Source organism: Ralstonia pickettii (assembly GCF_030582395.1).
Taxonomy (GTDB): domain Bacteria; phylum Pseudomonadota; class Gammaproteobacteria; order Burkholderiales; family Burkholderiaceae; genus Ralstonia; species Ralstonia pickettii_D.
Genome location: NZ_CP104381.1, coordinates 2,023,150 through 2,477,272, shown reverse-complemented (window position 1 = coordinate 2,477,272; position 454,123 = coordinate 2,023,150). Strand labels below are relative to the sequence as shown.

General features: G+C 64.0%; 437 protein-coding genes, 7 tRNA genes, 1 other RNA gene, 2 pseudogenes and 2 riboswitches (2 of these 449 running past the window's edge). Of the genes and pseudogenes, 254 read left to right on the top strand and 193 right to left on the bottom strand.

The genetic code is table 11. The annotated features are described in order from the left end of the window. Positions 1–921, bottom strand: the 5' portion of a protein-coding gene (locus N5B55_RS11990) for a DNA-3-methyladenine glycosylase 2 family protein (protein WP_304538282.1). The gene continues 555 nt to the left of window position 1, outside the view; the window shows 921 of its 1,476 coding nt (coding positions 1–921); its start codon is at positions 919–921; its stop codon lies beyond the left edge, outside the window. Between the two features lie 137 nt (positions 922–1,058). On the opposite strand from N5B55_RS11990, the gene N5B55_RS11985 reads away from it, so the two are divergent. Continuing rightward, positions 1,059–1,805 carry an SDR family oxidoreductase gene (locus tag N5B55_RS11985; RefSeq protein WP_304538281.1) on the top strand — a complete coding sequence of 249 codons (747 nt, stop codon included), beginning with the start codon at positions 1,059–1,061 and terminating at the stop codon, positions 1,803–1,805. Between the two features lie 8 nt (positions 1,806–1,813). Here the strand turns inward: N5B55_RS11985 and ypfJ are convergent, their stop codons facing one another. Continuing rightward, positions 1,814–2,698, bottom strand: coding sequence for a KPN_02809 family neutral zinc metallopeptidase (ypfJ, locus tag N5B55_RS11980; protein ID WP_304538280.1), 885 nt, complete (start codon positions 2,696–2,698; stop codon positions 1,814–1,816). A gap of 315 nt (positions 2,699–3,013) precedes the next feature. On the opposite strand from ypfJ, the gene N5B55_RS11975 reads away from it, so the two are divergent. Next, a complete protein-coding gene (locus N5B55_RS11975) occupies positions 3,014–3,604 on the top strand; it encodes a hypothetical protein (RefSeq protein ID WP_178960574.1) in 591 nt (196 codons plus the stop codon). A 16-nt stretch (positions 3,605–3,620) separates the two neighbouring features. On the opposite strand, the gene dapA is transcribed toward N5B55_RS11975, so the two are convergent. The 4 genes and pseudogenes from dapA to N5B55_RS11955 form a co-directional block, all read right to left on the bottom strand. Further along, positions 3,621–4,505 (bottom strand): 4-hydroxy-tetrahydrodipicolinate synthase, encoded by an 885-nt coding sequence (gene dapA / locus N5B55_RS11970; RefSeq protein WP_009241337.1) that lies wholly within the window; start codon positions 4,503–4,505, stop codon positions 3,621–3,623. An 8-nt stretch (positions 4,506–4,513) separates the two neighbouring features. Next, positions 4,514–4,861: a hypothetical protein gene (locus N5B55_RS11965; RefSeq protein ID WP_178960573.1), complete on the bottom strand. Its 348-nt coding sequence runs from the start codon at positions 4,859–4,861 to the stop codon at positions 4,514–4,516. 129 nt (positions 4,862–4,990) lie between these two features. After that, a pseudogene (locus N5B55_RS11960) lies at positions 4,991–5,995 on the bottom strand (MFS transporter). A gap of 103 nt (positions 5,996–6,098) precedes the next feature. Next, positions 6,099–7,727: a gamma-glutamyltransferase family protein gene (locus N5B55_RS11955; RefSeq protein ID WP_304538279.1), complete on the bottom strand. Its 1,629-nt coding sequence runs from the start codon at positions 7,725–7,727 to the stop codon at positions 6,099–6,101. Between the two features lie 123 nt (positions 7,728–7,850). On the opposite strand from N5B55_RS11955, the gene N5B55_RS11950 reads away from it, so the two are divergent. Next, positions 7,851–8,735, top strand: coding sequence for a LysR family transcriptional regulator (locus tag N5B55_RS11950; protein ID WP_065859753.1), 885 nt, complete (start codon positions 7,851–7,853; stop codon positions 8,733–8,735). Positions 8,736–8,769: 34 nt separating this feature from the next. Further along, positions 8,770–9,180 (top strand): DoxX family protein, encoded by a 411-nt coding sequence (locus tag N5B55_RS11945; protein ID WP_012762716.1) that lies wholly within the window; start codon positions 8,770–8,772, stop codon positions 9,178–9,180. A gap of 9 nt (positions 9,181–9,189) precedes the next feature. Here the strand turns inward: N5B55_RS11945 and N5B55_RS11940 are convergent, their stop codons facing one another. Further along, a complete protein-coding gene (locus tag N5B55_RS11940; protein ID WP_304538278.1) occupies positions 9,190–10,746 on the bottom strand; it encodes an MFS transporter in 1,557 nt (518 codons plus the stop codon). 73 nt (positions 10,747–10,819) lie between these two features. Here N5B55_RS11940 and N5B55_RS11935 point away from each other — a divergent pair, with 73 nt between their 5' ends. The 3 genes from N5B55_RS11935 (at position 10,820) to N5B55_RS11925 (ending at position 13,259) form a co-directional block, all read left to right on the top strand. Beyond that, the gene (locus tag N5B55_RS11935) at positions 10,820–11,728 is read left to right on the top strand and encodes a LysR family transcriptional regulator (protein ID WP_012762714.1); all 909 of its coding nucleotides are present in this window, start codon (positions 10,820–10,822) and stop codon (positions 11,726–11,728) included. 64 nt (positions 11,729–11,792) lie between these two features. Then, positions 11,793–12,758, top strand: coding sequence for a LysR family transcriptional regulator (locus N5B55_RS11930; protein WP_012762713.1), 966 nt, complete (start codon positions 11,793–11,795; stop codon positions 12,756–12,758). A gap of 33 nt (positions 12,759–12,791) precedes the next feature. Next, positions 12,792–13,259, top strand: coding sequence for an MliC family protein (locus tag N5B55_RS11925; protein ID WP_178960572.1), 468 nt, complete (start codon positions 12,792–12,794; stop codon positions 13,257–13,259). Here the strand turns inward: N5B55_RS11925 and N5B55_RS11920 are convergent. From N5B55_RS11920 to N5B55_RS11900, 5 genes are all read right to left on the bottom strand, one after another. Further along, the gene (locus N5B55_RS11920) at positions 13,256–14,215 is read right to left on the bottom strand and encodes an MBL fold metallo-hydrolase (RefSeq protein WP_304538277.1); all 960 of its coding nucleotides are present in this window, start codon (positions 14,213–14,215) and stop codon (positions 13,256–13,258) included. The genes N5B55_RS11925 and N5B55_RS11920 overlap by 4 nt on opposite strands. A 38-nt stretch (positions 14,216–14,253) precedes the next feature. After that, entirely contained in the window at positions 14,254–14,715 is a 462-nt protein-coding gene (locus tag N5B55_RS11915) for a DUF192 domain-containing protein (protein WP_304538276.1), read from the bottom strand. Positions 14,716–14,805: 90 nt separating this feature from the next. Further along, a complete protein-coding gene (locus N5B55_RS11910; protein ID WP_304538275.1) occupies positions 14,806–16,146 on the bottom strand; it encodes a cytochrome-c peroxidase in 1,341 nt (446 codons plus the stop codon). Then, the gene (locus N5B55_RS11905; protein ID WP_304538274.1) at positions 16,143–17,657 is read right to left on the bottom strand and encodes a metallophosphoesterase; all 1,515 of its coding nucleotides are present in this window, start codon (positions 17,655–17,657) and stop codon (positions 16,143–16,145) included. The genes N5B55_RS11910 and N5B55_RS11905 overlap by 4 nt, the downstream gene beginning before the upstream one ends. Positions 17,658–17,813: 156 nt before the next feature. Continuing rightward, complete coding sequence (locus tag N5B55_RS11900) at positions 17,814–18,023, bottom strand: hypothetical protein (protein WP_009241324.1); 210 nt, start codon at positions 18,021–18,023, stop codon at positions 17,814–17,816. A 276-nt stretch (positions 18,024–18,299) separates the two neighbouring features. Here N5B55_RS11900 and N5B55_RS11895 point away from each other — a divergent pair, with 276 nt between their 5' ends. Beyond that, on the top strand, positions 18,300–18,782 hold the full coding sequence (locus N5B55_RS11895) for a sugar dehydrogenase complex small subunit (RefSeq protein ID WP_304538273.1): 483 nt from the start codon (positions 18,300–18,302) through the stop codon (positions 18,780–18,782). A gap of 259 nt (positions 18,783–19,041) precedes the next feature. After that, positions 19,042–20,292: an NADP-dependent isocitrate dehydrogenase gene (icd, locus tag N5B55_RS11890; protein ID WP_004631917.1), complete on the top strand. Its 1,251-nt coding sequence runs from the start codon at positions 19,042–19,044 to the stop codon at positions 20,290–20,292. Between the two features lie 770 nt (positions 20,293–21,062). Here icd and N5B55_RS11885 read toward each other — a convergent pair. The 3 genes from N5B55_RS11885 to N5B55_RS11875 all read right to left on the bottom strand — a co-directional run bounded on the left by N5B55_RS11885 (position 21,063) and on the right by N5B55_RS11875 (position 22,239). Next, a complete protein-coding gene (locus N5B55_RS11885; protein ID WP_027680717.1) occupies positions 21,063–21,683 on the bottom strand; it encodes a DUF4126 domain-containing protein in 621 nt (206 codons plus the stop codon). A gap of 81 nt (positions 21,684–21,764) precedes the next feature. After that, positions 21,765–22,010: a DUF2501 domain-containing protein gene (locus N5B55_RS11880; protein WP_304538272.1), complete on the bottom strand. Its 246-nt coding sequence runs from the start codon at positions 22,008–22,010 to the stop codon at positions 21,765–21,767. A gap of 25 nt (positions 22,011–22,035) precedes the next feature. Further along, complete coding sequence (locus N5B55_RS11875) at positions 22,036–22,239, bottom strand: cold-shock protein (RefSeq protein ID WP_004631953.1); 204 nt, start codon at positions 22,237–22,239, stop codon at positions 22,036–22,038. Between the two features lie 576 nt (positions 22,240–22,815). Here N5B55_RS11875 and clpS point away from each other — a divergent pair. Next, complete coding sequence (clpS, locus tag N5B55_RS11870) at positions 22,816–23,142, top strand: ATP-dependent Clp protease adapter ClpS (protein WP_003261876.1); 327 nt, start codon at positions 22,816–22,818, stop codon at positions 23,140–23,142. Beyond that, positions 23,139–25,427: an ATP-dependent Clp protease ATP-binding subunit ClpA gene (gene clpA, locus N5B55_RS11865; protein WP_012762704.1), complete on the top strand. Its 2,289-nt coding sequence runs from the start codon at positions 23,139–23,141 to the stop codon at positions 25,425–25,427. Before clpS ends, clpA begins: the two co-directional genes overlap by 4 nt. Before the next feature lie 68 nt (positions 25,428–25,495). Here the strand turns inward: clpA and dut are convergent, their stop codons facing one another. From dut to coaBC, 3 genes are read right to left on the bottom strand one after another with little or no spacing between them, the layout of a single operon-like run. After that, positions 25,496–25,942, bottom strand: a complete 447-nt coding sequence (dut, locus tag N5B55_RS11860; protein ID WP_024974963.1) for a dUTP diphosphatase — start codon at positions 25,940–25,942, stop codon at positions 25,496–25,498. Beyond that, positions 25,939–26,985 carry an LLM class flavin-dependent oxidoreductase gene (locus N5B55_RS11855; protein ID WP_304538271.1) on the bottom strand — a complete coding sequence of 349 codons (1,047 nt, stop codon included), beginning with the start codon at positions 26,983–26,985 and terminating at the stop codon, positions 25,939–25,941. Before N5B55_RS11855 ends, dut begins: the two co-directional genes overlap by 4 nt. Next, positions 26,982–28,187, bottom strand: coding sequence for a bifunctional phosphopantothenoylcysteine decarboxylase/phosphopantothenate--cysteine ligase CoaBC (coaBC, locus tag N5B55_RS11850; protein ID WP_304538270.1), 1,206 nt, complete (start codon positions 28,185–28,187; stop codon positions 26,982–26,984). Before coaBC ends, N5B55_RS11855 begins: the two co-directional genes overlap by 4 nt. Before the next feature lie 149 nt (positions 28,188–28,336). Between coaBC and N5B55_RS11845 the strand changes: the two genes are divergently transcribed. Continuing rightward, positions 28,337–28,909 (top strand): YdcF family protein, encoded by a 573-nt coding sequence (locus N5B55_RS11845; RefSeq protein WP_304539790.1) that lies wholly within the window; start codon positions 28,337–28,339, stop codon positions 28,907–28,909. 379 nt (positions 28,910–29,288) lie between these two features. On the opposite strand, the gene lspA is transcribed toward N5B55_RS11845, so the two are convergent. The 3 genes from lspA to N5B55_RS11830 all read right to left on the bottom strand — a co-directional run bounded on the left by lspA (position 29,289) and on the right by N5B55_RS11830 (position 33,800). Next, a complete protein-coding gene (lspA, locus tag N5B55_RS11840; protein ID WP_012762700.1) occupies positions 29,289–29,813 on the bottom strand; it encodes a signal peptidase II in 525 nt (174 codons plus the stop codon). Continuing rightward, positions 29,813–32,692, bottom strand: coding sequence for an isoleucine--tRNA ligase (ileS, locus tag N5B55_RS11835; protein ID WP_304538269.1), 2,880 nt, complete (start codon positions 32,690–32,692; stop codon positions 29,813–29,815). The genes lspA and ileS overlap by 1 nt, the downstream gene beginning before the upstream one ends. A gap of 109 nt (positions 32,693–32,801) precedes the next feature. Next, positions 32,802–33,800: a bifunctional riboflavin kinase/FAD synthetase gene (locus N5B55_RS11830; RefSeq protein ID WP_304538268.1), complete on the bottom strand. Its 999-nt coding sequence runs from the start codon at positions 33,798–33,800 to the stop codon at positions 32,802–32,804. Between the two features lie 221 nt (positions 33,801–34,021). On the opposite strand from N5B55_RS11830, the gene N5B55_RS11825 reads away from it, so the two are divergent. Then, positions 34,022–35,854 (top strand): ATP-binding response regulator, encoded by a 1,833-nt coding sequence (locus tag N5B55_RS11825; protein ID WP_304539789.1) that lies wholly within the window; start codon positions 34,022–34,024, stop codon positions 35,852–35,854. A gap of 66 nt (positions 35,855–35,920) precedes the next feature. Here N5B55_RS11825 and N5B55_RS11820 read toward each other — a convergent pair whose 3' ends face one another. Further along, complete coding sequence (locus N5B55_RS11820) at positions 35,921–36,586, bottom strand: response regulator transcription factor (RefSeq protein WP_004631976.1); 666 nt, start codon at positions 36,584–36,586, stop codon at positions 35,921–35,923. Positions 36,587–36,988: 402 nt separating this feature from the next. On the opposite strand from N5B55_RS11820, the gene purN reads away from it, so the two are divergent. The 7 genes from purN to nadC all read left to right on the top strand — a co-directional run bounded on the left by purN (position 36,989) and on the right by nadC (position 44,796). Beyond that, positions 36,989–37,639 (top strand): phosphoribosylglycinamide formyltransferase, encoded by a 651-nt coding sequence (purN, locus tag N5B55_RS11815; protein WP_304538267.1) that lies wholly within the window; start codon positions 36,989–36,991, stop codon positions 37,637–37,639. Then, a complete protein-coding gene (locus N5B55_RS11810; RefSeq protein ID WP_304538266.1) occupies positions 37,636–39,033 on the top strand; it encodes an RsmB/NOP family class I SAM-dependent RNA methyltransferase in 1,398 nt (465 codons plus the stop codon). Before purN ends, N5B55_RS11810 begins: the two co-directional genes overlap by 4 nt. Next, positions 39,030–39,599 (top strand): phospholipase D family nuclease, encoded by a 570-nt coding sequence (locus N5B55_RS11805; RefSeq protein ID WP_369812404.1) that lies wholly within the window; start codon positions 39,030–39,032, stop codon positions 39,597–39,599. Before N5B55_RS11810 ends, N5B55_RS11805 begins: the two co-directional genes overlap by 4 nt. A 25-nt stretch (positions 39,600–39,624) precedes the next feature. Beyond that, positions 39,625–41,001: a mechanosensitive ion channel family protein gene (locus N5B55_RS11800; RefSeq protein ID WP_304538265.1), complete on the top strand. Its 1,377-nt coding sequence runs from the start codon at positions 39,625–39,627 to the stop codon at positions 40,999–41,001. 372 nt (positions 41,002–41,373) lie between these two features. Continuing rightward, the gene (locus N5B55_RS11795) at positions 41,374–42,564 is read left to right on the top strand and encodes a DesA family fatty acid desaturase (RefSeq protein WP_154206713.1); all 1,191 of its coding nucleotides are present in this window, start codon (positions 41,374–41,376) and stop codon (positions 42,562–42,564) included. 187 nt (positions 42,565–42,751) lie between these two features. Continuing rightward, positions 42,752–43,900: a quinolinate synthase NadA gene (gene nadA / locus N5B55_RS11790; RefSeq protein ID WP_065859963.1), complete on the top strand. Its 1,149-nt coding sequence runs from the start codon at positions 42,752–42,754 to the stop codon at positions 43,898–43,900. Next, positions 43,897–44,796 (top strand): carboxylating nicotinate-nucleotide diphosphorylase, encoded by a 900-nt coding sequence (gene nadC, locus N5B55_RS11785; protein WP_178960558.1) that lies wholly within the window; start codon positions 43,897–43,899, stop codon positions 44,794–44,796. Before nadA ends, nadC begins: the two co-directional genes overlap by 4 nt. 9 nt (positions 44,797–44,805) lie before the next feature. On the opposite strand, the gene nadB is transcribed toward nadC, so the two are convergent. The 4 genes from nadB to radC form a co-directional block, all read right to left on the bottom strand. Beyond that, positions 44,806–46,407, bottom strand: a complete 1,602-nt coding sequence (gene nadB / locus N5B55_RS11780) for an L-aspartate oxidase (protein WP_178960557.1) — start codon at positions 46,405–46,407, stop codon at positions 44,806–44,808. Positions 46,408–46,584: 177 nt separating this feature from the next. Further along, on the bottom strand, positions 46,585–46,755 hold the full coding sequence (gene rpmG, locus N5B55_RS11775; protein ID WP_003262397.1) for a 50S ribosomal protein L33: 171 nt from the start codon (positions 46,753–46,755) through the stop codon (positions 46,585–46,587). Positions 46,756–46,768: 13 nt separating this feature from the next. Then, a complete protein-coding gene (gene rpmB / locus N5B55_RS11770; protein WP_004631999.1) occupies positions 46,769–47,002 on the bottom strand; it encodes a 50S ribosomal protein L28 in 234 nt (77 codons plus the stop codon). Positions 47,003–47,182: 180 nt separating this feature from the next. Next, entirely contained in the window at positions 47,183–47,857 is a 675-nt protein-coding gene (gene radC / locus N5B55_RS11765; RefSeq protein WP_304538262.1) for a RadC family protein, read from the bottom strand. A 119-nt stretch (positions 47,858–47,976) separates the two neighbouring features. Here radC and N5B55_RS11760 point away from each other — a divergent pair, with 119 nt between their 5' ends. The 7 genes from N5B55_RS11760 to N5B55_RS11730 all read left to right on the top strand — a co-directional run bounded on the left by N5B55_RS11760 (position 47,977) and on the right by N5B55_RS11730 (position 54,923). After that, on the top strand, positions 47,977–48,465 hold the full coding sequence (locus N5B55_RS11760) for an FKBP-type peptidyl-prolyl cis-trans isomerase (RefSeq protein WP_065859959.1): 489 nt from the start codon (positions 47,977–47,979) through the stop codon (positions 48,463–48,465). Between the two features lies 1 nt (position 48,466). Continuing rightward, positions 48,467–49,450, top strand: coding sequence for a 4-hydroxy-3-methylbut-2-enyl diphosphate reductase (ispH, locus tag N5B55_RS11755; RefSeq protein WP_065859958.1), 984 nt, complete (start codon positions 48,467–48,469; stop codon positions 49,448–49,450). 454 nt (positions 49,451–49,904) lie between these two features. After that, the gene (locus N5B55_RS11750; RefSeq protein ID WP_065859957.1) at positions 49,905–51,113 is read left to right on the top strand and encodes a branched-chain amino acid ABC transporter substrate-binding protein; all 1,209 of its coding nucleotides are present in this window, start codon (positions 49,905–49,907) and stop codon (positions 51,111–51,113) included. A gap of 210 nt (positions 51,114–51,323) precedes the next feature. Next, complete coding sequence (locus N5B55_RS11745) at positions 51,324–52,259, top strand: branched-chain amino acid ABC transporter permease (RefSeq protein WP_009241300.1); 936 nt, start codon at positions 51,324–51,326, stop codon at positions 52,257–52,259. 13 nt (positions 52,260–52,272) lie between these two features. Continuing rightward, positions 52,273–53,400 (top strand): ABC transporter permease subunit, encoded by a 1,128-nt coding sequence (locus N5B55_RS11740; RefSeq protein WP_027680741.1) that lies wholly within the window; start codon positions 52,273–52,275, stop codon positions 53,398–53,400. Positions 53,401–53,413: 13 nt separating this feature from the next. Continuing rightward, a complete protein-coding gene (locus N5B55_RS11735; protein WP_009241299.1) occupies positions 53,414–54,190 on the top strand; it encodes an ABC transporter ATP-binding protein in 777 nt (258 codons plus the stop codon). A 16-nt stretch (positions 54,191–54,206) separates the two neighbouring features. Then, positions 54,207–54,923 (top strand): ABC transporter ATP-binding protein, encoded by a 717-nt coding sequence (locus N5B55_RS11730; protein ID WP_009241298.1) that lies wholly within the window; start codon positions 54,207–54,209, stop codon positions 54,921–54,923. Between the two features lie 67 nt (positions 54,924–54,990). Here N5B55_RS11730 and N5B55_RS11725 read toward each other — a convergent pair whose 3' ends face one another. The 3 genes from N5B55_RS11725 to N5B55_RS11715 form a co-directional block, all read right to left on the bottom strand. Further along, the gene (locus tag N5B55_RS11725; RefSeq protein ID WP_304538261.1) at positions 54,991–55,467 is read right to left on the bottom strand and encodes a GNAT family N-acetyltransferase; all 477 of its coding nucleotides are present in this window, start codon (positions 55,465–55,467) and stop codon (positions 54,991–54,993) included. A gap of 81 nt (positions 55,468–55,548) precedes the next feature. Further along, positions 55,549–56,736: an acetylornithine transaminase gene (locus N5B55_RS11720; RefSeq protein ID WP_154206707.1), complete on the bottom strand. Its 1,188-nt coding sequence runs from the start codon at positions 56,734–56,736 to the stop codon at positions 55,549–55,551. A gap of 271 nt (positions 56,737–57,007) precedes the next feature. Continuing rightward, positions 57,008–58,057 (bottom strand): CDP-6-deoxy-delta-3,4-glucoseen reductase, encoded by a 1,050-nt coding sequence (locus tag N5B55_RS11715; protein WP_065859954.1) that lies wholly within the window; start codon positions 58,055–58,057, stop codon positions 57,008–57,010. 80 nt (positions 58,058–58,137) lie between these two features. On the opposite strand from N5B55_RS11715, the gene N5B55_RS11710 reads away from it, so the two are divergent. Further along, entirely contained in the window at positions 58,138–59,139 is a 1,002-nt protein-coding gene (locus N5B55_RS11710; RefSeq protein ID WP_304538260.1) for an NAD-dependent epimerase/dehydratase family protein, read from the top strand. Position 59,140: 1 nt separating this feature from the next. After that, positions 59,141–60,808: a sensor domain-containing diguanylate cyclase gene (locus N5B55_RS11705; RefSeq protein ID WP_304538259.1), complete on the top strand. Its 1,668-nt coding sequence runs from the start codon at positions 59,141–59,143 to the stop codon at positions 60,806–60,808. A 2-nt stretch (positions 60,809–60,810) separates the two neighbouring features. Here the strand turns inward: N5B55_RS11705 and N5B55_RS11700 are convergent, their stop codons facing one another. Both N5B55_RS11700 and N5B55_RS11695 read right to left on the bottom strand, forming a co-directional pair. Continuing rightward, positions 60,811–62,628: a chloride channel protein gene (locus N5B55_RS11700; protein WP_304538258.1), complete on the bottom strand. Its 1,818-nt coding sequence runs from the start codon at positions 62,626–62,628 to the stop codon at positions 60,811–60,813. A gap of 4 nt (positions 62,629–62,632) precedes the next feature. Continuing rightward, positions 62,633–63,070 carry a MarR family winged helix-turn-helix transcriptional regulator gene (locus N5B55_RS11695; RefSeq protein ID WP_304538257.1) on the bottom strand — a complete coding sequence of 146 codons (438 nt, stop codon included), beginning with the start codon at positions 63,068–63,070 and terminating at the stop codon, positions 62,633–62,635. Positions 63,071–63,319: 249 nt separating this feature from the next. On the opposite strand from N5B55_RS11695, the pseudogene N5B55_RS11690 reads away from it, so the two are divergent. The 3 genes and pseudogenes from N5B55_RS11690 to dkgB all read left to right on the top strand — a co-directional run. Further along, positions 63,320–63,424 (top strand): annotated as a pseudogene (locus N5B55_RS11690) (LLM class flavin-dependent oxidoreductase); the annotation flags it as partial. Further along, the gene (locus N5B55_RS11685; protein ID WP_304538256.1) at positions 63,421–64,623 is read left to right on the top strand and encodes an MFS transporter; all 1,203 of its coding nucleotides are present in this window, start codon (positions 63,421–63,423) and stop codon (positions 64,621–64,623) included. The pseudogene N5B55_RS11690 and the gene N5B55_RS11685, both read left to right, overlap by 4 nt. A 24-nt stretch (positions 64,624–64,647) precedes the next feature. After that, complete coding sequence (gene dkgB / locus N5B55_RS11680) at positions 64,648–65,454, top strand: 2,5-didehydrogluconate reductase DkgB (RefSeq protein ID WP_304538255.1); 807 nt, start codon at positions 64,648–64,650, stop codon at positions 65,452–65,454. A gap of 83 nt (positions 65,455–65,537) precedes the next feature. Here dkgB and ilvD (N5B55_RS11675) read toward each other — a convergent pair whose 3' ends face one another. The 5 genes from ilvD (N5B55_RS11675) to N5B55_RS11655 form a co-directional block, all read right to left on the bottom strand. Further along, on the bottom strand, positions 65,538–67,397 hold the full coding sequence (gene ilvD, locus N5B55_RS11675) for a dihydroxy-acid dehydratase (protein ID WP_178960549.1): 1,860 nt from the start codon (positions 67,395–67,397) through the stop codon (positions 65,538–65,540). 202 nt (positions 67,398–67,599) lie between these two features. Further along, positions 67,600–67,684, bottom strand: a tRNA-Leu gene (locus N5B55_RS11670). A gap of 66 nt (positions 67,685–67,750) precedes the next feature. Continuing rightward, a complete protein-coding gene (locus N5B55_RS11665; RefSeq protein WP_304538254.1) occupies positions 67,751–68,635 on the bottom strand; it encodes an NAD(P)-dependent oxidoreductase in 885 nt (294 codons plus the stop codon). Positions 68,636–68,656: 21 nt separating this feature from the next. Next, complete coding sequence (locus tag N5B55_RS11660) at positions 68,657–69,826, bottom strand: ABC transporter substrate-binding protein (protein WP_304538253.1); 1,170 nt, start codon at positions 69,824–69,826, stop codon at positions 68,657–68,659. 40 nt (positions 69,827–69,866) lie between these two features. Next, positions 69,867–70,808, bottom strand: coding sequence for a CysB family HTH-type transcriptional regulator (locus N5B55_RS11655; RefSeq protein ID WP_012762606.1), 942 nt, complete (start codon positions 70,806–70,808; stop codon positions 69,867–69,869). A gap of 153 nt (positions 70,809–70,961) precedes the next feature. Between N5B55_RS11655 and N5B55_RS11650 the strand changes: the two genes are divergently transcribed. From N5B55_RS11650 to cobA, 7 genes are all read left to right on the top strand, one after another. Continuing rightward, positions 70,962–71,735, top strand: coding sequence for a sulfite exporter TauE/SafE family protein (locus tag N5B55_RS11650; RefSeq protein WP_065859946.1), 774 nt, complete (start codon positions 70,962–70,964; stop codon positions 71,733–71,735). A gap of 124 nt (positions 71,736–71,859) precedes the next feature. Continuing rightward, positions 71,860–73,521, top strand: coding sequence for a nitrite/sulfite reductase (locus tag N5B55_RS11645; RefSeq protein WP_304538252.1), 1,662 nt, complete (start codon positions 71,860–71,862; stop codon positions 73,519–73,521). 18 nt (positions 73,522–73,539) lie between these two features. Then, entirely contained in the window at positions 73,540–74,085 is a 546-nt protein-coding gene (locus tag N5B55_RS11640) for a DUF934 domain-containing protein (RefSeq protein ID WP_012762603.1), read from the top strand. Continuing rightward, positions 74,082–74,909: a phosphoadenylyl-sulfate reductase gene (locus N5B55_RS11635; RefSeq protein ID WP_304538251.1), complete on the top strand. Its 828-nt coding sequence runs from the start codon at positions 74,082–74,084 to the stop codon at positions 74,907–74,909. Before N5B55_RS11640 ends, N5B55_RS11635 begins: the two co-directional genes overlap by 4 nt. Before the next feature lie 20 nt (positions 74,910–74,929). Beyond that, complete coding sequence (cysD, locus tag N5B55_RS11630) at positions 74,930–75,880, top strand: sulfate adenylyltransferase subunit CysD (RefSeq protein WP_065859943.1); 951 nt, start codon at positions 74,930–74,932, stop codon at positions 75,878–75,880. A 2-nt stretch (positions 75,881–75,882) separates the two neighbouring features. Then, positions 75,883–77,190 carry a sulfate adenylyltransferase subunit 1 gene (locus N5B55_RS11625; RefSeq protein ID WP_065859942.1) on the top strand — a complete coding sequence of 436 codons (1,308 nt, stop codon included), beginning with the start codon at positions 75,883–75,885 and terminating at the stop codon, positions 77,188–77,190. Between the two features lie 56 nt (positions 77,191–77,246). Then, the gene (gene cobA / locus N5B55_RS11620; protein WP_178960545.1) at positions 77,247–78,053 is read left to right on the top strand and encodes a uroporphyrinogen-III C-methyltransferase; all 807 of its coding nucleotides are present in this window, start codon (positions 77,247–77,249) and stop codon (positions 78,051–78,053) included. A 15-nt stretch (positions 78,054–78,068) separates the two neighbouring features. On the opposite strand, the gene N5B55_RS11615 is transcribed toward cobA, so the two are convergent. Beyond that, positions 78,069–79,082 carry a zinc-dependent alcohol dehydrogenase family protein gene (locus tag N5B55_RS11615; RefSeq protein WP_304538250.1) on the bottom strand — a complete coding sequence of 338 codons (1,014 nt, stop codon included), beginning with the start codon at positions 79,080–79,082 and terminating at the stop codon, positions 78,069–78,071. A gap of 125 nt (positions 79,083–79,207) precedes the next feature. On the opposite strand from N5B55_RS11615, the gene N5B55_RS11610 reads away from it, so the two are divergent. Then, a complete protein-coding gene (locus tag N5B55_RS11610) occupies positions 79,208–80,104 on the top strand; it encodes a LysR family transcriptional regulator (protein ID WP_304538249.1) in 897 nt (298 codons plus the stop codon). 29 nt (positions 80,105–80,133) lie between these two features. Then, positions 80,134–80,550 carry a 5-carboxymethyl-2-hydroxymuconate Delta-isomerase gene (locus N5B55_RS11605; protein WP_065859939.1) on the top strand — a complete coding sequence of 139 codons (417 nt, stop codon included), beginning with the start codon at positions 80,134–80,136 and terminating at the stop codon, positions 80,548–80,550. On the opposite strand, the gene N5B55_RS11600 is transcribed toward N5B55_RS11605, so the two are convergent. From N5B55_RS11600 to lptF, 3 genes are read right to left on the bottom strand one after another with little or no spacing between them, the layout of a single operon-like run. Continuing rightward, positions 80,547–80,918, bottom strand: a complete 372-nt coding sequence (locus N5B55_RS11600) for a sirohydrochlorin chelatase (RefSeq protein WP_304538248.1) — start codon at positions 80,916–80,918, stop codon at positions 80,547–80,549. The two genes, N5B55_RS11605 and N5B55_RS11600, sit on opposite strands and share 4 nt — an antisense overlap. Further along, positions 80,918–82,111, bottom strand: coding sequence for an LPS export ABC transporter permease LptG (lptG, locus tag N5B55_RS11595; protein ID WP_065859937.1), 1,194 nt, complete (start codon positions 82,109–82,111; stop codon positions 80,918–80,920). The genes N5B55_RS11600 and lptG overlap by 1 nt, the downstream gene beginning before the upstream one ends. Beyond that, the gene (gene lptF, locus N5B55_RS11590) at positions 82,108–83,229 is read right to left on the bottom strand and encodes an LPS export ABC transporter permease LptF (RefSeq protein WP_065859936.1); all 1,122 of its coding nucleotides are present in this window, start codon (positions 83,227–83,229) and stop codon (positions 82,108–82,110) included. Before lptF ends, lptG begins: the two co-directional genes overlap by 4 nt. 114 nt (positions 83,230–83,343) lie before the next feature. On the opposite strand from lptF, the gene N5B55_RS11585 reads away from it, so the two are divergent. The 3 genes from N5B55_RS11585 to N5B55_RS11575 are packed head-to-tail and all read left to right on the top strand — an operon-like array spanning position 83,344 to position 85,725. Further along, entirely contained in the window at positions 83,344–84,852 is a 1,509-nt protein-coding gene (locus N5B55_RS11585; protein ID WP_012762595.1) for a leucyl aminopeptidase, read from the top strand. Between the two features lie 22 nt (positions 84,853–84,874). Then, complete coding sequence (locus tag N5B55_RS11580) at positions 84,875–85,303, top strand: DNA polymerase III subunit chi (RefSeq protein WP_012762594.1); 429 nt, start codon at positions 84,875–84,877, stop codon at positions 85,301–85,303. Then, positions 85,300–85,725 carry a DUF2486 family protein gene (locus N5B55_RS11575; RefSeq protein ID WP_304538247.1) on the top strand — a complete coding sequence of 142 codons (426 nt, stop codon included), beginning with the start codon at positions 85,300–85,302 and terminating at the stop codon, positions 85,723–85,725. The genes N5B55_RS11580 and N5B55_RS11575 overlap by 4 nt, the downstream gene beginning before the upstream one ends. Positions 85,726–85,782: 57 nt before the next feature. Here the strand turns inward: N5B55_RS11575 and ilvD (N5B55_RS11570) are convergent, their stop codons facing one another. Beyond that, on the bottom strand, positions 85,783–87,456 hold the full coding sequence (gene ilvD / locus N5B55_RS11570) for a dihydroxy-acid dehydratase (protein ID WP_065859934.1): 1,674 nt from the start codon (positions 87,454–87,456) through the stop codon (positions 85,783–85,785). Between the two features lie 128 nt (positions 87,457–87,584). Between ilvD (N5B55_RS11570) and N5B55_RS11565 the strand changes: the two genes are divergently transcribed. Both N5B55_RS11565 and lgt read left to right on the top strand, forming a co-directional pair. Next, positions 87,585–88,529, top strand: a complete 945-nt coding sequence (locus N5B55_RS11565; RefSeq protein WP_154206691.1) for a LysR substrate-binding domain-containing protein — start codon at positions 87,585–87,587, stop codon at positions 88,527–88,529. A gap of 14 nt (positions 88,530–88,543) precedes the next feature. After that, the gene (gene lgt / locus N5B55_RS11560; RefSeq protein ID WP_065859932.1) at positions 88,544–89,446 is read left to right on the top strand and encodes a prolipoprotein diacylglyceryl transferase; all 903 of its coding nucleotides are present in this window, start codon (positions 88,544–88,546) and stop codon (positions 89,444–89,446) included. A 66-nt stretch (positions 89,447–89,512) separates the two neighbouring features. On the opposite strand, the gene N5B55_RS11555 is transcribed toward lgt, so the two are convergent. The 5 genes from N5B55_RS11555 to N5B55_RS11535 form a co-directional block, all read right to left on the bottom strand. Continuing rightward, complete coding sequence (locus N5B55_RS11555) at positions 89,513–90,214, bottom strand: SIMPL domain-containing protein (RefSeq protein WP_304538246.1); 702 nt, start codon at positions 90,212–90,214, stop codon at positions 89,513–89,515. A 94-nt stretch (positions 90,215–90,308) separates the two neighbouring features. After that, positions 90,309–90,779: an EVE domain-containing protein gene (locus N5B55_RS11550; RefSeq protein ID WP_304538245.1), complete on the bottom strand. Its 471-nt coding sequence runs from the start codon at positions 90,777–90,779 to the stop codon at positions 90,309–90,311. Between the two features lie 163 nt (positions 90,780–90,942). After that, a non-coding RNA gene (gene ssrS, locus N5B55_RS11545) (6S RNA) lies at positions 90,943–91,162 on the bottom strand. Positions 91,163–91,377: 215 nt separating this feature from the next. Continuing rightward, positions 91,378–91,695 carry a cell division protein ZapA gene (locus N5B55_RS11540; protein WP_012762587.1) on the bottom strand — a complete coding sequence of 106 codons (318 nt, stop codon included), beginning with the start codon at positions 91,693–91,695 and terminating at the stop codon, positions 91,378–91,380. Positions 91,696–91,697: 2 nt separating this feature from the next. Next, positions 91,698–92,018, bottom strand: coding sequence for a hypothetical protein (locus tag N5B55_RS11535; RefSeq protein ID WP_012762586.1), 321 nt, complete (start codon positions 92,016–92,018; stop codon positions 91,698–91,700). A 167-nt stretch (positions 92,019–92,185) separates the two neighbouring features. Continuing rightward, positions 92,186–92,433: riboswitch (cobalamin riboswitch) on the top strand. A gap of 125 nt (positions 92,434–92,558) precedes the next feature. Between N5B55_RS11535 and N5B55_RS11530 the strand changes: the two genes are divergently transcribed. The 7 genes from N5B55_RS11530 to cobC are packed head-to-tail and all read left to right on the top strand — an operon-like array spanning position 92,559 to position 99,304. After that, positions 92,559–94,448 (top strand): TonB-dependent receptor plug domain-containing protein, encoded by a 1,890-nt coding sequence (locus N5B55_RS11530; protein ID WP_304538244.1) that lies wholly within the window; start codon positions 92,559–92,561, stop codon positions 94,446–94,448. Beyond that, positions 94,445–95,464, top strand: coding sequence for a FecCD family ABC transporter permease (locus N5B55_RS11525; RefSeq protein WP_304538243.1), 1,020 nt, complete (start codon positions 94,445–94,447; stop codon positions 95,462–95,464). The genes N5B55_RS11530 and N5B55_RS11525 overlap by 4 nt, the downstream gene beginning before the upstream one ends. Continuing rightward, positions 95,461–96,300 carry an ABC transporter ATP-binding protein gene (locus tag N5B55_RS11520; protein ID WP_304538242.1) on the top strand — a complete coding sequence of 280 codons (840 nt, stop codon included), beginning with the start codon at positions 95,461–95,463 and terminating at the stop codon, positions 96,298–96,300. The genes N5B55_RS11525 and N5B55_RS11520 overlap by 4 nt, the downstream gene beginning before the upstream one ends. Beyond that, a complete protein-coding gene (gene cobO / locus N5B55_RS11515) occupies positions 96,290–96,910 on the top strand; it encodes a cob(I)yrinic acid a,c-diamide adenosyltransferase (RefSeq protein ID WP_304538241.1) in 621 nt (206 codons plus the stop codon). The genes N5B55_RS11520 and cobO overlap by 11 nt, the downstream gene beginning before the upstream one ends. After that, the gene (gene cobT / locus N5B55_RS11510) at positions 96,910–97,974 is read left to right on the top strand and encodes a nicotinate-nucleotide--dimethylbenzimidazole phosphoribosyltransferase (RefSeq protein WP_065859927.1); all 1,065 of its coding nucleotides are present in this window, start codon (positions 96,910–96,912) and stop codon (positions 97,972–97,974) included. Before cobO ends, cobT begins: the two co-directional genes overlap by 1 nt. Continuing rightward, on the top strand, positions 97,971–98,741 hold the full coding sequence (locus tag N5B55_RS11505) for an adenosylcobinamide-GDP ribazoletransferase (RefSeq protein ID WP_178960530.1): 771 nt from the start codon (positions 97,971–97,973) through the stop codon (positions 98,739–98,741). Before cobT ends, N5B55_RS11505 begins: the two co-directional genes overlap by 4 nt. Beyond that, complete coding sequence (gene cobC / locus N5B55_RS11500; protein WP_304538240.1) at positions 98,726–99,304, top strand: alpha-ribazole phosphatase; 579 nt, start codon at positions 98,726–98,728, stop codon at positions 99,302–99,304. Before N5B55_RS11505 ends, cobC begins: the two co-directional genes overlap by 16 nt. Before the next feature lie 12 nt (positions 99,305–99,316). Here the strand turns inward: cobC and N5B55_RS11495 are convergent, their stop codons facing one another. From N5B55_RS11495 to cobU, 4 genes are read right to left on the bottom strand one after another with little or no spacing between them, the layout of a single operon-like run. Further along, positions 99,317–100,273, bottom strand: a complete 957-nt coding sequence (locus N5B55_RS11495; protein WP_304538239.1) for a cobalamin-binding protein — start codon at positions 100,271–100,273, stop codon at positions 99,317–99,319. Positions 100,274–100,286: 13 nt separating this feature from the next. After that, positions 100,287–101,294 carry a threonine-phosphate decarboxylase CobD gene (cobD, locus tag N5B55_RS11490; protein ID WP_304538238.1) on the bottom strand — a complete coding sequence of 336 codons (1,008 nt, stop codon included), beginning with the start codon at positions 101,292–101,294 and terminating at the stop codon, positions 100,287–100,289. Beyond that, positions 101,291–102,271, bottom strand: a complete 981-nt coding sequence (gene cbiB, locus N5B55_RS11485; RefSeq protein ID WP_304538237.1) for an adenosylcobinamide-phosphate synthase CbiB — start codon at positions 102,269–102,271, stop codon at positions 101,291–101,293. The genes cobD and cbiB overlap by 4 nt, the downstream gene beginning before the upstream one ends. Further along, positions 102,268–102,843 (bottom strand): bifunctional adenosylcobinamide kinase/adenosylcobinamide-phosphate guanylyltransferase, encoded by a 576-nt coding sequence (gene cobU / locus N5B55_RS11480; protein ID WP_304538236.1) that lies wholly within the window; start codon positions 102,841–102,843, stop codon positions 102,268–102,270. Before cobU ends, cbiB begins: the two co-directional genes overlap by 4 nt. 61 nt (positions 102,844–102,904) lie before the next feature. Between cobU and N5B55_RS11475 the strand changes: the two genes are divergently transcribed. Then, entirely contained in the window at positions 102,905–104,401 is a 1,497-nt protein-coding gene (locus N5B55_RS11475) for a cobyric acid synthase (protein WP_304538235.1), read from the top strand. Between the two features lie 75 nt (positions 104,402–104,476). Continuing rightward, on the top strand, positions 104,477–105,142 hold the full coding sequence (locus tag N5B55_RS11470) for a ParA family protein (RefSeq protein ID WP_304538234.1): 666 nt from the start codon (positions 104,477–104,479) through the stop codon (positions 105,140–105,142). A 51-nt stretch (positions 105,143–105,193) separates the two neighbouring features. Here N5B55_RS11470 and panC read toward each other — a convergent pair whose 3' ends face one another. From panC to N5B55_RS11455, 3 genes are read right to left on the bottom strand one after another with little or no spacing between them, the layout of a single operon-like run. Then, complete coding sequence (gene panC, locus N5B55_RS11465) at positions 105,194–106,045, bottom strand: pantoate--beta-alanine ligase (protein WP_012762572.1); 852 nt, start codon at positions 106,043–106,045, stop codon at positions 105,194–105,196. A gap of 38 nt (positions 106,046–106,083) precedes the next feature. Continuing rightward, on the bottom strand, positions 106,084–106,965 hold the full coding sequence (locus tag N5B55_RS11460) for a segregation and condensation protein A (protein ID WP_116575432.1): 882 nt from the start codon (positions 106,963–106,965) through the stop codon (positions 106,084–106,086). A gap of 39 nt (positions 106,966–107,004) precedes the next feature. Next, positions 107,005–107,193, bottom strand: coding sequence for a DUF3460 family protein (locus N5B55_RS11455; protein WP_012762570.1), 189 nt, complete (start codon positions 107,191–107,193; stop codon positions 107,005–107,007). Positions 107,194–107,430: 237 nt separating this feature from the next. Here N5B55_RS11455 and N5B55_RS11450 point away from each other — a divergent pair, with 237 nt between their 5' ends. The 3 genes from N5B55_RS11450 (at position 107,431) to N5B55_RS11440 (ending at position 113,773) form a co-directional block, all read left to right on the top strand. Beyond that, a complete protein-coding gene (locus tag N5B55_RS11450) occupies positions 107,431–109,218 on the top strand; it encodes an autotransporter assembly complex protein TamA (RefSeq protein WP_304538233.1) in 1,788 nt (595 codons plus the stop codon). An 8-nt stretch (positions 109,219–109,226) separates the two neighbouring features. Beyond that, positions 109,227–113,135: a translocation/assembly module TamB domain-containing protein gene (locus tag N5B55_RS11445; RefSeq protein ID WP_304538232.1), complete on the top strand. Its 3,909-nt coding sequence runs from the start codon at positions 109,227–109,229 to the stop codon at positions 113,133–113,135. Positions 113,136–113,230: 95 nt separating this feature from the next. Continuing rightward, positions 113,231–113,773: a hypothetical protein gene (locus N5B55_RS11440; protein ID WP_065859974.1), complete on the top strand. Its 543-nt coding sequence runs from the start codon at positions 113,231–113,233 to the stop codon at positions 113,771–113,773. A gap of 572 nt (positions 113,774–114,345) precedes the next feature. Here N5B55_RS11440 and metG read toward each other — a convergent pair. Beyond that, positions 114,346–116,415 (bottom strand): methionine--tRNA ligase, encoded by a 2,070-nt coding sequence (gene metG / locus N5B55_RS11435; protein WP_154206678.1) that lies wholly within the window; start codon positions 116,413–116,415, stop codon positions 114,346–114,348. 305 nt (positions 116,416–116,720) lie between these two features. Beyond that, positions 116,721–117,350 carry an OmpA family protein gene (locus tag N5B55_RS11430; RefSeq protein ID WP_154206677.1) on the bottom strand — a complete coding sequence of 210 codons (630 nt, stop codon included), beginning with the start codon at positions 117,348–117,350 and terminating at the stop codon, positions 116,721–116,723. A gap of 204 nt (positions 117,351–117,554) precedes the next feature. Between N5B55_RS11430 and apbC the strand changes: the two genes are divergently transcribed. From apbC to N5B55_RS11355, 15 genes are all read left to right on the top strand, one after another. After that, positions 117,555–118,643: an iron-sulfur cluster carrier protein ApbC gene (gene apbC / locus N5B55_RS11425; RefSeq protein ID WP_304539787.1), complete on the top strand. Its 1,089-nt coding sequence runs from the start codon at positions 117,555–117,557 to the stop codon at positions 118,641–118,643. A gap of 4 nt (positions 118,644–118,647) precedes the next feature. Next, on the top strand, positions 118,648–119,175 hold the full coding sequence (locus N5B55_RS11420; RefSeq protein WP_012762563.1) for a DUF3305 domain-containing protein: 528 nt from the start codon (positions 118,648–118,650) through the stop codon (positions 119,173–119,175). Between the two features lie 11 nt (positions 119,176–119,186). Further along, positions 119,187–119,747 (top strand): DUF3306 domain-containing protein, encoded by a 561-nt coding sequence (locus N5B55_RS11415; protein ID WP_304538231.1) that lies wholly within the window; start codon positions 119,187–119,189, stop codon positions 119,745–119,747. 82 nt (positions 119,748–119,829) lie between these two features. Further along, positions 119,830–121,989: a 4Fe-4S binding protein gene (locus tag N5B55_RS11410; protein WP_304538230.1), complete on the top strand. Its 2,160-nt coding sequence runs from the start codon at positions 119,830–119,832 to the stop codon at positions 121,987–121,989. A 31-nt stretch (positions 121,990–122,020) separates the two neighbouring features. Continuing rightward, positions 122,021–122,692, top strand: coding sequence for a TorD/DmsD family molecular chaperone (locus N5B55_RS11405; protein WP_304538229.1), 672 nt, complete (start codon positions 122,021–122,023; stop codon positions 122,690–122,692). Positions 122,693–122,927: 235 nt separating this feature from the next. Next, a complete protein-coding gene (locus N5B55_RS11400; protein WP_065859915.1) occupies positions 122,928–123,179 on the top strand; it encodes a twin-arginine translocation signal domain-containing protein in 252 nt (83 codons plus the stop codon). A 67-nt stretch (positions 123,180–123,246) separates the two neighbouring features. Next, the gene (locus tag N5B55_RS11395; protein ID WP_178960520.1) at positions 123,247–126,252 is read left to right on the top strand and encodes a molybdopterin-dependent oxidoreductase; all 3,006 of its coding nucleotides are present in this window, start codon (positions 123,247–123,249) and stop codon (positions 126,250–126,252) included. 16 nt (positions 126,253–126,268) lie between these two features. Further along, entirely contained in the window at positions 126,269–126,937 is a 669-nt protein-coding gene (fdh3B, locus tag N5B55_RS11390) for a formate dehydrogenase FDH3 subunit beta (RefSeq protein ID WP_065859913.1), read from the top strand. Then, positions 126,934–127,179: a hypothetical protein gene (locus N5B55_RS11385; protein WP_178960518.1), complete on the top strand. Its 246-nt coding sequence runs from the start codon at positions 126,934–126,936 to the stop codon at positions 127,177–127,179. Before fdh3B ends, N5B55_RS11385 begins: the two co-directional genes overlap by 4 nt. A 23-nt stretch (positions 127,180–127,202) precedes the next feature. After that, entirely contained in the window at positions 127,203–128,366 is a 1,164-nt protein-coding gene (locus N5B55_RS11380; RefSeq protein ID WP_304538228.1) for a formate dehydrogenase subunit gamma, read from the top strand. 35 nt (positions 128,367–128,401) lie between these two features. Next, positions 128,402–128,719 (top strand): hypothetical protein, encoded by a 318-nt coding sequence (locus N5B55_RS11375; RefSeq protein WP_304539786.1) that lies wholly within the window; start codon positions 128,402–128,404, stop codon positions 128,717–128,719. Between the two features lie 82 nt (positions 128,720–128,801). After that, positions 128,802–129,353 carry a superoxide dismutase family protein gene (locus N5B55_RS11370; protein ID WP_037028249.1) on the top strand — a complete coding sequence of 184 codons (552 nt, stop codon included), beginning with the start codon at positions 128,802–128,804 and terminating at the stop codon, positions 129,351–129,353. Positions 129,354–129,443: 90 nt separating this feature from the next. After that, positions 129,444–130,319, top strand: a complete 876-nt coding sequence (locus N5B55_RS11365; RefSeq protein ID WP_304538227.1) for a formate dehydrogenase accessory sulfurtransferase FdhD — start codon at positions 129,444–129,446, stop codon at positions 130,317–130,319. Between the two features lie 194 nt (positions 130,320–130,513). Further along, positions 130,514–131,080 carry a dCTP deaminase gene (gene dcd, locus N5B55_RS11360; RefSeq protein WP_012762552.1) on the top strand — a complete coding sequence of 189 codons (567 nt, stop codon included), beginning with the start codon at positions 130,514–130,516 and terminating at the stop codon, positions 131,078–131,080. Between the two features lie 73 nt (positions 131,081–131,153). Further along, entirely contained in the window at positions 131,154–133,433 is a 2,280-nt protein-coding gene (locus N5B55_RS11355; protein WP_065859909.1) for an arginine/lysine/ornithine decarboxylase, read from the top strand. A gap of 122 nt (positions 133,434–133,555) precedes the next feature. On the opposite strand, the gene N5B55_RS11350 is transcribed toward N5B55_RS11355, so the two are convergent. From N5B55_RS11350 to N5B55_RS11335, 4 genes are all read right to left on the bottom strand, one after another. Next, entirely contained in the window at positions 133,556–134,284 is a 729-nt protein-coding gene (locus tag N5B55_RS11350; RefSeq protein ID WP_304538226.1) for a DNA alkylation repair protein, read from the bottom strand. A gap of 162 nt (positions 134,285–134,446) precedes the next feature. Further along, a complete protein-coding gene (gene argH / locus N5B55_RS11345; RefSeq protein ID WP_154206667.1) occupies positions 134,447–135,862 on the bottom strand; it encodes an argininosuccinate lyase in 1,416 nt (471 codons plus the stop codon). 103 nt (positions 135,863–135,965) lie between these two features. Then, entirely contained in the window at positions 135,966–136,685 is a 720-nt protein-coding gene (locus tag N5B55_RS11340; protein WP_065859906.1) for an anti-sigma factor, read from the bottom strand. Further along, positions 136,685–137,332 carry an RNA polymerase sigma factor gene (locus tag N5B55_RS11335; protein WP_065859905.1) on the bottom strand — a complete coding sequence of 216 codons (648 nt, stop codon included), beginning with the start codon at positions 137,330–137,332 and terminating at the stop codon, positions 136,685–136,687. The genes N5B55_RS11340 and N5B55_RS11335 overlap by 1 nt, the downstream gene beginning before the upstream one ends. 206 nt (positions 137,333–137,538) lie before the next feature. Between N5B55_RS11335 and N5B55_RS11330 the strand changes: the two genes are divergently transcribed. Continuing rightward, positions 137,539–138,144 carry a ferritin-like domain-containing protein gene (locus N5B55_RS11330; protein ID WP_065859904.1) on the top strand — a complete coding sequence of 202 codons (606 nt, stop codon included), beginning with the start codon at positions 137,539–137,541 and terminating at the stop codon, positions 138,142–138,144. Between the two features lie 32 nt (positions 138,145–138,176). Here the strand turns inward: N5B55_RS11330 and N5B55_RS11325 are convergent, their stop codons facing one another. After that, positions 138,177–139,061, bottom strand: a complete 885-nt coding sequence (locus N5B55_RS11325; protein WP_304538225.1) for a LysR family transcriptional regulator — start codon at positions 139,059–139,061, stop codon at positions 138,177–138,179. A gap of 125 nt (positions 139,062–139,186) precedes the next feature. On the opposite strand from N5B55_RS11325, the gene N5B55_RS11320 reads away from it, so the two are divergent. Continuing rightward, positions 139,187–140,614, top strand: coding sequence for an MFS transporter (locus N5B55_RS11320; RefSeq protein ID WP_304538224.1), 1,428 nt, complete (start codon positions 139,187–139,189; stop codon positions 140,612–140,614). Here the strand turns inward: N5B55_RS11320 and ppc are convergent, their stop codons facing one another. Beyond that, positions 140,615–143,623 carry a phosphoenolpyruvate carboxylase gene (gene ppc, locus N5B55_RS11315; protein WP_304538223.1) on the bottom strand — a complete coding sequence of 1,003 codons (3,009 nt, stop codon included), beginning with the start codon at positions 143,621–143,623 and terminating at the stop codon, positions 140,615–140,617. A gap of 109 nt (positions 143,624–143,732) precedes the next feature. On the opposite strand from ppc, the gene hemC reads away from it, so the two are divergent. Genes hemC through N5B55_RS11300 form a run of 3 tightly spaced genes read left to right on the top strand, consistent with a single transcriptional unit; the run spans position 143,733 to position 148,086 of the window. Then, the gene (hemC, locus tag N5B55_RS11310) at positions 143,733–144,749 is read left to right on the top strand and encodes a hydroxymethylbilane synthase (protein WP_304538222.1); all 1,017 of its coding nucleotides are present in this window, start codon (positions 143,733–143,735) and stop codon (positions 144,747–144,749) included. Positions 144,750–144,763: 14 nt separating this feature from the next. Further along, positions 144,764–146,890 (top strand): fused uroporphyrinogen-III synthase HemD/membrane protein HemX, encoded by a 2,127-nt coding sequence (gene hemDX / locus N5B55_RS11305; RefSeq protein ID WP_304538221.1) that lies wholly within the window; start codon positions 144,764–144,766, stop codon positions 146,888–146,890. Between the two features lie 2 nt (positions 146,891–146,892). After that, positions 146,893–148,086 carry a heme biosynthesis protein HemY gene (locus N5B55_RS11300; RefSeq protein ID WP_012762542.1) on the top strand — a complete coding sequence of 398 codons (1,194 nt, stop codon included), beginning with the start codon at positions 146,893–146,895 and terminating at the stop codon, positions 148,084–148,086. A 47-nt stretch (positions 148,087–148,133) separates the two neighbouring features. On the opposite strand, the gene N5B55_RS11295 is transcribed toward N5B55_RS11300, so the two are convergent. The 3 genes from N5B55_RS11295 to N5B55_RS11285 all read right to left on the bottom strand — a co-directional run bounded on the left by N5B55_RS11295 (position 148,134) and on the right by N5B55_RS11285 (position 151,825). Continuing rightward, positions 148,134–149,468 (bottom strand): MFS transporter, encoded by a 1,335-nt coding sequence (locus N5B55_RS11295; RefSeq protein ID WP_065859899.1) that lies wholly within the window; start codon positions 149,466–149,468, stop codon positions 148,134–148,136. A 122-nt stretch (positions 149,469–149,590) separates the two neighbouring features. Beyond that, positions 149,591–150,349: an SDR family oxidoreductase gene (locus N5B55_RS11290; protein ID WP_304538220.1), complete on the bottom strand. Its 759-nt coding sequence runs from the start codon at positions 150,347–150,349 to the stop codon at positions 149,591–149,593. A 39-nt stretch (positions 150,350–150,388) separates the two neighbouring features. Further along, positions 150,389–151,825 carry an aldehyde dehydrogenase family protein gene (locus N5B55_RS11285; RefSeq protein WP_065859897.1) on the bottom strand — a complete coding sequence of 479 codons (1,437 nt, stop codon included), beginning with the start codon at positions 151,823–151,825 and terminating at the stop codon, positions 150,389–150,391. Positions 151,826–151,993: 168 nt separating this feature from the next. Here N5B55_RS11285 and ppa point away from each other — a divergent pair, with 168 nt between their 5' ends. Both ppa and N5B55_RS11275 read left to right on the top strand, forming a co-directional pair. Next, complete coding sequence (gene ppa / locus N5B55_RS11280; protein WP_012762538.1) at positions 151,994–152,521, top strand: inorganic diphosphatase; 528 nt, start codon at positions 151,994–151,996, stop codon at positions 152,519–152,521. A 345-nt stretch (positions 152,522–152,866) separates the two neighbouring features. Continuing rightward, positions 152,867–153,013, top strand: a complete 147-nt coding sequence (locus N5B55_RS11275) for a hypothetical protein (RefSeq protein ID WP_253912974.1) — start codon at positions 152,867–152,869, stop codon at positions 153,011–153,013. Positions 153,014–153,080: 67 nt separating this feature from the next. Here N5B55_RS11275 and N5B55_RS11270 read toward each other — a convergent pair whose 3' ends face one another. Continuing rightward, positions 153,081–154,313: a GNAT family N-acetyltransferase gene (locus N5B55_RS11270; protein WP_304538219.1), complete on the bottom strand. Its 1,233-nt coding sequence runs from the start codon at positions 154,311–154,313 to the stop codon at positions 153,081–153,083. Positions 154,314–154,368: 55 nt separating this feature from the next. Between N5B55_RS11270 and N5B55_RS11265 the strand changes: the two genes are divergently transcribed. The 3 genes from N5B55_RS11265 to N5B55_RS11255 are packed head-to-tail and all read left to right on the top strand — an operon-like array spanning position 154,369 to position 156,995. Further along, positions 154,369–156,006, top strand: a complete 1,638-nt coding sequence (locus N5B55_RS11265) for an NAD+ synthase (protein ID WP_154206658.1) — start codon at positions 154,369–154,371, stop codon at positions 156,004–156,006. A gap of 9 nt (positions 156,007–156,015) precedes the next feature. After that, positions 156,016–156,642, top strand: coding sequence for a class I SAM-dependent methyltransferase (locus N5B55_RS11260; protein ID WP_304538218.1), 627 nt, complete (start codon positions 156,016–156,018; stop codon positions 156,640–156,642). A 14-nt stretch (positions 156,643–156,656) separates the two neighbouring features. Then, on the top strand, positions 156,657–156,995 hold the full coding sequence (locus N5B55_RS11255; RefSeq protein ID WP_004631293.1) for a P-II family nitrogen regulator: 339 nt from the start codon (positions 156,657–156,659) through the stop codon (positions 156,993–156,995). 43 nt (positions 156,996–157,038) lie between these two features. On the opposite strand, the gene N5B55_RS11250 is transcribed toward N5B55_RS11255, so the two are convergent. From N5B55_RS11250 to trxB, 3 genes are all read right to left on the bottom strand, one after another. Further along, positions 157,039–157,662, bottom strand: a complete 624-nt coding sequence (locus tag N5B55_RS11250; protein WP_065859894.1) for a trimeric intracellular cation channel family protein — start codon at positions 157,660–157,662, stop codon at positions 157,039–157,041. A gap of 22 nt (positions 157,663–157,684) precedes the next feature. Then, the gene (locus N5B55_RS11245; RefSeq protein WP_304538217.1) at positions 157,685–158,350 is read right to left on the bottom strand and encodes a Smr/MutS family protein; all 666 of its coding nucleotides are present in this window, start codon (positions 158,348–158,350) and stop codon (positions 157,685–157,687) included. A gap of 130 nt (positions 158,351–158,480) precedes the next feature. Further along, complete coding sequence (gene trxB, locus N5B55_RS11240; protein ID WP_304538216.1) at positions 158,481–159,437, bottom strand: thioredoxin-disulfide reductase; 957 nt, start codon at positions 159,435–159,437, stop codon at positions 158,481–158,483. Between the two features lie 219 nt (positions 159,438–159,656). Between trxB and N5B55_RS11235 the strand changes: the two genes are divergently transcribed. The 3 genes from N5B55_RS11235 (at position 159,657) to N5B55_RS11225 (ending at position 163,220) form a co-directional block, all read left to right on the top strand. Further along, positions 159,657–162,002, top strand: a complete 2,346-nt coding sequence (locus N5B55_RS11235) for a DNA translocase FtsK (protein WP_304538215.1) — start codon at positions 159,657–159,659, stop codon at positions 162,000–162,002. 98 nt (positions 162,003–162,100) lie between these two features. After that, entirely contained in the window at positions 162,101–162,748 is a 648-nt protein-coding gene (gene lolA / locus N5B55_RS11230) for an outer membrane lipoprotein chaperone LolA (protein ID WP_116575410.1), read from the top strand. Between the two features lie 46 nt (positions 162,749–162,794). Further along, on the top strand, positions 162,795–163,220 hold the full coding sequence (locus N5B55_RS11225) for a hypothetical protein (RefSeq protein ID WP_065859890.1): 426 nt from the start codon (positions 162,795–162,797) through the stop codon (positions 163,218–163,220). Between the two features lie 15 nt (positions 163,221–163,235). Here the strand turns inward: N5B55_RS11225 and N5B55_RS11220 are convergent, their stop codons facing one another. Further along, positions 163,236–164,132: a LysR family transcriptional regulator gene (locus N5B55_RS11220; RefSeq protein WP_037028282.1), complete on the bottom strand. Its 897-nt coding sequence runs from the start codon at positions 164,130–164,132 to the stop codon at positions 163,236–163,238. A gap of 134 nt (positions 164,133–164,266) precedes the next feature. Between N5B55_RS11220 and speB the strand changes: the two genes are divergently transcribed. The 5 genes from speB (at position 164,267) to N5B55_RS11195 (ending at position 169,524) form a co-directional block, all read left to right on the top strand. Further along, positions 164,267–165,226, top strand: a complete 960-nt coding sequence (gene speB / locus N5B55_RS11215; RefSeq protein WP_304539785.1) for an agmatinase — start codon at positions 164,267–164,269, stop codon at positions 165,224–165,226. Between the two features lie 31 nt (positions 165,227–165,257). Further along, positions 165,258–166,562, top strand: a complete 1,305-nt coding sequence (locus tag N5B55_RS11210; protein ID WP_304538214.1) for an MFS transporter — start codon at positions 165,258–165,260, stop codon at positions 166,560–166,562. Between the two features lie 89 nt (positions 166,563–166,651). Further along, complete coding sequence (locus N5B55_RS11205; protein WP_304539784.1) at positions 166,652–167,959, top strand: replication-associated recombination protein A; 1,308 nt, start codon at positions 166,652–166,654, stop codon at positions 167,957–167,959. Positions 167,960–168,038: 79 nt separating this feature from the next. After that, the gene (serS, locus tag N5B55_RS11200; RefSeq protein ID WP_304538213.1) at positions 168,039–169,355 is read left to right on the top strand and encodes a serine--tRNA ligase; all 1,317 of its coding nucleotides are present in this window, start codon (positions 168,039–168,041) and stop codon (positions 169,353–169,355) included. 79 nt (positions 169,356–169,434) lie between these two features. Further along, positions 169,435–169,524 (top strand) — tRNA-Ser (locus N5B55_RS11195). Positions 169,525–169,576: 52 nt separating this feature from the next. Here the strand turns inward: N5B55_RS11195 and N5B55_RS11190 are convergent. From N5B55_RS11190 to N5B55_RS11170, 5 genes are all read right to left on the bottom strand, one after another. Beyond that, on the bottom strand, positions 169,577–170,527 hold the full coding sequence (locus N5B55_RS11190) for an acyltransferase (RefSeq protein WP_304538212.1): 951 nt from the start codon (positions 170,525–170,527) through the stop codon (positions 169,577–169,579). A 185-nt stretch (positions 170,528–170,712) separates the two neighbouring features. Next, positions 170,713–171,843: a porin gene (locus N5B55_RS11185; RefSeq protein ID WP_304538211.1), complete on the bottom strand. Its 1,131-nt coding sequence runs from the start codon at positions 171,841–171,843 to the stop codon at positions 170,713–170,715. A 269-nt stretch (positions 171,844–172,112) separates the two neighbouring features. Next, a complete protein-coding gene (locus N5B55_RS11180; protein WP_304538210.1) occupies positions 172,113–173,042 on the bottom strand; it encodes an MBL fold metallo-hydrolase in 930 nt (309 codons plus the stop codon). Between the two features lie 40 nt (positions 173,043–173,082). Next, positions 173,083–174,030 (bottom strand): quinoprotein relay system zinc metallohydrolase 1, encoded by a 948-nt coding sequence (locus N5B55_RS11175; protein WP_304538209.1) that lies wholly within the window; start codon positions 174,028–174,030, stop codon positions 173,083–173,085. Beyond that, positions 174,027–174,800: a quinoprotein dehydrogenase-associated SoxYZ-like carrier gene (locus N5B55_RS11170; protein ID WP_304538208.1), complete on the bottom strand. Its 774-nt coding sequence runs from the start codon at positions 174,798–174,800 to the stop codon at positions 174,027–174,029. The genes N5B55_RS11175 and N5B55_RS11170 overlap by 4 nt, the downstream gene beginning before the upstream one ends. 286 nt (positions 174,801–175,086) lie before the next feature. Between N5B55_RS11170 and exaC the strand changes: the two genes are divergently transcribed. The 6 genes from exaC (at position 175,087) to N5B55_RS11140 (ending at position 183,502) form a co-directional block, all read left to right on the top strand. Then, positions 175,087–176,607 (top strand): acetaldehyde dehydrogenase ExaC, encoded by a 1,521-nt coding sequence (gene exaC, locus N5B55_RS11165; protein ID WP_045205996.1) that lies wholly within the window; start codon positions 175,087–175,089, stop codon positions 176,605–176,607. A gap of 260 nt (positions 176,608–176,867) precedes the next feature. Next, a complete protein-coding gene (locus tag N5B55_RS11160; protein ID WP_304538207.1) occupies positions 176,868–179,489 on the top strand; it encodes a TonB-dependent receptor domain-containing protein in 2,622 nt (873 codons plus the stop codon). A gap of 20 nt (positions 179,490–179,509) precedes the next feature. Continuing rightward, on the top strand, positions 179,510–180,583 hold the full coding sequence (locus N5B55_RS11155; protein ID WP_304538206.1) for a beta-propeller fold lactonase family protein: 1,074 nt from the start codon (positions 179,510–179,512) through the stop codon (positions 180,581–180,583). Continuing rightward, on the top strand, positions 180,570–181,139 hold the full coding sequence (locus tag N5B55_RS11150) for a cytochrome b (protein WP_304538205.1): 570 nt from the start codon (positions 180,570–180,572) through the stop codon (positions 181,137–181,139). Before N5B55_RS11155 ends, N5B55_RS11150 begins: the two co-directional genes overlap by 14 nt. Positions 181,140–181,343: 204 nt before the next feature. Then, positions 181,344–183,098, top strand: a complete 1,755-nt coding sequence (locus N5B55_RS11145; protein ID WP_178960491.1) for a PQQ-dependent methanol/ethanol family dehydrogenase — start codon at positions 181,344–181,346, stop codon at positions 183,096–183,098. A gap of 71 nt (positions 183,099–183,169) precedes the next feature. Continuing rightward, positions 183,170–183,502, top strand: a complete 333-nt coding sequence (locus N5B55_RS11140; RefSeq protein WP_178960490.1) for a c-type cytochrome — start codon at positions 183,170–183,172, stop codon at positions 183,500–183,502. A 70-nt stretch (positions 183,503–183,572) separates the two neighbouring features. Here the strand turns inward: N5B55_RS11140 and pqqE are convergent, their stop codons facing one another. From pqqE to pqqA, 5 genes are all read right to left on the bottom strand, one after another. Further along, complete coding sequence (pqqE, locus tag N5B55_RS11135; RefSeq protein WP_304538204.1) at positions 183,573–184,775, bottom strand: pyrroloquinoline quinone biosynthesis protein PqqE; 1,203 nt, start codon at positions 184,773–184,775, stop codon at positions 183,573–183,575. Then, positions 184,747–185,019: a pyrroloquinoline quinone biosynthesis peptide chaperone PqqD gene (gene pqqD, locus N5B55_RS11130; protein ID WP_065859874.1), complete on the bottom strand. Its 273-nt coding sequence runs from the start codon at positions 185,017–185,019 to the stop codon at positions 184,747–184,749. The genes pqqE and pqqD overlap by 29 nt, the downstream gene beginning before the upstream one ends. Continuing rightward, positions 185,000–185,710 (bottom strand): pyrroloquinoline-quinone synthase PqqC, encoded by a 711-nt coding sequence (pqqC, locus tag N5B55_RS11125; protein WP_065859873.1) that lies wholly within the window; start codon positions 185,708–185,710, stop codon positions 185,000–185,002. The genes pqqD and pqqC overlap by 20 nt, the downstream gene beginning before the upstream one ends. After that, positions 185,707–186,624: a pyrroloquinoline quinone biosynthesis protein PqqB gene (gene pqqB, locus N5B55_RS11120; RefSeq protein WP_304538203.1), complete on the bottom strand. Its 918-nt coding sequence runs from the start codon at positions 186,622–186,624 to the stop codon at positions 185,707–185,709. Before pqqB ends, pqqC begins: the two co-directional genes overlap by 4 nt. Positions 186,625–186,765: 141 nt before the next feature. Continuing rightward, positions 186,766–186,840 (bottom strand): pyrroloquinoline quinone precursor peptide PqqA, encoded by a 75-nt coding sequence (pqqA, locus tag N5B55_RS11115; RefSeq protein WP_009277446.1) that lies wholly within the window; start codon positions 186,838–186,840, stop codon positions 186,766–186,768. A gap of 103 nt (positions 186,841–186,943) precedes the next feature. On the opposite strand from pqqA, the gene N5B55_RS11110 reads away from it, so the two are divergent. Then, the gene (locus tag N5B55_RS11110) at positions 186,944–187,888 is read left to right on the top strand and encodes an alpha/beta fold hydrolase (RefSeq protein WP_304538202.1); all 945 of its coding nucleotides are present in this window, start codon (positions 186,944–186,946) and stop codon (positions 187,886–187,888) included. Here the strand turns inward: N5B55_RS11110 and N5B55_RS11105 are convergent. Further along, complete coding sequence (locus N5B55_RS11105) at positions 187,874–189,904, bottom strand: sigma-54-dependent Fis family transcriptional regulator (protein ID WP_304538201.1); 2,031 nt, start codon at positions 189,902–189,904, stop codon at positions 187,874–187,876. The two genes, N5B55_RS11110 and N5B55_RS11105, sit on opposite strands and share 15 nt — an antisense overlap. 266 nt (positions 189,905–190,170) lie before the next feature. Between N5B55_RS11105 and pedF the strand changes: the two genes are divergently transcribed. Both pedF and N5B55_RS11095 read left to right on the top strand, forming a co-directional pair. Further along, complete coding sequence (gene pedF, locus N5B55_RS11100; protein WP_041668233.1) at positions 190,171–190,656, top strand: cytochrome c-550 PedF; 486 nt, start codon at positions 190,171–190,173, stop codon at positions 190,654–190,656. Between the two features lie 95 nt (positions 190,657–190,751). Then, complete coding sequence (locus tag N5B55_RS11095; protein ID WP_304538200.1) at positions 190,752–191,633, top strand: substrate-binding periplasmic protein; 882 nt, start codon at positions 190,752–190,754, stop codon at positions 191,631–191,633. 86 nt (positions 191,634–191,719) lie between these two features. Here the strand turns inward: N5B55_RS11095 and N5B55_RS11090 are convergent, their stop codons facing one another. Then, positions 191,720–192,160: a hypothetical protein gene (locus N5B55_RS11090; RefSeq protein WP_254659159.1), complete on the bottom strand. Its 441-nt coding sequence runs from the start codon at positions 192,158–192,160 to the stop codon at positions 191,720–191,722. A 326-nt stretch (positions 192,161–192,486) separates the two neighbouring features. Further along, positions 192,487–193,308 (bottom strand): MipA/OmpV family protein, encoded by an 822-nt coding sequence (locus tag N5B55_RS11085; protein WP_304538199.1) that lies wholly within the window; start codon positions 193,306–193,308, stop codon positions 192,487–192,489. A gap of 222 nt (positions 193,309–193,530) precedes the next feature. On the opposite strand from N5B55_RS11085, the gene N5B55_RS11080 reads away from it, so the two are divergent. Continuing rightward, positions 193,531–195,264 (top strand): alkaline phosphatase family protein, encoded by a 1,734-nt coding sequence (locus N5B55_RS11080; protein ID WP_304538198.1) that lies wholly within the window; start codon positions 193,531–193,533, stop codon positions 195,262–195,264. A gap of 64 nt (positions 195,265–195,328) precedes the next feature. On the opposite strand, the gene N5B55_RS11075 is transcribed toward N5B55_RS11080, so the two are convergent. Then, positions 195,329–195,601: a hypothetical protein gene (locus N5B55_RS11075; RefSeq protein ID WP_004631175.1), complete on the bottom strand. Its 273-nt coding sequence runs from the start codon at positions 195,599–195,601 to the stop codon at positions 195,329–195,331. 414 nt (positions 195,602–196,015) lie between these two features. On the opposite strand from N5B55_RS11075, the gene N5B55_RS11070 reads away from it, so the two are divergent. From N5B55_RS11070 to N5B55_RS11060, 3 genes are all read left to right on the top strand, one after another. Then, positions 196,016–196,243, top strand: a complete 228-nt coding sequence (locus N5B55_RS11070) for a signal peptidase (RefSeq protein WP_065859866.1) — start codon at positions 196,016–196,018, stop codon at positions 196,241–196,243. A 137-nt stretch (positions 196,244–196,380) separates the two neighbouring features. After that, positions 196,381–196,947, top strand: coding sequence for a MerR family transcriptional regulator (locus N5B55_RS11065; RefSeq protein WP_304538197.1), 567 nt, complete (start codon positions 196,381–196,383; stop codon positions 196,945–196,947). Continuing rightward, positions 196,850–197,272, top strand: a complete 423-nt coding sequence (locus N5B55_RS11060) for a carboxymuconolactone decarboxylase family protein (RefSeq protein ID WP_304538196.1) — start codon at positions 196,850–196,852, stop codon at positions 197,270–197,272. The genes N5B55_RS11065 and N5B55_RS11060 overlap by 98 nt, the downstream gene beginning before the upstream one ends. Here the strand turns inward: N5B55_RS11060 and N5B55_RS11055 are convergent. Beyond that, complete coding sequence (locus tag N5B55_RS11055) at positions 197,269–198,576, bottom strand: hemolysin family protein (RefSeq protein WP_304538195.1); 1,308 nt, start codon at positions 198,574–198,576, stop codon at positions 197,269–197,271. The genes N5B55_RS11060 and N5B55_RS11055 overlap by 4 nt on opposite strands. A gap of 505 nt (positions 198,577–199,081) precedes the next feature. Here N5B55_RS11055 and N5B55_RS11050 point away from each other — a divergent pair. The 10 genes from N5B55_RS11050 to N5B55_RS11005 all read left to right on the top strand — a co-directional run bounded on the left by N5B55_RS11050 (position 199,082) and on the right by N5B55_RS11005 (position 216,918). Then, positions 199,082–201,904 (top strand): bifunctional glycoside hydrolase 114/ polysaccharide deacetylase family protein, encoded by a 2,823-nt coding sequence (locus N5B55_RS11050; RefSeq protein WP_369812402.1) that lies wholly within the window; start codon positions 199,082–199,084, stop codon positions 201,902–201,904. Beyond that, positions 201,891–205,922, top strand: a complete 4,032-nt coding sequence (locus N5B55_RS11045) for a tetratricopeptide repeat protein (RefSeq protein ID WP_304538194.1) — start codon at positions 201,891–201,893, stop codon at positions 205,920–205,922. Before N5B55_RS11050 ends, N5B55_RS11045 begins: the two co-directional genes overlap by 14 nt. A 69-nt stretch (positions 205,923–205,991) precedes the next feature. Then, positions 205,992–206,552 carry a penicillin-binding protein activator LpoB gene (locus N5B55_RS11040; protein ID WP_304538193.1) on the top strand — a complete coding sequence of 187 codons (561 nt, stop codon included), beginning with the start codon at positions 205,992–205,994 and terminating at the stop codon, positions 206,550–206,552. Beyond that, a complete protein-coding gene (locus N5B55_RS11035; RefSeq protein WP_103519423.1) occupies positions 206,552–208,015 on the top strand; it encodes a PelD GGDEF domain-containing protein in 1,464 nt (487 codons plus the stop codon). Before N5B55_RS11040 ends, N5B55_RS11035 begins: the two co-directional genes overlap by 1 nt. 26 nt (positions 208,016–208,041) lie before the next feature. Further along, positions 208,042–209,028: a tetratricopeptide repeat protein gene (locus N5B55_RS11030; protein ID WP_304538192.1), complete on the top strand. Its 987-nt coding sequence runs from the start codon at positions 208,042–208,044 to the stop codon at positions 209,026–209,028. Next, complete coding sequence (gene pelF / locus N5B55_RS11025; RefSeq protein ID WP_037028333.1) at positions 209,025–210,647, top strand: GT4 family glycosyltransferase PelF; 1,623 nt, start codon at positions 209,025–209,027, stop codon at positions 210,645–210,647. Before N5B55_RS11030 ends, pelF begins: the two co-directional genes overlap by 4 nt. Further along, positions 210,647–212,017 carry an exopolysaccharide Pel transporter PelG gene (pelG, locus tag N5B55_RS11020; RefSeq protein WP_065859859.1) on the top strand — a complete coding sequence of 457 codons (1,371 nt, stop codon included), beginning with the start codon at positions 210,647–210,649 and terminating at the stop codon, positions 212,015–212,017. Before pelF ends, pelG begins: the two co-directional genes overlap by 1 nt. Positions 212,018–212,579: 562 nt before the next feature. Beyond that, complete coding sequence (locus N5B55_RS11015; RefSeq protein WP_304538191.1) at positions 212,580–214,133, top strand: methyl-accepting chemotaxis protein; 1,554 nt, start codon at positions 212,580–212,582, stop codon at positions 214,131–214,133. Positions 214,134–214,602: 469 nt separating this feature from the next. Further along, positions 214,603–215,871 (top strand): D-amino acid dehydrogenase, encoded by a 1,269-nt coding sequence (locus N5B55_RS11010; RefSeq protein WP_304538190.1) that lies wholly within the window; start codon positions 214,603–214,605, stop codon positions 215,869–215,871. A 123-nt stretch (positions 215,872–215,994) separates the two neighbouring features. Further along, a complete protein-coding gene (locus N5B55_RS11005) occupies positions 215,995–216,918 on the top strand; it encodes a glutamate/aspartate ABC transporter substrate-binding protein (protein WP_304538189.1) in 924 nt (307 codons plus the stop codon). 73 nt (positions 216,919–216,991) lie between these two features. Here the strand turns inward: N5B55_RS11005 and N5B55_RS11000 are convergent, their stop codons facing one another. The 6 genes from N5B55_RS11000 to N5B55_RS10975 form a co-directional block, all read right to left on the bottom strand. Next, a complete protein-coding gene (locus N5B55_RS11000) occupies positions 216,992–217,741 on the bottom strand; it encodes an amino acid ABC transporter ATP-binding protein (RefSeq protein ID WP_304538188.1) in 750 nt (249 codons plus the stop codon). Continuing rightward, on the bottom strand, positions 217,738–218,430 hold the full coding sequence (locus N5B55_RS10995; RefSeq protein ID WP_065859855.1) for an amino acid ABC transporter permease: 693 nt from the start codon (positions 218,428–218,430) through the stop codon (positions 217,738–217,740). Before N5B55_RS10995 ends, N5B55_RS11000 begins: the two co-directional genes overlap by 4 nt. 2 nt (positions 218,431–218,432) lie before the next feature. Beyond that, positions 218,433–219,128 (bottom strand): amino acid ABC transporter permease, encoded by a 696-nt coding sequence (locus tag N5B55_RS10990; protein WP_304538187.1) that lies wholly within the window; start codon positions 219,126–219,128, stop codon positions 218,433–218,435. Between the two features lie 48 nt (positions 219,129–219,176). Then, a complete protein-coding gene (locus N5B55_RS10985) occupies positions 219,177–220,022 on the bottom strand; it encodes an ABC transporter substrate-binding protein (protein WP_154206606.1) in 846 nt (281 codons plus the stop codon). 355 nt (positions 220,023–220,377) lie between these two features. Continuing rightward, on the bottom strand, positions 220,378–220,956 hold the full coding sequence (locus N5B55_RS10980) for a hypothetical protein (protein WP_065859852.1): 579 nt from the start codon (positions 220,954–220,956) through the stop codon (positions 220,378–220,380). Positions 220,957–221,045: 89 nt separating this feature from the next. Then, positions 221,046–221,837 carry an IclR family transcriptional regulator gene (locus tag N5B55_RS10975; protein ID WP_304538186.1) on the bottom strand — a complete coding sequence of 264 codons (792 nt, stop codon included), beginning with the start codon at positions 221,835–221,837 and terminating at the stop codon, positions 221,046–221,048. Positions 221,838–222,161: 324 nt separating this feature from the next. On the opposite strand from N5B55_RS10975, the gene N5B55_RS10970 reads away from it, so the two are divergent. Genes N5B55_RS10970 through pcaC form a run of 6 tightly spaced genes read left to right on the top strand, consistent with a single transcriptional unit; the run spans position 222,162 to position 227,329 of the window. Beyond that, a complete protein-coding gene (locus N5B55_RS10970; RefSeq protein WP_304538185.1) occupies positions 222,162–222,851 on the top strand; it encodes a 3-oxoacid CoA-transferase subunit A in 690 nt (229 codons plus the stop codon). Next, complete coding sequence (locus tag N5B55_RS10965) at positions 222,848–223,510, top strand: CoA transferase subunit B (RefSeq protein WP_154206604.1); 663 nt, start codon at positions 222,848–222,850, stop codon at positions 223,508–223,510. The genes N5B55_RS10970 and N5B55_RS10965 overlap by 4 nt, the downstream gene beginning before the upstream one ends. A 21-nt stretch (positions 223,511–223,531) precedes the next feature. Beyond that, on the top strand, positions 223,532–224,734 hold the full coding sequence (pcaF, locus tag N5B55_RS10960; protein ID WP_154206603.1) for a 3-oxoadipyl-CoA thiolase: 1,203 nt from the start codon (positions 223,532–223,534) through the stop codon (positions 224,732–224,734). A gap of 7 nt (positions 224,735–224,741) precedes the next feature. Then, positions 224,742–226,103: a 3-carboxy-cis,cis-muconate cycloisomerase gene (locus N5B55_RS10955; RefSeq protein ID WP_304538184.1), complete on the top strand. Its 1,362-nt coding sequence runs from the start codon at positions 224,742–224,744 to the stop codon at positions 226,101–226,103. A gap of 22 nt (positions 226,104–226,125) precedes the next feature. Further along, positions 226,126–226,938: a 3-oxoadipate enol-lactonase gene (pcaD, locus tag N5B55_RS10950; protein WP_304538183.1), complete on the top strand. Its 813-nt coding sequence runs from the start codon at positions 226,126–226,128 to the stop codon at positions 226,936–226,938. After that, positions 226,931–227,329: a 4-carboxymuconolactone decarboxylase gene (gene pcaC, locus N5B55_RS10945; RefSeq protein ID WP_304538182.1), complete on the top strand. Its 399-nt coding sequence runs from the start codon at positions 226,931–226,933 to the stop codon at positions 227,327–227,329. The genes pcaD and pcaC overlap by 8 nt, the downstream gene beginning before the upstream one ends. A gap of 63 nt (positions 227,330–227,392) precedes the next feature. Here pcaC and N5B55_RS10940 read toward each other — a convergent pair whose 3' ends face one another. After that, complete coding sequence (locus tag N5B55_RS10940) at positions 227,393–228,370, bottom strand: LysR family transcriptional regulator (protein ID WP_065859845.1); 978 nt, start codon at positions 228,368–228,370, stop codon at positions 227,393–227,395. 120 nt (positions 228,371–228,490) lie between these two features. Here N5B55_RS10940 and pobA point away from each other — a divergent pair, with 120 nt between their 5' ends. Next, on the top strand, positions 228,491–229,717 hold the full coding sequence (gene pobA / locus N5B55_RS10935) for a 4-hydroxybenzoate 3-monooxygenase (RefSeq protein WP_304538181.1): 1,227 nt from the start codon (positions 228,491–228,493) through the stop codon (positions 229,715–229,717). Here the strand turns inward: pobA and N5B55_RS10930 are convergent. Beyond that, a complete protein-coding gene (locus tag N5B55_RS10930) occupies positions 229,695–230,804 on the bottom strand; it encodes an endo alpha-1,4 polygalactosaminidase (RefSeq protein ID WP_304538180.1) in 1,110 nt (369 codons plus the stop codon). The two genes, pobA and N5B55_RS10930, sit on opposite strands and share 23 nt — an antisense overlap. Before the next feature lie 304 nt (positions 230,805–231,108). On the opposite strand from N5B55_RS10930, the gene N5B55_RS10925 reads away from it, so the two are divergent. From N5B55_RS10925 to N5B55_RS10915, 3 genes are all read left to right on the top strand, one after another. Further along, a complete protein-coding gene (locus N5B55_RS10925; protein WP_004631110.1) occupies positions 231,109–231,402 on the top strand; it encodes a hypothetical protein in 294 nt (97 codons plus the stop codon). A gap of 347 nt (positions 231,403–231,749) precedes the next feature. After that, positions 231,750–231,968, top strand: a complete 219-nt coding sequence (gene infA, locus N5B55_RS10920) for a translation initiation factor IF-1 (protein WP_004631109.1) — start codon at positions 231,750–231,752, stop codon at positions 231,966–231,968. 472 nt (positions 231,969–232,440) lie between these two features. After that, complete coding sequence (locus tag N5B55_RS10915; protein ID WP_154206596.1) at positions 232,441–233,436, top strand: hypothetical protein; 996 nt, start codon at positions 232,441–232,443, stop codon at positions 233,434–233,436. A gap of 131 nt (positions 233,437–233,567) precedes the next feature. On the opposite strand, the gene galU is transcribed toward N5B55_RS10915, so the two are convergent. Together galU and N5B55_RS10905 are read right to left on the bottom strand one after the other, a co-directional pair. After that, complete coding sequence (gene galU / locus N5B55_RS10910) at positions 233,568–234,440, bottom strand: UTP--glucose-1-phosphate uridylyltransferase GalU (RefSeq protein ID WP_037028380.1); 873 nt, start codon at positions 234,438–234,440, stop codon at positions 233,568–233,570. Between the two features lie 33 nt (positions 234,441–234,473). Beyond that, on the bottom strand, positions 234,474–237,350 hold the full coding sequence (locus N5B55_RS10905; RefSeq protein ID WP_178960465.1) for a valine--tRNA ligase: 2,877 nt from the start codon (positions 237,348–237,350) through the stop codon (positions 234,474–234,476). Positions 237,351–237,502: 152 nt separating this feature from the next. Here N5B55_RS10905 and N5B55_RS10900 point away from each other — a divergent pair, with 152 nt between their 5' ends. Next, positions 237,503–239,863, top strand: coding sequence for a UvrD-helicase domain-containing protein (locus N5B55_RS10900; RefSeq protein WP_304538179.1), 2,361 nt, complete (start codon positions 237,503–237,505; stop codon positions 239,861–239,863). A 24-nt stretch (positions 239,864–239,887) separates the two neighbouring features. Here the strand turns inward: N5B55_RS10900 and N5B55_RS10895 are convergent, their stop codons facing one another. The 4 genes from N5B55_RS10895 to N5B55_RS10880 form a co-directional block, all read right to left on the bottom strand. Then, the gene (locus tag N5B55_RS10895; protein WP_027680892.1) at positions 239,888–240,685 is read right to left on the bottom strand and encodes a BPSS1780 family membrane protein; all 798 of its coding nucleotides are present in this window, start codon (positions 240,683–240,685) and stop codon (positions 239,888–239,890) included. After that, positions 240,676–241,680: a homoserine kinase gene (locus tag N5B55_RS10890; RefSeq protein WP_304538178.1), complete on the bottom strand. Its 1,005-nt coding sequence runs from the start codon at positions 241,678–241,680 to the stop codon at positions 240,676–240,678. The genes N5B55_RS10895 and N5B55_RS10890 overlap by 10 nt, the downstream gene beginning before the upstream one ends. Positions 241,681–241,764: 84 nt before the next feature. Next, positions 241,765–242,199 carry a hypothetical protein gene (locus N5B55_RS10885; protein ID WP_065859838.1) on the bottom strand — a complete coding sequence of 145 codons (435 nt, stop codon included), beginning with the start codon at positions 242,197–242,199 and terminating at the stop codon, positions 241,765–241,767. Positions 242,200–242,293: 94 nt separating this feature from the next. Continuing rightward, on the bottom strand, positions 242,294–243,247 hold the full coding sequence (locus tag N5B55_RS10880) for a TIGR00730 family Rossman fold protein (protein WP_102066520.1): 954 nt from the start codon (positions 243,245–243,247) through the stop codon (positions 242,294–242,296). A 4-nt stretch (positions 243,248–243,251) separates the two neighbouring features. Between N5B55_RS10880 and polA the strand changes: the two genes are divergently transcribed. The 4 genes from polA to N5B55_RS10860 all read left to right on the top strand — a co-directional run bounded on the left by polA (position 243,252) and on the right by N5B55_RS10860 (position 249,550). After that, positions 243,252–246,065, top strand: coding sequence for a DNA polymerase I (gene polA, locus N5B55_RS10875; protein ID WP_304538177.1), 2,814 nt, complete (start codon positions 243,252–243,254; stop codon positions 246,063–246,065). 206 nt (positions 246,066–246,271) lie between these two features. Continuing rightward, positions 246,272–247,606 carry an NAD(P)/FAD-dependent oxidoreductase gene (locus N5B55_RS10870; RefSeq protein WP_304538176.1) on the top strand — a complete coding sequence of 445 codons (1,335 nt, stop codon included), beginning with the start codon at positions 246,272–246,274 and terminating at the stop codon, positions 247,604–247,606. Positions 247,607–247,714: 108 nt separating this feature from the next. After that, positions 247,715–248,593, top strand: coding sequence for a dienelactone hydrolase family protein (locus N5B55_RS10865; RefSeq protein ID WP_304538175.1), 879 nt, complete (start codon positions 247,715–247,717; stop codon positions 248,591–248,593). Positions 248,594–248,743: 150 nt separating this feature from the next. Continuing rightward, the gene (locus N5B55_RS10860; protein ID WP_012762439.1) at positions 248,744–249,550 is read left to right on the top strand and encodes a ZIP family metal transporter; all 807 of its coding nucleotides are present in this window, start codon (positions 248,744–248,746) and stop codon (positions 249,548–249,550) included. A 70-nt stretch (positions 249,551–249,620) separates the two neighbouring features. On the opposite strand, the gene N5B55_RS10855 is transcribed toward N5B55_RS10860, so the two are convergent. The 3 genes from N5B55_RS10855 to N5B55_RS10845 form a co-directional block, all read right to left on the bottom strand. Further along, complete coding sequence (locus tag N5B55_RS10855; protein ID WP_304538174.1) at positions 249,621–250,508, bottom strand: sulfurtransferase; 888 nt, start codon at positions 250,506–250,508, stop codon at positions 249,621–249,623. Positions 250,509–250,529: 21 nt separating this feature from the next. Further along, entirely contained in the window at positions 250,530–251,519 is a 990-nt protein-coding gene (locus N5B55_RS10850) for a DMT family transporter (protein ID WP_116575374.1), read from the bottom strand. Positions 251,520–251,615: 96 nt separating this feature from the next. Continuing rightward, positions 251,616–252,713, bottom strand: coding sequence for an aromatic ring-hydroxylating oxygenase subunit alpha (locus N5B55_RS10845; protein ID WP_012762436.1), 1,098 nt, complete (start codon positions 252,711–252,713; stop codon positions 251,616–251,618). 414 nt (positions 252,714–253,127) lie between these two features. On the opposite strand from N5B55_RS10845, the gene N5B55_RS10840 reads away from it, so the two are divergent. From N5B55_RS10840 to folE2, 4 genes are all read left to right on the top strand, one after another. Continuing rightward, on the top strand, positions 253,128–253,415 hold the full coding sequence (locus N5B55_RS10840) for an exodeoxyribonuclease VII small subunit (RefSeq protein WP_065859081.1): 288 nt from the start codon (positions 253,128–253,130) through the stop codon (positions 253,413–253,415). Then, on the top strand, positions 253,412–254,323 hold the full coding sequence (locus N5B55_RS10835) for a polyprenyl synthetase family protein (protein ID WP_304538173.1): 912 nt from the start codon (positions 253,412–253,414) through the stop codon (positions 254,321–254,323). Before N5B55_RS10840 ends, N5B55_RS10835 begins: the two co-directional genes overlap by 4 nt. A gap of 56 nt (positions 254,324–254,379) precedes the next feature. Next, positions 254,380–256,290 carry a 1-deoxy-D-xylulose-5-phosphate synthase gene (gene dxs, locus N5B55_RS10830; protein ID WP_304538172.1) on the top strand — a complete coding sequence of 637 codons (1,911 nt, stop codon included), beginning with the start codon at positions 254,380–254,382 and terminating at the stop codon, positions 256,288–256,290. A gap of 249 nt (positions 256,291–256,539) precedes the next feature. Further along, positions 256,540–257,346 (top strand): GTP cyclohydrolase FolE2, encoded by an 807-nt coding sequence (folE2, locus tag N5B55_RS10825; protein WP_304538171.1) that lies wholly within the window; start codon positions 256,540–256,542, stop codon positions 257,344–257,346. Positions 257,347–257,392: 46 nt separating this feature from the next. Here the strand turns inward: folE2 and tsaD are convergent, their stop codons facing one another. Beyond that, positions 257,393–258,436: a tRNA (adenosine(37)-N6)-threonylcarbamoyltransferase complex transferase subunit TsaD gene (gene tsaD, locus N5B55_RS10820; protein ID WP_065859052.1), complete on the bottom strand. Its 1,044-nt coding sequence runs from the start codon at positions 258,434–258,436 to the stop codon at positions 257,393–257,395. Between the two features lie 95 nt (positions 258,437–258,531). On the opposite strand from tsaD, the gene N5B55_RS10815 reads away from it, so the two are divergent. The 3 genes from N5B55_RS10815 to dnaG all read left to right on the top strand — a co-directional run bounded on the left by N5B55_RS10815 (position 258,532) and on the right by dnaG (position 262,185). Then, positions 258,532–259,755: an NAD(P)/FAD-dependent oxidoreductase gene (locus N5B55_RS10815; RefSeq protein WP_304538170.1), complete on the top strand. Its 1,224-nt coding sequence runs from the start codon at positions 258,532–258,534 to the stop codon at positions 259,753–259,755. A 131-nt stretch (positions 259,756–259,886) separates the two neighbouring features. Further along, entirely contained in the window at positions 259,887–260,336 is a 450-nt protein-coding gene (locus N5B55_RS10810) for a GatB/YqeY domain-containing protein (protein ID WP_065859072.1), read from the top strand. A 37-nt stretch (positions 260,337–260,373) separates the two neighbouring features. Beyond that, on the top strand, positions 260,374–262,185 hold the full coding sequence (gene dnaG, locus N5B55_RS10805) for a DNA primase (protein WP_304538169.1): 1,812 nt from the start codon (positions 260,374–260,376) through the stop codon (positions 262,183–262,185). A gap of 108 nt (positions 262,186–262,293) precedes the next feature. On the opposite strand, the gene N5B55_RS10800 is transcribed toward dnaG, so the two are convergent. Continuing rightward, positions 262,294–262,674, bottom strand: a complete 381-nt coding sequence (locus N5B55_RS10800) for a hypothetical protein (RefSeq protein ID WP_304538168.1) — start codon at positions 262,672–262,674, stop codon at positions 262,294–262,296. Between N5B55_RS10800 and rpoD the strand changes: the two genes are divergently transcribed. The 7 genes from rpoD to N5B55_RS10765 all read left to right on the top strand — a co-directional run bounded on the left by rpoD (position 262,667) and on the right by N5B55_RS10765 (position 271,586). Continuing rightward, a complete protein-coding gene (gene rpoD, locus N5B55_RS10795; protein ID WP_304538167.1) occupies positions 262,667–264,991 on the top strand; it encodes an RNA polymerase sigma factor RpoD in 2,325 nt (774 codons plus the stop codon). The two genes, N5B55_RS10800 and rpoD, sit on opposite strands and share 8 nt — an antisense overlap. A 107-nt stretch (positions 264,992–265,098) precedes the next feature. Next, a tRNA-Ile gene (locus tag N5B55_RS10790) sits at positions 265,099–265,186 on the top strand. 735 nt (positions 265,187–265,921) lie between these two features. Continuing rightward, positions 265,922–267,517: a DUF2957 domain-containing protein gene (locus tag N5B55_RS10785; RefSeq protein WP_304538166.1), complete on the top strand. Its 1,596-nt coding sequence runs from the start codon at positions 265,922–265,924 to the stop codon at positions 267,515–267,517. Positions 267,518–267,608: 91 nt separating this feature from the next. Then, the gene (locus N5B55_RS10780; protein ID WP_304538165.1) at positions 267,609–268,868 is read left to right on the top strand and encodes a DUF2957 domain-containing protein; all 1,260 of its coding nucleotides are present in this window, start codon (positions 267,609–267,611) and stop codon (positions 268,866–268,868) included. A gap of 74 nt (positions 268,869–268,942) precedes the next feature. After that, the gene (locus N5B55_RS10775) at positions 268,943–269,767 is read left to right on the top strand and encodes an OmpW/AlkL family protein (protein ID WP_009241156.1); all 825 of its coding nucleotides are present in this window, start codon (positions 268,943–268,945) and stop codon (positions 269,765–269,767) included. A 112-nt stretch (positions 269,768–269,879) separates the two neighbouring features. Then, positions 269,880–270,371, top strand: a complete 492-nt coding sequence (locus N5B55_RS10770) for a hypothetical protein (protein ID WP_065859041.1) — start codon at positions 269,880–269,882, stop codon at positions 270,369–270,371. Between the two features lie 210 nt (positions 270,372–270,581). Continuing rightward, positions 270,582–271,586 (top strand): MBL fold metallo-hydrolase, encoded by a 1,005-nt coding sequence (locus N5B55_RS10765; RefSeq protein WP_304538164.1) that lies wholly within the window; start codon positions 270,582–270,584, stop codon positions 271,584–271,586. 303 nt (positions 271,587–271,889) lie between these two features. Here the strand turns inward: N5B55_RS10765 and N5B55_RS10760 are convergent, their stop codons facing one another. After that, positions 271,890–275,201 carry an acetyl-CoA carboxylase family protein gene (locus N5B55_RS10760; RefSeq protein ID WP_304538163.1) on the bottom strand — a complete coding sequence of 1,104 codons (3,312 nt, stop codon included), beginning with the start codon at positions 275,199–275,201 and terminating at the stop codon, positions 271,890–271,892. Positions 275,202–275,214: 13 nt separating this feature from the next. Beyond that, positions 275,215–275,517: a hypothetical protein gene (locus tag N5B55_RS10755; RefSeq protein WP_304538162.1), complete on the bottom strand. Its 303-nt coding sequence runs from the start codon at positions 275,515–275,517 to the stop codon at positions 275,215–275,217. Positions 275,518–275,718: 201 nt separating this feature from the next. On the opposite strand from N5B55_RS10755, the gene N5B55_RS10750 reads away from it, so the two are divergent. Then, on the top strand, positions 275,719–276,429 hold the full coding sequence (locus N5B55_RS10750) for a TetR/AcrR family transcriptional regulator (RefSeq protein WP_065859035.1): 711 nt from the start codon (positions 275,719–275,721) through the stop codon (positions 276,427–276,429). Here N5B55_RS10750 and N5B55_RS10745 read toward each other — a convergent pair. Further along, positions 276,413–277,228 (bottom strand): MBL fold metallo-hydrolase, encoded by an 816-nt coding sequence (locus tag N5B55_RS10745; protein ID WP_154206572.1) that lies wholly within the window; start codon positions 277,226–277,228, stop codon positions 276,413–276,415. The two genes, N5B55_RS10750 and N5B55_RS10745, sit on opposite strands and share 17 nt — an antisense overlap. Positions 277,229–277,482: 254 nt before the next feature. Between N5B55_RS10745 and N5B55_RS10740 the strand changes: the two genes are divergently transcribed. Further along, the gene (locus N5B55_RS10740; RefSeq protein WP_369812401.1) at positions 277,483–278,964 is read left to right on the top strand and encodes a DEAD/DEAH box helicase; all 1,482 of its coding nucleotides are present in this window, start codon (positions 277,483–277,485) and stop codon (positions 278,962–278,964) included. Positions 278,965–279,011: 47 nt separating this feature from the next. On the opposite strand, the gene gluQRS is transcribed toward N5B55_RS10740, so the two are convergent. Together gluQRS and N5B55_RS10730 are read right to left on the bottom strand one after the other, a co-directional pair. Further along, a complete protein-coding gene (gene gluQRS / locus N5B55_RS10735; RefSeq protein WP_304538160.1) occupies positions 279,012–279,947 on the bottom strand; it encodes a tRNA glutamyl-Q(34) synthetase GluQRS in 936 nt (311 codons plus the stop codon). A gap of 62 nt (positions 279,948–280,009) precedes the next feature. Further along, the gene (locus N5B55_RS10730; RefSeq protein WP_012762414.1) at positions 280,010–280,912 is read right to left on the bottom strand and encodes a LysR substrate-binding domain-containing protein; all 903 of its coding nucleotides are present in this window, start codon (positions 280,910–280,912) and stop codon (positions 280,010–280,012) included. Between the two features lie 106 nt (positions 280,913–281,018). Between N5B55_RS10730 and N5B55_RS10725 the strand changes: the two genes are divergently transcribed. Then, a complete protein-coding gene (locus tag N5B55_RS10725; protein WP_304538159.1) occupies positions 281,019–281,717 on the top strand; it encodes a pirin family protein in 699 nt (232 codons plus the stop codon). Positions 281,718–281,795: 78 nt separating this feature from the next. Next, on the top strand, positions 281,796–282,368 hold the full coding sequence (locus N5B55_RS10720) for a flavodoxin family protein (RefSeq protein ID WP_027680925.1): 573 nt from the start codon (positions 281,796–281,798) through the stop codon (positions 282,366–282,368). Positions 282,369–282,554: 186 nt separating this feature from the next. Here the strand turns inward: N5B55_RS10720 and N5B55_RS10715 are convergent, their stop codons facing one another. Further along, positions 282,555–283,403 carry a sulfurtransferase gene (locus N5B55_RS10715; RefSeq protein ID WP_154206833.1) on the bottom strand — a complete coding sequence of 283 codons (849 nt, stop codon included), beginning with the start codon at positions 283,401–283,403 and terminating at the stop codon, positions 282,555–282,557. 150 nt (positions 283,404–283,553) lie between these two features. Here N5B55_RS10715 and dnaE point away from each other — a divergent pair, with 150 nt between their 5' ends. Beyond that, complete coding sequence (gene dnaE, locus N5B55_RS10710) at positions 283,554–287,072, top strand: DNA polymerase III subunit alpha (RefSeq protein WP_304538158.1); 3,519 nt, start codon at positions 283,554–283,556, stop codon at positions 287,070–287,072. Between the two features lie 3 nt (positions 287,073–287,075). On the opposite strand, the gene N5B55_RS10705 is transcribed toward dnaE, so the two are convergent. Further along, positions 287,076–287,843 (bottom strand): glycosyltransferase family 2 protein, encoded by a 768-nt coding sequence (locus tag N5B55_RS10705; protein WP_304538157.1) that lies wholly within the window; start codon positions 287,841–287,843, stop codon positions 287,076–287,078. 11 nt (positions 287,844–287,854) lie between these two features. Between N5B55_RS10705 and N5B55_RS10700 the strand changes: the two genes are divergently transcribed. The 3 genes from N5B55_RS10700 to N5B55_RS10690 are packed head-to-tail and all read left to right on the top strand — an operon-like array spanning position 287,855 to position 291,521. Next, complete coding sequence (locus N5B55_RS10700) at positions 287,855–289,114, top strand: O-antigen ligase family protein (RefSeq protein ID WP_304538156.1); 1,260 nt, start codon at positions 287,855–287,857, stop codon at positions 289,112–289,114. Further along, positions 289,111–290,874 carry a lipid A export permease/ATP-binding protein MsbA gene (gene msbA / locus N5B55_RS10695; protein WP_304538155.1) on the top strand — a complete coding sequence of 588 codons (1,764 nt, stop codon included), beginning with the start codon at positions 289,111–289,113 and terminating at the stop codon, positions 290,872–290,874. The genes N5B55_RS10700 and msbA overlap by 4 nt, the downstream gene beginning before the upstream one ends. A gap of 50 nt (positions 290,875–290,924) precedes the next feature. Further along, positions 290,925–291,521: a peroxidase-related enzyme gene (locus N5B55_RS10690; protein ID WP_178960442.1), complete on the top strand. Its 597-nt coding sequence runs from the start codon at positions 290,925–290,927 to the stop codon at positions 291,519–291,521. Positions 291,522–291,532: 11 nt separating this feature from the next. Here N5B55_RS10690 and N5B55_RS10685 read toward each other — a convergent pair whose 3' ends face one another. Continuing rightward, positions 291,533–292,432 (bottom strand): LysR family transcriptional regulator, encoded by a 900-nt coding sequence (locus N5B55_RS10685; RefSeq protein WP_037028433.1) that lies wholly within the window; start codon positions 292,430–292,432, stop codon positions 291,533–291,535. A gap of 92 nt (positions 292,433–292,524) precedes the next feature. Here N5B55_RS10685 and mdlC point away from each other — a divergent pair, with 92 nt between their 5' ends. The 4 genes from mdlC (at position 292,525) to N5B55_RS10665 (ending at position 298,090) form a co-directional block, all read left to right on the top strand. Further along, on the top strand, positions 292,525–294,114 hold the full coding sequence (mdlC, locus tag N5B55_RS10680; RefSeq protein WP_304538154.1) for a benzoylformate decarboxylase: 1,590 nt from the start codon (positions 292,525–292,527) through the stop codon (positions 294,112–294,114). Then, positions 294,114–295,598 carry an aldehyde dehydrogenase gene (locus tag N5B55_RS10675; RefSeq protein WP_304538153.1) on the top strand — a complete coding sequence of 495 codons (1,485 nt, stop codon included), beginning with the start codon at positions 294,114–294,116 and terminating at the stop codon, positions 295,596–295,598. The genes mdlC and N5B55_RS10675 overlap by 1 nt, the downstream gene beginning before the upstream one ends. A 12-nt stretch (positions 295,599–295,610) precedes the next feature. Beyond that, complete coding sequence (locus tag N5B55_RS10670) at positions 295,611–296,552, top strand: ketopantoate reductase family protein (RefSeq protein ID WP_304538152.1); 942 nt, start codon at positions 295,611–295,613, stop codon at positions 296,550–296,552. Positions 296,553–296,671: 119 nt separating this feature from the next. Then, entirely contained in the window at positions 296,672–298,090 is a 1,419-nt protein-coding gene (locus N5B55_RS10665) for an MFS transporter (protein ID WP_065859066.1), read from the top strand. Positions 298,091–298,112: 22 nt separating this feature from the next. Here the strand turns inward: N5B55_RS10665 and rng are convergent, their stop codons facing one another. From rng to N5B55_RS10625, 8 genes are all read right to left on the bottom strand, one after another. After that, positions 298,113–299,582, bottom strand: coding sequence for a ribonuclease G (rng, locus tag N5B55_RS10660; RefSeq protein ID WP_065859011.1), 1,470 nt, complete (start codon positions 299,580–299,582; stop codon positions 298,113–298,115). A gap of 141 nt (positions 299,583–299,723) precedes the next feature. Then, positions 299,724–300,347 (bottom strand): Maf family protein, encoded by a 624-nt coding sequence (locus N5B55_RS10655; RefSeq protein WP_304538151.1) that lies wholly within the window; start codon positions 300,345–300,347, stop codon positions 299,724–299,726. Next, complete coding sequence (gene rlmH, locus N5B55_RS10650; protein WP_065859007.1) at positions 300,344–300,814, bottom strand: 23S rRNA (pseudouridine(1915)-N(3))-methyltransferase RlmH; 471 nt, start codon at positions 300,812–300,814, stop codon at positions 300,344–300,346. The genes N5B55_RS10655 and rlmH overlap by 4 nt, the downstream gene beginning before the upstream one ends. Positions 300,815–300,835: 21 nt before the next feature. After that, positions 300,836–301,477 (bottom strand): ribosome silencing factor, encoded by a 642-nt coding sequence (gene rsfS, locus N5B55_RS10645; RefSeq protein ID WP_027680942.1) that lies wholly within the window; start codon positions 301,475–301,477, stop codon positions 300,836–300,838. 72 nt (positions 301,478–301,549) lie between these two features. After that, positions 301,550–302,260, bottom strand: a complete 711-nt coding sequence (locus N5B55_RS10640) for a nicotinate-nucleotide adenylyltransferase (protein WP_304538150.1) — start codon at positions 302,258–302,260, stop codon at positions 301,550–301,552. Further along, the gene (gene hemF, locus N5B55_RS10635; RefSeq protein WP_304538149.1) at positions 302,257–303,165 is read right to left on the bottom strand and encodes an oxygen-dependent coproporphyrinogen oxidase; all 909 of its coding nucleotides are present in this window, start codon (positions 303,163–303,165) and stop codon (positions 302,257–302,259) included. The genes N5B55_RS10640 and hemF overlap by 4 nt, the downstream gene beginning before the upstream one ends. Before the next feature lie 153 nt (positions 303,166–303,318). Next, positions 303,319–304,587, bottom strand: coding sequence for a phosphoribosylamine--glycine ligase (gene purD, locus N5B55_RS10630; protein ID WP_304538148.1), 1,269 nt, complete (start codon positions 304,585–304,587; stop codon positions 303,319–303,321). A 94-nt stretch (positions 304,588–304,681) separates the two neighbouring features. Beyond that, positions 304,682–305,407, bottom strand: coding sequence for a YebC/PmpR family DNA-binding transcriptional regulator (locus tag N5B55_RS10625; RefSeq protein WP_004631018.1), 726 nt, complete (start codon positions 305,405–305,407; stop codon positions 304,682–304,684). 172 nt (positions 305,408–305,579) lie between these two features. On the opposite strand from N5B55_RS10625, the gene N5B55_RS10620 reads away from it, so the two are divergent. After that, positions 305,580–307,142, top strand: a complete 1,563-nt coding sequence (locus N5B55_RS10620; RefSeq protein WP_304538147.1) for a helicase HerA-like C-terminal domain-containing protein — start codon at positions 305,580–305,582, stop codon at positions 307,140–307,142. A gap of 69 nt (positions 307,143–307,211) precedes the next feature. Here the strand turns inward: N5B55_RS10620 and upp are convergent, their stop codons facing one another. Together upp and N5B55_RS10610 are read right to left on the bottom strand one after the other, a co-directional pair. After that, positions 307,212–307,862 (bottom strand): uracil phosphoribosyltransferase, encoded by a 651-nt coding sequence (gene upp / locus N5B55_RS10615; RefSeq protein ID WP_304538146.1) that lies wholly within the window; start codon positions 307,860–307,862, stop codon positions 307,212–307,214. A 66-nt stretch (positions 307,863–307,928) separates the two neighbouring features. Next, a complete protein-coding gene (locus N5B55_RS10610) occupies positions 307,929–309,407 on the bottom strand; it encodes an NCS1 family nucleobase:cation symporter-1 (protein WP_304538145.1) in 1,479 nt (492 codons plus the stop codon). Between the two features lie 185 nt (positions 309,408–309,592). On the opposite strand from N5B55_RS10610, the gene N5B55_RS10605 reads away from it, so the two are divergent. The 4 genes from N5B55_RS10605 to N5B55_RS10590 are packed head-to-tail and all read left to right on the top strand — an operon-like array spanning position 309,593 to position 312,771. Next, positions 309,593–310,510: a DMT family transporter gene (locus tag N5B55_RS10605; RefSeq protein ID WP_304539782.1), complete on the top strand. Its 918-nt coding sequence runs from the start codon at positions 309,593–309,595 to the stop codon at positions 310,508–310,510. Between the two features lie 50 nt (positions 310,511–310,560). Further along, positions 310,561–311,352, top strand: a complete 792-nt coding sequence (locus N5B55_RS10600) for an SDR family oxidoreductase (protein ID WP_065858990.1) — start codon at positions 310,561–310,563, stop codon at positions 311,350–311,352. 10 nt (positions 311,353–311,362) lie between these two features. Beyond that, positions 311,363–311,794, top strand: coding sequence for a methylglyoxal synthase (locus N5B55_RS10595; RefSeq protein ID WP_012762384.1), 432 nt, complete (start codon positions 311,363–311,365; stop codon positions 311,792–311,794). Then, the gene (locus tag N5B55_RS10590; RefSeq protein ID WP_304538144.1) at positions 311,791–312,771 is read left to right on the top strand and encodes a quinone oxidoreductase family protein; all 981 of its coding nucleotides are present in this window, start codon (positions 311,791–311,793) and stop codon (positions 312,769–312,771) included. The genes N5B55_RS10595 and N5B55_RS10590 overlap by 4 nt, the downstream gene beginning before the upstream one ends. A 9-nt stretch (positions 312,772–312,780) precedes the next feature. Here the strand turns inward: N5B55_RS10590 and N5B55_RS10585 are convergent, their stop codons facing one another. The 5 genes from N5B55_RS10585 to N5B55_RS10565 all read right to left on the bottom strand — a co-directional run bounded on the left by N5B55_RS10585 (position 312,781) and on the right by N5B55_RS10565 (position 318,031). Beyond that, positions 312,781–313,077, bottom strand: coding sequence for a YkvA family protein (locus tag N5B55_RS10585; RefSeq protein WP_178960428.1), 297 nt, complete (start codon positions 313,075–313,077; stop codon positions 312,781–312,783). A gap of 164 nt (positions 313,078–313,241) precedes the next feature. Further along, positions 313,242–314,399, bottom strand: coding sequence for a BMP family ABC transporter substrate-binding protein (locus N5B55_RS10580; protein ID WP_154206550.1), 1,158 nt, complete (start codon positions 314,397–314,399; stop codon positions 313,242–313,244). A gap of 81 nt (positions 314,400–314,480) precedes the next feature. Next, positions 314,481–315,401 (bottom strand): ABC transporter permease, encoded by a 921-nt coding sequence (locus N5B55_RS10575; protein ID WP_037028457.1) that lies wholly within the window; start codon positions 315,399–315,401, stop codon positions 314,481–314,483. A 13-nt stretch (positions 315,402–315,414) separates the two neighbouring features. Beyond that, the gene (locus tag N5B55_RS10570) at positions 315,415–316,524 is read right to left on the bottom strand and encodes an ABC transporter permease (protein ID WP_037028458.1); all 1,110 of its coding nucleotides are present in this window, start codon (positions 316,522–316,524) and stop codon (positions 315,415–315,417) included. Further along, a complete protein-coding gene (locus N5B55_RS10565) occupies positions 316,517–318,031 on the bottom strand; it encodes an ABC transporter ATP-binding protein (RefSeq protein WP_065858982.1) in 1,515 nt (504 codons plus the stop codon). Before N5B55_RS10565 ends, N5B55_RS10570 begins: the two co-directional genes overlap by 8 nt. Before the next feature lie 514 nt (positions 318,032–318,545). Between N5B55_RS10565 and N5B55_RS10560 the strand changes: the two genes are divergently transcribed. The 8 genes from N5B55_RS10560 (at position 318,546) to pcp (ending at position 326,099) form a co-directional block, all read left to right on the top strand. Next, positions 318,546–319,730 (top strand): multidrug effflux MFS transporter, encoded by a 1,185-nt coding sequence (locus N5B55_RS10560; RefSeq protein WP_369812400.1) that lies wholly within the window; start codon positions 318,546–318,548, stop codon positions 319,728–319,730. Positions 319,731–320,007: 277 nt separating this feature from the next. Then, positions 320,008–320,655 (top strand): 5-oxoprolinase subunit PxpB, encoded by a 648-nt coding sequence (pxpB, locus tag N5B55_RS10555; protein ID WP_092969399.1) that lies wholly within the window; start codon positions 320,008–320,010, stop codon positions 320,653–320,655. Then, positions 320,652–321,701 carry a biotin-dependent carboxyltransferase family protein gene (locus N5B55_RS10550; RefSeq protein WP_004630996.1) on the top strand — a complete coding sequence of 350 codons (1,050 nt, stop codon included), beginning with the start codon at positions 320,652–320,654 and terminating at the stop codon, positions 321,699–321,701. The genes pxpB and N5B55_RS10550 overlap by 4 nt, the downstream gene beginning before the upstream one ends. 19 nt (positions 321,702–321,720) lie before the next feature. Beyond that, positions 321,721–322,464, top strand: coding sequence for a 5-oxoprolinase subunit PxpA (gene pxpA / locus N5B55_RS10545; RefSeq protein WP_037028832.1), 744 nt, complete (start codon positions 321,721–321,723; stop codon positions 322,462–322,464). 56 nt (positions 322,465–322,520) lie between these two features. Then, positions 322,521–323,246 (top strand): DUF969 domain-containing protein, encoded by a 726-nt coding sequence (locus N5B55_RS10540; protein WP_304538142.1) that lies wholly within the window; start codon positions 322,521–322,523, stop codon positions 323,244–323,246. A gap of 3 nt (positions 323,247–323,249) precedes the next feature. Beyond that, positions 323,250–324,206, top strand: coding sequence for a DUF979 domain-containing protein (locus tag N5B55_RS10535; RefSeq protein WP_065858974.1), 957 nt, complete (start codon positions 323,250–323,252; stop codon positions 324,204–324,206). A gap of 141 nt (positions 324,207–324,347) precedes the next feature. Continuing rightward, entirely contained in the window at positions 324,348–325,373 is a 1,026-nt protein-coding gene (locus N5B55_RS10530; protein ID WP_037028465.1) for a TRAP transporter substrate-binding protein, read from the top strand. Between the two features lie 78 nt (positions 325,374–325,451). Continuing rightward, the gene (gene pcp / locus N5B55_RS10525) at positions 325,452–326,099 is read left to right on the top strand and encodes a pyroglutamyl-peptidase I (protein WP_304538141.1); all 648 of its coding nucleotides are present in this window, start codon (positions 325,452–325,454) and stop codon (positions 326,097–326,099) included. A 25-nt stretch (positions 326,100–326,124) separates the two neighbouring features. Here the strand turns inward: pcp and N5B55_RS10520 are convergent, their stop codons facing one another. The 27 genes from N5B55_RS10520 to N5B55_RS10390 form a co-directional block, all read right to left on the bottom strand. Further along, on the bottom strand, positions 326,125–326,853 hold the full coding sequence (locus N5B55_RS10520) for a ribonuclease E (RefSeq protein WP_304538140.1): 729 nt from the start codon (positions 326,851–326,853) through the stop codon (positions 326,125–326,127). Positions 326,854–327,048: 195 nt separating this feature from the next. Continuing rightward, complete coding sequence (locus tag N5B55_RS10515) at positions 327,049–327,681, bottom strand: DUF2968 domain-containing protein (RefSeq protein ID WP_304538139.1); 633 nt, start codon at positions 327,679–327,681, stop codon at positions 327,049–327,051. Positions 327,682–327,716: 35 nt separating this feature from the next. Beyond that, a complete protein-coding gene (locus tag N5B55_RS10510) occupies positions 327,717–327,866 on the bottom strand; it encodes a hypothetical protein (RefSeq protein ID WP_304538138.1) in 150 nt (49 codons plus the stop codon). Positions 327,867–327,983: 117 nt separating this feature from the next. Next, on the bottom strand, positions 327,984–328,568 hold the full coding sequence (locus N5B55_RS10505; RefSeq protein WP_304538137.1) for a PAS domain S-box protein: 585 nt from the start codon (positions 328,566–328,568) through the stop codon (positions 327,984–327,986). Positions 328,569–329,816: 1,248 nt separating this feature from the next. Continuing rightward, positions 329,817–330,038 carry an AlpA family transcriptional regulator gene (locus tag N5B55_RS10500; protein ID WP_304538136.1) on the bottom strand — a complete coding sequence of 74 codons (222 nt, stop codon included), beginning with the start codon at positions 330,036–330,038 and terminating at the stop codon, positions 329,817–329,819. 52 nt (positions 330,039–330,090) lie between these two features. Next, positions 330,091–330,375 carry an ASCH domain-containing protein gene (locus N5B55_RS10495; protein ID WP_304538135.1) on the bottom strand — a complete coding sequence of 95 codons (285 nt, stop codon included), beginning with the start codon at positions 330,373–330,375 and terminating at the stop codon, positions 330,091–330,093. Continuing rightward, positions 330,375–330,980, bottom strand: a complete 606-nt coding sequence (locus tag N5B55_RS10490; RefSeq protein WP_304538134.1) for a J domain-containing protein — start codon at positions 330,978–330,980, stop codon at positions 330,375–330,377. Before N5B55_RS10490 ends, N5B55_RS10495 begins: the two co-directional genes overlap by 1 nt. Then, positions 330,973–331,317 carry a DUF4031 domain-containing protein gene (locus N5B55_RS10485; RefSeq protein WP_304538133.1) on the bottom strand — a complete coding sequence of 115 codons (345 nt, stop codon included), beginning with the start codon at positions 331,315–331,317 and terminating at the stop codon, positions 330,973–330,975. Before N5B55_RS10485 ends, N5B55_RS10490 begins: the two co-directional genes overlap by 8 nt. Beyond that, positions 331,314–333,098 carry a DNA cytosine methyltransferase gene (locus N5B55_RS10480; RefSeq protein ID WP_304538132.1) on the bottom strand — a complete coding sequence of 595 codons (1,785 nt, stop codon included), beginning with the start codon at positions 333,096–333,098 and terminating at the stop codon, positions 331,314–331,316. Before N5B55_RS10480 ends, N5B55_RS10485 begins: the two co-directional genes overlap by 4 nt. Then, positions 333,095–333,778 carry a hypothetical protein gene (locus tag N5B55_RS10475; protein ID WP_304538131.1) on the bottom strand — a complete coding sequence of 228 codons (684 nt, stop codon included), beginning with the start codon at positions 333,776–333,778 and terminating at the stop codon, positions 333,095–333,097. Before N5B55_RS10475 ends, N5B55_RS10480 begins: the two co-directional genes overlap by 4 nt. 40 nt (positions 333,779–333,818) lie before the next feature. Continuing rightward, the gene (locus tag N5B55_RS10470) at positions 333,819–334,226 is read right to left on the bottom strand and encodes a hypothetical protein (protein WP_304538130.1); all 408 of its coding nucleotides are present in this window, start codon (positions 334,224–334,226) and stop codon (positions 333,819–333,821) included. A 237-nt stretch (positions 334,227–334,463) separates the two neighbouring features. Beyond that, positions 334,464–334,847, bottom strand: a complete 384-nt coding sequence (locus N5B55_RS10465) for a hypothetical protein (RefSeq protein WP_304538129.1) — start codon at positions 334,845–334,847, stop codon at positions 334,464–334,466. A 74-nt stretch (positions 334,848–334,921) separates the two neighbouring features. Beyond that, the gene (locus N5B55_RS10460; RefSeq protein WP_304538128.1) at positions 334,922–335,563 is read right to left on the bottom strand and encodes a hypothetical protein; all 642 of its coding nucleotides are present in this window, start codon (positions 335,561–335,563) and stop codon (positions 334,922–334,924) included. Positions 335,564–335,594: 31 nt separating this feature from the next. Then, a complete protein-coding gene (locus N5B55_RS10455) occupies positions 335,595–335,963 on the bottom strand; it encodes a hypothetical protein (RefSeq protein ID WP_304538127.1) in 369 nt (122 codons plus the stop codon). Beyond that, a complete protein-coding gene (locus tag N5B55_RS10450) occupies positions 335,960–336,163 on the bottom strand; it encodes a hypothetical protein (RefSeq protein ID WP_304538126.1) in 204 nt (67 codons plus the stop codon). The genes N5B55_RS10455 and N5B55_RS10450 overlap by 4 nt, the downstream gene beginning before the upstream one ends. Continuing rightward, positions 336,160–336,402, bottom strand: coding sequence for a hypothetical protein (locus tag N5B55_RS10445; protein ID WP_304538125.1), 243 nt, complete (start codon positions 336,400–336,402; stop codon positions 336,160–336,162). The genes N5B55_RS10450 and N5B55_RS10445 overlap by 4 nt, the downstream gene beginning before the upstream one ends. A 1-nt stretch (position 336,403) precedes the next feature. After that, complete coding sequence (locus tag N5B55_RS10440) at positions 336,404–336,748, bottom strand: hypothetical protein (protein ID WP_304538124.1); 345 nt, start codon at positions 336,746–336,748, stop codon at positions 336,404–336,406. Further along, a complete protein-coding gene (locus N5B55_RS10435; protein ID WP_304538123.1) occupies positions 336,748–337,554 on the bottom strand; it encodes a hypothetical protein in 807 nt (268 codons plus the stop codon). The genes N5B55_RS10440 and N5B55_RS10435 overlap by 1 nt, the downstream gene beginning before the upstream one ends. After that, positions 337,511–338,128, bottom strand: coding sequence for a hypothetical protein (locus N5B55_RS10430; protein WP_304538122.1), 618 nt, complete (start codon positions 338,126–338,128; stop codon positions 337,511–337,513). Before N5B55_RS10430 ends, N5B55_RS10435 begins: the two co-directional genes overlap by 44 nt. After that, complete coding sequence (locus N5B55_RS10425; RefSeq protein WP_304538121.1) at positions 338,128–339,153, bottom strand: hypothetical protein; 1,026 nt, start codon at positions 339,151–339,153, stop codon at positions 338,128–338,130. Before N5B55_RS10425 ends, N5B55_RS10430 begins: the two co-directional genes overlap by 1 nt. A 30-nt stretch (positions 339,154–339,183) precedes the next feature. Next, positions 339,184–339,477, bottom strand: coding sequence for a KTSC domain-containing protein (locus N5B55_RS10420; RefSeq protein ID WP_304538120.1), 294 nt, complete (start codon positions 339,475–339,477; stop codon positions 339,184–339,186). 27 nt (positions 339,478–339,504) lie between these two features. Then, positions 339,505–339,711 carry a hypothetical protein gene (locus N5B55_RS10415; protein ID WP_304538119.1) on the bottom strand — a complete coding sequence of 69 codons (207 nt, stop codon included), beginning with the start codon at positions 339,709–339,711 and terminating at the stop codon, positions 339,505–339,507. Then, positions 339,711–339,887, bottom strand: a complete 177-nt coding sequence (locus N5B55_RS10410) for a hypothetical protein (protein ID WP_304538118.1) — start codon at positions 339,885–339,887, stop codon at positions 339,711–339,713. Before N5B55_RS10410 ends, N5B55_RS10415 begins: the two co-directional genes overlap by 1 nt. A gap of 112 nt (positions 339,888–339,999) precedes the next feature. Beyond that, entirely contained in the window at positions 340,000–340,149 is a 150-nt protein-coding gene (locus tag N5B55_RS10405; RefSeq protein ID WP_304538117.1) for a hypothetical protein, read from the bottom strand. Further along, positions 340,146–340,490 carry a hypothetical protein gene (locus N5B55_RS10400; protein WP_304538116.1) on the bottom strand — a complete coding sequence of 115 codons (345 nt, stop codon included), beginning with the start codon at positions 340,488–340,490 and terminating at the stop codon, positions 340,146–340,148. Before N5B55_RS10400 ends, N5B55_RS10405 begins: the two co-directional genes overlap by 4 nt. Positions 340,491–340,627: 137 nt before the next feature. Next, positions 340,628–341,200: an OB-fold protein gene (locus N5B55_RS10395; protein ID WP_304538115.1), complete on the bottom strand. Its 573-nt coding sequence runs from the start codon at positions 341,198–341,200 to the stop codon at positions 340,628–340,630. A gap of 104 nt (positions 341,201–341,304) precedes the next feature. Then, a complete protein-coding gene (locus N5B55_RS10390; protein ID WP_304538114.1) occupies positions 341,305–342,060 on the bottom strand; it encodes an XRE family transcriptional regulator in 756 nt (251 codons plus the stop codon). Between the two features lie 76 nt (positions 342,061–342,136). Between N5B55_RS10390 and N5B55_RS10385 the strand changes: the two genes are divergently transcribed. Beyond that, a complete protein-coding gene (locus N5B55_RS10385; RefSeq protein WP_304538113.1) occupies positions 342,137–342,403 on the top strand; it encodes a hypothetical protein in 267 nt (88 codons plus the stop codon). Between the two features lie 13 nt (positions 342,404–342,416). Here N5B55_RS10385 and N5B55_RS10380 read toward each other — a convergent pair whose 3' ends face one another. Beyond that, positions 342,417–342,746, bottom strand: coding sequence for a hypothetical protein (locus tag N5B55_RS10380; RefSeq protein WP_304538112.1), 330 nt, complete (start codon positions 342,744–342,746; stop codon positions 342,417–342,419). Between the two features lie 86 nt (positions 342,747–342,832). Between N5B55_RS10380 and N5B55_RS10375 the strand changes: the two genes are divergently transcribed. From N5B55_RS10375 to N5B55_RS10190, 38 genes are read left to right on the top strand one after another with little or no spacing between them, the layout of a single operon-like run. Beyond that, complete coding sequence (locus N5B55_RS10375; protein ID WP_304538111.1) at positions 342,833–343,210, top strand: hypothetical protein; 378 nt, start codon at positions 342,833–342,835, stop codon at positions 343,208–343,210. Then, the gene (locus N5B55_RS10370; RefSeq protein WP_304538110.1) at positions 343,207–343,371 is read left to right on the top strand and encodes a hypothetical protein; all 165 of its coding nucleotides are present in this window, start codon (positions 343,207–343,209) and stop codon (positions 343,369–343,371) included. The genes N5B55_RS10375 and N5B55_RS10370 overlap by 4 nt, the downstream gene beginning before the upstream one ends. Further along, on the top strand, positions 343,368–344,048 hold the full coding sequence (locus N5B55_RS10365) for a DNA-methyltransferase (RefSeq protein ID WP_304538109.1): 681 nt from the start codon (positions 343,368–343,370) through the stop codon (positions 344,046–344,048). The genes N5B55_RS10370 and N5B55_RS10365 overlap by 4 nt, the downstream gene beginning before the upstream one ends. After that, positions 344,045–345,160 (top strand): DUF1376 domain-containing protein, encoded by a 1,116-nt coding sequence (locus N5B55_RS10360; protein WP_304538108.1) that lies wholly within the window; start codon positions 344,045–344,047, stop codon positions 345,158–345,160. The genes N5B55_RS10365 and N5B55_RS10360 overlap by 4 nt, the downstream gene beginning before the upstream one ends. Positions 345,161–345,162: 2 nt before the next feature. Continuing rightward, positions 345,163–345,918: a hypothetical protein gene (locus N5B55_RS10355; protein ID WP_304538107.1), complete on the top strand. Its 756-nt coding sequence runs from the start codon at positions 345,163–345,165 to the stop codon at positions 345,916–345,918. Further along, on the top strand, positions 345,915–346,193 hold the full coding sequence (locus N5B55_RS10350; protein WP_304538106.1) for a hypothetical protein: 279 nt from the start codon (positions 345,915–345,917) through the stop codon (positions 346,191–346,193). The genes N5B55_RS10355 and N5B55_RS10350 overlap by 4 nt, the downstream gene beginning before the upstream one ends. Further along, entirely contained in the window at positions 346,190–346,618 is a 429-nt protein-coding gene (locus N5B55_RS10345) for a hypothetical protein (protein WP_304538105.1), read from the top strand. The genes N5B55_RS10350 and N5B55_RS10345 overlap by 4 nt, the downstream gene beginning before the upstream one ends. Positions 346,619–346,674: 56 nt before the next feature. Further along, positions 346,675–347,328 carry a hypothetical protein gene (locus N5B55_RS10340; RefSeq protein ID WP_304538104.1) on the top strand — a complete coding sequence of 218 codons (654 nt, stop codon included), beginning with the start codon at positions 346,675–346,677 and terminating at the stop codon, positions 347,326–347,328. Between the two features lies 1 nt (position 347,329). Next, complete coding sequence (locus tag N5B55_RS10335) at positions 347,330–347,512, top strand: hypothetical protein (protein WP_304538103.1); 183 nt, start codon at positions 347,330–347,332, stop codon at positions 347,510–347,512. Position 347,513: 1 nt separating this feature from the next. Further along, complete coding sequence (locus tag N5B55_RS10330; RefSeq protein ID WP_304538102.1) at positions 347,514–347,711, top strand: hypothetical protein; 198 nt, start codon at positions 347,514–347,516, stop codon at positions 347,709–347,711. Then, positions 347,696–347,896, top strand: a complete 201-nt coding sequence (locus tag N5B55_RS10325) for a hypothetical protein (protein WP_304538101.1) — start codon at positions 347,696–347,698, stop codon at positions 347,894–347,896. Before N5B55_RS10330 ends, N5B55_RS10325 begins: the two co-directional genes overlap by 16 nt. Before the next feature lie 44 nt (positions 347,897–347,940). Beyond that, positions 347,941–348,366 (top strand): hypothetical protein, encoded by a 426-nt coding sequence (locus N5B55_RS10320; protein ID WP_304538100.1) that lies wholly within the window; start codon positions 347,941–347,943, stop codon positions 348,364–348,366. Beyond that, positions 348,363–349,832: a PBSX family phage terminase large subunit gene (locus tag N5B55_RS10315; RefSeq protein WP_304538099.1), complete on the top strand. Its 1,470-nt coding sequence runs from the start codon at positions 348,363–348,365 to the stop codon at positions 349,830–349,832. Before N5B55_RS10320 ends, N5B55_RS10315 begins: the two co-directional genes overlap by 4 nt. Before the next feature lie 45 nt (positions 349,833–349,877). Further along, on the top strand, positions 349,878–350,360 hold the full coding sequence (locus N5B55_RS10310; RefSeq protein WP_304538098.1) for a hypothetical protein: 483 nt from the start codon (positions 349,878–349,880) through the stop codon (positions 350,358–350,360). A 17-nt stretch (positions 350,361–350,377) separates the two neighbouring features. Further along, positions 350,378–351,994 carry a DUF1073 domain-containing protein gene (locus N5B55_RS10305; protein WP_304538097.1) on the top strand — a complete coding sequence of 539 codons (1,617 nt, stop codon included), beginning with the start codon at positions 350,378–350,380 and terminating at the stop codon, positions 351,992–351,994. Beyond that, positions 351,994–352,806: a phage head morphogenesis protein gene (locus N5B55_RS10300; RefSeq protein ID WP_304538096.1), complete on the top strand. Its 813-nt coding sequence runs from the start codon at positions 351,994–351,996 to the stop codon at positions 352,804–352,806. The genes N5B55_RS10305 and N5B55_RS10300 overlap by 1 nt, the downstream gene beginning before the upstream one ends. Next, a complete protein-coding gene (locus N5B55_RS10295; protein WP_304538095.1) occupies positions 352,787–354,022 on the top strand; it encodes a DUF2213 domain-containing protein in 1,236 nt (411 codons plus the stop codon). Before N5B55_RS10300 ends, N5B55_RS10295 begins: the two co-directional genes overlap by 20 nt. A gap of 12 nt (positions 354,023–354,034) precedes the next feature. Then, on the top strand, positions 354,035–354,511 hold the full coding sequence (locus N5B55_RS10290) for a structural cement protein Gp24 (protein ID WP_304538094.1): 477 nt from the start codon (positions 354,035–354,037) through the stop codon (positions 354,509–354,511). Then, positions 354,508–355,518, top strand: coding sequence for a DUF2184 domain-containing protein (locus N5B55_RS10285; protein WP_304538093.1), 1,011 nt, complete (start codon positions 354,508–354,510; stop codon positions 355,516–355,518). Before N5B55_RS10290 ends, N5B55_RS10285 begins: the two co-directional genes overlap by 4 nt. A gap of 1 nt (position 355,519) precedes the next feature. Then, the gene (locus tag N5B55_RS10280; protein ID WP_304538092.1) at positions 355,520–355,918 is read left to right on the top strand and encodes a hypothetical protein; all 399 of its coding nucleotides are present in this window, start codon (positions 355,520–355,522) and stop codon (positions 355,916–355,918) included. Positions 355,919–355,921: 3 nt separating this feature from the next. Next, the gene (locus tag N5B55_RS10275; protein WP_304538091.1) at positions 355,922–356,332 is read left to right on the top strand and encodes a DUF4054 domain-containing protein; all 411 of its coding nucleotides are present in this window, start codon (positions 355,922–355,924) and stop codon (positions 356,330–356,332) included. After that, positions 356,319–356,798, top strand: coding sequence for a hypothetical protein (locus N5B55_RS10270; RefSeq protein WP_304538090.1), 480 nt, complete (start codon positions 356,319–356,321; stop codon positions 356,796–356,798). Before N5B55_RS10275 ends, N5B55_RS10270 begins: the two co-directional genes overlap by 14 nt. Continuing rightward, a complete protein-coding gene (locus N5B55_RS10265; RefSeq protein WP_304538089.1) occupies positions 356,795–357,190 on the top strand; it encodes a hypothetical protein in 396 nt (131 codons plus the stop codon). The genes N5B55_RS10270 and N5B55_RS10265 overlap by 4 nt, the downstream gene beginning before the upstream one ends. 2 nt (positions 357,191–357,192) lie before the next feature. Beyond that, the gene (locus tag N5B55_RS10260) at positions 357,193–357,738 is read left to right on the top strand and encodes a phage neck terminator protein (RefSeq protein WP_304538088.1); all 546 of its coding nucleotides are present in this window, start codon (positions 357,193–357,195) and stop codon (positions 357,736–357,738) included. Positions 357,739–357,741: 3 nt separating this feature from the next. Continuing rightward, positions 357,742–359,463 carry a DUF3383 domain-containing protein gene (locus N5B55_RS10255; protein WP_304538087.1) on the top strand — a complete coding sequence of 574 codons (1,722 nt, stop codon included), beginning with the start codon at positions 357,742–357,744 and terminating at the stop codon, positions 359,461–359,463. A 12-nt stretch (positions 359,464–359,475) separates the two neighbouring features. Further along, positions 359,476–359,910, top strand: a complete 435-nt coding sequence (locus tag N5B55_RS10250; RefSeq protein WP_304538086.1) for a phage tail fiber protein — start codon at positions 359,476–359,478, stop codon at positions 359,908–359,910. A 1-nt stretch (position 359,911) separates the two neighbouring features. After that, on the top strand, positions 359,912–360,349 hold the full coding sequence (locus N5B55_RS10245) for a hypothetical protein (RefSeq protein ID WP_304538085.1): 438 nt from the start codon (positions 359,912–359,914) through the stop codon (positions 360,347–360,349). Positions 360,350–360,363: 14 nt separating this feature from the next. Next, positions 360,364–360,516 (top strand): transcription elongation factor GreA, encoded by a 153-nt coding sequence (locus N5B55_RS10240; RefSeq protein WP_304538084.1) that lies wholly within the window; start codon positions 360,364–360,366, stop codon positions 360,514–360,516. 2 nt (positions 360,517–360,518) lie between these two features. Continuing rightward, positions 360,519–362,513 (top strand): glycoside hydrolase family 73 protein, encoded by a 1,995-nt coding sequence (locus N5B55_RS10235; RefSeq protein WP_304538083.1) that lies wholly within the window; start codon positions 360,519–360,521, stop codon positions 362,511–362,513. A gap of 7 nt (positions 362,514–362,520) precedes the next feature. Further along, complete coding sequence (locus N5B55_RS10230) at positions 362,521–363,171, top strand: phage baseplate protein (protein WP_304538082.1); 651 nt, start codon at positions 362,521–362,523, stop codon at positions 363,169–363,171. Beyond that, positions 363,171–363,470, top strand: a complete 300-nt coding sequence (locus N5B55_RS10225; protein ID WP_304538081.1) for a phage baseplate plug family protein — start codon at positions 363,171–363,173, stop codon at positions 363,468–363,470. The genes N5B55_RS10230 and N5B55_RS10225 overlap by 1 nt, the downstream gene beginning before the upstream one ends. Continuing rightward, on the top strand, positions 363,467–364,336 hold the full coding sequence (locus N5B55_RS10220; RefSeq protein WP_304538080.1) for a baseplate hub protein: 870 nt from the start codon (positions 363,467–363,469) through the stop codon (positions 364,334–364,336). Before N5B55_RS10225 ends, N5B55_RS10220 begins: the two co-directional genes overlap by 4 nt. Beyond that, positions 364,329–365,099 carry an oxidoreductase gene (locus N5B55_RS10215; RefSeq protein WP_304538079.1) on the top strand — a complete coding sequence of 257 codons (771 nt, stop codon included), beginning with the start codon at positions 364,329–364,331 and terminating at the stop codon, positions 365,097–365,099. Before N5B55_RS10220 ends, N5B55_RS10215 begins: the two co-directional genes overlap by 8 nt. Beyond that, positions 365,099–365,452, top strand: coding sequence for a hypothetical protein (locus tag N5B55_RS10210; RefSeq protein ID WP_304538078.1), 354 nt, complete (start codon positions 365,099–365,101; stop codon positions 365,450–365,452). Before N5B55_RS10215 ends, N5B55_RS10210 begins: the two co-directional genes overlap by 1 nt. 8 nt (positions 365,453–365,460) lie before the next feature. Continuing rightward, on the top strand, positions 365,461–366,690 hold the full coding sequence (locus N5B55_RS10205; protein WP_304538077.1) for a baseplate J/gp47 family protein: 1,230 nt from the start codon (positions 365,461–365,463) through the stop codon (positions 366,688–366,690). Continuing rightward, entirely contained in the window at positions 366,691–367,338 is a 648-nt protein-coding gene (locus tag N5B55_RS10200) for a DUF2612 domain-containing protein (RefSeq protein ID WP_304538076.1), read from the top strand. Next, the gene (locus N5B55_RS10195) at positions 367,304–369,052 is read left to right on the top strand and encodes a glycine-rich domain-containing protein (RefSeq protein ID WP_304538075.1); all 1,749 of its coding nucleotides are present in this window, start codon (positions 367,304–367,306) and stop codon (positions 369,050–369,052) included. Before N5B55_RS10200 ends, N5B55_RS10195 begins: the two co-directional genes overlap by 35 nt. 5 nt (positions 369,053–369,057) lie before the next feature. Beyond that, the gene (locus N5B55_RS10190; protein ID WP_304538074.1) at positions 369,058–369,240 is read left to right on the top strand and encodes a hypothetical protein; all 183 of its coding nucleotides are present in this window, start codon (positions 369,058–369,060) and stop codon (positions 369,238–369,240) included. A gap of 5 nt (positions 369,241–369,245) precedes the next feature. On the opposite strand, the gene N5B55_RS10185 is transcribed toward N5B55_RS10190, so the two are convergent. Then, entirely contained in the window at positions 369,246–370,457 is a 1,212-nt protein-coding gene (locus N5B55_RS10185; protein WP_304538073.1) for a TylF/MycF/NovP-related O-methyltransferase, read from the bottom strand. Between the two features lie 377 nt (positions 370,458–370,834). Here N5B55_RS10185 and N5B55_RS10180 point away from each other — a divergent pair, with 377 nt between their 5' ends. The 4 genes from N5B55_RS10180 to N5B55_RS10165 are packed head-to-tail and all read left to right on the top strand — an operon-like array spanning position 370,835 to position 372,420. After that, entirely contained in the window at positions 370,835–371,206 is a 372-nt protein-coding gene (locus N5B55_RS10180; protein ID WP_304538072.1) for a DUF1515 family protein, read from the top strand. Beyond that, positions 371,203–371,430, top strand: a complete 228-nt coding sequence (locus N5B55_RS10175) for a DUF7940 domain-containing protein (RefSeq protein WP_304538071.1) — start codon at positions 371,203–371,205, stop codon at positions 371,428–371,430. The genes N5B55_RS10180 and N5B55_RS10175 overlap by 4 nt, the downstream gene beginning before the upstream one ends. Further along, complete coding sequence (locus N5B55_RS10170; RefSeq protein ID WP_304538070.1) at positions 371,405–371,890, top strand: lysozyme; 486 nt, start codon at positions 371,405–371,407, stop codon at positions 371,888–371,890. The genes N5B55_RS10175 and N5B55_RS10170 overlap by 26 nt, the downstream gene beginning before the upstream one ends. Positions 371,891–371,937: 47 nt before the next feature. Continuing rightward, entirely contained in the window at positions 371,938–372,420 is a 483-nt protein-coding gene (locus N5B55_RS10165; RefSeq protein WP_369812432.1) for a DUF2514 family protein, read from the top strand. A gap of 7 nt (positions 372,421–372,427) precedes the next feature. On the opposite strand, the gene N5B55_RS10160 is transcribed toward N5B55_RS10165, so the two are convergent. From N5B55_RS10160 to N5B55_RS10130, 7 genes are all read right to left on the bottom strand, one after another. After that, positions 372,428–373,669, bottom strand: a complete 1,242-nt coding sequence (locus tag N5B55_RS10160) for a tyrosine-type recombinase/integrase (RefSeq protein ID WP_304538068.1) — start codon at positions 373,667–373,669, stop codon at positions 372,428–372,430. Between the two features lie 149 nt (positions 373,670–373,818). Continuing rightward, a tRNA-Ser gene (locus N5B55_RS10155) sits at positions 373,819–373,908 on the bottom strand. Between the two features lie 74 nt (positions 373,909–373,982). Beyond that, a complete protein-coding gene (gene hemW, locus N5B55_RS10150) occupies positions 373,983–375,251 on the bottom strand; it encodes a radical SAM family heme chaperone HemW (RefSeq protein WP_304538067.1) in 1,269 nt (422 codons plus the stop codon). A 7-nt stretch (positions 375,252–375,258) separates the two neighbouring features. Next, positions 375,259–375,864, bottom strand: a complete 606-nt coding sequence (gene rdgB, locus N5B55_RS10145) for an RdgB/HAM1 family non-canonical purine NTP pyrophosphatase (protein ID WP_304538066.1) — start codon at positions 375,862–375,864, stop codon at positions 375,259–375,261. 11 nt (positions 375,865–375,875) lie between these two features. After that, positions 375,876–376,592: a ribonuclease PH gene (gene rph, locus N5B55_RS10140; RefSeq protein ID WP_012762362.1), complete on the bottom strand. Its 717-nt coding sequence runs from the start codon at positions 376,590–376,592 to the stop codon at positions 375,876–375,878. A 94-nt stretch (positions 376,593–376,686) separates the two neighbouring features. After that, positions 376,687–377,601 carry a PP2C family protein-serine/threonine phosphatase gene (locus N5B55_RS10135; protein WP_012762361.1) on the bottom strand — a complete coding sequence of 305 codons (915 nt, stop codon included), beginning with the start codon at positions 377,599–377,601 and terminating at the stop codon, positions 376,687–376,689. Positions 377,602–377,706: 105 nt separating this feature from the next. After that, positions 377,707–378,732 (bottom strand): serine/threonine-protein kinase, encoded by a 1,026-nt coding sequence (locus tag N5B55_RS10130; protein WP_012762360.1) that lies wholly within the window; start codon positions 378,730–378,732, stop codon positions 377,707–377,709. Positions 378,733–378,882: 150 nt separating this feature from the next. On the opposite strand from N5B55_RS10130, the gene N5B55_RS10125 reads away from it, so the two are divergent. From N5B55_RS10125 to rpoZ, 3 genes are all read left to right on the top strand, one after another. Then, positions 378,883–379,818: a YicC/YloC family endoribonuclease gene (locus N5B55_RS10125; RefSeq protein ID WP_037028476.1), complete on the top strand. Its 936-nt coding sequence runs from the start codon at positions 378,883–378,885 to the stop codon at positions 379,816–379,818. 22 nt (positions 379,819–379,840) lie between these two features. After that, positions 379,841–380,506, top strand: coding sequence for a guanylate kinase (gmk, locus tag N5B55_RS10120; RefSeq protein WP_304538065.1), 666 nt, complete (start codon positions 379,841–379,843; stop codon positions 380,504–380,506). Between the two features lie 136 nt (positions 380,507–380,642). Next, positions 380,643–380,846 carry a DNA-directed RNA polymerase subunit omega gene (rpoZ, locus tag N5B55_RS10115; protein ID WP_004630929.1) on the top strand — a complete coding sequence of 68 codons (204 nt, stop codon included), beginning with the start codon at positions 380,643–380,645 and terminating at the stop codon, positions 380,844–380,846. Between the two features lie 47 nt (positions 380,847–380,893). Here rpoZ and N5B55_RS10110 read toward each other — a convergent pair whose 3' ends face one another. Continuing rightward, a complete protein-coding gene (locus N5B55_RS10110) occupies positions 380,894–381,112 on the bottom strand; it encodes a hypothetical protein (RefSeq protein ID WP_012762357.1) in 219 nt (72 codons plus the stop codon). On the opposite strand from N5B55_RS10110, the gene N5B55_RS10105 reads away from it, so the two are divergent. Beyond that, positions 381,111–383,531, top strand: a complete 2,421-nt coding sequence (locus N5B55_RS10105) for a RelA/SpoT family protein (protein ID WP_037028479.1) — start codon at positions 381,111–381,113, stop codon at positions 383,529–383,531. The genes N5B55_RS10110 and N5B55_RS10105 overlap by 2 nt on opposite strands. Positions 383,532–383,703: 172 nt before the next feature. On the opposite strand, the gene N5B55_RS10100 is transcribed toward N5B55_RS10105, so the two are convergent. Next, a tRNA-Arg gene (locus N5B55_RS10100) sits at positions 383,704–383,780 on the bottom strand. Positions 383,781–383,895: 115 nt separating this feature from the next. Between N5B55_RS10100 and greB the strand changes: the two genes are divergently transcribed. Next, entirely contained in the window at positions 383,896–384,459 is a 564-nt protein-coding gene (gene greB, locus N5B55_RS10095; protein ID WP_065858958.1) for a transcription elongation factor GreB, read from the top strand. Positions 384,460–384,468: 9 nt separating this feature from the next. Here greB and N5B55_RS10090 read toward each other — a convergent pair whose 3' ends face one another. Beyond that, positions 384,469–385,302, bottom strand: coding sequence for a DMT family transporter (locus N5B55_RS10090; protein WP_304538064.1), 834 nt, complete (start codon positions 385,300–385,302; stop codon positions 384,469–384,471). Between the two features lie 148 nt (positions 385,303–385,450). Here N5B55_RS10090 and gcvA point away from each other — a divergent pair, with 148 nt between their 5' ends. From gcvA to N5B55_RS10075, 3 genes are all read left to right on the top strand, one after another. Next, positions 385,451–386,386, top strand: a complete 936-nt coding sequence (gcvA, locus tag N5B55_RS10085; protein WP_304538063.1) for a transcriptional regulator GcvA — start codon at positions 385,451–385,453, stop codon at positions 386,384–386,386. A gap of 73 nt (positions 386,387–386,459) precedes the next feature. Continuing rightward, entirely contained in the window at positions 386,460–386,897 is a 438-nt protein-coding gene (locus N5B55_RS10080; protein WP_304538062.1) for a hypothetical protein, read from the top strand. 83 nt (positions 386,898–386,980) lie between these two features. Continuing rightward, complete coding sequence (locus tag N5B55_RS10075; protein ID WP_178960419.1) at positions 386,981–387,286, top strand: hypothetical protein; 306 nt, start codon at positions 386,981–386,983, stop codon at positions 387,284–387,286. 6 nt (positions 387,287–387,292) lie between these two features. On the opposite strand, the gene N5B55_RS10070 is transcribed toward N5B55_RS10075, so the two are convergent. Further along, the gene (locus N5B55_RS10070; protein ID WP_304538061.1) at positions 387,293–388,327 is read right to left on the bottom strand and encodes an extracellular catalytic domain type 1 short-chain-length polyhydroxyalkanoate depolymerase; all 1,035 of its coding nucleotides are present in this window, start codon (positions 388,325–388,327) and stop codon (positions 387,293–387,295) included. A 299-nt stretch (positions 388,328–388,626) separates the two neighbouring features. On the opposite strand from N5B55_RS10070, the gene lysM reads away from it, so the two are divergent. After that, positions 388,627–389,112 carry a peptidoglycan-binding protein LysM gene (gene lysM, locus N5B55_RS10065; protein WP_154206536.1) on the top strand — a complete coding sequence of 162 codons (486 nt, stop codon included), beginning with the start codon at positions 388,627–388,629 and terminating at the stop codon, positions 389,110–389,112. Between the two features lie 71 nt (positions 389,113–389,183). Here the strand turns inward: lysM and N5B55_RS10060 are convergent. The 3 genes from N5B55_RS10060 to pepN form a co-directional block, all read right to left on the bottom strand. Then, a tRNA-Thr gene (locus tag N5B55_RS10060) sits at positions 389,184–389,259 on the bottom strand. A gap of 76 nt (positions 389,260–389,335) precedes the next feature. Beyond that, positions 389,336–390,352: a class 1 fructose-bisphosphatase gene (locus tag N5B55_RS10055; protein WP_065858945.1), complete on the bottom strand. Its 1,017-nt coding sequence runs from the start codon at positions 390,350–390,352 to the stop codon at positions 389,336–389,338. Between the two features lie 46 nt (positions 390,353–390,398). Next, positions 390,399–393,113, bottom strand: a complete 2,715-nt coding sequence (pepN, locus tag N5B55_RS10050; RefSeq protein ID WP_304538060.1) for an aminopeptidase N — start codon at positions 393,111–393,113, stop codon at positions 390,399–390,401. Between the two features lie 152 nt (positions 393,114–393,265). On the opposite strand from pepN, the gene N5B55_RS10045 reads away from it, so the two are divergent. Both N5B55_RS10045 and N5B55_RS10040 read left to right on the top strand, forming a co-directional pair. Next, the gene (locus N5B55_RS10045) at positions 393,266–393,934 is read left to right on the top strand and encodes a DUF4136 domain-containing protein (protein WP_065858941.1); all 669 of its coding nucleotides are present in this window, start codon (positions 393,266–393,268) and stop codon (positions 393,932–393,934) included. A gap of 295 nt (positions 393,935–394,229) precedes the next feature. Further along, positions 394,230–396,551, top strand: a complete 2,322-nt coding sequence (locus tag N5B55_RS10040) for an NADP-dependent malic enzyme (protein WP_304538059.1) — start codon at positions 394,230–394,232, stop codon at positions 396,549–396,551. Positions 396,552–396,649: 98 nt separating this feature from the next. On the opposite strand, the gene N5B55_RS10035 is transcribed toward N5B55_RS10040, so the two are convergent. From N5B55_RS10035 to N5B55_RS10010, 6 genes are all read right to left on the bottom strand, one after another. After that, positions 396,650–397,720, bottom strand: coding sequence for a porin (locus N5B55_RS10035; protein WP_178960416.1), 1,071 nt, complete (start codon positions 397,718–397,720; stop codon positions 396,650–396,652). 152 nt (positions 397,721–397,872) lie between these two features. After that, positions 397,873–398,397, bottom strand: coding sequence for a 2-oxo-4-hydroxy-4-carboxy-5-ureidoimidazoline decarboxylase (gene uraD / locus N5B55_RS10030; RefSeq protein WP_154207144.1), 525 nt, complete (start codon positions 398,395–398,397; stop codon positions 397,873–397,875). Beyond that, on the bottom strand, positions 398,394–399,356 hold the full coding sequence (gene puuE, locus N5B55_RS10025) for an allantoinase PuuE (RefSeq protein WP_304538058.1): 963 nt from the start codon (positions 399,354–399,356) through the stop codon (positions 398,394–398,396). Before puuE ends, uraD begins: the two co-directional genes overlap by 4 nt. A 111-nt stretch (positions 399,357–399,467) precedes the next feature. Then, on the bottom strand, positions 399,468–400,886 hold the full coding sequence (locus N5B55_RS10020) for an 8-oxoguanine deaminase (RefSeq protein ID WP_065858930.1): 1,419 nt from the start codon (positions 400,884–400,886) through the stop codon (positions 399,468–399,470). Positions 400,887–400,890: 4 nt separating this feature from the next. Further along, positions 400,891–402,300, bottom strand: a complete 1,410-nt coding sequence (locus tag N5B55_RS10015) for a nucleobase:cation symporter-2 family protein (RefSeq protein ID WP_304538057.1) — start codon at positions 402,298–402,300, stop codon at positions 400,891–400,893. Between the two features lie 215 nt (positions 402,301–402,515). After that, complete coding sequence (locus N5B55_RS10010; RefSeq protein WP_027680999.1) at positions 402,516–403,274, bottom strand: GntR family transcriptional regulator; 759 nt, start codon at positions 403,272–403,274, stop codon at positions 402,516–402,518. Positions 403,275–403,651: 377 nt separating this feature from the next. On the opposite strand from N5B55_RS10010, the gene uraH reads away from it, so the two are divergent. Then, the gene (gene uraH / locus N5B55_RS10005; protein ID WP_304538056.1) at positions 403,652–404,005 is read left to right on the top strand and encodes a hydroxyisourate hydrolase; all 354 of its coding nucleotides are present in this window, start codon (positions 403,652–403,654) and stop codon (positions 404,003–404,005) included. 17 nt (positions 404,006–404,022) lie between these two features. Continuing rightward, positions 404,023–405,300 (top strand): urate hydroxylase PuuD, encoded by a 1,278-nt coding sequence (locus tag N5B55_RS10000; RefSeq protein WP_304538055.1) that lies wholly within the window; start codon positions 404,023–404,025, stop codon positions 405,298–405,300. Positions 405,301–405,515: 215 nt separating this feature from the next. Here the strand turns inward: N5B55_RS10000 and N5B55_RS09995 are convergent, their stop codons facing one another. The 6 genes from N5B55_RS09995 to xdhA all read right to left on the bottom strand — a co-directional run bounded on the left by N5B55_RS09995 (position 405,516) and on the right by xdhA (position 413,652). Then, a complete protein-coding gene (locus tag N5B55_RS09995) occupies positions 405,516–406,088 on the bottom strand; it encodes a TMEM165/GDT1 family protein (protein WP_065858925.1) in 573 nt (190 codons plus the stop codon). Between the two features lie 83 nt (positions 406,089–406,171). Then, positions 406,172–406,312, bottom strand: a riboswitch (yybP-ykoY riboswitch). Positions 406,313–406,325: 13 nt separating this feature from the next. Further along, a complete protein-coding gene (gene guaD, locus N5B55_RS09990) occupies positions 406,326–407,660 on the bottom strand; it encodes a guanine deaminase (protein ID WP_304538054.1) in 1,335 nt (444 codons plus the stop codon). Between the two features lie 15 nt (positions 407,661–407,675). Then, positions 407,676–408,713 carry an adenosine deaminase gene (locus tag N5B55_RS09985; protein ID WP_065858921.1) on the bottom strand — a complete coding sequence of 346 codons (1,038 nt, stop codon included), beginning with the start codon at positions 408,711–408,713 and terminating at the stop codon, positions 407,676–407,678. Positions 408,714–408,715: 2 nt separating this feature from the next. Beyond that, entirely contained in the window at positions 408,716–409,750 is a 1,035-nt protein-coding gene (gene xdhC, locus N5B55_RS09980) for a xanthine dehydrogenase accessory protein XdhC (RefSeq protein ID WP_304538053.1), read from the bottom strand. A 16-nt stretch (positions 409,751–409,766) separates the two neighbouring features. Continuing rightward, positions 409,767–412,133 (bottom strand): xanthine dehydrogenase molybdopterin binding subunit, encoded by a 2,367-nt coding sequence (gene xdhB / locus N5B55_RS09975; protein WP_304538052.1) that lies wholly within the window; start codon positions 412,131–412,133, stop codon positions 409,767–409,769. 4 nt (positions 412,134–412,137) lie between these two features. Further along, positions 412,138–413,652, bottom strand: coding sequence for a xanthine dehydrogenase small subunit (gene xdhA, locus N5B55_RS09970; RefSeq protein ID WP_304538051.1), 1,515 nt, complete (start codon positions 413,650–413,652; stop codon positions 412,138–412,140). A 212-nt stretch (positions 413,653–413,864) separates the two neighbouring features. On the opposite strand from xdhA, the gene N5B55_RS09965 reads away from it, so the two are divergent. Next, a complete protein-coding gene (locus N5B55_RS09965) occupies positions 413,865–414,812 on the top strand; it encodes a LysR substrate-binding domain-containing protein (RefSeq protein ID WP_065858913.1) in 948 nt (315 codons plus the stop codon). 37 nt (positions 414,813–414,849) lie between these two features. Here N5B55_RS09965 and N5B55_RS09960 read toward each other — a convergent pair whose 3' ends face one another. Next, entirely contained in the window at positions 414,850–415,698 is an 849-nt protein-coding gene (locus N5B55_RS09960) for a substrate-binding domain-containing protein (RefSeq protein WP_178960943.1), read from the bottom strand. A 161-nt stretch (positions 415,699–415,859) separates the two neighbouring features. Between N5B55_RS09960 and N5B55_RS09955 the strand changes: the two genes are divergently transcribed. The 4 genes from N5B55_RS09955 to N5B55_RS09940 are packed head-to-tail and all read left to right on the top strand — an operon-like array spanning position 415,860 to position 420,617. Next, entirely contained in the window at positions 415,860–416,960 is a 1,101-nt protein-coding gene (locus tag N5B55_RS09955; RefSeq protein ID WP_304538050.1) for a substrate-binding domain-containing protein, read from the top strand. A gap of 56 nt (positions 416,961–417,016) precedes the next feature. Further along, positions 417,017–419,551, top strand: a complete 2,535-nt coding sequence (locus tag N5B55_RS09950; protein WP_304538049.1) for an ABC transporter permease — start codon at positions 417,017–417,019, stop codon at positions 419,549–419,551. A 33-nt stretch (positions 419,552–419,584) separates the two neighbouring features. Next, positions 419,585–419,989: a group II truncated hemoglobin gene (locus tag N5B55_RS09945; RefSeq protein WP_027681011.1), complete on the top strand. Its 405-nt coding sequence runs from the start codon at positions 419,585–419,587 to the stop codon at positions 419,987–419,989. Between the two features lie 49 nt (positions 419,990–420,038). Then, positions 420,039–420,617, top strand: coding sequence for a DUF924 family protein (locus N5B55_RS09940; protein ID WP_304538048.1), 579 nt, complete (start codon positions 420,039–420,041; stop codon positions 420,615–420,617). Positions 420,618–420,629: 12 nt separating this feature from the next. Here the strand turns inward: N5B55_RS09940 and N5B55_RS09935 are convergent, their stop codons facing one another. The 10 genes from N5B55_RS09935 to N5B55_RS09890 all read right to left on the bottom strand — a co-directional run bounded on the left by N5B55_RS09935 (position 420,630) and on the right by N5B55_RS09890 (position 428,399). Then, the gene (locus N5B55_RS09935) at positions 420,630–421,214 is read right to left on the bottom strand and encodes a TIGR00730 family Rossman fold protein (RefSeq protein WP_012762323.1); all 585 of its coding nucleotides are present in this window, start codon (positions 421,212–421,214) and stop codon (positions 420,630–420,632) included. Continuing rightward, positions 421,211–421,930 (bottom strand): TetR/AcrR family transcriptional regulator, encoded by a 720-nt coding sequence (locus N5B55_RS09930; RefSeq protein ID WP_012762322.1) that lies wholly within the window; start codon positions 421,928–421,930, stop codon positions 421,211–421,213. The genes N5B55_RS09935 and N5B55_RS09930 overlap by 4 nt, the downstream gene beginning before the upstream one ends. Before the next feature lie 138 nt (positions 421,931–422,068). Beyond that, positions 422,069–422,533, bottom strand: coding sequence for a diacylglycerol kinase (locus N5B55_RS09925; RefSeq protein ID WP_012762321.1), 465 nt, complete (start codon positions 422,531–422,533; stop codon positions 422,069–422,071). 12 nt (positions 422,534–422,545) lie between these two features. Continuing rightward, positions 422,546–423,589, bottom strand: coding sequence for a glycosyltransferase family 4 protein (locus tag N5B55_RS09920; RefSeq protein WP_154207209.1), 1,044 nt, complete (start codon positions 423,587–423,589; stop codon positions 422,546–422,548). A gap of 86 nt (positions 423,590–423,675) precedes the next feature. Beyond that, complete coding sequence (locus N5B55_RS09915; RefSeq protein ID WP_304538047.1) at positions 423,676–424,626, bottom strand: UDP-2,3-diacylglucosamine diphosphatase; 951 nt, start codon at positions 424,624–424,626, stop codon at positions 423,676–423,678. A gap of 243 nt (positions 424,627–424,869) precedes the next feature. Continuing rightward, positions 424,870–425,886: an esterase/lipase family protein gene (locus N5B55_RS09910; RefSeq protein WP_304538046.1), complete on the bottom strand. Its 1,017-nt coding sequence runs from the start codon at positions 425,884–425,886 to the stop codon at positions 424,870–424,872. Between the two features lie 30 nt (positions 425,887–425,916). Next, positions 425,917–426,441 carry an RDD family protein gene (locus tag N5B55_RS09905; protein ID WP_304538045.1) on the bottom strand — a complete coding sequence of 175 codons (525 nt, stop codon included), beginning with the start codon at positions 426,439–426,441 and terminating at the stop codon, positions 425,917–425,919. A 94-nt stretch (positions 426,442–426,535) separates the two neighbouring features. Then, positions 426,536–427,384, bottom strand: a complete 849-nt coding sequence (locus tag N5B55_RS09900; protein ID WP_304538044.1) for a DUF3106 domain-containing protein — start codon at positions 427,382–427,384, stop codon at positions 426,536–426,538. 11 nt (positions 427,385–427,395) lie between these two features. Then, positions 427,396–427,836, bottom strand: coding sequence for a DUF3619 family protein (locus N5B55_RS09895; RefSeq protein WP_304538043.1), 441 nt, complete (start codon positions 427,834–427,836; stop codon positions 427,396–427,398). Beyond that, positions 427,833–428,399 (bottom strand): RNA polymerase sigma factor, encoded by a 567-nt coding sequence (locus N5B55_RS09890; protein ID WP_012762315.1) that lies wholly within the window; start codon positions 428,397–428,399, stop codon positions 427,833–427,835. Before N5B55_RS09890 ends, N5B55_RS09895 begins: the two co-directional genes overlap by 4 nt. Positions 428,400–428,758: 359 nt before the next feature. On the opposite strand from N5B55_RS09890, the gene N5B55_RS09885 reads away from it, so the two are divergent. The 6 genes from N5B55_RS09885 to N5B55_RS09860 all read left to right on the top strand — a co-directional run bounded on the left by N5B55_RS09885 (position 428,759) and on the right by N5B55_RS09860 (position 435,637). Then, the gene (locus tag N5B55_RS09885; protein ID WP_027681021.1) at positions 428,759–430,516 is read left to right on the top strand and encodes an acetolactate synthase 3 catalytic subunit; all 1,758 of its coding nucleotides are present in this window, start codon (positions 428,759–428,761) and stop codon (positions 430,514–430,516) included. Further along, positions 430,516–431,007 carry an acetolactate synthase small subunit gene (gene ilvN, locus N5B55_RS09880; protein ID WP_004630835.1) on the top strand — a complete coding sequence of 164 codons (492 nt, stop codon included), beginning with the start codon at positions 430,516–430,518 and terminating at the stop codon, positions 431,005–431,007. Before N5B55_RS09885 ends, ilvN begins: the two co-directional genes overlap by 1 nt. 75 nt (positions 431,008–431,082) lie before the next feature. After that, positions 431,083–432,099, top strand: coding sequence for a ketol-acid reductoisomerase (ilvC, locus tag N5B55_RS09875; RefSeq protein ID WP_012762314.1), 1,017 nt, complete (start codon positions 431,083–431,085; stop codon positions 432,097–432,099). 147 nt (positions 432,100–432,246) lie between these two features. After that, complete coding sequence (locus N5B55_RS09870; protein WP_304538042.1) at positions 432,247–432,894, top strand: phosphatidylserine decarboxylase; 648 nt, start codon at positions 432,247–432,249, stop codon at positions 432,892–432,894. 13 nt (positions 432,895–432,907) lie between these two features. Continuing rightward, entirely contained in the window at positions 432,908–433,780 is an 873-nt protein-coding gene (gene pssA, locus N5B55_RS09865; RefSeq protein WP_009241072.1) for a CDP-diacylglycerol--serine O-phosphatidyltransferase, read from the top strand. Between the two features lie 315 nt (positions 433,781–434,095). Further along, positions 434,096–435,637: a 2-isopropylmalate synthase gene (locus N5B55_RS09860; protein ID WP_027681024.1), complete on the top strand. Its 1,542-nt coding sequence runs from the start codon at positions 434,096–434,098 to the stop codon at positions 435,635–435,637. Between the two features lie 244 nt (positions 435,638–435,881). Here the strand turns inward: N5B55_RS09860 and N5B55_RS09855 are convergent, their stop codons facing one another. Then, a complete protein-coding gene (locus N5B55_RS09855) occupies positions 435,882–436,487 on the bottom strand; it encodes a hypothetical protein (protein WP_369812431.1) in 606 nt (201 codons plus the stop codon). 22 nt (positions 436,488–436,509) lie between these two features. On the opposite strand from N5B55_RS09855, the gene N5B55_RS09850 reads away from it, so the two are divergent. The 19 genes from N5B55_RS09850 to nuoK form a co-directional block, all read left to right on the top strand. Continuing rightward, entirely contained in the window at positions 436,510–437,769 is a 1,260-nt protein-coding gene (locus N5B55_RS09850; RefSeq protein WP_304538040.1) for a branched-chain amino acid ABC transporter substrate-binding protein, read from the top strand. 159 nt (positions 437,770–437,928) lie between these two features. Continuing rightward, entirely contained in the window at positions 437,929–438,198 is a 270-nt protein-coding gene (gene rpsO / locus N5B55_RS09845) for a 30S ribosomal protein S15 (protein ID WP_004630822.1), read from the top strand. Between the two features lie 318 nt (positions 438,199–438,516). Then, entirely contained in the window at positions 438,517–440,688 is a 2,172-nt protein-coding gene (gene pnp / locus N5B55_RS09840) for a polyribonucleotide nucleotidyltransferase (RefSeq protein WP_304538039.1), read from the top strand. A 100-nt stretch (positions 440,689–440,788) separates the two neighbouring features. Further along, complete coding sequence (locus N5B55_RS09835) at positions 440,789–441,742, top strand: HAD family hydrolase (protein ID WP_178960398.1); 954 nt, start codon at positions 440,789–440,791, stop codon at positions 441,740–441,742. A gap of 39 nt (positions 441,743–441,781) precedes the next feature. Continuing rightward, positions 441,782–442,786 (top strand): NAD(P)H-quinone oxidoreductase, encoded by a 1,005-nt coding sequence (locus N5B55_RS09830; RefSeq protein ID WP_304538038.1) that lies wholly within the window; start codon positions 441,782–441,784, stop codon positions 442,784–442,786. A 79-nt stretch (positions 442,787–442,865) separates the two neighbouring features. Then, on the top strand, positions 442,866–443,612 hold the full coding sequence (gene tpiA / locus N5B55_RS09825) for a triose-phosphate isomerase (RefSeq protein WP_304538037.1): 747 nt from the start codon (positions 442,866–442,868) through the stop codon (positions 443,610–443,612). Positions 443,613–443,674: 62 nt separating this feature from the next. Beyond that, positions 443,675–444,037, top strand: a complete 363-nt coding sequence (gene secG, locus N5B55_RS09820) for a preprotein translocase subunit SecG (RefSeq protein WP_009241064.1) — start codon at positions 443,675–443,677, stop codon at positions 444,035–444,037. Between the two features lie 179 nt (positions 444,038–444,216). Beyond that, positions 444,217–444,301: transfer RNA gene (locus N5B55_RS09815), tRNA-Leu, on the top strand. A 163-nt stretch (positions 444,302–444,464) separates the two neighbouring features. Next, the gene (locus N5B55_RS09810; protein WP_004630810.1) at positions 444,465–444,824 is read left to right on the top strand and encodes an NADH-quinone oxidoreductase subunit A; all 360 of its coding nucleotides are present in this window, start codon (positions 444,465–444,467) and stop codon (positions 444,822–444,824) included. Between the two features lie 6 nt (positions 444,825–444,830). After that, positions 444,831–445,313: a NuoB/complex I 20 kDa subunit family protein gene (locus N5B55_RS09805; RefSeq protein ID WP_004630808.1), complete on the top strand. Its 483-nt coding sequence runs from the start codon at positions 444,831–444,833 to the stop codon at positions 445,311–445,313. A gap of 1 nt (position 445,314) precedes the next feature. Further along, complete coding sequence (locus tag N5B55_RS09800; protein ID WP_304538036.1) at positions 445,315–445,917, top strand: NADH-quinone oxidoreductase subunit C; 603 nt, start codon at positions 445,315–445,317, stop codon at positions 445,915–445,917. A gap of 13 nt (positions 445,918–445,930) precedes the next feature. After that, a complete protein-coding gene (locus tag N5B55_RS09795) occupies positions 445,931–447,184 on the top strand; it encodes an NADH-quinone oxidoreductase subunit D (protein WP_065858874.1) in 1,254 nt (417 codons plus the stop codon). A 115-nt stretch (positions 447,185–447,299) separates the two neighbouring features. Beyond that, complete coding sequence (gene nuoE, locus N5B55_RS09790; RefSeq protein WP_004630801.1) at positions 447,300–447,803, top strand: NADH-quinone oxidoreductase subunit NuoE; 504 nt, start codon at positions 447,300–447,302, stop codon at positions 447,801–447,803. Then, positions 447,804–449,099 (top strand): NADH-quinone oxidoreductase subunit NuoF, encoded by a 1,296-nt coding sequence (gene nuoF / locus N5B55_RS09785; protein ID WP_065858872.1) that lies wholly within the window; start codon positions 447,804–447,806, stop codon positions 449,097–449,099. A 12-nt stretch (positions 449,100–449,111) separates the two neighbouring features. Next, on the top strand, positions 449,112–451,463 hold the full coding sequence (nuoG, locus tag N5B55_RS09780) for an NADH-quinone oxidoreductase subunit NuoG (protein ID WP_304538035.1): 2,352 nt from the start codon (positions 449,112–449,114) through the stop codon (positions 451,461–451,463). Between the two features lie 8 nt (positions 451,464–451,471). Further along, positions 451,472–452,536, top strand: coding sequence for an NADH-quinone oxidoreductase subunit NuoH (gene nuoH / locus N5B55_RS09775; RefSeq protein WP_065858868.1), 1,065 nt, complete (start codon positions 451,472–451,474; stop codon positions 452,534–452,536). 20 nt (positions 452,537–452,556) lie between these two features. Then, on the top strand, positions 452,557–453,048 hold the full coding sequence (nuoI, locus tag N5B55_RS09770; protein WP_003261939.1) for an NADH-quinone oxidoreductase subunit NuoI: 492 nt from the start codon (positions 452,557–452,559) through the stop codon (positions 453,046–453,048). A 146-nt stretch (positions 453,049–453,194) separates the two neighbouring features. Then, positions 453,195–453,827, top strand: a complete 633-nt coding sequence (locus tag N5B55_RS09765) for an NADH-quinone oxidoreductase subunit J (RefSeq protein ID WP_009241058.1) — start codon at positions 453,195–453,197, stop codon at positions 453,825–453,827. A 17-nt stretch (positions 453,828–453,844) separates the two neighbouring features. After that, on the top strand, positions 453,845–454,123 hold the 5' portion of the coding sequence (nuoK, locus tag N5B55_RS09760) for an NADH-quinone oxidoreductase subunit NuoK (RefSeq protein WP_004630788.1). Its footprint extends 33 nt past the window's final position; only the first 279 of its 312 coding nucleotides appear in the window; its start codon is at positions 453,845–453,847; the stop codon falls past the right edge of the window.

The window sequence follows — 454,123 nt, the reverse complement described above, 5'->3', positions numbered from 1 at the left end:
CGGCACGCGCAGGCCGGGCGTCTCGGCAGCCAGCGTGCCGAGGTGCGCATCGACCAGATCGGGCCGGCAATCGAGGTCGAACAGCCGCCGCGCGCGTGCCAGCACCGGCGGCATGGCGTGCAGCAGGCTGGGCGACAAAGTGAGTGCCACTGCGTGGCGTTGCGGCACATTGCGCGCGTGCAGCCAGCCGATGTGCCGCAAGCCGCCGTAGTCGACGGCAATTGTGCGGGCGTAGCTGTCAGCGTCGACCACCTCGACGCCATCGACTGCACGTGCCTGCAGAAACGCAAGCAAGGCGTCCCAAGCAAACGGCGGCCGGTAGCCCAGCATGAGCGTGGGGCCGTCTTCGGCGCGGGGCGCCGTCGTGCGCGAACGCAGGCGCGTAGGAGCAAAGCCGTAATGCTCGGTAAAGCCGCTGTTCAGCCGTCGGACGCTCCCGAAACCGGCTGCAAAGGCAACATCGCCGACGGGCATGGCGGTATCGGTCAGCAGCTGTTTGGCGAGCAGCAGACGCTGGGTTTGCGCATATTCGATGGGCGAGACGTCGAACTCGGCGCGGAAGATGCGGCGCAGGTGGCGGTCGGTCACGCCCACGGCCGCGGCCAGTGCGGCCAGGTCGTGCTCTTGCAGAAAGCCCTCGTCGATCATGCGGGCGGCGGCCCGTGCAAGGTTGGACGACATTTCCGCCAGGCTGTGGCCCGGTGCCAGTTCCGGCCTGCAGCGCAGGCACGGCCGAAAACCCGCGCGCTCCGCGGCGGCGGCCGTGGTGAAGAAGCGGCAGTTCTTCTCCAGCGGCGTGCGGACCGCGCAAACCGGGCGGCAATATACGCCGGTGGATGTCACACCGACGAAGAACCAGCCGTCGAAGCGGCGATCGCGCGACTGCACGGCGTGGTAGCAGGCGTTGTGGTCGAGATGCATGGTGGTGATCGGGGAAGCCGGCAGCTAGTCTAGCCCTGTCGAGTCGCAGGAGTTCGTCGGATTCGGACACATCCCTCCATGCCAAAACATCGGCATCTCGGCACAATTGCGAACACAACAACACATCGGGAGACGGCATGTCCAAGACCATCGTCATTACCGGCGGGAGCCGGGGTATCGGTCGCGCCACGGCGGTGCTGTGTGCGCAACGCGGGTGGACTGTCGCGCTGCAATATCGGGGCAATCGGCAGGCGGCGGAAGAGACGGTGGGGCTCATCGAGCAGGCCGGCGGCCATGCGCTGGCGGTGCAGGGCGATGTGTCGAGCGACGAGGATGTGATTGCCCTGTTCGAAGCGGCGGCCGGACGCTTTGGCGCGCTGCACGGCGTGGTCAACAACGCCGGCATCGTCGCCGAGGCCCAGGACGTGGCCGACATGACAACCCACCGGCTGCGCACGATGTTCGAGACCAACGTGCTGGGCGCCTTTCTGGTGGCGCGCGAGGCGGCGCGACGCCTGTCGACGTCGCGCGGCGGCGTGGGCGGTTCAGTGGTGAACGTGTCGTCGGCAGCGTCGCGGCTGGGGTCGCCGCACGAATATGTCGACTACGCCGCCTCCAAGGGCGCCGTCGACACCATGACGCTGGGATTGGCGCGTGAACTCGGGCGCGATGGCGTGCGCGTCAATGCGGTCCGTCCCGGTTTGATCGAGACCGATATCCACGCCTCAGGCGGCCAGCCCGATCGCGCTCAGCGCCTGGGCAGCGCCACGCCGATCGGCCGCCCCGGCACGCCGCAGGAAGTGGCCGAGACCATCGTCTGGCTGCTCTCCGATGCGGCGTCTTACGTGACCGGCGCGCTGCTGGATTGCGCGGGCGGGCGCTGACTGGGCGATCAGGCGTCGGCCCCGGCGCGGAAGGTGTCGCACTGGCGAATATCGCCGCCGTCGAAGCCCTGGCGGAACCAGTGCATGCGCTGCTCGGACGTGCCGTGCGTGAAGGCGTCGGGCGTGACGCTGCGGCCGGCGTTGCGCTGCAGCGTGTCGTCGCCGATGGCGTGCGCTGCGGTCAGCGCCTGTTCCAGGTCGCCGCGCTCCAGCAGGCCGCGTTGCTGCGCGAAATGGCCCCACACGCCGGCCAGGCAATCGGCCTGCAGCTCCAGCTTGACCGAAAGCGCATTCGCCCCGGCCTGCGATTTGCCGGCCTGCGCGCGGCTGACCTTTTCCGACACGCCTAGCAGATTCTGCACATGGTGGCCCACCTCGTGCGCGACGACGTAGGCGGCGGCAAAGTCGCCGGGCGCGCCAAACTTGCGGCGCAGTTCGTCGAAGAAGCCGAGGTCGAGATAGACCTTCGTGTCAGCCGGGCAATAGAACGGGCCGACGGCCGAGGTGGCGTCGCCGCAGCCCGAGCGGATGCCTTGGCGGAACAGCACCAGCTTGGGCGGCTGATACGCGCGGCCGGCTTGCTTGAACAGCTGCGTCCACGTGTCTTCGGTGTCGCCGAGCACGTGCGAAACCAATTGCTTGCTGCGGTCGTTGTCGGTTTCCCCGGTCGGCCGGGCTGGGCTGTGCGGCGCGGATTGCGTCGGTGCATTCTGCGACACCTGCATCACCATGCCGAGGATCTCCAGCGGGTTCTTGCCCATCAGCAAGCCCACCACAGCGACGATTGCGATGCCGCCGATGCCCAGCCGCATGCCGCCGCCGCCAAAGCCGCCGCCCGAGGATGCGCGCTCATCCTCCACGTTGTCGCTTTCGCGCATGTCATCCCAACGCACGATGTTCTCCTTAAGTCCGGTGAGGCGAGTAGGCAGGGTCAAGCCGGATGTCACACCCGGTAAACTTTGCAAAGTCTACCTGCTGTGCGTACATACGGGCATGCCGCCGCGCTGCCGAATCGTCTGCGTGCAGCACAGATGCAAGGATTGGCAAGGGCTTGCGGGAATTTGCGGCGCTGCACCAAAGCCGGCAAGAAACTTGCTAACCAAGGCTGCTCATCCCCCGTCCGGCTGTCACACATATGACATGCGGCGGTTCCCGAATAACGATCGGCAGAAGATGACGCTGCCGCTCCATGATGTCGAGTTCTCACCATGCGCTTGCCCGCTTCGATCACTGCTCAACCCCCCGTCGCCACGGAGCCGTCGCATCTGGCCGCTACCCATGTTGATCCGACTGAGGCGTCGGACGTGGAACAGGCTGCAGCCGGGCCCAAGCCGTGGTGGGAACGCGTGTCGGGTGTCGTGTTAGGCGGCGCATTCAGCAGCGTGGCCGCTGCGTTGATTGCCGTGACGGGTGCGATTTACGTGGGGATGTACCACGCGCCCTGGGTGAAGAGCCTCGCCAGCCACACACCGACGGCCGAGCAGGCCGGCGATGCGATGAGCGTGGCCATGGCTACCGGTACCGCCAACGCCGCTGCGCCGGCGTCGAATGCGGCACCCGCGCCCACGGAAGCAGCCACGCAACCTGCATCACCCGATCGGGTTGCGGCCGCGCGCGACCGGATGGAGCAACGCGTCTACTCGCAAGTGCAGCAGCCCCGCGCCCGCACCGTGGCCGAACGAGAGACGGTGGAGGAAAACGAGGCGCCCGCCCCGGCCAGCCCCCGCCGTCGTCACCGCAGCACGCGCTACATGCACCATAGCGCGCCGTTCAACGCAGCCTGGTACAAGGGCGCCTGATCCGTCCTCCCTGCAGCTAGGCGAGTCGTAACCGGCAATCCGCTTCGACATCTTCCAACGCGCGCATCGCTGCCAGCAGGCGGCGGTGCAGCGACTCCGACACCGGCAGAATCGGCGCGCGTGTGTCAGGGCCGATGCGTCCTTCCGCTGACAACAACGCCTTGACCGGCGCCGGGTTCGGTTCTGCGAACAGCAGCGCAGCCAGCGGTGCCAGTGCGTCAGCCAGCCGTTTGGCCTCGTCGATGCGGCCGGCGCGATGGTGTGCGACCAGCGCCACGAACAATTCCGGCCGCAGATGCGCACCGGCCAGGATGCCTCCCGTGCCGCCATGTGCGAGGCAATCGAGCAGCGCGCTGTCATCGCCGCTCAGCACATCCAGCGGCCCATCCTGCAGCGCGCCGAAATGCCCAGCCACACATTCCTTGATGGCGATGATGTTGGGCTGTTCAGCCAGCGCCAGCGCGGTATCGGGCGCGATCGAGACGCCTGTGCGCTTGGGCACGTTGTAGAGCATCACGGGGCGGGCCGTGCTGGCCGCCACGTGTGCGTAGTGCCAGTGCAATCCCGCTTGCGAAGGGCAGACGTAATACGGCGGGGGCACGAGGTAGCCGGCGCTGTTCCATCGCTCGTAGTGGCGGATCTGCGCGCATACGTCGCGTGTGTCCGTCGCGCCGACGCCGATCAGAAACGGCGTGCGCTCGCCGCAAGCGTCCGCGATGGTTTCCAAAACGGTGTAGCGCTCGATCTGAGAGAGCAGCGCGGCTTCACCGGTCGTGCCCAGCGCCACGAAGCCCGACACACCGGCGCCCTCGTAATGGCGTACCAGTTGCCGCAGTGCGGCGGTGTCGACCTGTCCATGATGGAACGGCGTGACCAGCGGAATCCAGATTCCTGAGAACATGGCACGCCTCAATGCAGCACAGCATGCGCGCGCCTGTGCGACGTGCGCAGCGGCGTAATGCGGCCCAGCGTGGCGCGCGGCAAGCCATGCAGCAGCGCGCCGATTACCGCATCCACATCTGCGTGAGCCAGTTCGAGATCCACGGTGACCGCTTTGCGGCGCGCGTCATGCCGCACGATGTACAGCCCGAGCGCGTCGCCAAGCAATGCGTGCATCTGCCGCCGAACCGCATGCGGTGTGTCACCGGGCACGGTCACGCGCAGACACACATGCTGGCGTGCCGGCAGAGCCACCGGGCGAGGTACCGCCGCCGGAGAAGGCGGCAGCAATTGCGGAACCAGCGAAGACAGGAGCATCGATCGCGCCATGATGGAAGGTGGCGACGGCCCGCGTCGCCATGTCGTTGAACATGACGACACCGTATCGATTCGCTCGTAAAAAGCGTGAAAAAGGGGTGTGACGCTCCGTAAAGAAAGTGTAAATGCTCAGCCAGCGTGCACTTGCCTGCGACGACGCAGCGCGATGATCGTCAGCGAGACGCCGCTCACCGCGGCTGCTGTCAGCACGTAGTAGCTCGGCGCCAGCGTATCGCCCGTGGTGTGGATCAACCACGTGACGATGAACGGCGCGAATCCACCGAACAGCGTTACGCCCAGGCTGTAGCCGAGCGACAGGCCGGTCGAGCGCACGCGCGTAGGAAAAATCTCCGACATCAACGCCGGCATCGGGCCACGCCCACCGCTAGCAGCAGGTTGGTCCATTGCGCTTTGAATGAAGCCTGCGGGTCGATGGTCGTCTTCTTCTGCTCGGCAACGAACTCGGGCGTCTCGTCCAGATGGCGGCGGATGTAGAAACCGACCGGGCCGACCAGCAGGCCGAAGATGAACGGCAAGCGCCAGCCCCAGCCTTCCAGATCGGCCGGCGAGAGCGATGCCGTGAGCAGCGCGCCGAGCCCCGCCGCCAGAATGGTCGCAATGCCCTGGCTGGCGAATTGCCAGCTGGCGTAGTAACCGCGCCCGCGCGTGCTGTGCTCGACCATGAAGGCCGTCGCGCTGCCGAACCCCACCCACCGCAAAGCCCTGCACCAGGCGGGCAAGCAGGATGGTGACGGGAGCGACGATGCCGATCTGCTGATAGCTCGGCATCGCGGCAATCGCCAGCGTCCCGATGATCATCAGCAGGATCGACAGCGTCAGTGCGGCCTTGCGCCCCTTCTTGTCGGCATACATGCCAAGCACGATCGCACCGACCGGCCGCGTGATGAACGACACGCCAAAGCTTCCCACCGCAAACAGCAGCGAGACCCATTCGTCATCGGCCGGAAAGAACAGCTTGCCGATGATGGACGCGAAGAAGCCGTAGACGAGAAAGTCGTACCACTCGAGCGCGTTGCCGATCGACGACGAAATGACGATGCGGCGCGCGTGGGCTGCACTTGTGGTTGCAGGGCGAGCGGGTGCAGCAGCGCCTGCCGCAGAAGGTGCGGTCATGGTGAGGGTTCCTTTGGTGCCGGCCGGGATCGTTTTTTATGGGAACCGCAGCGCGTCGCCCGCCCGGTCCGACGGGTCAGCGCGCTGGTGCGGCGGGGCTTTCTTAGAAGCCCACCGCGTGGCCATCGCGGCGGCTGTCGCTGGCGGCCACGTAGCCGTGGTCGGCATCGTCCGACAGCCGCCAGATGAACTGGCCGGAGCCGAAATCCATGTACGGATCGGCCACCGATTCGAGCTTGTGCCCGCGTGCTTCCAGCGCGGCGACGGTCTCGGCGTTCATCGTGCCTTCCACGTCCAGCGTGAAATCGCGGTTGACCTTCCAGCGCGGTGCATCGCACGCGGCCTGCGGCTGCTGCTTGTAATCGAGCATGCGCACGAGCGTCTGCAGGTGGCCTTGCGGCTGCATGTCGCCGCCCATCACGCCAAAGCTCATCTGCGGCTGGCCGTCCTTGGTCAGGAACGCCGGGATGATGGTGTGGAATGGCCGCTTGCCGCCTTCCACCACGTTGGCCGAGCGCGCGTCCATCGAAAAACCGAAGCCGCGATTCTGCAGGCTGATGCCGGTGCCCGGCACCACCACGCCCGAGCCGAAGCCCATGTAGTTGGACTGGATGAACGAGACCATCATGCCGTTCTCGTCGGCGGCGGTCAGGTACACCGTGCCGCCGGCGCGCGGCATGCCGAAGCTCGGCATCTGCGCGCGGCCCATGTCGATGAGCTTGGCGCGTGCATCGAGGTACGCGTCGTCGAGCATCTGCTCGGGCGTGACTTCCATCGAGCGCGGGTCGGCCACGTATTGGTAGAGATCGGCAAACGCCAGCTTCATCGCTTCAATCTGCAGATGCTGCGAGTCTGCCGAGTCGACGGGCAGGGCGCCAAGATCGAAGCGATCCAGAATGCCGAGCGCGATGAGCGCGGCGATGCCCTGGCCGTTCGGCGGGATTTCGTGCAGGTCGTAGCCGCGGTAGCGCTTGGTGATCGGCTTGACCCATTCGGGGCGATAGTCGCGCAGGTCTTGTGCGGTCATGGCGCCCCCGCATTCGCGCGAATAGGCGGCGATGCGCTCGGCGAGTTCGCCTTCGTAGAAATCACGGCCGTTGGTCTGGCCGAGGCGGCGCAGCGTGGCGGCTGCGTCGGGCAGTTTGAATTTTTCGCCCACTTCCGGCGCGCGGCCGTGCGGCATGAAGGCCTGCGCGTAGCCGGGCTGGTTCTGCAGCTCCGGAATGGCCGCTGCCCACTTGTGCGCAACGATGGGCGCGATGGTGTGACCGCGCTCGGCAATCTCGGCGGCGGGTTCCAGCACATCGGCAAACGGCAGCTTGCCGAAGCGTTCGTGCGACGCAGCCCACGCGGAGATGGCGCCGGGCACGGTCACCGCGTCCCAGCCGCGTGTGGGGCGCTTGGGGTTGCCGTTGGCATCTTCGCCGTATTTCTTGCGGAAGTAATCGAGGTTCCACGCCTGCGGCGCGGTGCCGGAGGCGTTCAGGCCGTGCAGTTCCTTGCCGTCCCAGAGGATTGCGAATGCATCGCTGCCGAGGCCGCACGAGACGGGCTCGACCACGGTGAGCATGGCCGCCGCCGCGATGGCCGCATCGACGGCACTGCCGCCTGCGAGCAGCATGCGCAGCCCCGCCTGTGCGGCCAGCGGGTGGGACGTCGACACAACATTGCGCGCAAACAGCGGAATGCGGACGGTGGGATACGGATTCTGCCAATCGAAGCGGTGGGACATGGGCTTAAGCGCGAATAAACGGGAAGGTCTGACGGACGATTATTTGCGGTGCGCTCGATTTAATAAAGTTAAAATTCATTGGATTCAGCTTAAAAGAAACTTGAGAGTCCACCGGACCCTTCCGTGAGTACCGTCCGCTTTCTCCGCACCTTTGTTGCCGTGGCTCGCCACGGCTCGTTTGCCGCCGCCGCCGAGCGCGTAGCACTGACGCAGGCCGCGGTAAGCCTGCAGATGCGTGCGCTCGAAACCGAACTGCGCCGCGATCTGTTCGACCGGTCCGGACGCACCGTCACGCTCAATGCGCACGGCCGCGCGCTGCTGCCGCAAGCCGAGCATCTGCTGGGCCTGTACGACGCCATGCGCATCGGCGACGAACCCCAGACGGAGTTGTCCGGCGCCGTGGCAATCGGCGCGGTCGTGTCGGTGATGGGGTCGTTGGCACATGCGGTGGCAGGGCTCAAGCAGGTGCACAAAGGGCTGGACGTCAAGCTCATCACCGGCAAATCGGGCGAACTGGCAGAGCAGGTGGAGGCGGGCGAGCTGGATGGCGCGCTGGTGGTCGAACATCTTGAGCGCCTGCCTGCCAACCTTGCGTGGCACCCGCTCTATACCGAGCCGCTGGTAGTCGTGGCGGGCCGCCATACGCGTGGCCGCGCTGAGGAAGTTTTGCGCACCCATCCCTTCCTGCGCTTCGACCGCGCGGTGCGCACGGGTGCGCTCATCGACCGCGCCCTGCGCAAGACGCACATGGCAGTCAACGAGTTCATCGAGGTCAATTCAATCGAGGCGATTGTCGAGCTGGTGCGCCAGCAAGTGGGGGTGACGCTGGTGCCCCGCCTGCGCCGCGCAAGCTGGGAGAGCGATCCGGCCCTGCGCGTGCTGCCCATGCCGCCGCAAACACCGGTACGCACGGTCGGCATGATCGAGCGGAAAGAGCATGTGCGGCACCGTGTGATCCAGGCGGTACTCGATGCGCTCGAAACCACACTTGGCAAATCCAGCGCCTAGACTTGAAGCACCAAGACCGGCTCCGGAGGCTGCTATGGACGCATTCATTCAACGCTGGCGCGACGAGTTGATCTTGCTCGGTCGTGTGCTGATGATGCTGCTGTTCTTGATTTCCGGCTGGGGCAAGTTGACCGGCTTCCAGGGCACCGTCGGCTACATGGGGACGGTCGGTGCGCCCATGCCGGTAGTAGCGGCCGCCATCGCTGTCGTCATGGAATTTGGCGTGGGGATTGCCCTGTTGATCGGCTTCTGGACCCGACCGCTGGCGCTGTTGATGGCGCTTTTCGTGCTGGGCACTGCGCTGATCGCCCATACGTTCTGGAACGTCGAAGGCGCCATGCAGACCGCCAATATGGTTCAGTTCTACAAGAACCTCAGCATCATGGGCGGGCTACTGTTACTTGCCGTGACGGGGGCCGGACGGTACGCTTTGCAGAAGTCGTAGCGCGCGGGTTCAGCGCAGCGAGCGCTGCACCAACACGAGTACGGCAAACACACTGCATGCCACGGCAAACCAGCTGAAGAGTTGCGTGCCTGCCAACAACGTCGCTTGCCGATCAATTTCGGCTGAGAGGCTTGCCAACCGCTCGGGCGTGAGCGGGTTGGCAGCTTGCAGGTCTGAGGTGAACCGTGTGACGTGCGCCACGATGAGTGAGCGCGATTCCGCCTGCTGCGTCTGCAGCGACACCGCCGCCAGCCCCGTGCCTACCGCGGTCGCGAACTGGCGCGCAATGTTCTTCATCTGGTAGCCGTGCGCAAAGTCTTCGCGGTCGAGATCGAGGTACGTCATCATCGCCACCTGGATCATCACCGCGCCCGGCGTGACGCCTTCCAGGGCCGACACGGGGAAGAACGCATAGTCCGGCGCGCCCGGCATCAGGCTTGTCGCCAGCAGCAGCGCGGCTGCCGCATACACCGCAAAGCCGATGGCAATGAAGCGGCGCTTGCGGAAGAAGAACGGCAACCAGACCGTCATGACGACGGCCACCACCGTCGACACCGCCCCGCTGATCATCAGGAATAGCGTGGTCGTGCGAAAAGTAAAACCCAAGCCGCCTTGCGACACCGCCGGAAACAGGTACGACCAGTACCCGCTCATCAGGTAATAGACGCCGTAAAAGCCGATGCCCCACAGATAGCGGCGGCCGTTCAGGCGGGAAAGATCCAGCCACGGGTCGGGGTGCGTGCGCAGACGGTGGATGGCCAGCAGCAACGAAGCCGCACCGCCCAGCAACAACAGCGGAATGACAGGCGAGGCCGTCAGACGGCTGTAGCGCAGCTCCGACAGGCCCATCAGGAACGACAGCGCGCCGATGGCCATGGCGCCCACGCCAATCCAATCCCATTGGCTTTGTTGTGGCGGCGCCGCATCGGGGCGGCGTGCAGCGCGTGTGCGCGGTTGATGGTGTTCGGGCGGCAGGAAGAACATCGCCATCCATGCCGCGCCGGCGAGCGCCAGTTCGATCCAGAAGATCACGCGCCACTCGCTGTATTCCAGCACCTCGGCGCAGATCCACGGTGCAATCGTGGTCAGCCCGAACAGGCCGACACTGAACATCAGCATCGGCGGAATGCGCTCGTCGGGCTCGGCCGTGAGTTGCACCAGAATGCGCGACGCCGAAAACAGGCCGCCCGCTCCCAGGCCCTGGATCGTCCGTCCGATGACGAGCTCGCCGATGTTGTTGGACTCGGCGCACACCACGCAGCCGATGGCGAACAGCACGATGCCCACCAGCGAATACATCCGGTAGCCCACGTGCGCGGCAATGCGGCCGATGGCGAGGTTGGCGACCACGGCCGCCACGGCATACGCTGTGACGGCGTACAGATACGCCTCTGGGCTCGCATGCACACCGCCTTGGATGTGCTGGCCCGCCACGGCGAACATCTGCGACGAGACAAAATCGAGTCCCGTGGACAGGCCCATCGCCAGCCCAAAAGCGTGGACGCGCGCCGAAGAAAAGTGGGGAAATGCCCGCAGCGACGCGGGTTTGAGGATTTGCAGCGACATGTGCCCGAGCATAAACTTGCCCGCCAGCCGGATAAACGGCCAACTCTAGGAACACTGTCCAGTCATGCGAACAATGGAGTGGAACGACTGGGAAACCTTCTGCCGCGTGGTGGAGGCCGGCAGCTTCACCGCCGCCGCCGAGGCGCTGGGCATCCCCAAATCGACCGCCAGCGCCGCCGTATCGCGGCTGGAAGCGGCGCTGGGCGTACGGCTCATGACCCGCACCACGCGCCAGTTGCGGTTGACCGAAGCGGGCTCGCACTTCTATGACGACATCGCGCCACTGTTCGAGCGCCTGCGCGAAGTGCACGCCGACACCACCGCCGCCAGCGAGACCGTGGCCGGTACGCTGCGCATCGCCGCACCGTACGAAGTCGGTGCGCAGCACCTGACCGAACCCGTATGCCGCACGCTCGAGAAATATCCGCATCTGCAAATTCAGGTGCATATCTCTTGGGAGCAGCCTGACCTGCTGGCCAGTGGCTACGACATTGTCTTCGTGATGGTCGATCAGGTGTTGCCGGATTCATCGCTCGTGGCGCGCCGTGTGGTGCTGATCCCGCGCGGCTTGTATGCGTCGCCGACCTTGCTGGCGGAACGCCCCCCGCTCAAGACGCCAGCAGACCTTGCCGGCTGGCCCTGCCTTTCGGGCCCTGATGACGCCAGCTGGGCCTTCCGCCCCGTCGGCGAGCCGACGGCTGAGCCGATCGAAGTCCCGATCCAGCCGCGCCTGCAGACCCTGAACGCCGAAATGCGCGCCCGCGCAGCCGTGCGCGGCTTGGGCGTGGCACGCATGGCGCGCTCCGTAGGCGACACGGAAGTCGCGGCCGGCAGGCTCGTGCGCGTGCTGCCCGATTTCGAGCTGACCGCGCTGCGCGTCTACGCGCTGATGCCAGCGCGCAAGCTGGTGCCGCGCAAGGTGCGCGTGTTCCTGGACGCGCTGGAGGCAGAGGGCGTTTCCGCCACACCGGCCCACGCCTAGCCGAAGACCGGCGCTGGATGTCACAATCGGCGCTTCCCTATTCGGATTGTGAGGACCGGCGGCCATGCGTCTGCGCCAGATTGAAGTTTTCCGCGCCGTGATGCTGGTCGGGACCGTCAGCGAGGCGGCGCGCATGCTGAACGTGTCGCAGCCCGTGGTGACGCGTGTGCTGCAGCACACCGAGCTGCAACTCGGCTTCCGCCTGTTTGACCGCACCAAGGGCCGCCTGCAGCCCACCGCGGAGGCGTTCGAGCTGTTCAGCGAAGTCGAGCGGCTGTATCAGGAGGTCGAGCGCGTGCGGCGCGTGTCGGCCAATCTGCGTCACAAGGGCGCCGGGCGCTTGCGCGTGGCGGCAACGCCCAGCCTGGCCCCAAGCATCCTCGCGCCTGCCGTGCGGCGTTTCTCGCAGCGTCACCCCGATACGCTGGTGCGCGTGTTCACGCACCACACCGCTGAAATCGTGCAGGGCCTGCTCTCGCAGGACATCGACGTCGGTTTTGCCTTTGCGCCGCCCGTGCATCCGGCCATCAGCACCACGCCGGTCGCCCAGGGCCGCATCCTCCTGGCCGCGCCGCGCGCCTGGGTGGGCGGCAAGACGGACGGCCGCGCGCTGCATAAGCTCGTTGCCGAGAAGCCGTTTATCGGACTGGAAGACCAGATCTCGCTTGGCTCGCTGGTCGGGCAGACGCTGGCGCGCGGCGGGCTGGCGCCGCAGTCGACGTTGGAAGTGCAGACCTATTCGTTGGCGCGTTCGCTGGTGGAGGAGTCGCTCGGCGTGACGATGCTCGATCAATTCACGGCCGCCACCGGCAGCATGGAGCGCATCGCGCTGTTCGCGCTGGAGCCCGCGCAGACATTCGATGTGCGGGCCATGCGTGCCGAGCATCATGCGCCGTCATCGTTGGCGGATAGCCTCGTGCAGTGCTTTGCCGAAGCCGCGCGTGCGTTGTCCGATGAACTTCCACAGCGCGTCGAGCCGACCGCATTTGTGCTCAAGCCCACCGAACCTGACAGCGACGCAGCAGACTAACCGGTTTCGCTGACCATTCCAGGAGACGGATCCATGCGTCGTATTGCAACTGCAGTGATGTTCGGGCTGGCGCTGGGCGCTGGCGCATTTAGCGGTATCGCCACCGCCCAGCAATCGCCGGTGCCCGGCATGTCGTCCGACGATCTGAACACCGCGCTCGACTTTGCCAAGGCCGGTCTCAACAAGGCCATCGATCAGGCGCGTGCGTATTCGGCGTTGCCGATCAAGGACCCGCACGACGTGCGCTACACGTGCGAAGGCGGCAAGACGCTGCTCGTGAAATACATGACGGTGGGCGACACCCCGCTGGCCGCCATGACGCTCAACGGCAAGACGCTGGTCTTTGCCAACGTGATGGCCGCTTCGGGTGCGCGCTATGCGTCGGGCCAGTATGTGTGGTGGACGAAGGGCCCCACCGGCTTCCTCGCCGACGAGACCCTGCCCGGCGGCCGCAATCAGCTCTACCGCGATTGCAGCGAAACCACCAGCGGCCGGCCTTAAATTTCCTGCAGATCGTGCCCGACGATGATCTCGCCCTTGAAGTGCGGGCGTACGGCATCGAGCCAGACTGAATCTTCCAGATACGGGTACCCGCCGGGCACGAAGTGCGACAGCACCAGCGTCTTCACCTTGGCCTCGGTGGCGATGCGGCCCACCTCTTCGGTGGAGGTGTGGCTCGCCAGCAGATGCTCGCGCAGCGTCTTGGCGTTCGGCTCGGTGGACAGCAGCTTGTCGAGCGAAGGCAGGTGCATCACCTCATGGACGAGCACATCGGCGCCGTACGCCAGGCGCACGAGATTTTCGCTCGGTGCCGTATCGCCGGAGATGACGATGGACCGGTCTGCCGAATCAAAACGAAACGCAAATGCCGGCGACACTGGCGGGTGCTTGACCAGCGCGCTCGTTACCTTCACGTTGGCGTCCTGCATCACCAGCCCGCCTTCGCTGATTTCGTGCGGATGAATCATCGGCGCCAGCGGCGGACGGCCCTCATCGGCAATGCGGGTGCGGATGTCGTAGTCGTACAGCTCCAGGAACTTGGTCGTCATGGCGGCCAGCGGGGGCGGGCCCCAGGCGTCAACGGGGCCGGTCAGGTCGGTGGCCCACGCCAGCAGCATCAACGTGCCGTAATCGGCGTTGTGGTCGGAGTGCTGATGCGTGAGGAAGACGTGGCGGATGTCCTTGAGCTTGAGGCCCGCCGTCACATACTGGCGTGCGACACCGTTGCCGCAATCGACCACGTACGACACGCCGTTGATGACGATCACCTGTGCCGGCGCCGAGCGATTCTTCTTGGGCGTGGGCCCGCCTGCCGTGCCCAGCAAGATCAAGCGCGTGCCCTTCTTGGGCGCATCGGCGGCCAGGGCATGCAGCGGCAAACCGGCGGACGCCGCACCCGCGGCCAGCGCGCCGGCCTGCTGCATCCAGCGGCGACGTTTGTTGTCGAAGGCGTGCATGCGGCCGTCTCCTCTCTGTTGTTGTATGGGCGTGGGCCTCAGCGCGGCAGCCCGCCCACCTTCATGCCGGGCTTGACGCCCTTGCGTGCAAACCAGCCCTTGTTCATTTCCAGCGCATAGCTGCCAGCCTTGGTGGGGCAGTGGTTGTCTTCGGTCTGCGGCTTCATCTCGGCAATGTCGGAGATGGTGCCGTCGTCGGTGATGAAGGCGATGGACAGCGGCAGGTCGGTGTTCTTCATCCAGAAGCAGTGGCCGGCGGATTCATCGAACACGAACAGCATGCCTGCGGTATCGGGCATGGTCTTGCGGAACATCAGACCGGTCTCGCGCGTTTGCGGGGTGGCCGCCACCTCGGCCTTGACCTTGTACATGCCGATGGTCAGGTCGACCACGGGCAGGCCGGTATTCGGGGCGGTGGGCGCGGCGGGTGTCTGGGCGAGGGCTCCGGTGGCGGCAACGGCCAGCGACAGAGCGGCAAAGAGGAGGGACAGGGTGGTCATGGCGCGAACGGATCAGAAAAGAAACGCTCCATGATCGGCACTCGGCCCGCCGCCGTCAATGAAACGGCGGCGGGCTGCGCGACGAAGTTGTTACCGCGTGTTGGTGCCCGCGGGAGGCTGACGTTCGAGGGCGACCGTCTTCGCGGCCACCTTTGGCGCATGCGCGGAGCGCGCCTTGTCGGCAGCCGGATCGGGCATCAGCGCCACATACCGCGCATCGGTGAGCGTGCGCAGGAATGCAACGATGTCGTCAATTTCGTCTTCCGTCAGCGCAGGCGTGGTGCCGGGGCGGCGGTTCATCGGCACGGCATTCACGTTGATGTTGCCCTGGTACTTGGCCGGCACATCGTTGAAGCGCTTGCCGCCGGGGTACCACTGCGCGGGGTCGGTGGAGCGTGTGGCATAGAAGGCCACCGTGTCGCGCAGGGTGCGGAACACGCCGTTGTGCATGAACGTCTGGCGCACCGCCACGTTGCGCAGGCCCGCCGTGCGGAAGTAGCCGCACCACTGATCGGGCTCCGGCCATTTGAGCGTGCGGGCGGTCTGGCACAGGCCGACGTCGAAGTGGCGTGCGTCCTTGTTGGCGGGCAGCAGCGGGTTGCGCGGCACGGCGATGGCGTCGTAGCCGAAATCCGTGAACAGCGAGCGCTCCGGCCGCGACGACGATTCCACCATCAGATGGCACGACGCACAGTTGCCTTTGTCCGGATTGCGGAACAGGGCGAGGCCGCGCATCTCTGCGGGCGAAAGCGGCGTGCGCTTGCGCAGGAAATCGTCGAAGCGGGAGGTGAACGGCGCCAGCTCGTCGCTCTGGAAATAGGCCTCCAGCGCCTTGCCCAGCACGCTGACCAGGCGTTCGGGCTCATGCACCGCATTGGCGCCGAACTGTTTTGCAAATGCCTCGCCAAGGTCGGTGCCGGCCACCTTGCGCTGCAGGTCGCGCGCTGAACGGTTGCCCATTTCGTCCGGGTTGAACAGCGGGCCGCGAATCTGTTCCGGGATGGAGTCTGCGCGGCCATCGGCAAAGAAGCCGCCGAACGGCGACGGGAAGCTGGCGTCGTCGTCCTGGAAGAAATAGCGATGCGGGATGTAGCGCAGATACAGCAGCGAGGGCGCATTGCGTGCCGCCACGTGCCCGGGGCGGCTGCCGGCCGGCACGCCGATGCGTAGCGCCTCGCCCTTCAGCGTCGGCGCGAACGCGCGGCCGGGGTCATGGCACGCCGCGCACGACGTGCCTTGCGGTTCCGACAGGCGCGGGTCGAAAAACACCCGTTTGCCGAGCGCCACGAGGTTCGGGTCCGGCTTGAACGCGGTCGACTCGGCAGGCGGCGGCACGGCGTCCAGCCTGGGCGTCAAGCCGATCGATTCAGCTGCCGCCGCACCCGAGCAGAGTGCGGCGGCAATCCACAGCGCGGTGCGCAGGTGCTTCAAGGTGCGACGAAGCCTGTCTTGTCGCACACCAGGCTCGTGCCGTTCTGCGTGCACGTTGTCAGCAGCTTGCCGGCTACGGTGTAGGCCTTGAACAACCAGCCCTTGGCGGGCGCGGGCTGGCGGTCCATCACCATGAAGCCGAACGAGTTGTTGTGCGAGATGCTGCCAACGGTCACACCCGAAGCCGGGCTGATAGCCGGGAACGGATCGGGCAGGGCCACGTCGAGCGAATCGCCGGCGTTGCCGGCAACGATGGTCGCGGGGTGGTTGCTGGTGAAGTTGATGGCCTGGAAGTCATGCACGTGGCCGTGCAGCGCGACCTGCACGCCGGGCGGGTAATACGCCGTGGCGTTCAGGCTGTTCATGACCGACAGCAGCGCCGCATTGCCGCCCAGCGGCGTGCTGCCCGCGATGGGCACGAAGCCCAGGATCGGATGGTGGTTCGTGAAGATCGACATCACGCCCGGCTTGGCGGCCAGCGTGCCCACCGTGCTGAACTGCTTCTGGTAGGTCTGGAACCACGGGTCCGTCGTCGCCAATGCCGTCGTGCCGGCCTTGGCCGAATCGAACACGATGACCTGCGTGTCGCTGCCGATGGCGACGGCGTACGGGTCCGACGCGTTAGCAGCGGTGTCGTTGGCCGGGTCGTCGCACGAGCGGGCGGTGGAGTACGGACGTGGATCCAGGAAGCGGTACCAGCCTTGGCCGGCGCGCGCGCATTCCTCGTGGTTGCCGCGGACCAGCACCCACGGGGCCGCAGCCATCAGCGGAGCGGCGGGCTGGAACAGGTCGGCCTGCCACGTATCCCAGCCGTATCCCCAGGGGCTGCCCTGGCAGCCGGCCACGTCAGGCGGGCAGGCGTTTTCGCGGTAGTGGTAGTCGCCCACGTGCAGGACGAGGTCCGGGTTCATCTTGGCGGCCGTGGCAGCAGCGCTCGCAAACGGCCACGACAGCGAGTCGTTACACGACTGGAACGTGTTGCTCGACTTTTTCATGCGGCAGCCGGTGTCCGCCAGGATCACCACGCGCTGCGGATTGGCCTTGGGCAGCGGCAGCACGCGCGAGCCGATCGACGCGGCCTTGGCCGTGGAGGCCACGGTGGCTTCGCAGGCATTCACAGGGAACGACGAGGCTTTCGAATCGCTGGCGGCGCTGGCCGTGGTGCGCTGCGCCGGCGTGCCGGCCGCCACACGCAGCGTCATGCGCGTGGAGGTGCCGTCCACCGTCAGCAGCGGGCAGACCGAGCTGTCGACGGGCGAGGCGCTGTTCGTATAGCTCGTGACGGCGCGTACGACAGCCTGGTTGCTGTCGCCGATCTCCACCCATGCGGCCTGAATGTTGGCGTCAGCCGTGGCCGCATCCGACGGCGTGGCCGTCGATACCGGCGTCGAATCGGACGACGAGCCACCGCAGCCTGCAATCACAGCGGCAGCGGCCAGCGCGGCAAGAGAGAGCATCGTGAACACGGTGCGTTTTCGTCGCACCGGAGCGAACATCGATCGGAATTCCATTGCGCCATCCCTGTTTCTTGTTGTGAGGAGTGGGCAAGGTACTCAAGCTTGATGGCGCTATTTTGACAGCAGGCGAGGGCGAAAAAAAAAGCAGATGCATAAGCACCTGCTTTTTCTGTATCGGCCGAGCCACGCGGGCCCGGCAGAAACACAAGCTTATTGCTTGGCGGCGTCAGCAGCCGGAGCCGAAGCGTCAGCAGCCTTCTTGGCAGCCTTCTTGTGGTGGTGCTTCTTGGCCTTCTTGGCCTTCGGGGCAGCCTTTTCAGCAGCCGGAGCAGCAGCTGCGTCAGCAGCCGGAGCGGAGGCTTGGGCGAACACACCGGTGGCGAACAGGCCGGCGATCAGGGCAGCGATCAGCTTCTTCATGGTGAATCCTTTTATAGATCAGTGAGTTAACCAACGACCCGCTAAATGAGTCATCTGCAATAACGCAGCCCGTTACAGGCGCGTTGACATGTCGCGTTGAATTTTTTGTGAGGTGGGGCAAAAGCTTCGGTGCCCTGATCCGCCATGTGGCGCATGTTGCGCTGCGCAAGAAAGATGCCCAGTGCCCGGTGTGCCGCGGCAGCATTTCGGACCGGTCTGATTGGATGACGGCGCCCGCGCCTTGAAACTGCGAGCCGATTTTGCCCAAGGCCCACCGTGTCTATTCCGCCGACGTCCCTCCGCCCCACAGGGGCCGCCCAGCCCACCAAGCCTGCTCACTTCCGGCGCCGCGATTTTGTCCTCGGCTGCGGTACGTTGCTTCTGCTCGGCGCGGTGCCTGGCTTCCGTCCGCCTTCGCATGGCGATTCCGCTCTCGACGATTTCATGCTCGTGTCGCAGACGCTCTGCGGCGCTCCGCTGGACCGCCAGGCCGGTCTAGCCTGTTTCAGCCATTTGCACCAGGCTGGCGATCGCTTTGCCGAACACATCCAGACGCTTGCATGGCTGGTCCGGCGCAATCCTGGCCTGGACGGCGTGGGCCTTATGCGTTTGCTCGACGCCGACAACGCGTTCGACCTGCGCGCCGCGTTGGCCCGACTGGCGGATGCCTGGAATGCCCGGCTGGGAGCGGACCCCGGATCGATCGATGCCCGAGCCCGGATCGGCCGGGCTTCCGACGCCTGTCTGCCCGCCAGTTGACAGCAGCGCCGCCAAGTGCAGGAGTATGGCGGATGGTGAAATTTTCCGGCATAATGCGAAATTCACTCTTGTGTCTTATATAAGAGTTGCGGCCTGCGCGGGATGTGAGATTTGTGCGGTGCATCGTGAGCGCGTCATCGTAGGCCGTTAGAATCGCCAGTTCATTGCAGTGCGCCACGCCGGCCAACCCGAGAGCGGCGCGCTGTGCTGTCAACCCCCACCGTCCACCCGCTACCTGCGGTCTGCACTGGAGTCGTCCATGTATCAACACATCAAGGTCCCGGCCGGCGAGAAGATCACCGTCAACCAAGACTTCTCCCTCAACGTTCCGAACAACCCGATCATTCCGTACATCGAAGGTGACGGCACCGGCTTCGACATCACCCCGGTGATGATCAAGGTGGTCGACGCGGCGGTTGAGAAGGCTTACAAGGGCGAGCGCAAGATTTCCTGGATGGAAATCTACGCCGGCGAGAAGTCGACCAAGGTGTACGGCCCGGACGTGTGGCTGCCGGAAGAGACCCTGCAAGTCCTGAAGGACTACGTGGTGTCCATCAAGGGCCCGCTGACGACGCCGGTGGGCGGCGGCATCCGTTCGCTGAACGTGGCGCTGCGCCAGGAGCTGGACCTCTACGTCTGCCTGCGCCCGGTGCGCTACTTCAAGGGCGTGCCTTCGCCGGTCAAAGAGCCGGAGAAGACCGACATGGTCATCTTCCGTGAGAACTCGGAAGACATCTACGCCGGTATCGAATTCGAAGCCCAGAGCGACAAGGCCAAGAAGCTGATCAAGATTCTGCAAGACGAATTCGGCGTGAAGAAGATTCGCTTCCCGGAAACGTCGGGCATCGGCGTGAAGCCGGTTTCGCGCGAAGGCACGGAGCGTCTGGTGCGCAAGGCCATCCAGTATGCGATCGACAACGACAAGCCGTCGGTCACGATCGTGCACAAGGGCAACATCATGAAGTTCACGGAAGGTGGTTTCCGTGACTGGGCCTACGCGCTGGCACAGAAGGAATTCGGCGCCGAACTGATCGACGGCGGCCCGTGGTGCAAGTTCAAGAACCCGAAGACGGGCAAGGAAATCATCGTCAAGGACGCGATTGCCGACGCCTTCCTGCAGCAGATCCTGCTGCGTCCGGCCGAGTACTCGGTGGTGGCAACGCTGAACCTGAACGGCGACTACATCTCCGACGCCCTGGCTGCACAAGTTGGCGGTATCGGTATCGCCCCGGGTGCCAACCTGTCGGATTCGGTGGCGATGTTCGAAGCCACCCACGGCACGGCTCCCAAGTACGCAGGCAAGGACTACGTGAACCCGGGTTCGGAAATCCTGTCGGCTGAAATGATGCTGCGTCACATGGGCTGGACGGAAGCCGCTGACCTGATCATCTCGTCGATCGAGAAGTCGATCCTGTCGAAGAAGGTCACGTATGACTTCGCCCGTCTGCTGGAAGGCGCGACCCAAGTGTCGTGCTCGGGCTTCGGTCAAGTGATGATCGACAATATGTAAGCACGCGCTTCGCGGCTTCGGCCGTGATGCTAAGGAAAACCCCGGCAGCTTCGGCTGGCCGGGGTTTTTTTATTTCGCGCCGCCAACGGCCATCCGCAGACGCTCGCAGTTCTGGCCGCGTTCGCACGCGAAAAAAAGGGTGGGCGAGCGCCAACAAGCCCCAACGCCGGTGCTGCAACAACGGCGCTGCGGGCCCGTGCGCCGGGCCTCGCCCATTGCTCAGCAGGGGTGTTCGGGTTGCTCTGGCGAGTCCGCCGTGCTCGTTGCGGAATGCTCGGGGGCTGCGGCGCGCGGGGACAGGGCACGCAAAAACTCACGCGCAGCGCCAACGCCTTTCTGATATTCGGTAAGCGAATCGCCAGCCGGGGAATCGGCGGATTTGGTGATCGAACGGGTCACGGCATTCCTTTTCATCTGATGAACGGAACCGCGCCCAACCCTTGGTGGAGGGGTGGGCGAGCACAGGCAAGGTGGAAAACCGAGGTACAGCGATCGGCACGGCCGAAGCCGTTCAAGCCTGGCTCGCCCTAGGAGGAAGACGAAGCCAAGCCATAGTGTTTGAGGACAAGCACCTATGCTCGGCGCTTGCCCGCTATACCCGAGGTTTCCACACCTCGATCGCTTTCTCTATGGCACTGAAAGCGATGGCGCGAGTGTACCGATGGCCGCTTCGTCTGAGCAGGGGCGAAACTATAAATCAGAATTTGCCTAGGGGATGCGCATGCGCGGCGCGGATGCTGTTTCTCGCCGCTGCGCGTTCGGATGGTGCCTCAGTGCGGCAACCGCGTTGTGCCGGGCGATTGTGGCCCAGGCGAGCGCCCGCGCAATGCATCGCGCAGTCGCCGCACACCGCGCCACAGTTTGGGCAGCAGCCACACCGATACCAACAGCAGCAGCGCCAGCACCACCAGAAACGCAATCGGCAGGAAGAACGCCATCAACAAACCGCCGCTGGCAGCCACGTCTTCACTGAACGACGCCACCCAGTTCGAAAACGGCTCCGGCGACGTGTTGATCAGTGCGCGCGTGCCGGCCTTTGTGGCATGCGCGGTGCCGGCCAGCGTCCCGCCAATCAAGCCTGCGGCCACCATCCATTGCGGATCGAGCTGCCCGAACGCGGCGGCGGCCAGAATCGCACCCGCAGGCACGCGGATGAAGGTCTGGATGCCATCCCACACCGAATCGAAACCGGGAATCTTGTCGGCCAGGAATTCCGCCACCGCCAGCACACCGGCCAGGCCGATCACCCACCACGATTCCAGCATCTGCAGGCCGGGCGGCAAATGTAGCCAACCCGTGCGGCCCAGGACGCCCGCAGCAAATACGGCCAAGTAGAGGCGAAATCCGCTGGTCCAGGAGAGTCCGGCTGCCAGCGCGGCGGTTTCCAGCATGAGGTTCCTTGGGAGCGAAGAAGGGGCGGGCGAACGGTCAATCGATATTGCAGTGTAGTGCGCGCTCGCCTGCGCCGCGGCCTAAAGCAGCGATTTGCCCTGCGACAGGATCTTGTCGCAAGCGTGCCGGGTGATCTGCGATCTGAGGCTGCCCAGGTCGAATGTGTTGCCATCTGAGCCGGTGAGGATGCCATTTGTGCCCTCGATGGAACCCGGATTGCCCGAAACGGCGTGTTGCGCGCGGTGCACCGCCGTCTTTGTCCTGCGCCCGGGCAACAAAAAACCCGGCATGTCGCCGGGTTTTTTGCATTTGCGCACCCTCGCCATGCGGCAAGGTGCCGCACAACGCCCATCAGGCAGCCTGGATGTTGGTGGCCTGCTTGCCCTTCGGGCCTTGCGTCACTTCAAACGAGACGCGCTGATTTTCCTTGAGCGTCTTGAAGCCAGCCATTTGGATGGCCGAGAAATGCGCGAACAGCTCCTCGCCGCCTTCGTCAGGCGAGATGAAACCGAAACCCTTGGCGTCGTTAAACCATTTGACCGTACCGAGTGCCATGAAAACCCCTCCGTTAAATCACAAGTCAGAGCCGGGAGGGTATGCCTGTCGGGGCAGTGCAGAGCGGTACCGCGCAGTCATCGCCCGGCCGCCGGCCTGCGAGGCACGACGAATGGCGCGGGTGGAACCGCGCCGCAAGCGATCGGTCTTCTTGTGGCAAACACCACAGCCTGAAGCGGTTGTCGATCTGTTGTCGACTGGTGTGAGGCCTCCCGGGCTCACCATTCATGCGGCTCGCTGCCAACGGTTTGCGGGGCAGTAGGGCGCACATGTTGAATTCGATTGTTCGAGGAATGCAACAGACTGTCAAGGCCACAATAGGTGGGTCTGTGGCGAAAAACGGTCAGTTTCTGAAGAAGATTTGCTCGAAATCGAGTCGGTCGCCCCAAAGTACACAAAACGGCTGCCGTTTCAGGCCCGGACCTTGCGCCCGCTCCAGTCAGCCTGCAGGCGGTAAAACCCTTCGCGCCCGAGGGCTGATCGACGCACGCGGCATCGGGCAAACCGTTTGTAGACCTTGAAGTCGGCGTTATTTCCCCAAATTGCGAACTCGAAAGGAGTGGTTAGAATAAGACCATGGCAATCCGGCAAGCGACCACTCCACAACACGATGCAGGCACCGTCCTGGAGCGGAAAGAGCAAGCGCTCAAACCGCCCGCGATGTACAAGGTGCTGCTGCTCAACGACGACTACACCCCGATGGAATTCGTCGTGATGATTCTTCAGCAATACTTCAGCAAAGACCGGGAGACTGCCACACAGATCATGCTGACTGTGCATCGGGAAGGTAAGGGCGTGTGCGGTATCTACACTCGAGATATCGCCGCGACGAAAGTGGAATTGGTATCAACCCATGCACGGCAAGCGGGCCACCCGTTGCAGTGTGTGATGGAGGAAGCATGATCGCGCAAGAACTGGAAGTCAGCCTGCACATGGCGTTTGTCGAAGCCCGTCAGGCTCGCCACGAATTCATTACGGTGGAGCACCTGCTGCTTGCGCTGCTGGACAATCCGACCGCTGCGGAGGTGCTGCGCGCCTGCGCCGCCAATATCGAAGATCTCCGCACGCATCTGAAGAACTTCATCGCTGACAACACGCCCGTCGTGCCCGGCACGGACGAGGTCGACACGCAGCCGACGCTCGGCTTCCAGCGTGTGATCCAGCGCGCCATCATGCATGTGCAATCGACCTCCAACGGTAAGAAGGAAGTCACGGGGGCGAATGTGCTGGTGGCCATCTTCGGCGAGAAGGATTCGCACGCGGTGTACTACCTCCAGCAACAGGGCGTGACCCGGCTGGACGTCGTCAACTTCATCAGCCACGGCATCCGCAAGGATCAGGCTGAGCCCGCCAAGCAAGGCGAGGGCAACCCCGAAGGCGAAGGCGGCGACGGCAAGGAAAGCCCGCTCGAGCAGTTCACCCAGAACCTGAACGCGCTGGCCAAGGCTGGCAAGATCGATCCGCTGATCGGGCGCGAGCAGGAAGTCGAGCGCGTGGTGCAGGTTCTGTGCCGCCGCCGCAAGAACAATCCGCTGCTGGTGGGCGAGGCCGGTGTCGGCAAGACGGCCATCGCCGAGGGCCTGGCATGGCGCATCACCAAGGGCGAAGTGCCGGACATCCTCGCGAAGTCCGTCGTCTATTCGCTCGACATGGGCGCGCTGCTGGCCGGCACCAAGTACCGTGGCGACTTTGAACAACGCCTGAAGGGCGTGCTGAAGTCGCTCAAGGACAACCCGAACGCGATCCTGTTCATCGACGAAATCCATACGCTGATCGGCGCGGGCGCCGCTTCGGGCGGCACGCTGGACGCCAGCAATCTGCTCAAGCCGGCGCTGTCGTCGGGCGCGCTCAAATGCATCGGGGCGACGACGTTCACGGAATACCGCGGCATCTTTGAGAAGGACGCAGCACTGTCCCGCCGCTTCCAGAAGATCGACGTGGTGGAGCCGACGGTCGATCAGACCGTGCAGATTCTGCGTGGCCTGAAGTCGCGCTTTGAAGAACACCATGGCGTCAAGTACGCATCGTCGGCGCTGACCGCCGCGGCTGAATTGTCGGCGCGCTTCATCACCGATCGTCACCTGCCGGACAAGGCCATTGACGTGATCGACGAAGCCGGTGCAGCGCAGCGCATCCTGCCGAAGTCGAAGCAGAAGAAGACGATCGGCAAGGGCGAGATCGAGGACATCGTCTCGCGCATCGCCCGTGTCCCGCCGCAAAGCGTGTCGCAGGACGATCGCAGCAAGCTGCAGACGCTGGAGCGCGACCTGAAGTCGGTCGTGTTCGGGCAGGATCCTGCCATCGATGCGTTGGCTTCGGCCATCAAGATGTCGCGTGCCGGCCTGGGCAAGACGGATAAGCCGATCGGCTCGTTCCTGTTCAGCGGCCCGACGGGCGTGGGCAAGACGGAAGTCGCCAAGCAGCTCGCGTTCATCCTCGGCATCGAGCTGATCCGCTTCGACATGTCGGAGTACATGGAGCGCCATGCGGTGAGCCGGCTGATCGGCGCGCCTCCGGGCTACGTGGGCTTCGACCAAGGCGGTCTGCTGACGGAAGCCGTGACCAAGAAGCCGCACTGCGTGCTGCTGCTGGACGAGATCGAGAAGGCGCACCCGGACATCTTCAACATCCTGCTGCAGGTGATGGACCACGGCGCGCTGACGGACAACAACGGCCGCAAGGCGGATTTCCGCAACGTGATCATCATCATGACGACCAATGCGGGTGCCGAGACGATGAACAAGGCAACGATCGGTTTCACCACGGCGCGCGAACAGGGCGACGAGATGGCCGACATCAAGCGCATGTTCACGCCGGAGTTCCGCAACCGTCTGGACGCAACCATCAGCTTCCGCTCGCTGGATGAGGAAATCATCATGCGCGTGGTCGACAAGTTCCTCATGCAGCTGGAAGAGCAACTGCACGAGAAGAAGGTGGATGCCATCTTCACCGAGAAGCTGCGTCGCTTCCTGGCGAAGAAGGGCTTCGACCCGCTGATGGGCGCGCGCCCGATGCAGCGTTTGATTCAGGATCTGATCCGCAAGGCACTGGCCGACGAACTGCTGTTCGGCAAGCTGGTGAATGGCGGAAAGGTGGTCGTGGATCTGGACGATGCGGATGCGGTGAAGCTGGAGTTCTCCGAGAACGAAGCGCCGCCGGCACCTGCCCAGGAAGAAGCGGAAGCTTGACGCGCTTGTCGCACCAAACAAAAGGCCCGGACGTCCCGGGCCTTTTTTCTTATGCGTAGGCGATGTTGTCAGTGGCGCCCGGTGCTGCCGAAACCACCGGCACCGCGCTCGCTCTCGGCAAAGTCGTCGACGATGTTCAGCTCGGCTTGCACGACCGGCACGATCACCAGTTGTGCAAGACGCTCCATCGGATTGAGCACGAATGCCGTGCTGCCACGGTTCCACGTGCTGACCATGAGTTGGCCCTGGTAATCCGAATCGATCAGGCCGACCAGGTTGCCCAGCACGATGCCATGTTTGTGGCCCATGCCCGAGCGCGGCAGGATCAGCGCGGCATAGCCCGGATCGGCCAGGTGGATGGCCATGCCGGTCGGGACCAGATGCGTGGTGCCGGGCTCGATGGTGAGCGGGGCGTCGATGCAGGCGCGCAGGTCCAGCCCCGCGCTGCCGGTGGTGGCGTACTGAGGGAGCTGTTCGTGCAGGCGGGCGTCGAGGATCTTGACGTCGAGTTTCATGCGGGGCTGGCCGAAGAGGTTGCAGAAGCCGGAGATGGTAGCGCAAACGCCTCGGCCAGCAGCTCGTAGGAGCGCAGGCGCGCCTTGTAGCTTGGCGCGACGGTTAGCACGATCAGTTCATCGGCGACAAAGCGTTCTTTGAGCGCATGCATCTGCTCGGCGACGGATTCCGGCGTGCCGATGATGCTGCGCGGGCGCTCGCGCATGACGATGGCTTGGTCGCGCTCGGTGTAGACGTGGGCTTCGCCTTGTTCGACGGTGGGGATCGGGCCATTCACGCCAAGCGCCATTTGCACACGGCGCAGATCAATCGCAGCCTCGTAGCGGCGCGCCTCGGCTTCGGTGTCGGTGGCGATGACAAAGATGGCGGCGGCGCTATACGGGCGTGCATCGTAGCCGGGTTCGAAATCGGTGCGGTACTGCTGCGCAACGATGTGCCCGACGTGCGGATTGATGAAGTGCGCGAACGCGAAACGGATGCCCAGGCGAGCTGCGAGCGCGCCGCCGAAATCGCTGGAGCCGAGCACCCACAGTTCGGGTCGGGTATCGATCTCGGGCTGCAGGATGACGCCATAGGCGGGGTGATCCGGCGGCAGCGTGCCCGTCAGGTGCCAGATCAGTTCCTGCACCTGCTGCGGGAAGATGTCGCCGCGGTTGTAGTCACCCATGGCTACGGCCTGCGCGGTACGCATGTCGCCGCCCGGTGCGCGGCCGACGCCCAGGTCGATGCGGTTCGGAAACAGCGCCTCCAGCAGGCGGAACTGCTCGGCCAACTTGAACGGGCTGTAGTACGGCAGCATCACACCGCCGGAGCCGACGCGCAGGTGCTTCGTGGCGCTTGCCACGCGGGCGATCATCACTTCCGGCGCAGGGTTGCTGACGCCGCGCAGGCCGTGGTGTTCTGCGCACCAGTAGCGCGTGTAGCCGAGCGCATCCGTCAGTTGCGCCAGGTCGACCGTCGCGGCGATGGCATCGCGCGCGCTGTGGCCGTAGATGACGGGGCTTTGGTCCAGGACCGATAGACGAATCGGTGCGGGGCTCATGACCGTGCTCCGTGCACGCGGTCGGCGATGGCTGCGACGATCTGGCGCGCGAGCGTCAGCTTGTCGGCACGCGGCAGGCGCGTGATCCCCTTTGCATCGAAGAGCGCCACTTCGTTGTCGTCGCGGCCGAAAGTCTGGTGGCCGAGATTGCCGACCAGCAACGGGATGCCTTTTTTCTGACGCTTGGCCTCGCCGAACTCCTCCAGGCGTTCGGTTTCTGCTGCAAAGCCGACGCAGAACGGCGCATTCGCACGACGTGCCACGGCGGCCAGGATGTCCGGGTTTTGCGTGAACGTAAGTGTCGGTACGTCGGAATCGCTCTGCTTCTTGAGCTTCTGCTCCGCGGCTTGGGCCACGCGCCAATCCGCCACGGCGGCCACGGCAATGAAGATGTCGTTCTTCGTGGTGTCCAGTTCGCGCATGACGGCATCGTGCATCTGCTGGGCGGTCTGCACATCGATGCGCAATACGCCCGCAGGCGTTTCCTGATGGCACGGCCCAGCGACGAGCGTGACTTCGGCACCGGCCTGCGATGCCGCCCGCGCCAAGGCAAAGCCCATCTTGCCGCTGGACAGGTTCGTGATGCCGCGCACCGGGTCGATTGGCTCGAAGGTCGGGCCCGCCGTCAACAGCAGGCGGTGGCCGCGCAGCAGCTTGGGCTGGAAGAAGCCGATGAGTTGCTCGACGATGTCTTCCGGCTCGAGCATGCGGCCGTCGCCGACTTCGCCGCAGGCCTGGTCGCCGGCATCGGGGCCGAGCAGGGTGACGTCGTCGGCGCGCAGTTGGGCGGCATTGCGTTGTGTGGCTGGTGCGGCCCACATCTGCCGGTTCATCGCGGGCGCCACGAGCAGGGGGCAATCACGTGCGATGCATAGCGTAGAGAGCAGATCGTCTGCCATGCCATGCGCGAGCTTGGCCAGAAAGTCGGTGGACGCCGGCGCGATGACGATGGCATCGGCCTCGCGCGACAGGTCGATGTGCGGCATGTTGTTGCCAATGCGGCCATCCCACTGCGACGTAAAGACCGGGCGGCCGGAAAGCGCCTGCATCGTCACCGGTGTGATGAAGTGCGCGGCGGCCTCGGTCATCACGACCTGCACGGTCGCGCCGGCCTTGGTCAACAGCCGCACCAGCTCGGCGGACTTGTAGCACGCGATGCCGCCGGTCAGGCCGAGGACGAAATGTTTGCCTTGCAGTTCCATAACAACCCGCTTGGGAATCCGATTGACTCAATATGCGTGGGCAGGATACAACCCGGTGCCCGGGCTTCCTGCTGAACAGTGGCGATGATACCGGCTTGCCCTACGGCGCGTGTGGCGCCACGGTTTTTCGTCAAATGCGTATTCCCGATATGGTTTTCGGTCGTTCGACAGTTCGCGGTGTCCTCGCCTGGATTGGCGGTTGCGCCATTGTTGCAATGGTGTTCAGTGCCGTGCTCGTCTGCGGGGCCAAAAGTTGGTTGCGCGAGGAGCCGAGGCTTGCACACGCCGACGTGATCGTCGTGCTGGGCGGCGAATCGGGTCAGCGGGTAATTGGCGCGGCCGAGCTGTACCACGCAGGCGCGGCGCCCCGCGTGTTCGTGAGCGGGCAGGGCGATTGCCTGCTGATCGAACGTCGCTTGGTGATGGCGGGTGTGCCCGCAGAGCGCATCGGCCACGAATGTGTGTCAGGCAGCACGATGGAAAATGCGCGGATGACACGCCAGACGCTAGCGGGCCAGCAGGTGCAAAGCGCAATACTGGTCACGAGCTGGTATCACACCGGTCGGGCGCTGGCCGTGTTTCGCAAGGAGTGGCCGGAAATCACGTGGGGTGCGCAGGGCGTATTCCCGGGCGACACGCTGGCCAAGTCGGTGCCGGTCTACGAAGCCGGCTCGATTCTTGCCGAGTACGTAAAGCGGGCGTGGTACGCCGTGCGCTACTGAACCCGGGCCTTACTCAGCGCGCACGGGCCGGGCATCGGCGGCCAAGTCGCCCAGCGAGGGCGGATCGCGTCGCGCTGGTAGAAATCCCGCAACCAGTCGCGCAGCGCGCTGCTGGCGTGGAGATGCGCCGAGATGCCGCCGAAGACGGCGAGCTTCGGGGGGGTGACCTTCTGCGCGATGCCGCCGGCCGGGCCGGTGCGCAGCGCTCAGAACGCCGCATCGAGGCGGATGACCGGCGCGGCAACCATCGATGTACCTTGCCCGGCGCCTCGCCGCTCAGATGGACCAGCGCGTCCTGTTCGTGGCGATGCGCGGGCCGGCCTCATCGAGGCACAGCACCGCTTCGCCGTTCCAATGCTGGAGGTCTGACACGGCAGTCTTAGCGACGCACGCGCCGCAATTCGTCGACGATCAGCAGCACCGCACCGATGGTGATGCCGCAGTCCGCCACGTTGAAGGCCGGCCAGTGGTAGTTGTGCAGGTAGAAGTCGAGAAAGTCGACCACGTGGCCGTAGATGACGCGGTCGATCACGTTGCCCAGCGCGCCGCCCAGAATCAGCGCCAGCGCGAAGCAGAACATCTTCTGCCCGCTGTGCCGCTTGAGCAGCCACACGATGAACAGCGCCGCCGCCACGCCCAGCCCCGTGAAGAACCAGCGCTGCCAGCCCCCCGCCGCGGCCAGGAACGAAAACGCCGCTCCCTTGTTATAGGCGAGCACCAGGTTGAAGAAGCCGGTGATCGGCCGCGACTCGCCGTACGTGAAGGTTTTGAGGACGGCGATCTTGGTCAACTGGTCCAGCAGGATCCAGATGACGGCCAGGCCCAGCCAGGGGCCCACGCCATGACCGCCGCTGCTCTTCTTCATCCCGATCGATTTGCTCTTGCCGTTGTTGCGAGTGGCCATCAGGCAGCGCTCCGTTGTTCGCCGGCGCCGAACAGGTTGTCGGTGCAGCGCTTGCAGAGGGTCGGGTGGGCGTGGTCGTGGCCGACGTCGGCGCGGTAGTGCCAGCAGCGCTCGCACTTGGCGTGCGGCGACGGCACCACGGTGATGAGCAGATCGCCGCCTTCCGGCGCGCGTTCCAGCTTGGCCGCCGACGTGATCAGCACGAAGCGCAGATCGTCGCCGAGGCTGGCCAGCGCGTCATGCACCGATTCGCCCGCCGACACCGTCACTTCGGCCTGCAGCGACGAGCCGATCTTGCCATCGATGCGTAGCGCTTCCAGTTGCTTGGTCACTTCTCCGCGCACGTTGCGGATGGCGGCCCACTTCTCCAGCAGGGCGCTGGCGCCTTGCGGCACTGGAGCGTTGTAATACGTGCTGGTGAAGATGGTGTCGGTGTGCTCGGTGCCGTGTGCGAAGACCTGCCATGCCTCTTCGGCCGTGAACGACAGGAACGGCGCCATCCAGTGCAGCATGGCCTGGGTGATGTGATACAGCGCGTTCTGTGCCGAGCGGCGCGCCACGGAATCGGGCGCCGTGGTGTACAGGCGGTCCTTCAGCACGTCGAGGTAGAAGCCGCCCAGGTCTTCCGAGCAGAACGTCTGCAGCTTGGCGACCACCGGGTGGAACTCGTACACGTCGTAGTGCGAAAGAACTTCCTTTTGCAGCGAATCCGTCAACGCCACGGCATAGCGGTCGATTTCCAGCCATTGCTCGGTCGGCAGGGCGTGCTTGGCGTGGTCGTAATCGGTCAGGTTGGCGAGCAGGAAGCGCAGCGTGTTGCGGATGCGGCGATAGCCTTCCACCACGCGCTTCAGGATCTCATCCGAGATGGCCAGTTCGCCCGAGTAGTCGGTCGAGGCCACCCACAGGCGGATGATCTCGGCGCCCATCTTGTTGGCGATTTCCTGCGGCGCGATCGTGTTGCCGATCGACTTGGACATCTTCCGGCCTTCGCCGTCGACCGTGAAGCCGTGCGTGAGCAGGCCCTTGTATGGCGGCTTGCCGTACAGCATCGAAGCCGTCAGCAGCGACGAATGGAACCAGCCGCGGTGCTGGTCGGAACCTTCCAAGTACAGATCAGCCAAGCGGCCGTCCGGCAAGTCGGCCGATGCATCGTACAGATCCGCCGCATGCGAGCCACGGATGACGTGCCAGTGCGTCGTGCCCGAGTCGAACCACACGTCGAGCGTGTCGCGATTCTTCTCGTACATGTCAGCCTCGTCGCCGAGCAGCTCCCGCGGGTCGAGCGTCTGCCAGGCTTCGATGCCGCTTTGTTCGATGCGCTGGGCCACCTGCTCCAGCAGTTCGGGCGTACGCGGGTGCAGCGCGCCGGTTTCCTTGTGCACGAAGAAGGCCATCGGCACACCCCATTGGCGCTGCCGCGAGAGCGTCCAGTCCGGGCGGTTGGCAATCATATTGTGAAGGCGCTGCTTGCCCCACGACGGGTAGAACGCGGTGGCATCGATGCCTGCCAGCGCCGTTTCACGCAGCGTGCTGTTGCCGTCGTTAGGCTGCACGTCCATCCCCGCAAACCACTGCGACGTGGCGCGATAGATGATCGGCGTCTTGTGGCGCCAGCAGTGCATGTAGCTATGCGCGTACTTGTGCGCATCGAACAGGTTGCCCGATTCGCGCAGCACTTCGACGATCTTCGGGTTGGCATCCCAGATCATCTGGCCGCCGAACAGCGGCAGCGTCGACGCGTACACGCCGTTGCCCATCACCGGGTTGATGATTTCCGAGTCGGGCATGTTGTGGGCCTTGCACGACTGGAAGTCTTCCACGCCGTAGGCGGGCGCGGAGTGGACGATGCCGGTACCGGTGTCGATGGTCACGTAGTCGCCCAGATAGACCGGCGAGGTGCGATCGTACCCCGCGTCCATCTTGGCGAGCGGATGGTGGAAACGTACGCCCGACAGGGCTGCGCCTTCGCACGTGGCCAGGACGGTGCCTTCGAGCTTCCAGCTTTGCAGGCAGGCTTCGACGCGCTCCTTGGCAACGATCAGCAGCCCGCGCGCCGTGTCGACCAGCGCGTATTCGATTTCCGGGTGCAGGTTCAGCGCCTGGTTGGACGGAATCGTCCACGGCGTGGTGGTCCAGATCACGATCCAACCCGGCTTGGCCTTGAGCACATCGGCGCCGACGTGGAAGGCGCTCGCCAGCGCGTCGATGTCGGCGAACGGGAAGCCGACGTCGATCGACAGGTCGGTACGATCCGCATATTCGACTTCCGCTTCGGCCAATGCCGAGCCGCAGTCGAAGCACCAGTTGACCGGCTTCAGGCCGCGGAACACGTAGCCCTTTTCCAGGATCTTGCCCAGCGCACGCACTTCATCCGCTTCGTTGCGGAAGTTCATGGTCAGGTACGGATCGGCCCAGTCGCCCAGCACGCCCAGGCGTTCGAAATCCGCCTTCTGGCGAGCGATCTGGCCCGTGGCGTAGGCACGCGCTTTCTCTTGTACTTCCTTGACCGGCAGGCCCTTGCCGAACTGCTTTTCGATCTGGATTTCGATCGGCATGCCGTGGCAATCCCAGCCCGGCACATAGACGGCGTCCAGCCCGGTCAGGCCGCGCGCCTTGATCACCATGTCCTTGAGGATCTTGTTGACCGCATGGCCGATGTGCAGATCGCCGTTGGCATACGGCGGGCCGTCGTGAAGGATGAACTTCTTCGCGCCCTTCCGCGCGGCGCGGATCTTCTTGTAGAGCTGCTTGTCCTGCCATTGCTTGACCCACAGCGGTTCGCGCTTGGGCAGGTCGCCGCGCATGGGGAAGGGCGTGTCCAGCAGGTTGACCGGGTACTTGCTCTTCTCCGGCGTAGGCTTCTTGGAATCGGACATGGTGTGATGTGGGGCAGATTCAGGCAATTCGGGTGGGTGCAGGCGCGGCTGAGAGTGCAGGACGCGCGTGCGCAGCGTGTGGCTTCTGGGCGGCGAACGTGTCGGCCGCCTACTGAATTCGGTCGGTGGCGGAGGTGGCGAAGTCGCGCCGAAGCGTTGGAGACTCGCCGGCCGGCGGAACAGGCAGGCCGAAGAACTGCCGCGCGTGAACGCAGTCCTGCGCGATGGCGTCCTTGAGCGCATCGAGCGAATCGTAGCGAGCCTCGTCGCGCAGCTTCTTCATGAATTCCACGCGGACCAGCTTGCCGTAGACGCTGGCGTGGTAATCGAAGATATGCACTTCCAGCAGCACGCGGCCGGAGTCGTCCACCGTCGGGCGTACGCCAATGCTGGCGACGGCCGGCAGCGGTTTTTCGGCCAACCCGTGCACCTGCACGACAAAGATGCCGGCCACTGCCGGCTTGCGGTGCGAGATGCGCAGATTCAGCGTCGGGAAGCCGAGCGAACGGCCGAGCTTTTGCCCGTGCACCACGTGCCCGCTGATGGCGTAACCGTGACCGAGCAGGCGGCGGGCATGTTCGAGGTCGCCTGCGGCCAGCGCCTCGCGCACCGCCGAGCTGGAGATGCGGATGCCGGACTCCGACACCGAGCCCATCTGCTCGACCTCAAAGCCGAACTGCGCGCCGGCTGCCTGCAGGTAGGTGAAATCTCCGGCGCGCTTGGCGCCAAAGCGGAAGTCGTCGCCCACCAGCAGCCAGCGCGCGTGGAGACCATCCACCAGAACGTTGCGGACGAATTCGTCGGGCGTCTGCGCGGCGAAATGCGCGTTGAAATGCTCCACGACCACGCGGTCGACGCCCTGTCGGCGCAGGCTTTCCAGCTTGTCGCGCAGCAGGGCAATGCGGGTGGGCGCGCGGTCCGGCATGAAGAATTCGCGCGGATGCGGCTCGAACGTCATGACCGTCAGCGGCAATCCGCGTGCGTCGGCCGCCGCGCGTGCGCGGGCCAGCAGAGACTGGTGCCCGCGGTGCACGCCGTCGAAGTTGCCGATGGTCAACGCGCAGGGCGCGCGACTTTCGGCGTTGGGCAGGCCGCGAAAGACTTTCACGAGAAGCGTCGGTGGTCGAAGAAGGAAGAAGTGCTTTTTTGAACCGGATTGGCGCGGTACCTGGCCAAAATCCAGCAAAACGCACATTATATAAGGGATTGCCCCCTCCCCGGCGGGTCAAGGGAGGATGAAGCTGGGTGTTGCACAATCGTCCGAACGATGCGCCCGCGCGGTTCATGCTTGCGGCACAATCCGGTATCCAGTTTCTTGCCGACATCTCCTTGAACGCCTCGCTGCGCCTTTTCTTCGCCAAGTTCGGGCTTGCCAGCCGCGCGCCGCTTGAACTGGATGCCCGAGCCAAGCTGCTCGCTGCCGTGCATCGCGGGGCGCCCATGGGGATTGCCGCCTCGGTCGTCTTGCCTGCCTTGACGGTCGCCGCGTTCTGGGATGCCTCCAACCGACCGGGGCTGTTGGGCTGGTGCCTGATCATGCTGTGCCTGACGGCGTCGGGCCTGCGCTTCTATTTCGGCTATCGCTACGACCTGACCCGCATGACGTTGGCCGCGCACACCCGCAAGTGGTGGACGGGCATGCACGTCATGTCGGCGGTGGGCGGGGTGGCGTGGGGCTGCTCGGCGGGGCTGTATCTGATGTCGCCGTCGCTGGAGTTCAGCAGCCTGCTGATGATCGTGATCATCGGTGTGGCGGCGGCGGCGGTGTTGTCGCAAGCGCCGGTGCCGTCGAGCCTCCTGATCCTCGGAACGGGCATCGTGGCGCCGCACTTTTTGCTGGCCGAGCAGGCGTTTCCGGGGCACGGGCTGTATTTGCGCGGCGTGCTTCTGTTCTTTGCGGCGCTGCTGACCCGGCATGCCGTCAACATCCATAACACGCTGGTGCGCGAAATCCAGCTGGAGAACGAGAGCCGCCAGCTCGCGCGCCGCTACCAGGATGAAAAGCAGCGCGCGTTGTCGGCGTCGGAAGAAAAATCGCGCTTCCTGGCTGCGGCCAGCCACGACTTGCGTCAGCCGGTGCATGCAATTGTGCTGCTGGTGGAGGCGTTGCGGGCGCGCAATCAGTCGGAATCCTTGGCGCCGCTGGTGGAGCAACTCGCCTCGGGCGCCGCGACCATCGATCTGCTGTTCCGCTCGCTGCTGGACCTGTCCAAGCTGGAGAGCCGCAAGACCTCGCCGACGCTGGAGCCGGTGGATCTGGGCGAGGTGATCACCGAGGTGGTCCAGCAATTCATGCCGGATGCCCGCGCCAAGGGCCTGACGCTGACGGCGCGCATTCCGCCGCTGCCGGTATACGGGATGGCCGAGCCGGTGCTGCTGCGCCGGGCCCTGTTCAACCTGCTGCAGAACGCGCTGCGCTACACCGAGCGCGGTGGCGTGATGGTGGCGCTGCGCGTGCGCCAGAAGCATTTACGAATCGAGGTGTGGGATACCGGTATCGGCATCGCGCCTGAGCATCAGAAAGACATTTTTTCGACCTACTACCAGGTCGAAAACCCAGAACGCGATCCGAGCCAGGGCTTGGGTTTGGGGCTGTCGATCTACAAGGAATGCGTGCGTCTGCTGCGCGGCACGTTCGGCGTGCGCTCGGTGCCGGGGCGCGGCTCGATGTTCTGGATGGCGCTCCGGCCGGTGCCCGCCGATATCAAGGCGCCGCTGGCCACGCAGCCGCGCGCCGAGCAAAAGCGCGCCGTGCTCGATCAGCCGCGATTCTCAGGCGTGGTACTGGTCGTGGACGACGACCCGCAGATCCGCAAGGCGTGGCACGCGCTGCTCGAAGCGTGGGGCGTGGAAGTCCACAGTGCCGCCGATGGCCGCTCCGCCGAGCAACTGCTGGCGCGCGGCATCCGCCCGCAGATCATCTTCTGCGACTTGCGCCTGCCCGGCGAGGAAGACGGCCTGCAACTGCTTGAGCGCTGGCAGGTTAGCCACCCCGATGCCCACGCCGTGCTGCTGACCGGCGATCGCAACTCCGCCGCCCTGGCGCGTGCCGAAGAAGCCGGCTATCTGCTGCTCGCCAAGCCCATGGACCCGAACATGCTGCGGGTGCTGCTCAAGCGCTGGCTGCGCGGCCGCTCAGCCGAGCCGCAGGTGGCCTACTGATACGGATGGGAATGTAAAACGGCGCCGTCGATGGCGGCGCGGGATTCAAGAGGCCAGACGCTCAGTTCAGGCCGCGCCCGTCAGGCGAAAACGCTCCATGCGCGAAATGATCTGAATGCGCGTGCGCACGCCCAGCCGCTGCAAAATCGCCGAGACGTGCTCTTTGACGGTGTTTTCCGTCAGGCCCAGCTGACGTGCAATCGACTTGTTCGGCAGACCTTCCAGCAGCAACGCGAGCACCGAGCCCTGCCGCGGCGTCAGTCCCAGTTCGGCCGGCGTGATGGGGATGCCGTGCGAAGCGCCGCCCTTGCCATTGATGCCGCCCATATCGTCTTCCGACGGGAAGGACGCATCGCCGCCAAAGATGCCGGCCACTGCCTTGGAGAACGCATGCGCATCGGCGTGCTTGCCGATGAAGCCGATGGCGCCCAGCGCTTGGGCCTTGGCGACGATTTCCGGCGTGTTTTCCGCCGACATGAAGGCAAAGCGCGCTTCAGGCAGTTTGCCGCGCAGCTCGCGCATGGCGTCGAAGCCGGTGCAGTCGGACAGCCACACGTCCAGCAGCACGACGTCCGGACGGACGCCTTCTTCGACCAGCGCAAGCGCCTGGCGACGGCCAATGGCCGCGTGCACCTGAACTTCAGGCAAGGCGTGTGCAAGAAATGTGGTCGTGCCAGACAAGGCGAGAGGGTGGTCGTCGACCACCAGCAGGCTACGCAGCGAGCTCGTCATTCTTATTCCCCGGTGAGGGCAGAGCCCTCTTGTTGTTGTACGCGTGTCGACCCGGCGCGGGCGATGGCCGACGGGCCGGGCGTATCACCCTGTGCCGATCGACCGTCACGGTATCGCCCGCACGATGTTGCAGCGCAGGACGAACGGACGTTTGATTTGCGTCGAATCATCGCGAGCTGCACACCCGACCCCTCGGGAGCGCGGACATTTATGGTGCTGAGATTATCAGAGCGCGCCAATGCACGCCAACGGTTGCCCCTTCCTTTTGCGGGTGCGACAAGGTTTTTGCCGGCACCCGTCGGCAAAATGCCACGGTGACTGCAAAAGCGCCCACGGCATGGCCTTGCAGCCGTCACACCCGATTTTCTCGGGGAACTGCGGCGCACTTGATAAAATGCCGCGATGAAAAACATCGTCATTCTCATTTCCGGACGCGGCTCCAATATGGAAGCCATTGTCCGCGCCTGTCAGGCCGAAGGTTGGTCGGGACGCATTGCCGCCGTCATTTCTAATCGGCCCGAAGCGGCGGGACTTAAATTTGCCGCTTCGCGCGGCATTGCTACCGCGGTGGTCGACCACAAGGCCTTCCCCGATCGCGACAGCTTCGACGCCGCCCTGGCGCAAGTGATCGACGGCTTTTCGCCCGATCTGGTAGTGCTGGCCGGCTTCATGCGCATCCTTACGGCGGGCTTTGTCACGCGCTACGCCGGTCGCATGCTGAACATTCATCCTTCGCTGCTGCCATGTTTCCCCGGCTTGCACACGCACGAGGCCGCGCTGGCCATGGGCGTGAAGGTGCATGGCGCGACAGTGCACTTCGTCACCGCTGACCTGGACCACGGCCCGATCGTGCTGCAGGCCATCATCGACGTGCGTCAGGACGACACGCCCGACTCACTGGCCGGGCGGCTGCTGGCACAGGAACACACAATTTACCCGCGTGCCGTGCGCTGGTTCGTGGAAGGGCGGTTGTCGATCGAAGACGGCGTTGTGCGCGTCTCGCCGGATGAATCGCAGCTTGTCATTGGCGTCAACGCCCGGGAGGCAGCATGAGCCAGAATCGTCAGCGTTCGGGCGGCAATGGAAGCGGCGGCGGGTCGAGCAACAAGCGCGCGAGTTCGGGTGGCGGCGGCTGGTACCGGGCCCCGCAGGGCAAGCCTGCGCCCCGCAGCGCCCCGCGCCCGCGCACGGGCGTGCATGGCAGCCATCTGGAACACCTGGACAAGGTGCTTGCGCGCCTGCTGCACTTTGCGGCGCCCGCCGACATGGTGGTCAGCCAATACTTCCGCGAGCATCACGAACTTGGCCACCGCGAGCGCGGCATCATCGCCGAAGCGGCCTTTGCCGTACTGCGCCGCAAGGTGGAATTCGGCCAGTTTGCCGAGAGCGGCACGGGCCCGGCGCGTCGTCGCCTGGTGCTGCTGGGCTTGTTGCAGACGGCCGGCCGTGAGGCCATTGCCCCGTTCCTGAACCCGGCTGAAGCCGAATGGCTGGATCGCTGGGAAAACCGTGACCGCGCCGCGCTGGCGGCCCGTGTGCGCGCCAATCTGCCCGACTGGCTCTTCGACGCGCTGGTTGCCCAGCACGGTGCGGAGTTCACCGAAGCACTGGCGCAAGCATGGCTCACGCCAGCGCCGCTGGACTTGCGCGTGAACACGCTCAAAGGCGAACGCGACGCCGTACTCGCCACGCTTGCCGAAGCCGGTATTGAAGGCGTTGCGGCGCCGCTCTCGCCCGTGGGCATTCGCCTGGCCGGCAAGCCGGCGTTGAACAAGCTCGATATCTTCACCAACGGCACGGTCGAGGTGCAGGACGAAGGCAGCCAATTGCTCTGCCAATTGCTGGCACCCAAGCGCGGCGAGATGGTGGTCGACTTCTGCGCCGGCGCCGGTGGCAAGACCCTGGCGATTGGTGCAGCGATGCGCTCGACTGGGCGCCTGTATGCCTTCGACGTATCGGAAAAGCGCTTGTCGAACCTCGGCCCGCGCCTGGCGCGCAGTGGGCTGTCGAACGTCCATCCGGGCCGCATCGACAGCGAGCACGATGCGAAGGTGAAGCGTCTTGCGGGCAAGATCGATCGCGTGTTGGTCGACGCGCCGTGCAGCGGCCTGGGCACGTTGCGCCGCAATCCTGACCTGAAGTGGCGCCAGTCCGCGCAGGCCGTGGAAGAAATGTCGGCCAAGCAGTTGTCGATCCTGACATCGGCAGCGCGGCTGCTGAAGCCGGGTGGCAGGCTCGTCTACGCTACCTGCAGTGTGCTCGCGCGCGAGAACCAGCAGGTGGTGGAGCAGTTCCTGGCCGCACATGAAGACTTCGTGCTTGTGCCCGCCGGCGAGGTGCTGGCCGCGCAGAAGATCGCGCTGGAAATGGGGCCTTACCTCGAGCTGTATCCGCACACGCACCAGACCGACGGCTTCTTCGCGGCCGTCCTGGAGCGCCGTGCATGATGGTGCGCCGCTTCAGGTGGCTGCTGGTCGCATGGCTGATGTTTGCAGCCGGCAGTGCCGCGCTGGCCCGCAGCGCGCCGCCGGTGCAACCCGCCAAGGGCACGGTGCAGGCCGCGTTCACGCCCGATGACGACATCGAAGGCTTGTTGGCTGATGCCATCGACCAAGCACGTGAGCAGGTGCTGGTGCAGGCGTATCTGCTGTCGAACAAGGCGATTACGCGTGCACTGCTGGCGGCGCATCAGCGTGGCGTGGATGTGCGCGTGCTGGCCGACCGCGAGCAGATGACGCGCTCCGGCGGCAGCCGCGTGCCCGAGGTCGCCAACGCGGGCATCCCCGTGTGGCTGGAGGTGCGCTACAAGAATGCGCACAACAAGGTCATCGTGATCGACCCGCGCGGCGCGCATCCAGTGCTGGTCACGGGCAGCTTCAACTTCACGCAGACCGCACAGCGCGGCAACGCCGAGAACGTACTGATCGTGCGCGGCGACGCCGATCTCGCCCAGCGCTATGCCGCCAACTGGCAGAAGCATGTGGGTGACGCATTGCCCTATCGGACCCAGTAAGGGTTTGCAATAACCCGTCAACCTAATGAACGGATTGCCGCTAAACCTGAATCACATTGCGCTGGGCCACATGATCGACGACATCGTCCGCGATCTGGGTGGCCCGCGCTTTATCTGGCAACTGGGCGTGCTGATACTGGTGCTCGGTGCCGCCTGGCTGCTGGCGCGGCCGATCTCGCGGCGCCTGCATTCGGCGCACGTGAACGAGACCTTCGCCCTGCGTTTTGCCTGGTCCAGCCTGGAGCGGGCGATGTTCCCGCTGATCGGCTGGCTGCTGGTGGTGGGCGCGCGCTATGCGCTGGTTGGCACCATGCCGATCAGCGTGTTCCGGCTGGCCGCGGTGCCGCTGTTTGGCCTGGCGATCCTGTATCTCGGCTTCTACGTGTTGCGCCGCGTGCTGTCGGCTAACGGCGAGCTGCACGGCATGCTCGTCCTCGCGGAGCGCGTGCTCACCACGCTGATGTGGATCGGCATGGTGCTCTACGTGCTGGGCGTGCTCGGCGATGTGGTGGATTACCTCGACGGCATCCGCTTTGCTCTGGGTGGCAAGCAGAAGGTGAGCCTGGCGGCCTTGCTGATGGGCGTGGTGTGGATTCTCGTCACTGTGCTGGTGGCCATGTGGTTCGGCTCGTGGCTGGACAGCCGCATCACGCGTGCTTCCGCGATCGATGCCAACCTGAAGGTGGTGTTGTCGCGTGTGACCAAGGCGGTGCTGCTGCTGGTGTCGCTGCTGCTGAGCCTCTCGCTGGTGGGCATCGACCTGACGGTGCTGTCGGTGTTTGGCGGCGCGCTTGGCGTCGGCCTGGGTTTCGGCTTGCAAAAGATCGCAAGCAATTACGTTTCGGGCTTCATCATCCTGTTGGAGCGCTCGCTCAAGCTGGGCGATCAGATTACCGTCAGCACGTACACCGGCATCGTCACGCAGATCCGCACCCGCTACACCGTGGTGCGCAATGGCGACGGCGATACGCTCGTCCCGAACGAACTGATGGTCGCGCAGGCCGTTCAGAACCACAACGAGCGCGGCACCGTGCGTGTGGCGGTGCGCGTGCAGGCGTCGTATGACGCTGATCCTGAAAGCGTGCTGGCGTTGCTGCTGCAATGTGCAGAGGGCATCCCGCGTGTTCTGCCCGAACCGGCGCCCGCCGCCTTCATGGCCCTGTTCGCCGACAGCGGCATCGAATATGAGCTTGGCGTCTGGATCGGCGATCCGCATAACGGCAAGCTGGGCGTGCAGTCCGACCTGAACCGCGCGATTTACCGTCGCTTCAAGGAAGCAGGCATCGATATCCCCTACCCGCAGCGGGAAGTGCGTGTGCGTGTGGCGTCGGCGCTGCAACAGGGCGTCACGCGCACTTCGAGTGATGTAACAGCCCCATCCACGCCATCACTGTCGGACTAACACAGCTGCGAGCGGAACGCTGCCCGCTTGTCCGAGGTCAAAATGGCTGTTTTTCCGCATGGAATAGAGGGGGTGTTCGGTTAAAATGCCAAATGCTCCCACGAAGGAAAGACGGGCCGTCGCAAAGGCTTAGCCGTTGTGACAAAGGACCGCAAATACCTTGTATTGCGCTGGGGCGGAGATCATATGACCGGTAGCGGGAAGCTCGCCGATGTGATGCGCAAGCCGGGTACAAACACCCGAACCACCGCCAACACGACCCCATTGTCGTAACGCTGCGACAGCGGGATAGCCTTAAGAGGCAGCAACATCCGGATCGAATGAAGGTCCAAAAGCTGCTTTGATTACCCTGAGTTGACCACGGAGAACACTTTGATCGACTCCTTTCTGACTTTCCTTGCCAACGGCACCCTCGATTGGGCCTGGTGGCAAATCCTGATTTTCACGCTGGTGATGACGCACATCACCATCGCCAGCGTCACGATTTTTCTGCACCGCTGCCAAGCGCACCGGGCGCTGGACGTGCATCCCATCGCCGGACACTTCTTCCGTTTCTGGCTGTGGCTGACTACCGGCATGGTCACGAAGGAATGGACCGCCATTCACCGCAAGCACCACGCCAAGTGCGAAACCGAAGAGGATCCGCACAGCCCGCAGACCCGCGGCATCCGCAAGGTGCTGATGGAAGGCGCCGAGCTGTATCGCGCTGAGGCCAAGAACAAGGAAACGATCCAGAAGTTCGGCCACGGTACGCCGGACGATTGGGTCGAGAAGAACGTGTATTCGAAGTTCACGTGGCAAGGCGTCGGTTTGATGCTGATCCTCGACGTGCTGATGTTCGGTGCGCTGGGCCTCACGGTGTGGGCCGTGCAAATGCTGTGGATCCCGATCCACGCTGCCGGCATCATCAACGGCCTGGGCCACTTCTGGGGCTACCGCAACTTCGACTGCGAAGACGCTTCGACGAACGTGTCGCCGTGGGGCATCATCATCGGCGGCGAAGAGCTGCACAACAACCACCACACGTACGCCACGTCGGCCAAGTTCTCGGTCAAGTGGTATGAGTTCGACATCGGCTGGGGCTACATCCGCGCGCTCGAAATCGTCGGTTTGGCGAAGGTCAAGAAGGTGGCGCCCAAGGCGCGCTTTGGGGACGTGAAGCCGGTCGACCAGAACACGCTGGAAGCCATCATCGCCAACCGCTACGACGTGATGGCGCGCTACGCCAAGACGGTCAAGGCGGCCTATCGCCAGGAACTGGCCAAGCTGAAGGACTCGCGCGTTGTCGAGTACCGCGCGTTGAAGCCGGCCCGCAAGTGGTTCCACCGCGACGAGACCAAGCTGGGCGCGCCGCAGCGCGAGCAGCTCTCGCAAATCGTGTCGGACCACTCGGCGCTGCACACCTTCGTTGAGATGCGCCGTGAGCTTGGCGCCCTGTGGGGCCGTTCGAACGCCACGCGCGAGCAACTGCTGCATCAGCTGCAGGAATGGTGCAAGCGCGCAGAGGAAAGCGGTATCCACGCACTGCAGGAATTTGCTGTGCGCCTGCGCCGCTACGCCTGAGTTTCTTGTTTCATAGGTGAAGCCCCGCTCCGCAGCGGGGCTTTTCTTTTGGGTAAACTGCCCCAATTCCCATTTTTAATACGCCGCGACAATGTATCGCGGTGCCAGTCCTCCTCACACGCCGTCCGTTTCATTGCCGCGCCAGCTTCTTGGCGCCTTCACAGCGTGAATGGACGCGGAGACCACCATGGAAACCCACATCAAGACGGTTGAATTCGAGCGCCCGGATATGCTTTCCGATGCGCAATCCGGTGCAAGTTGCGTGGCCCACGCCTGGGCCAAGGTGCCGCCGGTGCTGTCGCGTGAGGAACGCGACGACCTGAAGGCCCGCATCAAGCGTCTCCTCAAGGAACGTGAGGCCGTGCTGGTCGCGCATTACTACGTTGACGCCGACCTGCAGGATCTAGCCGAGGAAACCGGTGGCTGCGTATCCGATTCGCTGGAAATGGCGCGCTTTGGCCGCGACCATTCGGCCAAGACATTGATCGTGGCTGGCGTGCGCTTCATGGGCGAGACTGCCAAGATCCTGAGCCCCGAAAAGACCGTACTGATGCCGGATCTGGACGCCACCTGCTCTCTGGATCTGGGCTGCCCGCCGGATGAGTTCGCCGCTTTCTGCGACGCGCATCCGGATCGCACTGTGGTCGTCTACGCCAATACCAGCGCCGCCGTGAAGGCGCGCGCGGACTGGATGGTGACGTCTTCCATCGGCCTGAAGATCGTGCAGCACCTGCACGCGCAGGGAAAGAAGATCCTGTGGGCACCCGATCGCCACCTCGGCAGCTACATTCAGAAGCAGACCGGCGCCGATATGCTGATGTGGCAGGGCTCGTGCCTCGTGCACGACGAGTTCAAGGGCGTGGAGCTTGACCTGCTGCGCGCTGAGCACCCGAACGCGAAGATCCTTGTGCATCCGGAATCGCCGGAATCGGTGGTGGCACAGGCTGATGTGGTGGGTTCGACTTCGCAGCTCATTGCGGCGGCCCAGTCGTTGTCGGCGCAGGAGTTCATCGTCGCGACCGACAACGGCATCCTGCACAAGATGCGCATGGCCGCCCCGGGCAAGCGCTTCATCGAGGCGCCGACCGCTGGCAATGCGGCCACCTGCAAAAGCTGCGCGCATTGCCCCTGGATGGCGATGAATGCGCTGACCAATCTGGCTGAGGTGCTGGAAACCGGTCGCAACGAGATCCACGTCGATCCGGTCATCGGGCAACAAGCCGTGGTCTGCATCGACCGCATGCTGGACTTTGCCGCGCGCGAGAAAGCCGCGGTTCGCCCACAAGGCGACCTGGCCGCCAACGCACAACTCTTTCAAGGAATCGGCCCGGCATGACGGCAGCGCAGATGAACACGACGCGTCTCGCCCCCGCGGCTGAGGCAATTTTCGATAGCTTTGGCCCGGCACTGCGCGAGGCGTTGTCTGCCAACGTGGCGACAGCCATTGCCGAGGACGTTGGCACGGGCGACCGCACTGGCTTGCTGATCCCCGCCGATCGCCATGCGCGCGCGCGCGTGATCGTGCGCGAGCATGCTGTGCTCTGTGGCACGCCCTGGTTTGACGCCTGCATGCGCGCCGTTGACTCGGCGTTGCGCGTCACGTGGCGCCAGCACGAAGGCGATTGCATGTCACCCGATTCCGTGGTGTGCGAGATCGAAGGCCCGGCGCGTTCGCTGCTGACGGCGGAGCGCCCGTCGCTGAACTTCCTGCAGTTGCTGTCCGGTGTGGCGACGGCGACTTCGCGTTACGCCGCTGCCGTCGAAGGCACGCGCGCCCGCGTGCTCGACACGCGCAAGACGCTGCCGGGCTTGCGTCTGGCGCAGAAGTACGCGGTGCGGATTGGTGGCGGGGAGAATCAACGTCTGGCCTTGTACGACGGCATCCTGATCAAGGAAAACCATATCGCTGCGGCGGGTGGCGTGACGGCGGCCCTGCGTGCAGCGCAGGCGTTGAATGCCGGTGTGACGATCCAGATCGAGGTGGAAACGCTCGCTCAGCTGGATGAGGCGCTGGCGGCCGGTGCCACCTCCGTGCTGCTCGACAACTTCGAGCCGGCCGCGATGCGCGAGGCTGTGCGCTTGACCGCGGGCAGGGCGCTGCTGGAGGTGTCCGGCGGCGTCAACATCGAGACGATCCGCACCTTTGCCGAGACGGGCGTGGACCGCATCTCCGTCGGCGCGCTCACGAAAGACGTGCGCGCGACCGACTTCTCTTTGCGGATCGTCGAGTAAGCCTAAGCCTCAGCGTTTCCGGGCGATCTGTCGATGGGTCGGCTGCATGACCGTCGGCAGCGCCTTGGGCAGCGTTTCAGGGTAGTCGCGTGAGAAATGCAGGCCGCGGCTCTCATGCCGTGACAGCGCGCTGTCGACAATCAGCGAGGCGGCCTCGACGAGGTTACGCAACTCCAGCAGATCGTGGCTCACGCGGAAGTTGGCGTAGTACTCCGTAATCTCTTCGCGTAACAACGCAATGCGGTGCTGCGCCCGCTCGAGTCGCTTGTTCGTGCGCACGATGCCGACGTAGTTCCACATCATGCGACGCAGCTCGTCCCAGTTGTGTGAGACGACGACTTCCTCATCGGGGTCGGTCACGCGGCTCTCATCCCATGCGGGAATCTGCACCGATGTGGGGTCCGAGGGCGGTTGCGCGAGGATGTCTTCCGCCGCGCCACGCCCGATCACCATGCATTCCAGCAACGAATTGCTCGCCAGCCGGTTGGCGCCGTGCAGGCCGGTGTATGCCGTCTCGCCAACGGCGTACAGGCCGGCGATATCCGTGCGCCCGAGGTGGTCCGTCACCACACCGCCGCAGGTGTAGTGCGCCGCCGGCACAACCGGAATCGGTTCGCGCGTGATGTCGATGCCCAGCTCCAGGCAGCGCGCCATGATGGTCGGGAAATGTTCCTTGAGGAACGCCGGGCTCTGATGGCTGATGTCCAGATAAACGCAGTCCAGGCCACGTTTCTTCATCTCGAAGTCGATCGCGCGAGCGACGATATCGCGTGGAGCCAATTCGGCGCGATCGTCGTGCGCGGGCATGAAACGCGTGCCGTCGGGCAGGATCAGCTTGCCGCCTTCACCGCGCACGGCTTCGGTAATCAGGAAGGACTTCGCGAAGGGGTGGTACAGGCACGTGGGATGGAACTGGATGAACTCCATGTTCGCCACGCGGCAGCCCGCTCGCCAGGCCATGGCAATACCGTCGCCGCTGGCCGTGTCCGGATTCGTCGTGTAGAGATAGACCTTACCCGCGCCGCCCGTGGCCATCACGGTTTGGCTGGCGGTAATCGTCTTGACATGGCCCGATGCAATGTCGAGCGCGTAGAGGCCATGGCAGCGCATGCCCGGACGACCGAGCTTCGCGTCGGTAATCAGGTCGATCGCGAAGTGGTCTTCCAGCAGCGTGATGTTCGGGTGATTGCGCACCTTCTCGACGAGCGTCGTGACCACAGCATGGCCCGTGGCATCGGCGGCATGGATGATGCGTCGATGGCGGTGGCCGCCCTCGCGCGTCAGGTGGAAGCCGAGTTCAGCCTGCTCGTCGCGTGTGAAAGGCACGCCATGGCCAATCAGCCATTCAATGGCCGAGCGCCCGTTTTCGACGATGTAACGGGTGGCAGCTTCATCGCACAATCCAGCCCCGGCGATGAGCGTGTCGTCGACGTGCTCATCGTGGCTGTCGCCCGAATCGAGCACGGCGGCAATGCCACCCTGCGCCCAATCGCTTGCGCCTTCCGGCAGGCTGCGTTTGCTGATGACAACCACGCGACGGTGATCGGCTAGGTGCAGGGCGACGGTCAGGCCCGCCAAGCCGCTGCCAACAACGGCAACATCGAAATTCATGGAAGACGCGGGACGCGGTGCAAGCGCGGCTGGTGGTAACACAGTCGCGTGTCAATCGGAAAGAAGAGCAGTGTACACCGCAGCATGCACCAAACAGCAGGCAACAAAAAACCCGCCTGAAAGCGGGTTTTTGCTGTCGGTCATGCCGACGGAAACAAGATGCGCAATCCGCGAGGATTACTTGATCTTGGTTTCCTTGTAAGCGACGTGCTTGCGGGCGACGGGATCGAACTTCATGATCTCCATCTTTTCCGGCTTGGTGCGCTTGTTCTTGGTGGTCGTGTAGAAATGACCCGTACCTGCGGTCGATTCCAGCTTGATCTTGTCGCGTCCGCCTTTGCTGGCCATGTTTAACTCCTAATTAGACTTCGCCGCGTGCGCGCAGATCCACGAGCACTTCGTCGATGCCTTTTTTATCGATCAGGCGCAGACCAGCGTTCGAGACGCGCAGGCTGACCCAGCGGTTTTCGGATTCGACCCAGAAGCGGCGATTCTGCAGGTTCGGCAGAAAACGGCGCTTGGTCTTGTTGTTTGCGTGGGAAACGTTATTGCCGACCATCGGCGCTTTCCCGGTCACTTGACAGACGCGTGCCATGGAGCACTCCTAACTAAATTCGTTGGCTACAGTTTGCGACCGGGCGCTGGGACCAAAACCAAGCGCAGCGCCACTGTAGAGGTGGGACTTCAGCGAAACGCGGATTATACACACAAAACTGCTGACAAATCAACGAGATCGATGGATTGCCGTTGGGGACCTCGCGATGCGGCATCGGCACTACATTTTGCCGTGTTCGAGGAAGCCATAAACGTCGCTGCGGCCAACGATCATGTGATCCAGAACAATCACGTCGAGTAAGGCCAGCGCGCGACGCAACTCGCGGGTCAGGTTGATGTCGGATTCGCTGGGTTCGGTATGGCCCGTGGGGTGGTTATGGGCCAGGATCACTGCAGCCGCATTGTGGTGCAGCGCGCGCTTGGCGATTTCGCGCGGGTACACGCGGGCTTCCGTCAGCGTGCCCTGGAAGAGTTCTTCCCAGGCAATCAGCCGGTGTCGCACATCTAGAAAGAAGCATGCGAACACCTCGTGCGGGCGATGGCCGAGCGTGAGGCGTAAAAAATCCTTCACGCTTTGTGGCGAATCAAAGGTCTGGCCGCGAGCGAAGTCTTCTTTGAATGCGCGTCGCGCAACTTCCAGCAGGGCGTGCAATTGCGCGTATTTGGCGGGGCCCATGCCGTTGATTGACGAGAACTCTTGTTGTGACGCGTGGCACAGGCGCGCGAGCGACCCGAAGTGGGTGAGTAATTCCCGGGCGAGGTCGACGGCGCTTTTGCCCGGCATCCCCACGCGCAGGAAGATGGCCAGCAGTTCCGCATCGGAGAGGGCCGTGGGGCCATGGGCGAGCAGTTTTTCACGTGGCCGCTCGTGGGCCGGCCAGTCGACGATTGCCATAGGTTGAGATGAGCGATAGGGAAGGCCCTGCACGCCGGAGTGCGGCGCACGCCGCGCCTGCGGCCGCCCGGAGGGCTGACGTACAATAGCGGGTTACTTTTTGGTCAAGCAGGTTGAGCGTGCAAAATTTGGTGAACGAGGCGTCCGCGACGACGCCAAGCGGCGCAGGCAAGGTGGTCGGCCCGGATTCATTTCTGACGCTGCACTATCGCATCGCGCTCGAAAACGACACGGACATCGTCACCACCTTCGACGACAAGCCGGCAACGCTGCTGCTCGGCCAAGGCCAGATGGCCCCCACGCTGGAGCAAGCACTGCTCGGTATGCGCGAAGGCGAGCGCACGACGTTCCGCCTGGCTCCCGAGCACGCGTTCGGCCCCCGCAATCCTGAACTGCTGCAGCGGGTGTCACTGGCCACGCTGCGCGAAAACTCGTCGTTCGAAGAGGATTACCAGCCGGGCGACCTGGTTGAGTTCAATGCGCCGAGCGGCGGTAAATATGCCGGCGTCCTCAAGGAAGTCGGTGAGACCTCCGCATTGTTCGACTTCAACCACCCGCTGGCTGGCCAGACGATCGTGTTTGAAGTCCAATTGATCGGCATTCTCTGATATGAGCCACGCTGTGAACGCCCCGCTCGATTCAATTGATCCTGTCACCCAGGCCGACGCTGAAGTCTTGCTGGCGCAGCCGCGCGGCTTCTGCGCCGGCGTGGATCGCGCCATCGAGATCGTCGAGCGCGCACTGGAGTTGTTTGGCGCGCCCATCTACGTGCGCCACGAGATCGTGCACAACGCCTATGTCGTTGGCGATCTGCGCAACAAGGGCGCGGTGTTCGTGCAGGAACTTGACGACGTGCCGGTGGGCGGCACGGTCATCTTCAGCGCGCATGGTGTGTCGCGGGCGGTTCGCGAGGCGGCCGAGGCGCGCGGCTTGCGCGTGTTCGATGCGACGTGCCCGCTGGTGACCAAGGTGCACGTGGAAGTCTCGAAGATGCGCGCGCAGGGTTTCGAGATCATCATGATCGGGCACAAGGGCCATCCCGAGGTGGAGGGCACCATGGGCCAGGCCAACGACGGCATGTTGTTGGTCGAATCCGTCGACGACGTTGCGCACCTCGAAGTGAAGGACCCGACGCGCCTAGCGTACGTGACGCAAACCACGCTGTCTGTGGATGAGACCCAGGAAATTGTTGCTGCGATCAAGGCGCGCTTTCCGGCGGTGCACGAGCCGAAGAAGCAGGACATCTGCTACGCGACGCAGAATCGGCAAGACGCTGTGAAGTTCATGGCACCGCAAGTGGAAGTGGTGATCGTAGTCGGCAGCCCGAACAGCTCGAACTCGAACCGCCTGCGCGAGTTGGCCGAAAAGCTTGGAGTGCCTGCCTATATGGTGGATACGCCTGAACAGGTCAAACCTGAATGGGTAGCCGGCAAGCGTCGCGTGGGCCTGACCGCCGGTGCGTCGGCTCCCGAGGAGTTGGCGCAATCGATCGTCGATCGGCTCAAGGCGCTGGGTGCACGCACCGTGCGTCCGCTCGACGGCATTCAGGAAAACATGTCCTTCCCCCTTCCGAGGGGGCTTCAAATGAATTGAATCCCTTTATGTAAATGCCCACTTAAAAGCGCACAAAAACGGTGCGCCCTAATGCGGTGCATAAAGCGCTTTTGATGAATCAACGGCCACTTCTTCTGGGAGTGGCCGTTTTGTTTTGTGCGCCGCGGAAACGCCTCCAATACCGGCGAGGCCTTGATTTACCGTGGAAATCGCTCGCGAGGCCGCCTGGATAGGGGGTTTCCCCTACTCTGGCACGCTTCTTGATATGCCTAGGCGCCGTTCGCGAATGCCTGCGCGAAATGACGCCTGTTTGGGCATTGGGGAAAGCCCGTAAAGCGGCGTAGTTACTGCAAAAATCGTTGTTGCGACGCGTATTGCATCCGCAATAAAAGGGGATACAATTCGCGCGTTTCAAATTGAAACAATCGGCGCGGGGGGAGCGGCCGGGAGGCAGGACGCTCTTCTTGCTCTTGCGAGATCTAGGAGATCACTCATGCAAATTAAGTTTGCCAAAGTTCTGCCGCTTGCGGCTGCCGTGGCACTCGTAGCAGCTTGCGGTAAGAACGAGGAAAAGCCCGCAGACCAAGCTGCTGCACCTGCAGCAACGTCGGCTCCGGCTGCTGCTGCCGGTGGCGGCGAGACCGTCATCAAGATCGGTCACGCGGCTCCGCTCACGGGCGGTATTGCTCACCTTGGCAAAGACAACGAAAACGGTGCACGCCTGGCCGTTGAAGAAGCCAACAAGGAAGGCCTGACCATCGACGGCAAGAAGATCAAGCTGGAACTGGTCGGTGAAGACGATGCAGGCGACCCGAAGACCGGTACCGCCGTGGCGCAGAAGCTGGTTGACGAGCACGTTGTTGCCGTTGTCGGTCACCTGAACTCGGGCGTTTCGATCCCGGCCTCGAAGATCTACAGCGATGCAGGCATCGTGCAGATCTCGCCGTCGTCGACCAACCCCGACTACACCAAGCAAGGCTTCAAGACCACCTACCGCGTGGTTGCGACTGACGCGCAGCAAGGCCCGGCACTGGCGAACTACGCCGCCAAGACCTTGGGCGCCAAGACCGTGGCAATTGTTGACGATGCCACCGCCTACGGTAAGGGTCTGGCCGACGAGTTCGAGAAGACCGCGAAGGCTGACGGCGTGAACGTCGTGGCGCGTGAGGCTACCAACGACAAGGCGACCGACTTCAAGGCCATTCTGACCAAGATCAAGGGCAAGAAGCCGGACGTGATCATGTACGGCGGCATGGACGCCACCGGCGGTCCGTTCGCCAAGCAAGCCAAGGAACTGGGCATCACGGCCAAGATCGTTGGCGGCGACGGCGTGTGTACCGACAAGGTGGCCGAACTGGCCGGCGACGCGATCGACAACATCGTCTGCTCGGAAGCAGGCCTGGCGCTGTCGAAGATGGAGAAGGGCGCGGACTTCGAGAAGAAGTACCAAGCGCGCTTCAACACGCCGGTGCAGATCTACGCACCGTTCACGTATGACGCTGTCAACGTGATCATCGACGCGATGAAGCGTGCCAACTCGACCGACGCTGCCAAGATCCTGGCTGCCATGCCGGCAACCAACTACAACGGTGTGATCGGCAACATCGCGTTCGACGACAAGGGTGACCTGAAGCAAGGCTCCATCACCCTGTACAACTACAAGGACAAGAAGAAGAGCGTTCTTGACGTTGTGAAGATGTAATCGAAGGGCTACCGCCCTGAAAACGGCACCGCGCCTACCCTAGCGGTGCCGTTTTTTATAGCCTCGCCAGTTACACAAGGCCCTCACCATGGGCGCGTTCGGCAGGCCGCTTACCAGCAACCTCACCTTACCCATCCGATTGATCGCATACCTTGCGGGCACGTCATCCCGTCGCCTACAACAAAGCAAGGCATAGCAGGAGCTGTTCTCATGGATATCTTTATCCAGCAGATCGTGAACGGTCTGGTGCTCGGCAGCATTTACGCGCTGATCGCACTTGGCTACACCATGGTCTACGGTATTCTCGGCATCATCAACTTCGCCCACGGCGATGTTCTGATGGTCGGTGCAATGTCTGCCCTGACTGCCATCAACTTCCTCCAGAAATATTTCCCCAATCTGCCTGACTGGCTCACGCTGGTGTTCGCCTTGCTGTTTGCGATGCCGGTCTGCGCCATCGTGGCGTACACCATCGAACGTGTCGCCTACCGGCCGCTGCGCAACGCGCCGCGCCTGGCGCCGCTGATCACGGCGATCGGCGTGTCGATCGTGCTGCAGACGCTGGCGATGATGATCTGGTCGCGCAACCCGCTGACCTTCCCGCAACTGCTGCCCTCGAACCCGATTGATATCGGCTCCACGGGCGCGACCATCACGGGCAAGGAAATCGTCATCATCTTGGTGTCGATCCTGGTGATGGTCGGCCTGATCCTGCTGGTCAACCGCACCAAGCTCGGCCGCGCAATGCGTGCGACCGCCGAGAACCAGCGTGTGGCCGGCCTGATGGGCGTCAACCCGAACTTCGTGATCTCCGCCACCTTCATGATCGGTGCGGCCATGGCTGCGGTTGCCGGCGTAATGATGGCGACCAACTACGGCAACGCCCACTTCTACATGGGCTTCATCCCCGGCCTGAAGGCGTTTACCGCCGCGGTGCTGGGCGGCATCGGCAACCTGGCCGGCGCCATGGTCGGCGGCATGCTGCTGGGCCTGATCGAAGCACTGGGTGCCGGTTACATCGGCGATCTGACTGGCGGTGTGTTCGGTTCGAACTACCAGGATGTGTTCGCATTCATCGTGCTGATTGGCGTGCTGCTGTTCCGCCCGTCCGGCATCATGGGCGAACGCGTTGCGGACCGCGCATAAGAAGGGGAGCGCCATGACAGAAAATTTCAAAGCGCCGATGAAGACGCGCGCCGCGCTGTACGGCTTCCTGATCCTTGCGATCTTCGCGCCGTTCATCGTGGGAGCCGCAGGTGGCAACTACTGGGTGCGCGTGCTGGACTTCGCACTGCTGTACATCATGCTGGCCCTGGGCCTGAATATCGTGGTGGGCTTTGCCGGCCTGCTCGACTTGGGCTACATCGCGTTCTACGCGGTGGGTGCCTACATGATGGCGTTGCTGGGTTCGCCGCACCTGACCAACCAGTTCGAGTGGATCCACAACCTGTTCCCCAATGGGCTGCACCTCATCGTCTGGTGGGTGATTCCGCTAGGTGCCGGGCTGGCGGCGCTGTTCGGCATTCTGCTGGGCACGCCGGTGCTGAAGCTGCGCGGTGACTACCTCGCCATCGTGACGCTGGGCTTTGGTGAAATCATCCGTATCTTCATGAACAACCTCGACCGACCGGTGAACATCACCAACGGTCCGAAGGGCATCAACCTGATCGAGCCGGTCAAGATCTTCGGTTTCGACTTCTCGAAGCGCCACGATTTCTTCGGCATCCGCTTCGACTCGGTCTACATGTACTACTACCTGTTCGTGATCCTGGCGGCGATCATCATCATCGTGTGCCTGCGGTTGCAGAACTCGCGTATCGGTCGCGCATGGGTTGCGCTGCGTGAAGATGAAATCGCCGCCAAGGCGATGGGCATCAACACCCGCAACATCAAGCTCCTGGCCTTTGCGATGGGTGCGTCGTTCGGTGGTGTGTCGGGTGCGATGTTCGCCTCGTTCCAGGGCTTCGTGTCGCCGGAATCGTTCGTGCTGTGGGAGTCGATCTACATCCTGGCGATCGTGGTGCTGGGCGGTATGGGCCATATCCCGGGCGTGATCCTGGGCGGCATTCTACTGGTCGGCTTCCAGGAGTTGCTGCGTGCGCTGGCCGAGCCGGTGCAGAACAAGCTGTTTGGCCATGTGATCGTGGAAGCGGAAGTGCTTCGTCAGCTGCTGTTCGGCCTGGCGATGGTGGTGGTGATGCTGTATCGCCCTGCGGGCCTGTGGCCCTCGCCGCGCAAGGAAGACCGTCCGCAAAAGCAGCGGGCTGGTGGACTGTCCCGTATCTGAAGGAGGCACGCACATGAGCAACAACAACGTCCTCCTCTCGATTCGAGGAGTCCAGAAGCGTTTCGGCGGCCTGCAAGCGCTGTCCGATGTGAGCCTGGAAATTCGCGAAGGCGAAATCTACGGTCTGATTGGCCCGAACGGCGCCGGCAAGACTACGTTCTTCAACGTCATCACGGGCCTGTACACGCCTGACGCAGGCGAGTTTGTGCTGGGCGGCACGCCCTACCAGCCGACCGCTGTGCACGAAGTGGCCAAGGCCGGCATTGCTCGCACGTTCCAGAACATCCGCCTGTTTGGCGACATGACCGCGGCGGAAAACGTCATGGTGGGCCGCCACGTGCGCACCAAGGCGGGCCTGATCGGCGCGGTGTTCCGCACCAAGGCGGCACGCGAGGAAGAGCAGTCGATCGAAGACTGGGCGCATGACCTGCTGGACTATGTCGGCATCGGCAAGTACGCCAATTACACGGCGCGCAACCTGTCGTATGGCCACCAGCGTCGTCTGGAAATCGCCCGTGCCCTGGCCACGCAGCCCAAGCTGCTGGCCCTGGACGAGCCGGCCGCCGGCATGAACGCCACGGAGAAGGTGGAACTCCGCGGCCTGCTCGACAAGATCCGTTCCGACGGCAAGACCATCCTGCTGATCGAGCACGATGTGAAGCTGGTGATGGGCCTGTGCAACCGCCTGACCGTGCTGGATTACGGCAAGGTGATCGCACAAGGCCTGCCACATGAAGTGCAAAGCAACCCGGCCGTGATCGAGGCCTACCTCGGCGCGTCAGCGCACTGACGCAGAGGAACGGAATATGAAACCAGTAATGTTGAAGATCGACAGCCTGAAGGTCGCATACGGCGGCATCCAGGCGGTCAAGGGCGTGGATCTGGAGATTCGCGAAGGTGAGCTGGTCACGCTGATCGGTGCCAACGGCGCCGGCAAGACGACCACCATGAAGGCCATCACCGGCCTGCAGGGCTGGGCCGGCGGTGACGTGCAGTATCTGGGCAAGTCCATCAAGGGCGTGCCGAGCTACAACCTGCTCAAGCAGGGTCTGGCGATGGTGCCAGAAGGCCGCGGCGTGTTCGCGCGCATGACCATCGTCGAGAACCTGCAGATGGGTGCCTTCACGCGCAACGACGAGGCCAACATCAAGGCCGACATCGACCGCATGTTCGGCATCTTCCCGCGCCTGAAGGAACGTGCAAACCAGCTGGCCGGCACGATGTCGGGCGGCGAGCAGCAGATGCTGGCCATGGCGCGTGCGCTGATGAGCCAACCGAAGCTGCTGCTGCTGGACGAGCCGTCGATGGGTCTTTCTCCGATCATGGTGGAAAAGATCTTCGAGGTCGTGCGCGACATCTCGGCGCAAGGGGTGACCGTGCTGCTCGTTGAGCAGAACGCGCGCCTCGCTCTGCAGGCAGCGCACCGCGGCTACGTGATGGACTCCGGTCTCATCACCATGAGCGGCGATGCCAAGCAGATGCTGGACGACCCGAAGGTGCGTGCAGCCTACCTGGGCGAGTAAGCACCCTCAAGCACCACGAGAAAGCCCCGCAATTGCGGGGCTTTTTCTTTCGCGCGCGACCCGCGTTTCAGGCAGAAGCCGCCGTGTAGATATTCGGCCGATGCAATTGCATGAACCCGACACCCTCCTGCAAATCGGCAAAGCCGTGTTTGCGATAAAGCCAGTCGGCGCCCGTTGTTACGAGCACTGTGCGGCGCAGCGTCTGCAGGTCGGGGTGCTCGCGCAGGAAGTCCATCAAAGCGTGTGAGATGCCTTTCCCGCGCATCGCCGGCAGCACGAACACATCGCACAGGTATGCGAACGTCGCCCGATCGGTAATGACGCGCGCAAAACCAACAAGCTCCCCATGTGAGCCATCGCCGTTCAGCCGATAAGCGGCGAAGCAGAGCGAATTTGCAACCGATCGGTCGAACACATCGCGCGGCAGGCCGCGGGCCCAGAACGTCTCCTGTGACAGGAAGTTGTAGATATCGTCCAGCGGAAGCCACGCGGAATCATCGGACAACACGATCCCCGTGTCCGGCACTTCTCGCGTCACGGCCATGGCAAACCTCGGAGTGGGAACAGGGGTATAGGGCGATGCAGGGCGACGCATTGCGCGCCGCCCCAGGGTATGCAGTACGCCTTAGGCGTGCGCCTTCAGCAACGTGCGCAGCATGCCGATCATCGTGTCGATCTCTTCGGGCGTCACGTTGAGCGCAGGCATGAAGCGCAGGATGTTCGGGCGCGGAGCATTCAGCAGCAGGCCCGTCGGGTTCATCTCGCGAGCGGCCTCGACCAGTTGGCCGCCGATGTCCTTGCCGAGCAGCAGCGCGCGCAGCAGGCCGTTACCGCGCTCGCCGGCCAGGCCAAACTCGTCGCTCAGCTTGAGCAGTTGCGTGCGCAGATAGGTGCCGCGTTCCTGCACGCCCGCCAGGAAGCCCGGCGCCAGCAGTTGCTCGATCACCGAGCAGCCGACGGCCGTCATCAGCGGGTTGCCGTTGTAGGTGCCGCCCTGGTCGCCGGCCTCGAAGCTGGCGACTTCATCCGTGCACAGCAGGGCCGAGAGGGGCACGCCACCGCCGATGCCTTTGCCGAGCGTCATGATGTCCGGCTCGATGTTCGAGAGCTGGTAGGCGAAGAGCGTGCCGCAGCGGCCGCAACCGGCCTGCACTTCATCAACGATCAACAGGATCTTGTGCTTCTTGGTCAGCGCGCGCAGCTGCTGCATGAACTCGGGCGTGGCCGGCAGCACGCCGCCTTCGCCTTGCACGGGCTCAAGCATCACGCCGACAGTCTCGTCGGTGATGAGCGCTTCCACCGACGCGATGTCGTTCAGGATGGCTTTCGGGAAGCCCGGCACCTGCGGCGCGAAGATGGTGTCCCAGCCGGCCTTGCCCGATGCGCTCATGGTGGCGAGCGTGCGGCCGTGGAAGCTGTGGTCGAACGTGATGATCTGGAACGCGCCGTTCTTATGCTTCTTGCCCCACTTGCGGGCCAGCTTGATGGCGCCTTCGTTGGCTTCGGCGCCGCTGTTGGCGAAGAACACCTTGTCGAAGCAGCTGTGCGCCGTCAGCAGGCCGGCCAGCTTGGCCATCGGCTCGTTGTAGAACGCCGGGCTCGGGTTGATCAGCTTACGGGCCTGCGCGTTCAGCGCTTCGATCATGCCGTCGTTGGAGTGGCCGAGGCAGTTGACGGCCCAGCCTTGTACGAAGTCCAGGTAGCGCTTGCCGTTGTGGTCCGTCAGCCACGAGCCCTTGCCTTCGGTGAAGACGATCTCGGGCCGGTTGGTGATGTACATCAGGGACTGGACGGGGTAGTCAGCAAACGCCATGGCAAAGCTCCAGAAAAAGGCGGCAGGAAGATGAAAAACCGAAAAAACGCGCGTTGGAAAAAGACAAAGGCCACGGGGGGCGCCCCGTGGCCTTGTGATCGTCGAATCTTGTGAACCCGATATGCAATCAGCAGACAGCCGCGTGGCTTCCCGGAGGGAGCAACGTGCGGCGGCGTCGGAGATGCAGGGCTTGGTTCATAAGGCGGAAGAATAAGACGGATGCCAAGTCAAGTCAAAACGAAATTTTGACCCTGTTTGGATTTGTGCAACGTCAGCCGGCCGGATGTAGGTCGGCCTCTGAGGTGAAGGAATCGGCGAAAAACGCGTCCGGATGCATTCCGCATTGGGCGGCGAAGTCCGTACGCGCCGAGTTGATCACCACAGGCGCGCCGCAGGCGTAGACCTCATGACCCGACAGATCTGGGTGGTCGGCCATCACCGCTTGGTGCACGAAGCCGGTGCGGCCCGTCCAAGCGTCTTCCGGCAGGGCGTTGGAGACGACCGGCACGTAGGTGAAGTTGGGCAGCGTGCGCGCCCATTCTTCGGCCTTGGCGTGCATGTACAGGTCTTGCGGGCGACGCCCGCCCCAGTACAGCGTCATCGGCCGCGTGCTGCCGATGAACTGCGCATGCTCGACGATGGCCTTGATGGGCGCGAAACCGGTGCCCGAGGCCAGCAGGATGATCGGCTTGTCGGATTCTTCACGCAGGAAGAAGCTGCCCAGCGGGCCCTCGAAGCGCAGGATGTCGCGCTCTTTCATGGCCGGGGCGCCTTCCTTGGCGCCGAATACGTAGTCGGTAAAGGCGCCGCCCGGCATGTGGCGGATGTGCAGCTCGATCGGGCCGTCGTCGTGCGGCGGGTTGGCAATCGAGTAGCTACGGCGCTTGCCGTCGCGCAGGAGGAATTCCACGTACTGCCCGGCCAGAAATTGCATACGCTCGGTGGCAGGCAGTTGCAGCTTGACGATGGTGACGTCCGGCGCGGCCTTTTCCAGCGACGCGACGCGGCACGGGATCTTCTTGATGGGGACATCGCCGGCGCCGTGCACTTCGCGCACTTCGATGGTGACGTCGGTGGCCGGCGTGGCACAGCAGAACAGCGCGCGGCCTTCGGTGGCCTCCTGGGCGGTCAGCGCGTTGGGCGAGTGGTTGCCCTGGACGACAGAGCCTTCGCGCACATGGCCCTTGCACGAGCCGCACGCGCCGTTCTTGCAGCCGTATGGCAGGCCGATGCCCTGGCGCAGCGCCGCTGCAAGGATGGTCTCGCCGTCTTCGGCCTGGAACTGGCGGCCGCTGGGCAGCACGTTGATCTGATAAGCCATACTACAATCCGAATATGTTGAAAAGAGTGTCTGGTCGCCCGTCTGGGCATGCAATGGTGGTCAATCCGGCAGCACGGCCGATGATGAATCAGTCAGTCGCTCGGCCATCCAAACCTGCGCCACGCCTGGGACTTCCACGCGTGCTGATCGTCGGCTGCGGCGATGTCGGGCAACGCTGCCTGACATTGCTCCGCACGCGTTTTCGCGTCTTTGCCGTCACCTCGCGTCTCGAAGGCCGCGCTGCGTTGCGCGAAGCGGGTGCCGTGCCGATTGTCGCCAATCTCGACGATGCCGCGTCGTTGCGCCGCCTGCGCGGCTTAAGCCCTCGCGTGCTGCATCTGGCACCGCCGCCTGCTGTTGGCGACGATGATCCGCGTACTGCTGCGCTACTGCACACGCTGGCGCAACCGTCTCCGGATTCCCGCGCTACAAAACCACGCATTTTACCCGAGCGGGCGCGCAGGTCGGGTGGCCTCACTGGCCGCTTGAAAACCCCCCTCCAAGCACGCGCGTTCGTGTATGCCAGCACCAGCGGCGTCTACGGCGATGCGGGCGGTGCCTGGGTCGACGAATCCCGGCCCGTGAAACCGAGCACCGCCCGTGCACAACGCCGCGTCGCCGCCGAACGCCGCGTGCGCTGGTTCGGTGCGGGCGGCGCTTGGCGCACGTCGATTTTGCGTATTCCCGGCATCTATGCAGCGGACCGGCTGCCCGTTGCCCGGCTCGAACGCGGAACGCCTGCGTTGCGCGCGCAGGACGATGTCTACACCAACCACATCCACGCCGATGACCTGGCGCGCGCGGTCATTGCCGCGCTGTTCCGGGGGAGACCGCAGCGCATCGTGCATGCCACCGACGCATCGGAGCTGCGCATGGGCGATTACTTTGACGCCGTGGCCGACGCGCGCGGCTTGCAGCGCCCGCCGCGCATTTCCCGTGCGGAGGCCCTCCAGCAGATCGAGCCGGCGCTGCTGTCCTTCATGAGCGAATCGCGCCGGCTGCGCAATACACGGCTTGCGCGCGAGTTGCGTGTGGCGCTGCGCTACCCGACGGTGGCGGATTTCCTGAGCAGCGAGGCCTGACGTGAAGGCGCCTGGGCCCGCCTCTGCAACCTTGTCGCACGGAGCCCGGCTGCGCGCGGCGCGCTGGGGGCTTTGGCTGTCTGCGGTGCTGGTGGGCGTGGGCGTCTCGTGGTTTGCCGCCTGCTTCGTGGCCGACACGATGAGCGCACGCGACATGCAGCAAATGGTCGAGGCGCGGCGCCAGCTTGCCGCCCAGGTGGCGGAGGGGATGTCGAGCCAGATCACGGCCGACGTGGCCTTGCTGCGCGCGCTGCCGCAGACGCTGGCGCAGATCGACGCCATCCCGCGCGCGGTGCAGCGCGTCGATACCCGGCGCTGGAATCTGATGGACCAGGGCTCGCGTGCCGAACAGGCGATGTCACACCCGGAAGTGGTCGACATCGACGCATTCCTGAACGCCACCGCCGGCAATCTCGGGCTGGACTACGTATGGGTCGTGAACCAGAACAATTACGTGGTGCTGGCCAATAACGCCGGCCGTGCCGATTCGCTCGTCGGCGTGCAGTCGAGCATGCAGCCTTATATGAAGGAGGCATTGCTGGGCGGCCTGGGCGAGCAGTTCACCGTCGGGCGGGTGACGGGCCTGCCGGGCCTGTTCTTCGCCGCGCCGGTGTATGACGCCGGTGGTTACCTGGTCGCGGTCATGGGCACCAAGGTAAGTCTGTCACGGTTGCAGCATTGGGTGTCGCACCCGACATCGCTGGTGACCGATCCGAACGGTTTGATCATTTTGTCCACGGATGCGTCGCTGGTGGGCAAGATCCTCCCGGATGCGCGCCTGCAGCGCATGGGCGCCACCGACCGCTACAACGCTTACCAGCGCGTCGACTTTGAGCCCTGGCCGTATCAGCCTAGCGCAAAGGCGCATCACGACGTGCCCAGCTGGGTGCCGGCCGAAGTGCGCGATGCGCTGGCCTGGCGCGAGGGCAGTGCGATGCCATCGCTCACCGTGTCGCGCAATGCGAGCGCAGACCTCACCGTCGTCGTGGCCGAGCCGCTGCCGGGGTGGAGCCAGCAGATCGCCAACCACGCGCGCAATCGCATGATTGGCTTTGTGCTGTTCGTGAGCGTGCTGGCGACGTTCGTGCTGGTGGCGTGGTCTTTGGTGCGCGAGCGGCAGCACCACCGCGTGACGCGCCATCTGAACCAGCGACTGCAGCGCACCAACAGCGCGCTCGCCAACGAGGCGCATTTCGACCATCTGACGGGCGTGCTGACACGCCGCCGCTTCCTGGCGCTGTTCGATACGGTGCTCACGCGTTCCCACAACCGCGCCGAACCGCTCGTGCTCGTGCTGGCCGACCTGGATCATTTCAAGCGCATCAACGACACGTGGGGCCACGCTGTGGGGGATATGGCGCTGCAGCGCTTTGCGTCGCTTGCCACGGGCGTACTGCGCAGCAGTGACTTGGTCGGGCGCTTGGGCGGCGAGGAATTTGCCATGGTGATGGGCCGCACCACGCTTGAAACCGCCACCGAGGTGGCGGAGCGCCTGCGTACGGCGGTGGCCGAGACCGATGAGAGTTTCCCGACGGGGCTGTCGATGACCGTCAGCATGGGCATGACGGTCTGCCGGCCGGGCGATACTGCCTCGGAGATGCTCAAGCGCGCCGATCTGGCGCTGTATCGCGCCAAGGAAACCGGGCGCAACCGGCACGTGGCCGGCTGAGACTAGCGCGCGACGCGGCTTGCGCGCCGGCGGCGAAGTGCGAGCTGCGTGCGCGTGCCCGACAGCGGCACGCGGCGGAAGCGCTCGCGGCGCTGTTCCTCATCAAAAAATGCCAGCGAAGGTTTGACGAGGTCGCTGCGCGAAACAATGCCCACCAGCGCGCGCGATTGCGAATCGGCCACCACCGGCAGCCGCTCCAGCCCATGCACTGCCAAGCGGGTGGCGACGATACGGCAGGTCTCCCCGGGCAACGCCATCACGGGGGCATTCGCACCAAACAACTCGGCCACGGCGACGGCACCACGCTTCTGGCCTGCCAGCAGCGCATCGCGGTCGAGCATGCCGACCAAGGTGCGATTCGGCCCACCTTGCACCACTGGAAACGCACGGTGCGCCTGCTGTTCACCAAAGCGGCTGGCGAGTGTGTCGGCCAGCGTGGCGTGTGCGTCGATGGTCTGCACGGATCGCGTCATCACCTCTTGCACCGCGTGACGCTCCAGTGGGTCGACGGCGTATTCGCGATAGATGTGGAAGCCGCGCCGTGCGATTTTCTCGGTCATGATCGAGCGCGGCATGGTCAGCACGACAAAACCGTAGGACACCGCCACCGCCAGCAGGATCGGCAGCAGCGCGTTCACATCGTGTGTGAGCCCGAAGGCGAAGACGATGGCTGTGAGCGGGGCGCCCAGGACGCCGGCCAGCATGGCCGCCATGCACACGAGCGGCCACAGGCCCGGGTCGCCGCCGGGGAGCACCGGGCCGATCAACACCCCCAAGCCGGCGCCCATCATCAGCAGCGGGGCAAGCACCCCGCCAGACGTGCCCGAGCCCAGCGCGATCACCCAGATGATGGCCTTGACCACCAGCAGCGCCAGCGCCACGCGGATGGCGAGATGGTTGTGCAGCAAATCCCCGATGACGTCGTAGCCGACGCCCAGCGCACGCGGCTCGAAATAGCCGCCAATGCCCACCACCAGGCCACCGATGGCCGGCCACCACATCCAGTGGATCGGCAGGCGGCCGAACAGATCTTCGGTCTTGTACAACGCCATCGACAGCGAACGCGCCAGCGCGCCGCACAGCAACCCGGCGACCACGCACGAGCCCAGCGCAGGCAGCGTCGCAGGCGCGGTGTCCAGTGGAAAGAGGGGGCCGGGTTCCAACACCAGCACACGCAGGAAGCCCGCCACGGCGCACGCCACCGCCACGGGGAGCATGCTGCGCGGGCGCCACTCGAACAACAGCAGTTCCACCGCCAGCAGCAGCGCGGCCACCGGCGTGCCAAACACGGCCGTCATGCCTGCCGTGGCGCCGGCCACCAGCAGTGTCTTGCGCTCGGCGGCCGTCAGCTTGAAAAATTGCGCGAACAGCGAGCCGATCGCGCCGCCCGTCATGATGATCGGGCCTTCCGCGCCAAACGGGCCACCGCTGCCGATCACGATGCCCGACGACAGCGGCTTGAGCACCGCCACCTTCGGCGACATCTTGCTCTTGCCGAACAGGATGGCTTCGATGGCCTCGGGAATGCCGTGGCCGCGGATCTTCTCCGAACCGAAGCGCGCCATCAGCCCGACGATCAGCCCACCGATGAGCGGTACCGCAATCACCCAGGCGCCCAGCGTGTTGGCGGCCGGCGAGCGGTCCGCCAGCGACAACGTCTGGAAGAAGAACAGGTTGGTGAAGAAGCGGATCAGGTTGAGCAGCGCAACGGCGGCCAATGTGGCAAACGCCGCGATGACGACGGCCAGCGCCGTGGTGCGGAACAGCGTGGTATCGGTTGCAAAGTCGCGCCGATGGGGTGTGTGTTCAACGGTGTGCATGAGGTTACTGCTCGGCGGGCGGTTCGACGGGTTGATCGAGGTGCGGAAGCTTGAACGCGCGTCTGAAGGCCGACAGCTCACTCTGGTGCAGCCCGGCCAGCAGCGTGACGAGGTGATCACCCTTCCTGGAGAGATGGACTTCCACCTGGCGCGCGTCGGTGTCGCTCGATCGACGTTCGACCAGGCCCGCTTCTTCACAGCGTGTGATGAGCGCCGCCGTGCCATGCGGCGCGGCCTGCAGGCGCTCGGCCAGTTCGCCAACGGTGGCCCATTCGCGCCCGGCATAGCCTTTCACGTGGAGCAGCAGCTGATACTGCAACGGCGTGATGCCCTTGGCGTGGATCAGGTCTTCAGAGGCGCGCAGGAAGCGGCGCAGGTGGTAGCGGAAATCAGAGAGGTTCTCGAAATCCTGTTTGGACAAAGGTCGGGCTGGCGCAGACATGGCGAAATCAAACGGTTCGGGCCGGAATATATCATGGCGTGACATATCTGGGAAAGCCTGCCGTGCGGCTGTGTGGCCGACCTTGAGTGCATTCCGGGGCGCACGGATTGTTGATTGCCAATCAAGACTGTTTCGTGGGCGGGCGGGTTTTTCCGCACAGGCGGAACCTCCACACTGCCATCCATGGTCATTACGCCGGTCGTGGACGCTCGCTGCTGCGCCGTCGCCTTGGCGCACGCGCCGGACGCATTGCATTTCCGCCGAAATCGTCGCCCGCTTGCTGAAACGTTTGCGGAAATCGCGGCAGAGGGTCTGCCCGCTTTCCATTCTTCTACTTTGGAGTGCATCGCATGAACCCCAACCACACCTCTGCCGAGCCCACTCGCAACAGCCCGACGCTGCCGCTGCTCGCGCTTGCCGCTGGCGCCTTTGGCATCGGCACCACCGAGTTTTCGCCGATGGGCTTGCTGCCCGTGATTGCCGACGGCGTGCATGTATCGATTCCGCAGGCTGGCATGCTGGTCAGCGCGTATGCGATCGGGGTGATGGTCGGCGCGCCGATCATGACGCTGCTGCTCGCACGCTGGCCACGGCGCAAGGCGCTGATTGCGCTGATGAGCATCTTCACCATCGGCAACCTGCTGTCAGCCGTTGCGCCGGACTACACGACGCTGCTGCTCGCGCGGCTCGTCACCAGCCTCAATCACGGCGCGTACTTCGGGCTGGGATCGGTGGTTGCCGCCAGCCTCGTACCGCGCGACAAGCAGGCCAGCGCCGTCGCAACGATGTTCATGGGCCTGACGATCGCCAACGTTGGGGGCGTGCCGGCTGCGACTTGGCTCGGCCAACTGATCGGCTGGCGCATGTCGTTTGCCGCCACGGCAAGCCTCGGCCTGATCGCCATTGCGGGTCTGATTACCGCGTTGCCGAGGGGCGATGCCGGCAAGATGCCCAACCTTCGCGCCGAACTCGCGGTCCTGACGCGTCCCGTCGTGCTGGGCGCGCTTGCCACCACGGTGCTCGGCGCGGGCGCGATGTTCACGCTCTACACGTATGTTGCGCCGACGCTTGCGCAACTGACCGGCGCCTCGCCGGCATTCGTGACGGCGATGCTGGTGCTGATCGGCATCGGTTTTTCGATTGGCAACATGGCCGGCGGCCGCCTGGCAGATCGCTCGCTCGACGGCAGCCTGATCGGCTTTCTGTTGCTGCTGATCGTGACGATGCTCGCGTTCCCCGTGCTCGCCAAGACGCACATCGGTGCGGCCGCCGCGTTGCTGGTGTGGGGCATCGCCACCTTCGCGGTCGTACCGCCGCTGCAGATGCGCGTGATGCGTGCCGCAGCTGAGGCACCGGGGCTTGCATCGTCCGTGAACGTGGGCGCGTTCAACCTCGGCAACGCGCTGGGCGCAGCAGCGGGCGGCGCCGCCATCTCCGCAGGACTGGGCTATGCGGCGGTGCCGATTGTCGGCGCAGTGATCGCCGCGGCAGGCCTTGCGCTGGTGGTTCTGCAGGTCGTGCAGCGCCGGGCGCGCCTTGCGATGAACCCCTGATTCGATTTCCCCTTGGAGCACACGATGAACAAGATTCCCGCTTTCGGCCTCGGCACGTTTCGCCTGAAGGGCCGGGCTGTCATCGACTCGGTCCGCAATGGCCTCGAACTCGGCTACCGCGTCATCGACACCGCCCAAATCTACGGCAATGAAGCGGAGGTAGGCGAGGCCATTGCCAGCTCCGGCGTGCGCCGCGAAGACCTGTTCCTGACGACCAAGATCTGGGTCGACAACTACGCCCGGAGCAAGCTGGTGACGAGTCTCGAAGACAGCCTCACCAAGCTGCGCACCGATTACGTCGACCTCACGCTCATCCATTGGCCGGCGCCCAACAACGGCGTGTCGCTCGAAGAATTCATGACCGCGCTGGCCGAAGCGAAGGCTCGGGGTTTGACGCGCGAGATCGGCGTCTCGAACTTCAACATCGCCCTGACGCAGCAGGCGATTGCGGTGGCTGGCAAAGACGCCATCGCCACCAACCAGATCGAACTGAGCCCGTATCTGCAAAATCGCAAGCTCGTCGAATTTCTGCAGCGCGAGGGCATCCACGTCACGTCGTACATGACGCTCGCCTACGGCAAGGTGCTGGGCGATCCGGTGATCGGCGCGATCGCACAGCGGCACGAAGCGACGCCGGCGCAGGTCGTGCTGGCGTGGGCGATGCAGTTGGGCTACTCGGTGATCCCGTCGTCAACCAAGCGAGAGCATCTTGCGAGCAACCTGCGCGCGCAAACGCTGCACCTGACGGACGAAGACATGGCTCAGATTGCCGGGCTTGAGCGCAACGGCCGCGAGGTTTCACCAGACGGGCTCTCGCCGCAGTGGGATTGAGCACCGCGCCACCAGCGCAATAGAAAAAGCCGCTCCGAAGAGCGGCTTTTTTCACGTGGATCGCGCGCTGGGCCCGTGTTGCATCAGTCGTCCAGTTGCGACAGGTCGCGCACCGCGCCCTTGTCCGCCGACATGACCAACTTGGCGTACGCCTTGAGTGCGGCCGATACCTTGCGCGGACGCGGCTGCGCGGGCTTCCAACCCTTGGCGTTCTGCTCTTCGCGGCGTCGTGAGAGTTCTTCGTCCGACACCAGCACGTTGATCGTGCGGTTGGGGATGTCGATGCGGATCTTGTCGCCGTTGCGCACCAGGCCGATCGCGCCGCCTGCAGCCGCTTCCGGCGAACAGTGCCCGATCGACAGCCCCGACGTACCACCCGAGAAGCGGCCGTCCGTCAGCAGCGCACAGGCTTTGCCCAGGCCCTTGGACTTGATGTAGCTGGTCGGGTACAGCATTTCCTGCATGCCGGGGCCGCCCTTCGGGCCTTCGTAGCGCACGACCACCACGTCGCCGGCTTTGACCTTGTCGGCCAGGATGTCCGCGACCGCTTCGTCCTGCGATTCCGTCACGTGCGCCGTGCCTTCGAACACGAGGATGCTTTCATCCACGCCGGCGGTCTTCACCACGCAGCCGTCCAGCGCGATGTTGCCCCTCAGCACGGCCAGGCCGCCTTCCTTCGAGAACGCATGCTCGTTCGAGCGGATGCAGCCCTCGGCGCGGTCCAGGTCCAGGCTCGGCCAGCGCGTGTTCTGGCTGAACGCGACCTGCGTCGGGATACCCGCCGGGCCGGCACGGTAGAAGGTCTGCACGGCTTCATCCGACGTGCGGACGATGTCCCACTGGTCCAGCGCGTCCTTCAACGTGGGCGCGTGCACGGTGGGTGCGTCGGTGTGCAGCTTGCCGGCGCGGTCCAGCTCACCCAGGATGGCCATGATGCCGCCGGCGCGGTGCACGTCTTCGATGTGGTACTTGTTCGTGTTCGGCGCGACCTTGCACAGCTGCGGCACGACGCGCGAAAGGCGGTCGATGTCCGCCATCGTGAAGTCGATCTCCGCTTCCTGCGCGATGGCCAGCAGGTGCAGGATCGTGTTGGTCGAGCCGCCCATCGCGATGTCGAGCGTCATGGCGTTCTCAAATGCCTTGAAGCCGACCGAGCGCGGCAGCACGCGCTCATCTTCCTGCTCGTAGTATTGGCGGGCGAGTTCAACGATGCGGCGGCCGGCGCGCTTGAAGAGCTGCTCGCGGTCTGCGTGCGTGGCGACCACGGTGCCGTTGCCCGGCAGCGACAGGCCGAGCGCTTCGGTCAGGCAGTTCATCGAGTTGGCCGTGAACATGCCCGAGCACGAACCGCAGGTCGGGCACGCCGAGCGCTCGACTTCCGCCACTTCCTCGTCGGAATACTTGCTGTCGGCCGCGATCACCATCGCGTCGATCAGATCCAGCTTCTTGATTTCGATGGCTTTGGTGACGGGGTTGGCCAGGCGCGTCTTGCCCGCTTCCATCGGGCCGCCCGAGACGAAGATCACCGGAATGTTCAGGCGCATGGCGGCCATCAGCATGCCCGGGGTGATCTTGTCGCAGTTGGAGATGCAGACCATGGCATCGGCGCAGTGCGCGTTGACCATGTATTCAACCGAGTCGGCAATGATGTCGCGGCTGGGCAGCGAATACAGCATGCCGTCGTGGCCCATGGCGATGCCGTCGTCCACGGCGATTGTGTTGAATTCCTTGGCAACCCCGCCCGCGGCTTCGATTTCACGCGCGACGAGCTGCCCCAGGTCTTTCAGGTGCACATGGCCGGGAACAAACTGGGTGAACGAATTGACCACCGCGATGATGGGCTTCTGGAAGTCTTCGTCTTTCATGCCGGTGGCGCGCCAGAGCGAGCGTGCCCCCGCCATGTTGCGGCCGGCGGTGGAGGTTTTGGAACGGTATGCGGGCATTTTGGGTGCTGAAGAATGTCGATGGTGGGGCGGGCCACGCGGATAAAGGCCCTCGCGCGCCCGTGCGATCAACCTCTTGAGCCGCGCCCGGGGCAAAACCGCCATTATCCCACGCCGCGCGGGGCGTGTTGCCGGCTGCCGTTGCGTTGCCGGGCGTCCAATGAAAAAGCCGCTTCTGCGTGAACAGAAGCGGCTTGAATTCTGGTGCCCGAGGCCGGAATCGAACCGGCACGCCTTGCGGCGGGGGATTTTGAGTCCCCTGCGTCTACCAATTTCACCACTCGGGCAGGTGCTGATGAGCCGGCAATTATGCCAGAAGTCCGGCCATCCGAACAAGGCGGGCCGAAAGGCGCTCAATCGGTCTGCTGCTTGTTCTGCTGCTCGAGCACGCGCAGCAGCGACGCCGTATCGTCATACCCCCAGCCGTTGGCCACCAGCGTATTGAGCTGCGAAGCCACCAGTTCCATCGCCGGCATCTGCAGGCCGAGTTCCTGGGCGATCTCGCGCACCAGGCCGAAATCCTTGTCGTGCAGGCGCGCTTCGATGCCGGCGGCAAAGTTGCGCTCGGCCATCTTGGGCCCTTCCAGGTCGAGCATGCGGCTGCCCGCAAAGCCCGGGCCGATGGCAGCCAGCACACGCGACGGGTCGGTCCCCTGGGCGCGCGCAAACAGCATGGCTTCGGCAATGCCCTGGATATTGATGACCTGCACGATCTGGTTGCACGCCTTGGCGACTTGGCCTGCACCGTGGCCGCCGACGTGCGTGATCGTCGTGCCCAGCAGTTGCAGCAGCGGCCGCACGCGTTCCAGCACATCGGCCTTGCCGCCAACCATGATCGACAGCGTGGCCTTCTGCGCGCCTGCGGTGCCGCCTGAGACCGGCGCATCCAGGAACTCCAGTCCCGCCGCTTCCAAATCGGCCGCGATCCGGCGCGTGGCCACGGCGGAGATCGTGCTGTGATCGATGCACACGGCACCACGCGGCGCGCCATGGATGACACCATCCGGCCCCAGCAGCACGCTTTCCACATCGGCCGTGGACGTCACGTTGGTGAAGATGACCTCCGCATCGCGCGCCGCTTCAGCGGGGGTGTTGCAGGGCTCGGCGCCGAGGGCGCGGGCGTTGTCGGCGGCTTCCGGACGGCGCACATAGGCGCGCACGGTGTGCCCGGCGGCAATCAGGTGTTGGACCATCGGCGTGCCCATGTTGCCGAGGCCGATGAAGGCAATGCGTGTCATGGCGAATCTCTGCGTGTTGACTTAGCGCGGGCCGGCGTATGCGAAACGGCCGTTCTTGATGATGCCCATCACGCGCGAACGTTGGTCGAAGCCTTGGTGATCCTGGGCATTCAGGTTCAGCACGCCGTTGGGCACGGTCAGATCGCGCGTCGTTTCCAGCGCGTCGCGCAGGGCGGCGCGGAAGGCGGGGGTGCCTGGCTGGTCGCCAGTCTTGAGCGCCCGCGCCGCGGCGTTGTCGAGCAACTGCCACGCGCCCCATGCGTCGCCCGCAAATTGCGTGACGGTGTTGGGGCCGTACTTGGCCTCATAGCGATCAGCAAATTCCACTGCAACCTTGCGCACCGGGTGGCTGGCCGGCAGCTCGCGCGCCACGACCACGGGGCCGGTCGGGAAGAGCGTGCCTTCCACATCCTTGCCGCCCACCTTCAGGAATTCGGTGCTGGCGATGCCGTGTGTCTGGTAAATGCGGCCCTTGTAGCCGCGCTCCACCAGCGTGCGTTGGGGCAGGGCGGCGGGGGTGCCGGCCCCGGCAATCAGGATGGCGTCGGGCTTGGCCGCCATCAGTTTGAGAATCTGCCCCGTCACGCTGGTATCCGTGCGCGCAAATCGCTCGTTGGCCACCACGCGCAACTTGCGCACGTCGGCCAGCTTCGAGAATTCACGCCACCAGCTCTCGCCATACGCATCCGTAAAGCCGATGAAGCCGACGGTGTGCACGCCGTTGTCGGCCATGTGCTGGGTGACGAGTGTGGCCATCTGCGAATCGTTCTGCGGCATCTTGAAGGCCCAGCGGCGCTTGGCGTCCTGCGGTTCGACGATGGAGGCAGATGCTGCCAGCGTGACCATCGGCGTTTGCCCTTCGGCCACGGCATCGAGCGAGGCCAGCGCCGTCGGCACGATCGTCGGGCCAACAATCACGTCCACCTTGTCTTCGGCGATCAGCTTGCGCACGTTGCGCACCGCCATCGACGGGTCGGAGGCGTCGTCCAGCACGATGACCTGCGCGCGCTGACCGCCGATGGTCGCCGGCCACATCTGCACGGTGTTCTTGCTGGGAATGCCGATGGCGGCGGCGGGGCCGGTGGTCGACAGGACCACGCCCACGCGAATGTCGGCGCGGGTGGGCAGGGCAAGTGCAGCAACGCTGGCGAAGAGGGCCATGCCGCACAGCAGGCGACGTCGGGTCGTCATGAAGTCTCCGGGAAGTTCAGGCATTGCGAATGCGGGCGAATCACAGCTCGTATGCTTCGTGATCGCCCGACATGAGTTGTTCGACCAGCTTGCGCGTCAGCGTTGGCGCAAACAGCTCGATGAAGGTGTAGACGAAGCCGCGCAGGTACGCGCCTTGTTTGACGCCCAGGTGCGTGACGTTGGTGCCGAACAGGTGGCCGGCCGGAATGGCGCGCAGGTTGCGATCGCGCTCGGCGTCAAATGCCACGCCGGCCACGATGCCCACGCCCAGGCCCACTTCCACGTAGGTCTTGATGACGTCCGCGTCGATGGCTTCGAGCACGATATCGGGCTTGATCTGGCGCAGTTCGAACGCGTGGTCGATTTTGGGCCGGCCGGCAAAGTGGTGGTCGTACGTGATGATCGGATAACCCTTCAGGTCGTCCAGCGTCAGGTGCTGGCGCGACAGAAGCGGGTGGTCAGGCGGCGTCACCACCACATGCTGCCACTGGTAGCCCGGGATCGAGATCAGATCCTTCACGTGCGACATGCCTTCGGTGGCGATGGCGATGTCGGCCTGGTCGTGCAGCACCATCTCGGCGATCTGCGCGGGCGTGCCCTGCTGAATGGAAAGGCGCACCTTGGGATATTTGCGCGTGAACTCGGCGATGGCCTTGGGCAGCGCGTAGCGCGCCTGCGTGTGTGTGGTCGCGATGGTGAAGTTGCCCTGGTCCTGTGCGGCGTAGTCCTTGCCGACACGCTTGAGGGTTTCAACTTCTTCGAGCACGCGCTCGACGGAGGCGAGGATGCGCCGCCCCGGCTCTGTGAGACCCCGGATGCGCTTGCCGTGACGGGTGAAGATATCGACGCCCAGTTCCTCTTCCAGCTCGATGATGGCTTTTGAGACACCCGGTTGTGATGTATAGAGCGCTTTTGCGGCCTCTGTCAGGTTGAATTTCTGCCGCACGGCTTCGCGCACGAAGCGGAATTGGTGGAGGTTCATGGCTGCGCGGTCAATAAGAAGAACAGGTGCGAACTGAACGCTACTTATAACCGACACCATATAAACAAACAATTTTTTATTGGTTTGGGATATGAGGCCAGTTCATTACGATGCTCGAACTTCGTGATAACACGCCCTCACTGTCCCTGCGCCATGACGCTTGCCTATACGATTTCCGGTCTGCTGGTCGGCCTCCTGGTCGGCCTGACGGGCGTTGGCGGCGGCTCGCTGATGACGCCGCTGCTGACGCTGATGTTCGGCTTTTCGCCGGCGACCGCGGTGGGCACGGACCTGGCATTCGCTTCGCTGACCAAGGGCGCGGGCACGATCGCGCATCGCAGCCACGGTCATATCCGCTGGGACATCGTCAAGCGCCTCTGCCTGGGCAGCCTGCCGGCGGCGCTGGTGACCGTGATCGTGCTGAAGAGCGCCGGCAACCTCGACGCTGAATGGATGCACGTGATTCGCCTGACGATTGGCGTGTCGGTCATCCTGACCGTGATTTCGCTGTTGTTCCGTCAGCGCGTGCTGGGGTGGTTGGCTCGCAACCCGCGCTATCGACTGCAAGGCACGGCGCTGGCCGCAGCCACCGTTCTCGTTGGCGCGGTGCTGGGCGTGCTGGTGACGGTGTCGTCCATCGGTGCCGGTGCCGTGGGTGCGACGCTCATCCTGATCCTGTATCCCGAATTGAAGAGCGCCGAAGTGGCCGGCACCGACATCGCCTATGCCGTGCCGCTGACCGCCGTGGCGGGCCTGGGCCATATGTACCTGGGCACCATCGACTGGAACCTGCTTGCGTCGCTGCTGGTGGGCTCCATCCCGGGTATCTGGCTGGGCGCGCGCCTGTCCAAGAATCTGCCGGAACGTCTGGTGCGCGGCGCGCTAGCCGCCACGCTGACGATCACGGCCATCAAGCTGGTGTCGTGATGCGTGAATTCATGCCGGCGCCGCTTGATTGCCGCTGTTGTCGTTGAGACGACAGCAGCGCCATAACGAACGCATTCCCCCAATTGAATCGCACGCCGGCCCAGCCGGATTGGACTGAACAGTCATGTACCAATACGACGCTTACGATCACCGCCTCGTCGCCGACCGCGTTGCGCAGTTCCGCGACCAGGTGCGCCGCCGTATCGCGGGCGAACTGACCGAAGAAGAGTTCCTGCCGCTGCGCCTGCAGAATGGTCTGTACTACCAGCGCCACGCCTATATGTTGCGTGTGGCGATTCCGTACGGCCACCTGCGCGCCAACCAGATGCGCATGCTCAGCCATATCGCGGCGGAGCACGACCGCGGCTACGGCCACTTCAGCACGCGCCAGAACATCCAGTACAACTGGATCGAGCTGGAGCAGGTGCCGGACATCCTGGCCAAGCTGGCCTCGGTCGAAATGCACGCCATCCAGACCTCGGGCAACTGCATCCGCAACATCACAACCGACCAGTTTGCCGGTGTGGCGCCGGATGAGGTGATCGATGCGCGCCCGCTGGCGGAAATCCTGCGCCAATGGTCGACGTTCATCCCGGAGTTCGCGTTCCTGCCGCGCAAGTTCAAGATTGCTGTGTCGGCCTCGCGCCAAGACCGCGCCGTGACGCAGCTGCATGACATCGGCGTCTACGCCTATGAGAAGGACGGCCAGACGCTGCTGCGCATCCTCGCCGGCGGCGGCATGGGCCGGACCCCGATCCTGGGCGCGATCATCAAGGAAGACCTGCCGTGGCAGCACATGCTGTCGTACATCGAGGCCGCCGTGCGCGTGTACAACCGCTACGGCCGCCGCGACAACAAGTACAAGGCGCGCATCAAGATTCTCGTGAAGGCCATCGGCGCCGAAGAATTTGCGCGCCAGGTGGAAGAAGAGTGGCAGCACATCAAGGACGGCCCCTCGACCATCACGCAGGCCGAATTCGACCGCGTGGCGCAGTTCTTCGCGCCGCCCGCGTATGAAAAGCTGGCCGATACCGATGCCGGCTATGAAAAGGCGCTGCTGGAGAACAAGGCGTTCGCACGCTGGGTCAGCCGCAACGTGCATCCGCACCGCGTGCCGGGCTACGCCGCGGTCACGCTGTCGCTCAAGCCGGGCGCGGCGCTGCCCCCGGGCGATGCCACGGCCGAGCAGATGGCGCTGGTGGCGGATTGGTCGGAGCGCTTCGGCTTTGGCGAGGTGCGTGTCGCGCACGAGCAGAATCTGATCCTGCCGGACGTGAAGAAGCACGACCTGCTGGAGCTGTGGCAGTTGGCAAAGGAGCACGGCATGGCCACCGCCAACATCGGCCTGCTGACCGACATCATTGCGTGCCCGGGCGGCGATTTCTGCTCGCTGGCCAATGCCAAGTCGATTCCCATCGCGCAGGCGATTCAGGCGCGCTTCGACGATCTCGATTACGTGCACGACCTGGGCGAGCTGTCGCTCAACATCTCGGGTTGCATCAACTCGTGCGGTCACCACCACGTCGGCAACATCGGCATCCTGGGTGTCGATAAGCACGACGAAGAGTGGTACCAGGTGTCGCTGGGCGGCGCGCAGGGCAACGATTCGGCGATCGGCAAGATCATCGGCCCGTCGTTCAAGGCCGAAGAAATGCCCGACGTGATCGAGCGCATCATCGACACCTTTGTTGCAAACCGCACGGAAGACGAGCTGTTCATCGACACCTATCACCGCATCGGCATGACTCCGTTCAAGGAACGCGTCTACGCCCGTGCAGAAGCCTGAATGCCGAGGGAAACGAACATGAGCAAGATCATCAAGCTGCAAAACGGTGCCCCGCAAATCGTGGCTGACGAATGGACCGTGCTGCGCGCGCCGGAAGGCGGCGAACTGACGCAAGCCGATGTGGATGCCGCCGCGCACGCCATCGTGCCGCTGGCCTATTGGCAAGCCCACCGTGACGCGCTTCTCGGCCGCGCTCGCGCCGGCACGCTGGCCGTCTGGCTGGCTCCGGACGACGAGCCGTTCGCCCTGGAAGCTGACCTGCCGAACCTGTCGCTGGTGGCTGTGGACTTCCCGGTCTTCCGTGATGGTCGTGGCTACAGCACGGCGTTCCTGTTGCGCCAGCGCCTGGGCTTCACCCGTGAACTGCGCGCCATCGGCGACGTGCTGCGCGACCAGCTCGACTTCATGCGCCGTTGCGGTTTTGACGCCTACGCCGTGCGCGCAGACAAGAACATCGACGATGCACTGAACGGCTTCGGCGAGATCAGCGTGCGCTACCAAGGCGCCGTCGACGAGCCGCGTCCGTTGTTCCGCCGCGAGCGTGCCGTTCAGGAGGCCGCGTGAGCGACGTGCAAGACGTGAGCGTGTCGGAAGTGCCGGTGTCCGCAATCGGTCGCCCGGTGCTCTGGACGCGTCCGGCCTACACCGGCACGGCCGAAGCCCTGGCGGCGAAGGAAGCCGCGCTGTTCGAGCGCCTGGGTGAGATCGCCGCCAAGCACGGCGTGGCGAAGTTCGCCACCAGCCTGGCTGCAGAAGACATGGTCGTGACCGATGCGATCCTGCGCAGCCCCGAGGCCGTGCGCGCGCACCTGCCGATCTTTACGTTGCAGACGGGCCGTCTGCACGCCGAAACGCTGGAGATGCTCGATCGTGTTCGCACACATTACGGTTACGCCATCGAGCAGTACGCGCCGGACGCGCGCGCAGTGGAAGCCTATGTGCGCGACCACGGCCTCAACGCGTTTTACGACAGCATCGAACTGCGCAAGGCGTGCTGCAACATCCGCAAGGTGGTGCCGCTGAATCGCGCGTTGAAAGACGCGGACGCGTGGCTTACGGGCCAGCGCCGCGAGCAGGCCGTCACGCGTGCCGACCTGCCGTTTGCCGAAGATGACGAGGCCCGCGGCATCGCCAAGTACAACCCGCTGTTCGACTGGTCCGAGGCCGAAGTCTGGGCGTACCTCGAGCAGCACAACGTGCCCACCAACGCGCTGCACGACAAGGGCTATCCCAGCATCGGCTGCGAGCCTTGCACGCGCGCGGTGCGCGCCGGCGAGGATGTGCGCGCCGGCCGCTGGTGGTGGGAATCGCGCGACAGCAAGGAATGCGGTCTGCACGCGGCAAATGCGGTGACAAGTTCGGCGACGCACCCGTCGCAACAGAATTGAGCGAAAGCGAAGGAAGAATCATGGGAGTGATGAGCGAGATCCCGGGCACGGCTCTGACGCCGGTGCAGAACGAACACCTCGACTGGCTCGAAGCCGAGTCGATCTACATCATTCGTGAAGTGGTGGCCGAGTGCCGCAATCCGGCGCTGCTGTTTTCCGGCGGCAAGGATTCGATCGTCATGCTGCATCTGGCGCTCAAGGCCTTCCGTCTGGGTGACCGCAAGATCGAACTGCCGTTCCCGCTGGTGCACATCGATACGGGGCACAACTACCCGGAAGTAATCCAGTTTCGCGATCAGCGCGTTGCTGAACTCGGCGCGCGCCTGGTGGTGGGCCACGTGGAAGACTCCATCAAGCGCGGCACCGTGCGCCTGCGCAAGGAAACGGATTCGCGTAACGCCGCACAGGCTGTCACGCTGCTGGAAACGATCGAAGCGAACGGTTTCGATGCCCTGATGGGTGGCGCCCGTCGCGACGAAGAGAAGGCCCGTGCGAAGGAACGCATCTTCTCGTTCCGCGACGAATTCGGCCAGTGGGATCCGAAGGCGCAGCGCCCGGAACTCTGGAGCCTGTACAACGCCCGCATGGCGCAGGGCGAGCAGATGCGTGTGTTCCCGATCTCCAACTGGACGGAACTCGACGTGTGGCAGTACATCGCCCGCGAGAACCTCGGGCTGCCGCCGATCTACTACGCGCATCAGCGTGAAGTCGTGCGCAAGAACGGCCTGCTGGTGCCGGTTACGCCGATCACGCCCAAGGCAGATGGCGACGTGAGCGAAGTCCTGTCAGTGCGCTTCCGCACCGTGGGCGACATCAGTTGCACGTGCCCCGTGGCGAGCACGGCCGCCACGCCGGCCGAGATCATTGCCGAGACGGCCGTGACTGAAATCACCGAACGCGGCGCCACGCGCATGGACGACCAGACGAGCGAAGCCTCGATGGAAAAGCGCAAGAAGGAAGGGTATTTCTGATCATGACAAATCAAGCATCGCACCAGGGCCTGCTGCGCTTCATCACCGCCGGTTCCGTCGACGACGGCAAGAGCACGCTGATCGGCCGCCTGCTGTACGACAGCAAGGCCGTGCTGACCGACCAGCTGCAGGCGCTCGCCAACGCCAAGAACAAGCGTACCGCCGGTGAGCAGATCGATTTCTCTCTGCTGACCGACGGCCTGGAAGCCGAGCGTGAGCAGGGCATCACGATCGACGTGGCGTACCGCTATTTCTCGACCGCCCGCCGCAAGTTCATCATTGCAGACACGCCGGGCCACGAGCAGTACACGCGCAACATGGTGACGGGCGCCTCGACGGCGCACGCCGCCATCATCCTGATCGACGCAACGCGCGTGACGACCGTCGGCGGCAAGACCGAGCTGCTGGCGCAGACCAAGCGCCATTCGGCCATCGTGAAGCTGCTGGAGCTGCAACACGTGATCGTGGCCATCAACAAGATGGACCTGGTCGACTACAGCGAAGCGCGCTTCAACGAAATCCGCACCGCTTACGATGCGCTGGCTACACAACTGGGCTTGCACGACGTGCGCTACGTACCGGTGTCGGCGCTGCGCGGCGACAACATCGTGCATGCCTCCGAAGCCATGCCTTGGTATCAGGGCGAGCCCCTGCTGGCGTTGCTCGAAGACCTGAAGGTGGAAGACACCGCCCCGACCGGCGACGATGCGCTGCGCTTCCCGGTTCAGCTTGTGGCACGTCAGGATGGCTCGCAAGCCGATGATTTCCGCGGCTACATGGGCCGCGTGGAAGCCGGCACCGTGCGCGTCGGCCAGGCCGTGCGCGTGCTGCCTGCCAACCGCGAAACCACCGTGGCCGAAGTGCTGACGCCCAATGGCGCAGCCGATTCCGCCGGCCCCGGCGAGACCATCACCGTGCGTCTGGCCGACGATGTGGACATTTCGCGCGGCGACACCATCGTCGCGGCTCCCACGACTGCCGCCAACGCCGCCAAGAAGCTCCACGCCGACCTGTGCTGGTTCGACGAACACGAGCTGAACCCGGCCCGCAAATACGTGCTCAAGCACACCACGGCCACCGTGTTCGCACGCGTGTCGGATGTGGAGCGCGTGCTCGACGTGCATACGCTGTCGCACGAAACCGGCCGCAAGCAGATCGCGCTCAACGACATCGGTACGGTCAATATCAGTCTGCAGAAGCCGATTGTCTGCGATGCGTATGGCGATAATCCGGCCACCGGCGCGTTCATCCTGGTGGATGAAGCCACGCACCATACGGTGGCGGCTGGCATGATCCGTGCGTTTTCCTAACCCGAAAGGGGCGCGGTAACATGCGCCCCGCCAGGAAAAGGCAAAGGAAGCTGCAAATGGAAGCGAAGACCCGCAAGACGTTCGGCCACGTGAGCCTGATTGGTGCAGGCCCCGGCGCTGCGGACCTCATCACGGTGCGCGGCGCACGGTTGTTGGGCGAAGCCGAGGTCGTGCTGCACGACGCCCTCGTCTCGCCCGAGGTCTTCCAGTACTGCCCGCAGGCCGTGCTCATTCCGGTCGGCAAGCGGTGCGGCAAGCGTTCGACCGCGCAACGCTTCATCAATCGGCAACTCGTCGATCTGGCCACCAAGTACCAACGTGTGGTGCGCCTCAAGGGCGGTGATCCAATGCTGTTCGGCCGCGCCGATGAAGAACTGCAAGCGCTCGAGCAAGCCGGCATCGACTACGAAATCGTTCCGGGCATCACGGCCGCGCTGGCAGCGGCCTCCGCCATTCGCCAACCGTTGACCAAGCGCGGCGTCGCTCGCAGCGTCGCGTTTGTAACGCAAGCCAAGGCGACCGATCCGGACTCGCCGCAACCCGAAGGCGCCGTGGCGGGCCCCGTTGCGCAGGCCGACTCGCTCGTTTACTACATGGGGCGTGATCAGGCTGCCACCATCGCAGCTGACCTGATCGCCCGTGGCCGCGCTCCGTCGACGCCCGCCTGGGTCGTTGAGGCGGCCACCACGCCAGAGCAGCGCTCGGCGTGCTTCACGCTGCAGCAGATGGCCGATGGCGCCGCCGCGCAGTGGATCAATCCCGAGCATCCGAGTCTGCTGATGATCGGCGACGCCTTTGCCGTGCGTGCTTCGGCTGCGGCTTCAGAAATCCTCGCGGGCGAGCCGCATATCCTGGCTGCCTGAGACGTTCAGCCGGCCTCAGAACGTCAGCGCAATCTTCCCGAACACCTTCCCGGCCTGCAGTATCCCGAACGCTTCGGGCGCGTCATGCCACGGCAGCACCTGATCGACGATCGGGTGCAGGCCGTGCAACGCCAGCGGGCGGTTCATCGCTTCGAATGACGCGCGTGGCCCCACCGATGCTGGCCGGATCACCGCCTTGCGCGCAAAGATCTCCAATGGCGTGACGCTGCCCTCGCGCCCGGCGAGGTAGCCGACGAGGTGAATCTGTCCCCCAATCCGCAACGCTTTCAGCGAGCGCTGCAGCGTGCCGCCGCCCACTTCGATGACGTGATCGACGCCCCGGCCTTCCGTACGTGCCAGGACGGCCTCATGCCATTCCGGCGTGGATCGATAGTTGATCGTGTCCGACTCGGGCACGCCCAGGGCCTGGACGCGCTCCAACTTGGCGTCGCTGCTGGATAGAACGATGGGCCGCGCGCCGGCCATCCGTGCGAATTGCACGGCGAACATCGACACGCCGCCCGTGCCCTGCACAAGCACGGTTTCTCCGGGCTGCAGGTTGCCCGCTTCGATCAGGCAATGCCAGGCGGTGACCCCCGCGCAGGGCAGTGTGGCTGCCTCCGCGTCGCTCAAGTGCGCCGGGACGACCACCGCGCCACCCGCGTCGAGCCGCACAGTGTCGGCCAGCCAGCCGTCGATGGGGCCGCCGAGCATGCGGCGCGTGTCGGCGTTCCGGAAGTCGCCGGCATCCCAACGTTGCCAGAACGTACCCGCCACGCGGTCCCCGGGGCGCACGCGCGTGACACGTTCGCCCACCGCCAGGACCTCGCCAACCCCGTCCGAGAGCGGAATCAGCGGCAACGGAAAGCGCGTGAAGAATGTGCCGCAGACGATCTCGAGATCGCGGTAGTTGAGCGATGCGGCGCGCGTCCGAACGATGATCTCGTCGGGTGCAGGCGTCGGGTCATCACGTTCGATGGGGTGCAGGGCATCGATGCCGTAACCGTCGGTCAGAGCCAGGGCTTTCATGGGTTCCTCTTCGCTGAAGTCTTTGGGTCCGCGCATGACGCGCGTCTGGCACGACTTTGGCGCATGTCATAAGATGAATCCAATTCAATTTGGTCAGAAAAAACATAACGAAGAGGAATGTCGAAATGCTCGAGGAAATGCGTACCTTTGTGCTGTTGGCGCAGACGGGCTCGATCGCTCGCGTAGCGGAGCGCCTGCCGCTCACGCAGCCGGCCGTGACCAAGCAGATTCAGCGGCTCGAACGCGCGCTGGATACCGTGCTGTTCGACCGCCGCGTCAAGCCATTCCGCCTGACGGCCGAGGGCGAGGCGGTGCTTGCCCGGTGCCGCACCATCGTCGGTGAATTCGAAGCGTTGCGCGGCAGCGTGCGCACCTCGGGCGAACCGGAAGGCGCCCTGCGTGTGGGGGTCAGCCACGCCGTGGGCGACGTGCGCTTCGCGCGGGTGCTGTCGGGCCTGCGGGAGCGCTATCCCGCGGTGTCGTTTCGTTTGAGCTGTGAGTGGGGCGGTGTCCTGCGTGAGCGTCTCCACCGCGCCGAGCTGGATGCAGCGCTGTGGCTGGCGCCATCGGGTGTTGCCGGCCATCGCTCGGACGGCGGTATCCGCGTGATCGGCACGGAGCCGGTCAGCCTGATTGCCGCACCCTCGCGCAAGCTGCCGGCCGCCGTGTCGATGGCGCAGGTCCGTGACGAAGCCTGGGTACTGAATCCGGCCGGGTGCGAGATGCGCGCGTGGTTGCTCGGGCGCTACGAGGCTCACCGGCTGACGCCCAACGTGGCTGCCGAGGTGCAATCGGTGCCGTTGCAGCATGCGTTGGTGGCGGAGGGTTTCGGGCTCGGCTTCGCGCCGTTGCGGCTCATTGGCGCGCAGCTTGCAGAGGGCGCGCTCTCCGCGCACAAGCTGGCAGCTGCGCCCGCACTCTGGGATGTGTGCGTGCAACGGGGGCCGTCGCTTGGCCGGTTGGGGCGGGTGGTGGATGCGCTCGAATCGGCGCTGTCCACTGAAGCCGCGGTGGTGCGTTAATCACCTAACCTTCTCTTCAGGCGCCTGCGATGCCGCACGTCATCATCGAATACACCGCCAATGTCGAAGCCGATGCGCGCATCCCCGAGCTGATGCGCACGCTCAACGATGTGCTGATCCGCCACGCCGAGGTGTTTCCCACCGCTGGCATCCGCACGCGCGCGCTGCGTCTGGACCAATACCGCATGGCCGACGGCGGCGGGGATGACGCCTTCATCCACGTGACCTTCAGGATCAAGGCTGGTCGGCCGAAGAATGTGACCGGGCCGATCTGTGCGGCGATGTTCGACGCCATGCGCGCCCATCTGGCCGACGTGTTTGCGCGCCGCTATCTTGGGCTGACACTGGAGCTGGCGGAGTTCGACACGCACGGCTTTCACGTCGAAAACAACGTGCATGCGCGCTTCGCACGCGTAGCTCAATCGGAGCAGGACGACTTGCTCTAGCCGAGTTGGCGGACGCAGTAGCCGGCGATGGCGTCAAGCACGGCGTCGTCTTCGCCAACGGCGTCGGCGCAGCGGATGGAGAGCGCGGGATGCGCCTGCGTGCATTGCGCGACCAGCGCTGGCAGATCGCGCCGCAGGTGGCCGCCCTGGCCGAAGAACACGGGCACGATGGTGATGCTTTGCGTGCCGTTTGCGGCCATGTCTTCGATGGTGCCCGGCAGGTCGGGCGTCATCAGTTCAAGAAAGGCGAGACGCGTGTCGACGTCGGGCTGCTGCGCCGCCAACCGATCGCGCAGGCGATCGAACGGCTCACGCCAGCGGGCATCGCGCGCGCCGTGCGCAAACAGGATCAGAGCGCGGGCAGCCATCAGTGACGCTCCACCCAGCGCAGGCTGACCAGCGCCAGTGCCAGATACAGCGCGCCCGGCACGATGGCCGTAAAGATGGCGGGCCAGGTGTTGAGCAGGCCGACGTGCGAGAACAGGTTGTTGACCAGTTGGAACGACAACCCCAGCATGATGCCGCCGAACACCTTCAGGCCGACCGCCCCGGCGCGTGCATGCAGGTACGCAAAGGGCAGGGCCAGCGCCATCATCACCAGCACGGTGAACGGATAGACCACCTTCTTCCACAGCGCAATCTCGTAGCGCTGCGTGTCCTGCTTGTTGTCGCGCAGGTGGCGGATGTACTGGAAGAGGTCCAGCGTGGCCATGCGGTCGGGTGTGACCATCAGCACCGACAGGATCTGCGGCGTCAGTTCGGAGCGCATCTCCTGGTGCGGCATCTTGGTCTGCTCGCCGCGGAAGTCGGGCGCCAGCGCATCGGGCGCGCCCGGCACGGCCTGCACTGAGTCTTGCGGGGCGACCGTGCCCGGCTTGCGCGGGAATTCAATGAAGCGCGTCTCGGTCACGTCGTTCAGTTGCCAGTTCTGGTGGCCTTGGTAGCGCGCCTGTTCGGCCACGCGAATCGAACTCAGGCGGTAGTCCGAGTCGAATTCATAGATGCGCAGGCCTTTGATGGACTGATCCGGCTGCAGGGCGCCCACATTGACGAAGCGGGTGACTTCCCCGCCCGTGCCGTCCGCCTTGGCGGGGCCGCGATCCTTCACCCACACGCCCGAGCGGAACCCGGCCGACACGGTTGCGCCCAAAGCTTCCAGCCGCACCTTCTGTGCGTACTCTTCTGCTTTCGGCCCGATGAATTCACCGAAGATGTACGTAACAAGGGCCAGCGGCAGCGCAATCTTGAACAACGACAGCAGCGCACGGCGCGTATCGAGCCCCGCCACGCGAAATATCGTGAACTCCGATTGGCTTGCCATTTGCGAGAACACATAGATGGCGCTGATGAGCGCCGCGACCGGAATTACTTCGTACACGCGCGTCGGCGCCTGCAGCATCACGTGGAAGAACGCGACGAGCGTGGTGTAGCGCCCGACCACCGAGCCCAGCTCGCCCAGCATGTCGAAGAAGATGAACAGCGCCAGCACCGCAAACAGGATGAAGACAAACACGCCGTAGATCTGACGCGCAAAGTACTTCTCATAGACCGGCATCTTCATCGCGCACCTGCCTTCTTGGGTGCGAAGCCAAGCAGGGCAGAAATACCCTTCAGGCCAGCCGCGCTGTAGTGGCGGAAGCGGAACAGCAGCATCGCGCAGATGAACGCAACCAAGTGGATCGGCCACCACGCCATGAGCACGGTCATCTTGCCCTGCGAGACCCAAGCCTGCGACAGGTTCAGCAGGTTCGAATACGTGAGGTAAATCAGCACCGCGAAAATCATCGGTGTGTAGCGGCCGAGGCGCGGGTTGACGTAGGCCAGCGGAATGGCGATCAGCACGAAGTTCAGCGCCAGCAGCGGCAGGCCTATCCGCCAGACCAGTTCACCAAGGTTTTCGGGCGTCGGGTCGGCGAGCAGATCCTTTGTGGAGCGGCTCTTGGTCGGCAGGTTGGCGTCAGCCTGCGGCGGCTTGTTGGCAACCTTCACGCCGTATTTATCGAACTCGACGATGCGGTAGTCGAGCTTGCCGGGTGTGCCTTCATAGCGGCGGCCCTTGTCGAGCACGATAAAGCGATCGCCATTGGGCATGGTCTTGAATTCGCCGGTCTTGGCCATCGCGACGCCGATCTTGTCCTGCTCGGCATTGGCGACGAACAGGTTGCGGGCGTGCTTCATGCCGCCATCGACGCCCTCGATGAAGAGCACGTAGTTGCCGTGCGCCGGCTCGATGAAGCGGCCGGCGGAGATCATCGACAGCACATCGCGCTGCTCGAAGCGGTCTCGGAACAGGGCACTCTGCTGGTTGGCCCACGGCCAGCCGAACAGCGCCAGCAGCGCTACCAGCAAGATGAACGGCAGCGAGAAGCGCAGCACCGGGCGGATGAAATCCGTCAGGCTGATGCCCGAGGTGAACCACACCACCATTTCGGAATCCTTGTACCAGCGCGTCAGCACCAGCAACACCGAGATGAACAGCGTGGCGCACAGCAGGATCGCCAGGTAGCCCAGCGTTGCCAGGCCGATGAGGAGCAGGACGTCGTTCGGGTTCGCTTCGCCGTTGGCGGCCATGCCGAGAATGCGGATCACCAGGGTGGTCAGCATGAACGTCAGCAGCACGAGAAAGACGGCGCCGGCGGTGAAGGACAGCTCGCGTCGCAGGGCTTGTTCGAAAATCATGCGGATGCGGGATGGGAGGGCGAGGTCATGACCAGTGTGCGTTCCACCGGAGCCCCTGCGCAAAATCGCGGATAATATGGGCTTTCGTTGACTCGCCTCATAGAGAGAAGCGCGATGGAATTTAGCACAAAAGCCCTGGACTGGGCCAAAGCCGGCGCCCTGGCCGCCAAGAGCGATTGCCTCGTGATCGGTCTGTTCGAGTCGCAGACCCTGGCCGGCGCCGCAAAGGCGCTCGACGTAGCTACCAAGGGCCTGGTTGCCCGCCTCGTCAAACTGGGCGACTTTGAAGGCAAGCGCGGCACATCGCTGCTGCTGCACGAAGTGGCTGGCGTGGGCGCCGCCCGCGTGCTGCTGGTCGGTCTGGGCAAGGAAGCCGACTTCACCGACCGCGCCTATGCTGAAGCCGTCCGCACCGCACTGCGCGCGCTGGCCAGCACCAAGGCCGCCAGCGTGACGTGGACGCTCACCGAGCACACCGCGCGCGACAAGGACACCGCCTGGGCCGTGCTGACCGCAGTCACGCTCATCCGCGAAGCCAGCTACCGCTTTATCGAGCGCCATCCGGAACTCAAGAGCAAGCGGGACAAGAGCGGCAACGGCCTGCGCAAGCTGGTGCTGTCGGTGCCGGCTGCCGACGCCAAGGCCGCAAGCCTGGCCGCCACCCGCGGCACTGCCATCGCCAACGGCATGGATCTGACGCGTGACTTGGGCAACCTGCCGTCCAACATCTGCACGCCGACCTACCTGGCCAACACCGCACGCCAGATTGCCAAGGACTTCAAGCTCAAGGTCGAAGTGCTCGGCCGCAAGCAGATCGAGGCGCTTAAGATGGGCGCATTCCTGGCCGTGACCAAGGGCAGCGAAGAGCCGCCGCAGTTCATCGTGCTGCGCTATGAAGGCGGTCCCGCCAAGCAGGCCCCGGTGGTGCTGGTCGGCAAGGGCATCACATTCGACACGGGCGGCATCTCGCTCAAGCCGGGCGAAGGCATGGACGAGATGAAGTACGACATGTGCGGCGCCGCCTCCGTGCTGGGCACGCTGCGCGCCGTGGCCGAGATGGGCCTCAAGCAGAACGTCATCGCCGTGGTGCCGACCTGCGAAAACATGCCCAGCGGCATCGCCACCAAGCCGGGCGACGTGGTGACCAGCATGTCGGGCCAGACCATCGAGATCCTGAACACCGACGCTGAAGGCCGCCTGATCCTGTGCGATGCGCTCACCTACGTGGAGCGCTTCAAGCCGGCCGTTGTGATCGACGTGGCAACGCTCACGGGCGCCTGCATCATCGCGCTGGGCCACATCAACACCGGCATGTATGCCCGCAGCGATGCGCTGGCCGATGCACTGGTGGCGGCGGGCAAGCAGTCGCTCGACACCGCGTGGCGCATGCCGCTGGACGAGGAGTACCAGGAACAGCTCAAGTCCAACTTTGCCGACATGGGCAACATCGGCGGTCGCCCTGCCGGCAGCGTGACGGCCGCCTGCTTCCTCGCGCGCTTTACTGAAAAGTACGACTGGGCCCACCTCGACATCGCCGGCACGGCCTGGAAGAGCGGCGCGGCCAAGGGCGCCACGGGCCGCCCGGTGCCGCTGCTGACGCGTTTTCTGATGGACCGCGGTTGACGGGCCGGAGGCACTGCACCGTATGACCCGCGTCGATTTCCACAGCAATGTGCCCGGCAAGCTGGCGTACGCATGCCGGCTCGTGCGCAAGGCCTACGGCGCGGGCCAGAAGGTGATCGTGGTCGGAGATCAGGTTGCGCTGGAAGCGTTCGACACGCAGTTGTGGACGTTCAGTCCGCTCGATTTCCTGCCGCACTGCGGTCTGCGGCATTCCCTAGCTGCGCAGACGCCGATCCTGCTGGCTGATGCAACCGAGCCTCTGGACGACGCCCCGCATCACGACATCCTGGTCAACCTCTCGCCTGAGCCGCCGGCGCTGTTCGCGCGCTTCAGCCGGTTGATCGAAATCGTGGGCGATGACGATGCCGATCGCGCCGCTGCGCGCGATCGCTTCCGTTTCTACCGCGATCGCGGGTATCCGATCCAACACCACGACGTGGGGCGCGCATGACCGACGGACGCTATCCAGGGTCCCCGGCGGACAACAACATCCCGGTTCTGACGGAGATTGTCGATCTGGAGGGCGCAGCACCCGTGGCGGCGCCCGCTGCGGCGCAGCACGTGCCCGCTGGAGCCCCCGACGTTGCCGTCCCGCCCACCCTGCGCGAGCAAGGCCTTGCGCCAACTTCAGCCATGCCGCCTGCCGGCACTGACGCTGCCCGCGTGATGGGCGACGTGATGTGGCGTTTCCAATCCGAATGGCCAGCGTTGATCGAAGCGCAATGCCGCGCAGCCATGGAATCGCGCCTGTCGTTGCTGAGTGAACAGCTCGCAGCGGAATTGACCCGCACGCTGGAGGCCCGCCTGATGGACTGGCTGGGCGCGGCACTGGACGATGCGCTCGCCGCGCAGCAGAAACCGCCGCAACGCTGATCGGATCAAGAAAAACCCGCCGTGTGGCGGGTTTTTTTTGTGGGTGTCGCCAGCGAGTCAATCCGTTACCGCGCCCTTGCTGGCCGTTGCCGCCAGTTTTGCAAACTTCGCCAGCACGCCACGCGTATAGCGCGGCGCCGGTTGCTTCCACGCGGCGCGGCGGCGGGCAAGCTCGTCGTCCGGCACGTTCAACTGCAGCAGCCGCTGGTGCGCGTCGATGGTGATCGAATCCCCTTCGTGCACCAATCCAATCGTGCCTCCCACGTAGGCTTCCGGTGCGACGTGGCCGACCACCATGCCCCACGTACCGCCCGAGAAGCGTCCGTCGGTAATGAAGCCCACTGACTCGCCCAGGCCCTTGCCGATGATGGCCGAGGTCGGGGCCAGCATCTCCGGCATGCCGGGGCCGCCCTTCGGCCCGAGATAGCGCAGTACGAGGATGTCGCCAGCCTTGATCTGGTCGCCCAGGATCGCGCTCATCGCACTTTGCTCGTCCTCGAACACGCGCGCCGGGCCGGTGATGACCGGGTTCTTCAGGCCGGTGATCTTCGCCACGGCGCCTTCCTCGGCCAGGTTGCCTTTCAGGATGGCGAGGTGGCCTTCCTGGTAGAGCGCCTTGTCGATCGGCAGGATCACGTTCTGATCGGCGCGCGGTTGGTCAGGGACGTGCGCGAGTTCTTCAGCCAGCGTCTTGCCGGTGATGGTGATGCAATCCCCATGCAGCAGGCCGGCATTGAGCAGCAGCTTCATCACCTGCGGGATGCCGCCGGCCTCGTGCAGGTCGGTGGCCACATACTGGCCCGACGGCTTGAGGTTGCAGATGACGGGCACGCGTTGGCGGACCCGCTCGAAGTCATCGATGGTCCATTCCACTTCTGCCGCGTGGGCGATGGCCAGGTAGTGCAGCACGGCGTTGGTGGAGCCGCCGGTGGCCATGATCACGGCCACGGCGTTCTCGATGGACTTGCGCGTGATGATGTCGCGCGGCTTCAGGTCGCGGCGCACGGCATCAACCAGCACGCGCGCGGATTCGGCGGCGCTGTCGACCTTCTCCTGATCGGGATTGGCCATCGTCGATGAATACAGCAACGACATGCCCAGCGCTTCAAACGAGGAACTCATCGTGTTGGCCGTGTACATGCCACCGCACGAACCGCTCGAGGGGCAGGCGTTTTTCTCGATGCCCTCGAAGTCTTCTTCGCTCATACGGCCGGCGGTGAATTCGCCCACGGCCTCGAACGACGAGACGATCGTCAAATCTTTGCCCTTCCAGTGCCCCGGCTTGATGGTGCCGCCGTACACATAGATGCCCGGCACATTGGTCCGCGCCAGGGCGATCATGCCGCCCGGCATGTTCTTGTCGCAGCCGCCGATGACGACCACACCGTCCATCCATTGGCCGTTGACGCAGGTCTCGATGCAGTCAGCAATCACTTCGCGCGAGATCAGCGAGAACTTCATGCCCTCCGTGCCCATCGACATGCCGTCGGAAATGGTGGGCGTACCGAAGATCTGCGGATTCGCGCGGGCGTCCTTTATTGCAGCCACGGCGGCATCGGCCAGCTTCTGCAGCCCCGAATTGCACGGTGTGATGGTCGAATGGCCGTTGGCCACGCCAATCATCGGATTGTTGAAGTCGTCTTTCGTGTAGCCCAGCGCGTAGTACATCGAGCGATTGGGCGAGCGCGCCACGCCCTGGGTGATGTGTTGCGAACGCTTGTTGTCTGGCATGGGGGTCTCCGTGGGGTCGGCACTATCGTTGTAGTCAACAGCTTGGCGCCCAGCATGCGCTTGGAGAAATGGCGCGTCAAATATATTATTGAGCGATTATTGAGTCGTAAAACGTATCAGTTGCCGATATGGATCTGCGCCAGCTTCGCTACTTCGTAACCGTTGCCGAGGAATTGCATTTCGGGCGCGCGGCCGAGCGGCTTTCAATGACGCAGCCGCCGCTGTCGCAGCAGATTCGCGCGTTGGAAGACGAACTGGGCGTCACGCTGTTCCATCGCACGCAGCGTTCCGTGGCGCTGACGGCCGTCGGCGCCCGCTGGCTCGGCGAAGTGCGGCGTGTGCTAGCTGAGGCAAACGCGCTGCCGGCGCTCGCGCAACGGCTCGCGCGCGGGGAGGTGGGCTCGCTGTCGCTGTCGTTCGTCAGCACCGCCGATTACGGCATCCTGCCCGCCTTGCTGCGGCACTTTCGCGATGCGCGCCCCGATGTGCAGCTTCTGCTGCGCGAGGCCACCAGCGATGTCCAAATCGAAGCGCTCCTGGCGGGAGATGTGGATGCCGGCGTCGTGATTGCGCATCATGCCGGCTCCGTCCCGGGCGAGCTGGAATACCGTCCGCTGGTGCGCGAGCGCCTCGTGCTGGCGGTGCCCGCGTCGCGTGCGGCGCAATGGGGCGTGGCGCCGGGCCAGCCGATTGCGCTGGCAGATGCAGCGGCCGAACCGCTGATCATCTTCCCGCGCCGGTCCGCGCCTGCGCTGTATGACATCATTACCGGCTATCATGCCGCGCACGGCGGTCGGCCCGGGGAACCGGGGGCTGCCACGCGCATCGGCCAGGAAGCCATCCAGATGCAGACCATCGTCAGCCTTGTCTCCGCCGAGATGGGCGTCGCGCTGGTGCCGGCATCGCTATGCAACCTGCAGCGTACCGGCGTGGTCTATCTCGAACTTGCCGCGCCAAGCCCGATCATCGAGACCGGACTGGTGTGGCGGCGCGATGCGGCTTCGCCGGTGCTGCCGTGGTTCGTGGCCAGCGCCGAAGCCGTCGCCAAGCTGCAAGAACACAACCAAACCTGAAACCCACAGGATTCATGCTCATCCATCCGCAATTCGATCCCGTCGCCCTGCATCTGGGGCCGCTCGCCATCCGCTGGTACGGCCTGATGTATCTGGCGGCGTTCATCATGTTCCTGTGGTTCGGCCGCCTGCGCACGCGCCAGCCGCATATCGCGGCCGAAGGCTGGACCGGCCGCGACCTTGACGACATGCTTTTCTACGGCGTGCTCGGCGTGATTCTCGGCGGGCGCCTTGGCTACGTGCTGTTCTACAAGCCGGATTGGTATTTCGCCCACCCGCTCGACATCTTCAAGGTCTGGGAAGGCGGCATGGCCTTCCACGGCGGCTTCCTCGGTGTGGTCGTGGCGATGATGCTGTATGCGCGCATGCGCGGCCGCTCGTGGATGCAGGTGACCGATTTCATCGCGCCGATGGTGCCGTGCGGCCTCGCAGCAGGGCGCCTCGGCAACTTCATCAACGGCGAGCTATGGGGCCGCGTGTCGTCGCCCAACCTGCCGTGGGCGATGATGTTCCCGCAAGCACAGGGCGAAGACCGTGAGTGGCTCCTTTCGCATGCACAAGAGGCCGTCACCAGCGGCCTGCAGGCCGTTTTTGACCAGTACCACATGCTGCCGCGCCACCCCTCGCAGATCTACCAGTTCCTCGGCGAGGGTGTGCTGTTCTTCATCCTGCTGTGGCTGTATGCGCGCAAGCCGCGGCCGATGGGTGCGGTGTCGGGCGCATTCCTGCTTGGCTACGGCGTGTTCCGCTTCGCCGCAGAATTTGCGCGTGAGCCGGACAACTTTCTCGGCCTGCTCGCGGCGAACCTGTCGATGGGCCAGTGGCTGTCGCTGCCAATGATCCTGATCGGCATCGCCATGCTGGTCTGGTCGTATCGACGCGCAGGCAACGGTGCAAAAAACCAGGCGCACGCCTGACGCAGCAACCGAGCAAAGCAAAAGCCACCGAACGTCGGTGGCTTTTTTCATGGAACGGTTCGCTGCTTATTTCAGCATCTGCACGGCGCCGGAAACCGTCACCGTGACCTGCGCCTTGCCGCCCTCGATAGGCACCGGCGCCGAATCGTACGATGCCGGAGCGGCTGCCATGCGCATCATCGGGCGCGGGCCCGGGTTGTTGCTGCCCTCGCTCACATGCACGTCGCGGATCGTGTAGCTCGTATAGCCGAACAGTTTGGTGGTCGTGAGTGCCTTGTCGCGGAACGAACTCACAGCCTGATCGATGAGCTTGGCTTCGGCCGCCGTGCGCGCCTCGCGCGAGAGCGTGAAGTTCACGTTCTGCACCTGCATCTGATTGGCCAGCTGGCCTGCCAGCTTGGACGCCGCCGCGAAGTCCTTCGACGTGATGCGCACTTCGGCACGACCGCGCCACACGCTAATCTTGCCGTTGCGATCGGTGTTCGGATAGATATTGAAGCCGCCCGTTTCCGCTTGCACGCCTGACGTCCGCTTTGCCTGGTTGATGACCTCGTCGGCCTTGCGCGATAGCGTCGTCGAGATCGCGCCCGGGTCTGCCCCTTCCTGCTCGGCGCTCAGCGTGAGCGTGACGGTATCGGTCGGCACTTCAGCCACGGCTTGAGCATCCAGCGAAAGCACGCCCGAATGATTCGTCTCAGGAGCGGCCTGTGCGAAAGCAGTCGTCATCATTGCAGTCCCCAAAATGGTTGCGGCCAGGACAGATTTCATTGTGTTCTCCCAAAAAAGCAATGTGATGCGTCTGACTGGCTGCTGCGCGCATCGTTCATCACGTTTGTAACAATTTCCCGCCCCGAACCGGCATTCACTCAGGATCGCGCATCAATTTCGTTGTGATGTAACGCCACTGCGCCGCGGTGACCGGCGTGATCGACAGTCGGTTGCCGCGTTGCAACACCGTCATGTCGGCGAGTTGTTCGTGGGCACGCAACGTCGGCAGATCGATCAGCGCGCACTTGCGCACGAACTTCACGTCGACGAGCATCCAGCGCGGCGTTTCCGGCTTTGATGCTGGATCGTGGTAATGACTTTTGGCGTCGAATTGGGTGGGATCTGGATAGCTGGTCGAGCAGACTTCCGCCAGCCCAGCGATGCCCGGCTGCGGGCAGGACGAGTGGTAGAACAGCACACCGTCGCCAATGCGCATGCGGTCGCGCATGAAGTTGCGCGCCTGATAATTGCGTACGCCGGTCCAGGGCAGGGTGCCCTTGTCGTGCAGCGTGTCGATGCTGGCCTCATCGGGCTCGGACTTCATCAACCAGTATTGGGTGGCCATCGTGCGGGGTTCGCGCGCGAGGTGCGCAGAAGCGGAAAAGTGACGGTGTGCGCAGCATAGCAACACGGCCGCCCCCTCGCCATTGGCGGCACGGCAACGTCGAGCGCATTCACGATAGGCAAAGAAAAAGGCGGCAGCGCACATGTGCACTACCGCCTTTTGTTGGGTCCCCACCTTGGCCGCTAGACCCGCATCCTGAACCCAAGTGAGGTTCAGAGTGGCAGCGGAAGCCGCATTTCGGGTACATCACCGGCGCAGGGAGCCCACGACTTGCGTCGCACGCTATGCGCTGGAAGACGCGCTCGCCCACACGGCATATCCCGCACCAAGCAATGCTTATCGGTTCAAGGAATTAATGGCCATGGCGAACCAGGCAGGGAAACTGTCAGACGCATCATCACGCTGTGTTTTGAGCGCATGGCGATGCGTCTGAAAGATCCATCGCAGGCAACCGTTTTTCTCGACTCTGTAGCCGCTAAAGCCTTATGCTGCAAGGGTTTGCGGGAGATGCCGGAAGCCGTTGGGAGACACTATACACCCGTTCGCATCCGAACCCAAGCCCGGATGCGATCCGGTTACAAACACGTTTTGTACTGAGTCAAATGACCTCGCCGTACTGGCGCAGCGCCTCGTCCGTGCGGGCGTTCAGATCGGCCAGCTTGGCGCGAATCGTATCGATCGGCAGGGCGGAATCGGATGCGGCCTGGCGTTGCATCGACAGCAAATCCGATGCAATGCTGATGGCGGCCATGACGGCGACGCGCTCGATGCCCTTGGTGCTCGAGCCGTTCTTGATGCGCGTCATCTGGTTGTCGACCATGGCCGCGGCCTCACGCAGCGCGGCCTCGTTATCGGCCGAGACCGCAAACTTGTAGGCCTGCCCGGCGATGTTCACTTCAATTTGCTTGCTGCTCATGCTTAGGTCTCCGAGTGCGGGGCGGGGGCGGCCGCTGTATCGTCGGCGCCGGCGGCCTGGCCGAGGAGGTCAAGCTGGCGGGCGTCGGTGGCCGTGGGCAGCTTGTCGAGAATCGATTGGATGCGCAGTTGCGCTTCTTCGATCTTGGCATTGAGCACGCTGCGATCGGCGACCATCGCGTCGCGCTCGGTCTTGAACGCCTCGGCTTCCGCCTGAAGCCGCTCGACTTCGGCGCGCAGGCGCTGGTTCTCGGCGGCGAGCGCATCGGCGTGACGCAGCACGCGCGCGATCTTGCCGGCAAGTTGTTCGAGTTCGTTCAGCATTGGGTGTCAATCAGAATCGAGTGGGGGGATTTTAGCCGATCATGCGCGTCGCGCCTGTCCTCCATACGGATGCGCAATAGGTGGCGGCATGAGGCGTCGCCGCGGGCACAGCATGCGGAGGGTGTGTTTTTACCGCGACTGCGACGGGTTTGGTGTGCCTTTTCCGTTAAACTTCGCCGCGTCCTGGTGCCCGCAGCACCATCTGCAGTTAAACGGGAAGCAGGGAGCGCGCGCCCCAAGCGATGCGCCAACCTGCGCTGCCCCCGCAACGGTAAGCGAACGCCGCGTGTGCCCGCCATCTCGAAAAGAAGATGGGTACCGCGCGGTCTGTCCAGATGCCACTGTTCCTTCGGGAATGGGAAGGCGGACAGGCCGCTTCGCCAGCCCGGATACCGGCCAGGACGGTGGATCTCCGAGCCGATGTGCAACCCTGGAGGGAATCGCATCGAGATCCTGCTGCCAGCGACCCGCGGGGGAACGGGTCCGGCTGACGCTTCTTGTCTTTTCAACATGAGCTTGACTACAAAGCGGCCACTCCGGATGCCCCGGACGGCCATGCGCGCGCTTGCGGGCGCACTCACGGGGGTCATGGCGGGTGCAGTTGCGCCGGCCTGGGCACAAAGCAACACACAGGTCGCCAGCACGCCCGTCGGCGAGCTGAATCCGACGGTGGTGACGGCCTCGCGCAGCGAGCAGCCTCTGTCGGATGCACTGCCGCACACGACGGTCATCAGCCGCGCTGACATCGAGCGCTCGCAGGCACCGGATGCGGTGACGCTGCTGCGCCGCGAGGCCGGCATCGAAATCGCGCAGAACGGCGGCCCTGGCACCAACGCCAGCCTGTTCATGCGCGGCGCCGGCTCCAATCAGACGCTGGTTCTGATTGACGGTGTGCGCGTGGCGTCCGGCACCTCGGGTGGTGCGCAGATCGCGCAATTGATGTCCGATCAGATCGATCACATCGAGGTGGTGCGTGGCAACGTGTCTGCGCTGTACGGCTCCGACGCGATTGGCGGCGTGGTGCAGATCTTCACGCGCAACGGTCGCGGCCATGGCCCGCTGGCCAATGCCGAGATCGAGTACGGCGCCCGCAATACCAAGCGCGCGCAGGCTGGCATCAGCGGCTCGCTGGGCGAGAACGGCGATACGTCGTTTGCGGTGTCGGTGTCCGAATTCAAGACCAACGGGTTTTCGACCATCAACCCGCTGCAGGCGCCCAAGGCCAACCCGAACGACAATCCCTACACGAACAAGAGCGTGTCGGCGCAGTTGTCGCATCGTTTCTCCGCAGATTGGCAAGCGGGCCTGACGTACTTCCAGACCTGGGGCGACGTCAGCTACGACAACGCTTTCGGCAAGCCCACCGACAACAATGTTGCACACAACGTGGTGCGCTCGATGTCTGCCTATGTGGACGGCAAGGTCACGCAGGACTGGAAGACGCGCGTAACGCTGTCGCAAGGCGACGACCGAAGCTTGAATTTCACGAATGGCGTGTTGCAGGTGCCGGCGCGCTTCAATACCCGCAACCAAACAGCGAGCTGGCAGAACGACTGGGCTTTCATGCCGAATCAGCTGCTCAAGGTGGGACTGGAGCATCTGCAGACCAGCATCGACAGCGATGCCTACAACGTGCCCACGCGCAATGTCGATTCCGGCTACATCGGTTACGAAGGCAAGTTCGGTCCACACCAATTGCAGTTGAATCTGCGCCGTGACCGCTACTCGGACTTTGGTGGCGCGAACAGCTACTACGCCGGTTACGGCTTCGCATTCAATCCGCAATGGAAGGCGGTGGCGAGCGTGAGCAATGCCTTCCGCGCGCCCAGCTTCAACGAGCTTTACTACCCGTTCTTCGGCAGCCCGAATGTACAGCCTGAGAAGGCGCGTTCAGTGGAAGGCGGCGTCGAATACAGCAGCGCGATGGGCCTGGTGCGCGTGACAGCGTTCGAGACCGACTACAGCAACCTGATCACCAGCGTGTTCGATCCGGTGGCGGGCACCTTCACGGCGGCCAACGTCAACCGCGCGCGTGTGAACGGGCTGGAGACCTCCTACCGCGGTTCGATCTATGGCGTGGATCTGCGTGCCAGCTTTACCATGCAGAACCCGCAGGACTTGTCGGCCAACCAGTTGCTGTCGCGCCGTGCGCGGCACTTCGGCAGCGTCTCGGCATACAAGACGTTCGGGCCGTTCTCGGCGGGTGTGGAGTGGAATGCGGCGGGAGATCGTCAGGATTCGACCAAGACGCTCGGCGGCTATGGCCTGCTGAACCTGGTCGGCCGCTACCAGATCACGCCTGACTGGGCAGTGTCGGCACGGGTCGAGAACGTGACGAACAAGAACTACCAGTTGATCTACCCGTACAACACGGCGTCGCGTGGGGTGTTCTTCACGCTGTCGTGGCAACAGCACGAACCGAAGCGATGACAATACCTGCACTGCCCGCACGCGGTTTTGCCTGGCGACTGTGGTCGCTGTTGGCGCTTGCGTGCGCGGTGGTGCTGGTGGCGTCGTTGATGCTCGGCAGTGTGAATCTTTCGCCCGCCGAGGTCTGGCGGGCCCTCTATTTTGGCAATAGCGGTGGCGATAGCCTGGCAGCGGGCATCGTCACCGAGTTGCGCCTGCCGCGTGCGGGCGCTGCGTTTGCCGCCGGCGGGCTGCTGGCCTTTGCCGGAGCGCTGATGCAGATGCTGCTGCGCAATCCGCTGGCCGATCCGTATGTGCTGGGCGTGTCCGGTGGCGGCGCGGTGGCGGCGCTCACAGCAATGTTGTTTTCGCTGCCGTGGTGGGCGGTGCAGACGAGTGCCGGCGCGGGCGCCTTGCTGTCGATGGCGCTGGTGGCGGCGTTGGCGCGTCAGCACCTCTGGCGTGGTGAGCCCGGCGAGGCCAACGCGCGCCTGCTGCTTGGCGGCGTGGTGATGGCCTCCGGCTGGGTCGGCCTGATCACCCTCATCCTGACGGTTGCGCCGGAGAACAAGCTGCGCGGCATGATTTTCTGGATGGTCGGCGACCTGGGTGGCGCCGATCGTTATGTTGGTCCGTTGATGGCGCTCGTGGCCGCCGTGGCTGTGGTGCTGCCGCATGCGCGTGACCTGAACGTGCTGCTGACCGGCGAAACCCGTGCCCGTGCGCTGGGCGTGCCCGTGGCGCGGGTGCGTGCGCTGATCTACGTGGTGGCCTCGCTTTGCACGGCGGTGGCAGTCACCATTGCGGGTTCCGTCGCCTTTGTTGGCTTGCTGGTGCCGCACATGGTGCGCCTGGCGTGGACGCGCGACGTGCGCATCCACTTGCCCGCTACGGCGATGGCCGGCGGCGGGCTGCTGATGCTGGCCGACCTGATCGCCCGCACGCTGATCGCCCCGACTCAGCTGCCTGTGGGCGTGATCACCACGCTGCTGGGCGTGCCGACGTTTCTTTACCTGCTGATGCGGAGCGCGCGATGAGCTGGCGGCGCCGCCCAAGTCCTGCCCCGGATGCATTCGCGCAATTGGACGCGGCGCCCGAACTGGCGCTACGCGATCTGCGAGTGGCGGTCGATGGGCGTGTGCTGGTTGAGCGCTTATCGATGACGGCCACCGCCGGCCAGCTCTGGTGCGTGGTCGGCCCGAATGGCGCGGGCAAGTCGACCTGGCTTTCGGTACTGGCGGGCTTGCGTTCGCCGGACGGCGGCAGCGTCGCGCTTGACGGTGTGCCGCTTGCCGATTGGCCGCCGCTGGCGATGGCCCGCCGTCGCGCGTTTCTGCCGCAGACCTTGCACGACACCTTTCCCATCAACGTGTACGACGCGGTGATGACCGGCCGCCACCCGCATCTCGCGCGCTGGGAATGGGAGGGAGATGCCGATGCGCGCGCTGTGGATGCAGCGGTGTCGGCGCTGCAGTTGCAGTCGCTGGCAGAACGCGATGTGCGCACGCTTTCTGGCGGTGAGCGTCAGCGCGTGGCGATGGCTGCCGTGGTGGCGCAGGAGGCGCGCGTGCTGCTGCTCGACGAGCCCGTCGCTCACCTCGATTTGCATCAGCAGGTTGCCGTGCTCCGCCTGCTGCGCGAAGGCTGCCGCAAACAGGGCTGGCTGGTCGTGCTGACCGTGCACGACTTGAACCTCGCGCGCCGCTTCGCGACGCATGCGCTGCTGATGGACGGCGCCGGTCACACGACCGCCGGGATCGCAGCCGAGGTGCTGACCCCCGAGCATTGCGCACGTGTGCTGCGCACGCCTATTGCCGAGGTGGCCAACGGCCGCCATACGGCCTTGATTCCTGATGACTCCGATGACGACTGAAGAGAACAATGACGCGCTGAACGAGCGCCACCGCTCGCGCATGCAGCGCAAGAAGGCCGTAGTGGATGCCAAGATCGCCGCCGCCACCGACGTGCGCGGCGTGCTGCTCGTCAACACCGGGAACGGCAAGGGCAAATCCAGCTCCGGATTTGGCATGGTGATCCGCGCCATGGGCCACGACATGCAGGTCGGCGTGGTGCAGTTCATCAAGGGCGCGATCCCAACGGGCGAAGAGCGCTTCCTGCGCCGTTTTCCCGAACAATGCAGCTTCCACGTGATGGGCGAGGGCTACACCTGGGAGACGCAGGACCGCACGCGCGACACTGAAAAGGCGCAAGCTGCATGGGCCTGCGCACGCGAGCTGCTGAGCGATCCGACCATCGGCCTGGTTCTGCTGGATGAACTGAACATTGCGCTCAAGTACAACTACCTTGACGTGCGGAGTGTGCTGGCCGATTTGCGCGCGCGGCCGCCGGCCCAGCATGTGGTGATCACCGGACGCGGTGCGCCGCCCGAGTTGATTGAGGCTGCCGACACCGTGACTGACATGACGCTCGTCAAGCATGCGTTTTCCCAAGGCATCCAGGCGCAGCCGGGAGTCGAACTGTGATGAATCAAGCCGTGCACATTCCACCATTTGACGATGCGTTGCGCGCGCGCCTGCAGGCCGCCGTGGACAGCAAGACCAAGCCGCTGGGCGCACTGGGCCGGCTCGAATCGCTGGCGGTGCAGATCGGCCTGATCCAGAACACCGACACGCCGCAGCTCACGCGTCCCGCAATGGTGGTGTTTGCCGCAGACCACGGCATCGCCCACGCTGGCGTGAGCGCGTACCCCCAAGCGGTGACTGCGCAGATGGTGCTCAACTTCATCGCAGGCGGTGCGGCCGTCAACGTGTTCTGCCGTCAGCATGGGTTTGCGCTGGAGGTGGTGAATGCCGGCGTTGCTGCGCCGTTGTGGACGACCGATACGCCGGGTCTGGTCGATGCGCCCGTTGGCCCCGGAACGCGGAACTTTGCCGCCGAGGGTGTTCAGCAAACGGCCATGACCGCCGACGAGCGCGATCGCGCCATGGCACTCGGTGCGCAGCGCGTGGCACACCACGCGGCGCTCGGGACCAACGTGATCGCGCTGGGTGAAATGGGTATCGCCAACACGGCGTCTGCCGCGTGCCTGATGGCGCGGTTGTGCGACCTTCCCGTCGCGCAATGCGTTGGCCGCGGCACTGGGCTAGACGATGACGGCCTCGCCCACAAGCGGGCCGTGCTGGAAGCCGCAATGGCGAGGCATGCTGATGTACGTGAGCCGCTGGACGTGCTTGCCTGCTTCGGCGGCTTCGAAGTTGCCGCAATGGTAGGGGCGGTGCTTGAGGCGGCGCAGCGGCGCATGGTCATCCTCGTGGATGGGTTTATCGCCACGGCCGCCGTGCTGGTGGCGGCCCGTGCGGCGCCTGACGTGCTGCGCTATTGCGTGTTCGGTCATGTCTCGGACGAGCGTGGGCATCGCGCCCTGCTGGAGGTGCTCGATGCGCGGCCGCTGTTGTCGCTGTCGTTGCGACTGGGCGAGGGCAGCGGTGCGGTGCTGGCGTATCCGGTCGTCGTGTCGGCCGTGGCATTCCTGCGCGAGATGGCAACCTTCGCCAGCGCAGGCGTAAGCGAGCGCGCATCGCCATGAGTCCCTTGCGCGAACATTGGCAAGCGCTGTGGACGGCGGTCGGGTATTTCACCCGCATCCCCGTGCCTGCGTCGGTCGGGTTCTCGCAAGCGGGGCTGAATCGCGCGGCGCGCTACTTTCCGCTGATCGGGTGGTTGGTGGGCGCCGCAGCAGCGGCCGTGTATTGGCTCGTGTCGCGCACGGTGCCCGTGCCCGGTGTGGCAGTGGCCATGTCGATGGTCGCTACGCTGTTGCTGACCGGTGCGTTTCACGAAGACGGTCTGGCCGATTGCGCAGACGGCTTCGGCGGCGGCTACACGCCTGAAGACCGATTGCGCATCATGCACGATTCACGCATCGGCGCGTTTGGGGCGATTGCCGTGTGCATGGCGTTGCTGCTGAAGTGGCAATTGCTGAGCGCGATGGCGCCGCATGGCATTGGCATTCTCGTTGCAATGGTGGCGGCGCACGCTGCCAGCCGCGCCGCAGCCGTCAGCTACCTGCTCACGCATGACTACGTGCGGGCGGAAGGCAAGGCCAAGCCGGTGGCGCAACGGATGCGATGGAGCGACGCGTTATGGGCTGGCGCGTTCGGTGTCGTGCCTCTACTGTGGTTCGGGCCGATGTGCGCGGCGCTCATCGTGCTCGGCTTGATCGTCGCGCGCTGGCTGCTGGGCCGCTATTTCGTGCGCCGCGTCGGCGGCATCACCGGCGATTGTCTGGGCATGGCGCAGCAGATGTTCGAGCTGCTGATTCTGTGGGGAGTGCTGGCATGGATGTCATCCTGATCCGCCACGCGCGGCCCGCCATGACGGCAGGTCTCTGCTATGGCCGCACCGATCTGGAGCTGGCCTCGCCGATGGACCCGGAGCCGTCGGCCATCGTCGAGAAACTCGCCGCGCACACTCCGCATCGTCTGCTGGCAAGCCCGTTGCAACGCAGCCGCGTGACGGCCGAAGCGATGGCGCAAGCGGCTCAACTCCCTTTGATCGAACTGGATGCGCAATTGATGGAACTCGACTTTGGCGCCTGGGAAGGTTGCCAGTGGGATGACATCCCCCGTGCGGAAATCGACCAGTGGGCGCGCGATCTCGTGCACGGCAATCCGCATGGCGGGGAGTCGGCGGCAGAATTGTTGGCGCGCGTCACGAGGTGGGCCGAGGCAACGACTGCGATGCCGGGCTCGTGCGTGTGGGCCGTCACGCATGCCGGCTGTATGCGTGCGCTCGCGGCGCACTGGTTGCAACGGCCGCTGGCCGAGACGCTGCAATGGCCGTTGCAATGGGGGGCGGCCTGCGGCTTTCGCGTGCTGCCCGACACGTTGCCGGTGCTGTTGTTCTGGAACCGTTGACCCGCGCGCGGTTTAGCGCCCCTGCCCGTTGGTGGCTTGCGAGCCGAGGCGCCGCGCTCGGGCTTGTTCCAGGTCTTCGCACAACAGCGTTGCGGCTTCCACCAGGCGCGGGCCAAAGCGGTTGATCAGGTCACCGTTGATGCTGAAGAGATTGCCACGTTGCACCGCCAGCAATTGCGGCCAGCGTTTCCACGCGTCAAGCGTATCGATCGGACGGCTGCCTTGCGTGGCGCCCATGCTCGCGGTGAGCAGCACTTCGGGGTTGGCTGCGATCACGGCCTCGGGCGAAACGGTCGGCACCAGCAAGGGCTCGCCGGCAAACACATTCCGGCCGCCGCACAGCGCCAGCACGTCAGAGAAAATGTGCTGGCCGTTGAGCGTCATCAGCGGCTGTTCCCATACCTGATAGAACGCCGAAACCGGCGGCCGGCTCGCGTAGCGTTGGCGCAGCGTATCGGCGCGTTGGCGGAATTGCTGCGCGGCGTCGTGCGCGCTCGCGCGCGTGTCGAGCAGTGTGCCCAGCGCCTCGATCGAGCGCGGAATATCGCTCATGCGATGCGGCTCGGAAAAGAACAGCGGAATGCCGAGTGCACGCAGGCGGTCGATCTGCTTTTGCGCGTTGCCGTGGCGCCAGACCACAACCAGATCAGGCTTGAGGGCAGCGATGCGCTCCAGATCGAGCGAGCGGTTATCCCCCACGTGGGGAATGTCGCGTGCGGCTGGCGGGTAGTCGCTGTAAGCCACGGTGCCGACGATGCGGCCACCGCCGCCTGCCGCGAACAGCAGCTCGGTCGCATGTGGAGCGAGGCTGACGATGCGTTGGGCGGGGCGCTGCAGCGTCACGGTGGCGCCGCTATCGTCTGTGACGGAAATGGCAGCACATGCCGGTGCGGCAGCGATCGTGACCGCAATGGCAGACAGGCCGCACACATACAGGCGACGGGTGAGGCGAGAGAGACGATTGGGCATCGGGGGGGGCAGTTCAAGCGGAGTGCGACAGCGATGCTAGCGCATCGGCAAGGCGTTGCCAGCCAGTCTCGTCCGGGGGCAGGCCGAAGCGCAAGCCGTTGAGGGGTGCATCGAACAGGCGGGTCCAGATGCCGAGGCGCGCCAGGCTTGCGTGCAGCGCCTGCGCATATGCGCCGGATGCCCAGGCAAACAGCGGTGTTGCGGCATTCGGCAACCCGTGGCGATCAAGCAACGTCGAAAGCCGCCTGCCCGCAAGCTGCAATTGCGCCCGCGTGGCAGCTTGCCAGGCGGTATCGGCCAGCGCCGCACGCACGACGGCACGCGCCGGGCCATTGACGGTCCAGTGCCCCAACGCGTCGCGCAGTGCGGCCAGCAGTTCCGGTGCTGCAAGCGCGAAGCCGATGCGGGCGCCCGCCAGCCCGTAGAACTTTCCGATCGAGCGCAACACCACGAGCCCCGGCGTGCCGGCGAGGGGTGCCAATGTGGGGCCATCGTCGAGCGCTTCGATAAACGCCTCGTCCAGGATCAACGTGCCGCCGCGCGCCTGCAGCCGCGTTTGCCAATCGCGCAGCGTTGCTGCAGGCAGCAAGCGTGCCGTCGGGTTGTTCGGGTTGACGACAACCAGGTGGCGTACGTCGTTCGGCAGATCGCCGAGAAAGGCCCCTTCGGGCAACGGTACAACGTCGTGGCCGGCGCGTGCAAAGGCGGGCGCGTATTCGCTGTAGCCGATCTGCGCGATGCCGGCACGCCCGCGCGGCAGCAGGGTCGGCAGCGTGCGGATCGCCGCCTGCGAACCTGCAACCGCCAGCACTGCGCGCGCGTCGGTCACGCCGTAGTGCGCGGCGGCCAGCGCTTCGAGGCCGTCGTCTTCGGGCAGACGCAACCACGCATCGGGTGGAATCGGCGGGATGGGGTAGCCATGCGGATTGATGCCCGTGGAGAGGTCGAGCCAGCCGCCGGCAGGCTCCCCATACAGCGCGCGTGCGGCCGCGAGATTGCCGCCGTGGACGATGCTGCTCACGACAGACCCCACGCCAGCGTTGCAATCAAGCCAAGTGCGCCGAGCCACAACCACAACGTGCGCGTCACGAGCGTCAACGCGCGTGCGATATCTGCTGCCGTTGCTGTCTCGCCCGTGCCGAGCGACGGGCGCGCTTCTTCCACGCCGTCGTAGCGTGCTGCACCCCCGAGCTGAACGCGCAGGCTGCCGGCGCCTGCGGCCATCACCGGGCCGGCGTTGGGGCTAGACCATTGCTGCGCTTGCGTGCGCCAGCAGTTCAGCGCATCGGCGGTGTGGCCAAGCAGCGCATAGCTGATTGCCGTGAGGCGGGCGGGAATCCAGTTGAGCACGTCGTCGATGCGCGCGGCCGCCCAGCCGAAGCCGGTAAAGCGCGCATTGCGGTAGCCCCACATTGCATCGAGCGTGTTGGCCAACCGATACAGCACCACGCCCGGCGCGCCCGCCACGACGAGCCAAAACAGCGGGGCGAAGATGGCATCGCTGCCATTCTCCAGCGCAGATTCCACGGCGGCGCGTGCGATGGGCTCATCCGTGGCTTGCGTGAGGTCACGCGAGACGATGCGCGATGCGAGGGCGCGTGCGCGGGGAACATCCGCATCGCGCAGGGCAAGCGCGATCGGGGCGATGTGTTCGTGCAGGCTGCGCGCGCCAATGGCGAAATAGAGTGCAACGGCATCAAGCGCTGCCACGAGCCAGGGCGACACATCACGCGCCACGCCGACGAGCCATCCTGCAAGCAGCACGAGCGGCAACACGGCGATCGCCCATGCAACGACGCCAACGAGGCGCGACCACGATACCGCGGCCGGTGCGCGATTCATCCAGCGCTCAATGGCTTTGGCGAGGCGCCCGAAGCCGACCAATGGATGCCAGCTCGGCACCTCTCCGAACAGCCGGTCGAGCAGCACGCCCGCCAGCGCGGCGAGCGCCACGAGCAGCCACCCGAGATCGAATACGCCGCCCTGCAACACGCTCACGTTGCAGCGCCGAGTGCCGGCCCCTTGACCACCATCGGGATGCCCGCCACCAGCAGATGAACGTTGTCGGCCAGTGCGGCGAGGCGTTGGTTCAGCCGGCCCAGTTCGTCCACGTAGAACCGCGTGACAGCGCCCATCGGCACCACGCCCAGGCCGATTTCGTTGCTGACGAGGATCACCTCGCCGGGCAGCAGCGGCAGGGCGGTGAGCAGCGCGTCAATCTCGGCCGTCCAGGCTTCGGGTGGGGTGACGAGGCCTGTCTCGGGGTATTCGTGGTGCTCCGAGAAGAGCAGATTGTTGAGCCACAGCGTCATGCAATCGACCAGCACACAGCCACCGTGCTGCGCGTGCGTGTAGAGCGCTTCGGCGAGGTGCACGGGCTCTTCGACCAGCCCCCAATTCGCCGGGCGGCGTGCGCGATGCAGGGCCACGCGCCATTGCATTTCTTCATCGCCCTCGCCGGCGGTGGCAACGTACGTGACGGCCCCCGCGCATTGCAGCGCGAGCTGTTCGGCGTGGTGGCTCTTGCCTGAGCGGGCACCCCCGAGAACGAGTGTGAGGCGGCGTGACATTCCGGCATTTTAGCGGGGGCGGAGCAGCCAGGCACGATAACGCCGGTGCGATAATCCGCGCATGTCGAAAGCTCCATTTCCTGTGTCGCCCACATCGCTTCGGGGCACGCTGATGATCCAGGGCACCACGTCCGATGCCGGCAAGAGCACGCTGGTCGCCGGCCTGTGCCGTGTCGCGCATCGCGCCGGTGTGCGCGTGGCGCCGTTCAAGCCGCAGAACATGGCGCTCAACAGCGCTGTCACCGCAGATGGCGGCGAGATCGGCCGCGCCCAGGCCCTGCAGGCGCAGGCGGCGGGGGTCGCGCCCACGGTCGACATGAACCCCGTGCTGCTCAAGCCCAACAGCGACACCGGCGCCCAGATCATCATCCACGGCCAGGCGCGCTGCGACCTCGACGCTCGCGCGTATCACGACTACAAGCCCACCGCCATGGCTGCCGTGCTCGAATCGCACACACGGCTGCGTGCGCGTTACGACCTTGTGCTGGTTGAGGGCGCCGGCAGCCCGGCGGAGGTCAACCTGCGCGACCGCGACATCGCCAACATGGGCTTTGCCGAAGCCGTCGATTGTCCCGTCGTGCTCGTCGCCGACATCGATCGCGGCGGCGTGTTCGCGCACCTGCTCGGCACGCTCGCTTGCCTGTCAGACAGCGAGCGCGCGCGCGTGGCGGGCTTCGTCATCAACCGGTTTCGCGGCGATATTTCGTTGCTGAGGCCCGGGCTCGACTGGCTGACCGCGCAGACGGGCAAGCCGGTGCTTGGCGTGCTGCCGTATCTGCACGGCCTGCACCTCGACGCAGAAGACGCGGTGCAGACGGCACAGCGCGCAGCCTCGGCCGATGCGCTGCGCGTCGTCATTCCGGTGTTGCCGCGCGTGTCCAATCACACCGATTTCGACGCGCTGCGCGCGCACCCCCAGGTGGACGTCCGCCTGGTCGGTCCTGGCCAGCCGATTCCGCCCGCCGACCTCATCATCCTGCCCGGCAGCAAGAGCGTGCAGGCCGATCTCGCCTGGCTGCGCGCCAACGGCTGGGATGCGGCCATCGCGCGGCATCTGCGCTATGGAGGCAAGCTGATCGGCATCTGCGGCGGCATGCAGATGCTGGGGCGGCGCCTGCATGATCCGAACGGGCTGGAAGGCGCAGCTGGCAGCGTCCAGGGTCTGGGCTATCTGGATTTCGAGACCACGTTGGAGCCGGCCAAGCAGTTGCGTCAGGTGCGCGGCACCTTGGCCGAAAGCGGTGCGGCCATCGACGGCTATGAAATCCACATGGGCGTGACCGTGGGGGCGGCTCTTGCGCGCCCCGCCGTTCAACTGGACGATGGCCGCGCAGATGGCGCGATCTCCGCCGACGGGCAGATCCTGGCGACTTACCTGCACGGCTTGTTCGACGCGCCCGAGGCGTGCCGCGCGTTGCTCGCCTGGGCCGGTGTGAGCGATGCGCGGGCGCAGGACTATGCTGCCTTGCGTGAAGCATCGCTCGAACGTCTGGCCGACACGTGCGAAGCGCATCTGGACCTCGCTGCGCTCTTCCGAACGCTGCCACGTGCGGGCTGAGCCATAATTGGCGGATGGGCAGATCCGCCGAGTGATCGACTCGGCACATGATTCGACGAGCGCAAGGAGGCAGGCATGCCGGTGGCCGTTGTAGCGAATCCGAAGGGCGGGGTGGGCAAAAGCACGCTGGCGACCAATCTGGCCGGCTACTTTGCCGCGCGGGATCATGCCGTGATGCTGGGAGACACCGACCGCCAGCAGTCCTCACGCGAGTGGCTGGCGCTGCGCCCCGAGACCGCCAAGCCCATCCGCACCTGGGAAATCAACGCCGACCACATCGCCAAGCCGCCCAAGGGTACGACGCACGTGGTGCTCGATACGCCGGCGGGTCTCCACGGCTGGCGGCTGGCGGATCTCGTCAAGATGTCCGGCTACGTAATCGTGCCGTTGCAGCCCTCGATGTTCGACATCCTGGCCACGCAGACCTTCCTGCGGAAACTGGCCGATGAAAAGCCGGTGCGCCATGGCGAGGTCAAGCTCGGCGTGGTCGGCATGCGCGTGGACATGCGCACGCGCGCCGCAGAACAGCTTCAGCGGTTCGTGCAGGGGCTGGAGGTGCCGATCCTCGGTTATCTGCGCGATACCCAGAACTACGTACAACTGGCCGCGCATGGCCTGACGTTGTGGGACGTGGCGCCCTCGCGCGTGGCCAAAGACGTGGAGCGGTGGAGCGGCATTCTCGAGTGGCTCGGAGAATCGCCCCCGCAGGCGAGTGTTGCCGATACGTCGGCGGCGGCATGAAAAAAGCCCGGCATTGCCGGGCTTTGTCGTAGGACGCGGCTGCCGCATCCCTCAGATTTCGAGGTTATCGATCAGGCGCGTCTTGCCAAGTTTGGCGGCCGTCAACACGACCAGCGGTTCGCCCGCAGCGATGTTCTCGGGCGTCGGTTCTTGCAGGTCGGAGCGGCGGCGCACGGCGACGTAGTCGGGTTGCCAGCCGCGGCCACGCAGATATTCCATTGCCTTGGTGGTCACCTCTTCGTGCGACGCCTGGCCCTGCAGCACGGTTTCCAGCACGTCCTGACGCACCTGATGCAGCGTGCGATACAGCTCAGGAGCTTCTGCGCGCTCTTCGTTGGTCAGGTAGACATTGCGCGACGACAGCGCCAGACCATCATCCGCGCGGACTGTTTCGGCGGGGACGATGTCGACCGGCAACGCAAACTGATGCGCCATGCGGCGCACGATCATCAACTGCTGGTAGTCCTTCTTGCCGAACACGGCCACGCGCGGCTGCACGCAGCAGAACAGCTTCATCACCACCGTGCACACGCCCTTGAAGAAGCCGGGGCGGAATTCGCCTTCGAGCGTGTCGCCAAGGTCGTGCGGCGGCTCGACGCGATATTCCTGCGGCTCGGGGTACATGTCGCGCTCGGTGGGCGCAAACAACACGTACACACCTTCCTTTTGCAGTTTTTCGATGTCGTCCTGCAGCGTGCGCGGGTATTTGTCGAAATCTTCGTTCGGGCCGAATTGGAGGCGGTTCACGAAAATGGACGCCACCACCGGGTCGCCGTGCTGGCGCGCCAGGCGCATCAGGCTCAGGTGGCCTTCATGCAGGTTGCCCATGGTCGGCACGAAGGCGACGCGGTTCTGGCCGCGCAGCTGATCGCGCAGTTCCTGGATCGACGAGATGACTTTCATAGTTGTTGTGTGATTCGGCCCGAGTCGGGTCGGACGAATTACGTCGGAGAATAGGCGAGGCGCACGTAAATGGGCGCGTACGGTTCGGCTTGCGTGATTTCGAGCAGCGATTCGCGTGAAAGCTCGAGCATGGCGACAAAGTTGACGACCACGATGGGCGCGCCCTTGCCGGACTGGATCGCGTCTTCGAACAGCTCGGTGAACTCCATGAACCGTGCATGCTGCAGCCGGCGCAGAATCTGGCTCATGTGCTCGCGCACCGACAGCTCTTCGCGCGAAATCTTGTGGTGCTGCGTGAGCTTGGCCCGCCGCAGCACGTCGGCCCACGCGGCACGCAGGTCGTCGGAATTGACGTCGGGATAGCGTGGCGCGAGGCTCTGCTCGATGTAGACCTGCGCGCGCAGAAAGTCGCGGCCCAGTTGCGGCACGGTGTCCAGCTTTTGCGCGGCGAGTTTCATCTGCTCGTATTCGAGCAGGCGGCGCACCAGCTCGGCGCGCGGGTCTTCGGGTTCCACGCCTTCGTCGGTCTTCTTGACCGGCAGCAGCATGCGCGACTTGATCTCGATGAGCATGGCGGCCATCAGCAGGTACTCAGCAGCCAACTCCAGGTTGGTCGCGCGAATCTGCTCGATGTACGCCAGATACTGCCGTGTGACCTGCGCCAGCGGAATGTCCAGCACATTGAAGTTCTGGCGGCGGATCAGGTACAGCAGCAAATCCAGCGGCCCTTCAAACGCTTCAAGGAAGACCTCGAGCGCATCGGGCGGGATGTAGAGATCCTGCGGAAGCTTGAACAGCGGCTCGCCGTAGAGCCTTGCAAAGGCGAGGCCATCAACCTGCGCGGGCGTGGAATCCTGATCGGGCGCCACGCTGGGCAGCTCGACGGGCAGTGGCAGCTTGTCCTGCGCGGAAGTGGTCATGCGGCGGGCGCCTGGTCGGGCTGAAGGCCGGTCGGCCGATCAGTCCAGCGAATAGACGTACGGCTTTTGCGCTACGCGTGCGGCCTTGGCGCGTGCACGCTCTTCCAGGTCGATCGGGTCCTTGTCCCACAGCAGGGAGCGCCCTTGGCGCTGCTGCGCTTCCAGGTCGGGCTTCTGGGTCTTGAGTTCTTCCAGGAACTGGGTGATCTCGGACTTGTACAGGGCCATGGCGGTATGTGATGTTGGATGATCTTGTCCGCGCGGAAAGATGCCGGGCGGAAAATCCGCGCATTTTACCGTATTGGCCGTTGCAACGGCCTTGGGCACGGCGCGTGCGAAACCCCTTCCGCCGATCCGGAAGGGCGCGTTCGTTGCATTTGCCTGGGCACCCGCCCGGGGCGGTATGGTCAAATACGCCTTTCCTTCGACTCAGCCGGCCCGTGGGGCGGCGCCACGCTTGCCACGATGACCGGCTCCAATCGACCATCGCGACCGTTCCGAGCACCACGCTTCCGTCTTCTGGGTTTGCCCGGCGCCGCGCTGGCGGCGGGCTTTGCGCTGTCCCTCATCTGCGCCCCGGCGCACGCTGAATACGACGTCAAGATCGAGGCGCCGAAGTCCATTCGCGACTTGCTCGAGCGCCATCTGGACCTGTCGCGCTACAAAGACCGCAAGGACATCACCGACGACCAGCTCCAGTACATGGTCGAAACCATTGGCGACCAGGTCACCAAGCTGACGGCCACCGAAGGCTATTTCGTGCCCAAGGCGACCGCCAAGCTTGAAGGCCCGCCGGACCATCGCATCGTCAACGTGAAGGTCGAGCCCGGCCCGCGTACCACCATCGACAATGTGGCGCTCGACTTCAGCGGCGCCGTTACGCAAGACGCCAAGCGCATCGACGAGTTGAAAAAATCGTGGAGCCTGCAGCACGGGATGGCGTTCCGCCAAGCAGGCTGGGACAAAGCCAAGGACGACGGTCTGGCCGCCCTGCAGAGCAAACGTTATTACGCGGCCAAGCAGACGTCGTCGCAGGCGCGTGTCGATCCGGACGAAAGCAAGGCGGACCTGTCGGTAGGCTATGACAGCGGTCCGGCGTATACGTTGGGGCCGCTGGACGTGCAGGGCTTGTCGCGCTATCCCCTCAGCATCATCAACCACGTGAACCCGTTGCGGGTGGGCGAGGATTACTCGGCTGATCGACTGCAGTCACTTCAGGCCGCCATCCAGGGGCAACCGTATTTCTCCAACGCCATCGTTGACCTGGGCGACGATCCGAAGAACCCGGTGAACGCGCCGGTGCGCGTGCGCGTGCGTGAGTACCCGCCCAATCGCATCACCAGCGGTGTGGGGTACGGTACCGACACCGGCGCCTCGCTGGAAGGGCGCTATCAATATCTGAACCTGTTCAGCAAGGCATGGGTGCTCGACACGCAGGCCCGCCTCGAACAACGCCGCCAGTACCTGTTTGCCGGCGTGACGGTGCCGCCTGACGACAAGCAATACGTCAACAGCCTCTACACCAGCATGGACCGCACCGACACCTCGGGCACCGAGACGCGCAGCTATCGCTCCGGCTTCAAGCAGACGCGCGTACGCGGCATCTATGAGACGTCGTTCACCGTTGATTTCTACTATGACGACCTGCGGCCAGAAGGCGCCGAGCGCCAGTTGAGCAAGGCGCTCGTGCCGGGTTTCGCCTGGACGCGCCGCGATGTGGACGACCCGCTGTTTCCGCGCCGCGGCAACATCATCACCACGCAGATCGGGGCGGCAGTGAAAGGCGTGTTGACCGACCAATCGTTCGTGCGGTCGTACAGCCGCATCCGCCAGTTCGTGCCGGTGGGGCAGCGAGACATCTTCGTTGCACGCGGCGAGCTGGGCGCTGTCATCACCTCCGGTGCCGGCGATGGTGTACCGGCCACGCTGCGCTTCCGCACGGGCGGCACGCAGTCGGTGCGCGGCTACGATTTCCAAAGCATCGGTAACGACGTGAACGGCAGCACGCTGCCGACCAAGTTCCTCGTCACCGGCGGGCTGGAGTATCAACGCTGGTTCCTCCCGCAATGGGGCGCCGCCGTGTTCTGGGATACCGGCACGGCCACCGACAACTGGTCGGAGCGCCGCTGGTTCAATGGGGTGGGTGTCGGCGTGCGCTGGAAGAGCCCGGTGGGGCCAATCCAACTCGACATGGCCTACGGCATTCAGCAGAAGCAGTTCCGGCCGAGCGTGTCGCTGGGCATCGCGTTCTGAACATGACGATGACCAATCCGCAAACGCCTGAATCGAACCAACCCGCTACACCACGTCCGGAGCGTCCGAAGCGCGGCTGGGGCCGCCGCGCGCTGCGCTGGTCCGGTGCCTTTGCTGCCCTGGTCCTGACGATCGTGCTGGGGCTCGCCGGCTGGCTGGTCTGGGCCATCCATTCGCAATCCGGCACGGCGCAGTTGTGGGCCCTCGCCACGCGCTTCGGCAACGCCTATGTGTCGGGCAAGCTGGAGGGCGGCACGGTACGCGAAGGGCTCTCGCTGCGGGATCTGCACGTGCGTGCGGGCAGCACGGAAGTGCGCATCGACCATGTGGAGGGCCGCTGGGCCATCACGCGCGGGCCGTGGCATGCGCATTTCGCGTATCTCCGTGCGGGCAATGTCGAGGTGATCCTGCATCCGACGCCGCCCACCCCGCCGAGCGGTCCGCCCGATTCGCTGGCGCTGCCGCTGGCGCTGGATGTGGACCGCCTCGCCGTCGACCGCCTCGCCATCCGGCAGGGCACGTCGACCACCGAGTTGAAATCGATTGCCGGCAGCCTGCACAGCGACGGCACGCACCACAATGTGCTGCTCGACGGCATGGAATCGCCCGCCGGCAAGCTGGCCGCCACGCTGCGCATGACCGGCACGCGGCCATATCCGCTCACCGGTGCGGCAACACTCGCGACGCAGTTTGAGGTCAACGGCCAGAAGCAGGACGCCTCGGTGTCGGCGCAGCTGTCGGGCTCGCTGGAAGCGCTGCATATCGACGCAACCGGCACCGGCGCCAAGCTGACCGCGCAGGCGCTGATCGATGCCACGCCGTTCGGGGCGCTGCCGCTGTCGCGTGCCGTGGTGTCGGCGGAACACGTGAATCCGCGTGCGTTTGCGCCAAGCGCGCCCGAAGCGTCGTTGTCGATCCACGCGGACCTGCGCCCCGACGAGAAGGCCAAGACGCTGACGGTGGCCGGTCCCATTCAGATCGACAACGCGCAGCCCGGCACGCTCGACAAGCAGAAGCTGCCGCTGCAATCGCTGCGTGCGCAGGTGCGGCTGAACGAAATCGATCAGCAGCTCACCGGGCTGGATGTGCGTCTGCTGGGCGGCGCGGCGCTCACGGGTGGCGCCGATGTGCAGAAGGGGCATGGCGTACTTCGCGTGGATGTGCGCCAGCTCGATCTGCAGGCGCTGCACGCATCGCTGGAGAAGACGAAACTTGCTGGCCCCATCACCGTGGAGTTTGCGGGTGGCACGCAACGCGTGGCGCTTGATCTGGCGGGCGGGGACATGCGTGCGCAAGCGAAAGCCGTGCTGGATGCGGCGCAGGTTGCAGTGGAGAGCGCCCAGGTGTCGCTGGGGCGCTCGCGGCTGACGCTGGCGGGCACGCTGAAGCACGACGATACGCAGTCGTTCGCCTTCAAGGGCAACCTGGCGGAGTTCGATCCGTCGCGGCTGGCCAAGGTGGCAAAGGGCCGCGTCAATGCCGAGTTCGACGCGCGCGGCTCGCTGGGTGAGCCGATCGACGCCGCCGTCAAATTTTCCGTGCGCGATAGCGAATACGCAGGCTTGCCGATGACCGGCGAGGGCAATGTCCACGTGCGCGGTGAACGTCTGCTGCCCAGCGACGCCAGGCTCGACGTGGCCGGCAACAAGGCCAGCCTGCGGGGCAGTTTCGGCGCCGCCGGCGATCGCATGCATGTCGACATCGATGCGCCGCAGCTCGCACGCTTGCAGCTTGGCGTGAGCGGGGCAGTCACCTTGTCCGGCGATGTCTCTGGCACGATCAAGCGCCCGCAAGTGGATGCCACGTTCCGCGCCAATCAGCTTGCCTATCAGGGAAACAAGATCGACACCGCCAACGGCCGGGCGCAGATCCGCGATGGGATCGATGGGCCCTTGCTGTTCGAGTTGACCGCGCAGCGCGTGACGGGCCCGAGCCTGTCGTTGCGAGAAGTGCATGCCACGTTGGATGGCACGCGCCGCGCCCACCGCTTCCGCGCCGATGCCGACGGCAACGTGCGCAACCAGCCGTTCAAGTTTGCACTGGCAGGCGACGGGGCGCTGACGCCCGGCAAGGACGGCGATGGGTGGGACGGCACGATCTCCACGCTGTCGGCGCAGGGTGCGCCCAACCTGCAACTTACGGCCCCGGTGCGGCTGTCGGTGGCGCCGGGCCGCCTGATGATGGGCCGCGCAGACCTGACGCTGGACCAGACGCCCATCCACATTGAGCGTGTCGAATCCGCCCAGGGCCACGTGCGCAGCGCCGGCCGTTTCGACGGTTTGCAGATTGCGCGGGTGCTGGAGCTTGTGCGCGCCTGGACGGGCCAGGCTCCGCCGGTACGCACCGGTCTCGTCGTCGACGGGCAATGGGATCTGGATCTCGGCAGCACGGCCACCGGCACGGCGCGCATCGCCCGCCGCAGCGGCGATCTGTCCATCAATGCCGGCCGCGGTTTCACGGCATTGGGGTTGACCGAAGCGACCGTGGAAGCGCGTGGCGAGGGCATGCGCCTCCGGCTGCGCGGGAATGTGCAGTCGACGCGCGTCGGCAATCTTTATCTTGATGCGGGTGTCGGGCTCGTGCGGGATCCGGGACCGGGCTCCCTGGCGCTCATGGCACCCACGTCGCCGCTCTCCGGCGGCTTGACGATCAGCCTGCCGCACCTCAAGAGCATCGGCGACCTGCTCGGGCCGGATGTAGCAACGGACGGGCAGCTTGCTGCCAGCCTGACGTTTGCGGGCACCGTGGGCGCGCCCAAAGTGAGCGGCTTCCTGACCGGCCAGGACATCGACGTGGCGCTTTACGATCAGGGCATCCGCCTGACCAAGGGGGTGGTGCGCGTGGCGCTCGACCAAAACGTGGTCGACCTGCAAGAGGTGGTGTTCCACGGCGGCGACGGCACCGTGCGTGCGCAGGGCCGCGTGCAGCTCGGCGAGGCGAACCCGAACCTCGCGGGCTCCATCGTGGCCGACAAGCTGCAGCTCTTTGCCGATCCGGACCGCACGCTGGTGCTGTCGGGCCAGGCGCGCATTGCAAACGACAATGACCGCGTGGCCATCACCGGCAAATTCAAGGTCGACCGCGGCCTGTTCGATCTGCCGAAGGACGGCGCGCCTTCGTTGGGCGACGACGTGGTCATCGTCCGCCGCACCGATGCCGCCCGCAACCAGGCCGAACGCGGTGTCAAACGCGAAGAAAAGCCGGCTGGCCGCTTCAGCCCGGTGGTCGATGTCGATGTCGATTTTGGCGACAACTTCCGCTTCAAGGGTGCCGGAGCAGACCTGTCACTTGGTGGCCAGATGCATGTGCACAGCGAGCCGCTCGTGCCCCTGCGCGGCACCGGCACGATCTACGTGCGCGAGGGCAGCACGTACGAGGCGTTCGGCCGCAAGCTGGCCATCGAACGGGGCGTGCTGAACTTCGTGGGGCCAATCAACAACCCGTCGTTCAACATCACCGCCATGCGCCGTAACCAGGAAGTGGAAGCCGGCGTGCAGGTGACCGGCACGGTGCGGCAGCCGCGCGTCACGCTTGTCTCCGAGCCCAACGTGCCCGATGAAGACAAGCTCTCGTGGCTGATGTTCGGCTATAGCGCATCGAACGCCGGCCTGGGTCAGCAGCAGGCGATGTCAGGCGCGGCGCTCGGCCTGCTGGGCAACGTGGCGGGCAAGAACGTGGCACGGCGCTTCGGGCTCGACGAGTTCTCGATCGGGCCGTCCGCCGCAGGCCTGACCGACCCGCAGGTGGTAAGCCTCGGCAAGGCAATCTCGGAGCGCATCACCGTTGGCTACGAGCAGAGCCTGTCGACGGCCGATTCCATCGTCAAACTGACGTGGCAGTTTTCGCGGCGTTGGTCGGTGGTGGCACGCGGCGGTACGATCAATGGCGCGTCGGTCCTGTTCAACAAACGTTGGTAAACGGTTGGCCCGGCTGCCAGAATGGCGGCGGGTCCATGTTTCGCACGAGGAGTTCCATGCCGCATCTTCGTCAACTCGCACAAGTGGGAGTCACCATGGGCGTTCTGGCTTCATTGCTGGGGCTGTTCGGCTGCGATCAGCAAAAGGTCGACCAGGCCGTGGATCGTGTGGGCGACGCTGCCAAGCGTGCATGGCAGTCGGCCAAGCCGGACAACCTGCTGTTCAAGGGCATCGTGGCGGGGCAATCCACCGAAGATGATGTCAGGGCCACCGCCGGCCAGCCCGAGATGATCTGGGAGAGCGAGGGCGGCACGCGGCAGCTTGAGTATCCGCGCGGACCCGAAGGGACTTCAACGTGGATGGTGACGATCGGGCCCGACGGGCACGTGCAGAAGATCGAGCAGGTGTTGACCGCCGACAATTTTGGGCGCGTGCGGGCGGGGCAGACCAAGGACGACATCCGCCGGATGCTGGGCAAGCCGGGGAAGGTCGAGGTGTTCAAGCTGAAGCAGGAAGAGGTTTGGGGGTATCGGTGGATGGAAAGCGCTACCGAGCGGGCTTTCTTCAATGTGCACTTTGGGGCGGATGGGCGTGTTACGACGACTTCGCGGAGTGATGACCGGTTGAATGGGGGGTAGGGGGTTTTTGGGTTGTTGGCTCTGGTCTTTTTTGTGGTGCATCCCCTGTTTCGTACCCTGCCGGGCACGACTCACTTTTCTTTGTCTTGCCAAAGACAAGTAAGCAAAAGGAAGGCGTGCCCGAGATGGCGACCCATCCCTTGAATTTCCGTAACCGGGCGGAGACGGGAAAAACTCGCTGCGTTCAGACAGTTTCCCGTCTTGTTTCCGCCCGCTTACGAAAATTCAAGGCGCCATCAAGGGCCTAACGTCAAAAGAAAAGGCCAACCCGTCGCGAGGTTGGCCTTGTCGTTTGGGCTGGTGCCCCCAGGGTGCGGCTTTTGTCCTTTGACTTTCCTGCCCTAGATGGCGCCTTGAATTTCTGTTGCAGGGAGGAAAAAGGAAGGGAAACTGTCTGAGCGAAGCGAGTTTTTCCCTTCCCCTCCCTGCGACATAAATTCAAGGAGTCTTTCGCCATCTCGGGCGCGCATTTCTTTGCTTACTTTCTTTGGGCAAGACCAAAGAAAGGGAGTCAGCCCCGGCAGGGGATGAAACAAGGGATGCACCACCAAGGCCCATCCCAAACACACCCATTACCGCACCCGCATCCCCGGCACCGCCCCCGAATGCGGCTCAAGAATATAAAGCCCCGGCTGAGCCTTCTCATCAGCAGCCGAAGCCGCCAACACCATCCCTTCCGACATCCCAAACTTCATCTTGCGCGGTGCCAGGTTGGCAACCATCACGGTCAGCTTGCCGACGAGATCCTCCGGCGAATATGCCGACTGGATGCCCGAAAACACATTCCGCGTCTGTCCTTCACCCACATCCAGCGTCAGCTGCAGCAGCTTGTTCGATCCTTCCACGCGCTGGCAGGCGACGATCTTGGCGACACGCAGGTCGATCTTGGCGAAGTCGTCGATGGTGATGGTTTCGGCCATCGGTTCGATGGCGGCCGCACCGTTGGCGGCAGCAGCGGGTGCATCGGCGGTGGCCTGCAGCGACTGGCGGTTTGCTTCGACCAGCGCATCCACCTGCTTCTTGTCCACGCGCGTCATCAGGTGCGAGTACGGTTGGATCGGCTTGGCGGACGACAGTTGCGAGTCGATCGAGCGCCACGTCAGCGGCTCAACGTTGAGGAACGCCTCGATGCGCTCCACCGTGGTCGGCAGAATCGGCTTGAGGTACACGGCCAGCAGGCGGAACGCTTCCAGCGCGACCGAGCACGCGGCGTGCAGCTTTTCGCGGTTGGCCTCGTCCTTGGCCAGATCCCACGGCTTTTCGGTGTCGACGAACGCATTGACGGCGTCGGCCAGCTCCATCACGGCGCGCAGCGCCTTGCTGTACTCGCGCTTTTCGTACAGATCGGCGATCTGCGGGGCGGCTTCGCGCAGTTGCACCATCAGCGGATGACCCAGCGCGGCGTCGCTCACGCGGCCTTCGAAGCGCTTGACAAGGAACCCCGCCGAACGGCTGGCGATGTTGACGAACTTGCCCACCAGGTCGCTGTTCACACGGGCGATGAAATCGTCCAGGTTCAGGTCCAGGTCTTCCATCGTCGCGTTCAGCTTGGCGGCGAAGTAGTAGCGCAGCCATTCCGGGTTCAGGCCGGTGTCGATGTAGCTTTGCGCGGTGATGAACGTGCCGCGCGACTTGCTCATCTTCGCGCCGTCCACGGTCAGGAAGCCGTGGGCGAACACGTTGGTCGGTGTGCGGTGGCCGGAGAACTTGAGCATCGCCGGCCAGAACAGCGTGTGGAAATACAGGATGTCCTTGCCGATGAAGTGGTACTGCTCGGTGGTCGAGTGTTCGTTGATCCACGCGTCGAAATCGAGACCTCGCTTGGCGCACAGGTTCTTGAAACTGGCGTAGTAGCCGACCGGCGCATCCAGCCACACATAGAAGTACTTGCCCGGCGCGCCCGGAATTTCGAAGCCGAAGTAGGGCGCATCGCGCGAGATGTCCCAGTCCGACAGCTTGGCTTCGCCTTCCTCGCCGAGCCACTCGCGCATCTTGTTGGTGGCTTCGGGCTGCGCCAGGTCGGCCACCCAGTCGCGCAGGAAATTCTCGCAGCGCGGGTCGGACAGCTTGAAGAAGTAATGCTCCGACGACTTGCGCACCGGCGTCGCGCCTGACACCACCGAATACGGATTTTTCAGATCAGTCGGCTGGTATGTCGCGCCGCAGACCTCACACGAATCACCGTACTGATCTTTTGCGCCGCACTTCGGGCATTCGCCCTTGATGAAACGGTCCGGCAGGAACATCTCCTTGACCGGGTCGTAGAACTGCTCGACTTCGCGCACGTCGATCAGGCCGGCTTCTTTCAGCTTGAGGTAGACGTTCTGGCACAGCTCCTTGTTTTCGTCGGAGTCGGTGCTGTAGTAGTTGTCGAACGAAACAAGGAAGTTGTCGAAGTCGCGTTTGTGTTCCGTCCAGACGCGTTCGATCAGTTGACGCGGGGTCAGGCCTTCTTTTTCGGCGCGCAGCATGACGGGCGTGCCGTGTGTGTCGTCGGCGCCCACGTAGTAGGTCTCGTGGCCGCGCATGCGTTGGAAGCGCACCCAGATATCGGTCTGGATGTACTCGACCAGGTGGCCGATGTGAATCGGGCCGTTGGCATAGGGCAGGGCGGAAGTGACGAGGATGCGACGTTCGGACATGGGCAGGCCAGAAAGGTGCGGGCGGGCCGCGGACAGGGCGCGGCGCGCGGAGAAACGCATATTTTAGCGCGGCCGGCGGTCTCAGGCCGGTCGCGGAGGAATCTGCGGAACGGCGGGTTCGATCATGCGCCCGGCGTATGCGTCAGAATGCCGCGGACGGTGTGGGCCCAAAAAAAAGCGCCGGTCAGTGCCGGCGCAGCTTTCCACAACGGAAAAGGAGGAGAAATCAGGTGCCGCCCGGGAGGTCAGCCACGCATCGCGAGCCAGCAACGTGTGGCAAGCGGCACCTGTTTTCTATGACCGGGTTACCCCTGAATTGGTTTCAAATAAATTTCGACGCGGCGATTTTGGGCGCGGCCAGCCTCGGTGGCGTTGTCGGCAACGGGCTGATTCTGGCCCCGGCCTTCGCTGGACAGGCGATTGCGGGCCACGCCGCGGTCCGTCAGGTAGCTCGCCACGCTTTGCGCGCGCTTTTGCGACAGCGTCATGTTGTAGTTCGGGTTGCCGGTGCTGTCGGTGTGGCCGACCACATTGGCGGCCAGTTCCGGATGTTGCGTGAGCGTTTGTGCCACGCTATCCAGCGGGCCACGGAACGACGGCTTGATCACAGCGCTGTCGGTGTCGAACGAGACCTGGCTCGGAATGTTCAGCTTGAGCGAGCCGTCTGGCTGCTCCGAAATTTGCGTGCCGGTGCCGGCTGTATCGCCAGCCAGCTTGGACTTGATGGCGCCCCAGTTGTAACCGACGGCTGCACCGGTTGCCGCGCCCAGAGCACCACCAATCGCGGCGCCCTTGCCATTGCCGACCAGCGCCCCAATGCCAGCGCCCACGGCGGCGCCAACACCGGTGCCCATGGCGGTCTGGTTCTGCTGCTCGGTCGCGCAGCCGGCGGCCAGCAGGGCGATCAGCGAGACGGAAATAAGCTTGGCTTTCATGGTTTCTCCTACGGATAACGGGATCGGTTCTTGTGGGTTTGCCGATATCCGGCGCATCAGAGGGATATTGGGGGGAATCGAACGAACGATGCGCCGGCAAAATACAATAGCAAAACAGTACATAGAGTGGCCAGGGCGCCGCAAAGTTCATGCCGCGTCACCGTTGGCCCGTCCCCCATTCGCATTAGATTTCTGGAGCAAATGTTGAGCGTAACCATCGAACAGATCACCGAAGCCCTGCGCGGCGTGGTGGATCCCAATACCGGGCGCGACCTTGTGTCGTCCAAATCGGCGCGCAACATCCGGGTCGATGGCGGCGAGGTGGCGCTCGACGTGGAACTCGGCTACCCCGCCAAGAGCCAGTTCGAACCGATCCGCAAGCTGGTGATCGGGGCACTGCGCCAGGTGCAGGGTGTCGAAAATGTGAGCGTGCAGGTGTCGATGAAGATCGTCGCGCACGCCGTGCAGCGCGGCGTGCATCTGATGCCGAACGTGAAGAACATCATCGCCGTGGCGTCGGGCAAGGGCGGCGTGGGCAAGTCGACCACCGCCGTGAATCTGGCGCTGGCGCTGTCGGCGGAAGGGGCGAATGTCGGCATTCTTGACGCCGATATCTACGGCCCGAGCCAGCCGATGATGCTGGGCATCCAGGGCCAGCCGGAGTCGGCCGACGGCAAGACGATGGAACCGATGGAGGGCCATGGCCTGCAGGCCAACTCAATCGGTTTCCTGATCGAGCAGGACAACCCGATGGTCTGGCGCGGTCCGATGGTGACCTCGGCGCTCGAGCAACTGCTCAAGCAGACGAACTGGCGCGATCTGGATTACCTCATCGTCGACATGCCGCCGGGCACGGGCGACATCCAGCTCACGCTATCGCAGAAGGTGCCCGTGACGGGCGCGGTGATCGTCACCACGCCGCAGGACATCGCGCTGCTCGACGCCAAGAAGGGCCTGAAGATGTTCGAAAAGGTGGGAATTCCCATCATCGGCGTGGTCGAGAACATGGCGGTCTACTGCTGTCCGAACTGCGGCCACACCGAACACATCTTCGGCGCCGGCGGTGGCGAGAAGATGTGCGAACAATACGGCGTGCCGTTCCTCGGTAGCCTGCCGCTGAACTTGTCCATCCGTGAGCAGGCCGATTCGGGCCGCCCGACTGTGGTGGCCGACCCCGACGGCGCCATTGCCGGCGTCTACAAGCAGATCGCACGCCACGTCGCCATTGCCGTGGCCGAAAAGGCGAAGGACATGACGAGCAAGTTCCCGTCCATCGTCGTGCAGAACACCTGACGCCATGGAAACCACGTCGCCGCTGCCTGCTGATCGCCCCTCTGTGCGGGTGGCGGTGGTGTTGTGCCGCCGCCCCACGGCCAACCGTTGGCAGCCGTTCCAATGGCGGCTGGAGGCGGTCGTTCCCGACCTTGGCGAATACGGCACGGCGCCGCGCTGCCTGGACCGTGCCGAAGATGGGTCCGGCGAAGAGCGCTGGCTCACGCCCGGCTTTTCCGTCACGTTGTTTCGCGACGAGGCCGAGGGTTATTACTTGAACGTGACCTCAGCCGCGCCCTGCTGGTTTGTACTGTGGCGTCTGGGTGAGGCTGGCACAGCGGACGAAGGCCGCGCGATTCCGCATACGGTTTCGCTCAGTTACAACGAGGCTGGCCGCTGGCTGGACGGTGGCGAGACGGTTGAAAACGTGCCGTTGGACGCCGCGGCGCTGGAGTGGCTGCAGGCGTACGTGGCAGAAAACTACCGGCCGGAGCCGAAGAAGCGGCGCCGGCCGGAATCGTTCCTGCCGCCGGAAGACCGTGCGAAGTTTTGAGTGAAGCTGCCGTGAGCGACGAAACTTTCCTCTCGCGCTGGTCGCGCCGCAAGGCCGCCGACCGGCGGGGCGCGCCCGAACCAGAAGCGGCCCCGCCCGCTGATCCGGCGCCCGCCGTCGTGCCCAATGTGTCGACGATCGAGCCCACGCCCGAGGCGCCGCCTCCGCTCACGCTGGAAGATGCCGCCAAGCTGACGCCGTCCGATGACTTCGCGCCGTTCGTCGCGCGCGGGGTGGACGAGACCGTCAAGCGCGCCGCGCTCAAGAAGCTTTTCGCCGATCCGCACTTCAATGTGATGGACGGTCTCGATACGTACATCGACGACTATTCGCAGCCCGATCCGATCCCGCCCGAGATGTTGCGAGAGCTGCGTCATACGGCGGAATTGCGGCTGTTCGAGCCACTGGATGAGGAGTTGGCTGCGCCGACCGGAACCGCGCCGGTACCGGACGCTTCGCCCGCTGTGACCGGCGAGACGCCGCCTGAACCTGCCGATGGCGAGTCGCCCGCCGTTGAAGACACCGCCCAGGCAACCCCGCATGGCAGCGCTAAGCCACCGTCCGTAGAATAAAGAAAGAGTACCGCGCGGCAACGACCGTGCGGCCATGTCCCCATAGCCTGCGCCACGCACGCAGGCGCTCACGCTCAGATCCATGCCGACGCTGCTCTGCAGTTGCAATCACACCATGCCGCTCGATGCCGATGCGGTGGGCGACGCCCTGCGCGCGTCTGAAGCCGCCATCGATGCGCCCGGCAAGACGCACCACCTGCTTTGCCGCCGCGAGATCGGCGCATTCACTCAGGCGCTGGATGGCGCGGAGGATGTCATTGTCGCGTGCACGCAGGAAAAGGCACTGTTTGCAGAAATGGCCGCCCAGCATGAGGGCGTGACCGCGCCGATCCGCTTTGTCAACGTGCGCGAAACGGGAGGGTGGTCGGCGGGGGCCAAGCGCGATGCGCGCGGCTTGCAGGCCAAGACAGCGGCCCTGTTGGCCGTGGCAGGGTTGCCTGCGCCGGACCCGGTGCCGGTGGTCGACTACCGTTCCGACGGGAACGTGCTGATTGTTGGCGCTGCCGAGCGTGTGATGCCGTGGGCAGAGCGACTGGCCGACCAACTGAGCGTGACGGTGCTCGTCACCGGACGCGACCGCGTCAGCGGTCCGCTCGTACCGCCGATGGAACGCCGCTGGCCCGTCCATGCGGGCGAGTTGGTGGAAATGAAGGGCTGGCTCGGCGCGTTCGAGGTGCAGTGGCGCAACCGCAATCCGATCGACCTGGACCGCTGCACGCGCTGCAACGCCTGCATCGATGTTTGCCCCGAAGGCGCCATCGACGCGCTCTATCAGATCGACTTGGATGCATGCCGCGACCATCGCGCATGCGTCAAGGCGTGCGGCGAAGCAATGGCCATCGATTTCAGCCGGGTGAATGCACCGCAGGCGCTGTCGGGCCACTTCGACCTGATCTTCGATTTGAACGATGCACCGGCGTTTGCGCAGCACCAGCCGCCGCAGGGCTATTTCCACGCCGGTGCAGACGCCGGCCGCCAATTGACGGCATCGCTGGCCCTGCTGCAAATGGTGGGCGAGTTCGAGAAACCGAAGTTCTTCCAATACAAGGAATCGATCTGCGCACACGGGCGTAATGGCCAGGTCGGTTGCGACGCCTGTGTGCAGGTGTGTTCTGCGTCGGCCATCGCGTCGCAGTGGAAGGACGGCCGCGGTAGCGTGCAGGTCACGCCGAATCTGTGCGTGGGCTGCGGGGCCTGTACGACGGCGTGCCCGACCGGCGCCATCACGTATGCGTATCCCAGCGCGCCGTACCAGGGGCGCAAGCTGAAGACGTTGCTGAGCACGTATGCATCGGCGGGTGGGCGCGATGCCGTGGTGCTGCTGCATAACGGTGAGCGCGGCCGCACGCTGATCGAGCAACTGGGCCGTGCCGCGCGCATCGGCAAAGCGCAGGGCGTGCCGGTGAATGTGCTGCCGGTGGAAGTCTTCCACGCAGCATCGACGGGGTTGGACCTGTGGTTTGCCGCTCTGGCTTATGGGGCCGCGCGCATCGCCATTCTCCTGACCGAAGACGATGCACCGCAGTACCGTGCGATGCTCGCCGAGCAGGTCGCCGTGGCGCAGGCCGTGCTGCAGGGGCTTGGCGAACCTCCGGATGCGGCTGGCGTGGTGTTGATCGACGTGGCGGATCCCGCTGCGCTCGACGCGCGCCTCAGTCGTGCTGATGTTTCGGGCCCCCTGCGCGGCTTTCGCCGTGACATGCCGGCCGCCACCTTCGCGGTGGCCGCTGCCAAGCGCGAGACGCTGGATTTCGCGCTCGACCATCTCGCGCGCCACGCCAAGGCCACCGAGGCCGTCATTCCGCTCCCGGCGGGGGCACCGTTTGGCGCCATCACCGTGAACCGCGAAAGCTGCACGCTGTGCATGGCCTGCGTGGGTGCGTGCCCCTCGCAAGCGCTGCGCGATCAGTCCGAGCGCCCCGTGCTGGCGATGATCGAGCGCAACTGCGTCCAATGCGGCCTGTGCGAAACGACGTGCCCTGAAAACGCCATTGCGCTCGTGCCGCGCCTGAACCTGTCGGCCGACGCCCGGCAGCCGATGACGCTTAATCAGGCGCAGCCGTTCCACTGCATCCGCTGCAACAAGGCGTTCGGCACCGCGCAGATGGTCACCACGATGCTGGCCAAGCTGGGCGCGCATCCGGCGTTCTCGGGCGCCGCTGCCGAGCGCCTCAAGATGTGCAGCGACTGCCGGGTGATCGACATGATGCAGAACGGCGAACGCCCCGGCGCCCCGCACTGAAAACCGCGCATTGAAGCCGATCTCTGATCCCATGAACGACGCCCAGCCCCTGCAATTCCATCCCGCCGCGACGCCCGCCGACAGCGCGGAGGATCTCGCCCGTGCTGACCTTTACGGCCTCCTGGCTACGCTGTTCTTCCAGGCGGCGGACGCCGATTTGCTGCAGCGCATCGCCGCCGCGGCGCTCGACCCGATAGGCGATGACGGTACCGCCTCGGCCGATGCTGAAGCGGCAGTCAGCAGCGCGCTCACCCAGGCGTGGCGGCGGCTTGTCGCCCGCGCCGGCAAGACGACCGCCGCGCAGGCTGACGAGGAATACACCGACCTGTTCATCGGCGTCGGCAAACCGGAGGTGTTCTTGTACGGCTCGTACTACCAGGCCGGTTTCCTGAACGAAAAGCCGCTCGTCGTGCTGCGGGATGATCTGCGCCGCTTCGGTCTGGAGCGCGCCGAGGGCGTTACGGAAACGGAAGACCATCTCGCCACGCTGTGCGAGGTGATGCGTTACCTCATCGCCGGGGACGACGTTGCGCTTGCGCGCATCGAAGAGCAGCGCGGGTTTTTTCAGCGTCATCTGGCCCCTTGGGTCGATACGGCTTGCGATGCTGTATTGCAGCATCCGCGCGCTGCGTTCTATGCCGATGTGGCTGCATTGGCGAAAGCGTTTTTCGACGTGGAGCGGCTCGCCCTTGAGTTGGCATGACAGCCGTCGCCTCGGCTGCCTAAAAATTAAGCGGGCTCCGAAGAGCCACGCCGGGCCAGCGTCACCGAGGAGCGGTTCAAATCCGACTCATTGAAAAAATTCATCGGTAATTCGTCAGGAAAATCCCTCGGGAAGGGGATTTGGGCATGGTTTTCCCATGCCGTTACTCCTAAAATGTGTTCGAAAATTCCTATTACATTCGGTCATCGGTTTGATTGAGCCGGGGAGCATCGAAATGCCAAGCCCGAACACCGTCCCTCACGCGCGCCCAGAAGCGGATTCCGCTGATGCAGCACCCACTCGCCGCCGCTTCCTGATGGGCGCGGCGGTGGCAGCCGCGGCTGCAGGCACTGCCGCCACAGCCGGCCATCTGGTGCAAGCGCCCACCGCTCCGGCCACACCCGCAACCGACGCCGCGGATGACGGCGCCACCGGCTACCGCCTGAGCGAACACATCCGCAAGTACTACAAGACGACGTGGATCTGACGCGGCCGCATGCGCGCCGCTTCCGCTTCATCGTCACTGCACGCACCCCACATCCTCAGGTGACCTCATGCTTCTGACCCGCAAACCGGCGGTACAGGACACCAAAGCCGCTTCGACCCGGCGTTCAAATGGCCAGGGCGCTTCGTCGCTGGCCGGCAGTCTGGCGCGCAGCCTGGCCGGCGCATTGCCGACCATGGACCGCCGCACGTTCCTCAAGCGCTCCGGCATCGGCGTCGGGGCAGGGCTGGCCGCAACGCAGCTTTCGCTGGTAAAGAAATCGGTGGTGGGCGAGGCCCAGGCCGCCGAAGGCAAGGGCGATATCGTCGTGCGTCGCACGGTGTGCTCGCACTGCTCGGTCGGGTGCTCGGTGGATGCCGTCGTGCAGAACGGCGTGTGGGTGCGCCAGGAGCCGGTGTTCGATTCGCCGATCAACCTCGGTGCGCATTGCGCCAAGGGCGCCGCCCTGCGTGAGCATGGTCACGGCGAATACCGCCTGAAGACGCCAATGAAACTGGTCGACGGCCGCTACCAGCGCATCAGCTGGGAACAGGCGCTCAATGAGATCGTCGCCAAGATGCAGACCATCCGCAAGGAGACCGGGCCGGATTCGTTCTTCTTCGTGGGGTCGTCCAAGCACAGTAACGAGCAGTCGTATCTGCTGCGCAAGTGGGTGTCGTTCTTCGGCACCAACAACTGTGATCACCAGGCGCGCATCTGTCATAGCACCACCGTCGCCGGCGTGGCCAACACGTGGGGCTACGGTGCGATGACCAACTCGTACAACGACATGCAGAACGCCAAGTGTGCGTTGTACATCGGCTCGAACGCGGCGGAGGCACATCCGGTGTCGATGCTGCATCTGCTGCACGCCAAGGAAACGGGCTGCAAGGTCATCGTGGTCGATCCGCGCTACACGCGCACGGCGGCCAAGTCGGATGAATACGTGCGCATCCGCTCCGGCACCGATATCGCGTTCCTGTTCGGCGTGCTGTATCACATCTTCAAGAACGGTTGGGAAGACAAGCAGTACATCCACGACCGCGTCTACGGCATGGACAAGGTGCGCGACGAAGTGCTCGCCAAGTGGACGCCGGACAAGGTCGAAGAGGTGTGCGGCGTGCCGGAAGCACAGGTCCACAAGGTCGCCGAGATGATGGCGATGAACCGCCCGAGCACGCTGGTGTGGTGCATGGGCCAGACGCAGCACACCATCGGCAACGCCATCGTGCGCGCCTCGTGCATCGTGCAATTGGCCTTGGGCAATATCGGCAAGTCGGGCGGTGGCGCCAACATCTTCCGCGGCCACGACAATGTGCAGGGTGCCACCGACGTGGGCCCGAACCCCGATTCGTTGCCTGGCTACTACGGCCTGGCTGCCGGGGCGTGGAAACACTTCGCCAACGTATGGGGCGTGGATTACGAGTGGATCAAGGGACGCTTTGCCTCGCAGGCGATGATGGAAAAGTCGGGCACCACCGTCTCGCGCTGGGCCGATGCGGTGCTTGAAAAGAACGACCTGATCGATCAGGACAACAACGTCCGCGCCGTTTTCTACTGGGGTCACGCGCCCAACTCGCAAACGCGCGGGATGGACATGAAGCGCGCGCTCGACAAGCTCGACCTGCTGGTCGTGATCGATCCATACCCGTCGGCTACGGCGGCCATGGCCAACATGCCCGCCGCCGACGGCACGCCGCCCAATCCGAACCGCGCCGTCTACCTGTTGCCGGCGGCCACGCAGTTCGAAACGTCCGGCTCGTGCACCGCGTCGAACCGCTCGCTGCAATGGCGCGAAAAGGTCATCGATCCGCTGTTCGAATCGCAGCCCGATCACGTGATCATGCAGGCGTTTGCCGATCGCCTCGGCTTCGGCAAGGAGCTGTCGAAGAACTGCAAGATCACCGAATACAAGCGTGCCGGCATGACATGGCGCGAGCCCGAGATCGAATCGATCCTGCGCGAGATCAATCGCGGCAACTGGACGATCGGCTATACGGGCCAATCGCCGGAACGCCTGAAGGCCCACATGCGCAACATGCACCTGTTTGATGTGCGCACATTGCGCTGCAAGGGGGGCAAGGATGCCGAAACCGGCTACGACCTGACCGGCGACTACTTCGGCCTGCCGTGGCCGTGCTACGGCACGCCGGAACTCAAGCACCCCGGCTCGCCGAACCTGTACGACACCAGCAAGCACGTGATGGAAGGCGGCGGTAACTTCCGCGCCAACTTTGGGGTGGAGCGCGACGGCGTCAACCTGCTGGCCGAAGATGGCTCGTTCTCGCTGGGCTCGGAGTTGACCACCGGCTACCCCGAGTTCGACCACGTCTTCCTCAAGAAACTCGGCTGGTGGGATGACCTGACCGATGCCGAGAAGAAGGCCGCCGAAGGCAAGAACTGGAAGACCGATCTGTCCGGCGGCATCCAGCGCGTGGCGATGAAGCATGGTTGCCATCCGTTCGGCAACGCCAAGGCGCGCGCCATCGTGTGGAACTTCCCCGACGGCATTCCGCAGCACCGCGAGCCCCTGTATTCGACGCGGCCGGACATGGTGGCCAAGTACCCCACGCACGACGACAAGAAGGCTTTCTGGCGCCTGCCCACGCTGTACAAGACGGTGCAGCAGCGCAATATCGAGAACAAGGTCTACGAGAAATTCCCGATCATTCTCACCTCCGGCCGCCTTGTCGAATACGAGGGCGGCGGCGAGGAGACGCGCTCCAACCCGTGGCTTGCCGAGCTGCAGCAGGAGAACTTTGTCGAGATCAACCCGAAGGCTGCAGCCGACCGGGGCATCCGACACAACGATTTCGTCTGGGTCAAGACGCCGACCGGCGCCCAGATCAAGGTGCGTGCGCTGGTGACGGAGCGCGTGGGGGTAGACCACGCCTTCATCCCGTTTCACTTTTCCGGCTGGTGGCAGGGCAAGGACCTGCTCGAGTACTACCCGGAGGGCGCCCACCCGATCGTGCGTGGCGAGGCCATCAACACGGCCACGACCTACGGCTACGACTCGGTGACGATGATGCAGGAAACGAAAACGACGGTCTGCCAGATCGAGCGGTTCGCATAAGGACGGGGAGATCAACATGGCACGCATGAAATTCATCTGTGACAGCGAGCGCTGCATCGAATGCAACGCCTGCGCCACGGCCTGCAAGAACGAACACGAAGTGCCCTGGGGCGTGAACCGGCGCCGCGTGGTCACCATCAACGACGGCATGATCGGCGCGGAGAAGTCCATCTCCGTGGCGTGCATGCATTGCTCCGATGCGCCGTGCATGGCGGTCTGCCCTGTTGATTGTTTTTACCGCACCGAAGATGGCGTGGTGCTGCACGACAAGGACGTTTGCATCGGCTGCGGCTACTGCTCGTATGCATGCCCGTTCGGTGCGCCCCAGTTTCCGAGCCAAGGGACGTTTGGCGTGCGCGGCAAGATGGACAAATGCACGTTCTGCGCAGGCGGCCCCGAGAAGAACGGTAGCGAGGAAGAATTCGAGAAGTACGGTCGCAACCGCCTGGCCGAAGGGAAGCTTCCGCTGTGCGCGGAGATGTGCTCGACGAAGGCGCTGCTCGGCGGCGATGGCGATGTGATTTCCGACATCCTGCGCAACCGTGTCATGAAACGCGGGAAGGGAGCGGAGTTGTTCGGATGGGGCACGGCCTACGGCGGCGCGCAGGGCAAGGGCGCTCAGGCGGCGCCGGCAACCCCTGCCGCACCTGCCGCACCGGCTTCGGCGCCGGGAGCGCAATCATGATCGCCCCCGCACGATCGACCAGCCTGGTGATCGCCCTTGGTGCTTTGCTGTTGCTCGGTGCCTGCGGCGAGCGCCCGCAAACCGCGTTCGCTTCGCATCGCAAGGACGATGCGCCAGCCTACAAGGGTGCGGAAGGTGATCCGTTCATGGCCAAGAACTGGACCCCCGGCGACCGCACGAGCTGGCAGAACCAGATCCGAGCACGCGGCCAATACCAGAACGAGTACAACAAGACGCCATGACGCGCGCAAGCGGAGGTTCGTCCATGGGCACTTCCTGGAAACATCTTGTGATGGCCGTGGTGCTGGGCAGCGCATCAGCGTTGGCGAGCGCGCAGCAGCCGGCCAGTGCGCCCGCTGCCAACACCGCCCCGGTCAATCCGGCCGTACAACCGGCCCAGCCGTTCTCCAACATCGTCTCGGAGAATGTGTTTGATCTGCAGAAGCGCGATCTTGCCAAAGAGGCGCACGATCAGGCTGGTCGCCGCACCGCGCAACCCGGCAACAACGCGCCGGTCTGGCGCGAAGTGAATTCCGATCAGGCGCACTACGCAAGCATTCCCGGGTTGGAGGCCGGCGTGCTGATCCAGCGTACGGGACAGAAGTGGCGGCTGTTCCGCAATGGCGTGATCACCGTGTGGGGCGGTTGGCTGATGGTGCTCGTTCCGTCGGTGATCCTCGGTTTCTTCCTTTGGCGCGGCATGATCCCCCTGAAGGAAGCGCCGACCGGCCGCAAGATCGAGCGCTTTACCCCCACCGAGCGCTACGTGCACTGGACAATGGCCATCTCGTTCGTCACGCTGGGTGTGTCGGGCATCGTCATGCTGTGGGGCAAGCATTTTCTGCTGCCGATCCTCGGTCACCAGTTGTTCGGCTGGCTGACCTACCTGCTCAAGAACCTGCACAACCTGGTGGGGCCGCTTTTCACGGTCAGCATCATCGTGGCCTTCGTGATGTGGGTGCGAGATAACCTGCCGCGCCAGGGCGACTTGAAATGGCTGTTGAGCCTGGGCGGCATGTTTGCCGGCGAACACGGCGGCGAAGTGCCGTCGCACCGCTTCAACGCCGGCGAGAAACTCTGGTTCTGGGGCGGCCTGGTCGTCTTCGGGCTGATCCTGTCTGCCTCGGGCTGGACGCTCGATCGCATCGTCCCCGGTGTGGATTACTACCGCAGCACGATGCAGCTGGCCGAAGTCATTCACGCGATCGCGGCGGTGGGCATGATGTGCATGTCGCTGGGCCACATCTACATGGGCACCATCGGCATGGAAGGCGCATACCGGGCCATGCGCGACGGCTATGTCGACGAGGCCTGGGCCAAGGAGCACCACGAGCTCTGGTACGACGACGTCAAGGCCGGCAAGATTCCCGCGCAACGCTCCCAACCGCCTGTGCCGCCGTCGCCCACCGAGCAGCCGGCCAAATCATGACGCCATCGACTGCCACCGATCCAAGGAACCTCACCATGCATGCACCCGCGCTGACTCGCGCCGCAGGTATGGCATTTGCTGCCGCCATGCTGAGCCTGACAACCGGACACGCCGGCGCCAAGCTGCCGGCGCCGACGGAAGAACAGAAAGCCCAGGCAGACGTGGCGAAAGCCAAGGCAGCCTGGGGCGACAAGGTGGCCGCGTTCCAGACGTGCAAGGCCCAGGACAAGGTGGCGGCGTTCTACCAGGCCGGCGGTAAGGCTGCACATACGCAGCCGGGCGCAGCGTGCGTGGACCCGGGGCCGTTTGTGGCGCCGGCCCCGCAAGCGCCGGGGCCGGCGGCCAAAGGATGAGTCGTTCTTGCCAATGTTGCTTGTTCATCATCCGGCAGTACAATCGTCCGCTCCCCGAGTGAACCCTGACTGGAGGTGACACATGAAGCAACTCGTGATTGCAGTCGCCGCGATCGGCCTGATGGCCGGCTGCGCATCGAACTCAGCTTCGACCGCCAAGGCGGCGAATGCCGGTGACGGCGCCATGACGGCCTCGGCCGTGCTGGCGCCCAAGAGCGGCAGCACCGTGCAAGGCAGCGTGAAGCTTGCACAGCAAGGCGACAATCGGGTTGCCATGGCCGTAGACATTTCCGGCCTGCCGGCCAACGGCATGTTCGGCTTCCATGTGCATGAAAAGGGCGATTGCTCGTCGCCGGATGGCAATAGTGCCGGCGGCCACTTCAACCCGACCGGCCAGCAGCACGGTGATCCGCGTCAAGGTGCGCATCATGCTGGCGACATTCCGATGCTGCAATCCGATGCCAACGGCAAGGCCGTCGGTTCGATCGTTCTTTCCGGTGTGACGCTGTCGCCCGGCCCCACCAGCCTGGTCGGCCACGCGTTGATCGTCCACGCAGGCAAAGACGACTACATGACCCAACCGACCGGCAATTCCGGCGGGCGCGTCGCCTGCGGCGTGATCGTGGCGAACTGATCGCCTGCACGAGGTACCTGCCCTGGAGCAGGTACCAGCCGCACCATGCGCACGCTTGCCGTGCGCATTTTTATTTGAACGAAGACATAGATGCCGCTGCGCCCAGAACTGACCAATGCTTCCGTTCCACTGCTCGACGAGGTTGAAGTGTTCGACGAGCTGGGCCGCGCTCGCCATGTCTATATCCCCGGTGAGCGCCCCCTCACCGTCTACCTCGACAAGCGCGAACTGGTGACGCTGATGACGCTGGGCGGCGCCCCCGAAGCGCTAGTGCTGGGCTATCTGCGTAACCAGCGCCTGGTCGGCAGCATCGAAGACATCGCCTCCATCCAGGTCGACTGGGAAACCGAATCCGCAGCCGTCACCACGCGCGCCGGCATTGCCGACCTGGACGAGAAGACCGCCCGCCGCACCGTGACCACCGGCTGCGGGCAGGGCACCGTGTTCGGCTCGCTGATGGACGAGATCGACGCCATCCATCTACCGCCTGACGCCCGCATGACGCAGACCACGCTGTACCGTGTGGTCGACACCATCCGCCTGCAGCAGTCGATCTACAAGCAAGCGGGATCGGTGCATGGCTGCGCGTTGTTCGACGCGCACGGCCAACTGCTGCATTTCATCGAAGACGTGGGCCGCCACAATGCCGTGGATGCCATCGCCGGCCGCATGTGGCTGGAGGGCATGGACGGCGGCGACAAGATCTTCTACACCACGGGCCGTCTTACCTCCGAGATGGTCATCAAGGGCGCGCAGATGGGCATTCCGTTCCTGCTGTCGCGCTCGGGTGTTACGCAGATGGGCCACCAGATGGCGCAGCGGGTCAATCTGACGCTGTTTGCGCGGTGCACCGGGCGCCACTTTCTGCTCTACACGGGACGCGACCGGTTTATGGCGGAGCCGGAGATGGCCGGCTCTGTCGGGCCGCGCGGAGAACTGCCCCAGGCGGCGGAATCCGGGGGCTGATCTGCCCTGGGGGTTCGATAAGGCCGGCGCAAGCCGTCGGCCGAGACGGGGTTTTCCGTCACAGGTTTGGGAGTACAATCCGCGTTCCAAACCGGCCCCAGCCGCGGGCCCGGCCGCTGGCGTGACCAAATGGGGACAGTTTTCGCATCGCGAAGGCTGCCCCCATTTGTTCATCCAAGGTATCTGGACGCTCCATGAGCATCAAATCCGACAAGTGGATCCGCCGCATGGCCGAGCAGCACGGCATGATCGAGCCGTTCGAGCCCGGCCAGGTGCGCGAATCCGAAGGGCGCCGCATCGTGTCCTACGGCACGTCGAGCTACGGCTACGACATCCGCTGCGCCGACGAATTCAAGATCTTCACCAACATCAACAGCACCATCGTCGATCCGAAGAACTTCGACGAGAAGTCGTTTGTCGACTTCAAGGGCGATGTGTGCATCATTCCGCCGAACTCGTTCGCGCTGGCCCGCACGATGGAGTACTTCCGCATCCCGCGCACCGTGCTGACCGTGTGTCTGGGCAAGAGCACGTATGCGCGCTGCGGGATCATCGTCAACGTCACGCCGTTCGAGCCCGAGTGGGAAGGCTACGTGACGCTGGAGTTCTCCAACACCACGCCGCTGCCTGCCAAGATCTACGCCGGCGAAGGCTGCGCGCAGGTGCTGTTCTTCGAGAGCGACGAGGAATGCGAAACCTCGTACAAGGACCGTGGCGGCAAGTATCAGGGCCAGCACGGTGTGACGTTGCCCAAGACCTAGTGTTTGCAGTCCGTTTCCGCGCGTTCAGGCGTATCCGGAGCGGTGCCTTTAGCTTCATCCATAAGGAACCACGATGAAATTCCGTTTTCCCGTCATCATCATTGACGAGGACTTCCGCTCCGAGAACATCTCCGGGTCGGGCATTCGCGCGCTGGCCGAGGCCATCGAAACCGAAGGGATGGAGGTCATCGGCCTCACCAGCTATGGTGACCTGACCTCGTTTGCGCAGCAGTCGAGCCGCGCGTCCACCTTCATCGTCTCGATCGATGACGACGAGTTCATCAATCCCGACAACGAGAAGCCGGAACCGGAGGCGGTCGAAAACCTGCGCGCCTTCGTAGCCGAAGTGCGCCGCCGCAACGCCGACATCCCCATTTTCCTGTACGGCGAAACGCGCACCTCGCGGCACCTGCCGAACGACGTGCTGCGCGAGCTGCACGGATTCATCCACATGTTCGAGGACACGCCCGAGTTCGTGGCCCGACACATCATCCGTGAAGCGCGCAATTACCTGGATTCGCTGCCGCCGCCGTTCTTCAAGGCGCTGATCGACTACGCGCAGGACAGCTCGTATTCGTGGCATTGCCCGGGGCATTCGGGCGGCGTGGCGTTCCTGAAGAGCCCGGTGGGACAGGTGTTCCACCAGTTCTTCGGCGAGAACATGCTGCGCGCCGACGTCTGTAACGCGGTGGAAGAACTCGGCCAATTGCTGGACCATACGGGCCCGGTGGCCGCTTCTGAGCGCAACGCTGCGCGCATCTTCGGTTCGGACCACATGTTCTTCGTGACCAACGGCACGTCGACGTCGAACAAGATGGTGTGGCACGCCAACGTGGCGCCCGGCGACATCGTGGTCGTCGACCGCAACTGCCACAAGTCGAATCTGCACGCGATCATGATGACGGGCGCGATTCCCGTGTTCCTGATGCCGACGCGCAACCACTTCGGCATCATCGGCCCGATCCCGAAGAGCGAGTTCGAGCCGGAAACGATCGCCAAGAAGATCGCCGACCATCCATTTGCCAGCAAAGCCAAGAACAAGAAGCCGCGCATTCTGACCATCACCCAGGGTACGTACGACGGCGTGCTGTACAACGCCGAGATGATCAAGAACATGCTGTCGACCGAAATCGACACGCTGCACTTTGACGAAGCCTGGCTGCCGCACGCGTCGTTCCACCCGTTCTACGAGAACATGCACGCGATCGGCCACGGCCGTCCGCGCAGCAAGGACGCGCTGGTCTACGCCACGCAGAGCACGCACAAGCTGCTGGCGGGTCTGTCGCAGGCCTCGCAGATCCTCGTGCAGGATTCCGAGACGCGCAAGCTCGATACGTATCGCTTCAACGAGGCGTATCTGATGCACACGTCGACGAGTCCGCAGTACTCGATCATTGCCTCCTGCGACGTCGCCGCGGCGATGATGGAAGCGCCGGGCGGCACCGCGCTGGTGGAAGAGAGCATTGCCGAAGCGCTGGACTTCCGCCGCGCCATGCGCAAGGTCGAGCACGAATACCTGGGCACGAATGGCGGCAACGGCCGCGGCGACGACTGGTGGTTCAAGGTCTGGGGCCCCAACGACCTGTCGGACGAAGGCATCGAAGAACGCGAAGCGTGGATGCTGAAGGCCAACGAGCGCTGGCATGGCTTCGGCAACCTGGCCGAAGACTTCAACCTGCTCGATCCGATCAAGGCCACGATCATCACCCCGGGCCTGGATGTGGACGGCAAGTTCAGCGATTCCGGCATCCCGGCCGCCATCGTCACGCGGTACCTGGCCGAGCACGGCATCATCGTCGAGAAGACCGGTCTGTACTCGTTCTTCATCATGTTCACCATCGGCATCACCAAGGGCCGCTGGAATTCGCTCGTGACGGAGCTGCAGCAGTTCAAGGACGATTACGACAACAACCAGCCGCTGTGGCGCGTATTGCCTGAATTCGTGCGCCAGTACCCGCAATACGAGCGCATCGGCCTGCGTGAACTGTGCGACAGCATCCACAGCGTGTATCAGGCCAACGACGTGGCCCGCGTGACGACCGAGATGTATTTGTCGGACATGGAGCCGGCGATGATCCCGTCGGACGCCTGGGCCAAGATGGCGCACCGCGAGACCGAGCGCGTCGCGATCGACGATCTGGAAGGCCGCATCACCGGCATCCTGCTGACGCCGTATCCGCCGGGCATTCCGCTGCTGATTCCGGGCGAGCGCTTCAACAAGACGATCGTGCAGTACCTGCAGTTCGCACGCGAGTTCAACAAGCTGTTCCCGGGCTTCGAGACCGACATCCACGGGCTGGTCGAGGAAGAGGTCGATGGCAGGATGGAGTACTTTGTCGACTGCGTGCGCTGAGGTTCAGTCGTACCAAGGAACAAGCCGCGCGAGAGTATCGCGCGGTTTTTTTTGTTTGGCGCTTCCGCGATGCGTTCGGCTGGATGAAGTCTTATCGGCCGCTGCAAGGCGAAAAATGTGGGCTATCGGTTCGCCCGAAGGCGTTGCAGCCGCTGTTGCTGCGATGGTTCCAGCGCTCGGGTGGCTTCTCTGAAAGTCAAAGCGGACATCTCGCCAGCTTGCCGCTCCACGAAGCCGATCGTTCGCAATGGCGTCTTTTTGCAGGTCGAGCGCAGTATCCATCCGATGGCCTTTCGGATGAAGAACTCCTGCTCCTGCAGCATCGGAACGGCCCGCCGTTCGAAATGCTCGAAGTCACCTTGGCCGGCTGCCAGCGGATCATGAGAGGCTAACAGCGCGCTGCGTCGCACCCAGAAATTCGTATGTGCGGACCACTCGTCCAGGTCGGACTCCACCGCCGGCACCCGGGTGGCCAGCGCGCCAACCACTTTGATCGCGAGCCAGTCGACATGGGCCCAAGTGGTACTGCGATTGACCAGGCTTTTCAGCCATCCGAGGTCCGATTGGCGCAGCAGCTCGCTCCGAAGTTCGAGCACCGCGATGCCCACCGATCGCAGCTCATGGGTGTGCGTATTCCAGAGCGCGTCGACCAGCCCCTTGAGGTCGTCCACAGTAAGGGCAGGGTGGGCGGCAACAAAAGTGCGGGCCACACGTCGCACAGCCGGCACGGAAGCACCGATGAATCGGAGGTCGCTCTTCAGGTACCGCTTTTCTTTTTCCGCCCTCTCGGCAGTAGCGTCCCCGGCAAGGGACTCGGCCAGTTGGGCGACAAGAGTTGTCTGGTCGTTCAAGGATGGCCCTCTTGTGCGCGTTGGCTTGCAGGATAGCCGTCCTTCGCAAATATCGGCAATTCGCCCGACGCCGCCCGCGCTCCAAAGCGCCCGTGTGCGTCACAAACGAAAAACGCCGCGCTGGTCAACACAGCACGGCGTTTTGTCTGTTGGTGCGGCCGATTACTCAGCCAGCGCCGCCCGAGCAAACGCAATGGCCTGCTTCACCTGCTCCGGCGCCGTCCCTCCGATGTGGTTACGCGAAGCGACCGAGCCTTCAAGCGTCAGCACAGCGTGCACATCGTCGCCGATCAGGTCGGACTTGTCGCCCAGGCCGCAGATGTCACGCAGCTGCGCGACGGACAGATCCGCCAGGTCGCAGCGCAGGTCGTCGCACGCGCGCACGGCGTGGGCCACGGCTTCATGTGCATCGCGGAAGGGCAGGCCGCGCTTGACCAGGTAGTCGGCCAGATCGGTGGCGGTCGCATAGCCCTGCAGCGCGGCGGCACGCATCGCGTCGGCCTTGACGGTGATGCCCGGCACCATGTCGGCAAAGATGCGCAGCGTGTCGACTACCGTATCCACGGTGTCGAACAGCGGTTCCTTGTCTTCCTGGTTGTCCTTGTTGTAGGCCAACGGCTGGCCCTTCATCAGCGTGAGCAGGCCGATCAGGTGGCCGTTGACGCGGCCGGTCTTGCCGCGCGCCAGTTCCGGCACGTCAGGGTTCTTCTTCTGCGGCATGATCGAGCTGCCGGTGCAGAAGCGGTCAGCAATGTCGATAAAGCCGACGCGCGGGCTCATCCACAGCACCAGCTCTTCAGAGAAGCGCGAGATGTGCGTCATGACGAGTGCCGCAGCGGCGCAGAATTCGATGGCGAAGTCGCGGTCGGACACGGCGTCCAGCGAGTTGCGGCACACGCCGTCAAAGCCGAGTTGCTGTGCAACGAACTCGCGGTCGATCGGGTAGCTCGTGCCAGCCAGCGCGGCGGCGCCCAGCGGCAGGCGGTTGACGCGCTTGCGGGCATCGAGCATGCGCTCGGTGTCGCGCGTGAACATCTCGACGTAGGCCAGCAGGTGGTGGCCGAACACCACCGGTTGCGCGACCTGCAGGTGCGTGAAGCCCGGGACGATGGTGTTGGTGTGTTGCTCCGCCAAGTCCAGCAGCGCGCTGCGCAGGGCCTTGAGCAGACCGACGATGTTGTCGATCTCGCTGCGCAGCCACAGGCGGATGTCGGTTGCGACCTGGTCGTTGCGCGAGCGGCCCGTGTGCAGGCGCTTGCCGGCGTCGCCCGCCATGGCGGTCAGGCGCGCTTCGATGTTCAGGTGCACGTCTTCCAGATCCAGCTTCCACTCGAACGTGCCGGCTTCGATCTCCTGGCGGATCTGTGCCATGCCTTTTTCGATGGCAGCGCGGTCGGCTTCGGCGATGATGCCCTGCTTGGCGAGCATGGCGGCGTGCGCCAGCGAGCCCTGGATGTCGAACAGTGCGAGGCGCTTGTCGAAGAACACCGACGCGGTATAGCGCTTGACGAGATCGGACACCGGCTCGTTAAAGCGGGCGGACCACGCTTCGGCCTTCTTGGCGAGTTGGGAGGTCATGGGCGGACAGCTGGAGGAGCGCGGCCGACGAAGCGCCAGCCGCAAATTCAGGAAACCGCGATTATATCGCCCGACAGGCCTTCCGGCCCCCGCGCCAGGGTGCCTACAGCGTGCTGTCGATCAGCGCGCCCTTGAAGACCACCGGCCCGGTCGGCCCCTCCGGATTGGGCGAGCCGCCACGCGGCTCTACGCTGATGGCAAGCGCCGGCACCTGCCGCAACGGCTGCGCTACCGTCAGCCGCACGGCGCGCTGGTGCCCGATCACGCCAAGTGACTGTGGATGCCCACCGGGCGGCAGCGCCCAGAGCTGCAAGGCCTGTTCGGTATTGAGCGGCGTGGCATCCAGCCGCTTGAGCGACAAGGTGCCCGTGCGCGCATCCCAGGTGACGAGGACGGCCGCCTGGGCCTGCGCGTCCTGCAGCACGGCCACGGCGTTGGCGACAGGCGCCTCGCGCAATTGCTGCGCCAAACGCAGGTTCAGCCCGATCGCCACCGCCGCGACCACCGCCGCGACCGCCGTGGCGCTGCGCCAGAAGCCCGCGCCTTGCCAAAGCCGTTGCCAGAGCGCCCCCCGCTCCGGCGCGGACTCGCGCCAGCCGAGTTGCACTTCGATGCGGCGGAGAATGTCCGGCCGCGGCACCGTCGCCGGTTGAAGCGAGGGCAGGTCGGCCAGATAGCGCTGCCAGCGTTCCACCGTCGCGCGTGTGGCGGCATCGTGGCGAATGATCTGCTCGAAACGGCGGCGTGCCCCGGCGCGCAGCGTTCCGACCGCGTATTCAGCGGCCAGCTTGTCGACAAGTTGGGGGTGGCGGCGCGGGTCCATTACGGTGCTCCAAGGCATTCGCGCAGGCGGTCGAGGCCGCGTCGCATCCAAGATTTGACCGTGCCCAGCGGCAGAGAGAGCGCCTGCGCCAGCTCGCTGTGCGACAGGTCACGCAGATAGGCGAGCGACACGACCTGGCGCTGTTTCGGGTCCAGGCGCTTGAGGCATTCGGCCAGCGCGCGGGCTTGCTGACCGGCGAGCGCGATGTCCGCAGGGCCAGGAGCGTGGTCGGCCAGGACATCGGCGTAGGTGTCGTCCAGCGGCACGGATTCCTGTACGCGCTCGGCATGCTGCCGGCGCAGGCAATCGAGTGCACGGTTGCGCACGATGGTGGTCATCCACGTCATGGGGGCGGCCAGATGCGGACGGTAATCGCCGGCATGGCGCCAGATGTTGACGAAACTTTCTTGCAAGACGTCCTCGGCCCAGTCCTTCCTGACCAAGATACGCAGCGCGAGCCCAAACAGTTTCGGTGCGCAGCGCGTGTATAGCGCGCGCAGGGCGTCGCGGTCGCCCAGGCTGGTGCGTTGCAGCAATGCCGCCAGCTCTTCCGCGTCAGCGCTCGGGGGGCGCGCCGACGCGGACGTTGCTGGCGGGTTGGCAGGTTGCTCGGCGGGGTCTTCGGCGGAGCGCTGATAGGTGAGCACGTGGGCAGTTTTCTGTGAACGGTTTTGCCCAAAGTGTAGGTAGAAACCGTGCTCGTGGGTGAATTCACGTGAAAGGCGCTGAGGTTTTTTTGCATCCAGTTGGGTACGCCCTTCGTACAAGCGATCAGGCGCTCGATAAACGCCCGCGATTCGCACTTCGTACCGCACGGGTCGCGCTTCCTTCCCACAATGCAAGGAGATCGACGATGGATACGACCCAAGAGACGGATCAATTGGCGACCGACAGCACGCGCATCGACGCGCGCCGCCGCGTGCTGCTGCGCGCCCCGGGGCTGATGGCGCTGGGTTCGATGGCGGCGGTGTCGCTGGGGCAATCGATGCCGGCCTGGGCGCAGACGCAATCGGGCAGCGTGAAAGACGACGTCAACATCCTGAACGTGGCGCTGGGGCTTGAGTATCAGGCCATCGCCGCCTATCAGGTGGGCGCGGAAAGCGGCCTGTTGCAAAAGCCCGTGCTCGCAACGGCGGTGAAGTTCCAGGGCCAACACAAGGCGCATGCGGCAGTGCTGTCGGGCGCAATCTCCAAGCTGGGCGGCACGCCGGTCATGGAGAAGACGGTGGCGGAATACAACTTTCCGGTCAGCCAGTTGAAGTCGCAGGCCGACGTGCTGCGTTTTGCCGCGGGCCTGGAGAAGGGCGCTGCTTCAGCCTACCTAGGGGTGATACCGAGTTTCTACACGCGCGACCTCGCCAAGGCCGCCGCCAGCATCCTGGGCGACGAGACGATGCATTGGGCGGTGCTGCTCTCGGCGCTGGGTGAAGACCCGGTGCCGGTGGCGTTCATCAGCTAAGCGGTTTGTTGGGCCGCCACACCGGCCGCTCGTTACGGTGTGGCGGTTTTTTTTGCCGCGTCGAACGCTTCGACGATGCAATCGAGCAAGGCACGTACGCGTGCGGTCTTGTGCAGATCGGCGTGCGTCACGAGCCAGACGTCCTGCATGCTACGGCGGTTGGGCAACACACGCACAAGTTGCGGATAAGCCTGCGCACGCCTGCACACCAGTTCCGTCATCCCAATGCCGGCGGCCACCGCTTCGCACAGCGCCAGCGCCGAATTGCTTTGCAAGACGACGCGTCCGCGCGTGATGGGCTCCCCGCAGAGGTCTTCCCACATCCACGGCACCTCGTTGCGCGGATAGAGCACGAGATCGTGCCCCGCAAAGGCCGTCCCTTCCTCCGGCTCGCCACGTGCGGCCACGTAGCTGCGGCTCGCATAGATACCGGTTTCCATTTGGCCGATGCGCCGCGCAATGAGGTCCGGCGAATCGGGCCGCAGCGTGCGCACGGCCACGTCGGCCTCGCGCTTGGTGAGGTTGGCAATGCTCTTGGACGCCATGCAAACGACGTCGATGCCCGGATGCCGCTGCCGCAGCTGCGCGATGGCCGGCAGCACAAACGTGGCGGCCATGGTGTCGGTCGTGGCCACGCGGATCGTGCCGGCAAGTTGGTCGTCGATGCCGGCAACGCGGCGCTCAATGGTGTGCGCTGCCTGCTCCATCGCTTCTGCCGGGCCGATCAGCGCTTCTCCTGCCGGGGTGAGCACCAGCGCGCTCGACGTCCGCAAGAAGAGCTTGGCTGACAGCTCGTCTTCCAGCGCCGCGATGCGGCGGCCCACCGTGGCCTGATCGACGCCCAGACGCTGCGCCGCACCGCGCAGCGTGCCGGTGCGCGCCACGGCCAGGAAAAAGCGTCCGTTGTCCCAGTTCACGTCTGGCTCCGAATAATCGTAGATGAGTGATGCAGATTTGCAGCGACGGAATGCAGAAACACTGCTTTTTTGCATGCATTCCCGAGCCTACACTTCGCTGCATGAAATTGCCAAACGGTTCCGCCATGTCTTCGTGTCACGCCAACACCATTGATACCGCTGCCCCGGCTCGCTTGCAGCCCGATCTCAGCCGTTGGCGCCGCAACGCTACGCTGGGCATTCTCACGTCGGGCGTGTTCATGGCGGTGCTCGACACCACCGTGGTCAACGTGGCGCTCATCGCCATGCGCGACAGCCTGCACAGCAGCGTCGCAGAACTTGCCTGGATTGTTGACGCTTACACGCTGGCGTTTGCCGCTTTCATCCTCACGGGCGGTTTGCTGAGCGATCGCATTGGCGCGCGCACCGTGTTCATGGCGGGAATGGCGGTCTTCATTGTTGCGTCGGCCGGTTGTGGAGTGGCGCCTTCCGTGGCCACGCTGATTGCCGCGCGCATCCTGCAGGGCGTGGGCGCGGCGATGTTCCTGCCGAGTTCGCTGTCGCTGATCCGCAGCACATTTCAAGATCCGCGCGAGCGCGCATGGGCCATCGGCCTGTGGGGCGCCATTGTCGCGACTGCCGCAGCCGTGGGCCCGGCGGTGGGCGGCGTGCTGGTCGACACATACGGCTGGCGCAGCGCTTTCCTGATCAACGTGCCGCTGGGCGTGGTCGGCATGCTGGGCACGTGGATGATCGTGCGCAACGACCCGCCGGCACGGGCGAAGCCGTTCGACTGGGCGGGGCAGGTGACGAGCGCGGTGATGCTCGCAGCGCTATGTTTCGCTGCGATTGAGTGGCCGGTGCGCGGCGCGCAATCGCCGTGGGTGTGGGGTGCCGCGATGCTGACGGTGGCGGCCGGTGCGCTGTTCGTCATGGCCGAACGCCGTGCGCGGGCGCCGCTCGTGCCGCTGGCATGGCTGGGGCATCGCACGCTGGGCGCGGTCAACGGCGTGGGGTTCCTACTGAATTTCGGCTATTACGGTGCCCTGTTCGTGCTGAGCCTGCATTTGCAGAACGTCGAACATCTCAGCGCACGCCAGACGGGCCTCGTCATGTTGCCGATGGCGATCAGCCTGTCGGCGGGCAATATCTTCGCGGGCAAGTTGATGGCGCATTTTTCTACGCCGACGATGATGCTCAGCGGCCTCGTGATCGGCGCATCGGGTTTGCTGGCCACGTCGGCCGCGCTGACAGGGCAGGTGCACCTCTGGGTGGTGAGTGCAGCGATGGTGGCGTACGGCGGCGGTACCGCGCTGGCGATTGCGCCGATGACCTCGACGATCCTGTCTGCGGCGCCGGGCGAGCTGGCCGGCACGGCGTCGGGCTTGCTCAACGCCGCGCGGCAGACGGGCAGTTTGCTGGGCGTGGCAGCGGCGGGCGCCGTCGTGACGGTGGTGCCCGCGCTGGCGCACGCCTCGCCGATGGTGTTTGGCCTGATGACGCTGTCGTACGCCGGCGCGATGGCGATGGCGTGGATCAGCCGACGCCCGGCCGCCACCGCGCTGGCTGCCTGATCAGCCGCTGTTGCGAAGGCCCGCGGCAATCCCGTTGATCGACAGATGAATGCCGCGCCGCACGCGTGCATCGTCGCTGCCGGCCTTGCCCGAGCGGAAGCGCTTGAGCAGTTCGACCTGCAAATGGTTCAGCGGGTCGAGGTACGGGAAGCGGTTCTTGATGGAGCGCGCCAGCAGCGGGTTGTCGGCCAGGCGCTCCGACTGTCCCGTGATGGCGGCCAGCATCTGCTCGGTCAACGTGAACTCCGCAGAGATGCGCGAGAACACCGCGTTGCGCAGCTTGCGGTCGTCGCACAACTGGGCGTAGCGCGACGCCACGTTCAGGTCGGCCTTGGACAGCACCATGTCCATGTTCGACAGCAGGTTCGCAAAGAACGGCCACTGCTTGTGCATGCGCTTGAGCGTGGTCAGGCGCGCAGCACGGGCTTTGGCGTTGCCCGCATCGTCGAGCCAGCGCTGCACCGCGCTGCCAAAGCCGAACCAGCCCGGCAGCAGCAGACGGCACTGGCCCCATGAGAAGCCCCACGGAATGGCACGCAGGTCTTCGATGCGGCGGTGTTTCTTATCCATCAGCTTGCGCGAGGCCGGGCGCGAACCCAGGTTCAGGTCGGCAATTTCGGTGATCGGCGTGGTGGCGAAGAAATAGTCCTTGAAGCCGGGCGTTTCGTAGACGAGGTTGCGGTACGCGGCAAAGGCGTTGTCCGACAGCGCCTGCATGGCTGCTTCGAACTCTTCAAGACCCTTCGGGCGGTTGCGCGTCGGCAGCAGCGTGGCTTCCAGCGTGGCCGCGACGATGGTCTCCAGGTTGCGCCGGCCAATCTCTGGATTGGCGAACTTGCTGGAGATGATTTCGCCCTGCTCGGTCAGGCGGATCTGCCCGTTCACCGTGCCCGGCGGCTGCGACAGGATGGCCTGGTAGGTCGGACCGCCGCCACGCCCGACCGTGCCGCCGCGGCCGTGGAACAGGCGCAGACGCACGCCCTTGCGCTGGAACAGCTCCACCAGCGCCAGTTCGGCCTTGTAGAGCTCCCAGTTAGAAGTGAGGAAGCCGCCGTCCTTGTTGGAATCCGAATAGCCGAGCATGACTTCCTGCTCGTTGCCTTGCGCGGCCAGTACGGCATCGAAGCCGGGCAGAGCGAGCAGGTCGCCCATGATTTCCGGGGCGTTGCGCAAGTCTTCGATGGTTTCGAACAGTGGGATCACCATGACGTCCAGCGCGGCACTGCCGCTGCCATTGGCGCCCGTGCGGAACATGCCGGCTTCCTTCTGCAGCAACATCACTTCGAGCAAGTCGGACAGCGTCTCGGTGTGCGAAATGATGTAGTTGCGCACGATGCGATTGCCGTAGCGGGCGCGCACCTCACGGGCAGCGCGGAAGATGTCGATCTCCGACGTGGTCTGCTGGCTGTAGGCATGGAACGGCAGCGTCAGCACGCGCGGCTGTTGCAGCTCGCGCAACAGCAGCGTGCGCTTGTCGGCCTCGGACAGCGCCGCATAGGCGCCTTCTACACCGGCCACTTTCAGCAGCTCGGCGACGGTCGCTTCGTGCACGTCCGACACTTGCCGCAGGTCGATCGACGACAGGTGGAAGCCGAACACATCGATCGCGCGCGCCAGCGATGCCAGTCGCGCATCGGCCAGCACTTCGCCGTGGTGCGCCGCCAATGAATCGATCACGATCTGGATGTCGGCGCGCAGTTCTTCTGCGTTGCTGTAAGCCGGAGCGGGCCCGACGGCGTGGCGGCCGGCGTCTTCACCGGTCAGCTCACGGCAGGTGGCGGCCAGTCGAGCATAGACGCCGATCAGCGCACGGCGGTATGGTTCGTCCGCGCGATGTTCGGAGTGGTCTGGCGAGCGCTCGGCCAGCGCCTGCAGTTCCGCGCTCACATCCACCAGCGAAGTCGACATCGACAGCTCCGCACCGAGCGCGTGGATCTCTTCCAGGTACCACGCCAGGATCACGCTCGCCTGCTTTTGTGCGGCGTCGCGCAACGTCGTCGCCGTGACAAAAGGATTGCCGTCGCGGTCGCCGCCGATCCACGAGCCCATCTGGAAGAAGGGCGGCAGCGGGGCCGGCTCGCCACGTGCGCCACGACGCGGGAATACCGTCGCGATGTCTTCTTCCAGCTCACGGTACAGCGCCGGGATTTCGCGCAGGAAGGTGGTCTGGTAGTACGACAGCGCGTTCTCGATCTCGTCGGCCACCATCAGGCGCGTGGTGCGCAGCATGCGCGTTTGCCACAGCTTGGTGACGTGGGCGCGCAGCAACGCGGTGTTGCGCTCGCGTTCGCGGGTGGTCAGCGGTGCGTCGCGTTCGGCCAGCAAGCGCGCGATTTCGCGTTGCGCATCGAGCGTGCTCTTGCGCTGCACCTCGGTCGGGTGCGCGGTCAGCACCGGCACGATCAGCGCGGATTCGAAGAATCGACGCAGCACATCGCCCGACAGGCCCTCATCTGCGGCAGAGAGGAGCGCGCGCATCAGGCTGCCCGGCTGCGGCGGCGATCCGGCCAGCGCATGCACGCGGCGGCGGCGATTGTGATGCTGATCTTCAGCGATGTTCGCCAGATGCGAGAAGTAGCTGAAGGCGCGCACCACCGATGTGGTTTGGTCACGCGAGAGCTTTTTCAGCAGCCGGTCGAGATCCTGCTCGGCCTGGCGGTCGCCGTCGCGGCGGAAGCGCACAGCGGTCTGGCGGATGGTCTCGACCGTTTCGAAGACGGTGCCGCCTTCTTGGTCACGCAGCACGTCGCCCAGCAGGCGCCCGAGGAAGCGGATGTCTTCCTTCAGCGGCTGATCCTTGGCCGCGGCGCTGCCCGACGAGCGCCGGGAAGTGGGGCCGAGTGATGCGCCATTGGCTCCGTCCGCGCCATTGGCCTTGGCCCCGGGTTTCGCGGCGGGCTTGGCAGATTTGATGGCCTTGGGGGTCTCGCTGGTCTTGGGGGGGGCGGCGGAAGCCTTGCGGGCGGTGGTCGCGCGCGAGGAAGCGCGGCGCGCGGCGGGCTGCGTCATGGTGTCTCCTAGGTTGGGTGCTCGAAGGTGCCTGAAGGGCCCTCGTTTCTGTATCACTTCAACGTGATAGCCGGACTGTCGCGAAAAAGCTGCGTGCTAACATTGCCGCATGTCTTCCAACGCCCGCCCGACTCCCGTCGAATCCCAGCTTGCAACGACTCCTGCAGCCCAGGCGCCGACCAAGCTGGTCATCGCCTCGCGCGAAAGCCGGCTCGCCCTCTGGCAAGCCGAACACGTGCGTGCTGCATTGCAAAAATACTATCCCGCGTGCGACGTGTCCATCCTTGGAATGACCACGCGCGGCGACCAGATTCTCGACCGCTCCCTCGCCAAGGTGGGGGGAAAAGGTTTGTTCGTGAAGGAATTGGAAGTCGCGCTGGCCGAAGGGCGTGCCGATCTGGCCGTGCATTCGCTCAAGGATGTGCCGATGCAATTGCCGGAAGGCTTTGCGCTATCCACCATTCTCGAACGCGAAGACCCGCGCGATGCCTTTGTTTCCAACGATTACGCCGATCTGGCCTCGCTGCCGGCCGGCGCCGTCGTCGGTACGTCCAGCCTGCGCCGCGAGGCCTCGCTGCGGGCGCGGTTTCCGCATCTGGTCATCCAGCCGCTGCGCGGCAACCTCGATACGCGTCTCGGCAAGCTCGACCGTGGGGACTACGCCGCCATCATCCTGGCCGCCGCCGGGCTCAAGCGCCTTGGGCTGGCTGATCGCATCCGCTCGATCATCGCGCCAGAAGAATCGCTACCGGCAGCAGGGCAAGGCGCGCTCGGCATAGAAATTCGCGCGGATCGTGAAGACGTGCGCGCGTGCCTCGCGCCGCTGCACGATGCGCCGACAGCGCTGGCTGTAACCGCCGAGCGCGCCGTTTCCCGCATTCTGGGCGGTTCATGCCAGGTGCCGCTGGCCGCGTTCGCGCAGTGGTCGGACGCCGGCACGCTGCGCCTGCGAGCCTTTGTCGCTTCGCAGAATGGCAGCCGCAAACTTGCTGCCGATGGCGAGGACAAGCCGTCCACGCTGGCCGATGCCGACGCACTGGGTGTGCGCGTCGCGCAGCAGATGCTGGCAGGCGGCGCACGCGACATCCTCGCCATGCTGGGCGCCGACGCGCCACCCGCTACCTAACCGCACGGCCCGCCATGGACGACCACTTGCCACCGCGCTTGTCACCATCGTCGCCCGCATCCAGCTCGCCGCCTGTTCAACCGGCACCCCCGCCCGTGGTCGTTGTCACGCGGCCGCGTGCACAGGCGCCCATGCTGGTGGCGGCGCTTGAGCGCCACGGCCTGCGCACGCACCAGTTTCCGCTGCTCGACATTGCGCCGACGCCCAATCTCGACGACTTGCGTGCCGCGCTGGCTGATCCTTCGCGCTATGCGCTCGTCGTGTTCGTGAGTCCTAACGCCGTGCAGCAGGCATTTGCCGCCATGCCCGAGGGGTTCCGCTGGCCGCAGGATGTGCCGGTGGCGGTGGTGGGCCCCGCGAGCGCACAGGCGCTTGCCACGCACGGCGTCGCACCGCCCGCGCACCGCGTGATCAAGCCCGACACGCATGCCGACGATGCACGCCAGGATTCAGAGGCGTTGTACGCGCGGTTGGACGTGCCTTCGCTCAGTGGCCGTGAAGTGTTGATCGTGCGCGGCAACGGTGGCCGTGAATGGCTGGCTGACCAACTGCGCGAAGCCGGTGCATCGGTCCGCACGGTGGAAGCCTATCGGCGCAGCGTGCCGGTACCCGATGCCGCCGCGTGGCTCGCGTTGCGAGCCGTGCTGTCGGCCCGCCACGCCTGGACGCTCACCAGTTCAGAAGCGGTCCGCAATCTCGATGAACTGGCCCGCGCCAATTTGTCTCCTGCGGATCTGGATACGCTGCATGGCGCGCCCTGCTTTGCTTCGCATGCCCGTATCGTCGAGCAGGCCGAATCGCTGGGCTTTCGCGACGTGACGCTAACCGGCGCCGGTGACGACCGCCTGCTTGCCAGCGTGCTGGCCTGGGCCGGTCCTGTTGCGTCGCCCGAGCATGCCCCGCCAACGGTGCCGGCTGAACCAAACCTGTCTACTTCTTCTTCCACTGTGACGCAGACTCCCGTTCCCTCGTCCGCTCCGGCTTCGACATCTGCACCGGAATCCGCGCCGGCTGCGGCCACGCCCAGTCCGGCTCCTGCGCCAGCAGCATCGCCGGCGGCGTTTGCACCGACCATGACGGTCAACCATGCGCCAGCCCGTGGCGGCTGGTTGATTTGGGTGGTGCTGGTGGCCGTCGTGGCGGCGGTTGCCGCGCTGCAGGTGCGCAATGAGCGCCTCGCGCGCGAGATCCGCCAACACGCCCAAACCAACGAGGCTCTGGCGCAGGAGATGCGCGTGCTGTCGCGTGCGGATCAGGATTCGGTTTCCCAACTGCAGCAGAAGTTCGGCGCACTGGATGCCCGCACTGCGGAAACGCGCGATCGCCAGGCCGCCCTCGAGCAGGCCAACCAAGACCTTCTGCGCAACCGCGATGACTGGCAGCGCGCCGAGATCCAGCGTTCTTTGGAAGTCACCGCCGAACAGCTGCAACTGACGGGCAACGTTGCTGGAGCTTTAGCCGCACTGCAAACGGTCGACGCTCGCCTGGCCACGCTCGACAAACCGCAGTTCAATGCCGTGCGCAGGGCGGTATCGCGCGATATGGCCAAGCTCAAATCGATGCCGTCCTTTGATCTGGCCGGCGCTGCGCTGCGGTTGGATGACGCCATCAACGCGGTCGATACGCTGCCGCTCCTTTCGTCGGCGCAGCCGCTGGAGGGGGAGCAGGCGGCGCAGGCGCCGCATGGTGCTGCGAAATCACCCAAGAATGCCAAGGCGCAGGCTGCATCGGCTCCGGTCGCATCGACGCCGGCAAGCGCCGGGTGGTCGGCAGGCGTGCGTGCCTGGTGGGGCCGCTTGTGGAACGACGTGCGCGGCGAGCTCGGCCAGATTGTGCAGGTTCGCCGCGTTGATCAGACGGAGGCGCTGCTGTTGTCGTCCGATCAAGCGTGGTTCCTGCGCGAAAACCTCAAGCTGCGCCTGATGAATGCGCGCCTGGCGTTGCTCTCGCGCAATGACGCCGTGTTCCGTGCCGATCTCGGTCGCGCCGACACGCTGCTCGCACGCTACTTCGATACGCAATCTTCGCGCGTGACCACGGTGCAGAATCAGCTCTCGCAAGTGCGCGCGATGGTTGGCACGCTGCAAGTGCCGACGCTGGCCGACAGCCTTGCCGCCGTGCGCGGTTCGGGCAAGGAGTGAGCATGCGCTGGGTATTCTGGGTCGCGCTCCTGTTTGCCGCCGCCGTCGGGTTGGCGCTGTTTACGGAACTCAATCTGAGCAACGTCGTGCTGTTCTATCCGCCTTACCGGGTGGAGATGTCGCTGAACTTCGTGCTGGCTGCGCTGCTGGCGACCTTCGTGGTGCTGCATCTTGTGATGCGCCTTTTCCACCATGTGGCCGGGATGCCAGCGCGTGCCGCGGCGTATCGCGAGCGCAACCGCATTCTGAAGGCTTCGGCGGCGCTGCGCGAAGCGATGGAAAGCCTGTTTGCCGGCCGCTTCGGCCATGCGGAACGCCAGGCGCGCGAAGCCCAGGCCTGGGAGCCGCAGCGCGAAACGGCCGCACTGATCGGGGCACGCGCCGCACACCGCATGCAGGAAACCGAGCGCCGCGACGCTTGGATGGCCGAAGTCGCCTCGCCTGATCGTGAGCAGGCGAAGCTGGTGTCGATGGCGGAACTGCTGGTCGATGCGCGCGATGCGGAAGGTGCGCTGGAAAAAATCGCGCAATTGCAATCACAGGGCTCGCGGCAAATTCAGGCGCAGCGCATTGCGTTGCGCGCGCATCAGCATCTGAAGAACTGGGGCGAGGTGCTGCGCCTCACGCGCGCGCTGGAAAAGCGTAACGCCATCCATTCGGTGCTGGCCGCGCGCCTCAAGCAGATGGCCTGTGAAACGCTGCTGGCCGAGCGCCGGCACGATGCCGATGCCCTCAACAGCTTCTGGCGCGAACTCACTCCGGAGGAGCGCCGCTCACCGCGCATCGCTTCGCAGGCGGCGCTGTACTTTGCGCAGCTGGGTCGCACCGATGATGCGAAACGCATCGTCGAAGACGGCCTGAAGGCGCATTGGGATGGTCGCCTGATCCGCCGCTATGCGGATTGTGCAGTGCCCGGCAAGGCGTTGCCGCTGATCCAGCAAGCCGAGAAATGGCTCGGCCAGCATCCGGTGGATGCCGATCTGTTCTACACGCTCGGCATGCTGTGCTTCAAGGAGCAGCTCTGGGGCAAGGCGCAGTCGAGCCTGGAATCGGCGTTGAAGTATGCCGATGCAGACCATTCAGGCAACCTGCGCGCCCATGCGCATCTGGCACTGGCGCAGATGTTCGAGCAGACGGAGCGGATGGAAGAGGCCCAGCGACACTACCGGCAAAGCGCCTTGCTTGCCGTGAAATGACAAAGGCCGGGATGACCCCGGCCTTTTTTTCTTGCTGATCACGACGCCTATTTGTTCACCATCCGTGCCGGCACGGAAAGCGTGAGGATCGCACCGAGCACCATCGACGCGGCCAGCATGTACATGCCCGAATCGGTGCTCTGCGTGGCGTCTTTCAGCCAGCCGACGGCGTAGGGGCTCAGGAAGCCCGCGAGATTGCCCAGCGAATTGATCAGCGCAATGCCGGCGGCCGCGCCGGTCCCCGCCAGGAATGCGGTCGGCAGGCTCCAGAACAGCGGCAACGTGGTCAGGATGCCCATGGTGCCGAGTGTGAGCGCCGCCATGGCCAGCGTGGTGTCGGTGTGCCAGACGGCCGACAGCACGAGCCCGACCGCGCCCACCACTGCAGGAATTGCGATGTGCCAGCGGCGCTCGCGCAGGCGGTCGGCGCTGCGGGCCACCAAGACCATCGCGACCACGGCCGCGCCGTACGGAATCGCCGTCAGCAAGCCCACTGAGAACGGATCGGCAACGCCGGTCTGCTTGATCAGCGTCGGCAGCCAGAAGCTCACGCCATACAGGCCCATCACGAAGGTGAAGTAAATCAGGCTCATCAGCCATACGCGCGGGCTCGCCAGGACGGTGCCGATGGGCGGGTCTTCCTTGTCGGCGTCTTCCGCGGCGATGTTGCGGGCGAGCAGGGCCTTCTCTTCGTCGGTCAGCCACTTTGCGTGGTTGATACGGTCGTCCAGATACGCCAGCACGAAGATGCCCACGATGATCGACGGAATCCCTTCGATCAGGAACATCCACTGCCAGCCGGCCAGGCCGTAGACACCGGCAAACGCCTTCATCGCCCAGCCCGAGATGGGGCCGCCGATCACGCCAGAGAGCGCGATCGCCGTCATGAAGAACGTGGTGGTGCGCCCGCGCCGCTGCGCGGGATACCAGTACGTCAGGTACAGGATGATGCCCGGGAAGAAACCGGCTTCCGCCAGGCCGAGCAGGAAGCGCATCACGTAGAACATGGCCGGCGTGGTCACGAACATCATGGCTGCCGAGATGACGCCCCACGAGATCATGATCCGCGCAATCCAGATGCGCGCGCCCACGCGATGCAGGATCACGTTGCTTGGCACTTCAAAGAGGAAGTAGCCGATGAAGAAGATGCCGGCGCCGAGGCCGTAGATGGTCTCGCTGAACTTGAGGTCGTTGAGCATCTGCAGCTTGGCAAAGCCAACGTTGACGCGATCGAGGTACGCGACCACGTAGCACAGCAGCAGGAACGGAACGAGGCGCCACGTCACCTTGCGGTAAGTGGCTTCTTCAAATGCGCTTGTGGACTGGGGCGGCAGCGTGCCTGCGCCGCCGACCGGTGAGGTGGGTGGGGTGGTGGTGGCCATCGGGTCTCCGGAGTTATTGTGAGTTCAGGCCGAGTGCTCCTCGTTACCTACCCCGGCCTGGAAAACCGCCACAGCATTCTGCGCTTCTCGGGCGGGCGCGCCAATACGCTCGCCGGCAGGGTTTATACGCAGCGCCCGCCGTCCACTTCCAGGCACGCGCCGGTAATGAACTCGGCCTCATCCGACGCCAGGTACAGGCATGCGTTGGCCACATCCTGCGGCGTCGAGAGCCGCCCCATCGGGATCGTCGCCAGGAAGCGCGCACGGTTCTCGGGGGTGTCGGGTACGCCCATGAACTGCTCGATGAGGCCCGTGGCGCCCATCACCGGGTTCACGCAGTTCACGCGGATCTTGTCCGGGCCCAGCTCGGCCGCCATCGCCTTGCTGGCTGTGATGACGGCGCCTTTGCTGGCGTTGTACCAGACGAGCCCTGGCCGCGGCCGGATGCCCGCCGTGGACGCCACGTTGACGAACACGCCGCCGCCGCGCTCCCGGAAGTGCGGGACGATGTGACGCGCCGTCCAGTAAATGCTCTTCACGTTGACGGCCATCACGCGGTCGAACTCGTCTTCGGTAATCTGCAGCAGGGGCTTGTTCTTGTGCGTGGTGCCGGCGTTGTTCACGACGATGTCCAGACCGCCATAGCGCGCCAGCGTGGCGCCCAGCAGCTTGGCAACGGAATCGCCATTCGAGACGTCGGCCTGCACGAAATGCGCATCGCCGCCGGCCACGCGGATGGCGCTGGCCACGCGTTCACCGGCCTCCGCATTCAGGTCATTGACGACGACGCGCGCGCCCTCGCGGGCAAAGGTGTTGGCAATGCCTTCTCCGAAACCCGAACCCGCGCCCGTAACGATGGCGATCTTGCCGGCAAGCCGCATGGTGTCTCCTCGTGTTGTGGGTGGATGCTGCCTTGCACTTCAACCGTGGCGGATGGCGATGGTCTTGAGCGTGGTGAAGCCGTAGAGCGCTTCAAAGCCCTTTTCGCGCCCATGGCCCGATTGGCCTGTTCCGCCGAAGGGCAGTTCAACGCCACCGCCCGCGCCGTAATTGTTGATGAAGACCTGGCCGGCCCTGAGCTTGCGCGCAAGGCGCATCTGCCGGCCACCATCGTTCGTCCACACGCCGGCCACCAGGCCGTACGGTGTGCCGTTGGCCAGCGCCAGAGCTTCGGCTTCGGTGTCGAACGGCATGGCGGCCAGGAGCGGGCCGAACACCTCCTGCTGTGCCAGGCGGTGCGTGTGCGGCACATCGCGCAGCAGCATCGGCGCCTGGTAGTAGCCGGTTTCGGGCGCCTCGGCCACCACCTGGCCCTGCGCCATCACGGGGATGTTGGCGTGCTGCGCATCGGAGACGAAATCCCACACGCGCTGCTGCTGCTTGGGGTTGATGAGCGGGCCGCAATCCAGATCCAGTGACGACGGGCCGACCCGGATTGATTCAAACACCATGGCCAACCGGTCCAGCGTTGCCTCGTACACGCTGCGCTCGATCAGCACGCGGCTGCCGGCGGAGCAGGTCTGCCCCGCATTCTGGATGATGCCGTTCACCACAGCCGGAATGGCGGCTTCCAGATCGGCGTCGGCAAACACGATCTGTGGAGATTTGCCGCCCAGCTCAAGCGTGACCGGCACGTGGTTCTCAGCGGCCGCACGCACAATCGCCTTGCCCGTTTCCGGCGACCCGGTGAACGACACATGGTTGATCCCGGGATGCGCCGCCAGCGCCGCACCGGCTTCGTGGCCGTAGCCGGTCACGATGTTGAGTGCGCCATCGGGCAGACCCGCCTCGGCAGCGAGCTCGGCCATGCGCAGGACCGACAGGCACGCGTCTTCCGCCGGCTTGACCACGCACGCGTTGCCCGCCGCCAATGCTGCGCCCACGCTGCGCCCGAAGATCTGCATCGGGTAGTTCCACGGGATGATGTGCGCCGTCACACCATGCGGCTCGCGCACGGTGAACACGGTGGTGTCGGCCGGATAGGGGATGGTCTGCCCGTGCAGTTTGTCGGCCGCTCCGGCGTAGAACTCGAAGTAGCGGGCCACGGCGCGGGCATCGGCGCGCGCCTGGCGCATGGGCTTGCCGGTGTCACGGGCTTCCAGGCGGGCCAGTTCTTCTTCGTGATCGGCCAGGCGCAAGGCTACGCGCATGAGTACGCGGCCGCGCTCGGCCGGTGCCAACTGGCCCCACACGCCCTCGAACGCACGCCGCGCAGCGTGCACGGCCACGTTGATGTCGGTGGCATTGCCGCGGGCAATCTCGGCAAAGGCTTGGCCGTCGGACGGATCGAACACCTTGATGCGCATCCCCGAATCGGGCGACATCAGACGGTTGGCGATGAAGTGCTGGGCATGCATGGGGGGATCCTGCAAAGATCGGCAACGTGCAATTTTCGCACGGGTGTGGCGCGGGCAGGGCGAGCGGCCGGATGTGAAAGGCTATAATTCCCGCCGACAGTTTTCTACGCTTCCTTCTAACCACTTGCGTCGCGTCTTTACGCACTTCGCGCACTCCGGAGCATTTCCATGAGCTTCAACAACGTCTCGCCGGGCAAGGACATCCCCAACGACTTCAACGTCATCATCGAGATCCCGGCGCAGAGCGACCCGGTCAAGTACGAAGCCGACAAGGAAACCGGCCTGCTGTTCGTGGACCGCTTCGTTGGCACCGGCATGCGCTACCCGGCCAACTACGGCTTCATCCCGCAGACGCTGTCGGGCGACGGTGACCCGGTCGACGTGCTGGTCGTCACGCCGTTCCCGCTCATCCACGGGTGCGTGGTGCGCTGCCGTGCGCTGGGCATGCTGAAGATGACGGACGAATCGGGCGTGGACGCGAAGCTGGTTGCCGTGCCTGTCAACAAGCTCAGCCCGGCCACCGCCCACATGACCGATCTGTCGGACATCGGCCAGAACCTGCTGGACCAGATCAAGCACTTCTTCGAGCACTACAAGGCGCTGGAAGCCGGCAAGTGGGTCAAGGTCGAAGGCTGGGGCGGCATTGAAGAAGCCCACAAGGAAATCGTCGACGGCGTCGCCAACTATAAGAAGTAAGCACTTTCACGATTTCGCTGTACGGCGTGTCTGACAAATCCCGGCCTTTGGATGGAGCGCCGGGATTTTTTCTTTGCAGAGCCGCTGTCCGCCTTGCGTGCGGCCATTCGGTAATTCGCGTCAGATCGCCATCTTTGCCCAGCGGCGGTGTTGTATGCGTTTCACGAATATTTTGCTGAATTGCGCATACTTACCGCCCGGTAGTTCTGCTACACAGAGATTTAAGAAACGCTCATTTGCCCACCGGAAACGACCCCTCTAGACTCCCCGTCAAGTTTGACTCCAACCCTTGGTACTGCGATGTTGAACAAGACCGTTGTCGTTCCCGTGCTTTCCGCGGCAGCCATGGCTGCATTCACCGTGTGGGCATTGCTGGTGGGGCCGCCGGACGCAGCGCACGCTGGCGAGCGTGCCGTCGCACCGGCCACAGTGGCTGTCGATGCGAATGCACCACACTGCGTAATCGCCCAACAGAAGCCCGCCGCGCACTAAGCTTCACCTCCGCGTCCGCCGTTCGTGCGGAAGCTGCCTTCACCGCCGCCTCCGCTATTTCCCCTTGCTAATCCGATTCTTGCCGCTGCCTGAACGGTGAGCGGTCCGTCAACTCGTCCAGATACGCTTCCATGCCGGCCGTTTCGCGGTCGAGGAACCTGCCCACCGCATCGGCAAATGCGGGGTGCGCCAGCCAGTGTGCCGACAGCGTCGCCACGGGCTCGAAGCCGCGTGCCATCTTGTGTTCGCCTTGCGCACCACCTTCGAACGTGCGGATGCCGTGCGCGATGCAGTACGTCAGCGGTTGGTAATACGCCGTCTCAAAGTGCAGGCAGGGGTGATGTTCCACCGCACCCCAGTAGCGGCCGTACATGACGGACGCCTCAGGCCGCATGTCCAGCACCAGCAGCGCGCTGGCGATGTCGTTGCCATCACGCGAGGCGATCACCAGAAGCAGGTTTTCCGGCATCGTCCGGCCGATCTCGCGGAAGAACTCCAGGTTCAGATACGGCGACGAGTGATGCTCGCGGTAAGTGGTGCGATAGCACCGATGGAAGAAGCGCCAGTCGGCGTCCGTGGCGGCTGCGCCGGGGACGTGACGGAAGGTGATGCCGGCCTCATGCACGCGGCGCCGCTCCGCGCGGATATTCTTGCGCTTCTTCTGTTCCAGCGCGGCGAGGAAGTCGTCGAAGCTGGCGAAGCCCGGATTGCACCAGTGGAACTGCACGCCTTGCCGCAGCAGCATGCCGGCGCTGCGCAGTTGCTCGGCTTCACCGGCAGTGGGAAACAGCACATGCAGCGATGACAACGTGCTCTGTCGCGCCACTGTCAGCAACGTTTCGACCAGCGCTGCGCGGGCAGCCGCATCCCGCGCCAGCAGTCGCGCGCCCTGCACCGGCGTAAAAGGGATGGCCGACAGCCATTTCGGGTAGTACTCGAGCCCGTGCTGCGCGTACGCATTGGCCCAGGCCCAGTCGAAGACGTACTCGCCATAGGAGTGACCTTTCACGTACAGCGGCACAGCGGCGGCGAGCATTTCACCGTCGGGGCCGTCTTGCCACAGTGTCAGGTATTGCGGCGACCAGCCGGTGTCGGGCGACGCGCTGCCGCTCGCATGCAGGGCGTGCAGGAAATCGAAGCGCAGAAAAGGCGTTGCCTCGGGCTGCAGGGCGAGCAGGGCGTCCCAGGCATCGCGGCCGATGTCACGCAGATCGGTCACAAGTCGCGTGCGATAATCGGCCAATTCGTGTCGCGAACCAGCGCGCGCTTGAGGCTCGGGAGCAAGGGGGCGAGAGGTCATGCCGCCGATTCTAATTCGAGCTTCGGATGCCGCGCTTGCAATCCACATTGCCCCCATGACCGTCTCTGTCGCTCTCGCCCAGATCAACTGCACCGTCGGCGATTTCGCCGGCAATGCTTCCCGCATCGTCGCCGCCGCGCGCGAAGCGCACCAGGCTGGTGCGCGCATCCTGCTCACGCCGGAACTGTCCCTCACCGGTTATCCGCCCGAAGACCTGCTGCTGCGCCCGGCCTTTATCGATGCGAGCGCGCGTGCGCTCGACGCGCTCATCGCCGAGCTGGCGGCCTTCCCGGGTTTGCACGTGCTGATCGGGCACCCGCAACTCTCGCTGGAAGCCCCGGCGCCCGGCGTGCTGCCCAAGCCCACGAACAGCGCCACGGTGGCCGTGGATGGCCGTGTGGTCGGCCGGTACAACAAGCTGGAACTGCCCAACAACGAGGTCTTCGACGAGAAGCGCTACTTCCAGCCCGGCACCGAGCCCTTTGTGTTCGAAGTGGACGGCACGCGCTTCGGCGTCATCATCTGCGAAGACGCCTGGTACGCCACGGCCACGGCCTATGCCAAGGCCGCCGGCGCACAGGTTGTGTTGATCCCCAACGCCTCGCCGTACCATCTCGACAAGGAAGACCTGCGCGAGCGGATCATCGGTGCCCGTGTGAAGGAATCGGGCTTGCCGCATGTGTATGCAAACCTCGTCGGCGGGCAGGATGAACTCGTGTTCGACGGGGGCTCGTTCGTGCTTGATGCCGAAGGCAACGTTGTCGTGCGGATGGGGCAGTTTGTGGAGGGCGTCGGCTACGTTCAGTTCGATGGCGGACGCGCCCTGCCGGGTACGATCGTGCCGGAGGCCTCGCTCGAAGCCCAGGTGTATGAGGCGCTCAAGCTGGGCGTGCGCGACTACCTCGGCAAGAACGGCTTCCCGGGCGCGATCATCGGCTTGTCGGGCGGCGTCGATTCGGCGTTGGTGCTTGCGATTGCCGTCGATGCGCTGGGCGCCGACCGTGTACGCGCGGTGATGATGCCCTCGCGCTACACGGCAGATATCTCGTGGGTGGACGCGCGCGACATGGCGGCCCGCCTTGGCGTGCAGTACGACGAAATCGCCATCAGCCCGATGTTCGACGCATTCAAGGGCGCACTGGCGGAGGAGTTCCGCGGGTTGCCCGAAGATGCGACGGAAGAAAATATCCAGGCGCGCATTCGCGGCACGCTGCTGATGGCGTTGTCCAACAAGAGCGGCCGCATCGTCCTCACCACTGGCAACAAGAGCGAAATGGCCGTCGGTTACTGCACGCTATACGGCGACATGGCCGGCGGTTTTGCCGTCATCAAGGACATCTTCAAGACGCTGGTGTATCGGCTGTGCCGCTATCGCAATACGTTGTCGGAAGTGATTCCCGAGCGCATCCTGACCCGCGCGCCATCGGCCGAGCTGCGCGAGAACCAGACCGACCAGGACAGCCTGCCCGAATACGATGCGCTCGACGCCATCGTGCAGCGCTACATGGAGCAGAACCAGCCGGTGGCCGACATCATCGCGGATGGGTTTGCCGAGGCCGACGTACAGAAGATCGTGCGCCTCATCAAGATCAACGAATACAAGCGGCGTCAGGCGCCGGTGGGCATTCGCGTGACGCAGCGCGCGTTCGGCCGCGACTGGCGGTATCCGATCACGTCGCGCTTCAAAGAGTAAGCCGCGGTCATGCTCGACTACTACGCCAAGCGCGCGCCCGAATACGAGCGCATCTACACGAAGCCCGAGCGGCAGGGCGACTTGGCGTGGTTGAAGGCGCGCGTGCGCGACGTGACCCGTGGTGCGCGGGTCTTGGATCTGGCGTGCGGCACCGGTTTCTGGACCGAGGTGATGACGGAGGCGCGCAGCATCGTCGGCGCGGACTACAACGACGCTGTGCTGCGCATTGCCCGTGACAAGGGCATCGCCGGGGCGGCGTTCGTGCGTGCCGACAACGATGCGCTGCCCTTCGCGCCCGGCACGTTCGACGTGATGACGGCGGGCTGCTGGTGGTCGCATGTGCCGCTGCAGCATTTGCGCCGGCACGTCGAAGGCGTGCACCGCGCCTTGGGCCCCGGCGTACGCGTGCTGTGGTTCGATAACCAGTATGTGTTTGGATCGAGCACGCCCATTGCCTACAACGACGAATATGGCAACACGTGGCAGCGGCGCCCCCTGCGCGACGGCAGCGAGCATGACGTGCTGAAGAATTTTCCCGACGATCCGACGCTGCTGCAAACGGTGGCCGGCATCGCCCAGGATGTGCGCATTAGCCGGCTCCAGTATTATTGGACGCTTGAATACTTCACCAACTAGTGAGCGAGACACCCATGAAACAAATCACCGCCATCATCAAGCCCTTCAAACTGGACGAAGTGCGCGAGTCGCTCGCCGACGTGGGGGTGACCGGCCTGACCGTCACCGAGGTCAAGGGTTTCGGCCGCCAGAAGGGCCACACCGAGCTGTATCGCGGTGCGGAATACGTGGTCGACTTCCTGCCGAAGATCAAGATCGAGGTGGTGGTGGCCGAGAGCCAGGTCGAAAACGTGATCGACACGATCGTCAAGGCGGCCAAGACCGGCAAGATCGGCGACGGCAAGATCTTCGTGATGCCGGTGGAGCAGGTGATCCGCATCCGCACCGGCGAGAAGGACGAAGCAGCGGTCTGAAGCCGCAATGTTTGGCCGGCGCGCTCGAGCCGGTCAGCGTGGGTCAACGCGGCAGGGTGATGTTCCAGCGCAGCGTCACCAGCCGCCCGATCACGATCGCCAGCGTGGCGATCACCACGGACACGCTCGGCAGCAGGTCCGTGTGCGTCAGCCCGACGTAAAGGAAGCACCCGAGAAATGCGCACGTTGCGTACGGGTGATTGTCCCGCAGCAGCATGGGCACTTCGTTGCAGACCACATCGCGTAGCAGGCCGCCAAAGGCCGCCGTGATCACGCCCATCATTACCGACACGAAGATCGGCACGCCCGCATCCAGCGCCAGTTGCGTGCCGAGCACGCCAAAGAGCCCCAAGCCGATGGCGTCGGCCACGATCAGCACGCGGTCGGAAACCAGCTGGCTCACCAGCCGGATCACCCAGTTGGCAAACAGGCTCATCACGAACAGCGCAAGCAGGTATTGCTCGTGCTCGATCCAGTAGAAGGGCCGCCGATCCAGCAACAGATCGCGCAGCGTGCCGCCGCCGAACGCGGTCAGGAACGCGACGATGAACGCGCCCACGGCATCGAGGCGCCGCCGCTTGGCCTCGGCCAGCCCCGAGACGGCAAACGAGAAGACCGCGAGGATCTCCACCCAGTGCATCACCAACTGCAGGCGTGTTACGTGCATGTGTGTGCTGTCCGACTGCGCATCAGGAGCCGTACGGCTGGCGCAGCAGCACGAGCACGGCGCCCGCGCCGCCCGCCGTGTTGCGCGGCTCGACGAAGGCGATCACCTCTTCCTTCTGCACCAGCCACGAGCGAACCTTGCCCTTGAGCACCGGCGTTTTGTCGGGCGAGCCGAGGCCCTTGCCGTGGATCACGCGCACGCAGCGGATGCCGCGCTGTACCGCCCGGCGCAGGAAGGCGGCCAGCGCCTCGCGGGCTTCTTCGCGGCGCATGCCGTGCAGGTCGATCTGGTCTTGCGTGGCCCACTCGCCGCGGCGCAGCTTTTTGAGCACGTCGTCGCCAATGCCGGGGCGCCGGTAGGACAGCGTGTCGTCGGTTTCGAGCAAGTTGTCCACGTCGAATTCATCCGACAGGGAATCGCGCAGCACGGTCTGCTCTTCGGCGCGCGAGTGCACTGGGTCGGGCGCGGGCGGATTGCGCGGATGTTCGACGCGCTTGTTCTGGCGCAGCGCGCTGACCGCGCCGATGCTGGCTCGGAACACGTTGGCCTCTTCGGCGGCCTTGCGTGCAGCGGCTTCAGCGCGCTGCCGCTCGGCTTCGCGTGCCTCCGTCTCGTGCTTGAGCTGGTCACGCAGACTGGCCAGGTCGGTCAGGCTGAGCTTGTTGGCGGGGGAGGAGGCGCGTTTCATGATGAAGGGGAGGCGAGCACATCGAGGTGGAGCGTCTGTCGATTATACGAAGGCGCCGCACATGGCAAAACGGCCGATGGTTACCCATCGGCCGCGTTGTCTGCGCCCGGGAGACCCGGGGCGATGAAGCTTATTCCAGGCTTTCCAGGTAGCGCTGGGCGTCCAGCGCAGCCATGCAGCCGGTGCCGGCGCTGGTGATGGCCTGGCGGTAAATGTGGTCCTGCACATCGCCGGCGGCAAAAACACCCGGGATGTTGGTGGCGGTGGCCATGCCGTCCAGGCCGCTTTTCGTACGGATGTAGCCCGTGTCGTTCATATCGAGCTGGCCGCGGAAGATGTCGGTGTTCGGTTTGTGGCCGATGGCGATGAACACGCCCGCCACCTTGATCTCTTCGGTCTTGCCTTCGTTTTCGTGCGTGCCTTTCAGCCGGGCGCCCGTCACGCCGGAGTCATCGCCCAGGATCTCGTCGAGCACCATGTTCGTCTTGATCTCGATCTTGCCTTTCTTCTCCTGCTCATGCAGTCGGTCGATCAGGATCGGTTCGGCGCGGAACTTGTCGCGGCGGTGGATGAGCGTGACCTTGCTGGCAATGTTGGCCAGGTACAGCGCTTCTTCCACGGCGGTGTTGCCCCCGCCGACCACGGCCACTTCCTGGCCCTTGTAGAAGAACCCGTCGCACGTGGCGCAGGCCGACACGCCGCGGCCCGCAAAGGCTTCTTCCGAGGGCAGGCCCAGGTATTGGGCCGAGGCGCCGGTGGAGACGATCAGCGCGTCGCAGGTGTATTCGCCGGAATCGCCCACCAGGCGGATCGGCTTTTCGTTCAGATGCGCGGTGTGGATGTGGTCGAACAGCACTTCGGTGTTGAAACGCTCGGCGTGCTCCAGGAAGCGCTGCATCAACTCGGGGCCTTGCAGGTGTTCCTTGTCAGCGGGCCAGTTTTCCACGTCGGTGGTGGTCATCAGCTGGCCGCCCTGCGCCAGGCCGGTGACCAGCACCGGGTTCAGGTTGGCCCGGGCAGCGTAAATCGCGGCCGTGTAACCGGCGGGGCCGGAGCCAAGGATCAGCACTTTTGCGTGTTTTGCCATGATGCGTTCTGTGTGTGCGCGGCACGAGGGGTGGAGCGCCGCCGTGCAGGCTAGGTGAGGGTGATGGGCGCCATTATAAAGTGGCACCCCCTCGCCCGCCCGGTTGTAAATTCCAATGGCGGTGATAGGGCCGCGTTACAATCCTTGGCATCGTATTTGTGCTGTCCCAAGCCGCGCGGCCTCGCCCGAGCGGCACATCCGTCTCTCCGCGTCTCCCGCATGGCTCGAGCTTCCACCACTCCGACAACCCGCACCGATCCGTCCGCACTGCCGTCCCGCATTGGCCGGCTGCTGGGGGAGGTCCGCTGGTTCCTGATGCTGGCGGTGACCATCGCCTTCCTGATCATTCTCCTGTCATACAACCGGGCCGACCCCGGTTTCACCCACGCCAGCCAGGTCGACGAGATCCGCAACCTGGGCGGCCGCGTGGGCGCGTGGCTGGCCGATCTGCTGCTGTTTGTCTTTGGTGCGTCCGCCTACTGGTGGGCTGTGCTGCTCGTGCGCAGGGTCTGGCGCGGCTGGCGCGAGCTGATGTCGGACGAGCGTCTACCGCGCACCGCCACGGCGCGTGTTGATGCCAGTGTCACGTGGATCGGCTTTGCGCTCATCCTGGCTTCCAGCATGGGCTTGGAAGCCATTCGCATGTACTCGCTGCACATGAAGCTGCCGCGTGCACCGGGAGGCGTGCTGGGCGATGTGATCGGCGGTGCGATGCAGCATTCGCTGGGCTTCACGGGCGGCACGCTGGCGCTGCTGTTTGCATTCCTGGTCGGGCTGTCGCTGTTCTTCCATTTTTCGTGGCTGAACCTCGCCGAGCAGATCGGTGCGGGCGTCGAGATGCTGTTCGTCGGCTTCAAGACGCGCCGGGAGTGCAAACAGGACCGGGCCATCGGCGAGGCGGCCAAGGTCGAGCGCGAAGAAGTGGTCGAAACGCGCCGCGTGCGCATTGAAGAATCGCCGCCGGTGCAGATCGTGCGCCCGACCGCCGTGGTCAAGAGCGAGCGCGTGGAGCGCGAAAAGCAGCAGCCGCTATTTGTCGATATTCACGATTCCGATCTGCCGCCGCTGGCGCTGCTCGATCCGATCCCGCCGGTTGTGGAGACCGTCAGCGCCGAAACGCTGGAATTCACCTCGCGCCTGATCGAGAAGAAGCTCAAGGATTTCGGTGTGGAAGTGCAGGTGGTGGCGGCCTATCCGGGCCCGGTCATCACGCGCTACGAAATCGAGCCTGCCACGGGCGTCAAGGGCAGCCAGATCGTCAACTTGGCGAAGGACCTGGCGCGTTCGCTGTCGCTGGTGTCGATCCGCGTAGTCGAGACGATTCCGGGCAAGAACTACATGGGCCTGGAGCTGCCGAACCCGAAGCGCCAGGCGGTGCGCCTGTCGGAGATTCTTGGTTCGCAGGTCTACAACGAGAGCGCATCGCAGCTTACGCTCGCGCTGGGCAAGGACATTGCCGGCAAGCCGGTCGTAGCCGATCTGGCGAAGATGCCGCACTGCATGGTGGCCGGCACCACGGGTTCCGGTAAGTCGGTCGGCATCAACGCGATGATCCTGTCGCTGCTGTACAAGGCGAAGGCCGACGCGGTGCGCCTGATCCTGATCGACCCGAAGATGCTGGAGTTGAGCATCTACGAAGGCATTCCGCACCTGCTGTGCCCGGTCGTGACCGACATGCGCCAGGCCGGCCACGCGCTCAACTGGGCCGTGGGCGAAATGGAGCGCCGCTACAAGCTCATGAGCAAGATGGGCGTGCGCAACCTGGCCGGCTTCAACAAGAAGATCGAAGAAGCCGCCGCGCGCGAAGAAAAGATTCCCAACCCGTTCAGCCTGACGCCCGACGCGCCGGAGCCGCTCGACAAGCTGCCCATGATCGTCATCGTGATCGATGAGCTGGCCGATCTGATGATGGTGGTCGGCAAGAAGGTCGAAGAACTGATCGCACGGATTGCGCAGAAGGCGCGTGCCGCCGGCATCCACCTGGTGCTGGCGACGCAGCGTCCGTCGGTGGACGTGATTACGGGCCTGATCAAGGCCAACGTGCCGACGCGGATCGCGTTCCAGGTCAGCAGCAAGATCGACTCGCGCACCATTCTCGACCAGCAGGGGGCCGAGGCACTGCTCGGCATGGGCGACATGCTGTATCTCGCGCCCGGCACCGGCTTGCCGGTGCGGGTGCACGGCGCGTTCGTGTCGGACGAGGAAGTCCACCGCATCGTCGATAACCTCAAGGCGCAGGGTGAGCCGAACTACATCGAAGGGATTCTCGAAGGCGGCTTGGCTGATGGCGAGGGCGGCGTCGATGGCTTTGGTGGCGGTGCTGGCCTTGTCGGTGCGGGCGGCGGTGAGGCTGATCCGCTGTACGACCAGGCGGTCGACGTGGTGCTCAAGAACCGTCGCGCGTCGATCTCGCTGGTGCAGCGCCACCTGCGCATCGGCTATAACCGCGCCGCACGCCTGCTTGAGGACATGGAAAAGGCGGGCCTTGTGTCTGCCATGTCCGGCAACGGCAACCGCGAAATCCTGGCGCCCAACCGCAACGGCAACGTCGTCGAAGAGGAATGACGCTGCCCGCATTTGCAGTTACATCGCGTTACCGCGCGGGCGGAATGTTCCGGCGCGGCCGGCCACTAATAACAAGATCAACTGAAACCGGAATTCCTATGTTTGTGTTGAAAGCACGTCACCTGATGGCCGCCGGGCTGGTCTCGCTGGCGGCATGGTCTGCCGGCGCCTACGCGGGGGCAGTCGAACAGCTCAACGCCTTCGTGAGCAACGTCAGCACCGCGCGCGGTGAGTTCGTGCAGCGGCAGGTGAAGGGCGGCACCAACGGCAGCCCGCTGCGCGTGGCCGGCACGTCCAGCGGCGATTTCGTTTTCTCGCGCCCGGGCCGCTTCGTCTGGCGCTATGTGAAGCCGTACGAGCAGCAACTCTCGGCCGACGGCCAGACGCTCTACATCTTCGACAAGGACCTGAACCAGATCACGGAGCGCAAGCTTGATGCCTCGCTGGGCTCCAGCCCGGCCGCCATCCTGTTCGGCAGCAACGATCTGGCCAAGAACTTCACGCTCAAGGAAGGCGGTACCAAAGACGGCATCGACTGGGCTGAACTTACCCCCAAGGCCAAGGACACCCAGTTCGAACGCATCGCCATCGGTTTCCGCAGCGGCGAGCTGCAGGGGATGGAGCTGCGCGATGCCTTCGGAAACACGACCTTGCTGACGTTCTCGAACATCCAGAAGAATCCGCAACTGCCGGCCAACGTGTTCCGCTTTACCCCGCCCAAGGGGGCTGACGTCATCAAGCAATGACGCGTGCAGGCCGGCGCCGTTGCTGTCCTAGACCAGGAGACCGACCATGCCTTTGCCGTTCACCACGTCGCTGCACCGAGCCGCCGCCGTAGCCGCTGCAGCGTCAGCGGCAGCCGTGTTTGCGGGATGCGCCTCCACGGGTGCGTCCCGTTTTGACGTCGACTCCTTCCTTACCGCGCCTGACACGGTGCTTGCCGAGGCCTTGGTCAACAAGGATTTCCTGCACGCGACCGAGCTGCCAGGCGCCGAGTGCAGCGCCTTGGTGAAGGGGCACGCCGGGCAGGTCGTGCCGATCCAGGCGCCGGTCGATCCGCGTCTGCCTGAGGCTGCGGCGCACCAACCGTTCGTGATTCAGCCACCGGCCAGCGAGAGCGTCTGGCTGCTGCTGCGCGCGCCCAACGGCACCCAGTCGTGTCATGGGCCGCTGCCGGCCAAGGCGTTCATGGAGTTGGTGCAACGGGCATCGAACTGACGGCTTGCCGTTTTCCTAGGCGTGGGCCGCTTTCATGTCGGCGATGAAGGCGGCCAGCAGATCATTGCGCCGGGCGTCGCGGCGCACCACCATGTCGAACGGCACCTCGTAGCGCATGGCAGCGGGTGCCAACGGCGTCAACAGGCCCTGTGCCACATACGGCGCCGCAAAGTGCTCCGGCAGGTAACCCAGGTGCCGGCCTGAAAGCACCAGCATGGCCACCGCTTCCATGTTGTCGGCCACTGCAGTCACCGGCCGCTCGGCTGGCGACCCCGCCGCATCGGGCAGGGGATAGCTGCGCCACGCCCACGCGTGCGCCAATGCCTGCGCGGGCGTCACGTCCCCGGCCTTGCTGAACAGCGGATGGCCGCGCCCCGCATACGCAAGCTGTGTCTCGTGGAAGATCGTGGTGTAGTCCAGCGCCGGCACACGGTGCCAGAAATAGCCGATCGCCATGTGGATCTTGCTGTCGAGCAGCAGTCCTTCCAGCTCCCCGGGCGGGCGCACCGAGACCGTGAAATGCACGGATTCATCGCGCTCCCGAAAGCGCTCGATGGCCTGGCTGATACGCGCATTCGCGTTGACGGGCGCATGGCCGATCAAGCCGAGATTCAACGTGCCGACCAGCGTGCGACCCACCTTGCGGGCCTCCGCGCTGAAGACGTCGAGTGCGCCCAGCAGCTTGCGTGCGGAATCGACGAAGCGTTCGCCGCGCGCGGTGAGCCGGAAGCCGCTGCGGCCGCGCTCGCATAGCCGATAGCCGAGTCGCGTCTCCAGCGTGGACAGCTGCGTGCTGATGGTGGATTGCCCCACGTTAAGCGTTGCCTGGGCAGGGGTGATGCCGCCCGCGTCGACCACGGCGAGGAATACGCGGATCAGTCGCAGATCAAGATCGGAAGCTTGTCCCAGCACGGTGATCGATACATCGATCTATATCGATGTTTGATTTGGAGATTTCGCATTCTACGTGCGAAATCCATCGGCAAGAATGCAGTGTATTGACACTATTTACATCGTTTCAGGACGATGTGACCATGCGACTGCCCATGAACGACCGCGCCGACCTCTTCCAGCCCGCTTCGGGCAACGCCATGCCGCGCTTTGGCGGCATTACCACCATGATGCGGCTGCCTGCCGCCACGTCTGCCGCCGGGTTGGACGCGTGCTTTGTCGGCGTGCCGTTCGACCTTGGCACGTCCAACCGCAACGGGGCGCGGCTCGGGCCGCGGCAGATCCGCGCAGAATCCGTTCTCCTGCGGCCGTACAACATGGCCACACGCGCCGCGCCGTTCGACTCGCTGCGCGTGGCCGATATCGGCGACGTGCCGACCAACCCATACAACCTGCATGACTCGATCGCGCGCATTGAGGCGGCTTACCGGGAGATCATTGCCGACGGCTGCCGGCCGATCGGCCTGGGCGGTGATCACACCGTCACGCTGCCCATCTTGCGTGCGATGCATGCCAAGTACGGCCGCATCGGCCTGATCCACGTGGATGCGCATGCCGACGTCAACGACACCATGTTCGGCGAGAAGATCGCGCACGGCACGCCATTTCGCCGCGCTGTGGAAGATGGGCTGCTCGATTGCAGCCGCGTCGTGCAGATCGGCCTGCGCGGCACCGGCTACGCGGCCGAGGATTTCGACTGGTGCCGTGACCAGGGCTTTCGCGTGGTGACCGCCGAGGAATGCTGGCACCGCTCGCTCACGCCGCTCATGGAAGAGGTGCGCGCTCGCGTACAGGGTGGCCCCGTCTACATCAGCTTTGACATCGACGGTATCGACCCCGCTTATGCGCCCGGCACCGGTACGCCGGAAATTGGCGGCCTGACCGTGCCGCAGGCGCTGGAGATCGTGCGCGGCGCACGCGGCCTCGACATCGTCGGGGCGGACCTGGTCGAGGTGTCTCCGCCGTATGACCCGTTCGGGACGACGGCTCTGCTGGGCGCCAACTTGGCGTTCGAGATGCTATGTGCGCTGCCCGGCGTCGAATACCGCGCCTGACGCGACACCTATAAGAACGGAGAGGAGACCCATGCAAACAGCGCAATCGACGGCCCAGCCGCGCCGTGCAGCGATGGCATCGTTCATCGGCACCACGATCGAGTGGTACGACTTCTACAGCTACGCCACGGCGGCTGCACTTGTCTTCGGGCCGCTGTTCTTCCCGGGAGAGAACCGCTTGCTGGGCCTGCTGGCTTCGTTCGGCTCATTTGCCATCGGGTTTCTCGCCAGGCCCATCGGCGGCGTGCTGTTCGGTCGCATCGGCGACAAGCTCGGCCGCAAGCGGGCGCTGATGGGAACGCTCAGCCTCATGGCCATTGCCACGGTGCTGATCGGCTGTCTGCCCACCTATGCGCAGGCCGGCTGGATTGCGCCGGTCGCGCTGGTGGCGTTGCGCGTACTGCAAGGCATCGCCGTGGGCGGCGAGTGGGGCGGTGCGGTGTTGCTGGCCGGCGAACACGCGCCGAAAGGGCGGCGCACGTTCTTCGCCTCGTTCGCGCAGCTTGGCAGCGCCGGTGGCCTGATCCTGTCGATGCTCGCGTTTTCCGCCGTCAGCCGGCTCGAGCCGGAGGCCTTCATGGCGTGGGGCTGGCGCCTGCCGTTCCTGGCAAGTGCCGTGTTGCTGGCCGTGGGGTTTGTGATCCGCATGTCGGTCAACGAATCGCCGGAATTCGAGGCGATGCAGGCGTCCGGCGACGTGGCGAAGCAGCCGCTGGCGGAGGCGCTCAAGGCATGGCCGCTGATCGCGCTCGCCATCGGCGCCAACGTGTACGGCATCGCGGGCGTGTACTTCAGCAACATCTTTATGATTTCGTATGCCACGCAGTACCTGCAGCTTGATCGCGCGATGATTCTCGACTGCATGTTCTGGGTCGCCGTGCTGCAGTTCTTCGTGCAGCTTGGTGCGGCCACGCTGGCCGACCGTTTCGGAACACGCCGCATGCTGGTCATCCTCGCGGCCTTCGCGGTGGTCGTGCCGTTCATCATGCTCCCGCTGGTCCGCATGGGCGAGGCGCATACCGTCTTTGCAGGGGTGGCCATCGCAACGCTGGCCGAGTCCGGCTATTACGCGATCATCGCGGGCTTTGTCAGCGGCATGTTCGCGGCACGCATCCGCTACACGGCGATCTCGTTGTCGTATCAGGTGTGCGGCGCCTTTGCGGGTGGCCTGACTCCGCTGCTTGCCACGGTGCTGGCTGATCGCTTTTTCCCGCTGTGGTGGCCAATGGCGATCTTCTATGCCGGTTTTGCGGCGCTGTCGCTGATCTGTGTGCTTTCGATCGGCCGGAGCAGGACGGCCGCAGAGGCGTCGGCGCTGGACGCACGCGCCGCCTGACGTTGCCGGGGAAGCGGCCGGCGGGCGGATTCTGCGACAATCCCTGCATGAACGCTTCCGCATCTCTCTTCCCGGATGCGCCCGCCCACATGCCGCTGGCCGAGCGCCTCCGCCCCCATTCCGCCGACGATGTGATCGGCCAGCAGCATCTGCTGGGGCCGGGCAAGCCGCTGCGCGTGGCTTTTGCCTCTGGCGAGCCGCATTCGATGATCCTCTGGGGCCCGCCCGGCGTTGGGAAGACCACGCTGGCGCGGCTGATGGCCAACGCATTCGACGCGGAATTCATCGCACTTTCCGCCGTGCTGTCTGGCGTCAAGGACATCCGTGAGGCCGTGGAGCGTGCGGAGCAGTTTCGCGCCAATGGCCGACGCACGCTTGTCTTCGTCGACGAGGTCCATCGCTTCAACAAAAGCCAGCAGGACGCTTTCCTGCCGCACGTGGAAAGCGGGCTGTTCACCTTTATCGGCGCGACGACGGAAAACCCCTCGTTCGAGGTGAACGGCGCATTGCTCTCGCGTGCTGCGGTGTACGTGCTCAAGAGCCTGTCGGACGACGAGCTGAAGCAGCTTGCCGAACGTGCTCGCCAAGAGCTGGGCGGGCTGGAGTGGACGCCCGCCGCGCTCGACGCCATCGTCGCGTCGGCCGACGGCGATGGCCGCAAGCTGCTCAACAACGTGGAAATCGTCACCCGCGCTGCGCGTTCGCAGGCCGAGGGCGATACTGTTCCGGTGATCGACGAGGCGCTGCTGGCCTCCGCGCTGTCAGAAAATCTGCGACGCTTCGACAAGGGCGGCGACGCCTTCTACGACCAGATCAGCGCGCTGCACAAGTCCGTACGCGGCTCCGATCCGGACGGTGCGCTGTACTGGTTCTGCCGCATGCTCGATGGCGGAGCCGACCCGCGCTACCTCGCGCGCCGTATCGTGCGCATGGCCTGGGAAGACATTGGCCTGGCCGACCCGCGCGCCGGGCGCATCACGCTCGACGCAGCGGAAACCTACGAACGCCTGGGCTCGCCGGAAGGGGAACTGGCGCTGGCCCAGGCGGTGATCTACCTGGCCATCGCGCCCAAGTCGAACGCCGGCTACAACGCCTACAACGCGGCGCGGGCTTTCGTCAGCCAGGACAAGTCGCGCAACGTGCCCGTGCACCTGCGCAATGCGCCGACCAAGCTGATGAAAGAACTCGGCTACGGCCATGCCTACCGCTACGCGCATGACGAGCCGGAGGCCTACGCCGCCGGCGAAACCTACTTTCCCGACGATTTGCAGCCGCAGAACTGGTATGTGCCGACGCCGCGCGGCCTGGAAGGCAAGATCGGCGAGAAACTGCGGCACCTGCGCGAGCTGGATGCGCAGTGGCATGCCCAGCACGACAAATCCTCCCGCAACAAATAAGCCCCACGGGCCGGTACGATAAAATCGGTCTTTTCGATCGTTCAGATCGCTCGCCATCTCCGGTTTTTCTTTTCCCACCATGCTTGATATCCAACTGCTGCGCAAAGACATCGACGCCGTCGCCGCGCGCCTCAAAGATCGCGGCTACGTGCTCGACGTTGCCGGCTTTGCCGCACTCGAAGCGGAACGCAAGGCCATCCAGACCCGCACCGAAGAGCTGCAGGCCCGCCGAAACAGCCTGTCCAAGCAGATTGGCATGCTTAAGGGCAAGGGCGAGGACGCATCGAGCGTGATGGCCGAGGTGTCGGGCATCGGCGACGAGCTGAAGGCGTCTGCCGCGCAACTCGACGTGGTGCAGGCGAAGTTGCAGGACCTGATGCTGTCGATCCCGAACCTGCCGCACGAAAGCGTGCCGGCCGGACGCGACGAGACGCAGAACGTGGAAGTGCGCCGCGAGGGCACGCCGCGCACGTTCGATTTCCCGGTCAAGGACCACGTCGATCTGGGCGCCGCGCTGGGGCTGGATTTTGATGCGGGCGCCAAGCTGTCGGGCGCGCGATTCACCGTCCTGAAAGGGCAGGTGGCGCGCCTGCATCGCGCGCTTGCGCAATTCATGCTCGACACGCACACGCTGGAGCACGGCTACACCGAGGCATACGTGCCGTACATCGTCAACGCTGCATCGATGCGTGGCACCGGTCAGTTGCCGAAGTTCGAGGAAGACCTGTTCCGCGTGCCGCGCAAGATGGGGCACAGCGCCGAAGGCGAAGACGGCGAACGTGTCGAGAACTTCTACCTGATCCCGACCGCCGAAGTGCCGCTCACGAACCTCGTGCGCGATGAGATCGTCGCCGCCGATGCGCTGCCGATGATGTTCGCGGCACATTCGCCGTGCTTCCGTTCCGAAGCCGGCTCGTACGGCAAGGACACACGCGGCATGATCCGCCAGCACCAGTTCGACAAGGTGGAGATGGTGCAGATCGTGCAGCCCCAAACGTCGTTCGACGCGCTGGAAGCCATGACGAACGCCGCGGAGAACATCCTGCGCAAGCTGGAATTGCCGTTCCGCACCGTCGTGCTGTGCACCGGCGACATGGGCTTCGGCAGCACCAAGACGTACGACATCGAGGTGTGGATTCCGGCGCAGAACACGTACCGCGAAATCAGCTCGTGCTCGAACATGGGCGACTTCCAGGCGCGCCGCATGCAAGCGCGTTTCCGCAACGCGCAGGGCAAGCCGGAGCTGGTTCACACGCTCAACGGCTCGGGCCTCGCGGTGGGCCGTGCGCTGGTTGCCGTGCTGGAGAACTACCAGAATGCGGATGGCTCGGTCACGGTGCCGACGGTGCTGCGCCCGTACCTGGGCGGCCAGGAAGTGTTGAAACCGGCTGCCTGATGAGTTGTGCGGACCCTCTTGATTCGGGCCGCAAAATTCTGTTATAGTCGCGGTTTCGCGATTCAGCGACCCAGTTACCGGAGAGGTGGCAGAGTGGTCGAATGTACCTGACTCGAAATCAGGCGTACCGGCGACGGTACCGTGGGTTCGAATCCCACCCTCTCCGCCAGCAGTAGCAAAAGCCCCTTGGTTTTACGACCAAGGGGCTTTTTGTTTGGCGCTTAGATTTCGTCTGGCGAAAGAATGCCGGCACCGGTGGTCACGCTGCGCCGCTGGCCTGCCCGCGCGAGCATGTTCTCAATCTGCTGATCTTTCTCCTCCCACAGTTGGGCAAGCCAGCGGTGGAAATCGCTGCGGAAGGCGGCGTCGGTGCTGTAGTCGTGCGTGCAGAAATCGGGCGGAATCGGCAGCTCGCGAATATGCACCATCACGCGGCCGGCTTGGCCGCAGGCCAGTTGCCAGAAGCTCGGCGTGCCGTCGGGGTAGGCGATGCTGATATCGAGCAGCGACTGGAACCGGCCACCCATGGCGTTGAGCGTCAGGGCCAGCGCGCCGGCCTTCGGCTTGAGCAGATGCCGATAAGGCGACGATTGCGCCTGGTGCTTCGCAGGGGTGTACCGCGTGCCTTCGGCGAAGTTCATGACGCTGGTGGGCACGTGGGCGAACTTGGCGCAGGCACGACGCGTGGTTTCGCGGTCTTGATTGCGCAGCTCGGGGTGCTTGCGGAGCGCCGCCTTGGAGTGCCGCCGCATGAACGGAAAATCCAGCGCCCACCATGCCAAGCCGATGACCGGCACGTAGATCAGCTGCTGCTTGAGGAAGAACTTGAGCAGCGGGATGCGCCGGTTCAACACGCGCTGCAGCACGAAGATGTCCACCCACGACCGGTGGTTGCAATTGACCAGATACCAGCCCGCGTAGCGCAGGTTGTCAGCGCCTTCCACGCTCCACGGCTCGCGTTGCAGCACGCCGATCCAGGCGTTGTTGCAAGCGATCCAGCGCGTGGCGACCCAATTGAGCATCAGGTCGATCGGGCGGCGGACGGCCGCCGCGGGCACCAGCAGCTTGACCGCCGACAGCGTGAACAGCGGCACACTCCAGAACAAGGTGTTCAAGGCCAGCAGGATTGAGCTGAGCGTGCCCAGGACAAAGGCAGGCAGGACGCGAATCAAGGCACCTCCAATGAGTGCCGCCGCGTGGGTGCGGCAGGCAGGAATCGTGACGTTGAGAATATTTCAGCGTAGCGCGGATCGCCTGTCCAGACCATGCGCTGCGTCAGGATTCCTCCTTCATATCCCGAGGCCCAAAAAAAACCCTTGGTGTTGGCCAAGGGTTTTTCTTCCTGCTTGGGTGCCGCTCAGAACGAATGCTTCAGCCCCACACCTGCCAGCACGGTCTTCGCGCCCGGCGCAGTGCCGCCCGCTACGATCGACGTCTTGAGACTTTCCAGCGGATCCGCCGTGCCCACTGCGCCCGCATTGACGTACACGAGTTGCGCGTACAGCGTGGTGCGCTTGGAGAACGCGTAGTCGTTGCTCAGCACGATCGATTTGGTGGAGCTGTCGTGCGCGCTGCTTTCGTACTTGCTGTAGTAGCCGGCCAGGGTGGCGGTATTGGCAGGGCCCCACTTGTAGTCGAGCCCGACGCCGATCGATTTGACGTCCGACACACGTTGCCCGGTCGGCGAATTGTTGGTGACGCCGATGTAGTTGACCCGGCCCGTGAAGGCATCGAATGGCATGGCGACACCTGCGCTCCACAAGCGGCTGAGGATCTCGCCCGTGCCGCTGTCCGCCGTCGATTGATAGCCGAGACCGACGGTGACCGGGCCCGTGTATGTGGCCCCCAGCGACAGCTCATTGCCGCGCTTGAAGCTGCCGGCGGTCTCTCCGAATGAATAGGCAACGCCCAGCCACACGGGGCCGAAGTTGTTGGAGTACTGCAGTGCGTTGCCGATGAACACGCCCACGTCGTTGCCGGGGTTGGTGCCTGCGCCCATCGCGTTGCCCGGTGCGGGGAGCTGGTTGTAGGCCCAGCCGTACAGGTTCGAGAACTGCTCCTTGAAGCCGCGCGCTTCCGTGCCGATCGTGCCGATGAGGGCTGGGCTGTATTGGCGCCCCAGCGTGATCGCGCCCCAGTTGCCGCTCAGGCCGACGTTGGCTTGCCGGCGGAACAGCTCTGAGCTGAAGCCTGGGCCGGTGGTGAGCGTGCCGGTGTCGCTGCTGAAATGCCCTTCGAGGTTGAAGTTGGCCTTCAGCCCGCTGCCCAGGTCTTCCGACCCCTTGAGGCCCCAGATGCTTGGGCTGATACCGCCCGAATGCATTTCGGTGATGCTGCCGCCTGCCGCGCTGCGGTTTTGGTACTGGAGTCCGGCATCGACGGTGCCGTAGATCGTGACCGACGATTGCGCAACGGCGCCACCCGCTGCGCAGCCGAGGGCGGTTGCGATGGCGGTCAGGACGCCGGGTCGAAGGCGTGAGTTCTGCATGTTGTCTCCCTATTGTCGTTGTCTGATGCGTCCATTGAATTGGCTCGAACGCATGCGGTGTGGGCGCCAAGAACGCGGGGCGCGCGCTCAGCGCCGGCGGGACTTCGCAATATGCGTACCACGGCGTTCGTCTGGTGTTGCAAGGCGTTGCATGCCGTTGATTAACGTTTGCGACACGCGCGCGGATGCGGGCGATGTGGCGTGGCGGGACAGTCAGCGCAACACCTGTTCACTGTCTGTTCAGCAGTGGACCAGCCGTGATCGGGCGATCAGGCGCTCGGCGCGCTTTGCATCCAGCGATCTTCCAGCTCGCGCCATGCACGCGCGACGTTCAGTGCATGGCGGGGGTGGAAGTTGCGCCAGTCGCGATAGGCGTCGCCCGGAACGTAGTCGAGCGCGCGGGCCGCATCGCCGCCGGTTTCCATGGCGCGCGTGATAGTGCTTGCGAGCATGACGAGATAGGCCAGGGTCGGTTGCAGCATCTGAGCCGGCGTGCCGATGGCGGTTCCAACGACGATGTGGGCGGGCAATTGCTCCAGCGCATGCAGCGCGCGTTGCCACCCAACCAGAGAGCCGTCCTGCAGGTCGGGGACGCGCTGCCGATATGCCAGCCCACCTGTGCACAGCACCCCGCGCTGCGGCGCGTACAGCACCGTGTCCGATGCGCTGTGTGCTGCTGTGTAGACGTGCACCTGCCACGCCGTCTTGCCGGTGTGCAGCCAATCACCGTCGCGCAGTGCCGGTTCCGGATACACGATCTGCGTTTCATGCATGACGCGCGCGCCCAGCATGGCGGTCAGGCGTGCAAGACACGTTTGGCAACGCTGGCGCATCAGATCGGTGGTCGAGGCGGACGCCAGGAAGGCCGGGCGCGGCTGCAGTTGTGCGAATGCGGCGTTGGCCAGCACATGCTCGGGATGCGCGTGCGTGTTGATGACCCAGCGAACGGGCTCCGCCGTGATGTGCCGGATGGCCGCGATCAGTTGGTGCCCCCATCGCGCGTGCGGGCCAGGGTCGACCACGAGTACGCCATTGCCGGTAGTGTGGACCAGCGTGGGCACGACTTCTCCGGCATTCGCGCGTGAGGCTTCTGCGTTGGCAGCGCGCGCGGCGTACAGGCCGTTCTGCAGGCGCAGCAGCGTGACACGTGCGGGTGCCGCAGACACCGTCGGCGCCGGGGTGATCAAGGTCGCGAGCATGATGCGCATCCAGCGTCGCCGCACGGGGTCTGGCGCCATGTCAGGGCGCCAGCGCGGCGGTCTCGTAGCGTGGGTAGAAACGGGTCACGTTGCGCGTGTACTCCGCGGGCATTCCACCCCACTGCGCGTAGGGCGCGTCTACCGGCATCGCAAGCACCTCGGCCAGGTCGCGCCCTTCGGTTGCCGCACGGCGCATGCGGGCATCGAGCCACTGCAGGTACTGACGTGTTTGTGAGATGGCGTCTGCGTTGCCCAGCGCGGGCCCGTGACTGGGGATCAACACGCGCGCACCGCTGTCCGCAACGATCTTCTGCAACGCGTCCAGGCTGGCTAGCCAATGCGCAATGTTGGCGTGCGGTGTGGTGGGAATCCGGTCGCGAAAGGCAATGCCGCCGGCGAAGACCACACCGCTGGTCCGGTCCACGATCACGAGATCGTCATCGGTATGTCCGTCGAGGCGGATGAGGTCGATATGGTGGTGCCCCATCGTGCGTGCGCCAAGCGCCAACGGCGTGCCGGGAGGCGTCGACACCGTGTTGTGCATCCACGTGCCGCAAATGCGGTAGAGATTGTCGGCATAGGCCGCGCCTTCGCGTTGCGCACCGGCAATGGTGCCGGGCAGCGCCTGGGCGCCGACATCCGCATAGGCCTGGTTGCCGAAGAAATAGTCGGGGTGCTGGTTGAGGTTGAACACCCAGCGCACCGGCGCCGATGTGACCGTGCGGATGGCCTGGCGCTGTTGTTCGCCGTACAGCAGCGAAGGTCCGGTATTGATGACGAGCACGCCATCGCCGGTATCGATGAAGCCGGTGTTGATGATGTTGCAGCCGTTGCGCGCAGAAAAATCCGCGTTGGCGCCTTCCAGCACCCAGACGTCCGGCGCAACCGCGCGCGGTACGAGGTGGTAGTCGGGGCCGGCCGCACGTGCGAGGGCACTCAACATTGCAAGGCACAGCAGGAGGCCCAACCGTGGGTGGCGTCGGCTCATCGTGTCACCTGTGCGCGGATGCGGTTGCCGTTGTTGTCGACGCCGGCGACGCTGATGCCGCGGTCAACAGGGCCATCCAGATCGAACGAGAAGATCGGGTTCTCGGCCACCGGCTCGTACAACGCCAGTTCAAGCATGGGCTGACGCTTGGCATCGAGCAGATTGAGCTGCTCGATATGGAACGACGGAATGCCCGCCACCAGGCCGGTGTCCATCGGATGCATTACGCGCACGCGGATGCGGCTGCCTGCGCCGTTGAAGCCCGGAAACACGCGCGACTCGACCTGGTTCAGCGTGGTGCTCCAGGTGGCGTCCTGGCGCGTGGCACCCGGCAGCGTGCAGCCACCGCCGGTGGCATCCACCTGTAACGTACCGACATGCCAAACACCGTCCTGCGTACGCGCCGCCACGCGTAGCGCAGACGCTTCCTGCAGCTTGAACCGGAACGACAGCGCCGGCCGCGCACGCATCGGCGTGAATTCCAGCACCTTGCGGATCGGGTTGCGATCGACCACGACGATGACGCGCTCGACTTTGCCGAGCGCCGACGCATCAAACGCAATCGGCACCTGCATCGGGTCTTCCGCAAATGCCGGCCCGGTAATCCTGATGCGGTTGTCGAACATCGTCTGCGCTGGGCCAAACACTTCCTGACGAATCGTCGGCCACAGCGGCGAGCCTGCAGGGTCGACGTTCGTATCGGCGCAGGCCTGCGATGACAGACACACCACGGCCAGCGCGGCAGCAGCATGAAGGGGAGCCGTTCTCATCGTATGGCTTGGAAGTTCAGATGAAAGGCTCGCATCGCGAAAGTCGTGCCATGCGTGCAGCGTGTTCGCACGCGGGGCGGCCCGTTGTTCACGCGATGGGGCGTTGCGCTTTGCAACACCCGCTGTTCCATTCTGGAGCAGTTAGGCAAGCCGGCCGAGGTGAACTGCCGATCTGGGGAGGGACGCCACATCCGCTTCAGGGGATGGCCCGGGTTTTGCAGATGACGACCGGACACAGCGCAGACAACGACGCTGCGGTCATCACTCAAACATCAGGAGACAACCCATGCGTTACGCTCATCCCGGCACTCCCGGCGCCATCGTTTCGTTCAAGCCGCGCTATGGCAATTTCATCGGTGGCGAATTCGTGTCGCCGGTCAAGGGCCAGTACTTCACCAACACGACCCCGGTGACGGGCGAGGTGATCGGCGAGTTCCCGCGCTCGACCGCGGAAGACATCGACCGCGCGCTCGACGCCGCGCACGCCGCCGCTGACGCCTGGGGACGCACCTCGGTGCAGGACCGCTCGTTGATCCTGCTGAAGATCGCGGACCGCATCGAGCAGAACCTCGAACTGCTGGCCGTGACCGAAACGTGGGACAACGGCAAGCCCGTGCGCGAAACGCTGAATGCCGACATCCCGCTGGCCGTTGACCACTTCCGCTACTTCGCCGGCTGCATCCGCGCGCAGGAAGGTTCCGCTGCCGAGATCAACGAACACACCGTGGCGTATCACATCCACGAGCCGCTGGGCGTGGTCGGCCAGATCATCCCGTGGAACTTTCCGCTGCTGATGGCCGCGTGGAAGCTGGCGCCCGCGCTGGCTGCCGGCAACTGCGTGGTGCTCAAGCCGGCCGAGCAGACGCCGCTGGGCATCTGCGTGCTGATGGAGCTGATTGGCGACCTGCTGCCGGCTGGCGTGCTCAACGTCGTGCACGGCTACGGCAAGGAAGCCGGCGAGGCACTGGCCACCAGCAAGCGCATCGCCAAGATCGCCTTTACGGGCTCGACGCCGGTGGGCTCGCACATCATGAAGTGCGCGGCCGAAAACATCATTCCGTCGACGGTGGAGCTGGGCGGCAAGTCGCCCAACATCTACTTCGAAGACATCATGCAGGCCGAGCCGAGCTTCATCGAGAAGGCCGCTGAAGGCCTGGTGCTGGGCTTCTTCAACCAGGGCGAAGTGTGCACGTGCCCATCGCGCGCGCTGGTGCAGGAATCCATCTACAGCCGCTTCATGGACGCAGTGATGACCAAGGTGGCCGCCATCAAGCGCGGTGACCCGCTCGACACCGAGACGATGGTCGGCGCGCAGGCTTCGGAGCAGCAGTTCTACAAGATCCGCAGCTACCTGGAGATCGCGCAGGAGGAGGGCGCCGAATGCCTGGTCGGCGGCGATGTGGAAGTGCTGCCCGGCAATCTGTCGAAGGGTTATTACATCAAGCCGACGCTGCTCAAGGGCGACAACAGCATGCGCGTGTTCCAGGAAGAGATTTTCGGCCCGGTGATTGCCGTGACCACCTTCAAGGACGAAGCACAGGCGCTGCAGATTGCCAACGACACCGATTTCGGCCTGGGCGCCGGTCTGTGGACGCGCGACATCAACCGCGCCTACCGCGTGGGCCGCGCCATCAAGGCGGGGCGCGTGTGGACGAACTGCTACCACCTGTATCCGGCGCACGCAGCGTTTGGTGGCTACAAGAAGTCGGGCGTGGGCCGCGAGACCCACAAGATGATGCTCGACCACTACCAGCAGACCAAGAACCTGCTGGTGAGCTACGACACCAAGCCGCTGGGCTTCTTCTGATGGTGTAGCTGGACGGCTGGCGAAGGGGGATCGACCCCGAGCGCCAGCCGCTGACCTGCGGGGCAACGACCCCGCTGGCAAAAAAGAAGAGGAGACAAGGCCGTGTGCCAACCATTTGCCCTGCCGCAACGCGCGCGGGTGTCCACCCCATTGCCGCTGATTTCCCGCCGGGATTAGCCATCGCCACGCCTGTTCTCCGGGATGCGTCATTGCGACCCGCGCCCCGAGACCCGCGAGCGAGAACATCAGGGAGACACTTCGTGCTTTCGAATACCAGCCGTTCGGGGAAGGGTGCCCGCCGTGCGCGCAATGCCGCGCCGCGCCTTGCTGGCGGAGTCGCTGCGCTCGCCGCCGTGGGGCTTTGCTCGCCCGGGTTTGCCGAAGACCAGATCGTGGCGGTGGCATTGCCGACCGCGCAGGTCGTCGGCTCCACCCCGATCGACAGCATTGGCGTGCCGCTGTCGCAGTTTCCTGCCAATGCGCAGCGTGTGAGCGCAAAGGATGCGCGCGAGCAACGCAGCTCCAACCTGGCGGATCTGCTGAACGACAACCTCGGGCAGGTGAGCATCAGCAACGGGTCGGGCAATCCGTACCAGAACGACATCAACTATCGCGGGTTCCAGGTGTCGTCGCTGCTGGGCGTGCCGATTGGCGTGTCGGTCTACTTTGATGGCGTGCGGATGAACGAGCCCTTCGGCTCCATCGTGAACTGGGATCTGATTCCCATGAACGCAATGTCCAGCGTCAACATCCTGCCGGGCTCCAACCCGATGTTCGGCCTCAACACACTGGGTGGCGCGCTTGTCGTCAACACCAAGAACGGGAAGGACAACGCCGGCACGTCGATCGAGGCGCTGGGCGGGTCGTTCGGCCGCCGTGCGCTGAGCTTTGAGACCGGTATCGTCGACAAGGCCCACGGCACCGATTACTTCATCGCCGGCAACTTAGACCGGCAGGACGGCTTTCGCGACCACTCGGGTTCGAACGTCAAGCAACTCTATGGAAAAGCGCGGTGGCACGGCAACGACGGCGCTACCCAGCTGGAGCTTTCGGCCGCACTGGCAGATACCACGCTGAGCGGCACGCAGTCGTTGCCGATGGACATGATGGCTAACCGCAGTGCAGCCTATACGTGGCCCGACACCATCTCAAACCGGATGGCGCTGCTGAACCTCAAGGGCAGCCATTGGTTGAACGACACTACTCAACTGGCCGCGAGCGTCTACTACCGCAAGGCCAGCCTTCACAACGTCAACAGCAATGCGCAACTCGACGATGGCTGTTTCAACGACGACGGCTCGCTGGCAACGACCACCGCTGGCGGCATCACCACGTACAAGTGCGCGAACAAGGCGCCCAACGGCACGGCAGTCAATGCAGTGACCGGCACGAATGCGCTGGCGCTCGGCTACGGCCGCTGGACCAACGCCATCAACACCAGTGTTGTCGATTCCGCCACGCATGAAGACACGGTGGGCACGTCCCTGCAGTGGTCGAACTTCGGCCAGCTGGCGGGACGCAACAATACGTTCACGTTGGGTGGCGCGTTCGACCACTCGCGCATCGCGTACGACCAGACCACCTACCTGGCACGGTTGATCAACTATCAGGCGGTGGTGACGCCCAATCAGGCGTACGGATTCACCGCGAATGGATCGGCACCTTCGGCGTCGAACCCGACATTGTTCACCGGCAGCAACGTCATCGGCGCGGTCAACCTGTCGTCCAACGTCAACAACTTCAGCCTGTACTTCACCGATACGTTGAGCGTGACGGAAAAGCTGAGCGTGACCGCATCGGGCAGCTTCAACTACACCACGCTCAACCAGGGCGGTGCCAACAACAAATACCTGAACGAAGACGGCGGCTATTCCTGGACGGACGCCGTATCAGGCGTGTCGTACTACAACCCCGGCTATGTGGACGCCTACCGGTATTCCAACACTGGATCCGGCGCAGCCTCCAACCCTAACGGTGTGCCGGCAGGGGCGGTCGCCGGCCCGCAAACCAACAGCCTGGCCGGCTCTCATCATTACCACCGGTTCAACCCGTCGTTGGGATTCAACTACGACCTCGGGGCCGGTCAGGGCATCTTCGGCAACTACAGCGAATCGATGCGCGCCCCGACCTCGATCGAGCTGTCTTGCGCCGATCCGAACAGCCCGTGCTCGCTGCCGACCGGGTTCAACGGCGATCCCGACCTGAAAGCCGTGGTGGCTAAAACAATCGAGTTCGGCGGCCGCGGAAAAATTGGCAAGTCCACCTACTGGAGCGCGTCAGTCTACGACTCGCGCCTCAGCAATGACATCCAGTTCATCGCCACATCAAACACGTACGGCTACTTTGCCAACGTCGGCAAGACGGAGCGGCGCGGCTTTGAACTGGGCGCCAGCACGAAGATCGACAAATGGTCGTTGTCGGCCAACTTCGGCTATGTCGATGCAATCTATAAGTCAGCATTCACCACGGCCAGCGGGCAGAACGTCGTCAGCGGCAACAAGATCCCGGGCATCCCCGCGAAGACGCTCAAGCTGGGCACGTCGTACGCCTTCAGCCCGAACCTGTCGATGGGCGGGAACGTGATCTTCGTCAGCAAGCAGATCGCGCACGGCAACGAAAGCAATGCCGACCCGAACGGCGAGGTGCCGGGCTACGGCCTCGTCAATCTGAACCTGCATTACAAGCCGACGAAACATCTCGAGATTTCGGCGTACATCAGCAACCTGTTCAACAAGCGCTATTCCACGTACGGCCTGTCGGGCATGCGGAGCATCTACACGCTCGCGACGCAGCAATTCATGACGCCGGCATCGCCGCGCGCGATCTGGATTGGCCTGACGTATTCGTTCGGAGGCAAGGCCGCGGATGCCAACGCGGACTGAGCCCCTCAGAAGAGACCACCATGAACGCACTGACCTTTTACCTCCGGATCGCCACGCTGCTGTGCGTGGGCTGGGTATCGACGCTCCAGGCAGTTGCCGTGGTGCCGGACCCCGTCGCCTATGTCACCAATCAGGGCGGTGGCGTCACGGTGCTGAACGCACATACGCTCAAACGGCTTGACGAGATTGCCGTGGGCAAGGACCCGCGCGGCCTCGCTGTCACGCCCGACGGCCGCTGGTTGCTGACGGCCAACCAGGGCAGCGCCGATGTGTCCGTGGTCGATACGGCCACGCGCAAGGAGATCAAGCGCATCGCGGTGGGCAGGAACGTTGAGTTCATGCGCATCTCGCCCGACGGCCGCCGAGCGTTCGTCACATACGAGCCATCCTCGGAAGGCGGGCCGCCGGGCAAGAACAGCCCAGATAAGAAAGACGAGAACGATGAAAAGGACGAGGCGCCCGCTGAAGTCGCGATCATCGATCTCAACCAGTGGGCGGTCGTCGGGCGCATCAAGGCCGCACGCGAGACTGAAGCCATCGAATTTTCACCGGCCGGCACGTTGCTGCTAGTCGCCAATGAGGGCGACAACACGGTCGGCGTCTACGAGCTGTCGACGCTCAAGCAGATCCGGCGGGTGGATGTCGCGCCGTTCGGCAATCGGCCGCGCGGCATCAAGATCGCACCGGACGGAAAGACCTATGTAGTGACGCTGGAAAACTCGAACAACCTGTTGTTGCTGGATGCGGGTTTCAACCCGATCAAGACCGTGCCGACGGGCCAGGGACCATACGGTGTCGCGTTTGATCGGGAGGGCCGATATCTCTGGGTGGCCGCCAGCCGGGCAGATCAGCTGCAAGTGTTCGATGCCCGCACGTTTGCGCAGGTGGCCACCATCCCGGTCGGCAAGCGTTGCTGGCACTTCAGCTTCACGCCCGGCGAGCAGAAGCTGCTGCTTGCCTGCGGCCGCTCGAACACCGTGCAGGTGATCGACCCGCAGAAGCGCGAGGTCGTCGATACGCTGCCGGGCTACAAGCTGCCCTGGGGCGTGGTGACCTATCCAACCTCGGTGGGCAGCCTTGATGCGCCGCGCTGATCGACCCGCCTCCGCCGCCGCTTACGCGGGCCTGCCGATCGCCTTGCATTGGGTGAGCGCCTTGCTGTTAGGCAGCCTGTTCGCGCTGGGCTTCTACATGACCGGTCTGGCCAAAGGCGCGCCGGGGAAGGCGGCCTTGGTGAATCTGCATAAATCGCTCGGGCTGACAGCGGCGCTGGTGATTGCGTGGCGCGTGGTTGTGCGTGTCCGCCGCGCTGCGCCACCGTCCATTCCGGGGCTGCACTGCTGGGAGACGGAGCTGGCCCGCATCACCCACCGCCTGCTCTACATGTGCATCGTCGTCATGCCGGTGTCGGGCTATCTCGGGTCATCGTTCAATGCATACGGAACGCGTTTCTGGGGCGTGCCGTTGCCGCGCTGGGGCTGGGTCGACAGCGCACTGCAGCACATGTTTTACACGGTGCATAGCACGACGGCCGATCTGCTGCTCTGCCTGGTGGTGCTCCACGTTGCCGGGGTGGTCAAGCATCAGTGGTTCGATGCGCAGCGCTGCGTGCAGCGCATGTTGCCGGGCCGGCGCACACCTGTGCTGTAGCGCTGCGCGGGCTGCATCACGGTGTTGCTCCAATTCGCAACAGAACAAACGATGTGTTGCGGTATGGCACGCAACACCGCGCGGCAAGTTGTCTGAAACCGCGGTTTCACAGCTTTTTTCGATGGCACGGGATTTGCCCTGAGTCGACCGGTGTGACATCACACTGCCGGACCTGGACCATAAAGAGAGGTAGAGGAGACGAGAATGAGGACACTACGAGTGATTGCACTTGCGGCTGCCATGGCGGCAGCAAGTGTTGCCGTGCACGCGGCAACGCCCCCGGTTACTGATGCCATGATCGAGAATGACGCGAAATCGTCGAACGACGTGCTGACCTGGGGCATGGGCACGCAAGGGCAGCGCTTCTCGACGCTCACCAAGATCAATACGAAGAATGTCAGCCAGCTTGTGCCGGCATGGTCGTTCTCGTTTGGCGGTGAGAAGCAGCGCGGACAGGAAGCCCAGCCACTGATCTACAACGGCAAGATGTTCGTCACCGCGTCGTACTCGCGCATCTATGCGATCGACCTGAAGACCGGCACGAAACTGTGGAAGTACGAGCAGCGTCTGCCCGACGGCATCATGCCGTGCTGCGACGTGGTCAATCGTGGCGCTGCGCTGTATGACAACCTCGTCATCTTCTCCACGCTGGATGCGCAGTTGATCGCGCTGAACCAGGACACCGGCAAGATCGTCTGGAAAGAGAAGATCGACGACTACGCCGCCGGCTATTCGACCACTGCTGCGCCGTTGATCGTGAAAGGGATGGTGCTGACCGGCGTGTCGGGCGGCGAGTTTGGCGTGGTGGGCCGTGTGGAGGCACGCGACGCCAAGACCGGCCAGCTGATCTGGTCGCGGCCGACGGTCGAAGGCCACATGGGCTACAAGTACGACAAGGACGGCAACAAGACCGAGAACGGCATGACGGGCACGCTCAACGCGAGCTGGCCCGGCGAGACCTGGAAGACCGGTGGCGCATCGACGTGGCTGGGCGGCACGTATGACCCGCAGACCAACCTGGTCTACTTCGGCACCGGCAACCCAGGCCCGTGGAACAGCCATCTGCGCAAGGGCGACAACCTGTATTCGTCTTCCACGCTGGCTATCGATCCGGACACCGGCAAGATCGTCTGGCACTACCAGAACACCCCGAACGACGGCTGGGATTTCGACGGCGTGAACGAGTTCGTGACGTTCGACATGGACGGCAAGCGCGTCGGCGGCAAGGCCGATCGCAACGGCTTCTTCTACGTGAACGACGCCAAGACCGGCAAGCTGCTCAACGCGTTCCCCTTCGTGAAGGTCAACTGGGCAACCGGCATCGACCTCAAGACCGGCCGCCCGAATTACGCGTCGGACCACCGCCCCGGCGATCCGGCCGAAGCTGCGGGTGAAGAGAAGAAGGGCAAGTCGGTGTTTGCCGAGCCCGGCTTCCTGGGCGGCAAGAACCAGATGCCGATGGCGTACAGCCCGCAAACCGGCCTGTTCTACGTGCCCGCCAACGAATGGGGCATGGACATCTGGAACGAGCCCGTCAGCTACAAGAAGGGCGCGGCCTACCTGGGTGCCGGCTTCACCATCAAGCCGCTCAATGAGGACTACATCGGCGCACTGCGCGCGATCAACCCGAAGACCGGCAAGATCGAATGGCAGATCAAGAACAACGCGCCGCTGTGGGGCGGGGTGATGACGACTGCCGGCGGCCTGGTGTTCTGGGGCACGCCCGAAGGCTATCTGAAGGCGGCCGATGCCAAGACCGGCAAGGAGCTGTGGCAATTCCAGACCGGCAGCGGCATCGTCGCGCCGCCCGTCACCTGGGAAGACAAGGGCGAGCAGTTCGTGGCGGTGGTGTCGGGTTGGGGTGGTGCAGTGCCGCTGTGGGGCGGTGAAGTGGCCAAGCGCGTGAACTTCCTGGAGCAGGGCGGTTCGGTTTGGGTGTTCAAGCTGCACAAGAACTGACGTGCGTGGTGGAGTGCTGTGCGCCCCGTGCGGCGCCCAGCCTCTCGCACAGCTTCAAGGAGTTTCAGATCGTGATGATGCGTCATGGAGTGTTCTCGCTGCTGGCCGTCGTGCTTGCAGCAATTGGGGCGGCGCCCGCCCACGCCGCGCCCGACATGCAGGCCCTGGCAGACAAGAGCGGTTGCTTTTCGTGCCACAGCATGCATGCGAAGATCGTCGGCCCGGCCTTTGCCGACGTGGCCGCCAAATACAAGGGCGATGCCGACGCGCCCGCCAGACTGGCGCAAAAAGTCCGTGAAGGCGGCAAGGGCGCGTGGGGCCGCATCCCGATGCCCCCGCATCCCAACCTCAAGGAAGACGAAGCAAAGCAGCTCGTGACCTGGGTGTTGAGTACGGGCTCCTGAGTTTCTGCGTTGTTCGCCAGGAAAAAAGGGCCGGCATTGACCGGCCCTTTCTCTTTTCCGGGATTGCGTTTTATGGCCGCGTAAGCCGGCGCGAGTTGGCATCGGTGCGAAACACGATCGGGACCTCGCCTGTGCGGGTGTCGCGCATCTGCCCGAACCCGTTCATCGCAGCCATCCGGCCTTGCAGTACCACCTGCTGCAGCGCGCCGTGATCTGCCGACTTTCCACACACCGGGTCCGTGCGTGTCGCGTCGCCCGTCAACAGATACGCCTGACAGCGACACCCGCCCGCATCGTCCTCGCGCGATTCGCACGACTGGCACGGCTGCGGCATCCAATGCGTGCCGCGAAAGCGCTGAAAGGCGTCGCTGCTTCGCCAGATATCGCGCAGCGGCTGGCTGCGTACGTTCGGCAGCTCCAAGCCGGGCAGCATGCGCGCGGAGTGGCACGGCAGCGCAACGCCATCCGGCGCGATGCCGAAAAATGTCGTACCCCAGCCGTTCATGCACTTCTTCGGGCGCTGCTCGAAGTAGTCGGGCACGACGTAAAGCAACTGGCATCGGCTGCCGATGCGGGCGCGGTAGTCGTTCACCACCGCTTCGGCATCGCGCAGTTGCTCCAGGGTCGGCATCAGCGCCAGGCGGTTCTCCCATGCCCAGCCGTAGTACTGCGTGTTGGCCAGCTCCAGGTATTCAGCGCCGATCTCCAGCGCCATGTCGATGATGGCGCCGATGTGCGGCAGGTTGTGCCGGTGCATCACGCAGTTCATCACCATCGGATAGCCGTGGGCCTTGATCAGATCGGCCACGCGGCGCTTCAGGTCAAAGGTGCGCGTGCTGGAGAGAAAGTCGTTCAGCTCGCGCGTGGAATCCTGGAACGACAGCTGGATATGGTCGAGCCCCGCAGCGCGCAATGCGCCAAGCCGCGCACCGGTCAGGCCCACCCCGGACGTCACGAGGTTCACATAGAACCCGAGCCCATGCGCATGCGCCACCAGCGTTTCGAGATCCTTGCGCAACAGCGGTTCGCCGCCCGACAGGCCCAGCTGCACCGCACCCAGCGCCCGGGCCTGTGTGAACACATCGCACCACTGCTCGGTGGTGAGTTCCTGATCATGCCGCGTGTAGTCGACCGGGTTGGAGCAGAAGGCGCAATGCAGCGGGCAGCGATAGGTCAGCTCGGCCAGCAGCCAGAGCAGCGGCCCGGGCATCGGCGTCGCTGCGGGTGCCAGCAGCGATTGGGCGTCAAACGAGCCAGCCGCGTTCGAATGCATGTTTGACAAAGGCGTGGACCTCCGGAGCGATGCCCTGCACGCCAAAGGCGGATTGCAGGTCGTCGATCAGCATGTCGAGGGTATGGGCACCGTCGCAGCGCTGCAGGATCGCGGCGGCACTGTCATTGAGCGTGACCATGCCCTCGGGATAAAGCAGCACCCAGCTTTGCTGCATGTCTTCCCATTGCAGCCGGAAGGTCCGGTGCAGCGTGGGGTGGGCCGGATCAGGCAAGGGCGGGTTCATGGGCGTGGGCCTGTTGGATGGCATCGAGCATCGACCAGAGGATGTCGAGCTTGAACTGCAGGATGTCCAGCGCGCGCTGCTGCTGTTCGGGCGTGCGGAAGTAATCGAGTGTCACGCGCAGGCCGTGCTCGACGTCGCGCGAGGCCAGCGGAATGCGCGAGCGGAAGTACGCCAGCCCGTCCGACTGCACCCACGGATAGTGCTCGGGCCAGCCGGCCAGCCGTTCCTTGTGGATGTCCGGCGCGAACATCTCCGTGAGCGAGGAGCACACCGCCTCCTGCCACGGCGCCCGGCGCGCAAAATTCACATACGCATCCACCGCAAAGCGCACGCCCGGCAGCAGATGCCGGTGAGACCACAGCGCGTCGCGCGTCAGGCCCACGGCAACGCCTAAGCGCACCCAGCTCTCGATGCCGCCCGGCTGCGCATCGTCGCCGTCGTGGTCATGAATGCGGACGATCCACTCGCGGCGCGTTGCCCGGTCAGGGCAGTTGGACAGGATGGCCGCATCCTTGAGCGGGATGTTGACCTGATAGTAGAAACGGTTCGCCACCCACGTGCGGATTTCCTCGGGCGTGCATTCACCAGCGCGCATGCGCAAGTTGAACGGATGATGAATGTGATAGCCCGCCTGCTTCGCGCGCAGCCGTGCTTCGAACTCTTCGGCGGTCCAGGCAACAGGGTGTGTCATAGCGAGATTTCCATGCCGTCGTAAGCCACCTCGATGCCGTGTGCGTCCAGCTCCCGGCGCTGCGGCGAGTCTTCATCGAGAATCGGGTTGGTGTTGTTGATGTGGATCAGCACCTTGCGCGTGGCCGGCAACTGGTCGAGCACGTCGATCATGCCGCCGGCGCCGGATTGCGCGAGGTGGCCCATGTCGGCAGCCGTCTTGGTGGAAAAACCGAGGGCGAGCATTTCGTCGTCGTGCCAGCAGGTGCCATCCACCAGCACCACGTCGGCCGCGCCCAGTTCGTCGAACACATGCGGCTCGACGCGCGCGAGACCGGGCGCGTAGAACGCACGCCGGCCGCTTCTCCGATCGACGATGCGCAGGCCGATGTTGTCGCCCAGTCGGCGCGCGTTGCGGCTGGGCGAGTAGGGCGGCGCCTTGCTCTCCAGCGGGATCGCTGTCAACGCCACGTCGTCGAGTGGGGGCACCGAGAACGCCGTGCCGTCCAGCGCCAGCGCGCGCGTGTCGAGCCCGCAGTAGTGCGACAGCATGCGCGTGAGCGGGAAGGCGGTGGACAGATCGCTGATGACCGCCGCGCTGGCATAGACGGGCAGCGCCTGGCGATGCTCGCGCAGCATCAGCAGACCGGTTACGTGGTCGATCTGCGCATCCATCAGCACCACGCCCACGATGCCCGTATCGCGCGGCGTGCGTGCCGGTTGCAGCGCCGGCGAACTGCGCAGTTGCGCGAGGATGTCTGGCGAGGCGTTCACCACGATCCAGTTGTGCCGGCCGTCGCCCAGTGCGATGGAAGACTGCGTGCGCGGGGTGGCGCGCACGGTGCCGCGCCGCACACCGTCGCAGTTGCGACAGTTGCAGTTCCACTGTGGGAAGCCGCCGCCGGCGGCTGAACCTAGAACCCTGAGTATCGTCATGATGCAGATCCAACGTGTCGGGCGGATTGAGCAAGAAGTCGGCCAGGGGATGGTTGTCACGCAGGCGCGCTGAGCGCCGAAAAAAACCCGCCGTGAAGAACCGGCGGGTTCGTGCAGCCTTGCGTGCTCAGCCGAGCAGCATCAGCGGTTGGCGATGTACATGGTGATCTCGAACCCGAGTCGCAGTTCGGTATAGGCGGGGGTTGTCCAGTTCATGTCTCCTCCTTGAGGGTTGGCATAGTTAGTGAGTGCACTGCGGTGTTCAGCGGTGGTGCAGGCGTTTGCCCGGCGCCGCCGCATCGTCATCAAGGCAACATCCATGCCCACTTCTGACTGGCCGGCCACCTCCGCCGGCTTCAACCTGCGCACGCCGGATGGCCACCGCCTGCATGTGCGCCAATGCGGCCCCGACAGCGGCGAACCGTGGCTGGTGCTGCATGGCGGGCCGGGCAGCGGCTGCTCGCCGTCAATGGCTGCCTGGTTCGATCCGCTGCTGCATCGCGCGGTGCTGCCGGACCAGCGCGGTGCCGGGGGCTCGCGACCAGCCGGCACGCTACGGCGCAATACAGTGACGGCGCAGCTGGCGGATCTCGAGCAACTGCGCATTGCGCTCGGCATCGAGCGCTGGGGGGTGGTCGGCGGCTCGTGGGGCGCAGCGCTGGCATTGGCCTATGCCGATCGCTTTCCCGATGCCGTATCGGCACTGGTGCTGCGCGGCGCGTTCCTGACGGGCTTCGACGATGTGCAGGCCTTGTTCAACGCGCGCGGCGCCGGTCGAGACCTCCTGCAAAGCGTCGATGGGCGAGCCGAGGGTTTTCCGGCTGCCCGCGGTCGCCTTCTCTTTGCAACAGACATGTTGCAGCTTGGAACAACTGTTCAGAAATTGAACATCGCCACGGCGTGGCAGCGTGCGGAACATCGGTTATTGGGCCTGCGGCCGCCGGTACGTCGCCAAACCTGGCCGCAGCGCATGGCCTCCGTGCGCAAGTACCGGTTGCAGGCGCATTACCTGTATCGGCGAGCAGGGCTGGGGAAGGCAGCGTTGCTGCGGGCGGCCACGCGTATCGGCGCGAGGGGTCTGCCGGTGACGCTGCTGCACGGGCAGAAAGACAAGGTTTGCCGGCCCGGCAATGCGTTGCGGTTATCTGCGGCGATCCCGCATGCGCGGTTGGTGTGGGTGCCGGGCGGACACCTTGCGGAGGGGGAGATGGCGAGAGCGCTGGGCGCTGCCATCCGTGCTTCGGCGTGGTCAGTCGGTGTCTGAGGGCAAGCCGCCGGCTTCGTCGATCCTGCGGTAGATCGTGTTGCGTGAAATGCCGAGCGCCTTTGCAGCGGCGGAGATGTTGCCGTTGTGCGCCTTCACGGCCGCCATGATCGCCATGCTCTCCACGTCGGCCAGCCGCTTGGGCTGCGTGCCGCCAACGGTTTGAGCGACAGGCGGCGCAGCCGCTGCCACCGCGCCTGCCCCTGCCCCCGCCACGTTCGCAGCCGGCTGGTCGCCATGCCGCGCCTGCCAGTCTTCAAGAAAATCGTCCGGCAGATGGTCTTCGGTGATTTCCGGAGCGCCTTCGGCCATCAGCCGGGCGGTGCGCAGCAGATTGCCGAGCTGGCGGATGTTGCCGGGCCAGTGGTAGCTGCGGAACATCTGCATGACGGCTTCGCTGATGGGCGGCGCGTCGGCCTGTTCGAGCTTCAACAGCTTGTCGGCCACCACATCGAGGTCGGTGCGCTCGCGCAACGCGGGCAGCCGCACGACAAGCCCGTTGAGGCGGTAGTACAGGTCTTCGCGGAACTGCCCGCTGGCCACCATCTCCCGCATGTTGCGGTGCGTCGCGCATACGACCGTCACGTCCACCTGGATCAGCTTGCTGCTGCCCAGCGGCGAAACCGCACGCTCTTGCAGCGCGCGCAACAGGCGCGCCTGCAGGTGCAGCGGCATGTCGCCGATCTCGTCAAGGAACAGCGTGCCGCCGTTGGCCAGCACCATCTTGCCGATGCCGCCCTTCTTGCGCGCGCCGGTAAAGGCGCCTTCTTCGTAGCCGAACAGTTCGGATTCAATCAGTGCTTCCGGAATCGACGCGCAATTCACGGCGATGAAGGGGCCGGCGTGGCGCGGGCTGTCGGCGTGGATGGCGCGCGCCAGCAATTCCTTGCCGGTGCCGGTTTCGCCCAGGATCATGACCGGGATGTCCTTGCCGATGACCTTGCGCAGTTTGCCGATCACGGTTTGAATCTGCGCGTCGCCGGTGTCCAGCGCTTCGAGGCTGGCGGGCTGCCGGGGTGGCTCGATGTAGGCCCGGCGCGGCGTCCTGTCGCGGTCCCCGGAGAGGTCGGCGCCCATCGCGCCGCCCACCATGCGGTTCGCCAGCTGCTTCCATTCCACGCGCGCAAACACCTTCACGCCGCTGGGCAGTTGCAGCTGAACGATGCCCGCCGCTGCCGTGCGTTCACGGTCGATCAGCTGCGACATCGACAACCCGAACAGCGACGAAAACGTATGGGCATGCAGCGCGCGGATCGACAGGCCGAGCTGGAATTCGCCGCTCCGGTTGGCCGACAGGAAGCGCCCCGCCGGCGTGAACGCCGCAATGCCCTCGACCAACGTGCCGATGAATTCCGGGCGCGAGTGGAAGTGGATGCAGACCACGTCCTGGAACGTGTTGGCAAACAACTGGTTCTCGATCATCTGCGCCGACATGCGCACCAATGCCATGGTGTGCTTGTGGAAGCCGCGGTGGTCACCCGTCACGTCGAGCGCGCCCACGGTGGCGCCGTACGGATCGAAGATCGGCGCACAGGAACAGGTGAGGAACTGGTTGGCCTGCAGGTAGTGCTCGGAGCCGTGGACCAGCGTGGGCTTGCCATCGGCCAGCGCCGTGCCGATGGCGTTTGTGCCGCGACTCGCTTCCGACCAGAGCGCGCCCGGTTGCAGGGCCACCTTGCTGGCCTGGGCGAGGAAATCGTCGTCCCCCATCGAATGCAGGATCAGGCCCGACGTATCGGTCAGGATCACCATGCTCTGCGTGTTGACGATCTGGCTGTAGAGCGTCTCCATCACGGGCAGCGCATGCGTGAACAGCGATTGGCTGCGCTCAATCTCGGTCTTCAGCTCGCTGTGCAGCACCGGGCAGAAGTCGGGCGACTCGTAGGGCCGCAGGCCGTACGACTTGGATCGCTCGTGGGATTGCGCGATCAGCTCAGGCTGATCGTGCGGTGCGTCACCGAGCGTGGCCGGAGCGTTGTCGGAAGCGCGCAGGCCGGGCGCCGCGTGAGGGGTCATGGTGTGTCTCCTTTAACCTCGCCCGCAATCTGTGTGCGGGTCGCCCGGATCGCCTGACTTGGTCAAGGTGCGAACCGGAAGTGTTGCGCCATGAAGCAAGACCCTTGCCAGGGTGTTGCATTCCTGAGCACCTGTGCCAACCCCGGCTTCCGGTCTCTGGAGCGCCTAAGGGACGTTGCCCGGGATTGCCGGCAGGTTTGCGCCTTGGTATGGCTCTTGCAGAAATGCCTCCAAAAGATCGCTTCAACGACAACAAGGAGACACTCTTGAAAACGCCTCGCAACTTGCTCGCGCTGCTTTCTGCCTGCGCACTTCTGGCCGGGGGATTGCCCGCAGCCGTATCCGCTCACGGCGATGTCACACCGCAGGCCGTAGACACGCACACCTTACCGCAACTCGGCGCCGATTGGCGTCAGGACAATCCATACCGGACGGGCCCCGCACACGACGAAGCACTGCGGATCGGATCCTCCGCTTTCAACCAGAACTGCGCGCGTTGCCACGGGCTGGAGGCCATCTCCGGTGGCATCGCCCCCGACCTGCGCAAGCTCGACACCGATTGCATGTCGCTGGCCGACGCCAAGAAGAAGGAAGCCTGCTACGGCGAGGTGTCGCAGTACTTCACCGCCACCGTCCGCCACGGGCGCACCCGCGACGGCCGCGTCTACATGCCGCCCTTTGATGGCGTGCTCAGCCAGGAAGCGGTCTGGTCGATCAAGACGTATCTGGAATCGCGCCGCGTACAGGAGTAGTAGGTCGGGCTGCCGCTATGGCAGCTTTGCGAGCCGATGCTGTCCCTGCCTTCGTGTGCGTCGGCTCGCGCATTTTTTCCGCCAGGAGAGGTCTCATGAACGCCCGTTTCCGGTTGGCTGCGGCCCGCGTCTTACGTCGCCTTGCCAGCCTGCTGTTTGCTGCGGCAGCCATGGTAGGTAGTGTCGCGCCTGCCCACGCCGACATGGCGAAGATCCGCCAGAGCGGCGCGCTGAAGGTCGCGCTGTACAAGGGGCTGCCACCGTTCTCCGATAACGTCGGGGGACAGCTCAGCGGCATCGACGTGGCGCTTGCCAACGCGCTCGGCAAACAGATGGGGCTGTCGGCGTCGTTGCTGCCGTTCGATGCCGATGAGGATGGCATGTCGGGCGACCTGCGCAACATGGTCTGGAAGGGGCATTACCTTGGATATGGCCCAGCCGACGTGATGCTGCATGTGCCGGTCGACCCGAACTTCATTCGCCAGAATGGCCAGGTGCTGATTTTTGCGCCGTACCTGCGTGAAGCCTATGTGCTGGTGTACGACAGCGACCGCGTCGGCAAGGTCAGCAGTTTCGAAGACCTTGCTGGCCAGGCGACCGGCGCCGAGCAGGGATCGGGCGGCGCAAGCGCACTGCTTGCCGGCGCCAACGGCGGCCTTCGCGACAAGGTGAAGATCTACCCGGAGGCCAACGAGGCCCTGCGTGCGCTGTTTTCCGGGCAGATTGCCGCGGCAATGGTGACGCGCGCGCAGTATGAAAACGCGTTGAAAACGCAGAGCCCGCCTGCCACGCGCTTTGTGGCAACCGAACTGCAGTCGCCGCTGTTGCCGCCACGTGGCTGGGCGATCGGCATGGCCGTCAAGGCGGATCAGCGCGAACTGGCACAGGCGCTCGAGAGCGCGCTCAACGCGCTGCGTGCGAGCGGCGAACTGCAGCGGATTTTTGCCCAGTACGGCGTGTCAATGGTGGCACCGTAGACGCCACCGCTTGCGCACGGAGCCGAACGTGTCGACGCAACAGAAGGGCGCTCACTGCGGGCTGGCCGCACCGGCCAGCGCACGCCCTACGCCTTTTCCGCCGCGGCGTGCTTGGAGGGCAGCGCACTCACGTTGTCGTCGAACGCCGAATCCACGGGGATCTTCGAGAAGTGGTGGATCTTGGGCGCGTGCGAGTCGTCGGCCTGGGCGTCGTGCGGGTCGATGAACGACATCGCCGTGCGGCGCTTGAGCACATGCGAGTCGCGCGATTGCGATTCGCGCCACAGCTCGGCCGTGAACTTGAGCCCGGCGCGCAATGCGTGGGCGCTTTCCTGCTTGCCCTTGCGCTGGTCGGAAACGCGCTCGATGCCTTTCTTGACGACGTCTTCCAGGAACGTGATACGGGCGCGGTAATAGTCCGCGTGCATTTGTGCATCCATCACGCGCTGCTCTGCCTGGTACAGCTCCATGCGCAATTCGCTTAGCGCGCGTTCGGCCTGCTTCTCGGGAGAGGGTGCGTGGCTCAAGGCCCAGTTTGCAATCCACCGCAACATGGTCAAGCCCTCCTGTCTTGCGGTGTCCGCCGCCGGTGGGAAGACACCGTTCACTGCCCGCGCATTGATCGGAAGTGATCGCCGCTTGCGAAACAGACTAGCAAAAAAAGCAGCGCGATTGCGCTAATGCACGTGCGTGCCTGTTGTGAAAAGGAAGCATGGTCCTTTTGGGTGAGAGGCGCGCGGGGCAAGTTCTGGTTTCATGGTCGGATTGCCTCGTTCCCTCGGACGCAAGGCAAGGAACCCCCTGCCTGCGCAAGCGATTGCGCGCATCGTGGCGCCCGATGTTGGCCTGGATGTCAGCGGAACCGGTACGTGAGGGAGGCCATGGCCGTGGCCTGCTGGCGGCGCTGCGTGACCGGGCTGTCCGCCGCATCGCCACGCAGTCGCGCTACCGTGAGCGAGCCATTGGCCGTCCACCGGTCATCGAGCTTGCACGTGACGATGGCGTTGAAGTGGATGTCGCGCAGCCCCGCGTGCGTGGCAAATACCGGCAGGCCCGAACGCGCGCTCTGCCCATCGTCCACGCCGAAGAACGTACGCATGTACTGGCCGTTCGTCCATGACACGCCGGTGCCGAGGCTGAACAGCCAGCGGCCCACCGGCGCACTCGCGTAGGCATCGGCATTGACGATCAACCCCTGCCGGTTACCAAGGATGTCCTGCTCCGCATCGGTGGACAACGTGAGGAGCGACACCGTGTACTGAGCGAACGCCTTGGCGCGCACCGTGACGTTGACATTCCCCAGGCCATTCAGGCGCGCGTCGTCATGCGCATGGCGCCACGTCGGGTCGAACTGGAAGTTACCGCCCACCTGCCAAGTGTCGTTGTTGGCGAGGTAGACGCCGGCAAAGTCCATCCCTTTGGAAAAGAACCGGTGCCTGTATTCGATTTCCTGATCGATCCACGGAAACACGAAGCTTGATTTTGCACCGGGATACTTGGGCGACATGTAAATCGCCGGGCCGACAGCGATGCTCCAGTCGCCGGCCTCTGCGCTGTTTTCCGCGTTGGCGGCAGGGGCCGTCTGTGCCTGGGCAGCGCTGATTGACAACGCGCTAACCAAGACCGAGGAAAGACGGAGCAGAAGGCGGAGCGGGGCACGCGAAGGCAGCAGCATGAGCGAACGGAACTGGAGAGAAACGCGATTGGACGGAACGACGGGCACGCCATTCTAGTAGAACCGCCCGAACGGTTGATGATGGTGCAAACGTTGGCTCATCCGGCCGGCGGGCCGACGTTACATTTGTCATGCGAGCGACACGGACAGGTCGCCGGGCCGACATACAGCAAGGCTAGCGTGACCGGGCCGCCCGATGGCGGTAATCCAGAGGAGAAACCCGTGTCCCCCCAGAAAACTCTTGCTGTTGCCGTGCTTTCCACGCTGGCATGTGGTCTGTCTGCACACGTGCACGCCGATGACGATGACGATCATGCGAGCCACGCGCGCGCGAAGCATGTCCTGCTGATTTCGGTCGACGGCTTGCACCAGTCCGACCTCGACTGGTACGTCGGCAACCATCCCGGCTCCACACTGGCGCACCTTGTGCGCCACGGCGTGAGCTACCGCAATGCCCGCACGCCGTTCCCGTCCGACTCGTTTCCGGGCATGGTCGGCCAGGTGACCGGCGGCAACCCGAAGACCACCGGCATCTACTACGACGACGCGTACAGCCGCAGCCTGCTTCCGGCCGGCACGACAGCCGCCAACTGCCACACCACCAAGCCCGGCGCTGAAGTTTTCTATGCGGAAGTGATCGCGAAAGACCCGAACCGTCTTGACAGCGGCCAGGGCATCCCAGGCCTGTATGCGGATTTCTCAAAGATCTCGCAGCTGACGGGCCGCGCGCAGGACCTGATCGACCCGAGCTTTCTACCGGTGTCGCCCGTCACCTGTGCTCCGGTGTATCCGCACCAGTATCTGAAGGTCAACACGGTGTTTGAAGTGGCGCGCAAGCATGGTTTGCGTACGGCATGGTCTGACAAGCATGCCGCGTACGAAATCCTCAACGGACCGAGCGGCAAGGGTATCGACGACCTGTTCGCGCCCGAGATCAACAGCTCGGTAACCGACCCGTCGCTGCCCGCCGGCCCCGGTGCCGATTGGACCAAAGACAATACGAACACGCAGCGTTACGACAGCTTCAAGGTGCAGGCCGTGTTGAACTGGCTCAAGGGCCACGACCACGCCGGCAACGGCACACCCGGCGTGCCTGCCATCCTTGGCATGAACTTCCAGGCTGTGTCGACCGCACAGAAGCTGAACAAGTCGGCGTATTACCCGGACCCGTCCAACACTGCCAACAAGGTATCGGGCGGCCTGGGTGGCTACATCAACAACGGCGCAGTGCCGGGTGTGGTCCTGCAAAGCGCGCTGACCTTCGTCGACAACAAGCTTGGCGAGCTGGTCAAGGCGGCCGACCCGTCCAACACGGTGGTGATCGTGTCGGCCAAGCACGGCCAGTCGCCCGACAGCCGCGCAGACCTCACCATCGTCAACGACGGCGACATGATCGACGCGCTCAACTGCGCATGGGAAAAGTACGCCGCAACCTGCAAGGACGCGACCAAGCCGCATCTCGTTGCGCACGCGATGGACGACGACGGCATCCTGCTGTGGTTGAACGACCGCTCACCGGCCGCACTGCACTTCACGAAGCACTTCCTGCTGGGCTATTCGGGTACAGGGGTGGGCTCGGATTCGGCGGGCAATGCCATCGCCAAGCCCTTTACGCAAGCCGGCGCGAGCCGCTTCGTGGTGGGCGAGGAGGTGGCTGACTTCTTTGGCGCGAAGCCCAGCGATGATCGCATTCCGGATGTCGTCGGTATCGCGCAGCAGGGCACGGTGTGGGCCGGCAGCAAGCTATCGAAGATCGCCGAGCACGGCGGCTTCCGTCCCGAAAATCGCCATGTGCCGATCGTGGTGTGGGGGGCGGGTGTCAACGCTGGCATCGTGGACGAGCGCGTCGATACCAATCAGATCGCGCCGACCATCCTGAGCGAGCTGGGCCTCAAGCCGCATGAACTGCAAGCCGTGCAGATCGAAGGCACGAAGCGTCTGCCGCATCTGCATTGATGCACTGCTAAGCAGGCAAAAAAAACGCCGGGAATGTCCCGGCGTTTTTCATGGCGCGACGGCCTTATTGCTTGGCGGGCGCAGCGGCCTTCGGTGCCGAAGCGGCGTCGGTCTTGGCTTCCGACTTGGCTGCAGCCTTGTGGGCCTTCTTGTGAGCGTGCTTCTTCTCGTGCTTGGCTTCAGCCTTCGGTGCCGAAGCGGCATCGGTGGTCGTCGCTGCAGCGGTCGCGGCCGGTGCAGGTGCGGCGGCCGGTGCGGAGGCGGTGCCAGCCGCGAACACGGGGGCTGCGAAGGCACCAGCAACGATCAGAGCGGCCAGGGATTGAGCGACTTTCATGTGAGACTCCTTAATCAGATTCAAGCGGGATGTTGGGACTCCAGATACATGGATCTCGTCCCATTTGCGATCCATGCCTCCAAAAACGCCTGACATTGCGGACGCGCTGACCGCCGTTTGTAAGCGTTCTTCCCACGGTGTAAGCGCGCGTAACAAGGTGAGTTTTGGCGCCTCTGCTGTTGCTTGCGATGGGTTGAGACACATCAAGGCTCCGGCGTGCGCATTGGCGTACCGTCAGGCTTCGGGTGGACAACCGCTGGCACCTACACCACACTGCATGGTGATGCGCGGGTCATTCCGGGTCATTCCGATATCGGGCCGCGCATTGCACAGCAGGTGCGGGAGCGGATTGGGTCACGCTCCATCCAGTACCGGAACGCGCCATAAACCAGTCTCTTCTATAAGGACAACACGATGAACAAGCTCCTGGCTGCCCTTGTGGCTGCAGTCTTCAGCGCCGGCGCATTTGCGCAGGCTTCCGCGCCGGCTGCCCCGGCCCCTGCCTCGCCTGCCGCCGCGCCGGCACCTGCGGCATCGGCACCGGCCGCAGGCGAGAAGAAGGCTCACCATCACAAGAAGAAAAAGAAGCGCGACCACCGTCCGAAGCTGCAGGACAAGAGCGCATACGGCGTGGGCGGCTGATCAGCTGCAGCCTGCCGTTTTTTCTGCACACAGGCGCCGGCCTCCGAAAAGGGGCCGGCGCTTTGTTTTGGGAGGCCCGGAAGAATTCGCGTAAAGTCGCTTGACTTAGAGTGCGCTCTAACTTCTAAGCTCCGTTCATGACCACATTCCTGACCATCGCCCAGGTTGCAGAAGCCACCGGCCTGTCGACGCATACGCTGCGCTATTACGAGCGCATCGGCCTGCTCGACAGCGTGCAGCGGCGCGATAACGGCCATCGTGTCTTCCGTGCCGAAGACATGACGTGGCTGGAGTTCCTGCTGCGCCTGCGCGATACCGGCATGCCGATCGCGCAGATGCAGGCGTACGCCGCGCTGCGGCGGCAGGGCGACAGTCTGGAGAGTGTGTCGGCGCGCCAACGTCTGCTGGAGTTGCATGCGGCGGCGCTGGAAGCGGAGCTGCGCGCGCGGGCCGAGACCCTGGCCGTGCTGCGCGTCAAACTCGTTGTCTACGACGGCATCCGGGCACGGATTGAAGCCGCCGAAGGCATCGGGGGTGCCAAGGGCTCTGCTTCCTCATCTCCCAAATCGAAGCACAAGCCAAAACGCCAACCGAACGAGGACGCGCATGACCCCGACCAACCACACCGCACAAGCCGCAAACCACGCCAACCTGCAGGACGACCGCTACGCGCGGGGCTGGCAAAAACTCAAGGAAGTCGATGATGTGGCTGGCGAACGCGTGGTCGAGGCCATGGCCGACATCTCGCCCGACCTCGGCCGCTACATCGTCGAATTCGGGTTTGGAGATGTCTACTGCCGCCCCGGCCTGACGCTGCGCGAGCGCGAAATCGCCACCATTGCCGCGCTCACCGCACTGGGCAACGCAGCCCCGCAGCTGAAGGTGCACATTGCGGCAGGGCTCAACGTGGGGCTGACACGCCAGGAGATCACCGAGACGATCCTGCAGATGGCGCTATACGCGGGTTTTCCTGCGGCGCTCAACGGCATGTTTGCCGCCAAGGACGTGTTTGCCGCCCACGACGCCTAGGGCACGGTCGCTGCCGGCGGATCGATGCGCCGCGACACCAGCAACTGATCGATCCGGTGGTTGTCGATGTCGAGCACTTCGATATGCAGCGGCCCGATGTCGACGGTTTCGCTCTTCTTGGGGATGCGCTTGAGCGCATAGATGACCAGCCCGGCAAGCGTTTCGACGTGGTGTTCGCCGGGCAGGTCGTCGAGGTCGAAGGCGCGTTTCACGTCGCCCAGCGGCGTGACACCGTCGATCAGGCACGAGCCGTCATCGCGGCGCACGATCTGCTCGTCTTCGCCCAAGTACAGTATGTCGCCCATCACCGCGCCGACAATGTCGTCGAGCGTCACCACGCCCACCACGAGCCCGTATTCGTTGACCACCGCGCCAAACCGCTCGTGCATCTCGCGAAAGCGCGTGAGTGCCTGTGACAGGTTGAGCGTGTCCGGCAGCACCAGCAGATTCTTGTCGTAGTGCTTGCTGATGTTGCGGATTACGGCGGAAGACTCTTCCGACAGAATCTGTTGCAGGATGTCCTTGGACGCGATGAAGCCGAGCACCGAGTCAATGTCTTCGCGGCAGACCAGGTATTCGGCATGCGGCTGCGCGATGATCTTCATCTTGATCGACTCCAGCGGTTCGTCCACCGTGAAGTAGATCACCTCGTCGCGCACGGTCATCACCGAAGTGATGGTGCGGGATTCCAGTTCGAACACGTTCTCGATCATCGCCAGCTCATGCTTGCGCAGCACGCCGGCCTCGGCACCCGCGCCGACCATGGCTGCAATGTCCTCCGTGGTGATCTGCTCGACCCGATGCGTCGGCACGCCAAACAGCTTGAGAAACATGTCGGCGGCCCCGTTGAACAGCCATACCACCGGCCGCAACGCGCGCAGGCACGATTGCATCGGGCCGATGATCGACATCGCGCAGCGCTCCGGATAAAGCACGGCCAGGCGCTTGGGCAGCAGGTCGGCAAACAGAATGAAGAGCGCCGTCACGATGATGAAGCCGGCGAAGCTGCCGATACGCTCGGCGCGGGCAGCCGGCAGCCAGTCGCGCAGCGCCGCAACCAGCGGCCCCGAAATTTGGCTGTCGCCGATGACACCGGCCAGGATGGCCACCGCATTTACCCCGATCTGCACCACCGTAAAGAAGTTGCCGGGCATGTCCTTGAGCTGCAGCACACGCAGGGCGCGGGTGTCGCCATCATCGGCCAAGGTTTGCAGGCGCGTGCGCCGCGAGGCCGTCAGGGCGATTTCGGAAGCAGAAAAAAAGGCGCTGATCAGGATCAGCAGTGCAAGGAGGAGGGCTGACATGGGTCGAATGCGGCCGCCGCAGTTACGCTACGGAAGACGTTTTGTGCCGTCAATGCGCCGCGCGGCCGCCTCAAATGTGGCTTCGGCTGATCATGGTGCAGCGCGGATCGCTTTGTCAAACCAGCACTTTGGGCACCTACCGCAAAGAATTACCTATGTCCACCGTAGGGGGTCGGACATCCAAAATGTGGTTTGCTGCGTACCCATAGCTTGGGCGATACTTGCACGGGCTGACCATACTGTCCCGATTAGCCTTGCGGGGCCTGCGTTTGCAGGCGGTGATCGAGAGTGAAGACAGATGTTCGGCGGGGCGCAAACGGAAGCGTTGCAGGTCCATTGGGTGCCGGCGCAGATCGGCTGCAAGTGTATGCACATCGTTGCATAGGAGTGGGTTATGGGGATTCTCTGCCGTTCAGTGCGGCATTCCGGGGGGAAGCGGGGGAATACAGGACCAGCAGGGATCATCGGGCGCTTGGCTGCGGTATTGGCTGCAGCGCTTGTATGCATGCCCGGGGAGGCGCATGCCCAGCAAACGGCTGGAGCACTGGAAAGCACATCCCCCGCCGCGGCCAGCGCGCCGAACATCGCGTGGTACTACGGCGACAAACCGCCCGTGGGCCAGTTGCGCGCGTTCGATGCCGTCGTCGTCGAGCCGGACCACGGTTTCGACCCATCCCAGTTCAAGACGCCTAGCACGCAGTGGTTCGCCTACGTGAGCCTGGGCGAGGTCACGCCGCAGCGCCAATGGTTCAAGGCATTGCCCAAGTCATGGTTGCTCGGCGACAACGCCGCGTGGGCCTCCCGCGTGGTCGACCAGGCCCGGCCCGAGTGGCCGGCGTTCTATGTCGAACACGTCATCAAGCCGCTGTGGGACAAGGGCTACCGCGGCTTTTTCCTCGATACGCTCGACTCGTATCAGCTGGTGGCCAAGGATGACGCCTCGCGTGCGGCGCAGGAAGCCGGCATGGTGCGGGTCATTCGGGCGATCAAGGCGCGCTATCCGGACGCCAAGCTGATCTTCAACCGCGGGTTTGAGATCCTGCCGCAGGTGCATGACCAATCGTATGCGGTGGCGTTTGAATCGCTGTATCGAGGCTGGGACCAGGGCGCCAAGCAATACAAGGAAGTGAGCGACGCCGACCGCGCGTGGCTGATGGGCCAGGTCCGCAAGATTCGCGACGAGTACCACCTCCCCGTCATCGCCATCGACTACTGTCCGCCGGCCGACCGTGCCTGTGCGCGCGATACCGCCCAGCGCATCAAGGCGCAGGGCGTGGTGCCGTATGTCACCGATCCGGACTTGTCGACCATTGGTGTAGGGCGCATCGAAGTGCTACCGCGCAAGGTGTTGATCCTCCAGGATCGTGACCCGCGCACGACCATTGACACCAGCGAGGGCGTGCGCTTCGTGGCCACGCCGCTCAATTTCCTTGGCTACGACGTCGAGTACGCCGACATCAACAAGACGCTGCCCGCTTCTGTACCGCCCGACCGCTACGCCGGCGTGGTGGTGTGGGTGAACACCAGTCCGATCAAGCAGGTGGCGGCGCTGTCGTCTTGGGTACGGCAACGCATTCATGACGGCGTACGTATCGCCTTTCTGAACCAGTTTGGTCTGCCGGTTGACGCCAGCATGGCGGACATGTTCAAGCTGCAGCTTGTGCGTGGGCGTGCCAACGGGCCGCTTTCGGTGGTGTCGCAAGACAGGATGATGGGTTTTGAGATGGCGCCGCAACCGGAGCGCCGTGAAGCCCAGCCGATCAAGGTGAGCGCGAACGGACAGTCGCTGCTGCGGTTGAAGTCGGGCAACTTTGAGTTTGATGCCGCAGCCATTACCGATTGGGGCGGCTATGTACTGAATCCGTACGCGGTGTTCTCGATGGACACCGTTGAACAGGCGCGCTGGGTGGTCCAGCCGATCGAATTTCTGCGCCGCGCACTTGCGCTGCCTGACATGCCGATCCCCGATGTGACCTCTGAAAACGGCCGCCGGCTCATGCTCGTGCACGTGGACGGCGACGGCTTTGCCTCGCGCGCCGAGTTTCCAGGCCCCGAGTATTCCGGCGAAGTGCTCCTGCAGGACGTCTGGGAGAAGTACCGCATCCCGACAACGCTCTCGGTGATCGAGGGGGAGGTGGGCGCAAGCGGCCTCTACCCGAAGCTGACGCCGCGCCTGGAAGCAATTGCGCGTCAGATGTTTGCGTTGCCGTACGTCGAACTGGGCACGCATACCTATTCGCACCCGTTTGATTGGAGCCGCACGGTGCCCGGCGCGGCGGGGGACCGCGCGAAGGAAGGGCCCGGTGCTGACAAGGGTGGCGGGGACACTGCATTCGCGCTGTCCATCCCGGGCTACAAGTTCAGTCTCGACCGCGAGATCTCGGGCTCCATCAACTACATCAACGAGCGCCTTGCACCGCCCGGCAAGCGCGTCAAGATCCTGCAATGGTCAGGCGACTGCCAGCCGCCGGAGATTGCCGTGCGCATGACGTGGGATGCAGGCGTGCTCAACCTGAACGGCGGCGATACCACCATCACGCGCAGCTCGCCATCATGGACGGAGATTGCGCCGCTGGGCATCGACAAGGGGCCCGGGGCTTACCAGGTATTCGCGCCAAACCAGAACGAGAACGTCTATACCAATGACTGGACTGGGCCGTTCTATGGTTTTGATCGGCTGATTGAAACGCTGCAATTGACCGACACGCCGTATCGTTTCAAGCCAATCAACATCTATTACCACATGTATTCGGGCACCAAGCTTGCTTCGCTCAAGGCCTTGAAGAAGGTCTATGACTACGCGCTAGCGCAGCCCGTGTTCCCGATCTATTCGACCGAGTACGTGGCGAAGGTGCTGGACTTCCGCAGCATGGCCATCGCCCGGGAAGTCGGGGATGACAATACCTGGGTGGTGCGTGGTGATGGCGACCTGCGCGAACTGCGCTGGATGGCCCGCGGTACGCCGCGCATGGCGGATGCGCGGGGGGTGGTCGGGTATGACAAGGCGGCGGGCGGTATCTATATCCATCTCGATGATGGCGCCGCACGCTTTACGCTCGCACCTGAAGCAGAATCGGCGAAGCCCGCATACATTGCGGAAGCCGCAGCCTTCGTGCGCAACTTCGCACGAAACGGAAATGCGTTGAGTTTCGAGGCCGGTGGCTACTACAAGCCGTTTGTTCGTCTGGCCAACGCGGGAGCCTGCCGCGTGAAGGTCAATGGCAACCCGGCGCGCACCGCCCGCGCACAAGACAACACCGTACGCGTTGATCTGACAGGAGCTGCAGCGCAAACCGTGACCTACCAACGTATCGATGTGGTCTGCTGACCTGACTCCGCGTGAACGGCTGCTGCCAGCCTGGCTGATCGGTACCCTGGGTGCACTGATCGGGCTTGCGCTCGCCTTGATGTTCCCCCGCGAGCGCCTTGAGGCGCGCTTGCTGGAGGGCGGCAAGGTGGATGCGCTGTCCGTGGCCTACCTGGAAGCCTGGCTGCGCGTGCGTCCGAACGATGGCGAGTTCCTGAGCGTGCTGGCCGCCCAGTACGTTCGCACCGGCCGCTTGCCGGAAGCCGAAGCCATGGTTGCTCGCATGCGTGCGCTGCACGACAAGACGCTCGACCGTGAAGCGCTGCTGCTTGACATCGCCATCCGAGAGCAACGCGCATACGCGCTGCAACCGAACGATCCCCAACGCGCCGCCATGCTGCTTGACCTGCGTGGTCTGCTCAAGCAGGCGCTGGACTATCGCTGGACCGCGGCCGAACTGGAGATGCTCGCCGCCAAGTCGCGTGGCTTGGACCAGGGCGCGATTGCTGTCCAGTTCTATCAACGCCTGGCTAAACAGGACGTGGCGCGTGCCGCGCAATGGCAGGCGCGTACTGCCGAGATCGCACTGGGCGTGGGCGAATACCGCGCCGCTGCGGCTGCCAACTTTGCCGCGCAGGCCACAGCCACCTCGCTCGACGAACAGCGCCGCTACTTCATCGCAGGGTTGAAGGCATTGCAGTCCGGCAACCTGCTTGACGATGCCATGACGGAAGCGCAGCGCCGCGTTGGCCCGCTGATCGACGATACCGAAACGCTGCGCTTTCTCACGCGCCTGGCGATGGCATGCAATCGGCCGGATCTGGCAGACCAATACGCGCGCCGCCTGCTGCGGCTGTCCAGGTATCAGGCGCAGGAGCGTGTTGCCTTGGCCTCCGGCGTCGGCCGGCATGACTGGGCATTCGCCGGCCGGCCTGAGCCGTTGCCAAGTCCGGCAGACCTGGTGTTCATGGACGGCCCGGAAGGTCTGGCGCGTCGCCAGCGCTACGCTGCGCGCATTCGCCCGGTGGCGGATAAACAGGACAAGGCTGGCGATGCTGCTTCGTCTGCGCAGCCATCTGGCGCACAGGCGATCGCACGTGGGATTGCGCCATTCAATGCGGAAGATTACGACCTCGCATTCCAGGTTTTCATGGGCAGCGGCAATCTGAACGACGCCATGCGCGTGGCCGAGGCCGCTGTGCGTCAACGCCCCGATCTGAAAATCTGGACCGAACGTGCCGCGCAAGTGGCTGAGTGGAACCGGCAACCGATGGCGGCGCTGAACTACTGGCTGGCGTATGCGCAGTCCACTGGGGATGATGCCGCCTGGCACCATGTGTTGCGTCTGGCGCCCGCGCTCAATGAAGACCACGCCTATCTGGCAGCGTTGCGCTACCAGGCAAGCCGCAACCCGGGCGACATGAAGCTGCTCGACCAGGTTATCGCGGCCTACGAGCGCCTGGGTGAACCCGTGCAAGGGCTGGCGTATCTGGACAGCATCGCGCACGGTCCGCATCGGCAAGTGGTGCTGGAGCGCTATGCCAATCTGGCCGAGCGCGCAGGCAAAGACGAGCCGGCCTACGACACCTACGTGCGTTTGCAGAAGGAGTTCGGCCCCAACGCGCGGTACGCGCTCAAGCTGGCGAACATCCTGTACGTGCGCGGACAGTTCGCCCAGGCCCTTGCTGCCATGCAGGCTGCGGACAAGACGGCCTCGCCAACCGATGACCTGTATTGGCGGACCTTCGCCCAGCTCGCGCGCCTGAACCAGCGTGACGATCTGTCGCGTGCGGCGTATCGACAGTTGCTGATCGGCGGCAGGGCTGAGCCAGACGATCTGACAACGATGATCGACTTCTACGACGCCAGCCCCATCGACGCGGGTCGCCTGGCTGAACTCGCCTTCCGGAAGGCGGGCACGATGGTTCATCTGCAGCAGGCCATCTACTACTACACGCGTGCGCGTGCCTTCCGCCGCATCGAGGGGCTGCTGGCCTCGCTCACGCCAGAGCAGCGCAGAGCGGCCGAACAATCTGCCGGCGTGCTGGGCGCCCGCGCCGAATATTTCCGTCAGAGCGGTCAGTGGGATGCCGCCATGCGCGATCTGCGGCGCGCGGTGTCGTTGCCTGACGCGGGTAGCGATGTGAAGGCCGCCTTCCTGTGGGGTCTGCTGGATTCCGGCCAGAACGCTGAACTCAAGCGCGCATTGGCGCTTTGGCGTAACGAGGCCGAAAACGATTCCGCATATTGGGGAGCCTACGCTGCCGCCGGCCTGCAACTGTTCGACGCCAACCTTGCGCTGCGCTACCTGGGCCGCCAGAGCAAGTCGATGCAGACCGATCCGCTCTGGCTGCTGGCCTATGCCGACGCACGCGAAATGGCCGGTCAGGCCGATGCTGCCTGGGCGCTGCGCCGCGAGGCGTGGTGGCTGCTGTGGCGTGCGGAAGACACGACAGGTGGCGGAAAGACCAAGCTGCCAACGGGCCGCCGCGCAGGCACACGCGTCGCGGAGGGCGATGCCGATGCGGCACCGCTGGAAGAAGATGCCCGTGCGGAATTGCGTGCCCGGCGCGTCTCACTGGCTCAAACCTTTGGCTCTGGCGATCTGTCGCAGCGCCTGCTGATCGAATTGCTGCGCGATGATCGCCGCGCCACGAAGCTGGCCCGCGAAGGCGGCCGCTCGGCGATCGATAAGTCCGAGTTGGGCGATATCGATACGTTGCCGCCCGAGCCGCCGCAGCTTCCCACCGACAAGCGCAAGAACGCCCGCGTGAGCGACCAGCTTGTCTCTGCCGTGGCCAAGGAAGCGGCGCTGGGCTGGGCGCTGTCGCAGGAGGCGAACGATCTGGCGCGCGCGTGGCTGCTGCAGCAGTACACGCGCCGCATGACGCGCCCGGCCTATGCCGAGATTTCCATCGCCCTGGCCGAGCGCGATCTGCAGACGCTCAACCGCTTGCTGGACGACACGCCTGACCGTATTCCGCTCTACAACCGCATCGATGCGAATGTGATGACGGACCGCCTCGGCGAGGCGCAGCGGTTGTCGTTTGAAGGACTGAGCACCGCGCCCGATGACGAGCAGCTGCACGAACGTGTGCAGGAGACGCTGTTGACCAATGCACAGGCGTTGGAGCCGCGCGAGACGTGGTTCAAGCAGGCGCCCCTCACGTACTTCGAGACCAGCGCCGCCGCCGGCATCCGCCTGACCGATCACTACAGCATGCTTGTGCGCGCCACCCAACGGAACCAGCGCTCGACCGACGACACGCAGTTGACCGGCGTGCCTGCGCAGGACCGGCAGGTGGATTGGATCTCGCAGTACCAGACGCAGAACACGCAGTGGAAGGGCACGGTGGGTTGGCGCCAGGGGCTGGCCTCGCTCTACGCGTTCCGGCTGGATGGGCTGCTTGGGCAGGTTGGGCCAGTGGGCACGGAACTGTCGATCGGTCGCAACCAGCCGGCCAATGAAACGCCGCAACTGCGTGTGGGCGGCGTGAAGGATCTTTTTTCGATCGGCAACAATTGGCGGGTGACGCAGAACGAATACGTGCGCGCGCGCGTGGAAGGCAACCGTTTCTACGGACAGGATCGTTCGTTCCTCGGCAGCGGCATGGTGTTCGATGGCGAAATCGGTCACCGCTTCCGGGTGGAATATCCGGACTACACGATCCGCGTGGTGGGTACTGTCGCGCGCTACAACGCGACGGGCACGGTCAGCCCGTTGATGGCGCGCCTCCTTCCTTCGGGCGCTGCACCGGACGTCGACCAGATCATGCCGCGTTCGTTCAACCAGTTTGGCATGCTGTTTGGCTTCGGCACGGATTATCTGGACCGCTATACGCGCGCCTGGCGGCCCTTCATGGATGCAGGCATGCTGCATGACAACCGCGAAGGGTGGGGTGTGCAGGCCCAGCTTGGCGTGGCCGGCAGCGTATTTGGCAACGACCACCTGGCGCTGTACATCGAACACCAGTCGATTACGCGCGCGGGTACATCGCCGCTGACGGAGATCGGCCTGCGCTACCGCTGGCTTTACTGACAAGCAAGAACAATGCAACGGGGAAAGAACGACATGAAGCACACAACGGAAGACTCCAGGGAGAACGCGATGACACCCTTGATCAACACGATGAAAGCCGGCCGCCGGCGCTGGCTGGCGCTGGTAGCGGGCGTTGGTGCGGCGCTGGCGTTGTCCGCCTGCGCGGTGGTCGACAGCGCGCGTGCGCCGGCAACCAGTGCGTCGGATGCGTGGGTCGTGCTGCCCATCGTCAACTACACCGAAACGCCGCAGGCGGGCCTGCGTGCAGAGACGATTGCGGTCAGCATCCTCAAGGCGCGCGGCTTCTCCAACCTCAAGCAGTATCCGGCCAACCTGAACAGCGAATCGCTGTTCGAGCCCGCCGAGCGCGAGGCCGTATCGCGCGCGCTGGATTGGGCGCGCGGCGAGAAAGCCCGCTACGCGCTGACCGGCGCCGTGGACGAGTGGCGCTACAAGGTCGGCGTGGATGGCGAGCCCGCGGTGGGCATCACGCTGCAAGTGATTGACGTGCAGTCCGGCAACGTGATCTGGAGCGCAGCGGGCAGCCGCACCGGCTGGAGCCGCGATGCCGTGTCGGCGGTGGCGCAGAAGCTGCTGCGCGAGCTGCTCTCGCCGCTGGGCCGGGGCTGATGAAGACCGAGTCGGCAAGTTCTGCGCAGTCGGCCGGCCGCCCCGGCGCTGATGCGCGCGCCCAGGGCGGGCGGAATGAGCGCCGGCGCAACGCGCAGGGCATTGGCGCCTCGACCTGGTACGGGCGCCTGATTGCTCCCGCTGTGTCGAGCCCGAGCGCCGTGCTCGAAACGCTGGGTGCTGCGGTGGCGGCCATCGGCATCGTGTGGCTGTTCGTGCCCGACAACCCGCTGCTGCTCGGCTACGGTTTTCCGTGGATGTGGCTGGTGCCGCTCATCCTGGCGCTGCGCTACGGCACGCTGCTCGGCGCACTTGCCGCGCTGGTCGTGCTGGGCGCCTGGGCCGTGTTCTACGGACAGACGGCCGCTGCCGCCAGCTTCCCGCGCATGTACTTTCTGGGCGGCCTGATGCTCGTGTTGATTGGGGGGCAGTACGGCGACATCTGGGGGGCGCGGTTGTCACGCGCCCGCACCGTCAATGGCTACCTGAACGACCGGTTGGCCGCGCTCACCAAAAACCACTTCCTGCTGCGCCTGTCGCACGAGCGCCTGGAGAACGACCTGCTGGCCAAGCCCACCACGCTGCGCGACACGCTTACGCAGCTGCGCAATATCGCGCTGGCCGCACGGGAGCACAGCAGCGCCGAGAACGCGCCTGACGTGGCGCAACTGCCCGGTGCCGAGCCGTTCCTGCAATGGACGGCGCAGGCCTGCCAGCTTGAAGTGGCTGCCATGGTGCGTGTAACGGGCAACCGCATCGATACCGAACCGGTCGCCCGCGTCGGCACGCCGTTCGATATCGTCGCCGATGATCCGTTGATCCGCCATTGCATCGACACCCACACGCTGGGCCACCCGCAGGCGCCCGAGCTGCGCACGGAAGACAGCTCGCGCTACGTGGCGTGCGCGCCCGTGCTGTCGGGGGCGGACGAGTTGATCGGGCTGGTGGTCGTACACCAGATGCCGTTCCTCTCGCTGTCGTTCGAGAACCTGCAGTTCCTGCTCGTGCTGCTCGGCTACTACGCCGACGGCGTGCGCCACCTCACCGTCAGCTCCGAGATTCTGGATCTCGTGCCCGACGCGCCGTACGAGTTCGCGCTCGACCTCGGCCGGCTGGCGCGTCTGCATCGCGACACGGGTATCGACTCGTCGGTGGTGGCGCTCATCTTTGACAAGGACGAGGCCAGCGATGCGCTGTTCGAGAGCGTGGTGCGCAGCCGCCGCGCACTGGATGTGGTGTGGCAGGCCAGCGGCAAGAGCCGCCGCGCCATCATCACGCTGATGCCGCTGTCGGGCGCCGGTGCCGTGTCGGCCTATCTGGTGCGCATTGAAGACAGCCTGCGCGCGCAGTTCGGCGTCGATTTCGAGGGCGGGCACATCACCGTGCAGACACTGCACGTGACGGGCGAGCACCCCGGCGAGGCGCTGCAGCGCTTCCTCACGCGCTGTCACCTCGATGCATAGGGGCGCAAAGGCCATGCGGATCGATCATGTTTAAGCTCACGCTCGGCGGCATCTCGGCCCAGATTGCGGCAGTGGTGATGGCACTGCACGCCGGCAACAGCCTGGCGCTGCTGCTGTCATGCCTGATGTTGCAGGGCACCGCCGCGGCGCTGATCGGCCTGGCTGCGTGGCGCTTGCTGCCGCGCCGTTATCGCGTGCCCTTTGTATGGACGTATGGCTACCTGACGGCGCTGTGCTTTTTCGTGCCGGTGGCGGGGTGCCTGCTGGTGCTCGGCAGCTTGCTGCTGGGCAAGCTCTTTCCCAAGCCCGAAGACGACAAGGACATCGCCGAGGTTGGCCTGCCGGTGTTCGTGGCGCACTTGATCTCCCGCGTGACGCACGGCGGCGGGGCGCGGCTGCGCGCACAGCTCAGCAACGAGCGCGCGCCGGTGCAAAGCCGCATGACCGCGCTGGTGGCCATGCAGTCCATGCCCACGCGTACGGCCAGCCCCGTGCTGCGCGACCTGCTGGCTGATCCGGTGGACGACATCCGCCTGCTGGCCTACGGCATGCTCGACAACGCCGAAAAGGTGCTCACGCAAAAGATCCTGGCCGAGCTGCCGCGCCTGGAAGAAGCCGCCACGCCCGAGGCCCGCTACGACATCAACAAGCGCCTGGCCGACCTGTACTGGGAACTGATCTACCAGAACCTGGTGCAGGGCGACGTGTACCGCTACACCGCCGAACAGGTCGAACGCTATGCCAGCGCGGCGCTCGACATCCAGCCCGACAACGCCGCGCTGTGGTACATGCGTGGCCGCCTTGCCCTGTCGCGCCGCGAGCCCGATGTGGCCGAATCTCACCTGCGCCGCGCTGAATCCCTCGGCTTCCCGCGTGACCGCCTGCTGCCGCCGCTGGCCGAAGCCTGTTACCTGCGCCGCGACTATGCCGGCGCCCGTGCGGCGCTGGCGCAGTTCTCCAGCCGGTCTCCGCTGCCGTTGCTGCGGCCGCTGTTGCGCTACTGGACATCATGAGCAACGACCAATTTCCGCGCGCCCAGTCCGCCGACGTCGCGCTGCTGCTTGAAGGGACCTTTCCCTATGTGAGCGGCGGGGTGTCGAGCTGGGTCAACCAGATGATCCGGGCGTTTCCGGACATCCGCTTTGCCATCGTCTTCATCGGCAGCCGCCGTGAAGACTACGGCAAGCCCGTCTACGCCATTCCCGACAACGTCGTGCACCTGGAGTGCCACTACCTGTACGACTTTCCGCCGCCGCCGCTGGTGCAGGCCAGCGGTGGCGATGCCGCTGCGTTCGAGCGCTCGCGCAAGCTGCACGACGCGTTGCGCAATCCGGCAAACAAGGCAGAGACGGCCGAGTTGATCCGCGCGTCGATTGCCGACCTGCGCGACGATGGCCCGCTGGCCGAGGAGCAGTTCCTCTACAGCCACCGCGCGTGGGACATGATGACGGACTACTACCGGCGTTACTGCACCGACCCGTCGTTTACCGATTACTTCTGGACCGTGCGCATCATGCACAAGCCGTTGTGGCAGCTTGTGCGCATTGCGGAAAACCTCATCCCGGTGAAGGTGTTCCACACCATTTCGACCGGCTATGCGGGGTTCCTGGGCGCGCTGCTGCGCTACAGGCGCGGGCGGCCGCTGCTGGTATCGGAACACGGCATCTACACCAAGGAACGCAAGATCGACCTGTTCCAGAGCCAGTGGATCCGTGACAACCGCAGCATCTTCGAGAAGGACATCGCGCAGATCAGCTACTTCCGCGATCTGTGGGTGCGCTTTTTCGAGACCATGGGCCGTGTCTGCTACGACGCGGCCGAAGACATCGTCGCGCTGTACGAAGGCAACCGGCAGCGGCAGGTCATTGACGGCGCGCCGGCCGAGAAGACGCGCAGCATTCCCAACGGCATCAACCTGCCGCGTCTGGCTGCGCTGCGCGAGAAGCGGCAGGCCAGCGTGCCGCGCGTGATGTGCCTGATCGGCCGGGTGGTACCCATCAAGGACGTGAAGACGTTCATCCGCGCGATGCTGACCATCACGCGCGAGATGCCCGATGCGGAAGGCTGGATTGCCGGCCCGGAAGACGAAGATCCGGAATACGCGCAGGAATGCCACAGCCTGGCGGAGAGCCTGGGCCTCGGCGATCGCATCAAGTTCCTGGGCTTCCAGAAGATCGACGACATCCTGCCGAAAGTGGGCGTACTGGTGCTGAGTTCCATCAGCGAGGCGCTGCCGTTGGTAGTGCTGGAAGGGTTTGCCGCGGGCGTGCCGTCTGTCACGACGGATGTGGGTTCGTGCCGGCAGCTCCTGTTCGGCCTGGAGGGCGAAGACGCGGCATTGGGCGCGGCCGGTGCCGTGGTGCGCATTGCCGACCCGGCCGCCCTGGCCGCCGAAGTGCTGACGTTGCTGCGTGATGAAACGCGCTGGCATGCAGCACAGGCAGCCGGCATCGCGCGCGTCGAGCGCTACTACACGCAAGAGATGATGGTCGGCAGCTACCGCGAGCTTTATACGCGCCTGCAGACGTTGCCCGATCTGAGTACCGAGCACGGTGCCAATGCTGCCTCTGCCGCTGCGGCAGCCTGCCCGCACCTCGCCCAGCAGAACAAGCCACATGAGGGAGCCCGCTGATGGCCGGCATTGGTTTTGAGCTGCGCAAGATGCTCAAGCGCGACAGCCTGCTCGGGCTGCTGCGCGCCTATACCTACGCCGGCATCATCAGCTCGGGGCCGTGGATTCTCTCCATCGTCGGGATTCTGCTGATCGGTATCCTGAGCCTGCCGTTCGTGGTTCCCGGCTCGCTCATCACGCAGTTCCAGGTGTCGGTCACCTACCTGATTGCGGTCAGCCTGATCCTCACGGGGCCGCTGCAGTTGGCGTTCACGCGCTTTACGTCCGACCGCCTGTTCGAGAAGCGCGACGACCTGATCCTGCCCAACTACCACGCCGTGTCGCTCGTGATGACGCTGGTGGCGGGCGGATTGGGTCTGCTTGTCATCCTCTTTGCGTTCCCGCAGCAGTCGGCCATCTACCGGTTGCTGATGCTGGCCGGTTTCGTGGTCATGGCCAATATCTGGATCGCCGTGATCTTCCTGTCGGGCATGAAGCAGTACAAGGCGATCGTGTGGATCTTCCTGATCGGCTACACGCTCACCGTGCTGTTGGCGCTGCTGTTCAACCGGCTGGGGCTGGAAGGGCTGCTGGCGGGGTTCGTGACGGGGCAGCTTTGCCTGCTGATCGGCATGGCGGCGCTTATCTACCGCAACTTCAGCGGGCGGCGTTTCCTGTCGTTCGAGGTGTTCGACCGGCGGTTCGCGTATCCGTCGCTCATGCTGATCGGGCTGCTGTACAACCTCGGCATCTGGCTCGATAAGTTCATGTTCTGGTATGCGCCGGGCACGGGCCAGCAGGTGATCGGCCCGCTGAACGCGTCGGTCATCTACGACATTCCGGTGTTTCTTGCATACCTCGGCATCATTCCCGGCATGGCCGTGTTCCTGGTGCGCATCGAGACGGATTTCGTCGAGTACTACGACGCCTTCTACGACGCCGTGCGCGGCGGCGCATCGCTCGAGCACATCGAAGACATGCGCAACACGATGGTGCAGACCATTCGCGCGGGCCTGTACGAGATCGTGAAGATCCAGGCCATGGCCGCGCTGGTGCTGTTTGCCGTGGGCGCCTCGGTGCTGCGCGCGCTGCAGATTTCCGAGCTGTACCTGCCGCTGCTGTACGTCGACACCATTGCCGCGAGCTTGCAGGTGGTGTTCCTGGGCGTGGTGAACATCTTCTTCTACCTCGACCGGCGCCGCGTGGTGCTGGCACTGACGGCGGCGTTTGTGGCCCTCAACGGCGTGCTGACGTGGATGACATTGCAGCTTGGGCCAGCCTGGTACGGATACGGATTCGCCGTGTCGCTGCTCCTGGTCGTGATGGCTAGCTTGGTGATCCTCGATCGGAAGCTGGATCGGCTGGAATACGAAACCTTCATGTTGCAGTAAGGCCAGCCGAGAGCTTCCGCTGCCGTTCGGAACCCAGCCCGCGACACCTCAACCCCCGTTCACGACCCTTCAAGCCTCGCGCACGGCGCTGCAAGCGCCGGCCGCGAGGCTTTTTGCTCTGCGCGTGCTGCTTTTTGCAGCAACACCATGACGCTTTTTGCTCCGTCATCGGAGCCTGGAGGCTGGCGCGCCGGGCTTTGTGGTCCACGCTTGGAGGCCCGAGCTCCTCGCTACTTCCTCGCCGCGTAGAGAGCAACCCTGACGGTGGATGGCGTGCCGTGTCGCCCCCATCGAGTGGGCTGAGCGAAAACTGCCCGCTAGACGCGGGTTCAGATTCTTTACTTCGATCCGATAGGAAAGAAGGGCCTCTTTGAGGGAACGGTTTTTCGCACCCCTCAGCCCAATCAAGATTTCTTGGCCGATTCCTTTTCGCTATTGCACATCGCTTGGCTGCCGCTCCGGCGCTGAACTCACCACCCGGACTGCCGACCAGCCGACGACGCATTGGCGGAGAGTGTCAGCAGACCAGGTGGCCACGCGGTGGCGAAGGGAACGAAACAGCATGCAGCGCATCAGGAACATGGGAATCGGCAAGCGTCTTGCCTTCGGATTTGCGGCTGTGCTGGCGTTTTCCGTCGTCATCACCGCCATTGCAATCTGGCGTCTGGACAATGCCGCGACGGCCACACGGGCCATGATGAATGAGCCGCTGCTCAAGGAGCGTCTGATCGGCGACTGGTATGCCAATCTCGTCGTCGGCATCCGCCGCACTATTGCGGTCGCAAAGAGCGCCGATCCCTCGCTGGGGCCGTATTTTGCGCAAGAGGCGGCGGCTTCGTCAAAGGCCTCGGGCGAGTACCAGAAGAAGGTGGAAGCGCTGCTGTCCACCGAAGAAGAGAAGACGCTGTTCGCCAAGATCGGCGAGCTGCGCAAAGGCTATCTGAGCGCGCGGGATGCCATCAACGCGGCCAAGGCCTCGGGCAATCCCGACGAAGCCCAGCGCGTGCTCGACCACGTTTTCGTGCCGGGTGCCAATGCGTATCAGGACATCATGCGCCAACTGCTGGAGGTGCAGCGCCGGTCCATCGACGACATCGCGAAGGACATCGGCGCCAGCGCCGCAAACAGCCGCACGTTGCTGATGGTGCTGGAAGGGCTGATCTTGGCGCTTGGCCTTGTCTTTGCCTACTTCCTGACAGTGAGCATCACCCGGCCATTGCAGGTGGCGGCCGGCATTGCAAGCCGTGTCGCAGCCGGGGATCTGTCGAGCGTGGCAGCCGCCAACTCGAAGGACGAGACCGGCAAGCTATTGCAGGCACTGGCTGACATGACGCAGCAACTGGTGGGTACGGTTGGAAGCATCCGCGTTGCAACCGAGTCTGTGGCTGGCGCCGCAGGCCAGATTGCGGCGGGCAACATGGACTTGTCCACGCGGACCGAGCAACAGGCGGCGTCGATCGAGGAGACGGCGGCCAGCACGACGGAACTGACCGAGGCAGTCAAGCGGAACGCCGAGAACGCACGTCAAGCCACGTCGCTCGCAGCCAGTGCAAGAGAGATGACGGAGGCCGGACGCGCTGAAGTGACCGCGATGGTGCAAACGGTCAGCGAGGTCAGCACGGCGTCCAAGAAGATTGCGGAGATTACCGGGCTGATCGAGGGTATTGCCTTCCAGACGAACATCCTGGCACTCAATGCTGCGGTGGAGGCCGCGCGAGCCGGCGAACAGGGCAGGGGATTTGCCGTGGTGGCCGGCGAAGTGCGATCGCTGGCGCAACGCGCGTCGGGTGCTGCGAAGGAAGTGAAGGAGCTGATCGAGGCATCCACCGGAAAGGTTGAACTCAGCTCCGAGCAGGCGTCGGGCGTGCATGCCGCAATGGCCCGCGTGAGTGTCGCCATTGAAGGTGTCTCGAGCATCATTGCCGAGATTGCAGTGGCGTCGGACGAGCAAAGCCAAAACCTGGAGCAGGTGAGCCAGGCAATCAGTCAGATTGACCAGGTGACGCAGCAGAATGCCGCGCTGGTGGAAGAGTCTGCGGCGGCGGCGCAAGCGATGCAGGAGCAGTCCGGGAACCTGCGCCGCGCGGTCAGCGTCTTCAGGCTCGGGGCAGGCTAGCGGCAAGCAGGTGGCGCGGCGTCACCCGCCGCTCACGCACCGAATTTCATCCCCGGCGACCACTGAATCCCCGCATCCGGCGTGCACTCCCGAGCACGCACACGTCAGCCCACCGCGGGTTTGGCCTTTGACGTACCTGCCCTAGATGGCGCCTTGAATTTCTGTTGCAGAGAGGAAAAAGGAAGGGAAACTGTCCGAGCGCAGCGAGTTTTTCCCTTCCCCTCTCTGCGACATAAATTCAAGGAATCTTTCGCCATCTCGGGCGCGCCTTTCTTTGCTTACTTTCTTTGGCAAGACAAAGAAAGTAAGTCGCCCCCGGGCAGGGGGTGAAACAAGGGGTGAACCACCAGTCCAAAAGAACCCACCAAAACCCATAGCCCCACAACATCCCCCCCGACAACTCCGCATTTGCCCAACCCCCACCGGGCTCCTTAAGCTGCACCGATATTCCAAAATACGCAGCTTCTTCATGCACATCGCAGTAGTCGGCGCCGGCATCATCGGCATCAGCACGGCCTATGCGCTGGCTCAGGAAGGCCATCAGGTCACCCTGGTCGAGCGGCATCCGGGCCCGGGCGAGGGCACCAGTTACGCCAACGGCGGCCAGTTGAGCTACAGCTATGTGGCACCGCTGGCCGGCCCCGGCGTGCTTTCGCACGTGCCCGGCTGGTTGCTGCGCCGCGATTCGCCGCTGCGGCTGAAGCCGTCGCTGGACCCGGCTCTGCTGCGCTGGGGGCTGCGCTTTATCGCCGCCTGCAATCGTGACCGGGCCGACCGCACCACGCGCGAGCTGCTTGCGCTGTCGTTCTACAGCCGCGCACGCATGGAAGCACTGCGGGAGGCGGCGCCGGATTTGGCGTTCAGCTTTGCCCGGCGCGGCAAGCTGGTGGTGCACCGCGATGCCGCGGCGTTCGAGTCGGCCCGCGCGCAGGTCGGCTATCAGGCCACGCTCGGCTGCGAGCAGCATGCGCTGTCCGCCGACGAAACGGTGACTCACGAGCCAGCGCTTGCCGGCGCGCGTGACCAGATTGTCGGCGCCATCTACACGCCCGACGAAGACGTGGCCGATTGCCACCAGCTTTGCGTCGGCCTGTTCAACCGGCTGCGCGCGATGCCGACCGTGATGCTGCGCTTCGCTACCGGCGTTGACGCGTTGTGGACCGAAGGCCGCCGTGTGCGCGGTCTAAAACTGGCCGATGGCGAGCAGATTGCCGCCGATGCGGTGGTGATGGCAGCGGGCGTGACCAGCGCCAGGCTGCTCAGCCCGTTGCGCATCGACCCCGGGCTCTATCCGCTCAAGGGTTACAGCATCAGCCTGCCGCTGGGCGAGGGCGATGTTGCCCCGGTGATCAGCGTGACGGATGCGGCGCGCAAGATTGTCTACGCCCGCATCGGCCAGACGCTGCGAGTGGCGGGCATGGCTGACCTAGTGGGCTGGTCGACCGCGCTGGATACGCGCCGGGCGCAGACGCTGTACGACGAAACCCGCGCGCTATTCCCAGGTGCCATGCGCGCCAATGACGCGGGTGCCGATGCGGCGCCGTGGGCTGGCATGCGGCCTGCAACGCCAACCGGCGTGCCCGTGGTCGGGGCGTCGCCGGTGGAGGGACTGTGGTTGAACGTGGGGCACGGAGCGCTGGGCTTTACGCTGGCGCTCGGCAGCGCAGGCTTGCTGACCGACCTGATTGCCGGCCGCAAGCCCGCGATTTCCCCAGTGCCGTATGCGCTGGCCGCGTGACACAAGAGCGAGATTCAGAACGAGATTCAAAGACCGAGCGTGCAGGCTTGACGATGTGCGTCCGGCCGGCGCCCATTGGTAACCAAAGTAGTCTGGAGCGAACACACCCATAGGAGGGGAAGCATGAAGACCTTGCAATCGACCAAACGGATTCTGTGTGGCCTGACGCTGGCTGCGGCCGGTACGTTGGCCGTGCTGTCGACCGGTGCGCAGGCGCAGTCAACCGACACGCTGGCCAAGATCAAGCAATCGGGCGTGATCTCGGTGGGCTATCGCGAGTCGTCGATTCCGTTCTCGTACCAGGCTGACGCGAACACCATCACCGGCTATTCGCAAGAAATCTCCAACATGATCGTTGCCGGCGTGGAAAAGGCGGTGGGCAAGAAGCTGCAAGTCAAGCTCACGCCGATCACGTCGCAGAACCGCATCTCGCTGCTGCAGAACGGGACGATTGACTTCGAGTGCGGCTCGACCACCAACAACCTCGAGCGCCAGAAGCAGGTCGCGTTCTCGAACAACATCTTCATCTACGGCATGTTGATGCTGGTGAAGAAGGATTCGGGCATCAAGGACTTCCCCGACCTGAAGGGCAAGACCGTGGTGACCACCGCCGGCACGACGGAAGACCGCATCCTGCAGAAGATGAATGGCGAAGCCAAGGATGCCGACAAGATGAACCTGATCCTGGCGAAGGATCACGGCCAGGCATTCCTGACACTGGAATCGGGCCGCGCCGTGGCGTTCGTGATGGACGAACCGCTGCTGTACGGCGAGCGCACGAAGGCCAAGAACCAGGCTGACTGGGTGGTCACGGGCACGCCGCTGCAGACGGAAACCTACGCCTGCATGATGCGCAAGGACGATCCGGCGTTCAAGAAAGTGGCCGATGACGTGATTGCCGATCTGATGAAATCGGGCAAGGCGAACGACTTGTACAAGAAGTGGTTCCTGTCGCCGATTCCGCCGAAGGGCCTGAACCTGAACTACCCGATGACGGCTGGCATGAAGGATTTGTACGCACACCCGAACGACAAGGCGATCCAGTAAGCCGCGTTGTCGTGCATCCAAAGAAAACGGGGGACAGTGTTCCCCGTTTTTTATTTGGCCGCTGCCCAACGGTTCAGGCGGGTTCGCTCCACGGCGAGCGGATATCGGCCAGGAAGCGCTGCGCACGCGGGTGCTGCGGGCGCTGGAAAAAATCCTCGGGCGTGGCGCGTTCCAGCACCTGTCCCTGGTCCATGAATAGGACGCGGTCGGCCACCTCGCGTGCAAAGCCCATTTCGTGCGTGACGCAGACCATCGTCATGCCGTCGCGGGCGAGGTCCTTCATGACCAGCAGCACTTCGTTCACCATTTCCGGGTCCAGCGCGGAGGTGGGCTCGTCGAACAGCATGACCGGCGGCTTCATGGCCAGGGCGCGCGCGATGGCCACGCGCTGTTGCTGGCCGCCCGACAGCTCGCCGGGGTAGGCGCCGGCCTTGTGCGGCAGGCCCACGCGTTCAAGCAGGCTCATCGCAAAGTCCTTCGCTTCCTGTGGTGCCATGCGCTTGAGTTGCACCGGCGCCAGCGTGCAGTTCTGCATGACGGTCAAGTGCGGAAACAGGTTGAACTGCTGGAACACGAAGCCGATGCCGCTGCGCAGCACGTTGACGTCCACGCCCGGCGCATGCACCTCGTGTCCGTTCACCACGATGCGGCCTTTCTGAATGGCTTCGAGCCGGTTCAGCGTGCGGATGAGCGTTGACTTGCCCGAGCCCGACGGCCCGCACACCACCACCACTTCGCCCTTGGAAACGGTTTCGTTGATGTCGACCAGCGCGTGGTAATCGCCGTACCACTTGTCGACGTGTTCAATCGTGATCATGTTCATGGTTTGGACGGTGCACGCGCGGCAAGGCGGCGCTCCAGGTAAAACGCCACGCGCGTCAGGCTGAAGCACATGATGAAGTAGCTGATGCCGAGCAGGCCGTACACCTCGGCAGACTTGACCATCACGGCGGTGCTGATCTGCCCCGCCACGAACGACACCTCGGGCAGGCTGATGATGTAGCCGAGCGAGGTTTCCTTGATGGTCGACACGAGCTGATTAACGAGCGACGGCAGCATGTTGCGAAGCGCCTGCGGCAGGATCACGCGGCGCATCGCCTGCATGTACGACAGGCCGAGCGAGCGGGCGCTTTCCATTTGCCCGCGCGGCAACGCCTGGATGCCTGCGCGCACGATCTCCGCCAGATAGGCGCCGTCGAAAATCACCAGCGCAGTCAGCATGGTGCTGAACTGGTCGGTGCGCTGGCCGGTGATGGAGGGCAGCAGGAAATACGCCCAGAAGATCACCATCAGCAGCGGTGTGCCACGCACGACATAGACGAGCGCCGTGGCCGGCCAGCGCAGCGCGGCAATCGGGCTGACGCGGCACAGGCCAAGCAGGATGCCAACCGGCAGCGCAAGCACAAGGCCCGCGGACGCCAGCAGGAACGTCAGCGCCAACCCGCCCAGCGGCCCGTTCGGGTATTGGCCGATCAGGTAATAGATACCGTAGGTTTGAATGAGATCGAGCATGGCTACAGCGTCCGGACGGGGTAGCGATGCTGATACCAGGCCGAGAACACCGTGATCGCAATCGAGATGGTCAGATAGGCCGCGGTGGCAAAGGCAAACGCCTCAAAGCCGCGGAACGTGGCGGACTCGACCTGCTGCGCCTGGTACATCAATTCGGCCACGCCGATGACCATGGCGATACTGGAGTTCTTCCACAGGTTCAACGTTTGGCTGACCAGCGGAGGAACCGTCACGCGCAAGGATTGCGGAAGCACCACCAGGCGCATGGCCTGCAGGAACGAGAGCCCGAGCGCGCGGCTGGCTTCAAGCTGTTCCTTCGGAATCGAGCGGATGCCGCTGCGGATGTCCTCCGCCATATATGCGGCCGTGTAGAGCACGAGCGCAATGACGGCGCTCGCGGCCTCGTAGTTCATGCTGTAGAGCCAGTCCCGGATGAACTCCGGCAGGATCTGCGGCGCGCCGAAATACCAGAACAGCATGTGGGCGAGCAGCGGCACGTTGCGGATGGCTTCGACATAGGTCTGACCGATGCCGCGCAGCGGTGCCAGCGGCGCCAGGTGCAGCAGCGCCACCACGATGGCAAGCGGCAGCGCCAGCACGAAGGCCAGTACGGAGAGCTTGATCGACAGGAAGAAACCGCTGACGAGCCACTGGTGATACTGCCCCGAGAGCAGCATCGACAAATCAAAATGGGGCATGGAGATTCACCGCCCAGAACGGTGTCTGGGCGGCCCGACCTTTAACGATTAATCGATCTTGTCGGTAGAAATCTTGAAGGTACGCTGCGGGAAGGCCATCTTGGTGTTCGGGCCGAACCACTTGTCGAACAGCTTCTGCGCCTCGCCGCTCTTTTCCATGCCCAGCAGCACGTCGTCAACCTGCTTCTTGAAGGCCGGTTCGCCCTTGCGGATGCCCAGTGCGAGGTGTTCGGTCGACAGGTTTTCCGGCAGCAGCGCGTAGTCCTTGGCCGCCGGGCCCATCTTGGCCATGTTGCCGATCAGCGTGGTTTCGTCGTTAACGTAGGCGACGCCCTTGCCTTGCTGCAGGGCCAGCAGTGCCTGCGGGCTGTTGTCGAACGACACAACGTCGGCGTTCTTGATGGCCTTGGCAATGTTGGCTTCCATGGTCGAACCCTTGACGGTCAGAAGCTTCTTGCCATCCAGCTGACCGAGCGACGTGATGCCGCTGCTCTTCTTCACCATGGCCTTCTGACCGGTGATGAACGTCGACACCGAGAAGTCGATCTGCGCCTCGCGCTCCTTGTTGTGCGTGAGCGAGGCGGCCAGCAGATCCACGCGGCCTTGCTGCAGTTCGGGCAGGCGGGCGGCCACGGCCAGTTGCTTGAGCACGGGCTTGACGCCCAGGCTCTTGGCGATGGCGTCGCACATGTCGACGTCATAGCCGACGATCTCGCGGCTCATCGGGTCTTTCAGGAAGCTGAACGGCTCGTCGGTGCCGAGCACGCCGCAGACCAGTTCGCCCTTCTTCTTGATGTCGGAAATTTGATCAGCATGCGCGGTGGCGGCGGCCAGGGTTGCCGCGGCCAGAATGGCGGCACCGGCAAAGTGTGTCAGACGTCGGTTTGTTTTCATCGGATTTCCTCTTTGACGACTTGGGTGGTGGACAGTGTGCGAATAAGAACCGCCCGCGAGCATACCGGCGTATGCGTCTTTTGCATGCGCGGACTTCGGATAACCATATGACGCCAGGTGAAACGCCCAACTATAGTCCATGCCGCAGCGGCACAGATGGCAGGTGGCAAGCAGGGCGGGGTGCGGTGCACAGGCGGGATGTGGGGGTGGCCGGGTCGCGCGCCCGCAGCCCGGTCAGGCTGGCGCAGCAAGGCAGGAGCCCGGCGGATGTTTCGTGAAATGAGACTTTGTCTGCCATTAATGACATGGCGGCCGACTGCGCTCCATCAGGGGATTCCCGGGGCGAAGCGCGCGCTTAAAGCGTGCCGCAGATCGATTCGTTGATGGGCACGTCGCCCACCGTCTCGTGGTCGTTGCCCCGATAGCGGTAGACCAGGCTCAAGCCCAGCCGCGTGAGGATGCGCACGTCGCCGTTGTTGCAGATGTTCTTCTGCAGGATCGGCACGAAATTCAGCCGAAAGCCCTGCGACGCAGCCGAGTGCGCCGCGTAGTTGGTCAGGGTGATGACGAAGACAAGGTTCTTCTTCTGCGCCAGCGAGCATTGCGCCAGCGCGGTCTCGCGGTCGAGCGGGACGGGGGTGAAACGGTTGATTTCGGCGCAGGCCTGGGCAAGAGCGCGATCTGCATTACGGGCGGGCCCTGTCAGGGCTGGAACGCCGGCAGCCGCCGTACTGCGGCCCGTGGCTGCGCCCACCAGCATGCGGGCCAGCGGCGTCAATTCCTGCAGGGCCGTCGCCAACGGCGTCGATTGGGCCCAAACAGGGCTGGACAGCAACGGGAGGGCAAGCGCCAGGACGCGCGAAGCACGCCCCCGGCGTTGGCAACCTTTCACATCCAGACCGGTGTGAATGGCGGTGTGTTGAGTCACAGACATCCTCTTTGCCCACGGAGCCACAATTTTATTGAAAAAACTGTCGGGATGCGAGGCGGGAAGCGCACTGGCGCGGCCGCTTTCAACTCGGGTCAGGTCCGTACACGCACCATGGCCGAAATGCGCTCGGCCGCCTGCTGCAGCGGACCGAGAAACTGCTTCGTCATCTGTTTACCGGAAGTCCGGTTGGCCTGCCCGCTGATGTTCATGGCGGCAATGATGTCGCCGGCCCGATTGCGGATCGGCGCCGACAGCGAAATCAACCCTTCCTCAAGCTCCTGGTCGACCAGCGCCCAACCCTGCTGGCGCACGCCGGCAATGACCTCTTTCAATGCATCGACATCGGTAATGGTGCGCTGCGTCCGTGCACGCCGGTCGGATTCGCGCAGGGCGATGTCGAGTTGATCTTCGGGCAGACCCGACAGCAGCACACGGCCCATCGACGTGCAGAACGCCGGCAGCCGGCTGCCGACCGACAGGTTCAGCGCGATGATCTTCTGCGTGGGCACCCGCAGGACGTAGACGATTTCCGTCCCATCCAATACCGAGGCAGAGCAACTTTCATGCACCGTCTGCACGAGTTCTTCCATCACCGGCTCGGCAAGGTTCCAGAACGGCATCGAGGTGAGGTAGGCGAAGCCGAGATCGAGGATCTTGGGCGTAAGGCGGAAGAGGCGGCCTTCAAAGCTGACATAGCCCAGGCTGACCAGCGTGAGCAGGATGCGGCGGGCGCCGGCGCGGGTCAGGCCGGCGGCTTCGGCCACCTCTGAAAGTGTTTGCGCGGGGCGTTCGGCATTGAACGCGCAGATGACCGACAGCCCCCGTGCAAACGACTGGACGTAGGAATCGCTGGGCTTTTCGGTGGGCAGTTCGGAAGCAGACATGCAAAGAAAGGCGGAAAGCGGTGCAGTGCACTCAAGACTACTGGCATTGCGCCGGTTTCGCCACTCGAACGGGTGATCGGTATGCGTACGCCTTGACACCTCAACGTCGAGAGGCGTAGATTAGTTCTCGGATCGAACTTACGTTCGTAGATCGAACAAATGAGGGAAGCAAACTTAGGCCAGACAGCCCGGGCCTTGTCGATCCGATCATCAAACAGGAGACTCGCAGGCCGCCCGATCGCGGCCCGGCCATGTCTGGCCCCGCGATGCTCCGAACCGCGCCTACCATCGAAGAATGTGCGGCGCCCTTGCCGGAGAATGCACGTGATCAACAAGCTTTGTCCGTCTGTGGAGGCCGCCCTGGCCGATATCCCGGACGGTGCCACCATCATGATCGGCGGGTTCGGTACTGCCGGCATGCCCTCGGAACTCATCGACGGCCTGATCGCGCACGGCGCGCGTGAGCTGACCATCATCAACAACAACGCCGGCAATGGCGAGACGGGCCTGGCAGCGCTGCTCAAGGCGCGCCGCGTTCGCAAAATCGTCTGCTCGTTCCCGCGTCAGGCCGATTCGTATGTGTTCGATGCGCTCTACCGTGGCGGCGAGATCGAACTGGAGCTGGTGCCGCAAGGCAATCTGGCCGAGCGCATCCGCGCCGCAGGTGCCGGCATTGGTGGCTTTTTCTGCCCGACCGCCTACGGCACGCAATTGGCCGAAGGCAAGGAAACGCGCATCATCGACGGCAAGCCGTACGTGTTCGAGCTGCCGTTGACTGCCGACTACGCCCTCATCAAGGCGTTGCGCGCAGACCGCTGGGGCAATCTCGTCTATCGCAAGACCGCACGCAACTTCGGGCCGGTGATGGCCATGGCGGCCAAGTGCACCATCGCGCAGGTCAGCGAGACGGTAGAGTTGGGCGAGCTGGACCCAGAGCACATCGTCACGCCGGGCATTTTTGTGAAGCGCGTCGTGAAGCTCGGCTCCGCGCAACCCGCCAAGGAGGCCGCATGACCGCCGATACCACCACGAAGATCCAGCGCTGGACGCGCGATCAGATCGCTACCCGTGTGGCGCGTGATATTCCCGACGGCTCGGTCGTCAACCTGGGCATCGGCCTGCCGACGCTCGTGGCGAACCAGTTGCCGGCCGATCGCGAAATCATCCTGCATACCGAGAATGGCCTGCTCGGCATGGGCCCCGCGCCCGCGCCCGGGCAAGAAGACGAAGACCTGATCAACGCCGGCAAGCAGCCGGTCACCGTCAAGCCTGGCGCATCGTTTTTCCATCACGCCGATTCGTTTGCCATGATGCGCGGCGGCCATCTTGACTATTGCGTGCTTGGCGCCTTTCAGGTGTCGGCCACGGGTGATCTCGCCAACTGGCACACCGGTGCACCGGACGCGATTCCCGCCGTGGGCGGCGCGATGGACCTGGCTATTGGTGCCAAGCGCGTCTTCGTCATGATGGAGCACCAGACCAAGCAGGGCGAAAGCAAGATCGTGCCGTCGTGCACGTACCCGCTGACGGGCATCGGCTGTGTCGATACCATCTACACCGATCTTGCCGTGATCGACATCACGCCCGAGGGGCTGGTGGTGCGCGAGATGGCCGACGGCCTCGATTTCGATACGCTGCAGACGATGACGGCGGCGCCGTTGCGTCGTGCCTAGAACCATTGGAGACAGACCATCATGACCGAAGCCTTTATCTGCGACGCCATCCGGACTCCCATCGGCCGATATGGCGGCAGCCTGTCCGCCGTGCGCGCCGATGACCTGGGCGCGGTGCCGCTCAAGGCGCTGATGGCGCGCAACCCGCAGGTCGATTGGTCGGCCATCGACGACGTGATCTTCGGCTGCGCCAATCAGGCGGGCGAAGACAATCGCAACGTGGCGCGCATGTCGTCGCTGCTGGCCGGGTTGCCGGACAGCGTTCCAGGTTCGACCATCAACCGCCTGTGCGGCTCGGGCATGGACGCCACCGGCACCGCTGCGCGCGCCATCCGCTCGGGTGAGACCGCGCTGATGATCGCGGGTGGCGTCGAGAGCATGAGCCGCGCGCCGTTCGTGATGGGCAAGGCGGCCAGCGCCTTCTCGCGCGATGCTGCCATCTACGACACGACCATCGGCTGGCGCTTCATCAACCCGCTCATGAAGGCGCAGTACGGCGTCGACTCGATGCCGGAGACTGCCGAGAACGTCGCCACCGACTACAACATCAACCGCGAAGATCAAGACCGCTTCGCGGTGCGCAGCCAGGCGAGCGCCGCACGTGCGCAGGAAGACGGCACGCTCGCGCAGGAAATTACGCCGGTGACGATCCCGCAGAAGAAGGGCGATGCCATCGTTGTCAGCCGTGACGAGCATCCGCGCGCAACGACCATGGAAGCGCTCGCCAAGCTCAAGGGCGTGGTACGTCCGGACGGCACGGTGACGGCCGGCAATGCGTCGGGCGTGAACGATGGCGCCTGCGCGCTGCTCCTTGCCAACGAAGAATCTGCCAAGCGCTTTGGCCTGACGCCGCGTGCGCGCATTGTCGGCATGGCCACCGCTGGCGTGCCGCCGCGCGTGATGGGCATTGGCCCGGCACCGGCGTCGCAAAAGCTGCTCAAGCAGCTTGGCTTGAGCATCGATCAGCTGGATGTGATTGAGCTGAACGAGGCGTTTGCTGCGCAGGGTTTGGCTGTGACGCGTCAACTGGGCCTGCGTGATGACGATCCGCGCGTCAATCCGAACGGCGGCGCCATCGCGCTGGGCCACCCGCTCGGCATGAGCGGCGCGCGCCTGGTGACGACGGCGATGTATCAGCTGCAACGCACGGGCGGACGCTATGCGCTGTGCACGATGTGCATCGGTGTGGGGCAGGGCATCGCGCTGGTGATCGAACGCGTTTGATACGGCCATGACCAGCGGACTGCTCGATCGCGCCTTCTCCACGCCTGCCATGTTGGCGGTGTGGTCCGATGCAGCCACCGTGCGCGCGATGCTCGATGTGGAGGCTGCGCTCGCCCAGGCCGAAGGCGCGCTTGGCGTGATTCCGGCCGAAGCCGTTGCGCCGATTCGCGCAGTGTGCGCCAAGGCGACGTTGGACTTGGAAGCGCTCGGCAATGCCGCGGCCAGCGCAGGCAACCTGGCGATCCCGCTGGTCAAGCAGCTGACTGCCGCTGTCGCGCAGCATGATGAAAACGCCGCGCGCTACGTGCATTGGGGCGCCACCAGCCAGGACATCATCGATACCGGTCTGATGCTGCAGTGGCGGCAATCGGCGGACCTGATCGAAGCGGATTTGCAAAAGCTGGCGGACGCGCTTGCTGCGCTGGCGCAACGTCATCGCAATACGCCGATGGTGGCGCGCACGTGGCTGCAGCAGGCGCTGCCGACAACGTTCGGGCGCAAGGTTGCGGGCTGGCTGGAAGCGGTGCATCGCGCGCAGGATCGCTTTACCGCGTTGCGCGCGCATGTGCCCGCATTGCAGTTTGGCGGGGCAGCGGGCACGCTCGCCAGCTTGGGTGAACATGCACGTGCTGTCGCTCAAACGCTGGCGCACGAGCTTGATCTGCCGCTGCCGACGCTCTCTTGGCACGGCGAGCAGGATCGAATCGCCGATATTGGTACGACGCTCGCGTTGCTGACCGGCATGCTGGGCCACTTCGCCCGCGATCTCTCACTGATGATGCAGACCGAGGTTGGCGAAGTTGCCGAGCCGTCCGCTGCGGGCAAGGGCGGTTCCTCCACCATGCCGCATAAGCGCAATCCGGTTGGTTGCGCGACGGTGCTGGCTGTGGCCACGCGCATGCCTGGCTTGGCGAGCACGCTGCTGGCTGCGCTGCCGCAGGAGCACGAACGCGCGCTCGGCGGTTGGCAGGCGCAGTGGGCGACGATGCGCGAGATGGCCTGCCTCGCAGCGGGCGCGCTCGATCGGATGTGCGACATCGTTGAGGGCTTGCAGGTCGACGCCGCTCGCATGCGCACGAATCTCGACCTCACGCACGGCCTGATCCTCGGTGAAGCCGTGATGCTGGCGCTCGGTACTGATCTTGGTCGCCTGCAAGCGCACCATGTGGTCGAAGCGGCCAGCCGCAAAGCGGTACACGAGCACAAGACGCTGCATGACGTACTGGCCCAGGATGCCGACGTCCTACGCATCTGGGGGGCCGCCGCACCGCAGCGGCTGAGCGCGCTGCTCGACCCCACCCATTACCTTGGCGATGCGGGCGCCGCCGTTGACCGCGTGCTCGCGGAACACGCTCGCCGCCACCCCTGAACACGTATTCCACGGAGACACCATGCCCTGGCTCGAACACGACAACGTCCGCCTGTATCACGAATTCGATGATGGGCCCGGCACGGGTAAGCCGGTGCTGGTGCTGTCGAACTCGCTCGGCACCAACCTCGGTATGTGGGAGCCGCAGCTCGAAGCATTGCGCCAGCACTTCCGCCTGCTGCGCTATGACCAACGCGGCCACGGACAATCGAGCGTGCCGGACGCGCCGTTTGGCGTCGCGCAACTCGGTGGTGATGTGCTCGCGCTGCTCGACCACTACAACATTGAGCTGGCGCTGTTTTGCGGTCTGTCTATGGGCGGGCTGACGGGCCTGTGGCTGGCCGCGTATCACGGCGAGCGCTTCCCTCGCATGGTCGTGACGAACACTGCCGCGCTGATCGGCACGCAGCAAAGCTGGAACACCCGCATCGCGCAGGTCGAACAGGGCGGCATGGCCAGCATTACGGAGACGGTGCTGGAGCGCTGGTTCACCCAGGGCTACCGCGACGCCAACGCGAACCGCGTCGACATCGTCAAGGCGATGCTGCTGTCCACGCCGGATGCTGGCTACAACGGCAACTGTGCAGCCATTCGCGATGCGGATTTGCGCGCGCATATGCCGAACATCCGCGTGCCGATGCTGGTGATTGGCGGCACGCACGATATTTCCACGCCGGCTGCACAGACCAAGCTCATTGCCGACGGCGTGCCCGGCGCCCAGTACATCGAACTGTCAGCCGGCCACCTCGCCAACTGGGAGCAGGCCGACGGCTACACGAAAGCGCTTGTGAGCTTCTTGACGACCGGCGTTGTGCGCGAGGTTGCCCATGGATGATCGTGAACGCTACGCGGCGGGCATGGAAGTGCGCCGCGCCGTACTGGGCGATGTTCACGTCGACCGTGCCAATGCTGCGCAGACTGAGCTGACGGCTCCGTTTCAGGACCTCATCACGCGCTACGCGTGGGGTGAAATCTGGACACGCCCCGGCTTGCCGCGCCACACACGCAGCCTGCTGACGATCGCCATGATGGTCGCCCTCGGCCGCGACGGTGAGTTGCGCCTGCACCTGCGCGCTGCCGCCAACAACGGCGTTACGCGCGACGAGATTCAGGAAACGCTGCTGCAGGCGGCAATCTACTGCGGTGTGCCGGCGGCCAACCATGCCTTCCATCTGGCGCAGACGGTGTTTGCCGAGATGGATGCGGAGCACGCTGCAAAGAGGTAATGGCATCGCCCCCGGGTCGGCACGCAACACATCGGGCAGACCCGGCAATACCCGTCCGATCGATTACCTTGTGTTCTTCCGTTGGGCAGGCCGATGGCCGGGTTCACGCCATTCGTCCGCCTCATCGTTGAACAGCGACGACACGAGGGCCCGGAGCCATTGGCTGCGGGCGTCATTGTGAAACTTGCGATGCCAGTGCTGCTTGAGATCGAAGCTCGGCAGCTCCAGCGGCGGTTCCATCACGCGGATGTTGGCGTGCGATTGCATGAACGACAGTCCGACGGCGTGCGGCACCGTCGCAATCAAGTCTGTGCGCGCGAGGATGAACGGGATGCTCATGAAATGCGGCGTGAGTAGCGCTGGCGTCCGTCGGATGCGCTTGCGTTCCAGAAACCGTTCGTACAGTTCCTGGCTGCGGCCCTCTGCGCGCACCACGGCATGTCCGTATTCCAGAAACTGCGCCATCGACAGCTTCGTATTGCCGCCGCGCGTGACGGGATGGTCAGCCCGCACGATGCACGTGAAGTAATGCGTAAACAACCGCTGTTGGAAAAAGTTGTTCTTTTTCAGGTCGGGGAAGTAACCGACGGCCAGGTCAAGCGAACCGGTCTCCAGCGCGCGCTCGATCTGCGCCGGCGGAAGCGATACGGACTGCACCGAAGCCCGCGGCGCCTGCCGTGCCATCGCCTCGACAATGCGCGGCAGAAAGACCATCTCGCCTACGTCGGACAACGAGATCGAGAACGTGTGCGTGGTGGTGGCCGGATCGAACGCGCCGGTCTCAAGAATGCCTTCCTGCACACGGGCCAGCACGTCGCGCGCCGCGGGAATGAGCGCCAGCGCCCGTGGCGTCGGCTCCATGCCCCGCGAGGTGCGCACGAACAGCGGGTCGTCGAATGCCGCGCGCAGCTTGCCCAGCGCCGTGCTCACGCCTGGCTGGCTCATGCCAAGCTGTTGCGCGGCCATGCTCACGCTGCGCGCATCATGCAGCGCCAGCAGGATCGGCAACAAGTTCAGATCGAAGTTGGGCAGGGTGGACATGGCAATCGCACTATCTGAATCGGCGATACAGTTTATCGACAATATTGCATTGTGCGATATCAAGGCACGCGCCAACAATGGTTGCCAGTACGATTCCAAATCCATCCGGAGACAACCATCATGCGCACCCAGGTCGCCATCATTGGCGCAGGTCCGTCAGGCCTTTTGCTCGGACAGCTTCTGCACCGCAACGGCATCGACGCCGTCATCCTCGAAACCAAGAGCCGCGCGTACGTTGAAGAGCGCATCCGCGCCGGCGTGCTGGAGCAAGGCACGGTCGACGTGCTCAACGAAGCGGGCGTGGGCGAGCGCATGCGGCGCGAGGGGCTCGTGCACCACGGTATCGACTTGCTGTTCGGCGGCAAACGCCATCGCATCGATCTGACGGCGATGTCGGGCGGCCGCTCGATCACGGTCTATGGGCAGCACGAGGTGGTGAAGGATCTGATTGCCGCACGCGTGCAGCAGGGTGCGCCGCTGTTGTTCGATGTGAGCGATGTGTCGGTGCACGACATCGAGTCGGCCACGCCTTCGGTGCAGTTCGTCCACGACGGCGTGCCGCAGACATTGCAATGCGATTACATCGCCGGCTGCGATGGCTTTCACGGCATCTGCCGGCAGGCGATTCCCGCGCAGCGGCAAGCGGTGTTCGAGCGCGTCTATCCCTTTGCGTGGCTTGGCATCCTGGCGGAAGCCGAACCGGCGGCGGAAGAGCTGATCTACGCAAACCATGATCGCGGCTTTGCGCTCTTCAGCATGCGTTCACCCAAGATCACGCGGCTTTACCTGCAATGCAAGCCGGACGAGAACCTGGCTGAATGGTCGGATGCGCGCATCTGGGACGAGCTGCACACGCGCCTGGAAAACAACGACGGCTGGCGCCTGAAGGAAGGTCCGATTCTGCAGAAGAGCGTCACGCCGATGCGCAGCTTCGTCTGCGAGACGATGCAGTACGGGCGCCTGTTCCTGGCAGGCGATGCTGCGCACATCGTGCCGCCTACAGGCGCGAAGGGCATGAACCTCGCCGTTGCCGACGTGCGCGTCCTGGCACAGGCGCTCACGGCACGCTACAAGCAGAACGACACCACCCAGCTTGCAGGCTACGCCGAGCGCTGCCTGCAACGCGTCTGGCGCGCGGAGCATTTCTCGTGGTGGATGACGTCGATGCTGCATCGCTTTGACGACCACACGCCGTTCATGCAGAAGCTGCAGCGCGCCGAGCTGGACTACGTAACCAGCTCAGCGGCCGGCGCGCGCGTGCTGGCCGAAAACTACGTCGGCCTGCCGTTTGCCGATGCGCCGGCCGGTGCGTCGTTGAGCGTGCTCAGTAATTCCAGGGCGGCGTAGTCGTCGGCTTGGACAGCGCAATGCGCGAGACCAGCGGGCGGAAGCCTTGCCCGCGCGACGCCGTGTAGACCTTCTGCGCGTTGGTGGTCTTCAACGCGTAGTCGATCGTGAAGACGGGCACGCTGCCGGCGCAGTATTTCTGCAACTGTTCGATCGTCCATTGCGTGTCGGCGGTGCTCGCAGCCTTGTCGCCACCGGAGGCGCTGCTCCATGCGGCGCCGGAGCTGCCGCCGAACCACGTATCTTCCTGTGAGATGCCATCGATCGTTGCCAGCAGCGTTGACTCGCCGACGTCGTCAATCAACGACGACGCATTTTGCTGGATCACCGCGAACTGCGGATTGATGGCGCGGCCGGCCGCACGGATCTTGGCGATGAAATCCACCATGGCCTTGGCCGGATCGATGCCTGCCGCCAGGGCCGCGTCTGCCACAGAAGGCTCGGCGTACGCCTCGACCCAGTCCAGATAGACGCCATCGAATCCCTCGCGCGCCAGTTGTGCGACGGCGCCGTTCGGCCCGAGCCAGAGCGCTTGCCAGCGCGGGTCCCAGAACGCGACCGGATAATCGCCGGCCCAGCCATCGGGGTCGGCCTTGATGATGAAGTCAGGAGTGCCGGGCCCGCTCGCTGTGGGCGCCTTCCAGCTCGATGTCCAATAGGTGCGGAAGTCTTCGGCCTCGCCAATGTCGATGTAGGCGAGCACCTTGCGCGCGGAGCCGTCGGGCTTGGTGCGCAGGCGCGCCACCATGTCGACGGTGTTGAAATTCTCCAGCCCCTTGACGGTGTTGTTGGCCTCGATCACCAGCATGTCGTACGGCTGGGCGTCCAGCGCATCGATTTGCGCGCTGGTCGTCATGCCCTGCAACTGATACATCCAAGTTTGCACGCCTGCCAGCGGCGAGGTGCCGTTGACTCCGCAGGCAAGTGTGGTGGCTGCGGCGGTTGCAGCTACCGCCTTCGACTGTGCGGTCGCGGCGTTGGAAGCAGCGCTGGCTTGCGGGCTCGATGACGAGCCACCGTCACCACCACCGCAGGCAGACAGCATCAGCCCGGCACACGCCAGGGCAATCAGAGAGATCAGGCGCATCGTCATTCTTGAAAGGGTCGGAATTGGTGCGTTGCGGGTGACGGCGGGCACCCGTTTGAATGCCGTGGCAAGCACCAATTCAAGCTAGCACAATCCGATTGCGCCGTACCCTGCCGTGGAGGGTGGCGATGTGAAACTTCTTCAGACCAGCCTTCGTGGTGGTGCCGAAAGCGTGGCCGGGCAGGCGGGCGTGTGCCCATTGCACCGTGCCCGCAGTCAAACGTTGCCGTCGCTTTCATCGCCATGCAAAACGCACGGGTGTATAGTCAGACAGCACTCGACGTTCAAGAAGGGGGCATTTCAGATGGACACATCGCCGGCGGGCCAATACAAAGGCTTCGACATTTATCCGTTGGCTTTCCAACATGAACGCACGGCACGCTGGCCCGAGGCCAGGGAGGATCGCAGCTACAACGCAGCCGTGATGATCTGTCGGGCAGGGGAGTCGCCCGAACCCGGGCAGACCCAGGTCTTCCGCCTATCGGGGGACCGGCAATTCAGCAATGTGGGCGCTGCGCGCATTGCTGCGCTGCGCTTCGCTGAGAGCATCATCGATGGCGACGTTCCTGAACTGTCGCTTCCTGCTGACGGGGCGTGAAACCGCGGAACGCGCCCGTGGTAGAATAGTGGGCGAATCCGGCTCTCCGCCGGGCCAGTCATGGCCGGTGGCGGCTGAGTCCAGCACCGGGGAATACCCCGCGCCGAGTCGGGCGGCGCGCATCTGCGACCGCCACCCATCCTCGCTCTTGCTTGCACGAAGCGGCGCACGCCACAGGTGGGCGTACTTTATGTTTCGTGCAACTCGGTACCCCCCAGGCCCGCTGTCCGGGCAGATGATCGCGGCGTACCGCTGCATGCTGGTCCAGGCGTGCGGCGTGGTTCGGGTGGGTCATCACATCATTGCAACCATCGGCGCAGCCGCGTGCTGCATACAAAGGAACAAGTTTGGCCAAGGAAGAACTGATTGAATTTGAAGGGGTGGTGTCTGAAGCACTTCCCGACAATCGTTTTCGCGTGCAACTGGAAAACGGCGTGGAAATTTGGGCTTACGCATCGGGCAAGATGCAGAAGCACCGCATCCGTATTCTGGCGGGCGACCGCGTGAAGCTGGAAATGTCGCCGTACGACCTCACCAAGGGTCGCATCAATTACCGGCACAAGTAAAAACGGCTGTGCAGGCAAGACGTCCGTCCAGCGGGCGTTTCAAAGAAACCGCGTGTCCTGTAGACCCGCGGTTTTTTTATTATTGTTGCGTAAGCAGCGTTAAATTTCGTTGATCTCCCGGCAACATTCGGTATCATCCCGCTTGGCTGCCGACGGGGGGAACACAGTTGGCAGCCAACTGAAGTGCAGGGCTTGTTATATTTTTCAAGCCGCGAGCAGCCCTCGGGTGTGCCCGCGCCAGCTGTACCAGTCCATCAATAAGCGCACGGCCGCTGATCGATCCATCGACTCAGCAGGACCTCTAATCGCGCATCCATTCGCCGACCGGGGCGTCATCTGACGCTCGCACCCGTTCGGTGTTCAGTGTGTCAAAGAAGTCACACCACATCGGGATACCGCACAGGTAGGACGGCGCTTGTCCATCGACGTACTGGGCGTAAGGTTTTTGCGTCCGAGGGAATAGAAAATCACAATGTTGGAAACCAAGAAAGCAGCACAGAGAGCGGCGCGCATGAGCCTGCGCGCTTTGGTAGGTCTGACGGCGGCGGTGACGCTGACAGGTCTCGGAACCCAAACCGCCTCGGCGCAGGCCACGCGTCCGAAGGCACCGATCTATGGTGTCACGGTTGACGACGTCAGCAACATCAACGCGATCGTGGCCTCGCTCACGCATTTGCCGTACAAGCCGACCGTGCGCGTGGTCTTTGACCCGGGTATGTCGGCTGCGCAGTACTACCCGGCGCTCGTCAAACTCCATGCTGTCGCCTACGTGATGGGCGAGATCATGGATTCGTACTACTTCCCGAGCGATCTGCAGACGTACACCGACCGTACCAACGAGTTGGTGGGCACGCTGAAGAACGTAGTGGACGTGTGGGAGATCGCCAACGAGATCAACGGGGAATGGCTGCGCGCGGACTCGACCGGCCCGAACTCGGTAGCCGCGAGCGAGGAGCGCGATATCGGCAACATGGTCGCGGCGGCGCATGACATCGTCAAAGCTGCAGGCGGCCTGACCGCGGTCACGATGTACTACAACGACGACGGCAAGGGCACGAATTGCTACGAGCTGCCGATGGACTCGTGGCGTACCTGGGCACAGACGTATCTGCCTGCACGTGTGCGCCAAGGTGCTGACTACGCGCTGTTCAGCTACTACCCCTACCAGGACTGTCCCGGTTTGCATCCGACGTGGGCAAACGATTTCAAGTTGCTCGAAAGCATCTTCCCGGTGGCAAAGGTGGGCTTCGGCGAAATCGGCACGTCCAGCACATCGGCTCCGGCATCGGTGCAGCAGAACCTGATCAAGTCGTACTACCCGATGGGCACCACCACGATGGCGGGCGACCCACGGTTTATCGGTGGCTACTTCTGGTGGAACTACGCTGAACAGATGCTGCCGTACAGCAGCAGCTCTTACTGGAGCCTGCTGAGCAACACCATCAAGCCGTTGGCAGCACCGCGATAAGAAGGGCTGCAGCCTCTCCTCGCAAAACGGGTGGAACTCCGCGCCGGACGGACGGGACACGATCCGGCAACAAAAAACCCGCGCCAGCTTAAGCTGCGCGGGTTTTTTCTATGGTGATGCGCGCGTTGGACTCAGCCGCGCGCAGCCAGATAGGCGCGGAATTCGTCCGCGACTTCCTTGTGCTTGAGCGCCAGTTCCACCGTGGCCTTTAGGTAGCCCAGCTTGCTGCCGCAGTCGTAGCGCACGCCCTTGTAGCGGTAGGCCAGCACTTGTTCGGCAGACAGCAGCGATTGGATGGCGTCCGTCAGCTGCAACTCCCCGCCCGCACCGGGCTTGAGGTTGCGGATGTGGTCAAAAATGCGCGGCGTGAGGATGTAGCGGCCCACCACGCCGAGGTTGGACGGCGCATTTTCGGGCGCCGGCTTCTCGACAATGCCTGACATCTTGATGACGCTGCCGTCTTCTTCCCACGGGCGGCCATCGACCACGCCGTACGAACGGCTCTGCACGGGGTCGATTTCTTCCACGCCGATCACCGAGCAGTTGTAGTGCTCGTACAGGTCGACCATTTGCTTCATGACGGGCGGGTCGCCGTCCAGCAGGTCGTCAGCCAGGATGACGGCGAAGGGCGCATCGCCGACGAGCTTTTCGGCGCATTGCACGGCGTGGCCGAGCCCCAGCGCTTCCGGCTGGCGCACGTAGAAGCAATCCACATGCGACGGCTTGATCGAACGCACGACCTCCAGCAGCGCGGTCTTCTGCTTCGCTTCGAGTTCGGCTTCCAGCTCGTAGGCCTTGTCGAAGTGATCTTCAATGGCGCGCTTGCTGCGGCCGGTCACGAAGATCATCTCGGTGATGCCGGCAGCCATGGCCTCTTCCACCGCGTACTGGATCAGCGGCTTGTCCACGACCGGCAGCATTTCCTTGGGGCTGGCCTTGGTGGCCGGCAGAAAGCGGGTTCCGAGCCCCGCGACGGGGAAAACGGCTTTGGTGACGCGTTGCATCGTGGTTTCCTTGATATCGATTGTTCTGGGCGCTCAGGCCGCCTGCACCGGCAGCCGTGCGATCTGGGCTTCCAGCTTGACCAGCGTGGCTTTGAAATCGGTCACACGCTTTTGTTCCTGTTCCACTACGGCAGCCGGTGCGCGGGCGACGAACGATTCGTTGCCCAGCTTGGCTTCGCACTTGGTGATCTCGCCGCGCAGGCGGTCGATTTCTTTCGACAGGCGCGCATGCTCGGCGGCCACGTCGATCTCGATCTTCAGCAGCAATTTGTTCTCGCCAACGATGGCGACCGGTGCGCCGGCGCCGTCCTGTTCCATGGCGGCGGCGTCCGTGTAGACCTTCACCTCAGACAGCTTGCCCAGCGCTTGCACGTACGGCGCCGCCACTTGCAGGAAGTCGGCTTCGCCATTGGCGTACAGCGGCACGCGCTGCGCGGGGGAAATGTTCATCTCGCCGCGCAGGTTGCGGCAGGCGTCCACCAGCGCCTTCAATTGCTGCACCCACTGCTCGGCCTGCTCGTCGATCTTGGACAGCGCGGCGCGCGGGTATTCCTGCAGCGCGAGGCTTTCGGTGCCGTCGCCCTTGGCGCGGCCCGCCATTGGCGCAACCTTCTGCCAGAGTTCTTCGGTAATGAAAGGAATGATCGGATGCGCCAAGCGCAGCACGGTTTCCAGCACGCGCAGCAGCGTGCGGCGTGTGGCGCGCTGCTGTGCCGGTGTGCCGGTCTGGATCTGCACCTTGGCCAGTTCCAGATACCAGTCGCAGTATTCGTCCCAGACGAACTTGTAGATGGCGTTGGCGATGTTGTCGAAGCGGTAATCGGCAAAGCCTTTTTCCACTTCGGTTTCCACGCGCTGCAGCAGCGAGACGATCCAGCGGTCCGCCTGCGAAAAGTGCAGGTAGCCTTCGGGGCCGCAATCGCCGACGCATTCCTGCATGCCGCAATCCTGGCCTTCGGTGTTCATCAGCACGAAGCGCGTGGCGTTCCAGAGCTTGTTGCAGAAATTGCGATAGCCTTCGCAGCGGCTCGGGTCAAAGTTGATGCTGCGGCCAAGCGTGGCGAGCGAGGCGAACGTAAAGCGCAGCGCGTCGGCACCGAATGCCGGAATGCCGTCTGGGAATTCCTTGCGCGTGCGTTTTTCGACCTTGGGTGCATCCTTGGGGCGGCGCAGGCCGGTCGTGCGCTTGGCCAGCAGCGGCTCCAGCGCGATACCGTCGATCAGGTCCACCGGGTCGAGCGTGTTGCCCTCGGACTTGCTCATCTTCTTGCCTTCCGAATCGCGCACAAGGCCGTGCACGTAGACGGTGTGGAAGGGCACTTCGCCGGTGAAGTGCAGAGTCATCATGACCATGCGCGCCACCCAGAAGAAGATGATGTCGTAGCCCGTGACGAGCACGGTAGACGGCAGGAAATGCTTCAGTTCCGGGGTGTCGGCCGGCCAGCCCAGGGATGAGAACGGCACCAGCGCCGACGAGAACCAGGTGTCGAGCACGTCGTCGTCACGCGTGAGCGCGCCGGTATAGCCCTTGGCGGCTGCTTGCGCTTTCGCTTCTTCTTCCGTGCGCCCCACATACACGTTGCCGGCTTCGTCGTACCACGCCGGAATCTGGTGTCCCCACCACAGTTGGCGCGAGATGCACCAGTCCTGGATGTTGTTCAGCCACTGGTTGTACGTGTTGACCCACTGCTCGGGAACGAGCTTGATCTTGCCGCTCTGCACGGCGTCCAGGGCCACTTCAGCGATGGAGCGGCCCGGGAAGCGCGTGCCTTCCGGTGCCGGCTTGCTCATGGCGACGAACCACTGATCCGTCAGCATCGGCTCGATGACCACGCCGGTACGGTCGCCGCGCGGCACCATCAGCGTGTGTTTCTTGACTTCGGCCAGCAGGCCTTGCGCTTCGAGGTCCTCGACGATCTTCTTGCGCGCGTCGAAGCGATCCAGGCCAGCATAGGCGGCCGGCGCGTCGGCAACGATCTTCGCGTCGAGCGTCAGGATCGACAGCTGCGGCAGCTTGTGGCGCTGGCCCACTGCGTAGTCGTTGAAGTCGTGGCCCGGGGTGACCTTGACCACGCCGGTGCCGAATTCGCGGTCGACGTATTCGTCGGCAATCACCGGAATCTTGCGATCGGTCAGCGGCAGGTGGACGAACTTGCCGATGAGGTGGGCGTAGCGCTCATCCTCGGGGTGCACCATCACGGCCGTGTCGCCGAGCATCGTTTCCGGACGAGTGGTGGCCACCGTCAGATGGGTCAGGCCATGCACGGCATCCGGTTCGGCCAGCGGATAGCGGATGTGCCACAGCGAGCCTTCTTCCTCCTCGCTCACCACTTCCAGGTCGGACACGGCGGTGCCGAGCACCGGATCCCAGTTGACGAGGCGCTTGCCGCGGTAGATCAGGCCCTGCTCATACAGACGCACGAACACGTCGCTGACCGCGCGCGACATCTTCGGGTCCATCGTGAAATATTCGCGCTCCCAGTCGATCGAGGCGCCCATGCGGCGCACCTGACGGGTGATGGTCGAGCCCGATTGCTCCTTCCATTCCCACACCTTTTCGACGAACTTCTCGCGGCCCATGTCGTGGCGCGATACGCCCTGGGCATCCAACTGGCGTTCGACGACGATCTGCGTGGCGATGCCCGCGTGGTCGGTGCCCGGTACCCACAGCGTGTTGGCGCCTGACATACGCGCGTGGCGCGTCAGGCCGTCCATGATGGTCTGGTTGAACGCGTGGCCCATGTGCAGCGTGCCCGTCACGTTCGGCGGCGGGAGCTGGATACAGAAGTCGGGCTTGCCAGCTTCGAGCGTCGCACGGGAGACGCCCATCGCTTCCCACGCTGCGCTCCACTTTTGCTCAATGGTGGTGGGTTCGAAACTCTTGGCGAGGGCTTGGTTTTGATCGGTCATGCTGACAGGGCGCGCAAGCGGCGTAAAAAGACGTTTGGCCCAGGAAAATGGCGGGCGAAAGCATGGAATTATACGGCGTGTCGATGTCCGGCACGGGCGAAGCGGCGAATGCGGCCGGTATAATTTCAGGATTCTGCCGAGGCCCCTCCCGCATGTCTGACCTGCTCGCCAATCTGAACCCCGAACAACGCGCTGCCATCACGCTTCCCGATGAATCGGCGCTGATCCTGGCGGGGGCGGGCAGCGGCAAGACGCGCGTGTTGACTACCCGCATCGCGTGGCTGATTCAAAGTGCGCGGGTGTTGCCGTCGGGTGTGCTGGCCGTCACGTTTACGAACAAGGCAGCCAAGGAAATGACGGCCCGCCTGCAGGCCATGCTGCCGATCAACACGCGCGCCATGTGGATCGGCACCTTCCACGGCCTGTGCAACCGGTTGCTGCGCGCGCATTTCCGCGATGCTGGTTTGCCGCAGACGTTCCAGATTCTGGATACGCAAGATCAGCTGTCCGCCGTCAAACGCCTGCTCAAGTCGCTCAATATCGACGACGAGAAATTCCCGCCCAAGAACGTCCAGTACTTCATCAACGGGGCCAAGGAGCAGGGCCTGCGCGCGGGCGATCTGGAAATCGCCAACGAATACGACCGCCGCATGGCCGACCTCTACGCCGCTTACGACGCGCAATGCCAGCGCGAAGGCGTGGTCGATTTTGCCGAGCTGCTGCTCCGCTGCTACGAACTGCTGCGCTACAACGACGCCATCCGTGCGCACTATCAACGGCGTTTCAAGCACATCCTGGTGGACGAGTTCCAGGATACGAACAAGCTGCAATACGCCTGGCTGAAGATCCTCGCCGGCCTGGGCGAGCCTGGTGTCACGCCCAACGCCATCTTCGCCGTGGGCGACGATGACCAGAGCATCTACGCGTTTCGTGGCGCCAACGTAGGCAACATGGTCGACTTTGAGCGCGAATTCCGCGTCGAGCACCGGATCAAGCTGGAGCAGAACTACCGCTCGCACGGCCATATCCTGGATACCGCCAACCACCTGATCTCGCACAACACGCGTCGTCTGGGCAAGAACCTGCGCACCGACGCCGGCCATGGCGAGCCGGTGCGCGTCTACCAAGCTGCGACGGATGGGCAGGAGGCCGGCTGGATTGTCGATGAGATCCGCGACCGGATTGCCACCGGCATGTCGCGCTCGGAAATCGCCATCCTGTATCGCAGCAACGCGCAGTCGCGGGTGATCGAGCACGCGCTGTTCTCGGCCGGCATCCCGTACAAGGTGTACGGCGGCCTGCGCTTCTTCGAGCGTGCGGAAATCAAGCACGCGCTGGCGTATCTTCAGCTTCTTGAGAATCCCGACAATGACGCGGCCTTTGGTCGCGTGGTCAATTTCCCGGCGCGTGGCGTCGGGGCGCGCTCGCTGGAGCAGCTGCAGGATGCGGCGCGGCTCTATGGCATTTCGCTCGCGGCGGCGGTGCCGTATCTGACGGGGGCGGCGGGCACCAAGCTGTCGGCGTTTGTCCGTCTGATCGAACAGATGCGTGCCGACACGCGCCAGATGACGCTGCCTGAAATCGTGCAGCACGTCATTCACGCCAGCGGCTTGATCACGCATTACCAGGGCGAGAAGGAAGGTCAGGACCGCATCGAGAACTTGCAGGAACTCGTGACCGCGGCCCAGGCCTTCGTTGCCGAAGAGGGCTACGGCGTCGACGCGATTGCGACCGCGCTGCCCGTGCGCCACGACGCCATGCTGCGCATCGAAGGCGGGGAGACCGATACCGCTTCTGAACTGGTGACCGACGAGACGCCCGCGGAGATGACGCCGCTGGTGGCTTTCCTCACGCATGCCTCGCTGGAAGCCGGCGACAACCAGGCCCAGGCTGGCCAGGATGCCGTGCAGATGATGACCGTGCATGCGGCCAAGGGGCTGGAATTCCACGTCGTCTTCATCACCGGGCTCGAAGAGGGCTTGTTCCCGCACGAAAACAGCCAGATGGAGAAGGACGGCCTTGAGGAAGAGCGCCGCCTGATGTACGTGGCGATCACGCGTGCGCGTGAGCGGTTGTATCTGTCGTTCGCGCAAAGCCGCGTGCTGCACGGGCAGGTCCGCTACCACATCCGCTCACGCTTCTTCGATGAACTGCCTGAGGACACATTGAAGTGGCTGACGCCGCAGCACGCCGGCTACCAGGCGACGCGCCGGGTGCAAGGCGATTCCGCCTGGGGCAAGGATTGGTTCAAGCGCCCGGAGCGTGGCGACGACGATGCCTACACCGGCCGCCCGACTGGCGGCATGGACACCGGCAAAAACTACGCCGATGCCAAGCGCGCAGAGGCCACCGGCTTCCGCGTCGGCCAGTCGGTGTTCCATAACAAGTTCGGGGAAGGCGTCATCACAACGCTGGAAGGCGAGGGCGCCGAGGCGCGTGCCCAGATCAAGTTCAACCGCCACGGGGTGAAGACGCTGGCGTTGGGTATCGCCAAGCTCGACCCGATCAACTGAACGCCGATCGGGTCGTCGGGCCGATCAGGCCGTCGTGTCCGTCGTCTGGCCGGCGGCTTGCGTGACGTTGAAGCAGCCGCGGTAGGTGGCATAGAACGAGCAGTACAGCACCGCCATCACCAGAATCCGGTATGGCGTGGCAATGATGGGCGCGATGTTGTTGGCACCGCTCGACGCGAACAGCGCATCGATGAACAGCGGCACCGCGATCAGCAGGATTGCTACCAAGACGCCGTACGCGATGAACGCAGCGCGATTGCGCCACACGGCCATCCAGCTGAAGAACAGCGCCTTGCCCACCGGAATGCCGTGCCATGCCACCAGCAACGGCGCAAACCAGAACAGCACCGCCACGGGGATATACAGCACCGAGCCCATCACCATGGCGAGGTAGAACTCGCGGATCGCGTCCGTTGTGAGCGGCTTGTCGGTGACCACGGTCATCAGCGTGTCGACATCCACCATGGTCATCAGCACGCCGCTGACCACCAGCACCAGCACGCCGTAGATGCCGCCAAGCTTGAGCAGGGCGCGCATCGCATCCTTGCCATATGCACGAAAGCCTGCAATGAGCGACGCGGGCCCGACGCGCTTGCCCGCCACCGTATCGCGGCAGGCCGACATGAAGCCCACGAAGATGGCTGGATTCACGAGCAGGATGGCGAACACACCAATCGGCGGCACCAGCAGCATCAGCAGGTTGACCGCAAACAGGTAGATGAACAGCAGCAGCAAGAACCCGATCGGGTTCTTACGAAACAGCCACGCACCCTGGCGCAGCCAGACGTAGCCTTGCTTGGCCGGTACTTCAATCAGTTGCATGGTTGGGGAAGATCCAGAGTCAGGCCACTCGCGCCAACCCGCGCGCGCAGCACGCGCTCGAAGTGGGTGGGGTCATGCGGCTTGAGCAGTTCGGCATCGCGCGGGAGATAGAAATCCCACAGGCGAGAGACCCAGAAGCGGTACGCCGCGGCACGCAGCATGTCTTGCCAGTGCCGCGCTTCCGTATCGGTAAACGGGCGTACAGCGTGATACGCGCTGAGCATCGCATGTGCCCGCTCGGCATCCAGCACGCCTGTAGCCAGGTCGATGCACCAGTCGTTGACGGTGACGGCCACGTCGAAGAGCCACTTGTCGACACCGGCAAAGTAAAAATCGAAGAAGCCGCCGAGCCGTTCCGGTTGGCCGGCGGTGGCCGGCTCGAACAGCACGTTGTCGCGAAAGAGGTCGCAGTGGCACGGACCTTCGGGCAGCGTAGCGTAGTCGGCGCTGGCGAAGAAACGTTGCTGGTGCGCGAGTTCGCTTTCGAGCAGCGCGCGCGTGTCGCCGTGCACGAACGGAGCGACATCGGGCACGACTTCGTTCCACCACGGGAGGCTGCGCAGATTTGGCTGATGGCGCGGATAGTCGCGTCCGGCCAGATGCATGCGGGCGAGCATGTCGCCCACGATGCTGCACTCCGACACCGTGGGCGCCAGGTTCGAGCGGCCCGCCAGACGCGTGACGATGGTCGCCGGCTTGCCGTTGAGCGTGCGCAGGATTTCGCCGTCGCGGCCGGCAATCGGTGCAGGCACGCTGATGTCGTGCTGCGCCAGATGCTGCATCAGATACAGGTAGAACGGCAGTTGCTTGAGCGTCAGCCGCTCGAACAGCGTGACCACGTATTCGTGCGTCTGCCCGTCCTTTTCCGTGGTCAGGAAGAAATTGGAGTTTTCGATCCCGGAGGGGATGCCGCGAAATGCGCGCACGGCGCCCACATCGTATTGATCCAGCCAGAGAGCGATCTCGGCGTCGGAGACCGGGGTGAAAACAGCCATGCTTCAGGAACGGGAAACGGGTGGAGGGAAGGGCAGCCGGCCCACCAAGGGGCCGGGCAGCAGATGCCGCGATTGCGGCACCGGTTAAAACTTCAGGACGTTGACCGAGGGAACGCGGTCAATATCGCCGCGCTCGCGGATACGCGGCGAGCTGTCTTCAGGTTTGCTGAGGTTGTAGGACGTGCCCATGCCGGACTTGACATGGATGTCCGGCGCCTGGCCCTTCTGGAAGCGGTATTCCTCGACCTGCGTACCGTCGTTGTCGCGGTAGTCGAAGCTCGGCTTGACGCGCTCGTTGTGGATCGCGCCGTGCGTCGGCTTGGAAATCGGCTGATTGTTGATGGCCTTGACGTCGGGCAGGTCCAGACCGGCGCTGTCGGAAGTCACCTCGGCATGCGCGGGCAGGGCGAGGCCGAGGCAGAAAGCGGCCCCTGCCAGCAGCCCAGCGTGGCGCATCAGGCGCGCGGCATTGGCAAACCCGGAGGGGACGGCGGCGGACGGGTGAAGCAGCGAATCCATCATGGACTCCGGCGGGTGATCTGTGACCCTACATTCTAGCAGTCCGGCCTCTCGCCATCGTCCGTTCATGTGGCGCCGAATGTCACACCCGAGGTTACAGATAGAACATCTCTTCCTTGGGCGGAATCGGCGAGGTGCCTTCGCGCTTTTCGTAGAACTCGTAGACGGCATCAAGCGCATCCTTGGGTTCGTCGACGATGCGCATGATGTCGAGGTCGTGCTCGGCGATCAGACCCATCGGCAGCAACGTAAAGCGGAACCAGTCCAGCAGACCCTTCCAGAAGTGGCTGCCGAACATGATCACCGGCACACTGCGCGATTTGCCCGTCTGGACGAGCGTGAGCACTTCAGCCAGTTCATCGAGCGTGCCGAAACCACCAGGCATGACGATGAACGCGTCCGAATTCTTCACGAAAGTGACCTTGCGCGTGAAGAAATGGCGGAAGCGCATCGAAATGTCCTGGTATCGATTGCCCTGCTGTTCGTGCGGCAGTTCGATGTTCAGGCCGACGCTTGCCGACTTGCCAGCGTGCGCGCCTTTGTTGGCCGCTTCCATGATGCCGGGGCCACCACCGGAGATGACGGCGAAGCCCGCATCCGAGAACAGCCGGGCGATTTCGATGGTGCGTTCGTAGTACGGCGAATCCTCGCGCAGACGCGCGCTGCCGTAGATGGAGACGGCCGGTCGGATCTCCGAGAGGTACTCGGTTGCCTCGATGAACTCTGCCATAATCGTGAACATCTGCCAGGAGGCGCGCGCTTTCTTTGCGGTAGCGCGTTCTTCGTCGGCGAGTGCCCGCAGGCTGGGGATCATCTTGCGATCGGTACGGCCATGTGACACGTCTGCTTTGGGCTCATGTTCAACGCCCACTGTCACGTTGACGTCCATGTCGGCCGTGGTGGCCTGGCGCGAGGGGCTTACCCCGGTCAGTTCAGCCGCCGACACCTCGGCCGAGGAAGCGCCAGCAGCCTGCTTTGCCACGCCGCCTTCTGCGGAAGCGCCATTATCGGAAACGCCTTTTGGCGTTCCAGTCACTTTAGAGTCCATGGGAATGTCGGAAAGTCAAGAAACGCTGTTGCTCGTCGATGGCTCGAGTTATCTGTACCGTGCCTATCACGCACTGCCCGACTTGCGAAACGGAGAAGGGTTTCCTACGGGGGCCATCTACGGCATCGTGAACATGCTGCGCAAACTGCGCAACGACTATCCGGCCAAGTATAGCGCTTGCATTTTCGACGCCAAAGGCAAGACCTTTCGCGACGACCTCTATCCGGCCTACAAGGAGCACCGCGCGCCCATGCCGGACGACCTGCGCGCGCAGATCGAACCCATCCACGAAGCCGTGCGGGCATTGGGTTGGCCGATTCTGGTGATCGAAGGTGTCGAGGCCGACGATGTGATCGGCACCCTGGCTGAACGGGCTGCTCGCGAAGGCGTTCGGACCATCGTCTCAACGGGTGATAAGGACCTCGCCCAACTGGTGAATGACCACGTGACCCTGGTCAACACCATGACCAACGAAACGCTCGACCCGGCCGGCGTGCAAGCCAAGTTCGGCGTGCCGCCGGAGCGCATCGTCGACTATCTCTCTCTGATTGGCGACACCGTGGACAACGTGCCGGGGGTGCCCAAGGTGGGCCCGAAGACCGCGGTGAAATGGCTGACTGAATTTGGCTCGCTCGACAACGTCATCGCGCGTGCAGGCGAGATCAAGGGCGTGGTGGGCGAGAACCTGCGCAACACGCTCGAGTGGCTGCCAAAGGGTCGCGAACTGCTGACTGTGAAGCTCGACTGCGACCTCAGCAAAGAAGTGCCGACATTCGATGCACTGATCGACGGCGGCGAAGACAAATCCAAGCTCGTCGATTTCTTCTCTCGCTATGGTTTCAAGACGTGGCTGCGCGAGGCCTCTGGCGAGGCGCTGCCCGATACGCGCAGCGTGGGTGCCGCACGCAAGGCTGCAACGCCCGTGAAGAATTACGCCGGCGAGGCGGCACAACTGCAAGCACAGGCCAATCTGTTCGATGTGGAAGCGCCGCCCGATGAGATCAAGTACGAGACGGTGACGACCGAGGCGCAGCTTGAATCGTGGATGCAACGCCTGGACGAAGTGGATCTCGTCTGCATCGATACCGAGACGACGTCCATTGACCCGATGCTCGCGCAGTTGGTGGGCATTTCGCTGTCGGTCAAGCCGGGCGAGGCTTGCTACATTCCGGTGGCGCATCGCGGGCCGGATGTGGCCGGGCTCGATGCAGCGGCGCAACTCCCGCGCGACACGGTGCTCGCGCGCATGAAGCTGTGGCTCGAAGACGAATCACGCAAGAAGGTCGGCCAGCACCTGAAGTATGACGCGCATGTGTTTGCCAACCACGACATCGCGCTGCGCGGCATCGAGCACGACACGATGCTCGAATCGTATGTGCTGGAGTCTCACCGCAATCACGGCATGGACGCACTGGCCGAGCGCGTGCTGCATTTGAAGACGATCACTTACGAGGCCGTGTGCGGCAAGGGCGCATCGCAGATCGGCTTTGACGAGGTGCCGCTCGATCGCGCGACCGAATACGCGGCAGAGGACGCCGATATCACGCTGCGCCTGCATCGCACGTTATTCCCCAAGGTGGCCGAAGACGACAAGCTGCGCTACGTCTACGAGCAGATCGAAATGCCGACCTCCATCGTGCTGCAGAAGATGGAGCGCAACGGCGTGCTGATCGATGCTGACCGGCTGGCCAAGCAGAGCAACGAACTGGGCTTGCGTCTGATCGAGCTGGAAGCCGAGGCGCACAAGCTTGCCGGTCAGCCGTTCAACCTCGGTTCGCCCAAGCAGATCGGCGACATCTTCTTCAACCAGATGAAGCTGCCGGTCATCAAGAAGACCGCAAGTGGTGCGCCGTCGACCGACGAAGAGGTGCTGCAGAAGCTGGCCGAAGACTATCCGCTGCCGAAGCTGCTGCTCGACTACCGGGGCCTGGCCAAGCTGAAGTCGACCTACACCGACAAGCTGCCGAAAATGGTCAACCCGCGCACCGGGCGGGTCCACACCACCTACGGTCAGGCGACGGCGGTGACGGGGCGTCTGGCCTCCACCGATCCGAACCTGCAGAACATTCCGGTGCGTACGGAAGAAGGGAGGCGCATCCGCGAAGCATTCATCGCGCCGGAGGGCAGCGTCATCGTATCGGCGGACTACTCGCAGATCGAGCTGCGCATCATGGCGCATCTGTCGCAGGACGAAGGCCTGATGCGCGCGTTCCGTGAAGGCCAGGACGTACACCGCGCAACGGCTGCCGAGGTGTTCAACGTGACGCCGCTGGAGGTGACGCCGGACCAGCGCCGCGTGGCCAAGGTCATCAACTTCGGTCTGATCTACGGCATGAGCGCGTTTGGACTCGCCAGCAACCTTGGCATTGGACGAGACGCCGCCAAGCTTTATATCGACCGTTACTTCGCCCGCTACCCCGGCGCCGCTAACTACATGGAAGAAACCCGCCAGAGCGCGCGCGAGCAAGGCTACGTGGAGACGGTCTTCGGCCGTCGTCTGTGGCTGCCGGACATCAACGGCGGCAACGGCCCGCGCCGCCAGGCCGCAGAACGCGCCGCCATTAACGCGCCCATGCAGGGCACGGCGGCTGACCTGATCAAGCTGTCGATGCTGGCAGTGCAAGGGTGGCTCGAAGCCGAAGCGATGCGCTCGCGCCTGGTCATGCAGGTGCACGATGAATTGGTACTGGAAGTCCCGCAGGACGAGCTTGCAGTGGTGCGCGAGCGCCTGCCGGAGTTGATGTGCAGTGTCGCAACGCTGCGCGTACCCCTGGTGGCCGAAGTCGGCGTAGGCGCGAACTGGGAAGAAGCACACTGACGCGATCGCATGCCGCGCCAGAGCCGCGCCGTGAAGCAACGCTCCGCGCCACTTTGCCTGCCGAGGCAGCCTGCCAGGGCCTGGGCATGCGGTTGCCATGATTCGCCATATCCATGCGTGCGGGGTTGCGGTGAATTTTGCGTTGCAGCAGACTGCACCTGACAGATCACGTGATCGAAAAGATTCAACGGCTCCAGGAGAGGCACATGGCAGGGCAGACGGATGGCACAGGCGGGGCGGGCGGGCGGCGTATTGTGGTGGTCGGGGGGGGCGCAGGCGGGTTGGAGCTTGCGACGCGCCTGGGCGACAAGCTTGGCAAGCGCGGTGCCGCCCAGGTCATTCTGGTCGACCGCAATCCCACACACATCTGGAAACCACTGCTGCATGAAGTCGCTGCCGGCAGCATGGATCCGAACACGCATCAGCTCGAATACGCTGCGCAGGCGCGCTGGCACGGCTTCGAATTTCAGCAGGGCGAACTGAATGGCCTCGATCGCGTCGCCAAATCCATCATCGTGTCCGGATGCGTCGATGCCGACGGCACCGAGGTGCTGCCGGAGCGTGCCATTTCGTACGACACGCTGGTCCTGTCCATCGGCAGCGTGACGCATTTCTTTGGTGTGCCGGGCACGGCCGAGCACGCCATCGCGCTCGACACCGCATGGCAGGCCGAGCGCTTTCGCCGCAAGCTCATCGCGGCATGCATGCGCGCGCAGAACGGCGTGGCCGATGCGCGTCCGCAGGTCGACATCGCCATTGTCGGTGCGGGAGCCACGGGCGTGGAGTTGTCAGCCGAACTGCGCAACACCGCGCACGTGCTGGCGGCTTACGGCCTGCACAAGCTGGACCCGCGCCACGACATCCGCATCCACCTGATCGAAGGTGGTCCGCGCATTTTGCCGGTGCTCAAGGAGCGTATTTCCGCAGCCACCACGGAACTGCTGCACAAGCTCGACGTGGACGTCATCACCAGCGAACGGGTGACGGAAGTCACGGCCAGCGCCGTCAACACGGCGAGCGGCAAATCCATTCCGGCAGATCTGACCGTGTGGGCCGCAGGGATCCGCGCGCCGTCGGTGCTGGGCGAGCTGGGGCTGCCGGTGAACAAGCTGGGTCAGGTGGTCGTCTCGCGCACCCTGCAGGTGGAGGGCGACGACTCGATCTACGCCTTTGGCGATTGCGCGAGCTGCCCGTGGCCCGAGGCGTCGTCCAGCGTGCCTCCGCGTGCGCAGGCGGCACATCAGCAGGCCACCTATCTGTTCGATGCGTTGCGCAAGCGCATGGAGGGCAAGCCAGTCCAGCCGTTCGCGTTCAAGGACCTTGGCTCGCTGGTGTCGCTTGGCCATTTCAGCGCGGTCGGCAGCCTGATGGGCGGGCTGATCGGCGGTTCGATGTTCATCGAAGGCCTGATGGCACGTCTGATGTACACATCGCTGTACCGGATGCACGTGCTGGCGCTGCACGGCTGGGTGCGCATGTCGGTCGACACGGTCATGCACTGGCTGCGCAGCAAGACGAATCCGCGGGTCAAGCTGCACTAGGCCCGTCCTCGTGGCCGAGCCGGATGTCTGGCTCGGCAACAATGCATCTGCTTCGGTAGACTAGCCGCTTCGTTCACCGTAACCGCCCATGGGCGCGAGGAGAGTGCGATGCAGCTTGATGCAGAAGTGGAGAGTCTGGTACCCGGCCGCAGCTTTGACCGTCGCGGCTTCATGAAGACGGCGCTGGGCTCAGCCTTTGCGGCGGCGGTGCTGCCGGTGTCTGCCCAGACCGTCCATACCGATTTCAATGGCCTGACGGCGGGCGAAGTGACCGTGCCCGTGGGCGATTTCAAGATGCCGGCGTATCGCGCGCAGCCTGAGGGCAAGACGAAGCTGCCGGTGGTGATCGTCATCAGCGAAATCTTCGGTGTACACGAATACATTGCCGATATTTGCCGGCGCTTTGCCAAGCTCGGTTACCTGGCGATCGCGCCGGAGTTGTTCGTGCGCCAGGGAGATCCGCGTGCTTACGGAACCGTGCAGGAAACCGTCGCCAACGTGGTCTCCAAGGTGCCGGATTCGCAGGTGGCGGGCGATATCGACGCCACGATCGCCTGGGCCAAGGAGAACGGCGGCGATGCAGCGCGTATCGGCATGACCGGCTTCTGCTGGGGCGGTCGTCAGGTCTGGTTGTCCGCGGAGCGCAATCCCGGCATCCGGGCGGCGGTGGCGTGGTATGGGCCGCTGAAAGGCAATCCGAATCTGCTGCAACCGGTCTCGCCCGTCGACCTGGTCGACGACCTGAAAGCGCCCGTGCTGGGCCTCTACGGGGCCAAGGACACCGTGATCACGGAAGACGTGCGCGACACGATGAAATCCGCGTTGGAGAAATCCAAGAACCCCAAGGCGCACGCGTCGCGCATCATCGTCTACCCAAATTCCGGCCACGCATTTCACGCCGATTACCGCCCGAGCTACATAAAGGCCGACGCAGAAGATGGCTGGAAGAAGTGCCTCGCCTGGTTCAAGGACCACGGCGTGGTGTAGCAGCGAGACGCGCCCAACGAGAAAGGCTCTGGGGAGTCGGCCCGGGGCCTTTTTCTTTTGTCTGCACTGGCAAAGGTTGATAAAGCGGCATACAATTCGCCCTTCTTGCAACTCTGTTGCGTTTATAGGCTTCCGCTGCGTTACGTCCGCATGACCTTCGATACCACCTTGTTGGGCATTCTCCTCGCCACCGCACTGTCGGGCATCGGCAGCATGGCGGGCGCCGCCGTGCTGTCGCTGACGGTGCTGTCGCGCATGGTCGATCGGATGGTCAGTTTTTCGGTGGGCGTGCTGCTGGCCACGTCGCTGCTGCATTCGTTGCCGGAGGCGTTCGAAGCGCATCGCGGTATCGAGCCGAATACGCACGCCCTGTTCGCCACCTTGTTGGCCGGGCTGCTGGGTTTCTTCCTGCTGGAAAAGATCTCGCTGATCCGTCATTCACACCATCACGAGGGTGATGGCCACGGCCATCATCACGGCCATGATCGGCAGGAAGCCGGCCGCAGCGGCCTGATGATCCTCGTGGGCGATGGACTGCACAACTTCTCCGACGGCATCGTCATTGCCGCCGCGTTCCTGGCGGACACCAAGGTTGGCATCGTCACGGCGCTGGCGATTGCCGCACACGAGATCCCACAGGAGATCGGAGATTTCATGGTGCTGCTCAACGCCGGATTCTCCAAGACGCGCGCCTTTGTCTACAACCTCATCTGCAGCCTCTGCGCGCTGGTAGGCGCGGTGCTCGGCTACTACCTGCTGGATCGGCTGACGTCGTGGATTCCTTATGTGCTGGTGGTAGCGTCCAGCAGCTTCATTTACATCGCCGTGTGCGATCTGATGCCGCAGATGAAGCGCCGGCCGCGCTGGCAGGAATCGGCGGTGCAGGTCGCGTTGATCGCTGCCGGCATCGCGATGATCTTTTTGCTGACCGAAGGTCTGCACGGTCACGCGCACTGAGGCGCCGCATTCCCCAAGAAAGAAAGCCCGGTCGATGCCGGGCTTTTTACTGTTCGTCAGATTCGCAACGCTACGGATTCGGCCCAGTGGCCACGGGGCGGGAGGGGTCGCTGCACCACTCGCTCCATGAACCGGCGTAGAGCGCGGCGCCGGTCAGGCCGGCGATCTCCATGGCCAGCGCGTTGTGGCAGGCGGTCACGCCAGAGCCGCATTGCAGCGTCGCGTCTTGCGGTCGGGCGCCGGCCAGCACGGCCGTAAAGTCGGCGCGCAGTTGTTCTGCCGGCTTGAAAGTGCCGTCGGCCTGCAGGTTGTCGCGGAAGAAACGGTTGCGCGCGCCAGGGATGTGGCCGCCAACCGGATCGAGCGTCTCGTTCTCACCGCGGTAGCGGTCGGGGGCGCGGGCGTCGACGACGGGCTTGTCGGCGTGGCCGAGGTATTTCTGCACGATCTCTGCCGTCACCATCTGCATGAGCGAGGGCTTGCGCGTGATATTGCCGGGCGTGGCGTTGAGCTGCGGTTCTTCGGGCACGACCTGGTCGACGGGAAAGTGCGCGGCTTCCCAGGCTTGGAGGCCGCCATCGAGTACGGCCACATCGGCGTGACCGACCCAGCGCAGCAGCCACCACAGGCGCGCCGCGTACATGCTGCCCTGGCGGTCATACGCGACGACCTGCGTGTCGTCGTTCACGCCTAGCGCCTGCAGGCGCGCGACCAGCGCCTCTGCGTCGGGCAGCGGGTGGCGGCCGTTGGTGCCGGTTTTGGGGCCCGACAGTTCGTTGTCGAGGTGCATGTAGAACGCGCCGGGCACATGGCTGGCGTGATACGCATCGCGCCCCGCGGCGGGGTTGGCGAGGTCGAAACTGCAATCGATGACGACCACCGCCTCAGGCGCGCTCTGTTGCAGCGTGGCCAGTTGCGGCGCGGTGATGAGGGTGGCGTAGTGAGCGCGTTCGCTCATGGCGGCAATCTCCAGGGTCGATCAAACTTCCGGGTGAATTTCAGCTTCCGGGCCGGACACGGCGGTCTGCGGTGTCGGATGCTCGGTGCCCGACTGGCGGGCGCGCATGACGGTGGTCACGATACCGCTGCCGATGATGAGCGCCATGCCCGCCCACGACAGCGCATTCAGGTGATCATTCCACAGCAACATACCCCAGCCGCTCGCAAAGACGATGCCGGTGTACTGCAGGTTCGCAGTCAGCAGCGTGTTGCCGCGCTTGTAGGCGCGCGTCATGGCGGTCTGGCCCAGCGTTGCGAGAAGCCCGACCGCCAGCAACAGGCCCGCGCTATGCAAGGTATGCGACTGCGCCCCCCCGATCAGCATCCACACGCCGCCTGCAATTGCGCTCACCAGCGAAAAGTAGAAGACGATGCGCGCCTCGTTCTCCCCCAGATCGCCCAGTTGGCGGACCTCTACATAGGCGAGCGCGGTGAACACGCCGGAGACCAGCCCGACCATGCCGCCGGCGAGCTGGGACGGCCCGCTTCCCACGCTCGGTTGCAGCAGACACAGCACGCCGACAAACGACATCAGGATCGCCGCCACCATCTTCTTGTCTGCGCCCGCGGCTTTACCGGCCATGGCTGCACCCGCGCCGATGATCAACGCAATCCATACCGGCGACATGTAGTTCAGCGTCATGGCTGTGGCGAGCGGCAGCAGGCTGATCGACGTGAACCACAGCAGCAGCGACGTCACCCCGAACACGCTGCGCTTGATATGCGCCGTAAGGTAGGGCGTGCGGATGCCGGCGCCGGTTTTGGCGAGGATGGCACCCATCACGGTCATGCCGATTACGCTGCGGTAGAAGACGATCTCACCCGTGCTGTAGTGCGCTGAGGCCAGTTTCACGCACACGCCCATCGCCGAGAAGGCGAACGCAGCGAGGATCATCCACAGCGATTGGCGGGAGGAACTGTCGGCCGTCTGGATGGCAGTCGGAGCAGCGGTTGCGTTGTCGGCAGGCATGGCAAGGGGGAGGACGAAAAAAAACGGTGCGGCCCGCAGGCTGCACCGTTCCTATTGTGACGCGGAAGGCGGCGGATGCCTACCTTCAGCCGTCGCTTAGTAGTTCATCACGCGCCGATACCATTCGTGGAAGTGCTGCATGCCGTCCTCCATGGGCGACTGGTACGGCCCGACTTCGCTCGTGCCGCGCTTGAGCAGGGCCAGGCGCCCCGCATCCATGCGCTCGGCGATCTCGTCGTCTTCGATGCACGTTTCCATATAGGCGGCGCGTTCGGCTTCAACGAATTCGCGCTCGAACAGCACGATCTCTTCCGGGTAGTAGAACTCGACCACGTTGCGCGTCTTGGTCGGGCCGAGCGGATGCAGCGTCGAAACCACCAGCACGTTCGGATACCACTCGACCATCACGTTCGGGTAGTACGTGAGCCACACCGCGCCGTACTTCGGCATCTCGCCGTTGTTGAAGCGCAGCACGGCCTCGTGCCACTTCTGGTAGGCCGGTGTGCCCGGTTTGCGCAAATTGGCGTGGATGCCAACGGTCTGTACGCTGTGCCACTCGCCGAATTCCCACTCCAGGTCATCGCACGAGACGAACTGGCCGAGGCCAGGGTGGAAGGGCACGACGTGGTAGTCCTCGAGGTACACCTCGATGAAGGTCTTCCAGTTGTAGTTGCAGTCGTGCACCTCGACGTGATCAAGCATGTAGCCGGAAAAGTCGAGATCGCGCGCCACGCCCAGGCGGGCGAGGTCTTCGCGCACGTCACGCTTGCCCTCGAACAGCAGACCGTTCCAATTCTGCAGCGGCGAGCGCGACAGATGCACGCACGGTTGCTTCTCAAAGTGCGGCGCGCCCAGCAGGTCGCCCTGCAGGTTGTACGTCCAGCGATGCAGCGGGCAAACGATGTTCTGAGCATTGCCGCGCCCATTGAGCATGATGGCCTGCCGATGCCGGCACACGTTGGAAAGCAGTTCGACGCCGTTCGGATTGCGCACCAGCACGCGGCCTTCGGCCTCGGCGGCAAGCGTGTGGTAGTCGCCAACTTCCGGAACCATCAGCTCATGGCCGACGTAACCGGGGCCATGTTTGAACAGACGTTCGATTTCAGTTTGATACAGCGCCTCGTCGAAGTAAGCAGAGACGGGCAGCTGGGTTTCAGACGGCACCAGGTTCAGTGCGGCGCTGAGATTGGACATTATCCCCACTCCCAATAACGGTGAAAGCAGTGAACAACCCAACCATCGAAAAGATCGATTTGGGAAAGGACGCCATCGGCAGGTGGCCTAGGGTCTGTTGAGGTAGGAAACGAGCGCTTGCTGGCCCCCGCTTGGGCCAACGACCATACGTTCAATGGGCCAACAGACCCAAACCATCGTGCGGAGCGGCGTACGCCGGCCCGGCCTTTGGAGGAAAGGGGGGGATTGTACCCCAGGGAAATTGATAAGTCCCTGATTTTCGAACCCTTTCCGCCGCCGGGCCCTCAACTCTTACATCGAGGTTGCCCCGCGTCCCACTTGCGGACCGCTACCCCGCACCGTGCGGGATGTGCGCAGAACGCACGCGGAATTGCCGTAAAATGCCGGATTGTCCTTTTCTGATTCGCAACCGGCATGCCCCGTGCCTCAAACGACGCCTCCAGCAGCGCGTCCGCCACGCCCTCCGCCACGCCGGCTTCCTATGAAGCGGCCATGGCCGAACTCGAAACCCTTGTCGCAAGCATGGAATCCGGCGAATTGCCGCTGGAGGCCTCGCTTGCGGCGTATCGACGCGGGGCTGAACTGGTCAGGTACTGCCAGCAGGTGCTGGAGCGCGTCGAGCAGCAAGTGCGCGTGCTTGACGGTGATGCCCTGAAGCCCTTGGGCGACGAGTCCGACACCAACGAGCAAGGCGACGCATGAGCGATTTCGCCCAATGGATGGCGTCCGTGGTCGCGCGGACGGAAAGCGCGCTCGACCGTGCGTTGCCACCCGAAGCCGTTGCCCCGCAACGGCTGCATGCCGCCATGCGCTACGCCACCTTGGGTGCGGGAAAGCGTGTGCGCCCATTGCTGGCGCACGCCGCCGGTGCGCTTGGCGACGCATCGCCTGTGGCGCTGGACGGCGTAAGCTGCGCGGTGGAGATGATCCACGCCTACTCGCTGGTTCATGACGACATGCCGTGCATGGATGACGATGACCTGCGTCGCGGCCGCCCTACCGTGCATCGCGCCTATGATGAAGCGACGGCGCTGCTGGTGGGTGATGCCCTGCAGACGCAGGCGTTCATCCTGCTGGCTGAGTTGGGCGCGGTCAGCGCACCAACGCGGGCGCAACTGGTGGGTGAATTGGCACGCGCATCCGGTTCGCTTGGCATGGCGGGCGGTCAGGCGATCGATCTGCAAAGCGTCGGCGTTGCGCTGTCGCAGGATGCATTGGAAGCGATGCACCGCATGAAGACCGGTGCGTTGCTGCGAGCCAGTCTGCGCATGGGCGCGCTCTGTGCTGGCGTGAATGCCGCTGCATTGGAGCATGTGGATACTTATGCAGGCGCTGTTGGACTCGCGTTCCAGGTGGTCGACGACATCCTCGACGTGACGGCCGATACTGCAACGCTGGGCAAGACCGCCGGCAAGGATCAGGCCAACGACAAGCCGACTTACGTCTCCATCCTCGGCTTGGACAAGGCCCGGGCGCTGGCCGATGAGCTGCACGCCGCAGCGGCAGCGGCGCTCGCACAGTTGGCCGGCGAGATCGGCTGTGAAGCGAGCGAAGCCCGTACCGTTCGATTGGCCCAGATGGCCGACCTGATCGTGCGGCGTGGCCACTGAACAACATTGCATGGACCTTAGAAGTCTTTGCCAAAACGCCTGAGCGGCGGTCCCACATGACGTACGAACTTCTGAACACCATCGACGATCCGGCCGACCTGCGCCGCCTGGACCGCCGCCAACTCGGGCCCCTGGCAGACGAGTTGCGCGCCTTCGTGCTCGATTCCGTGTCTCAAACGGGCGGCCATCTGTCGTCGAACCTGGGCACGGTCGAGCTGACCATTGCACTGCACTACGTCTTCAACACGCCGGAAGACCGCATCGTGTGGGACGTCGGCCACCAGAGCTATCCGCACAAGATCCTGACAGGCCGCCGCGACCAGATGGGCTCTTTGCGTCAGCTGGACGGCATCTCGGGCTTCCCGCGCCGCAGCGAGAGCCCGTACGACACGTTCGGTACCGCGCACTCCTCCACGTCGATTTCGGCCGCGCTGGGTATGGCCCTGGGCGCCAAGACCAACGGTGAAGACCGCGTCGCCATTGCCGTGATCGGCGACGGTGCGATGAGCGCCGGCATGGCCTTCGAGGCGATGAACAACGCGGGCGTCTATAAAGACCTGCCGCTGGTGGTGGTGCTGAACGACAACGACATGTCGATCTCGCCGCCGGTGGGGGCGCTGAACCGCTATCTGGCGCGGCTGATGAGCGGGCAGTTCTACGCGGCCACCAAGAAGGGCGTGGAAAAGCTGCTGTCGGTGGCGCCGCCGGTGCTCGAGTTTGCCAAGCGCTTCGAGGAACACACCAAGGGCATGTTCGTGCCGGCCACGATGTTCGAGGAGTTCGGCTTCAATTACATCGGTCCGATCGACGGGCACGATCTCGAATCGCTGGTACCGACGCTGCAGAACATCCGCCAGCGCGCACGTGAAGGTGGCGGTCCGCAGTTTCTGCACGTCGTCACCAAGAAGGGCCAGGGCTACAAGCTGGCCGAGGCTGACCCGATCCTCTATCACGGCCCGGGCAAGTTCAATCCGCAGGAGGGCATCAAGCCTTCGGGGCGTCCGGCCAAAGTCACGTACACGCAAGTGTTCGGCCAATGGCTGTGCGATATGGCGGCGGCTGACCAGCGCCTGGTGGGTATCACGCCGGCCATGCGCGAAGGCTCGGGGATGGTGGAGTTCGAACAGCGCTTTCCCGATCGCTATTACGACGTCGGCATCGCCGAGCAGCACGCCGTCACCTTTGCCGGCGGCCTGGCGTGCGAGGGGCTCAAGCCGGTCGTTGCGATTTATTCGACGTTCCTGCAGCGCGGCTACGACCAGTTGATCCACGACGTGGCGCTGCAGAACCTGCCGGTGGTATTCGCGCTGGACCGCGCAGGGCTGGTCGGTGCAGACGGCGCCACGCACGCCGGTGCCTACGACATTGCCTACCTGCGCTGCATCCCCAACATGATGGTGATGACGCCGGCCGACGAGAACGAATGCCGCCAACTCCTCAGCACAGCCTTCGCGCAAGGTGGCCCGACAGCGGTCCGCTATCCGCGGGGTGCCGGCACGGGCGTGGCGGTGCAGCCGACGCTGGAGCCGCTGCCCGTGGGCAAGGCCGAAGTGCGCCGCGCTTCCACCGCCCCGGCTGGCCAGCGTGTGGCGATTCTGGCATTTGGTTCGATGGTGGCCCCGGCTTCGGCAGCGGCTGAGCGTTTGGACGCGACCCTGGTCAACATGCGCTTCGTCAAGCCTCTCGACGTGGCTTGCGTGCTGGAAATGGCCCGCACGCACGATTACGTGGTCACCGTAGAGGAAGGCTGCGTGATGGGCGGTGCAGGCAGCGCCTGTCTGGAAGCACTGGCTTGCGCAGGTGTCGCCACGCCAGTGCTGCAACTCGGGCTGCCCGACCGCTTTGTCGATCACGGTGATCACGCGGCGCTGCTTGCGCAATGTGGTCTGGACGCCAACGGCATCCTCGCTTCCATCCGCGAGCGTTTTGCCGTACAGCCGCGTGCTGCCGCCCCGCGCGTCGCCTGAGGCACTTTGGTCCCGCGCCATAGGCAGAATCAATCACCCGCATTGCAGCCGGGGGTTTGAGTAGTTGACTGCAAAGGTAGGAGATTTCTTTTACACTCCGCCAGTCCTATTTTTGAATTGTGTGCGCAGTCGCGGGATGGGCCGATTCGATCACTTGAGGGGTGGTCAGCATCAGCCAGGTTCCGCGGTTTCACACTCGTTGCGTGCCGGCCGACTGCGATGGCCGGGCGACCGTAAAGGAAACCGATCATGAACGATATGAACCCGGCTTTCGCGATGCCGGACGTGCAGTCCAGCCACGATAACCGCCAGATCCCCATTCAGCGTGTTGGCGTGCGCGGCGTGCGTTACCCGATGTCGCTGCAAACGCCTTCGGGCGTGCTGAATACCGTCGGCACGTACAACCTCGACGTGCATCTGCCGGCCGACCAGAAGGGCACGCACATGTCGCGCTTCGTCGCGCTGCTTGAAGAAGAGCGCGAGCCCCTGAATCTGGCGCAATTCGAGTTGCTGCTGGAAAAGATGCTGGAGAAGCTCGAAGCCGACGCCGGCCGCATCGAAGTCCACTTCCCGTATTTCGTCAGCAAGACGGCCCCGGTGTCGGGCGTGCAGTCGCTGATGGACTATGAAGTGACGATGATTGGCGAAGTGCGCGACGGCCATACCAAGGTTCGCGTCAAGGCGCTGGTGCCGGTGACGAGCCTGTGCCCGTGCTCGAAAAAGATCTCGCAGTACGGCGCGCACAATCAGCGCTCGCACATCACGATCGATGCCGAGCTGGCCGCCGATACGCCGGTGGAATCGCTGATCCGCATGGCCGAAGAAGAAGCGTCGTGCGAACTGTGGGGCCTGCTCAAGCGTCCGGACGAGAAGTTCGTGACCGAGCGTGCTTACGAAAACCCGAAGTTCGTGGAAGACCTGGTGCGCGATATCGCCATGCGCCTGAACCAGGACGACCGCATCGTCGCCTACACGCTGGAAGCGGAGAACTTCGAGTCGATCCACAACCACAGCGCGTATGCGCTGATCGAGCGCGACAAACGCACCGACAAGTAATCGACGCGCCGCCCCAAGGAAAAGCCGCTCAACCGAGCGGCTTTTTTCATGCCTGGTGGATGCGGATGTCTTCGAGGTCCCAGCGCGGCGTCACGCCGTAGCCGTAGCCGTCCTGCACCTGGGCGGGGTCTGCCTGCAACCGCATGGCGCCAGCAAAGGCAATCATCGCGCCGTTGTCGGTGCAGAACTGAAGGTCGGGGTAATAGACGCGCAGGCCGCGCTTCTTGCCTTCGGCGTTCAACCCGTCGCGCAATTGGCGGTTGGCGCCCACGCCGCCAGCCACGACGATGCGCTTGAGGCCATGCTCGCGTGCCGCGCGCAGCGTCTTCTTGACGAGCACTTCCACGATGGCGTCGACAAACGCGCGGGCAAGATCAGCGCGCGGCTGATGGCAGGTCTCGCTGTCGGTCAGGTTGAGCTTGCGCACCTGGGTGAGCACCGCGGTCTTGAGGCCCGCGAACGAAAAATCGAAATTACCAGAATGCAGCATGGGCCGGGGCAGGTCGAATACGCCCGGGTTGCCGAACTCAGCCAGACGCGACACGGCTGGCCCACCCGGATACCCGAGGCCGAGCAGCTTGGCGGTTTTATCGAAAGCTTCGCCGGCGGCATCGTCGAGCGTCTCGCCAAGCAGCGTGTACTGGCCGACGGCATCGACGCGCATCAACTGCGTATGCCCGCCCGAGACGAGCAGCGCCAGGAACGGAAACTCCGGCCGGTCTGCTTCCAACAGCGGCGAAAGTAGATGCCCCTCCAGGTGGTGCACACCCACCAGCGGTTTGCCCAGCGCAAACGCCAGCGCATTGGCCACCGAAGCGCCGACCAGCAGCGCGCCGGCCAGCCCCGGGCCTTTCGTATAAGCGATCGCGTCGATGTCCGCGCGCGTCGCGCCGGCTTTGGCCAGCACTTCTTCCAGCAGCGGAATCACGCGGCGGATGTGATCGCGCGAGGCCAGCTCCGGCACCACACCGCCGTACTCGCGGTGCATGGCGATCTGCGAATACAGCGCATGCGCGCGCAGGCCAGCCGCCGTGTCGTACAGGGCGACGCCGGTTTCGTCACAGGAGGATTCGATGCCGAGGACCAGCATGGCAAGCGGGTGTGAGGAGTTGCAAAGGGAAGGCCGCCGAAGATAGCACAAGTTAAAATGCGCGGTTTCTTCAAGAATAGGGCGGCGCAGCGATCATGATGCGGTGCGATGTAGCGGTGATCGGCGCAGGCGCGGCCGGGATGATGTGTGCGGCCGTTGCCGGGCAGCGGGGCGCGCGCGTGGTGCTGATCGATCACGCAACAAAGCTGGCCGAGAAGATTCGCATCTCTGGCGGTGGCCGCTGCAACTTCACGAACATCAACGCGGGTCCGGCCAACTACCTGTCGAACAACCCGCACTTCAGCCGCTCGGCGCTGGCGCGGTACACGGCGCAGGACTTCACCAGCCTCGTCTCCAGCTACCGCATTCCGTATCACGAGAAGCACAAGGGCCAGCTCTTCTGCGACGACAGCGCGGAAGACATCATCCGCATGCTCGAAACCGAATGCGAGCGGGGCAACGTGATCTGGCGAACCGGCTGCTCGATCGCTGAAGTTGGCAAGGACGGCGAGGCATATCGCTTGTCGACCAGTGCGGGCGAGATCGTCGCCGACAAGGTGGTGATCGCCACAGGCGGCCTGTCAATTCCGAAGATCGGCGCGACGGATTTCGGGTATCGCATTGCGCGGCAGTTCGGCTTGAAGATTGTTGAGACGCACCCGGCATTGGTGCCGCTCACCTTCAATGCCGAGCATTGGGCGCCATTTTCGGCGTTGTCCGGTGTGTCGATGGAAGTCGACGTGACCGTTGCCCAGCCTCCGGCCAAGGGCGGCCGCAAGGGCAGCGCTACGACGTTCCGAGAAGACTTGCTGCTCACCCATCGCGGGCTGTCCGGTCCCGCGGTGCTGCAGATCTCCAGCTTCTGGAATGCCGGCCAGCCGCTTCTCATCGATCTGCTGCCCGACACCGACGCCGGGCAGTGGCTGTGCGATGAAAAATCCGGCTCACGCAAGCAACTCGGTACGGTACTGGCGCAGCGCCTGCCGGAACGCGTGGCGCAGGCGTGGTGCGCCACGCACGGTGCCCACCCGCAGGCTCCGATCGCCGAGTTGCCGGACAAGGTGCTGCGCACCCTGGGCGGCGCGCTCAACCGCTGGGAACTGACGCCTTCCGGCAGCGAAGGCTATCGCAAGGCTGAAGTAACGCGCGGCGGCGTCGACACGCGGGCCCTCTCCTCCGCCACGATGGAGGCGCAATCTGCGCCCGGCCTGTATTTCATCGGCGAGGTCGTCGACGTCACGGGCTGGCTTGGCGGCTACAACTTCCAGTGGGCGTGGGCATCTGCCGTGGCGGCAGGCGAGGCTGCCTCGGCCCGCTGATCCCCCACGGATCGGTCCTGGAACTGTCCGGGTTCTGTGCTACGATCAGTGATCCATTTTTCAAGTTTGCAACCCGCTGGGCCCACCGTCCAAGCGGGTTTTGCCGTTTATCGGAGTTCGGAATGTCGCAGCTGTCCCTCAAGGCCCAGATCACGGAAGACATGAAGGCCGCCATGCGCGCCAAGGAAACAGATCGCCTGGGCACGATCCGCCTGTTGCAGGCTGCCATCAAGCAGCGCGAGGTGGACGAGCGCATCGAGCTGGATGACGCTGCCGTGCTGGCCGTGATCGACAAGATGCTCAAGCAGCGCAAGGATTCCATCACCGCATTCGAGCAAGCCGGCCGCGACGACCTCGTCGCCAAGGAAGCAGCCGAAGTGGCCGTGCTGCAGGTCTATATGCCAGCGCAACTGTCGGAAGCCGAAGTCGACGCCGCGGTGCGTGACGCCGTGGCCAAGGCTGGTGCAACTGGCCCGCAAGACATGGGCAAGGTGATGGGCATCCTCAAGCCGGCGCTGGCCGGCCGTGCCGACATGACGCAAGTCTCGGCCCGCGTGAAGGCTGCCCTGACCGGCGCCTGAGTCCCGACACCCGCCGCATCGAAGGGGCGCACTCCGCGTGATCCCGCAGCCGTTCATTGACGACCTGCTCAACCGCGTCGATATCGTCGACGTGGTGGGCCGTTACGTGCAGTTGAAGAAGGGCGGCGCCAACTTCATGGGGCTGTGCCCGTTCCATAACGAGAAATCGCCGTCTTTCTCGGTATCGCCCACCAAACAGTTCTATCACTGCTTCGGCTGCGGCGCGCATGGATCGGCCATCGGCTTCCTGATGGAATTTTCCGGGCAGTCGTACGTCGAGGCCATCAAGGATCTTGCACAGTCCGTCGGCATGGTCGTGCCCGAAGAGCGCGGGGGATTGCCGCCTGCGGCGCGGGCCGAGCAGCAAGCCAAGACCGTTGCTCTCGGCGACGTCATGGCCCGCGCGTGCGATCACTACCGCAAGCAATTGCGCAGCGCCCCCAACGCCATCCAATATCTCAAAGGCCGCGGCCTGACAGGCGAGATTGCCGCGCACTTCGGTTTGGGCTATGCGCCGGACGACTGGCAATCGCTTGAAGCCGTGTTCGGTCCGTACCGCGAAGACGCCACCGCCGCACCGCTCATCGAAGCCGGTCTCGTCATCGAAAGCGAGAAGACCGGCGCCGATGGTTCGCACCGTCGCTACGACCGGTTTCGCGATCGCATCATGTTCCCCATCCGCAATACCAAGGGCGTGGTGATCGGGTTCGGCGGCCGGGTGCTGGGGCAGGGCGAACCGAAATATCTCAATTCCCCCGAAACGCCGTTGTTCAGCAAGGGCACCGAACTGTACGGCCTGTTCGAAGCGCGCAACGCCATCCGCGAGTTCGACTATGTGCTCGTCGTGGAAGGCTACATGGATGTCGTCGCGCTGGCGCAGTTGGGGTTTGCCAATGCAGTGGCCACGCTCGGCACGGCCTGCACGCCGGTTCACGTGCAGAAGCTGCTGCGGCAGGTCGATACGGTGATCTTCTCATTCGACGGGGACAGCGCCGGGCGCCGCGCCGCGCGTCGCGCGCTCGAAGCGTGCCTGCCGCACGCCACCGACAACAAGACGATCAAGTTTCTCTTCCTGCCCTCGGAACACGACCCGGACAGCTTCGTGCGCGAAGAAGGCACCGAGGCCTTTGCCCGCGAAGTGCGCAACGCGATGCCGCTGTCGCGCTTCCTGCTACAGGCGGTGACTGAGGATCTCGACATGCGCCAGCCCGAGGGGCGTGCCCGCGCGCAATATGAAGCCAAGCCGCTGCTGAGTGCCATGCCCGCCGGCGGACTGCGCCTGCAGATCGTGCGCGGCCTGGCAGAAATGACCGGCACCACGCCCGCCGATATCGAAGCGCTATGCGGCCTTCGCAGCGACCCGGCACAAGCAGGGCGCATGACACAGAAACGGCCCCGGGTGGCGCGCACCGCACCCACGGCGCTTGAGCAGAAGGTGCTCCGCCTGCTGATGCGCTATCCCGCGCTGGCGGCCCGGCTCGACGCCGATGCCCGCGCCCAGTTGACTGCGCCTCAATTGCCCCAAGGTGAGGTATTGGCGGGGCTGCTCGCCGAATGCGATGCTGCGGGTCCGGAAGTGCACTTCGGCGCCTTCATCGAGCGTCTCGGTCAGACACCCTACGCCGAAGCGTTTGCCGGACTGCGTACGGCTGTGCTCCAAGACGATATCGAGCTGGAGCCGGCCATTTCCGAATTCGATACCGCCGTACAGAAGATGCTCGCGGAGCCGCTGAAGCGCGAGCTGGAGATGTTGCAGCGCAAGATGGAAGCCGGCCATGCCGGCGACGACGACAAGGAGCGCATGCGCTGGCTGGTGGGCGAAATCAGCCGCCGCCGACAGCTCGTGTAACGCATGCACCGCAGAGGCAAGCCCCAAGCGGGGCGGGCAATTGCGGGTAGCCCCTTGATTTTTCAGGCGAAAACCCGATTTTCGTTTAGACCGGCTTGGTCTGGCGTGCTAGAATAGCCGGTTTGGATTGCAAGTCCTTTTTCCCATTTTTGGGGGAGTGAGCGTGCCCATGGTGAAGGTGAAGACCTCCGCGAAGGCCGGTTCCAAGGCCAGTCCTGCTTCTGTTTCTGCCAAGCGATCCTCATCGGCGCGCGGCTCGGGAGGAGGAAAGCCACCAGCGGGAACGGCGAAAGTCGCGAATGGTCGGACCCATGTAGGGCAGGCGGGATCGACAGGAGTGAAGGCCACTGCGCCGGCAAAGACGGGGAAAACCCAGCCGCGCCAGACCGCCGATATCACCGTCGCCGCCAAGACTGTCAAACCGACAGCGCGCACAAAGGGCGCGATCCAATCTTCAACCTCAGGCAAGGTCTCGACGTCGATGAGCACGAGCGCCAGACCTGGCGGCACAGCCGCTTCCGTCGCACTCAAGGGCAAGACAACCACCGTGGCGAAATCGAAAGTTACCGAAGTCGAGAGCAAGCAGACCACTGCCAGCGCAAGCGCAACCAAGACGGGTACCGCTCGTACCAGCACCGCAGCCAAGCCAGCCAAGGCAACCGCGGAAGACACCAAGCGCACCGCCCAGGCAGGGGCCACCCCCACAACTCCTCCCGCGCCCCGCGCCGAGGCCGCAGCCGAGCCCAAGAAGCGCGGCCGCAAGCCCAAGGCAGAGACGCAGGCAGACGATGACAGCAGCACGGACGTGACTGAAGAATTTGACACCCCCGCCGCCCCGGCACCGAAAACCGAAAAGCTGAAGGCCCGTGACCGCAAGGCCAAGGAAAAGGCCCTGCTCAAGGAATTCGCTGCTTCGCAGCAAGGCGGTTCGGAAGAAGAGCTTGAGGCCCGCCGCCAGAAGCTCAAGGCGCTGATCAAGCTGGGCAAATCGCGCGGCTACCTGACCTACGCTGAAATCAACGACCACCTCCCCGACGACATGGTCGACGTGGAGTCGATGGAAACGTTGGTTGCCACGCTCAACGACATCGGCGTTGCCGTGTACGAGCAGGCTCCGGACGCCGAAACGCTGCTCCTGAACGACAACGCGCCTTCCGTGACCACGGAAGAAGAGGCTGAGGAAGAAGCCGAAGCCGCGCTGTCGACGGTTGATTCCGAATTCGGCCGCACGACCGACCCGGTGCGCATGTACATGCGCGAAATGGGCACGGTCGAGCTGCTTACGCGTGAAGGCGAAATCGAAATCGCCAAGCGCATCGAAGCCGGCTTGAAAGACATGGTCATGGCCATCTCGGCCTGCCCGGTCACCATTTCGGAAATCCTCGCCATGGGCGAGCGCGTGGCCAACGATGAGTCGAAGATCGACGAGTTCATCGACGGCCTGATCGACCCGAACGCTGAAGCCGAGGCCGCTGCTGCCGCCGAGGAAGAAGAGGAGTTCGAGGAAGAAGAGGCCGAAGAAGAGGGCGACGAAGAGGAAGACGAGGACGATGAAGGTGCCGGCGCTGCCGCCGCTTCGGCCCGTCAACTCGAAGAGCTCAAGCAGGCTGCACTCGTCAAGTTTGGTGTGATCGGCGAGCAGTTCGACAAGATGCGCCGTGCATTCGAGAAGGAAGGCTACAAGTCGAAGCCTTACGTGAAGGCGCAGGAAGCCATCCAGGCCGAACTGATGACGATCCGCTTCACGGCACGCAACGTCGAGCGTCTGTGCGACACGCTGCGCGGCCAGGTGGACGAAGTGCGCAAGCTCGAACGCGCCATCCTGAACATCGTGGTCGACAAGTGCGGCATGCCGCGTGGCGAGTTCGTTGCGCGTTTCCCGGGCAACGAGACGAACCTGAAGTGGATCGAAACCGTGGTGGCTGACGGCAAGCCGTACAGCACCATCGTCGAACGTAACGTGCCGGCCGTGCACGAACTGCAGCAAAAGCTGATCGACCTGCAAGCGCGCGTGGTGCTGCCGCTGGCCGAGTTGAAGGACGTCAACCGCAAGATGTCGGAAGGCGAGCGCCGCGCCCGCGAGGCGAAGCGTGAGATGACCGAGGCCAACCTGCGTCTGGTGATCTCGATCGCCAAGAAGTACACGAACCGCGGTCTGCAGTTCCTCGACCTGATCCAGGAAGGCAACATCGGCCTGATGAAGGCGGTGGACAAGTTCGAATACCGTCGCGGCTACAAGTTTTCGACGTACGCCACGTGGTGGATCCGTCAGGCCATCACGCGTTCGATCGCCGATCAGGCGCGCACCATCCGTATTCCGGTGCACATGATCGAGACGATCAACAAGATGAACCGCATCTCGCGTCAGATCCTGCAGGAAACCGGCAATGAGCCGGATCCGGCAACGCTGGCCGAGAAGATGGAAATGCCGGAAGACAAGATCCGCAAGATCATGAAGATCGCGAAGGAACCGATCTCCATGGAAACGCCGATCGGTGACGACGACGATTCCCATCTGGGCGATTTCATTGAGGACACGAACACGCTGGCCCCCGCCGAAGCGGCCCTGCATGGGTCCATGCGCGGCGTGGTGAAGGACGTGCTCGATTCGCTGACGCCGCGCGAAGCCAAGGTGCTTCGCATGCGTTTCGGTATCGAAATGAGCACTGACCACACGCTGGAAGAAGTCGGCAAGCAGTTCGACGTGACCCGCGAGCGTATCCGGCAGATCGAGGCCAAGGCGCTGCGCAAGTTGCGCCATCCGAGCCGCTCCGACAAGCTGAAGAGCTTCCTGGAAGGCAGCTGATTCTGTAGCGACGCAGGCGATTTTCCGAGTGGGCTCTCGCCCACTTTCAGGTAAAATCCCGCATCAGGCCCGGCCCAGCGCCGGGTCTCTTTTTTTTCCCGTTTTCAGGGCCGGACGCCGTGCTGGTTGCAGGCAGCGGACTCATAATCCGCCTCCGAAAGGACACCGTGGGTTCGAATCCCACCCGGCCCACCATCCTTCCTACCGTTTTTCCCCGCCTCCGTCCCGACATTTGCGTGCCTTTTATCGGGCAAGCATGGGTTGTTTTGCACGCGTTATTCGTTTGGGACCGTATTTTGCTACCGCTATACCGCGCTCAAAATATATTCGTTTCGAAACAATTGAATAACGCCTCATTACGGTTGGCATTCCCCCTAACAGAGGGGGAGTTTAAAACACTTCAAACGAAACGGTTTCATTCCTTCGTTTGAAAATTCGCCAAACCGCGCCGCGCCTGCTTGCGCGGGAGATGGCGGACGTTGTTTTGAATGAAATCTCTATTTACTTCATACCCTGACCGGACCATAGTTTCGGCCATAACGATAAGTAAATAGTCAGTAGCGTACCCTTCGGAGACACAGGATGTTACGCATTCAAAACGGGCCCTTCCAGCATTCCGCTCTTGCGCGTGCCCACGCGCGTCATCGCCATCGTCATCACTGCAGCAGCGGTGGTAAAGCTCATCCGCGATAGCAGTATTACCGCGATTGTTCTTGGGATCGGCGCCCAGCCGATCAGCGTGATACCGGCCGATTACTGGTAGCGCGGCCCAAGCACGCCCGTCGTTTTTGACGTTTGCAAGTCGATCTGCCAACGGGGCAGATCGTGCGCTGTCGGCTGCAATTCGCCGGCAGGCGGGGGTATTGACCGGCTGTTGCACACATTCGCCGGCCCACAACACAACAAGTTCCAAAACGTGAGGAGACAACCATGGGTAGTCGACGTCATCTTTTTGTTGTCATGGCAACCAGTTGCATAGTGGCCATGCCGTTTATTGGCGGGTGCGGCGGGGCGGATGATCCCGGCTCGTCGGATGTTGCGCAATGCTCGGGCAGTTCGTGTCCGCCCAGCGGAGCGGTCACCACGCCGAGCACACCGACGAGCCTGTGCCCGGCGTCGCTGGACTACACGACCACCTATACCGGTGGCTCGGGCAGCGGCGAGTACATCAAGGTCAAGTTCGATACGAGCAAGAACACGTACCAGATGCAGTTTCTGGAATCGTCGGTGCCGACCTCGGCGGGGCAGGTCAATACGACGCGCAAGGGCTTGACCATCAACGGCACGTTCGTCCATCCGACCAACTTGCCGACTCCTGAGCAGAACCGCTGTGCTTTCGTGCTGCAGTCGGGCAAGACGGCGGACAACAGCTACGCGATCACCGTCAATCCGCAAGACCCGCCGATGCTGTTTGTCGGCCAGGGCATCGTGGGGGGCGGCATTCCGGGGGCGACGATCCAGTTTGCCGGCATTCAGCCGATTCCCGGCGTCGTGATTGGCGCAGTGCCCTCGCGCACGTTTGATTTCTATCCGTTCCTGGGCTTCTCCGAGACGGTGACGGATTTCTCGCAGGTTGCTGGGCGCTACAACCAGGTTGGCGTGCATGTCACGCCCACGGGCTCGGGCAACCAGACTTCGGCGCCGCAAGGCTGGCAGCCCGACGCCGTCAATTGGACGCAAACGTTGAATGCCGATGGCTCTTGCACGGCCGAAGGCATCGACTATTCGTGCCACACGACCGGCACACCCTGGGTGCTGCGTCAGAACACCGATGGCTCGCAGGACAACGTGTTTGTCAGCAACCCGACCAGCAGCAGCGTGCCGTATCCGTATGTCGGTCAAGTGTCGCCGCTGGTGCTGCTGGCGCCGAGCCAGGCCAAAGGCATTCTGATTGCCGGCAAGCTCAACGGGCAGGTGGTGCCGGTGATGATCCGTGTCGGCTATTCGCATAGCGATCCGGCGAACCTGCTGGCTTCGGTGGCGGATGATCAGATCGGCATCTCGATCCTGTCACCTGCAAACGCGATCCCGGCCAATGCGCTCAAGGGGGGCTATGTGGGGGCGACCAGCGGCTCAGCTTGCGGCGTGGTCACCAACAACGGTCCGAGCGGTGCGCCTGCCAGCGGCAACGGCTTGAACGCGACGATCGATCATCCGGAGCTGTCGGGTTCCTACAGCGGTGGCTTCTTCCACGCAAATGCCGGCAACTGCAGCGACGGCACGGCTGTATCGACGCTGGCCGCCAACTACACCTCGACGCTGTTCCAGAACGGCACCGCCGCCTTCATCAACCCGCTCACCTCGCGTGTGACGGCGCAGTTCGGGCTCGACTACACGCAAAGCTCGCCGGGCAAGCTGATCGTGACCGCGCAGAACGACTTCAACGCGCGGGGCGCCAGCGGCAACGTCGCGTTGTTCAAGGCGGGAGACACCGGCGTGGCGGTCAAGGTCGGCAACGTGTACGCGATGCTCATGAACAACAACAAGTACAACCCGTTCTTCACGGTCGGCGCATTCGTTCAGTGAAGCGCGCAGCAAAGAAAACCACATGCGGCGGCGTGCGTGACATGTACACGTGGCGCCGCCGGGGCTGAACAACAACATGGAGGAGACGCAAATGCAATGGCGTAAATGGTTGGTCGTGCTCGCGTGCGCGCCGATGGTGACAGCATGCGGAGGCGGCGGAGATGATTCGCCGGCCCCGGTGATCCAGCGCCTGTGTCCGCAGGCCATCGACTACAACACAGTGTTCACCGGCGGGTCGGGCTCGGGCGAACTCGTCAAGGTGCAGCTCGACACAACGAAGATGACTTACCAGATCACGTATCTGGCCTCGCCGATTCCCGTCAAGACAGGCACCGTTGCGCCCACGCGTGATACGGCGCCCAACAACGTGCAGACCGGCACGCTCACGCAAGAGACGGCGCTACCGACCGAGAAGCTGAACCAGTGCGCGTTCCGCCTGAACAACGCGAGCCTCGATCCGAGCCGGCCTGCGCGGTTCTTCCTCGGGCAGGGCGTGCTGGGCGGCACGATTCCGGGCGCGACGATTCAGTTCGACGGCATCGTTGGCGTGGGCAAGATTGCGCAGACCACCTTCCCGTATTACCCGTTCATCAGCTTCTCGAACACCGAGACCGACCTGACCAAGATTGCGGGCAACTACAACCAACTTGGCTACCACCAAGTGCCGTCGCAGAGCTTCTCGCAGCAGGCGGTCGATGCCCGGTTCACCATCAATGCGGATGGCACCTACACCGAGTGCGACAACCTCGGGGTGAAGAACGGCGGGGCGTGCCTGACGTCAAGCACGACGGTCAACCAGAAGCTGACGCTGCGCAGCGACGCGCCGGCCTTCACCACGCTGAACTATCAGCCGCAGGTGCCGGCAACGGTGTCGTCGCTGGATCCGGCCAAGGCGGGCAAGGGCGTGATGATCGTGGGCAAGCTGTATGGCCAGCTCGTGCCGATCTTCATTCGCGTCGGTGCGGCCAATTCCGATCTGACGGCCGGCCCGCCGGTGGCAGATGACGAGTCCGGCATTTCGATCATGGCACCGGTCGGCAACATCGCGCAGGGCTCGCAAGACGGCGAATACACGGGTGTGGACAGCACGTTCAACTACCGCGCGACGGCGCTGGTGGGCGCGCAGGCCACGATGCTCGATCCGTTCAACGCATCGCAGGCTGCGCTGGCGCGACCGCTGAATCTCGACTTCACGCAGAGCGTCCCGGGCGTGATCCGCACCACGCAGACCAGCGCGCCGGCCGGCTCGGCCCCGACGGGCAAGCTCATCTTTACCGGCAAGACGTTCGGCTTCCTGGACATGAGCGATACGAAGAACCCGTACTTCACCGTGGGCGCCTTCGTGCAGTGACGTTTCCGGAATAACACGCCACGGGGCGCGGCACAGACCAATGCGCTCCGCTCAGAACAACAGGAGGAAGCATCATGAAACAACTGACTGTCGCATTGATGGCGGCCTGCGCATCCGCAGGCGCCATGGCGCAGCAGGCCGGTGACAACGTGGCGACGGTGGGCTGGTTCCACATCATGCCGCAGGACTCGAGCAACAACCTGACCACCAGCGTGATCAATGCGCCGATCAATGATCCGCTGCGATTGCCGGGAAGCTTCACGTCGCCCAACAGCGGGCTGCGCGTGAGCAATGCCAACACGCTGGGCCTGACGCTCACGCATTTCTTTACCGACAACATTGCGCTGACCACGATTGCCGGCGTACCGCCCGAATTCAAGCTGACCGGGCATGGCGTGATCCGGGCGCCGGGCCCCGCCGGCGCACTTGGTCACGTCGATCTGGACGATCCGTCCAATCAGCCCGCCGTGCGCAAGGCGCGCCAGTGGAGCCCCGGTGTCATCCTGCAGTGGTACTTCGGGCATGCGCAGTCGACGTTCCGTCCGTTCGTAGGCGTGGGTGTGGTCTACAGCTTCTTCACCAACATCGAGCTGAATCCGTACTTTGCGGCGGCGGTGAACCGCGAACTGGGCAGCGTGCTGGCAGCGGGGGCGGGCAAGCCGGGGCCGACGTATGTCGAGGGGAAATCGTCGTCGTCGTGGGCGCCGATCTTCAACCTCGGTGCGAGCTACGCGATCAACAAGCAATGGGCACTGACGGCAACGGTCTCGTATCTGCCGCTCAAGACCGAGGCGGCGACCGTCATCAAAGCGTCGGATGGCACCACGCTGGCCACCACCAAGACCACGCTCAAGGCCAATCCGATCATCACGTTCGTTGGGGTGTCGTACAAGTTTTAGCCGGGTGTCGGCTGTCTGCGCCTGGCTAATCGGCGCGGCGTGATTCGAGCGGGAACCGGTTCGCGCCGCATTCTTAAGGCGGTTTCTACCGTCAGTTCTAGTGAGGCAATAAATGAGCACACGTAAAGTCGTATCTCTTGCAGTTGCACTCGCACTTGCCACCGTAGCAGCCACACCCGCACTTGCCGTCACCGTTTCGCGTGTCGATGGTCAACCGATGAACCCGAATGGCGAGCCATTCTCGGTCACCGGGGCGACCACGCTGTCCAAAGGCTCCATCAGCGCCAATTGCACAGCGACCTTCACCGGTACGATCACGCCTTCGGGCATCGTCAACATCACGTCCACATCGTTTACCGGCGGCGGGACGTGCGGCCTCATCTCGGGCGCGACCCCGTGGACTGGCCAAGCCGACAGCACCACCCAGCTGTCGATCAACAACGCGGGAGTCAGCGTATTCCTGCTGGGCAGCTGTGGCCCCAGCAAGGTCGTAACCACCTGGAACGATCCGAACTCGTCGCTCACGTTCACCAACGCATTGCTCACGCCGGACTGTACGGTGAGCGGCACGGTGGTGTCGACGCCGAAGTTCCACGTGCAATAGGCACGTACCCGGTTGACGGGCGGTTGCGCAGCCGCCGTCGATTGGTCTGAAGCATGGGCCCGGCATGTCGGGCCTTGTTTCTTTTCCGGGCCGGCTTTCTGTGTGGGCAATACCCCTGTCGTCAATGGCGGCAACGCAATGCGCTGGGCGGTGGCATGATCCGGCTTTTGCCGCTGCACCGGGGCAGCGGTCTTTCCCAGGAGCCAAGACATGCGTTTGCTTACTTCTGTCGCCGTGATCGCCGTGGCCGCCGCGATGGCGACGTCTTTCGGAGTCGCCCAAGCCCAAACTGCAACTTCAGCCGCTACCGCTGCCACGCAACAACGCACCCAAGTGCCCGGTTACTACCGAATGGCGCTGGGTGACGACGTGGTGACCGCGCTCTACGACGGCTACACCGATCTGCCCGCCAAGACCCTGCTTGGCCTGAACGCGCAATCGGTGCAGAGCCTGCTGGCGCGGATGTTTGTATCGAACACGCCGGGCATGCAGACGGCGGTGAACGGCTTTCTGATCGACACGGGTGCCAAGCGCATCCTCGTTGATACGGGGTCGGGCACGTGCTTTGGCCCGACGATGGGCGGCCTGGCCGGCAACGTCCGCGCCTCCGGCTATCAGCCCGAGCAGATCGATGCCGTGCTGCTGACGCACCTGCATCCGGACCACGCATGCGGCCTCCTGACGCCGCAAGGTCACCCGGCCTTTCCGAATGCGCAGGTGTATGTCGCCGCGCCGGAAGCCGACTTCTGGCTGAGCGAAACGATTGCCGCTTCCAAACCGAGCGACATGCAACCGTTCTTCAAGATGGCGCGCGACTCAGTGGCGCCATATGCCGCTGCGGGCAGGCTCAAGCAATTCAAGCCGGGTGACGAGGTGGTGCCCGGCGTACGGTCGGTGCTCGCCAACGGGCACACGCCGGGGCATAGCGGTTACCTGTTCGCATCGAAGGGACACAGCCTGCTGGTGTGGGGCGATATCGTGCACAGCCACGCCGTGCAGTTCCAGCATCCGGACGTTGCGTTCGAATACGACGTCGACAAGAAGGCCGCCGTTGCCTCGCGACGCAGGCTGTTTGCAGAAGCGGCGCGAGACAAGCTGTGGGTAGCCGGCGCTCATCTTCCGTTCCCGGGGCTGGGGCACGTGCGCCGCGAGGGCAACGCCTTCGCCTGGGTGCCCATCGAGTACGGCCCGCTGCGCGCGGACCGCGCTGATTGATGTTCGGCCTGGTCGTTCACGCGCCTGCCGGTGCTTCGCCTTGCAAGAGGCCGGCAGGTCCGGGTGTTCGGGCGGGGTCGCGCTCTCGATCTTGTGGCCCCGTTGGGTGCCGTCGCAGCCAATCTTGACGGTCTTTCCATCGGCCGGCGAGATCGTCGATACCAATCTGGGAGCAGCAACTGGCGGTCGATCTTGCGCACCGTGACGTCGCCCAGGAATGCTCTGTTTTTGCATACCTTCCCGCGCCAGCGCAATCTGCAGTGGATTACTGGCGGCATGTCTCCTCCCGGTATGCGTTCTCGGCTACCAGGTGTCGATGAAGCGGCGGGTGGCGGGGTCGCGTGCGTGCCTTGGCGGGGCGGGGGGCGCCGATTGAAGCCCGCGCAGCAGCCAGCGGCGTGTGTCGGCCGGGTCGATCACGGCGTCGATTTCGAGATAGCTGGCGATGTTGAGCGCGCGGCCTTCCTCGTAGGCGGCCTCGACCATCTTGCGGAACAGCGCCTCGCGCTCGGCGAGGTCTTCCACCGCTTCCAGCTCTTTGCGGAACCCCAGGCGGATGGCGCCTTCGATGCCCATGCCACCGAATTCGCCGCTGGGCCATGAAGCGGTGAAGAACGGCGCGTGGAAACCGCCCGCGGCCATGGCCATCGCCCCAAGGCCGTAGCCTTTGCGCAGCACGACGGTGAAGAAAGGCACGCGCAGGTTGCCGGCGGTCACGAACATACGGCTGACGTGGCGTACGGTGGCGGTTTTCTCCGCTTCGGGCCCGACCATGAAACCCGGTGTGTCGCACAGTGAGACGATGGGCAGGTCGAACGCGTTGCACAACTGCATGAAGCGTGACGCCTTGTCCGCTGCCGCAGAATCGATTGCGCCGCCCAGGTGGCGCGGGTTGTTAGCGATGCAGCCGAAGGCGCGACCTTCGATACGGATCAGCGCGGTGACGATGCCCACGCCAAATGCTTGGCGCAGTTCCAGAACCGAACCCGTGTCGGCCAACGCGTCGATCACGCCGCGCATGTCGTAGCTGCGCATACGGTTTTCGGGAATCGCGTGGCGCAGGTGGCGCACGTCGCCGGCCTCCCAACTGGCAAGCGGGCCCTGGAAGTAGCTCAGGTAACGGCGCGCGGCATCGACGGCTTCGGTCTCGTTGTCGACCAGCACATCGATCACCCCATTAGGCGCCTGCACGCTAACAGGGCCAACTTCTTCGGGTGCGTATACGCCCAGGCCGCCGCCTTCAATCATGGCGGGGCCGCCCATGCCGATGGTCGCGTCGCGCGTTGCGATGATCACGTCTGCGCAGCCCAGCAGCGCGGCGTTACCTGCAAAGCAGCGGCCCGACACGATACCGATGGTCGGCACCAGCCCAGAGAGCCGTGCGAAGTGAATGAAGGTCGGGCAGTCTAGGCCGCTGACGCCGAGCTTTTCAGTGTCGCCCGGCCGGCCGCCGCCGCCTTCGGCGAACAGCACAACGGGCAGCTTCCATTGCTGCGCCAGTTCCAGTGCACGGTCGGTCTTCTTGTGGTTGAAGGTGCCCTGGGTGCCCGCCAGCACGGTGTAGTCGTACGCGAGCACCATGCAGCGCGCGTCCTGATCGGGGAAGTGCGAGCCGTTGACGGTTCCGATGCCGGTGATGATGCCGTCGGCCGGTGTCGAGCGGATCAGATCGTCGAGTGCGCGGCGCTGGCGTTGCGCTGCGATGGCAAGCGCGCCGTACTCGATGAATGAACCGGCGTCGCACAAGTGGTCGATGTTCTCGCGCGCGGTGCGCTGGCCGGTCTTGCGGCGGCGGGCAACGGCATCCGGGCGGTTGGCGTCAAGGCCAAACGCATGGCGGTCGATGACGGCCTGCAGGTCGGGGCGAATGTGGTCGAGGTCGATCTCTGCGTCGGCTGCGGCGCTGTCGTGTTGGGCATCGCTGGGCTGCAGCACGGCCAGCGGCTGGCCTTCGCGCACCGTTGCGCCCGACTGCGCGCAGACTTGCAGCACGCGTCCGGCCGCGGGTGCGATGACGACGTGCTCCATCTTCATTGCTTCAATGACGGCCAGCACCTCGCCGCGCACGACCGTGCCGCCGGCTTGCGAATGCATCTGGATCAGCGCGCCATCCATTGGCGCGGTGAGCACTTCAGCATTGTCAGGAAGCTCATCGAGGAATGACGTAGCGCGCGCTACATCCGGGGTGGTGACCGACGTAGCGTGCAGGGCAGGGTGCGCTTCACCGTTGCCGGCTGCGAGGTCGGCGAGCTTCGCATCAAGAAACTGCGTATGCACGGCATTGGCTTGCACGTCGGCGTCGCGCAGCAGGTCTTGCAGCAGCCGCTTGTTGGTAGCCAGCCCTTCGATGCGGAATTCGCACAGCGCGCGGTACGTCTGTGCCAGCGTCTGCGCATACGTGCCGTACGGTGCGTGGACGATCAATTTAGCCAGCAGCGAATCAAAGCGCGGGTTCGGACGGTAGCCCGCATAACCGCAGGTGTCGACGCGCACACCGGGGCCGTTGGGCGCCTCGAATGCGGTGAGCGTGCCAGTGGAGGGATGCGGCTGGCCGCTTGCATCAAGGGTCTCTGCGTTGATGCGTACTTGAACGGCGTGGCCGCGCGGTGCGATCGGCCTAGCAAGCCCCAAGTCCGTGAGCGACGCGCCTTGCGCCAGCGCCAGTTGTGTCACCACCAGGTCGACGCCCGTCACCATCTCCGTGACGGTGTGCTCGACTTGCACGCGTGGGTTGGCTTCCATGAAATAGAACGTGGCGTCCGGTGCGCCTGCGTTTTCCACTAGGAACTCGAACGTCCCGATGCCGCTGTAGCCTGCCGCTTTGGCGAGCGTGACGGCCGCGTCGGCGATGCGCGTGCGCAGGGCGTCGTCCAGCGATGGGCTGGGCGCGATCTCGATCAGTTTCTGGTGACGGCGCTGCAGGCTGCATTCGCGCTCGCCGAGATGCATGACGTGGCCCCGTGCGTCGGCAATGATCTGGATTTCGATATGGCGCGGTGCAGGTACCAGCGCTTCCACATAGACATCGCCGCCACCACCGGTAGCCGTACCTTCAGATACGCAGCGCGCATACGCGTCGGCAATCGCCTGCGCATCGTGCACGGCGCGCATGCCGCGCCCGCCGCCGCCCGCCACGGCCTTGATCATCATGCCGTGCGAGGGTGGCAGCGCGGCGAAGAACGCGCGCGCCTCTTCAAGGGTGGTTGCGCCTAGCGTGCCACTGACGATGGGAATGCCCGCCTCATGCGCAAGCGCCCGAGCGCGTGCCTTGTCGCCGAAGAGGTCAAGCACGTGCGGGGACGGTCCGACGAATTGCACGCCAGCCTGCGCGCACTGGCGTGCGAAAGCAGCGTTCTCGCTCAAGAAGCCATAGCCCGGATGAACAGCATCGGCGCCGACGGCCCGTGCGGCAGCGAGGATTGCCGCGCCGTTGAGATAGGCACGCGGGCCGGTGCCGGGCAGCTGCACGGCGTCATCGGTGCGAAGGGGATGCAGTGCGTCGCGGTCGTCTTCGGAATAGACGGCGACGGAGGGCAACCCCATCGCGGCGGCTGCGCGGGCAATGCGAATGGCGATCTCGCCGCGATTGGCGATCAGCAGTTTGCGAAACGTCATGGAGCGGGGTGGTTTAGAGCTGTTCAGCGAGCGGTGCGAGATCCTGCTTGCGCACGTTGTGTAGTTTGTAGACGGCCAGGCATTCGTGGCACCCGCCGGTGAGCGAATCGGACAGAGAGATCATTAAGCTGGGCGAATGTCGTGTCGCTCCCATCGAAGTGGATGGCCGGTTGATCAGACGTGGTGCGGGCCCAATGCCGAAGAGGGCCGGAGAGGAGGCGCGGCCGATGGGGTAGTGCAGTTCACGTGGGGGATCGACCGGCCATGCGCGCGCCCCGAGGGCGCGAACGCTGCCGAGATCGTCGGACTCGTCCATCGCCAAAGCTCGTCTCCGATGGGTTGTGCAGTGCGTGCGCAGCGTCGCACCGCACTATCTATACTGCGAAGTAATTTTTTATACCAGCGGGTATGAATATAGAAAGCGTTCTTTGATGCGTCAAGCATTGGGGAGCGATGATGTCGCCACGATGCGCGCATCCCACGGCGCATCTGCGGGCGGCATGCGAAAATACGCGCCATGTCCACCGTCCGCAAAACTGCCGTTCCCGACGTGCAACCGTCTGCTGAAACCGAGGCCATCGAGGCCTCTGGCGTTACACCGCCAGCCACGCGCCCGCACATCGCCGAGCGGCAGGAGGCCCGGCGCCGGCAGATCCTCGACACTGCCGCGCAACTTTTCTTCACCAAGGGCTATGCCGGCATGACGATGAGCGACCTCTGCAACGCGCTCGGCGTGACGAAGCCGGCGGTGTACTACTACTTCACCGACAAGTACGAGATCTTCGACATTCTGTGCCGCGAAGCCGCGCAGATCTGCCTGTCGGCCATCCGGGAAACCGCCGATCCGGCCCTGCCCGTGCGAGAGCGCCTGCAGGCGTGTCTGTTGGAAATGGCGCGTCGTTGCATCGACTGCCATTACGCTGCGGCACTGACATATCGCGATCGGCAATACCTGCGTCCGGAAACGGTGGAATGGCTGCACGGCATGTCGCGGGCGTATTACCGCGATCTCTATGCGCTCCTCGACGAGGGCAAGCGCGCCGGCGTGTTCGACTTCGGCGATGCGCGCGTCGCCGCGCACTCGATGGGCGGCGTGATGGGGTTCATGTATACGTGGCACGATCCGTCGCGCATCGACGCCGGCGTGCTGGCGCACGAGCTGTCGAGCGCCATGATGAAAATCATTCTGCCGGCCGCCCCGGCATCGGGCGCTACACGCGCGTCTTGAGCGCCGCCCCGGCCGGTGCCTTCGGCAACGCGGGCAGGCGGAAAATCTCGGGCGTCATCAGGTCGATGCCGCAGTCGAGCGTCTCAACCCAATCGATGAACCGCTTGACCATGGCTTTGCCGCGAAAGGCTTGGCCGTGCTGCGGCACGATCCATTCAATATCGAGCCCCCGCACCATCTGCGCCCACAGCCGGCATACCCGGTTGCCGCTCATGTAGCGGCGGTGAAAGGGCGCCATCAGCGCCAGGTGGGTATCGAAATCTTCCACGGGCTTGGCGGCCACGTTGGCATGCACCATCGATGCCCCCAGATCGCCCGAGAACAGGATGCGCGACACCGGATCGTAAAACTGGAAATTGCCTTCCGAATGGAGGAAATGCGCGGGCACCGCCAGCAGATGCGAGTCCCCCAGCGGAATCGCCATGCCCGTATCCGCGATTGGCACGATGCGGCCTTCAGTCTTGCCGACGTTGCAGAAATGCGGGAGAAACCGCTCCCACACGCGCGAAATCAGGATGTCGCAACTGGAACTCGTGAGCCACCGTCCCGCCGAAGCGACGATGTCGGGGTCCGCATGCGAGGCCAGTACGTAGTCGAGCTGCTTGGGCGGAAAGTACCGGTTCATCGCCAGAAACAGCGCGTTATAGGTCATCTGGCCGCCCGGATCGATCAGCGCGCCGTGGCCGTGATCGACGATGAGGAACTGGTTGGTCTGCACCGGCAGGTCATCGTGATCGTCGACGAGGTCGGAGAACATCAGGCAGACATGCTCGGGCGATTCATAGAGCGTTGTGACCATGGGAGAGGGCAGGGCGCAGGTTGGAATGCCTGGATGGTGGCGCAGCGCGTGCCCGGCCCACTTGATCCGTGTCAAGGCAGCTGTGGCGCTGCCTTCGGCTCGCGAGGGCGGATCATCCGTCCCGGGCCGGTTCTCACGTGATAAACTTTTGATTTTTAACGCTTTGCGCGAGCCGCACGCGGGTTTTCCGCCTGGGTTTGGCGCGCCGCCATGCCAACCGGCATGCCGCATCTCCCCCTATGAATACTGCAACGATGTCTGAAGCGTCAGAAGCACCGGCCAATGAATCGGTGACATTCGACAGCTTCGGCCTGCATCCGGACGTCCTCCGCGCGCTGACCGAAAGCGGTTACACCAAGCCCACGCCCATCCAGGCCGCCGCCATTCCGGTGGTGACCGCCGGCCGCGACGTCATGGGCGCCGCACAAACCGGCACCGGCAAGACCGCCGGTTTCTCGCTGCCGATCATCCATAACCTGCTGCCGGACGCCAATACGAGCGCGTCGCCGGCGCGCCACCCGGTGCGGGCGCTGATCCTCACGCCCACGCGCGAACTGGCCGACCAGGTGTACGACAACGTTGCCAAGTACGCGAAGTACACGGCGTTGCGCAGCGCTGTCGTGTTCGGCGGCGTCGACATGAACCCGCAGACGGAGCAACTGCGCCGCGGCGTCGAAATCCTCGTGGCCACGCCGGGCCGCCTGCTCGACCACGTGCAGCAGCGCAGCGTGAACCTGTCGCAGGTGCGCATGCTGGTGCTGGACGAAGCCGACCGCATGCTCGACATGGGCTTCCTGCCCGACCTGCAGCGCATCATCAACCTGCTGCCGGCACACCGCCAGACGCTGCTGTTCTCGGCCACGTTCTCGCCGGAGATCAAGAAGCTGGCTGCGAGCTATCTGCGTCATCCGCAAACCATTGAAGTGGCACGCAGCAACGCCACGGCAGAGAACGTCCGCCAAGTCATCTACACCGTGCCGGACAACCACAAGCAGGCCGCGCTCGTGCACCTGTTGAAGCAGCGTGCCGAGCAAGGTCTGCCGCGGCAGTGCATCGTCTTCTCCAACAGCAAGATCGGCTGCTCGCGGCTGGCGCGTGCGCTGGAGCGCGAAGGCATCAACGCCAACGCCATCCACGGCGACAAGACGCAGACCGAGCGCATGCAGACGCTCGAAGCGTTCAAGCAAGGTACCGTCGACGTGCTGGTCGCCACCGACGTGGCAGCGCGCGGTCTGGACATCTCGCAGATGCCGTGCGTGATCAACTTCGACCTGCCGTTCAACGCAGAAGACTACGTGCACCGCATTGGCCGCACGGGCCGTGCCGGTGCTTCCGGTGACGCACTGTCGCTGTTCGCGCCGGGCGATGAGCGCCTGCTGGCCGATATCGAAAAGCTGATCAAGCGCAACCTGCCACGCGAACAACTGGCCGATTTCGATCCGACCGGCGAACAGGCGCGTGACCGTGAGCGCCGCGAGCGCGACGAAAAGCGTGCCCGCGGCGAGGTCCGCCGGGCCCGTGAGCGCGATGAGCGTAACGGCACCCGCGTGCTTGATCACACGATCGTGCGTCCGGCGTTCCGTCCATCGGACGATCCGTTCTTCAATCGCCCGTACGAATCGTCAGTGCCGGCGGAATCGGCGGAGGCCGCCAAGCCGGCACAGCCTGCCGGACACCCGCGCAGCGCCAAGCGGCCGATTGCGGCCCTGCTCGGTGGCGTGCCGCGCAAGCGTTAAGTCAGTCGACTGAGCGCGGCGGCGCTCTTGCCGCCGGGGCCATCGCGTCAGGCCAGCTGCGCCAGGCGATTGGCCCACGCCGGGACGGCGTCCCGGTAGAACCCTTCCACATCCCCTGCATGAATCTCCAGCCCGAGGTGCCGCGCCGCCTCGGTGAGCGCGGCCAGCGGCTGGCTGCGGTTGATGGCACGCGCGCCGGTCTGCTTGCTGAGTTTCTCACCATCGGGGTTCACCACGACCGGCACGTGCAGGTAGCGCAACGCGGGCAGACCGAGCAACTGTTGCAGATAAATCTGGCGTGGCGTCGAGTCGAGAAGGTCGGCGCCGCGCACGACGTCCGTGATGCCTTGCGTGGCATCGTCCACCACGACTGCAATCTGGTACGCCCACATACCGTCGGCGCGCTTGAGAACAAAATCGCCGACAGCTTCAGCCAGGTTCTGGCATTGCGTGCCTTGCCAGCGGTCGTTGAAGCAGAGCGTAGCGGCATCGGCATGGGGCACACGCACGCGCCATGCGCGCGGCGGACGGCCGTGCAGCCCGTTGCGGCATGTGCCGGGATAAATGAGCGTCTGGTGACGCACGTGCCCGTTGGCGTCGATGCTGGTGACGGAATCCGCGATTTCGCGGCGCGTGCAGCCGCACGGGTAGAGGCTGCCGACGGCCTGCAGTTGCGCAAGTGCCTGCTCAAAGCGCGGGAGGTGCGTGCTCTGCCACTGCGGGGCTTCGTCGGGAATGAGCCCGAGCGCTTCCAACGTAGCGAGGATGTCGCGATCGGCGCCGGGCACATTGCGCTGGAAATCGATGTCTTCGATGCGCACGAGCCACGTGCCGCCGTGCACGCGCGCATCCAACCAGCTTGCCAGTGCGGTGACCAGCGAGCCGATATGCAACGGCCCGGTGGGTGAGGGCGCAAAGCGGCCGCGATATTGGCTGCGCGACGACTTGGTGGGTTCCGAAAAATCGAGATTGGCTTGGGACAACGCAACGCTCCAGGCGCAGAGGTCGATTGCGCTATTGTGCGCGATTTGGCGGCCTGAGGCGCCTACTGCATCATCAGGGCCTGCCCCAGGCGCGGGTCTTCGAGCTTATCGACCCACCATTGCAGTGCCTTGCCGCGCATGTTGTTGCGCCAGGCCACCTGGAACGTGCCGGCGCGCTTGTCTTCCGAGGTTTCCTTGGCGATCAGCACGCCAGAATCCAGATACGGTTGGGCCAACGGGACCGGTAACCAGCCACAGCCCAGGCCACGAATCTGCGCCTGCACCTTGTCGGCCATGGATGGCACCACCAGCGTGTCCTGTCCGGCCATCACGCCGATGGTGCGTGCGGGCAGATTGCGCGACGTATCGCCCACGGCAACGATGCGATGTCGCGTAATGGCGGTTGCAGGCAACGGCTCTTCCAACTGCGCCAGCGGGTGATGTGCCGCCACCGCAAATACGAACGGAATGTTGCCCACCGTACGCGTCTGGATGCCCTGCACCTGCATCACCTGGGCTGGCCCGATCAGCAAGTCCGCACGGCCCGAGAGTAGTGCGTCCCACGTGCCTGCCAGCACCTCACGGCAGAAGCGCAGGCGCGTGGCCGTGTTCTCTGCGTAGAAGTCCTGGATAACGGGCATCAGTGCCCGGAAGTGGACGAGATCGTCGACTACGATGGTCAACGTGGCTTCCCATCCGGTGGCCAGCCGTTTGACGCGGCGCGCGAGGTCATCGGCAGCCTGCAGCAGGTGGCGGCCCTCGTCGAGCAGCGCACGGCCTGCGGGTGTCAGTTCTGCCCGGTGGCGGCGTCGGTCGAACAGCAGGACATCGAGATCATCTTCCAGCTTGCGCACCACATAGGTCAGCGCCGACGGCACTTTGCCCAGTTCGTGCGCCGCGGCGGCAAAGCTGCCCTTGCGTTCAATTGCGTCCAAGACTTCCAGGGATTCCAGCGATAGCGCCATATTCAGAATTTTTGATGTATTGAATCAAAGCCGTACCGCGAAACTATAGCCAATCTGCGTACCATGCACACATCAACGCAGTAATTTGGATAGGAGATTCATCAAAATGATTGAAATCCGCCCCTCTCAAGATCGCGGTTACGCAGACCACGGCTGGCTGAAGTCGTATCACAGCTTCTCGTTTGCCGATTACATGGACCCGCAGCACGTTCAATTCGGGCCGCTGCGTGTCATCAATGAAGACCGCGTCGCCGGCGGCATGGGCTTTGGCACCCACGGCCACCGCGACATGGAAATCATCAGCTACGTGCTGGACGGCGAGCTGGCGCACAAGGACAGCATGGGCAACGGCAGCGTGCTGCGCCGGGGCGACGTGCAGCGCATGACGGCTGGGACAGGCGTGCGTCACTCCGAGTTCAACCACGCACAAGACCAGACCACGCATTTTCTGCAGATCTGGGTCCTCCCGGCGCAGTTGAACCTCACGCCGGGCTATGAAGAGCGTCATTTCGACGAGGCGGCCAAGCGGGGCAAGCTGGCCTTGATCGCCAGCGCCGATGGCCGCGATGGATCGGTGAAGGTGCACCAGGATATGTCGCTCTACGCCGGCAAGTTCGACGGCGCGGAAACTGCGTCCCTGCCCATCGCTGCAGGCCGCCGCGCTTATGTGCACGTCGTGCGCGGCAAGGTGAGCATCAACGGTCGCACGCTGGTTGGCGGCGATGCGGCCAAGCTGACGCAAGAAGAGAAGGTGACGCTTTCCGGTGGCGAAGACAGCGAAGTGCTGGTGTTCGATCTGCCGTAATGTTGGTGGCGCACGCTTTGTGCGCCATTTTTCTTTTTCCGTTGTTCCCAGCCGTTCCCTAAACCCAAGAGGATTCCCATGGCACGAGTTGCAGTCGTTTATCACAGCGGTTATGGCCACACGAAGAAGCAGGCAGAGGCCGTCTTTGCTGGCATTCAAGGCGCCGGCGCCGAAGCGCACCTGATCTCGGTCACTGACGTCAACGATGACACCTGGGCGCTGCTGGCCGGCGTCGACACGATCGTTTTTGGCGCCCCGACCTACATGGGCGGTGTTTCGGGCGACTTCAAGAAATTTGCCGATGCATCGTCCAAGGCGTGGTTTACCGGCGCGTGGAAGGACAAGATCGCCGCCGGGTTCACGAACTCCGCATCGATGAACGGCGACAAGTATGCGTCGATCCAGTACCTGTGGACGCTGTCGCAGCAGCACGGAATGATCTGGGTCGGCACAGGCATGATGCCGGCTAACAGCAAAGCCGCCACGCGCAACGACGTGAACTATCTCGCTGGCTTTGGCGGCGCGCTGGCGCAATCGCCGTCGGATGCGAGCCCTGAAGAAGGTCCGCTGCCGGGTGACCTGGAAACCGCCAAGCTGTTCGGCGAACGTATTGTTGCCATCACGAACCAGTTCGTGCGCGGTCGCCAGTAAATCGCATTGCTCAAAGAAAAACGCCGGCATGTCCGGCGTTTTTTTGCTGGCGCGCTGCGAAGGGTCAGAAGCGCGTGCCGGCTCCGCAGAACACGCCACGGTTCGACCCGCCCTCGCAACTCGTCGCGCAACCGCCCAACGCTGCAAGGCACAGCGTAGTGACAAGGAACAGGGCGGCGAGGCGCTTCATGCAGCGGCGCGGGTTTGGTTGCCTGCGCAATGGGGGCAGCGTTGGCCGGGAATGTAATCGGCGGATTGCTGCTCTTCCGGCGTCACCACGGCGCGGCAGGCGAAGCATTGCTTTGGTCCCGCCGGCAGCAGTTCGGCGTTGAGCGCTGTGCGGTGGTCGAACACGAAGCAATCGCCGTCGTAATGCGCGCCTCCGACTTCCTCGAAGTACTTCAGGATGCCGCCTTCGAGCTGATAGACGCGCTCGATACCGATCTCCTGCATGTGGATCGCGGCCTTTTCGCAGCGGATGCCGCCGGTGCAGAACGACACGACGGTCTTGCCGGCAAAGTCGTCCTTGTGCGCGGCAATGGCGGGCGGAAACTCAGTGAACTTCTTGAGGTTGTATTCGACGACGTTCTTGAACGTGCCCACGGCGACTTCATAGTCGTTACGCGTGTCCAGCATCACCACCGGACGGCCCTCGTCGTCGTGGCCCTGATCGAGCCAGCGCTTGAGGTCCGGCGGCGCGACCGACGGCGCGCGCCCCTCTTCCGGGCGGATCAGCGGGTGGCGCATGGTGATGATTTCTTTCTTCATGCGCACCAGCAGGCGGCGGAACGGCTGGTGGTCGGACAGGCTTTCTTTCGGTGCCAGGTCGGCAAAACGCGGGTCGGCACGCAGCCAGCCAACGATACCGTCAATGCCCTCGCGCGAGCCGGCCAGGAAGATGTTGATGCCCTCGGGCGCCAGCAGCACGGTGCCCTTCAGCTCGCGCGCCTGGCACTCGGCCAGCAGAGCGGGGCGCAGGGTTTCGCGGTCATCGAGGGTGACGAATTTGTAAGCGGAAATATTGACGATCTGCATGTGCTGCCGCGCCATTTTCTGGCGCCTTGGGTAACCCGTTGATTCGTAAGCCGAAATTATAGCCGCCCGCGCAGCCGTGCGGGGTTGCTCCGGGTCAATCGGGCACGCCCGGAATGCTTTGCGGAAGGTGTCACCCGTTACAATACGCGGATGAATTCGCCGCGCTTCGTCCACCTCCGTCTCCACTCCGAATATTCCGTCGTCGATGGCAATGTCCGTCTCGACGATGCCGTCAAGGCTGCCGCCAAAGATGGCATGGGCGCCTTGGCGCTGACCGATCTCGCCAATGCCTTCGGGCTGGTGCGCTTCTACAAGGAAGCGCGTGGCAAGGGCGTGAAGCCCATCGTCGGGGCTGACGTGTGGATCACCAATCACGACGAGCGCGACAAGCCGACCCGCCTGCTGTTGTTGGTGCGGGACAAGCAGGGTTACCTGAACCTGTGCCAGTTGCTGGCCCGGGCCTGGCTCTCCAACCAGCATCGCGGTCGTGCGGAAATCGCCCCCGAATGGTTCGACGAGCCCGGCGTTGAGAATGCGCCGCTGGCCGCCGGTCTGCTGGCGCTCTCCGGCGCCATGGCGGGTGATATCGGCGTGGCGCTGGCCAATGGCAACGAGGCGCTGGCGCGCAAGCTGGCGACGCATTGGTCCCGCGTGTTTCCGGGCGCTTTCTACATCGAACTACAGCGCGCGGGGCACGCCGGTACTGAGGCCTACATCCAGCAAGCGGTGAAGCTTGCATCGGCCATGCAGTTGCCGGTGGTCGCCACACACCCGGTGCAGTTCATGACGCCGGACGATTTCACGGCCCACGAGGCACGCACCTGTATTGCAGAGGGTGAACTGCTCGCCAATCCGCGCCGGGCCCGCCGCTTCACGACCGAACAGTATTTCAAGACGCAGGACGAGATGTGCGCGCTGTTTGCCGACATCCCGTCCGCGCTGGCCAACGCAGTCCAGATCGCGCAGCGCTGCAACCTCAAGCTGGAGCTGGGCAAGCCCAAGCTGCCCCGGTTTCCGACGCCCGACGGCATGTCGCTGGACGACTACCTCGTCCAGCTCGCTAAGGAAGGGCTGGAAAAGCGCATGGAAGTGCTTTTCCCCGACGAGGCCGTGCGCGAATCCAAACGCGCCGAGTACTACGCCCGCCTGGAATTCGAGACCGGCACCATCATAAAGATGGGCTTCCCCGGCTACTTCCTGATCGTTGCGGACTTCATCAACTGGGCCAAGAACAACGGCGTGCCGGTGGGGCCGGGCCGGGGCTCGGGTGCCGGCTCGCTGGTGGCGTATGCGCTGGGGATTACCGATCTGGATCCGCTCAAATACAACCTGCTGTTCGAGCGTTTCCTGAATCCGGAACGTGTGTCGATGCCCGATTTCGACATCGACTTCTGCCAGCACGGCCGTGACCGCGTCATCCAGTACGTGAAGGAAAAGTACGGCAAGGACGCCGTCTCGCAGATCGCCACCTTCGGCACCATGGCCGCCAAGGCCGCGGTGCGCGACGTGGGCCGCGTGCTCGATCTCGGCTACAACTTTGTTGACGGCGTCGCCAAGCTGATTCCGTTCAAGCCGGGCAAGCTCGTTACGCTCGAAGAAGCGAAGAAGGAAGAGCCGCTGCTGGCCGAGCGCGAGGCCAACGAGGAGGAGGTCAAGCAGCTCCTGGAACTCGCACAGCGCGTCGAAGGCATGACGCGTAACGTCGGCATGCACGCTGGCGGTGTGCTGATCGCCCCGGGCAAGTTGACCGACTTCTGCCCGCTCTACACGCAAGGCGGTGAAGACGCCGGCGTCGTCAGCCAGTACGACAAGGACGATGTGGAAGCCGTTGGCCTGGTCAAGTTCGACTTCTTGGGCCTGACCACGCTCACGATCCTTGACTGGGCCGAGCGCTACATTCGCATGCTCGATCCGTCCAAGGCGGATTGGAACTGCAGCCATATTCCGCTGACGGACAAGAAGGCGTTCGACATCCTGAAGACGGCCAACACGGTGGCCGTGTTCCAGCTGGAAAGCCGCGGCATGCAGGGCATGCTGAAGGACGCCAAGCCTGACCGCTTTGAGGACATCATCGCCCTCGTGGCGCTGTATCGCCCGGGCCCGATGGACCTGATCCCCAGCTTCTGCGCACGTAAGCACGGCCGCGAAAAGGTGGAGTACCCGGACCCGCGCGTCGAGCCGGTGCTCAAGGAGACCTACGGCATCATGGTCTACCAGGAGCAGGTGATGCAGATGGCGCAGATCGTGGGCGGTTACTCGCTCGGCGGCGCCGACTTGCTGCGCCGTGCGATGGGTAAAAAGAAGGCCGAAGAAATGGCCGAGCACCGCGCGCTGTTCCGGGCGGGTGCGGCCAAGGACGGGCTCTCCACCGAAAAGGCTGATGAAATCTTCGACCTGATGGAGAAGTTCGCCGGCTACGGTTTCAACAAGTCACACGCGGCCGCATATGCGCTGCTCGCGTACTACACGGCTTGGCTCAAGGCGCATCACCCGGCCGAATTCATGGCGGCCAACATGTCGCTCGCCATGGACGACACCGACAAGGTGAAGATCCTTTACGACGATGCCCGAGGCAAGAACGGCCTGACCATCCTGCCGCCGGATATCAACGCCAGCCAGTACCGTTTTGCACCGACCGACGCCAAGACCATCCGCTACGGCCTGGGCGGCGTGAAGGGCAGCGGCCAGGGGGCGATCGAAGACATTCTGCGTGCACGCCAAGACGGCCCATTCAAGGACTTGTTCGATTTCTGCGAGCGTGTTGACCGTCGCCAGGTCAATCGCCGGACGATCGAGGCGCTGGTGCGGGCCGGCGCCTTCGATAGTCTCAACGACAACCGCGCGCAATTGCTCGCGTCGATCGGCCTGGCCATGGAAGCCGCCGAGCAGAAGGCGGCGGCCGCCAACCAGGTGTCGCTCTTCGACTTGATGAGCGGCGACGACGCCGAGCAGCATCGTCCCGAACTCGTCGACGAGCCGGCCTGGTCGACCAAGCGCAAGCTGCAGGAGGAAAAGCAGGCGCTGGGTTTCTACCTTTCCGGCCACCTGTTCGATGAATACCGTGACGAGGTGCGCCGCTTTGCGCGCACGACGCTGGCCGATCTGGCGCGCGAAGTGACCGACAAGGGCAACGGGGGCGGCTACGGCAACCGCGATGCGCGCAACAAGACCGTGGCCGGTGTGATCGTAGGCCAGCGCACCCAGATGACGCAGCGCGGCAAGATGCTGATCGTGATGCTCGACGACGGCTCCGCCAGCGAAGCTACCGAGGTCACGGTCTTCAACGAAGTTTTCGAAGCGAATCGCGCGCTGTTCAAGGAAGACGAAGTGCTGATCGTGCAGGGCAGCGCCCGCCATGACATGTTCACTGGCGGCGTGCGAGTGACAGCCGAGTCGGTCATGGACATGACGCAGGCGCGCGCCAAGTTTGCGCGGGCGATCCGGCTGTCGATGAATGGCGATTCAACGGCGGCCAAGCTGCGTGATCTGCTCTCGCCGCATGTGGCGGCCGATGGCAATGGCGTCTCGGTGCGCATCAACTACGTCTGCGAGCAGGCGCGCTGCGAAGCGGTGCTTGGGGACGCCTGGCGCATTGTTCCGAGCGACGACGCACTCGCTGCTTTGCGCGGGGTGTTGGCAGCAGAGAATGTCCTGACCGTGTACGAGTGATTCTCAAGTGCCGTTCGTTGGCGGTTGAGCCGTTCGCGTCAAATGCCAGAGTTTGATGTATTTGTAGTAGCTCGCTTGTGCGTTCATGCAAGCGACGCCGAACCCCTGTACCCCGTCTAGAACGCCTAATCGCACGACGTAGGTACGCAGGAACGCCCATACACCATGGGCCAGAGCTTTGCCTGGCGTGGCACGCTTTCCGGCCGCGTAAGCTTGGCGCGCACCAGCGCTCGAATAGGCTTCGATCTTGCGCAAGACGTCCGAGTAATCTCGATAGCTATAGTGCAGCAGAGGATGCTCAAGCATGCCAACCGTGCCTTCGAAGATGAGCTTTTCGTGGACGAGGTCGTCTGAAAATCGAGCGGCACCGCGGCGGAAAAGTCGGACGACCCGGTCCGGATACCAACCTGCGTGGCGTATAAACCGTCCACAGAATTGCGATAGGCGCGGCATGGCATAGACAGACTGCGTTGCAGAATCGATTGCAGAGAGAATATCGGCGCGCAACTCTGGCGTGACACGTTCGTCGGCATCGAGCGACAGCACCCATTCGGTGTCCACTTTGGACAGTGCGATGTTTTTTTGGGGGCCAAAACCCGGCCACGAATCGGTGACGAAAACATCGGCTCCCAAGCTGCGAGCGAGTTCCACAGTCCCGTCCGTGCTTCCCGAATCCACTATAATCGCGCGGTCGCACCAAGACACGCTCTCCAAGCAAGCCCGCAAGTTGTGCGCTTCGTTTTTGGTAATGACGACAACGGAAATTTTCATTGGGTTTGTCAATGACATTCAGTGCAACGCGCCTTCGTGCGTGGGTGGGCGGCATCGCTTTGCTTTTCCCTTTCTTGCTGCTTTGCGTGCCGCGAGGCGCAGGCATATTTCTTGGCGCGACGGTGGTGGGTATTGCCCTGGCAGGAAGGGGCCTCGGGCCGGCGTGGCGGCTGTTTTGGAATGAGCTTTGGCCGTTTGTCGTCGCCATTGTAGCGGTACTGGCCGTCGTGCTCTTCTCTTGTTGGCACTTCGGCTTGGCTTGGAACTGGCTTGACAACCCGTCACGGTTGCTCATTGCGGTGGTGATGGGCGTTATGGTTGTCTGTGCGCGACCGAATCCGCGTTGGCTTTGGCGCGGTATCAACTTCGCGTTTGTTGTGGTACTGGCAATCGTTGCATACCAGCGATGGGGATTGGGCGATATGCGGCCCTCGGCATGGGTGCAGCCGATTGCGTTTGCGAACATGGTCGCAGCATTGGGGTTGATTGGCTTCATTCGACCCGGCTTGACGGGGCGCACGCACGCAGCCGCGTGGCTTACGCTGGGGATGGCTGTGGCCGTGCTGGCGCTCAATGGAACACGAGGCGGTTTGCTGGCGCTGCTGGTTCCAATGTCGTTTCTGTTGTTCGTGCGCCATCCTTCCCTGAAGGGGCCCAAGTTCGTTCTTGCCATCGGTGGCGTTGCTGTTGCGATTACAGCGCTGTATGCGGTAGTTGATGGAAAAGGAGGAGGGCGCTTCGCGGTGGTCGAATCAGAGATACAGCAGTTCCAGAAGGGCAGTGTTGACACGTCGGTCGGCGCTCGTTTGGCCCTGTGGGGTATTGCCCTTGATACGGTGCGTGCCAAGCCGTGGGTGGGGACCGGCGTCGGGCAATTCCACTCGGCTGTCAAGGCGTCGCGATATTGCGATGTTAACCCCGCTGAACATCCGGAAGTCTGCCGTTTAGGTCACGCACACGATGACATGCTGGAGGCCGCTGCCACGATGGGATTGCCCGGCTTGGTCGCCGTGCTGGGCATCTTTTTGGTTCCCGGCTCGCTGTTTGCGAAATTCCGACGTGTCAGCCGCCAAGCGGGCAACCCTATGGGTGAGCGGCTCGCCATCTCGGGATTGGCTGTGGTCGCAGCCAGTCTGATCAGCGGGTTGACGCAGGTCACGCTGGCCCATCAGGCCAACGCTGTTTTTTACGCTGGCATTACGGGGCTTCTTTTGGGGCTGACGGTGGTTCAGGTGCGTTTTCCTCACCAAGGTGAGGCGGAGTCGATGTGACGCAGGAAAATCAAGCAGCTGTAACGAGTACCCAGACTTTCAAACGCGTTTGGGGTTATCTCAGGCCCGAATTGACCGCCTTCATCCTGGCAATGGTCGCCATGGGTGTGGTGGCGGCCACAGAGGGGATCATCCCCAAGGTCGTGAAGGATTTGCTGGATCAGGGCTTCGGTGGTGAGTACGCCGGCAAGCTGTGGCAGGTGCCGGCCATGCTGGTAGGCATTGCCGTCGTGCGCGGCATTGCGCAATTTGCGTCGACGTATCTGTTGAGCCTTGTGTCGAACAAGGTGCTGCTGAATCTGCGGATGAAGATGTTCGAGCGCCTCCTGCAAGCGCCGGCTTCTTACTATCAGCGCAATACGGCGGCGTCGATCATCAACGCAGTCATCTTTGAAGTGAACCAGGTGCTGCAGGTGCTGACCGGCGTGTTCATCACACTGGTGCGCGACTCGATGACGGTGCTGGCGCTGCTGATCTTTCTCTTCTATACCAACTGGCGCCTGACGCTGGTGGTGGCGGTGATCCTGCCGATCATCGGCCTGCTGATGTCGCGTATCAACCGTCGCCTGCGCTCGCTCAACCGCGAGAGCCAGAACCTGACCAACCAGGCCGCCTATGTGGTGGAAGAGGCTGTGGGCGGCTACAAGGTCGTCAAGCTGCATGGCGGCGAGGCGTATGAATCGCTGCGCTTCAATGCCATGACGAACCGTCTGCGTGGTTACGCCATGCGCGTGGCCGTGGCGGGCGGCCTGAACCAGCCGGTGACGCAGTTCCTGGCGGCGTTGGCGCTGTCGGTCATCCTGGCCATTGCCATGTTGCAGGCGCAGGCCAACCAGACCACGGTCGGCGGCTTTACCGGCTTTGTGATGGCGATGCTGCTGCTCATCTCGCCGCTTAAGCACCTGACCGACGTGAATCAGCCGCTGCAGCGCGGCCTGACGGCCGCCGAATTCATCTTTGGCCTGATCGACACGCCGATCGAACCGCAAGAAGGCGGCAAAAAGATCGATCGCGCCCGCGGCGATGTCCGCTTCGACAACGTCACGTTCCGCTATGGCGAAGATGGCCGGGCAGCGCTCGACAACGTCAATCTGCACGTCAAGCCGGGCGAGGTCGTTGCGCTGGTCGGGCCATCGGGCAGCGGCAAGACCACGCTGGTGAACCTGCTGCCGCGCTTCTTCGATCCGACCTCGGGCACGATCTCGCTCGACGGCGATGCGCTGACGGATCTGGCCCTGCACGACCTGCGCCGCCAGATCGCCTTCGTGAGCCAGGATGTGGTGCTGTTCAACGACACCATCGCAGCCAACGTGGCCTATGGCGCGCGGGACGCCTCCGAGATCGACATGGCACGCGTGCGCCGTGCGCTCGAAGCGGCCTACCTGACCGATGTGGTCGACAACCTGCCCGAGGGCATCGATACCAATATCGGCGACAACGGCTCGAAGCTGTCCGGCGGACAGCGCCAGCGCCTGGCGATTGCCCGCGCGATCTACAAGGATGCGCCGATCCTGATCCTGGACGAAGCGACGTCCGCACTGGATTCGGAGTCCGAGCGCCAGGTGCAGGCCGCGCTCGAACGCCTGATGGAAGGCCGTACGACGCTGGTGATCGCGCACCGCCTGTCGACCATCGAAAATGCCGACCGGATCATCGTGCTTGAGCACGGCAAGATTGCCGAAGCGGGAACGCACCGCGAACTCATCGAGCGCGATGGGTTGTATGCTGGACTCCATCGCATCCAGTTCGCTACCCAGTAAGCCTTGCTCTCGGGCGGCGTGCTCAGGATGCTCAAATCAAAGGAGACATCGTGACGACCACCACGCCGCCCATCAGCCGGTTCCCCGTTCCTGAGCTGGCTGATATTCCTGAAGATATTCGCGCGCGCATCCTCGACGTGCAGGAGAAAAGCGGCTTTGTGCCGAACGTCTTCCTGGCGCTGTCGCATCGGCCCGACGAATGCCGCGCCTTTTTCGCGTACCACGATGCGCTGATGCTGCGCGAAGGCAGCAGTCTCACCAAGGGCGAGCGCGAGATGATCGTGGTCGCCACCTCCGCCGCCAACCAGTGCCTGTATTGCGTGGTCGCGCACGGCGCCATCCTCCGTATCTACGAGAAGAAGCCGCTGGTGGCCGACCAGGTTGCCGTCAATTACCGCAAGGCCGACATCACGCCGCGGCAGCGCGCCATGCTCGACTTTGCGATGAAAGTCTGCACCGCTTCGCACACCGTCAATGACGCCGACTATGAAGCATTGCGTGCGCACGGCTTCGATGATGAGGACATCTGGGACATCACCGGCATCACCGCATTCTTCGGCCTGTCGAACCGAATGGCGAATGTGATTTCGATGCGGCCCAACGACGAGTTCTACCTGCTTGGCCGCGTGCCGCGCGAGAAGACATAGGCGCCCTGGGCCTACGCCGTCAGCTCGCGCAGCGCTTCGAGCAGCTTGACGGCGGGGCTCGGCAGAATGCCGTGGCGGCGCCGGAACGCAGTCAGTGTGCGGCGCGCCACCAGGCCGGGAATGGGCAATGGCTCGATCACACCGGCGCGGCGCTCGGCATCGATCATCGGTTCCGCCATCCAGCTGAGAAATCCCGAGCGCGCAACCAGGCTCTTGAGCGCTGTCACCGAGCGTGTTTCCACCACGATGTTCGGCAAGCCAAGGCCCGCTGCCTCGAACACCTGACGCATGTGCTCGTACGGACCGGTGCCGCGCGGCGGCACAGCCCAGAATGCATCGAGCGTATCGGCCAGCGTCAGGCCGGGGCGGTCGCGCAACGCATGCTCGGGCGATGCGACCACGAAGCTGGCGTCCTCCCAGCGGCAATCCGCGATGGCGATGATTTCGTCGGTATCCGGCATCGCCATCGACAGCGCGAGGTCGATTTCGTGCTTGACCAGCCCCTCGGCCAGGCGATCCCACACGCCTTCGAGAATTTCCACGCGCAGGTTTGGCCACCGCGCGACCAACGTGCCGACGGCTAGCGGCAACACATAGCTGGCAATGCTCCCGACTGCGCCCACGCGGATGGTCCCCTTGGAGAGGCCGCGCATCGCGTTGATTTCTTCACGGGCGTAATCGGCCTCGTGCTGCAGCAGCGATGCGTGGGGCAGGAGCGCCTGCCCGATCGCGGTGAGCTGCATTCCCTTTGAGTGCCGCTCGAACAGGGGGGCGCCCACTTCGTCTTCCAACCGCTTGACGATGCGGCTGAGCGCCGGCTGGGTGACGTGCAGCACTTCTGCAGCGCGGCCAAGACTGCCGGCGGAAACGATGGTGGTGAATGCGCGCAGCTGGCGCAGATCGAAAGTCATGTCAAAAGGTAATGACATTTTCGAAATAATTCAATATCCCGTTAAGAACTACGGATTCCATACTGGCGACCTGTTCCAAGGAGATGGCCCGTATGACCCGCACCTCGCTCGCGCTGACCACCGTGCGCGACGCCACCATCGAGCTGCTGCGCCGGCTCGGCATGACACACGTGTTCGGCAACCCCGGCTCGACCGAGCTACCGATGTTTCGCGATTTTCCGGAGGACTTCCGCTACATCCTCGGCTTGCAGGAAGCCGTGGTGGTGGGCATGGCGGACGGCTTTGCGCAGGCTTCCGGCAACGCGGCGTTGGTGAACCTGCACTCGGCGGCCGGCGTCGGCAACGCCATGGGCAACATCTTCACGGCGTTCAAGAATCGCACGCCCTTGGTGATCACCGCGGGGCAGCAGGCACGCTCCATCCTGCCGTTCGATCCGTTTCTCGCTTCCAATCAGGCGACCGAGCTGCCCAAGCCGTACGTCAAATGGAGCATCGAGCCCGCGCGTGCACAGGACGTGCCGCTGGCGCTGGCTCGCGCGTATCACATCGCGATGCAGGAGCCGCGAGGCCCGGTGCTGGTGTCCATTCCCGTGGATGACTGGGACCAGCCGACGGAACCCGTCGCCGTGCACGAAGTGGCCACCGCGGTGCGGCCCGATCCGGTCACGCTGGCGCGCATCGGCGACGTGCTCGACGCGGCACAGCGGCCGGCGTTCGTGGTGGGGGCTGCCATTGACCGCGCTGGCGCGTGGGACGCCGTCGTGCAACTCGCAGAGCGGCATAACGCGCGCGTATTCACGGCACCGATGGCCGGGCGTGGCGCGTTTCCCGAAGACCACCGCCTGTTCGCCGGCTTCTTGCCCGCGATGCGTGAAAAAATCGTCAGCCTGCTGCAGGGGCACGACGTGGTGTTTGCGCTCGGCGCCCCTGCGTTTACGTACCACGTGGAAGGCCATGGGCCGCATGTGCCGGTCGGGGCGGAGCTCGTGCAGTTGATCGACGATCCAGCGACCGCTGCCTGGACGCCTGAAGGCATTTCCGCAGTGGGCAACATGCGTCTAGGCGTGCTCGATTTGCTCGCTCGCCCCGCCCCACCGGCTCGGCCGGCGCCGCCACCCCGCGTCAAATCGCCGCGGGCTGAGCCGGGGACGCCCATGTCGGTTGCGTTTGCGTTACAGACGCTCGATGCCGTGCGCGGCCCGGCAGACATCGTCGTCGAAGAGGCGCCGAGCGCCCGATCGACCATGCAGGCCTACTTGCCGATGCGCCGCGCTGGCGCGTTCTACACCATGGACAGCGGCGGACTTGGCTACGGCATGCCGGCCGCTGTCGGCGTGGCACTTGCGAAACCCGGCACACGCGTGATTGGCCTGATTGGCGATGGATCGAGCATGTATTCGATCCAGGCCCTGTGGAGCGCGGCGCTGCTCAAGTTGCCCATGACGTTCGTGATCCTGAACAACCGCCGCTATGCTGCCTTGCAGGATTTCGCACCGGTGTTCGGCTTTGCGCCCACCGATGCGGTGCAGGGCACGGATCTGCGCGGCATCGACTTTGTCGGCCTGGCCAACGCCTTGGGCTGCACCGGTCAGCGCGTGAGTGACCCCCATGCGCTGGAGGCTGTGCTGCGCCGCGCCCTGCAATCCACCGGACCAACCTTGATTGAAGTGGAGATCGCTTGATGACGAACACGAATGTTGCCCCGCTGGATGCGGCCCACACCATTGCGATGCTGATCAACGGAGAGCGCGTGCAAGCCGCCAATGGTGCCGTGTTCGAGCGGCGCAATCCGCTTGACGGCACTGTCGCCACGCGCGCGCCAGCTGCAACGGCGGAGGATGCCCGTCGCGCAGTCGATGCCGCCGCTGCTGCATTCCCGGCATGGGCTGCAATGGGACCGACAGAGCGCCGTGCGTTGCTCATGCGCGCTGCCCACGCACTTGAGGCGAAGGGCGAGGCTTTTGCCGCCGCGATGGCTGCTGAAACGGGCGCCTCCGCGCTGTGGGCCGGCTTCAACGTGCATCTTGCTGCGAGCGGTCTGCAGGAAGCCGCGGCCATGGTCACGCAGATCGCGGGCGAGATCATTCCGTCCGACGTGCCCGGCAGCCTCGCCATGGGCGTGCGCCAGCCGGCCGGCGTGGTGCTCGGAATTGCTCCATGGAATGCGCCGGTCATCCTCGCCGTGCGGGCGATTGCGCTGCCGCTGGCATGCGGCAACACCGTCGTGCTCAAGGGCTCGGAAGTTTCGCCCGCCACGCACGGGCTCATCATCGAAGCCTTGCAAGAGGCGGGCTTGCCAAACGGCGTCGTCAATTTTGTGACGAATGCCCCGGCCGACGCCGGCGTGATCGTGGAGGCGATGATCGCGCACCCCGCCGTGCGGCGCGTCAACTTTACCGGCTCGACGCGTGTGGGCCGCATCATCGCGCAGACGTGCGCGACGTATCTGAAACCTGTGGTGCTGGAACTGGGCGGCAAGGCGCCGCTGTTGGTGTTGGCGGATGCGGACATCGACGCCGCTGTCGACGGCGCAGCCTTCGGCGCGTTCGCCAATTCGGGCCAGATCTGCATGTCCACCGAGCGCATCATCGTCGATGAATCCATCGCCGATGCATTTGTCGCCAAGCTGGCGGCCAAGGCTGCGGCGCTGCCGCTTGGCGATCCGCGCAAGGGGCCGGCAGTGCTGGGCTCGGTGGTCGACATGAGTACCGTCGAACGCTGCAATCACCTCATCGACGACGCGCTCGCCAAAGGCGCGAAGCTGCTGTGCGGCGGCAAGGCCACCAGCACGCTGATGCCCGCGACGCTTCTCGACCACGTGACGCCCGACATGCTGATCTACTCCGAAGAGTCATTCGGCCCTGTCAAGGGCATCGTGCGTATGAACGGCGACGATGCCGCCGTTGCCTGTGCGAATGACAACGCATACGGCTTGTCGTCCGCCGTGTTCAGCCGCGATGTCGCCCGGGCCATGAACGTCGCGCGCCGCATCGAATCCGGCATCTGCCACATCAACGGTCCGACCGTGCACGACGAGGCGCAGATGCCGTTTGGCGGCGTCAAGGCTAGTGGCTTGGGGCGGTTCGGCGGCCGCGCCGGCGTGGCCGAGTTCACCGAGCTGCGCTGGATGACGGTGCAGACCACGCCGCGCCACTACCCTTTCTGAGCTGAGATGCCCATGAAGATCGCCATTCTTGGGGCCGGCGCGATGGGCTCGCTGTTTGGCGGGCTGCTGGCCGAAGCCGACCAGCATGTCACGCTGCTCGACATCAACGATGCGCATCTGCACGCCATCGCCGAGCGCGGTTTGCGGCTGGAAACCGATTGGGGCGACCGTCATGTCAGCAACCTGCAGGCGCTGCGTCCGGGCGATGCGGCCGACGTGCCGGACTTGCTGATCGTCTTCACCAAGTCCATGCATACACGCGCTGCACTGGCGAGCGTGCGTCATCTGATTGACCCAGCGACACATATACTGACGCTGCAGAACGGGCTGGGCAATGTGGAGGCAGTGGCTTCGATGGTGCAGAGAGAGCGCATCTTTGTTGGCGTCACGACGTGGCCGGCAGATTTGGTTGGCCCGGGCCACGTGCGCTCACATGGCACGGGCGAGATCCGCCTGATGAGCGCTGACGGCGAGCGGCCCGCGATACTCGCACGCGTGGTGGATGTGCTGTCCGTAGCAGGCCTGAACTGCCAGGCCGATGCCAACGTGTGGGGCGCCGTGTGGGAGAAAGTCGCTTTCAATGCCGCACTCAACCCGCTGTGTACGGTGCTGAACCGGCCCGTCGATGCGCTGGGGGCGGTAGAAGACGGCCCGGCGCTGGCGCTGACCATCGTAGACGAAGTGCTGGCCGTGGCGCGCGCCAGCGGCATTACTGTTGATGCCGGAAAGGTGAACGACAACGTACGGCACGCCATCGTCGCGCATCGCGGGCACAAGCCATCGATGCTGCAGGACGTGCTGGCCGGTCGCCCGACCGAGATCGAATCCATCAATGGCGCCGTGGTAGCGACGGCGCGCCGGCATGGCGTGCCCGTGCCGCACACCGAGACCTTGATGCAGCTCGTGCGGTTGGTGCAGGTACAGGCGCAGGCGGCACACCAGCAGGAGCGTTAGCGGACCGAGCAACCCAAGCTTTCATTCGATGGCGCGCAGACGCCACTTCAACGGAGACAAACCATGATGAGCAGTTCCAGATGGGTGAGCGCGACGCTGGTATGGCGTTGCGCTTTCGCATGTGCGCCGTCCCAGCGGAGGCCCGCATGAATCAGAACCACACCACGGTCGATATCGGTACGGTCCTCGATGACGGGCCGTTTTCCCTTGCACAGAAGATGGCGGTGCTGCTTGCGGCCTTCGCCATCGTCATGGACGGCTTTGACGGCCAGTTGATTGGTTTTGCCATCCCCGTGCTGATCAAGGAATGGGGCATCACGCGCAACGCGTTTGCCCCGGCGGTGGCAGCGGGCCTCATCGGCATGGGGCTGGGCAGCGCCTTGGCGGGCTTGTTTGCCGACCGCTTCGGAAGACGCCTGGCGCTGATCGGCAGCGTGTTTCTGTTTGGCGTAGCGACGTGCTCGATCGGGTTTGCGCCCAACGTGGCCACGATTGCCGCGCTGCGATTCATCGCGGGCCTGGGCATTGGCGGCGCGCTGCCAAGCTCCACGACGATGACGGCGGAGTTCACGCCTGCGCGTCGCCGCACGCTGGCGGTGACGGCCACGATCGTCTGCGTGCCGTTGGGCGGGATGCTGGCGGGCCTGTTTGCCGGCCCTGTGCTGCCGCTCTATGGCTGGCGCGGGCTGTTCTGGATTGGCGGTGCGCTACCGCTCGTGCTTGGATTTGTGTTGGTGGCCGCGCTGCCCGAGTCACCGCGCTTCCTGGCGCGCCGCCAGTCGGATTGGCCGCGACTGGCGCAGCTGCTGACCAAGATGGAGCGCGATGTGCCCGCCAACGCGGTGTTTGCCGACGTGGCTGGCCAGAAGGTCATTCAACACGCAAGTTTCCGCTCCCTCTTCGCGCCGGGCCAAGCGCGTGACACGATCGCGCTCTGGGCAGCGTTCTTCATGTGCCTGCTCGCTGTGTACGCAGCGTTCAGTTGGCTGCCGACGATGCTTGCTTCAGAAGGTTTGAGCGTAAGCGTGGCGGGCTCGGGGCTGACCGCGTACAACCTTGGCGGCGTGATCGGCGCTTTGGCTTGCGCGGTGACGATCGCCCGATGGGGGTCGCGCTGGCCAATGGCACTGTGTTGCGTGGGCGCGGCCGCGAGCGCCTTTGCGTTGCAGGGCGTCGACGCCAAGCTGAACACGAATCTGCTGATCGTCGGCCTTGGGCTGCACGGCCTGTTTGTCAACGCGGTGCAATCGACGATGTATGCACTGTGTGCCTACGTTTATCCAACGGCGGTGCGCGCGACGGGCACGGCATCCGCGGTGGCATTTGGGCGCGTGGGCGCCATCCTCAGCGCGTTTGCCGGCGCGATCGTCATCACAGCTGGCGGTTCGGTGGCTTATCTAGCCATGCTCGGGATCGTGATGTTGGTCGTGCTCGCCGCACTGCTCGCCATGCGCGAGCAGATTCCGCGTCTGACGGAGCGGGAGCAAGCACCCCTGGCCGCCACATCGGTTTCGCACGGCAGCCCGGTAAAGCCGTAGCCGCCGCGCTTTGGGGGCAGTGCTACATCAGGATGATGTCGTACTGCTCCTGGCTGGCCGCGGACGATTCCACCTGCAGTGAAATCGGCTTGCCGATGAAATCGCCCAACATCGCAAGGTGCTGGCTTTCTTCTTCCAGGAACAAGTCGATGACCGACTGCGACGCCAGGATGCGGAATTCGCGCGGATTGAACTGCCGCGACTCGCGCATGATCTCGCGCAGGATGTCGTAGCACACGGTGCGCGGCGTCTTCACCTGGCCCTTGCCGTGGCACACCGGGCACTGCTCGCATAGCACATGCGCGAGGGATTCCCGCGTACGCTTGCGCGTCATCTCCACCAGTCCGAGTTGCGAGAAGCTGTTGACCGTGATGCGTGTGCGGTCGCGCGACAGCGCCTTGCGCAGTTCGGCGAGCACCGCATCGCGATGCTCGGCAGACTCCATGTCGATGAAGTCGATGATGATGATGCCGCCCAGGTTGCGCAGCCGCAGTTGCCGCGCAATGGTGTGGGCCGCTTCCAGGTTCGTCTTGAAAATCGTGTCGTCGAAGTTGCGCGCGCCCACGTAACCGCCGGTGTTGACGTCGATGGTCGTCATCGCCTCGGTCTGGTCGATCATCAGGTAGCCGCCCGATTTCAGATCGACCCGGCGCGACAGTGCGCGCTCGACTTCAGCCTCGATGTTGTACAGGTCGAAGATTGGCCGTTCACCGGTGTAGTGTGTCAGGCGCTCGACCACGGCTGGCGTGTATTCCTGCGCAAATTCGATGAGCTTCTGGTGGTTCTCGCGCGAATCGACCTGGATGCTGCGCGTTTCGTCCGTTACGAAATCGCGCAGCACGCGCTGGGCGAGGTTCAGGTCCTGATACAGGATCGATGGGGCGGGCAGGGTCGTCGCGTTGTGGCGGATGGTCGCCCAGATCTTGCGCAGGTAAGCGACGTCGTTGGCGAGTTCTTCGTCGGTCGACTCTTCGGCGATCGTGCGCACGATGAAACCGCCGCGTTCTTCGGTGGGCACCATGGCGGTCACCCGTGCGCGCAGCGCTTCGCGCTCGGCCTCATTGCCGATCTTCTGCGAGATACCGATGTGCGGGTCTTGCGGCAGATACACCAGCGTGCGGCCGGCGATGCTCACCTGGGTGGACAGCCGTGCGCCCTTGGTGCCGATCGGGTCTTTGATGACCTGGACCATCAGTGCCTGACCTTCGAAGAGAGTCTTCTCGATGGCGACTTGCGGTGTTGGCGGTGCGTCCTTGGCGTCGCGCGGGTGCCAGATGTCAGCCACGTGCAAGAACGCCGCACGCTCCAGCCCGATGTCGATAAAGGCTGACTGCATGCCAGGCAGCACGCGCACCACTTTGCCAAGGTAAATGTTGCCGACCAGGCCGCGCGTCAGCGTGCGCTCGATGTGAAGCTCTTGAACGGCGGCTTGCTGGACGATGGCCACGCGCGTTTCTTGCGGCGTGATATTGACGAGGATGTCTTCGGACATGGAGAGGTACCAGGAGAGCGGGTTTCAGCACCCGCCTCTGGGCCGGACAGGGTTGCCCGAAGCGTGTCTTGAAACCGGCCCTCGCACGCTGTCCGGCGCGTGCATCGGTGGCCGGTCAGAGAGCGCGAGTTACAGCGTGATTCACAGCGTGATACCCGCCTGTGCGAGCAGTGCGGCGGTCTCGAACAGGGGTAGACCCATGATACCCGAATAGCTTCCCGAAATATGGGCCACGAAGGCGGCTGCGCGCCCCTGGATGCCGTACGCGCCCGCCTTGCCAAAGGGCTCCCCGCTGGCGATGTAGCGGGCGATGTCGTTGTCTGTCAGCACGGCAAAGCGCACGTCCGAAACGGACAGCGCGTGCATCGGCGTGCCGTCGGCCTTGACGACGGTCACGGCGGTCAGCACCCGGTGTTCGCGGCCTGACATGCCGCGCAGCATGCGGTGGGCGTCTGCTGCGTCAGCGGGTTTGCCGAGGATCTCGCCGCCCAGGCACACCGTCGTGTCAGACGTGAGGATCGGCAATGCGGGGAGGTTGCGTGCAGTGCGGCGACGCACAGCCGCCTGTGCCTTCAATGCGCAGACCCGTTGAACGTAGTCGTCGGGCGTCTCGCCGGAAAGCTCGGCTTCCAGCGCTTCCGCATCTTCATCGTCGCTGGCGAGCAGCAGCTCGAAGCGCGCGCCGATCTGACGCAGCAGTTCCTGCCGGCGCGGGCTTTGCGAGGCGAGATAGAGGTGCGGCGCGCCGTGTGCATCCATGGTCATACGCGGTGGTACGGGTGGTTTTGCGTGATGCTCCAGGCGCGATAGAGCTGTTCTGCCAGCAGCACACGCACCATGCCGTGCGGCAGTGTCAGGCTCGATAGGCGGATCAGCGTTCGAGCCTTGGCCTTGAGTGCCGGGTCCAGCCCGTCCGCGCCGCCGATCACGAAGGCGATGTCGCCGCCTTCCTGTTGCCATCCGGTGAGCGATTCAGCCAGCGCGACGGTGGTGAGGTCCTTGCCTCGCTCGTCCAGCGCGATCATGCGGCAGCCCTTGGGCAGCGCGGCTTCAATGCGCGCGGCTTCGAGCTGCATGACGGTGGCGGCGGTGCGGCTGCCCGAGCGCTGCTCGGGCTTGATCTCGCGCAGTTCGATGCGCAGCTCGGGCGGCATGCGCTTGGCATATTCAGCGAAACCGTCCTCGATCCAGGACGGCATCTTGTGCCCGACGGCAACGATCAGCAGCTGCATGGCAAGACAGCTTGCACGACGTTACGCCGCCCGCTTCTTGGCCGGCGCGCGCTTGGCTGCCGTTTTGGTGGCGGTTTTTGCGGCGGTTTTGGTGGCCGTCTTCGTGGCGGTCTTGCCCGTACCGGCCGCGCGCTTGGTGGCGGGCTTCTTGGCAGCCGTCTTGGCAGGCGCCTTCTTGGCCGGCGCTGCAGCCTTGGTCGGGCGCTCGCCTGCCAGCTTCGGCTTGGTGGTCCGGCGCTTGGCGGGCGTGACCTCTTCGGCCTCGTCTTCCTCGTCGTCGTAACCTTCGCTGGCCTTGGGCAGGCCACGCTTGCCCGTGCCGCCAAGTTCGATGCGCACAGGCTTGTCACCCCAGATTTCTTCGAGGTTGTAGTACTGGCGCAGTTGCGGCTGCATGATGTGGACCACGGCGTCGCCGCAGTCGACCAGCACCCATTCGCCCACGTCTTCGCCTTCCACGGCGATGATGTGGCCGCCGGCTTCCTTGACGGCGTCACGCACCGATGCGGCGAGGGCCTTCGTCTGGCGATTGGACGTGCCGCTGGCGATGACCGTGCGGTCGAACAGTTCGGTCAGGTGCGTCGTATTGAAGACCTTGATGTCTTGCGCCTTGACGTCTTCGAGCGCGTCGACGATCACGCGTTGTAGTTTGCGAATATCCATACTGAGTGAGAAGAACGTTTAAAGGGCGAGAAAAAAGGTCAAAAAAGGGCGTGAATGTGGTCAATCACGCGGTCAAGCACTGACCGTGCCGTTGGCGCGGCGGTACAGCGAATGCGATTGGATCAGGTCGGCCACGCCGGCGGGCAGGTCGGCGTCGCAGCGCGCGCCGGTGGCCAGCTGCTGGCGCAGGCGGGTGGATGACAGGTCGACGGCCAGGGTCTGGTCGATCCACATATGGCCGGCGGGTGCGCATTGTATCAATGCCGTGTCGCCGCGGCGCACATCGAGCTCGCGCTGTACCGGCACATGCAATGCCTGAAGGTCGAAACCCGGGCGTGTGGCGACGCACAGGTGGACGTATTCGAACAGGTCCTGCCAGCCGTGCCAGGTGTCCAGGCCGACGAGCTGGTCGGCGCCCATCAGCCATGCCATGGAGGTATCCGGGCCGTAGACGCCGCGCAATTCGCGCACGGTGTCGATGGTGTAGCTCGGGCCGTGGCGGTCGACTTCCATGCTGCTGACATGGACACGGGCGTGGCCTGCGCGTACCGAACGGGCGGCCAGCTCGGTCATCGCGAAGCGTAGCGGTGCCGGTGTGATGTCAGCCGCTTTCTGCCAGGACACGCCGGTCGGAATCCACAGCAGTTCATCGAGGTCGAGGCGGGCAATGCACAGTTCGGCCAGCGCAACGTGGCCGATATGCGGCGGATCGAACGTGCCGCCCAGCAAGCCAAGCCGGTAGGGGCGATCGAGATCGGGGCGCGCGAACGTGGGAAGCGTCATACCCAATCGCGCGCCGGCAGGAAATCGGTGTACAGCTCGGCCTCCGGGGAACCCGGTTCCGGCTGCCAGTCGTAGCGCCAGTTGGCCACCGGCGGCATCGACATCAGGATCGATTCCGCGCGACCGCCGCTTTGCAGGCCAAACAGCGTGCCGCGATCGAATACCAGGTTGAACTCGACATAGCGGCCGCGACGATAGGCCTGGAACGCGCGTTCGCGCTCACCGTAGGGTGTAGTGTGGCGCTGTTCGGCGATGGGCAGCCAGGCGGGCAGGAAGGCGTCGCCGACCGAGCGCATCATTTCGAAGCTGCGCTCAAAGCCCAGCTCCGCAAAGTCGTCAAAGAAAACGCCGCCGACGCCGCGCGCCTCCTTGCGGTGCTTCAGGTAGAAATAGTCGTCGCACCATTGCTTGAAGCGCGGATACAGCTCGTCGCCGTACGGGGCAAGGGCGCTTTGGCAGGTGCGGTGGAAATGCGAGGCGTCTTCGGTGAAGCCGTAGTAGGGCGTCAGATCCATGCCGCCGCCGAACCACCAAACGGGCTCGGCGTCTGGGCGCACGGCGACGAAGCAGCGCACGTTCATGTGCACCGTCGGCACGTAAGGGTTGCGGGGATGGAAGACGAGCGACACGCCCATCGCCTCGAAACCGCGCCCCGCCAGTTCGGGCCGGTTGGCCGTCGCCGACGGAGGCAGGGTGTCGCCCATCACGTGCGAAAAACCGACGCCGGCGCGCTCAAGCAGCGCGCCGCCTTCCAGAATGCGGGTGCGACCGCTGCCGCGCAGTCGCTCGGTGGGCGGCTTTTCCCACGCGTCGGTGACGAATGTGCCGCCGTCCAGCGCGCTGGCGGCAGTGGTGATGCGATCCTGCAGCTCCAGCAGGTAGGCGCGGACGGCTTGGGTATCCATGCGATCAGAAGGGGGCCGCCCGTCGAGGCGAGGGCCGAGTCATACGGTTGTCACCATTGTAGCGGGCGGGCCGCCGGGGCAAGTCGGGGATCACCCGGGGTGACGGATGCCGCGCCTGCCCCATGATGGGGCACCAGCGCGGCGTGCTGTCGCTCAATGGCGGATGGCGCGATGGCCGATATCGGTCCGGTACTGGGCGCCGTCAAAGTGGATCTGCTCGATGGCGTTGTATGCCGCGCGCTGGGCTGCCTTCACGGTATCTGCCAGGCCCACCACGCACAGCACCCGGCCGCCGTTGGTGGTCAGCACGCCGTCTTTGAGCGTGGTGCCTGCGTGGAAGGTGACGCTGTCTTCGGTTTCCTTCGGGATGCCGGTGATGACGTCGCCTTTGCGCGGTGTGTCCGGGTAATTGTGCGCGGCCATCACCACGCCCAGCGCGGTGCGGCGATCCCAGTCCAGCTCCATGCCGTCAAGCTTGCCGTCGATGGCGCGGTCGAGCACGTCGTACAGGTCGGTCTTCATGCGCGCCATGATCGGTTGCGTTTCCGGGTCGCCCATGCGGCAGTTGAATTCGAGCGTCTTGGGGTTGCCCTCGGCGTCGATCATCAGGCCGGCGTACAGGAAACCGGTGTACGGAATGCCGTCTTTTTCCATACCGCGGATGGTCGGCATGATGATCTCGCGCAGCGCGCGGGCGTGCAGCGTGGGTGTGACCACCGGCGCGGGCGAGTAGGCGCCCATGCCGCCCGTGTTGGGGCCGGCGTCGCCGTCGAGCAGGCGCTTGTGGTCTTGGCTGGTGGCCAGCGCGACGACGTTCTTGCCGTCGCACACGACGATGAAGCTCGCTTCTTCGCCGGTGAGGAATTCTTCGATCACCACACGCGCCCCGGCGTCACCGAGGCGGTTGTCGGCCAGCATCATGTCGATGGCGCTGTGTGCTTCTTCGGCCGTCATGGCCACGACTACGCCCTTGCCGGCAGCCAGGCCATCGGCCTTGATGACGATCGGGGCCCCTTCCTGGTCAACGTACGCATGTGCCTGCGCAGCATCGCCGAAGGTCTGGTACTTGGCGGTCGGAATGCCGTGGCGGTGCATGAACGCCTTGGCGAAATCCTTCGACGATTCGAGCTGCGCCGCGGCCTTGGTGGGCCCGAAGATGCGCAGGCCCTTGGCGCGGAACAGGTCGACGATACCGGCGGCCAGCGGTGCTTCCGGGCCGACCACCGTGAAGTGGATGCCTTCGCGCTCGGCAAAGGCGGCCAGCACTTCCGGATCCGTGATCGGGAGGTTCTGCAGGCGCTTGTCGAGCGCCGTGCCGCCGTTGCCGGGGGCCACATACACCACCTGTACCTTGGGCGAGCGTGCCAGCTTCCATGCCAGGGCGTGCTCTCGACCGCCCGAACCGACCACCATCACTTTCATGCTGTACCTACCTGAAATTGCAAATCCGATTCGAAATCTGGAAAACAAAAACGGCGATCGTGAGGTCGATCGCCGTTATGCGCGTGCCCGGGGCTTACTCCCCGATGACCGCGTTGGTGAAGACTTCCTGTACGTCGTCCAGGTTTTCCAGGACGTCGAGCAGCTTCTGCATCTTGACCGCGTCTTCGCCGGTGAACACGACTTCGGTCTGCGGCTTCATGATGACTTCGGCAAGTTCGGCCTTGAAGCCAGCGGCTTCCAGCGCGGTCTTGACCTTGGCGAAATCGTGGGGCGGGCAGATGACTTCGAGCGAGCCGTCGTCATGCGTGATGACGTCATCGGCGCCGGCTTCGAGCGCGGCGTCCATCAGCTTGTCTTCCGGCGTGCCGGGGGCGAAGATGAACTGGCCGATGTGGTCGAACAGAAACGCGACGGAGCCCGATGTGCCCATGTTGCCGCCGTACTTGTCGAACCCGTGACGGACTTCGGCCACGGTACGCGTGCGGTTGTCGGTCAGACAGTCGACGATCACGGCTGCGCCGTTGATGCCATAGCCTTCGTAGCGGATTTCTTCGTAGTTCGCGCCTTCCAGGCCGCCCACGCCGCGCTGGATCGCGCGGTTGATGTTGTCCTTCGGCATGTTCGCGTCGGTGGCCTTGTCCATGGCCAGGCGCAGGCGCGGGTTGGAGTCGGCATCGCCGCCGCCCAGGCGGGCCGCCACGGTGATTTCCTTGATCAGGCGCGTCCAAATCTTGCCGCGCTTGGCGTCGGCAGCGGCTTTTTTATGCTTGATATTGGCCCATTTGGAATGACCGGCCATGAAACTCTCCGAGCGGAATGCAGTGGAATCTGGCGCTCAGATGGCGGTTTGACGCCACCTGCACGCTCTATAATCGGTCGCAGATTTTAGCATGCTGCACACGCCCGCCGCCCCGTCCATCCGGTCGACTTGCCGGTGTGCCATCCCCTAGATTGATCCTCGTCGAAACGTCATGACCGATCCCATCCTGATTGCCAAGAACGCCAAAGCCGAGTTGGTGCTTTTGCCCCAGCTCGCGAACCGGCATGGCCTGATCACCGGCGCCACCGGCACTGGCAAGACCGTGACTCTCCAAACCATTGCCCAGGGCCTGTCGAAGATTGGCGTACCGGTCTTTCTGGCCGACGTGAAAGGTGATCTGACCGGCATCTCGCAGCCCGGCCAACCGAACGACAAGCTCAAGGCCCGCCTGCAGGAGCGCGGCCTGGAAGAGCCGCAATGGGCCGGTTGCCCTGTCACGTTGTGGGATGTGTATGGCGAACGCGGCCACCCCGTGCGCGCCACCATGTCCGACATGGGCCCGCTGATGCTCTCGCGCATGCTGGAGCTGAATGACATCCAGACCGGCGTGCTGAACCTCGTCTTCAAGATTGCGGACGACTCGGGCCTCGCGCTGCTCGACATGAAAGACCTGCGCGCGATGTTGCAGCACGTGGGCGAGCATGCGTCTGACTACACGAACAAGTACGGGAACATCTCGTCGGCCAGCATCGGCGCCATCCAGCGCAACCTGATCGCGCTGGAAGAGCAGGGCGCTGACCGGTTCTTCGGCGAGCCAATGCTCGACATCAACGACCTGATGCAGACGGTGCGCGGCCAGGGCGTGATCAACATCCTGGCAGCCGACAAGCTGCTCAATGCGCCCAAGTTGTATGCGACGTTCTTGTTGTGGATGCTCTCCGAACTGTTCGAGCATCTGCCGGAGGTGGGCGACGTAGACAAGCCAAAACTCGCCTTCTTCTTTGACGAGGCGCACCTGCTGTTCAACGATGCGCCGCCGTCCCTGCTGCAGAAGGTGGAGCAGGTGGTGCGATTGATCCGCTCGAAAGGTGTGGGCGTGTACTTCGTGACGCAGAACCCGGCCGACGTGCCGGATACGGTGCTCGGCCAGCTCGGCAACCGCGTGCAGCACGCGCTGCGGGCCTTCACGCCGCGCGACCAGAAGGCCGTGAAGGCGGCCGCGACAACGATGCGCGCAAATCCAGAATTCAGCATCGAAGAGGCCATCGGTGAGTTGGCCGTGGGCGAAGCGCTGATCTCCATGCTGGACGAAGGCGGCCGCCCGGAGGTCACGCAGCGTGCGTTTGTCGTCCCGCCGGCATCGCGCATCGGCCCGATCTCGGACGACGAGCGCCGCGCGCTGATGGCGAATTCGCTGGTGGCTGGCCGCTACGACACGGCAATCGACCGCGAATCGGCGTACGAGATCCTGAGCGGGCGTGTGGCAAAGGGCGGGCCGGCAGCTGCGCCCGCACCAGGCTCCATTGGTACGGATTTCGGCGCATCGTCGGGTTCAGCGCCAGCACCCGCACCCGCACCGGCGCAACAGGAGAGTGGTGGCTGGCTGGGCGATGTCGGCTCGATCCTTACGAAGGGTACGGGCCGCAGCGGCCGTGGCGATTCGATTGTCGAAACGTTGGCCAAGTCGACGATGCGCACCATCGGTTCCACCGTCGGGCGCGAAATCGTGCGCGGCGTGCTGGGCAGCATTCTCGGCGGGTCGAAGAAGCGCTGAGCGCATCCGAGGCACCAAAGACAACAGCCGGCATTGCCGGCTGTTTTTGCTTGCGCTGGGAGCGCGCAATCAGTTTTTCGTGCCGAACAGGCGGTCGCCCGCGTCGCCCAGGCCCGGGATGATGTAGGCGTTTTCATCCAGGTGCGAATCGAGCGATGCCACGAACAGCTTCACGCCCGGATGCGCCTGCTGGAACACATCCACGCCTTCGGGCGCCGCCACCAGCGCCAGGAAGAGGATGTTCTCATCGGGCACGCCGCGTTTCTTCATCACGTCGACCGCGTGGACGGCCGAGTAACCGGTGGCGACCATCGGATCGCACAGGATGAAGGTGCGGTCTTCCAGGTCGGGCAGCCGCACGAGGTATTCCACCGGGCGGTGCTGCTCATCGCGGTACACGCCGATGTGGCCGATGCGCGCCGACGGAATCAGTTCGACCAGGCCGTCGCTCATACCCACGCCCGCACGCAGCACCGGCACCACGGCCAGCTTGCGGCCGGCGATGACGGGCGCTTCCATCGGGCCCATCGGCGTGTCGATGTGGCGGCTGGTCAGCGGCAGGTTGCGGGTGATCTCGTAGCCCATCAGCAGCGTAATCTCACGCAGCAGCTCGCGGAACGTACGAGTCGACGTGTCCTTGTCGCGCATGTGCGTGAGCTTGTGCTGGATCAGCGGGTGGTTGAGGATGAACAGGTTCGGAAAGCGCGGATCTTGTTTCATGGCGGCAAGGGATTCTCAGATGGGGCGCATTGTACCGGCGCGCCCCCGTGCCGATTGGTGAGGCGCTCAGCGGCGCCCGCGCATCAGGATCACGTACACCACGGCCGAAATTGCCAGGCCCACGAACCACGCATACGTGTACAGCGCTTCGAACACGCCGGGCACGCTGGCGACGAACCCAGCCTGCTTGAAGAAGCCCGGCAGATTGGGCAGCACGCCGATGATGAGCGCGACGATGGCGCGGCCGTTCCAGCCGTTGCCGTAACCGTACGGGCCGTCCACGCGGAAAAGTTCACCGGTCTTGAGCACCGTGCGGCGCACCAGGAAGTAATCGACCATCATGATGCCGGCCACCGGGCCCAGCAGCGCGCCGTAACCGACCAGCCACGTGAAGATGTAGCCCTTGGTCGTTTCCAGGATCTTCCACGGCATCATCGCCAGGCCGATGCCCGCCGTGATGTAGCCGCCGATGCGGAACGAGATGCGATGCGGCGCCAGGTTTGAAAAGTCATACGCCGGCGATACGACGTTGGCGGCGATGTTCGTCATCAGGGTGGCGGTGATCAGCGCCAGCAGGGCCACGATGACCGACGGGCCCGTCATCTTGCCGGCCAGCGTAACCGGATCCCAGATGGCCTGGCCGTAGATGACCACCGTGGACGACGTGACGAGCACCGCCACCAGCGCCAGCAGCCCCATCGGCAGCGGCAGGCCGATCGCCTGGCCGACGAGCTGGTCGCGCTGGCTGCGTGCGAAGCGGGTGAAGTCGGGAATGTTCAGCGCCAGCGTGGCCCAGTAGCCGACCATGGCGGTGAGGGACGGCCAGAAGAAGCCCCAGAACTCGCCGGCGCGCTTACCGCCGGCAGAAAACGCCGACGGCGCCGAGAGCATCGGGCCAAAGCCGCCCGCATTGGTATACGCCCACCAGACCAGGCCGAGTGCCGCCAGGATCAGCAGCGGGGTGGCAAGCGCCTGAAAGCGCTTGATCGATTCGAGACCCTTGGTGATCAGCCAGATGTGCAGCGCCCAGAACAGCAGGAAGCAGAATCCCTGGCCCGGGTTGATGCCCAGCCCCGGAATATTGCTGCCGACCAGCATGTTGTCCGTGACGACGTTGAGGATCGTGTAGATCGCCTGGCTGCCCAGCCACGTCTGGATGCCGAACCAGCCGCACGCCACGATGGCCCGCAGAATGGCCGGCAACTGCGCACCGCGCACGCCGAACGAGGCCCGCACCAGCACAGGGAAGGGAATCCCGTACTTGGTACCCGCGTGCCCCACCAGCACCATCGGCACGAGCACGATCAAGTTCCCGAGAAACACCGTCAGCACAGCCTGCCACCAGTTCATGCCCTCGCTCATCAGGCCCGAAGCCAGCATGTAGGCCGGCACCGACACCACCATCGACACCCACAGCGCGGCGTAGTTGGTGGCCGTCCAGGTGCGGGCGGCGGGCGGGGTCGGGTTGAGGTCTTCGTTCCAGAGGGTCGGGTCGGGTGCTCCGGCGGCGTCCGCAGAGAATGCGGCAGAGGTGGTTTGGCTCATGTCGATGTGGGATCCGTTGTCGTTGTAGGTGTTCGGAATGCAGGCGCGATTGTACGGCGGTCGCTGCCGCCACAAGCGAAACCTGTGCCACGCGCACTGCACCCCCGCGCCGGAACGTTTTGTTGAATTCCAATACAATCGACAGCGCTCTCCAACGCCGCCCGCATCTCTCCCGCACCCCCGCTGTGACCCCCGCGTCCTCTGCGTCTTCCACGCCCGCAAGAACCACCGACACCGGTGGCCTGCTGCTCGCCTCGGCGGGCGCCGTGCTGTTTTCCGCCAAGGCCATCGTCGCCAAGCTGATGTACCGCTATCAGGTGGACGCCGTCATGGTCATCACCCTGCGCATGCTGCTGGCCGCGCCGCTGTTCATGGCGATGGGATGGTGGCAGTCGCGCCGTGCGGAGCCCCTGGCTGTGCCGGACCGCTGGCGCATCGTCGGCTTGGGGCTCATCGGCTATTACCTCTCCAGCTTTCTCGACTTCCTCGGCCTGCAGTACATCACGGCCGGGCTGGAGCGGCTGATCCTGTTTCTGACGCCGTCGTTTGTGCTGCTGATCACGTCAACGGTATTCAAGCGGCGCATTACCGGCTTGCAATGGATGTCGCTGGCGCTGGCCTATGCCGGCATCGTGCTGGTCTTCGCGCACGACCTGAATCTGGGCGGCAACAACGTCTGGCTGGGCGGCGGTTTGGTGCTCGCCAGCGCCATCAGCTACGGTATCTATCTGCTGGCCAGCGGCGAACTGGTCAAGCGCGTGGGCTCGATGCGGCTGGTTGCCTATGCGATGTGCGTGTCAACCGTGGCCTGTATCGTCCAGTTTCTGGTGCTGCGGCCGGTTTCGACGCTGGTGCTGCCCTGGCAGGTATATGGGCTGTCGGCCATCAATTCGGTGTTCTGTACCGTGGCGCCGGTCACGATGACGATGATGGCGGTGGCGCGCGTAGGTGCGCCGGTGGCGTCGCAGGCGGGCATGATCGGGCCGGTGTCGACGCTGCTGTTGGGCTGGTGGCTGCTGGGCGAGCCGATCACGATTTGGCAGATCGCCGGCAGTGCGTTGGTGCTTGCCGGGATGGCGCTGCTGTCACGCCGTCGCGGCTGACTGGCGGCCGATCGAAATAATCCAAATAACAACCACAAGGAGTCAGACAGATGGACTTGGGCCTGAAAGGCAAGCGGGCGCTGGTGTGCGGCGCAAGCAAGGGATTGGGCTTTGCGTGCGCCGACGCGCTGGCCGCTGAAGGCGTGGATGTGGTGATCGTCGCGCGCGGTGCCGAAGCGTTGTCGGCAGCCGCCGAGCGCATCCGCACGGCGCACGGCGTGCGCGTGGAAGCCGTGGCCACCGACATCACCACACCGGAAGGCCGCGCCGAAGCGCTGCTTGCTTGCGAGCGCCTGGGCGGCTCGCCCGACATCCTTGTCAACAACGCGGGCGGCCCGCCGCCGGGCAACTTCCGCGATTGGGACCGCGACGCATGGAATGCCGCGCTCAACGCCAACATGCTCACGCCCATCGACCTCATCAAAGCCACCGTCGACAAGATGATCGAGCGTCGCTGGGGCCGCATCGTCAACATCACCAGCGGGGCGGTGAAGGCGCCGATCGACGTGCTGGGTTTGTCCAACGGCGCGCGCTCTGGCCTGACGGGCTTCGTGGCCGGCCTGGCGCGTGAAGTCGCCAAGCATGGCGTAACGATCAACAATCTGTTGCCGGGGCAGTTTGAGACCGACCGCCTGACCAAGACGCTGGAGGCAGGCGCCAAGGCCGCCGGCATCAGCGCAGAAGAAAATTTCGCCCGCAAGCGGCAGGGCAATCCCACTCGACGCTTCGGCCAACCGGCCGAGTTTGGCGCCGTGTGTGCCTTCCTCTGCAGCCAGCATGCCGGCTACCTGAATGCGCAAAACATCCTCTTGGATGGCGGCAGCTTTCCTGGCACCTTCTAAGCCAATCACGATGACCACTCTTACGCCCGAAAGCGCAGTCCGCAAACGCCGTGTCGCACTGATCGCACACGACCACAAAAAAGATGACATGGTCGCTTTCGCCCAAACGCACCAGGCCTTCCTGTCGCAATGCGACCTGCTGGCGACCGGCACCACCGGCGGCCGCCTGGAGAAGGAAGTCGGCCTGACCGTGCAGCGCATGCTGTCCGGCCCGTGGGGCGGCGACCTGCAGATTGGAGCGCAGTTGGCCGAAGGCCGTGTCGACGCCGTCATCTTCCTGCGCGACCCGATGACGCCGCAGCCGCACGAACCCGACATCAACGCGCTGGTCCGCGCCTGCGACGTCCACAACATTCCCTGCGCCACCAACCTCGCAACCGCCGACCTGGTGATGTCGGCCCTGCAACGGGTGGCGCCCGATCCGAAGGAGATCCACGCATGACACAAGCGAAAGCCATCCGCATCTTCGAGACCGGCGGTCCGGAAGTGATGCAGTACGTCGATGTCGATGTGCCCGCGCCCGGCCCCGGCGAGGTGACGGTCAAGCAGCACGCCATCGGCCTCAACTACATCGACGTCTATTTCCGCACCGGGCTGTATCCGCAGCCGCTGCCGGGCGGTATCGGCATGGAAGCCTCCGGGGTGGTGGAAGCGGTGGGCGAGGGCGTGACGCACGTCAAGCCTGGCGACCGCGTCGCCTATGCCGGCCGCCCCACCGGTGCCTATGCGGCGGTGCGAACCATGCCGGCCGACATTCTGGTGCGCCTGCCGGACACGATCGACTTTGAAACCGGCGCAGCCATGATGCTGCAGGGCATGACCGCGCAATACCTGCTGCGCGACAGCTACCGTGTGCAGCCGGGCGATACGGTGTTGTTCCATGCAGCCGCGGGCGGTGTGGGTTTGATTGCGTGCCAGTGGCTTAAGGCGCTCGGCGCTACCGTCATCGGCACCGTCGGCAGCGATGCCAAGGCTGAACTCGCCCGTGCGCACGGCTGCGATCACACCATCGTCTACACGCGCGAGAACTTCACCGAACGCGTGCGCGAAATCACTGGCGGCAAGGGCGTGCCGGTGGTCTACGACGGCATTGGAAAGGACACCTTCATGGGCTCGCTGGATTGCCTTGCACCGCGCGGGATGATGGTGATATACGGCAATGCATCGGGCCCGGTGCCCCCGTTTGACCTCAGCGTGCTGAGCGCAAAAGGCTCGCTCAAGATCACCCGCCCGACGCTGATGACCTATACGGCGCGACGCGAACTGCTGGTACCGATGGCGGCAGAGCTGTTTGATGTGGTGGGCAGCGGCAAGGTGAAAATCGAAATTCACCAACGCTATGACCTGCAGAACGCGGCGCAGGCGCACCGCGATCTGGAAGCGCGCAAGACGACCGGGTCGACGATCCTCTTGCCGTAAGGCAAGACGTTACCGCCCGGCGGGATTCACACGTCGGGCGGCCGCAAAGCGCGCATCCTGGCGCACGCGATCGGGCAGGGCGCGCAGCAGCATGTGCAGCGCGAACGGCACCAGCACGATATCGTCCACCCAGCCGATCACCGGGATGACATCCGGAATCAGGTCGATCGGCGATACCACATAGCCAACCAGCAGCAGCGCAGCCGGTGCGAGCCACCACGGTTTGTCCGGATGGCGCAATGCAAACCACAGCAGGCGCACATCGTTGCGCACCACGCTCCACAGGCGGAAGAGTCGTCCGAACATCGTGGGCTCCTTGATGAAAAGCCGGCGTCACATGAGAGCGTTTGACCGGCGAACCATCGTATCAGCTTGGGGAAATGGCCCGGTTTTCAAGATGAAAACCATCGTCCATGAAAAAAAAGCCGGCCCTCGCGCGAGGTGCCGGCTTTTGCCGAGACGGCTACGACTTAGCCCGGAATCTTGCCTTCCACGCCGTCGACGTAGAACTTGATGCCATGCAGGAAGCCGTCGTCGGCGACCTTGTCAGCGGGCAGGACTTCCTTGCCGGTGTTGTCCTTGAGCGGACCCTTCCAAATCGGTGCCGAGCCGTCGATGATGCCCTTCTTGCGGGTCTCGACCAGCGTCTTCACGTCTTCGGGCACCACGGCGTTGTACGCGCCGAGGTCGATCGCGCCTTCCTTCAGGCCCCACCACACGGTTTCCGGCTTCCACTTGTTTTCAAGTACGTCGCCGATGACCTTGGTGTAGTACACGCCCCATTTGTTGATCGAGGCGGCCAGGTGGGCCTTCTCGCCAAACTTGGTCATGTCGCTGTCCCAGCCGATGGCGTAGACGCCTTTCTCTTGCGCGGTTTGCACGACTGCGGCGGAGTCGGTGTTCTGCATCAGCACGTCAACGCCCTGGCCGATGAGGGTGGTGGCCGCTTCGCGCTCCTTGCCCGGATCGAACCACTTGTTGACCCACACCACGCGGGTGGTGGCCTTTGGGTTGACGCTGCGTGCGCCCAGCGTGAACGAATCGATGTTGCGGATCACCTCGGGGATGGGCACCGATCCCACCACGCCCAGCTTGCCCGACTTGCTCATCTTGCCGGCCACCACACCTGCCAGATATGCGCCTTCATACGTGCGAACGTCGTACTGGCCGAGGTTGTCAGCAGTCTTGAATCCCGTGGCGTGCTCGAACTTCACGTCCGGGAATTCCTTGGCAACCTTGAGCATCGATTCCATGAAACCGAAGCTCGTACCGAAGATGACCTTGTTGCCTTGCGTGGCCAGGTCGCGGAACACGCGTTCGGCATCCGCGGCGCTTTCGGGCACGCTTTCGACGAAGCTGGTCTTCACCTTGTCGCCGAACTTGGCTTCGACTTCCTTGCGGCCGTCATCGTGGGCGTGGGTCCAGCCTGCGTCGCCCACGGGGCCCACGTAGACGAAGGCGATCTTCAGCGGCTCATTGGCCGGAGCCGGTGCGGCTGCGGCTGGGGCCGAGGACGCGGCCGGCGCGGCGTTGCCGCCAGCGTTGTCGTTGGACTTGCCGCAACCCCAGAGGGTCAGGGCAGCGCCGGCGGCCAGAGCGGCCAGCGTGATCCTGCGGGTAACGTTCATCGATTTCTCCTGTTGTGTGGCTCGTTGACTGTATTGAAGCTTGAAGCAAAAGACGGGAATGCAGAAGGCTCAGGCCGCAGTTTAGGCAGCCCCCGGGCGGAACGGCTTGCCCAGCGATGCGGGCATGTTCAGACGAATCCAATCCGGATTGCGCGAGATGATGGCGAGCACGACGATGGTTGCGGCAAACGGTGCCATCGACAGAATCTGCGACGGTACCGACACGCCCATCCCTTGCAGGTGAAATTGCAGGATCGTCACGCCGCCAAACAGCAGCGCACCGAACAGGATGCGCAGCGGGCGCCAGGTGGCGAAGGTGGTCAGGGCCAGGGCAATCCAGCCGCGTCCGGCGACCATGTTTTCGACCCACATTGGCGTGTAGACCAGCGAAAGATATGCGCCGGCCAGCCCGCAGCATGCGCCGCCGAACAACAGCGCGCCAAAGCGGATGGTGCGCACCGGGTAGCCGAGCGCGTGAGCCGATTCCGGCGATTCGCCAATGGCGCGCAGCGTGAGGCCCGCGCGCGTCTTGAACAGAAACCAGGCAATCGCGCCGCACAGCAGCAGGCTGAAATAGACCATCCAGTGGTGCGCAAACAGGGCGGGGCCCACGACCGGAATCGACTCCAGCCCCGGGATTCCGTGCGCCTGCGCCGGCAGCGACATGCCCACAAAGCGCTGCCCCATGAAGGCGGACAGTCCGGTGCCGAAGATCGACAAGGCGAGGCCCGTGGCGACCTGGTTCGTGACGAGCACCAGCGCTAGCCAGGCGAAGAGGGCCGCCATCACCATGCCTGCAATCGCACCGGCAGCAAAGCCAAGCAGCGGAATCTGCGTCTGGTAGCCGACCATGAAACCAACCACGGCGGCCACCAGCATCATGCCTTCCGCGCCGAGGTTGAGCACGCCGGAGCGCTCGTTCATCAAGAGGCCCAAGGCGGCCAGCAACAGCGGGGTGCCGGCGTTGATCGACGCGGCGATCAGGGGGGCGAGACTTTCCATGTGTGCGGCCAGATCAGTGATGCGCGCGCCAGCGCAGGCGGTATTCGATGAGCGTGTCGCAGGCGAGCAGGAAGAACAGCAGCATCCCCTGGAACACTCCGGTAATGGCCGATGGCAGGCCTAGGCGCGATTGCGCAAGTTCGCCACCGATATAGAACAGCGACATCACGATCGCACCCAGCACGGTGCCCACCGGATTCAAGCGCCCGACGAACGCCACGACAATGGCGGCAAAGCCGTAGCCGGGGGAAATGGATGGCAGCAGTTGCCCGATCGGCCCCGTGACCTCGAAGGCGCCCGCAATGCCCGCCAGGCCGCCCGACACCAGCAGCGCCGTCCACAGCGCCGCACGCGACGAGAAGCCCGCATAGCGCGCGGCCTGTGGAGCGAGGCCACCCACCTGCAACCGATAGCCCGCGAAGCTGCGGAAGACGAACAACGTCATCGCCGCCGTCATCACGAGCATGAACAGGAAGCCGACGTGCAAGCGCGTGCCGGCGACGAGCGTCGGCAGAACGAACGCGCTGTCGAACACGATCGATTGCGGGAAGTTCATGCCGTTCGGGTCCTTCAACGGCCCGTTGACCACGTACAGCAGCAGCAACTGCGCGATGTACGTGAGCATGAGCGAGACGAGGATCTCGTTGGCATGAAAGCGATCGCGCAGCAGCGCCGTGATTGCGGCCCACAGCGCGCCGCCAATGAGGCCGGCAACGATGGCCAGCACCAGTGCAAAGCCCCCGGGGATGGCGGGCGTGGGCGTATCGAAGTAGATGATCGTGGCCGCTGCAAAGATGCCGCCCACGATGAGCTGCCCCTCTGCGCCGATATTCCACACGTTGGCCCGATAGCACACCGACAATCCGAGCGCGCACAGCACCAGCGGCACGGTCTTGAGCAGCACTTCACCAATCGCCCGCTTGCTCACCAGCGGTTCGACCAGAAACACGCGCAGACCGGCCACCGGATCTTTGCCCAGCAGCGCGAACAGCAGCAGGCCAAACACCATCGTCAGCGCCAGGGCGATCAGCGGGGAGGCATAGGCCATGGTGCGCGACGGGATCGCGCGCAGCTCCAGCGAGATCGGCAGCGCCAGGCGGCTGCCATGCATGACGTCAGCCATGGACCACCTCCGAGCTTGCTGCGGTTGAAACCGGGGCCTTGTCCCACATGCCGCTCATCCACAGGCCGATCTGTTCGCGGTCGGTGGCGTGCGTGGGCGTGGAGGGGGAGAGGCGCCCGTTGGCGATCACGTGCAGGCGATCGCACAGCGCAAAGAGTTCGTCGAGTTCTTCCGACACGATCAGGATGGCGCAGCCCCCTGCCTTGAGCGCGAGGATTTCGTTGTGGATCTGCGCCGCCGCACCCACGTCGACGCCCCAGGTGGGTTGCGCGACGATGAGCACGCGCGGCGCGCATTCGATTTCGCGGCCGACGATGAATTTCTGCAGGTTGCCGCCCGACAGGCTCTTGGCCAACGCGTCAGGGCCGCCAGCCTTCACGCCAAACCGGCTGATGATGGCGGTAGCCAGCTTGGCGGCGGCTTTCTTGTCGATGAGCCCTCCACGCACCTGTGGCGCACGTTGATGCGTCAACAGCGTATTAGCGGCCAGCGACAGCGACGGCACGGCACCGCGCCCCAGGCGCTCTTCCGGCACGAACGACAGCCCGCGTTTGCGGCGCGCACGCGGGTCCAGCTTGGCGACTGGCTCGTTGCCGATGCTGATGGTCTGTGCCGCCGCGCGGGTGTCTTCGCCGGACAGGGCTGCCAGCAGTTCCTGCTGCCCGTTGCCCGATACGCCTGCGATGCCGACGATCTCGCCGCTGCGCAGCTGCAGTGCGATGTCATGCAGCTCCGTCGCAAAGGCATGTGCCTTGGGCAGCGACAGGCCAGCCACTTCCATGCGCACCTCGCCCGGCGTGGTCTGCGGGCGCAATTCGCGCGGAGGCTCGCCGCCGATCATCATGCGCGACAGCGATGCCGCCGTTTCCTGGCGCGGGTCACACACGCCCGTGACCTTGCCCATGCGCATCACCGTGGCGGTGTGGCACAGGGCCTGGATCTCGTCGAGCTTGTGGCTGATGTAGAGGATGCTCGTGCCTTCTGCCGCCAACTGGCGCAACGTCACGAAAAGCTTTTCGACCGCCTGCGGTGTCAGCACCGAGGTCGGCTCGTCAAGGATCAGCAGACGCGGCTTGGTGAGCAGCGCGCGGACGATTTCCACGCGCTGGCGCTCGCCCACGGAAAGCGTATGCACATGGCGATGCGGCTCCAGCGGCAGGCCATACCTCTCGCCCGTGCTGCGCACCTGATCAGCCACGTCGCGCAGATCGGTGCCGGCGGGCAGGCCGAGCAGGATGTTCTCCGCCACCGTCAACGTGTCGAACAGCGAGAAGTGCTGGAACACCATGGCGATACCTAACGATCGCGCCTGGTGCGGGTTGGCAATCTCGACCCGTTGGCCGTCGAGCTTCATCTCGCCGGCGTCAGGCTGCACGGCGCCGAAGATGATCTTCATCAGCGTCGACTTGCCGGCGCCGTTTTCGCCGAGCACGGCGTGGATCTCGCCCGGCGCGACCGTGAGGCTCACGCCGTCGTTGGCGACCACGCTCGGGTAGCGCTTGGTCATGCCCGTCAGCGACAGGCGTGGTGGGAGTTGTGTCACAACAGGTTGGCTCGTGGTTTCCGTGCCGCTCATCGTGCGGGGTGCGCATCGGAGGCGGTCTCTTTTTGGGTGTTGACGACACTTCACAGCAGCAACGCCGACGCAGATTCGCGCCGACGCATCGCAGCAATCATCATGTTTGCGTGATGCTTGCCATCAACCACAAATTATATCGCCCGGCACCGCACCGGACGGCGATTTCGGCCCGCTCGCGACTGCCTCGTACGGGGGGTGGCGGAGTGCAAATCCCGTGCCGGGCCATTCAGGGCCATTTCCAGCGTTCAGCTTGTCATGTCGATGTATGCAGGTTGCGCGTGCAGCCCTCGGGTGGGGCGCGCAGGCCGTCTTGCACCTGGCCGGTGCGCGCGCGTGGCGCGTCGCTTTGCGCTAAAGTTCTCGGTTTGCTCCGGCGGAGGCCTCCCGTCCGCCGCGTCCCGCTTCCGCCTTCATGACTTCTCCCGCTCCTGCACGATCCCGCATGCCCGGCCCCATTCCCGGCTGGCTCCTGCTGCTTGGCGCGCTGACGGCCATCGGCCCGCTGTCGGTCGACATGTACCTGCCCAGCCTGCCAACCATTGCGCGCGATCTGAATACATCGTCGGCTGCAGCGGGGCTCACGCTGACTGTCTTCCTGATCAGCCTGGCGATTGGCCAACTGATCTATGGCCCGGCCAGCGACCGCTTTGGCCGCAAGCCGCCGCTCTACATCGGTCTGGCGATGTACGTGGCTGCATCCATTGGCTGCGCGTTCGCCAAAGACGCCACGATGCTTGCCGTCCTGCGCGGCGTGCAGGGATTTGGCGGTTGCGCCGGCATGGTGATCGCGCGCGCAGCGGTGCGTGATCGCATGGACCCGGCCGGCGCCGCACAGGCGTATTCGACGCTGATGCTGGTCATGGGTGTGGCGCCCATCCTCGCGCCGATGATTGGCGGCGCGGTGCTGCAGTTCACAACGTGGCGCGTCATCTTTGCCCTGCTGACGGCATTTGGCGTGCTCTCGCTGGTGGCCGTGCATTACCTGATGCGCGAGTCGCTGGCGCCCGAGCAGGCTCGCAGGTTGGCGGTCGGCCACGTGCTGCGCGACTACTGGGAACTTTTGCGCGATCACCATTACGCCGCCTATATGTGGTGCGGCGCGGTCTTCCTGTCGGGCATGTTTGCATACATCACCGTGTCGTCGTTCGTGCTGATCGACGGTTACGGGCTGACGCCGTCGCACTATGCGTGGGTGTTCGGCAGCAACGCGGCTGGGATGATCGCGGCCTCGCGCGTGAATGTGCGGCTGGTGCGCAAGTATTCTCCGGCGCGGGTGTTGCGGCGGGCGCTGTGGGTGCCGGCCATCACCAGCGTGTTGGCCGCTGCGGCTGCCGCGGCTGGCTTTACGCCGCTGCCGCTCGTGCTGGCCGCGTTGTTCTGCTACATCGCGTCGATCGGTTGTATCTCGCCCAACACCGGCGCCTTGGCAATGGCGGGGCAGGGCGCGCGCGCGGGCACGGGCTCGGCGCTCATGGGCGCGATGCAATTCGGCCTTGGGATGGTGACCGGTACGGTGGTCGCGGCCATCGGCCAGACCGCGTTGCCGCTGCTGGGCATGATGGCTGTGTGTGCCATCGTCGCGCTCGTCCTTGGCCTGCGTGTTACGCGCGCAGAGCCTGCCGCCTGATCTTCCGTTTCGGGTCTTGCGCTACGCCTCTTGTTCTAGCAGGCGTCTTCATCCCTTCATATGACTTTGGCATAACATGCCTGTCACGTTGATCGTGTTCGGCACCTATGATGAGTGCAGCCGGACAGCACCGTGCCGGGACTTGGCCCTGAGTGACTAAGGGTTACTTCTTATACAGAATTTATCGACAATTTATTAACGTATCGCTTTCGTTGTCAAACGCGCGTCGTTTTGCCGGGATCTTTCCGCCAACGGCCCACACGAGACGGGGGTTAAGTTGCAGTGCACGATTCACCGGCTGGGCGAACTGGCGCTGTTGTGCGAAGTGCCGCCACCGGCCACCCTGAATTGCCAGCAGCGTATCTGGGCCATGGCCTCGCGCGCGTCCAACTGGGCGGGCGTGGTCGACGTGGTGCCCGGCATGAACAACCTCACGCTCGTGTTCGGTCCACTGGCCGATGCGCAGCGACTGACCACACAGCTGCGCGAAGCTTGGGAAGAAAGCCAGGCGCTGGTGGCCGACGGCAAACTCGTCGACATCGAAGTCGCCTATGGCGGTGACGAAGGTCCCGACCTGCGCGAAGTCGCCAAGCACACCGGCCTGAGCACGGCCGAAGTCGTGCGCCGCCACACCGCACCCGAATACATCGTCTATTTCCTGGGCTTCCAGCCGGGCTTTGCCTACATGGGCGGGCTCGACAAGTCGCTTGCCACGCCGCGTCGCGCCGAGCCGCGTATGGCCGTGCCGGCCGGTTCGGTCGGCATCGGCGGCGAGCAGACCGGCATCTATCCGGCCGCATCCCCCGGCGGTTGGCAATTGCTCGGCCGCACAGACGCCGCGCTCTTCATGCCACAGCGCAATCCCCCCACGCTGCTCTCGCCCGGAGACCGCATCCGCTTTGTTGCTTCGAAGGTGCGCGCATGAGTTCGAAACCCCAACCCATGATCGAAATCGTGCGGGCCGGCGTGCTGGCCTCGGTGCAAGACTTGGGCCGCACCGGCTATCGCCGTTTTGGCGTGTGCACGTCGGGCGCACTGGATCCGCTATCGCTGTATGTGGGCAACCGCTTGGTCGGTAACCGCAGCGACGCGGCGGGCATCGAATTCACGCTGGGCAATGCCACGCTGCGCTTCCACGCCAATGGCCTGATCGCGCTGACGGGCGCCGATTGCCGCGCCACGCTCGATGGCGCACCGGTGCATGCGTGGCGCGCCATCCCTGTGCAACGCGGGCAGATGCTGACCTTGCGGGTGGCGCAGGGCGGCGTGCGCGCGTATCTGTGCGTGGCCGGCGGCATCGACGTGCCCGAGATGATGGGCTCGCGCAGCACTGATCTGAAGGCCGGCTTTGGCGGTTTCGAAGGGCGCCCGCTGAAGGATGGCGACAGGCTGCCCGTGCTGCCTGCCGACACAACGTACGCCCCTGACATCAGCGGCGATACCGTTGCCGTAAAGGCCGCCCGCTGGACGTTCGACCGCGCGCAGAAGGACACGCCTGTCATGCGCGTGCTGCCCGGTCCTGAATACGACGATTTCGTTGCCGATGCGCAAGCCGCATTCTGGGAATCCGACTGGACGCTCACCCCCAACAGCAACCGCATGGGTTTCCGCCTGCAGGGGCCGGAACTCAAGCGCAAGAAGCAGCGCAGCGGCGATCTGCTCTCGCATGGCGTGGTGCCGGGCGTGATCCAGGTGCCGCCATCGGGCCAGCCCATCGTGTTGATGGCCGATGCACAAACCACCGGTGGCTATCCGAAGATCGGCTCCGTCATCCTGGCCGACCAATGGCGCCTGGCGCAGATTCCGCTCGGCACACGCGTGCGCTTCGAGCGTGTGACGCTGGAAGAGGCCGAAGCCGCCCGTGCCGACGTGGCACGGTATCTGCAGCAAATCGAAACCGCGCTGGATTGGCAGCGCCAAGGCATTCTGTCGAGCGCGCATCGCACCGCCAAGACGCGACTGAATGCCTGATGCACCGGAAGACAACATCATGACTGCAATTGATCTGAACGCCGACCTCGGCGAAGGCTGCGATACCGACGAGGCGCTGCTCGCCCTGGTGAGTTCCGCCAACATCGCGTGCGGCTGGCACGCCGGCGACGTCAATACGATGCGCCAGACCGTGGGCTGGGCGCTGCGCCAGGGCGTGTCGATCGGCGCGCATCCGAGCTTCCCCGATCGCGAAAACTTCGGCCGCACTGAAATGCATCTGCCACCCGATGAAATCTACGCGGGCGTGCTGTTCCAGATTGGTGGGCTGTCAGCCATCGTGCGGGCGCAGGGCGGCAGGCTGGCCCACGTGAAGGCGCACGGCGCGCTATACAACCAGGCTTCGCGTGACCGGCCTCTGGCCGTCGCCATCGTGCGGGCGATTCGCGATTTCGATCCGTCGTTGGTGGTGTTTGGCCTGGCGGGCGGTGAGCTGGTCAAGGCTGCACGTGAACTCGGCCTGAAGGCCAAGGAAGAGGTGTTTGCCGATCGCGGATACAACGCGGACGGCTCGCTCGTCAAACGCGGTACGCCGGGCGCCCTGATCGACAGCGAAGATGCCGCGCTGGACCAGACGCTGACGATGGTGCGCGAGCAGCGCGTGAAGGCCATCGACGGCACGTGGGTTCCGATCCGCGCGGAAACGGTTTGTCTGCACGGCGACGGCGCGCATGCGCTGGCGTTCGCGCGACGCATTCGGGAACGGCTTGGCAGCGAAGGCATCGCTGTTCGCGCCGGCGCCTGAGCCACGGCCCCGTCCTTCCAGCGGGGCTTTTTATCAACTTGGGGGGGAAGCACCACATGGGTACGGCAGTGAATCTATGGCCGCTGATCGGGGTGGTCGTCATCATCGCGGGGTTCATCCTGCGATTCAATCCGATGCTGGTGGTGGCCGTGGCCGCCATCGCCACCGGTTTTGCGGCATCGATGTCCATCGAGCAGATCCTGACGGCGATCGGGACGGGCGTCATCAAGGCGAGGACGTTGCCACTGATCATCCTGCTGCCGCTTGCGGTGGTGGGCTTGCTTGAGCGCCACGGCCTGCGTGAGCACGCGCAGAACTGGATTGCGCGCATTCAGTCTGCTACGGTAGGCCGTCTGTTGATCGTCTATCTGGGAGCACGCGAGCTAACGGCTGCTGCCGGCCTGATGAGCTTGGGCGGTCACCCTCAGATGGTGCGCCCGATGCTTGCACCAATGGCAGAAGGCGCCGCAGAGAGCCGCTTCGGCAAGCTGCCGGCGCCGGTGCGCGAACGCCTGCTGGCCTTCTGCGCCGCCACCGACAACGTCGGCCTGTTCTTCGGCGAAGACATCTTCGTGGCCTTCGGCGCCATCGCGCTGATGCACACGTTCCTGCTCGGCTCGGGCATCGACGTGGAACCGCTGCACGTTGCGGTGTGGGGCATCCCGACGGCGGTCTGCGCGTTCCTGATCCACGCGGTGCGCCTCAAGCGCCTGGACGGCTGGCTTGCCCGTGAAATGGGTGCCTCCTCTAACACCAACGCGGCTGCGGCCAAGCAGGGGTAAGCCATGATTCTGTCGATCAACTATCTGTACTGGCTGGCCGGGATCATCCTGACGATCACCGCGCTGATGACCTTTGCTGACAAGAACCACCCCCGCCGCTGGACCACGGGCCTGTTCTGGGCAATCTTCGCCGTCATCTTTTTGATTGGCGACAATATGCCGCCGATGTTGGTGGGCTGTGGCGCACTGCTGATGGCTCTGCTGGCTGGCGTGGGCGGCGTAACGCTGGGCAAGTACAACGAACTGTCTGCTGAAGAGCGCCGTGCGCAGGCCAAGCGCCTGGGCAACCGTCTATTCATCCCAGCGCTGACCATTCCAGTGGTCACGGTCATCGGGAGCGTGTTCCTCAAGGACATCAAGATCGGCGGCGACTTCCTGCTCGATCCGAAGAACCAGACCTTCGTCTCGCTGGGGCTGGGCTGCCTTATCTCGCTGGCGCTGGCCTGCTGGTTGACACGCGACACGCCGGTGCAAGCCATGCGTGAGTCGCGTCGTCTGACAGAAGCACTTGGCTGGGCACTGGTGCTCCCACAGATGCTGGCGATGCTGGGCTTCGTCTTTGCCGATGCCGGCGTGGGCAAGGCCGTGGCGCACCTGACCACCGCCTACATCAACATGGACTATCGCCTGGTCGCGGTGGTGGTCTATTGCGTGGGCATGGCATTGTTCACCGTCATCATGGGTAACGGCTTTGCAGCCTTCCCGGTCATGACGGGCGGCGTGGGCGTGCCAATTCTGGTGGGCGTGTTCCATGCCAACCCGGCGGTGATGGCGGCGATCGGCATGTTCTCCGGCTACTGCGGAACGCTCATGACGCCGATGGCGGCGAACTTCAATATCGTGCCGGCTGCGCTGCTGGAGTTGTCCGATAAGAACGCTGTGATCAAAGCGCAAGTCCCGACCGCGCTACTGTTGCTTGCAGCCAATATCGTGCTCTTGTACTTCCTGATGCTCCACTAATCGTGTTTAATGCGTCGCGTGCGGTGTGCGCCACGCCGGCAGTTCTCAGCCGGCGGACGCCACCCAGCGCGATCGCTGCCCGGGAGACAAGGGCATGCAGTCGTGTCGACCTCGCATCGTGCTCTTTCTCCGGGGGGATTCATGAGCAGCCAGATGACGAGCGGCCGTTCCATGTCAGGACGCCGCTTTTTTTGTGTTCTCGCAGCCAGCGCGCTGTCGTTGATTTCCGCCGCGCAAGCCAGCGCGGAAACGCTCCGAGTGGCCACGCCGTATCCGGCCGTCAATTTCCATACGCAAAACCTGCAGGCCTTTGCCAGCGCTGTCAGCAGCGCCACCAATGGCGGTCTCAAGCTCGAGGTCTATCCGAACGGCACGCTGCTCAAGCCGGCCGCCATCTTTGACGGCGTCAAGGACGGCAAGGCGGAAGCGGGCGAAGTGATGCTCTCGACGCTGGCTCAGCGCGATCCGCTTTTCGGCGTGGATTCGATTCCCTTCGTGGTGTCGGGCTACAACGATGCGCGCCTGCTGTGGGATGCCTCGCGCAGCCACATCGAAGCGTTGATGAAGGCCAATGGTTTGCGCCTGCTGTACGCCGTGCCCTGGCCGCCGCAGAACCTGTATTCCGAAACACCGATCGCTCGTTTGTCCGACCTGAAAGGACATCGTTTGCGCACCTATAACGCAGCGCAAAAACGCATTGCCGAGCTGTACGGCGCGCAGGCCGTGCAGGTGGAAGCCGCTGATCTGACTGCCGCGATTGCCGGCGGCCGGATCGACACGATGGTCACCTCGCCGTCCACTGGTCTGGAGACGAAGGCTGGCCAGCGCATGACCTATTACTACAAGGTCAACGCGTGGATCCCGAAGAACGCCGTGTTCGTGAACGAGGCGCGCTTCGCCAAGCTCCCGCCCGCGACGCAGCAGACCGTGCTCAAACTCGCCAAGGATTACGAGGCGCGCGGTTGGGATTCCAGCCGCCAGACCTACGAGCGCGACGAAGCCGAACTCGCCAAGACCGGCGTGCGCGTGCTCAATCCCGACGTGACCCTGCAGGGCGACATGCGCCGCCTGGGCGAACGTCTGACGCGCGAGTGGCTGCATACCGCGGGCACGGAAGAAGTCGACATCCTGTTGAACTTCGAGAACAAGCGCAGCAAGGCAAACTGACGCCGCAATGCGCTTGGGCATGATGTTCGACAGACGTTTATCATCGTTTTTGTCTTACGCAGCACGCAGGAGAACATCATGCCTACCGTCCTCGTCACCGGTTTCGACCCGTTCGAGAACGAACCCATCAATCCGTCGTGGGAAGCCGTGCGCACCCTCGATGGCCAGGGAATCGCCGGTGCCGACATCGTCGCGCGCCAGTTGCCGACCGTCTTTGGCGAGTCCAACAAAGTGCTCGGCAAGTTGCTGCAGACCTTGCAGCCGGATGTGGTGATCGCCGTCGGGCAGGCCGGTGGCCGTGCCGAGATGGCCATCGAGCGCGTCGCCATCAATGTTGACGACGCCCGCATTGCCGACAACGCCGGCAAGCAACCAATCGATATCGCCATCGCGAGTGATGGGCCGGCCGCGTATTTCTCAACGCTACCGATCAAGACGATCGTGCGCGAACTGCGTGCGGGCGGTGTTCCCGCCTCCGTCTCGCAGGCAGCGGGCACCTTTGTCTGCAACCACGTCTTCTATGGGCTGATGCATGCCATCGCCCGGCAGAAGCGGCCGATGCGCGGCGGCTTCATCCACATCCCATATCTCCCGTCGCAGGCAGCCAAGCATCCGGGGCAACCGAGCATGGCGCACGACACCATCGTCACCGGCCTGCGAATCGCCATCGAGACAACGCTGCGCACGCTACACGACGTACGCGAAACCGGCGGCCAGTTGCACTAAGTCGGCGTGGCGGCACGCGCTCTGGTCAGTCCGTGAAGCGCGTATGCCGTTGCAGTTCGATGCGCACCGGCGTGCCCGGCGGCGCATAGGCTGATGTGATCGGCGCCGTCTCGGCCGTTGCCCACTCTGCTTGGATGGTCGCTGGTGCTTCGTCGTGCGATACGGGCGTGCGCTGCAACTTGGGATGCGTCGGCGCGGGCGCAACGGCCTGCTGCAGTGCGCGCGGTCGCATCGGTTTCGCCGGCAATTGCGTCACGGCCGGCGGTGCAGCAGCGATGACCGGCGCGGCCACTTCCGTTTCGTCGAACGCCATGTCGGGCGCCTCGACAACGTCGGCTGCGGCTGTGGTAACGGCTTCGGATTCCGGGGCTTCGTCGATTTCCACGGGCGTCACCGGCGATGCAGGAGCATGTTCAAGCGGCACCGGCGGTGCGGTCTGCGGGGCGAGGGCGGCCACGGTTGTTTGATCAAGCTCTGCGGCCGGCTGCCGATGCTGCCCGGTCTGCCAGCCAAGCAGCGCGGCCGCCAGCGTGCATGCCACGCCAATCGACAGCGCGGTCAGGCGTTGAGGCCACTGCCTATGGCGTGCTGTACCGGTGTTACCGCACGAGTGGGCTGCTGGATCGATCGATGCGCTGACCTGTGTCGCGGCGCCGGGCTGCGCGCTGTCGAGTGCTGGCCCGAAGGGCGGCGGCATACGCACCAAGCCCGGTAGGCGCAGGTGTCCGTCGATGATGAAGTTGGGGGATTCCAAGTCCGTCTCCGCTGATGGCCGCAGCGCGCATCCAAGCCGGCTGCGCAAGCAGGCGCCATGCTAAGTGGCAGTTGGACGGTGGTCGATCAGATTGCTCCTAAGTCGATGCGCGTTGCATCGAAGGAGGAGAGGTCGCTGGCCTGCCGCAGTTGGGCCAAGCCAGGAAGGTGAATGTCAAAGCCCTTGACGAGACGTTTAAGGTGCTGGCGACCAGTGCGGATCGTTGAGCTGTTTTTCCAGCAAGCGGATCTGCTGCTGCAGCGATTCGACCTGGGTCTGGTACGCGCGGCGCTCGATATCCAGCGCCTTCGTCTCCTGACGCATGGTCTGCTGTTCGGTCAGCATCTTCTGACGCTGCGCCTGCATGATGCGCACTTCCTGGCTTAGGGATGCGGCGCGCTGCTGAGCTGCCTGGGCTTCGCGCTCCAGTTGCGCCTTTTGGCCCGCCGTGACGGCGCGGCGCAGGTCATCTTCGGCCCACGTCCGGGTCTGACCGGCCAGCGTTTCGTATGCGCCTTCGGCCGGAGCGACCGACGCAAACTTGTACACACGCCACAATTCTTTGCGATACGACAGGGCAACGTAGGCCGTGGTGTCTTCGTTGACGAGCAGCAGGCTCGTGCCGTAGTCGCCGTTGTAGGTCGTGCGCAGTTCGGTCAGGCGCTTCTGCGCCAGCAACTGCTGCAGTTCAGCGACGGTGCCGCCCGACGCAGCCGTGGTTACTGCCGGTGCTTGTGGTGCGCTTGCTTGCGCGTGGACCAGGCCAGCGCCTGCAACCGAGGCTGCGGCGACGAACGAGAGAGCGGTTCGGCGGAGTACGAGAGACATCGCAAGGTTCAGAAATCGGAGCCGACGCGACTATATCAGCTTTGTGCGCCCGGCCCCGCAGGCAGCGTACCGATTTGACCTTCCGTCGCCTTTGAATCATGGCGGCGTCGCGCCTCGGCCACGATGCACTGCCATTCGCTGAAGGACACGCGCTCGCGGAAGATCTCGATCAGGAAGTCGCCCACGTCCTGATTCCGCTTTGACGTGCCAAGCGCGGCTTTCAAGCGCCGCAACTCTCTCTGCAAACGCGTGACGCGGGCCCGTGCGTTTGTGATGCGACGATGCCGTGATACAGGGGGGTATCAGCGGCTTTGCATCTCTTTGAGCCACAGGCTCATCAGCCCCGCGCGCCCACGCACGCCGAACTTGCGATAGACGCTCGTAATGTAAGAGTGCGTGGTCGACGTGGCCAGACCGAGCTGTTCCGCAATCTGCTTTTCTGCGGCTTCAGTCAACAGCAACTGCAATACCCGGGATTCGTGAGGTGCCAGACGCGCCTGCAGTTGCGCCAGCGGGCTGGGCTCCGCCAGCGTCCTCAATGCGGTGACATGGCGCGCCACGCCAATGCGCAGTCGATGCTCCACGTTCCACTGTGCCGACCATGACAAATGGACATCGGTGCCCGACTGGTGCCGATAGCGATTCTCAAATCCGGTGCACTTAATGCCAGCCTGCACGCGACCCGCTTGCTTTTGCGTTCTGTCGCGGTCGTCCGGCGCCACGAGTTCGAGCATGGTCTGCCCCAGCAGATCGGATGCCCGATAACCCAGAATGTCTTCCCACGCTGCATTGGCGTGACGAATCCGCCCACGCTCGTCGACCAGGAAGACGCCGTCTGGAAGACTATTGGCTAAAGCAATCGCGCTTACATCCTTGAGGATTTCCATGGTCTGCCGCGGGTGGTTGCAATACAAAGAACCGATAGCCAGGCGCCGATGTGCTTTACCAGCCGTGTGCCACGTTCATCACCGACACGCGGCTGCACCAACATTGTGATTACCGCCCCTCGGCTCCATTTCCCACGCTCCGGCTCGCATGGACTGCATTTGGCGGCAGGTGCTTGCCCTCTATTTAGCAGGGTGCCAGTCAGAATAGCGTCTGCTATCGTTCTCGACAATATTCGGCATTGGCATCACGCCTAATAAAAAAGTTCAGCGCCCGCGCGGTTCCATGGAGCCGGCGCAGGGCGGGCAACGGGGAAAACAGCAGGTCGCCCGGCTTTGACAGGCCAGGTCAGCTTCGGAGGAACGGGGTGAGCGGATTCACCCCCGTTTTTTCGAGTTGGCATTCCGGCGATATTGCTTGGCGTTGATGCGCAGGGTGATCACCAATCAGATGATTGGTGAAAACCACATAAGAACGGCGCATGCCGAATTCGAAGAACGGGGAGTGTCTTTACGCGCTCGACCTGCCTCAAGCCTCCTCGGGGCTTGAGGCAGTGCTCGCGTCCTTTCTTTGCCAACGGGCATGACGGAGCGCTGTCAGGTTATTTCATTCCAAAAAAATAAAACGATATTGATTTAACGATCAAATCAAATGGATTTGATTTGCAAGGTCACGTTGTACCAAGATCGCGGCAATTGTTTTGCGGTGTGGGTGGCGCAAGCGCGATGCTCCAGCACCCGGCAAAGCGTTAGCAAACCTGGGCAGCTGCATGGCCGAGAATCCTCTCCCTCAATCGGCAGTTCTCCCCATCAAGCAGTCAGAGCGCAAGAAGAGAAGCCCGGCGGGAACACCGCCGTCGGGTCCTCGTGACGTTTCCCGCGCCGTCCCACCTGTTAAACGGCTCCTTGAGCAGCGTTTCCGGAAGACCACGCTGCGAGGTCTCCCGGAAAAACTGGGTTTGGACGGCGTCACGTTGCAATTGCTGTCGTCTTCCATCGCGGGCAATGGAGCGAAGCGCGTTCGCCTCGCGATTGCCGGGGCGCTGGGACAAGACCGCCGATGCGTTTTGGCCCACCGCGCGGCACTGACAAAGCGGCGCGGGCTGGAAGAGTGGGGGAGTGGGGGAGAAATCTAGAGCGCCTTGGAACCAAGGACTGGCGGAAGCGGTGAGCGCCAAACTGCTCCCGCAAAGCGTTGTCCAGTTTGGGTCTCCAATCGTCAGCCAACCCTGACCCCTGTTTTCACCCCAGTTACGCCAAAGCGCCTTCTTCTGCCCCTGTTTCGTGGGTGGTTGGCAGGGGACGGCCAGCCTTCCCGGCCAGCCAGGCGTCAATGTCACTCTCCAGCCACGCCACCCGGCCGGGCGTCAGCTCAAAGGATTTCGGGAATTCGCCCCTGGCGATCATCGCGTAGATGGTCGATTGGCTGAGGCTGACCTTCTGGATCACCTCTTTGATACGGATCGCTCTCATTTCAGGCCCCAGTGCTGTTTGGTCGTTTCGATGATGCGTGCTGCTGCTTCGGTCACAACGGTGTTCCTGTAACGTCAATCGCGAAGACCTCAACCGGCTTCGCGCCGAAATGCGGGTGCGTGATGACCTTGATCTGCCAGCCCTGGTAAGGGAGACGCAGCCGGCGGTCCGCCGCATCCTTGTGCGGATAGCCGCGCGTCAGCACGATCTCGTCGTATTCCTTGCCGAAGAGCCGCGCGCGCCAGTAGTCGGTCACCAGGCGGTACTCCTCGGGCTTGGTGCCGGCCTTGATCTGGTCGAAATAGATGCCCTTGACGGGAATGGTGAGTACGCGCATCACGCCTCCAACTCGGCCTTGGCCTGCTGCCACGCCGCATTGACAGCAGCCATTCGCTCAAGCGAGCCGCCTCGGTCGGGGTGATGCTCGGCAGCCTGCCTGCGGAACGCCGTGCGCACGACATCAATGTCGCGCTCGTGCGCGGCCACGCCCAGCACCTCGCGCCAAGTCTTCTCGGCGCCGGGCGCCGCCAGCGCGGCGAAGCCGGTAAATGCCGCCTCCAACATGTCGCCGGTGCCCCAGCGCGCAATGCCGCGCAGCGCCTCGATCGTCTTGGCGATGGCCTGCATGTTGTGCTCGATCTTGCGCCAGCGGTCGCAGGCGAACGACATCTGCCGTTTCTTGTAGACGAAGTAGACGGCCACGCCCACGTCGTCCGGCTGGCGCTGATTGGCGAGCGGCAGGCCGTCGCGGCGCAACGCCACGTTCGTGCTCACCACGATCTGCGGGTCGGCAGCGAACCGCCCGCCACACAGCAGCGTCACCTCGCGCACGATGTTGTCGCGCGCGCGGGCAAAGGTCACGTCGAACTTGGCCGACTCGCGGCTGTACGAGGCAGTACGTGGCCGCGCGTCCGGCCACTGCAGGGGATAGGCGTCAAACATTGGTTTCTCCGATGGTCGCCGTGCGACCAAGCAGCCACGCCAGCGCGATGTCAGGCTGGCCGAGCTTGCCGAACTGGCGCCGGTGCGCCGTCATGGCCGCCGCGTGCCGCATGGTGATCTCGATCGCGCCGGCCGCCACGGCGAGCGCGCGTTTGCCGGTGGCGATGTCGAAGTGCTCGCGCTCGGTGCCCGCTTTCTGGATCCACTTCGGATCGACGCCGATGCAGCGCGCCATGCTTACCAGCTCGTCGGTGGTGTCTGCGATCATGTGGCACATGCGCATGCGTCCGAAGCGGCCCAGGTCGGTAAGGTGCATGTCGTCGACGTAGACGGTCATGCGGCCTCCAAAATCTGCTCGACCGAAAGGGCGATTGCCACCGGACGAACCCACACCGGCGTCGCCGAGAGCTGGAACGTCTCGCCGGACTCGGCCAGGAGGAGAGTGGTGCCCATCACCTCGGCGATGGCCTGTGCGGCATCGGGCGGGACAGCGTTCCCGATGCGCTCGCGCCAAGCCTGATCGCTCAGGCCGTCGAGTTCCAAGTATTCCTCCGGCTCGATCAGCGACTGCAATGCGGCCAACTCCAGCGTGGTGAACGGCCGGTGCCACGTGCCATCCAGCGCGCGGATGATCGCCACGAGCTTGTCGTTCGCAGCCGGCATACGCGGGTCAGCAACAGACCAGCGGCCGTTGTCGTGCCCAGCCGCTGCCGACACCGCGCCGCTCGGCTGATCCCAACCAACCACGCCGTAGTGGCCGCCAGTCAGGTAGTTGTCGCCGCGCTCGCGGCGCATGCCGGGGCGTGGATCAGCAACCGCGAACGCGCCCTGGCCGGTCGTGCTGCCGGCGATGATCGTGCCCGTGGCATCGTTCCAAGGCGTCACGGCGTACTTGCCGAACGTCGGCCCATCGCGGCGCGGATCTGCCACGCATTGGCCGGTACCGTGCGCGCCAGTCACCGCGCGGGCGGGGTCGTTCCACGGGACGATGCGGAATTCGTTGTTGTGCTTCGGTGTGCCTAGGTGCCGAGGGTCGGCCACGCTGAATGTGCCTTGGCCGGGCGACTTCACGCCGATGATGGCGCCGGATGGCTCCTGCCAGTTGAGCACGCCGTACTGTTGGTATTGGGCAGCATTTGCGGGGCCACGCGGATCGGCGATGGAGAACGCGCCATTTGTCGGCAAAGACTCGCCCGCGATGGCTCCCATCGAATCACCCCAGCCGTGCACGCCGAGGTGCCCGTTACGACGTTCCGGCACGATCAAGTAGTCGCGCAGGTTGCCATTCTCGATCGCCAACTTGTTCAAGCTGCGCCAGTCGCTGCCGGCTTCCACGAACGCCAGACGTACCCACGTCTTCCACTGCAACGACGGCACGCGGTGCATGGGGCCGCCAGTGAGATCGCCCGGCAACGGCATGCGGCCGAGCACGGTGCCGACGCCCTGCAGGCGCTTCATCGGCGGCTCGTACAGGAACGCCGGAACCTTGGCCGTGTGCCGCGCGACCATGAGGAAGCGCTTCCGGCTCTGCGCCAGGCCACCGATCAGGCCGCAGTCGTGCGACGTCTCATTGACCGCGTAGCCGTAGTAGGCCAGCAGCTTTTTAATCTGGTCGAGCAGGTGCCGCCCGCGCGTGGCCAGGCGCGGCACGTTCTCGAAGACGATCAGCTCGACGGGATCATCTTTCCAGGCCTCGCACATCAGCCAGACGCACCGCAGCGTCAGCTCGTTGAGCGCCTGGTATTTCGGCGTTCGGCTCAGGCTCTCGGCCAGCAGGCCGGAGGCGCCTTTGCACGGCGACGAGATAAACACGCAGTGCGGGTGCTCATATCCGGCGGCGCGGCGGATGTCTTCTGCCGTCGCTTCGCGCCAATCCGAAGGCGGCTCGGCACCATGGAAGGCGACGTATTGTTGGCGCGTGAATAGGTCCAAGACCGTGCACGGTACACCGACCAGCTTGTGGAAATCGCGTGCCGCCGCAGGATCGTTGTCGATGCCGCCGATGCACTTCCAGGTGGCAGTCTTTGCGCCTACCTGTGACACCGCCTTTTTGAAGCCCTTGGCGCCGCCGCCGAGACCGCTGCAGAACCCGAAGCTGTTGTACTGGCGGCGGATCATCGTGCGGCCTCCTGCGGCATGTTGTTGGCGACCTGCGCCGCGATGTCGTGCAGGTAGGCTTGGGCCAAGCGGCACGAATGGAAACGCAGCTCGACGGCGAAATCTCCGCGCGGCGAGAAGCCACGCAGGCCTTTCGGAGCGGGTGATTGCTGGCTTGCTTTTTTGGCCGCGTTGAGCATCCGCTCCATGAGAAATTGATGCGGCTCGACCGGCACACCCAACGCCGCGCGCATCATGTCCAACTCGGCGCGGGCATCGTTCAGCATGTCGCGGAGCGCCTGCATGTCTTCTCGATCCTGAAAAGCGATCTCCCGAGCCACACGCGGCGAGTCATTCCTGCCCTTGGTCTTCAGCTCCGCAACGCCGTTGGTCGCCACGTCAGCCGGACGCCACTGGTGGCCGCAGCCGTGGCACATGTGCGAGCGGTGCGGCGGGTTGCTCCAGGTCACCACCTCGGTTTCGGTCAGCGTGTCCAGACCGGAGCGCGACAGCGTGGTGCCGGTCTCGACGGCATCAATGTGCTGCATACCGCAAGCCGGGCAGAGCAGCAGCATGTCGACCGGCTTCGCCGTCGCCGCCAGCGCGGTGAGCTGCTCATCGATCCAATCCGTCATGGTGGCGCCCGCCGGGCAGCCGTGGCGCGCCAGCACGGCCTCGATGTCTTTCAGGGCCAGCGACATGGCGTCATACAGCGCGCCGGATACGGTTTCGGTCGTCATGTCACACCTTCCCGAACTCGAAATCGTAGCCGTGCACGCGCAGGTCGGCCGCCATGCCTTCGTGGTAGATGCTGGTGGCAACATCGGCCACATTGGCGGGCCCATCCCAGCCCTTCGCCTTCATCGCGTCGATGCGCTTCTTGGCGAACTCCTCCGCCCGGTTGTAGGTCATGGTGACCCACACGCGCTGACCGTGATGTGGCTGATGCTGCGGCGCGTACACATCGCTCTTGAAGGCGACGTGGTGCATGCCCATCACATCGCCGCAGCTCGGGCACGGGGCACTGAATGCCGTCACGCCGTCGCGGCTGTTCCAAATGACCTCGTGATGGCCGCACTTGCAGGCATAGTTCATCAGGCAGAAGGCCTCGACGTGTCGGTGGCCGCGTTGCGTAAGTTGTGGCTGCATGTCTTCCTCGTAGTAGGGTGGGGTGGCCGGTGGTATCTCCGGCTCGCTGCCGCACGATGTGTCCGCGATAGGGGTTGGGGTCGCCGCGTCGAACTACTGCCCCAATCTGTACGGCCCTGGATGCCTGTTGCTCGCCCTATTGGTGGGCCACCTCTGCCATGAGCGATGCCTCGCCTTGGCCGCATCCACGCTTACTAGTCGCTGCGCATCACCACTGCGCAATCACCCCGTTGATCGTTAGAACCAAGCCGCCTCGGCCCGGCGCGGCCGCCAGTCACGTGCCCATTCCTCATGCGCCGCTGCGATATCGGCTTTCATCTCGGCTTCGGCGGGGTCGGCGCGGTGCTGTTCGGCTTCCGCATTGGCCGGCCCGTACACCCAAACGTCGATGAACCGGTGCTTGCTCTCGCGCGGCTTGCCGAGGTGCGCCTCATCGCGATCGCGCAAGGCATACAGATGGATCAGGCAGGTGTTCTGCGACAGCCCGGTCCACGCGGACAGCTCGCGCGTGGTGCAGCCCTTTGCCTTGGCCGCCATCAGCGCGGTGCACACCTTGTGCGCATTGCGCTCGGCGCGGCGCTTGCCGCCGTTGACGATGTTTTGCAGATTGAGATGGGCCATGACGTCACGCAGTGGAATGGAATAAAAAGGAGGGCGGCGCCGGACGGGGGAGTGCGCCGCCCCCGACGGAAGAGTTACGCCTCGATCTTGGTGTCGTCCTGGGCCAGGTCGGAGCCGGCGAACGGGTCATCGCTGCCGCCTTTCTTCTCGGCTGCCGTCTTCTTGCCCGCGCCCTTGCCGTCGGCCGGCTTCAGTTCCTGCTGGCGTTCTTCCGGCGCGGTGAGGCTGATCTCGATTTCGGTCTGGGCCATGTGGTCGATGCGGCCCTGCACATCCGCGCCCGGCTTCGAGTAGGCGTTGAAGACGACGGTGACAGTGCCACCCGGCTGCAGGTTGACGGCGAAATCGGACAGCTCCACCTCTGCCAGGCGGATCTCCGACGCCTCGCTGGCGCCGCAGTGGTAGGTCAGGTGGTAGCCGGCCAGTTCCTTGATGAGCTTCAGCGGCATGTTCACCAGCGGCAGTTTGCGCTGGGTGAGGTCGACGTCCTGGCGCGGCAGCGAGAGTTCGCCCTGGCCTTCTTCGTCGGTCTTGGTCTTGCCGTTGTCCTTTTCGTAGAACGCTTTGCGCAGGCCGGGCTCCAGCACGTCGAGCACGGTGTTGTCGGTCTGGTACTCGATTTTGACGCTGCAGGCGTGCTCGCGTTTGTCGCCCTTGAACTCGGCGACGCAGGTGACGCTTTTGACCTTCACGAGCTTCCGCTCGATCTCGAACATCTTCATGGTGGTGCTCCTTCGGGGTGGGGTATCAGTAGGGCATGTCGTCGTCTTCGATCAGCTCGGGCTGCCGACTGGGCATGCCGCCGATGGACGGCAGATCCTGGAGCGCGCGGCGCAGCTCGTAGGTGTTGATCGGCTGCACGCGCAGTTGGCGCGCCGCCATGCATGCGGTGGCTTCGTCGACAAAGCTGATGCCGTAGATGGCGCCGTTTCCGAACAGCTTCGTGAACGCTTGCGTGGCCGGGTTGCTGCCGGCTGCCTCGCACGCGGGTACGTCAATGCGGACGAAGGAGCAACCGCCGACGGTCTGCTCGGTAACGCGGCCGGCGATACGTTGGTGGCCAAACAACTCGACGATGGCCCACTGGTCGAATTTCTCGGTGGTGAGGGTGGTCATTGCGGATTCCTGTTCTTGGGTAGACGGGCGTCGATGTCGCGGATGCGCGCGATGACGCGCTCGGGCACGGCGATCACTTCGACGTCGTTCTCGATCGCGCGCGCGGCGGGTCGCAACAGCTCTCGGTCGATGGGCGGCAGCGATTCGAGGTGCGGCGCAATGCGCGCGAGCGCTTGGCGGATGGCGCAATCGGCGGTCATACGGGGATGCCTCGCTCGTCGAAATGCAGACGTTGTTCCGCGCTCGTCTTGTATTTGTCTTCCTGAGCGTGGTATTCCTCGGGCGTCAACATCGTGTAGCGCGGTTTCCCGAGCTGCGCGTGTGTCAGTTGGGCGACCTGGCCGAGCATTTCGTCCCATGCGAGGCGATCCACCGTCAGACCGTTTTCGGTCACTGCGTAGCCCCGGTCGGTGTCGAAGGTGATGACGATCTGGCGCATATCAGACGGCCTCCCGTGCGCGCAGCATCGCGTCGGAAGTCTCGAATGCCCAACGCGACAAGTCTTCGTCGAATTTCTCGGGGCCACGGTCGTAGACACCTGCGCGAGAGACGATGTAGGCCTGCATGGCAAGACCGGCGAAGTGATCGCGCAGAGTCATGCCACGCACCGCCTTGTTGTATGCATCGGCGTACAGACGATCCCTCTCGGTTGGATCGGTAACGCCTATGACGGCGGCGCTGCCAGCCGCATGAGCCACATCCCTATCAGCGACGGGGAACGCGGGGCCGCCATCGGCTGCCGCGCCATCACGCTCACGGTAGAAGCGGTTTTCTGACTGATCCATTACGCGGCCCTCGCGGCGATCACGGAATCCTCGAACACGCGCACGCCTTCCAGCGGGCAGTTCTTCTTGAGGGCCAGCGCGATCTTGTTGATCGCCGGCATGTTGGCGTCGAGCAGGTCGACGTACTCGGGGTGCGCGGCCACGAAGCGCACCAGCGCGAGCTTGTCGGTCACCTCGGCCTTCCAGACCATGCGGGTCGACACGCCTTTCGTCTGCGGGATCGAGGCGACGACCGGTGCGGTGATGAGCGTGGCCGTCTGCTGCAGCGTGGCCGCCTCGGCGGCACCTTGCTCGACGCGGCTCTCGGCTTCGGCGTTCAGGCGCGCGGCGGCTTCAACATCGCCCGCGGCGGCGGCCTGCTCAGCCTTGCGCTGGATCTCCTGTGCCTCGGCCTGCGCGGCGGCTTCGGCTGCGGCGGCCTCGGCTTCCATGCGTGCGCGCTCCTGGCGGGCCAGCTCTTCAGCCTTGGCCTGCTCCTCGATGCGCTTGCGCTCCTGCTCGCGGTCGTAGGTCGTGATGGCTTTCTTGAGCAGCACCTCGGCCTGGTCGAGATAGTCGGTTGGCGCGCGGAACAGATCCATCACGGCCTTCTTGGCGGCGTCGATGGGCTGCGTGATGCTCTTGCGCTTCGTGTCGACGTCCTTCTGCAAGGCCTTGATCTTGGTCAGCTCGCGCGCGGCCAGGTCGCGCACCTGCGGGCTGTCGATCGTGTAGGCCTTGGCCATCTCCAATGCGGAGTTGGCCTGCTTGAACAGCGCCTGCTCAGGCTGCGGCACTTGCAGGTTCACCAGCGGTTTCGTATCCATGTTTTTCCTTCCAGTTGCGGGTGGTCAACAGCGACAGGAACACCGGCCAGTCGCTCTTATCGGTGTAGGGTTGGAGGCGGTATGTGCCGTCGGCGCGCAGGCCCAGCGCATAGCGGTCTTCGATGTGGATGCCGTTCTTCTCGAACAGTTGCTCGTAGGCGGAGAGCTGCAGCCCAATCACCGGCCCGAGGTACATCATCTTTTTGATGTCGATCACGGCGCGGCGACGGTTGATGAGGCCCGAGCGGTCAGGCGTACCGGCGAAGCGCAGGGCGGGGTGGTAGAGCCGCTTTTCGATCGTCTCGGGCACGAAGCCGGTCTCGGCGCGAAACTTGATCCACGCGGTGAGATACGGCCGCAGCTCGTCGGCGAGGTCGTCCATGTCCAGGTCGTCCAGATCGTAGAGTTCCGTCATCCGGTGAACGGCCTGGCCGAGCCGCCGCGCGCGTTCCAGCACATCGCGCGGCACCTGGGAGTAGTCGACCAACGGCGCGAGGATCTGCGTCACGCTGGGCACGCGCTGCGCGCCCACCGTGTACACGTGCCCGACAGGATCGAATCGCAGCTCGTTCATCACGCACCCATCGGGTCTTCGGTCCAGGCCACGACGTCGTTGTAATTCGTCGTGGTCACGCCGTCGTAGCCGAAGCCGAAGCGCTTGCGCATGTCGGCTTCACCGAGCGCGGCCTGCTCCAACTTAGTCTTAAGGATGCGGATGACGCTCTCGCTCACCGGCTCGCCGACCGGTTGTTCAAAGTCGTCATCGGACCCGGGTTCGCGGTTGGCCGGGGCAGGCGCGGGAGCCAGTTGTGCGCTGCGGCGTGCGCGCGCGGCTGGCGCGGGCGTAGGAACTGCTGCGGGCTCGCCTTGCGGCAGTTCCTGCGGGATGGTGTTCGGCTGCGATGCCTCGATCGCCGCGCGCTCGCTCTTGGACTGCGGCTGCGGCACCTCCACTGCAGCCGGCGCGCGGCTGCCGCCTTCTTCGACGCCGCCGAATGTCACCGTGCCGTCGGGTCGCACGTCGATGATGTCGTGCAACTCCTCCTGCGTCGGCAGGCCCATCGAGATTTCTGGTGCCGCGGTGTTGATCATCCAGCCCGCGCTGCGATACATCAGCATGAGCTGCGGGATGGTCTTCCACTTCGAACCGGTCTTGTTGTACCAGCCCTCTTCCTTCGCCATCTTGATGGTGATGTCCGGTCCGACGATGCGCTCGCCGCTGCTCAGTTCAACCGACGATGCGCGGCAGCCCCACGAATCGGTGTTGGGCTCGCCGAAGAACTCGTATTTGACGGCGGTGAAGCGCCCGCAGTGGTTGAACGTGGCGATCAGGAACTTTGCCGACCAGCCAGGGCGCCCGTGCACGATGTACAGGTTCTGCATCACCATCAGCGCATCGGCCTTCAGCCGCTCGGCGAGGTTCAGCGCGATCATGCAGTTGGCCATGTTGCCCTGGAACTGCTGTGGCACGAGCGTCGACGAAGCGAACGCTTTCGCTACGCGCTGCAGCAGCTCGAAGCCTTCCAGGTCGAAGAAGCCGGCGCGCACGGGCAACTGCGGGGCAGCGCGGACCGGTTCAGGTAGGGTGGTGGTGGTCATGCGATTCCTTGATGGATGGCGGGTTGCGGGTTACTCGGCCTGCGCTGCGGGCGCGGGCATCTTTTCGACGCATACGTAGGGGAAGCGCTCTTTGTTTGGCTTGATGTACTTGCCGAAATGCGAGCCGAACGACTCGGCGTTGCGGAAGGCGTCCCAGTTCTCCGGCGTGAAGTCGAAGTAGTGGTAGAGCGACGTGGGCGCGCCAGTCTTGCGATCCTTGAAACGGATGGCACAGGTCTGGCTGGCCGAGTCGTAGCCGATGGAGTGGATCTGCGACGACTCGACTTCATCCATGGCGATAACGGGTGCGGCGGTGGTGGTCATGCTGGTGCTCCGGTGGTGAGGGGGAGGTCAGGCGCCGGGGCCGGCGGCGAAAGCGGCAACGAGGTACAGGGTCACGCCGATGCCGATGCCCACGCAGATGGCGCCGAGCCAGTCGAGCGCGCGATCCGACAGGTGTTTGCTGCGCTCGGTGGCCAGCTCGGCATACGGGCCGAAGGCCTCGTTCAGCGAGCGCGCGACGCGGTAGTCGCGGGTGCGGTAGTGGTTGGTCAGCATCACAGGTACCCCTTTTCGATCAGGAAAGCGGTCAGCTCGGCGCCGAGAAAAATGGCCACGCTGAGCAGCAGCAAAGCGTTCAGCAGGAAGTTGTTGCGCTTGCGGCGCATGTACTCGGTGAGCCGGTTCTCGCGGTCTGCTGCGCGCTGTGCGGCTTCGTTGTCGGTGAGGTGCACGGTCACCTCCCGTTCTTGCGTTCGTGGTTCACCACGAAGGCGTAGAGCGCAATGAGTGCCGCGATGGCGACGGCGGCGAGCTTCAGCAGGATCATGGTCAGGCTCCAGTGGGCTAGTACCGACCGCGCTGCGAGCGCTGGTCGTCGTGGTGTTCCATGGGATCGGCGAGTAGGTCGCCAGCCAGCTTGTTCACCAGGGCGATGAAGCCCCAGACCAAGGCGAAGGTGGCCACCAGGCCGATAGCCGCGTAGACGTAGATCACGCTGCCTCCTCGATCGCGATCTGCGCTTGGTAGTGCAGCTCCATCCATTGCTTCTTGCTGAGCGAGTCGCGCAGGCTGATTTGCGTGCCAGCGATGGCCGCGTCGTCGAGGTCAACTGTGGTGCCCGAGCGCAAGCGATGCGATGTGCCGTAGAGGTCGATGCGCACGGCACCGAAGTAGGCGTTGCAGAGGAACGTGGCGTTGGCAGCGACCAGCGGTTGGCCGTCGTGCAGCGACTTGATGGACTGCGCCGTCGCCTTCGCTGCTGCCTTCGCGCGGATGCGGAAAATCAGCGCCGCGCCGATGAGGTGCCGGTGGTTGCGGGTCTGGGTGGTCTGCATGTTCGCCTCTCGTTAGACCGTCTATGGCTCGAACTGTAGACCGTGAACGGACCGTAAGTCAAGCCATATTCGGACTGCGTGGGCGAAAAAAAACTCCGCTATTGCGGAGTTGTTGGCTGTCAGGCTCTCGATGACGTCTATCGGGCGGTCATGCAGGCGTTGTAGTAGCCTTCCCTGGCCATGTCGGCAGTGATCCAGGGGCGAGAGTAAAGGTAGTCAATCTTTTGCGGGTAGGTGTGCCGGAAAGACTGGCTAAAGGCTGGCTCGCGTTGCAGGTCTTGTGCAATCGCTTCGCGGACTTCGCTGCGCTTTACGCCGAGGTCGCGTGCAGTGGCGATTTTCTGCAGAAGTGAAGCATCAGCAACGCACACTTGCTGGTGCGTTGGATGCGGGTTGGCGGGCGGTTTCTTTTGGATTGTATTGTTCGGGGCCTCGCAGAATAGCGTTACTTCGCTATCTGATATTCCTTGGGCTTTGCATTTGAGAGAAACTTCATCGTTTTTATTTACCGAGGCGATGTTTGAATATCCGCCAGAAACCCAAGCCCGCACAAAACCGGAGTCTGCATTGATTCCGATGAGTTTTATGAATCCCCCCTGTGTCGGAGTGCTGCCCGTGCTCTTCACGACACCATGCACATCAAGAATCTTGCCCTTGTATTTGATGTCTGCGGCTTGCTGGTCGTGCTGATAGTCAAGCGCAATCTGCATAGCGCTCACCGGGGCATCAGGGGCACCTGCCGCATTCCCGGGCAGCGGGAGGCAACCAATTATTGCGGCGAAGACGGTGTGGGCAAATATTATCTTCATGAGATTTACAGCCGCTTCCCTCTCCAAGCAAAAACCACTCGGCCGAGGACCTGGAATTTCTCACGCTCGCCGTTTTGGATTAGATAGGGCTCATAGGCCTTGTTGTCGGAGATCATGAGCACGGAGCCGTCGGGGCGGCGTTGGAGCCGTTTCACGTACAGCTCGTCGCGCAGCGCCAGGACATACACGGCGTCGATTTTCACCTCAGTCACTCCGCGATCGACCCACAGCATGTCGCCGTCGCTGAACGTGCCCTCCATGGAATCGCCGAACGCCGGCATCAGTGCAAGATTCCGCGGCGAAGTGATCGAGGGCAGGGCGTCGCGCACCCAGGCGGCCGTTACTTGGATGCGCTCGATAACATGGTCGTGCTCGGGCATTGGGAAGCCAGCTCCCATCGATCCGCGCACGTCGAAGCGCGGCACGCTCACCAGATTACCGTCAGCCCGCTGAGATTCGTACTCTTCTAGGCGCTGCTCCATAAGCTGGTTCTGTTCCTCTTCGGTCAGGCCCGATACGTCCGTCTCTCCGTAAAGATAGCTGACCGGGACGCTGAACGCCTCGGCGATCCTTTTGATGTTGTCGGCAGTGGCATTGACCTCGCCTCGGCGGATGCGGCCGATGGTGGTCTGTCCGATCCCCGTTCGTTTGGCGAGCTTTTGCTGCGTCCCCAGAGGCGGAAAGGCCTCCATGAGTGACGAAAGCTGCCTCGCAACGATGTCTTTTGGCTGTTCTTTCATCTGACCAATTATGGATTGCATGGTCGTCCCTTTGCGGCTTGCGTGAATAGCCATAGACGGTCTATACTCCGCTCGAAGACACATAGCGGAGTCATAAATGGTCCGTCCTGAAAAAATGTCGGCGTACGTGAGGCGCCGGCTCAATGAATCCCGTGGGCGCTGGCCAGATGTCGCACGCGGCTCCGGCGTCCCCATTTCCACGGTGCGCAAGATCGCTCAAGGCCAGATCGCCGATCCGGCCGTCAGCAAGGTCGAAGCGCTCGCCGACTACTTCGAGAAGCTCGACGCTTTCGAAGCCGATCTCCCGGCTACCGCCCATCCGGCGATTGCTGCCGATGTCGCCACCGAACAGGTGGCCGCATGAACCCCCACTCCCATCACCACACCACCGGCACGACGCCCAAATGCGCGTTGAGCCCTTTCGGTGTCAGCACCGGCCCCTCGCCCCAAGACAGTCGGGCGGGGTGAAACAGGTCATCCGGTCTACTCGACCGGAACAGCTCGACCAAATTCGAGCGCAAGAACCCCAGGTAGTGGAGATACAGAACGTGCATGAACAGCGCCTCTCGATCGCCGCCGGTCAGCTCGCCGAGCACCTTATCGGGCTCGGGGAGTGGGTAGGGGAAGTGCACCGCGAGCGCCGCGAGGATGCCCATCAGCAGCTCGTGCTCGACCTGGTAACTGCCGCTGCGCGTCTTCGTCGTCATTGCTTTTTCGCCGTTCCGTTGATGGGTCGAATTTTGGCCGTACTCCATTGATAACTGGCGAGAACGAAAGATAAAAGGTGTTATCCGTGGCTATCAAAACCCGCTCTCAAACCGAAAACCAGCTCGTGCTCGACTTCGAGCCGGGGCTCACCGAGCGCTACAGCAGCGCGCGCGATGTGGTGGCCACCGGCGTCTATCGGCGAGGCCTCAAGCGCGTGGCCGGCGATCTGGATCAGGCGCCCGGCAATCTGAGCGTGCAGCTTTCGGACGACCCGACACGCCATTTCTCGCTGGATTCCTTCGAGCGCTATCTCGAAACAAGCGGCGACATGACGCCGCTGTACTACCTCTGCGAGAAGTTCCTGGGCGACAGCCGCAACGGCAAGCAGGCCGCGCTCGAGCAGATCCAGGCGCTGGGGCCCGAATTTCTTGCCTTGCTGAAGAAGGCAGGGATTGCAACATGACGCGCTGGACAACCACCGAACTGGCGACGCTCGTGCGCGAGTATCCGCAAGCCAAGCGCCTCGACGCGCTCGGCAAGCTGATCCCGCGGCACACGCTCGCCGGCATCTATGCCAAGGCGCGCCGTTGCGGGCTGGCGCTGCTGCGGGGGCGCAAGGCATGAAACCCGTCCAGATCGGCAATGCCACGCTTTACTGTGGCGACAGCTATGAGCTGTTGCCGACGGTACCGCGCTCGCACGCCTGCATTACCGACCCGCCGTACGGTATCAACATCGCCAAGATGACGGGCACCAGCCGTAATCGCTGGAACACCACGCGTCGCACCGTCCAGTACGAGATGAAGGTGATCGGCGACGATCAACCGTTCGACCCGGCGCCGTTCCTAGACTTCGATCGCGTGGTGCTGTTTGGCGCCAACCATTTCGGCAGCCGCCTGCCTGATGCATCGTGCTGGTTCGTCTGGGACAAGCGCGACGGATCCACCAGCGATCACCAGGCCGATTGCGAGCTGGCCTGGACCAATCTGCGCGGCCCGGCGCGGCTGTTCTCCCACAAATGGCGCGGAATGATTCGCGCGGGCGAGGAGAACCTGTCGCGCGGTGGGATCCGCGTGCACCCAACTCAAAAGCCCGTGGCGCTGATGCTGTGGGCGCTTTCTCTCTGCAAGCTCGATCGCGGCACCGTCGTTTTCGACCCGTTCATGGGTAGCGGCACGACCGGCATCGCAGCGCTTCGCTCCGGCCACCCGTTCATCGGCGTCGAGCTGGATCCCGAGCATTTCAGCCGCGCGTGCGAGCGCATCGAGCACGAGCAGCGGCAAGGACGGCTGATCGCATGAACGACCTACCCAATCCCCTCACACCAGCCGACTGCGACCTGCGCGACTTCTCGTACATGCCGCTCGACGTGCTGCGCCTACGTGACAGCGACCTTGCTGCCCGCCTGTCAGGCGAAGAATTCCGCTGCGCCGTACTGCTCTGGTGCGCGTCCTGGCACCAGGTGCCCGCCGCATCGCTGCCCGACGACGATGTGAACCTCGCCCAGTACGCCGGATTTGGCCGCATGGTCGAGCACTGGCTGAAGGTGCGAGAGCGCGCGCTCCGGGGCTGGATCAAGGCGACCGACGGCCGGCTGTATCACGCCGTGGTCGCCGAGAAGGCGAACGAAGCCTGGAACGCCAAGCACAAGCTCGCCTATGACAAGCTGTCCGAGCGCGTGCGCAAGCGCAACAAGGCGCGCGCTGACAACCTTCCTCCGCTGGAAATCCCCGAGTTCGAGGCATGGCTCGACGCTGGCCGTCCGCTGGAACGCGCTCTTTTTCCGGCGGAATTTGGCGCACCTTCCGGCGGAAATCCGAAACCTTCCGGCGGAAGCAATGGAAATTCCGGCGGAAGTTCTGATTCTTCCGGCGGAAAAAAGCAGGCTTCCGGCGGAAAAAAAGAACCCTTCCAGCGGAACGCCCCTGATCTTCCGCCGGAAAACGCTCTTAAGGGAGAGGAACGGAAGGGAGAGGAGAGTAAACCCATAGGTTCTGTCATCGTTACTGGTACCTCTGAGGGTATCGCGCGAGACGATGACGACCTCGTGCCCGGCGATCCTGCCGCATGGTGCCGCTATTGGCGCGAGCGCCATGGCGTGGAAATCAACGCGTCGAGCGTGCACCACCGCAACAAGACGTGGCCTCTGTTCGCCGCATGGACGAACGCCGGTATCACGCGCCGCCTCATGGACACCGCCGTGGCCAAGGCACAGGCCGAGGCTAAGCAAACCATCGCCTTCCTGCCGTCCTACGTCGACCGCGTGCTGGCCACGATGCAGTCGGCCCAGCAACCCGCCGCACCCCGACAGTCTCCCGACGAACTGCGCCGCGCCGTCAGCGACGCCAACGCCGCCGCATGGCTTGCCGGCACGCCGGCTGCCGATCCCAACGTCATCGACATGGAGCACTGAGCATGGTCCAGACCGACACGAAAGCGTTCATCGCGCTGCTCTCGCGCACGTTCCGCACTCTTCGGCAGCCTGTGCCCGAGCCGGAAATCCTCGACGTGTGGTGGGCCAAGCTCGCGCCATACCCAATCGAGGCAGTCGCCGCGGCGTTCTCGAAGCACCTCGACGTGAGTCGCTTCGCGCCGACGCCCGCCGAGATCCTCGAACACCTGCCCAAGCGCGGCGACACGCGCCCCGAGGTTGACGAAGCGTGGGCGATCGCAATACGCGCGGCCGACGAGCAGGAAACCGTCGTTTGGACGACCGAGATCGCCGAGGCGTGGCACGTCGCGCAGCCCGTGTTTCACGGTGACGAAATCGGGGCCCGCATGGCGTTCAAGGCCGCATATGCCCGGATTGTCGAGCGCAATCGCGGCCTGAACGCTGCACCCGAATGGGTCGTTTCGCAGGGGCACGACAGCGCGCGCCGCACTGAAGTTCTCGCACAAGCGGTGCGAGAAGGGCGCCTGCAACTCGCCAACGCGAAAGCCGCAGTGCCTTTGCTGGCGGGGACCGGCGGGAAGGAAGACGAGCCCACGGCCGATGCGAAAGCGGTTGAGAACCTGCAGCGGATCAAGGAGATGCTGAAGGCGGGGAGTACCTCCGCTGATCGCCGCCAGGCCGAAAGGGAACGGCGCGCACGTGAGGCGGCCGCAGCGCTCGACGAGGCGAAGCGCGAGATTGGCCGCCGCGTGGCTGCTCACCTGGAGGCGCGGTCATGAACTGCAAACGCGGTGACCTCGCCTACATCGTCGTGCCGCCGGGCTACCCGAAGACTGTCGACGGCCGGATCGTCGAAGTCGGGGTTGAGGGCGAATGCCAGCTCGACACCATCGCGCCGCCGGGCGTGGCGATCTGGCTGTGTCGCTTTCCCACGCCGTGGTTCAACAAGCGCGCAGGTATGTGGGTCACCGTGTGCAACGTCCGCGATGACTGGCTGCGCCCGATCAGCGGCGTGCCGGTCCACGATGAGCAACCCGACGAGGTGACGGCATGAGCGACACCGGCGCTTCCTGGGGCATGTGCGAGGCCTACGGCTGCAAGCTGCTCGGCACCATCGGCCAGGGCGGCAAGTGGTTTTGCTTCTGCCACGCCGGCAGCGAGGGGCGCCGCGATGCCATCACCGCCGCGCTCGCCCAGCACGAGTTCCTCGTCAACGCCACGCTCGACGTGCGCCGCTACGCCGGCACGCCCGACTGGCAAAACGTCTATCGCGGCGTGCACAAGCTGCTCACCGACAACGGCCGGCCCGATCTGCTGCCCTCGAAGGCTGATAGCGGCGTGCGTCGCTGGCTGGCGCGCCTCGAATCCGCGCTCGTCACGCTGACCCGCGAGGCCGGCAAGCAACAACCCCTCACCCCCACAGGAACCGTCACGGGCCCGACCAGCGCGCCCGTGCACTTTGCGGAGACCGACGCATGACAGCCCATCTGGCCCCGGCCGCCTGGCCTTTCCCGAGCGAGCGCAAACGCGCTGAGATGCAGGCGCTCGATGCGCAGGCTGCGGACACCAAGAGCGGTATCCCGCCGTTTCCTTTCGCCGCTGAGTGCGAGGCCTGGAAGCGAAAGCAGGCGGAAAAGGCGAACTTGCGCAAAAACGCAAACTCGCAGGTTGCCGGGCCCGCAGAACTGGGTACGCCCGAGGCTGCAAAACCAGCACTGACGCCGGCCAACATCAACATCCTGGCGCTCGACCTTGCGACGCAATCGGGCTGGGCGGTGATGACGCGCGACGGCACATTCCGCAGCGGCTCGGTGCGCTTCGACTCGAACCGCCTGGGCGGCAAAGGTCATCGCTGGCTGGCCTTCCGCAAATGGCTGATGGACACCGCGACCGAGTGCGGCGGCATCCACGCCGTGTACTACGAGGATGTGAAACAGCCCTTCGCATCGAACCTTGCGGCGCGGGCGTACTGCGGCTTCCTGGCCATCGTTGAAGCCTGGGCGGCGATCAACAACATTCCGCTGCACGGCGTCGGCGTGGGCACCGTGAAGAAGGCGTGGACCGGGAAGGGCAACGCGTCGAAGTCGGAGATGGTTGCGGCGGCACGTCAACGCGGCATCAAGGTCGTCGACGACAACGAGGCTGATGCGGTGGCGATTCTGTCGCTGGCGCTGCAGCAGGAGGCCTGACATGCCACGCGTCGACACGATCACCGTCCAATGCTCATTCGCCTGGTGGTGGAGGCCATACGTGCTGCTGCTGATGGCATTCGCCATGCTGACCCAGCGTCTTCCGAGCGATGCGCACGTCCAACGCATGGTGCAGAGAGCGATGCGCACCAAGATCATCAAGGCGCCCACGGAGGAGTCCTGACATGCGGCCGCACATCTACCTGCTGCGCGGCGGACGCTGGGCCTGTGCAATGTTGTCCAGCGGCTGGGCAATCTGGCCGATCGGCAAGGGCGATACGCCGCGCGCCGCCTTCTGCGACTGGGTGCGCCAGAGCGCTGGCACCCGGGCGCAATCACTCGCTGAATCGCTTTCCCGAGGTATGCCATGCGCACCGAAGTGAAGATCTGGGGCAAATACAGCCTCTTCATCCCGTTCAACTACCGCACCGCCTGGTGGGTCGCGCCGTACCTCAAGGGCGTGGCTTGGGTGGCCCGAACCACCGGCGTGAATCCCGACATTCCCAAGGTGACGCGCACCGTTATGCGCGGCATTCACCCCATCCCAGTGAAGCGGCCGCGCCGCTGATTGATAACCACCCCACCACCGAAAAAACGGTAAAGGAAACGGAAATGAGCAACGAAGCGACACGATTCTCGGCAGCCCGCCAACCTGCACGCCGCCGCGGCAAAGAGCTGCGCACGAAGATCCTTGAGGCGATCAAGGAAGAGACGAAGATGAACGAGAAGGGCTTCTACAAAGCCGTCGCCAAGAAGGCCATCTCGGACGGCGACACGGTGATGATGAAGGAGCTGCTTACCCGGGTGGCGCCGGCCGCCAAGCCGGTCGCTCCCACGGTGCAGTTCGACTTCCCCGAGGGCGGCACGCCGGTCGAGCAGGTCGACGCCATCGTGCGCGCCGTCGCTGGTGGCAAGGTCTCGCCCGACGTGGGCCAGCAGCTCGTCGCGATGATTCGCGGCAAACTCGACGTGCTGGAGATCAGCGAACTCGCCGACCGTCTGGCGAAGATTGAGGCCCAGCTCGCCGAGGGCCAATGAGCCGACGCCGCATCTCGCGTGGGGCGATTGCCCGGGTAGAGCGCTACTTCAAGGGCATCGCCACCAAGGCCGAACCGGCTGTGTTCGGCATCTGCAACATGCAGCGCGAGGTCATCAAGCGCGTTGACATCGATGGGAATGAGACGGACGCCGAGCCGACCGTGCTCATTCCCGCCAAGCTGGAACGCCTGATCTACCCGAAGCGCCTGAAGATCGTCTACGGCGGGCGCGGATCGGCCAAGACACGCACGGTCGTCTCCATCCTCACCGCCCAGGCTTCGGCGCGCCGGGAGCGCGTCTTGTGCCTTCGCGAGATCCAGGCATCGATCGAGGAATCCAGTCTCGCCGAGCTGTCAGAAGAGATCGAGCGGCGCGACCTGTCCGAATCGTTCGTAGTGGGCCGCAAGACCATCCGCGTGCCGGCGACCCGCAGCAGCTTTTCGTTTCGCGGTCTGCTGCGCAACGTCAATGGCATCAAGGGCTTCGCCAAGGCGACAAAGGCCTGGGTGGAGGAAGGCGAGACGGTTTCCCGCGAGTCGTGGCAAGTCCTCATGCCGACCATCCGTGAGCCGGGGTCGGAGATCATCGTCACCTTCAACCCGAACAAGGCGACCGATCCGACGTGGGTCGACCTCATCGGGCCGTATGAGCACCTGCTCGACGCCGACGGCTGCTACGAGGATGACGACGTGCTCATCATCCGCGCCAACTACACCGATAACCCGTGGTTCACCGACGAGCTGGAACTGGAGCGCGCCAAGATGGAGCGCACCGACACCGACCGTTACAACTGGATTTGGCTCGGCAAATTCAATCGGCGCTCCGATGAATTGATCTTTGCCGGTAAATGGCGGAAAGAGGAATTCGAGACGCCGGCCAATGCGCGTTTCTTTTTTGGTGCCGACTGGGGCTTTGCAAAAGACCCGACCACGCTTAATCGCAGTTTCGTCAAAGGAAATACGCTTTATGTCGACTACGAGGCCCACGGCGAGCAGGTCGATCTCGATGAAATCTGGAAGCTGTTCGCCGGCAATGAGGGCATGCGGGAAGAGCAGAAGGCGAAATGGCGCCTGGCCGACGGCCTGAAGTTCAAGGGCATACCCGGTGCCCGCCGCTGGAAGATCAAGGCTGACTGTGCGCGGCCCGAGACGATCAGCCTCGTCGCCAAGCAGGGGTTCAACATCGAGGCCGCGAAGAAGTGGGGCGGCTCTGTAGAGGATGGAATCACGTTTTTACGCGGTTTTGACGCGATTATTATTCATCCACGGTGCGTTAAAACCATTGAAGAGTTTGAGCGCTATTCATACAAGGTCGATAAAACAACAGGGGAGGTTCTGCCTATAATCGTCGACGCATGGAACCACCACATTGACGGAATTCGCTATTCGATGGATGGCTATATCCGTGGACGTGGTACAGGCCTGAATATTTCGGATGACGCATTGCGCGCCGTAATGGGGTCTTAATTCCATTCTTTTGCGTGATTTAAACCACTTTACGGAGTATCAGAAATGCGCACGCTCTCGCTGCTCGCCGCTGTCATTGGCCTGTCCCTCACCACGTTCCGCATGGCTGACGACGCCCCGTCGGCCGCCCCCGCCGATGCCCAGGCGCCTGCCGACACCACTTCGACCACCACCGACGCCGCCGCTGCCGCTGCGCCGGTGGAATCGGGGGAGCCCGTGGCCGCTGTATCCAGTGCGGCCGATACCCCCGCAAGCGACACTGCCTCGTCTGCGACGACTGCCTCGACCGACGCCGGCACCGCGGCCACCGATGACCCGGCGCCGTCCGTGCTGCTCGATGTGGAAGACCACGCCGAGGCACGCGACCGATTCGCCGGCCTGATGGCGAAGCTGCACGCCTTCGAGCACGAGGCTGTCGAAGATCTGAAGGCCGATCTGCACGCCATCGGCATCCTGCTGCACCTGCATTCGGCGGCCTCGACGACCGCTGATGCGACCGGCGACTACAAGCCGGCCGACCTGTCGTAATCCAACCACGGCACGCCATGCTCGATCGAATCCGTTCTCTCGTCAGCGGCGTGCCGCTCGTTTCCCCTGGTGCTGCGCAAGCCAAGGCTGCGCCGGCACCGCGCATCGAACCTAGCTTTCCGCAGCTGGTCGGTCCTGAACGGCGGGGCATGAAGATCAGCCCCACGGTGATCGACGCCCTGGTCGCCCAGGATGCGGCTGCAGGCGCTGCGGTCGACTGGTCGGCGAAGTTCAAACCGCCCGTGGTAGCGCCCGGCACCTTTACCAAGGGCGAAGAGGCGCCGGAGGTCGCGATGGATTCCATCTGCGACAACCTGACGGCCACACTGGGCACGTGCGGCGGCTTCAACCAGCTCAACGGCGTCGATTTCATCGGTTACGCCGCGCTCTCGCTGCTCTCCCAGCATCCGCTCATCCGCGCCATGGTCGAGACCCTGGCCGACGAGATGACCCGCAAGTGGATCGAGTTCAGCGGGCAGGGCAGCGAAGAATCGGACGCCGAGCGCGTGAAGGCGCTGCAGGCGGCCACCGAGCGCTTCCACCTCAAGGCCGCGTTCAACACGGCGATGAAGAAAACCGGCTACTTCGGCGGCTGCATGCTCTTCATCGACATGGGCGACGACACCAATACGGCCGCCGGCCTGGCCGAAGTGCAGACGCCTCTGACGCTCGACTCGGCGAAGATCAGCAAGGGCTCGTTCAAGGGCTTCCGGATCATCGAGCCGATCAACTGCTACCCCGCGCCTTACAACGCCGACAACCCGCTCGCGCCTGACTACTACCGGCCCAACAAATGGCTCGTTCAGGGCCGAACTGTGCACGGCTCTCGCATGCTGCACTTTCTCCAGAACGAGCCGCCCGTCCTGCTGAAGCCGGCCTACAACTTCTTCGGGATCCCGCTCGCCCAGATGGCGCTTGATTACGTCGACCGGTTCGACACGGTGCGCATCTCGGTCGCCAAGCTCATCAAGCGCTTCAGCACGTCGATCCTGAAAACCGACATGAGCCAGGTCATGAACGGCGGCGGCTACGAGGATGCGGCGTCTCTGAAGGCCCGCGCGTTGATGTGGAGCCTGCTGGGCTCGAACGAGGGCCTGATGGCACTCGACAAGGAAGCCGAGGATTTTGTCCAGGTGAACACGCCGCTGTCGGGGCTGGCCGACATCGTGTCGCAGCAGCTCGAACTGCTGGCCGCGATCAGCCGCACGCCGGCCGTGAAGCTGCTCGGCATCTCGCCGAAGGGCTTCAACTCCACCGGCGAATACGACGAGGCAAACTGGTACGACCACGTTGCCAGCCAGCAGGCCAACGTCTTCGGCGACAATCTGGCCAAGGCCATCAAGATCATTCAGCTCTCGGAGACTGGCATGATCGACGAAGACCTCACGCACCGCTTCGTGCCGCTGCACGAGCAGTCGGAAGCCGAGAAGGCCACGAACCGCAAGGCCAATGCCGATACCTTCGCCGTCTACTACGACCGCGGCGTCGTGAGTGCCGAGGAGGAGCGCGCCCGCCTAGCCGCCGACCCTGACAGCGGCTATGACTCGATCGACGTCGACGATCTGCCCGAACTGCCCAACGGCGGAAAGATCGGCGAGGGGATCGAAGAAGACGACCGCGCCGGAGCAGTCTGATGCCGGCGCGCGCACCCAAAGTGCGCGGCGAGATGCGCCCGGCGCGCCCCAGCGCCACCGCCCGCATCAGCTACCAGCGCTCGCTGGAACGCCTCATCGATGAGATGCACCGCTCGACCATCTACTGGTTGACGGCCGCCTACCGCAAGCGCGAGAGCGAGATTGCCACCGACGCCAGCCCGGCCCGTACCCTGGGCGACGAGCTGCGCAAGCGCGCGACGCAGTGGCGAAAGATGTTCGCCGAGAAGGCGCCAGACCTCGCCGACTACTTCATCGGGAAGATCGACCGGCACGCCATGAACGCCGTGCGGCAGTCCGTCGTGTCCGCCACCGGCATGGCCGTCACGATGAAGGACACGATTCTCACGAACACCGTGATGCAGGCGACCGTGCAGGAAAACGTCTCGCTCATCAAGTCGATTCAGTCGGAATACGCCACCGAGGTGGAAGGGCTGGTGATGCGCAGCGTGGCCGCCGGCCGCGACCTGAAGACGCTCACCGACGAGCTGCAGGAGCGCTACGCCGTCACCCGCCGCCGCGCGAAGCTGATCGCCAACGACCAGAACAACAAGGCCACCGCGCAGATGGCGCGCGCCCGCCAGCTTTCGCTGGGCGTCACGAAAGCGCGCTGGATGCACACCGGCGGCGGCAAGACGCCGCGCCCGTCGCATGTGCACGCCAATGGAAAGGTTTTTGATCTGGCAAAAGGCCTTTTTATTGACGGCAAGTGGACTTTTCCAGGTGAAGAGATAAATTGCGGATGTGTGGCCGCTCCAATCATTCCCGGTGTTGATGATGAAGATGATGAATAAATCCGAGGTAATTCTGGCTTTTGATAAAGAAACGGTGCGTTCTTTCGATAAAGACGGTCGCATGAAAGTGGCCGTAAGCCGAATCTCTAAAGCAGATGTGAATCCGTACTGGGGCCGTGAGATCGTCGGCGGCGAAGAGCTCGGGCTCGATCCAGATCGTGTCTACAACGTCTTCCGGCCGCCAGAAGAGCTGCGCCGCGCGGCCTCCACGTTCAACAAGCTGCCCATCCTCGCTGTCCACAAACACGTAAGTGCAAAAGACCCGAAAAAGGAACTGATTATCGGGACTACTGGCTCTAATTCGCAATTTGACGGTGAGTATTTAACCAATGATTTGGCGTTCTGGGACGCCGAATTCATCGGGAAAATTGAGTCTGACGAGCAACGAGAATTGAGCAGTTCTTATCGCTACGTTCCCGTTTTGGAAAATGGCTCATATAATTCCCAGCCATACGAAATAAAGATGACGCAGATTGAAGGCAATCACGTCGCTTTAGTCGTAGAGGGCCGCGCCGGTCCCGATGTGCTGGTCGCCGACTCCCAAATCCAACCCCCTGAAAAGGTACGAACCGTGAAACTGAACCCGAAGCAACAGGCCGCGCTCAAGGCGCGACTGCCGAAGCTCAAGGTGGCGATGGACGAGGGCCTCGACACCGAAGCCGCCGAACAAGCGCTGGAAGAGGCCCTCGAAGAAGTGCAGGCACTCGGCGGCGAGCCGACGCAGGCACAGGACAACGGCAGCGCCGAGATCGTCGGCCTGCTGAAGGAACTGATCGCCAAGCTCGAACCCAAGGGCGCCAGCGACGAAGACGAGGAAGCCAAGCGCAAGGCCGCCCAGGACGAAGAAGCCCGCGCCGAGGAAGCCCGCAAGGCCGAGGAGGCGAAGAATGCTTCGGCCATGGACGCCAAGATCAAGGTGGCGACCGACGGTGTGCGCCAGTCGATCGAAGGCCGCTTCCGCGCAGCCGACAAGGTTGCGCCGATCACCGGCAAGATCGACGCCATGGCCTTCGACTCTGCCGAGGCCATCTATGCGCACGCCCTCAAGGTCGGCGGCATGGACCCCGAGAAGCACGAGAAGGTGGCCTATGCGGGCATCGTCGACGTGCTGCTCCAGAACCGCCCCGGCTCGCCGGTGCTGACCGCCAGCGACGAGAAGACCGGCGCCGAGCTGCACAAGCTCTTCCCGGGCCTCGCCAAGATCAACCACGCGTAAGGACGACCGACCATGCCTTTCCCGAACGCAGTACGTCTCCAGCCGGAGGTCGGCACGCCGGGCGCACGCGCCTCGATGAACCCGATCTCGGTCATCTCGCGCGTGGCACAGACCCCCGTCACTGTGGCCGCCTTCGTGTGGCCCGGTACGGATACCGACAACCAAGTGCAGAACACCGGCACCGGCAAGCCGTTGGGCTTCGCGATCACGGATCAGACCGGCGTGATTCCGAACTACCTGCAGGAGTACAGCATGCAGGTGCCGGCCGGTTTCCCGGTGCAAGTAGCGGAACGCGGTGAGTTCTTCGCCAAATCTGCCAACGCTGCCACTCTCGGCCAGAAAGTCTTCGCAACGCTGGCCGACGGCACGCTGCAGTTCGGCGCGGCCGGCGCAACCATCACCGGCGCAGTGGAGACAGCTTTCGTCGTCTCGCGCGGCGGTGCTGCTGGCGCTGTCATCAAGATCTCGACCTGGAGCCAACTGGCATGAAGCTCGACCAACTGAAGGATTACGGCATCCATCTGCCGCATGGCGCCGAGCTGCTGGACGCCCCGACGCGCACCAAGCTGGTCGCCGCAATGGACGCGGCCGGCCCCATGGTCACGCAACCCAACAACGGCATCCCCGCGATGCTCACCAACTACTTCGACCCGCGTGTGATCGAAGTGCTCACGGCTCCGATGAACGCCGAGCTGCTCTACGGCGCGGTGCAGAAGGGCGACTGGGCAACCAACACCACGACCTTCATGGTTGTGGAGTCGGAAGGTGAAACCGCGACCTACGGCGATTTCAGCGAGAACGGCCAGTCGAGCCACAACACGAACTTCCCGCAACGTCAGTCCTACGGGTTCCAGACGAACACGCAGTGGGGCGACAAGCAGATGGACGTGGCCGCAAAGGCGCGTTTGAACTACGCCCAAAACCAACAGCGAGCATCGGCACTGATTCTGCGCAAGAAGGAAAACAACATCTTCTTGTTCGGCGTGAGCGGGCTGCAAAACTACGGTCTGATGAACGATCCGTCGCTGATCGCTCCGGTGGCACCGACCACTGGCGCAAACGGCAATACCTGGGCGCAGAAGAACTCGGACGAGATCTATGCCGACTTCGTGCTGCTGTGGGCGAACGCAATCAGCCAGGGCGGCGGCCTCATCAACACGAAGTCCAAGGCGACCGTTGGGATTCCCAACGTTGTCGAGCAAAACCTGACCAAGCAGAACAACTACGGTCAGGTGCTCAAGGATCGTCTGAAGCTGGCCTATCCGAACATGACGATCGAGACGATCCCCGAGTTCGCCACGACCAGCGGCAACCTGGTGCAGATGATCATCCAGGATGTCGAGGGCTTCCCGACTGGCGAACTCGCCTACGCCGAGCGCATGCGCGCCCACGGCGTGGTCCGCCACTCGTCCTACTTCTCCGAGAAAAAGTCGGGGCATGCCTGGGGCGCAGTGATCTATTACCCGAACTTCATCGCCCAGATGCTGGGGGTCTGACATGGCTGAAACCCAAGAAACGAAGGCCGCCAAGCCGGTCAAGGTGTACTGCAAGCTGCCGCACGGCATTCGCTACACGATGCCGGACGGCCGCGAGGTGCGCCTGATCGGCATGTATGGCGACGAGCGTTCCGAGCTGCAGGTGACCGACATGCCGGGCCGCTACGCCGTGATGGGCTTCGGTGTCACGACCGTGGATGCTGACGACTGGGAGCAGATCGTTAAGGATCACGGCAAGTCGGCCGCGCACCTCAACGGCTTCATCTTCGCCGCCAAGGACGACAAGTCCGGCGAATCGCAGGCGCGCGAAGCTGAAGGCGAGAAGACCGGCTTCGAGGGCTACAACCCGAACGCCCACCCGGAAGACAAGTCTGCCGACGGCACGGCAAAGGCTGCTTAAGCCATGGGCGGCACCGTCACGTTCGATCCGGTGGCCTTCGTGGCGCAGTTTCCGGCGTTCTCCGCGGTGTCGCCCACCACCCTCACCATGTATTTCGGCATGGCTGGGGCGTTTCTGAATAACACCCCCGCTTCCATCGTGCAGGATCTGACGATCCGCACGAACCTGCTCTACCTCATCACCGCCCACATCGCGTTCCTCATGGGCCGCGCCAGCGCAGGTGATGGATCCCAAGCAGCCCTTGTTGGCCAGATGACCGGCGCCACCGAAGGCACGGTGAACGCGACCTTCGCGCAGGTGCAGTCGCAGAGCGCAGCATTCTGGGCGCAGAGCCAGTACGGCTTGCTCTTCTGGCAGATGGCGCTGCCATACCGCATGTTCCGGTATTTCGCCGCTCCCCATGTGTGCAGCTAAGGTCGCCGGCGGCGCCAAACTGGAAGCCGCTCTCGCGCAGTACCTGAAGGGCACGAACAAGACCATGCGCGCCGGCATCCTCGAAGGCTCGCAGTACCCGGATGGCAAGCCGACGGCCGTGGTCGCCTTCTGGAATGAATACGGCACAAGCCGCAACGTCAACGGCAAGACCATCGTGACGCCGCCGCGTCCCTTCATGCGCACTACGGCCCAGGCGAAAGGAAAGCGCTGGTCGAAGGTGGTCGGCGCGACGGTGCAGCGCAATGGCGGCGATTTCGAGGCCGCCCTGCGCCTGGCAGGCGAGGCAGCCATGACCGACATCAAGAGCACCATCGCCACGTTTTCTGATCCGCCGAACGCGGAATCGACCATCGAGAAGAAGGGGCACGACCAGGTGCTGCGCGATACCAAGCACATGATGAACTCGGTGGCCTACGACATCGTTGATGGCGAGGTGTCGGAATGAACCTGCATGGCGTGGTGAAAGGCGTGATCGGCGCAGTGAATCCGCACGTGCCGGCGACGCTCCAGCGCAGCGGCGGCTATGTAACGGCGCCAGACGGTGGACGCACACCCGTGCGCACCACGTCGACCGAGAGCGTGCAGGTGCAGGCGCTGTCGGCGAAGGAAATCCAGCACCTCGACGGCCTGAACATCGGCGGCGTGCTGCGCAAGGCGTATCTCGACGGCGACTGGCGCAGCGTCTACCGGCCAGGGCAGGGAGGCGGGGACCGCTTCCAGTTCGGCACGACCGCGAATGTGCCGGCCAACCTCCAGGGCACGACGTGGCTCGTCGTGCAGCCGCTGGAGACGTGGCCGGACTGGTGCGCGCTGGCGATTCAACTTCAGATGAGCTGACCATGCCCGCGACCATCAGCATCAAAGAAACCGACGTCTTCACCGCGCTGCGCGCGTTCTTGCTGGGCATCCTGCCGACCGGCATCGAGGTCGTGAAGGCGCAGGAAAACGGCGTAGCCGAGCCAGCGGTTCCGGACTTCGTGACGATGAACGTCATCACGATGCCGCGGCTCTCGACGAACGTCGACACGTTCACCGACCCCGGCACCGGCCAGGGCACGCGCAATTCGCTCGTCTCGATGGCGCTACACGTGCAGCTCAATGTGCACGGCCCCAACTCTGCCGACAACACCGCGATCATCGCGACGCTGTTCCGCGACGAATATGGCTGCAATTCTTTTGCGTCCGTAAATTCGCAAATTCAACCGCTTTATTGCGAAGAACCGAAACAAATGCCGTTTATTAACGGTGAAAACCAGTTTGAACAGCGTTGGATTATTGACGCTGCTATTCAGTACAATCCAATCACTCAAACGCCGCAGGATTTCGCAAATACCGTTAAGGTCAATACGACCAGCGTTCAAGCGGCATATCCACCCGGAGCCTAAACCATGTCGATCCCGGCATCCCTTATCGCCAATGCGAATCCGAGCGTCGTCAGCGCGGGCGGCTCGGCGCTTGATCTGGTGGGGGTTATCCTCACAACGAATACACGCACGCCGATTGGCACCGTGCCGAGTTTTCCCACGCAATTGGCTGTCGCGAGTTATTACGGCCCCGCGTCTCTTGAAGCGTCTTTGGCCTCGGTTTATTACAAAGGCTTTGACAATTCGACAAAAAAGCCGGGCTCGCTCAGCTTTATGCAATACCCGACGGCTTCTGTCGCGGCTTATCTGCGCGGCGGCTCTCTGGCGGCAATGACGCTTTCACAGCTTCAGGCGCTGTCGGGCTCGCTGTCGGTGGTGGTAGACGGCTTCACCTGGGCGGCGGCCTCGATCAACCTCGCAAGCGCGTCGAGCTTCTCTGCCGCTGCCACAGCGATCCAGACCGCGCTGGCCGGCACCACGCAAACTTCCGCAGCTTTCACTGGCGCGATCAGCGGCACGACGCTCACGGTCTCGGCTGTTAGCGCGGGCACGATTGCCGTTGGCCAGCAGCTCGCAGGGACTGGCATCGCAGCGGGCACGGTTGTCACTGGCTTCCTGACCGGTACCGGCGGCACGGGCACCTACACGGTGAACAACACGCAGACGGTGGCAAGCGAATCGATGACGGGCGCGTTTGTCGCACCGGCTGTCACGTTCGACAGCGTGTCGAGCGCATTCGTGGTCACGTCGGCCATCACCGGCGCAGCGTCCACGGTTGCCTATGCCACCGGCACCCTGGCGGCTGGCCTCGCTCTCACGTCGGCCACCGGCGCGGTGCTCTCGCAGGGTGCCGTCGCCTCGACGCCTGCCAACGCGATGAACGCTCTCGTGCGCGTGACGACCAACTGGGCGTCGTTCATGACGGCGTTCGACCCGGACAACGGCAGCGGCAACGCACAGAAGCAAGCCTTCGCAACCTGGACGGCTCAGCAGAACAACCGCTACCTGTACGCCGCGTGGGACACCGACCAGAGCCCGACGACCACCGTGCCGGCCACCACGTCGCTCGGCTACATCGTTGGCCAGGCGAACATGTCGGGCGTCGCGCCGATCTACAAGGATGTGAACCAGGCGGCGTATCTGATGGGGATGATCGCCTCGATCAACTTCGGTGCGCGCGCCGGCCGCATCACCGCCAAGTTCAAATCGCAATCCGGGTTGGCCGCTACGGTGACCGACGCGACAACGTACACGAACCTCAAGGCGAACGGCTACAACTGCTACGGCGCCTTCGCGACGGCCAACCAGCAGTTCACGTTCTTCACGGACGGCGTGATCGCTGGTCAATACGAGTGGATCGACTCGTATGTGAATCAGATCTGGCTGAACAACCAGTTCCAGCTCGCGATCATGACTGGCCTGACGCAGACCAACTCGGTTCCCTACAACAGCGCGGGCGATGCACTCATCGAGGCGTGGCTGCTGGATCCGATCAACCAGTTCGCCAACTTCGGCGGCCTGCAGCCCGGCGTGCAGCTATCGGCCGCACAGGCCGCCGAGGTGAATACCGCAGCCGGCGTCGCCATCGACAAGGTGCTGTCGTCGCGCGGCTGGTATCTCCAGGTGCTCGCATCGCAGACGGCAGCGCAGATCCGTGCCGCTCGCCAATCGCCGCCGGTCAACTTCTGGTACATGGACGGCGGTTCCGTCCACGTGATCCAGATGGCCTCGGTCCTGGTTCAGTAAGGAGAAAACGACATGGCAGGCTCTATCACCAGCGCGAACAGCCAGATCATGCTGTCCGTCATCCCGGTCTTCCCGGTGGCCCAGCAGATTCAAGGCTACGCGGCCGAAGACATCTTCGACACCGACGACATGGAAATGGCGGAAGTCCAGCTTGGTCTCGACGGCAAGCAGGCGAGCGGCTGGATCCCGCACAACGTCAAGTGGCGCATTACGCTGATGGCAAATTCGCCGTCGATCTCGTTCTTCGAGGCGTGGATCGCCGCGCAGGACGCGCTGCAGGACGTGTACGCCGCATCCGGCAACGTGACGTTGCCTGGCCCTGGCAAGAAGTTCGCCATGAACAACGGTACGCTCACGCGCGCCAAGGCCATGCCCGACGGCAAGAAGACGCTGCAGCCGGTCACCTACGAAATCACCTGGGAGTCGGTGCACCCGGCGCCGATGTGACATGGGACGCAAGACCTCATTTTTCACCGCCACCGACGGCCGCGACAAGGGCAAGCGGTTCCGCATTACAGAGATGCCGGCAACCCGCTCGGAAGAGTGGGCGGCGCGCGCGCTGTTCGCCCTCATGCAGAGCGGTGTCGACGTGGACGACGACGTGCTGAAGGCAGGCCTGGCAGGTCTGGCCGCCATTGGCATCAAAGCCCTGACGAAAGTGCCATTCGATCTCGTCAAGCCCCTGTTCGACGAGATGATGACGTGCGTGCAGTACGAGTTTAGCGGCCAGGCGGGCGGCGCGCGCGACCTCATCGAGGATGACATCGAAGAGGTGGTCACTCGCCTGAAGCTGCGCAAGGCTGTGCTCGACCTTCATCTGGAGTTTTTTACAGGCGCCGCCCCATCGACGCAGGCTTCTGGGTCGGCGAATCAACCGGCCGCCTGATCGAGTATCCCAACGTGCCGCGCAACATCGGCGCGGTGCTGTCACGGCAACGCGCCACGCTGCACGAGCTACAGACCGTCTACGGCCAGGAAGACCTGCATGACCTGCTCGAAATAATCATCGTCGACAGCCATAACGAGCGCGTCGCGATGGAACGGAGAAAGTGACCGTGGCGACGATCGTTGACGCGCTGATTGTGACCCTGGGCCTCGACTCTGCCGCCTTCAAGCGTGGCAAGTCCGAGGCGTCACAAGCCACCAAGAAACTCACCGCAGAAGAGACCCGCGCCGCGAAAGAGATCGAAGAGCGCAACAAGCGCGCCGCCGACTCGTTCAAGCGCGTGCGCAGCGAGGTGCTCGCGCTGGTGGCGATCTTCACGGCCGGCCTGGGCATCAAGGGTCTGGCCGACTTCGCGGGCGACACCATCAAGAGCGCCATTGCCACCGGGCAGCTCGCGCGCGAACTCGGCATGGTCCCCGGCGAGGTGCGGGCCGTCGAGCAGAGCTTCGACCGGCTTGGCGCTTCCGTGGGCGATGCAGACGAGGCGCTCAAGGGCATTCAGGAGCAGGCCGCCAAGCTGAAGACAGGCGAGCTCGACAAACGGTTGGAGGCGTACCTGCTGAACGCCAGCCGCGCGGGCGTGAATGCCGACGTAAGCGATGCCAACAACCCCATCAAGAAGCTGGAGCGTGACGCCGAGATCGCGCAGAAGCTCGCACAGACCCAGGGCACCGGCTTTGCCATCCTCGCCATGCAGCAGGAGGGCTACACCCGCGCGATGGCGTACGCGCTCATGCAGGGCCCGCAGGCGCTCCGCGCGGAGATGGAGCGCCAGCAGAAGCTCAACGAGCTGTCAGAGCAGGAAACCGACCGCCTGCGTGCCCTGAACAACCGCTGGAAGGATTTCAAGGAAGGCATCAGCAACAACGCGCAGCGCGTTGTGATCGCGATGGCGCCCGCGTTCGAGACCATCATGGGGCTGCTCGAACGGTTGTCGAAATGGTTTTCTGCGCACGCCGACCAGATCGGCACACAGGTTGGACAGATGGCCGAGCAGTTCGCCGCCTGGGTGAACAGCATCGACTGGAAACAGGTGATCGCCGATGTGAAGTCGTTCTTCGAGCAGCTCGACAAGGGTGTGCAGGCCCTGGGCGGCTGGAAGGTCGTGCTGATGGCGCTGATCGGCTTGAAGATCCTCTCGATCGTCAGCCCCGTGCTGCAACTGGCTGGCGCGCTGGGCGGTGTCGGGTCGTCGCTGGGCCTGATCGGGCGTCTGGGGCCCGCTGCCATCGCTGTGCTGCTCGGCCTCACCGCTGCCAAAGCCCTCGGCTTGCCGGACACGGATCAGGCGAAGGGCATCGAAGACATCAAGAAGGGCGATTGGCTGGCGGCTTCCGCCGATCTGCCGGCGGGCGAGTTCCTCAAGGCCGTCGCGGCGAAGGCGTCGGCGATGATGACCGGGAAATCGAACGAGGATGTGGCGGCCTTCATGTCGCTGCCCGATACCCTGGTGAAGAAGGCCGGCCCGGACGCCGTGAACGCGGCGGTGGCAACCCAGCAGAAATACGGCGTGCCCGCCGCAGTAACGCTTGGCCAGTACGGTCTGGAGAGCAGCTTCGGCAAGCGCATGCCGGCCGGCAGCAACAACCCGTTCGGCATCAAGGCGACCGCCGGCCAGCCGTATGTCGAAGCCGAGACCACCGAGGTCATCAACGGCGTCGCGCAGCGGGTCAAACAGCGCTTCGCCAAGTACGACTCGCTGGCGGATGCCTTCGACGCGCACGGCAAGCTGCTTGCGACGGGGAAGGCCTACGCGGAAGCCCGGAAGCATTCCGACGACCCGATGGCCTACGCGGATGCGCTGACCGGCAAGTACGCCACCGATCCGCAGTACGGCGCGAAGCTGCGCGCCATGATCGGCCAGAACTCAGAGGCGCTGCGTCAGGCCAACGCCGCGCAGATCGCCCAGCAGACGGCAATGGCGCCCGCCGCTGCCGCGCCAGTGCTGCCAGCGCCGACCAGCACATCGAGCAGCGAGACCAACATCAACGGGCCGATCAACGTCTACACGCAGGCAACAGACGCTGCGGGGATCGCCCGCGACTTCGTGCCCGAGGTGCAGCGTCAGACGATGGTCACCCAAGCCAACACGGGGCTGAGCTGATATGCCGATGCCGACCCTCTCTGTTCCGGCCTTTCCAGACGTTCCGCCGCTGCCGGGCGTGCCGCCCATGCTGCGCGATCCGCTCGCCGAGATCGATCCGCTGCGCGTGGCTGGCCAACTCGCTACGGGTGACCTGCTGGGCATCCTGAACGACGCTCTGCGGCCCGTCTACGGCATCTTCGACAAGTCCGGCAAGCGTGTCGCTCTCGCTGACACGGTGACGACGCTGGAATACCGGGGCGACTCGCGAATCTCGGATTACCCGCAGGAGCAGGGCGCTTTCACCTCCTACAACAAGGTGCAAGTGCCATACGACGCGCGCGTGCAGCTCGTCTGCGGGCGTCTGCTGCCCATCCGCGCGAAGTTCCTGGCCGCGATCGAGGCTGCCAAACAATCGACCAACCTCTACAAGGTGGTGACGCCGGAGCGTGTCTACACGAGCGCCAACATCGTGGCCTACGACAACCGGCGCGAGGTGCGCGACGGCGTGACGCTGCTCAAGGTCAACGTCTATCTCCAAGAAGTGCGCGTGACGGCCGTCGCCCAATTTGCCAACACGCAGAACCCATCATCTGCTGATCCGGCATCGCAGGGGCAGGTTCAGCCGCAGGCGCCGACGACGGATCAGGCCGCGCTCATCGGCTCGAAGGGGGCGTGATGCTGGTGATACCTGTTGCTGCCACGCCGTCGCAGAAGCTCTCCGTTCTGCTCGCCGGCCAGAATTGCCAAATCAGCGTCTACCAAAAGACGACGGGCCTGTATCTCGACCTGGCCATCAACAACGTGGCCGTCAAGAGCGGCATCGTCTGCCGTGATCGAGTGCGGTTGATCCGCCATCCGTATCTGGGCTTCGTTGGCGATCTGATGTTCGCCGACACGCAGGGAACCAGTGACCCGTCATCGGACGGCCTGGGCTCGCGCTTCCTGCTCGTGTACCTGGAGGCGGCCGACCTATGAGCTTCACACGCAAGCGCATCGACGTGACCATCACGCTCGGTACCGGCACGTTCGGCGAGACTGGTTCGGACACCATGACGCTCACCGGCTTGCGTGTGCACGCGATGATCCAGGCCACCTACGGCGAGGCCATGCCGGCGGTGCATGCGCGCATCTTCGGCCTGCCGATCGAGATGATGAACCAGCTCACCACCATCGGCCTGGTCAATTCCGCAGTGCGGTTGAAGAACAAGATCCTGATCGCGGCGGGCGATGATGAGACGGGCATGAGCACCGCCTACAGCGGAACGATCAGCGAGTCGTGGATCAACATGGACGGCGCGCCGGACTCCTGCCTGGAGGTGATCGGCGTGGCGGGCTTGGCCGCCTCGATCAAGCCGGTCGAAGCGCTGAGCATCCAGGGCGCGGCGGATGTGGCCACCATCATGGGTGCGCTGGCGGAGCAAATGGGCTTTGCGTTCGAGAACAACGGCGTGCAGGTGCAACTCTCCAACCCGTATTTCCCCGGTACCGCGCTGATGCAGGCGAAGGCCTGCGCACGTGCCGCCGACATCTGCATGACGATCGACCGCGACACGCTGGCCATCTGGCCGAAGGATGCCGCGCGCGACACGCCGGAGGGCATTCCGCTCATCTCGAAAGCCAAGGGCATGCGCGGCTATCCGCGTTTCGCCAGCAACGGCATCGAGGTATCGATGCTGTGGAGCCCGCAGATCAAGCCGGGCGGCAAAGTGCAGGTGCAAAGCACGCTCACCATGGCCTGCGGAACGTGGCTCGTCTCGAACGCCATGCACACGCTGGAAAGCGAGACGCCGAACGGCCAATGGTTCACACGCATCTTGGGAGTGCCCCTGCCAAATGGCTGACATCGAGAACAACGGCTACCGCGGCGCCGCTGGCCAGCAGACCAGCGCGGACGACTACACCGCTCAATCCTTCCTGATCTGGCAGATCCTGCGGCAGATCAGCGGGGCGAAGCTCGTCGAAGTGAAGGCGGTGACGAATTCCGGCGGCGTGAGCCCGGTCGGTTTCGTCGACGTGCAGCCGCTGGTGAACCAGCTCGACGGCTGGAACAACGCCATGCCGCACGGCACCGTCTATCACCTGCCGTACTTTCGGCTTCAGGGCGGCACCAACGCAGTCATCATCGACCCGCAGGTCGGCGACATCGGCGTGGCTATCGTCGAGGATCGCGACATCTCGTCGGTCAAGGTGAACAAGGCCCAGGCGAACCCGGGGTCGAAGCGCATCTTTGATGTCGCCGATGGCCTCTACTTGGGCGGCTTTCTGAACGGTGCGCCACTGCAGTATGTGCGGTTCAGCGCGGCTGGCATCTCCGTCGTCTCGCCGACGAAGCTCACGCTGCAGGCGCCGCTCGTCGAGGTCGACGCGTCCACGTCGTTCACCGTCAATTCGCCGCAGTCGACGTTCAGCAACGCAGTGACGATCGATGGCCTGCTCACGTTCCTGGGTGGCATGGTCGGCAGCGCCGTATCTGGGGCGGCTGCGACGATCACGGGGATCTTCAATTTCGTGGGCCAGGTCTTCGCGAATGGCAAGCACATCGACGACACCCACACGCACAACGGCGTCCAGCCGGGCAGCGGCAACAGCGGGAATGTGAACTGATGGCCTCGACCCTTCTTCTCGATCGCACCCTTTGGGACCTCTGCGCTGACGCCAACGGCAACATCGCCATGGCAGACGAGCCCTATGCCATCGCTCAGGACGTGGCCAGCGCGGTGCGCACCTTCCTGGGCGAGTGCTGGTTCAACACCGAAGACGGCGTTCCGTACTGGGACGACATCCTCGGCGAATATCCGCCGCTGCAGCTCGTGAAATCCGACATCGTGGCCGCCGCCATGACTGTTACCGGGGTCGTCGACGCGCAGTGCTACATCACCGGCTTCGATAACCGCACGCTCGCCGGCCAAGTGCAGGTAACCACGTCCGATGGCGTTACGTTGCCCATCGACTTCTGAGGTCTTCCATGGCAAATCCATCCTCCAGCGTCCCGCCGATCAACTGGGCACCGACAGGGCCCGTTGTACCCGCCGAGTCTGCCATCCTGGCCGGCGCGATGGCCGACATCAATGCCGCATTTGGCGGCAAGCTGAACACCACCAACACCGACGGCACGCCGAACACAAAGACGTCGCAAGGCCAGCTCTCGTCAAGTCTCACGGCGATCGTGGGCGCCAAGAACGACGACATGCTGGAAGTTGTGAACGGCGTGGACCCCGACACGGCCGACGGGCGGTTTCAGGATGCGATCGGCCGCATCTATTTCATCGAGCGCAATCCGGCCCAGCCGACGGTGCTGGAGATCGCCTGCGGCGGCCTGGGCGCGCCGATCCCGCTCGGCGCGATGATCCAAGACCAGAACCAGAACACCTACGTGTGCACGCAGGCCGGCACGATTCCGGCGGGCGGCTCTATTACCCTTTCGTTTGCGTGCACCGTCACCGGCCCGACGCCAGTGCCGGCGGCGAATCAGGTCTCGATCTACAAGGCGATCCCTGGCTGGGACACGGTGAGCGTCGTGTCTGGCGTGGCCGGCAACGTGGTGGAGAGCCGCGCCGATTTCGAGTTTCGCCGCCGGCAGTCGGTCGCACAGAACGCCTCGGGCTCGGTACCTGCCGTGCGCGGGCGCGTGCTGAATGTGGCCGGTGTGCTTGATGCCTATGTGACGGACAACCCGAACTCGACTCCGCTCACGATCGGTGGTGTGACGCTGGCGCCGAACTCGTTGTATGTGGGTGCCTATGGCGGCGCGGCGCAGGACATCGGGAACGCCATCTGGACGAAGAAGGCGCCGGGCTGCAATTACAACGGCAATACGACCGTCACGGTATATGACACCGATGGATATCAGCAGCCTTATCCGCAATATTCAGTCACTTATCAAACGCTGACACCGACGCCGATTTTTTTCTCCGTGCAGTTGGTAAATACCCCCAATTTGCCGTCTAACTATGTGCAATTGGTTAAAAACGCAATCATCAATGCATTTACCGGCGCGGATGGCGGATCGCGTGCGCGGGCTGGCATCACCCTATTTGCTGGCCGCTACTACCCGGGTGTCATGGCCGTCGATCCGTCTGTCGAGTTGTTGTCGATTCAACTTGGAATTGGCGTGGCGAATGCCAATTCTGTTGCAGTCGGCATCAATCAAACGCCTACAATATCGGCAGCCAATATTTCTGTCACAGCGGTTTAAATGAAAAACGTTGAGCAGACCATTCTTTCGCAGTATGCGAACAGCCCGACCCTCGTCCAGTTGATTCAAAACATGGATGGCTATATCGACCCGAGCGCCGATATTGATGCTTTCTATAACCTGATCTGGAACGTGGACACGGCTGTTGGAAAGGGGCTCGACATCTGGGGAAAGATCGTCGGCCTGGAGAATGGCCGCAAGCTCGCCATCCCGACGACCGAGGTCAACCTTGGGTTCTCAGAAGCCGGCACGGCAAGCGCCGCGCCATTCGACCAGGGCGTTTTTTACTCCGGCACTCCCGGCACGCAGACCTACGTGCTGCAGGACGCGGCATTTAAGACGCTGATCCTCGCGAAAGCGTTGGCCAACATCACGGACTGCTCGATCCCAAGCATCAACCAACTGCTGCAGAACCTGTTTGCAGGCCGCGGTCGCTGCTACGTGAACGACCTGGGAAACATGCAGATGCGTTACACGTTCGAGTTCTATCTCCAACCGTGGGAGGTCGCGATCGTGCAGCAGTCTGGCGTGCTGCCGCGCCCGACCGGTGTGCTTGCCTCGATGGCGCAGGTTCCCACGCCAAACGTCTTTGGCTTTGCTGAAGCCGGCGCGAGTGCAGCGCCGTTCGACCAAGGCACCTTCTACTAAGGAAACTGGAATGCAGTCGACCCAAACACCCACCCTGATCCCTCTGCCGTTCGCGTCAGGCGGCGGCAAGAACACCATCCCCGAGGCGTCGCAGCTTCCCGGCAATCCCGGTGGGGCGTCGTTCACCGACGGTTTTCCTCCGGCCACGCGCACGCCTCTCGTGGCCGGTGGCATTCCGCCCGCTGGTCTCGACATGAACGGCATTCTGTACATGATCACGCAGTCGACTCGGTGGTCGCACGCGGGTGGACTGTACAGCTTCAGCTCTTCGTTTGCGGCGGATACGAACGTCGGCGGCTACCCCAACGGCGCCGAGCTGATGAGCGCAGACCTTCAAGGGACTTGGGTCAGCCTGAACGACAACAACACGGACAACCCGGACACCGGCGCGGGCACGAAATGGGTTCCTGGCCGTGCCTATGGCACTACCGCTATCGGCGGCCTTACCAACGCGAACGTCACGCTCACGCCGGCGCAAGCGGCGAAGAACAAGATCACGCTGGCCGGGACGCTCACGGGGAACATCCAGGTCATCCTGCCCGCCTGGATTCGGGACTGGACGATTGTGAACAACACCACTGGGGCGTTCACCATCACTGCCAAGACTGCCGGCGGGACGGGCGTCGTATTGGCTGCTGGACAGCAGAAGGTCACAGGCGATGGGACGAACATCGTGCAGCCGCCGGAGAGTGTCGCGGCAGCAACGTTGAGCACGCACGCCGTTCAATTCGGGCAAGCGCAGGCGAGCAGCTCCAACGTCGGCATCGACACCGGTACCGCGAACGCATACGTGGTCGCCTACACGCCAGCGCTGACGGCTCCAGTGCCTTGGGCGCCGTTCTGGTTCAAGGTCAAGACAACGAACACTGGCGCTTCCACGCTGAACACCACCGGCACGGCCTACGCCTTGGTTGGAGGTGCGCATCAGCCACTGCAGGGTGGCGAGCTGGTTGCGGGCGGCGATGCATTGGTGTTCTGGAACCCGACGTTGAATGGTGGCGCCGGCCAGCATGTGTTGCTGTTCTGTTCTGGTGCCCCCGAGCAGGTCGCGACCGCAACGCAAAGCCAGCATGCGGTTCCACTCGGCCAGCTCCAGGGCTTGATCACGAACATGTCGGCAAACACGTCGAGCGGATCGTTCGTTGTACCGGCGAATGTGACCAAACTCAAATATCGTGCTGTGGGTGCAGGCGGCGGAGGCGGCGCTAGCATCGCTGCTTCGTCGGCCGCAGGAGGAGCCGGCAGCGGTTCATACAGCGAAGGTATCCTGCAAGTAACTCCAGGGCAGACGATCTCATTTACCGTGGGCGCAGGCGGTGCGCAGGGGACCAGTGGCTCAGGCGGTTTGGGTGGTACGACCACCATCACAGGCACTGGCATCTCCGTCTCGTGCCCTGGTGGTTCACCATCAGGCGTGATTTCCGCTACTGGCGTTGGCGCGCAGGGCGGCGGTGGTGTCCTGCCTACCGTTTCGGGTGCCAACGTCGCCCCTTACCTTAGTGCATCTGGTGTGCCTGGGCAGATTGGTGTTTATGGTGGCGGCAGCGGTTACTTCGGCGGCAACGGTGCGCCTTCTGTATTCGGAGGCGGCGGCCTCGGCAACTCTGGCTATCCCGGCGGCAGCGGTACCGCGTACGGTGCTGGCGGTGCGGGAGGCGCAAATAATAATTTCGGGCAGCCAGGCAGTGGCGGAATCGTTATCTTCGAATGGTGACCAACATGGCAAATACCTACGCGATCGTAGAGAAAGGGACCGTCACGAACATTGTGCTTTGGGACGGCGAAACCGATACATGGCAGCCACCAGAAGGAAGTCAGGCCGTGCTGATCCCGGACGACGTGTTCGTCTCGATAGGCTGTACGTACGACGGCAAGAAGTTTTCGCCTTCGGCGCAGCCGTAAGGTATTCAGCGCCTCAACAAGCGACCCATCAGTCGCCGTGCGCCGCTCTTGAATGACGCGCGGTGGCTGGCAATCACACGGTCCCGATCTTGGATCATGGCTTCTGCCTTTTTGAGAGCCGCGTCCCGATCGGCGACCAATTGCTCGGTGGCATTCAGCGCCTCACGTAGATCTCCTACAGATTCACGCAGCTCGACGGCGGCCATCGCACTGTCTGCGAGCATCTCTGCGATGGCATCCTCGTCGCTCCATGACGGGTACGCATAGTATGGGTATGTCGTGCCCTCGTTCCCAATGAGAGAAAACAGGGTTTTCGCGAAGGCCGCACTGTATGCGAGTGATTCATCTTCGGCGCAGCGCGGAACGATCATGCCGAGATAATCCTGACCGGTGGTCGTGGCCTTTTGCGGGATGCTTTTGCTGGTCAGGCACTCAAAAATCGCACGCGACTCGTCGGAGCTGGGAAACAGCTTGCCAGATACAAAATCGCGCCGGCTCGACAAACCGTCGGAGACGATAATCCCGCCGGGGGACAGATGGCCAATGGCGCCGTTCAGCGCGTCCCTTGATGATTCGAACAGATCTGTGTCCAGAAAGACCAACGCAAGCGGATCGGAGAAGCCGACTAGGCTGTCGCTGAACCAGCCCTTGATGTAAGAAACAGAATCAGGCTTTCCCAAGCGCTCGATGTTGCTGCGAACCTCTTCGTAGCGACCGAGAAACTGCCCTTTTTCGTAATAGCCGTTAGGAGACCCGTGCGGCAGACCTTCGAACGAATCAGCGGCGTGCAGCTTGATGCCCAGGTAGTCGCACACGTGGCTCATGCATGCCGACGAGCCACCCTTAAAAACCCCGCACTCCAGCATCCCGCCAGATATACCGCTCCGGTTCATAGCGAACAACGCGAGCGCCACAGGCAGCAGTGCCGCACCGGCCCAGCCGGCTGAGAACTGCGCGTCTTTGTGGTCGTTCGCATGGTTGGGATTCCGGTAAGACATCTCGCGCCGGATCGCTCTGAACCGTGAATTGCACGTGCGAACGAAATCGATCAGCTCGGCGACATCATGATGATCTTTCAGGTCTCTCAGCAGGATGAGGGCATCAACTGCGGAGAGGGATCGACAGCCCTTGCCCTTCGCGGGCTCAACTTCTGGCAGCAGTGCCTGCTCAACGCGCTTGTCAGCGTAGTAGCTGTTTAGAAGAGAGTTGATCTGCACGGGAAGCACTTTTTTCTCCTGGAGCTGGGTGACCTCTGAGGGCGTTGGATTCTAACCCATCGCGCCATGTTGCCCGTAATTTCCACGTGTGCGACCGATTTTCAGGTTTTTACGGTCATCCCGCGCGCACGTTGCTGCGGAAATGCCTGAGCGATGAGAATTAAAAAATCGGCATTTCTTCATCGAGTTAAATTCCATCTGCTATAAAATCAAAATCAATTTGAATGCGCGTGATATTTTTGAATGCGCTAAATATATTGAATATTAATTTGGATTTCCCAATTTAGCAGTGGAAATGGCATTGATACGGTGCATGACCAGCATCGATTGCAAGACGACAACTCGATCAACCCCGGGGGCAACCAGTGAGTGAAGAGATGGCAACCGACGCCGCTGTGCAGGTGCTCACCGAGCGCGTCAGCAACGCAATCGATGACCTGAAGGAGATGAAGGGCCAGTTGACCTCGGTCAGCCAAAGCATCGTGATGGTGGTCTCCCTGCAGGAGCGCGTGAACACGCTCGACAGCAAGACGAACCGGCTCTTTGACGTGAGCGACGCCACCAAGACGGCGGTGGAAAACCTGAATTCTCAGATGCATGTGCACAGTCGGATGTGGAAGCTGGTCGGCGCAGGTGTGCTCGCATGCATCGGGGTGATCGGTTGGGCCGCATCGCAGTATGGAACCTTTCGCGATCTTGCCGGGCGTGTTGCCGTGCTGGAGCGCGTAGCCCAGGAGCGCGCGAAATGACGCTGATCGAAGAATGGCGCCGGTGCTACCGGCTTTACTCGCAGCAGATCAATGCGGCCGGCGTGGCGCTCTCAACCACCTACGCTGTCATGTATGAGCAGATCCGCGACGTGCTGCCTGCCCGCTATCTGGCGATCCTGACTGCCGTGGTCTTTGCCGGTGGATTCTTTGCCCGTCTCATCAAGCAGGAGCCCAAACGTGCCCGCACTCAAGCGCCCAAGTAAGCCGCTCGCTGCCATCGTCGGCACCGCGGCGGCGGCCGGCCTACTGGCCATCGTGCCGAAGTTCGAGGGGACGAAGCTCACCACCTACCGCGACCCCATCGGTGTGCTGACGTACTGCACTGGCGCGACCGAGGATGCGCAGTGGGGCAAGACCTATTCGCCGGCCGAGTGCCGCGAGCAGCTTGATCGCGATCTGGCGCGCCACGCTGAAGGCGTCATGGCGTGCATCAAGGCGCCACTGACCCCCGGCCAGAAGATCGCGTTTGTGGATCTGGCCTACAACGTGGGCGTAGGCGCGGTCTGCAACAGCACGCTCGCGCGCAAGGCGAATGCGGGCGACATGGGCGGAGCGTGCGCAGAGCTGTCGAAGTGGGTGCGGGCCGGCGGCCAGGTGCTGCCCGGTCTCGTGCGCCGCCGCCAGGCAGAGCGTGAGTTGTGCGAGGGGAGGGCCAAGGCGTGAAGATCGACTGGATCAAGTGGGGCGGCATCGCCGCCATTGCCGTAGGCGTGCTGCTCGGCCTGACGGCGCTGCACCACCACGTCTACAAGCAAGGCTATGACGCGGGCGCTGCCCACGTACAGCAGCAGTTCGACGCGGCCAAGGATCAGGCGGAGCGGAAGCGGCTCGCCGACGTGCAGGCCACGCGCGCCGAGGAAAAGCGCCGCGCCGATGCCCAAACGGAGATTGCCAATGAAGCCACGAAACAAGCTGCGGCTGCTGCCGCTGATGCTGTTGCTGCCGGTGCTGCTGCTGACAGCCTGCGCGCACGAGTCGCCCGACTTGTCGCCGCCGCCCGAGCATCCGGCCATCCCGCCGCTGCCGGCGCAGGCCCGGGTCAGTCTGGTGCCGATCCCCTCGATGTGCTCGTCGACGTGCTCGGCCGGTCTGACAAAACTTCGGGAGAGTTGGCTGGCTACGCCGACCGACTCAGGGTCGCCGGGCTCGCCTGCGAGCGTGACTACGACGCCTTGACGACGGCGCAACGATGATTCAATCCTACCGTTGCGCCGCGCGCGGCTGATCGATTGGGATGATCGTAGCCGTCTCGCCGGCGCAGAAGCGCGCCCAGTCCGCCATCATCTTGCGGCGGCGCTCCAGCATGTCGCCGCGGCGGTAAGCCGCTTCGCTCTCGTTCTGGATGGCGTGGGCGAGGGCCTTCTCGGCAAGCGAATCGGCATATTCGGTGCACTCTGCCACCCAGTCCCGGAAGGTCGAGCGGAAGCCGTGCACGGTGATGTGGCCATATCCCATGCGTTCCAGCACCTTGAGCATGGCCATGTTCGAATATGGCTTTCCTTTCTTGCGGCCGGGGTAGAGCCAGCCGTCTCGAGCACCCTTCATCGCCTCTGTGACCAGTTCTACCAGGCGGTCAGCCATCGGCACGCGGAGAGGCAGCTCCATCTTCATCCGCTCGCCCGGCACCGTCCAGACGCGATAGTCCATCGCAAACTCTTCAGGGCGCGCAAACAGGACTTCTTGAGTGCGCACTGCTGTCAGGATCAGGTGTTCCAACATGCGGGCGGTTGGATCCGCCACGGCGCGCAGCGCGCTCATGAACTCGGGAATTTCCTGCCAGGGTAGGGCGGGATGGTGCTTGATCTTCTTGCGGCGGTTTTGCTTCGGCAGCAGCTTGTCGAGGTGGCCGCGCCAGCGCACCGGGTTCTCGCCTTCCCGGTTGCCGAGGGCCTTTTCCGCATCGAGGATGCATTCAAGCCGGCCGCGCAGGCGGAAGGCGGTCTCTCGTTTTGCCATCCAAATCGGCTGCAGCACGCGGACGATCAGGGCGGTGTCGATGTCGCGCACGTCGAGATCACCCAAAATGGGGTAGGCGTAGGTAGTGAGCGAGTTCTCCCACTGCTGGGCGTGCTTCTTGTTCTTCCAGCCGTCGCGGTGCTGGGCAATGTAGGCGGTAGCCGCAGCCTTGAACAAGCGCGGGCCCGTGGCTTCCTGGGCGCGCTTATTCTGCTCGACCTTCCGCGCCTCGATGGGATCAATGCCTTCCCGCAGCAGGTCGCGGCACTTCGCGGCCTCAACACGTGCGGCGGCCAGCGAGACCGACGAAAGGGGGCCGAGGCCCATCTCGCGCGACTTGCCGCGCAGCGTGAACTTGAAGATCCAAGAACGCGAGCCTGTTTCAGAAATCTGGAAGTAGAGGTTGCCGCCGTCCGGGTAGTGCCCCGGGGCATCCAGCTTGCCGATCTTGAGCGCTGTCAGCCGATGCAGTTGCCTTGTCGCCATTTCCTACCCCTGTTCTCACCCCTGTTCGATGGGTGGATTGTGTCGGAGCGATATGGAACCAGCAAGAAGAGAAATACCCCCAAAACCGCGTCGCAGCTTGGGTTTAGCACGGTATTACGGAATTTCTCGGAACGCCTCGGAATGAGCCGTGGCGGAAGCGGTGAGATTCGAACTCACGGATGGGTCACCCCATCGGCAGTTTTCAAGACTGCTGCCTTAAACCACTCGGCCACGCTTCCTTCGTACTGCGCTGCTCGTTGCGAGCAAGGCCGCCATTGTAACGGTACCTGGCGCAACTTGGCACCGGGTAGTGTCAGTTTTCGTCGTCCGCCAAGAACAATTCCTGCAAATCGTTGAGGAACCGCTGCCCCAGTTCGGTCGGGCGGATGGCGACATGGTCGCGCGTGAGCAAACCGCGCTGCTCTGCGGCATCGAGTTGCCGCTCGATCGAGCGCAGCGGCAGGCCCGTGCGTTCCTGGAACAGCGTGACGGGGAAGCCGTCGATCAGACGCAGCGCATTGAGCATGAATTCGAACGGCAGGTCGGCGGCATCGACTTCGCGTTGCTCCTGCATGACGGCCGCACCGCCGGCAGACTCGGCCTGGCGCAGGTACGTGTCCGGATGCTTGTGCCGCATCTCCCGGATGATCCGGTGCGGAAAGCTGAGCTTGCCGTGCGCGCCGGGGCCGATGCCGAGGTAATCGCCGAATTGCCAGTAGTTCAGATTGTGCTTGCAGCGCTTGCCGGCCTTGGCGTATGCCGATACCTCGTAGTGCTCGTAGCCTGCCGCCGCCAACCGCGCGTGGATCCAGTCCTGCATTGCAAACGCCGCGTCGTCATCCGGCAGCGCGGGCGGGTACTTGGCGAAGTACGTGTTCGGCTCCAGCGTCAGGTGGTACAGCGACACGTGGTTCGTATCGAACGACAGCGCGGCCTCCACGTCGGCCTCGCATTCGACAAGCGTCTGGCCCGGCAGCGCGAACATCAGGTCGAGGTTGATGTTGTCGAAGTGCGCACGGGCGATGTCGATGGCGGCGCGCGCTTCAGCGGCGCTGTGGATGCGGCCCAGCGCCTGCAGGTGCCCATCGTTGAAGCTCTGGATGCCGATCGACAGGCGGTTCACGCCGCTGGCGCGATAGCTGCGGAAGCGTTCGGCCTCGAAGGTGCCGGGGTTGGCCTCCATCGTGATCTCGGCGTCGGCGTCGACCGGCAGCAGCATGCGGATGTCCGAGAGAAGGCGGTCCAGCCCCTGCGCCGACAACAAGCTCGGCGTGCCGCCCCCGATAAAGATCGTGTGCACATGCCGGCCCCACACCATCGGCAGCGCGGCCTCCAGGTCTTGCCGCACGGCAGCCAGAAAGCGCTCTTCCGGGATGCCCTGTTCCGGCTTCGCATGCGAGTTGAAATCGCAGTACGGACACTTGCGTACGCACCACGGCACGTGCACGTACAAGGACAGCGGCGGCGAAGCGGGCAAGTTGATCTTGCCCGGCTGCAGGAAGACGGAGGTGACCTTGTCACCGGTCTCAGCGGCAGTCGCGGTAGGCGTCTTGGCTGCGCCGGCGGGGTAAATCGGGATCATTGGAACGTCAGGCGTTTTCAAAGGTGCGCAGCCGTTCGACGAGCTGCGCGAGGGCTTGTGCACGATGGCTCACGCTGTTCTTCTCGGCCTTGGTCAGTTCGGCGGCGGTCTTGCCGAGATTGGGCAGCAGGAAGTGTGGGTCGTAGCCGAAGCCGCCGTCGCCGCGCGGTGTGTCGATCACCTCGCCAAACCAGTTGCCTTCGGCAATGATCGGCTGCGGGTCATCGGCATGGCGCACGTAGACGAGCACGCAAACATAGTGTGCTCCGCGATCGGCCTTGCCGGCCAGCTCGCGGACGAGGCGGGCGTTGTTGGCAGCATCCGATTTGGGCGCGCCCGCAAGTTGCGCATAGCGAGCGGAATACACGCCTGGCGCGCCGCCCAACGCATGCACGCAGATGCCGGAGTCGTCTGCCAGCGCGGGCAGGCCAGACGCGCGGCTCGCATGGCGTGCCTTGGTGAGCGCGTTTTCAACGAAGGTCGCATAGGGCTCCTCCGCCTCGGGAATGCCGAGCGCGCCTTGCGGCGTCACGTCGAACCCGAGGGTGCCCAGCAGCGCGTTGAATTCTGCCAGCTTGCCGGCGTTGTTCGATGCGAGAACGATCTTGCGCATGGCCGTATCGATCAGAGGCCCAGCGCCTGCTTCTGCAGGCCGATCAGCGTGCGGATGCCTTGGTCGGCGAGCCCCAGCAGCGCGTCCATTTCGGCGCGTGAGAACGGCGTGCCTTCTGCAGTGCCTTGGACTTCCACAAAGCCACCGCTGCCCGTCATGACGACGTTCATGTCGGTATCGCACGCCGAGTCTTCGGGGTAGTCGAGGTCGAGCACCGGTACGCCGTCGACCACGCCCACCGACACGGCAGCCACGAAATCGCGGATCGGGTTGCCCACCAGCTGGCCCTTTTCGCGCATGACAGAGACTGCGTCATAGGCCGCGACGAACGCGCCGGTAATGCTGGCGGTGCGTGTGCCGCCGTCGGCCTGCAGCACGTCGCAGTCGAGATGCAGCGTGTGCTCGCCCAGCGCGCGCAGATCGAACACCGAGCGCATCGCGCGGCCGATCAGGCGCTGGATCTCCTGCGTGCGGCCCGTCTGCTTGCCGCGTGCGGCCTCGCGGTCGGAGCGCGTGTGCGTCGAGCGCGGCAGCATGCCGTACTCGGCCGTCACCCAGCCCTCGCCGCTGCCCTTCTTGTGCGGCGGCACCTTGGGCAGCACGCTGGCCGTGCAGAGCACTTGCGTGTCGCCAAAGCACACCAGTACCGAGCCTTCGGCGTGGCGCGTGAAGTTGCGGGTAAGGGTGACGGGGCGGAGTTGGTCGGGCTGGCGGCCGCTGGGTCGCATGTGGGGTCTCGCTGAAGAAAACGGATAGCCCGACATGATACCGGCCCGCGCTGCGCTTGGCAGGGCGGGCCGGAGGAGGGCGGTGCAACGGCGTTTAGCGCGTCAGATTGCTGGTCTTGTCGATGGCGGCACGGATTTCAGCGATGGAGCGCTCGATTTCCTCTTCCGACATCAGCCCCGATTCGCTTTGCGGCGCGTCCAGGATGGACGTGGTGAACGCGTTCAGGGGAAGGGTATCGGTCTGCACCGAATCCTGCGTGGTGGTCACCGCGTCCAGCTCCCACATCATGGCGATGGCGGTGGTGTTATCGGCGGTGTCACCGGCATTGCGCAGGGCGCGGGCAATCAGTTCGGGAATCGCCTGCGTGACTGAGAAGCTGGTGCAGGTATCGATGAGTTCGTCCTCCTGCACGCTGCCCCACAGCCCGTCGGAGCACAGCATGGCAACGTCGCCCGGCTCCAGATTGACGGGCCCGCCGATGTCGATCAACGGCAGATTGGGCGAGCCGAGGCAGTTGTAGATCTTGTTGCGCTCGGGGTGATGCGCGACCTGCATCGGCAGCACACGGTCTTGCTGCAGCAGGTTCTCGATCTTGGAGTGATCGCGCGTGCGCGTCACCAGTTCGCCCTTGCGCATCAGGTACATTCGCGAATCCCCAGCGTGCGCCCAGTGCAGCGAGCCCCGCTGGGCCAGCGCGCAGACGATGGTCGTGCGGGGCGCATCGGGCAGGCCGTTCGTCTCGGCATAGCGATGGATGTCGCGGTGCGCGAGCATGATGCTCTCGTGCAGGAAATCCCGCGGATTCCGAATCGACGGACGCGCGTGGCGCTGGAACTGGCGCGCCATGGTCTGCAGCGCCTGCTGGGCCGCAACTTCGCCCAGGGAATGCCCGCCCAGGCCGTCGCACAGCACCATCAGCATGGCGTCACGCGTGAAGCAGTAGCCCATGCGGTCCTGGTTGACGCGTCGCGCGCCTTTTTTGCTTTCTTGATAAACCGAGAATCGCATTGCGGCTAGATGAAAATTCGGTGAGGGAGGCGGTGCAGCGGCAAGTCCCGCCCAGTGTTGCACCATTTCGGAATCATACTCCGCCTGTCAGCGGCGATCGGGTGCTCAACTGTCCCGGCGGCGCAACAGACGGCTCATGAAACGCGTCGTCAACGCCTCTTTTTCCTCTGACACCGGCCCACCCTGTGTGACCGCCGTCAGTGCCTGCAATTCGGTCAGCGCGTTGCTTTCTTCGCGCAGCACCTTTTGCAGACGGAACACGCTCTGGGGGCGCTCTTCGGGCTTCATCTTCAGACACCAGCCGACCAGATCGATGAGGCTGGCTGTATAGACCTTGCGCAGACGCTCCAGGCCTTCTTCCAGCTTGTCGTCTTTCTCGCGCTGCGTGGCTTCCTGCGGCGGCGTGCCGGCCATGCAGGCATAGATCGTGGCGCCGATGCTGTAGATGTCCGTCCACGGTCCCAGCTCGTTGTGCTTGCGGTACAGCTCCGGCGCGGCAAAGCCCGGCGTGTACATCGGCTGGAAGCGCGAGGCCTCGGCAGTGAGCGTCTGCCGTGCGGCACCGAAGTCGAGCAGGATCGGCGAGAAATCTTCGCGCAGGTAAATGTTGCCGGGCTTGATGTCGAGGTGCAGCAACTTGTGGATGTGGACCTCGCGCAGCCCGCTCATCAGGTCGTGGAACACCTGGCGGATGAAGCGCTCGCGCAGCATCTTCAGCTTGCCTTGCTGGCGCGCTGTGAGGATGTGCTCTTGCAGCGTTTTACCCTGCTCGTACGTCATCACCATGTAGACGGTGCCGTTTTCCCGGAAGAAATTGAGCACGCGCACGATGGCAGGGTGAGAAATCTTGGCCAGCGACCGGCCTTCTTCAAAGAAGTATTTGAGCCCGAGGCGGAACGCGCTCGCGCTTTCTTCAGGCACGACGGGAATCAATTCGCCGGGCGCACGACGGGCCAGCGAAGACGGCAGATATTCCTTCACAGCCACCGGCGTCCCATGCTCGTCGGTCGCAAGATAGACGAAGCTGAACCCCCCGCTGGCCAACTTCTTTACAATACGATAATTGGACAGCAAGGTGCCCACCGGCAACGGGGCACTGCGTGGCTGTCCTGAGCCTTTTGACTCTGTCATGGGTTTGTGTGGCGAAATGGCTGTCGGATTCTCCCTGACCAGTCCACACGTTGTAAAGCGACAAAAGGTGGGGGATTCCCCGCCAATTCCGGGCGTTAAATACCGCCGCCGGATTTTCCGATTCGACCAAGAACAACACACCACGATTCCATGATCCACAGCATGACCGGCTACGGCGTCGCCACACGCCAGGCAGCCTTTACCGATGCCCATGGCGCCCCCAGCGGCAGCGTCGCCACCGTCTCGGTCGAATTCCGCACCGTCAACTCGCGCTTCCTCGATCTGCTCTTCCGCGCTCCGGAAGAGTGCCGCGCCTTCGAGCCGGCCCTGCGCGAAATGCTGATGAGCGCGCTTTCGCGCGGCAAGCTGGAATGCCGGATCAACCTGCAACGCCAGGAAGCCGCCAGCGATGTCGCGGCGCTCAATGTGGAACTGCTGCAACAACTGGCGAAGCTGGAGCAGGCGGTCACGCGCTACTTGCCGGCATCGGGTTCGCTGCGCATGGGCGAAATCCTGCGCTGGCCCGGCGTGCTGGCCGAGCCGCAACTGACACAAGACACGCTGCGCGACGCCGTGATCGAGGCTGCCAAAGAGGCGCTCAAGCAACTTCTGGAGTCGCGCCGTCGCGAAGGTGATGCCCTGAAGGCCGTGTTGCTGGACCGCGCTGACGCGATGCTGGCTATTGTCGACAAACTGACGCCGATGGTGCCGGAGCTGATCCAGCAGCATCAGGACAAGCTGACCGAACGCCTGCGCGAGGCCTTTGGCTTGGCTGCGCCCGACGGCACTCCGGCACTGACGCGCGACGAGCTGTCGGAGCGCATCCGCCAGGAAGCCACCGTCTACGGCATCCGCATCGACATCGCCGAAGAGCTCTCGCGCCTCCAGGCGCATCTGCGCGAAACGCGCCACATCCTGGAGAAGGGCGGCCAGATCGGCAAACGCCTGGACTTCATGATGCAGGAGCTGAACCGCGAGGCGAATACGCTCGGCTCGAAGGCCGCCGCCAAGGAGCTGGCCGATGCATCGATGGAACTCAAGCTGCTCATCGAGCAGATGCGCGAGCAGGTACAGAATCTCGAATAACTTGAAACGCTAGAACTAGAACATGCCATCCTCTCAAGCGCACTCTGCCGTCGATACGCCCATCGAGAATCACTTTCCGGGCAGCCTGTTCATGGTCGTCGCACCGTCGGGCGCCGGTAAGTCGACGCTGGTGAATGCGCTGCTGGCGCACGATTCGTCGATTCGCCTGTCGGTTTCGGCCACCACGCGCAAGCCGCGTCCGGGCGAGCAGCACGGCCGCGAGTACAACTTCATGACCGTCGAGGAGTTCAAGGCTTGCCGTGATCGCGGCGAGTTTCTCGAATGGGCAGAGGTGCACGGCAACTACTACGCCACTTCGCGCGTGTGGATCGAAGAACAGATGCGCGCCGGCACCGACGTGCTGCTTGAAATCGACTGGCAGGGCGCGCAGCAGGTGCATCGCCGTTTCGCCAATGCCGTAGAGATCTTCATCCTGCCGCCGTCGCTCACGGCGCTGGAGGATCGTCTGAAGAAGCGCGGCCAGGACGAGCCGAACGTGATCGTGCGCCGCCTGCTCTCAGCGGGCTCCGAGATGGCGCACGCGCCCGAGGCCGACTACGTGATCATCAACGAAGTGTTCGACACGGCATTGGCCGAGCTGCGCACGGTGGTGCAGGCAACGCGCCTGCGCTTCGGTGCCCAGAAGGCGCGCCACGGTGAGCTGTTTGTCGAGCTGGGCATTCACTGAGCAAGCAGCGCAATCGCGCTTTTCAGCGCGGTTGCGAAAGTGTGGTAGCGCCTGTGCCCAAGTGCAGTCGGAAGGGAGTGCTGCGCTGCTGCTAAAATATCGAGATCAACAAGATTTGCCTCAAGGTGGAGTTTTCATGGCGCGTATTACCGTCGAAGATTGCTTGAAACAGATTCCGAATCGCTTCGAACTGGCATTGGCCGCAACGTACCGCGCCCGTCAGTTGGTGCAGGGCCACACGCCCAAGGTCGATGCCAAGGACAAGCCGACCGTGACCGCATTGCGCGAAATCGCATCGGGCCAAGTCGGTATCGAAATGCTCAAGAAGGTTCCGTCCTGAGCTGACGCGCGTTACTTGGCATTACCTGGCGTGGTACGCTGCCCCGGTCACTGATCGTTCCTGCGATCTTTCGTGGATGTGAAAGCCGCGAACGCACTAGACCCCGGCATGCCTACCTCGCCCGCTTCTTCTTCGCCCAGGACCCAACATTCCGCCACGCACGAACACAACGTGCCGTCGGTGGAATCGTCCGCGAGGTCGTCCGGTCCTGAGCCGGGCGCTTCCACGGTCTCTTCCGGGTCTTCCACCGCTTCCATCGTGTCCATGCCGTCATCCGCTTCCGGCTCCGGCCCCGCGTCGCCTCGCACCGGCGCGCCGAACTTGCCTGATCCGCGCGGTGCGGACTTGGTGGGTGAGCGGGCAGCTCTGCCGCCCAAGTCGCATAAGGCTGCAAGTGCCGACGTGCCTGCGCAGGCAGCCAAGCCAGAAGGCGGCGACACGTTATTCATCGATGCGGTACTGGAACAGACCTATCGGCATCTGTTCGGCCCGACCTCGCAGCCCGCGGCCCCGCCGCGCCAGCAGGTCGTCTCCATTTCGGGGTTGACCGAAAAGCTGTCTTACCTGAAACCGGCCGACCTCAAGCTGGTAAAGGAAGCGTTCCACTTTTCAGACGAGGCGCACCTCGGGCAGTACCGCCAGAGTGGCGAGCCTTACATCACGCATCCCGTGGCCGTGGCAGAGATCTGCGCGGGCTGGAAGCTGGATGTGCAATCGATCATGGCGGCGCTGCTGCACGACGTGATCGAAGACCAGGGCGTGACCAAAAGCGAGCTGGCCGAGAAGTTCGGCCCGAAGGTCGCAGAACTGGTCGACGGCCTGACCAAGTTGGACAAGCTCGAATTCCAGAGCCGGGAGCAGGCGCAAGCCGAGAGCTTCCGCAAGATGCTGCTCGCGATGGCGCGCGATGTGCGCGTGATTCTCGTCAAGTTGGCCGATCGTACGCACAACATGCGCACGCTCGACCACGTGCCGCCGGAGAAGCGGCGCCGCATTGCCGGCGAGACGATGGAGATTTACGCGCCGATCGCGCACCGCCTCGGCCTGAATACGACGTATCGGGAGTTGCAGGAACTGAGTTTCCGTATCGGTTCGCCGTTCCGGTATGCCACGCTCGAGAAAGCGGTGAAGGCCGCGCGCGGCAATCGACGCGAAGTCGTGAGCCGCATTCTCGAAACGGCTCAGCGTGCGCTGACCGATGCGGGCATTCCGGCCGAGATGACTGGCCGCGAAAAAACGCTGTACAGCATCTACCGCAAGATGCACGACAAGCAGTTGTCGTTTTCGCAGGTGCTGGACGTGTATGGATTCCGCGTGGTGGTCGACACGCAGATGCAGTGCTACATGACGATGGGTGCGCTGCACAGCCTGTACAAGCCGATGCCCGGCAAGTTCAAGGATTACATAGCGATCCCCAAGATCAACGGTTATCAGTCGTTGCACACGACGCTGGTGGGCCCGTTCGGTACGCCGGTAGAGTTCCAGATCCGCACGCGCGAGATGAACCAGATTGCGGAAGCCGGCGTGGCTGCGCACTGGATGTACAAGCAGCACCACGACGAGCCCGATCGGGCTCAGCAACAAGCGCATCAGTGGTTGCAATCTCTGCTCGACATTCAAAGCCAGACGGGGGATTCGCAAGAGTTTCTGGAGCACGTCAAGATCGACCTGTTCCCGGATGCGGTTTACGTGTTTACGCCCAAGGGCGAGATCCGTGCACTGCCGCGCGGTGCGACGGCGCTGGACTTCGCCTACGCGGTGCACAGTGACCTTGGCAACCAGTGCGTGGCCGTCAAGATCAACAACGAGCTGCTGCCGCTGCGCACGGAGCTGAAGAACGGCGACATCGTCGAGGTGGTGACGGCGCCGTATTCGAAGCCGAACCCGGCATGGCTTACGTTTGTGCGGACGGGCAAGGCGCGCGCCGCGATCCGGCATTTTCTCAAGACGGCCAAGCTGGACGAGGCGATTCAACTGGGCGAGCGTTTGCTCGAACAGGCGCTGCGCCAGATCGGCATCGACATGAAGGCCGTATCCGCCCAGGTGTGGGAGCGCGTCGTGCAGTGGACGGGCAACAAGGCGCGCGAAGACGTGTTTGCGGATCTGGCACTCGGCCGCCGCGTGGCCGCGGTGGTCGCGCGCCGCCTGGAAATTCTCTTGCAGGAAGGCGGGCACGAGGGCGATGAAGCTTTGATGGCGGCCGTACACACCTTCGCGGGGGACGAGGCGCCTGCCGTCACCGTGAGTGGCGACGAAGGCATGGCGATGGTGTTCTCGCCCTGCTGCCGCCCGATTCCCGGCGACCCGATCGTCGGCTATATCGGCAAGGGGGAAGGCTTGCAGATCCACGTGCAGGAATGCCGCGTGGCCAAGCGCCTGCATGGCAAGGATCCGGAGCACTGGATCGATGTCATGTGGGCAGAGCACACGACGCGCGCGTTCGACGTGTCGATCAAGGTGCTGGTGCGCAATACGAAGGGCATCCTGGCGCGCGTGGCCGCCGACTTGACGTCGGCCGATGCCAACGTGGCACACGTATCGATGGAGCAGGAGGGCTATCAGGAAGCGACGTACATGACGTTCCTGATCCAGGTGCACGACCGCGTGCACCTGGCCGATGTGATGCGCGCGCTGCGACGGAACCCGGATGTGATTCGCATTGCGCGAGATCGCGGTGGAGATTGATTCTCCACGCAAAAAAAGAAGGGCGAGGCCAGAGGGCTTCGCCTTTTTTGTTTGTGGCCCGCCGGTAGCAAGTGCAAGCGCTGTGACGCTGCCTGCGTCGTCAGCGACGCTCGATACGGACAAAAGAAAAGGGCTTCCGTTTCTGGAAGCCCTTTTCGTTCTCGTATTAGGTTGGCGCGGCTGGCAGGATTCGAACCCACGACCCCTTGGTTCGTAGCCAAGTACTCTATCCAACTGAGCTACAGCCGCAACCGAGAAATGAGATTATACAGAGATTTTCCGTCTTGTGAACCCCCTTCTTCACTTTTTCTTGGAGAGGGCCCGACTTTCTATAATGGAGCCTTGATCCACCGTGGCTTCCATCATGAACAAGGCTTTCGTCCGGGAAGATTCCGGCGATGACGAAGACGATCTGCCCGAGGGCGCCGCGCCCTTGCCCCCCGGTTCCAAGAACTACATCACCCCTGCGGGCTACGAGCGCTTGCGTAGCGAACTGATGCACCTGATCGACACCGAGCGGCCTGAAGTGGTCGGCATCGTGTCGTGGGCCGCATCCAATGGCGATCGCTCGGAAAACGGCGACTACCTGTACGGCAAGAAGCGTCTGCGCGAGATCGATCGCCGCATCCGCTTTCTCACGCGTCGCATCGAAAAGGCGGAGGTTGTCGACGCCAGTTTGCAGGGCGACAACGATCAGATCTTCTTTGGTGCGACCGTCACCTACGCCAACCAGCGCGGTGAAGAGACCACCATCACCATTGTCGGCATGGATGAGGTCGACCTGGACATCGGGCACGTGAGCTGGATCTCGCCGATCGCGCGCGCGCTCATCAAGGCGCGCGAGGGCGACACGGTGCCGCTGCGCACGCCCACGGGTGTCGAGCAGATCGATATTCTCGAGGTCAAATATCCGCCGCGCTCAGCCTGAGTGTTGCACTCAGGCCGGGTGCCCCAGGCAGTAAGCGCCAAAGGCGATGACCGAGCAGGCCGACACGCGCCGTGCGGTGAGCGATTCTTTCAGGAACAGTCGGCCGAGCAGCGCGGCAAACACGACCGACGTTTCGCGCAGGGCCGACACCGGCCCCATCGGCGCGAGCGTCACGGCCCAGATCACGATGCCGTAGGCGACAAGGGAGACCACGCCGCCGCCAAACGTCTTGAGTGTGTTGGCGTCGCGCAGGTTGATGTTCAGCGGGCCTTTCCACACGCGATAGAGCAGCACCATCGGCAGGCCGTCAAGCATGAACAGCCAGGCCGAGTACGCGTTCGCATTGCCGGCGGCCCGCGCGCCGATGCCGTCGCACACCGTGTAGCACGCGATGAATACACCGGTAGTGAGCGCCGCCAGCGTTGAGCCAAGATCGGCCTTGCGGCCGCGCGCCAGACTCAGAATGCCGCCGCTCACCAGCACTACGCCCGTGAGTGCAATCACGCCCGGCATTTCGCCCGCGAAGAGCGAGGCGCCCACCGTTACGAGCAGCGGTGATGAGCCGCGCGCGATCGGGTACACGTGGCCGAACTCGCCAAACCGATACGCGCGCGCGAGGAACACGTTGTAGCCGACGTGCAGTACCGCGGACAGCGCCACATACGGCCAAGCGGCCGGTAAAGGCAAGGGCAATGCGATCGCCATCGGTATTGCGGCCACGCCAGAGGCCAGCGTCATCAGCGTGATGGCGCGCAGGCGGTCGGAGTCGCTTTTCAGCAAGGCATTCCACGAGGCATGGAGCAGGGCGGCGCAGAGCACCAGGGCGATGACGGCGGGGGTCACGATGGACGATGGCGCGAAGTGAGAATCGAGTCGGTTTTTCTCACTCGATGCTGGAGCCGATCAGAGCAAGAAGCGACAGCGTAGCCGCGTAGGGTGTGATCAACAATCGATATATACTGACTCGATCTGTGCAAAAAACTCACACGATATGCGCAAGTTGCCCCCGTTGAATGCAATACGCGCTTTTGAATCGGCGGCGCGCCATCTGAGCTTTACGCGCGCAGGCGAAGAGCTGAACGTCACGCATGGTGCTATCAGCCGACAGATTCAGGCGCTGGAGGCATGGTTGGGTGTGGCGCTGTTTCGACGACTGAACCGGCGTGTGGAGCTCACCGATGCTGGCCAGCGCTATCTGTCGGAGATTGGCGTGGCGCTTGATCGCATCAGCACTGCCAGCCAGGCGCTGCGTGACCGCGATGCGGTGCGCATCCTCCGTGTGAACAGCATCCCCACATTCACAATGCGCTGGTTGATTCCGCGGCTCTCCACATTTCAGATGCGCTTTCCGCGCGTGGAGGTGCGGTTGACCACCTCCATCGAAGAGATCGAGGACTTGCCCGATCATTTCGACGTGATCATCCGTGGCGGGCCGGAGATTCATGCAGGCTTTCAGTCGGGGCGCTTTCTGGATGAGAGTCGGTTCCCGGTGTGCAGCCCAGTGTTGCTGGAGCGCTTGCCGTTGTCGACGCCGTCGGATTTGCGGCAGCACACGCTGCTGCATTCGGACACGTTGCCCTCGGTGTGGCCAAGCTGGCTGGTGCTGGCCGGCGTGCCGAACCTGCGCCCTGCACATGCCCTCACGTTCGAGCATTTCTATCTGTCGATTCAAGCGGCCATCGATGGGTTGGGTGTCGCGATGGGGCCCTCGGCGCTCATTACGGACGATCTCGAAGAGGGGCGTCTTGTGGCGCCGTTTCCCGATCTCGCGTTAGTGGCACGCAGCTACTACTGGTACAGCCCAGCGCGTAATCTCGGTGACGAAGTGGTGCAGGCATTTTGTGCGTGGCTGGGCGAAGAACGCCCGCAACGTCACGCAAACGTGAAGGGACTTCCGCCCTCCGGTAACGGAGGTAACGACGCGTAACGCCCCAGAGGCTGGCGCGAAACCCGGTGCTACGATCGACATGAGTTCGATGGCTTCAAAGGAGGTCCCCAATATGAAGAAGAATGCATGGGTTCTCGCTGCGTGCCTGGCCGCTGCAGGAGTGGCGGCTTCGATCGCTGTGCCCGCGCAGGCGCAAGTGTCGATCGGCGTGCAGATCGGCCCGACCTACGCGCCCCCGCCGCCTCAATATGAGCCCGTGCCGGTTTTGCAGCCCGGCTACGTATGGGTGCCGGGCTACTGGCAATGGCGCGATGGCCGCTATGTCTGGCGTCGCGGCTATCGTGAACACGGCCGACCGGGTTACCACTGGCGCGAGCCACGTTGGGAGCAGGGGTCGCACGGCTGGCGGATGCGTGACGGCGGCTGGGACCGCGGAGACGACGGGCGCTGGGGCGGCCGTGATGGGGATCGCGACTGGGATCACGGCCGCCGCGATCGCGACGACCGTTACCACTGCCCTCCGGGCCACGCGCGCAAGGGCGAATGCTGATGATGTAACGCCAGGCCGGTCTTGAACCGGCCTGTTTTTTGCGGGCGAGTCTTGCGACGCCGCGGCGTCTTTCGGGAGGCAACATGACAACGGAATCGAACTGGCGCACCGAGCTGTACAAGGACTTCGACGTCTACGTGCTCGCCATTCCCCGCGCAGAACGCAAATCGGATACGAGGGGGCAAGGCTCCACGCAGTGGGATTTCGTCGTGCGCATCTGCGAGTCCGGCGCCGACCCGACGGCCGTCGAAACGCTTGTCGCCCATTCGCATGACGAGCGCCCGCTGCCCACGCGGGAAGCCGCCGAAGATGCCGGGCTCACGCGCGGCTATGGCTTGATCGACGAATTGCTCGGGCGCAACGCCGTGCAGCGGTCGATCGATCTCTAACGCCCGCTACGCCGCCAGCGCCGTCTCGCGAACGTGCCGGCGCGCGAACTGCCACCACAGCCACGTCGCGTCAGGCCCCGGCGCGTGGAACGCGTAGCGCGGATCGCCGCCGCTCCACGCGTGGCCCGTGGCGGTGAGTTGGCACAAGCTGACAATGCATTCGCCGTCGCGCATGTCGTCGCGCAGGACATAGCCGTCGCCGCGCATGGTGTCGCGCGAGACGTGGCCGCTATCGCCCAGGTGGTTCAGTGCGCGGAATTGCGCCGCCAGTTGCGCCTGGTTGGCTGGGTTGACCGCCTCGTCGCGCAGTCCATGTAGAAGCATCGTCGGCATGCCGGGGTATGTGGCCACGTCGACCACGCTCGAGAGCGCCTCGACAGCATCGACCCTTGCCCCGCGTCGCATCAGATTCAATGCAGACGCTGGCGAGCGTGCCACGCCTAGCGCCGGGCCCGAATGCAAGGCCAACGCGGCAAACAGCTTCGGATGACGCATTGCGATCAGGCCGGCCAGGCCCGCTCCGGCGGACAACCCCGCCAGATAGACACGCGACGGATCGGCACCGGTTTGTGCAAGCGTTTGCTCGACCAGTTGAGCAATGCCGTCAGCCTCGCGCGCACCGGCGTGCTCAGGGTCATACCAGTGCCAGCAACATTGCGGATGCGCGCGGCGCGGCTGCTCCGGATACAGCACGATAAAGCCTTCACGGTCGGCCAGCGCGTTCATGCGCGTGCCATGCGCCAGGACTTCGGCCGACTGCTTGCAGCCATGCAGCATCACCATCAGCGCGGGTGGCTTGCTGCCACGCAGGGGCGGTGTGTAAAGCCAGTATTCCGGCCGGCGCGCCACCAGGGCGGGCGACTCAGGCTCGTAGATGAATTGTTCGCGAACGAAGGTGCCTTCGGTGGGCGTTGGGTGCACGCGGCGCGGAATGTCGCGGCGTGCCGTTGGCTTGAGCGGCTTCACCGGCTTCGGTGGCCATGACTGGCGGCCGAAGCCTGGTGTGGTCAGGGCATCGACGAGCCGGGTGATCGATTTCATCCACGAACGGTGCATGGTGGCGGGAGGGAACTCCGATGAGGGCGATGGTGCCCGTGCTCTTCGAAGAGTCGCAAGTGGTTTTGATGGTGGTAAGACAGTGTGCCAGCGATTTTGTTGCGTCGCAGCATTGAAAGTGGGCGAAGCGCCGCATCGGCGCTTGAATGAGGCGCAAAGTTTGCAATTGAGCGCGGCTGTCATGGAGACACCGTTGGCGAGCGGCTACACTGCCGCGACGGACGAGCCCCGCAGTGGGCGTCTCCACTTTCCCCGTTCCCCGTTGTGTACTTATGGAGGTCGTTATGGGTTTTTTTGACTTCATCAAAGAGGCTGGCGAAAAGCTTTTCCATGGCGCCGCCGCAGCCGCGCCCGCCGATGCGTCAGCAGATGCCGACGCCGCCAAGGCGGCCGACGATGCCAAGGGCCAAGCCATTCAGGACTACATCGCGCAGCAGGGTCTGAGCGCCACGGCGTTGTCGGTACAGGTGGAAGGCGATGCTGCGAAGGTGTTTGGCGTAGCGCCGGATCAGGCCACGCGCGAGAAAATCATCCTGTGCTGCGGCAACGTCGAGGGGATCAAGTCGGTGGATGACCAGATGTCGGTCAACACCGAGTCGGAAGAATCGCAGTGGCACACCGTAGAGCGCGGCGATACGCTTTCGGCCATCGCCAAGAAGTTCTACGGCGATGCGAACAAGTACCCGGCCATCTTCGAAGCCAACAAGCCGATGCTGTCGAATCCGGACAAGATCTACCCGGGGCAGAAGCTGCGCATCCCCGCGGCTTGATTCGGCTTGCCTGGTTTCGGAGGTGCAACGAAAAAAGCCCAGTCGATGAAGACTGGGCTTTTTTCTTATTCTGGTGCCGCTGACCGGAATCGAACTGGTGACCTTCGCATTACGAATGCGCTGCTCTACCGACTGAGCTACAGCGGCGTCGGAAACAGCGATTCTAACAGAACTTTTTGTCGCTCTGCAAGAACCGCTGGAACAACGGCCTTACATGACGTTGTTACGGCGTTTGCTTGGCCTCGAGGTGATATTGCGTGACACGATCCACCTCGTTTTTCGATCCCAGGACCACCGCCACGCGCTGGTGCAGCTTTTCGGGCTGGATATCCAGAATGCGTTGCTCGCCGTTGGTGGCCGCGCCGCCGGCCTGTTCCACCAGGAAGGCCATCGGATTGGCCTCGTACATCAGGCGCAGCTTGCCGGCCTTGCCCGGCTCGCGCTTGTCCCACGGGTACATGAAGATGCCGCCGCGCGTGAGGATGCGATGCACGTCAGCCACCATCGAGGCGATCCAGCGCATGTTGAAGTCCTTACCGCGCGGGCCTTCGGTGCCGGCCAGGCACTCGTCGATGTAGCGGCGCACGGGTGGGGCCCAGTGGCGCATGTTCGACATGTTGATGGCGAATTCCTTCGTGTCGACCGGAATCTTCACGTCGCGGCTGGTCAGCACGAAGCTGCCGACTTCGCGGTCGAGCGTGAACATGTGCACGCCATTGCCAACCGTCAGCACCAGGGTGGTCTGCGGGCCGTACACGGCGTAACCGGCGGCAACCTGCTTTGCCCCCGGCTGCAAGAAATCGGCTTCGGTCACAGCCTGGCCCGCTTGGGGCATGTGCAGCACCGAGAAGATCGTGCCGATCGATACGTTCACGTCGATGTTGGACGAGCCGTCGAGCGGATCGAACAGCAGCAGGTATTCGCCCTTCGGATAGCGGTGCGGAATCTCGTAGAACGATTCCATTTCTTCCGAGGCCATGGCGGCCAGGTTGCCGCCGTATTCGTTGGCTTCGAGCAGGACTTCGTTGGCGATCACGTCCAGCTTCTGCTGGGTTTCGCCTTGCACGTTGCCGGTGCCGGCCGAGCCGAGCACGCCGGCAAGGGCCCCCTTGTTGACGCTGTGCGAGATCGCCTTGCAGGCGCGCGCCACGACTTCGAGCAGCAGGCGCAGCTCGGCCGGGATGGTGTTGTGCTCGCGCTGCTCTTCGATCAGGTAGCGGGTGAGGTTGATGCGCTTCATGGGTTCTCCTGAGACGGGCGCGATTTTACGATACAAGCGGTGACATTCAGGCCAGCGCCTTGCCGACGATCTCCCGCACATCGCGCGAGAGGCTCGGATGTGCCGCCACGCGCTTGAGCGCGTCCTGCATGGCGTCGCGCAACACGGGCACGTATTTGCGCCAGCGGTCCAGCGCACGTGCCAGGCGGGCGGAGACCTGTGGGTTGATGGCGTCGAGCGCCAGCACCTGCTCGGCCCAGAACGCATAGCCCGACCCATCGGCGGCGTGGAACTGCGCTGGGTTGCCCGAGCAGAAGCTGAAGATCAGCGAGCGCGCGCGGTTCGGATTGCGCAGCGTAAAGGCCGGATGAGTCATCAGGGCTCGAACGGTTTCCAGCGTTGGCTTGCCGGTGGCGCCCGGCTGCATGGCTTGCAGCGAGAACCACTTGTCGATGACGAGGGCATCGTCGGCAAATCTCGTGTAGAAATCGGCCAGCGCCGCTTCGCGGCCAGGGGCGTAGCTGTTCACCATGGCGGAGAGGGCGCCCATGCGGTCGGTCATGTTGGTGGCGCCGGCATATTGCCGTTCGGCCAGGGCCAGCGCCTCAGGGGCTTCGGTTTCCACCAGATAACCGAGGGCGATGTTCTTGAGCGCACGCTTGCCTGCAGACACCGCATCTGGCGAGTAGGGCCCCTCGGTTTGGTTGTCCTGATAGGCGCGCAGCAACTCTGCGTTGAGCTTCTCCGCAAGCGTGCGGCGCAGCGTGCGGCGTGCGGCGTGAATGGAAGCGGGGTCGGCCATGTCCATGCGTTCGGCCAGGTAACTTTCGGCGGGCAGGATCAGCATCTGCTCGCGGAAGGCCGGATCGAGCGAGGTGTCGGCGACCACGGCACGCAGGGCTTCGACCAGCGCCGGATCCACCAGCGGCGCACGGCCGTGCTGGATGTCCGTCACCATGCGCAGCAGTGTGTCCGTGGCCAGGCGTTGGCCGGCCTCCCAGCGGTTGAACGGGTCGGTATCGTGCGCAAGCTGGAACGTGAGTTGGTCGATCGTGTAGCCGTATTCGACGATCACCGGCGCCGAGAAATTGCGCAGCAGCGAGGGCAACGGCGCTTCGGCCACATCTTCGAAGACGAAGGTCTGCTTGGTTTCCGTGAAGTCCAGCACGCGTGTGGTCACGGGCGACGGCGATGCGCGCTCGCCACGCAAGCGCAGAGGCAAGTCGCGGCCGTTCTTGTCGATCAGGCCGATTGCAAACGGAATGTGGAATGGCTGCTTTTGGATGCCGCTGTTGACTTCGATGCCGACCGGCTCGCAGCGCTGGCGCAGCGTGAGGGTATAGGTGTGCGTGGCTGCATCGTGGTGGCCGTCCACGGCAACGACCGGCGTGCCGGCCTGGCTGTACCAGCGGCCGAATTGTGTGAGGTCGCGGCCGTTGGCATCGGCCATGGCCGCGCGGAAGTCGTCGCAGGTGACTGCCTGGCCATCGTGGCGCTGGAAGTACAGGTCCATGCCCTTGCGGAAGCCGTCGCGGCCGAGCAGCGTCTGATACATGCGCACGACTTCTGCGCCTTTTTCGTACACCGTGACGGTGTAGAAGTTGTTGATTTCCTCGTAGCTGTCGGGCCGCACAGGGTGGGCCATCGGGCCGGCATCTTCCGGAAACTGCGCCTGGCGCAGCAGTCGCACGTCCTCGATGCGCTTGACGGCTCGGGCGCTGGCAGCAGCGGCTTCATTGCCGGCTTGCGCGGCCGCTTGTGCCGCCATATCGGCGGAGAACTCCTGATCGCGGAACACCGTCAGGCCTTCCTTCAGACTCAACTGGAACCAGTCGCGGCAAGTGACGCGGTTGCCCGTCCAGTTGTGGAAGTATTCGTGGCCGACCACCGATTCGATGTTGGCGAAGTCCACATCGGTTGCCGTCTCGGCGTTGGCCAGCACGTACTTCGTGTTGAAGATGTTCAGCCCCTTGTTTTCCATCGCGCCCATGTTGAAGTCGCCCACGGCGACGATCATGAAGCGGTCGAGATCGAGCTCGAGCCCGAAGCGGCGTTCGTCCCAATGGATCGAATGGATGAGTGAATCCATGGCGTGGCGCGTCTTGCCAAGATCTTGCGCTTCGACCCACACCTGCAGCAGCTTTTCCTTGCCCGAAGCCGACTGGATGCGTTCTTCAATGCACTCGAGCTTGCCGGCCACCAGCGCGAACAGGTACGACGGCTTCTTGAACGGGTCGTGCCACACCGCTTCGTGTCGGCCGTCCGGCAGGTCGCGCTCCGACACGAGATTGCCGTTGGACAGCAGCACCGGATAGTCCTTCTTCGATGCGCGCAGCGTAACGGTGTAGACCGTCATGACGTCCGGGCGGTCGAGGAAGTAGGTGATCTTGCGAAAGCCCTCCGCCTCGCACTGCGTGAAGAAGTTGCCGTTGGAAACGTACAGTCCCATCAGCGAGGAGTTTGCTGCGGGATTGCAGTAAGTGGTGAGTTCCAGCGTGAAGGTGGTGCCCACATCGGCCGGTACGGCCTCAATGGTGAGCGTGTCGCCGGAAGCCTGCAGGCCAGACAGTGCCTTGCCGTCGACGGTTGCGCCCGCCAGCTCCAGTCCTTCACCCGCCAGCACGAGCGGCTTGCCGGCGTCCGTGCGCGTCATGCGCATGCGGTTGACGACACGGGTGCGCTCGGGCACCAGATCGATCTCCAGGGCCACTTCGTCAATGCGAAAAGCGGGCGCGGTGTAGTCCTTGCGGTAAATCGTGACGGCGGTATCGGTGCGCAACATCGGTAACATCCTCGTAGAGGTACGCAAAAGGCCATTGTACTCAGCCCCTTGGCGGGAATCTTCCGCGTTGGGTGTCACTCTGAGTAACAGACCGCGCGCAGCCTGTTTCCGGGCCCGCGGCCATCTGTCTGATTGAGAGTAGGGGGATTTTCATGTGGAAATGGATCAAGTCATCGGGCATCGGGCCGATGGCCGGCGCGGTGATGGCGGCCAGCCTGCTGGCGGGCTGTGCGAGCACGGTCACCAGCCAGGTGACAGCGTTCCGGCAACCCGGCTGGACCGACAACCCGCCGCGCACCTATGCCTTCGAGCACACCGCAGCGCAGCAAAATGACCTGGAACGCCAGACCTACGAGGCCTGGACATCAGACCAGCTTGCTGCCCACGGCTTTACCAGCGTGCCGCGTGCCAGCGCGCGCTATGTGGTTCGCCTGGACTATTCAACCGCAACGCGCCTTGTGCAGGTGCGCCAGCCCGTGTATCCGGATCCGTACTGGGGGCCGGGGCCTTGGGGGCCATGGCGTAGTCCTTGGGGGCCCTGGGGCCCGTGGGGGCCGCAATACGTCGATACCAACGTGCAAGTGCCGTTCTACGCCTATCACGCGGAAATTGACGAGGCAGCCACGGGACAGCGTGTTTATCAGGTGACAGCGCAAACGCAGGGGGGGAATGGCTCGCTGGCGGCTGTGATGCCGTATCTGGTGCGCAGCGCATTTGCCAATTTCCCGGCACCGAATGCGCAACCGATCCTCATAGAACTGCCCGTTGATCCATCGGTGAAACCGGCAGTGAAACCCGCATCCGGGCCGGCACCTAAGTAGTGCGCCCGGGTGGGTTTTGGCGAGCGGTCTACGTTAGAATGCGGGACCTAATCTGTAGGCCGCCAGCCGTACCCCGCTTGAGCGTTGTCACTTCATCCCGTCTCGCGCCGACCGCCACCCTTGGCCGGCGCTGCGTCCGCTCCGTCGCTACCCTCCTGACGGTGCCCAGCAACGCGTGCGGCCTCACCCCCGGTTTCTCTCTGTTCCCACTGTTTTTTGCCATTTCGTCTCAGGGAGTTTCCGCCTGAGCGCCTGTGCGCCTTATCTGCGGACCTCCCCATCAGGATTCATTGCCATGAACGACAAGCTTCACGACGCCTCGCCGGATTCCCAAGACCAAGGCGCCGAGGCCGAACTGCGCCGCGCGGCGTTTGAATACCACCGCACCCCCACGCGCGGCAAGATCGAGGTTCGCCCGACCAAGGCGCTGATCAATCAGCGTGATCTTTCGCTGGCGTATTCGCCGGGCGTGGCGTATCCGTGTACCGCGATCGAGCAAGACCCCTCGCTGGCGGCGGAGTACACGTCGCGCGGCAACCTCGTCGGCGTGATCACCAACGGCACTGCGGTGCTGGGTCTGGGCGACATCGGCCCGCTGGCCAGCAAGCCCGTGATGGAAGGCAAGGGCTGCCTGTTCAAAAAATTTGCCGGCGTGGATGTGTTCGATATCGAACTGGCCGAGCGCGATCCGGACAAGCTGGTCGACATCATTGCCTCGCTGGAGCCGACGCTGGGCGGGATCAACCTCGAAGACATCAAGGCGCCCGAGTGCTTCTACATCGAGCAGAAGCTGCGTGACCGCCTGAATATTCCCGTCTTCCACGATGACCAGCACGGCACGGCGATCATCTCGTCGGCGGCCCTGCTCAACGGCCTGAAGGTCGTCGGCAAGGACATCGGCAACGTGAAGGTGGCCGTGTCGGGCGCGGGCGCCGCGGCCATCGCCTGCCTGGACGTGATGGTGGGCCTGGGCGTCAAGCGCGAGAACGTCTACGTTGTCGATTCGAAGGGTGTGATCTACGCCGGCCGCGACGCCAAGATGGAGCCGAACAAGGCCCGTTATGCGCAGGACACGTCGGCCCGTACGTTGGCCGACATCGTGCGCGATGCAGACGTGTTCCTCGGTTGCTCGGCCGCCGGCGTGCTGACCGCCGACATGGTCAAGACCATGGCGCCGAAGCCGATCATCCTGGCGCTGGCCAATCCCGAGCCGGAAATCCGCCCGGAAATCGCCAAGGCCGCGCGCCCGGACTGCATCATCGCTACGGGCCGCTCGGACTACCCGAACCAGGTCAACAACGTGCTGTGCTTCCCGTACATCTTCCGCGGTGCGCTCGATTGCGGCGCCACCAAGATCACGGAAGAGATGAAGCTGGCATGCGTGAAGGCCATTGCCGAGCTGGCAGAAGCCGAAACGAACGATGCCGTGGCGCAGGCTTACGCGGGCCAGGACCTGACCTTCGGCCCGGATTACATCATCCCGAAGCCGTTCGACTCGCGCCTGATCGAGAAGATCGCACCGGCCGTCGCCAAGGCCGCGGAAGAATCCGGCGTGGCCACGCGCCCGATCAAGGATCTGGACGCCTATCGCGCCCAGCTGAGCGACTTCGTGTACCACACGGGCCTGACCATGCGCCCGGTGTTCTCGGCCGCCAAGGCTAACCCGAAGCGCGTCGTGTACGCCGAAGGTGAAGAGGAGCGCGTGCTGCGCGCCGTGCAGACGGTGGTGGACGAAGGCCTGGCCAAGCCGATCCTGATCGGCCGTCCGCACGTGATCGAAATGCGCATCCAGAAGGCCGGCCTTCGCCTGAAGCCGGGGGTGCATTTCGAACTGGTGGACCCGGAAGACGACCGCCGCTATCACCAGTACCACACTGCCTACCACGAGCTGATGGGCCGCAACGGGGTGACGCCGGACATGGCGAAGTCGGCGCTGCGCCGCTCGAACACCCTGATCGGTGCACTGCTGGTACGCCTGGGTGACGCCGATGCCCTGCTGTGCGGCACGGTCGGCCGCTTTGATGCCCACCTCGAACACGTGCGCGACGTGATCGGCCTGGCCCCCAACGCCAAGGTGTTCGCCGCCATGAACGGCCTGATGCTGGAGAAGCACACGCTGTTCATCACCGATACGTTCGTCAACGAGCTGCCGAGCGCAGAAGAGTTGGCCGACATCACCAAGCTGGCGGCAGAAGAAGTGCGCCGTTTCGGCCAGGAGCCAAAGGTGGCGATGCTGTCGCACTCGATGTTCGGCTCGTCGAAAAACGCATCGGCCCGCCGCATGCGCGCTGCGTATGACCTGCTGAAGGTGGAAGCGCCCGACCTGCAGGTGGAAGGCGAGATCCAGGGTGACGCGGCGTTGTCGGAAGACATCCGCCATCACTTCCTGCCGAAGAGCGCCTTCTCGGGCAGTGCGAACCTGCTGGTGATGCCGTCGCTCGACGCGGCCAACATCGCGTTCAACCTGCTCAAGATCACGGGCGGGCAGGGCGTGACGGTGGGCCCGATCCTGCTGGGCGCGGCCAAGCCGGTGCACATCCTGAACCCGTCGGCCACATCGCGCCGCATCGTCAACATGACGGCGCTGGCGGTGGCAGACGTGTCGGCTACGCGTTGATTGGTTGATCCAACTGTTGGGCCGCTGAAGGTTGGCGGCCCAAAAGAAAACGGCGCCTGGGGAAAGTCCAGGCGCCGTTTTTCTTTGCTGCCGACTGCTTAGAACTTCGCGCGGATGCCCACGCCAAAGGTGTCTGCCGAGCTGAGGCTCGTCACCTTGTCGCGCATGTACGCGGCGTACACGTCAGTGCGCTTGGACAGCGAATAGTCGTAACCGACCGCCCACGTGTTGCGCTTCACGTCAGCCGCACCCGAAGTTTTGGTGTACGCGTAAGACGCCAGGATGCTGCCCGGGCCCACCGGCACCGACACGCCCAGTTGGCCGCCGTTGCTCTTCGCATCGCCCGAGTTGATGGCGTTCTTGATGTACTGGTACTGGCCGTAGACCTTGACCACGCCAAAGTCGTACGTGGCACCCAGCTGCGCGGCCGTCTGGCGCGAGAAGCCCGCTACCAGCGCGTTCAGGTCACCCGGGGCAGAATCGAAGCGCACTTGCTGGAAAGCCGCCGTGGCCGCGAAGTTGCCATGGAAGTACAGGAAGTTGCCGCCCCACTTGTTCTGGCCGTTGTGGCCGGCCTGTTCGCCCGCGCCGTAGATGAAGTTGGCGGTCAGACCGTTGAAGTCCGGCGTGGAATACATGATCGCGTTGTTCCAGCCCGAATCGCCCACCAGACCCGAGATACCGCCGGGGCCGCGCAGGCCGTTGCCGAGGTACGTGTGGAACACCATCGGCGAGAACGTGTACGAATCGATGAACGGGTTGAACAGGATCGTCGATACGAAATACGGCGGCGTCAGGCGGCCGAGCTTGATCGAACCCCACGTGCTCGATTGCAGGCCGACGAACGAGTTGCGGGCGAAGAACGTATCGCCGTCAAAGCGCCCGTACTTGCCGGTGTCCGGGCGGAAGAACGCTTCCAGCGTGAAGATCGCCTTCAAGCCATTACCCAGATCTTCGCTGCCCTTCATGCCCCAGTACGAGGTCGACATACCGCCCGAGTTGACGCCCCAGGCGCGGTCCGATGCGCCCAGGCTCTTGGTGGCGCCCGCCCAGGCATCCACCTGGCCGTACAGCGTGACGGACGACTGCGCCTGCGCACCGGCACTTGCTGCCCCCAGTGCCGATGCCACTGCCAGCGCGGCCATGCCACGCTTGAATTTCGACTGCATTGCTACCTCCTTTGTTGTTGAAAGTCACTGCAGGTTGCGCCGCATTCTTTGATGCAGTCACAGGCCGGCTGGTCAGGCTCCATGCCGGACGGTGTCCCATGCCCCATGACACCGCGCCCACAGCGTTGTTTTTTGCTGCTGAACCTGAGAAATCAGTTGGCGGCGATCAAATCTGCCAGACGGAAACCCGCGATGCGATGAATCTGTTCGAGCGATGCACGCAGCTCGGTATCGCGGTCGTTTTCCACGCGCTTGCTGAAGTTGTCGATGATCCCGTGGCGGTCATAGCCGCGCACCGCCAGGATGAACGGGAAGCCGAACTTCTCGTTGTACTGCGCGTTGAGTGCCTGCAGGCGTGCAAACTCTTCCGGCGTGCACTGGTTCAGGCCCGCACCGCTTTGTTCGCGCGTCGATTCGGCGGTCAGCTCACCGCGCACGGCCGCCTTGCCCGCCAGCTCGGGGTGAGCGCGTACGAGCTTGAGCTGCGGCTCAATGCCGGCGCTATCCACGGCATTGCGCATGGCGGCCGCGAGCGCCTCGGCCGAGGCAAACGGGCGCTGCGTGGCGGCGCGTTCAGCCACCCACGGCGAGTGCTCGTAGATTCCGCCGAGGACTTGCACGAACTGCGGTGCGTCCATGCCGTTGAGTTGCGAGAGGGTGTAAGTGGTCTGGCTCATGCTGCGGTGCTCAAAACGGGTTGCTTTGCATACGGATGGTTCTGGATCCAGTGCTGTGCGATGTCGATGCGCCGGCAGATCCAAACCTTGTCGTGCGATTGCACGTAGTCGAGGAAGCGCTGCAGCGCACGGAAGCGCGCGGGGCGGCCCAGCAGGCGGCAGTGCATGCCGATCGACAGCATCTTCGGCTGCGCAAGGCCATTCGGATCGCCTTCCTCGTACAGCACATCGAAGGCGTCCTTCAGGTACTGGTAGAAGTGGTCGGCCGTGTTGAAGCCTTGCGGGCTGGCAAAACGCATGTCGTTGGTGTCGAGCGTGTACGGCACGACCAGGTGCGGCTTGTGCTCACCGGACGAGGTTTCGATTTCGGTCCAGAAAGGGAGGTCGTCGCCGTAGTAGTCGGCGTCATACGCAAAGCCGCCGTGCTCGACGACCAAGCGGCGCGTGTTGGGGCTGTCGCGACCGGTGTACCAGCCCAGCGGCGCATTGCCGGTCAGCTCACGGATGATCTCGACGCCAATGCGCATGTGCTCGCGCTCGGTGGCTTCGTCGATGTTCTGGTAGTGGATCCAGCGCCAGCCGTGGCAGGCGATTTCGTGGCCCAAATCAACAAAGGCTTGCGTCACGTCCGGATGGCGCTGCAGGGCCATCGACACACCGAAGACCGTCAGCGGCAGGCCGCGCTTTTCAAACTCGCGCAGGATGCGCCACACGCCCGCGCGCGAGCCGTATTCGTAGATCCCCTCCATGCTCATGTGGCGCGCGGGGTAGGCCGCCGCGCCGATGATTTCAGAGAGGAACTGCTCAGAAGCCGCATCGCCGTGCAACACGCAGTTTTCGCCCCCTTCCTCGTAGTTGAGGACGAACTGCAGAGCGACGCGCGCACCGCCCGGCCAATTGGCATTCGGCGGGTTCTTGCCGTAACCGATGAGATCGCGCGGATAGTTATTGTTTGTCATGGCTTTTTCATGTCGAGGAGACTTCATACAACGCCGGTCAGACAGTGGAATGCGGCTTTCCAAATTCACGACATCACGGCGGCGTCATGAACGAGGCAAGGCGCCGCCGCGTCAGGCCGGGACTGCCCGGGCAGCCTGCGCGAGTTCCAGCGCGAGCCTCCGGTGAACCGTGAGGTGGGCGTCGAGTTCCAGCGTGGTCAGGCGGCCGTCTTCGACGACCACGTGCCCGTTGATCACGCTGTGCGCCACATTGGACGGGGCGCAGAACACCAGCGCCGCGACCGGGTCGTGGTCGGCGCCGGCAAAACCGACCTGGTGACGATCGAAGCTGACAAAGTCGGCCGACATGCCGGGCGCAAGCGCGCCGATGTCGTCGCGGTTGAGCACACGCGCGCCGCCGAGCGTGGCGATCTCCAGCGCCTCGCGCGCGCTCATCGCCGCGGGGCCAAAGCCGACACGCGCGAGCAGCATGGCCTGGCGTGTTTCGCCGAGCATGTGTGCGCCATCGTTCGACGCGCTGCCATCCACGCCCAGGCCCACCGGCACACCGGCATCGCGCATGGTGCGGATCGGGGCAATGCCCGATGCCAACCGCATGTTCGAGCACGGGCAATGCGCGACGCCAGTGCCGGTGCGTGCAAACACGTCGATGCCGTGCGCGTCGAGCTTCACGCAGTGCGCATGCCAGACGTCACGGCCGACCCAACCGAGGTCTTCCGCGTACTCGGCCGGCGTCATGCCGAACTTTTCGCGCGAATAGGCGATGTCGTTGTCGTTCTCGGCCAGGTGGGTGTGCATCGACACACCGTAGCTGCGCGCGAGCTTGGCCGACTCGCGCATCAAGTCGCGCGAGACGGAGAAGGGCGAGCAGGGCGCCACCACCACGCGCAGCATCGAATGGCGATCGGCGTTGTGCCATGTTTCGATCAGACGCTGCGTTTCCTTCAGGATGGCTTCTTCGCCTTCGACCACGCGGTCCGGCGGCAAACCGCCCTGGCTGCGGCCGACGCTCATGCTGCCGCGCGCCGCGTGAAAACGCATGCCGATCTGCTGTGCGGCTTCAATGGAATCGTCGAGCCGGCTCCCGTTGGGGTACAGATAGAGATGGTCGCTGGACGTCGTGCAGCCCGAGAGCAGCAGTTCCGCCATCGCCGTGAGCGTAGACACGCGCACCATCTCGGGCGTGAGGCCGGCCCACACCGGGTACAGGTTGGTCAGCCAGCCGAACAGTTCGGCATCCTGCGCGGCGGGCAGGGCGCGCGTCAGGCTTTGATACATGTGATGGTGCGTGTTGACGAAACCCGGTGTGACCACGTGGTCGCGCAGTTCCATCACTCGTACGTTGGGTTGCCCGATGGCCTCGCGGTACTGCGACGGCAGATCGGCCGTGGCGCCAACCCATTCGATTACGCCACCGCGCGCAACCAGGGCGCCGTCGGCGATCTCGCGGCGTTGCGCATCCATGGTGACCAGCACGTCCGCATGACGGGCGATCAGAAGCGGGTCGTTGTGCGCGACAGTGGCGTTCATGCAATTACTCCGTGCCGTGGGTGTTGGCGGCAGCGTCGCGCATTGCGTGCTCGGCCGACTGCATGCCGTTGTAGTAGACGTTCAGGATCACCGCGACCAGCGTGCCCAGCACGATGCCGCTGTGCGTGACCGGCTCCAGCCAATGCGGCAGGTACTGGAAGAAGGTCGGGGCCAGCGTCGGGATCATGCCGAAGCCGATCGAGATCGCCACGATGAAGAGGTTGTGGCGGTACTTGTTGAAATCGATCGAGCCGAGAATGCGCACACCCGTGGCGGCCACCATGCCGAACATCACGATGCCCGCCCCGCCCAGCACGAACGAAGGAACCGACGCGACGATGTGCGCCATCTTCGGGAACAGGCCGAGCGCGATGAGAATCACGCCGCCCATGGCCGCCACGAATCGCGAACGCACACCCGTGACCGTCACCAACCCAACGTTCTGTGAGAACGACGTGTATGGGAACGTGTTGAACACACCGCCGATCACGGTGCCCAGGCCATCAGCGCGCAGGCCTCGGGTGAGGTCATGGGTGGACAGCTTCTTGCCGGTGATTTCCGCCAGCGCCAGGAACATGCCGGTCGATTCGACCAGCGTGATCAACATCACGATGCACATCGAGGCGATGGCGCCGAAGTGGAAGGTCGGCATGCCGAAGTGCAGCGGCGTGATCACGGCCACCCAGTCGGCTTCGGTGATGCCGGCAAAGCTGACCTTGCCGAACGCCATGGCGATGAACGTGCCGATCACGATGCCCAGCAGCACGGCAATGTTGCCGATCAGGCCGCGGCCGTACTTCGTCAGCAACAGGATGATGACGAGCACAGCCAGCGCAATGCCCAGGCCGCTCAGGTCGCCGTAGGCCGGGTTGGGCACGGTCTTGAGCACGCCGTCGACCATGGTCTTCATGGTGGGCTGGCCGCCTGCGGCCCAGTTGATGCCCACGCCCATCAGCGACATGCCGATCAGCGTGATGACGGTGCCCGTCACGACCGGCGGGAAGAGCCCAAGCACGCGCCCCATGAGCGGCGCGACGATGATGCCGAACAACCCCGCCGCGATCACGGCGCCGTAGATGCCGAGCAGGCCGATGCTCGGGTCCGTGCCGATGGCGATCATCGGGCCCACCGATGCGAAGGTCACGCCCATCATGACAGGCATGCGAATGCCGAACTTCCAAATGCCGAAGGCCTGGATGAGGGTGGCAAGGCCGGCGGCAAACAGATCTGCGTTGATCAGGAAAGCGAGCTGTTCCTTGGGCAGATGCAGTGCACCGCCCACAATCAGAGGCACTGCCACGGTGCCTGCATACATCACCAATACATGTTGCAGACCCAATGCGAGCAGGCGTCCGTACGCCACGCGCTCATTGGTCAGATCCGCCGTGGGGGCGGCGATGGTGCTGCTTGCCATAAAGGTCTCCTTTGGGTGGTAAGCCGGACGGCGTCCGGCTTGGAGCCTGCCCACATTCCTGCGGCGCGCCGCGGTCCTGGCCTTGTGACACGTGCCGTCCTGATGTCGGGCGGTGTCTCTCGGGCCAATCTTCGGCGGGTCGCTACGGTTCGTGAACAGGTTCTTGGGCGGCCGGCCTCTGTCGTGCCGGCTCGCCCCATACAGCTAAACCGGTCCTAGACTTTGTCCTTCCCGCCGCGCGGTCCCAATACCGAACGCAGATCGAAATCGGCGGGCGCTTCGGGGCGCACGCGATCGGCGCAGCATTGCAAGTGCTGGGCCATGTGGGCCTGGGCAGCGCTGGCGTCGCCACGCTCCAGGGCATTGAGGATGTCGAGGTGTTCGTCAAACGAGCACGCGTTGTTGCCGGGAGCCTCCACGCTGGCGATCATCAGCGTGGTGCGCGACACCAGCCGCCGCATCATCTCGACCACCAGCGGATTGCCGGATTGCTCGGCCAGCGCCACGTGAAATTCCGCCGACAGACGTATCCAGCGAGGACGATCCTGGGTGACAAACGCCTGGCGTTCCTGTTTGACGAGTTCGAGCAGCGGGGCGACAGCTGCCTTGGGGTTGCTGCTGCGGCCGACCTTGTCGAGCACCGCGCGCTCCAGGATCTGGCGCAGCTCGAACATGGCGTGGGCTTCGTCGATGGAGGGCGCCGCGATGAACGCGCCGCGATTCGGCTCCAGGTCGACCAAGCCGTCAGCGGCCAATTGGGAGAAGACCTTGCGCACGGTATGACGCGCGGTGGCATAGATTTCGCACAGTGCATGCTCCGTCAGCTTGGTGCGCGGGGGCAGGCGGTGCTCCATGATCGCGTCGTAGATCTCGTGGTACATCCGTTCTTCGACCGACATGCGTGTTGCCCCCGATGCCTTGACGCCCGACTTCGACGTCGCTTCCGTGGAGACCAGCTTGAGATTCTTGGACATGGCAGATCCGCCTTTGAGTAACGCGCCGCAGCATAAGCAACTGCGAAAATCTGTTGACAATTATTCGTGGCGGCCTTCAATATTGTCAACAAAATGTGTTCGGGAATCCGACAAACTAGGGAAATCCCTGTTTCAAGCCGAGTCTAACGACACGGCGGGAGCAAGGCGTCGGACCCAGAACCAGCGACGGCTTTGCCGGTTTGGCATGCCCCTCCCCAGATGGATGGCAGGCGTAAACCGGCTGGACGCGCGCCGGGATGCGTGCACAGCACGTACCGAGCGGGCCCCGACGCCAGCCCTTGTCACACAAGGGTTTGGCGCGAGGTGCAAGTGGAGGCAGCGGCGCTTCTGAAAATTCGAACTACAGAGGAAGACAAATGGGACGCTTGACCACCCATGTGCTCGACACCGCTGCAGGCACGCCGGGCCAAAACCTGGCGATCGCACTGTTCAAAATTGTCGACAATCAGCGGCAACCGATCAAGTCGGTCCGCACCAATCACGATGGCCGTTGCGCTGCGCCGCTGCTTGAAGGCGACGCGCTGCAAACCGGCGTGTATGAGCTGGACTTCAGCGTGGGCGAGTACTACCGCGCTGCCGGCGTGAAACTCCCCGAGCCCGCGTTCCTGGACGTGGTGACCCTGCGCTTCGGCGTGGCCGATACCAGCGCGCACTACCACGTGCCGCTGCTGGTGTCGCCGTGGTCGTATTCGACCTATCGCGGTAGCTAACAGGGCAGGGAGTCATCATGGAAGGCTATATCCTCGACTGGGCCAACTTGCTCTTGCGTTGGCTGCACGTGATCGTCGCGATCGCGTGGATCGGTTCGTCGTTCTACTTTGTCTGGCTCGATAACAGCCTGACCAAGCCGACCGCACCGGACCTGAAGGACAAGGGCGTCGACGGCGAGCTGTGGGCCGTGCACGGGGGCGGGTTCTACAACCCGCAGAAGTACCTGCTCGCACCGAAGCAGCTGCCCGATCATCTGCACTGGTTCTACTGGGAGTCTTACTCGACCTGGATGTCGGGCTTTGCTCTGCTGACGGTGGTGTACCTCTTCAACGCCAACGTCTACATGATCGATCGCAGCGTGTTCGACATGACGGCGACCACAGCCGTGCTGCTGGCGCTGGGCTTCCTGGTGGTCGGCTGGCTGGTGTACGACACGATCTGCCGCGTGTTCGGCAAGAACGACCGCGTGGTCGGCTTTCTCGTGGCGATCTACGTGGTGATTGCGGCGTTTGCGGCGTGCCACCTTTTCTCGGGCCGCGCGGCATTCCTGCTGATCGGCGCGATGATCGCAACGATCATGAGCGCCAACGTGTTCTTCTGGATCATCCCGGGGCAACGCAAGGTGGTCGCCTCGCTCAAGGCTGGCGAAAAGCCGGACCCGATCCACGGCAAGCGCGGCAAGCAGCGCAGCGTGCACAACACGTACTTCACGCTGCCGGTGCTGTTCGCCATGCTGTCGAACCACTACAGCATGACGTACGCCGCCAAGTACAACTGGGTTGTGCTCGTGCTGATCATGCTGGCCGGCGTGCTGATCCGTCAGTTCTTCATCCTGAAGCACAAGGGCGTGATCAACTGGGGCTATCCGGCAGCTGGCGTGGCTGTGCTGCTGGGTGTGGCCGTGTGGCTGGCTCCGGCGTCGCGTCCGGCAGCCCCGGTGGCAGAAACCCCGGCGGCGACGGCGCCTGCAGCGGCGGCAGAAGGCAGCGCTTCGGTACCGGCTGCAGCAGGCCAGGCCACTGCGGCAGCTGCCGGCGGTTCGGACTTCGCCAAAGTACAGGCAGTCGTTACCGCGCGGTGCTACCAATGTCACTCGGCACATCCTACCCTGATGCCTTCACCGGCTAAGGGCGTGTTGCTCGATACGCCGGACGAACTGGGCAAGCATGCGCAGCTCGTCTACCAGCAGGTCGTCCAGCAGAAGCTGATGCCGTTGGGCAACGTGACGCAAATCACCGACGACGAGCGCACCATCATTGCCAAGTGGTTCGAAGGCGGCGCCAAGACGAACTGAAGCGCATGCTGAGCAACAACGGAAAGGTTTATCGGAGCATGCCATTCGTTCCCTAGCGGATGGCGTGACCGGTGAGGGTTGAACGGGGCTGCGGCCCCGTTTTTTTTCGCCTGAAGCGTCTGCAGCGATGTGTCCTTGGCTGGGCTCGATTCGCCGCTGCGTCACCGGCCGCAAGGGGCGCCGACAGGGCAGCCCCAGAGCCTCGGATTGACGACTTACTTCCCGACGCCCAGCAACGCCATGACACCCAGTACCAGGAAGATCAGCGCTGCAATCCGGTGCACCAGCGCGATCGGCATACGCGCGGCGAACTTGTTGCCCATCAGCACGGCCGGCACATTGGCCAGCAGCATGCCGACGGTGGTGCCCGCCACGACAGAAAACACGTCGTTAAAGCGTGCGGCCAGTGCCACGGTCGCGATCTGCGTCTTGTCGCCCATCTCGGCAAAGAAGAACGCAACGATGGTCGTCCCGAGGATGCCCAGGCCGCGCTGCGTCGTCGAGGGCGCTTCGTCGTCGTCGAGCTTGTCCGGAATCAGCATCCACCCGGCCATGGCGATAAAGCCCACGCCTAGGATCCACCGCAGCACGTTTTCCCCCAGCACGTGCGTGATCCAGCCACCGACGGCGCCGGCCAGTGCGTGGTTGACGAGGGTGGAGATGAAGATGCCGAGAATGATCGGCACCGGCTTGCGAAAACGCGCGGCCAGTAGGATCGACAGCAGCTGGGTCTTGTCGCCGATTTCTGCGAGCGCGACGATGCCGGTGGAGACGAGAAAGGCTTCCATGTTGTTGTGGTGTCCGGGCCGTATGCGAACCAATGACGCGCCACTGCCGGCCCTGTCCGCAGTGGGTTGTCATCGGTCTCGCCAGGCGCGTCACCGGGTGCACGGATGGCACCCTGAGTGCGGCTGACCACGCCATAACCACCTGTCGTTGCGACGGCGGTCAAGTCTGTTGACGTGGCCCTCGAAGTGACGACTTCGAGCGGCTACTCCCCAATGGAAGCCGCGATTATAAGTGCATCAAGCGTTGGCGCCAATCGCGAATTTGGCCGGCTCGCCCTGGATGTAGGTGGCAGCCACGGCGCGATCCTCGCCCAACAGCGCCAGCGAGAACAGCAGCTCTTCCAGCGTCTCCGAGCGCGCGTTGCGGCGGGCGAGCAGCGGTGTGGCTGCCGGGTCCAGCACGATGAAGTCGGCTTCCGCGCCCGGCACGAAGCTGCCGATGCGGTCTTCCCAGCCCAGCGCTTCGGCGGCGCCGCGCGTGGCCAGGTAGAACATCCGCAACGCCGTCAGGTGATATCCGCCCATGCGCGCGACCTTGTGCGCCGTGCCCATCGTGCGCAGCATCGAGAACGAGCTGCCGCCGCCCACGTCGGTCGCCAGCGTAAGCGCCAGGCGGTGCGCGTCGTTCTTGTGGAAGTTGTAGAGGCCGCTACCCAGGAACAGGTTGGAGGTCGGGCAGTGCGCGACGGCGGCCCCGGATTCGGCCATGCGTTGGCGGTCACCGTCGTCCAGCCAGATGGCGTGGCCGTAGAAGGCGCCTTTGCGCAGCAGCCCGTAGCGGTCGTAGACGTCCAGATAGCTGCGTGCGTTGGGGAACAGGTCGGCCACCCATTTCACTTCGTCGGGATTTTCTGCGACGTGTGTCTGGATGAAAACGTCCTTGTATTGCTTGGCGAGTTCGGCGCAGGCTTGCAGTTGCGCTTCGCTCGAGGTGGGCGCAAAGCGCGGTGTGATGGCGTAAGCCAGGCGGTCCTTGCCGTGCCAGCGCGAGATCAGGTCAGCCGTGTCGCGCGCGCCGGATTCCGCTGTGTCGCGCAGGTATTCCGGACAGTTGCGGTCCATCATCACCTTGCCGGTGATCATGCGCATGCCGCGTTGCTGGGCTTGCGTGAACAGTGTCTCGGCGGAGCCGCGATGCACGGTGCTCCACACCATCGCGCTGGTCGTGCCGTTGCGCAGCAGTTCGTCGAGGAAGAACGAGGCGACGCCGGCGGCGTACTGCTCGCTTTCGAAGCGGCGCTCTTCCGGGAAGGTGTACGTTTCCAGCCAGTGCAACAGGCCCGGCGACGGCGACGCGATCATGTCCGTCTGCGGGAAGTGAATGTGCGTGTCGATGAAGCCGGGGACGATCAGCTTGCCGCTGTAGTCGTGCAATTGCGCGCCGGCCGGCAGGTCTTCACGCAGCGCGGCATAGTCGCCGGCCTTGATCACCTTGCCGCTCAATACCACGAGCAGGCCGTCCTCCCAGTACTCATAGGCATCGCGCTCGCGATACTGCGGATCGTGCAGGAAATGCAGCACGCGGCCGCGGTAGGCGTGAACGGTGTTGGAAGTCGGAGGCATCGTGGTCATGTCGTCTCGTGATTTTTAGTGTGCGGCTTTCCAGTGGTCGTCGACCTTGGCAAGCCACAGGGCTTTGTCCTGTTCGGGCAGGAAGGACGCCTCGAAGCTGTTGCGCGCGAGCGTATGGGCATCGGCCGCAGACAGGTCAAGGGCGTTGAACGTGGCGAGCCAGTTGGTGTTCATGTAGCCGCCAAAGTAGGCCGGATCGTCGGAATGCAGCGTTACGGCGCAGCCGGCATCCAGCAGTTGCTTGAGCGAGTGGTCGCGCAAGTCAGGGTAGACCTTCAGTTTTTCGTTCGACAGCGGGCAGACCGTCAGCGCGATGCGTTCGGCCGCGAGGCGCTTGACGAGCGCGGCATCGTCGATGGCGCGTACGCCGTGATCGATGCGCTCCACCTTGAGGATGTCGAGGGCGTCGATCACGTATTGCGCCGGGCCTTCTTCACCAGCGTGGGCGACCAGGCGCAGGCCGAGTTCCTTGCAGCGTGCGAATACGCGTGCGAACTTCTCCGGCGGGTTGCCCCGCTCGGACGAATCCAGCCCCACGCCGATGATGCGGTTGGCCGGATCCTGGATATAGGGCAGGGCCGCTTCGAGCGTGTCGAAGGCGTCTTCTTCGCTCAGGTGCCGCAGGAAGCAGAGGATCAGCGCGCTGGAGAAACCGTGCTCGCGCTCGGCGTCGTCCAGGGCGCGGACGATGCCGTGAACGACCACATGCATGGGCACGTTGCGCGCCGTATGCGTCTGCGGGTCGAAGAAGATTTCGGCGTGGTGGACGTTGTCGGCAAGCGCGCGTGCCACGTACGCGGCGGTCATGTCGTAGAAATCCTGCTCGGTGAGCAACACGCTGGCGCCGGCGTAATACAGGTCGAGAAACGATTGCAGATCGTTGAAGGCGTAAGCCGCGCGTACTTCTTCAACGGACGCATACGGCAGCTTCACGCCGTTGCGCTCGGCCAGCGCGAACATCAGTTCGGGTTCGAGCGAGCCTTCGATGTGGATGTGCAGTTCAGCTTTGGGGCTGGTGGCGATGCGTTCTGCAAGCGCGGAAGAAATCGGCATGATCAGACAGACGTGGGGACTCGGTAAGGGACCGCCGCGCCGCTGCTCGCGCTGGTGAGCGCATGCTGTTGCAGCTCTCGCACCTGCAGCAGTTGCGCGACGACGGATACCGCAATGATATCCGGCGCCTTGTCCACGATGCCCGCCACGCCAATCGGGCACACCATTTCCGGCAGGCGCATAGGGTCCACGCCGTGCTCGACCATGCGATGCTCGAAACGCGCGCGCTTCGTCTTGGAACCGATCAGACCGAAGTAGGCAAAGTCCGTGCGGCGCATGATGCGCTCGCACAGCGCCAGATCCAGCGCATGGTTGTGCGTCATAACCAGGAAGTAGCTACCCGCGGGCGCGTGGTCGATCACGGCTTCCGGCGTGTCGGTGGATTCGATGACGACGTTCGGCGGCACTTCCGTGGGAAATGGGAACATCGCATCGCGCTCGTCCACCCACGTCACGCGGCACGGCAGATGGGCCAACGCACGCACGATGGCGTGGCCGACATGGCCCGCGCCGCACAGCACGATGGACATGTCGGGCGGCAGCACGGTTTGGGTGAAGCCGCCGGCGTCGAGTTGCACGCCGGCTGCGGCTGCGTCGCCCACGCTCGCTTCAACCGCGACCGCCGGATCGGCGGAGACGATACGGCGCAGGCTGCGGCGTTGGCGCATGGCGTCGTCGGCCAGCGCGATCCACTTCACATCACGCGCGTCGAGTCGTTCAAGCGACAGCCGCACCACGCCGCCGCAGCATTGGCCGAGCGCAGGGCCGAGCGGAATGCGCACGAACTGCCGCCGTGCTTCGCCGGCGGCTTCAGGCGCATCCATCATCGTCTGCGCGATTTCCATCGCACGCCATTCGAGATGGCCGCCGCCGATGGTGCCGAAAAAGCCGTCGGCGCATACCAGCATCAGCGTGCCTGGTTCGCGCGGGGCAGAGCCCTGCACGTCCGTTACCGTGACCAGCACGCACGGCTGCGCCGCTTGCACCGTAGCGAGCACGTCGGCGAAGCGGAATGGGCGCAGTTGCGTGTGGTCCATGGTCTGTTCTCCGAACTCAGGCGGACAGCGGGGCGCTGCGGATGGCATCCACAGCCTTGAGGATTTCCTCGCTGGTGGCAGGCGCATTCAGCGGCGGGTTCGTGCGGCCGTCGCCAACCGCAGCCACCGCATCGCGAATGGCAAAGAACACCGAGAACGGCAGCAGCAGCGGCGGTTCGCCCAGTGCCTTGGAACGGTGGATGCTGTCTTCCACGTTGGCGTTGTTGAACAGATTCACGCGGAAGTCCGGCGGGCAGTCGTTGACCGTCGGGATCTTGTAGGTGGACGGCGCATGCGTCATCAGCTTGCCGTTCTTGTTCCACCACAGCTCTTCGGTCGTGAGCCAGCCCATGCCCTGGATGAACGCGCCTTCCACCTGGCCGATGTCGATGGCCGGGTTGATCGAGCGGCCGGCGTCGTGCAGCACGTCGGCGCGCAGCAGGCGCCATTCGCCGGTCAGCGTATCGACCACCACTTCCGACACCGCTGCGCCGTAGGCGAAGTAGTAGAACGGACGGCCCTTGAGCTTGGATTGATCCCAGTGCAGCTTGGGCGTGGCGTAGAAGCCGTCGGACCACAATTGCACGCGGGCAACATAGGCCTTGCCGACCAGCTCGTCGAACGGCACGCGGCGCGTACCGATTTCCAGATGATCGCCCACGATCGCCACCGTCTCGATGGGCGCTTCGTAATGCTCGGCCGCAAACGCGATCAGGCGCTGGCGGATCTGGCGTGCGGCGTCTTGCGCAGCCTTGCCGTTCAGGTCGCTGCCTGTGGATGCCGCCGTGGCGGAGGTGTTGGCCACCTTGCTGGTGTCCGTGGCTGTCACGCGGATGCGCGTGAACGACACGCCCAGTTCGTGCGCCACGACCTGCGCGACCTTCGTGTTCAGGCCCTGGCCCATTTCGGTGCCGCCGTGGTTCACGAGGATCGAGCCATCGTTGTAGACGTGCACCAGCGCGCCCGCCTGGTTGAAGTGCTTCACGTTGAACGAGATGCCGAATTTCACCGGCGTCAGCGCCAGGCCGCGCTTGAGCACCGGGCTGGTCGCATTGAATGCGCGAATCGCTTCGCGGCGCGCGCGGTAGTCGGACGTTGCTTCCAGTTCGTCGAGCAGTTCATGGATGACGTTGTCTTCCACGGTCTGCCCGTATGGCGTGACGTTGTTCTTGTCCTTGCCGTACAGATTGGCGCGGCGCACGTCGAGCGCGTCCTTGCCGACCGAGCGCGCGATGTTGTCCATGATGTATTCGATGGCGAACGCACCTTGGGGGCCGCCGAAGCCGCGGAATGCGGTGTTGGACTGCGTGTTCGTGCGCGCGCAGAAGCCGTCGATTTCCACTTCGGGCAGCCAGTAGGCGTTGTCGAAGTGACAGATGGCGCGCGTCATCACCGGGCCCGACAGGTCGGCCGAGAAACCGGCGCGCGAGGTCATGTCGACCTTGACGCCCTGGATGCGCCCGTCGCCGTCGTAGCCGGCTTCATAGGCGAAGCGGAAGTCATGCCGCTTGCCGGTGATCATCATGTCGTCGTCGCGGTCTGGACGCAGCTTGACGGGGCAGGCGAGCTTCCATGCCGCGAGCGAAGCGCAGCAGGCGAACAGCCCGGACTGCGATTCCTTGCCGCCGAAACCACCGCCCATGCGGCGGCATTCGACCAGCACCTGGTTGGCGTGCCAACCCAGCATGTGGGACACCATGTGCTGCATCTCGGTCGGATGCTGCGTCGAGCACCACACGTGCATGCCGTTGTCTTCCTTCGGCACGGCGTACGAGATCTGGCTTTCGAGATAGAACTGCTCCTGCCCGCCCAGCGACATCTTGCCGGCTTCGGAGTGGGGCGCTGCGGCGATGCGCTCGGCCGGCTCACCACGCTTGAGGTGCATCGGCGGCAGCACCGACTTGCCCGCGGCGCGAGCCTCTTCAGGCGTCAGCAGCGGGGGCAGTACTTCGTATTCGATGTTGCCCAGACGCGCTGCGCGTCGCGCCGCATCGTGCGACGTGGCCACCACGATGAACATCGGCTGGCCGATGAAGTGCACCGTGTCGGTCGCCAGGATCGGATCGTCGTGAATGATCGGGCCGCAATCGTTCGTGCCGGGGATGTCGGCCGACGTGAACACCGCCACCACGCCCGGCGCGGCCTTCACGCGGTCCAGGTCCATGTTGACGATGCGCGCATGCGCCTGCGTGCTCATGCCGAGCGCCGCGTGCAGCGTGCCGGCCAGCTCAGGAATGTCGTCGGTGTACGTGGCGGTACCCGCAACATGCAGGTGCGCAGACTCATGCGGGCGCGACACGCCGACCACAGCGCCGCGCTGGCCAGACACGGCTCCAGCAATATCGGCTTCCGCCAGCAGGAAGGCTTCGGTTTGCTTGTTCATGTTCTTAGGCTGCCGTGAGGGTATTCAATTCGACCGCGCGCACGTTGATCTGTTCGGGCGCGAGCGGCGCGTCAGTGCGGGTTTCCAGCCAGAAGCGGTACACCGTGTTGGCAGCCGAGATGCGCCGGTAATTGTCGGTCGCGCGCATGTCGGTCAACGGCGTGTAGTCGCGCGACATGGCTGCCATGGCAGCATGCACCGTCGCCTCGTTCCACGGCTGGCCAAGGATGGCGTTTTCCGTCTCCGTCGCGCGCTTGGATGTTGCCGCCATGCCGCCGTAAGCGATGCGCGCGCTGCGCACGATGTTTCCGTCCAGCTCGATGGCCAACGCCGCGCACACGGCGGAAATGTCCTCGTCAAAACGCTTCGAGAGCTTGTACGTACGGAAGCGCAGTGCATCGCGGCCTTCACGCGCGGGGATGCGCAGGCCCGCAACGAATTCGCCTTCCTCCATCGCGTTCTTCTGGTAGGCGAGGTAGAGGTCTTCAAGCGGCAACTCGCGGCGGACTTCGCCACGTTGGAGCACGACACGCGTGCCGATGGCGATGAGCGCGGGTGCCGAGTCGCCGATCGGCGAGCCGTTGGCGATGTTGCCGCCCAGCGTGCCGGCATTGCGGATCGGCAGCGAGGCAAAGCGCTTCCACAGCTCCGTCATTTCGGGGTAGTCCGCAGCCAGAAATTCGTACGCTTTTTCCAGCGAGACGGCAGCGCCGATCTCGATCCAGCCATCGCGCTTTTCCAGTGCGTACAGATCCGACACCTGGCCGATGTACAGGATGTCGCCTAGGTCGCGGAACTGTTTGGTGACCCACAGGCCGACGTCGGTGCTGCCGGCCAGGATGCGGATGTTCGGATGCGCGGCCTTGATCGCGGCGAAGGCTGAAGCGGTGCGTGGGGCGTAGAAGCGCGGCGCATTCTCGGTACCGACGGGCGCATAGCTGAAGGTGTCCTTGCGCTGCAGCTTGCGCAGCGTGTCGGCCAGTTGCGTGCGGTCGATGCCGGCCGGCGCGGGCAGCTCGAACATGCGTTCGCCCGCGTCGATGATGGGGCGGTAGCCGGTGCAGCGGCACAGGTTGCCGGTGAGCGAATCGCAGATGGTCTGGCGCGAGGGGATGGGCGTCTGATTGCCGGTGTTCTCGTACAGGGCGTAAAGCGACATCACGAAGCCCGGCGTGCAGAAGCCGCACTGGGATCCGTGGCACTCCACCATGGCCTCTTGCACTGGGTGCAGCGTGCCGTCCTTGCCGCGCACGTCTTCCACGGTGAACAGCGCCTTGCCGTCCAGCGTGGGCAGGAACTGGATGCATGCGTTGACGGCCTTCAAGCCGACGCTGCCGTCTTCCTGCAGCTCACCGAGCACGACGGTACACGCACCGCAATCGCCCTCGGCGCACCCTTCCTTGGTGCCGGTGCAGTGTGCGTCCTCACGCAGATATTGAAGCACCGTCCTGGTGATCGGGGCGTCCGTGACGGTGCGGACCTGGCCGCGGTGGAAGAAGCGGATGGGCTGAGTCTCCATGGGGGTTCTACGCCTGTTTGTGTGTGTAACGGAACCATAGCACCGGGCCAGGAATGCAATATTTGGCCCATGTGATAACCCGCATCGGAAAGCCAAAATCCGGGGTATACCCGCCGGTAGCGGTCTGGCGGCGCGGTGTACAAGTGACATACACTGACAGCGTCCCCAAGCACGTTTTTTTGAAGGTACGGCACGGCCGGTACCGCCTCCAGATGCACGGCAAAGATCACCTCGATACCTATCTCCTGCGCGTTCTCTACACGCTGCTCACCGAGCAGAGCGTGACCCGTACGGCGGTCAAGCTCGGCCAGTCGCAGCCGGCCATCAGCAACACGCTCAAGCGCCTGCGCGAGATCACCGGCGACGCCATCCTGGTGCGCGGCAAGAACGGCATGGTGCCTACTGAGCGCGGCCACGATTTGCTGGCCCTCGCGCAGCAGAGCCTGGAGGCGATGGAACGTATCGCCCGCCCGTCTCAGGAATTCGACCCGGGCAACACCACCCGCACGTTCCATCTGGGGGCGCCGGATTATCTGGACGCCTTTTTCCTGCCCAATATCGTCGAGCGTCTACGCAAGCAGGCGCCGCAAGCCAAGCTGGTCGTGCATCCGCTCAATGCCGGTGTCGATTACCTGGCTGCGCTGGAGCAGGGCGGCATGGACCTCGTGATCGGCAACTGGCTGTCGCCGCCCGAGCATCTGCACATTTCGCCGCTGTTCGACGATGAAGTCGTCTGCATGCTGGGGGCGCAGCACCCGCTGGCGCGCAAGGGGATCTCGCTCAAGCACTATGTGGAGATGCCGCATCTTGCGCCGGCGCCGTACGCTGTCATGCAGCGCAGCATGATCGATCAGGCACTTGCGGAGCAAGGTCTGAAGCGCCAGATCCAGGTGTCGCTGCCGTACTTCGGATTGGTGCCGTATGTGCTGATGCGCACCGATCTCGTCTTCACCACCGGCCGCCAGTTCGCCGCGCATTGCGCGCAGTATCTGCCGATCCGCATCCTGCCGCCGCCCATGGCGTTTCCGAAGATGCGCTTCTACCAGCTCTGGCACGAGCGCAGCCATGCCGCGCCCGATGTAATGTGGCTACGCCGCATGATTGGCGAAGTGGCTGCCGAGCTGCCGCAGCATTCGCAGTTGGAATCGGCGGTGGCCTGAATCTGCAGCGCCTGGGTCGCCATGCCGCCGGGCGGCGTTACTTTCCGCTGGCGACCGCCCTCCCGTAGTCTGGGAAAAATACCTGTTCTCCGTTGACTTTGAAGTCGGCAATCACCTGCTGCCCGGCAGGTGACGTGATCCATTCGATCAGCTTGGTCGCATCGGTGTAGTTGACGCCCGGATATTTCTTCGGGTTTACCGCGATGATCCCGTAGGGATTGAACATGCGTGGGTCGCCAGCCAGCACGATGTCGAGGCCCGTTTTGGCACGGTAGGTGCCGTAGGTTGCGCGGTCCGAGAGCGTGTAGGCGTTCATTTGCGCGGCCATGTTCAGCACTTCGCCCATCCCCAGCCCCGCGCTGATGTACCACGGCTTGCCCTTCGGGTCGATGTTGGCCGTTTTCCAGTAGGCCTTTTCCATGACGTCGGTGCCGGAGTTGTCGCCACGCGAGATGAACTTGGCGCCGCCTTTTTCGCCTGCCGCGGCGATCGTCTCCATCCCCTGGATGACGTTTTTCTGGCCGCGCACGTGTGCTGGGTCTGCACCAGGGCCGACGAGGATGAAGTCGTTGTACATCACGTCGCGGCGGTCAATACCGCCGCCCGAGGCGACGAAAGCGTCTTCCAGTGGACGGGCGTGCACCAGCACGACATCGACATCGCCCGATTCGCCCAACTTGACTGCCTTGCCGGTGCCAACGGCAATCACCTGCACATGGACGCCGGTGGCGGCTTCAAATTTGGGCAACAGGACTTTCAGCAGACCGGAATTCTCGGTGCTGGTGGTGGTCGCCATGCGGAGATTGCCAGCATATGAGGCCGTGGCAGCCGCGAGCGTCAGGCAGATGACAGCAGATAACCGAAGGGCTTGAGAGAATCCGGCCATGGTGTAGGGGTGAGTGCGAAGGCGTGGACGCTTTATGTCGGTTGCTGCATGATGGCAGCAACGTCGGGAGGGCAGCCAGCGACCACAAGAAGTCCGCCCCCGGAATGAGCAGAATTGTTTTCCCGGGGCACGGCCGAAGTAAATAGGAAACCATAAACATAATGACATTCCAGTTCGAAGTATTTCCGGTGGTGGGGCCGGACGACAACCCGCGTGCCAACGGCAAGGTGTTTCAGTTGCTCCGTGCCGTTCGGGAGACGGGATCGCTGCACCGCGCGGCGAAACAGGTGGGGCTGTCGTATCGGCACGCCTGGGGGGTGATGCGGTCGTGGGAAGAGATGCTCGGCCGCTCGCTGCTCGACATGGAGCGGGGTCGGGGGGCCTCGCTCACGCTGTTCGGCGAGCGCATGCTGCGCGCAGAACTGCGGCTGCGCGAGCAGCTCGAGCCGGCCCTGCATCAGGCCATGGGGCAGTTCCTCTCGGAGCTGGAAGATGCGTCGCAGTCGCAGGCGCGCATCCGTTTTTCGGGCAGCCATGACCCGGCCGTGGAACTGCTGGCCGAGACGTTTGCGCGGCAAAGCCACGGCGCCCACATCGATACCGTGTTCTGCAGCGCCGTCGAAGGGCTGATTTGCCTGCAGGAAAAACAATGCGAAGTGGCCGGCTTCTACGTGGCGCCGCAGCAGGGTGCAGGCTCGATCGCGCACCAGACCTTGCGTAAGTGGCTGCGTCCGACCGCCGTGCGCCTGATCGCCCTGGCCGATCGCGAGCAGGGGTTGATGATGTCGGCGGAATGGGCGGGGCGGGTGCAGTCGCTGGGCGATCTGGCGCGCACGCAGGCCCGGTTCATCAACCGTCAGCGGAGCTCGGGCACACGTTTGCTGTTCGATCAGCTGCTGGTGGCCGCCGGGCTGTATCCCGATCAGATCCACGGGTATGAGGAGCAGGAATTCTCCAGCGACAAGATCGCCCTGGCCGTGCAGGAAGGACGGGCGGACGTCGGCTTCGGCCTGCGCCCCGGCGCCGAAGCGCACGGCCTGCATTTTGTGCCGCTGACGCGCGAGACGTATTACCTGGCGGTGCGCCGCAACGACGCACTGTCGCCTTGGGTGCGCGAGCTGATCGAGCGCATCGGGCAGCCGGCCTTCCGCGAAGGCCTGGGCCATCTCGCCGGCTACCGGCCGACCGAGCACGTTTCGCTGCTGACCGCAGAGCAGGCGCTGCCTTGGCACGCTGACGAGGCTCGCGCGCTGGCCCGCTGAAGTCGTGCGAACATGGCGGGGTTTGCGCCATTGCGCGCCCCGTCCATGTTCTGCCCATGTCACGTTTCTCCGTCTGGACCCAAGCCCTGCGCATGCTGCGCCGCGACTGGCGCGCCGGTGAACTGAACCTCCTGCTCGTCGCACTGGTGCTGGCCGTGGCGGCGCTGGCGTCCGTCAGTTTTCTGGCCGACCGCATGCATGCGGGCCTCGAGCGCGATGCGCGGCAGTTGATCGGCGCGGATGTGCTTGTCGTCTCCGACCAGCCGTTGCCGCCCGACATCGAGGCGCATGCGCGCGCAAGCGGCCTGCAGGTTACGCACACCGCGACCTTCCCCAGCATGGCGAGCACGTTGACCAAGGGCGCGTCGGGCGAACCGGTATCGCAACTCGCCGCCATCAAGGCCGTCGATGTGGGGTACCCGTTGCGCGGCACGCTGAAGGTCAGCGATGACGGGCGGGATAGCGCGGGTGCGCCCATACGGGGCATTCCCGCCGCCGGCACGGTGTGGGTAGACGCACCGCTGCTCAAAGCGCTCGGCATGCGCGTGGGCGATGCGATGCGCCTGGGCTCGCGCACCTTCCAGATCGCCCACGTCATCACTCAGGAACTCGATCGCGGCGCGGGCTTCATGAATTTTGCTCCGCGGGTGATGCTGCCGATGTCGGATCTGGGATCGACGGGCCTCGTCACCTACGGCAGCCGCGTCACGTATCGCCTGCTGGTGGCCGGCCCCGATGCCGCGGCCAGCGCGTTCCACACCTGGGCTGAGAACGAAGCGAAGACGCGCCAGTTGCGTGGCGTGCGCGTTGAATCGTTGCAGAACGGCCAGCCGCAGATGCGCGAAACGCTGGACCGCGCGGAGCGTTTCCTTTCGCTCGTCGCCTTGCTGGCAGCCATGATTGCCGCGGTGGCGATCACCATGGCCGCGCGCCGCTACACCGCACGGCATACTGATGCGGTGGCCGTCATCAAATGCCTGGGGCTCAAGCAGCGCCAGATTCTCGGCACGTTCGCGCTGGAGTTTCTGCTGATCGGCCTGTTGGGTTCTGCGGTGGGCGTGGCGCTGGGTTATGGCGCGCACTGGCTGTTGCTGGCGTCGCTGGGGGATCTTGTCACGGTGACGTTGCCTGCGCCATCCGCCTGGCCTGCGATCGTGGGCGTGACGGCGGGGCTGGTGCTGCTCATCGGCTTTGCCGTGCCGCCGTTGCTGAGCCTCGTGCGTGTGGCGCCGCTGCGCGTACTGCGGCGCGACGTGGCTGAGCGTGCCGTTGCTGCTTGGATCGGCTATGCGCTGGGCGGGGCGGCGTTCTTCGCGCTCCTCGTGGTGTCAGCGCGCGACGTGAAGCTTGGCGCGCTGACCGCCGCCGGGTTTGCCGGCGCGATCGTCGTGTTTGCGCTGCTGGCCGCAGGTGGATTGCGTGCGCTGGCGGTGTCGCTGGGACGCGGTCGTGCGCTGGGCGTGGGCTGGCGCTTCGCACTGGCCGTACTGGAGCGCCGTCGCGGCGTGAGCGTGCTGCAGACCGTGGCGCTTGCGGTCGGCCTGATGGCGCTGCTGTTGCTCGCCATGACGCGCAACGACCTGATCCGCTCGTGGCATAACGCCACGCCGGCCGATGCGCCCAACCGTTTCATCATCAACATCCAGCCTGACCAGATGCAGGCGGTGGCGCAGGCCCTCGCGCAGGCCGGCGTGGCCGATCCGAAACTCTATCCAATGGTGCGCGGGCGCCTGACGCAGGTGAATGGCCAGGTGATCGATCGCCAGACCTATGCCGAATCGCGCGCCCGCAACCTGGTCGAACGCGAATTCAACCTGTCGTACGCGACCACGCAACCGCCTGAAAACCGCATCGTTTCCGGACACTGGTTCAGTGGACAAAAGCCCGAGGCCTCGGTGGAAGAGGGCATTGCCAAGACGCTCAACCTGCACCTGGGCGATGTGCTGCGCTTCGACGTCGCCGGGCAGACGGTGGATGCGCCCATCACGTCATTGCGCAAGCTCGACTGGAGTTCGATGCGCGTGAATTTCTTCGTGATCCTGCCGCCCGTGGCGCTGCGCGACATGCCGCAGACGTACGTGACCGCGTTCCGCATTCCCGCCGGGCAGGCCGATCTGCCGGCCAAGCTTGTGCGCGAGTTTCCGAACCTCACGGTGGTCGATACCGAACTGATCCTGCAGCAGGTGCAGGGCGTGCTGGACCAGGTGACGGCGGCGGTGGAATTCCTCTTCGTCTTTACGCTCGCGGCGGGTGTCCTGGTGTTGTATGCCGCGCTCTCCGGTTCGCGCGACGAGCGCCTGCGCGATGCCGGTGTGCTGCGCGCCCTCGGTGCAGGCTCCGGTGTGGTACGTCAGACGCAGTACGCAGAAGTGCTGATCGTTGGTGGCCTCGCCGGGCTGATGGCGGGCTTGGGCGCGATCGCCATCGGCTGGGTGCTGTCGGCGTACGTCTTCGATTTTCCGTATCGTTTCAACCCGGCGATCCTGCCGGTGGGCATCGTGAGCGGCATGGCGTGCGCCTTTGTTGGCGGCTGGCTGGGCTTGCGCGACGTGCTGCGCCGCCCCGCCATGGCAACGCTCCGCGATGCATGACGACGCCTGGATTCTTGATGTGAATGACGCTGTATGACTGATGCAACTTCCGGCCAGGAGACCCTGGCGTTTGACCTGATTGGCGGCGAAGCGCGTGTGCGCGAACTCGTTGACCGCTTCTATGACCTCATGGATCTGGAGCCCGAGTTTGCCGTGCTGCGCGCGCTGCATCCGCAAAGTCTGGATGGATCGCGGGACAAGCTGTTCTGGTTTTTGTGCGGCTGGCTGGGCGGCCCGAATCATTTCATCGAGCGCTTTGGCCACCCGCGTCTGCGTGCGCGCCATATGCCGTTCGAGATCGGCACGCAGGAGCGTGATCAATGGATGCGCTGCATGGCCCTCGCCATGCAAGACATCGGCCTGGACGAAGCCCTGCAGATGCGCCTGATGCAGGCGTTCTGGCAGACCGCCGACTGGATGCGGAACGTGCAACGCTAAGGTGCCGCGCGAAAGCGCACCCTACAAGAACATATTCGAGGAGATCCCGATGATCGGTTTGCCCACGGCAGACGACGTGCTCGCGTTCTGGTTCGGCAACGCGCCGCTGATCGATGCACGGCCGGAGTGGTTCACCAAGTCCGACGCGTTCGATGCCGAGATCCGCGCCCGTTTCCTGCCGCTGTGGGAAGCGCTTTCCGCGGGTGACGCCGACACCTGGATGGATACGCCGCTCGAAGCCACCGCGCGCATCGTCGTACTCGACCAGTTTCCGCGCAACATGTTTCGCGGCACCGCGCGCGCGTTTGCCAGCGATGCGGCTGCGTTGCACACCGCGCAAATCGTTGTGGCCGCGGGTTGGGATGCGCGATTGCCGACGCGCCATCACCGTGTGTTCTGCTACCTGCCGTTCGAGCACAGCGAGGCGCTGTCTGCGCAGGACGAATCAATTCGCCTCTACACACGCCTGCGCGATCAGGAAGGCGATGCGGACCCGCTCTTCTGGGCGGAGAAGCACCGCGAGATCGTGGCGCGATTCGGGCGCTTTCCGCATCGCAACGAAGCGCTCGGGCGCGTTTCCACGCCCGAGGAAGTGGAGTTTCTGAAGCAGCCAGGGTCGTCGTTTTAGCCCTGGCGGGGCTTACGTGCGCTCGCGGCGCTCCGACCATTTGTCGACCGTCTCGCGCGGCGCACGCGCCAGCATGTCGATCAGCGCGGCGGGGTCGTCGCTCACGTGCAGCAGGTCGGCGTGATGGCGCTTGAGGAAGCCTTCCTGCACGGCATGGTCGATGAAGGCAAGCAGCTTGTCGTAGAAACCCGCCACGTTCAGCAGGCCGATGGGCTTGTTGTGATAGCCGAGCTGCAGCCACGTGAAGGTTTCGAACAGCTCTTCATAAGTGCCGACGCCACCGGGCATGGCGATAAAGGCGTCCGCTCGATCGGCCATCATCTGCTTGCGCTGGTGCATGCTGTCGACGATGTGCAGTTCGGTCAGCTCCTTATGACCGACCTCCTTGCGCACCAGCGATTTCGGGATGATGCCGATGACCGGGCTGCCGCCGTGCAGCACTGCGTCGGCCACCACGCCCATCAGGCCGACGTTGCCGCCGCCGTAGACAAGCGTCAGGTCACGCTTGACCATCTCGTTGCCCAGCGCAATAGCGTTGGCTTTGTATTCCGGGCGCTCGCCGGGGCTGGAACCGCAATAGACGCAGATCGATTTCATTGAGCAGGGGTGTTGTTGCTGGGGGTGCCCGGGGCGCCGATAGGCGGATCGTTGCTGCGGCTCACCGCCAGCAAATCAAACGCCCGGCGGGGCTTGCCGCGCAGGTAAGGCGCGAGGATCGACAGGATGTGGTAACTCGCGCCGTGCAGGTGGTCACGGATCGCGTTCTGGTCGTTGTACTGGCGCGGATGCTGCACGAACTGGAACGACAGCCAGTAGGTGGCAATCACCACGATATTGGTGCAGATGACGTCGACCTGCTCGGCCGTGGCTTCCATCTCGCCGTCTTCGATGAACTGGTGGCAGATGTCCATGGCGAAGTGGCGCTTCTGCTCGACGATCCGCTTGAAGTTCAGTTCAAGCATGCGGTTGCGCGCGAGCAGATCGTTGATGTCGCGATACAGGAAGCGGTAGTTCCAGAGAAACTCCGACATGTACTGCAGGTAGCCCCACGTTTCGTCGAGTGTGGCCTTGTGATCGTCCGGCAGCTTAAGACGACGCGCGATCTCCTGCTCGAACTGCACGAAGATCGAGTTGATGATGTCGTCCTTGTTGCGAAAGTGGTAGTACAGGTTGCCCGGGCTGATCTCCAGCTCTTCGGCGATCGTCGTGGTCGTGACGTTGGGCTCGCCCAGTTCGTTGAACAGGCGCAGCGACACTTCGAGAATGCGATCGCGCGTCCGGCGCGGGCCGGTGGAATGCTGCTTGGTTTCCATTGAACTGCCAAGGCCGGTGGCCCTGTCTCCGTGGCGTATTGGTGCCCGGATTATAAGAGATCGTGCTTGTGCAACGATCCCCACATGCCGCGGGGGAATACGTTGCCAAACGTTGTCGCGCGCTTTTCGCTGGTGATGCTAATGCAACAGCGATGCCACCCACGGCCACGCGATCGCTACCCACGTCCCCACGCACAGCAACAGGGCCAGCATTACCGCCGCGCTGCCGAAATCCTTGGCACGCTTGGACAGCCCGTGCTGCTCCAGCGAGATGCGGTCGACTGCCGCTTCCACGCTCGAATTGAGCAATTCCACGATCAGCACCAGCACCAGCGTGCCGAGCATCATAATGCGCTCGACCACTGTGGCGGGAATGACGAAGGCGCACGGCAACAGGATCGCGCACAGCGTCAGCTCCTGGCGGAACGCGCTTTCCTCATCGATGGCGAAGCGGATGCCGCTGATGGAGTTCTTGAGCGCAAACCAGGCCCGCGTGATCCCGCGATTGCCTTTATGCGGGTTGTCAGCCGGCGAATAGGCGCCGGCCGCTGGTGGGGCAGGCGGATTTTCCAGTCGCCGATCCGGCGGGGTGGTGGGCTTCATGGAACGCAAGGCTCAGGCACCCGCGGCGGTGGAGGGTTCGGCGGCCGTCGTGTTGCCGGCGGAGGCGGCGGGCATCGGACGCAGGTGCGCGAGAAACTGTTCGGAGGCAGCGCGCCACGAGAACTTCTCTGCATGCGCGCGCGCCGTGGCGCGGTCGATGCGAAGCGCCTCCAGGCAGGCTTCGCGCAGGTCTTCGCGCAATGCGCCAGCCGGAGAATCGCCCAGCACGTCGATCGGGCCCGTTACCGGATACGCCGCCACCGGCAAGCCGCTGGCAAGGGCCTCCAGCAATACCAGTCCGAACGTGTCGGTGCGGCTCGGGAAGACGAACACATCGGCCGAGGCATACACCTTGGCCAGTTCCGGTTGCTTGAGCACGCCGAGGTAGCTGGCATTCGGGTACTTGGCTTTCAGCCCGGCGAGCGCGGGACCTTCGCCGACGACCCACTTGGAGCCCGGCAGATCCAGCTCCAGGAATGCTTCGACGTTCTTTTCCACGGCCACACGTCCGACGTACAGAAAGATGGGGTGCGCCGTGTTCAGCACGTTGCTGCGCTGGGCGGTGAAGATGTCCAGGTCCACGCCGCGCGTCCACAGCACGCCGTTGGTGATGCCGTAGTCGGCAAGGTCCTTCAGCACCACTGGCGTGGGTGCCATCACGGCCTGCGCGGGGCTGTGGAACCAGCGCAGGAAGCGATACGTCCAGGCCAGCGGAATGCCGAAGCGAGCCTGCACATACTCCGGAAAGCGCGTGTGGTATGCCGTCGTGTAGGGCAGCTTATGGCGCAGCGCGTAGGCGCGTGCAGCCAGGCCCAGCGGGCCTTCGGTAGCGATGTGCAAGGCCTGCGGGGCGAACTTTTCGATGCGCTCGCGCACGCGCTTGGACGGCAGGATCGACAGGCGGATTTCCGGATACGTCGGGCACGGCACCGTCTTGAATTCCAGCGGCGTGATCATGTCGACGATGTGCCCCATGGCCTCCAGCTCGCGGCGCGTCTGGGTGAGGGTGCGGACGACGCCGTTGACCTGCGGTTCCCAGGCATCGGTGACGATCATGACTTTCACGGGCTCTCCTTGGGGGGTAGGTTGGGCCGCAGCGGGCTGGGCGAAGTCGATGCTGGTGTTGGTCATAGGGGCTTCCATCAGGCGGCGGCCGCAGCGGCACGGCGTGCGCGGCGGGAGGTGCGCGGCGCATCGAGCAGATGCGTCCAGTAGACGATCTGCAGTTCGCCTTCCATGGTTTCGACCAACGCGGAGAGGCTCTCCACCCAGTCGCCGTCGTTGCAGTAAAGCTGGCCGTCGATCTCGCGGATCTCGGCTTTGTGGATATGCCCGCAGACCACGCCGTCGCAGCCGCGGCGGCGCGCTTCGTCCGTCATCACACGCTCGAACGAATTGATGAAGTTGACCGCGTTCTTGACCTGATGCTTCAGGTATTGCGACAGCGACCAGTACGGAAAACCAAGCCGCACGCGGATGCGGTTGAAGTGCCGGTTCATCGCCAGGATGAAGGTGTAGAGCGAATCGCCCACGTAAGCCAGCCAGCGCGCGTGCTGCATCACACCGTCGAACAGGTCGCCGTGCACGACCCACAGGCGCTTTCCCGTAGCGGTCACGTGCACAGCATCTTCAGCGACTTCTATATCGCCAAAGTTCAGGCCGTGGAACTGGCGCGCCATCTCGTCGTGGTTGCCCGGGATGAAGACCACACGCGTGCCTTTGCGCGCGCGGCGCAGCACCTTCTGCACCACATCGTTGTGGGCCTGCGGCCAGTACCAGCCCTTGCGCAGTTGCCAGCCGTCGACGATGTCGCCCACCAGGTACAGCGTGTCCGATTCGTGATGCTTGAGGAAGTCGAGCAGGTAATCGGCTTGGCAGCCCGGCGTACCGAGGTGGATATCCGACAGCCAGATCGTGCGATAGCGCTGAATTTTCTCGGCGGGCGGGTCAGTGTCGGTGTCAGCCGCGCGGTCCGGTGTTGCTGTCGAAGCTGGCGTGGCGACGGGTGCCTCGTGCTCACGGACATCGCCACGCCCGGCCGGTAAGGCTGAGCCCAGCGCGCCCGCGGCGGCGAGCCCGGCGGCCATTTGCATCAGAGGCGGTGGAGCGTTCCAGTCGGAACCGGTGAGGGGAGCAGCGCGAAAGCGTTGCGCGAGGCGGCGGAGGAAACCAGGGCGCGATGGCAGTTTTGGCAGGACCATGTCGGCAACAGAGGCTGCGTTAGACGGATTTCGCCATCGCTGCATGAAAAAGCCGTGTCAGAAACATGACCGTCACATGACGTGGTTGCCGGGCCGGAGGAGGCGTACGCCCAAGAAGTACGCCGGGCGCGGGTTTCAAGCAGAGGCGGTCGCCGTGATGCCTTCAATCCGTACAAGCTCCGCCAGCACAGCATCGCGCACGCGTGCGTCGCATAGCAGCGACACATGGCCGATCCCTGCAAGGGGGATGTGCCGCGCGCCTTCCAGCCAAGACGCACCGGGCGGCCCAACAATGGAGTCGTGCCACGAGAAGATTGACGTGATGCGCGCCCGAACGGCCAGCGTTTCAGACGCCGCAAGTTGGCGCAGCCACGGGCTCGCCCACGCCATCTGACGGACGTTGCGGCCGCGCCCTGTACGCGCCATTGCCGTGCCCCGATGTGGCGTGCCGAGCGTGATCACGTGGGTCACCGGGCTAGGCTCCGCTTGTCGAAGCAGCGCTCGCGCAGCGAGTCCGCCCATGCTGTGGCAGAGCAAGACGGGCGCGCGCCCGTGCGCGCGCGTCAGCTGCGCGACGGCCGCAACGATGTCCTGGGCGTATTCGTCGATGTCGCCCAGCAACGGCATGAGATCGATGGCGTCGGTCGGATGTCCGGCGGCGGCCAGATGCTGCTGCATCGGCAGCCACACCGCATGGTTGCAGCCATAGCCGTGGACCATCAGCACAGGCACGCGCCTGCCCGCATCGGCGGGCGCATCGAACGTTGCGCGTGCGCGGAACGGCTGCAGCACGTTGAACATCCACGCTACGGATACACATTCGCGCAACCAACATGCGATGAAGCCGGTGATGCCGATGCGCTGTTCGCACGGCACGGGCATGCGGTCCCACATGGGGTCGTCCGGTATCGCGGTACCGAGGCTCTTCAGCGACACCAGGAACGCCCATCCGACCGAAAGAAGATAGCCCAGCACCAGCGCCGCGCCCGCGAGCAACGTTGCGGCCGGCCAATGCCATCCCGCCCAGTCATGCGCTGCCCAGCCGACCGCGATCGTCGCGGCACATTGCAGCGCAACGGCAATGCGGCGCACAGTGGCGGCGGTCAGGGAGGCGAAAGGAACAGAGGAGGCTGAAAGATCGGCGTGCGTCATGGTGGAGGAGGCCGCCGAATGTGAAACTGATCAGTCACGCACCAGCCGCGTGCCGGCCAGGCGATCGTGCAGGAACTGGCGCTGCGGATCGAACCACGCCAACGCGCCCCAAACCAGCAGGCATGCGAGAGCGACACCGGCACCGGTCCATCGCGACGCGCCGCTCAGATGGATGACGCCGACCGCTGCGGCCACCCACACCCACGCCAGCAGATAGCGTGCAATGGCACGGCCCAGCGAAATACGCGACCCATCGGCGTTGACCACGCGCATGCGCCATGTCTGCATTGCAAGCGTTTGGCCGCGCTTGCGCCAAAACCACACGAAGTACAGACCCAGCGCCAGGAAGCCCCACACCTGCAGTCCCACATCGCCGGTCCGGGCAAGGGGCGGAACGATCAGGCGCAGCAGCAAGAAAACAGCCGATGCGCCAAACATCACGCCAAACAACAGCAGGCCTTCGTACAGCATGGCGGCAAGACGGCGACGCAGCGTGGGCGCTGCGAGCGGATCAGGCGTCGCAACCGGCGAGGTTGAAGAAGCGGAGGTGGCCATCGAACAAAGTGTGAGCGCCGTAAGCGCAGTCCATCAGGCGCCGCGCAACGTTCGCGGGCACGTGGTTCGGATTATGCCAAAGGGTTTGTGGGCCTTAGCCGCCCAGCACCGTGGAGGGCGGCGGGTTGCCCGAGTCTCCGCCGGTGGTCGCTGGCGGTGCAACCGGGTGAGGCGGCAGCGGCGGCGCGCTTGACGGCGCCGGTGCCGGTGCGGCAGCAGCCGGTGGGGGCGCAGGTGTCGCAGCCGGCGCGGATGCCGTGGCGGTCGCCTTGTTCGTCGGTACCGATTTCGTGGTGCCAGGCTTGGTGCGCGCACCGTGGTGGAGCGACTTGGCGGCGTCCTTCGCCAGGCCTGTGCTGCCAGGAAGCGCCGTCACCGCAGACGGGTGCTTTTGCGCCTTTGCCGCGGCAGCCAGTGCCTTTTTCTGCTCTTCCGTCAACTGCTGATAGCTTTGCCACGCCTCGCTCTTCTTCTGCACAGGCAGCGACTTGGTGGTCTGAAAATTTTCCCGCGCGCGGTGGCGCTGCTCAGGGGTGAGCTTGACCCAATCCGCCATGCGCGTTTGCAGGCGCTGCTGCTGTGCCGGCGTGTATTTCGGATACGCCTGCGCAATCTGCAGCCACTTTTTGCGGGCCAATTCCGGCAGACCGTTCCATTCCTGTGCGAGAGGCGCAAAGATGCGCTGCTGCACAATGGTCAGTTCTGTCCAGTTCGGGTGGACTGCCGGCAGGGGATTCGTGGCGGGCGGCGTCGGCAGATCGGTCACCGGCGCGTTGACTGTTACGCCGGGACCGGCCGCAGGCGCCGAAGCGGCTGGAACCTGCGCGATCGCGAGCCCCGCCGTCAGGCCGACCGCGCCGATCAAGGCAACGATACCGGCGCGTAGACGCAGCGTCCTTTCGCCTCGCGGTGATTGGCCGTGGGTGTGCTGGAAGTTGCTCATCGATCAGCCTTTCACTGATCGTGCTTGAGGTACTGATGGAAGCCTTGATCGGCGTAAGCGGCCAGCGGCAGATCGTCGAGCAGCATTGCAGCATCGACCTCCGCGAGTTCGTCGACGCGTTGTTGCTGCTGCCACTGATAGATGCCCGCGAGCCCAGCCACCAGCGCGATGGTCGGCCACAACAGGCCAAGGCGGCGCAGGACTGCGGCAGCGCGTTGCAGCGGCGACGGTGCCTCGCCTTCCGTGTCGAAGGACACCGAGCCGACGCCCGGTATTGCCAAGGCAGGGGAGCGCACCGTGCTCGGCACTTCCGCTTTCTTGTGCGCAAGCGCCGTCCGGCGGGCCGCTGCGAGGCGGTCGCGCACATCGGGCGGCAACTGTCCTGCCGACTCATTCAGAGCGGTTCGGACGGCATGCGCAAAACGGCGTTCTCGAAGTTCTACCTTGTTCATAGTCGGATCCCTCGCGCCCGCAGCGCTTGGGCCAGGGCGTGTGTTGCCCGCGAGCAGTGCGTCTTTACACTGCCCTCGGAACAGCCCATCGCCTGGGCCGTCTCTGCAACATCCATGTCCTCCCAGTAACGCATCAGGAACGCCTCCCGTTGACGCGTGGGGAGTTTCTCGATTTCGCGTTCCAGGATTTCCAGCATCTGCGATCGCTCGACCTTGTCAGCACTGCTTTCCGCCGCTGTGGTGCCGGCTTCGCTTTCGATCAGTTCAAGCGGGTCGGTGTCGTCGCCCTCGGCGTCCGTGCGGAAGCTGGAAAACAGGCTCACCCACGTGTTGCGCACCTTGGAGCGGCGAAACCAGTCATGAATCGTATTCTGCAGAATGCGCTGAAACAGCAGGGGGAGCTCGGCCCCCGGCTTGTCGCCGTATTTCTCGGCCAGCTTGATCATGGCGTCCTGCACGATATCGAGCGCGGCATCGTCATCGCGCACCGCGAAGACCGCCTGCTTGAAGGCGCGTTTCTCGACGCTTAGGAGAAAGGCCGACAGTTCCTGTTCAGAGGCCATACAACGGCGGATGCGATTCCTGTAAGGCGGCCGCGCGAAAATTCACATTCACAAGATGTGATGGTCACGCCGCGTGGCGTCAACGGCGTTGGCCGTGAAAAATGTTGCGATGCTAGCAAAAATGCGGCTCTACGGACAGACCGACTGTCTGGTGGGCCCGTTGACTTGGAGATTCGCGCCGGCGCTGGACCGCTATGCGGCATTGCAGTATCATCCGCGGTTCACAATATCTGTGGTTTGTCTCATCTGGACGCCCATCAGGCGGACCATCCATGCAGACGCGCACCGCTCAAATCCGCGCCACAAGCCCGGTAGAGAGCATCCAAACAATTTTTTGCCGAAAATTGCAAAGGACTGACATGAATATGCCAAGCGCGGAATTTTCCCACGCCAATAGCGGTTCATCTGCCGACATGATGGGGGCTGACATCCTCGTCAATGCGCTCGCGGCAGAAGGCGTCGAGTTCGTCTGGGGGTATCCCGGCGGCGCGGTGCTCTATATCTACGACGCGTTCTACAAGCAAAACAAGATCGAACACATCCTGGTGCGCCATGAACAGGCGGCAGTCCATGCGGCTGACGGCTATGCGCGCGCCACGGGCAAGGTCGGTGTCGCCCTGGTGACGTCCGGCCCGGGCGTGACCAATGCCGTAACGGGCATCGCCACCGCCTACCTGGATTCGATCCCGATGGTGATCATCACCGGCAACGTGCCGACGCACGCCATCGGCCAGGATGCCTTCCAGGAGTGCGACACCGTCGGCATCACCCGCCCGATCGTCAAGCACAACTTCCTGGTCAAGGACGTGCGCAACCTCGCCTCGACCATCAAGAAGGCGTTCTACATCGCCGCAACGGGTCGTCCGGGCCCGGTGGTGGTGGATATCCCCAAGGATGTCTCGCGCGAGCTCTGCAAGTACGAGTATCCGAAGACCATCGAGATGCGCTCGTACAGCCCGGTCAACAAGGGCCATTCGGGGCAGATTCGGAAGGCAGTGAGCCTGCTGCTGCAGGCTGAGCGTCCGTATATCTACTCGGGCGGCGGCGTGGTGCTTGCCGAGGCCAGCGAAGAGCTGCGCCAGCTGGCTGCGCTGACGGGCTACCCCGTGACGAACACGCTGATGGGGCTGGGCGCTTTCCCGGGCACCAGTAAGCAGTTCGTGGGCATGCTCGGCATGCACGGCACGTATGAAGCCAACATGGCGATGCAGAACTGCGACGTTCTGATTGCCATTGGCGCGCGATTCGATGATCGCGTGATCGGCAGCCCGGCGCACTTCACCTCGCAGCCGCGCAAGATCATCCACATCGACATCGATCCGTCGTCCATTTCAAAGCGGGTGAAGGTCGACATCCCCATCGTCGGCAACGTCAAGGACGTGCTGCAGGAGATGATCGCCCAGATCCAGTCTGGCGAAGCCAAGCCGAACAAGACGGCGCTGGCCAAGTGGTGGGAACAGATCGAACAGTGGCGCAGCGTCGACTGCCTGAAGTACGACCGCACCTCCGAGATCATCAAGCCGCAATACGTGGTCGAGAAGATCTGGGAACTGACCAACGGCGACGCTTTCATCTGCTCCGACGTCGGTCAGCATCAAATGTGGGCCGCGCAATTCTACAAGTTCAACGAGCCGCGCCGCTGGATCAACTCCGGTGGTCTGGGCACGATGGGTGTCGGCCTGCCTTACGCGATGGGTATCAAGAAGGCGTTCCCGGACAAGGAAGTCGTCACCATTACGGGTGAGGGCTCGATCCAGATGTGCATCCAGGAACTGTCGACCTGCCTGCAGTACGACACGCCGGTGAAGATCTGCTCGCTCAACAACGGTTACCTCGGCATGGTCCGCCAGTGGCAGGAAATCGAGTACGACAACCGCTACTCGCATTCCTACATGCAGGCGCTGCCCGACTTCGTGAAGCTGGCCGAATCGTATGGTCACGTCGGCATGCGCATCGAGAAGACGTCTGACGTCGAGCCCGCCCTGCGCGAAGCCTTCCGACTCAAGGATCGCACCGTGTTCCTCGACTTCCAGACCGACCCCACTGAGAACGTCTGGCCGATGGTCCAGGCTGGCAAGGGCATCTCTGAAATGCTGCTCGGCGCGGAGGATCTGTAATGCGCCACATTATTTCTGTCCTGCTTGAAAACGAACCGGGCGCGCTGTCGCGCGTGGTGGGCCTGTTCTCGGCGCGTGGCTACAACATCGAGACGCTGACTGTCGCCCCGACCGAAGACGCCTCGCTGTCACGCATGACGATCGTCACGACCGGTTCGGACGACATCATCGAGCAGATCACCAAGCACCTAAACCGCTTGGTGGAAGTCGTCAAGGTCGTCGACCTGACCGAAGGTGCTCACATCGAGCGCGAGCTGATGCTCGTGAAGGTGCGTGCGGTCGGCAAGGAGCGCGAGGAGATGAAACGCACCGCGGACATCTTCCGCGGCCGCATCATCGACGTGACCGAGAAGACCTACACGATCGAGCTGACCGGCAACGGCAGCAAGCTTGACGCGTTTCTCGATGCCATCGATCGCACTGCCATTCTCGAGACCGTTCGCACAGGCGGCTCGGGCATCGGCCGCGGCGAGCGCATTCTGAAGGTTTGAGCCGGCGCGTGCACCAACGTGTAGCTGCAGCCGGACCCCATCGATATTGAAGTATTTGAAAATTAGGACATCACCATGAAAGTGTTTTACGACAAGGACGCCGACCTCTCCCTGATCAAGGGCAAGAACGTCACCATCGTTGGCTATGGCTCGCAAGGCCACGCCCACGCCCTGAACCTGAACGACTCGGGCGTGAAGGTGACGGTCGGCCTGCGCAAGAATGGCGCGTCGTGGAACAAGGCTGTTAACGCTGGCCTGCAGGTCAAGGAAGTGGCCGAGGCTGTGAAGGAAGCCGACGTTGTCATGATCCTGCTGCCGGACGAGCAGATCGCCGATGTGTACAAGAACGAAGTGCACAACAACATCAAGCAAGGCGCCGCACTGGCGTTCGCCCACGGCTTCAACGTGCACTACGGTGCCGTGATCCCGCGCGCGGACCTGGACGTCATCATGATCGCCCCGAAGGCGCCGGGCCACACCGTGCGCGGCACGTACACGCAAGGTGGCGGCGTGCCGCACCTGATCGCAGTGCACCAGGACAAGTCGGGCGCTGCACGTGATATCGCTCTGTCGTACGCCACGGCCAACGGCGGTGGCCGCGCCGGCATCATTGAGACGAACTTCCGCGAAGAAACCGAAACCGACCTGTTCGGCGAACAGGCCGTGCTGTGCGGCGGTACCGTCGAACTGATCAAGGCCGGTTTCGAGACGCTGGTGGAAGCCGGTTACGCTCCGGAAATGGCGTACTTCGAGTGCCTGCATGAGCTGAAGCTGATCGTCGACCTGATCTATGAAGGCGGCATCGCCAACATGAACTACTCGATCTCGAACAACGCCGAATACGGCGAGTACGTCACCGGCCCGCGCGTCGTGACGGATGAGACCAAGAAGGCCATGAAGCAGTGCCTGAAGGACATCCAGACCGGCGAATACGCCAAGAGCTTCCTGCTGGAGTACAAGGCGGGCCAGCCGACGCTGATCTCGCGCCGCCGCCTGACCGAAGAGCATCAGATCGAGCAGGTCGGTGCCAAGCTGCGTGCGATGATGCCGTGGATCGCCAAGAACAAGCTGGTCGACCAGTCGAAGAACTGATCGCCCGCGCCTTGTGCGAGAAAGCCAGCCTTCGGGCTGGCTTTTTTTTGTGCTGATTCGAGGGCGCCAAACGTTGTTTCCAGTGCTGGCGCTGCCCCGTGTCGGCTAGAATGCCGCATTTCCTTCAAGACGCTGTCGAGGTCTGATTTGAACAACACGTATCCGCATCCCATCATTGCCCGCGAGGGTTGGCCGTACCTGGGCGGGATTTTCATCGTCACGCTCATCGTGCAGGCTGCCGCCGGTTTCGGCTGGGCCTGGCCTTTCTGGGTGCTGACGCTGTTTGTGCTGCAGTTCTTCCGCGATCCGGCGCGCGTCGTGCCAACGCAGGCCAATGCGATTCTTTCGCCGGCGGACGGTCGCATCGTCGCAGTCGAGCAGGTACGTGACCCGTACGCTGATCGCGACGCGCTGAAGATCAGCGTGTTCATGAACGTGTTCAACGTGCACTCGAACCGCGCGCCGGTCGACGGCACGGTGCAGCAGGTGCAGTACTTCCCGGGCAAATTCGTCAATGCCGACCTCGACAAGGCGTCGCTCGAGAACGAGCGCAACGCCATCGTCTTGCGCCGCGCTGATGGCCAGCTCGTCACTTCGGTGCAGGTGGCTGGATTGATCGCGCGGCGCATCCTTTGCTATACGAAGGCAGGCGAAGCGCTCACGCGTGGCCAGCGCTATGGCTTCATTCGTTTTGGCTCGCGTGTTGACGTGTACCTGCCGCTGACGGCGCGCCCGCGCGTGACCATCGGCGAAAAGGTATCCGCCACGCTTACGGTGCTTGCTGAGCTGGACTGATCCGGAGGCCGCCATGCCCGCGTTCAACCGACGCAAGAAGCGTTTTACCGCCGGCAACGTGACGCACCTGCGTCCGTTGCGGCACAACCAGCCGAGGCCGGATGACGACGATCTTGAGATCGTGCGTCCGCGGCGCCGCGGCATCTATCTGCTGCCCAACGCGTTTACGACGGCTGCGCTGTTCGCCGGCTTCTTCGCCATCGTGCAGGCGATGAACCTGAACTTCGAGACCGCCGCCATCGCCATCTTCGCTGCGATGGTCCTCGATGGCATGGACGGCCGCGTCGCCCGTATCACCAACACGCAAAGCGCGTTCGGCGAGCAATACGACTCGCTGTCGGACATGGTGTCGTTTGGCGTGGCGCCCGCATTGGTCATGTACGAATGGATCCTGCGCGATCTGGGCAAGTGGGGCTGGCTCGCGGCGTTCGTCTATTGCGCTGGCGCTGCACTGCGTCTGGCGCGATTCAACACGAACATCGGGTCCGTCGACAAACGCTTCTTCCAGGGCATGCCGAGTCCGGCAGCCGCGGCGCTCATCGCGGGTTTCGTCTGGCTCGCGATCGACAACAAGCTGCCGGTCAAAGAACTGTGGATGCCGTGGGTGGCCTTCGGGCTGACGCTGTATGCAGGGCTGTCGATGGTGTCGAACGCGCCGTTCTACAGCGGCAAGGCGCTCGACGTTCGTCACCGTGTGCCGTTCGGCGTGATGGTGCTGGTGCTGGTGTTGTTTGTGGTCATATCGAGCGATCCGCCGGTCGCGCTGTTTGGTCTGTTTGTTGGTTACGCGGTATCGGGCTACCTGCTGTGGGGCTGGCGTGCGCTGCATGGGCAACAAGGTAGCCCGCGCTTGCCGAAACAGGCGCAAGATGCTGCGCATGAGTGACGGATGCGCTGCACCAATGTGCGCTTGCGCCGATTTTTGAATTCGTCTATAGTCGACCGCATGCTTTCGCACCCGATTTCCATTCTGATTACGCTAGTCTCGATTGATGGCCTACTAGGTCGTCAGGTCGGGACACGCGCATAGGAAATCGCAAAACAAGGCAAGTAGAAGCCGCCAAGTTTTCGCGAACCAGGATTCACAGCGCCCCGGCCTGCAACCATGCACGCCGGGGCGTTTTGCATTCTGCGCCGCAAAAAACCTTTCGAGACACCACTAAGACCGACGCCAAAAACGTCAACCCACCAAGGAGCCGCCATGAGCGACAAACTCATCATTTTTGATACCACCTTGCGCGACGGCGAGCAGTCCCCCGGGGCGTCGATGACCAAGGAAGAGAAGATCCGCATCGCCAAGCAGCTTGAGCGGCTCAAGGTGGACGTGATCGAGGCTGGCTTTGCGGCAAGCTCAAACGGTGACTTTGAAGCGATCCGTGCGATTGCGCAGTCGGTCAAGGATTCGCGCATTTGCTCGCTCGCCCGTGCGAACGACCGTGATATCTCTCGCGCTGCCGAGGCGCTCAAGCCGGCGGGGCAGTTCCGCATCCACACGTTCATCGCCACATCGGCGCTGCACATGGAGAAGAAGCTGCGCATGTCGCCGGATCAGGTGTACGAGCAGGCGCGCCTGGCGGTGCGCTTTGCCCGCCAGTTCACTGACGACATCGAATTCTCGCCGGAAGATGGCAGCCGCTCCGACATGGACTTCCTCTGCCGCGTGCTGGAGGGGGTGATCGCCGAAGGCGCGACCACCATCAATCTGCCGGATACGGTGGGCTACGCGGTGCCGGAAGGCTACGCCGCTCTGATCCGTTCGGTACGTGAGCGCATCCCCAATTCCGACAAGGCGATCTGGTCAGTGCACTGCCATGACGATCTGGGCATGGCCGTTGCAAACTCGCTGACCGCTGTCCAGTTGGGCGGCGCGCGGCAGATCGAATGCACGATCAACGGTCTGGGCGAGCGCGCTGGCAACACCAGCCTCGAAGAGGTCGTGATGGCCGTGAAGACGCGTCGTGACTACTTCAACCTGGATGTCGGTGTCGACACCTCGCAGATCGTGCCGGCGTCCAAGCTGGTCTCGCAGATCACTGGTTTCGTCGTGCAGCCGAACAAGGCTGTCGTGGGTGCCAACGCGTTCGCACACGCTTCGGGCATCCACCAGGATGGCGTGCTCAAGGCGCGTGACACATACGAAATCATGCGTGCCGAAGATGTGGGCTGGACGGCTAACAAGATCGTCCTGGGCAAACTCTCGGGCCGCAACGCGTTCAAGCAGCGTCTGCAGGAGCTGGGCATCGAGCTGGATTCCGAAGCCGAGTTGAACGCAGCTTTCACCCGCTTCAAGGAGCTGGCCGACCAGAAGGCCGAGATCTTTGACGAGGACATCGTCGCCATCGTCTCGAACGAGGCGCAGCACAGCGAGGGCGAGCACTTCCGTTTCGTGTCGCTGGCCCAGCGTTCAGAGACTGGCGAGCGTCCGCACGCGCGCATCGTCTTCGTTGCGGACGGCAAGGAAGTGACGGGCGAAGCGGAGGGCAATGGCCCGGTCGACGCTACGCTGAACGCGATTGAGAGCAAGGTCGCCAGCGGCGCAGAGCAACTGCTGTATTCCGTCAACGCGATCACGACGGGCACGCAGGCGCAGGGCGAAGTGACGGTGCGGCTGTCCAAGTCGGGCCGCATCGTCAACGGTGTGGGCACGGATCCGGACATCGTTGCGGCATCTGCCAAGGCTTACCTTGCCGCGCTGAACAAGCTGCAGGACAAGAGCAGCGAAAAACTTAACCCGCAGATCTGATCGCGGGTTTCATCAACACACGCAGGAGTCAGCCCAGACCCCAACACGATCACCACTGAGCGCGCACCCGGTTATCCACCGGAACGCCAAGCGGGTGCGGCGGCACCGGGCACGTCAGGAGCGTGCACCATGCCGGCCGTCTTTGAGAGCGATGTCTGTGCGATCCACGACATGGCCGACCCGAAGGTCCACGCCAGGCGATCCGCCTCGCGTGGATGTTGCCGTTCTGGCGTTTGACGCTGACTCAGCGGCTGGAATCGTGATCGTGGTCGTACATGGGGTCGGGGCTGACCTGCGTGAGCCGTACGACGCCATCGCGGTCGAAATAGAAGTGCATCAGCGAGGGCCAGACGCCTTCATGCTTGAAGCGGTAGGACCACACCTGCCGATCCATCAGTCGGAAATACGCGGTCTCCTCTGGCTTGCCGAATGTCTGCAGCACGTCATTCTGCGTCGCGGTCCCGACGCGGATCTGCGCAAAGTCCATCGTGGTCAGAATCTGCCGGAACGAGACGAGCTTGCCGCTTGCGTCGAAATCAGCGGCATAGGTGAATTGCCCATAAGGCTGCGTTGGATATAGCCAGCGCGTGCCGCCACCGGCGCGGGGATACCGTTCCGGTGGTGTGCCAAACCGTGCCTCCACGGCAGAAGCGGGTTGGCCGACCAGTGCTTCGCCCGTTTGTACGGGCGCCAATACGGTGCACGCGCTTGTTGACGCCAGCGCTACGGCGAGCAGCGCCGCGCACTGCCATGTCGATCGAATGTTCACAGTGGTTCCTCCAATGCCCTTAGTGTAGGCGGGCGAGTGATTTGTGCCGGCTTGTGTCGATAGGCGCCGGCGCTTTACCATCCGCGCTTCCCGGAGATTTGCCATGGTGTTTCGTTGGTTTGTGGCCGCGCTGGCGGCCGTTGGGTTGTGTGGAACAGCGGGTGCCCAGCCCGAAGCCGCGCCGATCCGGCTGGCGCTGATTGAAGGTCTTTCAGGCCCGTTTGCCAACGCGGGCGAGGCAGTTGAGCGCAATCTGCGCATGGCGATCGAGGGCGTGAATGCGCGCGGCGGTGTGAAGTTGCCCGACGGCATGCATCCGCTTGCCCTTGCGCGCTTTGATAGCAAGAACAGTGTCGACGAGTCGTTGCTGCAGTTGCAGGCCGCGACGGATGCGGGCATCCGCTTTGTGCTGCAGGGCAACAGTTCGGCGGCAGCGGCGGCGTTGTCGACGTCGATCTCGCGCTACAACGAGCGTCATCCGGGCGCGCGCGTGCTGTTTCTGAACTACGCCGCCGTCGATCCCGCGCTGACCAACGAAGCATGCAGCTTCTGGCATTTCCGCTTTGACGCATCGGCCGACATGCGTATGCACGCGCTCACGGAAGTGATCCGCGCGGACAAAGCCGTCAAACGGGTGTACCTGATCGGGCAGGACTACACATTCGGCCGCCAGGTGGCGCAATTGGCGCGCCAGCAATTGAGCGAGAAGCGGCCAGATGTCGCGATCGTTGGCGAGGTGCTGCACCCGATAGGCAAGGTAAAAGACTTCGCGCCGTATGTGGCGCGCATTGCCGCATCCGGGGCGGATACGGTCATCACTGGCAACTGGGGTAACGATTTGACGCTGCTCGTCAAGGCTGCTCGGGATGCCGGGCTCAAGGCCCGCTTCTTTACGTTCTATGGCAACTCGCTGGGCGCGCCAGGTGCGATGGGCGATGCGGGCGTTGGCCGTGTCGTAGCGGTCGCTGAATGGCACCCGAATTTGGGCGGGGCCAAGTCCGATGCCTTCTACAAGGCCTTCCGCGCCCGTTATCCGGCGCCCGCCGACGACTACCCGCTGCTGCGCGACCAGATGATGGTGGATATGCTGGCCACCGCCATCGAGCGGGCCGGTTCCGCGGAAGCGGTAGGGGTGGCACGTGCGCTGGAAGGCGCATCGCTTGATAACGGGTTTCACCGGATCACCTTGCGAGCGGAGGATCACCAGGCCATTCAACCGCTTATCGTCACGCAAATGGAGCGGGCAGGGGCGCCCGGGACACCCTTCGATATTGAAGGCTCTGGCTACGGTTTCCGTACACTGAAAGTGATTCAAGCATCGCAAATTGCTTTGGCCACGTCGTGCAAAATGGTGCGTCCCTGAGCAGCCTGACACGAGATTGTCGTCAGGATGGCGTTCTGGGCTATAATCGCGGTCTTGCTGTCCGGGCCGATTTGGTATCGGGTGGCAAGATCATTGTTCAACACGGCACCAACGGCGGCCATTCCGGCGCTGCAGTGTCCGCAAGTCAAAGGAATCAAAATGTCCGTCGCTGACATCAACAAGCAAGACATCGTCAAAGATAACGGCCGCAGCGCCAACGACACGGGTAGCCCGGAAGTGCAAGTTGCACTGCTGACCGCCCGCATCAACGAACTGCAGCCGCACTTCAAGGCGCACATGAAGGATCACCACAGCCGTCGCGGTCTGCTCCGCATGGTGAGCCGTCGTCGCCGTCTGCTGGACTACCTCAAGAGCAAGGACGCTGACCGTTACACCGCCCTGGTTGCGAAGCTGGGCCTGCGTAAGTAATGGTGGGTATCACGCACTGCGCGTGATGAAAAGTGCCTGCGTCAGCGTGCTGATGCAGGCATTTTGTTTTTGGCGGCCGCGTTTGTGGCCGCGCCGGGCAACCGGTGAGTGATGGCAGTCGGCTAGTTCAAAATGGAGCGGCTGCCAAGGACCGGGGGCGGCAGGAAGCAGGGCCTTGTGTCATTCCAACGCGGCATTGATGCCAGCGCTGCGCTGGAATGGCATAAAACACACCTCTGCAACCGCACCGTCTTACGGAACGTGTTTGTCGCGGTGAAGCGCAATGAAGCGCGCCGCGAATACCGAACAGGAGATGCTATGACCATGTTCAATAAGGTCGTCAAAGAATTCCAATGGGGCGGCCATAAGGTCCGCATGGAGACGGGTGAGATCGCCCGTCAGGCGAGCGGCGCTGTGCTGCTCGATATGGACGACACCGTCGTGCTCGCCACCGTGGTGGGCGCCAAGAACCCGAAGCCGGGTCAAGACTTCTTCCCGCTGACCGTCGACTACCTCGAGAAGACCTACGCTGCCGGCAAGATTCCGGGGGGCTTCTTCAAGCGTGAAGGCCGTCCGTCGGAAAACGAAACGCTGACCTCGCGCCTGATCGATCGTCCGCTGCGTCCGCTGTTCCCGGAAGGCTTCTACAACGAAGTCCAGGTCGTGATCCACGTGCTGTCGATGAACCCGGAAGTGCCGGCCGACATCCCGGCGCTGGTGGCGGCTTCGGCTGCGCTGGCCGTGTCGGGTCTGCCGTTCAACGGCCCGGTGGGCGCTGCCCGCGTGGGTTACAAGGATGGCCAGTACCTGCTGAACCCGAATCGTGCCCAACTCGCGCATTCGGATCTGGACCTGGTTGTGGCCGGTACCGAGCGTGCTGTGCTGATGGTCGAATCGGAAGCGCAGCAGCTGTCGGAAGAAGTCATGCTGGGCGCCGTGGTGTACGGCCATGAGCAGATGCAGATCGCCATCAACGCGATCCACGAGCTGGTGCGCGACGGCGGTAAGCCCGAGTGGGATTGGCAAGCGGCTCCGAAGAACGAAGCGCTGGTCGCCAAGGTGTCCGAACTGGGCCTGGCCGATCTGCAAGCCGCTTACCAACTGCGCCAGAAGTCGGCCCGCAGCCAGAAGCTCAAGGAAGTCTACAAGTCGGTTGCGACCAAGCTGGCCGAAGCCGGTGTGGAAGCTGACGGCGTGGAAGTCGACAACATCCTGTTCGAACTCGAATCGAAGATCGTGCGCGGCCAGATCCTGAACGGCGAACCGCGTATCGACGGTCGCGACACCCGCACGGTGCGCCCGATCGAGATCCGTTCGTCGGTGCTGCCGCGTGCGCACGGCTCGGCCCTGTTCACGCGTGGTGAAACGCAAGCGCTGGTGGTGGCCACGCTCGGCACCAAGAGCGACGAGCAGATCATCGACGCGCTGCAAGGCGAGTACCGTGATCGCTTCATGCTCCACTACAACATGCCGCCGTTCGCCACGGGCGAAACCGGTCGCGTGGGCAGCCCGAAGCGCCGCGAAGTCGGCCACGGCCGTCTGGCCAAGCGCGCTCTGATTCCGGTGCTGCCGAAGGACGACGAATTCGCTTACACGATCCGTCTGGTGTCGGAAATCACCGAGTCGAACGGCTCGTCGTCGATGGCTTCGGTGTGTGGCGGTTCGCTGGCACTGATGGATGCTGGCGTGCCCCTCAAGGCGCACGTGGCCGGCGTGGCCATGGGCCTGATCCTGGAAGACAACAAGTTCGCCGTGCTGACCGACATTCTGGGTGACGAAGATCACCTGGGCGACATGGACTTCAAGGTCGCGGGTACCGACGCTGGTATCACCGCACTGCAGATGGACATCAAGGTGCAGGGCATCACCAAGGAAATCATGCAGGTGGCGCTGGCGCAAGCCAAGGAAGGCCGTCTGCACATCCTGGGCAAGATGCAGGCTGCCATGGGCGGCGCACGTACCGAGCTGTCGGAACACGCTCCGCGCATGATCACGGTCAAGATCAATCCGGAGAAGATCCGCGACGTGATCGGCAAGGGCGGTTCGACCATCCAGGCGCTGACCAAGGAAACCGGCTGCACGATCGACATCCAGGAAGACGGCACGATCACCATTGCGTCGACGTCCTCGGAAGGCATGGCAGAAGCCAAGCGTCGCATCGAAGGCATCACGGCCGAAGCCGAAGTGGGCAAGATCTACAGCGGCACGGTTCTCAAGCTGCTGGACTTTGGCGCGATCGTGAACATCCTGCCGGGCAAGGACGGTCTGCTGCATATCTCGGAGATCGCCAACGAGCGCGTGAACCAGGTTTCCGACTATGTGAAGGAAGGTCAGGCTGTGCGCGTGAAGCTGCTGAGCACTGACGAGAAGGGCCGTATGCGTCTGTCGATCAAGGCCGCCAAGGCCGAAGAAGGCGACGTGCCGGCCGCTGCACCGCAAGCACCGGGTGCTGGCGACGCCGCCTCGCAACAGCAGCAACAACAGCAATAAGCGAGCGGTTTTCGCCAAGAAAAACGGCTGGACGATGTCCAGCCGTTTTTTTGTTTACACTGCGTCGCGAGTTCTTCCCGTTGCGCCTTTGCGCCCCATCATGAGCCGCCTGTTCGAGCAAAACCGCATCGCCATCGTCTGGGACTTCGACAAGACGCTGATCCCGCGCTACATGCAAGTGCCGCTGTTCGACCGCTTCAACATCTCCGAGCAAGCCTTCTGGGATGAAGTGGCAGAGGGGTCGCGCGAAATCGAATCGCGTGGCCAGAAGGTCAACCACGAAACGTTTTATCTCAATGTGCTGCTGCGCCATGTGCGCGACGGCCGCATGGGCGGTCTCGACAACGCTACGCTGCGTGAGCTGGGCGCCGAACTTGAATTCTTTCCCGGCGTAGCGGATTTTTTCGAGCGCAGCAAGGCGTGGGTGCGCGACAACGGGGCCTACCAAGCGTTCGACATCAAGCTTGAGCACTACATTGTCAGCACCGGCCTGACGGAGATGATCAAGGGCTCACCCATTGCCCCATACATCGATGGCGTGTGGGGCTGCGAATTCCTGGAGGCGCCCGACATGAACGCGGATGGTCGGCCGGTCGTCTCGGAAATCATCTATGCGATTGACAACACGACCAAGACGCGGGCGCTATTTGAGATCAACAAGGGCGTCAACAAGCACCCCGAAGCCGTAAGTGTCAACTCCTCGATTGCCGAAGACGAGCGCCGCGTGCCGTTCGCAAACATGATCTACGTGGCCGATGGGCCGAGCGACATTCCGGCGTTTTCGGTCGCCCGCAAGGGCGGCGGCCGTACCTATGCGGTCTACAACCCTGAAAGCCCGCGTTCGTTCGAGCAGGCCGACAACTTGCGTGCCGATGATCGCGTCGACATGCTCGGCCCGGCGGACTATCGCGCGGGCTCCCCGACGGAGATGTGGCTGAAGTTGCATATCGGGAAGATCGCCGACGGCATCGTCCACGGCAAACAGGAAATCATGCGCGAAACCACGCGTGGCATTCCGCAACATTTTGTCGAGCCCAAGCGTAGCGTCTCGTAACTCGAGCGTCGCGTCGTAAACCTCATTGATCCGATTCCCATGAAAGCGATTGAAATCACCCAATACGGTGGCCCTGACGTCCTGCAGCTCGGCGAGCGCCCGATGCCGGAAACCAAGGCTGGTGAGGTGTTGATCCGTGTGCGCGCTGCCGGCGTGAACCGGCCGGATGTGTTTCAGCGGACAGGCAATTATCCGGTGCCGCCCGGTGCGTCCGACATTCCCGGACTGGAAGTCGCTGGCGAAATTGTCAGTGGTGATCTGGCGCATGCTGACAACCGCTACGGCTTGAAGGTGGGCGATCGCGTCTGCGCGCTGGTGCAGGGTGGGGGCTACGCGGAGTTCTGCACGGCACCGCTGGGCCAGGTGCTGCCCGTGCCGGCCGGTTTGTCCGATGTGGAAGCCGCTGCGTTGCCCGAGAACTATTTCACCGTGTGGTCGAACGTATTCGACCGCGGCTTGCTGGGGCGCGGCGCACACGGTGCCGATGAGACGCTGCTCGTGCAAGGTGGCTCCAGTGGCATCGGAACGACGGCCATTCAGATCGCGTCCGCATTGGGTCACCGTGTTTTTGCGACGGCAGGTAGCGCCGACAAGTGCGACGCGTGCGTCAAACTCGGTGCTGCGCGCGCCATCAATTACAAGACCGAAGATTTTGTCGAGATCGTCAAGGCTGAGACGGGCCGTGGCGCCGACGTGGTGCTCGACATGGTCGGCGGCAGCTATGTCGCGCGCGAAATTGACTGCACTGCTGACGACGGTCGCATCGTATTGATTGCATTGCTGGGCGGCGCCAAAGCCGAGGTGCCGCTGGGTGACATCCTGCGCCGCCGCCTTACGCTGACGGGTTCGACACTGCGCCCGCGTCCGGTCGCGTTCAAGGCGGCCATCGCGGCCAACCTGTATGAAACGGTCTGGCCGTTGCTGGCTTCTGGGCGCATCAAGCCGGTCGTCCATGAGGTCATGCCGGCCGCGCAGGCGGCCCAGGCCCACGCGCTGATGGAATCGAGCGCCCATATCGGCAAGATCATGTTGGTTTGGGATTGATTCCAAGACGTCAAAATTGACCCTGTTTTTGCCGCCACGGTAGAATGCCGGGTTTATTTGACAGTCGACCGGGCAAAACGTGAACGCAAGACCGAAGCTGGTGGTGGGGAACTGGAAGCTGCATGGCAGCCTGAGCACGAACGCCGCGCTGCTTGAGCAGATCAAGGCCGCAGGCAAAACCGCCGCCACGCTGGCGGTATGTGCGCCGTTTCCGTACCTGGCGCAGTGCCAGTCGCTGCTCGCCGGTTCTGCGGTGGCATGGGGCGCCCAGGATGTTTCGGCTGAAGCGCGCGGCGCCTTTACGGGCGAAGTGGCGGCGTCGATGTTGTCGGAATTCGGTTGCGGCTACGTGATCGTTGGGCACTCCGAGCGTCGGTCGTACCACGGTGAAACCGACGCGCAAGTGGCGGCCAAGGCCCTGCGCGCGCTCGAACACGGCATCACACCGATCGTCTGTGTGGGCGAAACGCTTGCGCAGCGCGAAGCCGGTGAGACCGAGCAGGTGGTGGGCCAGCAACTGGATGCGGTACTGGAAGCGCTGTCGGCGGAGCAACTGGGTCGTATTGTTGTGGCTTATGAGCCGGTCTGGGCGATCGGCACAGGCAAAACCGCATCCAGCGAGCAGGCGCAGGCTGTGCATGCGTTCCTTCGAGCGCGCGTCGCTGCCCGTGATGCGGGTGTGGCGCAGCGCTTGGTAATTCTGTATGGCGGAAGCGTCAAGCCGGACAATGCCGGCGAACTGTTTGCTATGGCGGACATCGATGGTGGCCTGATCGGCGGCGCCTCCCTGAAGGCCGAAGATTTCCTGGCGATCGGTCGCGCATAAACGACGGATCGAGTCGCAATGTCACCGATGTGCGACTGCAACATATTATTGAGAGAAACGAAATGGCAATTCTGAAGACTCTGCTGCTGGTGGCACAAATCCTGAGCGCGCTCGGTGTGATCGGCCTGGTGCTGCTGCAGCACGGCAAGGGCGCCGACGTTGGGGCAGCCTTTGGCTCCGGTGCGTCGGGTAGCCTGTTCGGCGCAACAGGCTCGGCCAACTTCTTGTCGCGCACGACGGCTGTGCTGGCTACCGTGTTTTTCATTGCCACGTTGGCGCTGACGCTGATCGGCACCAGCAAGGGCAGTGTGTCTGCGGGTGTGATGGGTTCGGTCGCACCTGTTACGTCCACGGCGTCGGCACCGGCGGCCTCGGCTCCGGCTGCTGGTCCGGCCGCAGCTTCCTCGCCCGCTGTGCCCAAGTAATTTGATGTAACGATCGCGGCGTACTGTTTGGGTTTTCAGCGCGCCGCGAAGCATAAGATTTTTCTTTGTGCATTGAACAAAAGCTTCGCTTTGCGGTAGAATGCAAGGCTTGAAACAATACGGAAAACGGGCAGGGGCGCTAAGCCTCAACCGGGTTCCTGATAGAGTTTCTTCCCCCAGCCGACGTGGTGAAATTGGTAGACACGCTATCTTGAGGGGGTAGTGGCGAAAGCTGTGCGAGTTCGAGTCTCGCCGTCGGCACCAATCAAATTCGGGGTCTGTTCCACGGGATGTTCCGCGCAGGCCCCTCCGCAAGACGACGCGCGGTCGAGGCGTCGTAAGGCTGCGGACCCGGCGCCTTCGATGGGGCGACAAGGCGCCGCCTGCGGGCAGTGCTGTTGCAACCATTCAAAAAGGCGGGCGTCCCTTGAACCTCGAAGCCTATTTCCCCGTACTGTTGTTCATCGTTGTCGGTGTTGGCCTTGGCCTTGCGCTGATGACCATCGGCCGAGTCCTCGGTCCGAACAATCCCGATCCTGACAAGCTCTCGCCGTACGAGTGCGGCTTCGAAGCATTCGAAGACGCGCGCATGAAGTTCGACGTGCGCTATTACCTCATCGCCATCCTGTTCATCCTGTTCGATCTGGAGACCGCGTTCCTCTTCCCGTGGGGCGTGGCGCTGCGTGAGATCGGCTGGCCGGGGTTCTTCGCGATGGGCGTGTTTCTTCTCGAGTTTCTCGTGGGCTTCGTCTACATCTGGAAAAAAGGCGCGCTCGATTGGGAGTGATGTGAAATGGCGATCGAAGGCGTACTCAACGAAGGCTTTGTCACGACAACCGCTGACAAGCTGATCAATTGGACCCGTACCGGGTCCCTGTGGCCGATGACGTTCGGTCTGGCGTGCTGTGCTGTGGAAATGATGCATGCCGGCGCGTCGCGTTATGACCTGGACCGTTTTGGCGTGGTGTTTCGTCCGTCGCCGCGTCAGTCTGACGTGATGATCGTGGCCGGGACACTGTGCAACAAGATGGCGCCTGCACTGCGCAAGGTGTACGACCAGATGGCCGAGCCTCGCTGGGTCATCTCCATGGGCTCGTGCGCGAATGGCGGCGGTTACTACCACTACTCGTATTCTGTCGTGCGCGGCTGCGATCGCATCGTGCCGGTCGATGTGTACGTGCCGGGCTGTCCGCCCACGGCTGAAGCGCTGATCTACGGCATCATCCAGCTGCAGGCCAAGATCCGTCGCACCAACACCATCGCGCGCAAGGCCTGACATGACCGAGAAGCTTGCCACCCTGAAGGCCGCGCTGGAAAAGGCGCTGGGCGATCGCGTTCAAAGCCTGACTGAGTCGATTGGTGAACTCACTCTCGTAGTGAAGGCTGCCGATTACTACGACGTCATGCGCACGCTGCGCGACGAAGCCTCGCTTAAATTTGAGCAGCTGATCGACCTGTGTGGCGTCGATTATGCCGATTACGGTGACGGTGCCTGGAACGGCCCGCGTTTTGCTGCTGTGTCCCACCTGCTGTCGATCACGCACAACTGGCGTGTTCGCGTTCGCGTGTTCGCGCCGGACGATGACCTGCCGGTGGTGGCGTCCGTGACGACGATCTGGAATTCCGCCGACTGGTACGAACGTGAGGCATTTGACCTCTATGGCCTGGTGTTCGAAGGCCACCCGGACCTGCGTCGCATCCTGACCGACTACGGCTTCATCGGCCATCCGTTCCGCAAGGATTTTCCCGTGTCGGGTTACGTTGAAATGCGCTACGACCCGGTGCAGCGTCGCGTGGTCTATCAGCCGGTGACCATCGAGCCGCGCGAGATTACGCCGCGTGTGATCCGCGAGGATCAATACGGTGGTCTGAAGCACTGAAGGGCGCCCGATCATGGCAGATATCAAGAACTACACCCTGAACTTCGGTCCGCAACACCCGGCCGCACACGGCGTGCTGCGCCTCGTGCTGGAACTGGACGGCGAAGTCATTCAACGCGCCGACCCGCACATCGGTCTGCTGCATCGCGCGACGGAAAAGCTCGCTGAACAGAAGACCTGGATTCAGAGCGTGCCGTACATGGATCGACTCGACTATGTGTCGATGATGGTCAACGAGCACGCCTACGTGATGGCAATCGAACGCCTGCTGGGTCTCGAAGTGCCGCTGCGTGCGCAGTACATCCGCGTGATGTTCGACGAAATCACGCGGATCATGAACCACCTGATGTGGATTGGTTCGCACGCGCTGGACGTGGGTGCCATGGCGGTGTTTCTGTACGCCTTCCGTGAGCGCGAAGACCTGTTTGATATGTACGAGGCGGTTTCGGGTGCGCGCATGCACGCAGCCTACTACCGCCCGGGCGGTGTCTATCGCGACCTGCCTGACACGATGCCGCAATACAAGGCATCCAAGGTGCGCAACGAGAAGGCCCTGGCTGCCCTGAACGAAGCGCGTTCGGGTTCGCTGCTGGACTTCATTGAAGACTTCACCAACCGCTTCCCGAAGTACGTTGACGAATACGAAACCCTGCTGACCGACAACCGGATTTGGAAGCAGCGTCTCGTTGGCATCGGGGTGGTGACTCCGGAGCGCGCGCTCAACAAAGGCTTCTCGGGTGCGATGCTGCGTGGTTCGGGTATCGAGTGGGATGTGCGCAAGAAGCAGCCGTACGAAGTGTACGACCGCATCGATTTCGACATTCCGGTCGGCGTGAACGGTGATTGCTACGACCGTTATCTGGTGCGCGTCGAAGAAATGCGCCAGAGCAATCGCATCATTCGTCAGTGCATCGAGTGGCTGCGCAAGAACCCGGGTCCGGTGATCACCGATAACCACAAGGTGGCGCCTCCGTCGCGCGTGGACATGAAGACCAACATGGAAGAGCTGATTCACCACTTCAAGCTCTTCACCGAAGGTATGCACGTGCCCGAAGGCGAGGCGTATGCCGCCGTTGAGCATCCGAAGGGCGAGTTCGGCATTTATGCAATCTCCGACGGCGCCAACAAGCCGTACCGTCTGAAGATTCGCGCCCCGGGCTTCGTTCATCTGGCCGCGCTCGACGAAATGGCGAAGGGTCACATGATTGCCGATGCGGTGACGATCATCGGTACGCAGGACATCGTGTTTGGCGAGATCGATCGCTGAGCCCGCAGGAAACAACGGTTTGACGCGCAGGCAAGCGCGGCTGTGAAACGAGGACGCACGCCGGGGTAAGGTACTTAGGTAATACGCCCCGCGTCCCGCACCAATCGCAACGAACATGCTATCAGCAGAAGCTCTCAAGGAAATCGACCGGGCGGTCGCGAAATATCCCGCCGACCAGAAGCAGTCCGCCGTGATGGCGGCGCTGGCGGTCGCGCAGAGCGAGAAAGGCTGGGTCTCGCCCGAAGTCATGCAGTTCGTGGCCGAATACCTCGAAATGCCGCCGGTGTGGGTCGAGGAAGTGGCGACGTTCTATAACATGTACGACACCAAGCCGGTTGGCCGCTTCAAGCTGTCGGTGTGCACGAACTTGCCGTGCGCGCTGTCGGGCGGCGAACGTGCTGCCGACTACCTGAAGAAGAAGCTGGGCATCGGTTTCAACGAGACCACCGCCGACGGCAACTTCACGCTGAAGGAAGGCGAGTGCATGGGCGCGTGCGGTGATGCACCCGTCATGATCGTCAACAACACCCACATGTGCAGCTTCATGAGCAACGAGAAGCTCGACGCGCTGATCGCCGACCTCCAGTCGAAGGCGCCGACCAACGGAGCAGGCAAGTAAATGACCTCTCTGCACGATCGACATATCCAGCCGTTGATTCTCGCCGGTCTGAACGGCGACAACTGGCATCTTGAAGATTACGTCAAGCGTGGCGGCTATCAACAGCTCAAACGCATCCTTACCGAGAAGATCACCCCCGAGCAGGTCATCGCTGACGTGAAGGCGTCGGGCCTGCGCGGCCGTGGCGGTGCGGGTTTCCCGACCGGCTTGAAGTGGAGCTTCATGCCACGCCAGTTCCCGGGCCAGAAGTATCTCGTTTGCAACACGGACGAAGGTGAGCCGGGTACGTTCAAGGATCGCGACATCATTCGCTACAACCCGCACGCGCTGATCGAAGGCATGGCCATTGGCGGCTACGCGATGGGCATCACCGTGGGCTACAACTACATCCACGGCGAGATCTGGAACGAATACAAGATCTTTGAACAGGCACTGGAAGAGGCGCGCGCTGCGGGCTTCCTCGGTGACAACATCCTGGGCTCCGGCTTCAACTTCCAGCTGCATGCGCACCATGGTTATGGCGCGTACATCTGCGGTGAAGAGACCGCACTGCTCGAATCGCTGGAAGGCAAGAAGGGCCAGCCGCGGTTCAAGCCGCCGTTCCCGGCGAGCTTCGGCTTGTACGGCAAGCCGACCACCATCAACAACACCGAAACCTTTGCCGCGGTGCCGTTCTTGTTGGCCATCGGTCCGGACAACTACTTGAAGATGGGCAAGCCGAACAACGGCGGCTCCAAGATCTTCTCTGTGTCTGGCGATGTGGAGCGTCCGGGCAACTACGAGATTCCGCTCGGCACGCCGTTCTCTAAGCTGCTGGAGTTGGCCGGCGGTATGCGCGGTGGCAAGAAGCTCAAGGCGGTCATCCCGGGTGGATCGTCGGCGCCGGTGGTGCCGGCTGACCTGATGATGGCCTCCGACATGGACTACGACTCGATCGCCAAGGCGGGTTCGATGCTGGGCTCGGGCGCCGTCATCGTGATGGACGAAACGCGCTGCATGGTGAAGTCGCTGCTGCGTCTGTCTTATTTTTATTACGAAGAGTCGTGCGGCCAGTGCACGCCGTGCCGTGAGGGCACCGGGTGGCTGTACCGCGTCGTCGATCGCATCGAGCACGGCAAGGGCCGCCAGGAAGACCTGGACCTGCTGAACAACGTGGCCGAAAACATCATGGGCCGGACCATCTGCGCGCTCGGCGATGCCGCCGCGATGCCGGTCCGCGGCATGCTCAAGCACTACTGGGATGAGTTCGCGTATCACGTCGAACACAAGCAGTGCATGGTGCCCACCTACATTTAAGCGTGGCAGAACATGGTTGAAATCGAAATCGATGGCAAGAAGGTCGAGGTTGCCGAAGGCAGCCTGGTGATGGAGGCTGCTCGCCAGACGGGCACCTACATTCCTCACTTCTGCTATCACCGCAAACTGTCGGTCGCGGCCAACTGCCGGATGTGCCTGGTCGAGGTCGAGAAGGCGCCCAAGGCGCTGCCGGCCTGCGCCACGCCCGTCACCGCGGGCATGAAGGTCTTCACAAACTCCGAGAAGGCAGTGAAGGCGCAGAAGTCCGTGATGGAGTTCCTGCTGATCAACCACCCGTTGGATTGCCCGATCTGTGACCAGGGCGGCGAGTGCCAACTGCAGGACTTGGCCGTGGGTTATGGCAAGTCCGAATCGCGCTACCAGGAAGAGAAGCGTGTGGTGTTCCACAAGAACGTGGGCCCGTTGATCTCCATGGAAGAGATGACGCGCTGCATTCACTGCACGCGCTGTGTCCGTTTCGGCCAGGAAATTGCGGGCGTGATGGAACTGGGCATGCTCAACCGCGGCGAGCATTCCGAGATCACAACGTTCGTCGGGCAGACCGTTGACTCCGAGTTGTCGGGCAACATGATCGATCTGTGCCCCGTTGGCGCACTGACCAGCAAGCCGTTCCGCTATTCCGCTCGTACGTGGGAGCTGGCACGCCGCAAGTCGGTGTCGCCGCACGATGGCCTGGGCGCTAACGTGATCGTCCAGACGAAGAATCAGCGCGTGATGCGCGTTCTTCCGCTGGACAACGAAGCCATCAACGAATGCTGGCTTTCCGATAAGGATCGCTTTGCCTATGAGGGCGTGAACAGCGATGACCGCCTGACCCAACCGATGCTCAAGCAAGGTGGTCAATGGAAGGCTGTCGACTGGACTACCGCACTGGAGTACGTTGCCAACGGCCTGAACGAAATCAAGCGTGACCACGGTGCGGAGCAAATCGGTGCATTGGCCAGCCCACACAGCACGCTTGAAGAGCTGTTCCTGCTGCAAAAGCTGGTGCGCGGCATTGGCAGCGACAACGTCGACTTCCGTTTGCGTCAGTCCGATTTCTCGGTCAAGCCAACGGGCGCTCCGTGGCTTGGCATGCCGATCGCCGACGTGTCGCTGCTGCAGCGTACGCTGGTCGTAGGCTCTTTCCTGCGCAAGGATCACCCACTGCTGGCCGCGCGTCTGCGTCAGGCAGGCAAGAAGGGTGCACAACTGAGCATGATCGGCGCAGGTGGCGAAGATCTGCTGATGCCTGCCACCCAACTGTTGGGCGCACCGTCGCAATGGCTGTCGCTGCTGTCGCAAGTGGCGGTGGCCGTGGCTGCTGCCAATAATGTTGCCCGTCCAGGCGGCACCGATGGAATCGAAGCCGGTGACATTGCCCGGCGCATCGCCGCAAGCCTCGCTTCGGGCGAGCGCAAGGCTGTGTTCCTCGGCAACGCCGCCGTGGCGCACCCGCAGTTTTCGCAACTGCATGCGTTGGCCCAGTGGGTCGCGCAGCAGACCGGCGCGACGCTTGGCTTCCTGACGGAAGCAGCCAACACGGTTGGTGGTTACATCGCCGGGGCGCTCCCCCAAGGCAATGGCTTGGATGCCGCCGCCATGCTGGCGCAACCGCGCCGCGCTTACGTGCTGTTGGGCGCCGAGCCGGAATTCGATACCGCCAACCCCACGCAAACGCGTGCAGCACTGGACCAAGCCGACACCGTGATCGTGCTAGCGCCGTTTGCCTCTCGCGCCGCACTTGAATACGCGGACGTGCTGCTGCCGACGGCTCCCTTCACCGAAACCTCGGGCACGTTCATCAACTGCGAGGGATTGCCGCAAAGCTTCAATGGCGTTGTGCGCAGCCTGGGTGACTCGCGACCCGCCTGGAAGGTCCTGCGGGTACTGGGCAACCTGCTGAACGTGTCTGGCTTTGAGTACGACAGCTCGGAAGTGGTGCGCGACGAAGTGCTGGCCAAGCCGGTCACCGAGCGTTTGTCGAACGCGACGATTGCGCAGACCGCCGCCCCAGTTGCTACTACGGCAGGCATCGAGCGTCTGGCCGATGTGCCGATTTACCACGCCGATCCGATCGTGCGCCGCGCCGGTTCGCTGCAACTGACGGCTGCAGCACGTGCTGCCGTGCGTGCTGGCTTGCCGGCTGATCTCTACGCACAACTGGGCCTGGCCAATGGTGACGCCGTGCGCGTGACGCAAGGGCAGCGCAGCGTGGTGCTGCCGGCCGTGCTGGACAAGTCGCTGGCTTCTGGCGTGATCCGCGTGCCGGCCGCTACCGAAGCGTCGGCGCAACTGGGTGCCATGTTCGGTGCGGTAAGCGTTGAGAAGGTTGAATCGTCCGCGCTGGCGGCTACGGTGTAAGGGTCAACATGATCGAGTCGATTACTTCTTTCGGTACCGCTACCTTCGGTGGGTGGTGGCCGCTGATCTGGACGCTGGTTCGCGCGGTCTGCATCATTCTGCCGCTGCTGCTGTGCGTGGCTTACCTGATTCTGTGGGAGCGCAAGCTCATCGGCTGGATGCACGTGCGTCTGGGCCCGAACCGCGTTGGCCCGATGGGCCTGCTGCAGCCGATTGCCGACGTGCTCAAGCTGCTGCTCAAGGAAGTCATGGTGCCTAGCGCGGTCAGCCGTGGCATGTACATCATTGCGCCGCTGATGGTGCTGATGCCGGCGGTGGCGATCTGGGCCGTGATCCCGTTCCAAGCGGAAGCCATGGTGTCGAACATCAACGCCGGCCTGTTGTACGTGATGGCGATCAGCTCGGTGGGCGTATACGGCGTGATCCTGGCGGGCTGGGCGTCGAACTCGAAGTACGCGTTCCTGGGTGCGATGCGCGCTTCGGCACAGATGATTTCGTACGAAATTGCGATGGGCTTCGCGCTCGTGACGGTGCTGATGGTGACAGGCAGCCTGAACCTGTCGGACATCGTTAATTCGCAGAATCGCGGTTTTTTTGCGGGTCACGGCATCAACATCCTCTCGTGGAACTGGCTGCCGCTGCTGCCGATGTTTGGCGTCTACTTCATCTCGGGTGTGGCTGAAACGAACCGCCACCCATTCGATGTGGTGGAAGGCGAATCCGAAATCGTGGCCGGTCACATGATCGAATACTCGGGCATGGCGTTCGCGCTGTTCTTCCTGGCCGAGTACATCAACATGATCGTGATCTCCGCGCTGACCGCAACGCTGTTCCTGGGCGGCTGGGCTTCGCCGATCGATGCACCGGTCTTCAACTGGATTCCGGGCTTCTTCTGGCTGCTGATCAAGGTTTTCCTGCTGCTGTCGGTCTTCATCTGGCTGCGCGCATCGTTCCCGCGTTATCGCTACGACCAGATCATGCGTCTGGGCTGGAAGATCTTCATTCCGCTCACTGTGGGCTGGCTTGTCGTCGTCGCCATCTGGTTGGTGTCGCCGTGGAACATCTGGAAGTAACGGGACAATAGGAAGGCACCATGTTGCTTGCCATCAAGGAATTCTTTAACAGCCTGCTCCTGAAGGAACTCTTCAAGGGGCTGGCGCTGACCGGGCGCTACCTGTTTGCGCGCAAGATCACCGTTCTCTTTCCGGAAGAGAAGACGCCGCTGTCGCCGCGCTTTCGCGGTCTACATGCACTGCGTCGCTATCCGAACGGCGAAGAGCGCTGCATTGCGTGCAAGCTGTGCGAAGCCGTTTGCCCGGCTCTGGCCATCACGATCGAGTCGGATCAGCGTGACGACGGCACCCGCCGCACCACGCGCTACGACATCGACCTGACGAAGTGTATTTTCTGCGGCTTCTGCGAAGAGGCTTGTCCGGTGGACGCCATCGTCGAGACGCACATCCTCGAATACCACGGTGAAAAGCGCGGCGACCTGTATTTCACCAAAGACATGCTGCTGGCCGTGGGGGATCGCTTCGAGCCGGAAATCGCGGCCAACAAAGCGGCCGACGCAAAGTACCGCTGATTCAAGACGTCCGCCGTGCAGTAGGCGGGCGGTGCAGTTGACATCCCGGTTGGACAACGGCTCTTGCAGAGCCAACCAGTTGCGGTGGCGTCATGCCATCGCAGCTTTGGACAAGCGCGTGCCGCAAAACGGCCCGTGCCAGGATCATGGAAATCACGACGATCATCTTCTACTGTTTCGCGCTCGTGCTGGTGCTCGCAGCGCTGAAGGTCATCACCGCGAAGAACCCGGTGCACGCGGCGCTGTTCCTCGTGCTCTCGTTTTTCACTGCGGCGGCGATCTGGATGCTGCTCAAGGCGGAATTCCTCGCCATCACGCTGGTGCTGGTCTACGTTGGGGCAGTGATGGTGCTGTTCCTGTTCGTGGTGATGATGATCGATATCGACATCGAACACCTGCGACGCGATTTCTGGACCTACGTACCGATGGCGGCCTTCGTGGGCGTGGTCATCATCTTGGAAATGGCCGTCGTGCTGACCAAGACCTTCATGGGCCGCGTGCAGCCGGTGCAGGAACTGCCGAAGGGCTTTAATGGGCCGAACACACAGGCGCTCGGGAAGCTGATCTATACCGATTACATCTATGCCTTTGAAGTGGCTGGCGCGGTGTTGCTGCTGGCGATTGTGGCCGCCGTCGCCTTGACCGCACGCCGCCGCAAGGACACCAAGGCACAGAACGTGTCCGATCAGATCCGCGTGAAGCGCAAGGACCGCGTGCGCCTGGTCTCGATGCCGGCGGAAAAGTCCGCCGGCGCAGCTTCGGCTGAATCCAAGAGCTGAGCCCCGGGAGAACCCATATGTCTTCATTATCCCTTGCCCATTACCTCGTGCTCGGCGCGGTGCTGTTTGCCATCAGCATTGTCGGCATTTTCCTGAACCGCAAGAACGTCATCGTGCTGCTGATGGCGATCGAATTGATGCTGCTGGCGGTCAACCTGAACTTCGTCGCGTTCTCCCACTACCTGGGCGATCTGGCGGGGCAGGTGTTCGTGTTTTTCATCCTGACGGTGGCTGCGGCGGAATCCGCGATCGGTCTCGCCATCCTGGTGGTGCTGTTCCGTAATCTGGACACCATC

Coding starts and splice junctions, on each gene's coding strand:
- N5B55_RS11985 (WP_304538281.1), top strand. CDS start 1,059: ATGTCCAAGACCATCGTCATTACCGGCGGGAGCCGGGGTATCGGTCGC.
- N5B55_RS11975 (WP_178960574.1), top strand. CDS start 3,014: ATGCGCTTGCCCGCTTCGATCACTGCTCAACCCCCCGTCGCCACGGAG.
- dapA (WP_009241337.1), bottom strand. CDS start 4,505: ATGTTCTCAGGAATCTGGATTCCGCTGGTCACGCCGTTCCATCATGGA.
- N5B55_RS11965 (WP_178960573.1), bottom strand. CDS start 4,861: ATGCTCCTGTCTTCGCTGGTTCCGCAATTGCTGCCGCCTTCTCCGGCG.
- N5B55_RS11955 (WP_304538279.1), bottom strand. CDS start 7,727: ATGTCCCACCGCTTCGATTGGCAGAATCCGTATCCCACCGTCCGCATT.
- N5B55_RS11945 (WP_012762716.1), top strand. CDS start 8,770: ATGGACGCATTCATTCAACGCTGGCGCGACGAGTTGATCTTGCTCGGT.
- N5B55_RS11940 (WP_304538278.1), bottom strand. CDS start 10,746: ATGTCGCTGCAAATCCTCAAACCCGCGTCGCTGCGGGCATTTCCCCAC.
- N5B55_RS11935 (WP_012762714.1), top strand. CDS start 10,820: ATGGAGTGGAACGACTGGGAAACCTTCTGCCGCGTGGTGGAGGCCGGC.
- N5B55_RS11930 (WP_012762713.1), top strand. CDS start 11,793: ATGCGTCTGCGCCAGATTGAAGTTTTCCGCGCCGTGATGCTGGTCGGG.
- N5B55_RS11925 (WP_178960572.1), top strand. CDS start 12,792: ATGCGTCGTATTGCAACTGCAGTGATGTTCGGGCTGGCGCTGGGCGCT.
- N5B55_RS11920 (WP_304538277.1), bottom strand. CDS start 14,215: ATGCACGCCTTCGACAACAAACGTCGCCGCTGGATGCAGCAGGCCGGC.
- N5B55_RS11915 (WP_304538276.1), bottom strand. CDS start 14,715: ATGACCACCCTGTCCCTCCTCTTTGCCGCTCTGTCGCTGGCCGTTGCC.
- N5B55_RS11905 (WP_304538274.1), bottom strand. CDS start 17,657: ATGGAATTCCGATCGATGTTCGCTCCGGTGCGACGAAAACGCACCGTG.
- N5B55_RS11900 (WP_009241324.1), bottom strand. CDS start 18,023: ATGAAGAAGCTGATCGCTGCCCTGATCGCCGGCCTGTTCGCCACCGGT.
- icd (WP_004631917.1), top strand. CDS start 19,042: ATGTATCAACACATCAAGGTCCCGGCCGGCGAGAAGATCACCGTCAAC.
- N5B55_RS11885 (WP_027680717.1), bottom strand. CDS start 21,683: ATGCTGGAAACCGCCGCGCTGGCAGCCGGACTCTCCTGGACCAGCGGA.
- N5B55_RS11880 (WP_304538272.1), bottom strand. CDS start 22,010: ATGGCGAGGGTGCGCAAATGCAAAAAACCCGGCGACATGCCGGGTTTT.
- N5B55_RS11875 (WP_004631953.1), bottom strand. CDS start 22,239: ATGGCACTCGGTACGGTCAAATGGTTTAACGACGCCAAGGGTTTCGGT.
- clpS (WP_003261876.1), top strand. CDS start 22,816: ATGGCAATCCGGCAAGCGACCACTCCACAACACGATGCAGGCACCGTC.
- clpA (WP_012762704.1), top strand. CDS start 23,139: ATGATCGCGCAAGAACTGGAAGTCAGCCTGCACATGGCGTTTGTCGAA.
- dut (WP_024974963.1), bottom strand. CDS start 25,942: ATGAAACTCGACGTCAAGATCCTCGACGCCCGCCTGCACGAACAGCTC.
- N5B55_RS11855 (WP_304538271.1), bottom strand. CDS start 26,985: ATGAGCCCCGCACCGATTCGTCTATCGGTCCTGGACCAAAGCCCCGTC.
- coaBC (WP_304538270.1), bottom strand. CDS start 28,187: ATGGAACTGCAAGGCAAACATTTCGTCCTCGGCCTGACCGGCGGCATC.
- N5B55_RS11845 (WP_304539790.1), top strand. CDS start 28,337: ATGGTTTTCGGTCGTTCGACAGTTCGCGGTGTCCTCGCCTGGATTGGC.
- lspA (WP_012762700.1), bottom strand. CDS start 29,813: ATGGCCACTCGCAACAACGGCAAGAGCAAATCGATCGGGATGAAGAAG.
- ileS (WP_304538269.1), bottom strand. CDS start 32,692: ATGTCCGATTCCAAGAAGCCTACGCCGGAGAAGAGCAAGTACCCGGTC.
- N5B55_RS11820 (WP_004631976.1), bottom strand. CDS start 36,586: ATGACGAGCTCGCTGCGTAGCCTGCTGGTGGTCGACGACCACCCTCTC.
- purN (WP_304538267.1), top strand. CDS start 36,989: ATGAAAAACATCGTCATTCTCATTTCCGGACGCGGCTCCAATATGGAA.
- N5B55_RS11810 (WP_304538266.1), top strand. CDS start 37,636: ATGAGCCAGAATCGTCAGCGTTCGGGCGGCAATGGAAGCGGCGGCGGG.
- N5B55_RS11805 (WP_369812404.1), top strand. CDS start 39,030: ATGATGGTGCGCCGCTTCAGGTGGCTGCTGGTCGCATGGCTGATGTTT.
- N5B55_RS11800 (WP_304538265.1), top strand. CDS start 39,625: ATGAACGGATTGCCGCTAAACCTGAATCACATTGCGCTGGGCCACATG.
- nadA (WP_065859963.1), top strand. CDS start 42,752: ATGGAAACCCACATCAAGACGGTTGAATTCGAGCGCCCGGATATGCTT.
- nadC (WP_178960558.1), top strand. CDS start 43,897: ATGACGGCAGCGCAGATGAACACGACGCGTCTCGCCCCCGCGGCTGAG.
- nadB (WP_178960557.1), bottom strand. CDS start 46,407: ATGAATTTCGATGTTGCCGTTGTTGGCAGCGGCTTGGCGGGCCTGACC.
- rpmG (WP_003262397.1), bottom strand. CDS start 46,755: ATGGCCAGCAAAGGCGGACGCGACAAGATCAAGCTGGAATCGACCGCA.
- rpmB (WP_004631999.1), bottom strand. CDS start 47,002: ATGGCACGCGTCTGTCAAGTGACCGGGAAAGCGCCGATGGTCGGCAAT.
- radC (WP_304538262.1), bottom strand. CDS start 47,857: ATGGCAATCGTCGACTGGCCGGCCCACGAGCGGCCACGTGAAAAACTG.
- ispH (WP_065859958.1), top strand. CDS start 48,467: ATGAGCCACGCTGTGAACGCCCCGCTCGATTCAATTGATCCTGTCACC.
- N5B55_RS11750 (WP_065859957.1), top strand. CDS start 49,905: ATGCAAATTAAGTTTGCCAAAGTTCTGCCGCTTGCGGCTGCCGTGGCA.
- N5B55_RS11745 (WP_009241300.1), top strand. CDS start 51,324: ATGGATATCTTTATCCAGCAGATCGTGAACGGTCTGGTGCTCGGCAGC.
- N5B55_RS11740 (WP_027680741.1), top strand. CDS start 52,273: ATGACAGAAAATTTCAAAGCGCCGATGAAGACGCGCGCCGCGCTGTAC.
- N5B55_RS11735 (WP_009241299.1), top strand. CDS start 53,414: ATGAGCAACAACAACGTCCTCCTCTCGATTCGAGGAGTCCAGAAGCGT.
- N5B55_RS11730 (WP_009241298.1), top strand. CDS start 54,207: ATGAAACCAGTAATGTTGAAGATCGACAGCCTGAAGGTCGCATACGGC.
- N5B55_RS11725 (WP_304538261.1), bottom strand. CDS start 55,467: ATGGCCGTGACGCGAGAAGTGCCGGACACGGGGATCGTGTTGTCCGAT.
- N5B55_RS11720 (WP_154206707.1), bottom strand. CDS start 56,736: ATGGCGTTTGCTGACTACCCCGTCCAGTCCCTGATGTACATCACCAAC.
- N5B55_RS11715 (WP_065859954.1), bottom strand. CDS start 58,057: ATGGCTTATCAGATCAACGTGCTGCCCAGCGGCCGCCAGTTCCAGGCC.
- N5B55_RS11710 (WP_304538260.1), top strand. CDS start 58,138: ATGATGAATCAGTCAGTCGCTCGGCCATCCAAACCTGCGCCACGCCTG.
- N5B55_RS11700 (WP_304538258.1), bottom strand. CDS start 62,628: ATGCACACCGTTGAACACACACCCCATCGGCGCGACTTTGCAACCGAT.
- N5B55_RS11695 (WP_304538257.1), bottom strand. CDS start 63,070: ATGTCTGCGCCAGCCCGACCTTTGTCCAAACAGGATTTCGAGAACCTC.
- N5B55_RS11685 (WP_304538256.1), top strand. CDS start 63,421: ATGAACCCCAACCACACCTCTGCCGAGCCCACTCGCAACAGCCCGACG.
- dkgB (WP_304538255.1), top strand. CDS start 64,648: ATGAACAAGATTCCCGCTTTCGGCCTCGGCACGTTTCGCCTGAAGGGC.
- ilvD (WP_178960549.1), bottom strand. CDS start 67,397: ATGCCCGCATACCGTTCCAAAACCTCCACCGCCGGCCGCAACATGGCG.
- N5B55_RS11665 (WP_304538254.1), bottom strand. CDS start 68,635: ATGACACGCATTGCCTTCATCGGCCTCGGCAACATGGGCACGCCGATG.
- N5B55_RS11660 (WP_304538253.1), bottom strand. CDS start 69,826: ATGACGACCCGACGTCGCCTGCTGTGCGGCATGGCCCTCTTCGCCAGC.
- N5B55_RS11655 (WP_012762606.1), bottom strand. CDS start 70,808: ATGAACCTCCACCAATTCCGCTTCGTGCGCGAAGCCGTGCGGCAGAAA.
- N5B55_RS11650 (WP_065859946.1), top strand. CDS start 70,962: ATGACGCTTGCCTATACGATTTCCGGTCTGCTGGTCGGCCTCCTGGTC.
- N5B55_RS11645 (WP_304538252.1), top strand. CDS start 71,860: ATGTACCAATACGACGCTTACGATCACCGCCTCGTCGCCGACCGCGTT.
- N5B55_RS11640 (WP_012762603.1), top strand. CDS start 73,540: ATGAGCAAGATCATCAAGCTGCAAAACGGTGCCCCGCAAATCGTGGCT.
- cysD (WP_065859943.1), top strand. CDS start 74,930: ATGGGAGTGATGAGCGAGATCCCGGGCACGGCTCTGACGCCGGTGCAG.
- N5B55_RS11625 (WP_065859942.1), top strand. CDS start 75,883: ATGACAAATCAAGCATCGCACCAGGGCCTGCTGCGCTTCATCACCGCC.
- cobA (WP_178960545.1), top strand. CDS start 77,247: ATGGAAGCGAAGACCCGCAAGACGTTCGGCCACGTGAGCCTGATTGGT.
- N5B55_RS11615 (WP_304538250.1), bottom strand. CDS start 79,082: ATGAAAGCCCTGGCTCTGACCGACGGTTACGGCATCGATGCCCTGCAC.
- N5B55_RS11610 (WP_304538249.1), top strand. CDS start 79,208: ATGCTCGAGGAAATGCGTACCTTTGTGCTGTTGGCGCAGACGGGCTCG.
- N5B55_RS11605 (WP_065859939.1), top strand. CDS start 80,134: ATGCCGCACGTCATCATCGAATACACCGCCAATGTCGAAGCCGATGCG.
- N5B55_RS11600 (WP_304538248.1), bottom strand. CDS start 80,918: ATGGCTGCCCGCGCTCTGATCCTGTTTGCGCACGGCGCGCGCGATGCC.
- lptG (WP_065859937.1), bottom strand. CDS start 82,111: ATGAAGATGCCGGTCTATGAGAAGTACTTTGCGCGTCAGATCTACGGC.
- lptF (WP_065859936.1), bottom strand. CDS start 83,229: ATGATTTTCGAACAAGCCCTGCGACGCGAGCTGTCCTTCACCGCCGGC.
- N5B55_RS11585 (WP_012762595.1), top strand. CDS start 83,344: ATGGAATTTAGCACAAAAGCCCTGGACTGGGCCAAAGCCGGCGCCCTG.
- N5B55_RS11580 (WP_012762594.1), top strand. CDS start 84,875: ATGACCCGCGTCGATTTCCACAGCAATGTGCCCGGCAAGCTGGCGTAC.
- N5B55_RS11575 (WP_304538247.1), top strand. CDS start 85,300: ATGACCGACGGACGCTATCCAGGGTCCCCGGCGGACAACAACATCCCG.
- ilvD (WP_065859934.1), bottom strand. CDS start 87,456: ATGCCAGACAACAAGCGTTCGCAACACATCACCCAGGGCGTGGCGCGC.
- N5B55_RS11565 (WP_154206691.1), top strand. CDS start 87,585: ATGGATCTGCGCCAGCTTCGCTACTTCGTAACCGTTGCCGAGGAATTG.
- lgt (WP_065859932.1), top strand. CDS start 88,544: ATGCTCATCCATCCGCAATTCGATCCCGTCGCCCTGCATCTGGGGCCG.
- N5B55_RS11555 (WP_304538246.1), bottom strand. CDS start 90,214: ATGAAATCTGTCCTGGCCGCAACCATTTTGGGGACTGCAATGATGACG.
- N5B55_RS11550 (WP_304538245.1), bottom strand. CDS start 90,779: ATGGCCACCCAATACTGGTTGATGAAGTCCGAGCCCGATGAGGCCAGC.
- N5B55_RS11540 (WP_012762587.1), bottom strand. CDS start 91,695: ATGAGCAGCAAGCAAATTGAAGTGAACATCGCCGGGCAGGCCTACAAG.
- N5B55_RS11535 (WP_012762586.1), bottom strand. CDS start 92,018: ATGCTGAACGAACTCGAACAACTTGCCGGCAAGATCGCGCGCGTGCTG.
- N5B55_RS11530 (WP_304538244.1), top strand. CDS start 92,559: ATGCCCCGGACGGCCATGCGCGCGCTTGCGGGCGCACTCACGGGGGTC.
- N5B55_RS11525 (WP_304538243.1), top strand. CDS start 94,445: ATGACAATACCTGCACTGCCCGCACGCGGTTTTGCCTGGCGACTGTGG.
- N5B55_RS11520 (WP_304538242.1), top strand. CDS start 95,461: ATGAGCTGGCGGCGCCGCCCAAGTCCTGCCCCGGATGCATTCGCGCAA.
- cobO (WP_304538241.1), top strand. CDS start 96,290: ATGACGACTGAAGAGAACAATGACGCGCTGAACGAGCGCCACCGCTCG.
- cobT (WP_065859927.1), top strand. CDS start 96,910: ATGAATCAAGCCGTGCACATTCCACCATTTGACGATGCGTTGCGCGCG.
- N5B55_RS11505 (WP_178960530.1), top strand. CDS start 97,971: ATGAGTCCCTTGCGCGAACATTGGCAAGCGCTGTGGACGGCGGTCGGG.
- cobC (WP_304538240.1), top strand. CDS start 98,726: ATGGATGTCATCCTGATCCGCCACGCGCGGCCCGCCATGACGGCAGGT.
- N5B55_RS11495 (WP_304538239.1), bottom strand. CDS start 100,273: ATGCCCAATCGTCTCTCTCGCCTCACCCGTCGCCTGTATGTGTGCGGC.
- cobU (WP_304538236.1), bottom strand. CDS start 102,843: ATGTCACGCCGCCTCACACTCGTTCTCGGGGGTGCCCGCTCAGGCAAG.
- N5B55_RS11475 (WP_304538235.1), top strand. CDS start 102,905: ATGTCGAAAGCTCCATTTCCTGTGTCGCCCACATCGCTTCGGGGCACG.
- N5B55_RS11470 (WP_304538234.1), top strand. CDS start 104,477: ATGCCGGTGGCCGTTGTAGCGAATCCGAAGGGCGGGGTGGGCAAAAGC.
- panC (WP_012762572.1), bottom strand. CDS start 106,045: ATGAAAGTCATCTCGTCGATCCAGGAACTGCGCGATCAGCTGCGCGGC.
- N5B55_RS11460 (WP_116575432.1), bottom strand. CDS start 106,965: ATGACCACTTCCGCGCAGGACAAGCTGCCACTGCCCGTCGAGCTGCCC.
- N5B55_RS11455 (WP_012762570.1), bottom strand. CDS start 107,193: ATGGCCCTGTACAAGTCCGAGATCACCCAGTTCCTGGAAGAACTCAAG.
- N5B55_RS11450 (WP_304538233.1), top strand. CDS start 107,431: ATGACCGGCTCCAATCGACCATCGCGACCGTTCCGAGCACCACGCTTC.
- N5B55_RS11445 (WP_304538232.1), top strand. CDS start 109,227: ATGACCAATCCGCAAACGCCTGAATCGAACCAACCCGCTACACCACGT.
- N5B55_RS11440 (WP_065859974.1), top strand. CDS start 113,231: ATGGGCGTTCTGGCTTCATTGCTGGGGCTGTTCGGCTGCGATCAGCAA.
- metG (WP_154206678.1), bottom strand. CDS start 116,415: ATGTCCGAACGTCGCATCCTCGTCACTTCCGCCCTGCCCTATGCCAAC.
- N5B55_RS11430 (WP_154206677.1), bottom strand. CDS start 117,350: ATGAAAGCCAAGCTTATTTCCGTCTCGCTGATCGCCCTGCTGGCCGCC.
- N5B55_RS11420 (WP_012762563.1), top strand. CDS start 118,648: ATGGAAACCACGTCGCCGCTGCCTGCTGATCGCCCCTCTGTGCGGGTG.
- N5B55_RS11410 (WP_304538230.1), top strand. CDS start 119,830: ATGCCGACGCTGCTCTGCAGTTGCAATCACACCATGCCGCTCGATGCC.
- N5B55_RS11405 (WP_304538229.1), top strand. CDS start 122,021: ATGAACGACGCCCAGCCCCTGCAATTCCATCCCGCCGCGACGCCCGCC.
- N5B55_RS11400 (WP_065859915.1), top strand. CDS start 122,928: ATGCCAAGCCCGAACACCGTCCCTCACGCGCGCCCAGAAGCGGATTCC.
- N5B55_RS11395 (WP_178960520.1), top strand. CDS start 123,247: ATGCTTCTGACCCGCAAACCGGCGGTACAGGACACCAAAGCCGCTTCG.
- fdh3B (WP_065859913.1), top strand. CDS start 126,269: ATGGCACGCATGAAATTCATCTGTGACAGCGAGCGCTGCATCGAATGC.
- N5B55_RS11385 (WP_178960518.1), top strand. CDS start 126,934: ATGATCGCCCCCGCACGATCGACCAGCCTGGTGATCGCCCTTGGTGCT.
- N5B55_RS11380 (WP_304538228.1), top strand. CDS start 127,203: ATGGGCACTTCCTGGAAACATCTTGTGATGGCCGTGGTGCTGGGCAGC.
- N5B55_RS11375 (WP_304539786.1), top strand. CDS start 128,402: ATGCATGCACCCGCGCTGACTCGCGCCGCAGGTATGGCATTTGCTGCC.
- N5B55_RS11370 (WP_037028249.1), top strand. CDS start 128,802: ATGAAGCAACTCGTGATTGCAGTCGCCGCGATCGGCCTGATGGCCGGC.
- N5B55_RS11365 (WP_304538227.1), top strand. CDS start 129,444: ATGCCGCTGCGCCCAGAACTGACCAATGCTTCCGTTCCACTGCTCGAC.
- dcd (WP_012762552.1), top strand. CDS start 130,514: ATGAGCATCAAATCCGACAAGTGGATCCGCCGCATGGCCGAGCAGCAC.
- N5B55_RS11355 (WP_065859909.1), top strand. CDS start 131,154: ATGAAATTCCGTTTTCCCGTCATCATCATTGACGAGGACTTCCGCTCC.
- argH (WP_154206667.1), bottom strand. CDS start 135,862: ATGACCTCCCAACTCGCCAAGAAGGCCGAAGCGTGGTCCGCCCGCTTT.
- N5B55_RS11340 (WP_065859906.1), bottom strand. CDS start 136,685: ATGGACCCGCGCCGCCACCCCCAACTTGTCGACAAGCTGGCCGCTGAA.
- N5B55_RS11330 (WP_065859904.1), top strand. CDS start 137,539: ATGGATACGACCCAAGAGACGGATCAATTGGCGACCGACAGCACGCGC.
- N5B55_RS11320 (WP_304538224.1), top strand. CDS start 139,187: ATGTCTTCGTGTCACGCCAACACCATTGATACCGCTGCCCCGGCTCGC.
- ppc (WP_304538223.1), bottom strand. CDS start 143,623: ATGACGCAGCCCGCCGCGCGCCGCGCTTCCTCGCGCGCGACCACCGCC.
- hemC (WP_304538222.1), top strand. CDS start 143,733: ATGTCTTCCAACGCCCGCCCGACTCCCGTCGAATCCCAGCTTGCAACG.
- hemDX (WP_304538221.1), top strand. CDS start 144,764: ATGGACGACCACTTGCCACCGCGCTTGTCACCATCGTCGCCCGCATCC.
- N5B55_RS11300 (WP_012762542.1), top strand. CDS start 146,893: ATGCGCTGGGTATTCTGGGTCGCGCTCCTGTTTGCCGCCGCCGTCGGG.
- N5B55_RS11295 (WP_065859899.1), bottom strand. CDS start 149,468: ATGGCCACCACCACCCCACCCACCTCACCGGTCGGCGGCGCAGGCACG.
- N5B55_RS11290 (WP_304538220.1), bottom strand. CDS start 150,349: ATGCGGCTTGCCGGCAAGATCGCCATCGTTACGGGCGCGGGTTCGGGT.
- N5B55_RS11285 (WP_065859897.1), bottom strand. CDS start 151,825: ATGCATGCCCAGCACTTCATCGCCAACCGTCTGATGTCGCCCGATTCG.
- ppa (WP_012762538.1), top strand. CDS start 151,994: ATGAGCTTCAACAACGTCTCGCCGGGCAAGGACATCCCCAACGACTTC.
- N5B55_RS11275 (WP_253912974.1), top strand. CDS start 152,867: ATGGCTGCATTCACCGTGTGGGCATTGCTGGTGGGGCCGCCGGACGCA.
- N5B55_RS11270 (WP_304538219.1), bottom strand. CDS start 154,313: ATGACCTCTCGCCCCCTTGCTCCCGAGCCTCAAGCGCGCGCTGGTTCG.
- N5B55_RS11265 (WP_154206658.1), top strand. CDS start 154,369: ATGACCGTCTCTGTCGCTCTCGCCCAGATCAACTGCACCGTCGGCGAT.
- N5B55_RS11260 (WP_304538218.1), top strand. CDS start 156,016: ATGCTCGACTACTACGCCAAGCGCGCGCCCGAATACGAGCGCATCTAC.
- N5B55_RS11255 (WP_004631293.1), top strand. CDS start 156,657: ATGAAACAAATCACCGCCATCATCAAGCCCTTCAAACTGGACGAAGTG.
- N5B55_RS11250 (WP_065859894.1), bottom strand. CDS start 157,662: ATGCACGTAACACGCCTGCAGTTGGTGATGCACTGGGTGGAGATCCTC.
- N5B55_RS11245 (WP_304538217.1), bottom strand. CDS start 158,350: ATGAAACGCGCCTCCTCCCCCGCCAACAAGCTCAGCCTGACCGACCTG.
- trxB (WP_304538216.1), bottom strand. CDS start 159,437: ATGGCAAAACACGCAAAAGTGCTGATCCTTGGCTCCGGCCCCGCCGGT.
- N5B55_RS11235 (WP_304538215.1), top strand. CDS start 159,657: ATGGCTCGAGCTTCCACCACTCCGACAACCCGCACCGATCCGTCCGCA.
- lolA (WP_116575410.1), top strand. CDS start 162,101: ATGTTTGTGTTGAAAGCACGTCACCTGATGGCCGCCGGGCTGGTCTCG.
- N5B55_RS11225 (WP_065859890.1), top strand. CDS start 162,795: ATGCCTTTGCCGTTCACCACGTCGCTGCACCGAGCCGCCGCCGTAGCC.
- speB (WP_304539785.1), top strand. CDS start 164,267: ATGAACGACCGCGCCGACCTCTTCCAGCCCGCTTCGGGCAACGCCATG.
- N5B55_RS11210 (WP_304538214.1), top strand. CDS start 165,258: ATGCAAACAGCGCAATCGACGGCCCAGCCGCGCCGTGCAGCGATGGCA.
- N5B55_RS11205 (WP_304539784.1), top strand. CDS start 166,652: ATGCCGCTGGCCGAGCGCCTCCGCCCCCATTCCGCCGACGATGTGATC.
- serS (WP_304538213.1), top strand. CDS start 168,039: ATGCTTGATATCCAACTGCTGCGCAAAGACATCGACGCCGTCGCCGCG.
- N5B55_RS11185 (WP_304538211.1), bottom strand. CDS start 171,843: ATGCAGAACTCACGCCTTCGACCCGGCGTCCTGACCGCCATCGCAACC.
- N5B55_RS11180 (WP_304538210.1), bottom strand. CDS start 173,042: ATGCTCGCGACCTTGATCACCCCGGCGCCGACGGTGTCTGCGGCACCC.
- N5B55_RS11175 (WP_304538209.1), bottom strand. CDS start 174,030: ATGAGCCGACGCCACCCACGGTTGGGCCTCCTGCTGTGCCTTGCAATG.
- N5B55_RS11170 (WP_304538208.1), bottom strand. CDS start 174,800: ATGAGAACGGCTCCCCTTCATGCTGCTGCCGCGCTGGCCGTGGTGTGT.
- exaC (WP_045205996.1), top strand. CDS start 175,087: ATGCGTTACGCTCATCCCGGCACTCCCGGCGCCATCGTTTCGTTCAAG.
- N5B55_RS11155 (WP_304538206.1), top strand. CDS start 179,510: ATGAACGCACTGACCTTTTACCTCCGGATCGCCACGCTGCTGTGCGTG.
- N5B55_RS11150 (WP_304538205.1), top strand. CDS start 180,570: ATGCGCCGCGCTGATCGACCCGCCTCCGCCGCCGCTTACGCGGGCCTG.
- N5B55_RS11145 (WP_178960491.1), top strand. CDS start 181,344: ATGAGGACACTACGAGTGATTGCACTTGCGGCTGCCATGGCGGCAGCA.
- pqqE (WP_304538204.1), bottom strand. CDS start 184,775: ATGCATTCGAACGCGGCTGGCTCGTTTGACGCCCAATCGCTGCTGGCA.
- pqqD (WP_065859874.1), bottom strand. CDS start 185,019: ATGAACCCGCCCTTGCCTGATCCGGCCCACCCCACGCTGCACCGGACC.
- pqqC (WP_065859873.1), bottom strand. CDS start 185,710: ATGACACACCCTGTTGCCTGGACCGCCGAAGAGTTCGAAGCACGGCTG.
- pqqB (WP_304538203.1), bottom strand. CDS start 186,624: ATGACGATACTCAGGGTTCTAGGTTCAGCCGCCGGCGGCGGCTTCCCA.
- N5B55_RS11110 (WP_304538202.1), top strand. CDS start 186,944: ATGCCCACTTCTGACTGGCCGGCCACCTCCGCCGGCTTCAACCTGCGC.
- N5B55_RS11105 (WP_304538201.1), bottom strand. CDS start 189,904: ATGACCCCTCACGCGGCGCCCGGCCTGCGCGCTTCCGACAACGCTCCG.
- N5B55_RS11095 (WP_304538200.1), top strand. CDS start 190,752: ATGAACGCCCGTTTCCGGTTGGCTGCGGCCCGCGTCTTACGTCGCCTT.
- N5B55_RS11085 (WP_304538199.1), bottom strand. CDS start 193,308: ATGCTGCTGCCTTCGCGTGCCCCGCTCCGCCTTCTGCTCCGTCTTTCC.
- N5B55_RS11075 (WP_004631175.1), bottom strand. CDS start 195,601: ATGAAAGTCGCTCAATCCCTGGCCGCTCTGATCGTTGCTGGTGCCTTC.
- N5B55_RS11070 (WP_065859866.1), top strand. CDS start 196,016: ATGAACAAGCTCCTGGCTGCCCTTGTGGCTGCAGTCTTCAGCGCCGGC.
- N5B55_RS11065 (WP_304538197.1), top strand. CDS start 196,381: ATGACCACATTCCTGACCATCGCCCAGGTTGCAGAAGCCACCGGCCTG.
- N5B55_RS11060 (WP_304538196.1), top strand. CDS start 196,850: ATGACCCCGACCAACCACACCGCACAAGCCGCAAACCACGCCAACCTG.
- N5B55_RS11055 (WP_304538195.1), bottom strand. CDS start 198,576: ATGTCAGCCCTCCTCCTTGCACTGCTGATCCTGATCAGCGCCTTTTTT.
- N5B55_RS11050 (WP_369812402.1), top strand. CDS start 199,082: ATGCCCGGGGAGGCGCATGCCCAGCAAACGGCTGGAGCACTGGAAAGC.
- N5B55_RS11045 (WP_304538194.1), top strand. CDS start 201,891: ATGTGGTCTGCTGACCTGACTCCGCGTGAACGGCTGCTGCCAGCCTGG.
- N5B55_RS11040 (WP_304538193.1), top strand. CDS start 205,992: ATGACACCCTTGATCAACACGATGAAAGCCGGCCGCCGGCGCTGGCTG.
- N5B55_RS11035 (WP_103519423.1), top strand. CDS start 206,552: ATGAAGACCGAGTCGGCAAGTTCTGCGCAGTCGGCCGGCCGCCCCGGC.
- N5B55_RS11030 (WP_304538192.1), top strand. CDS start 208,042: ATGTTTAAGCTCACGCTCGGCGGCATCTCGGCCCAGATTGCGGCAGTG.
- pelF (WP_037028333.1), top strand. CDS start 209,025: ATGAGCAACGACCAATTTCCGCGCGCCCAGTCCGCCGACGTCGCGCTG.
- pelG (WP_065859859.1), top strand. CDS start 210,647: ATGGCCGGCATTGGTTTTGAGCTGCGCAAGATGCTCAAGCGCGACAGC.
- N5B55_RS11015 (WP_304538191.1), top strand. CDS start 212,580: ATGCAGCGCATCAGGAACATGGGAATCGGCAAGCGTCTTGCCTTCGGA.
- N5B55_RS11010 (WP_304538190.1), top strand. CDS start 214,603: ATGCACATCGCAGTAGTCGGCGCCGGCATCATCGGCATCAGCACGGCC.
- N5B55_RS11005 (WP_304538189.1), top strand. CDS start 215,995: ATGAAGACCTTGCAATCGACCAAACGGATTCTGTGTGGCCTGACGCTG.
- N5B55_RS11000 (WP_304538188.1), bottom strand. CDS start 217,741: ATGAACATGATCACGATTGAACACGTCGACAAGTGGTACGGCGATTAC.
- N5B55_RS10995 (WP_065859855.1), bottom strand. CDS start 218,430: ATGCTCGATCTCATTCAAACCTACGGTATCTATTACCTGATCGGCCAA.
- N5B55_RS10990 (WP_304538187.1), bottom strand. CDS start 219,128: ATGCCCCATTTTGATTTGTCGATGCTGCTCTCGGGGCAGTATCACCAG.
- N5B55_RS10985 (WP_154206606.1), bottom strand. CDS start 220,022: ATGAAAACAAACCGACGTCTGACACACTTTGCCGGTGCCGCCATTCTG.
- N5B55_RS10980 (WP_065859852.1), bottom strand. CDS start 220,956: ATGTCTGTGACTCAACACACCGCCATTCACACCGGTCTGGATGTGAAA.
- N5B55_RS10975 (WP_304538186.1), bottom strand. CDS start 221,837: ATGTCTGCTTCCGAACTGCCCACCGAAAAGCCCAGCGATTCCTACGTC.
- N5B55_RS10965 (WP_154206604.1), top strand. CDS start 222,848: ATGACCGCCGATACCACCACGAAGATCCAGCGCTGGACGCGCGATCAG.
- pcaF (WP_154206603.1), top strand. CDS start 223,532: ATGACCGAAGCCTTTATCTGCGACGCCATCCGGACTCCCATCGGCCGA.
- N5B55_RS10955 (WP_304538184.1), top strand. CDS start 224,742: ATGACCAGCGGACTGCTCGATCGCGCCTTCTCCACGCCTGCCATGTTG.
- pcaD (WP_304538183.1), top strand. CDS start 226,126: ATGCCCTGGCTCGAACACGACAACGTCCGCCTGTATCACGAATTCGAT.
- pcaC (WP_304538182.1), top strand. CDS start 226,931: ATGGATGATCGTGAACGCTACGCGGCGGGCATGGAAGTGCGCCGCGCC.
- N5B55_RS10940 (WP_065859845.1), bottom strand. CDS start 228,370: ATGTCCACCCTGCCCAACTTCGATCTGAACTTGTTGCCGATCCTGCTG.
- pobA (WP_304538181.1), top strand. CDS start 228,491: ATGCGCACCCAGGTCGCCATCATTGGCGCAGGTCCGTCAGGCCTTTTG.
- N5B55_RS10930 (WP_304538180.1), bottom strand. CDS start 230,804: ATGCGCCTGATCTCTCTGATTGCCCTGGCGTGTGCCGGGCTGATGCTG.
- N5B55_RS10925 (WP_004631110.1), top strand. CDS start 231,109: ATGGACACATCGCCGGCGGGCCAATACAAAGGCTTCGACATTTATCCG.
- N5B55_RS10915 (WP_154206596.1), top strand. CDS start 232,441: ATGTTGGAAACCAAGAAAGCAGCACAGAGAGCGGCGCGCATGAGCCTG.
- galU (WP_037028380.1), bottom strand. CDS start 234,440: ATGCAACGCGTCACCAAAGCCGTTTTCCCCGTCGCGGGGCTCGGAACC.
- N5B55_RS10905 (WP_178960465.1), bottom strand. CDS start 237,350: ATGACCGATCAAAACCAAGCCCTCGCCAAGAGTTTCGAACCCACCACC.
- N5B55_RS10900 (WP_304538179.1), top strand. CDS start 237,503: ATGTCTGACCTGCTCGCCAATCTGAACCCCGAACAACGCGCTGCCATC.
- N5B55_RS10895 (WP_027680892.1), bottom strand. CDS start 240,685: ATGCAACTGATTGAAGTACCGGCCAAGCAAGGCTACGTCTGGCTGCGC.
- N5B55_RS10890 (WP_304538178.1), bottom strand. CDS start 241,680: ATGGCTGTTTTCACCCCGGTCTCCGACGCCGAGATCGCTCTCTGGCTG.
- N5B55_RS10885 (WP_065859838.1), bottom strand. CDS start 242,199: ATGGATTCGCTGCTTCACCCGTCCGCCGCCGTCCCCTCCGGGTTTGCC.
- N5B55_RS10880 (WP_102066520.1), bottom strand. CDS start 243,247: ATGGACTCTAAAGTGACTGGAACGCCAAAAGGCGTTTCCGATAATGGC.
- polA (WP_304538177.1), top strand. CDS start 243,252: ATGTCGGAAAGTCAAGAAACGCTGTTGCTCGTCGATGGCTCGAGTTAT.
- N5B55_RS10870 (WP_304538176.1), top strand. CDS start 246,272: ATGGCAGGGCAGACGGATGGCACAGGCGGGGCGGGCGGGCGGCGTATT.
- N5B55_RS10865 (WP_304538175.1), top strand. CDS start 247,715: ATGCAGCTTGATGCAGAAGTGGAGAGTCTGGTACCCGGCCGCAGCTTT.
- N5B55_RS10860 (WP_012762439.1), top strand. CDS start 248,744: ATGACCTTCGATACCACCTTGTTGGGCATTCTCCTCGCCACCGCACTG.
- N5B55_RS10855 (WP_304538174.1), bottom strand. CDS start 250,508: ATGAGCGAACGCGCTCACTACGCCACCCTCATCACCGCGCCGCAACTG.
- N5B55_RS10850 (WP_116575374.1), bottom strand. CDS start 251,519: ATGCCTGCCGACAACGCAACCGCTGCTCCGACTGCCATCCAGACGGCC.
- N5B55_RS10845 (WP_012762436.1), bottom strand. CDS start 252,713: ATGTCCAATCTCAGCGCCGCACTGAACCTGGTGCCGTCTGAAACCCAG.
- N5B55_RS10840 (WP_065859081.1), top strand. CDS start 253,128: ATGCCCCGTGCCTCAAACGACGCCTCCAGCAGCGCGTCCGCCACGCCC.
- N5B55_RS10835 (WP_304538173.1), top strand. CDS start 253,412: ATGAGCGATTTCGCCCAATGGATGGCGTCCGTGGTCGCGCGGACGGAA.
- dxs (WP_304538172.1), top strand. CDS start 254,380: ATGACGTACGAACTTCTGAACACCATCGACGATCCGGCCGACCTGCGC.
- folE2 (WP_304538171.1), top strand. CDS start 256,540: ATGAACGATATGAACCCGGCTTTCGCGATGCCGGACGTGCAGTCCAGC.
- tsaD (WP_065859052.1), bottom strand. CDS start 258,436: ATGCTGGTCCTCGGCATCGAATCCTCCTGTGACGAAACCGGCGTCGCC.
- N5B55_RS10815 (WP_304538170.1), top strand. CDS start 258,532: ATGATGCGGTGCGATGTAGCGGTGATCGGCGCAGGCGCGGCCGGGATG.
- rpoD (WP_304538167.1), top strand. CDS start 262,667: ATGAGCACGAGCGCCAGACCTGGCGGCACAGCCGCTTCCGTCGCACTC.
- N5B55_RS10785 (WP_304538166.1), top strand. CDS start 265,922: ATGGGTAGTCGACGTCATCTTTTTGTTGTCATGGCAACCAGTTGCATA.
- N5B55_RS10780 (WP_304538165.1), top strand. CDS start 267,609: ATGCAATGGCGTAAATGGTTGGTCGTGCTCGCGTGCGCGCCGATGGTG.
- N5B55_RS10775 (WP_009241156.1), top strand. CDS start 268,943: ATGAAACAACTGACTGTCGCATTGATGGCGGCCTGCGCATCCGCAGGC.
- N5B55_RS10770 (WP_065859041.1), top strand. CDS start 269,880: ATGAGCACACGTAAAGTCGTATCTCTTGCAGTTGCACTCGCACTTGCC.
- N5B55_RS10765 (WP_304538164.1), top strand. CDS start 270,582: ATGCGTTTGCTTACTTCTGTCGCCGTGATCGCCGTGGCCGCCGCGATG.
- N5B55_RS10760 (WP_304538163.1), bottom strand. CDS start 275,201: ATGACGTTTCGCAAACTGCTGATCGCCAATCGCGGCGAGATCGCCATT.
- N5B55_RS10755 (WP_304538162.1), bottom strand. CDS start 275,517: ATGGACGAGTCCGACGATCTCGGCAGCGTTCGCGCCCTCGGGGCGCGC.
- N5B55_RS10750 (WP_065859035.1), top strand. CDS start 275,719: ATGTCCACCGTCCGCAAAACTGCCGTTCCCGACGTGCAACCGTCTGCT.
- N5B55_RS10745 (WP_154206572.1), bottom strand. CDS start 277,228: ATGGTCACAACGCTCTATGAATCGCCCGAGCATGTCTGCCTGATGTTC.
- N5B55_RS10740 (WP_369812401.1), top strand. CDS start 277,483: ATGTCTGAAGCGTCAGAAGCACCGGCCAATGAATCGGTGACATTCGAC.
- N5B55_RS10730 (WP_012762414.1), bottom strand. CDS start 280,912: ATGGCGCTATCGCTGGAATCCCTGGAAGTCTTGGACGCAATTGAACGC.
- N5B55_RS10725 (WP_304538159.1), top strand. CDS start 281,019: ATGATTGAAATCCGCCCCTCTCAAGATCGCGGTTACGCAGACCACGGC.
- N5B55_RS10720 (WP_027680925.1), top strand. CDS start 281,796: ATGGCACGAGTTGCAGTCGTTTATCACAGCGGTTATGGCCACACGAAG.
- N5B55_RS10715 (WP_154206833.1), bottom strand. CDS start 283,403: ATGCAGATCGTCAATATTTCCGCTTACAAATTCGTCACCCTCGATGAC.
- dnaE (WP_304538158.1), top strand. CDS start 283,554: ATGAATTCGCCGCGCTTCGTCCACCTCCGTCTCCACTCCGAATATTCC.
- N5B55_RS10705 (WP_304538157.1), bottom strand. CDS start 287,843: ATGAAAATTTCCGTTGTCGTCATTACCAAAAACGAAGCGCACAACTTG.
- N5B55_RS10700 (WP_304538156.1), top strand. CDS start 287,855: ATGACATTCAGTGCAACGCGCCTTCGTGCGTGGGTGGGCGGCATCGCT.
- N5B55_RS10685 (WP_037028433.1), bottom strand. CDS start 292,432: ATGACTTTCGATCTGCGCCAGCTGCGCGCATTCACCACCATCGTTTCC.
- mdlC (WP_304538154.1), top strand. CDS start 292,525: ATGACCCGCACCTCGCTCGCGCTGACCACCGTGCGCGACGCCACCATC.
- N5B55_RS10675 (WP_304538153.1), top strand. CDS start 294,114: ATGACGAACACGAATGTTGCCCCGCTGGATGCGGCCCACACCATTGCG.
- N5B55_RS10670 (WP_304538152.1), top strand. CDS start 295,611: ATGAAGATCGCCATTCTTGGGGCCGGCGCGATGGGCTCGCTGTTTGGC.
- N5B55_RS10665 (WP_065859066.1), top strand. CDS start 296,672: ATGTGCGCCGTCCCAGCGGAGGCCCGCATGAATCAGAACCACACCACG.
- rng (WP_065859011.1), bottom strand. CDS start 299,582: ATGTCCGAAGACATCCTCGTCAATATCACGCCGCAAGAAACGCGCGTG.
- N5B55_RS10655 (WP_304538151.1), bottom strand. CDS start 300,347: ATGACCATGGATGCACACGGCGCGCCGCACCTCTATCTCGCCTCGCAA.
- rlmH (WP_065859007.1), bottom strand. CDS start 300,814: ATGCAGCTGCTGATCGTTGCCGTCGGGCACAAGATGCCGTCCTGGATC.
- rsfS (WP_027680942.1), bottom strand. CDS start 301,477: ATGGATATTCGCAAACTACAACGCGTGATCGTCGACGCGCTCGAAGAC.
- N5B55_RS10640 (WP_304538150.1), bottom strand. CDS start 302,260: ATGACGCTTCCCACGTTCGCGCGCCCCGATCTCGATCGCCCCTACCGG.
- hemF (WP_304538149.1), bottom strand. CDS start 303,165: ATGGATACCCAAGCCGTCCGCGCCTACCTGCTGGAGCTGCAGGATCGC.
- purD (WP_304538148.1), bottom strand. CDS start 304,587: ATGAAAGTGATGGTGGTCGGTTCGGGCGGTCGAGAGCACGCCCTGGCA.
- N5B55_RS10625 (WP_004631018.1), bottom strand. CDS start 305,407: ATGGCCGGTCATTCCAAATGGGCCAATATCAAGCATAAAAAAGCCGCT.
- N5B55_RS10620 (WP_304538147.1), top strand. CDS start 305,580: ATGACCGATCCCATCCTGATTGCCAAGAACGCCAAAGCCGAGTTGGTG.
- upp (WP_304538146.1), bottom strand. CDS start 307,862: ATGAAACAAGATCCGCGCTTTCCGAACCTGTTCATCCTCAACCACCCG.
- N5B55_RS10610 (WP_304538145.1), bottom strand. CDS start 309,407: ATGAGCCAAACCACCTCTGCCGCATTCTCTGCGGACGCCGCCGGAGCA.
- N5B55_RS10600 (WP_065858990.1), top strand. CDS start 310,561: ATGGACTTGGGCCTGAAAGGCAAGCGGGCGCTGGTGTGCGGCGCAAGC.
- N5B55_RS10595 (WP_012762384.1), top strand. CDS start 311,363: ATGACCACTCTTACGCCCGAAAGCGCAGTCCGCAAACGCCGTGTCGCA.
- N5B55_RS10590 (WP_304538144.1), top strand. CDS start 311,791: ATGACACAAGCGAAAGCCATCCGCATCTTCGAGACCGGCGGTCCGGAA.
- N5B55_RS10585 (WP_178960428.1), bottom strand. CDS start 313,077: ATGTTCGGACGACTCTTCCGCCTGTGGAGCGTGGTGCGCAACGATGTG.
- N5B55_RS10580 (WP_154206550.1), bottom strand. CDS start 314,399: ATGAACGTTACCCGCAGGATCACGCTGGCCGCTCTGGCCGCCGGCGCT.
- N5B55_RS10575 (WP_037028457.1), bottom strand. CDS start 315,401: ATGGAAAGTCTCGCCCCCCTGATCGCCGCGTCGATCAACGCCGGCACC.
- N5B55_RS10570 (WP_037028458.1), bottom strand. CDS start 316,524: ATGGCTGACGTCATGCATGGCAGCCGCCTGGCGCTGCCGATCTCGCTG.
- N5B55_RS10565 (WP_065858982.1), bottom strand. CDS start 318,031: ATGACCAAGCGCTACCCGAGCGTGGTCGCCAACGACGGCGTGAGCCTC.
- N5B55_RS10560 (WP_369812400.1), top strand. CDS start 318,546: ATGCCCGGCCCCATTCCCGGCTGGCTCCTGCTGCTTGGCGCGCTGACG.
- N5B55_RS10550 (WP_004630996.1), top strand. CDS start 320,652: ATGAGTTCGAAACCCCAACCCATGATCGAAATCGTGCGGGCCGGCGTG.
- pxpA (WP_037028832.1), top strand. CDS start 321,721: ATGACTGCAATTGATCTGAACGCCGACCTCGGCGAAGGCTGCGATACC.
- N5B55_RS10540 (WP_304538142.1), top strand. CDS start 322,521: ATGGGTACGGCAGTGAATCTATGGCCGCTGATCGGGGTGGTCGTCATC.
- N5B55_RS10535 (WP_065858974.1), top strand. CDS start 323,250: ATGATTCTGTCGATCAACTATCTGTACTGGCTGGCCGGGATCATCCTG.
- N5B55_RS10530 (WP_037028465.1), top strand. CDS start 324,348: ATGAGCAGCCAGATGACGAGCGGCCGTTCCATGTCAGGACGCCGCTTT.
- pcp (WP_304538141.1), top strand. CDS start 325,452: ATGCCTACCGTCCTCGTCACCGGTTTCGACCCGTTCGAGAACGAACCC.
- N5B55_RS10515 (WP_304538139.1), bottom strand. CDS start 327,681: ATGTCTCTCGTACTCCGCCGAACCGCTCTCTCGTTCGTCGCCGCAGCC.
- N5B55_RS10505 (WP_304538137.1), bottom strand. CDS start 328,568: ATGGAAATCCTCAAGGATGTAAGCGCGATTGCTTTAGCCAATAGTCTT.
- N5B55_RS10500 (WP_304538136.1), bottom strand. CDS start 330,038: ATGAGAGCGATCCGTATCAAAGAGGTGATCCAGAAGGTCAGCCTCAGC.
- N5B55_RS10495 (WP_304538135.1), bottom strand. CDS start 330,375: ATGCGCGTACTCACCATTCCCGTCAAGGGCATCTATTTCGACCAGATC.
- N5B55_RS10490 (WP_304538134.1), bottom strand. CDS start 330,980: ATGTTTGACGCCTATCCCCTGCAGTGGCCGGACGCGCGGCCACGTACT.
- N5B55_RS10485 (WP_304538133.1), bottom strand. CDS start 331,317: ATGACCGTCTACGTCGACGACATGCACCTTACCGACCTGGGCCGCTTC.
- N5B55_RS10480 (WP_304538132.1), bottom strand. CDS start 333,098: ATGATCCGCCGCCAGTACAACAGCTTCGGGTTCTGCAGCGGTCTCGGC.
- N5B55_RS10475 (WP_304538131.1), bottom strand. CDS start 333,778: ATGTCGCTGGCCCTGAAAGACATCGAGGCCGTGCTGGCGCGCCACGGC.
- N5B55_RS10470 (WP_304538130.1), bottom strand. CDS start 334,226: ATGCAGCCACAACTTACGCAACGCGGCCACCGACACGTCGAGGCCTTC.
- N5B55_RS10465 (WP_304538129.1), bottom strand. CDS start 334,847: ATGGCCCATCTCAATCTGCAAAACATCGTCAACGGCGGCAAGCGCCGC.
- N5B55_RS10460 (WP_304538128.1), bottom strand. CDS start 335,563: ATGTTCGAGATCGAGCGGAAGCTCGTGAAGGTCAAAAGCGTCACCTGC.
- N5B55_RS10455 (WP_304538127.1), bottom strand. CDS start 335,963: ATGACCACCCTCACCACCGAGAAATTCGACCAGTGGGCCATCGTCGAG.
- N5B55_RS10450 (WP_304538126.1), bottom strand. CDS start 336,163: ATGACCGCCGATTGCGCCATCCGCCAAGCGCTCGCGCGCATTGCGCCG.
- N5B55_RS10445 (WP_304538125.1), bottom strand. CDS start 336,402: ATGCGCCAGATCGTCATCACCTTCGACACCGACCGGGGCTACGCAGTG.
- N5B55_RS10440 (WP_304538124.1), bottom strand. CDS start 336,748: ATGGATCAGTCAGAAAACCGCTTCTACCGTGAGCGTGATGGCGCGGCA.
- N5B55_RS10435 (WP_304538123.1), bottom strand. CDS start 337,554: ATGGATACGAAACCGCTGGTGAACCTGCAAGTGCCGCAGCCTGAGCAG.
- N5B55_RS10430 (WP_304538122.1), bottom strand. CDS start 338,128: ATGAACGAGCTGCGATTCGATCCTGTCGGGCACGTGTACACGGTGGGC.
- N5B55_RS10425 (WP_304538121.1), bottom strand. CDS start 339,153: ATGACCACCACCACCCTACCTGAACCGGTCCGCGCTGCCCCGCAGTTG.
- N5B55_RS10420 (WP_304538120.1), bottom strand. CDS start 339,477: ATGACCACCACCGCCGCACCCGTTATCGCCATGGATGAAGTCGAGTCG.
- N5B55_RS10415 (WP_304538119.1), bottom strand. CDS start 339,711: ATGCTGACCAACCACTACCGCACCCGCGACTACCGCGTCGCGCGCTCG.
- N5B55_RS10400 (WP_304538116.1), bottom strand. CDS start 340,490: ATGCAGACCACCCAGACCCGCAACCACCGGCACCTCATCGGCGCGGCG.
- N5B55_RS10395 (WP_304538115.1), bottom strand. CDS start 341,200: ATGCAGATTGCGCTTGACTATCAGCACGACCAGCAAGCCGCAGACATC.
- N5B55_RS10390 (WP_304538114.1), bottom strand. CDS start 342,060: ATGCAATCCATAATTGGTCAGATGAAAGAACAGCCAAAAGACATCGTT.
- N5B55_RS10385 (WP_304538113.1), top strand. CDS start 342,137: ATGGTCCGTCCTGAAAAAATGTCGGCGTACGTGAGGCGCCGGCTCAAT.
- N5B55_RS10380 (WP_304538112.1), bottom strand. CDS start 342,746: ATGACGACGAAGACGCGCAGCGGCAGTTACCAGGTCGAGCACGAGCTG.
- N5B55_RS10370 (WP_304538110.1), top strand. CDS start 343,207: ATGACGCGCTGGACAACCACCGAACTGGCGACGCTCGTGCGCGAGTAT.
- N5B55_RS10365 (WP_304538109.1), top strand. CDS start 343,368: ATGAAACCCGTCCAGATCGGCAATGCCACGCTTTACTGTGGCGACAGC.
- N5B55_RS10360 (WP_304538108.1), top strand. CDS start 344,045: ATGAACGACCTACCCAATCCCCTCACACCAGCCGACTGCGACCTGCGC.
- N5B55_RS10355 (WP_304538107.1), top strand. CDS start 345,163: ATGGTCCAGACCGACACGAAAGCGTTCATCGCGCTGCTCTCGCGCACG.
- N5B55_RS10350 (WP_304538106.1), top strand. CDS start 345,915: ATGAACTGCAAACGCGGTGACCTCGCCTACATCGTCGTGCCGCCGGGC.
- N5B55_RS10345 (WP_304538105.1), top strand. CDS start 346,190: ATGAGCGACACCGGCGCTTCCTGGGGCATGTGCGAGGCCTACGGCTGC.
- N5B55_RS10340 (WP_304538104.1), top strand. CDS start 346,675: ATGCAGGCGCTCGATGCGCAGGCTGCGGACACCAAGAGCGGTATCCCG.
- N5B55_RS10335 (WP_304538103.1), top strand. CDS start 347,330: ATGCCACGCGTCGACACGATCACCGTCCAATGCTCATTCGCCTGGTGG.
- N5B55_RS10330 (WP_304538102.1), top strand. CDS start 347,514: ATGCGGCCGCACATCTACCTGCTGCGCGGCGGACGCTGGGCCTGTGCA.
- N5B55_RS10325 (WP_304538101.1), top strand. CDS start 347,696: ATGCGCACCGAAGTGAAGATCTGGGGCAAATACAGCCTCTTCATCCCG.
- N5B55_RS10320 (WP_304538100.1), top strand. CDS start 347,941: ATGAGCAACGAAGCGACACGATTCTCGGCAGCCCGCCAACCTGCACGC.
- N5B55_RS10315 (WP_304538099.1), top strand. CDS start 348,363: ATGAGCCGACGCCGCATCTCGCGTGGGGCGATTGCCCGGGTAGAGCGC.
- N5B55_RS10310 (WP_304538098.1), top strand. CDS start 349,878: ATGCGCACGCTCTCGCTGCTCGCCGCTGTCATTGGCCTGTCCCTCACC.
- N5B55_RS10305 (WP_304538097.1), top strand. CDS start 350,378: ATGCTCGATCGAATCCGTTCTCTCGTCAGCGGCGTGCCGCTCGTTTCC.
- N5B55_RS10300 (WP_304538096.1), top strand. CDS start 351,994: ATGCCGGCGCGCGCACCCAAAGTGCGCGGCGAGATGCGCCCGGCGCGC.
- N5B55_RS10295 (WP_304538095.1), top strand. CDS start 352,787: ATGATGAAGATGATGAATAAATCCGAGGTAATTCTGGCTTTTGATAAA.
- N5B55_RS10290 (WP_304538094.1), top strand. CDS start 354,035: ATGCCTTTCCCGAACGCAGTACGTCTCCAGCCGGAGGTCGGCACGCCG.
- N5B55_RS10285 (WP_304538093.1), top strand. CDS start 354,508: ATGAAGCTCGACCAACTGAAGGATTACGGCATCCATCTGCCGCATGGC.
- N5B55_RS10280 (WP_304538092.1), top strand. CDS start 355,520: ATGGCTGAAACCCAAGAAACGAAGGCCGCCAAGCCGGTCAAGGTGTAC.
- N5B55_RS10275 (WP_304538091.1), top strand. CDS start 355,922: ATGGGCGGCACCGTCACGTTCGATCCGGTGGCCTTCGTGGCGCAGTTT.
- N5B55_RS10270 (WP_304538090.1), top strand. CDS start 356,319: ATGTGTGCAGCTAAGGTCGCCGGCGGCGCCAAACTGGAAGCCGCTCTC.
- N5B55_RS10265 (WP_304538089.1), top strand. CDS start 356,795: ATGAACCTGCATGGCGTGGTGAAAGGCGTGATCGGCGCAGTGAATCCG.
- N5B55_RS10260 (WP_304538088.1), top strand. CDS start 357,193: ATGCCCGCGACCATCAGCATCAAAGAAACCGACGTCTTCACCGCGCTG.
- N5B55_RS10255 (WP_304538087.1), top strand. CDS start 357,742: ATGTCGATCCCGGCATCCCTTATCGCCAATGCGAATCCGAGCGTCGTC.
- N5B55_RS10250 (WP_304538086.1), top strand. CDS start 359,476: ATGGCAGGCTCTATCACCAGCGCGAACAGCCAGATCATGCTGTCCGTC.
- N5B55_RS10245 (WP_304538085.1), top strand. CDS start 359,912: ATGGGACGCAAGACCTCATTTTTCACCGCCACCGACGGCCGCGACAAG.
- N5B55_RS10230 (WP_304538082.1), top strand. CDS start 362,521: ATGCCGACCCTCTCTGTTCCGGCCTTTCCAGACGTTCCGCCGCTGCCG.
- N5B55_RS10225 (WP_304538081.1), top strand. CDS start 363,171: ATGCTGGTGATACCTGTTGCTGCCACGCCGTCGCAGAAGCTCTCCGTT.
- N5B55_RS10220 (WP_304538080.1), top strand. CDS start 363,467: ATGAGCTTCACACGCAAGCGCATCGACGTGACCATCACGCTCGGTACC.
- N5B55_RS10215 (WP_304538079.1), top strand. CDS start 364,329: ATGGCTGACATCGAGAACAACGGCTACCGCGGCGCCGCTGGCCAGCAG.
- N5B55_RS10210 (WP_304538078.1), top strand. CDS start 365,099: ATGGCCTCGACCCTTCTTCTCGATCGCACCCTTTGGGACCTCTGCGCT.
- N5B55_RS10205 (WP_304538077.1), top strand. CDS start 365,461: ATGGCAAATCCATCCTCCAGCGTCCCGCCGATCAACTGGGCACCGACA.
- N5B55_RS10200 (WP_304538076.1), top strand. CDS start 366,691: ATGAAAAACGTTGAGCAGACCATTCTTTCGCAGTATGCGAACAGCCCG.
- N5B55_RS10190 (WP_304538074.1), top strand. CDS start 369,058: ATGGCAAATACCTACGCGATCGTAGAGAAAGGGACCGTCACGAACATT.
- N5B55_RS10180 (WP_304538072.1), top strand. CDS start 370,835: ATGGCAACCGACGCCGCTGTGCAGGTGCTCACCGAGCGCGTCAGCAAC.
- N5B55_RS10175 (WP_304538071.1), top strand. CDS start 371,203: ATGACGCTGATCGAAGAATGGCGCCGGTGCTACCGGCTTTACTCGCAG.
- N5B55_RS10160 (WP_304538068.1), bottom strand. CDS start 373,669: ATGGCGACAAGGCAACTGCATCGGCTGACAGCGCTCAAGATCGGCAAG.
- hemW (WP_304538067.1), bottom strand. CDS start 375,251: ATGATCCCGATTTACCCCGCCGGCGCAGCCAAGACGCCTACCGCGACT.
- rdgB (WP_304538066.1), bottom strand. CDS start 375,864: ATGCGCAAGATCGTTCTCGCATCGAACAACGCCGGCAAGCTGGCAGAA.
- rph (WP_012762362.1), bottom strand. CDS start 376,592: ATGCGACCCAGCGGCCGCCAGCCCGACCAACTCCGCCCCGTCACCCTT.
- N5B55_RS10135 (WP_012762361.1), bottom strand. CDS start 377,601: ATGCGATTCTCGGTTTATCAAGAAAGCAAAAAAGGCGCGCGACGCGTC.
- N5B55_RS10130 (WP_012762360.1), bottom strand. CDS start 378,732: ATGACAGAGTCAAAAGGCTCAGGACAGCCACGCAGTGCCCCGTTGCCG.
- N5B55_RS10125 (WP_037028476.1), top strand. CDS start 378,883: ATGATCCACAGCATGACCGGCTACGGCGTCGCCACACGCCAGGCAGCC.
- gmk (WP_304538065.1), top strand. CDS start 379,841: ATGCCATCCTCTCAAGCGCACTCTGCCGTCGATACGCCCATCGAGAAT.
- rpoZ (WP_004630929.1), top strand. CDS start 380,643: ATGGCGCGTATTACCGTCGAAGATTGCTTGAAACAGATTCCGAATCGC.
- N5B55_RS10105 (WP_037028479.1), top strand. CDS start 381,111: ATGCCGTCATCCGCTTCCGGCTCCGGCCCCGCGTCGCCTCGCACCGGC.
- N5B55_RS10110 (WP_012762357.1), bottom strand. CDS start 381,112: ATGGACACGATGGAAGCGGTGGAAGACCCGGAAGAGACCGTGGAAGCG.
- greB (WP_065858958.1), top strand. CDS start 383,896: ATGAACAAGGCTTTCGTCCGGGAAGATTCCGGCGATGACGAAGACGAT.
- gcvA (WP_304538063.1), top strand. CDS start 385,451: ATGCGCAAGTTGCCCCCGTTGAATGCAATACGCGCTTTTGAATCGGCG.
- N5B55_RS10080 (WP_304538062.1), top strand. CDS start 386,460: ATGAAGAAGAATGCATGGGTTCTCGCTGCGTGCCTGGCCGCTGCAGGA.
- N5B55_RS10075 (WP_178960419.1), top strand. CDS start 386,981: ATGACAACGGAATCGAACTGGCGCACCGAGCTGTACAAGGACTTCGAC.
- N5B55_RS10070 (WP_304538061.1), bottom strand. CDS start 388,327: ATGAAATCGATCACCCGGCTCGTCGATGCCCTGACCACACCAGGCTTC.
- lysM (WP_154206536.1), top strand. CDS start 388,627: ATGGGTTTTTTTGACTTCATCAAAGAGGCTGGCGAAAAGCTTTTCCAT.
- N5B55_RS10055 (WP_065858945.1), bottom strand. CDS start 390,352: ATGAAGCGCATCAACCTCACCCGCTACCTGATCGAAGAGCAGCGCGAG.
- pepN (WP_304538060.1), bottom strand. CDS start 393,113: ATGTTGCGCACCGATACCGCCGTCACGATTTACCGCAAGGACTACACC.
- N5B55_RS10045 (WP_065858941.1), top strand. CDS start 393,266: ATGTGGAAATGGATCAAGTCATCGGGCATCGGGCCGATGGCCGGCGCG.
- N5B55_RS10040 (WP_304538059.1), top strand. CDS start 394,230: ATGAACGACAAGCTTCACGACGCCTCGCCGGATTCCCAAGACCAAGGC.
- N5B55_RS10035 (WP_178960416.1), bottom strand. CDS start 397,720: ATGCAGTCGAAATTCAAGCGTGGCATGGCCGCGCTGGCAGTGGCATCG.
- uraD (WP_154207144.1), bottom strand. CDS start 398,397: ATGAGCCAGACCACTTACACCCTCTCGCAACTCAACGGCATGGACGCA.
- puuE (WP_304538058.1), bottom strand. CDS start 399,356: ATGACAAACAATAACTATCCGCGCGATCTCATCGGTTACGGCAAGAAC.
- N5B55_RS10020 (WP_065858930.1), bottom strand. CDS start 400,886: ATGAACGCCACTGTCGCGCACAACGACCCGCTTCTGATCGCCCGTCAT.
- N5B55_RS10015 (WP_304538057.1), bottom strand. CDS start 402,300: ATGGCAAGCAGCACCATCGCCGCCCCCACGGCGGATCTGACCAATGAG.
- N5B55_RS10010 (WP_027680999.1), bottom strand. CDS start 403,274: ATGTCCAAGAATCTCAAGCTGGTCTCCACGGAAGCGACGTCGAAGTCG.
- uraH (WP_304538056.1), top strand. CDS start 403,652: ATGGGACGCTTGACCACCCATGTGCTCGACACCGCTGCAGGCACGCCG.
- N5B55_RS10000 (WP_304538055.1), top strand. CDS start 404,023: ATGGAAGGCTATATCCTCGACTGGGCCAACTTGCTCTTGCGTTGGCTG.
- N5B55_RS09995 (WP_065858925.1), bottom strand. CDS start 406,088: ATGGAAGCCTTTCTCGTCTCCACCGGCATCGTCGCGCTCGCAGAAATC.
- guaD (WP_304538054.1), bottom strand. CDS start 407,660: ATGACCACGATGCCTCCGACTTCCAACACCGTTCACGCCTACCGCGGC.
- N5B55_RS09985 (WP_065858921.1), bottom strand. CDS start 408,713: ATGCCGATTTCTTCCGCGCTTGCAGAACGCATCGCCACCAGCCCCAAA.
- xdhC (WP_304538053.1), bottom strand. CDS start 409,750: ATGGACCACACGCAACTGCGCCCATTCCGCTTCGCCGACGTGCTCGCT.
- xdhB (WP_304538052.1), bottom strand. CDS start 412,133: ATGAACAAGCAAACCGAAGCCTTCCTGCTGGCGGAAGCCGATATTGCT.
- xdhA (WP_304538051.1), bottom strand. CDS start 413,652: ATGGAGACTCAGCCCATCCGCTTCTTCCACCGCGGCCAGGTCCGCACC.
- N5B55_RS09965 (WP_065858913.1), top strand. CDS start 413,865: ATGCACGGCAAAGATCACCTCGATACCTATCTCCTGCGCGTTCTCTAC.
- N5B55_RS09960 (WP_178960943.1), bottom strand. CDS start 415,698: ATGGCCGGATTCTCTCAAGCCCTTCGGTTATCTGCTGTCATCTGCCTG.
- N5B55_RS09955 (WP_304538050.1), top strand. CDS start 415,860: ATGACATTCCAGTTCGAAGTATTTCCGGTGGTGGGGCCGGACGACAAC.
- N5B55_RS09950 (WP_304538049.1), top strand. CDS start 417,017: ATGTCACGTTTCTCCGTCTGGACCCAAGCCCTGCGCATGCTGCGCCGC.
- N5B55_RS09945 (WP_027681011.1), top strand. CDS start 419,585: ATGACTGATGCAACTTCCGGCCAGGAGACCCTGGCGTTTGACCTGATT.
- N5B55_RS09940 (WP_304538048.1), top strand. CDS start 420,039: ATGATCGGTTTGCCCACGGCAGACGACGTGCTCGCGTTCTGGTTCGGC.
- N5B55_RS09935 (WP_012762323.1), bottom strand. CDS start 421,214: ATGAAATCGATCTGCGTCTATTGCGGTTCCAGCCCCGGCGAGCGCCCG.
- N5B55_RS09930 (WP_012762322.1), bottom strand. CDS start 421,930: ATGGAAACCAAGCAGCATTCCACCGGCCCGCGCCGGACGCGCGATCGC.
- N5B55_RS09925 (WP_012762321.1), bottom strand. CDS start 422,533: ATGAAGCCCACCACCCCGCCGGATCGGCGACTGGAAAATCCGCCTGCC.
- N5B55_RS09920 (WP_154207209.1), bottom strand. CDS start 423,589: ATGATCGTCACCGATGCCTGGGAACCGCAGGTCAACGGCGTCGTCCGC.
- N5B55_RS09915 (WP_304538047.1), bottom strand. CDS start 424,626: ATGCAAATGGCCGCCGGGCTCGCCGCCGCGGGCGCGCTGGGCTCAGCC.
- N5B55_RS09910 (WP_304538046.1), bottom strand. CDS start 425,886: ATGACGCACGCCGATCTTTCAGCCTCCTCTGTTCCTTTCGCCTCCCTG.
- N5B55_RS09905 (WP_304538045.1), bottom strand. CDS start 426,441: ATGGCCACCTCCGCTTCTTCAACCTCGCCGGTTGCGACGCCTGATCCG.
- N5B55_RS09900 (WP_304538044.1), bottom strand. CDS start 427,384: ATGAGCAACTTCCAGCACACCCACGGCCAATCACCGCGAGGCGAAAGG.
- N5B55_RS09895 (WP_304538043.1), bottom strand. CDS start 427,836: ATGAACAAGGTAGAACTTCGAGAACGCCGTTTTGCGCATGCCGTCCGA.
- N5B55_RS09890 (WP_012762315.1), bottom strand. CDS start 428,399: ATGGCCTCTGAACAGGAACTGTCGGCCTTTCTCCTAAGCGTCGAGAAA.
- N5B55_RS09885 (WP_027681021.1), top strand. CDS start 428,759: ATGAATATGCCAAGCGCGGAATTTTCCCACGCCAATAGCGGTTCATCT.
- ilvN (WP_004630835.1), top strand. CDS start 430,516: ATGCGCCACATTATTTCTGTCCTGCTTGAAAACGAACCGGGCGCGCTG.
- ilvC (WP_012762314.1), top strand. CDS start 431,083: ATGAAAGTGTTTTACGACAAGGACGCCGACCTCTCCCTGATCAAGGGC.
- pssA (WP_009241072.1), top strand. CDS start 432,908: ATGCCCGCGTTCAACCGACGCAAGAAGCGTTTTACCGCCGGCAACGTG.
- N5B55_RS09860 (WP_027681024.1), top strand. CDS start 434,096: ATGAGCGACAAACTCATCATTTTTGATACCACCTTGCGCGACGGCGAG.
- N5B55_RS09855 (WP_369812431.1), bottom strand. CDS start 436,487: ATGGTAAAGCGCCGGCGCCTATCGACACAAGCCGGCACAAATCACTCG.
- N5B55_RS09850 (WP_304538040.1), top strand. CDS start 436,510: ATGGTGTTTCGTTGGTTTGTGGCCGCGCTGGCGGCCGTTGGGTTGTGT.
- rpsO (WP_004630822.1), top strand. CDS start 437,929: ATGTCCGTCGCTGACATCAACAAGCAAGACATCGTCAAAGATAACGGC.
- pnp (WP_304538039.1), top strand. CDS start 438,517: ATGACCATGTTCAATAAGGTCGTCAAAGAATTCCAATGGGGCGGCCAT.
- N5B55_RS09835 (WP_178960398.1), top strand. CDS start 440,789: ATGAGCCGCCTGTTCGAGCAAAACCGCATCGCCATCGTCTGGGACTTC.
- N5B55_RS09830 (WP_304538038.1), top strand. CDS start 441,782: ATGAAAGCGATTGAAATCACCCAATACGGTGGCCCTGACGTCCTGCAG.
- secG (WP_009241064.1), top strand. CDS start 443,675: ATGGCAATTCTGAAGACTCTGCTGCTGGTGGCACAAATCCTGAGCGCG.
- N5B55_RS09805 (WP_004630808.1), top strand. CDS start 444,831: ATGGCGATCGAAGGCGTACTCAACGAAGGCTTTGTCACGACAACCGCT.
- N5B55_RS09800 (WP_304538036.1), top strand. CDS start 445,315: ATGACCGAGAAGCTTGCCACCCTGAAGGCCGCGCTGGAAAAGGCGCTG.
- N5B55_RS09795 (WP_065858874.1), top strand. CDS start 445,931: ATGGCAGATATCAAGAACTACACCCTGAACTTCGGTCCGCAACACCCG.
- nuoE (WP_004630801.1), top strand. CDS start 447,300: ATGCTATCAGCAGAAGCTCTCAAGGAAATCGACCGGGCGGTCGCGAAA.
- nuoF (WP_065858872.1), top strand. CDS start 447,804: ATGACCTCTCTGCACGATCGACATATCCAGCCGTTGATTCTCGCCGGT.
- nuoG (WP_304538035.1), top strand. CDS start 449,112: ATGGTTGAAATCGAAATCGATGGCAAGAAGGTCGAGGTTGCCGAAGGC.
- nuoH (WP_065858868.1), top strand. CDS start 451,472: ATGATCGAGTCGATTACTTCTTTCGGTACCGCTACCTTCGGTGGGTGG.
- nuoI (WP_003261939.1), top strand. CDS start 452,557: ATGTTGCTTGCCATCAAGGAATTCTTTAACAGCCTGCTCCTGAAGGAA.
- N5B55_RS09765 (WP_009241058.1), top strand. CDS start 453,195: ATGGAAATCACGACGATCATCTTCTACTGTTTCGCGCTCGTGCTGGTG.